The 460,189-nt window shown below is 42.5% G+C and carries 440 protein-coding genes, 11 tRNA genes, 1 other RNA gene, 9 pseudogenes and 1 other annotated feature (1 of these 462 cut by a window edge); of the genes and pseudogenes, 205 read left to right on the forward strand and 256 right to left on the reverse strand.

The window, feature by feature from the left end; genetic code table 11:
• On the forward strand, nucleotides 1–686 hold the 3' portion of the coding sequence (locus I6L24_RS12965; RefSeq protein ID WP_216986152.1) for a LysO family transporter. Its footprint begins 223 nt before the window's first position; 686 of the gene's 909 nt are visible here — the last part of the coding sequence; its start codon lies beyond the left edge, outside the window; it ends in the stop codon at nucleotides 684–686.
• 435 nt (nucleotides 687–1,121) lie between these two features.
• Here I6L24_RS12965 and pyrF read toward each other — a convergent pair whose 3' ends face one another.
• The 28 genes from pyrF to I6L24_RS13110 form a co-directional block, all read right to left on the reverse strand.
• A complete protein-coding gene (gene pyrF / locus I6L24_RS12975) occupies nucleotides 1,122–1,802 on the reverse strand; it encodes an orotidine-5'-phosphate decarboxylase (protein ID WP_216986153.1) in 681 nt (226 codons plus the stop codon).
• A gap of 36 nt (nucleotides 1,803–1,838) precedes the next feature.
• A complete protein-coding gene (locus tag I6L24_RS12980; protein WP_004278852.1) occupies nucleotides 1,839–2,198 on the reverse strand; it encodes a lipopolysaccharide assembly protein LapA domain-containing protein in 360 nt (119 codons plus the stop codon).
• A gap of 24 nt (nucleotides 2,199–2,222) precedes the next feature.
• Entirely contained in the window at nucleotides 2,223–2,528 is a 306-nt protein-coding gene (locus I6L24_RS12985; RefSeq protein ID WP_216986154.1) for an integration host factor subunit beta, read from the reverse strand.
• Nucleotides 2,529–2,691: 163 nt separating this feature from the next.
• Nucleotides 2,692–4,368, reverse strand: a complete 1,677-nt coding sequence (rpsA, locus tag I6L24_RS12990; RefSeq protein ID WP_004278854.1) for a 30S ribosomal protein S1 — start codon at nucleotides 4,366–4,368, stop codon at nucleotides 2,692–2,694.
• A 110-nt stretch (nucleotides 4,369–4,478) separates the two neighbouring features.
• Nucleotides 4,479–5,162: a (d)CMP kinase gene (gene cmk, locus I6L24_RS12995; RefSeq protein ID WP_216986155.1), complete on the reverse strand. Its 684-nt coding sequence runs from the start codon at nucleotides 5,160–5,162 to the stop codon at nucleotides 4,479–4,481.
• A 17-nt stretch (nucleotides 5,163–5,179) separates the two neighbouring features.
• Nucleotides 5,180–5,611, reverse strand: coding sequence for an SRPBCC family protein (locus tag I6L24_RS13000; protein WP_216986156.1), 432 nt, complete (start codon nucleotides 5,609–5,611; stop codon nucleotides 5,180–5,182).
• A gap of 60 nt (nucleotides 5,612–5,671) precedes the next feature.
• Nucleotides 5,672–6,187: a tRNA adenosine(34) deaminase TadA gene (tadA, locus tag I6L24_RS13005; RefSeq protein WP_114541085.1), complete on the reverse strand. Its 516-nt coding sequence runs from the start codon at nucleotides 6,185–6,187 to the stop codon at nucleotides 5,672–5,674.
• 7 nt (nucleotides 6,188–6,194) lie between these two features.
• Nucleotides 6,195–7,316 carry an enoyl-CoA hydratase/isomerase family protein gene (locus tag I6L24_RS13010; RefSeq protein WP_216986157.1) on the reverse strand — a complete coding sequence of 374 codons (1,122 nt, stop codon included), beginning with the start codon at nucleotides 7,314–7,316 and terminating at the stop codon, nucleotides 6,195–6,197.
• Nucleotides 7,313–8,026 (reverse strand): uracil-DNA glycosylase, encoded by a 714-nt coding sequence (ung, locus tag I6L24_RS13015; protein WP_004731474.1) that lies wholly within the window; start codon nucleotides 8,024–8,026, stop codon nucleotides 7,313–7,315. Before ung ends, I6L24_RS13010 begins: the two co-directional genes overlap by 4 nt.
• A gap of 46 nt (nucleotides 8,027–8,072) precedes the next feature.
• Entirely contained in the window at nucleotides 8,073–8,669 is a 597-nt protein-coding gene (locus tag I6L24_RS13020) for a 6-pyruvoyl trahydropterin synthase family protein (RefSeq protein WP_044109536.1), read from the reverse strand.
• 152 nt (nucleotides 8,670–8,821) lie between these two features.
• Nucleotides 8,822–9,793: a type II secretion system minor pseudopilin GspK gene (gspK, locus tag I6L24_RS13025; RefSeq protein ID WP_216986158.1), complete on the reverse strand. Its 972-nt coding sequence runs from the start codon at nucleotides 9,791–9,793 to the stop codon at nucleotides 8,822–8,824.
• Nucleotides 9,794–9,799: 6 nt separating this feature from the next.
• Nucleotides 9,800–10,441, reverse strand: coding sequence for a type II secretion system minor pseudopilin GspJ (gene gspJ / locus I6L24_RS13030; RefSeq protein WP_216986159.1), 642 nt, complete (start codon nucleotides 10,439–10,441; stop codon nucleotides 9,800–9,802).
• Nucleotides 10,438–10,989, reverse strand: a complete 552-nt coding sequence (gspI, locus tag I6L24_RS13035) for a type II secretion system minor pseudopilin GspI (RefSeq protein ID WP_373687389.1) — start codon at nucleotides 10,987–10,989, stop codon at nucleotides 10,438–10,440. Before gspI ends, gspJ begins: the two co-directional genes overlap by 4 nt.
• The gene (locus tag I6L24_RS13040; RefSeq protein ID WP_216986160.1) at nucleotides 10,979–11,530 is read right to left on the reverse strand and encodes a type II secretion system protein; all 552 of its coding nucleotides are present in this window, start codon (nucleotides 11,528–11,530) and stop codon (nucleotides 10,979–10,981) included. Before I6L24_RS13040 ends, gspI begins: the two co-directional genes overlap by 11 nt.
• Before the next feature lie 9 nt (nucleotides 11,531–11,539).
• A complete protein-coding gene (locus tag I6L24_RS13045) occupies nucleotides 11,540–12,154 on the reverse strand; it encodes a TetR/AcrR family transcriptional regulator (RefSeq protein WP_004278873.1) in 615 nt (204 codons plus the stop codon).
• A gap of 41 nt (nucleotides 12,155–12,195) precedes the next feature.
• Nucleotides 12,196–12,969, reverse strand: coding sequence for a TatD family hydrolase (locus tag I6L24_RS13050; RefSeq protein WP_005252239.1), 774 nt, complete (start codon nucleotides 12,967–12,969; stop codon nucleotides 12,196–12,198).
• Nucleotides 12,970–12,996: 27 nt separating this feature from the next.
• On the reverse strand, nucleotides 12,997–13,338 hold the full coding sequence (locus tag I6L24_RS13055; protein ID WP_004278877.1) for a PilZ domain-containing protein: 342 nt from the start codon (nucleotides 13,336–13,338) through the stop codon (nucleotides 12,997–12,999).
• Between the two features lie 15 nt (nucleotides 13,339–13,353).
• Nucleotides 13,354–14,334, reverse strand: coding sequence for a DNA polymerase III subunit delta' (locus I6L24_RS13060; protein ID WP_216986161.1), 981 nt, complete (start codon nucleotides 14,332–14,334; stop codon nucleotides 13,354–13,356).
• A 14-nt stretch (nucleotides 14,335–14,348) separates the two neighbouring features.
• Nucleotides 14,349–15,110, reverse strand: coding sequence for a 3-deoxy-manno-octulosonate cytidylyltransferase (gene kdsB / locus I6L24_RS13065; protein WP_216986162.1), 762 nt, complete (start codon nucleotides 15,108–15,110; stop codon nucleotides 14,349–14,351).
• Between the two features lie 12 nt (nucleotides 15,111–15,122).
• On the reverse strand, nucleotides 15,123–16,127 hold the full coding sequence (gene lpxK, locus I6L24_RS13070) for a tetraacyldisaccharide 4'-kinase (RefSeq protein ID WP_004645471.1): 1,005 nt from the start codon (nucleotides 16,125–16,127) through the stop codon (nucleotides 15,123–15,125).
• Nucleotides 16,128–16,130: 3 nt separating this feature from the next.
• On the reverse strand, nucleotides 16,131–17,858 hold the full coding sequence (gene msbA / locus I6L24_RS13075) for a lipid A export permease/ATP-binding protein MsbA (protein ID WP_216986163.1): 1,728 nt from the start codon (nucleotides 17,856–17,858) through the stop codon (nucleotides 16,131–16,133).
• Nucleotides 17,858–18,280: an ExbD/TolR family protein gene (locus tag I6L24_RS13080; protein WP_004278885.1), complete on the reverse strand. Its 423-nt coding sequence runs from the start codon at nucleotides 18,278–18,280 to the stop codon at nucleotides 17,858–17,860. Before I6L24_RS13080 ends, msbA begins: the two co-directional genes overlap by 1 nt.
• A 10-nt stretch (nucleotides 18,281–18,290) precedes the next feature.
• Nucleotides 18,291–18,929, reverse strand: a complete 639-nt coding sequence (locus I6L24_RS13085; protein ID WP_004645474.1) for a MotA/TolQ/ExbB proton channel family protein — start codon at nucleotides 18,927–18,929, stop codon at nucleotides 18,291–18,293.
• A 33-nt stretch (nucleotides 18,930–18,962) separates the two neighbouring features.
• A complete protein-coding gene (locus tag I6L24_RS13090) occupies nucleotides 18,963–19,850 on the reverse strand; it encodes a ParB/RepB/Spo0J family partition protein (protein ID WP_004731487.1) in 888 nt (295 codons plus the stop codon).
• Nucleotides 19,847–20,629, reverse strand: coding sequence for a ParA family protein (locus I6L24_RS13095; protein ID WP_004278889.1), 783 nt, complete (start codon nucleotides 20,627–20,629; stop codon nucleotides 19,847–19,849). The genes I6L24_RS13090 and I6L24_RS13095 overlap by 4 nt, the downstream gene beginning before the upstream one ends.
• A gap of 24 nt (nucleotides 20,630–20,653) precedes the next feature.
• Nucleotides 20,654–21,286: a 16S rRNA (guanine(527)-N(7))-methyltransferase RsmG gene (rsmG, locus tag I6L24_RS13100; protein WP_004645477.1), complete on the reverse strand. Its 633-nt coding sequence runs from the start codon at nucleotides 21,284–21,286 to the stop codon at nucleotides 20,654–20,656.
• A gap of 85 nt (nucleotides 21,287–21,371) precedes the next feature.
• On the reverse strand, nucleotides 21,372–22,061 hold the full coding sequence (gene murU, locus I6L24_RS13105) for an N-acetylmuramate alpha-1-phosphate uridylyltransferase MurU (protein ID WP_005247326.1): 690 nt from the start codon (nucleotides 22,059–22,061) through the stop codon (nucleotides 21,372–21,374).
• Complete coding sequence (locus I6L24_RS13110) at nucleotides 22,062–23,075, reverse strand: aminoglycoside phosphotransferase family protein (RefSeq protein ID WP_216986164.1); 1,014 nt, start codon at nucleotides 23,073–23,075, stop codon at nucleotides 22,062–22,064.
• A gap of 121 nt (nucleotides 23,076–23,196) precedes the next feature.
• Between I6L24_RS13110 and I6L24_RS13115 the strand changes: the two genes are divergently transcribed.
• Both I6L24_RS13115 and I6L24_RS13120 read left to right on the forward strand, forming a co-directional pair.
• Complete coding sequence (locus I6L24_RS13115; protein WP_004645480.1) at nucleotides 23,197–25,650, forward strand: LPS-assembly protein LptD; 2,454 nt, start codon at nucleotides 23,197–23,199, stop codon at nucleotides 25,648–25,650.
• Nucleotides 25,650–26,957, forward strand: coding sequence for a peptidylprolyl isomerase (locus tag I6L24_RS13120; RefSeq protein ID WP_216986165.1), 1,308 nt, complete (start codon nucleotides 25,650–25,652; stop codon nucleotides 26,955–26,957). The genes I6L24_RS13115 and I6L24_RS13120 overlap by 1 nt, the downstream gene beginning before the upstream one ends.
• Nucleotides 26,958–27,078: 121 nt before the next feature.
• Here I6L24_RS13120 and hfq read toward each other — a convergent pair whose 3' ends face one another.
• The 4 genes from hfq to tsaE all read right to left on the reverse strand — a co-directional run bounded on the left by hfq (nucleotide 27,079) and on the right by tsaE (nucleotide 31,088).
• The gene (gene hfq, locus I6L24_RS13125; RefSeq protein WP_216986166.1) at nucleotides 27,079–27,609 is read right to left on the reverse strand and encodes an RNA chaperone Hfq; all 531 of its coding nucleotides are present in this window, start codon (nucleotides 27,607–27,609) and stop codon (nucleotides 27,079–27,081) included.
• 91 nt (nucleotides 27,610–27,700) lie between these two features.
• Nucleotides 27,701–28,645 carry a tRNA (adenosine(37)-N6)-dimethylallyltransferase MiaA gene (gene miaA, locus I6L24_RS13130; protein WP_004645483.1) on the reverse strand — a complete coding sequence of 315 codons (945 nt, stop codon included), beginning with the start codon at nucleotides 28,643–28,645 and terminating at the stop codon, nucleotides 27,701–27,703.
• Between the two features lie 6 nt (nucleotides 28,646–28,651).
• Nucleotides 28,652–30,619, reverse strand: a complete 1,968-nt coding sequence (gene mutL, locus I6L24_RS13135; protein ID WP_216986167.1) for a DNA mismatch repair endonuclease MutL — start codon at nucleotides 30,617–30,619, stop codon at nucleotides 28,652–28,654.
• Nucleotides 30,609–31,088, reverse strand: a complete 480-nt coding sequence (tsaE, locus tag I6L24_RS13140) for a tRNA (adenosine(37)-N6)-threonylcarbamoyltransferase complex ATPase subunit type 1 TsaE (protein WP_216986633.1) — start codon at nucleotides 31,086–31,088, stop codon at nucleotides 30,609–30,611. The genes mutL and tsaE overlap by 11 nt, the downstream gene beginning before the upstream one ends.
• A gap of 126 nt (nucleotides 31,089–31,214) precedes the next feature.
• On the opposite strand from tsaE, the gene I6L24_RS13145 reads away from it, so the two are divergent.
• From I6L24_RS13145 to I6L24_RS13155, 3 genes are all read left to right on the forward strand, one after another.
• Nucleotides 31,215–32,123: a pseudouridine synthase gene (locus I6L24_RS13145; RefSeq protein ID WP_216986168.1), complete on the forward strand. Its 909-nt coding sequence runs from the start codon at nucleotides 31,215–31,217 to the stop codon at nucleotides 32,121–32,123.
• A gap of 114 nt (nucleotides 32,124–32,237) precedes the next feature.
• A complete protein-coding gene (locus I6L24_RS13150; RefSeq protein WP_005106547.1) occupies nucleotides 32,238–32,585 on the forward strand; it encodes a type II toxin-antitoxin system RelB/DinJ family antitoxin in 348 nt (115 codons plus the stop codon).
• 97 nt (nucleotides 32,586–32,682) lie between these two features.
• A complete protein-coding gene (locus tag I6L24_RS13155; protein ID WP_005106546.1) occupies nucleotides 32,683–33,126 on the forward strand; it encodes a GNAT family N-acetyltransferase in 444 nt (147 codons plus the stop codon).
• A gap of 42 nt (nucleotides 33,127–33,168) precedes the next feature.
• On the opposite strand, the gene I6L24_RS13160 is transcribed toward I6L24_RS13155, so the two are convergent.
• Nucleotides 33,169–33,876, reverse strand: a complete 708-nt coding sequence (locus tag I6L24_RS13160; protein ID WP_004645489.1) for a pseudouridine synthase — start codon at nucleotides 33,874–33,876, stop codon at nucleotides 33,169–33,171.
• 140 nt (nucleotides 33,877–34,016) lie between these two features.
• On the opposite strand from I6L24_RS13160, the gene I6L24_RS13165 reads away from it, so the two are divergent.
• Nucleotides 34,017–34,469 (forward strand): DUF441 domain-containing protein, encoded by a 453-nt coding sequence (locus I6L24_RS13165; RefSeq protein WP_004645490.1) that lies wholly within the window; start codon nucleotides 34,017–34,019, stop codon nucleotides 34,467–34,469.
• A gap of 260 nt (nucleotides 34,470–34,729) precedes the next feature.
• On the opposite strand, the gene I6L24_RS13170 is transcribed toward I6L24_RS13165, so the two are convergent.
• The 6 genes from I6L24_RS13170 to hrpA form a co-directional block, all read right to left on the reverse strand.
• The gene (locus I6L24_RS13170) at nucleotides 34,730–35,056 is read right to left on the reverse strand and encodes a gamma-glutamylcyclotransferase family protein (RefSeq protein WP_071851983.1); all 327 of its coding nucleotides are present in this window, start codon (nucleotides 35,054–35,056) and stop codon (nucleotides 34,730–34,732) included.
• 30 nt (nucleotides 35,057–35,086) lie between these two features.
• Complete coding sequence (locus I6L24_RS13175) at nucleotides 35,087–36,802, reverse strand: AAA family ATPase (RefSeq protein WP_216986169.1); 1,716 nt, start codon at nucleotides 36,800–36,802, stop codon at nucleotides 35,087–35,089.
• A 90-nt stretch (nucleotides 36,803–36,892) separates the two neighbouring features.
• On the reverse strand, nucleotides 36,893–38,899 hold the full coding sequence (locus I6L24_RS13180) for a hypothetical protein (RefSeq protein ID WP_216986170.1): 2,007 nt from the start codon (nucleotides 38,897–38,899) through the stop codon (nucleotides 36,893–36,895).
• A 196-nt stretch (nucleotides 38,900–39,095) separates the two neighbouring features.
• Entirely contained in the window at nucleotides 39,096–39,848 is a 753-nt protein-coding gene (locus tag I6L24_RS13185; protein ID WP_004278913.1) for a 1-acyl-sn-glycerol-3-phosphate acyltransferase, read from the reverse strand.
• Nucleotides 39,849–39,874: 26 nt separating this feature from the next.
• Nucleotides 39,875–40,984, reverse strand: a complete 1,110-nt coding sequence (locus I6L24_RS13190) for a beta-ketoacyl-ACP synthase III (protein ID WP_004278914.1) — start codon at nucleotides 40,982–40,984, stop codon at nucleotides 39,875–39,877.
• A 30-nt stretch (nucleotides 40,985–41,014) separates the two neighbouring features.
• Nucleotides 41,015–44,869 (reverse strand): ATP-dependent RNA helicase HrpA, encoded by a 3,855-nt coding sequence (gene hrpA, locus I6L24_RS13195; RefSeq protein WP_216986171.1) that lies wholly within the window; start codon nucleotides 44,867–44,869, stop codon nucleotides 41,015–41,017.
• Nucleotides 44,870–45,358: 489 nt separating this feature from the next.
• Between hrpA and ahpC the strand changes: the two genes are divergently transcribed.
• Nucleotides 45,359–45,922 (forward strand): alkyl hydroperoxide reductase subunit C, encoded by a 564-nt coding sequence (gene ahpC / locus I6L24_RS13200; RefSeq protein WP_004278916.1) that lies wholly within the window; start codon nucleotides 45,359–45,361, stop codon nucleotides 45,920–45,922.
• Nucleotides 45,923–46,214: 292 nt separating this feature from the next.
• Nucleotides 46,215–46,421 carry a KTSC domain-containing protein gene (locus I6L24_RS13205; protein ID WP_004645498.1) on the forward strand — a complete coding sequence of 69 codons (207 nt, stop codon included), beginning with the start codon at nucleotides 46,215–46,217 and terminating at the stop codon, nucleotides 46,419–46,421.
• A gap of 11 nt (nucleotides 46,422–46,432) precedes the next feature.
• On the opposite strand, the gene I6L24_RS13210 is transcribed toward I6L24_RS13205, so the two are convergent.
• Nucleotides 46,433–47,023, reverse strand: a complete 591-nt coding sequence (locus I6L24_RS13210) for an O-methyltransferase (protein WP_071851972.1) — start codon at nucleotides 47,021–47,023, stop codon at nucleotides 46,433–46,435.
• A gap of 24 nt (nucleotides 47,024–47,047) precedes the next feature.
• Nucleotides 47,048–47,266 carry a DUF1653 domain-containing protein gene (locus I6L24_RS13215; protein ID WP_034438283.1) on the reverse strand — a complete coding sequence of 73 codons (219 nt, stop codon included), beginning with the start codon at nucleotides 47,264–47,266 and terminating at the stop codon, nucleotides 47,048–47,050.
• Between the two features lie 233 nt (nucleotides 47,267–47,499).
• Here I6L24_RS13215 and ahpF (I6L24_RS13220) point away from each other — a divergent pair, with 233 nt between their 5' ends.
• The 3 genes from ahpF (I6L24_RS13220) to I6L24_RS13230 all read left to right on the forward strand — a co-directional run bounded on the left by ahpF (I6L24_RS13220) (nucleotide 47,500) and on the right by I6L24_RS13230 (nucleotide 49,948).
• Complete coding sequence (ahpF, locus tag I6L24_RS13220; RefSeq protein WP_216986172.1) at nucleotides 47,500–49,065, forward strand: alkyl hydroperoxide reductase subunit F; 1,566 nt, start codon at nucleotides 47,500–47,502, stop codon at nucleotides 49,063–49,065.
• Nucleotides 49,066–49,351: 286 nt separating this feature from the next.
• On the forward strand, nucleotides 49,352–49,597 hold the full coding sequence (locus I6L24_RS13225) for a hypothetical protein (protein ID WP_004278921.1): 246 nt from the start codon (nucleotides 49,352–49,354) through the stop codon (nucleotides 49,595–49,597).
• Nucleotides 49,598–49,741: 144 nt separating this feature from the next.
• The gene (locus tag I6L24_RS13230) at nucleotides 49,742–49,948 is read left to right on the forward strand and encodes a hypothetical protein (RefSeq protein WP_005106537.1); all 207 of its coding nucleotides are present in this window, start codon (nucleotides 49,742–49,744) and stop codon (nucleotides 49,946–49,948) included.
• Here the strand turns inward: I6L24_RS13230 and I6L24_RS13235 are convergent.
• Both I6L24_RS13235 and I6L24_RS13240 read right to left on the reverse strand, forming a co-directional pair.
• Nucleotides 49,932–50,570, reverse strand: coding sequence for a LysE family transporter (locus I6L24_RS13235; protein ID WP_216986173.1), 639 nt, complete (start codon nucleotides 50,568–50,570; stop codon nucleotides 49,932–49,934). The two genes, I6L24_RS13230 and I6L24_RS13235, sit on opposite strands and share 17 nt — an antisense overlap.
• A 117-nt stretch (nucleotides 50,571–50,687) precedes the next feature.
• The gene (locus tag I6L24_RS13240) at nucleotides 50,688–51,254 is read right to left on the reverse strand and encodes an FxsA family protein (protein ID WP_216986174.1); all 567 of its coding nucleotides are present in this window, start codon (nucleotides 51,252–51,254) and stop codon (nucleotides 50,688–50,690) included.
• Nucleotides 51,255–51,379: 125 nt separating this feature from the next.
• Between I6L24_RS13240 and ruvC the strand changes: the two genes are divergently transcribed.
• Nucleotides 51,380–51,925: a crossover junction endodeoxyribonuclease RuvC gene (ruvC, locus tag I6L24_RS13245; protein WP_004278925.1), complete on the forward strand. Its 546-nt coding sequence runs from the start codon at nucleotides 51,380–51,382 to the stop codon at nucleotides 51,923–51,925.
• 3 nt (nucleotides 51,926–51,928) lie between these two features.
• On the opposite strand, the gene I6L24_RS13250 is transcribed toward ruvC, so the two are convergent.
• Nucleotides 51,929–52,201 carry an acylphosphatase gene (locus I6L24_RS13250; RefSeq protein WP_180086933.1) on the reverse strand — a complete coding sequence of 91 codons (273 nt, stop codon included), beginning with the start codon at nucleotides 52,199–52,201 and terminating at the stop codon, nucleotides 51,929–51,931.
• A 10-nt stretch (nucleotides 52,202–52,211) separates the two neighbouring features.
• Nucleotides 52,212–53,669, reverse strand: coding sequence for an NAD(P)H-hydrate dehydratase (locus I6L24_RS13255; protein ID WP_216986175.1), 1,458 nt, complete (start codon nucleotides 53,667–53,669; stop codon nucleotides 52,212–52,214).
• Nucleotides 53,670–53,692: 23 nt separating this feature from the next.
• Between I6L24_RS13255 and queG the strand changes: the two genes are divergently transcribed.
• The 3 genes from queG to bioB all read left to right on the forward strand — a co-directional run bounded on the left by queG (nucleotide 53,693) and on the right by bioB (nucleotide 56,231).
• Nucleotides 53,693–54,787 (forward strand): tRNA epoxyqueuosine(34) reductase QueG, encoded by a 1,095-nt coding sequence (queG, locus tag I6L24_RS13260; protein WP_216986176.1) that lies wholly within the window; start codon nucleotides 53,693–53,695, stop codon nucleotides 54,785–54,787.
• A 104-nt stretch (nucleotides 54,788–54,891) separates the two neighbouring features.
• Nucleotides 54,892–55,095 carry a hypothetical protein gene (locus I6L24_RS13265; protein ID WP_004278929.1) on the forward strand — a complete coding sequence of 68 codons (204 nt, stop codon included), beginning with the start codon at nucleotides 54,892–54,894 and terminating at the stop codon, nucleotides 55,093–55,095.
• A gap of 134 nt (nucleotides 55,096–55,229) precedes the next feature.
• Complete coding sequence (gene bioB / locus I6L24_RS13270; protein WP_004278930.1) at nucleotides 55,230–56,231, forward strand: biotin synthase BioB; 1,002 nt, start codon at nucleotides 55,230–55,232, stop codon at nucleotides 56,229–56,231.
• Nucleotides 56,232–56,238: 7 nt separating this feature from the next.
• On the opposite strand, the gene I6L24_RS13275 is transcribed toward bioB, so the two are convergent.
• The 3 genes from I6L24_RS13275 to I6L24_RS13285 all read right to left on the reverse strand — a co-directional run bounded on the left by I6L24_RS13275 (nucleotide 56,239) and on the right by I6L24_RS13285 (nucleotide 59,016).
• Complete coding sequence (locus tag I6L24_RS13275; RefSeq protein WP_034438286.1) at nucleotides 56,239–56,475, reverse strand: hypothetical protein; 237 nt, start codon at nucleotides 56,473–56,475, stop codon at nucleotides 56,239–56,241.
• 837 nt (nucleotides 56,476–57,312) lie between these two features.
• Entirely contained in the window at nucleotides 57,313–57,999 is a 687-nt protein-coding gene (locus I6L24_RS13280; protein ID WP_129717431.1) for a metallophosphoesterase, read from the reverse strand.
• Nucleotides 58,000–58,032: 33 nt separating this feature from the next.
• Nucleotides 58,033–59,016 carry a hypothetical protein gene (locus tag I6L24_RS13285; RefSeq protein WP_216986177.1) on the reverse strand — a complete coding sequence of 328 codons (984 nt, stop codon included), beginning with the start codon at nucleotides 59,014–59,016 and terminating at the stop codon, nucleotides 58,033–58,035.
• 102 nt (nucleotides 59,017–59,118) lie between these two features.
• On the opposite strand from I6L24_RS13285, the gene I6L24_RS16610 reads away from it, so the two are divergent.
• Nucleotides 59,119–59,397: a competence protein CoiA family protein gene (locus I6L24_RS16610; protein WP_228733324.1), complete on the forward strand. Its 279-nt coding sequence runs from the start codon at nucleotides 59,119–59,121 to the stop codon at nucleotides 59,395–59,397.
• Between the two features lie 716 nt (nucleotides 59,398–60,113).
• Here the strand turns inward: I6L24_RS16610 and I6L24_RS13295 are convergent.
• From I6L24_RS13295 to I6L24_RS13335, 8 genes are all read right to left on the reverse strand, one after another.
• Nucleotides 60,114–61,391, reverse strand: coding sequence for an McrC family protein (locus I6L24_RS13295; protein ID WP_044109162.1), 1,278 nt, complete (start codon nucleotides 61,389–61,391; stop codon nucleotides 60,114–60,116).
• A gap of 12 nt (nucleotides 61,392–61,403) precedes the next feature.
• Entirely contained in the window at nucleotides 61,404–63,587 is a 2,184-nt protein-coding gene (locus I6L24_RS16615) for an McrB family protein (protein WP_228733325.1), read from the reverse strand.
• A 327-nt stretch (nucleotides 63,588–63,914) separates the two neighbouring features.
• Entirely contained in the window at nucleotides 63,915–67,181 is a 3,267-nt protein-coding gene (locus tag I6L24_RS13305) for a type I restriction endonuclease subunit R (protein WP_216986178.1), read from the reverse strand.
• A gap of 34 nt (nucleotides 67,182–67,215) precedes the next feature.
• Nucleotides 67,216–68,133 carry an Abi family protein gene (locus I6L24_RS13310; RefSeq protein ID WP_216986179.1) on the reverse strand — a complete coding sequence of 306 codons (918 nt, stop codon included), beginning with the start codon at nucleotides 68,131–68,133 and terminating at the stop codon, nucleotides 67,216–67,218.
• Nucleotides 68,134–68,320: 187 nt separating this feature from the next.
• Nucleotides 68,321–69,694, reverse strand: a complete 1,374-nt coding sequence (locus I6L24_RS13315) for a restriction endonuclease subunit S (protein ID WP_216986180.1) — start codon at nucleotides 69,692–69,694, stop codon at nucleotides 68,321–68,323.
• Nucleotides 69,694–72,021: a type I restriction-modification system subunit M gene (locus I6L24_RS13320; protein ID WP_216986181.1), complete on the reverse strand. Its 2,328-nt coding sequence runs from the start codon at nucleotides 72,019–72,021 to the stop codon at nucleotides 69,694–69,696. The genes I6L24_RS13315 and I6L24_RS13320 overlap by 1 nt, the downstream gene beginning before the upstream one ends.
• Nucleotides 72,022–72,298: 277 nt before the next feature.
• Nucleotides 72,299–73,327, reverse strand: coding sequence for an IS701 family transposase (locus I6L24_RS13330; protein WP_080632252.1), 1,029 nt, complete (start codon nucleotides 73,325–73,327; stop codon nucleotides 72,299–72,301).
• 233 nt (nucleotides 73,328–73,560) lie between these two features.
• Nucleotides 73,561–73,914: a helix-turn-helix domain-containing protein gene (locus tag I6L24_RS13335; RefSeq protein ID WP_005103547.1), complete on the reverse strand. Its 354-nt coding sequence runs from the start codon at nucleotides 73,912–73,914 to the stop codon at nucleotides 73,561–73,563.
• 660 nt (nucleotides 73,915–74,574) lie between these two features.
• Here I6L24_RS13335 and I6L24_RS13340 point away from each other — a divergent pair.
• Nucleotides 74,575–75,707, forward strand: a protein-coding gene (locus I6L24_RS13340; protein ID WP_227548722.1) for an IS3 family transposase whose coding sequence is annotated in 2 segments (ribosomal slippage) — nucleotides 74,575–74,827 and nucleotides 74,827–75,707 — 1,134 coding nt in all. Because the reading frame shifts where the segments join, the coding sequence is not laid out codon by codon here.
• Nucleotides 75,708–75,767: 60 nt separating this feature from the next.
• Nucleotides 75,768–76,915: pseudogene (locus I6L24_RS13345) on the forward strand (IS3 family transposase); the annotation flags it as partial.
• Nucleotides 75,971–76,087: a sequence feature (AL1L pseudoknot), on the forward strand. It overlaps the preceding pseudogene by 117 nt.
• Before the next feature lies 1 nt (nucleotide 76,916).
• Here I6L24_RS13345 and I6L24_RS13350 read toward each other — a convergent pair.
• Nucleotides 76,917–77,150, reverse strand: coding sequence for a hypothetical protein (locus I6L24_RS13350; RefSeq protein WP_005265709.1), 234 nt, complete (start codon nucleotides 77,148–77,150; stop codon nucleotides 76,917–76,919).
• A 197-nt stretch (nucleotides 77,151–77,347) separates the two neighbouring features.
• Entirely contained in the window at nucleotides 77,348–78,403 is a 1,056-nt protein-coding gene (locus I6L24_RS13355) for an aromatic ring-hydroxylating oxygenase subunit alpha (RefSeq protein WP_000991568.1), read from the reverse strand.
• Between the two features lie 344 nt (nucleotides 78,404–78,747).
• On the opposite strand from I6L24_RS13355, the gene I6L24_RS13360 reads away from it, so the two are divergent.
• From I6L24_RS13360 to I6L24_RS16830, 3 genes and pseudogenes are all read left to right on the forward strand, one after another.
• Nucleotides 78,748–79,737, forward strand: coding sequence for an isopenicillin N synthase family dioxygenase (locus tag I6L24_RS13360; RefSeq protein ID WP_005090782.1), 990 nt, complete (start codon nucleotides 78,748–78,750; stop codon nucleotides 79,735–79,737).
• Nucleotides 79,738–79,763: 26 nt separating this feature from the next.
• Nucleotides 79,764–80,840 (forward strand): apurinic/apyrimidinic endonuclease family protein, encoded by a 1,077-nt coding sequence (locus I6L24_RS13365; protein ID WP_000738084.1) that lies wholly within the window; start codon nucleotides 79,764–79,766, stop codon nucleotides 80,838–80,840.
• Nucleotides 80,837–81,924 (forward strand): annotated as a pseudogene (locus I6L24_RS16830) (BMP family ABC transporter substrate-binding protein). The gene I6L24_RS13365 and the pseudogene I6L24_RS16830 overlap by 4 nt, the downstream one beginning before the upstream one ends.
• A gap of 70 nt (nucleotides 81,925–81,994) precedes the next feature.
• Here the strand turns inward: I6L24_RS16830 and I6L24_RS13380 are convergent.
• Nucleotides 81,995–82,927 (reverse strand): LysR family transcriptional regulator, encoded by a 933-nt coding sequence (locus I6L24_RS13380; RefSeq protein WP_005265710.1) that lies wholly within the window; start codon nucleotides 82,925–82,927, stop codon nucleotides 81,995–81,997.
• Nucleotides 82,928–83,234: 307 nt separating this feature from the next.
• Between I6L24_RS13380 and I6L24_RS13385 the strand changes: the two genes are divergently transcribed.
• The 5 genes and pseudogenes from I6L24_RS13385 to I6L24_RS13405 all read left to right on the forward strand — a co-directional run.
• Entirely contained in the window at nucleotides 83,235–84,209 is a 975-nt protein-coding gene (locus I6L24_RS13385; protein ID WP_005265712.1) for an isopenicillin N synthase family dioxygenase, read from the forward strand.
• Between the two features lie 16 nt (nucleotides 84,210–84,225).
• Complete coding sequence (locus I6L24_RS13390; protein WP_005090792.1) at nucleotides 84,226–85,179, forward strand: isopenicillin N synthase family dioxygenase; 954 nt, start codon at nucleotides 84,226–84,228, stop codon at nucleotides 85,177–85,179.
• Between the two features lie 17 nt (nucleotides 85,180–85,196).
• Nucleotides 85,197–85,988: an outer membrane protein OmpK gene (locus I6L24_RS13395; RefSeq protein WP_005265715.1), complete on the forward strand. Its 792-nt coding sequence runs from the start codon at nucleotides 85,197–85,199 to the stop codon at nucleotides 85,986–85,988.
• Between the two features lie 20 nt (nucleotides 85,989–86,008).
• Nucleotides 86,009–87,313, forward strand: a complete 1,305-nt coding sequence (locus tag I6L24_RS13400) for a nucleobase:cation symporter-2 family protein (protein WP_000185581.1) — start codon at nucleotides 86,009–86,011, stop codon at nucleotides 87,311–87,313.
• A gap of 96 nt (nucleotides 87,314–87,409) precedes the next feature.
• Nucleotides 87,410–88,162: pseudogene (locus tag I6L24_RS13405) on the forward strand (IS5-like element ISAha2 family transposase); the annotation flags it as partial.
• Nucleotides 88,163–88,218: 56 nt separating this feature from the next.
• On the opposite strand, the gene I6L24_RS13410 reads toward I6L24_RS13405, so the two are convergent.
• Nucleotides 88,219–89,274 (reverse strand): aromatic ring-hydroxylating oxygenase subunit alpha, encoded by a 1,056-nt coding sequence (locus I6L24_RS13410; RefSeq protein WP_005090794.1) that lies wholly within the window; start codon nucleotides 89,272–89,274, stop codon nucleotides 88,219–88,221.
• A 245-nt stretch (nucleotides 89,275–89,519) separates the two neighbouring features.
• Between I6L24_RS13410 and I6L24_RS13415 the strand changes: the two genes are divergently transcribed.
• Entirely contained in the window at nucleotides 89,520–90,446 is a 927-nt protein-coding gene (locus tag I6L24_RS13415; RefSeq protein ID WP_005265716.1) for a LysR family transcriptional regulator, read from the forward strand.
• Between the two features lie 123 nt (nucleotides 90,447–90,569).
• On the opposite strand, the gene hpxO is transcribed toward I6L24_RS13415, so the two are convergent.
• Nucleotides 90,570–91,727: an FAD-dependent urate hydroxylase HpxO gene (gene hpxO, locus I6L24_RS13420; RefSeq protein ID WP_000406591.1), complete on the reverse strand. Its 1,158-nt coding sequence runs from the start codon at nucleotides 91,725–91,727 to the stop codon at nucleotides 90,570–90,572.
• A 210-nt stretch (nucleotides 91,728–91,937) separates the two neighbouring features.
• On the opposite strand from hpxO, the gene alc reads away from it, so the two are divergent.
• On the forward strand, nucleotides 91,938–92,945 hold the full coding sequence (gene alc, locus I6L24_RS13425) for an allantoicase (RefSeq protein ID WP_000212598.1): 1,008 nt from the start codon (nucleotides 91,938–91,940) through the stop codon (nucleotides 92,943–92,945).
• A gap of 96 nt (nucleotides 92,946–93,041) precedes the next feature.
• Complete coding sequence (locus I6L24_RS13430) at nucleotides 93,042–93,542, forward strand: ureidoglycolate lyase (protein ID WP_000250866.1); 501 nt, start codon at nucleotides 93,042–93,044, stop codon at nucleotides 93,540–93,542.
• A gap of 125 nt (nucleotides 93,543–93,667) precedes the next feature.
• On the opposite strand, the pseudogene I6L24_RS13435 reads toward I6L24_RS13430, so the two are convergent.
• The 6 genes and pseudogenes from I6L24_RS13435 to I6L24_RS13460 form a co-directional block, all read right to left on the reverse strand.
• A pseudogene (locus tag I6L24_RS13435) lies at nucleotides 93,668–94,386 on the reverse strand (outer membrane protein OmpK).
• Nucleotides 94,387–94,512: 126 nt separating this feature from the next.
• A complete protein-coding gene (locus I6L24_RS13440) occupies nucleotides 94,513–95,874 on the reverse strand; it encodes a nucleobase:cation symporter-2 family protein (protein WP_000139429.1) in 1,362 nt (453 codons plus the stop codon).
• A gap of 35 nt (nucleotides 95,875–95,909) precedes the next feature.
• On the reverse strand, nucleotides 95,910–96,230 hold the full coding sequence (uraH, locus tag I6L24_RS13445; RefSeq protein WP_000625767.1) for a hydroxyisourate hydrolase: 321 nt from the start codon (nucleotides 96,228–96,230) through the stop codon (nucleotides 95,910–95,912).
• On the reverse strand, nucleotides 96,227–96,730 hold the full coding sequence (uraD, locus tag I6L24_RS13450; RefSeq protein WP_001177702.1) for a 2-oxo-4-hydroxy-4-carboxy-5-ureidoimidazoline decarboxylase: 504 nt from the start codon (nucleotides 96,728–96,730) through the stop codon (nucleotides 96,227–96,229). Before uraD ends, uraH (I6L24_RS13445) begins: the two co-directional genes overlap by 4 nt.
• A 143-nt stretch (nucleotides 96,731–96,873) precedes the next feature.
• Nucleotides 96,874–97,836: an allantoinase PuuE gene (gene puuE / locus I6L24_RS13455; protein WP_000127611.1), complete on the reverse strand. Its 963-nt coding sequence runs from the start codon at nucleotides 97,834–97,836 to the stop codon at nucleotides 96,874–96,876.
• A gap of 515 nt (nucleotides 97,837–98,351) precedes the next feature.
• A complete protein-coding gene (locus tag I6L24_RS13460; protein WP_044112009.1) occupies nucleotides 98,352–99,284 on the reverse strand; it encodes an IS5-like element ISAha1 family transposase in 933 nt (310 codons plus the stop codon).
• A 91-nt stretch (nucleotides 99,285–99,375) separates the two neighbouring features.
• Between I6L24_RS13460 and I6L24_RS13465 the strand changes: the two genes are divergently transcribed.
• Nucleotides 99,376–100,065, forward strand: a complete 690-nt coding sequence (locus I6L24_RS13465) for an IS5 family transposase (RefSeq protein ID WP_216986182.1) — start codon at nucleotides 99,376–99,378, stop codon at nucleotides 100,063–100,065.
• Nucleotides 100,066–100,481: 416 nt separating this feature from the next.
• Here the strand turns inward: I6L24_RS13465 and ureC are convergent, their stop codons facing one another.
• The 9 genes from ureC to ureE all read right to left on the reverse strand — a co-directional run bounded on the left by ureC (nucleotide 100,482) and on the right by ureE (nucleotide 106,824).
• On the reverse strand, nucleotides 100,482–102,182 hold the full coding sequence (gene ureC, locus I6L24_RS13470) for an urease subunit alpha (protein ID WP_004778074.1): 1,701 nt from the start codon (nucleotides 102,180–102,182) through the stop codon (nucleotides 100,482–100,484).
• 11 nt (nucleotides 102,183–102,193) lie between these two features.
• Entirely contained in the window at nucleotides 102,194–102,655 is a 462-nt protein-coding gene (locus I6L24_RS13475; protein ID WP_108563965.1) for a GNAT family N-acetyltransferase, read from the reverse strand.
• An 89-nt stretch (nucleotides 102,656–102,744) separates the two neighbouring features.
• Nucleotides 102,745–103,053: an urease subunit beta gene (locus I6L24_RS13480; RefSeq protein ID WP_004778077.1), complete on the reverse strand. Its 309-nt coding sequence runs from the start codon at nucleotides 103,051–103,053 to the stop codon at nucleotides 102,745–102,747.
• Nucleotides 103,054–103,072: 19 nt separating this feature from the next.
• Nucleotides 103,073–103,375, reverse strand: coding sequence for an urease subunit gamma (gene ureA / locus I6L24_RS13485; RefSeq protein WP_004778079.1), 303 nt, complete (start codon nucleotides 103,373–103,375; stop codon nucleotides 103,073–103,075).
• A 159-nt stretch (nucleotides 103,376–103,534) separates the two neighbouring features.
• Complete coding sequence (locus I6L24_RS13490) at nucleotides 103,535–104,437, reverse strand: urease accessory protein UreD (RefSeq protein ID WP_004778080.1); 903 nt, start codon at nucleotides 104,435–104,437, stop codon at nucleotides 103,535–103,537.
• Between the two features lie 34 nt (nucleotides 104,438–104,471).
• Nucleotides 104,472–105,044, reverse strand: a complete 573-nt coding sequence (locus I6L24_RS13495) for a HupE/UreJ family protein (RefSeq protein WP_004778083.1) — start codon at nucleotides 105,042–105,044, stop codon at nucleotides 104,472–104,474.
• 12 nt (nucleotides 105,045–105,056) lie between these two features.
• Complete coding sequence (gene ureG, locus I6L24_RS13500) at nucleotides 105,057–105,671, reverse strand: urease accessory protein UreG (RefSeq protein ID WP_004778085.1); 615 nt, start codon at nucleotides 105,669–105,671, stop codon at nucleotides 105,057–105,059.
• An 18-nt stretch (nucleotides 105,672–105,689) separates the two neighbouring features.
• Nucleotides 105,690–106,355, reverse strand: a complete 666-nt coding sequence (locus I6L24_RS13505) for an urease accessory protein UreF (RefSeq protein WP_004778087.1) — start codon at nucleotides 106,353–106,355, stop codon at nucleotides 105,690–105,692.
• On the reverse strand, nucleotides 106,342–106,824 hold the full coding sequence (gene ureE, locus I6L24_RS13510; RefSeq protein WP_005090807.1) for an urease accessory protein UreE: 483 nt from the start codon (nucleotides 106,822–106,824) through the stop codon (nucleotides 106,342–106,344). The genes I6L24_RS13505 and ureE overlap by 14 nt, the downstream gene beginning before the upstream one ends.
• Before the next feature lie 623 nt (nucleotides 106,825–107,447).
• Between ureE and I6L24_RS13515 the strand changes: the two genes are divergently transcribed.
• From I6L24_RS13515 to I6L24_RS13535, 5 genes are all read left to right on the forward strand, one after another.
• A complete protein-coding gene (locus tag I6L24_RS13515; protein WP_005265722.1) occupies nucleotides 107,448–108,089 on the forward strand; it encodes a hypothetical protein in 642 nt (213 codons plus the stop codon).
• Nucleotides 108,079–108,690, forward strand: coding sequence for a hypothetical protein (locus I6L24_RS13520; RefSeq protein WP_228733326.1), 612 nt, complete (start codon nucleotides 108,079–108,081; stop codon nucleotides 108,688–108,690). The genes I6L24_RS13515 and I6L24_RS13520 overlap by 11 nt, the downstream gene beginning before the upstream one ends.
• A 66-nt stretch (nucleotides 108,691–108,756) precedes the next feature.
• Nucleotides 108,757–109,886 (forward strand): IS3-like element ISAcsp5 family transposase gene (locus tag I6L24_RS13525; RefSeq protein WP_155857500.1). Its coding sequence is split into 2 segments (ribosomal slippage): nucleotides 108,757–109,009 and nucleotides 109,009–109,886, totalling 1,131 coding nucleotides; the frame shifts between segments, so codons are not numbered across the junction.
• A gap of 123 nt (nucleotides 109,887–110,009) precedes the next feature.
• Nucleotides 110,010–111,554, forward strand: coding sequence for a hypothetical protein (locus tag I6L24_RS13530; RefSeq protein ID WP_228733327.1), 1,545 nt, complete (start codon nucleotides 110,010–110,012; stop codon nucleotides 111,552–111,554).
• Nucleotides 111,547–114,603 (forward strand): site-specific integrase, encoded by a 3,057-nt coding sequence (locus tag I6L24_RS13535; protein ID WP_216986183.1) that lies wholly within the window; start codon nucleotides 111,547–111,549, stop codon nucleotides 114,601–114,603. Before I6L24_RS13530 ends, I6L24_RS13535 begins: the two co-directional genes overlap by 8 nt.
• Here the strand turns inward: I6L24_RS13535 and I6L24_RS13540 are convergent.
• Nucleotides 114,598–114,921, reverse strand: a complete 324-nt coding sequence (locus I6L24_RS13540) for a hypothetical protein (RefSeq protein ID WP_114837261.1) — start codon at nucleotides 114,919–114,921, stop codon at nucleotides 114,598–114,600. The two genes, I6L24_RS13535 and I6L24_RS13540, sit on opposite strands and share 6 nt — an antisense overlap.
• A 147-nt stretch (nucleotides 114,922–115,068) precedes the next feature.
• On the opposite strand from I6L24_RS13540, the gene I6L24_RS13545 reads away from it, so the two are divergent.
• Nucleotides 115,069–115,395 carry a helix-turn-helix domain-containing protein gene (locus I6L24_RS13545; protein WP_216986184.1) on the forward strand — a complete coding sequence of 109 codons (327 nt, stop codon included), beginning with the start codon at nucleotides 115,069–115,071 and terminating at the stop codon, nucleotides 115,393–115,395.
• A 79-nt stretch (nucleotides 115,396–115,474) separates the two neighbouring features.
• A protein-coding gene (locus I6L24_RS13550; RefSeq protein WP_228733328.1) for an IS3 family transposase occupies nucleotides 115,475–116,598 on the forward strand; the annotation gives its coding sequence in 2 pieces (ribosomal slippage) (nucleotides 115,475–115,739 and nucleotides 115,739–116,598; 1,125 coding nt in all).
• Here the strand turns inward: I6L24_RS13550 and I6L24_RS13555 are convergent.
• The 4 genes from I6L24_RS13555 to I6L24_RS13570 all read right to left on the reverse strand — a co-directional run bounded on the left by I6L24_RS13555 (nucleotide 116,563) and on the right by I6L24_RS13570 (nucleotide 119,554).
• Complete coding sequence (locus tag I6L24_RS13555) at nucleotides 116,563–117,264, reverse strand: IS1 family transposase (RefSeq protein ID WP_155861707.1); 702 nt, start codon at nucleotides 117,262–117,264, stop codon at nucleotides 116,563–116,565. The genes I6L24_RS13550 and I6L24_RS13555 overlap by 36 nt on opposite strands.
• A gap of 368 nt (nucleotides 117,265–117,632) precedes the next feature.
• Nucleotides 117,633–117,998: a helix-turn-helix transcriptional regulator gene (locus I6L24_RS13560; protein WP_005265731.1), complete on the reverse strand. Its 366-nt coding sequence runs from the start codon at nucleotides 117,996–117,998 to the stop codon at nucleotides 117,633–117,635.
• Nucleotides 117,999–118,036: 38 nt separating this feature from the next.
• The gene (locus I6L24_RS13565) at nucleotides 118,037–119,284 is read right to left on the reverse strand and encodes a tyrosine-type recombinase/integrase (RefSeq protein ID WP_005265732.1); all 1,248 of its coding nucleotides are present in this window, start codon (nucleotides 119,282–119,284) and stop codon (nucleotides 118,037–118,039) included.
• A 193-nt stretch (nucleotides 119,285–119,477) separates the two neighbouring features.
• Nucleotides 119,478–119,554: transfer RNA gene (locus tag I6L24_RS13570), tRNA-Ile, on the reverse strand.
• A 798-nt stretch (nucleotides 119,555–120,352) separates the two neighbouring features.
• On the opposite strand from I6L24_RS13570, the gene I6L24_RS13575 reads away from it, so the two are divergent.
• Together I6L24_RS13575 and I6L24_RS13580 are read left to right on the forward strand one after the other, a co-directional pair.
• On the forward strand, nucleotides 120,353–120,907 hold the full coding sequence (locus I6L24_RS13575; RefSeq protein WP_004278932.1) for a 1-acyl-sn-glycerol-3-phosphate acyltransferase: 555 nt from the start codon (nucleotides 120,353–120,355) through the stop codon (nucleotides 120,905–120,907).
• Nucleotides 120,908–121,156: 249 nt separating this feature from the next.
• On the forward strand, nucleotides 121,157–121,906 hold the full coding sequence (locus I6L24_RS13580) for a YebC/PmpR family DNA-binding transcriptional regulator (protein WP_004278933.1): 750 nt from the start codon (nucleotides 121,157–121,159) through the stop codon (nucleotides 121,904–121,906).
• Between the two features lie 69 nt (nucleotides 121,907–121,975).
• Here I6L24_RS13580 and I6L24_RS13585 read toward each other — a convergent pair whose 3' ends face one another.
• The gene (locus I6L24_RS13585; protein WP_004645518.1) at nucleotides 121,976–122,446 is read right to left on the reverse strand and encodes an Lrp/AsnC family transcriptional regulator; all 471 of its coding nucleotides are present in this window, start codon (nucleotides 122,444–122,446) and stop codon (nucleotides 121,976–121,978) included.
• Nucleotides 122,447–122,826: 380 nt separating this feature from the next.
• On the opposite strand from I6L24_RS13585, the gene I6L24_RS13590 reads away from it, so the two are divergent.
• The gene (locus tag I6L24_RS13590) at nucleotides 122,827–123,978 is read left to right on the forward strand and encodes a hypothetical protein (protein WP_216986186.1); all 1,152 of its coding nucleotides are present in this window, start codon (nucleotides 122,827–122,829) and stop codon (nucleotides 123,976–123,978) included.
• 65 nt (nucleotides 123,979–124,043) lie between these two features.
• Here I6L24_RS13590 and I6L24_RS13595 read toward each other — a convergent pair whose 3' ends face one another.
• Entirely contained in the window at nucleotides 124,044–124,808 is a 765-nt protein-coding gene (locus I6L24_RS13595; protein WP_004645522.1) for a glutathione S-transferase family protein, read from the reverse strand.
• Nucleotides 124,809–125,102: 294 nt separating this feature from the next.
• On the opposite strand from I6L24_RS13595, the gene ychF reads away from it, so the two are divergent.
• Complete coding sequence (gene ychF / locus I6L24_RS13600; protein ID WP_004645523.1) at nucleotides 125,103–126,194, forward strand: redox-regulated ATPase YchF; 1,092 nt, start codon at nucleotides 125,103–125,105, stop codon at nucleotides 126,192–126,194.
• Nucleotides 126,195–126,240: 46 nt separating this feature from the next.
• On the opposite strand, the gene I6L24_RS13605 is transcribed toward ychF, so the two are convergent.
• Nucleotides 126,241–127,545 (reverse strand): IS4 family transposase, encoded by a 1,305-nt coding sequence (locus tag I6L24_RS13605; RefSeq protein ID WP_005252158.1) that lies wholly within the window; start codon nucleotides 127,543–127,545, stop codon nucleotides 126,241–126,243.
• 261 nt (nucleotides 127,546–127,806) lie between these two features.
• On the opposite strand from I6L24_RS13605, the gene I6L24_RS13610 reads away from it, so the two are divergent.
• On the forward strand, nucleotides 127,807–128,424 hold the full coding sequence (locus I6L24_RS13610; protein WP_216986187.1) for a superoxide dismutase: 618 nt from the start codon (nucleotides 127,807–127,809) through the stop codon (nucleotides 128,422–128,424).
• Between the two features lie 190 nt (nucleotides 128,425–128,614).
• On the opposite strand, the gene I6L24_RS13615 is transcribed toward I6L24_RS13610, so the two are convergent.
• Nucleotides 128,615–129,112 (reverse strand): hypothetical protein, encoded by a 498-nt coding sequence (locus I6L24_RS13615; RefSeq protein WP_005106524.1) that lies wholly within the window; start codon nucleotides 129,110–129,112, stop codon nucleotides 128,615–128,617.
• 103 nt (nucleotides 129,113–129,215) lie between these two features.
• On the opposite strand from I6L24_RS13615, the gene I6L24_RS13620 reads away from it, so the two are divergent.
• The 6 genes from I6L24_RS13620 (at nucleotide 129,216) to dapC (ending at nucleotide 136,266) form a co-directional block, all read left to right on the forward strand.
• On the forward strand, nucleotides 129,216–129,968 hold the full coding sequence (locus tag I6L24_RS13620; protein ID WP_004278940.1) for an AzlC family ABC transporter permease: 753 nt from the start codon (nucleotides 129,216–129,218) through the stop codon (nucleotides 129,966–129,968).
• Entirely contained in the window at nucleotides 129,965–130,312 is a 348-nt protein-coding gene (ygaH, locus tag I6L24_RS13625; RefSeq protein ID WP_004278941.1) for an L-valine transporter subunit YgaH, read from the forward strand. The genes I6L24_RS13620 and ygaH overlap by 4 nt, the downstream gene beginning before the upstream one ends.
• Nucleotides 130,313–130,405: 93 nt before the next feature.
• Nucleotides 130,406–131,005: a hypothetical protein gene (locus tag I6L24_RS13630; RefSeq protein ID WP_086044658.1), complete on the forward strand. Its 600-nt coding sequence runs from the start codon at nucleotides 130,406–130,408 to the stop codon at nucleotides 131,003–131,005.
• 160 nt (nucleotides 131,006–131,165) lie between these two features.
• Complete coding sequence (gene purT / locus I6L24_RS13635; RefSeq protein WP_171057027.1) at nucleotides 131,166–132,380, forward strand: formate-dependent phosphoribosylglycinamide formyltransferase; 1,215 nt, start codon at nucleotides 131,166–131,168, stop codon at nucleotides 132,378–132,380.
• Between the two features lie 26 nt (nucleotides 132,381–132,406).
• The gene (gene glnD / locus I6L24_RS13640) at nucleotides 132,407–135,079 is read left to right on the forward strand and encodes a [protein-PII] uridylyltransferase (protein WP_216986188.1); all 2,673 of its coding nucleotides are present in this window, start codon (nucleotides 132,407–132,409) and stop codon (nucleotides 135,077–135,079) included.
• 17 nt (nucleotides 135,080–135,096) lie between these two features.
• A complete protein-coding gene (gene dapC / locus I6L24_RS13645; RefSeq protein ID WP_216986189.1) occupies nucleotides 135,097–136,266 on the forward strand; it encodes a succinyldiaminopimelate transaminase in 1,170 nt (389 codons plus the stop codon).
• Between the two features lie 102 nt (nucleotides 136,267–136,368).
• Here the strand turns inward: dapC and I6L24_RS13650 are convergent, their stop codons facing one another.
• On the reverse strand, nucleotides 136,369–136,845 hold the full coding sequence (locus I6L24_RS13650) for a glutathione peroxidase (protein WP_004278946.1): 477 nt from the start codon (nucleotides 136,843–136,845) through the stop codon (nucleotides 136,369–136,371).
• On the reverse strand, nucleotides 136,842–137,261 hold the full coding sequence (msrB, locus tag I6L24_RS13655; protein WP_004645533.1) for a peptide-methionine (R)-S-oxide reductase MsrB: 420 nt from the start codon (nucleotides 137,259–137,261) through the stop codon (nucleotides 136,842–136,844). The genes I6L24_RS13650 and msrB overlap by 4 nt, the downstream gene beginning before the upstream one ends.
• 228 nt (nucleotides 137,262–137,489) lie before the next feature.
• On the opposite strand from msrB, the gene I6L24_RS13660 reads away from it, so the two are divergent.
• Together I6L24_RS13660 and I6L24_RS13665 are read left to right on the forward strand one after the other, a co-directional pair.
• A complete protein-coding gene (locus I6L24_RS13660) occupies nucleotides 137,490–138,920 on the forward strand; it encodes a pyridoxal phosphate-dependent aminotransferase (protein WP_044113023.1) in 1,431 nt (476 codons plus the stop codon).
• 213 nt (nucleotides 138,921–139,133) lie between these two features.
• Complete coding sequence (locus I6L24_RS13665; RefSeq protein ID WP_216986190.1) at nucleotides 139,134–140,345, forward strand: YbfB/YjiJ family MFS transporter; 1,212 nt, start codon at nucleotides 139,134–139,136, stop codon at nucleotides 140,343–140,345.
• Here the strand turns inward: I6L24_RS13665 and I6L24_RS13670 are convergent.
• The 3 genes from I6L24_RS13670 to icd form a co-directional block, all read right to left on the reverse strand.
• Nucleotides 140,324–140,881: a M23 family metallopeptidase gene (locus I6L24_RS13670; RefSeq protein ID WP_216986635.1), complete on the reverse strand. Its 558-nt coding sequence runs from the start codon at nucleotides 140,879–140,881 to the stop codon at nucleotides 140,324–140,326. The two genes, I6L24_RS13665 and I6L24_RS13670, sit on opposite strands and share 22 nt — an antisense overlap.
• A 143-nt stretch (nucleotides 140,882–141,024) precedes the next feature.
• Nucleotides 141,025–141,153: a hypothetical protein gene (locus I6L24_RS16775; RefSeq protein ID WP_267460046.1), complete on the reverse strand. Its 129-nt coding sequence runs from the start codon at nucleotides 141,151–141,153 to the stop codon at nucleotides 141,025–141,027.
• A gap of 299 nt (nucleotides 141,154–141,452) precedes the next feature.
• A complete protein-coding gene (icd, locus tag I6L24_RS13675) occupies nucleotides 141,453–142,709 on the reverse strand; it encodes an NADP-dependent isocitrate dehydrogenase (protein ID WP_216986191.1) in 1,257 nt (418 codons plus the stop codon).
• Nucleotides 142,710–142,903: 194 nt separating this feature from the next.
• On the opposite strand from icd, the gene I6L24_RS13680 reads away from it, so the two are divergent.
• Complete coding sequence (locus I6L24_RS13680) at nucleotides 142,904–143,692, forward strand: rRNA large subunit pseudouridine synthase E (RefSeq protein ID WP_004278952.1); 789 nt, start codon at nucleotides 142,904–142,906, stop codon at nucleotides 143,690–143,692.
• Between the two features lie 118 nt (nucleotides 143,693–143,810).
• Nucleotides 143,811–144,206 carry a hydroxyisourate hydrolase gene (gene uraH, locus I6L24_RS13685; protein ID WP_044113019.1) on the forward strand — a complete coding sequence of 132 codons (396 nt, stop codon included), beginning with the start codon at nucleotides 143,811–143,813 and terminating at the stop codon, nucleotides 144,204–144,206.
• 4 nt (nucleotides 144,207–144,210) lie between these two features.
• On the opposite strand, the gene I6L24_RS13690 is transcribed toward uraH (I6L24_RS13685), so the two are convergent.
• Entirely contained in the window at nucleotides 144,211–144,957 is a 747-nt protein-coding gene (locus tag I6L24_RS13690) for a hypothetical protein (RefSeq protein ID WP_216986192.1), read from the reverse strand.
• A gap of 174 nt (nucleotides 144,958–145,131) precedes the next feature.
• Here I6L24_RS13690 and paaI point away from each other — a divergent pair, with 174 nt between their 5' ends.
• Nucleotides 145,132–145,524: a hydroxyphenylacetyl-CoA thioesterase PaaI gene (gene paaI, locus I6L24_RS13695; RefSeq protein ID WP_216986193.1), complete on the forward strand. Its 393-nt coding sequence runs from the start codon at nucleotides 145,132–145,134 to the stop codon at nucleotides 145,522–145,524.
• A gap of 76 nt (nucleotides 145,525–145,600) precedes the next feature.
• On the opposite strand, the gene I6L24_RS13700 is transcribed toward paaI, so the two are convergent.
• On the reverse strand, nucleotides 145,601–147,304 hold the full coding sequence (locus I6L24_RS13700; protein ID WP_216986194.1) for a M61 family metallopeptidase: 1,704 nt from the start codon (nucleotides 147,302–147,304) through the stop codon (nucleotides 145,601–145,603).
• Nucleotides 147,305–147,479: 175 nt separating this feature from the next.
• Between I6L24_RS13700 and I6L24_RS13705 the strand changes: the two genes are divergently transcribed.
• From I6L24_RS13705 to slyD, 3 genes are all read left to right on the forward strand, one after another.
• Nucleotides 147,480–148,793, forward strand: coding sequence for a D-alanyl-D-alanine carboxypeptidase PBP6B (locus I6L24_RS13705; protein WP_216986195.1), 1,314 nt, complete (start codon nucleotides 147,480–147,482; stop codon nucleotides 148,791–148,793).
• Nucleotides 148,794–149,045: 252 nt separating this feature from the next.
• Nucleotides 149,046–150,332 (forward strand): NAD(P)/FAD-dependent oxidoreductase, encoded by a 1,287-nt coding sequence (locus I6L24_RS13710; RefSeq protein WP_216986196.1) that lies wholly within the window; start codon nucleotides 149,046–149,048, stop codon nucleotides 150,330–150,332.
• Between the two features lie 136 nt (nucleotides 150,333–150,468).
• A complete protein-coding gene (gene slyD, locus I6L24_RS13715; RefSeq protein WP_004278960.1) occupies nucleotides 150,469–150,951 on the forward strand; it encodes a peptidylprolyl isomerase in 483 nt (160 codons plus the stop codon).
• A 167-nt stretch (nucleotides 150,952–151,118) separates the two neighbouring features.
• Here the strand turns inward: slyD and I6L24_RS13720 are convergent, their stop codons facing one another.
• The 5 genes from I6L24_RS13720 to I6L24_RS13740 form a co-directional block, all read right to left on the reverse strand.
• The gene (locus tag I6L24_RS13720; protein ID WP_005263417.1) at nucleotides 151,119–151,892 is read right to left on the reverse strand and encodes a M48 family metallopeptidase; all 774 of its coding nucleotides are present in this window, start codon (nucleotides 151,890–151,892) and stop codon (nucleotides 151,119–151,121) included.
• A gap of 112 nt (nucleotides 151,893–152,004) precedes the next feature.
• Nucleotides 152,005–152,313, reverse strand: a complete 309-nt coding sequence (locus I6L24_RS13725) for a hypothetical protein (RefSeq protein WP_071851724.1) — start codon at nucleotides 152,311–152,313, stop codon at nucleotides 152,005–152,007.
• Nucleotides 152,314–152,473: 160 nt separating this feature from the next.
• Nucleotides 152,474–153,793, reverse strand: a complete 1,320-nt coding sequence (locus I6L24_RS13730; protein ID WP_004278963.1) for an adenylosuccinate synthase — start codon at nucleotides 153,791–153,793, stop codon at nucleotides 152,474–152,476.
• Nucleotides 153,794–153,863: 70 nt separating this feature from the next.
• Entirely contained in the window at nucleotides 153,864–155,030 is a 1,167-nt protein-coding gene (locus tag I6L24_RS13735) for an ATP phosphoribosyltransferase regulatory subunit (RefSeq protein ID WP_004278964.1), read from the reverse strand.
• 206 nt (nucleotides 155,031–155,236) lie between these two features.
• Nucleotides 155,237–155,692 (reverse strand): Lrp/AsnC family transcriptional regulator, encoded by a 456-nt coding sequence (locus I6L24_RS13740; protein ID WP_216986197.1) that lies wholly within the window; start codon nucleotides 155,690–155,692, stop codon nucleotides 155,237–155,239.
• 147 nt (nucleotides 155,693–155,839) lie between these two features.
• On the opposite strand from I6L24_RS13740, the gene I6L24_RS13745 reads away from it, so the two are divergent.
• Nucleotides 155,840–156,589, forward strand: coding sequence for an AzlC family ABC transporter permease (locus I6L24_RS13745; protein ID WP_216986198.1), 750 nt, complete (start codon nucleotides 155,840–155,842; stop codon nucleotides 156,587–156,589).
• Nucleotides 156,586–156,885, forward strand: coding sequence for an AzlD family protein (locus I6L24_RS13750; protein ID WP_005263421.1), 300 nt, complete (start codon nucleotides 156,586–156,588; stop codon nucleotides 156,883–156,885). The genes I6L24_RS13745 and I6L24_RS13750 overlap by 4 nt, the downstream gene beginning before the upstream one ends.
• 42 nt (nucleotides 156,886–156,927) lie before the next feature.
• On the opposite strand, the gene I6L24_RS13755 is transcribed toward I6L24_RS13750, so the two are convergent.
• Entirely contained in the window at nucleotides 156,928–157,224 is a 297-nt protein-coding gene (locus tag I6L24_RS13755; protein ID WP_004278968.1) for a hypothetical protein, read from the reverse strand.
• A 192-nt stretch (nucleotides 157,225–157,416) separates the two neighbouring features.
• Nucleotides 157,417–158,439 (reverse strand): type I glyceraldehyde-3-phosphate dehydrogenase, encoded by a 1,023-nt coding sequence (locus tag I6L24_RS13760; protein ID WP_216986199.1) that lies wholly within the window; start codon nucleotides 158,437–158,439, stop codon nucleotides 157,417–157,419.
• A gap of 388 nt (nucleotides 158,440–158,827) precedes the next feature.
• Between I6L24_RS13760 and alaS the strand changes: the two genes are divergently transcribed.
• The 3 genes from alaS (at nucleotide 158,828) to csrA (ending at nucleotide 163,371) form a co-directional block, all read left to right on the forward strand.
• The gene (gene alaS, locus I6L24_RS13765) at nucleotides 158,828–161,521 is read left to right on the forward strand and encodes an alanine--tRNA ligase (protein WP_216986200.1); all 2,694 of its coding nucleotides are present in this window, start codon (nucleotides 158,828–158,830) and stop codon (nucleotides 161,519–161,521) included.
• A gap of 64 nt (nucleotides 161,522–161,585) precedes the next feature.
• A complete protein-coding gene (locus I6L24_RS13770) occupies nucleotides 161,586–162,866 on the forward strand; it encodes an aspartate kinase (RefSeq protein ID WP_216986201.1) in 1,281 nt (426 codons plus the stop codon).
• 250 nt (nucleotides 162,867–163,116) lie between these two features.
• Nucleotides 163,117–163,371 carry a carbon storage regulator CsrA gene (gene csrA / locus I6L24_RS13775; RefSeq protein ID WP_004278972.1) on the forward strand — a complete coding sequence of 85 codons (255 nt, stop codon included), beginning with the start codon at nucleotides 163,117–163,119 and terminating at the stop codon, nucleotides 163,369–163,371.
• 95 nt (nucleotides 163,372–163,466) lie between these two features.
• On the opposite strand, the gene rnhB is transcribed toward csrA, so the two are convergent.
• The gene (rnhB, locus tag I6L24_RS13780; RefSeq protein ID WP_004278973.1) at nucleotides 163,467–164,054 is read right to left on the reverse strand and encodes a ribonuclease HII; all 588 of its coding nucleotides are present in this window, start codon (nucleotides 164,052–164,054) and stop codon (nucleotides 163,467–163,469) included.
• Between the two features lie 59 nt (nucleotides 164,055–164,113).
• Nucleotides 164,114–164,485 (reverse strand): hypothetical protein, encoded by a 372-nt coding sequence (locus I6L24_RS13785; protein WP_004278974.1) that lies wholly within the window; start codon nucleotides 164,483–164,485, stop codon nucleotides 164,114–164,116.
• A gap of 217 nt (nucleotides 164,486–164,702) precedes the next feature.
• Between I6L24_RS13785 and I6L24_RS13790 the strand changes: the two genes are divergently transcribed.
• Nucleotides 164,703–165,266 (forward strand): cytochrome b, encoded by a 564-nt coding sequence (locus I6L24_RS13790; RefSeq protein ID WP_026055720.1) that lies wholly within the window; start codon nucleotides 164,703–164,705, stop codon nucleotides 165,264–165,266.
• A gap of 43 nt (nucleotides 165,267–165,309) precedes the next feature.
• Here the strand turns inward: I6L24_RS13790 and I6L24_RS13795 are convergent, their stop codons facing one another.
• The 4 genes from I6L24_RS13795 to yaaA form a co-directional block, all read right to left on the reverse strand.
• The gene (locus I6L24_RS13795) at nucleotides 165,310–165,663 is read right to left on the reverse strand and encodes a hypothetical protein (RefSeq protein ID WP_004645560.1); all 354 of its coding nucleotides are present in this window, start codon (nucleotides 165,661–165,663) and stop codon (nucleotides 165,310–165,312) included.
• A gap of 45 nt (nucleotides 165,664–165,708) precedes the next feature.
• Nucleotides 165,709–166,710, reverse strand: coding sequence for an adenosine deaminase (locus tag I6L24_RS13800; protein WP_216986202.1), 1,002 nt, complete (start codon nucleotides 166,708–166,710; stop codon nucleotides 165,709–165,711).
• 76 nt (nucleotides 166,711–166,786) lie between these two features.
• On the reverse strand, nucleotides 166,787–168,109 hold the full coding sequence (locus I6L24_RS13805) for an NCS2 family permease (protein ID WP_004645563.1): 1,323 nt from the start codon (nucleotides 168,107–168,109) through the stop codon (nucleotides 166,787–166,789).
• 1,214 nt (nucleotides 168,110–169,323) lie between these two features.
• Nucleotides 169,324–170,106, reverse strand: coding sequence for a peroxide stress protein YaaA (gene yaaA / locus I6L24_RS13810; RefSeq protein ID WP_216986203.1), 783 nt, complete (start codon nucleotides 170,104–170,106; stop codon nucleotides 169,324–169,326).
• A gap of 123 nt (nucleotides 170,107–170,229) precedes the next feature.
• Between yaaA and I6L24_RS13815 the strand changes: the two genes are divergently transcribed.
• Complete coding sequence (locus I6L24_RS13815; RefSeq protein ID WP_180038745.1) at nucleotides 170,230–170,862, forward strand: alpha/beta hydrolase; 633 nt, start codon at nucleotides 170,230–170,232, stop codon at nucleotides 170,860–170,862.
• Between the two features lie 33 nt (nucleotides 170,863–170,895).
• Here I6L24_RS13815 and I6L24_RS13820 read toward each other — a convergent pair whose 3' ends face one another.
• The 5 genes from I6L24_RS13820 to pheA all read right to left on the reverse strand — a co-directional run bounded on the left by I6L24_RS13820 (nucleotide 170,896) and on the right by pheA (nucleotide 176,405).
• Nucleotides 170,896–171,438 carry a GNAT family N-acetyltransferase gene (locus tag I6L24_RS13820; RefSeq protein WP_216986204.1) on the reverse strand — a complete coding sequence of 181 codons (543 nt, stop codon included), beginning with the start codon at nucleotides 171,436–171,438 and terminating at the stop codon, nucleotides 170,896–170,898.
• A complete protein-coding gene (locus tag I6L24_RS13825; RefSeq protein ID WP_216986205.1) occupies nucleotides 171,426–171,788 on the reverse strand; it encodes a hypothetical protein in 363 nt (120 codons plus the stop codon). The genes I6L24_RS13820 and I6L24_RS13825 overlap by 13 nt, the downstream gene beginning before the upstream one ends.
• Nucleotides 171,789–171,887: 99 nt before the next feature.
• Nucleotides 171,888–174,134: a bifunctional prephenate dehydrogenase/3-phosphoshikimate 1-carboxyvinyltransferase gene (locus I6L24_RS13830; RefSeq protein ID WP_216986206.1), complete on the reverse strand. Its 2,247-nt coding sequence runs from the start codon at nucleotides 174,132–174,134 to the stop codon at nucleotides 171,888–171,890.
• Nucleotides 174,135–174,137: 3 nt separating this feature from the next.
• The gene (hisC, locus tag I6L24_RS13835; RefSeq protein ID WP_004645569.1) at nucleotides 174,138–175,229 is read right to left on the reverse strand and encodes a histidinol-phosphate transaminase; all 1,092 of its coding nucleotides are present in this window, start codon (nucleotides 175,227–175,229) and stop codon (nucleotides 174,138–174,140) included.
• A gap of 66 nt (nucleotides 175,230–175,295) precedes the next feature.
• Nucleotides 175,296–176,405, reverse strand: coding sequence for a prephenate dehydratase (gene pheA, locus I6L24_RS13840; protein ID WP_004278987.1), 1,110 nt, complete (start codon nucleotides 176,403–176,405; stop codon nucleotides 175,296–175,298).
• A gap of 488 nt (nucleotides 176,406–176,893) precedes the next feature.
• Between pheA and I6L24_RS13845 the strand changes: the two genes are divergently transcribed.
• A complete protein-coding gene (locus tag I6L24_RS13845; RefSeq protein ID WP_005247429.1) occupies nucleotides 176,894–177,412 on the forward strand; it encodes a DJ-1/PfpI family protein in 519 nt (172 codons plus the stop codon).
• A gap of 83 nt (nucleotides 177,413–177,495) precedes the next feature.
• Here I6L24_RS13845 and I6L24_RS13850 read toward each other — a convergent pair whose 3' ends face one another.
• Entirely contained in the window at nucleotides 177,496–178,638 is a 1,143-nt protein-coding gene (locus tag I6L24_RS13850; RefSeq protein WP_114541957.1) for an acyl-CoA dehydrogenase family protein, read from the reverse strand.
• 159 nt (nucleotides 178,639–178,797) lie between these two features.
• Complete coding sequence (locus I6L24_RS13855) at nucleotides 178,798–180,141, reverse strand: dicarboxylate/amino acid:cation symporter (protein WP_216986207.1); 1,344 nt, start codon at nucleotides 180,139–180,141, stop codon at nucleotides 178,798–178,800.
• A 407-nt stretch (nucleotides 180,142–180,548) separates the two neighbouring features.
• Between I6L24_RS13855 and I6L24_RS13860 the strand changes: the two genes are divergently transcribed.
• Nucleotides 180,549–181,550 (forward strand): glycosyl transferase family protein, encoded by a 1,002-nt coding sequence (locus I6L24_RS13860; RefSeq protein ID WP_216986208.1) that lies wholly within the window; start codon nucleotides 180,549–180,551, stop codon nucleotides 181,548–181,550.
• Between the two features lie 86 nt (nucleotides 181,551–181,636).
• Here I6L24_RS13860 and I6L24_RS13865 read toward each other — a convergent pair whose 3' ends face one another.
• Together I6L24_RS13865 and I6L24_RS13870 are read right to left on the reverse strand one after the other, a co-directional pair.
• The gene (locus I6L24_RS13865; RefSeq protein ID WP_004278992.1) at nucleotides 181,637–181,909 is read right to left on the reverse strand and encodes a YeaC family protein; all 273 of its coding nucleotides are present in this window, start codon (nucleotides 181,907–181,909) and stop codon (nucleotides 181,637–181,639) included.
• A gap of 3 nt (nucleotides 181,910–181,912) precedes the next feature.
• Nucleotides 181,913–182,851: an NAD(+) kinase gene (locus I6L24_RS13870; RefSeq protein WP_004645573.1), complete on the reverse strand. Its 939-nt coding sequence runs from the start codon at nucleotides 182,849–182,851 to the stop codon at nucleotides 181,913–181,915.
• Nucleotides 182,852–183,042: 191 nt separating this feature from the next.
• Between I6L24_RS13870 and mrcB the strand changes: the two genes are divergently transcribed.
• Nucleotides 183,043–185,433 carry a penicillin-binding protein 1B gene (gene mrcB / locus I6L24_RS13875; RefSeq protein ID WP_216986209.1) on the forward strand — a complete coding sequence of 797 codons (2,391 nt, stop codon included), beginning with the start codon at nucleotides 183,043–183,045 and terminating at the stop codon, nucleotides 185,431–185,433.
• Nucleotides 185,434–185,447: 14 nt separating this feature from the next.
• Nucleotides 185,448–185,993: a hypothetical protein gene (locus tag I6L24_RS13880; protein ID WP_005103606.1), complete on the forward strand. Its 546-nt coding sequence runs from the start codon at nucleotides 185,448–185,450 to the stop codon at nucleotides 185,991–185,993.
• Between the two features lie 58 nt (nucleotides 185,994–186,051).
• Here I6L24_RS13880 and I6L24_RS13885 read toward each other — a convergent pair whose 3' ends face one another.
• The gene (locus I6L24_RS13885; RefSeq protein WP_216986210.1) at nucleotides 186,052–186,951 is read right to left on the reverse strand and encodes an NUDIX domain-containing protein; all 900 of its coding nucleotides are present in this window, start codon (nucleotides 186,949–186,951) and stop codon (nucleotides 186,052–186,054) included.
• A gap of 138 nt (nucleotides 186,952–187,089) precedes the next feature.
• Between I6L24_RS13885 and hemP the strand changes: the two genes are divergently transcribed.
• Nucleotides 187,090–187,260, forward strand: coding sequence for a hemin uptake protein HemP (hemP, locus tag I6L24_RS13890; RefSeq protein WP_004645578.1), 171 nt, complete (start codon nucleotides 187,090–187,092; stop codon nucleotides 187,258–187,260).
• Between the two features lie 87 nt (nucleotides 187,261–187,347).
• Here the strand turns inward: hemP and I6L24_RS13895 are convergent, their stop codons facing one another.
• The 4 genes from I6L24_RS13895 to I6L24_RS13910 all read right to left on the reverse strand — a co-directional run bounded on the left by I6L24_RS13895 (nucleotide 187,348) and on the right by I6L24_RS13910 (nucleotide 191,692).
• Entirely contained in the window at nucleotides 187,348–188,670 is a 1,323-nt protein-coding gene (locus tag I6L24_RS13895) for a sensor histidine kinase (protein ID WP_216986211.1), read from the reverse strand.
• Nucleotides 188,671–188,674: 4 nt separating this feature from the next.
• Nucleotides 188,675–189,340 (reverse strand): response regulator transcription factor, encoded by a 666-nt coding sequence (locus I6L24_RS13900; RefSeq protein ID WP_114541951.1) that lies wholly within the window; start codon nucleotides 189,338–189,340, stop codon nucleotides 188,675–188,677.
• A 135-nt stretch (nucleotides 189,341–189,475) separates the two neighbouring features.
• Nucleotides 189,476–189,841, reverse strand: coding sequence for a NirD/YgiW/YdeI family stress tolerance protein (locus tag I6L24_RS13905; RefSeq protein ID WP_004645581.1), 366 nt, complete (start codon nucleotides 189,839–189,841; stop codon nucleotides 189,476–189,478).
• A gap of 93 nt (nucleotides 189,842–189,934) precedes the next feature.
• On the reverse strand, nucleotides 189,935–191,692 hold the full coding sequence (locus I6L24_RS13910) for a GspE/PulE family protein (RefSeq protein WP_216986212.1): 1,758 nt from the start codon (nucleotides 191,690–191,692) through the stop codon (nucleotides 189,935–189,937).
• Nucleotides 191,693–191,901: 209 nt separating this feature from the next.
• On the opposite strand from I6L24_RS13910, the gene I6L24_RS13915 reads away from it, so the two are divergent.
• Together I6L24_RS13915 and I6L24_RS13920 are read left to right on the forward strand one after the other, a co-directional pair.
• Nucleotides 191,902–193,155, forward strand: a complete 1,254-nt coding sequence (locus I6L24_RS13915; protein ID WP_216986213.1) for an MgtC/SapB family protein — start codon at nucleotides 191,902–191,904, stop codon at nucleotides 193,153–193,155.
• A gap of 129 nt (nucleotides 193,156–193,284) precedes the next feature.
• Complete coding sequence (locus I6L24_RS13920; protein ID WP_216986214.1) at nucleotides 193,285–194,325, forward strand: hypothetical protein; 1,041 nt, start codon at nucleotides 193,285–193,287, stop codon at nucleotides 194,323–194,325.
• A gap of 58 nt (nucleotides 194,326–194,383) precedes the next feature.
• Here I6L24_RS13920 and tsaA read toward each other — a convergent pair whose 3' ends face one another.
• Nucleotides 194,384–195,103 (reverse strand): tRNA (N6-threonylcarbamoyladenosine(37)-N6)-methyltransferase TrmO, encoded by a 720-nt coding sequence (gene tsaA / locus I6L24_RS13925; RefSeq protein WP_216986215.1) that lies wholly within the window; start codon nucleotides 195,101–195,103, stop codon nucleotides 194,384–194,386.
• A 105-nt stretch (nucleotides 195,104–195,208) separates the two neighbouring features.
• On the opposite strand from tsaA, the gene I6L24_RS13930 reads away from it, so the two are divergent.
• A complete protein-coding gene (locus I6L24_RS13930) occupies nucleotides 195,209–195,988 on the forward strand; it encodes a ferredoxin--NADP reductase (RefSeq protein ID WP_004279005.1) in 780 nt (259 codons plus the stop codon).
• Between the two features lie 64 nt (nucleotides 195,989–196,052).
• On the opposite strand, the gene I6L24_RS13935 is transcribed toward I6L24_RS13930, so the two are convergent.
• From I6L24_RS13935 to I6L24_RS13945, 3 genes are all read right to left on the reverse strand, one after another.
• The gene (locus I6L24_RS13935) at nucleotides 196,053–196,235 is read right to left on the reverse strand and encodes a YgdI/YgdR family lipoprotein (RefSeq protein ID WP_005106483.1); all 183 of its coding nucleotides are present in this window, start codon (nucleotides 196,233–196,235) and stop codon (nucleotides 196,053–196,055) included.
• Between the two features lie 18 nt (nucleotides 196,236–196,253).
• Nucleotides 196,254–196,505 (reverse strand): hypothetical protein, encoded by a 252-nt coding sequence (locus I6L24_RS13940; protein ID WP_129716483.1) that lies wholly within the window; start codon nucleotides 196,503–196,505, stop codon nucleotides 196,254–196,256.
• A 171-nt stretch (nucleotides 196,506–196,676) separates the two neighbouring features.
• Nucleotides 196,677–197,300, reverse strand: a complete 624-nt coding sequence (locus I6L24_RS13945) for a cation transporter (protein WP_216986216.1) — start codon at nucleotides 197,298–197,300, stop codon at nucleotides 196,677–196,679.
• A gap of 86 nt (nucleotides 197,301–197,386) precedes the next feature.
• On the opposite strand from I6L24_RS13945, the gene I6L24_RS13950 reads away from it, so the two are divergent.
• The 3 genes from I6L24_RS13950 to I6L24_RS13960 all read left to right on the forward strand — a co-directional run bounded on the left by I6L24_RS13950 (nucleotide 197,387) and on the right by I6L24_RS13960 (nucleotide 199,596).
• Complete coding sequence (locus I6L24_RS13950; RefSeq protein WP_216986217.1) at nucleotides 197,387–197,797, forward strand: Cd(II)/Pb(II)-responsive transcriptional regulator; 411 nt, start codon at nucleotides 197,387–197,389, stop codon at nucleotides 197,795–197,797.
• A gap of 132 nt (nucleotides 197,798–197,929) precedes the next feature.
• Nucleotides 197,930–199,339 carry a prephenate-dependent tRNA uridine(34) hydroxylase TrhP gene (gene trhP, locus I6L24_RS13955; protein ID WP_216986218.1) on the forward strand — a complete coding sequence of 470 codons (1,410 nt, stop codon included), beginning with the start codon at nucleotides 197,930–197,932 and terminating at the stop codon, nucleotides 199,337–199,339.
• 2 nt (nucleotides 199,340–199,341) lie between these two features.
• The gene (locus tag I6L24_RS13960; RefSeq protein ID WP_004645588.1) at nucleotides 199,342–199,596 is read left to right on the forward strand and encodes a YfhL family 4Fe-4S dicluster ferredoxin; all 255 of its coding nucleotides are present in this window, start codon (nucleotides 199,342–199,344) and stop codon (nucleotides 199,594–199,596) included.
• Between the two features lie 250 nt (nucleotides 199,597–199,846).
• Here the strand turns inward: I6L24_RS13960 and ahpF (I6L24_RS13965) are convergent, their stop codons facing one another.
• The 7 genes from ahpF (I6L24_RS13965) to I6L24_RS13995 all read right to left on the reverse strand — a co-directional run bounded on the left by ahpF (I6L24_RS13965) (nucleotide 199,847) and on the right by I6L24_RS13995 (nucleotide 208,452).
• Entirely contained in the window at nucleotides 199,847–201,412 is a 1,566-nt protein-coding gene (gene ahpF, locus I6L24_RS13965; protein ID WP_216986219.1) for an alkyl hydroperoxide reductase subunit F, read from the reverse strand.
• 245 nt (nucleotides 201,413–201,657) lie between these two features.
• The gene (locus I6L24_RS13970; protein WP_216986220.1) at nucleotides 201,658–202,575 is read right to left on the reverse strand and encodes a hypothetical protein; all 918 of its coding nucleotides are present in this window, start codon (nucleotides 202,573–202,575) and stop codon (nucleotides 201,658–201,660) included.
• A 37-nt stretch (nucleotides 202,576–202,612) separates the two neighbouring features.
• A complete protein-coding gene (locus I6L24_RS13975) occupies nucleotides 202,613–203,746 on the reverse strand; it encodes a toxic anion resistance protein (RefSeq protein ID WP_129716469.1) in 1,134 nt (377 codons plus the stop codon).
• A gap of 16 nt (nucleotides 203,747–203,762) precedes the next feature.
• The gene (locus I6L24_RS13980) at nucleotides 203,763–204,554 is read right to left on the reverse strand and encodes a hypothetical protein (RefSeq protein ID WP_004645592.1); all 792 of its coding nucleotides are present in this window, start codon (nucleotides 204,552–204,554) and stop codon (nucleotides 203,763–203,765) included.
• A 341-nt stretch (nucleotides 204,555–204,895) separates the two neighbouring features.
• The gene (gene rnk, locus I6L24_RS13985) at nucleotides 204,896–205,300 is read right to left on the reverse strand and encodes a nucleoside diphosphate kinase regulator (protein WP_216986221.1); all 405 of its coding nucleotides are present in this window, start codon (nucleotides 205,298–205,300) and stop codon (nucleotides 204,896–204,898) included.
• Between the two features lie 505 nt (nucleotides 205,301–205,805).
• Complete coding sequence (gene glyA, locus I6L24_RS13990; RefSeq protein ID WP_005103619.1) at nucleotides 205,806–207,056, reverse strand: serine hydroxymethyltransferase; 1,251 nt, start codon at nucleotides 207,054–207,056, stop codon at nucleotides 205,806–205,808.
• A gap of 154 nt (nucleotides 207,057–207,210) precedes the next feature.
• A complete protein-coding gene (locus I6L24_RS13995; RefSeq protein WP_216986222.1) occupies nucleotides 207,211–208,452 on the reverse strand; it encodes an alpha/beta hydrolase family protein in 1,242 nt (413 codons plus the stop codon).
• A 331-nt stretch (nucleotides 208,453–208,783) separates the two neighbouring features.
• On the opposite strand from I6L24_RS13995, the gene I6L24_RS14000 reads away from it, so the two are divergent.
• From I6L24_RS14000 to I6L24_RS14010, 3 genes are all read left to right on the forward strand, one after another.
• Entirely contained in the window at nucleotides 208,784–209,482 is a 699-nt protein-coding gene (locus I6L24_RS14000) for a DUF3820 family protein (RefSeq protein ID WP_004645595.1), read from the forward strand.
• 101 nt (nucleotides 209,483–209,583) lie between these two features.
• On the forward strand, nucleotides 209,584–210,249 hold the full coding sequence (locus tag I6L24_RS14005; protein ID WP_044112094.1) for a hypothetical protein: 666 nt from the start codon (nucleotides 209,584–209,586) through the stop codon (nucleotides 210,247–210,249).
• Between the two features lie 201 nt (nucleotides 210,250–210,450).
• Nucleotides 210,451–210,801 (forward strand): hypothetical protein, encoded by a 351-nt coding sequence (locus I6L24_RS14010; protein ID WP_148334540.1) that lies wholly within the window; start codon nucleotides 210,451–210,453, stop codon nucleotides 210,799–210,801.
• Between the two features lie 252 nt (nucleotides 210,802–211,053).
• Here the strand turns inward: I6L24_RS14010 and I6L24_RS14015 are convergent, their stop codons facing one another.
• Entirely contained in the window at nucleotides 211,054–211,272 is a 219-nt protein-coding gene (locus I6L24_RS14015) for a hypothetical protein (protein ID WP_148334542.1), read from the reverse strand.
• Between the two features lie 995 nt (nucleotides 211,273–212,267).
• Between I6L24_RS14015 and I6L24_RS14020 the strand changes: the two genes are divergently transcribed.
• Together I6L24_RS14020 and I6L24_RS16835 are read left to right on the forward strand one after the other, a co-directional pair.
• Nucleotides 212,268–213,839 carry a sensor domain-containing diguanylate cyclase gene (locus tag I6L24_RS14020; protein ID WP_148335312.1) on the forward strand — a complete coding sequence of 524 codons (1,572 nt, stop codon included), beginning with the start codon at nucleotides 212,268–212,270 and terminating at the stop codon, nucleotides 213,837–213,839.
• 137 nt (nucleotides 213,840–213,976) lie between these two features.
• A pseudogene (locus I6L24_RS16835) lies at nucleotides 213,977–214,243 on the forward strand (hypothetical protein).
• Here the strand turns inward: I6L24_RS16835 and I6L24_RS14025 are convergent.
• Nucleotides 214,240–215,157, reverse strand: coding sequence for a RipA family octameric membrane protein (locus tag I6L24_RS14025; protein ID WP_148335310.1), 918 nt, complete (start codon nucleotides 215,155–215,157; stop codon nucleotides 214,240–214,242). The pseudogene I6L24_RS16835 and the gene I6L24_RS14025 overlap by 4 nt on opposite strands.
• 65 nt (nucleotides 215,158–215,222) lie before the next feature.
• A tRNA-Arg gene (locus I6L24_RS14030) sits at nucleotides 215,223–215,298 on the reverse strand.
• Nucleotides 215,299–215,488: 190 nt separating this feature from the next.
• Here I6L24_RS14030 and I6L24_RS14035 point away from each other — a divergent pair.
• The 7 genes from I6L24_RS14035 (at nucleotide 215,489) to I6L24_RS14065 (ending at nucleotide 221,588) form a co-directional block, all read left to right on the forward strand.
• Entirely contained in the window at nucleotides 215,489–216,424 is a 936-nt protein-coding gene (locus tag I6L24_RS14035) for an ABC transporter ATP-binding protein (protein ID WP_004645601.1), read from the forward strand.
• Complete coding sequence (locus I6L24_RS14040; RefSeq protein WP_004279041.1) at nucleotides 216,421–217,194, forward strand: ABC transporter permease; 774 nt, start codon at nucleotides 216,421–216,423, stop codon at nucleotides 217,192–217,194. The genes I6L24_RS14035 and I6L24_RS14040 overlap by 4 nt, the downstream gene beginning before the upstream one ends.
• Complete coding sequence (gene queF / locus I6L24_RS14045) at nucleotides 217,194–218,009, forward strand: NADPH-dependent 7-cyano-7-deazaguanine reductase QueF (RefSeq protein WP_148334579.1); 816 nt, start codon at nucleotides 217,194–217,196, stop codon at nucleotides 218,007–218,009. Before I6L24_RS14040 ends, queF begins: the two co-directional genes overlap by 1 nt.
• A 19-nt stretch (nucleotides 218,010–218,028) precedes the next feature.
• Nucleotides 218,029–218,682: a hypothetical protein gene (locus tag I6L24_RS14050; protein ID WP_005247485.1), complete on the forward strand. Its 654-nt coding sequence runs from the start codon at nucleotides 218,029–218,031 to the stop codon at nucleotides 218,680–218,682.
• A 305-nt stretch (nucleotides 218,683–218,987) separates the two neighbouring features.
• Nucleotides 218,988–219,989: a lytic murein transglycosylase B gene (mltB, locus tag I6L24_RS14055; protein WP_044112160.1), complete on the forward strand. Its 1,002-nt coding sequence runs from the start codon at nucleotides 218,988–218,990 to the stop codon at nucleotides 219,987–219,989.
• Nucleotides 219,990–220,277: 288 nt separating this feature from the next.
• Nucleotides 220,278–220,892: a septal ring lytic transglycosylase RlpA family protein gene (locus I6L24_RS14060; protein WP_004279046.1), complete on the forward strand. Its 615-nt coding sequence runs from the start codon at nucleotides 220,278–220,280 to the stop codon at nucleotides 220,890–220,892.
• A 240-nt stretch (nucleotides 220,893–221,132) separates the two neighbouring features.
• Nucleotides 221,133–221,588: an Mpo1 family 2-hydroxy fatty acid dioxygenase gene (locus I6L24_RS14065; RefSeq protein WP_148334581.1), complete on the forward strand. Its 456-nt coding sequence runs from the start codon at nucleotides 221,133–221,135 to the stop codon at nucleotides 221,586–221,588.
• Nucleotides 221,589–221,621: 33 nt separating this feature from the next.
• On the opposite strand, the gene I6L24_RS14070 is transcribed toward I6L24_RS14065, so the two are convergent.
• The 3 genes from I6L24_RS14070 to rpsB form a co-directional block, all read right to left on the reverse strand.
• Nucleotides 221,622–222,122, reverse strand: coding sequence for a DUF3465 domain-containing protein (locus I6L24_RS14070; RefSeq protein ID WP_044112163.1), 501 nt, complete (start codon nucleotides 222,120–222,122; stop codon nucleotides 221,622–221,624).
• A 146-nt stretch (nucleotides 222,123–222,268) separates the two neighbouring features.
• Nucleotides 222,269–223,144, reverse strand: a complete 876-nt coding sequence (tsf, locus tag I6L24_RS14075) for a translation elongation factor Ts (protein WP_004645608.1) — start codon at nucleotides 223,142–223,144, stop codon at nucleotides 222,269–222,271.
• 142 nt (nucleotides 223,145–223,286) lie between these two features.
• Nucleotides 223,287–224,033: a 30S ribosomal protein S2 gene (gene rpsB, locus I6L24_RS14080; protein ID WP_004279050.1), complete on the reverse strand. Its 747-nt coding sequence runs from the start codon at nucleotides 224,031–224,033 to the stop codon at nucleotides 223,287–223,289.
• A 207-nt stretch (nucleotides 224,034–224,240) separates the two neighbouring features.
• Between rpsB and map the strand changes: the two genes are divergently transcribed.
• A complete protein-coding gene (gene map, locus I6L24_RS14085) occupies nucleotides 224,241–225,068 on the forward strand; it encodes a type I methionyl aminopeptidase (protein ID WP_148334583.1) in 828 nt (275 codons plus the stop codon).
• Nucleotides 225,069–225,321: 253 nt separating this feature from the next.
• Complete coding sequence (locus I6L24_RS14090; RefSeq protein WP_005103791.1) at nucleotides 225,322–226,557, forward strand: pyridoxal phosphate-dependent aminotransferase; 1,236 nt, start codon at nucleotides 225,322–225,324, stop codon at nucleotides 226,555–226,557.
• Nucleotides 226,558–226,619: 62 nt separating this feature from the next.
• Here the strand turns inward: I6L24_RS14090 and I6L24_RS16625 are convergent, their stop codons facing one another.
• On the reverse strand, nucleotides 226,620–226,838 hold the full coding sequence (locus I6L24_RS16625) for a hypothetical protein (protein WP_228733329.1): 219 nt from the start codon (nucleotides 226,836–226,838) through the stop codon (nucleotides 226,620–226,622).
• Nucleotides 226,799–227,971 carry an MATE family efflux transporter gene (locus I6L24_RS14095; protein WP_228733330.1) on the reverse strand — a complete coding sequence of 391 codons (1,173 nt, stop codon included), beginning with the start codon at nucleotides 227,969–227,971 and terminating at the stop codon, nucleotides 226,799–226,801. Before I6L24_RS14095 ends, I6L24_RS16625 begins: the two co-directional genes overlap by 40 nt.
• A gap of 265 nt (nucleotides 227,972–228,236) precedes the next feature.
• On the opposite strand from I6L24_RS14095, the gene I6L24_RS14100 reads away from it, so the two are divergent.
• A complete protein-coding gene (locus tag I6L24_RS14100; RefSeq protein ID WP_005247499.1) occupies nucleotides 228,237–228,674 on the forward strand; it encodes a PaaI family thioesterase in 438 nt (145 codons plus the stop codon).
• Between the two features lie 36 nt (nucleotides 228,675–228,710).
• On the opposite strand, the gene I6L24_RS14105 is transcribed toward I6L24_RS14100, so the two are convergent.
• On the reverse strand, nucleotides 228,711–229,166 hold the full coding sequence (locus tag I6L24_RS14105; RefSeq protein ID WP_005247501.1) for a hypothetical protein: 456 nt from the start codon (nucleotides 229,164–229,166) through the stop codon (nucleotides 228,711–228,713).
• Nucleotides 229,167–229,402: 236 nt separating this feature from the next.
• Between I6L24_RS14105 and I6L24_RS14110 the strand changes: the two genes are divergently transcribed.
• Nucleotides 229,403–229,478: transfer RNA gene (locus tag I6L24_RS14110), tRNA-Asn, on the forward strand.
• A gap of 197 nt (nucleotides 229,479–229,675) precedes the next feature.
• Here I6L24_RS14110 and miaE read toward each other — a convergent pair.
• The 11 genes from miaE to I6L24_RS14165 all read right to left on the reverse strand — a co-directional run bounded on the left by miaE (nucleotide 229,676) and on the right by I6L24_RS14165 (nucleotide 239,005).
• Nucleotides 229,676–230,329 carry a tRNA-(ms[2]io[6]A)-hydroxylase gene (gene miaE / locus I6L24_RS14115; protein WP_044112167.1) on the reverse strand — a complete coding sequence of 218 codons (654 nt, stop codon included), beginning with the start codon at nucleotides 230,327–230,329 and terminating at the stop codon, nucleotides 229,676–229,678.
• A gap of 13 nt (nucleotides 230,330–230,342) precedes the next feature.
• Nucleotides 230,343–231,068: a pyridoxine 5'-phosphate synthase gene (gene pdxJ / locus I6L24_RS14120; protein ID WP_004645617.1), complete on the reverse strand. Its 726-nt coding sequence runs from the start codon at nucleotides 231,066–231,068 to the stop codon at nucleotides 230,343–230,345.
• A gap of 13 nt (nucleotides 231,069–231,081) precedes the next feature.
• Entirely contained in the window at nucleotides 231,082–231,792 is a 711-nt protein-coding gene (recO, locus tag I6L24_RS14125) for a DNA repair protein RecO (protein WP_005247507.1), read from the reverse strand.
• An 11-nt stretch (nucleotides 231,793–231,803) separates the two neighbouring features.
• Nucleotides 231,804–232,001, reverse strand: coding sequence for an NF038104 family lipoprotein (locus I6L24_RS14130; protein ID WP_004645619.1), 198 nt, complete (start codon nucleotides 231,999–232,001; stop codon nucleotides 231,804–231,806).
• Nucleotides 232,002–232,037: 36 nt separating this feature from the next.
• Nucleotides 232,038–233,066: a GTPase Era gene (gene era, locus I6L24_RS14135; RefSeq protein WP_004279061.1), complete on the reverse strand. Its 1,029-nt coding sequence runs from the start codon at nucleotides 233,064–233,066 to the stop codon at nucleotides 232,038–232,040.
• Nucleotides 233,066–233,764: a ribonuclease III gene (gene rnc / locus I6L24_RS14140; protein ID WP_148334585.1), complete on the reverse strand. Its 699-nt coding sequence runs from the start codon at nucleotides 233,762–233,764 to the stop codon at nucleotides 233,066–233,068. Before rnc ends, era begins: the two co-directional genes overlap by 1 nt.
• A complete protein-coding gene (locus tag I6L24_RS14145; protein WP_004645621.1) occupies nucleotides 233,736–234,107 on the reverse strand; it encodes a DUF4845 domain-containing protein in 372 nt (123 codons plus the stop codon). Before I6L24_RS14145 ends, rnc begins: the two co-directional genes overlap by 29 nt.
• A 23-nt stretch (nucleotides 234,108–234,130) precedes the next feature.
• Nucleotides 234,131–234,958 (reverse strand): signal peptidase I, encoded by an 828-nt coding sequence (gene lepB, locus I6L24_RS14150; RefSeq protein WP_044112168.1) that lies wholly within the window; start codon nucleotides 234,956–234,958, stop codon nucleotides 234,131–234,133.
• 20 nt (nucleotides 234,959–234,978) lie between these two features.
• Nucleotides 234,979–236,796 carry a translation elongation factor 4 gene (gene lepA, locus I6L24_RS14155; protein ID WP_004731667.1) on the reverse strand — a complete coding sequence of 606 codons (1,818 nt, stop codon included), beginning with the start codon at nucleotides 236,794–236,796 and terminating at the stop codon, nucleotides 234,979–234,981.
• 250 nt (nucleotides 236,797–237,046) lie between these two features.
• A complete protein-coding gene (locus I6L24_RS14160) occupies nucleotides 237,047–237,499 on the reverse strand; it encodes an acyl-CoA thioesterase (protein ID WP_004645622.1) in 453 nt (150 codons plus the stop codon).
• A 120-nt stretch (nucleotides 237,500–237,619) separates the two neighbouring features.
• Nucleotides 237,620–239,005, reverse strand: a complete 1,386-nt coding sequence (locus I6L24_RS14165) for a Do family serine endopeptidase (protein WP_129717233.1) — start codon at nucleotides 239,003–239,005, stop codon at nucleotides 237,620–237,622.
• Between the two features lie 229 nt (nucleotides 239,006–239,234).
• Here I6L24_RS14165 and nadB point away from each other — a divergent pair, with 229 nt between their 5' ends.
• Entirely contained in the window at nucleotides 239,235–240,869 is a 1,635-nt protein-coding gene (nadB, locus tag I6L24_RS14170) for an L-aspartate oxidase (protein WP_171488344.1), read from the forward strand.
• A 109-nt stretch (nucleotides 240,870–240,978) separates the two neighbouring features.
• Here nadB and I6L24_RS14175 read toward each other — a convergent pair whose 3' ends face one another.
• The 4 genes from I6L24_RS14175 to pabC form a co-directional block, all read right to left on the reverse strand.
• Nucleotides 240,979–241,395: a PaaI family thioesterase gene (locus I6L24_RS14175; protein WP_148334591.1), complete on the reverse strand. Its 417-nt coding sequence runs from the start codon at nucleotides 241,393–241,395 to the stop codon at nucleotides 240,979–240,981.
• Nucleotides 241,396–241,491: 96 nt separating this feature from the next.
• Nucleotides 241,492–242,091, reverse strand: a complete 600-nt coding sequence (gene tmk, locus I6L24_RS14180) for a dTMP kinase (RefSeq protein WP_005265770.1) — start codon at nucleotides 242,089–242,091, stop codon at nucleotides 241,492–241,494.
• A gap of 2 nt (nucleotides 242,092–242,093) precedes the next feature.
• A complete protein-coding gene (gene mltG / locus I6L24_RS14185; protein ID WP_148334593.1) occupies nucleotides 242,094–243,152 on the reverse strand; it encodes an endolytic transglycosylase MltG in 1,059 nt (352 codons plus the stop codon).
• Between the two features lies 1 nt (nucleotide 243,153).
• Complete coding sequence (gene pabC, locus I6L24_RS14190; protein WP_005103808.1) at nucleotides 243,154–243,966, reverse strand: aminodeoxychorismate lyase; 813 nt, start codon at nucleotides 243,964–243,966, stop codon at nucleotides 243,154–243,156.
• A gap of 159 nt (nucleotides 243,967–244,125) precedes the next feature.
• Between pabC and I6L24_RS14195 the strand changes: the two genes are divergently transcribed.
• The 8 genes from I6L24_RS14195 (at nucleotide 244,126) to I6L24_RS14230 (ending at nucleotide 252,142) form a co-directional block, all read left to right on the forward strand.
• A complete protein-coding gene (locus tag I6L24_RS14195; protein WP_004645630.1) occupies nucleotides 244,126–245,133 on the forward strand; it encodes a sulfate ABC transporter substrate-binding protein in 1,008 nt (335 codons plus the stop codon).
• Nucleotides 245,134–245,308: 175 nt separating this feature from the next.
• On the forward strand, nucleotides 245,309–246,322 hold the full coding sequence (locus tag I6L24_RS14200; protein ID WP_148334595.1) for a sulfate ABC transporter substrate-binding protein: 1,014 nt from the start codon (nucleotides 245,309–245,311) through the stop codon (nucleotides 246,320–246,322).
• Between the two features lie 32 nt (nucleotides 246,323–246,354).
• The gene (locus I6L24_RS14205) at nucleotides 246,355–246,960 is read left to right on the forward strand and encodes an RBBP9/YdeN family alpha/beta hydrolase (protein ID WP_148334597.1); all 606 of its coding nucleotides are present in this window, start codon (nucleotides 246,355–246,357) and stop codon (nucleotides 246,958–246,960) included.
• An 85-nt stretch (nucleotides 246,961–247,045) separates the two neighbouring features.
• Complete coding sequence (gene cysT, locus I6L24_RS14210) at nucleotides 247,046–247,879, forward strand: sulfate ABC transporter permease subunit CysT (protein ID WP_004279076.1); 834 nt, start codon at nucleotides 247,046–247,048, stop codon at nucleotides 247,877–247,879.
• A complete protein-coding gene (gene cysW, locus I6L24_RS14215; protein ID WP_004279077.1) occupies nucleotides 247,876–248,769 on the forward strand; it encodes a sulfate ABC transporter permease subunit CysW in 894 nt (297 codons plus the stop codon). Before cysT ends, cysW begins: the two co-directional genes overlap by 4 nt.
• A gap of 11 nt (nucleotides 248,770–248,780) precedes the next feature.
• Nucleotides 248,781–249,842 carry a sulfate/molybdate ABC transporter ATP-binding protein gene (locus I6L24_RS14220; protein ID WP_085064085.1) on the forward strand — a complete coding sequence of 354 codons (1,062 nt, stop codon included), beginning with the start codon at nucleotides 248,781–248,783 and terminating at the stop codon, nucleotides 249,840–249,842.
• 53 nt (nucleotides 249,843–249,895) lie between these two features.
• Nucleotides 249,896–250,819 carry a CysB family HTH-type transcriptional regulator gene (locus tag I6L24_RS14225; RefSeq protein ID WP_148334599.1) on the forward strand — a complete coding sequence of 308 codons (924 nt, stop codon included), beginning with the start codon at nucleotides 249,896–249,898 and terminating at the stop codon, nucleotides 250,817–250,819.
• 120 nt (nucleotides 250,820–250,939) lie between these two features.
• A complete protein-coding gene (locus I6L24_RS14230) occupies nucleotides 250,940–252,142 on the forward strand; it encodes an OmpP1/FadL family transporter (RefSeq protein ID WP_148334627.1) in 1,203 nt (400 codons plus the stop codon).
• Between the two features lie 55 nt (nucleotides 252,143–252,197).
• Here the strand turns inward: I6L24_RS14230 and carO are convergent, their stop codons facing one another.
• On the reverse strand, nucleotides 252,198–252,926 hold the full coding sequence (carO, locus tag I6L24_RS14235) for an ornithine uptake porin CarO (RefSeq protein ID WP_148334601.1): 729 nt from the start codon (nucleotides 252,924–252,926) through the stop codon (nucleotides 252,198–252,200).
• A gap of 320 nt (nucleotides 252,927–253,246) precedes the next feature.
• Here carO and dapD point away from each other — a divergent pair, with 320 nt between their 5' ends.
• The 5 genes from dapD (at nucleotide 253,247) to I6L24_RS14260 (ending at nucleotide 256,584) form a co-directional block, all read left to right on the forward strand.
• On the forward strand, nucleotides 253,247–254,068 hold the full coding sequence (gene dapD / locus I6L24_RS14240; protein WP_004645637.1) for a 2,3,4,5-tetrahydropyridine-2,6-dicarboxylate N-succinyltransferase: 822 nt from the start codon (nucleotides 253,247–253,249) through the stop codon (nucleotides 254,066–254,068).
• A gap of 131 nt (nucleotides 254,069–254,199) precedes the next feature.
• Nucleotides 254,200–254,910 (forward strand): 7-carboxy-7-deazaguanine synthase QueE, encoded by a 711-nt coding sequence (queE, locus tag I6L24_RS14245; protein WP_148334603.1) that lies wholly within the window; start codon nucleotides 254,200–254,202, stop codon nucleotides 254,908–254,910.
• 34 nt (nucleotides 254,911–254,944) lie between these two features.
• A complete protein-coding gene (gene queC, locus I6L24_RS14250) occupies nucleotides 254,945–255,613 on the forward strand; it encodes a 7-cyano-7-deazaguanine synthase QueC (RefSeq protein ID WP_148334605.1) in 669 nt (222 codons plus the stop codon).
• 16 nt (nucleotides 255,614–255,629) lie between these two features.
• On the forward strand, nucleotides 255,630–256,043 hold the full coding sequence (locus tag I6L24_RS14255) for a hypothetical protein (protein WP_005097581.1): 414 nt from the start codon (nucleotides 255,630–255,632) through the stop codon (nucleotides 256,041–256,043).
• 82 nt (nucleotides 256,044–256,125) lie between these two features.
• Complete coding sequence (locus I6L24_RS14260) at nucleotides 256,126–256,584, forward strand: peroxiredoxin (protein ID WP_138742572.1); 459 nt, start codon at nucleotides 256,126–256,128, stop codon at nucleotides 256,582–256,584.
• A gap of 87 nt (nucleotides 256,585–256,671) precedes the next feature.
• Here I6L24_RS14260 and I6L24_RS14265 read toward each other — a convergent pair whose 3' ends face one another.
• A complete protein-coding gene (locus I6L24_RS14265; RefSeq protein ID WP_005106431.1) occupies nucleotides 256,672–257,235 on the reverse strand; it encodes a YceI family protein in 564 nt (187 codons plus the stop codon).
• Nucleotides 257,236–257,644: 409 nt separating this feature from the next.
• Entirely contained in the window at nucleotides 257,645–258,250 is a 606-nt protein-coding gene (locus I6L24_RS14270) for a LysE/ArgO family amino acid transporter (RefSeq protein WP_071850386.1), read from the reverse strand.
• Nucleotides 258,251–258,353: 103 nt separating this feature from the next.
• Here I6L24_RS14270 and I6L24_RS14275 point away from each other — a divergent pair, with 103 nt between their 5' ends.
• A complete protein-coding gene (locus tag I6L24_RS14275; protein WP_071850387.1) occupies nucleotides 258,354–259,259 on the forward strand; it encodes a LysR family transcriptional regulator ArgP in 906 nt (301 codons plus the stop codon).
• A gap of 5 nt (nucleotides 259,260–259,264) precedes the next feature.
• On the opposite strand, the gene I6L24_RS14280 is transcribed toward I6L24_RS14275, so the two are convergent.
• Nucleotides 259,265–259,834, reverse strand: coding sequence for a nicotinate-nicotinamide nucleotide adenylyltransferase (locus tag I6L24_RS14280; RefSeq protein WP_048882461.1), 570 nt, complete (start codon nucleotides 259,832–259,834; stop codon nucleotides 259,265–259,267).
• Nucleotides 259,835–259,937: 103 nt separating this feature from the next.
• Between I6L24_RS14280 and I6L24_RS14285 the strand changes: the two genes are divergently transcribed.
• Nucleotides 259,938–260,738, forward strand: coding sequence for an enoyl-CoA hydratase-related protein (locus I6L24_RS14285; protein ID WP_148334607.1), 801 nt, complete (start codon nucleotides 259,938–259,940; stop codon nucleotides 260,736–260,738).
• Nucleotides 260,739–260,811: 73 nt separating this feature from the next.
• Complete coding sequence (locus I6L24_RS14290; RefSeq protein WP_044112187.1) at nucleotides 260,812–261,606, forward strand: nitroreductase family protein; 795 nt, start codon at nucleotides 260,812–260,814, stop codon at nucleotides 261,604–261,606.
• 225 nt (nucleotides 261,607–261,831) lie between these two features.
• Here I6L24_RS14290 and I6L24_RS14295 read toward each other — a convergent pair whose 3' ends face one another.
• The 3 genes from I6L24_RS14295 to I6L24_RS14305 all read right to left on the reverse strand — a co-directional run bounded on the left by I6L24_RS14295 (nucleotide 261,832) and on the right by I6L24_RS14305 (nucleotide 264,658).
• The gene (locus I6L24_RS14295) at nucleotides 261,832–263,301 is read right to left on the reverse strand and encodes a carotenoid oxygenase family protein (protein WP_044112188.1); all 1,470 of its coding nucleotides are present in this window, start codon (nucleotides 263,299–263,301) and stop codon (nucleotides 261,832–261,834) included.
• Between the two features lie 140 nt (nucleotides 263,302–263,441).
• Nucleotides 263,442–263,759: a YqfO family protein gene (locus I6L24_RS14300; protein ID WP_004279094.1), complete on the reverse strand. Its 318-nt coding sequence runs from the start codon at nucleotides 263,757–263,759 to the stop codon at nucleotides 263,442–263,444.
• A 17-nt stretch (nucleotides 263,760–263,776) separates the two neighbouring features.
• Nucleotides 263,777–264,658, reverse strand: a complete 882-nt coding sequence (locus tag I6L24_RS14305; protein ID WP_148334609.1) for a LysR substrate-binding domain-containing protein — start codon at nucleotides 264,656–264,658, stop codon at nucleotides 263,777–263,779.
• A gap of 170 nt (nucleotides 264,659–264,828) precedes the next feature.
• Here I6L24_RS14305 and I6L24_RS14310 point away from each other — a divergent pair.
• Together I6L24_RS14310 and I6L24_RS14315 are read left to right on the forward strand one after the other, a co-directional pair.
• Nucleotides 264,829–266,571: pseudogene (locus I6L24_RS14310) on the forward strand (FAD-dependent monooxygenase).
• A gap of 649 nt (nucleotides 266,572–267,220) precedes the next feature.
• Nucleotides 267,221–267,694 (forward strand): hemerythrin domain-containing protein, encoded by a 474-nt coding sequence (locus tag I6L24_RS14315; RefSeq protein WP_148334611.1) that lies wholly within the window; start codon nucleotides 267,221–267,223, stop codon nucleotides 267,692–267,694.
• A gap of 35 nt (nucleotides 267,695–267,729) precedes the next feature.
• Here the strand turns inward: I6L24_RS14315 and I6L24_RS16630 are convergent, their stop codons facing one another.
• From I6L24_RS16630 to purL, 4 genes are all read right to left on the reverse strand, one after another.
• Nucleotides 267,730–268,176 carry an abortive infection family protein gene (locus I6L24_RS16630; RefSeq protein WP_004731718.1) on the reverse strand — a complete coding sequence of 149 codons (447 nt, stop codon included), beginning with the start codon at nucleotides 268,174–268,176 and terminating at the stop codon, nucleotides 267,730–267,732.
• A complete protein-coding gene (locus I6L24_RS16635; RefSeq protein ID WP_077067994.1) occupies nucleotides 268,173–268,469 on the reverse strand; it encodes a hypothetical protein in 297 nt (98 codons plus the stop codon). The genes I6L24_RS16630 and I6L24_RS16635 overlap by 4 nt, the downstream gene beginning before the upstream one ends.
• Nucleotides 268,470–268,547: 78 nt before the next feature.
• Nucleotides 268,548–268,673, reverse strand: coding sequence for a KGW motif small protein (locus I6L24_RS16780; RefSeq protein WP_005103832.1), 126 nt, complete (start codon nucleotides 268,671–268,673; stop codon nucleotides 268,548–268,550).
• 304 nt (nucleotides 268,674–268,977) lie between these two features.
• The gene (gene purL, locus I6L24_RS14325; protein ID WP_216986223.1) at nucleotides 268,978–272,811 is read right to left on the reverse strand and encodes a phosphoribosylformylglycinamidine synthase; all 3,834 of its coding nucleotides are present in this window, start codon (nucleotides 272,809–272,811) and stop codon (nucleotides 268,978–268,980) included.
• 1,305 nt (nucleotides 272,812–274,116) lie between these two features.
• Between purL and I6L24_RS14330 the strand changes: the two genes are divergently transcribed.
• The 5 genes from I6L24_RS14330 to ruvB all read left to right on the forward strand — a co-directional run bounded on the left by I6L24_RS14330 (nucleotide 274,117) and on the right by ruvB (nucleotide 279,378).
• On the forward strand, nucleotides 274,117–275,754 hold the full coding sequence (locus tag I6L24_RS14330) for a sodium:solute symporter family transporter (RefSeq protein WP_004279102.1): 1,638 nt from the start codon (nucleotides 274,117–274,119) through the stop codon (nucleotides 275,752–275,754).
• Between the two features lie 11 nt (nucleotides 275,755–275,765).
• A complete protein-coding gene (locus I6L24_RS14335; protein ID WP_004645659.1) occupies nucleotides 275,766–275,897 on the forward strand; it encodes a putative transporter small subunit in 132 nt (43 codons plus the stop codon).
• Between the two features lie 195 nt (nucleotides 275,898–276,092).
• Nucleotides 276,093–277,433, forward strand: a complete 1,341-nt coding sequence (locus I6L24_RS14340) for a deoxyguanosinetriphosphate triphosphohydrolase (RefSeq protein ID WP_005103835.1) — start codon at nucleotides 276,093–276,095, stop codon at nucleotides 277,431–277,433.
• A gap of 115 nt (nucleotides 277,434–277,548) precedes the next feature.
• Nucleotides 277,549–278,151, forward strand: a complete 603-nt coding sequence (ruvA, locus tag I6L24_RS14345; protein WP_005265806.1) for a Holliday junction branch migration protein RuvA — start codon at nucleotides 277,549–277,551, stop codon at nucleotides 278,149–278,151.
• A 225-nt stretch (nucleotides 278,152–278,376) separates the two neighbouring features.
• Nucleotides 278,377–279,378, forward strand: a complete 1,002-nt coding sequence (ruvB, locus tag I6L24_RS14350) for a Holliday junction branch migration DNA helicase RuvB (protein WP_148334615.1) — start codon at nucleotides 278,377–278,379, stop codon at nucleotides 279,376–279,378.
• A gap of 31 nt (nucleotides 279,379–279,409) precedes the next feature.
• Here ruvB and I6L24_RS14355 read toward each other — a convergent pair whose 3' ends face one another.
• Entirely contained in the window at nucleotides 279,410–280,198 is a 789-nt protein-coding gene (locus I6L24_RS14355) for a hypothetical protein (protein ID WP_148334617.1), read from the reverse strand.
• Between the two features lie 140 nt (nucleotides 280,199–280,338).
• Nucleotides 280,339–281,568, reverse strand: a complete 1,230-nt coding sequence (locus tag I6L24_RS14360; RefSeq protein WP_148334619.1) for an acetamidase/formamidase family protein — start codon at nucleotides 281,566–281,568, stop codon at nucleotides 280,339–280,341.
• A 370-nt stretch (nucleotides 281,569–281,938) separates the two neighbouring features.
• Here I6L24_RS14360 and I6L24_RS14365 point away from each other — a divergent pair, with 370 nt between their 5' ends.
• The 7 genes from I6L24_RS14365 to pal all read left to right on the forward strand — a co-directional run bounded on the left by I6L24_RS14365 (nucleotide 281,939) and on the right by pal (nucleotide 288,546).
• The gene (locus I6L24_RS14365; RefSeq protein ID WP_171488345.1) at nucleotides 281,939–283,282 is read left to right on the forward strand and encodes an amidohydrolase; all 1,344 of its coding nucleotides are present in this window, start codon (nucleotides 281,939–281,941) and stop codon (nucleotides 283,280–283,282) included.
• Between the two features lie 267 nt (nucleotides 283,283–283,549).
• On the forward strand, nucleotides 283,550–283,957 hold the full coding sequence (ybgC, locus tag I6L24_RS14370) for a tol-pal system-associated acyl-CoA thioesterase (protein WP_004645668.1): 408 nt from the start codon (nucleotides 283,550–283,552) through the stop codon (nucleotides 283,955–283,957).
• A gap of 27 nt (nucleotides 283,958–283,984) precedes the next feature.
• Entirely contained in the window at nucleotides 283,985–284,683 is a 699-nt protein-coding gene (gene tolQ / locus I6L24_RS14375) for a protein TolQ (RefSeq protein WP_129717062.1), read from the forward strand.
• Nucleotides 284,683–285,132 (forward strand): protein TolR, encoded by a 450-nt coding sequence (gene tolR / locus I6L24_RS14380; RefSeq protein ID WP_004731735.1) that lies wholly within the window; start codon nucleotides 284,683–284,685, stop codon nucleotides 285,130–285,132. The genes tolQ and tolR overlap by 1 nt, the downstream gene beginning before the upstream one ends.
• Nucleotides 285,133–285,135: 3 nt before the next feature.
• A complete protein-coding gene (gene tolA, locus I6L24_RS14385) occupies nucleotides 285,136–286,431 on the forward strand; it encodes a cell envelope integrity protein TolA (RefSeq protein WP_148334623.1) in 1,296 nt (431 codons plus the stop codon).
• 204 nt (nucleotides 286,432–286,635) lie between these two features.
• On the forward strand, nucleotides 286,636–287,919 hold the full coding sequence (gene tolB / locus I6L24_RS14390; protein WP_171488346.1) for a Tol-Pal system beta propeller repeat protein TolB: 1,284 nt from the start codon (nucleotides 286,636–286,638) through the stop codon (nucleotides 287,917–287,919).
• Between the two features lie 54 nt (nucleotides 287,920–287,973).
• Complete coding sequence (gene pal / locus I6L24_RS14395; protein WP_004279115.1) at nucleotides 287,974–288,546, forward strand: peptidoglycan-associated lipoprotein Pal; 573 nt, start codon at nucleotides 287,974–287,976, stop codon at nucleotides 288,544–288,546.
• Nucleotides 288,547–288,625: 79 nt separating this feature from the next.
• On the opposite strand, the gene I6L24_RS14400 is transcribed toward pal, so the two are convergent.
• Nucleotides 288,626–288,811 (reverse strand): NF038105 family protein, encoded by a 186-nt coding sequence (locus I6L24_RS14400; RefSeq protein WP_004645674.1) that lies wholly within the window; start codon nucleotides 288,809–288,811, stop codon nucleotides 288,626–288,628.
• Nucleotides 288,812–288,991: 180 nt separating this feature from the next.
• On the opposite strand from I6L24_RS14400, the gene I6L24_RS14405 reads away from it, so the two are divergent.
• The 5 genes from I6L24_RS14405 (at nucleotide 288,992) to I6L24_RS14425 (ending at nucleotide 292,290) form a co-directional block, all read left to right on the forward strand.
• Nucleotides 288,992–289,966, forward strand: a complete 975-nt coding sequence (locus I6L24_RS14405) for a class 1 fructose-bisphosphatase (protein ID WP_004731742.1) — start codon at nucleotides 288,992–288,994, stop codon at nucleotides 289,964–289,966.
• A gap of 51 nt (nucleotides 289,967–290,017) precedes the next feature.
• A complete protein-coding gene (locus I6L24_RS14410; RefSeq protein WP_148334625.1) occupies nucleotides 290,018–290,794 on the forward strand; it encodes a TrmH family RNA methyltransferase in 777 nt (258 codons plus the stop codon).
• Between the two features lie 167 nt (nucleotides 290,795–290,961).
• Nucleotides 290,962–291,576: an RNA polymerase sigma factor gene (locus tag I6L24_RS14415; protein WP_004645678.1), complete on the forward strand. Its 615-nt coding sequence runs from the start codon at nucleotides 290,962–290,964 to the stop codon at nucleotides 291,574–291,576.
• Nucleotides 291,573–291,890 (forward strand): hypothetical protein, encoded by a 318-nt coding sequence (locus tag I6L24_RS14420; protein ID WP_004645680.1) that lies wholly within the window; start codon nucleotides 291,573–291,575, stop codon nucleotides 291,888–291,890. The genes I6L24_RS14415 and I6L24_RS14420 overlap by 4 nt, the downstream gene beginning before the upstream one ends.
• Nucleotides 291,880–292,290, forward strand: a complete 411-nt coding sequence (locus I6L24_RS14425; RefSeq protein ID WP_004645681.1) for a DUF3106 domain-containing protein — start codon at nucleotides 291,880–291,882, stop codon at nucleotides 292,288–292,290. Before I6L24_RS14420 ends, I6L24_RS14425 begins: the two co-directional genes overlap by 11 nt.
• A 56-nt stretch (nucleotides 292,291–292,346) precedes the next feature.
• Here the strand turns inward: I6L24_RS14425 and I6L24_RS14430 are convergent, their stop codons facing one another.
• The 4 genes from I6L24_RS14430 to cxpE all read right to left on the reverse strand — a co-directional run bounded on the left by I6L24_RS14430 (nucleotide 292,347) and on the right by cxpE (nucleotide 298,627).
• Complete coding sequence (locus I6L24_RS14430; protein WP_005247617.1) at nucleotides 292,347–294,758, reverse strand: CSLREA domain-containing protein; 2,412 nt, start codon at nucleotides 294,756–294,758, stop codon at nucleotides 292,347–292,349.
• A gap of 9 nt (nucleotides 294,759–294,767) precedes the next feature.
• A complete protein-coding gene (rbtA, locus tag I6L24_RS14435; RefSeq protein WP_216986224.1) occupies nucleotides 294,768–296,567 on the reverse strand; it encodes a rhombotarget A in 1,800 nt (599 codons plus the stop codon).
• 120 nt (nucleotides 296,568–296,687) lie between these two features.
• Nucleotides 296,688–297,392 (reverse strand): DnaA regulatory inactivator Hda, encoded by a 705-nt coding sequence (gene hda, locus I6L24_RS14440; protein WP_216986225.1) that lies wholly within the window; start codon nucleotides 297,390–297,392, stop codon nucleotides 296,688–296,690.
• A gap of 14 nt (nucleotides 297,393–297,406) precedes the next feature.
• On the reverse strand, nucleotides 297,407–298,627 hold the full coding sequence (gene cxpE / locus I6L24_RS14445) for a chloramphenicol efflux transporter CxpE (RefSeq protein ID WP_005103863.1): 1,221 nt from the start codon (nucleotides 298,625–298,627) through the stop codon (nucleotides 297,407–297,409).
• Between the two features lie 135 nt (nucleotides 298,628–298,762).
• Here cxpE and purM point away from each other — a divergent pair, with 135 nt between their 5' ends.
• Together purM and purN are read left to right on the forward strand one after the other, a co-directional pair.
• Nucleotides 298,763–299,833, forward strand: a complete 1,071-nt coding sequence (gene purM, locus I6L24_RS14450; RefSeq protein WP_005103864.1) for a phosphoribosylformylglycinamidine cyclo-ligase — start codon at nucleotides 298,763–298,765, stop codon at nucleotides 299,831–299,833.
• Nucleotides 299,834–299,839: 6 nt separating this feature from the next.
• Nucleotides 299,840–300,469, forward strand: coding sequence for a phosphoribosylglycinamide formyltransferase (gene purN, locus I6L24_RS14455; RefSeq protein ID WP_005103865.1), 630 nt, complete (start codon nucleotides 299,840–299,842; stop codon nucleotides 300,467–300,469).
• A gap of 64 nt (nucleotides 300,470–300,533) precedes the next feature.
• On the opposite strand, the gene I6L24_RS14460 is transcribed toward purN, so the two are convergent.
• The gene (locus I6L24_RS14460; protein ID WP_148334296.1) at nucleotides 300,534–301,337 is read right to left on the reverse strand and encodes an alpha/beta fold hydrolase; all 804 of its coding nucleotides are present in this window, start codon (nucleotides 301,335–301,337) and stop codon (nucleotides 300,534–300,536) included.
• On the reverse strand, nucleotides 301,334–302,356 hold the full coding sequence (gene sppA / locus I6L24_RS14465; RefSeq protein WP_071850628.1) for a signal peptide peptidase SppA: 1,023 nt from the start codon (nucleotides 302,354–302,356) through the stop codon (nucleotides 301,334–301,336). Before sppA ends, I6L24_RS14460 begins: the two co-directional genes overlap by 4 nt.
• A gap of 125 nt (nucleotides 302,357–302,481) precedes the next feature.
• Here sppA and I6L24_RS14470 point away from each other — a divergent pair, with 125 nt between their 5' ends.
• A complete protein-coding gene (locus I6L24_RS14470) occupies nucleotides 302,482–303,456 on the forward strand; it encodes a lysophospholipid acyltransferase family protein (protein WP_148334295.1) in 975 nt (324 codons plus the stop codon).
• On the opposite strand, the gene I6L24_RS14475 is transcribed toward I6L24_RS14470, so the two are convergent.
• The 3 genes from I6L24_RS14475 to I6L24_RS14485 form a co-directional block, all read right to left on the reverse strand.
• The gene (locus I6L24_RS14475; protein WP_148334294.1) at nucleotides 303,445–305,907 is read right to left on the reverse strand and encodes a DNA internalization-related competence protein ComEC/Rec2; all 2,463 of its coding nucleotides are present in this window, start codon (nucleotides 305,905–305,907) and stop codon (nucleotides 303,445–303,447) included. The genes I6L24_RS14470 and I6L24_RS14475 overlap by 12 nt on opposite strands.
• Nucleotides 305,908–305,993: 86 nt before the next feature.
• Entirely contained in the window at nucleotides 305,994–306,677 is a 684-nt protein-coding gene (gene lolD, locus I6L24_RS14480; protein ID WP_004645694.1) for a lipoprotein-releasing ABC transporter ATP-binding protein LolD, read from the reverse strand.
• Nucleotides 306,670–307,905 (reverse strand): lipoprotein-releasing ABC transporter permease subunit, encoded by a 1,236-nt coding sequence (locus I6L24_RS14485; protein WP_004645695.1) that lies wholly within the window; start codon nucleotides 307,903–307,905, stop codon nucleotides 306,670–306,672. The genes lolD and I6L24_RS14485 overlap by 8 nt, the downstream gene beginning before the upstream one ends.
• A gap of 26 nt (nucleotides 307,906–307,931) precedes the next feature.
• Between I6L24_RS14485 and I6L24_RS14490 the strand changes: the two genes are divergently transcribed.
• Nucleotides 307,932–308,495 (forward strand): PilZ domain-containing protein, encoded by a 564-nt coding sequence (locus tag I6L24_RS14490; protein WP_004279140.1) that lies wholly within the window; start codon nucleotides 307,932–307,934, stop codon nucleotides 308,493–308,495.
• A gap of 9 nt (nucleotides 308,496–308,504) precedes the next feature.
• Here the strand turns inward: I6L24_RS14490 and I6L24_RS14495 are convergent, their stop codons facing one another.
• Together I6L24_RS14495 and I6L24_RS14500 are read right to left on the reverse strand one after the other, a co-directional pair.
• A complete protein-coding gene (locus tag I6L24_RS14495; protein ID WP_071850630.1) occupies nucleotides 308,505–309,419 on the reverse strand; it encodes a DMT family transporter in 915 nt (304 codons plus the stop codon).
• 21 nt (nucleotides 309,420–309,440) lie between these two features.
• Nucleotides 309,441–309,926 carry a YaiI/YqxD family protein gene (locus tag I6L24_RS14500; protein ID WP_171260766.1) on the reverse strand — a complete coding sequence of 162 codons (486 nt, stop codon included), beginning with the start codon at nucleotides 309,924–309,926 and terminating at the stop codon, nucleotides 309,441–309,443.
• Between the two features lie 250 nt (nucleotides 309,927–310,176).
• Between I6L24_RS14500 and I6L24_RS14505 the strand changes: the two genes are divergently transcribed.
• Entirely contained in the window at nucleotides 310,177–311,109 is a 933-nt protein-coding gene (locus tag I6L24_RS14505; RefSeq protein ID WP_148334292.1) for a hypothetical protein, read from the forward strand.
• Between the two features lie 410 nt (nucleotides 311,110–311,519).
• Here the strand turns inward: I6L24_RS14505 and I6L24_RS16785 are convergent, their stop codons facing one another.
• Both I6L24_RS16785 and serC read right to left on the reverse strand, forming a co-directional pair.
• The gene (locus I6L24_RS16785; RefSeq protein ID WP_005103875.1) at nucleotides 311,520–311,651 is read right to left on the reverse strand and encodes a hypothetical protein; all 132 of its coding nucleotides are present in this window, start codon (nucleotides 311,649–311,651) and stop codon (nucleotides 311,520–311,522) included.
• A gap of 39 nt (nucleotides 311,652–311,690) precedes the next feature.
• The gene (gene serC, locus I6L24_RS14510) at nucleotides 311,691–312,770 is read right to left on the reverse strand and encodes a 3-phosphoserine/phosphohydroxythreonine transaminase (RefSeq protein ID WP_216986226.1); all 1,080 of its coding nucleotides are present in this window, start codon (nucleotides 312,768–312,770) and stop codon (nucleotides 311,691–311,693) included.
• A gap of 360 nt (nucleotides 312,771–313,130) precedes the next feature.
• Between serC and I6L24_RS14515 the strand changes: the two genes are divergently transcribed.
• The 4 genes from I6L24_RS14515 to I6L24_RS14530 are packed head-to-tail and all read left to right on the forward strand — an operon-like array spanning nucleotide 313,131 to nucleotide 317,981.
• Entirely contained in the window at nucleotides 313,131–314,612 is a 1,482-nt protein-coding gene (locus I6L24_RS14515) for a TolC family protein (RefSeq protein ID WP_148334290.1), read from the forward strand.
• A gap of 11 nt (nucleotides 314,613–314,623) precedes the next feature.
• Complete coding sequence (locus tag I6L24_RS14520; protein ID WP_005252470.1) at nucleotides 314,624–315,754, forward strand: HlyD family secretion protein; 1,131 nt, start codon at nucleotides 314,624–314,626, stop codon at nucleotides 315,752–315,754.
• Nucleotides 315,754–316,884: an ABC transporter permease gene (locus tag I6L24_RS14525; protein ID WP_148334289.1), complete on the forward strand. Its 1,131-nt coding sequence runs from the start codon at nucleotides 315,754–315,756 to the stop codon at nucleotides 316,882–316,884. Before I6L24_RS14520 ends, I6L24_RS14525 begins: the two co-directional genes overlap by 1 nt.
• A complete protein-coding gene (locus I6L24_RS14530; RefSeq protein WP_114540841.1) occupies nucleotides 316,881–317,981 on the forward strand; it encodes an ABC transporter permease in 1,101 nt (366 codons plus the stop codon). Before I6L24_RS14525 ends, I6L24_RS14530 begins: the two co-directional genes overlap by 4 nt.
• A gap of 27 nt (nucleotides 317,982–318,008) precedes the next feature.
• Here the strand turns inward: I6L24_RS14530 and I6L24_RS14535 are convergent, their stop codons facing one another.
• From I6L24_RS14535 to I6L24_RS14560, 6 genes are all read right to left on the reverse strand, one after another.
• Nucleotides 318,009–318,434, reverse strand: coding sequence for a DUF3887 domain-containing protein (locus tag I6L24_RS14535; RefSeq protein WP_148334288.1), 426 nt, complete (start codon nucleotides 318,432–318,434; stop codon nucleotides 318,009–318,011).
• A gap of 68 nt (nucleotides 318,435–318,502) precedes the next feature.
• Nucleotides 318,503–321,484: a DNA gyrase subunit A gene (gene gyrA / locus I6L24_RS14540; protein ID WP_004645707.1), complete on the reverse strand. Its 2,982-nt coding sequence runs from the start codon at nucleotides 321,482–321,484 to the stop codon at nucleotides 318,503–318,505.
• 320 nt (nucleotides 321,485–321,804) lie between these two features.
• Nucleotides 321,805–322,464: a hypothetical protein gene (locus tag I6L24_RS14545; RefSeq protein ID WP_216986227.1), complete on the reverse strand. Its 660-nt coding sequence runs from the start codon at nucleotides 322,462–322,464 to the stop codon at nucleotides 321,805–321,807.
• A gap of 179 nt (nucleotides 322,465–322,643) precedes the next feature.
• Nucleotides 322,644–323,576, reverse strand: a complete 933-nt coding sequence (locus tag I6L24_RS14550; RefSeq protein WP_005252481.1) for an FAD-binding protein — start codon at nucleotides 323,574–323,576, stop codon at nucleotides 322,644–322,646.
• A gap of 18 nt (nucleotides 323,577–323,594) precedes the next feature.
• Entirely contained in the window at nucleotides 323,595–324,347 is a 753-nt protein-coding gene (locus tag I6L24_RS14555; protein ID WP_004731799.1) for an electron transfer flavoprotein subunit beta/FixA family protein, read from the reverse strand.
• 523 nt (nucleotides 324,348–324,870) lie between these two features.
• A complete protein-coding gene (locus I6L24_RS14560; RefSeq protein ID WP_216986228.1) occupies nucleotides 324,871–325,476 on the reverse strand; it encodes a LysE family translocator in 606 nt (201 codons plus the stop codon).
• Nucleotides 325,477–325,588: 112 nt separating this feature from the next.
• Here I6L24_RS14560 and I6L24_RS14565 point away from each other — a divergent pair, with 112 nt between their 5' ends.
• Complete coding sequence (locus tag I6L24_RS14565; protein WP_004645712.1) at nucleotides 325,589–326,083, forward strand: Lrp/AsnC family transcriptional regulator; 495 nt, start codon at nucleotides 325,589–325,591, stop codon at nucleotides 326,081–326,083.
• A 210-nt stretch (nucleotides 326,084–326,293) separates the two neighbouring features.
• Here the strand turns inward: I6L24_RS14565 and I6L24_RS14570 are convergent, their stop codons facing one another.
• The 7 genes from I6L24_RS14570 to I6L24_RS14600 all read right to left on the reverse strand — a co-directional run bounded on the left by I6L24_RS14570 (nucleotide 326,294) and on the right by I6L24_RS14600 (nucleotide 332,432).
• Nucleotides 326,294–326,677 (reverse strand): hypothetical protein, encoded by a 384-nt coding sequence (locus I6L24_RS14570; protein ID WP_004731804.1) that lies wholly within the window; start codon nucleotides 326,675–326,677, stop codon nucleotides 326,294–326,296.
• Nucleotides 326,678–326,908: 231 nt separating this feature from the next.
• Nucleotides 326,909–327,844, reverse strand: a complete 936-nt coding sequence (gene xerA / locus I6L24_RS14575; RefSeq protein ID WP_071850642.1) for a site-specific tyrosine recombinase/integron integrase — start codon at nucleotides 327,842–327,844, stop codon at nucleotides 326,909–326,911.
• Nucleotides 327,845–328,450, reverse strand: coding sequence for an alpha/beta fold hydrolase (locus I6L24_RS14580; protein WP_216986229.1), 606 nt, complete (start codon nucleotides 328,448–328,450; stop codon nucleotides 327,845–327,847). It lies immediately after the preceding gene.
• 85 nt (nucleotides 328,451–328,535) lie between these two features.
• On the reverse strand, nucleotides 328,536–329,381 hold the full coding sequence (gene dapF / locus I6L24_RS14585) for a diaminopimelate epimerase (protein WP_216986230.1): 846 nt from the start codon (nucleotides 329,379–329,381) through the stop codon (nucleotides 328,536–328,538).
• Nucleotides 329,382–329,393: 12 nt separating this feature from the next.
• Nucleotides 329,394–330,638, reverse strand: coding sequence for a diaminopimelate decarboxylase (gene lysA, locus I6L24_RS14590; protein ID WP_216986231.1), 1,245 nt, complete (start codon nucleotides 330,636–330,638; stop codon nucleotides 329,394–329,396).
• A 24-nt stretch (nucleotides 330,639–330,662) separates the two neighbouring features.
• Nucleotides 330,663–330,896, reverse strand: coding sequence for an LPS translocon maturation chaperone LptM (gene lptM / locus I6L24_RS14595; RefSeq protein ID WP_195726050.1), 234 nt, complete (start codon nucleotides 330,894–330,896; stop codon nucleotides 330,663–330,665).
• Between the two features lie 132 nt (nucleotides 330,897–331,028).
• Nucleotides 331,029–332,432 carry an amino acid permease gene (locus tag I6L24_RS14600; protein ID WP_213687528.1) on the reverse strand — a complete coding sequence of 468 codons (1,404 nt, stop codon included), beginning with the start codon at nucleotides 332,430–332,432 and terminating at the stop codon, nucleotides 331,029–331,031.
• Nucleotides 332,433–332,751: 319 nt separating this feature from the next.
• Here I6L24_RS14600 and I6L24_RS14605 point away from each other — a divergent pair, with 319 nt between their 5' ends.
• Nucleotides 332,752–334,098, forward strand: a complete 1,347-nt coding sequence (locus I6L24_RS14605; RefSeq protein WP_216986232.1) for an alanine/glycine:cation symporter family protein — start codon at nucleotides 332,752–332,754, stop codon at nucleotides 334,096–334,098.
• 98 nt (nucleotides 334,099–334,196) lie between these two features.
• On the opposite strand, the gene I6L24_RS14610 is transcribed toward I6L24_RS14605, so the two are convergent.
• Entirely contained in the window at nucleotides 334,197–334,601 is a 405-nt protein-coding gene (locus I6L24_RS14610) for a hypothetical protein (protein ID WP_004645721.1), read from the reverse strand.
• Between the two features lie 174 nt (nucleotides 334,602–334,775).
• On the opposite strand from I6L24_RS14610, the gene radA reads away from it, so the two are divergent.
• The 12 genes from radA (at nucleotide 334,776) to I6L24_RS14670 (ending at nucleotide 350,895) form a co-directional block, all read left to right on the forward strand.
• A complete protein-coding gene (gene radA / locus I6L24_RS14615) occupies nucleotides 334,776–336,167 on the forward strand; it encodes a DNA repair protein RadA (RefSeq protein WP_004731817.1) in 1,392 nt (463 codons plus the stop codon).
• Nucleotides 336,168–336,285: 118 nt separating this feature from the next.
• Nucleotides 336,286–337,290 (forward strand): Tim44 domain-containing protein, encoded by a 1,005-nt coding sequence (locus tag I6L24_RS14620; protein WP_148334281.1) that lies wholly within the window; start codon nucleotides 336,286–336,288, stop codon nucleotides 337,288–337,290.
• Nucleotides 337,291–337,513: 223 nt separating this feature from the next.
• Nucleotides 337,514–337,870: a hypothetical protein gene (locus I6L24_RS14625; RefSeq protein ID WP_148334280.1), complete on the forward strand. Its 357-nt coding sequence runs from the start codon at nucleotides 337,514–337,516 to the stop codon at nucleotides 337,868–337,870.
• Between the two features lies 1 nt (nucleotide 337,871).
• Complete coding sequence (locus tag I6L24_RS14630) at nucleotides 337,872–339,605, forward strand: PepSY-associated TM helix domain-containing protein (RefSeq protein WP_004731824.1); 1,734 nt, start codon at nucleotides 337,872–337,874, stop codon at nucleotides 339,603–339,605.
• Nucleotides 339,602–339,940, forward strand: a complete 339-nt coding sequence (locus I6L24_RS14635) for a DUF3325 domain-containing protein (RefSeq protein WP_216986233.1) — start codon at nucleotides 339,602–339,604, stop codon at nucleotides 339,938–339,940. The genes I6L24_RS14630 and I6L24_RS14635 overlap by 4 nt, the downstream gene beginning before the upstream one ends.
• A gap of 98 nt (nucleotides 339,941–340,038) precedes the next feature.
• Nucleotides 340,039–340,563 carry a tetratricopeptide repeat protein gene (locus I6L24_RS14640; protein WP_004731828.1) on the forward strand — a complete coding sequence of 175 codons (525 nt, stop codon included), beginning with the start codon at nucleotides 340,039–340,041 and terminating at the stop codon, nucleotides 340,561–340,563.
• Nucleotides 340,564–340,941: 378 nt separating this feature from the next.
• Complete coding sequence (ahcY, locus tag I6L24_RS14645) at nucleotides 340,942–342,324, forward strand: adenosylhomocysteinase (protein WP_216986234.1); 1,383 nt, start codon at nucleotides 340,942–340,944, stop codon at nucleotides 342,322–342,324.
• Nucleotides 342,325–342,506: 182 nt separating this feature from the next.
• Complete coding sequence (gene metF, locus I6L24_RS14650) at nucleotides 342,507–343,343, forward strand: methylenetetrahydrofolate reductase [NAD(P)H] (RefSeq protein WP_004731833.1); 837 nt, start codon at nucleotides 342,507–342,509, stop codon at nucleotides 343,341–343,343.
• Nucleotides 343,344–343,380: 37 nt separating this feature from the next.
• Entirely contained in the window at nucleotides 343,381–344,091 is a 711-nt protein-coding gene (locus tag I6L24_RS14655) for a 16S rRNA (uracil(1498)-N(3))-methyltransferase (protein ID WP_004731835.1), read from the forward strand.
• 177 nt (nucleotides 344,092–344,268) lie between these two features.
• Nucleotides 344,269–347,145, forward strand: coding sequence for a putative bifunctional diguanylate cyclase/phosphodiesterase (locus I6L24_RS14660; RefSeq protein ID WP_216986235.1), 2,877 nt, complete (start codon nucleotides 344,269–344,271; stop codon nucleotides 347,143–347,145).
• A gap of 140 nt (nucleotides 347,146–347,285) precedes the next feature.
• Nucleotides 347,286–349,565: an NADP-dependent malic enzyme gene (locus I6L24_RS14665; protein ID WP_004645736.1), complete on the forward strand. Its 2,280-nt coding sequence runs from the start codon at nucleotides 347,286–347,288 to the stop codon at nucleotides 349,563–349,565.
• 94 nt (nucleotides 349,566–349,659) lie between these two features.
• Nucleotides 349,660–350,895, forward strand: a complete 1,236-nt coding sequence (locus tag I6L24_RS14670) for a multifunctional CCA addition/repair protein (RefSeq protein ID WP_005265843.1) — start codon at nucleotides 349,660–349,662, stop codon at nucleotides 350,893–350,895.
• A gap of 83 nt (nucleotides 350,896–350,978) precedes the next feature.
• Here I6L24_RS14670 and epmA read toward each other — a convergent pair whose 3' ends face one another.
• From epmA to greB, 5 genes are all read right to left on the reverse strand, one after another.
• The gene (epmA, locus tag I6L24_RS14675) at nucleotides 350,979–351,953 is read right to left on the reverse strand and encodes an EF-P lysine aminoacylase EpmA (RefSeq protein ID WP_005265844.1); all 975 of its coding nucleotides are present in this window, start codon (nucleotides 351,951–351,953) and stop codon (nucleotides 350,979–350,981) included.
• Nucleotides 351,950–353,017 carry a 4-phosphoerythronate dehydrogenase gene (locus I6L24_RS14680; RefSeq protein ID WP_005265845.1) on the reverse strand — a complete coding sequence of 356 codons (1,068 nt, stop codon included), beginning with the start codon at nucleotides 353,015–353,017 and terminating at the stop codon, nucleotides 351,950–351,952. Before I6L24_RS14680 ends, epmA begins: the two co-directional genes overlap by 4 nt.
• Before the next feature lie 180 nt (nucleotides 353,018–353,197).
• Nucleotides 353,198–353,287, reverse strand: a tRNA-Ser gene (locus tag I6L24_RS14685).
• Between the two features lie 271 nt (nucleotides 353,288–353,558).
• A tRNA-Ser gene (locus I6L24_RS14690) sits at nucleotides 353,559–353,648 on the reverse strand.
• An 88-nt stretch (nucleotides 353,649–353,736) separates the two neighbouring features.
• Entirely contained in the window at nucleotides 353,737–354,231 is a 495-nt protein-coding gene (greB, locus tag I6L24_RS14695; RefSeq protein ID WP_005265847.1) for a transcription elongation factor GreB, read from the reverse strand.
• A gap of 362 nt (nucleotides 354,232–354,593) precedes the next feature.
• Here greB and I6L24_RS14700 point away from each other — a divergent pair, with 362 nt between their 5' ends.
• Nucleotides 354,594–355,709 carry an MltF family protein gene (locus tag I6L24_RS14700; protein WP_004280534.1) on the forward strand — a complete coding sequence of 372 codons (1,116 nt, stop codon included), beginning with the start codon at nucleotides 354,594–354,596 and terminating at the stop codon, nucleotides 355,707–355,709.
• A gap of 93 nt (nucleotides 355,710–355,802) precedes the next feature.
• Here the strand turns inward: I6L24_RS14700 and I6L24_RS14705 are convergent, their stop codons facing one another.
• Both I6L24_RS14705 and ttcA read right to left on the reverse strand, forming a co-directional pair.
• Nucleotides 355,803–356,189 (reverse strand): SCP2 sterol-binding domain-containing protein, encoded by a 387-nt coding sequence (locus tag I6L24_RS14705; RefSeq protein WP_005265849.1) that lies wholly within the window; start codon nucleotides 356,187–356,189, stop codon nucleotides 355,803–355,805.
• Between the two features lie 206 nt (nucleotides 356,190–356,395).
• Nucleotides 356,396–357,322, reverse strand: coding sequence for a tRNA 2-thiocytidine(32) synthetase TtcA (gene ttcA / locus I6L24_RS14710; protein ID WP_004280538.1), 927 nt, complete (start codon nucleotides 357,320–357,322; stop codon nucleotides 356,396–356,398).
• A 499-nt stretch (nucleotides 357,323–357,821) separates the two neighbouring features.
• On the opposite strand from ttcA, the gene I6L24_RS14715 reads away from it, so the two are divergent.
• Together I6L24_RS14715 and htpX are read left to right on the forward strand one after the other, a co-directional pair.
• Nucleotides 357,822–358,694, forward strand: coding sequence for a lytic transglycosylase domain-containing protein (locus I6L24_RS14715; RefSeq protein ID WP_004731848.1), 873 nt, complete (start codon nucleotides 357,822–357,824; stop codon nucleotides 358,692–358,694).
• Nucleotides 358,695–358,870: 176 nt separating this feature from the next.
• Nucleotides 358,871–359,776 carry a protease HtpX gene (gene htpX / locus I6L24_RS14720; RefSeq protein WP_004280540.1) on the forward strand — a complete coding sequence of 302 codons (906 nt, stop codon included), beginning with the start codon at nucleotides 358,871–358,873 and terminating at the stop codon, nucleotides 359,774–359,776.
• Between the two features lie 80 nt (nucleotides 359,777–359,856).
• Here htpX and I6L24_RS14725 read toward each other — a convergent pair whose 3' ends face one another.
• The 5 genes from I6L24_RS14725 to I6L24_RS14745 all read right to left on the reverse strand — a co-directional run bounded on the left by I6L24_RS14725 (nucleotide 359,857) and on the right by I6L24_RS14745 (nucleotide 370,269).
• Nucleotides 359,857–360,438, reverse strand: coding sequence for a DUF4112 domain-containing protein (locus I6L24_RS14725; RefSeq protein WP_005265851.1), 582 nt, complete (start codon nucleotides 360,436–360,438; stop codon nucleotides 359,857–359,859).
• Between the two features lie 74 nt (nucleotides 360,439–360,512).
• Nucleotides 360,513–361,853, reverse strand: coding sequence for a magnesium transporter (mgtE, locus tag I6L24_RS14730; protein WP_216986236.1), 1,341 nt, complete (start codon nucleotides 361,851–361,853; stop codon nucleotides 360,513–360,515).
• A 160-nt stretch (nucleotides 361,854–362,013) separates the two neighbouring features.
• Complete coding sequence (locus tag I6L24_RS14735; protein ID WP_216986237.1) at nucleotides 362,014–365,142, reverse strand: efflux RND transporter permease subunit; 3,129 nt, start codon at nucleotides 365,140–365,142, stop codon at nucleotides 362,014–362,016.
• Between the two features lie 172 nt (nucleotides 365,143–365,314).
• Nucleotides 365,315–368,410, reverse strand: coding sequence for a multidrug efflux RND transporter permease subunit (locus I6L24_RS14740; RefSeq protein WP_216986238.1), 3,096 nt, complete (start codon nucleotides 368,408–368,410; stop codon nucleotides 365,315–365,317).
• Between the two features lie 257 nt (nucleotides 368,411–368,667).
• On the reverse strand, nucleotides 368,668–370,269 hold the full coding sequence (locus I6L24_RS14745; RefSeq protein ID WP_004280550.1) for an isocitrate lyase: 1,602 nt from the start codon (nucleotides 370,267–370,269) through the stop codon (nucleotides 368,668–368,670).
• 661 nt (nucleotides 370,270–370,930) lie between these two features.
• Between I6L24_RS14745 and I6L24_RS14750 the strand changes: the two genes are divergently transcribed.
• From I6L24_RS14750 to I6L24_RS14765, 4 genes are all read left to right on the forward strand, one after another.
• Complete coding sequence (locus I6L24_RS14750; RefSeq protein ID WP_005103940.1) at nucleotides 370,931–371,920, forward strand: LysR family transcriptional regulator; 990 nt, start codon at nucleotides 370,931–370,933, stop codon at nucleotides 371,918–371,920.
• Nucleotides 371,921–372,047: 127 nt separating this feature from the next.
• Nucleotides 372,048–373,370, forward strand: a complete 1,323-nt coding sequence (gene paeA, locus I6L24_RS14755; protein ID WP_004280552.1) for a polyamine export protein PaeA — start codon at nucleotides 372,048–372,050, stop codon at nucleotides 373,368–373,370.
• A gap of 115 nt (nucleotides 373,371–373,485) precedes the next feature.
• Nucleotides 373,486–374,247 (forward strand): IS5-like element ISAba31 family transposase, encoded by a 762-nt coding sequence (locus I6L24_RS14760; RefSeq protein WP_216986239.1) that lies wholly within the window; start codon nucleotides 373,486–373,488, stop codon nucleotides 374,245–374,247.
• 44 nt (nucleotides 374,248–374,291) lie between these two features.
• Complete coding sequence (locus I6L24_RS14765; RefSeq protein ID WP_005265859.1) at nucleotides 374,292–374,570, forward strand: hypothetical protein; 279 nt, start codon at nucleotides 374,292–374,294, stop codon at nucleotides 374,568–374,570.
• Between the two features lie 39 nt (nucleotides 374,571–374,609).
• Here the strand turns inward: I6L24_RS14765 and I6L24_RS14770 are convergent, their stop codons facing one another.
• Entirely contained in the window at nucleotides 374,610–375,116 is a 507-nt protein-coding gene (locus I6L24_RS14770; RefSeq protein ID WP_005265860.1) for a hypothetical protein, read from the reverse strand.
• A gap of 174 nt (nucleotides 375,117–375,290) precedes the next feature.
• Between I6L24_RS14770 and I6L24_RS14775 the strand changes: the two genes are divergently transcribed.
• From I6L24_RS14775 to I6L24_RS14785, 3 genes are all read left to right on the forward strand, one after another.
• The gene (locus tag I6L24_RS14775; RefSeq protein ID WP_004645749.1) at nucleotides 375,291–376,019 is read left to right on the forward strand and encodes a hypothetical protein; all 729 of its coding nucleotides are present in this window, start codon (nucleotides 375,291–375,293) and stop codon (nucleotides 376,017–376,019) included.
• Between the two features lie 170 nt (nucleotides 376,020–376,189).
• A tRNA-Leu gene (locus I6L24_RS14780) sits at nucleotides 376,190–376,275 on the forward strand.
• A 91-nt stretch (nucleotides 376,276–376,366) separates the two neighbouring features.
• A complete protein-coding gene (locus I6L24_RS14785; protein WP_005265861.1) occupies nucleotides 376,367–377,053 on the forward strand; it encodes a hypothetical protein in 687 nt (228 codons plus the stop codon).
• A 30-nt stretch (nucleotides 377,054–377,083) separates the two neighbouring features.
• Here the strand turns inward: I6L24_RS14785 and I6L24_RS14790 are convergent, their stop codons facing one another.
• From I6L24_RS14790 to rlmE, 5 genes are all read right to left on the reverse strand, one after another.
• Nucleotides 377,084–377,398 carry a DUF5713 family protein gene (locus I6L24_RS14790; RefSeq protein ID WP_005265862.1) on the reverse strand — a complete coding sequence of 105 codons (315 nt, stop codon included), beginning with the start codon at nucleotides 377,396–377,398 and terminating at the stop codon, nucleotides 377,084–377,086.
• Between the two features lie 108 nt (nucleotides 377,399–377,506).
• A complete protein-coding gene (folP, locus tag I6L24_RS14795) occupies nucleotides 377,507–378,358 on the reverse strand; it encodes a dihydropteroate synthase (protein ID WP_216986240.1) in 852 nt (283 codons plus the stop codon).
• A gap of 78 nt (nucleotides 378,359–378,436) precedes the next feature.
• Nucleotides 378,437–379,051 carry a GNAT family N-acetyltransferase gene (locus I6L24_RS14800; RefSeq protein ID WP_216986241.1) on the reverse strand — a complete coding sequence of 205 codons (615 nt, stop codon included), beginning with the start codon at nucleotides 379,049–379,051 and terminating at the stop codon, nucleotides 378,437–378,439.
• A 105-nt stretch (nucleotides 379,052–379,156) separates the two neighbouring features.
• Nucleotides 379,157–381,046, reverse strand: a complete 1,890-nt coding sequence (gene ftsH / locus I6L24_RS14805; protein WP_004280565.1) for an ATP-dependent zinc metalloprotease FtsH — start codon at nucleotides 381,044–381,046, stop codon at nucleotides 379,157–379,159.
• A 132-nt stretch (nucleotides 381,047–381,178) separates the two neighbouring features.
• Nucleotides 381,179–381,829 carry a 23S rRNA (uridine(2552)-2'-O)-methyltransferase RlmE gene (rlmE, locus tag I6L24_RS14810; RefSeq protein ID WP_004645756.1) on the reverse strand — a complete coding sequence of 217 codons (651 nt, stop codon included), beginning with the start codon at nucleotides 381,827–381,829 and terminating at the stop codon, nucleotides 381,179–381,181.
• Nucleotides 381,830–382,024: 195 nt separating this feature from the next.
• On the opposite strand from rlmE, the gene yhbY reads away from it, so the two are divergent.
• Both yhbY and I6L24_RS14820 read left to right on the forward strand, forming a co-directional pair.
• Entirely contained in the window at nucleotides 382,025–382,348 is a 324-nt protein-coding gene (yhbY, locus tag I6L24_RS14815) for a ribosome assembly RNA-binding protein YhbY (RefSeq protein ID WP_004280569.1), read from the forward strand.
• A gap of 11 nt (nucleotides 382,349–382,359) precedes the next feature.
• Nucleotides 382,360–382,899: a DOMON-like domain-containing protein gene (locus tag I6L24_RS14820; protein ID WP_005265866.1), complete on the forward strand. Its 540-nt coding sequence runs from the start codon at nucleotides 382,360–382,362 to the stop codon at nucleotides 382,897–382,899.
• A 148-nt stretch (nucleotides 382,900–383,047) separates the two neighbouring features.
• Here I6L24_RS14820 and I6L24_RS14825 read toward each other — a convergent pair.
• Both I6L24_RS14825 and I6L24_RS14830 read right to left on the reverse strand, forming a co-directional pair.
• Nucleotides 383,048–383,268, reverse strand: a pseudogene (locus I6L24_RS14825) (hypothetical protein).
• Between the two features lie 102 nt (nucleotides 383,269–383,370).
• On the reverse strand, nucleotides 383,371–383,859 hold the full coding sequence (locus I6L24_RS14830) for a hypothetical protein (protein ID WP_005265871.1): 489 nt from the start codon (nucleotides 383,857–383,859) through the stop codon (nucleotides 383,371–383,373).
• A 308-nt stretch (nucleotides 383,860–384,167) separates the two neighbouring features.
• On the opposite strand from I6L24_RS14830, the gene carA reads away from it, so the two are divergent.
• From carA to I6L24_RS14850, 4 genes are all read left to right on the forward strand, one after another.
• Complete coding sequence (gene carA, locus I6L24_RS14835) at nucleotides 384,168–385,307, forward strand: glutamine-hydrolyzing carbamoyl-phosphate synthase small subunit (protein WP_004280574.1); 1,140 nt, start codon at nucleotides 384,168–384,170, stop codon at nucleotides 385,305–385,307.
• 13 nt (nucleotides 385,308–385,320) lie between these two features.
• Entirely contained in the window at nucleotides 385,321–388,551 is a 3,231-nt protein-coding gene (carB, locus tag I6L24_RS14840) for a carbamoyl-phosphate synthase large subunit (RefSeq protein ID WP_005265872.1), read from the forward strand.
• A 91-nt stretch (nucleotides 388,552–388,642) separates the two neighbouring features.
• Nucleotides 388,643–389,119 carry a transcription elongation factor GreA gene (gene greA, locus I6L24_RS14845; RefSeq protein ID WP_004645764.1) on the forward strand — a complete coding sequence of 159 codons (477 nt, stop codon included), beginning with the start codon at nucleotides 388,643–388,645 and terminating at the stop codon, nucleotides 389,117–389,119.
• Between the two features lie 111 nt (nucleotides 389,120–389,230).
• Nucleotides 389,231–390,535: an IS4 family transposase gene (locus tag I6L24_RS14850; protein ID WP_005104965.1), complete on the forward strand. Its 1,305-nt coding sequence runs from the start codon at nucleotides 389,231–389,233 to the stop codon at nucleotides 390,533–390,535.
• A 59-nt stretch (nucleotides 390,536–390,594) separates the two neighbouring features.
• Here the strand turns inward: I6L24_RS14850 and I6L24_RS14855 are convergent, their stop codons facing one another.
• Complete coding sequence (locus tag I6L24_RS14855; protein WP_005252554.1) at nucleotides 390,595–391,188, reverse strand: TetR/AcrR family transcriptional regulator; 594 nt, start codon at nucleotides 391,186–391,188, stop codon at nucleotides 390,595–390,597.
• A 136-nt stretch (nucleotides 391,189–391,324) separates the two neighbouring features.
• Between I6L24_RS14855 and I6L24_RS14860 the strand changes: the two genes are divergently transcribed.
• Both I6L24_RS14860 and I6L24_RS14865 read left to right on the forward strand, forming a co-directional pair.
• Nucleotides 391,325–391,720: a RidA family protein gene (locus I6L24_RS14860; protein WP_085064316.1), complete on the forward strand. Its 396-nt coding sequence runs from the start codon at nucleotides 391,325–391,327 to the stop codon at nucleotides 391,718–391,720.
• A 112-nt stretch (nucleotides 391,721–391,832) separates the two neighbouring features.
• The gene (locus tag I6L24_RS14865) at nucleotides 391,833–392,459 is read left to right on the forward strand and encodes a CatB-related O-acetyltransferase (RefSeq protein WP_005265875.1); all 627 of its coding nucleotides are present in this window, start codon (nucleotides 391,833–391,835) and stop codon (nucleotides 392,457–392,459) included.
• A gap of 14 nt (nucleotides 392,460–392,473) precedes the next feature.
• On the opposite strand, the gene I6L24_RS14870 is transcribed toward I6L24_RS14865, so the two are convergent.
• The 7 genes from I6L24_RS14870 to coaD all read right to left on the reverse strand — a co-directional run bounded on the left by I6L24_RS14870 (nucleotide 392,474) and on the right by coaD (nucleotide 395,817).
• Nucleotides 392,474–392,758, reverse strand: a complete 285-nt coding sequence (locus I6L24_RS14870; protein WP_228733332.1) for a hypothetical protein — start codon at nucleotides 392,756–392,758, stop codon at nucleotides 392,474–392,476.
• On the reverse strand, nucleotides 392,751–393,776 hold the full coding sequence (locus I6L24_RS14875; RefSeq protein ID WP_010326927.1) for an IS30-like element ISAba125 family transposase: 1,026 nt from the start codon (nucleotides 393,774–393,776) through the stop codon (nucleotides 392,751–392,753). The genes I6L24_RS14870 and I6L24_RS14875 overlap by 8 nt, the downstream gene beginning before the upstream one ends.
• A 205-nt stretch (nucleotides 393,777–393,981) precedes the next feature.
• Nucleotides 393,982–394,422 (reverse strand): hypothetical protein, encoded by a 441-nt coding sequence (locus tag I6L24_RS14880; protein ID WP_005265876.1) that lies wholly within the window; start codon nucleotides 394,420–394,422, stop codon nucleotides 393,982–393,984.
• A gap of 85 nt (nucleotides 394,423–394,507) precedes the next feature.
• Nucleotides 394,508–394,584: transfer RNA gene (locus tag I6L24_RS14885), tRNA-Met, on the reverse strand.
• Between the two features lie 72 nt (nucleotides 394,585–394,656).
• Nucleotides 394,657–395,034, reverse strand: an RNA gene (gene rnpB, locus I6L24_RS14890) — RNase P RNA component class A.
• Between the two features lie 26 nt (nucleotides 395,035–395,060).
• Complete coding sequence (locus I6L24_RS14895) at nucleotides 395,061–395,324, reverse strand: YfhL family 4Fe-4S dicluster ferredoxin (protein WP_005265877.1); 264 nt, start codon at nucleotides 395,322–395,324, stop codon at nucleotides 395,061–395,063.
• 1 nt (nucleotide 395,325) lies between these two features.
• Nucleotides 395,326–395,817 (reverse strand): pantetheine-phosphate adenylyltransferase, encoded by a 492-nt coding sequence (coaD, locus tag I6L24_RS14900; protein ID WP_004280585.1) that lies wholly within the window; start codon nucleotides 395,815–395,817, stop codon nucleotides 395,326–395,328.
• 139 nt (nucleotides 395,818–395,956) lie between these two features.
• Between coaD and smpB the strand changes: the two genes are divergently transcribed.
• Complete coding sequence (gene smpB, locus I6L24_RS14905; RefSeq protein ID WP_004280586.1) at nucleotides 395,957–396,436, forward strand: SsrA-binding protein SmpB; 480 nt, start codon at nucleotides 395,957–395,959, stop codon at nucleotides 396,434–396,436.
• A gap of 55 nt (nucleotides 396,437–396,491) precedes the next feature.
• Here smpB and I6L24_RS14910 read toward each other — a convergent pair whose 3' ends face one another.
• From I6L24_RS14910 to rluD, 3 genes are read right to left on the reverse strand one after another with little or no spacing between them, the layout of a single operon-like run.
• Entirely contained in the window at nucleotides 396,492–397,052 is a 561-nt protein-coding gene (locus tag I6L24_RS14910; protein ID WP_005265878.1) for a flavodoxin family protein, read from the reverse strand.
• Between the two features lie 40 nt (nucleotides 397,053–397,092).
• Nucleotides 397,093–397,833, reverse strand: coding sequence for a peptidoglycan editing factor PgeF (gene pgeF / locus I6L24_RS14915; RefSeq protein WP_005265879.1), 741 nt, complete (start codon nucleotides 397,831–397,833; stop codon nucleotides 397,093–397,095).
• Nucleotides 397,834–397,870: 37 nt separating this feature from the next.
• Nucleotides 397,871–398,923: a 23S rRNA pseudouridine(1911/1915/1917) synthase RluD gene (gene rluD, locus I6L24_RS14920; RefSeq protein ID WP_005265880.1), complete on the reverse strand. Its 1,053-nt coding sequence runs from the start codon at nucleotides 398,921–398,923 to the stop codon at nucleotides 397,871–397,873.
• Nucleotides 398,924–398,994: 71 nt separating this feature from the next.
• Here rluD and I6L24_RS14925 point away from each other — a divergent pair, with 71 nt between their 5' ends.
• On the forward strand, nucleotides 398,995–399,960 hold the full coding sequence (locus tag I6L24_RS14925; RefSeq protein WP_005265881.1) for an outer membrane protein assembly factor BamD: 966 nt from the start codon (nucleotides 398,995–398,997) through the stop codon (nucleotides 399,958–399,960).
• Between the two features lie 225 nt (nucleotides 399,961–400,185).
• Entirely contained in the window at nucleotides 400,186–402,108 is a 1,923-nt protein-coding gene (locus I6L24_RS14930) for a DNA primase (protein WP_004645776.1), read from the forward strand.
• Between the two features lie 139 nt (nucleotides 402,109–402,247).
• On the opposite strand, the gene hemA is transcribed toward I6L24_RS14930, so the two are convergent.
• Nucleotides 402,248–403,537 (reverse strand): glutamyl-tRNA reductase, encoded by a 1,290-nt coding sequence (hemA, locus tag I6L24_RS14935; protein ID WP_085064315.1) that lies wholly within the window; start codon nucleotides 403,535–403,537, stop codon nucleotides 402,248–402,250.
• Between the two features lie 79 nt (nucleotides 403,538–403,616).
• Between hemA and I6L24_RS14940 the strand changes: the two genes are divergently transcribed.
• The 11 genes from I6L24_RS14940 (at nucleotide 403,617) to panD (ending at nucleotide 409,712) form a co-directional block, all read left to right on the forward strand.
• The gene (locus tag I6L24_RS14940; protein ID WP_005265884.1) at nucleotides 403,617–405,329 is read left to right on the forward strand and encodes a tetratricopeptide repeat protein; all 1,713 of its coding nucleotides are present in this window, start codon (nucleotides 403,617–403,619) and stop codon (nucleotides 405,327–405,329) included.
• 7 nt (nucleotides 405,330–405,336) lie between these two features.
• Entirely contained in the window at nucleotides 405,337–405,915 is a 579-nt protein-coding gene (lolB, locus tag I6L24_RS14945) for a lipoprotein insertase outer membrane protein LolB (RefSeq protein ID WP_005265885.1), read from the forward strand.
• A 21-nt stretch (nucleotides 405,916–405,936) separates the two neighbouring features.
• Nucleotides 405,937–406,764, forward strand: coding sequence for a 4-(cytidine 5'-diphospho)-2-C-methyl-D-erythritol kinase (gene ispE / locus I6L24_RS14950; RefSeq protein WP_085064317.1), 828 nt, complete (start codon nucleotides 405,937–405,939; stop codon nucleotides 406,762–406,764).
• A gap of 2 nt (nucleotides 406,765–406,766) precedes the next feature.
• Nucleotides 406,767–406,841 (forward strand) — tRNA-Gln (locus I6L24_RS14955).
• A 26-nt stretch (nucleotides 406,842–406,867) separates the two neighbouring features.
• Nucleotides 406,868–406,942: transfer RNA gene (locus tag I6L24_RS14960), tRNA-Gln, on the forward strand.
• Between the two features lie 18 nt (nucleotides 406,943–406,960).
• Nucleotides 406,961–407,035: transfer RNA gene (locus I6L24_RS14965), tRNA-Gln, on the forward strand.
• Nucleotides 407,036–407,127: 92 nt separating this feature from the next.
• A tRNA-Gln gene (locus tag I6L24_RS14970) sits at nucleotides 407,128–407,202 on the forward strand.
• A gap of 36 nt (nucleotides 407,203–407,238) precedes the next feature.
• Complete coding sequence (locus I6L24_RS14975) at nucleotides 407,239–408,192, forward strand: ribose-phosphate pyrophosphokinase (RefSeq protein ID WP_004280601.1); 954 nt, start codon at nucleotides 407,239–407,241, stop codon at nucleotides 408,190–408,192.
• A gap of 98 nt (nucleotides 408,193–408,290) precedes the next feature.
• Entirely contained in the window at nucleotides 408,291–408,587 is a 297-nt protein-coding gene (rplY, locus tag I6L24_RS14980) for a 50S ribosomal protein L25 (RefSeq protein ID WP_004645781.1), read from the forward strand.
• An 18-nt stretch (nucleotides 408,588–408,605) separates the two neighbouring features.
• On the forward strand, nucleotides 408,606–409,187 hold the full coding sequence (pth, locus tag I6L24_RS14985; RefSeq protein WP_004280604.1) for an aminoacyl-tRNA hydrolase: 582 nt from the start codon (nucleotides 408,606–408,608) through the stop codon (nucleotides 409,185–409,187).
• A gap of 144 nt (nucleotides 409,188–409,331) precedes the next feature.
• Nucleotides 409,332–409,712 carry an aspartate 1-decarboxylase gene (gene panD / locus I6L24_RS14990; RefSeq protein ID WP_005265888.1) on the forward strand — a complete coding sequence of 127 codons (381 nt, stop codon included), beginning with the start codon at nucleotides 409,332–409,334 and terminating at the stop codon, nucleotides 409,710–409,712.
• Nucleotides 409,713–409,780: 68 nt separating this feature from the next.
• Here the strand turns inward: panD and I6L24_RS14995 are convergent, their stop codons facing one another.
• The 4 genes from I6L24_RS14995 to I6L24_RS15010 form a co-directional block, all read right to left on the reverse strand.
• A complete protein-coding gene (locus I6L24_RS14995; protein WP_004280609.1) occupies nucleotides 409,781–410,347 on the reverse strand; it encodes a GDYXXLXY domain-containing protein in 567 nt (188 codons plus the stop codon).
• Entirely contained in the window at nucleotides 410,347–412,152 is a 1,806-nt protein-coding gene (locus I6L24_RS15000; RefSeq protein ID WP_216986242.1) for a DUF2157 domain-containing protein, read from the reverse strand. The genes I6L24_RS14995 and I6L24_RS15000 overlap by 1 nt, the downstream gene beginning before the upstream one ends.
• Nucleotides 412,153–412,242: 90 nt before the next feature.
• The gene (locus I6L24_RS15005) at nucleotides 412,243–412,854 is read right to left on the reverse strand and encodes a LysE family translocator (protein WP_216986243.1); all 612 of its coding nucleotides are present in this window, start codon (nucleotides 412,852–412,854) and stop codon (nucleotides 412,243–412,245) included.
• 45 nt (nucleotides 412,855–412,899) lie between these two features.
• On the reverse strand, nucleotides 412,900–413,385 hold the full coding sequence (locus tag I6L24_RS15010) for a DUF1289 domain-containing protein (RefSeq protein ID WP_216986636.1): 486 nt from the start codon (nucleotides 413,383–413,385) through the stop codon (nucleotides 412,900–412,902).
• Nucleotides 413,386–413,574: 189 nt separating this feature from the next.
• Between I6L24_RS15010 and trhO the strand changes: the two genes are divergently transcribed.
• The gene (trhO, locus tag I6L24_RS15015; protein WP_005265894.1) at nucleotides 413,575–414,507 is read left to right on the forward strand and encodes an oxygen-dependent tRNA uridine(34) hydroxylase TrhO; all 933 of its coding nucleotides are present in this window, start codon (nucleotides 413,575–413,577) and stop codon (nucleotides 414,505–414,507) included.
• Between the two features lie 55 nt (nucleotides 414,508–414,562).
• Here trhO and I6L24_RS15020 read toward each other — a convergent pair whose 3' ends face one another.
• Nucleotides 414,563–415,867, reverse strand: coding sequence for an IS4 family transposase (locus I6L24_RS15020; protein ID WP_005104965.1), 1,305 nt, complete (start codon nucleotides 415,865–415,867; stop codon nucleotides 414,563–414,565).
• A 248-nt stretch (nucleotides 415,868–416,115) separates the two neighbouring features.
• Between I6L24_RS15020 and I6L24_RS15025 the strand changes: the two genes are divergently transcribed.
• The 3 genes from I6L24_RS15025 (at nucleotide 416,116) to I6L24_RS15035 (ending at nucleotide 417,552) form a co-directional block, all read left to right on the forward strand.
• Nucleotides 416,116–416,394: a hypothetical protein gene (locus tag I6L24_RS15025; RefSeq protein ID WP_004280617.1), complete on the forward strand. Its 279-nt coding sequence runs from the start codon at nucleotides 416,116–416,118 to the stop codon at nucleotides 416,392–416,394.
• An 87-nt stretch (nucleotides 416,395–416,481) separates the two neighbouring features.
• Complete coding sequence (locus I6L24_RS15030; protein WP_004280619.1) at nucleotides 416,482–417,099, forward strand: DedA family protein; 618 nt, start codon at nucleotides 416,482–416,484, stop codon at nucleotides 417,097–417,099.
• A gap of 27 nt (nucleotides 417,100–417,126) precedes the next feature.
• A complete protein-coding gene (locus I6L24_RS15035) occupies nucleotides 417,127–417,552 on the forward strand; it encodes an ABZJ_00895 family protein (RefSeq protein ID WP_004280620.1) in 426 nt (141 codons plus the stop codon).
• A 71-nt stretch (nucleotides 417,553–417,623) separates the two neighbouring features.
• Here the strand turns inward: I6L24_RS15035 and I6L24_RS15040 are convergent, their stop codons facing one another.
• Complete coding sequence (locus I6L24_RS15040; protein WP_004280621.1) at nucleotides 417,624–418,148, reverse strand: YecA/YgfB family protein; 525 nt, start codon at nucleotides 418,146–418,148, stop codon at nucleotides 417,624–417,626.
• Nucleotides 418,149–418,219: 71 nt separating this feature from the next.
• Nucleotides 418,220–418,426 carry a PA3496 family putative envelope integrity protein gene (locus I6L24_RS15045; RefSeq protein WP_004280622.1) on the reverse strand — a complete coding sequence of 69 codons (207 nt, stop codon included), beginning with the start codon at nucleotides 418,424–418,426 and terminating at the stop codon, nucleotides 418,220–418,222.
• A 351-nt stretch (nucleotides 418,427–418,777) separates the two neighbouring features.
• Between I6L24_RS15045 and rpoD the strand changes: the two genes are divergently transcribed.
• From rpoD to I6L24_RS15075, 6 genes are all read left to right on the forward strand, one after another.
• Entirely contained in the window at nucleotides 418,778–420,712 is a 1,935-nt protein-coding gene (rpoD, locus tag I6L24_RS15050; protein ID WP_224215688.1) for an RNA polymerase sigma factor RpoD, read from the forward strand.
• Between the two features lie 113 nt (nucleotides 420,713–420,825).
• Nucleotides 420,826–421,113, forward strand: a complete 288-nt coding sequence (locus tag I6L24_RS15055; protein WP_004280625.1) for a YbeD family protein — start codon at nucleotides 420,826–420,828, stop codon at nucleotides 421,111–421,113.
• A 152-nt stretch (nucleotides 421,114–421,265) separates the two neighbouring features.
• Nucleotides 421,266–421,925, forward strand: coding sequence for a lipoyl(octanoyl) transferase LipB (lipB, locus tag I6L24_RS15060; RefSeq protein WP_004731898.1), 660 nt, complete (start codon nucleotides 421,266–421,268; stop codon nucleotides 421,923–421,925).
• 74 nt (nucleotides 421,926–421,999) lie between these two features.
• The gene (locus I6L24_RS15065) at nucleotides 422,000–422,533 is read left to right on the forward strand and encodes a hypothetical protein (RefSeq protein ID WP_004280628.1); all 534 of its coding nucleotides are present in this window, start codon (nucleotides 422,000–422,002) and stop codon (nucleotides 422,531–422,533) included.
• 1 nt (nucleotide 422,534) lies between these two features.
• Nucleotides 422,535–423,719 carry an iron-containing alcohol dehydrogenase gene (locus I6L24_RS15070; protein ID WP_004280629.1) on the forward strand — a complete coding sequence of 395 codons (1,185 nt, stop codon included), beginning with the start codon at nucleotides 422,535–422,537 and terminating at the stop codon, nucleotides 423,717–423,719.
• A gap of 266 nt (nucleotides 423,720–423,985) precedes the next feature.
• A complete protein-coding gene (locus tag I6L24_RS15075; RefSeq protein ID WP_004731900.1) occupies nucleotides 423,986–425,377 on the forward strand; it encodes an APC family permease in 1,392 nt (463 codons plus the stop codon).
• Between the two features lie 68 nt (nucleotides 425,378–425,445).
• On the opposite strand, the gene I6L24_RS15080 is transcribed toward I6L24_RS15075, so the two are convergent.
• Nucleotides 425,446–425,928, reverse strand: a complete 483-nt coding sequence (locus I6L24_RS15080; protein WP_005265895.1) for a hypothetical protein — start codon at nucleotides 425,926–425,928, stop codon at nucleotides 425,446–425,448.
• Between the two features lie 124 nt (nucleotides 425,929–426,052).
• Between I6L24_RS15080 and I6L24_RS15085 the strand changes: the two genes are divergently transcribed.
• A protein-coding gene (locus I6L24_RS15085) for an IS3 family transposase (protein ID WP_148335412.1) occupies nucleotides 426,053–427,275 on the forward strand; the annotation gives its coding sequence in 2 pieces (ribosomal slippage) (nucleotides 426,053–426,389 and nucleotides 426,389–427,275; 1,224 coding nt in all).
• A gap of 56 nt (nucleotides 427,276–427,331) precedes the next feature.
• Here I6L24_RS15085 and I6L24_RS15090 read toward each other — a convergent pair.
• The 7 genes from I6L24_RS15090 to rplU form a co-directional block, all read right to left on the reverse strand.
• The gene (locus I6L24_RS15090; RefSeq protein WP_005106302.1) at nucleotides 427,332–427,808 is read right to left on the reverse strand and encodes a tRNA (cytidine(34)-2'-O)-methyltransferase; all 477 of its coding nucleotides are present in this window, start codon (nucleotides 427,806–427,808) and stop codon (nucleotides 427,332–427,334) included.
• Nucleotides 427,809–428,169: 361 nt separating this feature from the next.
• Nucleotides 428,170–429,552, reverse strand: a complete 1,383-nt coding sequence (gene cysG / locus I6L24_RS15095) for a siroheme synthase CysG (protein ID WP_005265897.1) — start codon at nucleotides 429,550–429,552, stop codon at nucleotides 428,170–428,172.
• Nucleotides 429,553–429,625: 73 nt separating this feature from the next.
• Nucleotides 429,626–430,897, reverse strand: a complete 1,272-nt coding sequence (serS, locus tag I6L24_RS15100) for a serine--tRNA ligase (protein ID WP_004731908.1) — start codon at nucleotides 430,895–430,897, stop codon at nucleotides 429,626–429,628.
• A 112-nt stretch (nucleotides 430,898–431,009) separates the two neighbouring features.
• Nucleotides 431,010–431,759: an RsiV family protein gene (locus I6L24_RS15105; RefSeq protein ID WP_005265898.1), complete on the reverse strand. Its 750-nt coding sequence runs from the start codon at nucleotides 431,757–431,759 to the stop codon at nucleotides 431,010–431,012.
• A 169-nt stretch (nucleotides 431,760–431,928) separates the two neighbouring features.
• Entirely contained in the window at nucleotides 431,929–432,624 is a 696-nt protein-coding gene (gene lolA / locus I6L24_RS15110) for an outer membrane lipoprotein chaperone LolA (RefSeq protein ID WP_004280638.1), read from the reverse strand.
• Between the two features lie 247 nt (nucleotides 432,625–432,871).
• Nucleotides 432,872–433,126, reverse strand: a complete 255-nt coding sequence (rpmA, locus tag I6L24_RS15115) for a 50S ribosomal protein L27 (RefSeq protein ID WP_004280639.1) — start codon at nucleotides 433,124–433,126, stop codon at nucleotides 432,872–432,874.
• A 19-nt stretch (nucleotides 433,127–433,145) separates the two neighbouring features.
• On the reverse strand, nucleotides 433,146–433,457 hold the full coding sequence (gene rplU / locus I6L24_RS15120; RefSeq protein ID WP_004280640.1) for a 50S ribosomal protein L21: 312 nt from the start codon (nucleotides 433,455–433,457) through the stop codon (nucleotides 433,146–433,148).
• Nucleotides 433,458–433,903: 446 nt separating this feature from the next.
• Here rplU and sdsA point away from each other — a divergent pair, with 446 nt between their 5' ends.
• The 9 genes from sdsA to I6L24_RS15165 all read left to right on the forward strand — a co-directional run bounded on the left by sdsA (nucleotide 433,904) and on the right by I6L24_RS15165 (nucleotide 445,464).
• Entirely contained in the window at nucleotides 433,904–434,881 is a 978-nt protein-coding gene (gene sdsA, locus I6L24_RS15125; RefSeq protein WP_005265900.1) for an All-trans-nonaprenyl-diphosphate synthase, read from the forward strand.
• Between the two features lie 15 nt (nucleotides 434,882–434,896).
• Nucleotides 434,897–436,945 (forward strand): site-specific recombinase, encoded by a 2,049-nt coding sequence (locus I6L24_RS15130; protein WP_216986244.1) that lies wholly within the window; start codon nucleotides 434,897–434,899, stop codon nucleotides 436,943–436,945.
• Nucleotides 436,946–437,097: 152 nt separating this feature from the next.
• A complete protein-coding gene (locus I6L24_RS15135) occupies nucleotides 437,098–437,700 on the forward strand; it encodes a phosphatase PAP2 family protein (RefSeq protein ID WP_191112420.1) in 603 nt (200 codons plus the stop codon).
• 36 nt (nucleotides 437,701–437,736) lie between these two features.
• Complete coding sequence (locus I6L24_RS15140; RefSeq protein WP_004814853.1) at nucleotides 437,737–439,005, forward strand: efflux RND transporter periplasmic adaptor subunit; 1,269 nt, start codon at nucleotides 437,737–437,739, stop codon at nucleotides 439,003–439,005.
• Nucleotides 439,006–439,017: 12 nt separating this feature from the next.
• Nucleotides 439,018–442,194: an efflux RND transporter permease subunit gene (locus tag I6L24_RS15145; protein ID WP_216986245.1), complete on the forward strand. Its 3,177-nt coding sequence runs from the start codon at nucleotides 439,018–439,020 to the stop codon at nucleotides 442,192–442,194.
• Entirely contained in the window at nucleotides 442,194–443,660 is a 1,467-nt protein-coding gene (gene adeK / locus I6L24_RS15150) for a multidrug efflux RND transporter AdeIJK outer membrane channel subunit AdeK (protein WP_004280647.1), read from the forward strand. Before I6L24_RS15145 ends, adeK begins: the two co-directional genes overlap by 1 nt.
• Nucleotides 443,661–443,768: 108 nt before the next feature.
• Nucleotides 443,769–444,125: a YbjQ family protein gene (locus I6L24_RS15155; protein WP_004280648.1), complete on the forward strand. Its 357-nt coding sequence runs from the start codon at nucleotides 443,769–443,771 to the stop codon at nucleotides 444,123–444,125.
• Nucleotides 444,126–444,128: 3 nt separating this feature from the next.
• On the forward strand, nucleotides 444,129–444,578 hold the full coding sequence (locus I6L24_RS15160; protein ID WP_085064701.1) for a YbjQ family protein: 450 nt from the start codon (nucleotides 444,129–444,131) through the stop codon (nucleotides 444,576–444,578).
• A gap of 211 nt (nucleotides 444,579–444,789) precedes the next feature.
• The gene (locus I6L24_RS15165; protein ID WP_085064702.1) at nucleotides 444,790–445,464 is read left to right on the forward strand and encodes a DUF1345 domain-containing protein; all 675 of its coding nucleotides are present in this window, start codon (nucleotides 444,790–444,792) and stop codon (nucleotides 445,462–445,464) included.
• Between the two features lie 121 nt (nucleotides 445,465–445,585).
• Here I6L24_RS15165 and I6L24_RS15170 read toward each other — a convergent pair whose 3' ends face one another.
• The 3 genes from I6L24_RS15170 to I6L24_RS15180 all read right to left on the reverse strand — a co-directional run bounded on the left by I6L24_RS15170 (nucleotide 445,586) and on the right by I6L24_RS15180 (nucleotide 447,253).
• A complete protein-coding gene (locus tag I6L24_RS15170) occupies nucleotides 445,586–446,083 on the reverse strand; it encodes a DUF2505 family protein (protein WP_004280652.1) in 498 nt (165 codons plus the stop codon).
• A 149-nt stretch (nucleotides 446,084–446,232) separates the two neighbouring features.
• Entirely contained in the window at nucleotides 446,233–446,508 is a 276-nt protein-coding gene (locus I6L24_RS15175) for a hypothetical protein (protein WP_005252614.1), read from the reverse strand.
• Nucleotides 446,509–446,767: 259 nt separating this feature from the next.
• Nucleotides 446,768–447,253: a hypothetical protein gene (locus I6L24_RS15180; RefSeq protein ID WP_004645804.1), complete on the reverse strand. Its 486-nt coding sequence runs from the start codon at nucleotides 447,251–447,253 to the stop codon at nucleotides 446,768–446,770.
• A 371-nt stretch (nucleotides 447,254–447,624) separates the two neighbouring features.
• On the opposite strand from I6L24_RS15180, the pseudogene I6L24_RS15185 reads away from it, so the two are divergent.
• Nucleotides 447,625–448,092: pseudogene (locus I6L24_RS15185) on the forward strand (GNAT family N-acetyltransferase).
• Here the strand turns inward: I6L24_RS15185 and I6L24_RS15190 are convergent.
• From I6L24_RS15190 to I6L24_RS15210, 5 genes are all read right to left on the reverse strand, one after another.
• Nucleotides 448,089–449,900, reverse strand: coding sequence for a sensor domain-containing diguanylate cyclase (locus I6L24_RS15190; RefSeq protein WP_216986246.1), 1,812 nt, complete (start codon nucleotides 449,898–449,900; stop codon nucleotides 448,089–448,091). The pseudogene I6L24_RS15185 and the gene I6L24_RS15190 sit on opposite strands and share 4 nt — an antisense overlap.
• Before the next feature lie 240 nt (nucleotides 449,901–450,140).
• On the reverse strand, nucleotides 450,141–450,479 hold the full coding sequence (locus I6L24_RS15195) for an FKBP-type peptidyl-prolyl cis-trans isomerase (protein WP_004280661.1): 339 nt from the start codon (nucleotides 450,477–450,479) through the stop codon (nucleotides 450,141–450,143).
• A gap of 86 nt (nucleotides 450,480–450,565) precedes the next feature.
• Nucleotides 450,566–451,189 carry an MgtC/SapB family protein gene (locus I6L24_RS15200; protein WP_005106283.1) on the reverse strand — a complete coding sequence of 208 codons (624 nt, stop codon included), beginning with the start codon at nucleotides 451,187–451,189 and terminating at the stop codon, nucleotides 450,566–450,568.
• 85 nt (nucleotides 451,190–451,274) lie between these two features.
• Nucleotides 451,275–451,805, reverse strand: coding sequence for a YaeQ family protein (locus I6L24_RS15205; protein ID WP_026055736.1), 531 nt, complete (start codon nucleotides 451,803–451,805; stop codon nucleotides 451,275–451,277).
• A 101-nt stretch (nucleotides 451,806–451,906) separates the two neighbouring features.
• Nucleotides 451,907–452,914: a CobW family GTP-binding protein gene (locus tag I6L24_RS15210; protein ID WP_005104027.1), complete on the reverse strand. Its 1,008-nt coding sequence runs from the start codon at nucleotides 452,912–452,914 to the stop codon at nucleotides 451,907–451,909.
• Nucleotides 452,915–453,305: 391 nt separating this feature from the next.
• Between I6L24_RS15210 and I6L24_RS15215 the strand changes: the two genes are divergently transcribed.
• Together I6L24_RS15215 and I6L24_RS15220 are read left to right on the forward strand one after the other, a co-directional pair.
• The gene (locus I6L24_RS15215; RefSeq protein WP_005104028.1) at nucleotides 453,306–453,539 is read left to right on the forward strand and encodes a hypothetical protein; all 234 of its coding nucleotides are present in this window, start codon (nucleotides 453,306–453,308) and stop codon (nucleotides 453,537–453,539) included.
• A gap of 352 nt (nucleotides 453,540–453,891) precedes the next feature.
• On the forward strand, nucleotides 453,892–455,496 hold the full coding sequence (locus I6L24_RS15220; RefSeq protein WP_216986247.1) for a bifunctional 3-(3-hydroxy-phenyl)propionate/3-hydroxycinnamic acid hydroxylase: 1,605 nt from the start codon (nucleotides 453,892–453,894) through the stop codon (nucleotides 455,494–455,496).
• Nucleotides 455,497–455,578: 82 nt separating this feature from the next.
• On the opposite strand, the gene I6L24_RS15225 is transcribed toward I6L24_RS15220, so the two are convergent.
• The 6 genes and pseudogenes from I6L24_RS15225 to I6L24_RS15250 form a co-directional block, all read right to left on the reverse strand.
• Nucleotides 455,579–456,193 carry a glutathione S-transferase family protein gene (locus tag I6L24_RS15225; protein WP_171476924.1) on the reverse strand — a complete coding sequence of 205 codons (615 nt, stop codon included), beginning with the start codon at nucleotides 456,191–456,193 and terminating at the stop codon, nucleotides 455,579–455,581.
• Between the two features lie 131 nt (nucleotides 456,194–456,324).
• A pseudogene (locus I6L24_RS15230) lies at nucleotides 456,325–457,217 on the reverse strand (LysR substrate-binding domain-containing protein).
• 1 nt (nucleotide 457,218) lies between these two features.
• On the reverse strand, nucleotides 457,219–458,418 hold the full coding sequence (locus tag I6L24_RS15235; RefSeq protein ID WP_216986248.1) for an MFS transporter: 1,200 nt from the start codon (nucleotides 458,416–458,418) through the stop codon (nucleotides 457,219–457,221).
• 40 nt (nucleotides 458,419–458,458) lie between these two features.
• Nucleotides 458,459–459,022, reverse strand: a complete 564-nt coding sequence (locus I6L24_RS15240; protein ID WP_005106275.1) for a TetR/AcrR family transcriptional regulator — start codon at nucleotides 459,020–459,022, stop codon at nucleotides 458,459–458,461.
• Between the two features lie 150 nt (nucleotides 459,023–459,172).
• Nucleotides 459,173–459,694, reverse strand: a complete 522-nt coding sequence (locus I6L24_RS15245) for an acyl-CoA thioesterase (protein ID WP_004280680.1) — start codon at nucleotides 459,692–459,694, stop codon at nucleotides 459,173–459,175.
• Nucleotides 459,695–459,981: 287 nt separating this feature from the next.
• Complete coding sequence (locus tag I6L24_RS15250) at nucleotides 459,982–460,158, reverse strand: hypothetical protein (protein ID WP_004731959.1); 177 nt, start codon at nucleotides 460,156–460,158, stop codon at nucleotides 459,982–459,984.
• Nucleotides 460,159–460,189 lie beyond the last annotated feature (31 nt).

The following is a 460,189-nucleotide window of genomic DNA, read 5'->3' on the forward strand; positions in this document are numbered from 1 at the left end:
CTTCGCTCGGTGCTTTTGCATTTTGTTATCTACTATTTAAATGGGCAGGTTATCTTCCGAGTTCAGGCCGAGTCTCCGTCGACCTGGTACTTAAATCCTTGCTGAATATGAGCTATGCCTTTTTGGCTCTCGCAGGTGGATATTGTTTACATGCGGGCTTGAATCTGTTTGATCTATCCTTGCAAATCAGCACCTGGCATTTGTTGCTGGTATTTATGTTCATGATTGGCCTGGATCTGGCTTATTCACCTTTAGATCGTTCCTGGTTAAATTTTAAAATTCTCTTAGTTCCGATTGGTTGTATTTTTGGTTCATTATTTGCAGTCATGCTTTATTCATTCTGGAATACAGACATCAGTCTAAAAGATTTGATCATGCTGTCACAAGGCTATGGATTTTACTCAATGTCAGGTGTTGTCGTAACAGAACTCAGAAATGCAGAACTCGGCAGTATCGCGCTAATGAATGACCTCTTTAGAGAAATTTTTGCCATCTTACTCATGTATTGTATGGGCTGGAGATACCCAAGATCCGCCATTTCCGCAGCGGGTGCAACTGCGATGGATGTGACTCTACCGATGGTTAAACAGGCCTGTGGGCATGATTTTATTCCACATGCCATGGTCAGTGGTTTTATTTTGTCACTGTTAGCACCAGTCATGGTGAGTGTACTGGCAGCGATTTAATTACTTTATCACTTTCTCAATCTCACTAAATTCCTCTTTTATAAAGAGGAACTCTCCTCCCTGATTCAGTTTAAAAGCAGAATTTTAAAACGAAGCACAAGCAAGTAGGCCGAGAGGGCTGACTAAAAACTTAAATCAATATCACTTAAGGCATCGCCTACTGTTTCAATAACATCCGAAGCAAGACTGATGGCATCAGATGCCAAACTGACCACATCGATCCCCGCTGTCCGATCTGCTGAGCTTGCCTGCTGTTGTTGCTATTCTTGTTGCTTAAGCTGTTCTGCCTGTTGAATATTTTGAATCACGTCATTCTGTACTTTTTCTAATTGTGGTTCAGATGAAGTCATCATTTTTCCTTTTTATTTTATAACCATTTTTTCAATATATAAAAAAAGCCTTTCGACTGAAAGGCTTTTTGTCATTCAAACCATATTAAAGCGTTGCCAGAATATCTTTTAAGGTTTGGCGCATATTTTTAGACTGGGTAATCGGGCGACCAATTACCAGATGTGTTGAGCCATCTAGCATTGCCTGTTTCGGTGTCACAATACGTTTCTGGTCATCTGCATTCGACCCTTCTGGACGAATGCCGGGTGTCACCAATGCAAAGTCTTTTCCAATCGTTTCACGTAACATTTTCGCTTCTTGAGCTGAGCACACCACACCATCGAGACCACTCTCTTTGGTCAGTTGTGCCAGACGTTTTACATGCTCATTTGGCTCAATATCCAGACCAATATCTTTTAAGTCTTCACGGCCCATTGAGGTAAGAACTGTGACGGCAATCAACTGAGTCTTATAATTACCTGCTTGCAAACGCTCTACACAGGTTTCCATCATCTTACGGCCACCTGAGGCATGTACATTCACCATCCATACACCCAAATCTGCTGCTGCGCATACAGCCTGTGCTGTTGTATTTGGAATATCATGAAATTTCAGATCCAGAAATACATCAAAGCCCTTATCTTGAAGCGCTTTGACAATGATTGGACCTTCATGGGTAAATAACTCTTTACCAACTTTTAGTCGACACAAGGCAGGATCTAGCTGTTCTGCAATGGCTAAGGCATCAAATTGGCTTTTGGCATCTAGTGCGACGATGATACTCAAGAGATTACCCCTTCATATAGGCAAAAAATAAGCCCATTATAATGGGCTTTGATTTTCATTGGTAATATCTAATACAGTTTTTTCATGCCGGGTATGGGCTGCTGCTTCAGCGGCCATTAACTTGGCTGTATTCAACTGTTCCTTACGTAGATGTTCAATGTCTTTACGCAGTCGTTTAATTTCCCAATTCGTCTGAAAAACCCGGAAGATCTGAACGCCCAATAAGAGGCCTAAAACGACACCTAAAGATAACGTGAGGAGAAGTAATAATCCCAGGCGCATTGCGGGAACTTGAGTAAATAACAAGTCCACTGACAATTCGGTACCGTTTTGCAGAACTAAAGCTAATGAATAACCAAACAGTACCAATAAAAGAATGACCAGAACGTAACGCATGAACACCCCGTAAAATATTTACAATTATTTTTGTGCAGACTCGTTCACAGCGTCACGAAGTGCCTTGCCTGGTTTAAAGTGTGGAACTGCTTTTGCAGCAACTTCTACAGATTTACCAGTTTTAGGGTTACGGCCTACGCGCGGTTCACGGTGATGCAATGCAAAACTACCAAATCCACGAATCTCGATACGATTGTCAGTTGATAAAGCTTCTATCATTTGATCGATCATAATTTTAACTGCTTCTTCCACTAAAGGCTTAGCCAAATGCGGATTTTTTAACGCAATACGCTCTATTAAGTCAGACTTATTAAGTGCTTCAGTAGTCATCTGCGACCTCTTTAATTATCAAGCTACTTGGGATCTATTTCCCGATAATAACCTGTTTAAATACAAAACGGTAGCGCAATAATTAAATACTACGCTACCGTTTACAGTATTTGTATAAAAAGTATTAGTTAACTTACATTAACAATACAATTCAAACGCTTACTTAGTTGCCCATTTGAGCTTTGATCAGGTCACCAATTGTCTTAGGACCATTGTCTTGACCAGCAGGAGCTGTTTTCAAGTTAGCAACTGCTTCTTTCTCTTCAGCTTCGTCTTTCGCTTTGATAGACAAGTTGATTGCGCGAGATTTACGATCTACGTTGATGATCTTCGCTTCAACCTCTTGACCAACTTCAAGGAACTTAGTTGCATCTTCAACGCGATCGCGGTTGATTTCAGATGCTTTCAAAGTCGCTTCAACTTCGTCAGCTAACTTAACAGTAGCGCCTTTAGCGTCAACTGCAGTTACAGTACCTTTAACCAACGCACCGCGTTCGTTAGCAGCAAGGAAGTCATTGAACGGATCGTTGTTCATTTGCTTGATGCCAAGGCTGATACGGTTGCCTTCAGCGTCTACAGAAAGGATAACCGCTTCAACAGTGTCGCCTTTCTTGTAACGACGAATCGCTTCTTCGCCTTGTTCGTTCCAAGAAATATCAGACAAATGAACTAGACCGTCGATACCGCCTGGTAAACCGATGAAGATACCGAAGTCAGTGATAGATTTGATCGTACCAGAAACTTTTTCGCCTTTGTCGTGATCTTTAGCAAACTCTTCCCATGGGTTAGCACGAGTTTGTTTGATACCCAAAGAAATACGACGACGTTCTTCATCAACTTCAAGAACCATAACATCAACTTCGTCACCAATCTGAACAACTTTAGATGGGTGGATGTTTTTGTTCGTGTGATCCATTTCTGAAACGTGTACTAAACCTTCAACGCCTTCAGCGATTTCAGCGAAACAACCATAGTCAGTCAGGTTAGTTACGCGCGCTTTAACGATTGAACCTTTAGGGTAACGGTTCATGATCGCTAACCATGGATCTTCGCCAAGTTGTTTAAGACCTAGAGAAACACGGTTACGTTCGCGGTCGAATTTAAGTACTTTAACAGTAACTTCTTGACCAACTTCAACAACTTCTGAAGGGTGCTTGATACGTTTCCAAGCCATGTCAGTGATGTGAAGAAGACCATCAATACCGCCAAGGTCAACGAATGCGCCGTAGTCAGTAAGATTTTTGATAGTACCAGTAACTGTTTGACCTTCTTCAAGCTGAGCAAGAAGAGCTTCACGGTCAGCTGAAGATTCAGCTTCCATAACAGCACGACGTGAAACAACAACGTTGTTACGTTTAGCGTCAAGTTTGATTACTTTGAATTCTAACTCTTTGCCTTCTAGGTGAGTAGTATCACGAATAGGACGAGTATCAACTAAAGAACCTGGAAGGAACGCACGTACTGGACCGATGTCAACAGTGAAACCACCTTTAACTTTACCAGAGATAACACCAGTAACGATTTCGCCGTCTTCAAAGATTTTTTCAAGTTTAGTCCAAGTTTCTGCGCGTTTAGCTTTTTCGCGAGAAAGAACTGTTTGACCCATACCGTTGTCAAGTGCTTCAACAACTACGTCTACAGTATCGCCAACTTGAACTTCAAGTTCGCGCTGTTCATTTAAGAATTCAGCACGGTCAACAACGCCTTCAGATTTAAGGCCAGTGTCAACAGTTACCCAATCAGAGTCAATGCTTACTACAACGCCCTGGATAACTGCACCCTTTTCAACGTTGAGGTTTAATTCGCTTGCTTCAAAGAGGGCTGCAAAAGATTCGGTCATGATATTTCCGATAAAGTCAGCGGTCTTGGATCAGACAAGGCCGGTTTAATTAAGCATCTACATAGTCCATATAAAACTGATCAAGCTATGCGTTTGCTGATAAAATTGGGTTAATTTGCTAACTGCTGATCCACATAAGTGGTCATCAGCTGGAATACTTCATCGATATTCAAATCTGAACTATCAATAATGTAAGCATCATCCGCAGGCTTGAGTGGAGCGACGGCGCGTTCCGTATCTCGTTTATCGCGAGCGATGATATTAGCTAAAATGTCGCTTATTTTAACATCCAGTCCCATGCCCTGCAACTGCTTTACACGTCTTTGCGCGCGTGATTCAGCCGAGGCCGTCAAATATATTTTTGCCTGGGCCTGCGGGAAGATACTTGTTGCCATATCACGTCCATCTGCCACCAGACCAGGCGCCTGTGCAAAGGCATGCTGACGTGAAACCATCGCTGTTCTAAGCTCAGGAATTGTTGCAACTTTTGAAGCAAACTCTCCTACTCGTTCAGTGCGAATGGTTTGGGACACGTCTTCACCATCCAGCCATACCTGCACCCCAGTGTCGGTACTGACAAACTGAATATCTAAATTTGTTGCGATTTGTACGCATTCTGGCAATTTCGTGTCTAGCGAATCCAGCAAATCATGGTGATGCAATGACAAACCCAAAAGGCGGTATAAAGCACCAGAATCCAATAAGTGAAACTGATAATGTGCAGCCAGTTTCGCTGCTAACGTGCCCTTGCCAGACCCACTTGGACCATCAATGGTAATAATTTGAACTGTCATTGCTTTCCCGTTGTTGTTTAAACAGATTTTGCGAGTTTTGTCAGGCCTAGTTTAATCGCTGCCTGTAACTGTGCAAGGATTAATTTACTCACAAAAGGCGCACGTGCCTGCAATTCAATCGTATAAGTTACTAACGTTTTGTTATCAGCCAGTGCTTCAAATTCAATAATGCCTAAATGATGCTTGATCAATGGATTTTTAACAATCTGATATTCGATGCGATTATTTGGCTCGAACAAGGTAATTTGTTCTTTCAGCGGCTTCACTGGCCCCATACCCATTGCACGTACTGAACCGAGTCCATCAGGATATTCAGCATCCGCAGAATCCTTGATTCGTTCGACCTGCATCGGTGCGAAGGCAATATTATAGGTGGCATGCTTGGACATCAAATTGAAGACATCATCAAGGGCTGCTGGGAATTCTTTTTTTACTTGGATGCTGTTCATTATTGTTCCTGAAGATTGCAGATATTTGAAAGTGGGAAAATTTTAGCGGATAAAGTAAATTTACTTCTGCGTATTTAATAACTTTTCTTGTAACTTGAATTGTCGTTTCTGCTCGCGACGCAACTTAAAAAATGCACTGAGCTGTTCAGAGCATTGCTGCTGCATGCAGCCTGCCTGGAAAGAAAATACGTGATTATAATAACCGGTTTCAAACAGTTGACGCGCACTCACCAGTGAACCTGCTTTCGCTTCAAATGCGCCAAATACTACCCGTGAAACCCGTGAATGCACCAGCGCACCAACACACATGGTGCACGGCTCTAAAGTCACATAAAGCACTGCATCATCAGGTAAACGATAATTCTGGATATTTTGACAGGCATCACGCAGCGCCACAATCTCGGCATGCGCGGTCGGATCATTTAAAGAAATCGGCGCATTAAAGCCCTGACCAATGATCTGATTCTGACTAACAATAATCGCACCCACCGGAATTTCGCCCTGTGCGGCAGCAAGTGCAGCCTGCGCATAGGCAAGCTGCATCCAGTATTCATCGCTCAATTGTGTTTCGGACATGTAAAACTTAAATCACACCATACTGTTTTAGCAAGGCATTCCAGCTTTCAATATTGGTCACCGGAGGGTTTGCAGACAAAATACCTTTTAAGCTCATATCTGCACCCTTTTTCCATGCAGGAGAAAGGTCTTTATCCACCAGACGTGCGCGCACACCTTCGACAAAGTCATGATGACGGATTTTCCAGTCTGAGATCTGAACTTCCAGTTCGAAAACTTCATTCCAGGAATGTATCTGCTTACCCCATTGCCACAATAGCCAGGTCAAGGCTGCAGTAGTTGGCGAACCTTTTTTCAGGTTTTCACTGGCCTGACGCAACCAGTCACTACGCGCATCACTCAGGCCAATAATCGACTCATAATCATGCTCAAAGTTGATACCACGGCAAACACTATGAATCACATCCAAGGAGTTTTGCAACGGTCCCGGGCCGACCGGACGGTGCATACTATTCAGGGTATCATCAATGGCACGAAAGTCACCTGCAGGATAATGCTCCCAGTCGATATTAATCACTTTATCCAAAACTGAATCACGCTGTGCATCACAAATATGCGTTGCCCAGCCAATCCCATAAGCGCCCGCAGCGGTCATGATCGAACCGGTCAAGCCAGTAAATAGACCAATCGCACCACGATCTGCTAAGAAGCGGGTTGCACCCACGTCTGGATACAAACCGATATTGATTTCAGGCATTGCCAAACGTGAATATGGCGTCACTAAACGGAAAGGCGCCGCCATAAACAAGCCCAAGCCACCACCCATCACATAACCTTCACCCCAGACTAAAACGGGTTTGGCATAATTATGCAGTAACAGATCGAGTGCATATTCTTGTTCAAAGAATTTATTGGCAGCCGCGACTTCATCATTAATCACTAACTGACGCAGCTTACGCACATCCCCACCCGCACAGAACGCTTTCGGTGTGGTTGAATCCAGCCAGATGGCTTTGACGCTATCATCATGATGAAAGTCCTGAAATACTTCCAGAAGTGCGGAAGCAATCGATTCATCGAGAGCATGCAAAGATTTCGGGCGATTTAAACGAACGATACGCCAACCATTGTGCGCTTCTTCAACAATCAAATCCGGATGATAATGTTTAGTAAGGGGAGAATATTTCATGCGTCCAGCTGCCAATCTATAGGCTCAATGCCATGTTGTTTGAGGTAGTTATTCGATTTTGAAAATACTTTACAACCAAAAAAACCACCACGGTTTGCTGCCAAAGGCGATGGATGTGCTGCCTTTAACACGAGATGCTTGTCTTGATTAATGCGCTGTCCTTTACGCTGTGCGTATGCGCCCCAAAGAATAAAGACAATATGTTCACGCTGTTCATTTAATACATCAATGACGTGATCGGTAAATTCTTCCCAACCGCGCTTTTGATGCGAAGTCGGCTGACCTGCTTCTACGGTCAGTACTGCATTTAACAGAAGCACACCCTGCTCTGCCCAATGTGTCAAGTCACCATGCTTCGGTCTTTCAACCCCGAGATCAGCATGTAACTCATGAAAAATATTACGCAAAGATGGTGGTAATGCAACCCCCTTTTGCACGGAAAAGCTTAATCCATGCGCCTGATTTGGGCCATGATAAGGATCTTGCCCTAAAATTACCACTTTTACCCGATCTAGCGGCGTGGTATTTAACGCATTAAAAATCAGATGATTGGGAGGATAAATGATTTTATCTGCTTTTTTTTCTTCAACGAGAAATGCTTTTAATTCATCCATTTTCGGACTGAGCAAAAATTCACTCAATCCATATTTCCAGCTTTCATCCAGCTGAACTTTATTCAGCTTGGCCAGTTGCTGTTCATTTAAAGACATTCTTCAATCCTAAATCTATGTCAATGGATTTAAAGTCACGCAGACTTTAAATCTGTACCTGTAAATCTACTGTAGGGTTATGAAATGGTGTGCCCTGTTTGAGCTTGGCAAACATGTCCGGATCTGTCCATTCAGCCTGCACTTGTTCAGAGAACTCAAGTTGCTCCAGACTAAGGATGCCCATTTGTTCATTTTGAATATCTTCTAAAAAGCTTTGTGCATAGCCGGTGTCGGTTTCATGCACAATCACAGAATAGACTTCGACATCGCCTTCACCATTTTGAGTCACGGTCGATGCCAGCACCTGCTGTGCCAGAAAGAAGAAAATACGTGAAAACTGTTCTGCTGATGGCGATACCGGCAAAGACACCCAGCGCGCACTGAAATTCTTGCAGGCCTGAATATATTCCGGATCGTCATTTTTCCAAAAGCAGATGGCATGATCGAAAGAATCAAAGAAATCCTTAATCACACCTTTAAGCAGACCAAAGTCATAGACCATTTGACCATGATCTAGCTTCGAGGCTTTTAGCAATAACTCGACTTTATAACTATGGCCATGGATCGAACGCTTACAGCGATCTGACGTGCAGTTACGCACAATATGAGCATTCTCAAACTTAAATAACTTACGAATTAACATATGCCGTAATGTCGTCAAAAAATAGGTGAATTAATTTTGATTATAAAGCAAAAGTAAAGCTTTGAGGATTAATTTTGCTGTTTAGCATGATAGGAAAAAGGCATCAGCCCGGCATTTGCGCTTATCCAGCCTGTACAACTCATGAGCTAAAATTAAAATGGCGCCATGCTACGGTAAGCGACATAAACCTGTTTGTCCTGACGAACCAGATCGCTGCTAAACTGGCGCTTACGCTCACTTAAAACCACTTCGATTCGGGCTTTAAAATAATTGGATTGCACCCCAAGCAGACTGTTAAACAAATTACGCCTGTCCGCATCGACCTGAGCGAAAGGCTCCAGTGACCACAGATCAGTCACATTGGAAAAGTGCTCCAAATTGGCCTGACGCTGATCCAGCAATTGCTGCACTGCATTCACATCCAGCTTTTCATCCATACTAGCCAAAAGAAAAGCTGAAGCGGTATTAATATTGACCAGGCTCTCCTGCACCGGTGCAGTACTCAGATAAGGTGCTATCAGCTTATATTTATTCTCTTCAAAACCGCGTACCAGCTTTAATTCTTCTACGCTGTGAAATTTTGCATTCGGTGGCAAAGCAGCATTGGGCAAGCTCTGATAATAGTTAGATTCGGCGCCCATGCCCCCACTGACCAGCTCGTCTGCATCCTGCCAGTCAATGACTGCTTCACTGAGCTGTTCCGGCAAACTGGCACGTTTTAGAATCAGCTCGAACCATGCTTTGGCATTTTCATTGACTGCGCCTTCGGCAGTAATCAGGCTATTTAAATTAAACTTGCCTGATTCATCCTGTATTATTCCGGAGACATAACCGTCATCTACCGGAAAAGCTGGCATGGGCTGCGCCCAGGTTTCCTGCAGATGGTCGACCTCTGCGGCATTTTCAGCATCATCGACCAGCAATTCAGAAAAAAAGGCCTCGGCACTTTTGGCATACATAAGGGACTGGTTTTGTCGCATCAAATAAGCAGTGCTTTCAGCAGTTGCAGCCTGACGTTGGGCAATCGTGGCAGCCAAAATAGTCGCTAGCGCTACCATCACCAGAATGGTAATCAGTGCAATGCCCTGCTGCTGCTTGATCATGATCGCTTTCTTCATTTTCATTTCTTATTATTCTGAGCTGGGTTGAACGGTGTTCTGAGTATCAAGCAAAAAGTCAGTATTTAATAAACTAAACATCCATTCATAACTGACGCCATTCACAGTTAAATTGATTTTAATCCCTTTAGGCAAACGCTGTTTATGCTCTAACTGATTCAGATCAGCAGAAGTATCCGGCCATTGCGTGAGTTCATTCGGATTAAGTACGACGATCTGGAATTGTTCGACTTCCGACAATAAAACACTGGATTCGGGCTGATCTTGACCGGTCTGATTCAGATTCCGGTATTTCAAGCGATAAAGTTTCTGCTCATCGGCTCGATACTGATATTCAATGCGTTCATCTGGGGAAATTCCTTCTTCCAAAGGGTCAGTTACCCCAGTTTTACTGAAATTAAAGCGTCCGTTCTGCAGCACCAGAGCCGGTTGAATATCCCCATTGATATTGGCCGTTAAGGGCACTGCCTGTACGGTATCTCGCAGAATCTGCTGATAGGTTTGCTGTAGCTGACCTAAACGCTGCTCATGAATCACATTCTGATCTTTGGTTTTGACAATATAATCAAAAACTTTCCAACCCAAAGCAGACAGCACCGCAAAGATCGCAATTGCGACCATTAATTCAACCAGGGTAAATCCTTTAGGCTTCATGGAGTATTGTTCATGCGATGATTAAAGAACATCAGGTTACTGATGCCAGACTCAACCTGACCACTGTCCTGATTAACCAGACTCACCTGCAATTCGATTCGCTGCACATTGGGACTGACCGTCGGTTCGCTGCGCTTGTCAATCTGCCAAGTTTCACCTTGCTGGGTCAGCTGTTTAGAAGCCGTACCCTCCATCCATTCCTGATTGATTTCCATTTGTGCCACTTCATTTAAAGCAACAAACTGTGCTTTGGTACGTAGAATAGCATTCGAGGTCGACTGGGTATATTGCATTGCGACTTTGGTCAGGGTCATGGCTGCGGTCGCAAAAATTGCCAAGGCCACCATAACTTCCAACAAAGTAAAACCTGAGGCACGATTAAGTCGAGTAACACTCGACCTGAGCGACATTGTCGCGCAAGAAAGTCCGATAGCAGCGCAAGACGAAGTCCTATGCTTGCAGCACACATGATCAAATCCATGAACACTCGCCTTAAACAACTTGATTACACCAGACCCAGCGCTCTGCTTGAAATATCTAGATTTCATTGATTTTACCCAAATGATCAATCTCAATCGCAGCACCCACTTCACGGTCTTCTAAAAAGAACTGAATCCGCACCGGTTTGACTTCACCATTGCCGAGCCAGATCAATTGAGGTGAATTTGCCTGAGTCAGATCACGGTTTTGTGCCTTGGCGTAACGCTGCTGTTCCAGTGCCTGAATCTGAAAGGAAACATGATCAGGCAAACTGCGCAATTTAAAATCTGCATAACTTTGCCATTTCTCATTTTGCAGGTTCTGTTCAGTCTGCGCTGCTGAACGATATTCTATAATTCCATAACGAAATGGCGTGACATCTGTTGCTGGCTGAACGTCAAGCGCGAGTATTCTAGACTGGTCATTGGCCTCGCGTAGCACCCGTTGCAAGTCTACTAATAAAATTTCCCGTGCCTGCATTGCTTTGCGCTGATCGACACCACTGGTATTGAGTAGCACTAGTGAAGCCATAATCCCCATAATCACAATCACCACCATCAATTCGATTAAGGTAAAGCCACGAACTGCACTGTGAGGTGATCTGATCATAGGACAACCTTAGACAAACTGGTCGGCAGAATGCACCTGCTTGGGCAAAGCCAGCGCCTGATCGATATAGGCCACACGCAAGGTATCGCGTGAACCCAAGTAACGCTGATAGAAACTGGAATTGAGAATTGCGGCTGCACCATGGGTCAGCGACCAGATCGACGCTAGATAATCGCGTACCGACATGCGGCTGTTGATCGATGCCAGATAAGTTTCTGTCATACGGATAATCAGGCGTAAACGCTGTTTACGCACCTGATAAAGTTCGCTAAACAGGTGCTGGATTCCAACCCCAGTCGTCGACAGGCGTTCTTCAATCTGATGAAACAGCACGGTTCGTTCCGGATGATGTAAATGATGCAGCATAAAGAAGGCCAGATGTTCAGGAAAGGCTTTATCGCTATCCTGAATCATTTCCAGCAACATGCGCTCATTACGGATAATCAGCAGCATGTACAGCTCATCTTTACTCTGAAAATGTTTATAAAGTGTCCCTTTGGCCAGATCAAGCTCGGCAGCCAGCGCATCTAGCGTCATTCCTGCTTCACCATTTTCCAACAGGAGCTGTTCTGCAACTTGAAAAATCAAGGTTTCTCTTGCTCGAAACTGAGCCTGACGATCCATCTTCACCCTATAAACTCTCTTTGTACTTTATATAACTTTATTTACTTTAAATTCAGAAGATTTTCAAAGTTCTGCTTTGTGATAAAAGCCATTTCTTCTAGCGACTTATCATATACATCGCAAAGCGCTTTGGCTACATAAGGAACGTATTTAGGCTCATTAGATTTGCCACGATACGGCATTGGCGCAAGATAAGGACTATCGGTTTCAATCAGCACACGATCCAGCGGAACCTGTTTGGCGACATCACGCAGATCCTGCGCATTTTTAAATGAAACAATTCCGGAAAATGAAACATAATAGCCGCAATCCAGTACTGCTTTAGCGGTTTCCCAGTCCTCGGTAAAACAGTGCAGGATGCCATGCGTAGATTTTTCCGCGCGAATAATATCGACGGTATCATGCTTGGCGGAACGGGTATGAACGACTACAGGTTTTTTGGTGATTTGTGACGCATGGATATGCCGGGCGAAACAGGCTTTTTGCTCTGCAATAAAATCGGTACTGTGATAATAGTCCAGACCTGTTTCACCGAGTGCCCAGACTTTCTCCGGTTGCGCCAGTTCGACCAGATATTCAGTCGTGGCACGCGCCATGGTTGCAGCATCTTCGCAAGGATGTACGCCAACGGTATATCCGACATCTGCATGACACGCGGCAATTTTGGCCAGCTCGATATGATCATCCAGATCGACCGAGATACTCATGAATTTGGAAACACCGGCTTCACGAGCCTGAGCCAATGCCTGATCCAGATCACCATGATATGGTGTCAAATCAAGCAGGGTTAAATGACAATGAGTATCTACAAACACGATGCGTTCCTACCAAGGGTAAATTAACTACATAGTGTAACTTTTACGTCCTTCAGATTTAAGACCTGCAACCAGACGATCTGCTTCATTTTTAAAATAAACGCCTTTTTCACCGCTTAACTGGATGCCAAAGCCTTGTGGCTTGATGCCATTCTGCTTTTGCGAGACCCAGATGACTTTACCGGTTAAAGGAATTTTCTGGGTCTGGTCAGGCAAAGTCGTCAATACAAAAACCTCTTCGCCCAGTTTGACCGGCTGCTTGGAAGGAATAAAAAGCCCACCACCCACAACATAAGGCATATAGCTGGCAAACAGTGTTTCAATGTCAGGAATATTGGCCTGAATAATACCGCCCATACGTGGTTGCATGTGATTTCCCCTTAATTAAAGATTCATCAGCTTGATAAACAATTCATCAATAACCAGATTGCTTTGGACATTCTGTTCAAGGAATTGTTTAGCGCGCTGAAAATCTTCATAAATTTTAAAAAGTGCTTCTAATGAATATTGTTCGGCAAGTACATTGAATTCAAGGTCAATGTTTTTCACCGTCTGATTTAGCTTGACACAAATTAAATCGGACAACAAGTATTCAAACATTTGAGCAAAGTCACCAAAATTCAGGTTTTTATTCCATTTGGTCGCAATTGCCATCGGCATATTTTTTTGCATGACCAGTTTTTGCCAGTCTTGCAGGAATTCCTGACGTAGTGGCAGCCAGGCACTTTGTGCAACCTCTAGTGCCTGTAACGGCATCTGATTGGACAGGTTCATCAATAACTGTTGTTGGCTAGCACCTGCATCTGGGAGCTGATTCTGGATATAATCGCTAAATTGTTCTGCGGAAATCCGGTCCAAAGCAAAATGCTGCAAACGACTGCGTATAGTCGCGGGCAATTTTAAATAATGATTCGCCAGTAAAATAATGACCGTATTATCACCGGGTTCTTCCAGTGTTTTGAGTAAGGCATTGGCAGAGGCAATATTCAAGGCTTCTGCCGGCTCAATCACAATCACGCGCCAGCCATCTACAGTCTGTTGCACAAAAGGCAGCAGATCGCGAATCTTCTCGATCTTGATTTTGGCATTCTGTTTTTTATTGTCGTCATCGGTACTGATATGCACATAGTTGGGATGGGTGTCTGCCTTTAACCATTGACAGCTACTGCATTCACCACATGGCCCGGCAGGCTGACGATTCAGGCATAACACCCAAGCCAGAAACTGTTGGGTAAACGCTTCTTTACCACAGCCTTTTTTTCCATAAAACAATAAACCATGTCCAAGCTTGGGAAAGCGCCCGGTCAGGGTTTCCCAAACCTGTTGCTGCCATGGATAGATATGTGCATTGACATCAAAAGGCATGTATTTGACTCTTCTTAGGCAAAATGGGAAAGATCCATCTGATTCAGGCGATCCAGATCTTCCTGAGTATCTACCCCTGGCGGCAAATTGGCTTCAGCCACCGCAATGGCAATACGGTGTCCATTTTCCAGTACCCGTAACTGTTCTAGAGATTCCAGTTTCTCCAGCACACCCATTTCCCAGGTCACATATTCTTGCAACAGTTTTACCCGATAGGCATATAGACCTAAATGACGATAGGCCTGATCATGCAGCTTCGGTTCAGCGAGTTTCGCGCCATCACGGTCATAAGGAATGGTAGCACGGCTAAAATACAGTGCCTGCTGCTGTTTTGACATTACGACTTTTACAATGCTGTCGCGTTTGAATTCATCCAGTTGATGGATCGGCTCACATAGCGTCGACATGGAAGATTCAGGCTGATCTTCCAAGAGTTGAGCAACCTGTTTTACCAGTTGCGCCGGCAGTAAAGGTTCATCCCCCTGTACATTGACAATGATGTCATCACTGGCCCAGCCTTTAGTTCGAGCCACTTCACTCAAGCGGTCTGTGCCTGAAGGATGATCCGCTGAGGTAATCACCACATCAATGCCTTCAGCACGGCAAACGGCTGCAATACGCTCATCATCAGTTGCCACACACAGATCGTCAAAACCTTGCACTTTTTTGGTTTGGTCCACTACCCGCAGAATCATGGGACGACCATGAATTTCCAGCAAAGGTTTACCCGGTAAACGTGAACTGGCGAAACGTGCAGGAATAACAATGTGTTTCATAATGAATGAGCCTTAAGAAATTTGAATACCGTATTGTTGTAACTGTTGCTGCAAGACTGTATAGCAGGCTGGCGATAGGACTGCATCGACTGGCACCACCCAGATATCCTGTTTAAAATCTGGATATTGTTTAAGTAGCGCCATAATTTTTATTGCGTCTTTTTCAGTGGTAATAATCGGATTGTTATCATCGAACTGTAAATCTTCAATGTCATAGTCATGATGGTCTGGAAACTCATGACACTGAAATTGTTCTATGCCTAAATTTTGCAAGGTCTGATAAAACCGCTGTGGAAAGCCAATGCCGACTACCGCATAAAAAGCCGCTTGAGGATCAAAGATTTTATTGTTGTCCTGATTAAGCAAATAAGGCTGTGATGCAGCCAGATGCATATGCAGTTCAGAGCTTGGGTTAGCCGAATGCTCAATTACGGTTCCCGTTTTCAAACGGGTCACTGGTTCACGTAGATAACCTTCTGGAAGCAGTTTCTGATTACCCAGACCGCGATTATTATCCAGCACAATCCACTCAATCTGGCGATTCAAGGCCCAATGCTGCAGGCCATCATCACAGATAATCAGATCCAGTTCATGTTTGTGCAGCAATAACTCGATACTTTTCTGCCGGTTGGGACCAACTGCCATCGGCACGCCTGTTGCCTGTACAATCAAGGCAGGCTCATCTCCGACAATCTCCGGCAAGGTATTAAAGTCGACATAGGCAGGAAATGGACCTTGGCCGCCATAGCCTCGACTGATCACGCCTACCCGAACATTTTTCTCGGTTAAATAATCCACCAGATGAATCAACAAAGGTGTTTTACCGCTACCACCGACTGTGATGTTACCAATTACCATAACGGGAATTGGTGCACTATAACTTTTTTTAATGCCTTTTTGATAAAGCCAGTGATTGCTGACAAAACCCAGGCGATACAACCATGACAAAGGACGCAGCACCACCAGCCACTTTGCCTGTGCATTCCAAGCATCCTGAATGATTTGTGCCAGTGCCATAAGTTACTGTTCCTCAAAGTTACGCTGATGCAACTGATAATAAGCACCATGTAGCGCAATCAGTTCGGCATGACTGCCCTGCTCAACAATACGGCCCTGATCCATAACCACAATACGATCCGCGTTTTCAATCGTCGATAGACGATGTGCAATTACGATGGTCGTACGGTCCTGCATGGCTTTATCAAAGGCACGCTGAATAAAGTATTCCGACTCGTTATCCAGCGCACTGGTCGCTTCATCCAGAATCAGGATAGAGGCATTTTTCAAAATTGCGCGTGCGATCGCGATGCGCTGACGCTGGCCACCAGACAGGTTTAAACCCTGGGCACCCAGCTGAGTATCATAACCTTGCGGCAATGCCATAATAAAATCATGCGCATAGGCTGCCTTTGCTGCCGCGATAATATCTTCATCGGAGGCACCTTCAAGCTGACCATAAGCAATATTTTCCCGCACAGTTCGGTTAAACAGTACTACTTGCTGGTTCACCATGGCAATTTGGGTTCGCAAGGCGGTAATTTCAAAATCTTCAATCGGTTTCTGATCCAGCAAGATCTGCCCAGAAGTTGCATCCTGATAACGCACCAGCAGATTCACCAGAGAACTTTTTCCTGCACCAGAACGTCCTACCAGCGCTACTGTTTCACCGGCCTTGACCTGCAAATTAAAGTCATGAATAGCATGATGGCCATCATCATAAATCAAGTTAACATCTTTAAACTCGATATCGCCTTTTAGGCTATCAGTCAACGTCCCGGTATTTTTTTCCTCAGGCATATCCAGCAATTCAAATACTGAATGTGCTGCGGCCATACCCCGTTGAATCTTTTCATTGATATCCGTCAAGGCTTTGATTGGTCTTGCCAGCATACCCGCCGCAGTAATATAAGCAACAAATTCACCGGCAGAGGTGTCACCCAAGATTTGTGGGCGCAAGGCAATAAACATCACGATACTCAGTGAAATGGACATGATCAACTGAACGACAGGACTATTCAACTGTTGCACAGCGACCATTTTCAAGCCACGACGCAAGTTTTCAAGCGAGTTCTGTTTAAAGCGTTCCTGCTCAGAACTTTGCCCGCCAAAACCCTTGACGATCAGGTTGGCATTCACCGTTTCCTGCACTACATGGTTCACATCACCCATGGTGTCTTGTACTTGTTGCGATAATTTACGCATCCGTCTTGCAGCTTTACTGATAATAAAACCTATGACGGGTGCAAAAATCAGGATACACATGGTCAGACGCCAGTTGGTATACAACAGGTAGCCTAATAATGCCAGGGTGATCAAACCTTGTTGCAACAAGGTTCTTAGGGCTTCAGTTGAAGCAGCGGTTAGCTGTTCAACGTTATACATGATTTTGGCAGTAATATGCCCGCTGGTATTGTCCAGATAATACTGGGAAGGTAAGCGCAGCAATTTTGCAAAAACTTCCTGACGGATATTGAATACCAGATTCCGGGAAATTACCGCAGTAAAATATCCACCCATGAACAAACCCAAGCCCCGGAAGAACATGAGTATGACCACTAAAAACGGGAAAAGTGATGTGAAACTCTGGTCTTTATTTTGAATCGCCTCAATAATATATTCCAGTAATTTAGCGACAGAAACTTCCGTAGCCGCATTAATAGAAAAACCCAACAGGACAAGCAATGCAATGCCCCAAAACGGTTTTAAATAACTTAAAAGGCGAAGATAGACCTTAAAATCGTGCTTCACTAATAACCTCGGGTGGGTACTTTGGTACTGATATTAATATTTACAAATCCGAGCTGACCGGCCACGTCCATGACACGAATCACGTCCTGATGGCTGGCTTTTGCGTCAGCTGCAATGACAAACATTAAATCACGGCGTTCATTAGAAATCTGTTTAATTGCAGTATTTAAATCCGCGACTTCCTTACTGGCCAAGGATTGACCATTGACTGCGTAATGACCATTGGCATCCACAATCACTTCAACTTTCTGATCATAGCTTTTAGGCGGTACACCTTGCGCATCCGGCAAGGTCAGATTCATTCGGCTCATTTGGCTAAATGTCGTCGACAAAAGTAAAAAGACCAGAATAAACAGCAGACAATCAATCATCGGTGTCAGATTAATATGTACATCTTCCACCTGGTTGCGTTTGAATTTCATCATCCGCCTCCTAGCTGGCTTTTTGCATGTCTTGATCTATGTCTGCATGATTACGATAAAAAAGATCCGCATGAAACAAAGTCGCTTGCTGCTCAAGTTCAGCCACATATTCCTGAACAAGACGCTGAAAATAACGGTGCGCAAACAGTGCAGGAATTGCAATCAACATACCGGCTGCCGTGGTAATTAAAGCCTTGGAAATACCCGGCATCATCAATACCGGATCACTCCCGGTACCTACATCGATCATCAGGAAAGATTCAATAATCCCAAGTACAGTTCCCAATAAACCGAGTAAAGGCGCAACTGCACTCAAAGTTCCCAGAAAATTAATGTTTTTTTCCAGATAACCAATTTCCTGTGATGCCACCACTTCCATCTGTGCGCGAGCATACTGCTCACCTTGCTGCTTGCTGGCATAGCCTGCAGTAAATACCCGACCCAAAGTGCTTTGCTTTAAGGCCGCACTTTGATTCATTTTTTGCATGACTTGTGCTGTATTTTGCGAAGGCCCCATCAACAGTGTCAACGGAAGTACTGCATTCTTTTTCAGGCGAATCAGACGCTCGATCGAAATCGCCAGCATAAAGATAGAACACAAGACCAGGGGCAGCATAAGCCAGCCACCTGCTTTAACCAATTCCCACATCTAATTTATTCCCCAATAAAAAAAATATATAAATTATTCATCTTCTAAAATAGAAAGAATGCCATCCAGCTCTTCTAAAGAGTGATAGCTAATAACCAGTTTCCCTTTACCTTGCTTGTTATAGTCAATTTTAACATCTGCACTGAAACGCTCTGAAAGGCGCTGAGTCAATTGCTGAATATCCGGTGCTACAGCTTCTTTTACTTTTTCTTGTTTAGGTGTATTGAAATCACGGACTAACTGCTCGGTTTGACGAACAGACAGACTTTTTTCAATTACGATATCTGCAACTTTGAGCTGATCTTTAGCTTTTAAGGTTAAGATCGCACGTGCATGCCCCATATCCAGCAAACCCTGCTGCATAAAGTCTTTCACTTCTTCTGCCAGGCTAAGCAGGCGAAGTAGGTTACTCACTGTCGTACGCGCTTTACCCACGGTATCTGCAATCTCCTGATGGCTTAAGCCAAATTCTTCATGGAAACGTTGCAGAGCCATCGCCTGATCAATCGGATTCAGATCCTGACGCTGGATGTTTTCAATCAAGGCCAGTGCAATCGCAACCTGATCATTCAGATCACGTACAATCGCAGGAACCTCGGTCAAACCCGCCAGCTGTGCAGCACGCCATCGACGTTCACCCGCAATAATCTCGTATGGATAGCGTTCATCGTCAACCGGACGGATCACGATGGGCTGCATGATGCCATGCTTTTCAATCGATGCTGCCAGTTCCTGCAAATCCTGCTCATTGATATAACGGCGCGGTTGATATTCACCACGCTTGAGCAAGTTCACATCAATCTGTTTTAGCTGACCATGGTCAAGACCTTGAGCTTCGAGTTGTAATTTTTCTTTTTGAATTGAGCCTAGCAAGGCATCCAAGCCACGACCTTTGGCGAGTCCACGTTTCTTGACGGTCATGCTTTACTTCCTTTTTTCACTTTGCTTTTCTTTAATACTTCAGCTGCCAGATTTAAGTAAGCAACCGCACCCTTTGAGCTTTTTTCAAAATAAATCACCGGCAAACCGTGTGCTGGCGCTTCAGCCAGACGAATATTTCGTGGAATTACGGTTTCATACAGTTTTTTACCGAAATATTGTTCTAATTCTTCAGAGACATCACGGGTTAAGGCATTACGTGCATCGTACATGGTGCGTAATACACCGACAATTTGCAGGTCCGGATTCAATGCTTGCTGAATCCGATCGATGGTTTGGGTTAAATCAGCCAGACCTTCCAGTGCATAGTATTCACACTGCATTGGAATCAGCACACCATCCACGGCTGCCAAAGCATTGACAGTAATCAGGCTAAGACTCGGTGCACAATCGACAATGATATAATCAAATGAAGATTCAATTTCTTGCAGGGCATCACGCAAAATGAACTCGCGCCCTTCCTGCTCTGCAATCGCCAACTCAACCCCGGCCAGATCGCGGTTTGCCCCAAGAACCTTGTAACCGACTTCCGCTTTAGAGATCGCCGTTTCAATCGGCACTTCACCCAGCAGTACATCCGTGACCGAATAAAGCAGGTCATTCTTCTGAATGCCAGACCCCATGGTCGCATTGCCTTGCGAATCCATATCGACCAGCAAAACACGTTTTTTTAACACAGCTAAAGATGCCGCCAAATTTACTGCGGTTGTGGTTTTACCTACACCACCTTTTTGGTTTGCAATCGCAATAATTTGTGCCATGTTGACCCCGATTTTCCAAAAATTTTAAATACGTTTTAATAGAAGTAAATGACGCTGTTCGTCTAAGCGCGGAACTTTAAGTTCAATAATCTCACAACTAAATTCATTTTTTAAAGTAGCAACTTCATCTTCAGGAATTAAGCCTTTCATTGAGGCAATAATTGTTTGCTCATGCATATATGGCTTAGAAGCATCAACAAAGTCTGTTAATGATGCAAAGGCACGACTGGTAATCACATCAAATTGACCCAGCTCATTGATGCTGTCTTCATTTTCAACACGCGTTTGCACGGCAATGACATTTTTGAGTTTTAAGTCAGCAATAAACTGCTTAAGGAAACGAATTTTTTTACCGTTAGAATCCAGTAATACACATTCACGCTCAGGCTGACATAAAGCAATGATCATGCCCGGCATACCACCACCTGTGCCGATATCCAGCAATCTGCCCGCTGGCAGATCTTTCAGAATGCTCAGACTGTCGAGCAGATGCTTGACCAGCATTTCCTTAGGATCACGGATTGCAGTCAGATTATATGCTTTGTTCCACAGCACCAAAGCATCCTGATACTTGAGTAATAAATTTAAAGCCTCATCAGATAGCTCTAAACCCAAAGCCTGGCTACCCTGCTTTAGTTCTTGAAAAAACATGTGCATAAACAATCTACGCTCGAAAAAGTTAGGTGGAAGTATACCGTTTTCTCTATATTGGCACAGTAGGCAGTGCTTAGCGAATATTCACTTAAGCAAACTTCCCTTCACGGATCGCCGTATCCAGTGCCGTTAAACGCTCTGGGGTTCCTACGTCAACCCAAATGCCTGCCAGTTTAGAAGCTGCAACCTGCTGATTCTGCATTGCTGCTTTTAGCAACGGAGCCAAAGGACGTTTGCCAGTCTCTAAGACTTGGAACATCTTCGGATCAAGTACGGATACACCACTAAAAGTCAGGTTCTCACCTCCGACTTGCTGATCAAAGGTATAAGCTTTACCTTCTGCAAGCGTGAAATCACCCTCTGGGTGTTGTTCAGGGTTCTGCACAAGTACGAGATGCGCCAAATTATCCTTTAGATCAATATCCAGTAAAGGTGCAAAATCCATCGTGGTCCAGACATCACCATTTAACAGAATAAAAGGTTCATCACCGAGTAGCGGCAAGGCATTAATGATTCCACCAGCGGTTTCCAGACCTTCACCCTCATGTGACCAAAGGATGTTAATGCCAAATCGTGAACCATCGCCCAAAGCTTCTGCGAGTTTTTCACCGAGCCAAGCCGTATTGATGACAATTTCAGTAACACCGATCGCAGCCAGTTTTTCAATATGCCAGACGATAAGCGGTTTGCCACCTACCTCAAGCAAAGGCTTGGGGGTATGCAAAGTTAATGGGCGCATACGATTGCCGAGTCCTGCGGCCAAAATCATCGCTTTCATTTAGGCCGCTACCTCGTATGAACCATATTTTGCTTCAAAGGCAGGCATCACTTTTTCATGAATGAACTGCATGAATGGCTCTAGTTCTATATAAGCCTTAGACTCTTCAAGCAGATACCACATCACACGTGGTAAATCTTTGAGATAACCCGACTTGCCATCACGTTCAAACAGACGCACAAAAATACCGAGGATCTTGATATGACGCTGAATTGCCATCATGTCGGCATCTTTTTTAAACTGTTCAAAGTCACGGTTTTCTTTAACAGATGCTGGCAATAACTCATAGAAATTTTTGAACCAGCGATACACACGGTCGGCATTCCACTGCACATAAGCATCACGGGTAATCGAAATCAGGTCATAGGTATCAGCACCAATGACTGCATCCTGAAAATCAATCACACCGAGTTCGGTTTCATTGTCGATTTTCATCAGGTTACGGCTATGAAAGTCCCGATGTACAATTACCTGAGGTTGTGCCAAAGCGGTATTGGCCAGAATCGCAAAAGTGCGTTTGATCAAGGCGCTTTCTGATTCAGTCAGTTGAACCTTTAACGCTGGTAACATCCAGTCAGTCAGCAATTCCATTTCCGAGATCAGTTTTTCATAAGAATATGCCGGGAAATGCCCTTCTCCAGCAATCGATTGTAGTTGAATGAGCTGCTTAAAGCTTTGCTCATAATAGGCATCTACAGTCTCGTCATTCAGGAGATTCGACAGCAGCACATCACCAAAGTCTTCGAGCAGTAAAAAGCCATTTTCCAGGTCTTTTGCCACGATATGCGGAACACGCACGCCATGTGCATCAAAAAACTCATCTATCGTCACAAAAGGCACACAATCTTCTTTTTCTGGTGGTGCATCCATCAGCATAAATGTTTTATTATTCAGTTTGATTCGTGCATAACGACGGAAGCTGGCATCACCTGCTAAAAAATGAGTTTCAAATTGATCTGAACCGAGTACAGAGGCAATCCAAGATTGTATCAATTGTTCGCGTTGTGTATTCATTTGCAATTAATTCTAATACAGGCTGAGTTTTTAAAGTGCTAAGTGTAGCTACTTATCAACTTTTTCTCTATGATGCGACAATAATTAATTGCGATAAAAGCATGATTGGTTAATGAGACAAATGAAGCATCACTTTAAAATAAATCCTCTAGCGACTGCGATCTTAACCCTTTTATGTGGCAGCTCAGCCTCCGGCTATGCTGCATCAAATGTCTCGTCCGATGTAAATGCAGAACAACTCAAACAGCGCATAAATGAGACCTATCCAGGTGAAGCATTCTTTTCGCAATACTATGTCGACAAATCCTCAGCTGAAGCACAGCAGCGGCAGGAAAAATACTTAAGTTCGGCTTATTGTGAAGGCACCTGGGTGACCCCGATTGCCCCAGATGCAGCAACCGTTGCGCCAGATCAGGCTACATCTACCATTACTGCAGATTATGGACACTACAATCCAGCAGGTGACTCTTATTTAGAAGGCAATGTCATCATTGACCAGCAAGGTCGCCAGATTCGTGCTGAACGCGTAACGATTGATCAAACCCAGACCTATGCCAAAGCAGAAGGTCGGGTACAACTTGCTCAGGGTGGCCTGCTCTCACAAAGTGATGATATTAATTATAATTTAAAGACCCAAGAAGGCGACCTAAATAACAGCTTCTATATTGCCGAGCAGCAACATGCGCATGGTCGGGCAGAAAAGATCGCCAGAACCTCGACCGAGACGGTAGAACTGGAAAATGCGACCTATACCACCTGTCCACCTGAGCAAAAACCAACCTGGAAAATCCAGGCAGAAAAGATCAAGCTGAACCAGGAAACTGGACGTGGTGAAACCCGCAATACCAAGCTATATGTTAAAGATGTTCCGGTCTTGGCAGTTCCCTATTTCAACTTCCCGATTGATGACCGCCGCACTACCGGTATTCTGACGCCGACATTTGGCTTTACCAATGATGGTGGTCTGGAACTGGGTGTTCCGGTTTACCTGAATTTAGCGCCGCAATATGATGCGACGATTACGCCGCGTTATATTGGCGATCGTGGTACGATGTTAGACGGTGAGTTTCGCTATCTGACTGAAAATTATGGTGAAGGCCGTATTTGGGGAGGTTATTTACCTTCCGATGAAAGCTATAGCGATGAAGACCGTAAAAGCCTGCATTTCTTACATAACTGGCAGATCAATAATCAACTATCAACCAACCTTGAATATAACTACGCTTCAGACAAAGATTACTTTGCCGATCTGGATAATAACCCGAACTCTAAAACTGACCTGAACTTACGCCGTGCCTGGGAAGTCAATTATAAAAATGGTATTCCTGGCTTAAAGGCACAATTCAAAGTCGAAGACTTCCAAACCCTAGATCCAACCGTACTGGATGAAGATCGTCCTTATGCACGTCTGCCGCAGCTTTTAGTCAATTACAAAACTGGCAATCCATTGGGATTACAGCTTGAGTTTAATAACGACACAGCATATTTCCAGAAGGATCTGAGAAATTTCGCTGATACTGATCCAACGGGTGAGAAGGTATATCAACCGAGTGGTACACGGATCTATAATGACTTTTCCGTGCGTTATAATCATTTTACCCCGTGGTCATTCTTCATTCCTCAGGCGACTGTACGCAACATCAATACTTTCTATGATGAAAAAACCCAAAGCCGTAGCGCGTCTAGTGAAAATAATTCAATTGTGGTGCCACAATTCACGCTGGACACCGGCTTAATTTTTGAAAAAGAAGGTACGTATTTACAGACCTTAACGCCTCGTCTGTTCTATGCGTATTCACCTTATGAGAACCAGCAGAATCAGCCAAACTTTGATTCAGTCGTCGCTTCGATTAATTATGATCAACTTTTCAGTGCGCGTCGCTTTTATGGTAATGACCGCCTGGAAGACAATAACTTTGCCTCCTTAGGTCTGAGCTATAGCCTATTTAATGAAGAAGGTCTGGAGCGCCTGCGTGCCAGCGTTGGACAGAGCTTTTTCTTTGAAGATCGCCGTGTAACGTTGGAAAATGATGCAGATGAATTCGACCGTGAAAGTCATACTGGCCCTGTAATTCAACTGACCAGCCAGCTGTCAAATAATGTTCACGTTAATCTGAACTCAAGCTGGATGTCGAATGGATCGAATGCCCAACGAGATTTGCAGGTTTATTATACCGGTGAGCAAGGCAATCTTTATAACCTAGGCTATTTCTATCGCAAAGATATTCCGAACCGTCAAAAGAGCTATGATCATGTGGTGGGTTCATTTATCCAGCCGATTGCCAACAACTGGCGTCTGGTTGGACATGCCCAGTTTGACCTCGACAATAGTGTCGCACGGGAATATTTACTTGGCGTGAACTATGAGTCATGCTGTTGGGGAGTTTCTGTTTACGGTCGCTCATATTACAATGACTTAGACGACGTTAATGATTCAAGCGTCAAAGCCAAACGCGCCATTATGGCCGAGGTCAGCCTGAAAGGCTTAGGTGGGTTAAGCAGCAAACTCACCTCATTACTAGAAAATCGTATTCTAGGTTTTAACAATATCAATCAAACTTGGACAGAACGTTAATGAAGACAAAACAGTTAAAACAAATTTTTAAAGCAACCGCACTTGCGCTATGCCTTTCTTCAGCGATGACGACTTTTGCTGTTGCCCAACCTAAAGATGAAGTTGTAGCTGTAGTCGACAATAGTATCATTCTACGTAGTGACCTGGCTCAAGGTGTAGCCGAAATCTCACATCAGCTGCAAAAACAGAAAAAGGCAGTTCCACCACAACAATATCTTGAGCAACAAGCTTTAGAGCAACTGATTATTCGTCAGGCACAGCTTGAACAAGTTAAACGTTATAATATTCGTCCAGATGAAAAAGCTTTAAATGAAGCCGTCCTGAAAGTTGCCCGTGATTCTGGTTCACCGAGTCTGGAAGCATTCCAGCAGAAACTGGATGCCATGGCGCCCAATACCTATGCTTCTTTACGTAACCGTATCGCTGAAGATTTAGCACTGAATCGTTTACGTCAACAAATCGTGACTTCACGTATTCAAATTACAGATCAAGATGTTAAAAACTTCCTAAATACCCCGCAAGGTCAAGCTTTGCTTGGCAGTCAGGTCCATGTACTGCATTTACGGGTAAGCGGTGAAAATGCTGAACAAATTGCAACAAAGGTAAAGCAAGAATTAAATAGCAGCAATGACATTCAGGCGATCAGCAAAAAGTACAGCACTGGCGGCGTTAAAGTCGAAGCTGCTGATATGGGTGTGAGAAACCTGTCAGAAATTCCAGCAGAACTGGCTGCACGCGTGACCACCCTGCAACCAGGTCAAACTTCTGAACTGATTCCTGTCGCTGATGGTGTACATGTTCTGAAGCTCTTGGAACGTAAAGGTGGGGAACAGAAAGCCCTTGTTCCTCAATATTTAACACGACACATTCTGATTCAACCGTCTGAAGTGGTCAGTCCTGAAAATGCCAAACAAATGATTGATAGTCTGTATAACCGCCTCAAACAAGGTGAAGATTTTACTGTTTTAGCTTCAACGTTCTCCAATGATACTGGCTCGGCTCGTGATGGCGGAAGTCTTGGCTGGGTTAGCCCAGGGGTAATGGTACCTGAATTTGAACAGCAGATGAAAAGCACCCCAGTAGGTCAGTTCAGTAAACCATTTCAATCCCAGTTTGGCTGGCATATTCTGCAAGTGAGTGAAACACGCCAACAAGATATGACACAGGAATATCAGGAACGTATGGCTCGCCAATTGCTTGGTGAACGTCAATTTGATGCCGAATTAGATAGCTGGTTACGTGAAACGCGCAATAATGCTTATGTAGAAATCAAAGATCCTCAACTGGATCCTAAACATAACCGTTAAGCCTTACCATAATCCTAAAAAGCCAACGACATCTCGTTGGCTTTTTATTTAAAAAACTTAAAACTTACAGATCTAAAAAAACCTCTCATATAGAGAGGTTTTTTTCAATTCTCAAACTCGATTAACGATTGTTTTCATCGTCTGAAGAGTCTTCAAATTTAGTGTCGTTGTCAAAGCCAGCGCCTTGACCGCCAAAGCCAGCACCTTGACCACCGAAGCCGCCTTGACCGCCGAAGCCAGCGCCTTGACCACCGAAGCCACCTTGACCACCGAAGCCAGCGCCTTGACCGCCGAAGCCACCTTGACCACCGAAGCCGCCGCCTTGACCACCGAAGCCGCCGCCTTGACCACCGAAGCCACCAGCACCTTGACCGCCACCAAAGCCACCTGCAGCACCTTGACCACCGAAGCCCGCACCTTGTGGACCAGCAGGCGCGCCAGCAGGACGTGGATTACGTGCAGGTACTACAGTTGAAATTGCATGCTTATACACCATTTGGCTTACTGTATTTTTTAATAAAACCACATATTGGTCAAAAGATTCGATATGACCTTGTAATTTAATACCGTTTACCAGGAAGATAGATACTGGGATACGTTCCTTACGGAGAGAATTCAAGAATGGATCTTGTAAAGTTTGACCTTTAGACATGTTATAACTCCAAAAAAATTAAAAATCAGCGCAAAAACTATCTCTATTTTTCAATTAAAAATTATAAAAAAGATAGTCCCTAAATTTTGCTTTATCCGTGACAGTTTCGCAAGTCTTCTTGAGCCTGCTGTAGCGTAAAATATGTTGTAAATTTATGCTTTTCTTGCAAAGACCTTAACCACGTATATTGACGTTTTGCAAGTTGTCGTGTCGCAAATAAAGCTTTATCCTCCATTTCCCGTTGCTTTTCCTTGGTTTTATCAGCATTTTTTAAGAATTCCATAGCCTGACGATAACCCACTGAACGCATGGAAGGTAAATTTTCATTAAAATCGTATTTTTCAATTAAATTCACAACTTCATTTAAAAAACCGCTTTTCCACATAATTTCCAGACGTTGTTCAATACGCCCATGTAATTCTAACCGATCTGGCATCAGTGCATAATTATGGAAACTGTAACGATATGGTAAGTTTTTAGGTTGTTCTGCCTGTAGTTTTGTAATCGGCTCACCAGTCAATTTAAAAACTTCCAAGGCTCGAATAATGCGCTGCTTGTCGCTAACCTTGAATTTTTCACCGGCAATCGGATCGACTGCACATAATTCTGCATAAACCGCTTCCCAGCCCTCCTGCTCACCCTTGGCTTCAATCTCTGCCCGGATAGCATAGTCTGCACTTGGTAGGTTATCTGACAAACCTTCAAGCAAGGCCTTAAAATACAGCATGGTTCCGCCAACCAGAATCGGGGTTTTACCACGCACATGAATATCATCAATCAGGCGGCAAGCATCTTCGACAAAGTTGGCTGCAGAATACACTTCAAGTGGACTAATAATATCAATCAGATGATGCGGATAGCGCGCCAGTTCCTCTTTAGAAGGTTTGGCTGTACCAATGTCCATTTCCCGATAAACCAGTGCAGAATCGACCGAAATCAGCTCAAATCCCCCTTGCTCATACAGTTCACATGCCAAAGCGGTTTTACCACTTGCAGTTGGCCCCATTAAATTGATGACCGGCAATTGATTGGACATGTAAAACTACTCTCCTCGAGCAAAAAGTTTATCTAGTTGAGCCAATGGAAAGGCGCGCCAAGTTGGGCGGCCATGATTACATTGACTGGCAAATTCGGTTTGTTCCATCTGACGCAATAAAGCATTCATTTCCGACAGACTCAGGATACGATGCGCTCGTACTGCACCATGACAGGCCATGCCTGCCAAAATCTGGTCACGCTTCTGCAATAGACTTTGTGCCTGATCACCCGGATCTAAATCATTCAATAATTCAGGAATCAGGGCATCAAAATCTGCCTTGTGTAGAATAGCCGGCACACCACGTACAATGACTTGCTCATCACCATACTGATCAATTTCCAGACCCAAACGTGCGAGTTGCTCTTTCAGCTCTTCGACACGCATGGCCTGCATCCGGCTAATGTTTACGACCTTTGGAATCAGCAGTTGCTGTGACGTCCAGAATTCAGGTTTATCCCAGGCCGATTTCATTTGCTGCAAAACGATACGTTCATGCGCCGCATGCATATCGACAATAATCAGACCTTCGGTATTTTGCGCCAGAATATAGATGCCATGTAACTGGGCAATTGCAATACCCAAGGGATGTTCATCCACTTTGGTGTTTACATGTGTCTGAAAAGACTGCTCAGGGCTGAATGCTTCGGTTTCCAAACTTTCTCTCAGTGGAGCCAGATAACTTTTCAGGGCATTATTTAGCTGCTGCGAACCTGCATAGGATGTACTGTAGTCTCGGGCATAATTCACAGCTTGTGGATGTGAAGATTCAAAATCGGTCAGTACATCCGAAGCTTCGTTTTCATCTGCAGTAGATGTCGTTCTAGCTACCTGTTGCTGCGAATGCGCAGCCTGATGCAGGCTAAACTGCTCCTGATAGCGTGGTTGTGGCGCCACAAAATTAGGCTGTTGATCCTGTTTCATCGCCTCGGCCAGATCCGCAGTCGCAGTCTGGAATTGTGCCAGCGTTTCCTTGGCATAATGCCGCACAAACTCATGTACTTCACGTTGATTCAGGAAGCGAATTTCATGCTTGGTCGGATGGACGTTTACATCCACATTTTCAGGATCAACTTCCAAAAACAGTAAATAGGCCGCATGCTGATGACCATGCAAAATACCGTCATAGGCCATACGCAACGCATGGGAAATAGTTTTGTCTTTGACAATCCGGCCATTCACATAGACATATTGTAAATCCGCCTGTGCACGTGCATCTGAAGGATGACCAAGCCAGCCAGACAAACGCATGTTGATACTGTCTGCATCCATCCAGTAGGCATTTTCAGTAAACTGGCGGCCAAGCAATTGCTGTACCCGCTGAAAGCGTAAAGCCCCGCTATCTGCCACAGGTAAATTCAGTTTGATGCTTTCATTATGTTCTAGCACAAAACGGATATCAAAATGCGTTAACGCCATACGGCGCACGATTTCTTCGATATGACCAAATTCAGTGCCCGGTTTTTTCAGGAATTTACGCCGCGCAGGCACATTAAAAAATAAATCCTGAACCCGGATATGCGTCCCTTTTGAAGCCGCGACCGCTTGAATTTCCTGATGATCAAAAGCCGTGCCATTGACTTCGACCTGATAACCGATGCCCTCGTCACTTTGACTGCTGATCATGGTCAGGCGTGAAACCGCTGCAATCGACGCCAGGGCTTCGCCACGAAAGCCCAGACTGCTAATCGCATACAGTTCATCAGCGCTCTGGATCTTGCTGGTGGCATGGCGCATCACGGCCAAAGCCAGATCTTCAGCATGAATTCCGCGTCCATTGTCGATGATTTCAATTAAAGTACTACCGCCCTGTTCGACCCGAATGATCAGTTCTGTAGCACCCGCATCAATCGAGTTTTCCAGTAATTCCTTGACCACAGAGGCCGGACGTTCAATCACCTCACCTGCGGCAATCTGGTTGGCAAGTGCAGGATCAAGGGCACGAATACGGCGCAGACTTAAATCATTCGACATGTGAGAATTGACGCTCCAGAGCCTCTCGTAAGGCAAGATTCGATGAAATCAGACTTGCAGTACGAGTAAGTTCATCTTCAGATTTTAAAATTTCAATAATCAGGTCAGCTTGCGGAATTTCATCGCCACCTTTGGATGGCCATTCAAATAAAAATAGCGCATTCGGTGTTTCCAGATAATCCCGGATTCCCATCAGTTCCAGTTCATACGGATCATTCAGACGATACAGGTCAAAATGAAAAATATCCTGACCATTAATTTGATAGGGTTCGACCAGTGTATAAGTTGGACTTTTCACTGAACCTTTATGACCCAGCTGTTGCAAATAATAACGCGTTAACGTCGTTTTTCCTGCCCCCAGGTCACCAATCAGATATACGACTCCCGCAGGGAAATTTTCCGCCAGAACCTTGGCCAGTTTTTGGGTATCGTCTTCATAATTTAAAGTGACATTAAATGAATAAGGCATATTACTCACGACATGATGCAAAAGAATAAATATGATAGCATCGCCACGCTTTAAAAGCCTATTCACCTGTGTGAGAAACTGTATTTTTTCACAGCATCTGTCCCTTAAGAGGTTAATCTGCCTGCCATGCAACCAACTGTTGATTTTAACCCGCCTATGCTGAATGGGGTCAGTGCCAGTAAAGTGTTTTTGCCAGCCAGTCCGGATATACCCCTGACAGTTCTTGCTTATTTATGCGCGCAATTTGCGCATATTACAGCAGATGAATGGCAGTCCCGTTTCAACGAGGGTCTGGTCTATGATGCTCAGGGCAATCAATTATCAACAGATAGCCCATTTCAGCCCAATAGCCACTGTTTTTATTACCGCTTTTTGGCACATGAAGTGCATGTTCCTTTTCAACATCAGATTTTATTTGAAAATGAGCATTTCATGGTGGTCGATAAACCGCATTTTTTGACCATGAGCCCGACCGGACAATATGTGCAGGAAACTCTATTGGTTCGTCTTAAAAAGCAAACCGGTAATGAACATTTAACGCCTATTCACCGGTTGGATCGTGAAACGGCAGGTGTGGTCCTAATTTCCAAATGCGTGGAATCGCGTGGCCTATATCAGCAGATGTTTGCTACACGTCAAGTGCAGAAGACTTATCATGCGATTGCAGCTTATCAACCTGATTTAAAATTTCCATTGATCACGCGATTAAGAATGGAAAAGGGACAGCCTTTTTATACCATGCACGTGCTAGACGGAACGCCAAATAGCGAGACAGCGATTGACCTGCTGGAACACAACACAGAATGGGCTAAATACGAGTTGAAACCGCATACTGGCAAGCAGCATCAATTACGGGTGCACTTGAATCATCTGGGTATTCCGATTCAGCACGATCCCTTTTATCCACAGGTAGCACACAAGGCGGAAGATGATTTTTCTGCCCCTTTAAGTTTATTGGCCAAACATATTCAATTCATCGATCCGATCACGCAGAAAAGCATGAATTTCAGCTCGCAACTTGAATTGACACTGTAAATCGCTTGTCATTACAGATTATTTTCTAAAATCGGTCGCTTTAAGATTGAATTTCAAACGTAATTGATTAGAATAAAGGCGAAAAGTTAAGTAATTTAAAGCTTTAAAAATATTATGAGAAAAACTGAAGTTTATCAAATTCGCTTGGACTCGCAAGAGAAGAAACAAGCCTTTGCGGTATTTAAGCAATTGGGGATTACGCCAGCTCAGGCCGTGCGTCTTTTTTTCAAGCAGGTGGTGATTACCAAATCGATCCCCTTCTCGATTGAAAACCAGAATATCAATCTGGAACAGCTGATCCGACTGCGCAAGCTGAAACAAAATGAAGCTAAAACCGAGCAAAATGCGCTTTCCAGTTCTGCCCTGAATCTATTGGATGAGCAGGAAATTGCATTGGATGATGATCATCTTGATTTATTTGAAGAACTGAATGCCATTTTGGGTGAAAGCGACAAAATTTAACATTGTTGCATTTCCGAACAATTTCTAAAGCCTGCCACTCATAAACTTCGCTATGCTTGATGCTGATAATCAATAAAAAATTAGCATGGAGTATGCAATGCTCGTACGACGCGCCCAGTCAGCAGACCTGAATCAGCTGGCGATATTATTTGATGAATATCGACAGTTTTATGGTACGTCTTCCAATCCTGAACTCTCTTATCAATTTTTAAAACAGCGTTTTGAAGATGGGCAGACTGTTATTTTTATTAATACCAAAGATGATACTTTTACCGGCTTTATTATCCTGTATCTGGGTTTTTCTTCAGTGGCCTGCTCGACCTATTATATTCTGGATGATGTCTATATCACCCCGGTTTTTCGGCGTCAGGGCGCAGCCAAACAACTGATTGATACCGCGATTTTATTTGCCAAACATGAACAGGCCTTAAGAATCACCCTGGAAACCCAAAAAAATAATTATCAATCGCATAAATTGTATGAATCTATGGGATTTATCAAGGATGATGAATTTCAGACTTATCACTGTTTCCTGAAGTAAGTCCTAATCTTTTCATCACATTTCAAGCGAATAAAAAATTTATTATTCTGAGCGGAATTTGGCCTGCGCCACCTGTTCTGCATTTAAATACAACCATTCTCCTTCAGCCAGTTCAGGCAAGGCCAAAGCACCAATCTGTGCACGATGTAGCTGTTCAACTTTATTACCTACTGCAGCCAGCATACGCTTCACCTGATGATAGACGCCTTGATGAATGGTCATTTGCAGACGATTTTCAGCCAATCGTGTCACTTCGGTAGCTGAAAAAATGCCTTTTTCATTTCTTAATTCAACACCTTGTTCTAGTTGCTGAATCTGTTCATCCGTGACGGCATCCGCAGTTTGCATCTGATAAACTTTGGCGACATGCTTTTTCGGATGGGTGAGCGCTTGCAGAAACTGTCCATCATCGGTCAGCAATAATAGTCCGGTGGTATCCTGATCCAGACGGCCTACACACTGAATCCCCCGATTCAGCAAAATGTCATCAAACAGGTCAAACACACTAAAATGATGCGTCGCCTGATGCGAACACTCGTAGCCTTGTGGTTTGTTTAAGGCGATATAAACTTTTTCCCGATAGGTATGACTTTTACCATAAACCTCGAAATTTAAATGATTTAAATCCAGGTTATATTTAGGATTGTCAACCACTTCATCTTGAATTGAAACAGCACCATTTTTAATCAGTTGCTGACAATGCTTGCGGGAGCCGAAACCTTGTGACTGCAACATTTTTTCCAATAGCATCTGTTTATACCTGTATCGAGTGAAGACCTGTGCATTCTATCCTGAAACAGTCATGAATTTGGTCTCTTCCGCTGTTTTCTAGGTATCATGCGTTGAAAAGCTCTACAATAGCTTTATTTTTCATTCTTTCTCTCCCGCTTATGTCGCAACTTGATCTGAATCTGATTGTTCTTTTGGTTTTACTGGCTTGCGGTATTTTCAGTCACAATAGCGCCGTCACCATTGCTGCAGCGGTGTTAATCGTTTTGAAAATCACGCCTCTCAGCAGTTTATTGCCTTATGTACAGGCGCATGGTTTAAATATCGGCATTATTATTCTGACCATTGGTGTTCTGACACCGATTGCCAGTGGCAAAATTTCAGGAGAAAGTATTCTCAAATCTTTCCTGAGCTGGAAGTCTTTGCTGGCAATCGCGATTGGGGTTTTTGTTGCTTGGCTGGGCGGACGTGGAGTGAAGCTGATGTCAAATCAGCCAGATGTGGTGGCCGGACTGTTATTAGGCACAGTGGCTGGTGTAGCAGTATTACGCGGTGTTCCAGTCGGTCCTTTAATTGCGGCTGGGATTTTATCGTTATTGATTAGTACACAATAAATGTACAAATCATCAGCACGCATCACCAGTACGCAAAAATTTCTCAAAAATACATCACATGACCGGAAATATGCAGATCACCCATTGATTATCTTGCGCTAAGCTTTAAAGCAGTGCTTCAGGCTTGCTCAGAAGATACTATCAAATCAACGGAATATTTATTAATTCGATCTTTCAAAATTCAAGCAAAGGAAAGTGAATGATTTTTAAAAGCGGTGACCTGATAAAAATCAGAAATTCAATAAATGACACCTACCAGTCTAATCTTTCAAAGCATAGACCAAACTTTCTACCATCTGACCATTTTCCAAATATACTTTAACCGGAATACGTTGATATTCATCGCCTTCAAATACATCCAGCTCATTCCAATATTTAGGGAGATTCTCGGATATGAATACATAACCGGTAACAGTCTCTCCCGAATCACTGAGCTGAATACCCGGGCTACCCAGCTCAGCACCCCAACCGCGCTGCTGCAAATGCCCACGAATATAACCGGCTTTCCAGCTTCCCCCAATCCGTTCCATCACATGGGCATTGGGTTGCTGCGGACGAAGCGTGCCGTATACGAATAAACTGTGCATCTTAAGAACTCTTAAACATCATTTTGATGATTACTCTACAAATAGTAGTGCTAGACGCACCTGGTCATAAGCCATTTTAGGCGTAGTCAATTCCACAATCGGACGCAGCTTAATAGAACCGTCATCATTAAAATGTTCCGAATTTTGACGCTTGGTCAAGCGTTTATAAATCTTGCGCACCTGCTCCACGACCTCTTCACCCGGATGTGCCAGCGAGATATCCAGCCCCTGCTCTTTATGCAAACGCCCCAAATGATTGATGATGGTTGCCGGGGTCAAACCACGTTCAGTCGCGATATCGGCAATTTCATAACCTTCTTCAAACAGTTCACGCGTTTCGTCTAGCGTTGCAGCGGCATAGCTTTGCTTACCCCCATTCTTGGAAATTTTCTTCTCATTGCGCTGGATTTCAACTTCATTCAAAGTCCCGCCACAATGTCGGATAAAGGCCTTATGCTGTGCCGTCAAATCGACATTTTCAAAATTCGCTTCGGCTTCATCAGAAAGTTCCTGAAAACGGCGATCGGCTTTAATCGCCAGACTATCGAGCTCCAAAGCCTGTTCATTAAAGCCTTTTAAACGTAAGCCATTTAAGCTTTTTAAACGGGACAAGGCGACATAGCCCTGGCCTTTTTCAAAGGTATGACTCAGATCAATCTCAGCAGCTTCCAGGGTCATGCCTTGTGATTTATGAATGGTAATTGCCCAAGCCAGACGCAATGGAATCTGCTGGAAACTGGCAATGGTTTTACCGGCCTCATTGTCTACCGACCAGGTTTCAGGCTCAACCACCAGTGTAGTACCATCGGTCAATTTGACTTTAGGCAGCACACCATATTCATCATCCTCTTCAAAACTGATGACTTCGCCCAGACTGCCATTGATATAACCCATATCAAAGTTGTTTTTTACAAACATGACTTTGGCATGTTTTTTCAGGGTTAAAGCTTCAGGCGCTCGCACTGACGATTTTAAGGTTTCGATCAGCTTTTCATTGCCATCGCACTGCGCATCAAACTGACGCGGATCATTGTCAATTTCATTTAGATGCTTAAAGTTAATAATGTCTACATCCATATTATGCGTATACAGGCGCGTATAGGTATCGCCGATTTCTTGATGTCGGGTTGCCTGTAAAGCCGTACGATGTTCATGGCTAATCGCCTGTGCACGAATCGCGTTCAGGATGTCATTCAGATAATCATTGCCCTGACGATGCTGCTCGGTCAGGTAACAGACGCGAAACTTGGCTTCAACCCACGCATCTGACATAAAGCAGAATTTGTCGCGGTTGCGCTCATCATTTTTACCAACTGGTGGCAACTGGAAAAAGTCACCCGCCACAATCACCTGAATACCGCCAAAGGCTTCATCGCTGTCTTTGAAATATTTCAGCACCTGATTCACCAGATTCAGCTGCTTGGCATGCAACATGGAAATTTCATCAATAATCAGGACTTGGGCATTTTCCAGATGTTCTTTTAAGTATTTGCGCTCTTTCATCCGCTTTAAGTCTTCTTCAGACAAAAAGTCTTTAATACCAATGCCTGCCCAGGTATGAATGGTCATACCGTTCATATGTGTGGCTGCAATACCAGTAGATGCAGTAATGGCAACGGCGACCTTACGTGCCTTTAAATAATTAATATATTGATTCAGCGTATAGGTTTTTCCTGCACCGGCAGAACCGGTTAAAAAGACATTTTCTCCTGCTTTGAGTAACTTAAGGGCAGTTTCCTGTTTCATAAGAGCAATACCGTAAAAGAACGGCTATAGCCTAACGATTTTTAGCGGAAAAGTTAAGCGTCATGGAGGAAAACAAGCTGTATTGAACTGTCAGGCCTGCAAGTTGAGCCAGTTAATAAAATGCATGGCGATATTGCTGTATTCAGCTTCTGCTTTCTGGTTGTTCGGATATTCCAGCTGATCAAAAATCACCTGCCCATTCACCAATTGACACCCCAAGATCAAGGGTAGGCGCACAGCCGGATGAGACATGCGAAAGGCCACATACTGCCCTTCCACAATTTGCTGGGCATAGCTTGCCGCCAGACAGTTCCTGAAAATTTTAGATTCCTCTAAAATCCGCTCCAAAGTTTTAAGCTCTTCAAAACGCCAGTTGAAATACAGTAAAAATGAAACCTGAGTGATTGGTGTCCAGTTCACCAGTGCAAACTGTTTTTTCAGCTTGGCGATCATTTCCTGCTTTTGAATCTGATCATGCCAGACGACCGCCTGATTAAACAAACTGGTCCAGCTCAGGTTTTTCGGTATTTCTGTATGACTGGAAAAATACTCTACTAGATAGTCACGCACATAACTGTCAAAAAGCGACTCACGTACATGCCCGCTTTGCAAATAAAACAGCTGCCTGAACTCAGTAAAAGGAATGCGATAACGGTGCAGAACATTATAAAAATCACGGTTCTGCTGACTTTGAGGCTGAATATACACCAGAACCTCATCGGGTAAATGCGCCGTAATTTTATATAAATGCTGCATATAAGCTTGCATCATCCGGCTCAAGTTCAGGTAAACCTTTTTGGTCAGCTGATCATCCATTTTGACTACATTGCGCAGCAGCTCCATCCATTCGTCCAGATACAGAATTGACGGACTAATCGCAATCCGCTGATCCTCGATCGATTGGCGTGTGCCTTTTAATACCACCGCCTGATTATGCTGGTGCTGAAACCAGTCATGCTGCATCGCATATTCATGCATGCTATGAATAAACAGTCGCGCCGAGACATATTGAAAATATTGTAAGGTCGCCAGAATAATCTGCGGATGAATATGATGGCTGTCTACAAAACTTAGGGCCGTTACTGCGACCCGCACACTGCTATGCTGGATATTATTACTGATCCAGTCCAGTACCTCGGCCGATTGCTTAAAGATCCAGTTCACGGCACGATGACAGTCAAAAAGTGGCAATCGGGCTACTTTTTTCTGCCATAAATACGGATGATTTTCCAGGAAATTCCGTTTGGATAATAAATCATCCCGATGCCACACGTCCCGGTTCATCAGACGGACAAAACCGAGCAGGTTACTCTGCTCCTCAGCATGCCGATACAGCAAGCGGATATCATCGGTGTGATCATTCAGTTCATGCAAATTAAAGCGCTCTTCAAAAGACAGCAACATAATCCGGAACATCGCCGGAGGCAAAAACTGTGCGGCGCTAAAACAGAACTCATCCAGACTGTCCATCAATGACTGGATCGACAGGAATTCATCCTGCTGTAGACACTCCAAAGAAAAAGCCTGTTGCAAGCTTTCAAGAATCTGCTGTGGAATCTCTTGTTCATCCTGAATAAAGTTTTGCATGACGGGTGTTGTATACAACCCGGCCTTGATCAACTGCTGGTCGACAATTTCAGCCTGAACAATCGACATTTGCTGCAGAAATTCGAACACCCGTTCCGGGCCATTGACCCACGCATAAACCTGAGTCAGGATAAGTTGGCGTAACTGTTTGGCTTTGTCGCGTAAATACAGCGAATGCTGTGGTTTTAAATCGCCGGTCAGGAAATAGATATCCTGTAAAAAGAATTCCTCTAGTGCTTCTGCCTTACATTGCTGGAAATAAAAATGACTGTCTAGCAAAGCAGGTGCAGTTCCAGAGTCTAGTGCACGTGGAGCATGAAACTGGATATGAAACAGGCCATCCACCAATTCAATCCGGTGTTGATCCTGCTGAATTTTTATTAAATTTTGTGCATTCAGATGACCAATCATCGCCATCTGATCAAGATAAAGCTGGTTCAGCTCCGGAGAAATCCGTAAACATTGTTGTGCCAACAACCTTAAAGGTGCTACCAAGCTATCCTGTTCCATACGCACACCTCGGTCATCTTAGAATCATCTTATTTTTATATTGGATCATGCTGAGTCCTTGATCGCCAATCAGTGAACACTTAAAAATACATTATGGCATCACTTGCACTATAAAAAAGTCCATGCATCCTTTTTCCTAAAAATAGAACATCTCAATAGATCATAGCCTAGATTTTACAGGAAGAATTTTTCTTTTTTAGTCTTGCTGACGTAGCGCCTTAAGCTCGGCCAAGCCGGTATAAATATGTTGCTGCAAGCTGTGTCGAAATGCAATCAGCTCTTCCTGAGTCTGAACCTGAGCAATCGATTGTCGCGGCATAAACTGAAAATAAAATGGCAGGCGTTTTGGGAATAATCGTTTAGGCAAAGATGGAATCACATCGCCCTGACGTAATAATTTATTGAGTTGTGGTACTTTGAGGAGTTTTTGAAAATATTTATGCTGGATGATCTTATTGGCATCAAAGCCAATCTCATAGACTTCATCCCCACCAAGCGCAGCAAAAGGGACAATATCATAGTTGAATTCCTGAGCCAGCTTTAAAAATCCGTAGCGTTGCTTCCAGATCAGTTGATACTGTTCACCCTGACGTTTGAGTACTTCGCGTCCACCTCCCGGAAAGACCAGAATAGAATAACCCTGCTGCATCACAGCACGTACATAATGCTGGATGCCATCGACTGCCCCAAACTTTTTCACGGCTTCACGCCATAGCGGTACATAAAAATGGCTATGATCCGCAATACTGACCACAGCCACCTTATGTTCGTTATAGAGATAATCAATCAGCATCGGCGAATCAAAGATGCCGTACATGGAATGATTACCGACATACATTGCAGGCCGACTGGCATCAATATATTCTGCCCCTAAAAAGGTAGGGGTAAAATATAATTTAGATAAGGCACTTAAGCGTCTAATCCATTGCCCATCATGTTTGACCTGCAAGCTGTCTGCTCCTTATCTACCCCGAATTATGCCACGCGCTTTTGGACCAGAATCGAACCTACCGAATAACCGGCACCAAATGAGCACAACACGCCATATTCACCATCTTCAACTTCATGTGCAGTACGGTGCAAGGCAATGATCACCCCAGCAGAAGACGTGTTGGCAAACTCGTTCAGAATGATCGGTACCAGACCAGGTTTGGCATTTTCTTTACCAACCACCAGTTTCAGGATCAGTTCATTCATGCTGGCATTGGCCTGGTGTAACCAGAAGCGTTTAACACCTGTCGGCTCAATCTGATTCTTTTCCAGTTGCGCAGTAATCATTTTCGCAACCAATGGACAGACTTCTTTAAATACCTTACGACCATCCTGACGGAAACGTTTGTCGTCAATGTCAGCATTTTCAGAAGTATTCAAGAAACCAAAGTTATTGCGGATGTTATTTGAGAACTGGGTAAACAACTCAGAATCTAGAATTTCAAAACCGGTTTTGCTGTCAGTATTTTCAATAATTGAAGCGGTTGCCACATCACCAAAAATAAAGTGACAGTCACGTGAACGGAAATCGGTATGTGCAGAGGTAATTTCTACATTCACCAATAACACACGGCGCGCGCCTGCTTTGATCGCATCATAAGCCTGTTTCAGACCAAATGTTGCTGCAGAACACGCCACGTTCATGTCATAGGCATAGCCTTTGATACCTAGAGCGGTTTGAATCTCGATCGCTACGGCAGGATAAGCACGTTGCAAATTCGAGCATGACAAGATCACGATATCAATGTCTTCGGCAGTCACACCGGCATTTTCCATCGCCTGTTTGGCTGCGATTACGCCCCATTCTGCTTGCAGTGAAATTTCATCATCTGCACGTTCACGTAAATTAGGACGTAAGCGTTTTGGATCAAGAATGCCTGATTTTTCTACGACATAACGGCGTTGTACGCCAGATGCTTTTTCAATAAAGTCTGCACTAGAACCACGACGTGCTTCAACTTCGCCTGCAGCGATTTTGTCAGCATTTTCGTGATTAAACAGTTCCACATAAGCATTTAAACTTTCAACTAATTCTTCATTGGTGATGACATGTTCCGGATGGAATAAGCCCGTACCCGTAATGCGGATGCCCATGTAAAATTCCTTATCTGAATTACCTATATCTTAACTGATTCCAAGACGATCCCATACTTTTTGCAAGCGAGTTGGAGACACGGGTGCTTTTGTTTTCATCGGTTGTGAAAACAATGAGATTCTTAACTCCTCGACCATGAAATACAATTCTTTCAGGCGAGGGTCATCTTTAAACTGAAATAATTTTTCCATCCATTGATCAATTTGGTCAATGGCGGAATTGTCCCTTTGTAGATTATTGGGCAAGCGCTCTAAACGCAAGATCAAGGCTTTCAAATAACGTGGAAATTCAACCCAGACATCGGAAGGTTTACGATACACAAAGTCAGAAAGGCTCATTAAATCAAGTTGATCTTCAATATCATTGATATTTTTTTCAAACACAGAATGATCTAAAACCAATAATTTCCGGCGGATTTCCTGCCACTGGATATAAATATCCGTGATCTCTTTCAGGGCAACTTGGCCATAAGTCAAGAAAGATTTTTTTACATCCTCAACCAGTTTTTGGAACTCTTGCGCATTGACAGGAAGCTCATTAATGGACATGTGTATTGTGGCATAAACTAACATTTGTTCCAGTTGTGCCTTATCACCGAGTGGTGAATAAGCCAGCGCCAAAGGTTTCGATATCTGTTTTTTCAACTGACGGGTCAAGTCTCCGAGTTGCATATGCACCAGTCGGATCACCCCTTCACGATGTTTTTTGACCGCTTCAGCCTGATCATTAAAGGTCTGAATCACCACACCCGATTCATCTTTCTGCTCCAGCGCAGCGAAGGCTTTGGTCGGAACCAGCGCCTGATACTGCTTGACCACGACACCGGTGACTTTTTGCGAAGCTTCAAAGACAAAACTTTCCGGGAAGGTTTTAAATTCGCCTTTGAGCTGTTTGACCGGACTATGCGTTTCAGTCCGGCAGCGTGCTTTCAGCTCTGCCAGATCACGCCCCTGCTCAATAACACGGCCTTTTTCATCAGTAACTTTGATAAATGGCAACAGATATTGATCTACCCGGTCAAAACTGAAATCTTTCTCAGTGATTTGGTCACCACGCAACTGGAATGCCAAGAAACTAAAAATATGTTTCTGTAAATCCTGCGCATCCACTTTTGCCATGAGCTTTTGTGCAGTATCCGGAATCGGCACCAGATTACGGCGCTTATCCTTCGGCAAAGCTTTTAGCAATGCTTCAATTAGCTCCAGACGCCAGCCGGGAATTCCCCATGACCAGATACCTTCATCGACCTGTGCCAAGGCTTGCAGTGGAATTTTAACTGTCGCGCCATCCTCATCATGACTCGGGTCAAAGCGATAAGTCGCCCCCAGACGCAGGCTACCATTCTGCAAATAGTCCGGAAATTGTTGTGTGGTTGGACGATCATTTAGCCACAGCGCATCGTCATCAACAAATAAATAGCGTGGCTGTTGAGGCTCAACCGTGGCACGCCAGTCTTCAAAAGTACGACGGCTGGCTACTTCAGACGGCACTTTGGAAGCATAGAACTGGTAAATGGTTTCTTCATCAACAACCAGATCACGACGGCGCAGCTTGTCTTCTACCCGCTCGACTTCTTCCAGTTTAAGCAAGTTATGCTTTAAAAATGGTGGAGTAATCCCTAGATGACCGGTAGTTAAAGCATCCCGCAAGAAGATTTCATGTGCAGCTGCCTGATCAACTTTTTCATAATTGATTGGGCGTTTCGGCTCAATGATCAGACCAAATAATGAAATCTGATCATAGGCATTCACTACACCAGCTTTTTTCGACCAGTGCGGTTCAAAATAATGATGCTTGAGCAGGTCACGTGCGGCTAGCAGAATCCATTCCGGTTCAATCTTGGCCAGGGTACGTAAATACACCTGGGAGGTTTCGACCATTTCAAAGGCCATCACCCACGGCGTATTGGTCTTGTGCAAGGTAGAAGCCGGGAAAATCCGCGCTTTTTGCTGACGTACTGCCATAAAGACATTACGCTCATCGGTCTTGTTGGCGATAAACGATAACAGACCGGTCAACAAGGCACGATGCAAATTCTCATAACTGGCTTTCTTTTCATTAAATGACAGTTTTAAGCCCTTAGCCAAATCCACCAGCTGCTCATGAGTTTTCTTCCATTCACGCAGACGCAGCCAGCTCAGGAAATGATTTCGTGCAAATGTACGGCGCTTACTCTCGCTCATGCTATCGCGGTTATTGTGTAGCGTTTCCCAAAGCTTGATATAGAACAGGAAATCAGAATCGGCTTCACGGAATAATGCATGCTTCTGATCCGCCTGCATCTGTTTATCCGCAGGACGTTCACGTGGGTCCTGAACTGCAAGTGCTGCCACAATCACCAGCACTTCATTCAGCACGCCAAAATGTGCACCACCAAGAATCATGCGGGCCAGACGTGGATCGATCGGCATTTTCGCCATTTGATAACCGATTTTGGTAAGCTCAAGTTTTTTCTCGGATAAAGCCCCCAGCTCAATCAATAACTTACGCCCATCATTCACCAGACGGTGATCTGGCGGTTCAATAAAGTCGAAGTCTTCCAGTGAACCCAGCCCCAAACTTTGCATCTGTAAAATCACCGATGCTAGGTTGGTTCGCTTGATCTCCGGTTCGGTAAACTCAGGACGGCTGAGGAAGTCATCTTCAGAATACAGGCGTATACAGACACCCGGCGCAATACGGCCACAACGGCCTTTACGCTGGTTCGCGGCTGCCTGAGAAACAGCTTCAATCGGTAAACGCTGCACCCGTGAACGATAGTTATAACGTGAAATACGCGCAAAACCGCTGTCAATTACATAACGGATATTCGGAACGGTTAAAGCCGTTTCTGCTACGTTGGTGGCAATAATAATGCGTCGCCCACCACCAGAAGGATTAAAGATTTTTTGCTGTTCAGCCAGCGCTAGACGCGCATATAAAGTTAATACTTCCGTATGGCGTGGCCCATGTTTGATCAGGGTTTCCTGTAGCTCGCGAATTTCCTGTTCAGTACTGGCAAAAATAAGGATGTCGGCATGTTCAGGATGGCCTTTTTCCTGTGCATCCTGAAAGCATTCTTCAACTGCTTTGACTACGGCACGGGGCAGGTTTTCTTCAAAATCATCAAACTCATCATCATCACTACCGCCAATGCTCATTTCCGAGATCGGGCGATAACGCAGCTCAACTGGGAAGCTGCGGCCTTCCACTTCAAAAATTGGCGCACCATTGAAATAACTGCTAAAACGGTTTACATCCAGGGTTGCTGAAGTAATGATGACTTTCAGATCGGGACGACGCGGCAACAGCTGCTTCAGATAGCCCATAATGAAGTCGATATTCAGCGAACGTTCATGCGCTTCATCAATAATAATCGTGTCATATTTGGTCAGGTAACGGTCATGCGTCAGTTCGGCCAGTAAAATACCGTCAGTCATCAAACGCACAATTGAGTCTTGTGAACCCTGTTCCGTAAAACGTACTTTAAAGGAAATTGATTCACCGAGTTTTTCGCCAACTTCTTCGGCAATACGCTGTGATACGCTGCGGGCTGCCAGTCGACGCGGCTGGGTATGTCCGATCATTCCGGTCAGGCCACGTCCAGCCAGCATAGCAATTTGCGGTAACTGGGTGGTTTTACCAGAACCGGTTTCACCAGCTACAATAATAACCTGATGCTTTTGAATCGCGGTAATCAGCTTGTCAGCATACTGGGTTACCGGCAGATCCTGATTTAGCTTGATGTTCGGAAGACGCTCAAGCCGTTGCCGTACTTTCAGATTGGATTTTTCAAATAATTCCTGATACTGCTTAGCATCTGCATCTTTCCCTTTTTTCAGTCGATTTAAACGGTGACGGTCACGCGCCATTATCCATTGATCTACATTTAAATGACTCTGCACAGAGAAAACACCCACATCAAAAAACCGGAAAGGTTTATTTTACTTGGTTCATTAGATTTCAGATAGTCGTAGTTCTGTTAAGTGCCGGACAAATTGGCTTTGGCTGCCTGATTTCTCTCAATTCCGCACTATAAACCTGTCAAAATATCTAAATGACACGCATGAGTTTCCCTGATTAGATTTAATCATAAGTCCAAGTTTGGAATTGATATTTAAATTATTTTGTGGAAATTATGCTTTTTTCCGAATTGACCCTTGAATTTTTTGGTTTCAACATCATGTTTGCTAGCACGAGGAAAAAGAGATAATTTTGTCATCAGGCCATCATCTTGATGCTGCTCAATGAACAAAGCGATTTTGCCAAAGTGGCGCGTTTTTACTTAATTCGGTTTTTCCGATGTTTGTAATGTAAAAATACCATTTTAGCATCAACCAAAATTTCGATACTCTTATTCAAAATCAAAGACTACCTCAATCATGGAGACAATGATGAGCTTAATTAATACTGAAGTTAAACCATTTAAAGCAACTGCATTCCAAAACGGCAAATTCATTGAAGTTACTGAAGCTGACCTGAAAGGCAAATGGTCTGTTGTATTCTTCTACCCAGCTGACTTCACTTTCGTTTGCCCGACTGAACTTGGTGACCTTGCTGACAACTACGCTGAATTCCAAAAACTAGGCGTTGAAATCTACTCAGTTTCTACTGACACGCATTTCACTCACAAAGCTTGGCACGATTCTTCAGAAGAAATCAAAAAAATCCAGTATGTAATGGTTGGTGATGCAAACTGGACTCTTGCTAAAAACTTTGACGTATTAATCGAAGCTGACGGCCTTGCTGATCGTGGTACTTTCGTGATCGATCCAGAAGGTAAAATCCAAATCGTTGAAATCAACGCTGGTGGTATCGGCCGTGACGCTCAAGAACTTCTTCGTAAAGTTAAAGCAGCTCAGTATGTACACGCTCACCCAGGCGAAGTTTGCCCAGCTAAATGGAAAGAAGGCGATGCAACTCTTGCTCCTTCAATCGACCTAGTGGGTAAAATCTAATTTTAATTAGATTGAACTGATTCAAAAAAACCACGCTTTTTAGCGTGGTTTTTTATGGTTTGAACTTTTATGTCAGTGCAATACGGGAGTTTATTTTTTTAAATTATTTTATTAGGACTTTAAATATTGCAGTCCTATTTCTTTCTTGATCCATCATATAAAAATTCAGGCATATCTTTTGCTTCGCTTTCTCATAATCCTTACCGATTCTTACAATTGAGCTATACATCTGCAGAGCCATATGGCATAAGTTCAAATGATAAGATAAGAAATATTCAGTGGAGGAACGCATATGCAAAAACTGCTTACCGTGATTTCTTGGAAATACAATCCCTCAAGCCGCCACCTGAAAATTGTATACAGTAATGGTCATGCCGAGCTGTATCATCCCGTACCTGAATTTATTTATGACAACCTGTTAAGACGCCAAGACAAAGCCGCATTCGTAGAAAAGTATCTCGAATATAATTTACATTTTAATAAAATTTGCATGGATTGAAGTGAATCCATTTAACGAAATCCCACCATCAGCAAACCTGCGCCTATGGGTACACTACTCATGATAAAACGTGGGTCTTGCTGAATTAAGGCAATAAACTCTTCGACTTCTGCTGCATGTGAAATGACATTATCAACTACCAGTAACCCGCCCTTTGCTTTAAGTAATCGACTCAAATGTGGCCAGTAACTGACATAATCATCGCGTTCAGCATCTAACAGGATAAAATCAAATATTTCCTGTTCTGCCTCCAGATAAACTTGAGCATCAATCACTTTAAAATTGATTAAGTCTGCAAGATCTATTTCTGTCGCATATTGCTTTGCCTGAGTAACCCGTTCTGCATCAACTTCAAGTGTTGTAATCATGGCTTGAGTCTGCCGAGCCGCTTCTGCCAGCCATAAGGTGGAATAACCAGTAGAGGTGCCAATTTCCAGAATATTTTTGGATTGTTGTGCACGAATCAGCATAGACAAAAATTGACCGGATTCTGGCTCTATATTCCGGTATCGGTGCAGGCGATCTGCCTGCTTAAGATCATGCCTATGAAATTTTTCATATAATTCTTGCATGAATATTTCAAATTCATCTGAGTTTTGCATCACTCTTCCCTGAGTCTGTTGGGCTTAAAGTGCCTGAATCAATTTAAAACGCTCCACTTCACGATCATCGTTGGTGGTAATGGTTTCAGTGAACATCGTTAAAGGACGTACCCAAATTGAATAATCCCCATAAAGACATTGATAAACTACCAGCTTTTCTTCAGTTTCACTGTGCGTGGCGACATGGAACACCTGATAAAGCTGTCCCTTATAATGTTGATAAATACCGCGTCGTAATTCCATCATTCAAGTCTCAAATATCTTGTTTTAATCTTAGCTGAAAATCCTTATTCTTGCTCTAAACTACTTGAAAATTAATCTTTCACCGCCATATAGAATTTTGAAATTAATGATGAATTTTTCAATAAATCTGTAAATCCGATCAATAAAATAAAAACAAACTGTTTTACCTATTTATGCAATTCATTTAATATCCTGTTATCAAATAAACATTTACTCCTTTGGAGACGTTAGCAATGTTAGACCAAAATACTTCAGCTCAACTTAAAACCCTATTAGAACGCCTGGAAGGCCCAATTGAACTGGTCGCCACTCTGGATAGTTCTGACAAATCAGCCAAAATCCAGGAACTGGTGTCCGAGGTTGCTACACTGTCTGATCTGGTGACTGCACGCTTTGACGGGACCAATGCACGTGCGCCAAGCTTTGGTATTGCTAAAGCTGGTGAAGAACCACGTGTATTCTTTGCAGGCTTGCCAATGGGCCATGAGTTTACCTCGCTGATTCTGGCCTTGCTGCAAACCTCAGGTTATGCACCGAAAGTCTCAGATGAAGTTCTGGCGAATATTAAGAGCCTGGGTGTTCAATCTAATTTCGATGTATTTGTGTCTTTAAGCTGTCATAACTGTCCGGATGTGGTTCAGGCACTCAACCTGATTGCCATCTATAACCCGGGTACTACTGCCACCATGATTGATGGGGCTTTCTTCCAGGACGAAGTAGAAGAACGCAAAATCATGGCGGTTCCGATGGTGTTCCAGGATAACCAGCATATCGGTCAGGGTCGTATGACACTGGAAGAAATCATTGCCAAGCTGGATAGCAATGCCGCTGCCAAAGATGCTGAAAAGCTGAATGCCAAAGACGCCTTTGATGTCCTGGTGATCGGTGGTGGACCTGCAGGCAATACTTCTGCCATCTATGCAGCACGTAAAGGCATTAAAACCGGGATCGTGGCTGAACGCATGGGCGGTCAGGTCATGGATACCATGGACATTGAAAACTTTACGTCTGTACAGAAGACCCAAGGTCCTAAATTTGCAGCCGAGATGGAAGCCCACGTGCGTGAATATGGTGTCGACATCATGAATCTGCAACGTGTCTCTAACATCAAAGGTGCAGATGAAACGGCCAATGGTTTAGTTGAAGTGACCTTGGAAAACGGTGCCAAACTGGAATCTAAAACCGTGATTCTGTCGACCGGCGCACGCTGGAGAGAGATGAACGTTCCAGGTGAGCAGGAATACAAAACTCGTGGTGTGGCCTACTGTCCGCACTGTGATGGCCCACTGTTTAAGGGTAAACATGTCGCCGTGATTGGCGGTGGTAACTCGGGGGTGGAAGCTGCGATCGACCTGGCAGGGATTGTAGAGCATGTAACTTTGGTGGAATTTGATACCAAATTGCGTGCGGATCAGGTGCTGCAAGACAAACTGAACAGCTTGCCGAACACCACCGTGATCAAGAATGCCTTGTCGACTGAAGTGCTGGGTGACGGTTCACAGGTGACGGGTCTGAAATACAAAGACCGTGCTACGGATGAAGAGCATACAGTTGAACTTGCAGGGATCTTCGTGCAGATCGGTTTGTTGCCAAATACGGACTTCCTGAAAGAAACCCCAGTTGAGCTGACCAACCGTGGTGAGATCGTGATTAACGATCGCAACGAAACCAATGTCAAAGGTGTGTTTGCGGCAGGTGACTGTACCACCGTGCCGTACAAGCAGATCATCATTGCCACCGGTGAAGGTGCCAAGGCATCACTGTCTGCTTTTGATTACATCATCCGTTCTGGGCAGTAAGTTTTAGACTAGCTCAAATAAAGCCCGCTTGATGCGGGCTTTATTATGTATATTTTCAAGAGAATTAACTCTTAATTCATTGATTATTATTTGATTAATGAAAATATTTCTTACATTTTAAGAAAATCCTACTGCTTGTGTAATGAATTTTTATACTCTATTGTCTCTATGTAATTATCAGCAATTGCTTATTGCAAGCTGATGCTGCTCTACCTATGATAAAAAACCAATTGAATCATCTTTCATGATCGAAGAATAAAAAGGATAACATCCTGGGAGAAGAACAATGCAGTATCAATATCATTGTGCTTGCTGCGAAAAAGTAGTCGACTCTACAGAAAAATCATGCTCAAACTGTGGCTCACATCATATTCGCAGCCCTTTTGGTTTCTGGATTTTTTGTCTTGTGGCCTGCCTCGTTACAGCAATCGTATTTAAAGTCGTGCATTTGTATGTGCAATCACAACAAGAAGTTCCTATACAACACTCTATACTGGATGTTTTAAAAGAAGAAGATAAAAGACTTCGCTAATTTCATGCATCTCACAGCAAAGACCTGTTAGTTCAAACAAGTCTTTTTATTACTCTTAAATAATTCAAATAGAGATGCGGAAAATAACCTCATCAAATCCAGCTTTGATTTACAATAGCTGTGGATTTGAATGAGAGATGTGCCATGGTTCAGTTAATTAAAAAAGGTGGATTGCGTGAGCGCGCTAACCGTAGTCGCAGTTATCAAGGCTCTGAAAATACTGAAACCACCTTAAAGCCTAATCGTTATCAAACGGCGGTTAAAACACCAGACAATTTAGCCTCTCCTTCCCCGACCTCACCAATATCTCCAGCATTAAATGAAGATACCCTCCTTAATTCATCAGAATAAGTGCTTCATACCATAACCACAATGCAAATAGCAGAAATAGTCCGCCTGACATCATATCAATATAACTCCCCGAACGCTGGTACAAGATTTTAATTTTTGGTTGGGAAATCAACAGCATCAATAAAGTGAAGGTGATAAAAGTCTGCAAGGGAATAATTACCGCTAACTGTGCTTTCAAATAATCGGAAGCAGACGAACTTAAGGCCAGTGAAAATACGCTACTAAAATAGATCAGTGTTTTGGGATTAGAAAGATTGGTCCATAAGCCCAACATAAAATAGTTTTTAGCTTGCACCTGTCCATTTGTATCGTCGTCGGTCTGATGTCCATTTTTAAAGCTATGCACACCACCCTTTAACATGGCCCATCCCATTTTAGCCAAGAATATGCCACCCAAAAGCATTAAGGCGTGCTGGATCCATCGAAACTGGTCAATTAACACAGTAAAACCCGCAAGTGTCAGTACTACCCAAACCACAATACCGGCAGAGATCCCTGCAATAATTTTCAAGGCATTCTGGCGTGTTGTAGATGCGGCACTTTTGGCAATGAGCAAAATATCGGGACCGGGACTGAGTTGAGCAACAAAATGCAGGAGACAGATCGTAAAAAGCAGAGACATTAAAATAAGGTAAATTTATAAAAATATATTATAACGTTTGTTCAAAGAGATTAGAAAGCTCCAATAAAAAACCGAATCATCAGATTCGGCTTAAATAGAATTTTTTAAATAAAACATTTATTTTGGATTGATATCTTTCATTTCAATTTTTTTCGCCTCAGGTCTCACTTCACGTGCTTCACCATCAATAATGTTGGAATCACCGCGACCTGATTGCTGATTTTGCATATCCTGCATTTGACGCATCATCTCGGCAAATGGGTTCTGGCCTTGTGCACCACCCATATCGCCCATCATGCCACCCATCATTTTTTCCATCATGAGTTGCTGACGCTTCATCATGGCTTTCATCATGGCAGCTTTAAAGACCTGCTGAACCGCTGGAATGAGCATCAATACTGCCAATACGTCGGTGATCAATCCAGGAATAAGCAAAAAGAAACCTGCCAGAATTTTAGGTAAATTTCCTGTTAATGCAGGATCTGCACTCATTTGTCCCATTTGCATTTGCTGCATCTGTGGCATGACACCGGCCGAGTATTTACGAATCAGGTTCATACCAATAAAAAATGCGGCTACAAACCAGAAAAATACGTACCACATGCTCCCGACGAGGTCACCCACGCCAATCCAGACAAATACTTCTAGGATTAAGCCTGCAAGGATAATAAGAAATAATTTCATGAAAATTAATCTAATCTCAGTAAAATAAATAATAGGATGCTGGAATCAACTGCTTCATCAGGATCAAGCTTTTTTGATACGCTTATGTAACAATATGGGCATTATTCTATTTTTAAAGTGCGGGCATGTCATTAATTATTGGGATTGACCCCGGTTCTCGTTTAACCGGTTACGGAATTATCGAAAAAGACGGCTCCAAACTGACTTTTGTTGATGCCGGCACCATCAGAACAGAAACGACAGAAATGCCTGAACGTTTAAAACGCATCTTTGCCGGCGTGGAACGCATTGTAAAATTTTACGGCCCCACTGAAGCTGCAGTCGAACAGGTCTTTATGGCACAAAATCCGGATTCTGCCTTAAAACTCGGTCAGGCCCGTGGTGCTGCTGTTGCTGCACTGGTCAATCTGGATTTGAAAGTCGCTGAATATACCGCGCGCCAGATCAAGCAGTCGGTAGTGGGTTATGGCGCTGCCGACAAAGAACAGGTACAGATGATGGTGATGAATATTCTAAAACTCAGCATTAAACCGCAACAGGATGCTGCCGACGCCCTAGCTGCTGCCATTTGTCATGCCCATGCCTCGGGCAGTATGAGTAAAATGGCGGTATTGAATGCGCTGGGCGGTATGGCACGTGGCCGTAGTCGTGTCAGCAGCCGTCGTCGCTAAGGTTTAACGCAATATTTTAAAGTCTTGAACATTTAGATCGTATTTCAGATATTCCTGAATAATCGCTTGTACAGTTGCACGAGCAGGCCCTTGCCAACTTCGTGCAATCATTTCCTGAAGCTGAGAATCTGTTCCAACCATCACAGCCTCCACTTCACCCGTACTTAAGTTCTGCACATGTCCCTTCAGTCCAAGTCCTTGAGCCTGCTCGGCAAACCAGTAGCGGTATCCGACTCCTTGTACTTGGCCTGAAATATTCAGTTTGATGACTGGCACACTATTCTCCTTAGCGATTCACCACCTGATAAATCGCATGTTTCATATCCTGAGCCTGCAAACCACGTTGGCCATTTTTGGCCAGTTCATCACCTGCAAGAGCATGTAGCGTCACAATTTCATGCAAATGGATGGTTTGTGCAAATTGTGCCTTTAAACTGGCAATCATTCCGGCCAGCACATCCCCCATTCCGCCAGTTCCCATACCGGCATTCCCGGCATTGCAGATGTAAAGCCTTTCTTCCAGAATCAGGCATCCTGAACCTTTTAGCACCCACTGTCCCTGATATTTTTGTTGCAGGGCATGAATAGCTGCAATCCTATCCATTTCGACTTCCACAGTGCTACATGCCAGTAACGTGGCTGCTTCCCCAGGATGCGGAGTCGCATAGGTCTTGGAATTCAAAACTTGCGGCTGTTGGGCTAAAAACCACAGCGCATCTGCATCCAAAATAACCTCTAGATCAGATTGCTGAATCAGCTCAAACCAGATTTCGTATTGCGCTTTTGCCCCACGATCACGACCTAATCCCATACCAAAACACACTGCATCGACCTGCTGAATCAGTGCTTGGCGTTGTTCCTGAGTTAAAAGATTGATATCACGCAGCATGATATTCGGTGCACGTGACAAAATCGCGGTGTGGTGTTTTGCATCACAAACGATGGTGACTTTACCTGCTCCGGCAGCAAATGCTGCTTCTGCTGCCATAATCACAGCACCGCCCATATCGGCATGTCCACCAATCACCAAGACATGACCATAACTACCTTTATGACCAAAGGCTTGGCGTTTGGGTAATTGGATCTGATGTGATGCAAGCTGGGCAATCGGTTGAATTTCTGCGTCTGTTGGAATAGCAGAGATTAGTTCGATCTTGCCCGCATATTCTTTGCCTTGTCCGGTAAACAATCCTGCCTTGAGCCCTAAACCTGTGAAAGCATAGTCAGCTTTGATCGCAACAGGCAAAGGCTGGCCGGTATTGGCATCCAGTCCACTCGGAATATCGATTGATATTTTTAGTCCAGTTTTCTGATTGATCATTTGAATAATATTTTGCCAGTCAGAATCCAGCTGACGGTTCAGACCAATTCCGAATAAGGCATCGATATAGACCTCATATTCGGATTGGAAATCAAAATGCGAATAAGGCTGCAAACCAGCCTGCTGGGCTTCCTGCACAGCCGATGCCAAATCTTTGGAATTACCTAACTCAGCCGCATAAATATCAACATTGAATCCCGCCTGTTTGAGATATTTGGCCACCAGGTAACCATCGCCGGCATTATTGCCCTGACCACAGCAGACCACTATTTTTTTTATTTTTTGCTGGGAAAATAAAGTGATCAGTCGCTGACTAATCCCCCAGGCGACTTGTTGCATTAAACCGTAGGAACTATTTTGCTGTTGAAACCAGCGCTGCTCCCATGCTTGTAGATCGTGGCTATGGTAAACTTGTTGCTGCATTTCTTATTCCCTGTCTTTGGTTTATGACAACTCCCAATTCTCACGCGCAAATTCAAGTTTATCAACAAGATACAGCCGAGATAAAAGCCTGGATTAAAGCGCAGGCTTTAGAATTGGGTTTTTCTGATTGTGTCATTGCCAAACCAGATGCTCAAGCAGAATTAGCACGCTTACAGGAATATCTGGATCGTGGTTATCATGGTGACATGAAGTTTCTGGAAGAAAATCTGGAAAAACGTGCCAATCCTGCTTTACTGGTTCCCGGCACACGCAGCATTATCTGTGTGCGTATGGATTATCTGGTCGAGGCACCACAACCACGTTATATCCCTTATGCACCCAACTCTGCCATTATCGCGCGTTATGCCCGTGGCCGGGATTATCATAAGACTATGCGTGGTCGTCTGAAAACCCTGGCGACAAAAATCCGGGGAAAAATCGGAGATTTTGAATCACGTCCTTTTGCGGATTCTGCACCCATTTTTGAAAAATCGCTGGCTGAAAGTGCCGGCATGGGCTGGACAGGTAAACACACCCTGCTGATTCATAAAACATCAGGCTCATTCTTTGTACTGGGTGAACTGTTTACTTCACTGGAACTGCCCTTTGATGAACCCGCGACCAAACATTGTGGCTCCTGTACTGCCTGTATCGACATCTGTCCGACTCAAGCCATTGTCGAGCCTTATATGTTAGATGCTCGCCGCTGTATCGCCTATCTGACCATCGAATATAAAGGCATTATTCCAGAAGATTTGCGACGCGGAATTGGTAACCGGGTTTTTGGTTGTGACGATTGCCAGCTGATATGTCCATGGAACAGTTTCGCCCAAGTGACCTCGATAGAGGATTTTCATCCGCGGCATGGACTGGATCAAGTGAGTTTACTGGATTTATGGCAATGGGATGAAGCCACCTTTTTAAGTGCGACTGAAGGCAGTCCGATGCGTCGTACGGGTTATCAAAGCTTTATGCGCAATATCGCCATTGGTTTGGGCAATGCACCCTTTGATGGGCAGATTATTCCGGCCCTTCAGCAGCAGCGTAATCAACATGATGAAATTGTGCAGGTACATATCGATTGGGCTATTCAAGAACAACTGGCAAAATCCAGTTGATTTTCCATCTTTACCTAGCGTCACAGTTTCACTTAAAAGCCTTACACACCCATGTTTCAGACTATGGCATAAATAAAAATAGTCAGAAATGAAGTGGAGGAAAGATGATGTCATCAAAAAATCCAAATCAAGAACTGCTGGAGCAGCTTCAGCATGACCAGCAGAAGCAACAACAGCAGCAGCCGCAACATGGCCCGATTAATTCCCCAAAAAACAATCAGCATGAACAGGATCAGCGCGTGTTTAACAAGCAGCACCGTAGTGATCTGCATGGCCAGGATATTCATGGAAATCACAGTAATAAATAATCTGGCAACTGAAAAACAAAGCTCACCCCGTGTGGGCTTTGTTATTTAATATAAGGTCATATTTTGCTAGTGAAGCAAAAGCTTATTTTTATTAAGATGAACTGAATGATAAATAAGCATAGACAGGGAAAGAGATGAACAGTAGTGATGCGGTACGTAATGATTGGTCACGTGAAGAAATACAAGCTCTATATCAACAGCCTTTAATGGATTTAGTGTTCCAAGCGCAACAGGTTCATCGTGAACATTTCACTGCGAATACCGTTCAGGTCAGTACCCTGCTCTCGATTAAAACAGGTAAATGCCCTGAAGACTGTAAATACTGTTCACAATCAGCGCATTATGATTCCAAACTGGAAGCTGAAAAACGCATTGCGGTCGATAAAGTGATTCAGGAAGCCAAACAGGCGCTAGCATCAGGAAGTTCACGTTTCTGTATGGGGGCTGCATGGCGCAACCCACATGAACGCGATATGCCTTATGTGCTGGAAATGGTGCGTGAAGTCAAAGCACTAGGTCTGGAAACCTGCATGACACTGGGGATGCTAAATGGATCGCAAGCTGAACGCTTGAAAGATGCGGGACTGGATTATTACAACCATAATCTGGATACTTCTCGTGAATACTATTCACATATCATCAGCACGCGTAGCTTTGATGATCGTCTGGATACTCTGGATCATGTACGTCAGGCTGGCATGAAAGTCTGTAGTGGCGGTATTGTGGGTCTGGGCGAAAGCCGTGATGACCGGATTGGTTTGTTATATGAACTTGCAACTCTGGCAATTCATCCTGAATCCGTGCCGATTAATATGTTGGTACCGATTGAAGGTACACCGATGGCAGATGTAGAAAAACTGGATGTGATTGAGTGGATTCGTACCATTGCAGTAGCACGGTTGCTGATGCCAAAAAGTTATATTCGCCTTTCTGCCGGCCGTGAATCCTTAAGCGATTCGGATCAAGCGCTAGCATTTATGGCCGGTGCCAATTCTATTTTCTCTGGTGAAAAACTGCTGACGACCCCTAATACATCCCAAGGCCGGGATCAGCAACTTTTTGCAAAATTAGGTTTAGTTGCAGAACAGCCAAAACCGAGTGTTCGCAGTCTGGCTACAGATGCAATGGCAAGTTAATCACTGTTTAAGTTGATGAACTCGCAGAAAAGTTATGTGCAGTAATTAAAATGCCATAACGGGCATTCAGATAATCTCCGACTCGGATTTGATCTACTCCATTGGCATGATGCACCATCAGCGCTTGCGTGACTGCATCATAGCTAAAGGAGTCATAACTATCTTGATGCAGGCTGAGCCAGTGCAGCGTATCTGCCAGGTTGCTGTCGACGATATAGGTATCTGCATGAAAATCTTTGCTCATATTCCTGTTTATCGTGTTGAAATTTCCCTTTAATTTTAACGGAAATTAGCCCATGACAAGCATAAAAAAAGTGAGCCATTGCTCACTTTTCTTGTAAAAACTTTAGTCCTTATTCGTACCGCACTTACGACACTCCCTGTGTTCCCCGATTTCTTGCATTTGCTCATATTCATAAATATGCAAACAAAACAATTTTTTTAAAAGCTGAAGCATCATTGAAACTCCTGTTTAATCATTTTTTTAATACGCTTCTTAAGATATTCCGTCCTGAAACATCATGATTTTTGACTAAAAAATCATCTCATATTAATTAGCATAATTTTTTCAGTTGTAAAATGCATTTCATCTACTTTTCACTTTTTTTGCAGATATTCTTTGAACTACATCACAATTATTTCATAAATATGAACTTTTTTTTTGATTAAAGAGGATGTTTATGGAATTTAGATAACAAAAGTAATATCTGAGGGAGATGCTTTTTTATTAAGCTGGTAACGAAGAATCTTTATTGAAAGGCAAACTAGAAAAGTTCATTATCAGTGGAGGCAACCCATTTTAAGTCCTTCGAGATAAGAACGACGATCAATTAAGTGAATTGCTTACTTCAGATTTCATAATATCCAAAAACAAAAAAACCACTTACGATTAGTACACGTAAGTGGTTGTTTTATATGGTGGGCCCAGACGGACAACAACCCTCTCCTACCCTATTGTTTTTATTACACTAATTAATATTAAAAAATTACGGGATACAAGCTAGGATACATGATTCAAGTGTTGCTTTTTTGACCTGTTGAACTTTTTTCACCACCGAACTCCCCTACCACATCACCGTGTTTACTGGATTTTTACAATACAAAGCTTCTTGGTGAAAGAAGAGCCGACATCAATATAATGGCAATTATCAATTTTAGTATGTTCTTTTACAATTGTGTGGCCTAGATAAATTTCATCAATATTTTCCACAGTATCATAATGTTCTGAATGATTACGGATACGTCCTCTCCCCCAAAGTGCATTGCTATAAGCAGAAGTTACACCAGAGATCTTATAGTCGCCTTGACTAATATCTTGCTTAAAGGCATTCCAATTATGTATGTCAATGTCTGCGTGCACCACACCAATCTTTTTATGTTCCAATTGAACTTCTATGACTAAAGGCAACTGCTTAAAAAGCTCAATAATTTCTAGCCGCTGTGTTTGAGATAACTGATAAAACCATTCACCTCCATTACGTGCATGAATATCTTTTATTTTAGGATCATGAGGTGACTTGATACACATTTCTTCATGATTACCACGCACCGTATAGAACCAAGGTTGGTCTAGTAATGAAATACACGCTAAGTTTTCTTCACCTCGATCTACAAGATCACCCGTACAAATGAGCACATCATTCTGAAAATCAAAATGATTTTTTTGGAGTTCTTGCATCAAAAGGCTATAACAGCCATGCAAATCACCAACCACATATATATGATCCGTTTGATTTGTATTGATTGTCAAAATAGGAGAATAATTCATTGACTTAAATGATCACCCTTAATTTCAATATGATTACCGACTTAACAGCTTCCCAATCATTAGTACTCGATCAAAGCTATACACATGCGCAAAAGGACTTTCTACACAACGTCCAACTAACGGCAAATTATGATCAGGCTGACCAGTTCTAAGTATAACTTCTGCTGAACAAATCGGACATATCCCTCTAAACCGAGTTACACGTGTTAATTTATTACGCTCTCTATCACGATACATCTCAATATCAGCATGATCTTCATTAAGTGAAATAAAAGTCATAGGTGCCTTAATGACACGATGCTCTGGTAAATTCCATAACGGAATGTACCAATATTTGAATGATAGGTAAGAAAATCCAATTAGACAGACTATAAGCAACAAATCAAGAGTCGTGAAATTTTGTCCTTCACGTACTAAAACTAATGAAAATGCACAAACATATATAGCCCATGAAATAAAACCGCCAAAAAGAACGATTAACATAAACAGTCCTCTTATACTTTTATTTTTCATTTCACCATTTTTAAAAATAAATCGGTAAAACCAGGACAATTTAATTTCTGAAGGATCTACCCGTTCATAAGAAATTTCATCTTCATCAAGCTTTTGATCCTCTTCATTTTGGATCTGAGCATATTCTGTAATATCTAACCAATAACGGCGCTCATTCCCTTTTCCTCCAATTGTATCGTTGGTTTTTACAACTGGAATATAACCAATCTCTTCAAATTTTTTAGTATGTTTTGTGATGACACGATCAATGTATGCACTTAATTTTTTGTCACTCATCCACTTCCCTAGATCTTTAGAATCCATCGATACAACAGATTGCTGACCATCAAGAATAAGTTTTAGTTGATACCTGGTATACGTTATTGGTTCTTCATTTTGAGCATTTAAAGCATCAATCGATGCTCTACAGATTACTTTTAAGCAATCGTATGCCCTGTTATCTGCTAAGTCCTTCTTTAAAATCTCATCTAACACAATAAAAACTTTTAATTTTAATTCAGACACTTAAACCCCCATTCTACCCGTATTTCCCCTTTATACGGTGTTTGGACAATTAGATCACAAGCATAGTGAATGAGTAAATCAACTTCCTAAAGGATTTTAATCATGACGATGTATATTGCATTAAACGAAAATAATAAATTGGTTAATATTAAGCAGGTTGAACGTGGGCTCGCATGCCAATGCACTTGCTTTGAATGTGGTGAAGCTGTTATCGCTCGTAAAGGTGAGATTAAGGAACATCATTTTGCTCATGCAAGTAATAAAGTAAGCTGTACGATTAACCCTGAATCCGTACTACATAAATATGCCAAAGAGGTTATTGTTGAATCTATGGGACTTATGCTTCCTGCTCTACCTGACTCAGATAGTGAAGCTGCATAGTGGACCTTCGAAAAATTATTACCTGAATTTTCTCTCGGTTTAATTCGCCCTGACCTTATTGGTTATTTTGATGGCGAACCTATTTTAATTGAGATCGCAGTCACTCATTTTATTGATGCTGAAAAACTAAAACGCATTGAGGTTTTTAAATCAAAATGTATTGAAGTCGATTTATCATCACTTCTTAGAAATGATATTGCAATTCCAAGTACAGAAGCCAAACAGCAAATCCTCGAGAATCTAGACAATAGAAAATGGATTTACCCACTTCCGCAAGAACAATCCACTCAGCAACAAATAGCTTCTACTTCCTTCAAAGTAACCACCACACTACCAGTAACGCCTGAACTACAGAACATCAGTCCGAATTGGCAGGACTATAAATTTAAAGTTAAAGGCATGCACCTTAATGTTCGCCATTTTGCGAGTGGTATGATTTCAGTAAATAGTGCATACAACCCTGCAATCACTGCGATGCTAAAAGAATGGAAACGTGAAGGACGCGGTTCATACAATCCTACATATAAATCTTGGAACTACTGGCTCCCATTCTCGGAACAGGTTTTACAAAGACTCAAAGAACTCAATGAATAAAGGCATATTACCCATAAATACTTGCCTAATCACGACAAATGATAAGTACTTAAATTGGGACCTATCTAGCTAAAAAGTAGCTTTAAGTCCCAAATATGGTACTAACCTCACAAGATAAAAGACTAAATAATTTTGAAGTTTTTTGGATCATCTACATTGAAAGGTACTACACGTAGTTTTGCACTAGAGGGAAGCCTAAACTTAAAGTCATCCAATGGCTGCGTGAACTTGTCCTTCCGATATGGATAGACAAGTACAACATCACTGTCATGCTTGAGGTAATAGTGGCTATAAGCAAACATTTGCTGAATATCACTGTCTTTCAAACCATAACGCCCAGCTCGATCACTTTGATCAATCAACTTCCACTTGGTATCCATCACAATCGGTTTTGCATTCAGACATTCAATGAAAATATCAGGCTTAAGCTTAAAAATACGACGTTCTTGATGCTGACAAATATGCTCCGTCGCATACTGTGTCTTCACAGTATATTCGGGTAAGTTACGGCGTAGATGATAAGCAACATAGTGCTCAAATAGCTTCTCCATTGGGAAGAGTAAACTCATGCCACGCCACTCCCCCTGAGTAGATACAGGCATATATTCACCTAAGATTAACTCCGTCCAAGGTTTAATCTCAGCATACAAAGCGAGTAAACGTCCTGACTGCCATTGTCTAAAATCCTGCTTAATCTTTTGGCTTCGAGGGATCTCATTGGTCATGAGTCTCAGCTCTTGCGCCAATTTCCAATTACTTGCGTCTTTGCTCTTTTTACACACCACTTCTAAGGCTGTACGTATCAATCTATTTTCAGGTCGATTCACCTCATAAACATCATGCTCAATCGGAAAGATATGTTTCTTTGTAAGTGGCTGACGCATATATTTCACATGCTGTAATTGTCCACGTAAAAACTTTTGTTCCTCTTGCACACGGTTATAATCAAAACGTAAACCACGTTGTACCAAACGCTCAAACGACGCAAGGAACTGCGTCATAATCCATTCATGCAAAGATTGTTTAAAGCGGTTTAAATTGGCACTTCCTGCTTCTCTATATGGTAAATGTAGTGAAACACTCAGCATTTTCTGAAGCAGTTTACGTTCTTGCTGAATAATATCTTGATCATCACTGCCATTAAGCTCCACATGTTTAGGGAGGATTTCAATCCGTGTACCACATGGGGTTTCTATCACTCCCACATATTGATCAAGCTTAAGCTTTCTTCGCCCTGCCAACTCAAATACTTTCGCACCGTGCTTTGAAAATGATGCTGAGAGCTCACATAGATGCTCAAATGCTTTCCCAGATATATAAGCATGGTCTAAAGTTGGATCAGGACAGCCTTCATAAGCAACGCTAATGAAGGCATATTCTCGGACGGTAAAATCAGGCATCACGATCCCCAATTAGTGCTTAATAATCTTAGTAAAGCTCTCTATTGAATTAAATACATCATCGACGACTTCCCATGTTTTCTGCTCCTCAAAATAGCTCTCCGATTCATGTGCTACATTTGGGAATAATACTGATTTATCTATACCATTAGATCGCAGCATGCCATTTGCATTGAGCACCATATTGATCTTAGACCAATCATCAAAGAAATACTCTTGAAGCTGAGGAATGATTTTTTGCTTAAATATTTGCGCTAAGTTAGTAAGAGATGGATCTTTCTGCAAAGTCATAAAGTTGGCATGCCCAATACAGTGATCTCGGTCTAATAACACCTCAATACGCTGATTGATGACTTCTAATAACTTTCTAATATCCAAACCCTTAACCTCAACGCCAGTTAGAAGCTCAGGCTTTGGTGGCATTTCGATAAAAGTAAAGCGACGGCGCAAGGCAATATCTAAACCTGTTAAAGATCGGTCAGACGAATTCATGGTACCAATAATGTAAACATTATCAGGTACAGAGAAGTCATCTTTAGAATATGGAAGTGTCACCGACAATGCTTCGTCTGCGCCTTGGCGTTTTGAATCTTCAATTAGCGTAATCAATTCACCAAAGATACGGGAAATGTTACCTCGGTTGATTTCATCAATGATGAGTACATAAGGTTTTACTTTTTCAATAGAATTTACATATTCAACTTCTGAACGTAATGAATTAGCGATAGCCCATTCATAACTTTTTTGATCCACAATAATGTCACTTTGTGTCTTCAAATAGTTACGAATATGCCTAATAGATAAAGTGATATTACTTCCTGTAGATGTAAAAGCAAATAACGTACCTGCTGAATTACTTGATACTTTAATTTCCGCACCACGTTTAGTATGAAAAATCATTTCCTCTGTTTTAGCCTGAGTAATGAGTTTATCAATCGCACTATTGATACTGGCTTCAATCGGTGCTGATACATTATTTTGCTTAGCATCAGTTTCTATTTGGGCATCTTCACAAATCTCTTTAAATACGCCTGCTTTTACATCATAGCTTAACTGCTCATTATCATCCGTTTCAGCACGAATCCCTTCCACAAAATCTTCATAACTAAAACTTTGATGGAAAGTGACAAACTTAATTTGACCTTGTTCTTTGTACTGATCAAAACGTAATTTTAGCGCCGTGCGATCTTCTTGTTCTAAAACTTCGAGAGGTTTGTTTTCAATAATGGATAAGGCATGGTTAATCGTATGGTAAGTTTTACCTGTACCCGCTGCACCAAATAAAATACGGTTTAGGGGCTGTTTTATCTGTTCTGATGGATTCATATCGGTCTCTATCATCTCGATATTGTTATAGTTTTCCGGCCAATAACCCACAAAAGGATCTCGATCAGTTTCCATTTTGTTCAAGGACATGCTTTTGAGTTCTTCTAATTTGGAGGCCGTTAATCGAATTGTTCCTAACTCATCTATTGAAAACTCTGATTCATTTTCATTTGGAATATAGAATGTGCCATTTTGATCGAAACCAACAGCAGCCACATAGCTCACTGTACTATTTCGCCCATTGAATTTATTGTTTGTGCCGAATCTAACCGGAGGCCGCTCTGAAGGTGCAACCCACCAATCCATAGGTGTTTCATGGATATATCTTGCCAACTCGAGAAAAAGCTTTCGATGCTCAGTATTTTGTTCAATGTGATTAAAATTCGGAACATTTTTAAACTGCTTCAGAATAAATTCATCCGTTAGCTTTTCTTTTCTACTCTCTGATCGTTTTTTATAGAGGTTTTCAAGTTCAGTTAAATCCTGAGTATGGCCTAAAAAGATACAGTCTTGGACATCTTTTCTTTTTATACGGGTGATTGTTTGGCGATAAGTATAAAAGTAAATTATTTTTTCAGGTTCAAATTGTTGCTCCCATTCGACTTCTAAGGTACGTCCATCATTTAAGTTTTTCTTTACGGTACCAATGGCTTTGACTTTCATGCAGCTTACAAGACAACCGTAATTATTAAATGGCATATTATATTTTTGGCCATAAATTGCTTTTATTGCAATTCGATCCCCTGCTTGAATAGCATTTACGCGATCCAGATATTTATCTGTATAGCCATTCTGCCAAATGCCTTTTTCAATAAATTCCGCCGTCTGATCTTCGCCATCCCAATCTGCTCCTGCAACCCAAAAATCCATCATTTTCCCCAAACTAAAAATCTATTTCTTTACGCTTTAATAAATGATTTCACTCGGTTTTAACTTCCTCCAAGCCTTAGCAAGGCTATACGGACAATCTGTAAAAACTTTAAAGTTCTCTTAGAACAGCAACCCATCATTGGTATTTTTAATCGTAAACTGTTCAATCAACGTGACAAATTCTTCTTCAGGTGAAATCACTTCTTACATCCTTCATAATGGTGAATCATATAAAGCAATCGCCCTAAAAGTTACTGGATGGGTATACATTCAGTGAAGTTATTGCTGATTTTAACTGTTGCATGCGTTACCCGAACCTGTGTTCCTTTAACTTCTTAAATCCTTTTCCTTACTCACCAACACATCATAAATAATATGCGCAAACTGCCTCATCTTTGCAGGATCGCTCATGAGCTGTGTCATTTGCTCCGCATGAGCTTCATTACTATCCAATACGGCGTCATCCAATGCTGTATCAAACTCACCGAGCATCGCTTGTTCACGGGTATTGTTTTGGATCTGCTTCATCATCCGTACGTTCTCAGACATCTTATCTGCCACGGTATGCACATAATTAATCATGTCTTTATCGGTCAGCTTATCCGTGATAAAGATCTCATTCACACGGCTTAAAATCACTGACAGGAAGTCTTCTTTCTTGTCTTTCGCCTTGGCTGTACCCAAATCATTCCCAGGTTCAAGTTTATGCTCAGTACTGTCTGCTTTAAGCTGAATATCCTGCTGACGAAGCTTAGACAAGCGGTAATGGCTCATCGCCACATTGCTCAGATCAATCTCATCTTCATCTGCTGCTTGTTCACGCAGCATTGGGCGTAGGTTACGCGCAAAAAGACTGAGCTTCTCAAGTTCTTGATCGTCATACTCCACGATCTGAGACATAAACTCATAGAAACGGGTAAAGCTACCTAAGTCCTTTTTGAAGATTTCCAGAGCATCACGGGCTTTCTTCGCTTCTGCAAACTCATTTTCAGCATTGGCTATCAGTACGGCGTCACCTGTCTGTTTACAGCGTTCTAAACGGTTCTTGGTGACATCATAGTCATAAATAGCTTGCTTATAACGCATCTGCCAACGCTGTAGAGCTGGCTTACAGATGTTCGCGAGGGCTGCACTGGATTTATTTTTGCTGTAGAAGGCCTCAACGAACTGTTCTACCTCAGTCCAGAGGAAAATACCTGCGGCTTTCAGCTTTTCAAACAGATCATAAACCTGATCGGGATTGGATACATCCGCCAGTTCTGCCGTTTGATAATACGGTTGGAAAGCATCGAGAATGTCTTGTGGATCGTTAAAGAAGTCGAGCACAAAGGTGCCTGACTCCGCTTTACCCGGATAGGTACGGTTTAAGCGCGATAAGGTCTGTACGCATTCCACGCCACCCAATTTCTTATCGACATACATGGCACACAGTTTCGGCTGGTCAAAGCCGGTCTGGAATTTATTCGCTACAATCATCACCTGAAAGTCATCGCTATCGAATGCCTTACGCATCTCACGACCTTTCAGATTCGGATTCATATTGCTTTCAGTAAATTTCTGACCTAACAGATGACTACTGTCTGCATCATTGGCATTAAATTCTACATCGCCTGAGAATGCCACCATGGCTTGAATGTTGGCATAGTTCTGTTCAGCAATGTATTTATCAAAGGCTTGTTTATAGCGTACCGCTTCTTTACGAGAACTGGTCACCACCATGGCTTTGGCTTGCCCACCGAGTAAACCCATAATATTTTTCTTAAAATGCTCAATGATGATATGCACTTTTTGCGAGATATTATGATCGTGTAAGCGTACCCACTGATTCAGCTTGGTCTTGGCTTTCTTGGCATCGACCTGAGCATCTTTTTCTTCGATCTTCTGCTTGAGCTTGTAGATGACTTTATAGTTGGTGTAATTCTTGAGTACATCCAGAATAAAGCCTTCTTCAATCGCTTGGCGCATGGAATAGACATGGTATGCCACAGGAATATTGGTTTTAGACGGCGGCATACTTGGATCGGGCAAGCGCCCAAACAGTTGTAAGGTTTTATCCTTTGGTGTTGCAGTAAAGGCATAGAAGCTTAAGTTTGCACTGCCCTTACGTGATGCCATCACTGCATCGAGTACATCTTCAGAAGAAAGCTGTTCATCTTCTTCACGCTCTTCAATCATCAGGGTTTCTTTGAGCTGACGCGCCGTGGAACCGCTTTGCGATGAATGGGCTTCATCGGCAATGACGGCGTATTTACGTTCTTTTAAGCTGGTACTGTTTTCAATAGCACGCAGTACAAACGGGAAGGTCTGAATGGTGACAATAATGATCGGCTGCGCCATTTCCAAGGCTTTGGCTAGTTTCTCGGATTTAGAGCCATCACCTTCTTTATTGTTAATCCGCCCCACGACGCCATCGGCATGTTCAAACTGGTAGATCGTATCCTGAAGCTGTGCATCCAGAATGGTTCGGTCTGTCACCACAATCACCGAATCAAACATCTTTTTATTGTTGGCATCATACAGACTGGATAGTTGATGCGCCGTCCATGCAATCGAGTTGGATTTCCCTGAACCGGCACTGTGCTGAATCAGGTATTTTTGCCCTGTGCCTTCTGCCAATGAATCTTGAACTAAGTTATTCACCACTTTCCATTGGTGATAACGGGGGAAAATCAGGCTTTCTTTTTTATATTTGCGCCCTTCCCAGTCTTCCTTTTCTTCAATCTGTAAATGAATGAAGTTACCCAAAATATTCAGCAAGCTATCCGGGGTTAAGACTTCATTCCATAAATAGCCTGTGGCGTATTCATTGACATCTTCAGGCACATCATTACCTGCACCTTGATCTTTAGTGCCTTTGTTAAATGGCAGGAAGTAGGTGCTGTCACCATTCAAATGCGTCGCCATGTAGACTTCATACTGGCTTACCGCAAAATGCACCAATGCACCGCGTTTAAACATCAGCAACGGTTCAGGCTTATTGGTTTCAGGGTCTTTGGGCAGTCGGTTTTTTCGGTACTGTGTCGTGGCATTTTGCACAGCCTGTTTGAACTCGGACTTGAGCTCCAGAGTTGCCACAGGGAAGCCATTGATAAACAGCACCAGGTCAATCCGCCATTTTTTGGCTTGCTTGCCTGTTGCCTCTAATTCGGCTTTGGATGTATATGGGCTATACACCAGTTCAGGCACGACACGGCAGATGTTTTGCTGATAGCGTTGATTCAGTTCAGGGTTTAAGCCATGCTCAGGTTTAAACTGGCAAAATGAGAAACGTACCCCACGGGTACGGATACCATGCCGTAATACGCCCAATGTGCCATAACTGCGAGATTCGACATCGGTGGCATTGATGTCAGCTTTTTTAAGCTGAGCCACCACGGTATCTAAAAAATGGCGTTCGGTATCATTCGGGAAGATGTTTTTAAACTTCTGCCACTCTTTGTCTTGGGTCTTTTGCACAAAGTCTAAAACATCCTGTTCATACAAAGCTTTTTCACGGTTATAGCCTATACCTGAACCAACAAGCCAACCATGGCTTTGCATTTGCGCAATAATATCTTTCTGGAAGATAGTTTCTAAAGTTGCATCCGATCTCATGTTTCCCCTACCCCTAAATACCCAAATTTCTTTATTACGGTTCTATTTGCCAAACTGGATAGCTTTGCCAATCTTCAGGGAAGCCCATCGCTGTTTTTGATATGTTGTGATGTGTCAAAAGTAGATCAATCAGACGTTTACGCCATGTATGCTGCGGGGCGATTTTGTCCATGAAATAAAGCAGAAATACCAGACTGTTATAAATCTTTCGCTCTGCCGAGTTGCTATGTTCAAAATTGCATTGCACCCGAAGCCCTATCGGTTTACTGCGTGGCTTGGCGATGGTTTTGGTGAATTTGCGGTTCCATAGTCTTGAATGATGAGCACAGGTATTTCTTAAGTAGACAAAATGCTGTAATAAGCCTTCAAACTGTGTTTCATCGCAATCAAAATGACTGGAAATGGCTTTACGTGTCTGAATCGGTGCCAAGAGCTGATACCATTTGGACAGTTGACCAAAACTCATGACTTCGCAGGTGGCCCAGATTGGTGGTAATTCAGGCTCATCATAGGTGTGTTTATAGTGTTCTATAAAGACTTCATCTGCGCGGGACACTTCAGTTTTCAGTGATTCGAGTAAGCTTTGCCATCTAAAGGTGGGTTTAAAGTACTGACCTTGCAGATAGGCGTGACAACCATGCCGATGTGCCAATTCATAGGCAAAACGGGTCCGAACGGCAACTTCCAGGCGTTCTATGGCATCCAGGATGAGTAACCTTAATTCACGATCAAAAACATATAACTCTAAAACCTGTTCAAAACTGGTCTCTGGTTTAAAGCAATGTGGTGAGTGGGTATCTTCAAATGGAAGCCAATAGGCACCTAAGCGATAATAATTGATTTGCTCTAGGTAAAATTGTGCCTGTTGTTCATTGGCAAATTGCATGCCACGCGCTTTTAATAATTCGATTTGTTCAGCAAAAGTTTTGGCAGGCTTGTTAAAAGATTTCATAGATGGCTTGCCCCTATTTTTATATTTTTTAGGGCGCTAGAAACAAGTAACCCGACAGTTTGAGGATGCAATTGCTTGCCTAGCCTTGTCGGGTGTTGTTGAGCATATAGTGAATCATTGCAATTATTTATGCAATGATTTTTTGTATCTGCTGGAGTACGCATTGGTTTGAGGCAGCTCAGCATACTCACGAGCTTATCCCCGTTTTGGCTTCATTGGGGTGTTGCCAGTTACGAACATCAATCTTGCCTGTCACCGCAGATGAAATAAGAGCTATACGGCGTTCCCTTAATGTACCCACAAACTTATATGCTTGATTTATGAGATGCTCAAATTGATTTAATTTGTCATCAATATAGTTAGCAATTTCTCTTTGCTCTTCTTGAGAAGGAACTACAACAACGAGTTCTTTAATATCTTCTAGGCTCAATTGAATTTTAGTACCGCCATATCCTGAGCCTAAAAGTTGCTCTTTAGCAGTGTCAGATAATATGTAATATGCCAACCATCTAGAATCATATAATTTTTGTGGTCTGCATAATGCAATATGCTGACTAACATAACCATTTCCAATAGATGTATCTGCTACGCAAACAGAACCTAAATCTGCCGTAATAGAAATAAGTAAATCACCGACTTTAATCTTTGATCGTTCACCTTCACTGCCTTGTGGTGGTTCAACAAACTGTAAAGATTCTAATTTAGGCTCGATAGTATCTCGTGTTAAGTTAGCTATACGAAAAAATAATGATCCTGTATCAGCATAATATTGTGCCCATCCACGAGAACCACTTGTAACAAAATCCAAAAGGTATTTATTGGGTTTGACTGTCCAATGCTCAGGCACTTCCCCTAACCATTCCACACCTGAATCTTTCATGCTGACATCAGGATTTAAACCTTTGGTCACTGCATGACTAATCACTGCTTGACGCTTTTCTTTAAGCAGTTCAATCAGCTTTTCTTGTTTAGCAATTAAAGTTTCAATTTTTGCGGTTTCATGGTCGAGGAAATTAACTATGCTTTGTTGCTCAGACAATTGAGGTATCGGCAATAAATACTCTCTCAAATCATTAACATTTAGGTTTCCAACTCCTCCACCTACTAAGGTAACTGCTCCATGCAAGGCTTTGACATAACTTGATTCAGTTAAATAAATAAAAAACTCGTTTACACAAACCAGTTGGATTAGTCGTAGGTGAGTCAAACTTACAAAGATAGAAAATTCAAAATCAACATCAATAATACAGCCTTCACCAATAGTACCCACTCGGCTTAAGAGAATGTCACCTTTTTGTGGTTTTCTATTACGTGTAAGTTCATTGTGTTTTTCTTGGGATATAAATTTATAGCCTTTAGTCAAATCAACTTTTTTCTTTTTGACATTTTGCGCTGATAAAAACGGAATACCCTCATTTTTATATTCAGGAGTAGCAGCAACACCACATGTAATAATTGGTGCAAAATGATTTAATTTCCATACTTCCCAATGGCTAGGAATACTACCTAGCCATTCTAAGCCTGAATCTTGATACTCAGCATATTTCTCATATTTAGCCATTAAGAATGCACCTCTTGCAGAAGAGCCATAATTTCACGGCTGACTGCATCCAAATCTGCATCAATCTCACTTAAATCACGTGGCGGTTCATAGACATAAAAGTGACGGTTAAACGGAATTTCATAACCCACAATGCCTATTTCGCTATCTTGTGCATCACGCTTATCGGCATTAATCCATGCATCAGGTACATGCGGTTGCACCTCACGCTTAAAGTAAGACTCGATTAAATCGGTGGTGCTTTGGCTTGGGTCAAGGGCAATGTTCTCCGCATCACGCAAATCACCATCCTGTACAAACTCAACCACTTTGCCTTTATAGCTAAACTGACCATATAGCGGATTTTCTGCGCCTTTCACCACTTTGTTCACAACTGGCTCAGCATCAGCATTCTTCCAGGTAATGGCATCAATAAATTGCTTCTTCTCTTTAGTCTCAAGCTTCACATTGGCATCTTTTAACGCTTGCTTTAGTACATCATCAAAGGCATTAAAGTCATCACATTGCGCTGTACCAATCTTGGTTTGCAGGCTTTCAGCTTTACGCATCAATAAACGCTGTTCTAACCACAGTTTTGGCTCAAGCACGGTCTTGATATCTTTTTCTTTCAGCTCGCTAAATTCAGCTTTAATCAGCGCACGGATTTCCACCTCAAACTCGTCAAGCTGACCATAGCTGTCTTCTGTCCACGTTGTAGCGTATTGCGCATACACTTTTTGCATCACTGCATTAAAAGGCTTCGGTGCAAAACGTAACGATGCGACGGCGTCGTCACTCACCTGAGCAGATAAACGCAATGGACGCTCAATGGTCACACGGCGGTAGCCAAACTCGTAGCTATTAAAGATTTTGCTAGAAAAGGTTTTAGCAGCTTCATTTTTAGGATTAGCCGATTGACGACCACGATTAGATTTAACCTCTGTAGGTTTATCCAGTTCACGTGCATCCGTCACTTCAAAGTCACCATAACTGCGGGTAATCATCGCGATATCATCTTCGCTCATTTCATTACGCTTAGAGCCAAGCGACTTACGCATTTTGCTGTACAGGTTACTCCCATCAATCAGCTGTACTTTGCCCTTACGTTGAGTCTCTTTTTTGGTGCTGAGTACCCAAACATAGGTCGCAATACCGGTGTTATAGAACATATCGGTGGGTAGCGCGATAATCGCTTCCAACAAATCTGCTTCTAAAATATAACGGCGGATTTCACTTTCACCACTGCCCGCACTGCCTGTAAACAACGGCGAACCATTCAAGATAATACCAATACGACTGCCTTGCGCCGTGCTGTCGTCTTTATTGCGCATCTTGCTGATCAGATGCATCAGGAACAGCAAAGAACCATCCGATACACGTGGCAAGCCTGCACCAAAACGACCTTCAAAACCTTTTTGCTCATGCTCGTCTTTGATGTCTGATTCGATCTTTTTCCAGTCCACCCCAAATGGCGGATTCGATAGCATGTAGTCAAACTTCTCATAGGCCAACTGGTCATTGGATAGCGTATTACCCAATTTGATATTACGCACGTCCTGACCTTTAATCAGCATATCCGCTTTACAGATCGCATAAGACTCTGGGTTTAACTCCTGCCCAAAAACGCGCATTACCGCATCAGGGTTATGCTCATAGACATATTCCGAACCTGAGGATAAAAACCCACCCGTACCCGCCGTAGGATCGTAAATGGTCCGAATAATACCGTCACCACTCAGCACATCATCATCCTTACTGAATACCAGACCTGTGGTTAAACGAACGATGTCACGTGGGGTAAAGTGTTCCCCTGCAGTTTCATTTGAACCTTCAGCAAAACGGCGGATCAGCTCTTCAAACACCAAGCCCATTTCATGGTTAGATATATTTTTTGGACTGAGATCAATTTTAGGATCTGAAAAATATTGAACGACTTTGTAAAGCAAATTGGCATCATCCAGGAGACCAATAAATTCATCGAACTTGAAGTGTTCAAAGATTTCACGTGCATCTTTGGAGAAGTTTTGAATATAAGTATTGAGGTTTGAACGAATGTCTTTTTGACCCAGGCTGCCTAAATCCAGCTCGGAGGTATTAAAAAATGACAGGCCATTGGTTGCCTTTAGCAGCATTTTTTCTTTGGCTTCTTCTGGCAGCGGCATGAGTTTCACTTTTTCATTGGCTGCCAATACATCTGCCTTACTGTCTTCAAGTACACACTCTAAACGGCGCAACAGCGTAAATGGGAGAATGACACGACCGTATTGCGATTGTTTGAAGTCACCACGCAGCAAATCTGCCACCGACCAGATAAAAGCTGCTACTTGTGAAAAATTATTATTTGTCATTAAAAAATACCGCTAGCACTCAGGCTATAAAAACTTGAAATTTATAGTTTCATTGTGCCTGATTTACAACATGTTTTGCTAGAGATAGACTGTACAAAAGAATATTAATTAGTATGCCTATGAGTTTTTTAAGTATTATAGGACTTACGCACTATTATTTATAGATTCTCTGTGGTAGCAGATGATTTTTATCGAGAATAAAGTCATCAATGAAGTTTTTGATAACTGGTCTAAATAATTTCTTCTGCCAACGATATACATTAGGACTTACGCACTATTATTTATAGATTCTCTGTGGTAGCAGATGATTTTTATCGAGAATAAAGTCATCAATGAAGTTTTTGATCATTGGTCTAAATAATTTCTTCTGCCAACGATATATATTTTCAAAGATCCGCTCAAACTGGTTCTTTTGTATCTCAACGTAGGCCATCAAGGCTGAAAAAATATGATTCAAAATCAGTTTAGATCGTCTTACTTGAAACTTTTCAATATGACAAACTTGTTTAATCACCCGGTGATATTGCTCTATTTTCCAATGACTTGAATGTAATTCATGAAAACCTTCAAAGGACAATAAATCATCTTCATCTTGATGCACAATATAAAACCTCTGCTGTTCTTTTAACTGAGTCTTAAATAATTGTACAAAGCCAAAATCTTTGAGCCAGACCACTTGACCCTGATGGAAATCTGGCAATAAACGCAGTTGAAACCATTGTCCTTTTTCTGGGGAAACCTTACGGTTACAGTCGATACCAAACATAAATCGAATACCATATTTTCTTATGGTTTTTAGATTTCCAGTCGATGAATACCAACTATCACCTGTAATAAATTGAATCTTTGCACCCCAACTGAGTACTTCACTTAACATATCCATAAAGTAATCATTCTTGGTTTTACTTTCAGATTTGTCATAAATTCGGAAATTAATTGGAATATTTTGACCATTTTGATCTGTCGCATACAAGGTAATGAGATTAATACCCTTGACGGATCGGTGGTGTTTGCCTGACCAAAAATAGCTAACCAAGTCCATATGTTGACTATATGGTTTATCTAAAACAGTATCATCAATACTGACTATAAGTTTATTATTATCAATATGTTGAATTGATTCTTGATATAGGTCGTGAGGTGTGTAGTCTTCACGCTCTAGAAAGCGATTTACACTATCATGCGAGATATTATAAGTCTCGGCAAGTTGTGTGCAGCTAATAGAGTTCGGTTCTGTCATGAGAAAGCCCATATAAATGGGTAATGTACAAGTTGCTGTAGAAGCATGTTTAATTCGTCTGATCACAGATACTTTATAAAGTATTTTAATACTTTTTTGAATCCGTCAATGCGTAAGTCCTATATTATTGAAAATAAAGAAATTTTTAGATTTATGCTCAACGATGAGCAGTGGGACAGATTGAAGGTTGATATAAAATACACCGATCATTAAAAGTTTGTTCTAGTAAGCCCTTCACGTCTGTCCATACCATTTTGGTACTCCCTCAAACCTATCAAGCTCTTTATCGTGAAGGTATATCACCAATCTAATTCTGGCTTTGCGGTCTTTATAACCAGTTTTTGAGTTCGTTTATTATTACCTGAGGCTTTTTTGCGAACTTTACCTTTGAGCTTAAGCAACTGTATCGGTGAAAATGATACTTCAGGTATCAATTGATCTAGATTACCCAACATATTGAGCGCACCTAAAATAGCGATCAGCTCTACTAGTCGAACGTCGCCTTTCTCCGCATTAAGGACAGCTCTCCGACTAATCCAAGCTTTATTAGCAATCTCCGCTTGTGTCATATCTTGATTCAATCGGATGCGTTTTAGGCGCTCACCTATTACTGACGCAATATATATCGGACTATCATTTTCGGAATAATTCATTATTTATTATCCTCATCTAGCTATGTGTTGTGCCGCCGTCATATAAAAATCTAGTCAAAATACCAAAATCTTTAGATCCAAATATGGCACAGCTCTCATGTTAGTTGCCAGTTCTTTGTTAATATCTATGCCTAACTAAATGCGCATTTACCCTAGCTAAAACTGAACATAATGAACGTCCCATCATCAGTTTCCGATGGACTCAATCTTGGCCGCTCTTCCGTATAAATAAAATAAGAAAAATACAAAACACAGTTAAACCAGTCACATTCAAAAACAAAGAATCAATAACTTAAATAAAAAAATCTATCTAAGCAAACCCTTAGCCTAGTTTAAAAAGAATTCAAATTCATCAAAAACCACTCACATTTATAACCATTTTCTTGATCTTTTTTTTGAAATTAACTTTTTAAGCATGTCTCTATATACATTAAAAAAATAAGGAGTGAACCGTACCAGGTTTGTCGGAGAGTCAATATTCTGAGAGACTATCCCGATGACAAAACCAAACTATACCCCCGAAATTAGAGAAAGAGCGGTTCAATTATTGATTGAATCTGAAAAAGATTATCAGAGGTGGATCAGGAAATTTGAACAACACCTATAAGTGATATTTTGCTCCCCAAATGATGTTATAAACATCAATATATGGAGTATTTTATGACACGTAGACCAAGAAGAAATCATTCAAATGATTTTAAAGCTAAGGTAGCACTTGCTGCGATTAAAGCAGAAAAAACACTTGCTGAATTGAGTGCTGAATTTGATGTTCATCAAAACCAAATTATTGACTGGAAAAATCAATTGATTTCGGCTTCCTCGCAAGCCTTCGATCAATCAAAAGCTCCAGCAGAACCACCCATTGATCTAAAAAAACTACATGCAAAAATCGGTGAGCAGGCATTAGAAATTGATTTTTTAGAAGGTGTGTTGAAGAAACTGGGCCGCTTCAACCACAAAAGTTAATCGACGACTCACTTCAGATTTCAGTATCTAAGCAAGCTAAGCTACTGAAAGTCTCCCGTGGTTGTTATTACTATCGCCCAAAACCTGTGAGTGCATCAGATCTGAAGCTGATGCGCTGTATTGATGAATTACATATGCAATACCCTTTTGCAGGTAGCCGTATGATGCGTGATTTATTGAACCGTCAAGGACATCATATAGGACGACGTCATACACGTACTTTAATGAAAAAAATGGGCATTAATGCGTTATATCGTAAACCAAATCTAAGTCAGGCCAATCAAGCTCACCGTAAATATCCATATCTGCTCAAAGGATTGAATATTCAACGGAGTAATCAAGTGTGGGCAACGGATATAACGTATATCCCTATGGCAAAAGGCTTTGTCTACTTATGTGCTGTGATTGATTGGTACAGCCGTAAGGTGCTTGCCCATAGCGTATCGATTAGTATGGAGGTTGCATTTTGTATAGAAACATTAAATGAAGCTATTGAAAAATATGGTCGACCTGAAATCTTTAATACAGACCAAGGCAGTCAATTTACCAGTGATGCGTTTATTGAAGTGTTAAAATCAAATGACATCCAAATCAGCATGGACGGTAAAGGTCGTTGGGTCGATAATGTGATGATTGAACGATTATGGCGGAGCGTTAAATATGAGGAGGTTTATCTCAAAGCCTACAGCAATGTTTTGGATGCGAAGAAGCAATTAAACGCATATTTTGAATTTTATAATTTGAAACGACCTCATTCGAGTCTGGACAAAATGACTCCAGATGAGTTTTACTATGACCAGCTACCACAACAAAATAAGGTAGCTTAACTAGAGCAGAATATCACTTATAAATAAGCTTTTAGTTGTTCAAACAAGTGGGACCACCTCTATCCTTCTACTTGGGCTGCAATCACAGCAATTGCGCCTAAGATTGGTTGTACTCCTGAAACACTTCGTGCCTGGCATCAAAAATACTTAGATCAACAAAATCCCGCCAAAGTACAACAGGTATCTGACCAAGAAAAAATGAAGCAAATGGAACGTGAAATTAAAGAATTAAAACGTGCCAATGAAATTCTACGTAAAGCAGCCGCTTTTTTCGCCCAGGCGGAGCTCGACCGCCCACACAAATAATGGTGGATTTTATCCTTAACAATAAAGATCGATATGGTGTTGAGGCGATTTGTAGGATTTTACCGATCGCTGCTTCAACCTATTACCGGACTTTAGATCTCACAGTAAATCCAGAACATCGAGCGAAACGAGATTTACATGACTTGCAGCATGCTGAGGAGATTAAGCGAATTTGGAAAGAAAGTTCAGGTCGGTATGGTGTGCGTAAGGTCTGGCAACAACTGAAACGTGAAGGCTATGTGATTGCACGTTGTACAGTTGCTCGATTGATGCAAAAGCTAGGTATACAAGGTGTTTGGCGTGGTAAGAATAAACAAACCACCCGTAACCGAGATGACCAAAAACGGGCAGATGATTTAGTGAAACGTAATTTTAATGCTGATCATCCAAACCAACTATGGGTGGGTGACTTTACGTATATTCAAACTCATTCAGGCTGGGTATATACCGCATTTGTTAATGACGTGTTCTCACGAGCAATTGTTGGATGGAAAGTATCTACACGGATGAATACAGATATGGTACTCGATGCATTGGAGCAAGCATTGCACGATCGAGGCATGCCAAAGAATGTGATTCATCATTCCGATAGAGGTGTTCAATATCTTTCTATTCGCTATACCAATCGTTTAGAAGCTGCAAATTTACGAGCATCAGTCGGTACAACTGGTGATTCATACGATAATGCTCTGGCTGAAACGGTGAATGGCTTATACAAAACAGAGGTGATTGAATATTTAAAAGCAGATTGGCAAGGTTTAGCAGATGTACAACTTGCGACACTAAACTGGGTAGATTGGTTCAATAAAAAGCGTGTACACAGTGCACTGGGTTATGTATCGCCTTTTGAGTTTGAAGCAATGTACTATGATAAGATTAACCCGTTAGGTCAGGTGGCCTAACTTAAATAAAAAAGTCTCCGACAAACCCGGTACGGTTCAAGGGGATATGCATAACGGTACTTGGATTGACCAAGGTAATAGAAGCTACATCGTCGAACTTGGCTTTCTTTGAGTTTGCGAGATAGTTCTTGATTTCAACTACACGAGATTCTGGAACACGCAAAACTTTTGTAGGTTCATCATAAAGAGCTTTACGTCCTGCCCCTTCTCTACTTCCACCATACTGGTTTACCATCTATGTCTCTCCCTGTATAAACTTGATATTGTAACAAAATCAAGTTTATTAATTAGAAGAAGCTAAGACAATGAAATTACGATAAATGGTTAGTCACTTTTATATTAGTATTTCTGCGAAATCAATCTCTAAAAATATAAGGGAAACTATTTCCCTTATATTTCAACCAATCGTGAGAATCAGGTTATCTTATATCCCTAGACCACATATCTTTTACTTAATCCCCATTCTGCCAATATCCGTCTATATGTCGTTGAAGATTTGTCTGCTGCAAAGTGCGCCTCCATTGAAACATCTAATGGAAGTTCTTCCGGTTTTTGACTCTCAACAATATCCTGATCCTCTGCAAAAATTTGTGCATTGAAGTCATATACAGCCTGTAGGTCACCCGTCGTATCAAAATTACGTGTCAACGGAACAAATAGCCTGGTTTGATTATGCGAAACAGGACAACAAGCATTCAAAATTTTTAAAATCCCATTGTTAGGAAAATAGACAGTAAGTGTTGCCGAGAATGGAGGATATACATCAAATTCTCGTTTCCATAAGAAATTCTCTGGCTCTAAATGTCTCAAACTATGAGGAAAGTTACTTACTGTAGAGATATAAATCGTTTTAAGTCCATAATCTGTTCTTTCAGTTTCATATTTTGGCACTACTGGATTATCACGATCAGCGAATGCCTTGTTATGCACCCAGGCAAAATGTGCCACATCGATAAAACCTTCAAGCTGACGACCACTAGAACCTGCTATATCAACAAATGGTGGGAGTATTGATTGATGTTCATCTGAATCCCAAGTTTCAAGAACTGGAAAATTAGCTTCACTTTCATCACGGCTAAATAAGCTGGTCCAAACTAGTCCATATTTCTCAACTACAGGGAATTTAGTTAAGGTGAACCGATCTGAAATTTGGGTAAGTTCTGGTTGAGCAGGGATTTTTACGCACTTACCTTGTGCGTTATAGTTGAGCCCATGATAGGGACAAACAATATTTTCACCTTCTACCCATCCTTTACTTAATGGCACTCCTCGATGTGGACAGATATCTCTTACCAGATGAATTTCTCCACTTTCAGTTTTATAAATAGCCATTTTGACATCAAGAAGCTGAACTTGCTGCGGTTGAGTCGTTACATCCTGGATTTGAACTACCGGATACCAATGCTGCGCTAGAATATTCCAGTCATTTGGGTCAAATTGACTACATTGTGGCTGAGTGAATAAATTGAGAACTGGTATTGCATTCATTTTAGCGCTGCCCCTCTTATAAGTTATTGATTAATTCAAACTTCTTAGCATTGCTGCATCATGACTTTTTCTTTTCTATCTGTCTATTAAAGACTTTAGGAATGGTATTTCTAATTTTTAGAACACTTTTCTTATTATTGTTCTTCTTATCTAAACTTAACGAATAACTAGCATTTTATAACTCATCACAATTCTTAATTGATGCTGAATTACTTGGACTCCTATTACTACTCTGACTTTATTTAGTGTTGCCTTTTTGGCAACGAGTTGAGCGAGATTCTCTGCTATGCACGGAATTAAATTGTCATTAAGTTGATAACAACAAAGTTCAAAGAGCCACAAAAATGTTGACATACACACCACCTTCTACGGCTAAAAGTATTCCAGTAATCGACTTAAGCGACAGTTTTTCCGATAACCTGGAAAACCGGAAATCTGTTGCGTGGGAAATCCATAAAGCATGCAGAACAACAGGTTTCTTCTATATTAAAAATCATGGTATCGCTTCTGAAGTTCTCCAAAAACAATTAGACATTGCAAAACAGTTTTTTGACCTTCCGATTGAAAAGAAACTAGAAGTTGATTTCAAAAACTCCAAATGCCTTCGTGGTTATGAACCAATGGCAGCTCAAACACTTGATGAAGGCTCTCCTCCTGACTTAAAAGAAGGGTTCATGTCAGGGAAAAATCTAGATTCAAGTCACCCATATGTCCAAAAAAGCTATCCACAACATGGGCAGAATCAGTGGCCTGAAGATCTTCCTGAAATGAAGACCCAGACCGAAACCTATATTCAACAGACTTTAAAACTGGGTAAGCATCTAGCTGGCCTATTGGCACTTTCTCTTGGGCTTGAAGAAAACTACTTCGAGGCAGGCTATGATGAAACTGTCATTATTACCCGTATGCTTCACTATCCTCCTCAATCTGAAAAAATTGTAAACAATCAGCTAGGGTGCGGTGCGCACACTGATTGGGGGTTACTGACGCTCTTATTGCAAGATGAAGTAGGTGGACTAGAAGTACGCAATAGTGAGGGTGAATGGATACGTGCACCTCACATACCAGATACTTTTATCGTAAACCTCGGTGATTTAGTCCAATTCATGACTAATGGACTCTACCTCTCAAATATGCACCGTGTTTTCAATAGTAAAGCAGGTGTCTCACGTTATTCGGTTCCAACCTTCTTTGACTTGGATTACGAATACAAAATCAAAACGCTGCAAAATTTAGGTGATCAATTTAAGGCTGAACCTAAAGAAATGACTGTAGGTGAGTACCTAGCCTATATGTATCAAAAAACTTACGCATCGAAAAAAGAAGCCGTTTAATTTATTCAACAGTTGGTATCAAAATTATGAAAAAAATGTTTCCTCTAGGTTGTGCTGGTTTAGGCATTCAAAACTCATCAAAAGAACGACCAGTAAGCCTGAATGAGCCTACTATTCTCGAACAGTTCGAAATGCTAAAAGCTGCGGAGGTCTTTGATTTTCTGGATCGTATCCCTCTTGAAGATAGTCAAATAGATGCTTACATCAAGGCAAGTCAGAAAACAAATATCCCTATTTATTCTGGTTGTGGCTTATATGTCATTGGCAAGGATGAGGAAGCATTCAAACAGGATATTAATCGTAGTGCCGCTGTAGGGGCCAAATTCCACAACATGATGATTTGGGCAAAACATGCAGATGGTCATTATGTAACGAACGAAGAAGTTGCTAAAACTTATATCGATTTCTACACCTACGCTCAAAGTAAAGGAATAACGGTTACCTTAGAGTGCCACGTTGATAACTGGTCTGAAGATTATCGTCGAGTAATTCCGGTGGCAGATCTTATAGAAAAAGAAGGTGTGCCGTTTGAGTTTGCAATGGATTACAGCCATTGTATTTTTAAAATTGAAAATGAAATTGAGCTTGCTGTATCACAAATGCGTGATGATCCTGAAGCTATCAGAAAGTTAGATCCTTTTAATAATGATAGTTTTGCAGATGATTGGCTGAATCGAAATTTAGTTACATGGGGGCAGATCCGTCCTGCAGTCCCGAATAATCCAGTTAACTGGTTAGCATTTGAAACAGGACCATATAATGGCTTAGGAACAAATCGTCCTGGCCGAGGAATTCAGTATCCATTTAATCAACCTACGGAAGGTGAATGGCATACAGACTTCTGGCATGCATATAAGCTTGCACCAACCAAAGAAGTCATTCGTAAAATCATTGATAGCTACTTGAACAATCCAAATTCTAAAGTTCAACTTATGACTGTTGATAATATCAATTTAGAGTCGTATGGTTTAAATTGGAAATACAACATGTTTGCCGACAGTTGCAGTGTTGCCCATTATATTCGTGAGATTTATGAGGAGCGACTGGCAATATTTATGGCAAAACAAAATTCAACTGATACTCTTCAAAGAGAATCAGCATGAATAACCTACTTAATTTAAAAAATATTTTCGTAAATGCCAGTCTTTTAGGACTTTTACTCATCAGTGGGGCCAATCCAGCATTGGCCGCTGATCAAGCGGCTTTTGTCTATGTCGCTCATAAAAACGATTATGGTTGGTCTTATTCACACGATATAGGTCGTCTGAAAGCAGAAAAGTCCTTACAGGGTAAATTTAAGACCTCTTATATCGAGAATATTCTAGATAATGCCGACTCTGAACGTACATTTCGGAGACTCGCACAACAAGGAAATAAGGTTATATTTGCTACTACCTTCGGGTATATGAATGCCATTGAAAAGGTAGCTAAACAGTTCCCGAACACCATTTTTATGCATGCGAACGGATATAAAACTGCAAAAAATGTGGGAGTCTATGATATCCGAACCTATGAAGGCTCTTACTTGCAAGGGGTATTGGCAGGCTATAAGACTAAAAGTAATGTTTGGGTGTTGTAGCACCATTCCCAATTCCTGAAGTCATTAGAGACATCAATGCCTATACACTTGGGGCTCAATCTGTAAATCCAAAAATTAAGACCAAGATAGTCTGGATTAACACTTGGTTTGATTCAGGAAAAGAGCATGAGGCTGCACTTGCATTAATATCGCAAAATGCTGATATATTATCACAAGTCACCTACTCACCCGCTGTAGTTAAAGCTGCTCAGGAAAAAGGGAAATTTGGCTTTGGCTGGAACTCAGATATGAGTAAGTTTGCTCCTAAAGGTCACCTAGCTGCATCAGTGTTATATTGGGAAAAAATCTATACTCCTGTTTTGCAGCAAGTGCATAACAAAATATGGAAGTCGGGATCGACATGGTATGGTGTCAAGGAAGGTGCCATCGATATAGCAGGTTTTGGTCCAATGGTCTCTAACAATGAAAAAATGAAGGTTTTGGCAGTCCGAGATAAAATTCGTAACGGTCAATATATTGTGTTTAGTGGACCACTTTACAAACAAGATGGAACATTACTTTTGGGAAAAGGTAAACATCTCTCAAATACGCAATTGATGAGTATGAATTATTTCGTTAAAGGCGTGGATGCTGCTTATCCAAAATAAACAAAGCTAAGCCTTTATTGAGGGATTTCGATAAGGGCTTAGCTTTTTAGTTGTACTTTTCAGGTTATGTTTATTGTCCAGCTTCGCCTCTTTGTAGGATTTCATCTGTAATAAGCCTGGAGAGAGCGTCTGTTGCTGTAGAAAGATAATGACCTTTACGTGAATACAGACCTAAATCACAGTAGATACCATTGTTATCATTAAGCGGAATATAGCGAAGGCGATTATTAATTATTTCATTTTCCAACCCAAAGAATGTCTGAAAACCAATTCCCTTATTCCTGAGTATTAACTGTTTCATTAATTCCAAAGAACTCGTTTGCATTTTAAAATTTGGAATAGCATGTTGTGCACCCGCAAATAATGGCGCCAACTGTTGATAAATAGACAAATTAGGTTTTGGCATAATCACATCATAGTCGAGGCACTGATGGAATGACACCGTCTTTTGAGAAGCCAGCGGATGGTCAGTCGATACAATTGCACCTAATTTAAAATGGGATATTGCTATTTGGTGCAAATCATTATGCTTTGGCAAGGCAAAAGCCAAGCCTAGATCCACCCGATTTTCAATGATTTCATTAGGGATATCTTTTGAGCCTAAAATTGTAACCCCTACAGTTATATTAGGATATTTGACCTGGAATTTTTCAATAATCTCTGGCAGGAAATTAATCGCTAGTGTTTCAACACTCGCAATTTCAACATGACCTTTATAAAGCCCTTTCAGTGCATCCAATTCATTCTGCAATCGCTTAGTATCTCTCAGTACTAAACTGATATGTCTTGAAAACAACTCACCTGCATGAGTAAGCACCATACCCGAAGGCACCCGATTGAATAATGGTGCTCCAATTTCATCTTCGAGTTTTAAAATTTGCCTGTTTACAGCAGAAGATACGACATTTAATTGTCTGGCTGCTTCCCTGATTGAACCGCACCGGCGTACAGCATCAAAATAATGAATTGCTGCTGAGTGAAAGCGAAGACCACGTGTACTCATTTTAACATCACATCCTATTCCAATTTTAAAGCCCCAATCCATTTATAAATTTGAATGAGCTATTGAAATAGAAGCAAAAAACTTGCCATTAAGTAGCAGCCATTTTTTGGACCTAAAGCATTATTTTCAGTGCATCCCGTTGCTTTTTCAGCATCATCACTCATTTAAAAAAGTTTAAGCAATTGTTTTTATTTAATTAATTAAGAATAGCTCTCTTTTTGGCATCAGCTTGATCGATATTCATTGCTATGCGGTCTCATGATTATTTTATAAAAAAAAGAAAACATTATTTTTGAGAGATTGCTACATGACTGCGCTGGAAAACAATCAAAACATTACCTCTATACCCATCATCGATATTTCTGGACTTTTGGATAATGACATACAAACGCACCAAAACATTGCTTCAAATATTCGGAAAGCATGCTTAGATAAAGGTTTTTTTTACATTACGGGACATGGAGTTTCTAAAGCATTACAAGATAAGGTTTTTGAATATTCCAAATTATTTTTCAGTCTTCCCCTAGAACAGAAAATGCAATGGACCATCGAGCTTTCTGAAGCAAACCGAGGTTATGAACAATTAAGAGCACAAACCCTTGAACCTGATTCTCCACCTGATATCAAGGAAGGCTTTTATATCGGGAAGGAACGCTCAGCTTCAGATCCTGTTGTCATCCATAAAGCTTTTAACCAAGGCCCAAACCAATGGCCAGATATTGATGGATTCAAAGAGGTTATGGAGGAATACCAACTAGAAATGATCAAAGTCTCAGAAAGGCTCATGCATGCTATCGGTTCGTCACTAGGTCTGGAAGAAGATTATTTCTCAGAGTTCTGCAAGGATGCAGATTTAGTCACCTTGCGTTTATTGCACTATCCTCCACAACCCTCTAATGCTCAACCAAATGAAAAAGGATGCGGGGCACATACTGATTTTGGAGGGTTAACCCTATTACTTCAGGATCATAACCGCGGTTTACAAGTGTGGGATCAAACTCAAAACCAATGGATTTGGGCAGAGCCAATTGAAGATAGTTATGTCGTTAACCTAGGTGACCTAATCTCTATGTGGACGAACAATACATATAGATCCACCCTCCATCGCGTCATCAACATCTCAGGTGGGGAACGATATTCTGTTCCATTCTTCTACAGCGGTAATCACCAGTATCAGATTGAATGCATTCGAGAGTGTTTGGAGGAAAACTCAGAACCGCTATATCCACCAATCAGTGTTGAACAGCATTATCGTGACATGTTCAAAAAAACATATATCTAATAATAAGGAGTTTCCCATGAAAAAATTACCAGTTATCGACATTGCACCTCTTTATGACGTTAACCATCCTGATTATGCAGATATATGCAACCAAATTGACCAAGCATGTCGTGAATGGGGGTTCTTCTATATCAGTGGTTATAAACCGAATCACCTTGCAGAAGTTCAAAGTTTAGCTAAAGAGTTTTTTAGTAAACCACTGCTTGAAAAACTAGAAATAGACATCCAAAAACACAAAGCCTCTCACAGAGGATATGGTGCATTGGGTGTTGAACAACTTAATCCTGACCTGCCCAATGACTTTAAAGAAGTATATGACATGGGTGTTCACCTAGAAGCAGATCATCCTGATGTAATCAATAAAGAACCATTACGTGGTCCTAATGTATATCCGAATATCGAGGACTGGAAAACTGTAATGGATGGCTACTTTGAAGAGATGTTGGACTTAGGAAAAGTTCTTCTAAATGCCATGTCTCATGCCATTGGTCTTCCACAAAATTATTTTGATTACTGCCTACAAGAAAGTCTGTGTGCACTCCGCCTCATTCATTACCCACCTGCATTAGACAATACGCAATCAGAGAGTTTCAATGCTGGAGCACACACTGATTATGGCTGCGTGACTATTCTTGCTCAAGACGATGTAGGGGGATTGCAGGTTCAGGATGTGAATGGGAATTGGATCGATGCTCCGCCTATTCCTGATACTTATGTTATCAATATCGGCGACATGATGGCCCGTTGGTCCAATGACATCTACAAATCTACACCACATCGTGTTTCAAGTCCTAAAGGCAAACAACGTTTTTCTTTCCCATTCTTCATCCAGCCGAGCCCAAAAACTGTAATCCGTTGCCTGCCTAACTGTTACAGCGAATCCAATCCACCTAAATATTCACCAATTACTAGCATGGAATATCTACAGTCACGCTTTGATGCTACTTACAAACATCGTGCTGACGTTTAAATATCGGGGACATTCAAATGAAAAAAATTATCACTTCATTACTATTAAGTACCTGTGCAGTCAGCACTTACTCTTTTGCAGAAAAACCTTGGTTATATTGGCAATCCAATAGTATTTCTGCACTTTATGGTAAAGGTTTCGAAGTAGAGCCGGATACACATGAAACGATTACTTTTGAACATGCGAGCAGTTGGAGATGGGGAGATCTCTTTCTATTCGTCGACACTTATTGGTTTGACGGTGAAAAGACTGCTTCCCAAGGACATAATGCTGTCTATACAGAAATAGCCCCACGCTTTTCAATAGGAAAACTAACCAATACGAATTTGAGCTTTGGGCCAGTGAAAGATGTCCTAATAGCTACGAGTTTTGACTTAAGTATTCAAGATCAGCCTGGCTATGACGATATGTGGACTTATTTAGTTGGTCCAGGTTTTGACCTAGATATCAAAGGCTTTGATTATTTCACCCTTAATTTTTACTATCGCATTCCAGACGATGGAAACACCCCAAGTGGACAATGGCAAATCACTCCTTCCTGGTCATATACCGTCCCATTTCTTAAATCATCAATCATTTTTGATGGATACATTGATTGGGTAGTCAATTCCAAAGGTAATAACTCTTCCGACTTTCACTTTAACCCACAAATCAAATATGACCTTAGCCCTCATCTAGGCTTAAGCCCAAAAAAATTAGCAGCAGGTATTGAATACGACTATTGGAAAAACAAATTCTTAATCGAAGACACTCCATATTTTAAAACTAATCAAAATGCTACTAGTTTCATCGTCAAATATACCTTTTAGGCTGAAGGAGAAAAACATATATGACTAACACAATCACAGCCAATAACTTAAAACCAAGCTCCATGATTTTTCTCAGTATCCAGCACGTCTTGGTAATGTATGCAGGTGCTGTTTCAATTCCCCTAATTGTTGGAGGAGCTTTAGGGTTAAGCACTGCAGAAATTGCTTTCTTAATTACTGCAGATCTATTTGTTTGTGGCATTGCCACCCTCATTCAAACTATTGGTTTTAAAAATGTAGGTATTCGCTTTCCCATTATGATGGGAGTTACCTTTACTGCAGTAGGCCCAATGATTGCAATTGGGACTAATCCAGATATGGGACTACTAAGTGTATTTGGGGCAATCATTATCGCAGGGATCTTTGGCTTCCTGATTTCACCATTTATTGGAAAGTTAATACGATTCTTCCCTCCTGTGGTGACAGGAACTCAAATTCTTGTGATTGGTCTATCTCTCATTGGTATTGCAGGCACATGGTCCGCTGGCGGATATGGGGTAAAAGACTTTGGAAATCCATTGTACTTATCTATCGCTGCCTGTGTTCTATTAAGCATTATTATCATCAGCCGTTATGTTAAAGGCTTTTTGGGCAACATTTCAGTTCTAATCGGGATGGGAATTGGTTATATCATCGCTGCATTTTCTGGCCTCATCTCTTTAGACAAGATAGATGAAAGCCCATGGTTAGGTTGGGTGATGCCATTTCACTTCGGTATTCCAGAGTTTAACTTTTGGGCTGTCTTGACTATGTGCGTAGTCATGCTGGTTATTTTCATTGAAACAGCTGGGATGTTCATGGCTGTAGGTGAAATTGTTGAAGAAGAGGTGGATCAGGAAAAATTGACTCGCGGTTTTAGAGCTGACAGCCTTGGCACAATGATTGGTGGGATTTTTAATATCTTCCCGTATACATCCTATGCTCAGAACATCGGTTTGCTAGCGATCACAGGTGTTAAGAATCGCAGTGTATGTGCTTTAGCTGGTGTGTTTTTAATCCTTTTAGGTCTATTTCCTAAAATAGCTTACTTTGTTGCGTCTATACCCTCATGTGTTCTAGGTGGAGCCGCATTGTTTATGTTTGGGATGGTGACATCTAATGGTATCAAAGTACTGCAGCGTGTCGACTTTCAAAATGTGAATAATCTCTACATCATTGCAGTCAGTGCCGGCATAGGTATGTTGCCTGTATTCTCACCTACTATTTTCTCACAACTACCATCTTATCTTTCACCTCTGTTAAACAGCCCAATTTTGCTAACGGCTTTTTGTGCTGTGATTTTGAATGCTGTTCTCAATCGAAAACAGCGGATATTGGATGAATAGTATCTTCAGAAATTGAAAGATGCATAAATATCAGATACACAGGGCTTTGTTGCACAAACCTAGCCTATAAGGTTTATTCAGTCCTATAATTTCAAAATGATCAAATCTTTATTTAGACTCTCTTTACGCATGGTCACAGGTTTTGTTCAAAGTCTGATTAAACTTTGTGGATTAAATTGGACCGCACCAGATTACAGTACGCTTTGTCGAAGACAAAAACATATTGATATTGCGATTAGCTATCAAAAAAGTAGTGATGGGCTACATCTACTCGTCGACTCAACTGGCTTAAAGTTTCTAGGTGAAGGTGAGTGGAAACGTAAGAAACATGGACCTGAATATCGTCGCCAATGGCGTAAGCTTCATATTGGCATCGATGCTGAAACCTTGCAAATACGTGCAGTACAGCTTACTACAAATAATGTGAGCGATTCGCAAGTACTCGGTGATTTACTTGCTCAAATTCCCTTAGATGAACGAATTGATTCGGTCTATACCGATGGTGCTTATGACACGAAGCACTGCAGACAAGTCATTCTAGATCGAGATGCACATGCGCTCATTCCGCCAAGAAAAAATGCAAAACCATGGAAAGATCAGAAATTGAGATCTTTAGAGCGGAATGAGTTACTGAAAACAGTTAAACGTTTAGGAAGAACGCTTTGGAAAAAATGGTCTGGTTATCATCGTCGAAGTTTAGTTGAAACCAAGATGCATTGCATCAAACTATTAGGTGATAAATTAACAGCAAGGAGTTTTTCTAGTCAGGTGAATGAGATTCATGCACGCATAGCCGTATTGAACAAATTTACAGAATTAGGTCGTCCTCATACCCAAGTTGTCACTTGAATTCTGTTCAAATGAGCAGAGTGTTATCTTTTAAATCTTTGTGCAACAAAGCCATTTTAAACTGTATAGCGTTTGCTCAATCCCCACTCTGCCAAAATTCGGCGGTAAGTGGTTGATGAACGATCTGCCTCAAAATGTGCCTCCATTGAAATATCTAAAGGAAGTTCTTCTGGTTTTTGGCTTTCCACCATGTCCTGATCTTCAGCGAAGATTTGTGCATTGAAATCATAAACTGCCTGTAAGTCTCCTGTAGTATCAAAGTTACGAGTTAAGGGAACGAATAATCGCGTTTTATTGTGCGAAACTGGACAGCACGCATTTAAAATTTTAAGTAAGCCATTTTCAGGAAAGTCGATAGTCAAAATAGCTGAAAATGGTGGATAGACATCGAAAGTACGTTTCCATAAAAAATCATCTGGTGCTAAATGTTGTAAGCCATGCGGATAGTTACTGACATCACTCACATACTCTGTATGTAAGCCATAATCCGTTCGAACGGTCGAATATTTTTGTACTTTAGGATTTTCACGATCAGCAAAACTTTGGTTATGTACCCATGCAAAGTGCGCAACATCAATAAAGCCTTCAAGCTGACGGCCACTTGATCCAGCAATATCGACAAATGGAGGGAGAATTGACTGATGTTCTTCACTGTCCCACGTGTCTAAATCTGGAAAATTGGCTTTCGATACATCGCGGTTAAATAAACTGGTCCAAATAAGTCCATATTTTTCTACAACTGGAAATTTGGTCAGTGAAAAACGATCTGAAATTTGTGTAAGTTCCGGCTGTGCAGGAATTTTTACACACTTTCCTTCACCGTTATAATGTAGGCCGTGGTATGGGCAAATAATTTCTTCGCCTTTCACCCAGCCTTTGGTTAATGGCACACCACGATGCGGGCAAATATCACGCACGAGATGAATTTTTCCACTTTCAGTTTTATACAATGCCATTTTCACATCAAGTAATTGTACTTGTTGCGGTTGTTCTGAAACGTCCTGTGTACGTGCAACTGGGTACCAATGCTGCGCTAAAATATTCCAATCGTTTGCATCAAATGAACTGCATTGTGGTTGGGTAAATAAATTCAGTACAGGAATCGCATTCATTTTTAAATCTCTACATTCGCATTATTTGCAGAACTTTTATGCCATGTAACTAGGGCTAATTCGTTCTTTTCTAAGTCAAAAATACGTTTGGATAGCATTTCTTTCTATTAGAATGATTTGCATACAATGTTCTGCTTTTTAGAACACAAAAGCAGAATGAATTGAAAAAATCAAAAGTTATGGCATGAAAATCGCTTAAGCATGGATAAGTACTTTGTAAACTGCCCGTGAGATTGAATAGCTGTATGTCGATTACCTTTTCCCGATTTTCTGAATATTTTATGGCTGTTGCCCGTACTGGCAGTTTACGTAAAGCCGCAGAACAGCTTTTTATTTCAGTCTCTGCAGTGCATCGGCAAATTGTTCTTGCTGAAGAAGAGTTAGGCGTTGCTTTATTTGAGCGTTTACCGCAGGGGCTGAAGCTAACGTTAGCAGGTGAATTACTTTATGCTGATTTGCTTAAATGGCAAAAAGAATATCAGCTGACTCGAATTCGATTTGATGAAATTCAAGGATTAAGTCGCGGCAATATTGAAATGGGTTTTATTTCTGCCCTAAATGATGGTTTTGTCGTGGATTGTATTCAACGCATGGCTGAAAGCTATCCATGGATTAATCTCAATATCAGTATGAATAGCAGTGAAGAAATATCGAGAAAAATCATTGATGCAGAATTAGATTTTGGCATTATCTTAAATCCTAAAAGTCACAATCAATTAGAAATCTTATCCTTTATTGAAATTCCTTTAGGCTATGTTTTATCACCACATCACACCTTAGCCGGCATGGATAAAATCTATTTATCTGACACTTTAAATGAGCGTCATATCATGCCAAGTGAGCCCTTAGTCATCAGTGATTATGTACATACACTCTATAAACATCACAAATTTAATCCTATACAAAAGATAGAATGTAATGACATTAGAATGATAACATCATTAATTCAACAACAATTAGGCATTGGCTTAATGTCATATATGGATGCATTACCACTTTTAAACTCAAAAAAGATCGTATTTAAGCCCATTCGTGAAAAAGGTATGCATCGTTTAACCATTGCACTGTGCGTCGCTTCAAAACGTCAAACATCTCGTCTTTCACAAATAATGGTAAATTTATTGGTCGAAAAAATGGAAGAAATCAAATTGCAATTAAAGCAACTTCCTTAAACATTTAATCCTTTGCTCTTCAATCTAATGTTTCTAAATAGCTAAAAAAAGCCAGTGTGAATATTCACACTGGCTGCTGAAAGCTAACCTTTTAGTTTTACATTTCTTTTTGTGTCTTACAGCTTAGTCGAGTGGATTACCGACAATGTTACTAATAATTCCCTTCATAATATGATTGCCTTGTTCTTTACGTAACTCTTCATACCACTCTCGGGTCACCGCTTCATCTTTCATATGTGTCACATCACAGCGCTTACGGGCACGAAGTACCAACTCATTGGCACGTTCATTACGCTTGTTCTGATAGCGACGTAAAGAATCTTGTAAACCTAAGGTATTAATTTGCAATGAACGTGCCAAATAGATAGCATCTTCCATCGCTTGGCAGCCGCCTTGACCAATATCAGGTGTTGTACTGTGCGCTGCATCACCTACAATCACCACTCGACCTTTGTAAAAATTGGCAAATGGTTCGATATCGTGAATTTCTACACGATTGGTCTTTTGCACATCGACTGCATCAATTAACTTTTGGACAGGCTCACACCATCCTTTAAAGTATTGTTTGAATAAAGCTTTGTATTGGCTACGATCATTTTCAAGACCAACAGCTAACGGCACATCAAAAAAGAAATAGAAACGATTATTCGCCACTGGCATCAGTGAAACACGTTTGCCTTCACCTACAAACGTTGTCCATTGATCTGCTGCGGCATAATCGTCTGAGACATCAACGAGACCATTCCAATTGACATAGCCTGCATAGCGTCGCTCAACTTGCTCACCTAAAACATAGGCACGAGTAATTGAGTGTGTACCGTCTGCACCCACCAATAGATCAGATTCTATTTCGCTACCATCTGCAAATTGAATTTTTACACGCTCTCCTTCTTCAACAAAAGAAATCATTTTCTTAGCTAGATGAATATCTTCACGACCAAATTCATCCATTAACATATTCTGAAGTTCCGCACGTGATACCGGATATGGTCGTTGCCCGACTTCTTCAATCAATGGATAAAGGCTAAACTGGGTCATCACATCGCCCGTCAGACCATCAATATAAGCAAGGTTATCCATTTTGCCGCCAAGCTTTTCAACTTGCTCTGTCAAACCCAAATAATTTAGACATTTCACACCGTTAGACCATAACGAAATAGCAGCACCCACCGGTAAAATTTGTTCTGCCTGTTCATAGATGGTTACTTGGTGTCCGAATTTTTTTAGTGCGATGCCTGTAGTTAGACCCGCCATACCTGCACCAATAATTGTAATTTCCATCTATAATTCCCCTGTGTTTTATAAGTTTCTAAGTCATAAAATGCTAAAAGCGTGCCATTTTTTATAAAGCGCCCTGAAAAAAATCCAAAGTTGGCACACGCTGTGCATCTAAACGCGTGTAAATGCTTGTTTTTATCGTTTGTTAAATTTTTTGTAGCACGATAGCGCAAAGCATGAATTTTGAAAGAAAATAGCGAATGGATTTAATATATGGCGACTTTATTAGCACCCGATTTTGATATTCCTGCACAATTACAGACACTTACCAATTTGGCAGATGACCGTATTGGTGCAAAAATTATTGAATGTTCAGATGAATTTTTCGCAGAAGCAAAACGTATGCTTCAATTTGACGCGCCAATTTTTGTTGAAGATAAATTCGATGACCATGGTAAATGGATGGATGGTTGGGAAACGCGCCGTAAACGTCACACAGGTTATGACTGGGCAATTATTCAATTGGGCGTAGCTGGGCATATTAAGGCTTTAGATATTGACACTACCTTCTTCACTGGGAATTACCCTGCTTCAGCTTCAGTTGAAGCCTGCTACGCCCCTGATGGCGATCTTGCTCAAGCTGAATGGTTGAACATATTAGAGAACAACGTACTTGGCCCAAGTCAGCATCATGTTTTGCCGATTACAGCTGACCAAGTTTTTACTCATGTGCGTTTAAATATTTTTCCTGATGGTGGTGTTGCTCGTTTTAAAGTGTATGGTGAAGTGAGCGTTCAACAACAAGATCACACTGCAACAATTGATTTAGTTGCTTTAGAAAATGGTGGACGTGTAATTGCTTATAGCGATGCACATTTTGGTCATCCACGTAATCTGATTAACCCAGGTCGCGGAATTAATATGGGTGATGGTTGGGAAACCAAACGTCGTCGTGCACCGGGCTTTGATTGGTGTATTTTGGCTTTGGGTCAAACTGGTGCAATTGAAAAAATTGATATCGATACGGCACACTTTAAAGGCAACTTTCCAGCCCAAGTCTCTATTCAAGCCGTATATGTTAAAGATGCAACTGATCCACAATTAATTCCACAAAGTATGTTCTGGCCATTTTTGCTTGAAGCACAAGACATGCAAATGGATCATATTCATAGCTTTGTAAACGAAATTTTGCAACATGAAAAGATCTCGCATATTCGCATTAATATGATTCCAGATGGTGGTATCAGCCGTATTCGTTTGTGGGGTAAAACCAAAAGCTAAATTGAAAGCTTGAATACTTTCTACATCGAGAAGGATAAGTACTGTGGTTTTATCCTTCTTCTCCTACACTTGATATAGACAATAAAAGAATTACACATGGTTCAAACAATTCAGCTACAGCCCCTGAGCATTGAAAACTTTGCCCCTTTTGGTGAGGTGATTTGCTGCGGAGGACAGGATTTTTTTCATATCAATGATGCACATACCGAGCGTTATCATGCCCTTGTAACCACTGAAATCTTCGGTGAAGCACATGCAGGTATTAGTATTTTTCGTAATATTAAACAGACAGAAATTCCTTTTTCGGTTTCGATGCTTGAGCGACATCCGAATGGCTCACAAGCTTTTATCCCGATGCAAGGTCAGGCTTTTTTAATTGTGGTGGCACCTGCATTGGATGATCAAACGCCTGATATTTCAAAACTCTGTGCTTTTATTTCAGATGGTACACAAGGTGTTAACTACCATGCAGGTACATGGCATCACCCTCTATTAACTTTAGAGGCGCCAAGTAACTTTGCCGTGGTTGATCGTATTGGTATTGGACATAATTGTGATGTTTATCAGTTTAATGAAGTACTCAATATCGTGGCATAAATTTAAACTATCATTGAAATTGAAACCTCAATTTAAAATTGTCTCAGAAATTAAAAGCCCCATCCGTGGGGCTTTTAAGTCTTGTGCAGTATGTTGTGTAACGATGTACGGTTTTAACGAATCAATTAGAAGTGATATTTCACTAGCGCACTGACGTTATTTTCATCTTTACCTTTAATATTATATTTATTATTCCAAACTGAATGCTCAACGCCTACATACAGGCGTGTATCTGGGGAAATATGTTGCCCCACATTCCATTTATATTGACTGGTCCAGTTCATCTCACTGGCTGAGCCTTTTTCCGCAGTTGACCAATCCAGAAAAGCATCTGCTAAGAAAGATTCTGAGCCAATTTTAAAAGGTATGGCATAGGTAAGCGTCATTTGATAGTCATCAGCTTTAGTATCATTATTCACTTTATATAAATTTAATTTTGCATATTGAAAATATGGCACATCAAAGTCTAAGCCAATACCATAGAGAAAATTATCCAGTTGCTACCCGCTTCCCAAGTGGTTGCAAGCAATACATCTTTTACAGGGCCAAATTTAAGTTCTTTACCCGTTACATCGCCTAAACTCAATCGTGGTGATGCTTCAAAATAGGTTTGATCGCCCCTGACGTCATTATGTGTACGGTCGGCAAAAATGAAGAAATCACCATATTTAAGCTTTGACGCGTATTCAAATGTCACAGTGGTTTGTTTGTCTTCTTTTGCAATGAGCTGATAGTCGGTGCCATATAGACCGGTAATGCTGAAGTCTTGCCAGATTGGGGCTGCAAAGATAGAGTTGGCTGAAATAGTGCATAGAATTGCAGCTGAAAGAGGCATAAATTTCATTAAATTGTTTTTCCTAGCGATAAATACGTTTTGAGTAATTTATTTAGCAAAAACAAAGCCAATATTAGATTTTTTAATAAAAAAAGCCCACATTAATGTGAGCTTTTTTTATTTATTTTGAATAGCTTAGTGATGACTATCTATAACAATATTGCTGGTTTTATTCACTTCTTTACTTTTAAAAAAGTTTAGATGGTTAAACACAATATTTAATACGATGGCCATGAGGCACGTTGAACTAATACCTGAATGGAACAGGGTTTGTACCCATTTTGGGAAGTTCGCATAGAATGAGTGATCAATAATTGGAATCATACCTGCGGCAATTGCTGTAGCAACAATGATTAGGTTCTTTTGCTCACTATAATCAATTTTAGCTAAAGTACGAATACCACTTGCAGCCACTGTACCAAACAATACCAAACCTGCGCCACCCAATACCGGTACAGGAATTGCAGCAATCAAACGGCCCATAATTGGTAAAATACCCAATACAACTAAAATTAAGCCACCCGCTGCAACAACAAAACGGCTTTTTACACCAGTAATCGCGACCAAGCCTACATTTTGTGCAAAGGCACTTTGCATGAATGAGCCAAATATTGGTGCTGCCGCACTTGAAAGCATATCGGCACGTAGCCCATTGGTAATACGTTCAGCGTCGACTTTGGTACCGACAATTTCACCAACAGCGATAATATCAGCTGTAGTTTCAGTCATAATCACCAATGTCACAATTAGCATGGCAATAATGGCACTCAGTTCAAATGTTGGCATACCAAAGGCAAAGAAACTTGGGAATTGAATCCAATTGCCATTTGCGACTTTTGAGAAATCGCCAAAGCCCATCGCATATGCCAGCACTGTACCTAGCACAATTGCTAATAAGATGGATAAACGACGAATTGTAGCGTTTCGAGTAATATTCAGCACAATGACAATGGCTAAAGTTAGAAAAGCCAAACTAATATTTTCAGCACTGCCCCAATCAGGCGCTTTGCTATTTCCACCCATCATCCAACGTACTGCGACAGGTAGCAATGACAAACCAATCACGGTAATCACGCAGCCGGTCACGATTGGCGGGAAAAAACGAATAATTTTTGAAAAATATGGTGCTAAAAAGAAACCGATTAATGAAGCAACAATAACCGCACCATATACTGCCGAAAGCCCACCACCTGCAGTGACTATGGCAATCATCGTTGCCACACCAGCAAAGGATACGCCTTGAACTAGGGGTAATTTTGCACCGATGTATTTCACACCGACCGTTTGTAAAATCGTGGCTAAACCACCGACAAATAATGCTGCTGCAATTAATAAACCAATTTGTGCAGGTTCAAGTCCTGCGGCTGTACCAATAATCAGTGGCGGCGCAATAATACCGCCATACATCGTCAATACATGTTGTAAGCCATAAGCTAGGCTTTTCCCTGCACCTAAATATTCATGTTCTGGTGAAACTGTTTGATTTTGTTCTGTCATTTTTATATCCCCCGATCCGTTTTATGATGCTATTTTTAGCTACCGCGATATGTTGAATAGGCAAAAGGGCTAATCAACAAAGGAATATGAAAATGCTGTGAGGCATCTTTTACTAAGAAATGAATTACTGCTTTTGGGAAAAAAGTTTCGGTATTAAGACTTTCAAAATAGTCCGCTGTGGCAAACTCTAAGCTATAGCTACCCGTAGAAAATTCGCTTAAACCAAAGTCGGTCACACGGCCATCTGCATTGGTTTGCCCTTCACCAAGTAACATACCGTCTGCATTGAATAATTTAATCAAGACATTGGCAGCAGGTTTCCCAAGATTTGTATCTAAAATATGTGAGCTGATCATGCACTTAGCTCCTGTTTTAATCTTAATAAGGCAATTTCAGCCAATTGATGATGGACAATACGCTTTTCAGTTTCTGGATTATTCAGCAGACGGTACTGCAATGCTTGTAATACATTTTCACTGCTTAAGCCTGAAGCTTTAATTAAGAAGATATAGCCGTACTTTTTTTCATAAGCGATGTTGCCTTTGAGCAATGCCATTTGTGTTTCTTCATCGGCTGAAATAGCGGATTGTTCACGGTTGGAAAAATTCTTTTCTAATTCAGAAAGTTCAGCTTGGGCTTTTTTTTCACCAATACGCGGGTGATTATCTAAAGCAGATTTAATTTCTTCCCACGACCATGTACGAGCAGCTTGAGCCGCGTATTCCAAAATACTGTCTAATGATGCATACGGACGCTGACTGAGCAGCTCATTCGCCCAGCTTTCAATTTGCACACAGTGCTTTAAAAATGTTTTTACATCGGCTTCGGATGCTTGATTAAATTCAACAAGTTGCACTATTAAATCGCCTAAAAATATTTAATGTTCGTTCAAAACATGTTTTGCAATATCAATGCCAATCCCTTATTTCTTAGACAAATTGCTTTTTATAGGCACAAAAAAAGAGGCGCTAAGCCTCTCTTTCTTCTTTATTTTTTTTATTACGGTGCATGGTGTTTTATCCAATGTTCTGCAATATCGGCACGACGACAAACCCATACTTTTTCATGCGATTGCACATAATCTAAGAATCTTTGTAGTGCTTTAAAGCGTCCTGGTCGCCCTAAAATACGACAGTGCATACCAATAGATAGCATTTTTGGCGCAGTTTCACCTTCGGCATATAACACATCAAAGGCATCTTTAAGGTATTGATAAAATTGCTCACCACTATTAAAACCACCCGGCGAGCAAAACTTCATATCATTACTTTCAAGTGTATATGGAATGATTAAATGCGGACGTGTTGCACCATCTACATTCGTCACTGTGCTCCAAAATGGTAAGTCATCGCCATAATAGTCACAGTCATATTGAATCTGAGGAAATTCAGCAAGTAATTTTCGAGTATTCGGGCTATCACGTCCGGTATACCAACCGATTGGTGTTTTACCAAATAGCGTTTCAAGCACGCTAATAGCTTGATCCATATGTTGGCGTTCTTGTTCGATTGGCATATCTTGATAATGCAACCAACGTTGACCATGCGATACGACATCATAATTGGCTGCTTTAATCGCTTCCACAATGTAAGGATTGCGTGCCAAAGCCATACCCACACCGAAAATGGTCATGGGGAGTTGGCGTTTTTTAAACTCTTGGTGAATGCGCCAAAAGCCCGCTCGTGAGCCATATTCGTACATGGAATCCATCGACATGTGTTTGTCTGGAAAACTGGCCGCGCCAATAATATCTGACAAAAACTGTTCTGAACCTGCATCACCATGTTCTACATGGTTTTCACCGCCTTCTTCATAGTTCAATACAAACTGAACCGCGACACGAGCACCATTTGGCCATTCCACTTTGGGTGGTTCTCCATGATAGCCAATCAGATCTCTGGAATAGTCTTGTTGTTGAATCTGGTCTATCAGATCTTGCCCACGTAAATATGTTGCTGTCACATCCACTTCCTAATTTGTTATATCAAACAGTCAAAAAATAGAATGAATTAAGCAATTAGTGCGCCAAAACTTAGTATACAAGTTTTATTTCCTTTCTAAAGGAACGACAACTGATGACGCGTGCATATTGAGCATCTAACTTTATAAATTTAATATCTAAAAAATATTTTTTCTTTGGACTGTCTAATGAATACAAAACATAAAAAAATTATTAATATTTTTACTTTAGAATTTTTTCTTTCATTTTTTAGTACATTAGACTTCCGTCATAAATCAAAAAACGTACAATTTATTTGATCTTAAATTAATCAGCAAAATTATTTAATTCAAGAGATAATCCTTGGATGAAATTCAAAGATATTCAAAAATTATCAAACGTTAAGTTTCGTAGGCTTACCGGTGTTAGTTGGGCTACATTTAACCTCATGTTGGCCGAGCTAAATAAGCATTTACCTCGTCATATGGCTTTGTTGCACAAACATTCAAAAGCTAAACTTCTTCCAAGTTATCTAAATTTAAGTGGCAACTTGGGTGTGAGGTCGGCCTAAATCTGTAAATTTATTTAATACGGCCACACGTGCATGAATCTCATTGACTTGGCTTTGAAAGTTTCTCGCACGGAGTTTATCGCCTAATAATTTGATGCAATGCATCTTGGTTTCTATCAGACTTCTGCGATGATAGCCTGACCAATTTTTCCATATTGTTCTTCCTAAACGTTTAACTGTTCGAAGTAATTCATTTCGCTCTAGCGAGCTGGTCTTTGTATCTTTCCAAGGTTTCGCATTTTTTCTTGGCGGAATCACCGCATGTGCTTGTCGGTCTGCAATTACTTGACGGCATTGCTTGGTGTCATAAGCCCCATCAGTATAGACAGAGTCAATCTGCTCATCTTGTGGAATCTGATCGAGTAAATCACCAAGCACTTGTGAATCACTCACATTATTTGTAGTGAGTTGAATAGCGCGTATTTGAAGGGTTTCAGCATCTATACCAATATGAAGTTTACGCCATTGGCGACGATATTCAGGTTGGTGTTTCTTACGCTTCCATTCACCTTCGCCTAGAAACTTTAAGCCAGTAGAATCGACGAGTAGCTGGAGACCATTACTGCTTTTTTGATAATTAATTGCAATATCAATATGCTTTTGTCTTCTGCAGATGGTGGAATAGTCTGGTGCTGTCCAATCTAATCTACAAAGATGAATGAGACTTTGCACAAAGCCAGTGACCATGCGTAAAGAAAGACGAAATAAGGATTTGATCATTAAACAGCATTGGATGGCTGTATCTGAATAAGTTTGATTTCGACCATGTTTACCTTTGGGTTGAGCGTACCATTGAGTCTTGGGATCAAACCAAATTGAGAGATTTCCTCGATTTATTAATGCACTGTTATAAGAAGACCAATTGGTTGTACGATAGATTTTATGTGTGGGCTTATTCATTTGAGAATTATATTGTGGAATAAGCCTTTAGAGATAGGTTTGTGCAACAAAGCCTCGTCATATTGGTAAAGGACGACCGCATAAATTACCGTTGGAAGATCGTTTGCTCTTATGTATAGAATATTGGAGAGAATATCGAACATTTTTCCATCTTGGTATGAGTTACGGTGTATCTGAAACGAGTGCAATTCGTATCACACGTGTTATTGAAGATACCTTAATCTGTTCTGGAAAATTTAACTTGCCAAAACAACTTCCTAATCGAGATGAAGTGGATTGGGAAGTTGTTGTGATTGATGCAACTGAAATATTAGTTCAACGTCCAAAAAAAAACAGAAGAAATGGTATAGCGGTAAAAAAAAAGCGACATACCTTTAAATTTCAGCTATCTATGCACTATACAACAGGTGAAATACTGAGTGTATGTGGAAGTCATGGAAGCATGCATGATTTTAAAATATTTAAAAAAAGTATGAGGAAATTAAAATTTAAGCCCTTTTTTATCGTTGATAAGGGTTATTTAGGGATAAAGAAATTGGGTTTTGGATGCCTCATGCCATCTAAAGCAAAGAAAACTGAAAAACTAGATTCTGAATTAAAAAAGTTAAATAGAGAGATTGGTCGTAGACGAATTCAAGTAGAGCATATATTTGGAAGGATGAAATGTTTTAAGATTTTATCTTGTGTATATAGAAATCGTCGTAAAAGATTAAACCTGCGGTTTAATTTACTTGCTGGCATATACAATTTAGATTGGGTGAAAGATAAACAATTAAATTGATTGAAAAATGATTTATGAAGGAAGTCTAATGGTTACGGTGATCAATTTAAAACACCAAATATTTTAAACTTAATTATTCTTTTTATCATAGGATTAATTTCTTGGTTTTTCTTTTATTTCTTTAATTTAAAACATAAAATTTTATTAAAAAAACTTTCCCTTGGCTTATTTGATATCTGCATTAATCTTTTAAGACTTGCCTGTGGAATCATGATTTCATTTGTTTTTTTACACTTATTGGTAGATGGGTATAATCATAAATTATTAAATTTTACATTTTTTGGATTGTTAGCCCTTATAGAGGTAGTCGTATTTTCATATTTTAAAGATTATTTACTTTTCAAAAATACTAAAATTTAAAAAAGAGAAGCCTTTCATATTCAGAAAGGCTTTGTGAAATAGTGTTTTGGAAATGATTAAAATAAGAAGTAACGCTGCGCCATTGGTAACACTTCCGCAGGCTCACAAGTCAAATGCACACCATCTGCACGTACTTCATAAATCTCAGGGTCAACCTCCATTACAGGACAATAAGTATTTAACTTCATATCTGCTTTCGAGATATTACGCGTGGCTTTACAAGGACTAATCAACTTCTTTAAAGCCAATTGTTCATGTACGCCTTGCTCTATTGCCACTTGCGATAAAAAGGTAATGCAGGTGTTATGTACGCCACGAGGGTAAGCGCCAAACATCGGACGATAATGCACAGGCTGTGGCGTTGGAATTGAAGCATTAATATCACCCATCGGCGCAGCTGCAATCATTCCGCCTTTAATAATCATCGAGGGCTTAACACCAAAAAATGCAGGCTTCCATAAAACAATATCGGCTAATTTACCCACTTCAATCGAACCAACTTCATGGCTTAATCCATGGGTAATGGCAGGATTAATCGTATATTTAGCAATATAGCGCTTCACACGATTGTTATCGTGATTTTGATTATCACCTTCGAGTGGGCCGCGTTGCACTTTCATTTTATGTGCTGTCTGCCAAGTACGTAATATTACTTCACCCACACGCCCCATCGCTTGCGAGTCGGAAGACATCATGGCAATTGCGCCCATATCCTGCAAGATATCTTCTGCAGCAATAGTTTCACGGCGAATCCGACTTTCAGCAAAAGCAACATCTTCAGAAATTGCAGGGTCTAAATGGTGGCAAACCATCAACATATCTAAATGTTCATCAATGGTATTGACGGTATATGGACGTGTGGGATTGGTTGAAGATGGTAAAACATTGGGTTGACCAATTGCTTTTAAAATATCTGGTGCGTGACCACCGCCCGCACCCTCAGTATGGTAAGTGTGGATGGTCCGGTTATTAAATGCTGCTAAGGTTTCTTCTAGAAAGCCACTTTCATTTAGTGTGTCTGTGTGAATGGCAACTTGTACATCGTATTGATCCGCCACACTTAGACAGTTATCAATCGCGGCTGGCGTCGATCCCCAGTCTTCATGTAATTTTAAACCCACCACACCGGCTTTGATTTGTTCAGCGATTGGTTCTGGCTGACTCAAGTTGCCTTTACCTAACAGACCAATATTCATAGGTAAATCATCAATAGCTTGTAGCATGGTCGCAATATGCCATGGGCCTGGAGTTACTGTGGTTGCAGATGTTCCTGCGGCGGGGCCTGTACCACCACCAATCATTGTAGTTGTGCCTGACATTAGTGCTGTTTCAACTTGTTGTGGGCAAATCCAATGAATGTGAGTATCTATCCCTCCCGCCGTTAAGATTTGTCCTTCACCTGCGATGACTTCAGTTGCTGCACCTAAAGGAATTGTAATGTCAGGTTGAATATCAGGGTTACCTGCTTTACCTATTTTCCAGATACGACCATTTTTAAGTCCAACATCGGCTTTGACAATACCCCACCAATCGACAATTAAAGCATTGGTAATGACGGTATCAGCGACCTCATCAGACAATAATTGTGACTGTCCCATACCATCGCGAATGACCTTGCCACCGCCAAATTTAACTTCTTCACCATAAGTCGTGAGGTCTTGTTCAACTTGAATAAACAATTCTGTATCAGCTAAGCGAACTCTATCACCTACTGTAGGGCCAAACATTTCCGCATAAGCACGGCGAGACATTTTCATTAATATATTTCCTATTCTAGATTTTTTGGCTTTAGCAGCTTTTGCATCGGAATAAATTGAATACCCCATTTCTCCGTTAGCGCACCGACCACTTCAAATCCATATTTTTTATAAATATCGAGTGCATAATGACTTGAATTTATTGTGATTATATCGGGATCATTTTTAAGTATTTCTTGCTCTAAAAAGTCCCACATTTGTCGACCATAACCTTGACCGTGATATTCAGCTTTTAAGAAATAATGCATGACATGAGATGGAGCGATATACGCCAAATTCCCAACGATTTCTTCATTAATTTCTGCCACAAAATAATGAATAAGTGGTTGTTGGAAGATGTTTTTCAACATATCAGGTTTAAAGCGTTCACGTCCTTCTTCAGTCATGACAACATAATCGACAAAAGGTTCAATAACAGCAGCGATGGCTTCAACATCATCAACAGTTGCTGGGCGTATTTTCATTATTAACATTTAATTCTCTTATGCTTTTTCATGTACTTATTGAACTTATTACTAACAATAATTTAATTGTTCAACAAGACACTTGAGCATAAAAATAGTTAATCCAATTTACCCATAACACGCCCTGCAAACCCATACACCTCACGTTTACCTGCAAGTGCAACCAATTCGATATCTCGACTTTGGCCCGGTTCAAAACGAACTGCTGTTCCAGCAGCGATGTTGAGTCGATAGCCTCTAGCTTGCTCTCGATTAAATTGCAAAGCATCATTGGCTTCAGCAAAGTGAAAATGAGAACCGACTTGAATTGGTCGATCGCCTGCATTAGCAACACGCATTTTCAGTGTTTCTCGTCCGACATTCATTTCAATGTCTGAATCAGGCGTAATAATTTCACCAGGAATCATGGCTTACTCCTTATTTTTATTAGACAATGGGTTGATGAACTGTGACTAACTTTGAACCATCTGGAAAAGTAGCTTCGACCTGCACTTCTGCAATCATTTCCGCGACACCATCCATGACATCTTCACGACTTAACAAGGTTGTGCCGTAATGCATTAACTCGCTCACGGACATGCCATCGCGTGCGCCCTCAAGCAGTGCTGCTGAAATAAATGCAATTGATTCTGGATAATTCAATTTTAATCCACGCGCTTTACGACGCTCAGCAACAAGGCCTGCGGTAAAAATTAATAATTTATCTTTTTCAGTTGGATTAAGTTCCATAACAATTTCCTAATCTTCTAAAATGTAGAATGCAAAATGCGTGCAAATTCTTCTTTCGCTCTCGCACGTTTTGATTTTTAGTGTCCTAACCCAAAGGTAAAATGAACACTTAATCTATTAATCTTGCTAGACCTATCTACTTTCCAATGATGGCAAAACTTAAGTGCGCCAAATCCGTGGGAATTCTTCTGCTAGGTCATACCAATAGCGTCTTAAACGGGCACGGACTGCTGCAAAAGCATCATGGCATTCACGTACATCATCGCCTAAATAACGTGCACAAATCACATCATCTAACAGGGTTAAAGTCACCGCTAGATTCATCCGCATAATCAATTCACGGATTAATTCGATATGTTCAGCCAGTAATGTTGTTTGCCTTAAACGCGATGGTGCTACTGCCCAGAAACTTCCCATCACAGCATGTCCATTCATACCTAAACAGGATGTAAGCCACCGATCCTGCCCCTTAAAATTTAAACTATCTGCAACCAATAATTTGTCTGCACGATACAGCCTAAATTTGCTTTGGTATTGCCCTTGCTGAAAAATTTCACCACGTGCTTGTCGACCGATGACCAACATATCCCACCCAATAAAACTGGCCATTTCATCTAGATGAATATGTGTTTCAGAGTCTGCATTGGCACCATCAAAAAGCATGGTTTCTTGCGGTAACCATTCAAATGTCGCCTGTGCTGCGACATGTATATGAATATGCTGATAGGCTTGCTTGCCATTGGTTTTGTACCATTTTCCTGCACCGGGCGTGGTAACTAACGCATGCGCATTCGCCTCAACTTTCATATCAAAAGTCAGATGGTCTCCGCCAGCAATTCCTGCTGGTGGATGCACAATAATTGCATGGCAAATACCAGTTTTTTCAGGCCACAACATCTTCTGAACGCGTACAGGCCCATGATGCTTGCGATGCTGTAATACGGTTCGATTTGACTGTACTTGATAGGCAAAACCAAGTTCCAAACAGGCATACCACAGTTGGCTGTTATGCTGCTGTTGTGTCGATATAAATTTTGTTTCGCTTAATACCAGATCATTCATTTGCATCTCCCTATTATTTGAGATGAATGAGGCATCAAGCTAAACCAATTACAGCAACAATAGCTGTCAAAGCACCAATCATTTGCTTACCATAAGGCACATATTTTTGAATAAATGCGCCGACGAGCAAACCGAATACGTATATAGATGCCATCGCTGTAACCATACCAACGACCAGTAAAACTGCCTGACCGCTTTGGCCAAGTTCCGTACCATGTGCGATGCCATGAAAACCGGCCAAAAGTGCAGCAATAAAAGGAACGGCTTTATTGGTTTTGGTCCAAAGAGCAACAGCCAATACAATTAACGACGCAATAATGCCGTTTTCAGCAATTGCTGTTGCTAAGTTGAATTGTGCACCGATCATAAAACCGACAATCATTGCGGCAGATAAACCGAATAATCCGGCCCATTTCCAGCGCTGGTGTGCAGTCCAAATCAATACGCCAAATGCTAACGCCATCATTAGATGATCAAGCCCTGTAAATGGATGCACAAAACCGCTGATAAAACTATTATGGCTATGCTCATGGCCTGGATGCGCCATTGCTACCAAGGGAAAGAATGCCAACGATGTGAAGGTAATTCTTTGCAATAATAACTTCATAGTGGATGCCCCTTATGCTTTAAACAAACCTTGTTTCTCAATAAAGCTGATGATGTCATTTAAGCCATCTTTAGTTTTCATATTGGAAAATAGAAAAGGTTTTTCACCGCGCATACGTTTCGCGTCTTGATCCATCACATCTAAATTTGCTCCAACCATTGGTGCAAGGTCGGTTTTGTTTATGATTAACAAATCAGATTTGGTAATACCGGGGCCACCTTTACGCGGAATTTTCTCCCCACCCGCCACATCAATTACATACAGGGTTAAATCTGAAAGTTCCGGGCTAAATGTTGCTGCCAAATTATCACCGCCACTTTCAATAATGATCAGTTCAAGGCCATCAAATTTTTCGCACAGGTCATCAATAGCCGCTAGGTTAATGGAGGCGTCCTCACGAATTGCGGTATGCGGGCAACCACCTGTTTCTACACCAACAATACGCTCAGGTGACATAGCTTCATGGCGTGTTAAAAAGTTGGAATCTTCTTTGGTATAAATATCATTGGTCACCACCGCCATATTGTATTTTTCACGCAGTGCCTGACATAAATTTAAAGTAAGCGCTGTTTTACCTGAACCAACTGGACCGCCAATACCTACGCGTAATGGGCTACGTTCTGTCATGTGAAATGTCCTTTATTTTTAAGATCTAAATAATCGTGAATATTGTGTTTCGTGTGCCATACTGAGCATGGCGTAATTAGGTAAGGCGCTACTGAGTTCAGCATCTTGCAGTGCTAAAGCACGTTCAATTGCCTCTGGAATCAGCCCATGAACATGCCATAAAATCCGTTGTCCACTCATCTGTCCAAGTGGTACAGTTTTCACGGCAGCCAACACCTGATTTTCAAGTACGGTAAAGGTATAAGCAGTCAAAACCTCTGCAACATCAAGTTCGAGTTGCCCACAAAGATGCGCATAGATGGGTACGAAACCGATCTGCTTTTTTAATTTCACAGGCTTTTTCAGCACATCACGAATCCACGCATTTAATGAAAATGCCAATTGCTGTGATTCAGCCAATAACTCTTTGCTTTCTCGACTTGCTCTATATAACTGCGCCCAGTATTCAAACTGCTCAGGCTGATCAAAAGATATTATTAGGCGTTTCAAAACGGGCAGCTCAAACCGTACCAAAAGCATTTCAAGCACTTCTTCAAAATAAGTAATGCTCGAGGTTTCATCAAAAATTAAGCTCTGATCAATCGCACTTTCTACCCCTTGAGAATAACAGTACGCCCCAATTGGTAGTGCCGTTGAGGACAAAGTCAACAGACTTAAAAGCTGTGAAGCATTAGGTGTGAACATGATGCAAAGCCTTAATTGGGCTTAATCTGTGATCATGCTGATGCTGTGCATAAGCACCGCTTTCAGGCTCAAATGGATGCATGGTTTCATATACCGTTAAACCAAGTCCAATTATCATTTCAGCCAATACATGATCTGGCTCAAAATACAGCGCCGTTGGTGTGAGCATTAAAGGGACGTGACGATTACCTAAGTGATACGCTGCTTTTAATAAATCAAAGCTGCTTGGTGCTTCTACTTTCATGAGTTTTTCTGCTTTGGCATCGACACGCAGTACATCACCCTCTTGAGTTGCGATATATGAACCGTGCCTTAAAATGCCGGTACGGGGTAAATCTGCACCAATATCGTGCCCGTTAGCTAAAGTTGCACGAAAACGGCTCTTTTGTCGTGTATCAAATGTCAGTTCAACTATCTCAACATTTTCTTGTACGACATTACCCTCAAGTCTTTCCGTATAGATTTTCATAAATACCCAATCTCAATTTCTTTTATCGTGATTCGTGAACTAAATTGATGCTAAATTCAGCATTAAATGAATGATTTGCATTAAAATAATGCACTATTCATGCCAATCTTATTTTGCCAAGCGTTTTATTTTTGCCGTGTCTATCTAATTATTTTGAAATTTGCTTCGTGCAAGACATCTTAATTATTAAAAAATATGTGATTGCCGATAATTATTCAGATGGCCATAAAAAAATCCCCCCATCGATGGAGGATTGTAGAAATAGAATTTATGCCAATCTAGCTAAGCATTAATACACATCTCGTCGGTAGTGACCGGCCTTACGTAAGGCATTAATTTGTTTAGCACCTAAAATTTCTACTAAAGCATCATCAATACCTTGGGCCATATTTAAACTACCACAGAGATAATACAAAACACGAAGAAACCAGCCACATTCACATCAAATAAAATCAATAACTTAAAATAAAAATTCCAAATACACCCTATTTCCCACCCGCTTTGAGCCTCTCAAATTCATCAAAAACCGCCCACATTTATAACCACTTTCTTGATCTTTTTATAAAAATTAAAAGTTTTTTGTACTTCTTGATCTAAGTTAAAAAAATCAGGAGGGCGAATAAATGAAGCCTACAAAAGCAAATTCTCAGCTAGCCAATAAAAGACCGTTTTATACAAAGGAGGTCATGATCCGTCCTTACCCGCCTCTGTTCAAAATTTACCAAAGCTACGCTCAGATTTTAAATGCCTCGCAACTGCCAACACACTTTCAACATGACGTGAGCCTAATATCTGCTACTGCACCTGCTCCAGCTGAGTTATTCGCAACAGATAACTTTCTTCTTGTTTATATAGCACAACAACAAAATATTCGAATCAAAGCTCGAAGCATTGTAGAAGCTGATGTAGACCTCATTCAGGTTCAATATCAACTCAGCAACACACTCTTTAAGTTGATGACTGAGCTCAAGATCAATCCACAGGCTCTTAATCCCGATAAGCTACTTCATAACTTAAATCAGTCTCTATCGAAACAAGCAATTTACGATGTGAATCAAAAGCTTTATGACAAACCCAGATGCAGTCTTTCTCGAGACCTACTCGCTAAGTTAATCGATTGCAGTCGTAATCAGCTACTTTATCGCCAGAAGCAAATCAACGGCACTCACGACCTACGAATTCAAGCACTCAAAAATAAATGTAAAGCACTCACGAGCGTACAACCATGCGCATCACAATTTTGGAGTTTAGACCATGAAAATTGAAAACATCATTGAGCGAATGCTAGATCATGAATTTTTTGATCAGGACTATCAAAATGCTATCGCACAGCACTTAAAACCTACAGTCTTAATCCCTGAATTAAAACCCTTATTGAAAACAACAGTCAGCTTCGATGCAGACTCTAAGTTTGAACTCCCAACAAAACTACCTCTCCCCCCAAGTGTGTCTAAACATCCGATCTGTGCCTATCTCTATTCAGTAGATCAGCATGAATATCCTGTTATACAACGATGGGCTGTGCATAATTTACATGCAGCATGTATTCTTAAAGCAATTCCGAATCCGACTGAAAAGGATCACCAAACCACCATTATTAGAGTGTTTAATCGATTTAGATTAGCAAACGAAGCTTATGCCGCATCGCAACAAGGCAAACAATTGAATCGGTATCAGCAGGAATATTTGTGGTTATGGGAGCAATTGCCTAGCCATGAGATTACCTTGGCTGACTTCGTGAAGAGTTTACGGGAATTAGAAAACGACTCTAAACTCAATCGTTTTCAGTATCTATTACTGCTTGATATACGGCGATTCTATGATTATGTCTTAGCACTTAAACCTGATGTGGTTCTAGGATTTTAGACCACGCCTATAAGTGATAATCTACTCCCCAATAAGCATGGGAAATGCTTGTTTTTGGAGTCAACCATGACACGAAGAAAACGTCGTAATCATTCAGCAGAGTTTAAAGTTAAAGTTGCTCTCGCAGCAATTAAAGGCGACCACACACTCGCTGAACTTTCTACTCAATTCGATTTACATCAAAACCAAATCATCGATTGGAAAAATCAACTGCTTGAGCAATCAGTCAATATTTTTTCACGACCAACAGCACAACAAGAACCAGAGATTGACCTCAAAGCTCTACATGCCAAGATAGGACATCAGGCATTGCAAATTGATTTTTTAGAAGGTGCGCTCAGAAAAATAGGGCAGCTGAGCGGCAAAAAATGATCGATAAGACCCATCAACTTTCGGTACGACAACAATCGCAATTGATTCAAATCAATCGCAGTACGTTGTATTACAAGCCCAAAGAGATTTCATCAACTGATTTGAGTTTGATGCGTCTAATCGATGAAATTCATCTCGACTACCCATTTATGGGCAGTCGAATGATACGAGATATGCTACAGCGTCAAGGACATCAAATAGGTCGGCGTAAAGTCCGACGTTTAATGCGCTTGATGGGAATACATGCCTTGTATCCAAAACCCAATACCAGTAAGCCTAATCTTGCACACCGTATTTTCCCATATCTGTTGAAAAACATGGTCATCGATCACTCTAATCAAGTCTGGTGTACAGATATCACGTACATTCCTATGGCTAAAGGCTTTGTCTATCTGTGTGCAATTATAGATTGGCATAGTCGTAAAGTACTGGCTCATCGAGTATCGATCAGTATGGAAACAGACTTTTGCATAGATGCGTTGCAAGAAGCAATTGTGAAATATGGTTGTCCAGAGGTGTTTAATACAGACCAAGGCAGTCAATTCACAAGCGAGGCATTTTTGAATGAGTTAAAATTGCGAAATATCCGTATCAGTATGGATGGGAAAGGACGATGGATGGATAATGTGATGATTGAGCGTTTATGGCGCAGCGTGAAGCATGAGGAAGTCTATTTGAAGGCTTACGATACGGTTAAACAAGCGAAACAATCAATTGCTGAATATTTGGATTTTTATAACATGATACGTCCTCATTCAAGTTTGAATAAGGCAACACCGGATGAATTTTATGATCAACATTTACTAAAAGTAATGGCAGCATAATTTAAATATTTAGAGCGGATTTATCACTTATAAAACTGAATTGAGTGGTCTAATTAACGGAACCACATTAAACCCAAGAAACATTACTCAGCACCACCCAAGCACATCGATGAGCCAATTTATTTGGATGAACACAACGCCATTTTACACTGTCCATATGACATGCCTCAGAAACAGCATCCTGCTCTCTTTTATGAGGAATTACAGGATGAACAGCCAAATCAGCAATACTCACTCAATACAGCGCAGGTATCGCCTTTAGCAAGCCAATCGAGTTATTTGCAACATCAAGTGAGTAAACTGACACAACAGCATATCATTAGACAACAACATAATTTTAGCTGTAGCAAGCATTATCCAGATTTCAACAGCCTGAGCTTACTTGTAAAACATTGCCATCAAGTCTATTTGAATCATCCAGAAAAAAATAAAGCGTATCTTTTTATTCTACTCAGTTTCTTAAGCGGTGTTCCGATTGAGCAATGGCTGGAGTTACAGACAAATCAGCGCCGTGTCCTAAATAATCGACAGAAGCTCATTTTAGAAAACGACCAATATTTTTTACGTTCAAAATTCACGCTATTTGAGAACACTGACTTTAAATTTAAAGAACAGTTACTCAATCAAGTGACCTACTTCGACTTACCACTAATTAAAGAATTAGTAGATGGTCTAAAAAAATCTCCTGTTGTGAGCCAGGAGCAAGTCAATCAAGCATTAAAAAAATGCCGTCACGAACTGTTTATTCCGTCTTTATCAACTAAAAAAATAAGTGTTTTACTACATCATTGTATTTATAGACATACCAAGAACGAGCAACTCGCGGACATACTTACGGGTATTGATGCCAATCGATCGGTTTCTATTTCATATTGCTCATATCCAATCTACCGCTTACAGCAAAGTTATCAATCAACAATACAACAACTCTCAAATGCGTTAGCAAAAGAAATTCATGTCGTTGATGATGAACAATTAAGATTTGGTAGCGGCAAAGCTCCCAAAGCCCCGACAGTGACTGCTATATTTGCCTACTTACAACATCAGATCATTCAAGCCCGACACAGAAACCAAATGCTTGAGATGTTCAATCACTACAATATTTGGCTTTGGCACATTTTATTGCTATTCACTGCTGCTCGACCTGTAATTGGATTCCCAGGGTTCTTACGAAACTTTGATTTAAAACAAAAATGGCTTTGGGTTTCGGACAAAGAAATTCACACAAGAAATGAAGATGGACGCTTAATCCCATTATGTGATTTTGCAGTTCAAGAAGTCCGTCAATTTATTGGCTATTTAGGTGAATTCCAACAACTTCATCCAGAGCATCAATCACACATTCAAGAAATTTTAAGTAGTAAAAAGCCTCTGCTGAGTGTTTATCAACATGGAGAATGGCAAGCGCTTAGCCCTCATCTTATAAGCTCATTTACTCGTGTTATGGAGATCAACCACGCAAATTGGCTTAGGCATACAGCTCGTGCATATCTCACCGAAAAAGCAGATGAAAATTTAATTTTAGCCACGTTTGGGCATGAGCAAAACCAACAAGAAATCGGCCAAAAATTCTCAAGTCTGTCTCTTCAACAATATAGAGCCCTCGCTGATTACCTTAACGAGATGCAAAATTTTTACAGTATCGATGGAATGTATGAACATGCCTAAACAAACAAAGTATGCCCATGAACGCCGTGCGAACAACAGAGACAAAAAGCGAATTAAAGAGCGTATACAAATTCAAGCGATCATAGATGAGTTTCTGTCGTTCGAGCAATTACATCAAGCACAGCAGTCAGAAAGCATAACTACTGTCTATGACCAAGTTAACCAACACTTAGACCAACTAAAATGTAGTTTTTCTCTAAAAAAGGCATTTTATCAGCAGTTCCGTAAACGTATTATTCAATCTAATCGTGCCTATCATACTGATTTACCTTTACCCACCAAGCATCTCGTTTCTATTCAACGTACGCCGTTACTATTCAATGAGACTTGGCTAGAACAAACTAAATACATCTCACAGATCAAAGAAAAACTTTTAAGATATTGGTATACGGCGGATGACTTTACCATAGATGAAAGCATTGGAAATATACTGATCTGCGCAATTCTCTATGGTGGGATCTCTAATCTTTCGAGCCTAACAGCTTTGCTAGAACATTTAAAACAACAAGGTTCGATTGATCAGATCTCAAGAATACAAATCCCTCTGATCTTTCTAGAACCACAATCACCACATTATGGTGATTTATATGACCCTAAACGTCCCTTAAAAAAATCTAGAAATTTTGTACCCGATCGGCTAACACTGCTATGGATTACTAGGTTTAAAACACAAGCAATAGATATCCAACACGATTGTTACACTTATATCAATTGTATTTTTAATGCATTAGCACTTCCGTTTAATCCAAAACAATTCAAACAATTCTTACAGATGGCTAGTCATTCATGGATGCAACTAGATAGGGTTGATTTAAGCCCAGCACTAAGTCTTTGCTTATCAGAAGAGATTGAGACCTGCGGTTTAAGTCCAAGTGTTTTTAAACGCTATCTCACACCTCAGTTATCCAATTTCGATTTACAACAAACTGAAGAACCTCTACCTAAAACGCTAAATCCCGCAGAAAAAGAAGAAAAATCCTGCACAGATCACTCTCTAGATTCATCGATTGCATTGCATAAACAAATTTTAAAATTTTTTAGAAATAGTGATCAGACCGTAACAGATCTAAAAAATTGCTTACTCAACCAACATGCTCATCTTCCAGAAAATGCGAAGAGGCTCGGGCTGTGGTTATACAGCTTGTTTCATCCTACACGAGAAGATATTGAATATATTGCCGAGCTTTATCAGCTCGATCAAAGTAAGTACTCGCGTCATATAGCTCAACAGCAAAAAATTCGTCATAGCTCAATATATAGCTACTACACAAAACTCGCAGAGACTTGGTTATTGCACAGTACAGATTATCTAGAAGAGCTCAATCTCAACGATCATTTAGAAACGATTTATAGCCGTATGTTAAATGGCGTAGGTAAATCTAGATCACAAAAATTCGATCTTTTAAAACGATTCCATCAATTTCAACAGATGCTCTTTAACGCTGAATCGTTCCCTCTCAGCACTGAAGGACTACGTATTCACTCACCCAAAGCTGAGATTATTTCAGGAAAAACTTTTCAACATCTACTCAGTCAGCTTAGTCAATATAAAAACTCAAGCTATACCCCACATGATTTAGAAATGCTGAGTATCGTATATACGATAGCTTTTCGTACTGGCATGCGCATCAATGAAATACTCGGCATGCGAATCAAGGACGTGGAAGGTGTCAAAGCAAGTTCCATTTGGATACGTACATATCGTGCAAAGCATCAACAGCATTTTCTTAAAACGGATAGTGCTGAGCGCAATCTCAACGTTCAAATTTTACTTAGCGAAGAAGAGCATCTCCAATTTCAGAAATACTGCAAGGCACGCCGTATAGCCTATAACCCCAATCAATACCTATTCACGATGTGGAATAGTGCAGAACGTATTAGACCCTACATGGTCACCACACCTTTTCAAAAGACACTTGATTCAATTTTGCCAAATCATTGCTATACCTTCCATTCACTGCGACATAGTGCGACGAACAATCTAGCTATAATTTTGACTATGGACTACGAGTTTGTAAACGTCTTCACTGACTATTCACCTAGGCATTACAACTTGATTCGTTGTCAACTCTTATCGTCTCAAACACCTCAAAATTGTTGGTATCTACTTGCCCACTTATTGGGCCATATTGATCCTACTGAAACCTTTAGGAGCTATTTGCATCTAGCTTATATAATGGCAGGTTATCAATTAAGAAAATTTGACCCATGTTTGGATCGAACCGTTATTCGAAAAATCTGTCCAAGCTTAAAATCATCTAAACACCAGCAAATAGCACTTAGCTATTACGATGAACAAATAGTACAAACAATAAAAATAAAACCTATAACAATGCCTGATGAATACATCAACACATCTAAGATTAAAGGTGATTTAGTTCAAGCAGAAGATAGCAATTTTTTCTATGGAACCAGTAAATCTAGTTATCCATTTTCTCTAGTCATAAAAATACTCAAGGCATTAGATCAATCTTATACACCTGAGCTTCTTGCTCAAAAGTATGACTTTTCAATTGAGACCCTCATACTGTGGCAACAAAATATACTTAGACTCAAACAACTCAAAAATCGCAAGAACCGGCCTCGCTTCATTATTGATGCTGATAAATCACAACGCATACTTCCGCATATTGAAACAACGGAAGAAAAAATAGTCTTAGAATATTTTTTTAAACAGCTCAACCAGCATAGTTATAATGATATCCATATATTAAATGCACTAGCTATTTTTGAAATGAAGGCTAACATTTCACACGCGGGATTAATCTTTAACAGTGCTGAAGTAAGACTAGCAAATCGATTTTTGACAGGTATTTATTCTTTATTTCCAGCAAAATATTGGCAGACCGCTCTACCTCCTAAAATCTCACAAGATAAGCTTATTGAAAAAATGCATATTAAATCAATACCTTACCGAATGAACAGCAGTTTAAGTAATGCTTTTAAGCTTGAACTAGTATCACAAAACAATGGAAAGGCACTAACCGTCTTACGCTATTGCATGTTGGTTTTACTGATCCTATGTACGCCGTCGCAACCTAGATCATAGCTGATCTGGCTGATAACCTGAAAACTCATAAAAGTCATGCAACAATTGAGCATAGACATCTGAAAAATTTATTAAGTTTTCCGGTTGTAAACCATAATGGTCAAAATAGCGATCATCAATGAAATAAGCTAATCCTATGTGCGTGTTGAGATAAGTTGATACGCCCAGTTGCCTACAAAAGTCAGGATTATATTGCAACTGTAATTGCGTATTACAAATAATTTTTGAGGCTACAATTTTAGCTACATTGCGAATATTGAGATGGCGAATACTAGGATGCATCGATGTCAAAATTCGACTCGAAGAATAATTCATCATGAGCGTTTGGCCTTCAATTGATTTAGATTTTTATCAAGTAATGATTTAGTTGCTTCTCGTTTTACAAGTAAGCATCTAAACTATGTCTATATTTATATAAAAACATGACTAAAACGTCAAGTTTTTATTGTCTATTTGGCGGTAATAATGAAACTTGAATTAGACTCGAATGAATTTAAGATTCGATTGAAAGAAGTTAGAAAGATACGAAAGCTGACACAGCAAGAACTTGCTGAAAAAACGGGAATACCAGTAACCTCTATTGCGCATTTTGAGTCGGGCTCACGTAAACCTTCTTTAGAAAATTTTTATAAGCTCATTGTCGTACTTAATATATCAGCAGACTACATCCTAGGACGAAGTAAAGATATGAGTGCATTAGGTGTTGATCCCCTTGTGAGCACCCTGCAAAAATTACCTGAGGTTGAGCGAAGAATAATTGAGAAATTTATTGTTTCTTTAGATCATAACTAGAGTAGAGATGGATCCGTAAATTTGAACAACTCCTATAAGTGATATTCTGCTCCTCAAATGATGTTATAAACATCAATATATGGAGTATTTTATGGCACGTAGACCAAGAAGAAATCATTCAAATGATTTTAAAGCTAAGGTAGCACTTGCTGCGATTAAAGCAGAAAAAACACTTGCTGAATTGAGTGCTGAATTTGATGTTCATCAAAACCAAATTATTGACTGGAAAAATCAATTGATCTCAGCTTCCTCGCAAGCTTTCGATCAATCAAAAGCTCCATCAGAACCCCCCATTGATCTTAAAAAGTTACATGCAAAAATCGGTGAGCAGGCATTAGAAATTGATTTTTTAGAAGGTGTGTTGAAGAAACTGGGCCGCTTCAACCACAAAAGTTAATCGACGACTCACTTCAGATTTCAGTATCTAAGCAAGCTAAGCTGCTGAAAGTCTCCCGTGGTTGTTATTATTATCGCCCAAAACCTGTTAGCTCATCAGATCTGAAGCTGATGCGATGTATTGATGAATTACATATGCAATATCCTTTTGCAGGCAGTCGTATGATGCGTGATTTGTTGAATCGTCAAGGGCATCATATAGGACGACGTCATACACGTACTTTAATGAAGAAAATGGGTATTCAGGCGTTATATTGCAAACCAAATTTAAGCCAGGCTAATCAAGCTCACCGTAAATATCCATATCTGCTCAAAGGGTTGGCTATTCTGCGCAGTAATCAAGTGTGGTCTACGGATATAACGTATATTCCTATGGCAAAAGGCTTTGTTTATTTATGTGCTGTGATTGATTGGCATAGCCGCAAGGTACTTGCGCATAGGGTATCGATTAGTATGGATGTGGATTTTTGTATTTCGGTTTTAAATGAAGCGATTGAAAAATATGGATCACCTGAAATATTGAATACAGACCAAGGCAGTCAGTTCACCAGTGATGCATTTATTGATGTATTGAAATCAAATGGCATTCAAATCAGTATGGATGGTAAAGGTCGATGGGTAGATAATGTGATGGTTGAACGATTATGGCGGAGCGTTAAATATGAAGAGGTGTATCTCAAAGCTTATAGCAGTGTCACAGATGCGAAAAAGCAATTAAGTGCATATTTTGAGTTTTATAATTTGGGTGGTGTTTTAAAAAGTATGCTGACATTAAATGAAGCCATTATTGATGTAAAAGAAGGTTAAGTCGAAGGCTTTAAAATGGTTTTCAAGCTTTTTGGAGAAATTACAACTTCTTCTAAAACCACGCCTTATTCGATGCCTTATTTTGCAATTATTACCTTCAATTCCTACAGTAAAAAACTTACCAATACTTTGCTTGCAGTTTTTAAAAGCAGTGATGAAACTGTCCCAATGATCACTTGCAATTCGGGTGTAGTGAATACCTAATTGTTTAAGCTTTGTCTTCAACCTTTGGACTGTAGCTGAATCTCTCTTACCCCAAACATAAGCAACAATCTCACCTGTTTCTCGATGGTAGGCGTAAATAAGCCATTGTTTATTATTTTTATTTCCAACAAAAGTCCAGAATTCATCTACTTCGAGAGATTCATAATGACTTTGTTTAGGCTGAATTTGATAGGCCGATTCAGTTAAAGTCCGTAAGACTTTACCGATACTAATGCGCTCAACTTCAGCGATATCTCGTATACCGCTGCCTCTGACCATTAACTGTAATATTTTACGAGTAATGCCAGAATTACATCCTAGATAGCTCAGAGCATGGTCACCAATAAACTGACGTTTGCAGTCTTTGCATTGGTAGTTTTGTTTCCCATCTACTTTGATGCCATTTTTCTTTATACTGTCACTGAGGCAGGTTGGACATTTGATTTCTAGAGTTATTTGCATTTCTCTATTTTATCAAAATTCAACCTGCTTTTTTTTAGCATACTTTTTGATACACCACCATAATTTGAAACGACCTCATTCGAGTCTAGACAAAATGACACCAAATGAGTTTTACTATGATCAGCTACCCCAACAAAACAAGGTGGCTTAACTAGAGCGGAATATCACTTATAAATACGCTTTTAGTTGTTCAAACAAGTGGGACCACCTCTGAGTCGACCCTGCATATAGAATCTGAAGACTAGAAAATTAAAAAACCACTTAAAGTGGTTTTTTTTGCATAGCCCCGAAATGGATATAAACACATTGTGTGTTTGCTATGTGGAATTGATCATCTAGTATTGCCTAGATGGTTGTTTAAATAGTGATTATTCACTCCTACATTTAGCTTTGTAAGTTTTATACCACTCTTCAATTTCAGCTGTATCAAAATATACTGCTGCTTGACGAGTACTACATTCTTTCAATGGTCTTGGAAATGAAAGATCATTTTCGATGATTTTACGTAAGCAATCTCGTGTTACATTAAGCAACTCACAAACTTGGTTGTATTTTAAGCGAAATGGCTTCATATTGTGACAAACCACTGGTATATCTAAATCATCAAAATTTTTAACAGTACGTACAATACTACGACGAGTATGTGATGTATGTGCTCTAAAATGATCCAATTGAGGATCCTCGTTTAATAATAGAGAAACCATGCTATCAAAAAAAAATAATTCAAATCCCATCCGTCCTAAAACACAAAAAAAGTGATCACGTTTTTGTGTTAATGCTTAAGTAAAGACTCGATATAATTACTCCACCACTCCATTATTTCGTAGCGTTCTTCTAGATGTGCTTCTTTATCATATGCCCCTTTAACGCCACCTTTTAAGTGAGACAGCGCAGACTCGATCACCTGAGATTTAGAACTAAAATTTTTATTCAAATTTGTTGATGCAATATGCCTAAATCCATGGGGATTTTGCTTACCTCGATACCCCAGCCTGTTTAATGCCGCATTAAATGTCAGATTAGAAATCGGTTTATTAATATTGTCACGGCTTGGAAATAAGTATTCACTTTCTGGAGAAATCTCTTTTAACTCTATTAGAAGGTTCATAACATGTTGAGATAGCGGTATACCATGCTCAATGCCTCTTTTCATCATACTCGGCGGTCGGATCCATACAGCTTCAGCAAAATCAAATTGTTCCCATCGTGCCTGTCTCAGCTCCCCTGGTCGAGGGAACATGTGAATTAAAAGCTCTAAGCCGATCGCCACGGGTCGAGAAGAGGAATTTCTGATTAAAGAAATCATTTCAGGTAACTCATGAATTTTTACATGCTTCATGCTCTCTGTTTCCCCTTTAGCTAAATGATCTCTTATACCTTCTAAAGGGTTATATAAGAGATCTTTCTTAAATTTAGCTAAACTATAGGCTCCATAGCAGTATGAGATCAATTTTTCAATACGGTTAAAAATACCTTCGTTAATTTGTTTTTCTGTATAATGATTTAACCACTCTCTAGAAGTAATTGTAGCGTACTCCCGATCCCCAAAAACTGATAAAAGATGTTTCTCAATGGACTGTTTTTCTTTTCGATAGGTTTCAGCTTTCCACGTTAATTTCTTACGTTCTAACCACTCATTCATTAAAGTAGAAAATAAGGCATCTTTATCTTGTAACTTTATTTTTTTAATCTCAGCCTGTGTTTTTATTTCAAGCGTGCCATTTAACATACCTTCTGCTTTTTCTCGTGCCTGTACATAATTTACTGTTGGATAAGCACCCAAACCAATCCATGCCCATTTACCTTGATCATTCTTATAGCGATACTGCCAAGACTTTTTACCGTTTGGCTGAACTCGACAATACAATCCAGCAATGTCTGTGGGTTGACGATATTCTTTAGCTTTCGGCTTGAGTGCTTTGTAAATATCTTCAACGCTTTTTTTACGCCTTATATTTACATTCTGAGGTGTATTTTTTGAATGAGCGTTTACATCACTTTTTACATCATTTGTTTTCATAACTTATGGAATCTCCAGAGATTTTTTCCTTGGTGTATCCCTGAGTTATATTTTATTTAAAGGATACAAACAAGGATACACAGGACGTGTTCCCATATGAAGTTATATACATTTAAGTAAAGCATTAAAAAACCCTTAACTCTATTAGAATTAAGGGTTTAGATCTTATATAAAGCTATATAAGTATAAAATTTGGTGGGCCCAGACAGACTTGAACTGTCGACCAACGGATTATGAGTCCGCTGCTCTAACCAACTGAGCTATAGGCCCTATATGCTGAAAACTTTATTTATCAATAAGTTCAGGCGTCATGAATACTAGCTAAGATTTTTTGGAAAGACAAGTGCTTTTATAACTGCTTGAACATTTAGGCAGCAATCATGGGCGACTTGTCTTAGTCAAAATTCAGTTACTTAAGACTTCAGTATAGGAGGCATATAGAAAAATGAGATACATGCTGCATCATTTAAGATAAATGAGCCTTTATCTTGAATTTAATCCGGTCTACTAAGCGTAAAACTGATAGATTTAAGGTCTTAGTATATCTATAAGGTATCAAAATTCTTTATTGCTCAGGCAGCAATGTTAAAGGAATAGCCTAGAACTAAAGAAGATAGAATGACTAGAATTCAGACTTCATTTCTTCGTCTTTATGTAAATCCTGCTTAATTTCGATCAAAGACCATACAATTATAAGCGCAAAAATCAATAGGGAGACTACGAAGGCTGTCATGTACGTCATACTTTTCAATCTCAGAGTAGAAAGAATAAGAAAATAGAAAAGACCTGTATCAGTCTTCTTCTTCGACAAAAGTCTAATAACTAAAGTGTGCTCTGGATAGTCATTTTTTCATCATTTTAAGACTTTTTTTGTATCTACTGATATTTTTAAGATATTAATATTATTTTATTTATATATATTAACTCTTAATTTTGCAGCTTAAAAAGATGAATAAATCATAGATTTTTACATTATTCGCTGATTTTATTGGAAAGCCTATTGACTGTATGGGCGAACAAGATGAAATTATGCAGTTCTCTACATACAGCTTTTACTTCTCCGTACTTATGCTAAACAAATTCCTTGGCGAATCTGCATTTAAACTTGCAGGTTGGCAATATCATGTCGAACCAGATGTGCTTGAAGACAAACAGGTCATTATTGGATTCGAACATACCTCAATGATGGATGCGGTACTGTCAATTGCCCTGTTCCAGATCTATGATCTCAAGGTACATACCTTAATCAAAAAAGAATTATTTAAAGGACCTTTCAAACCGCTATTAAACGCTGTGGGTGGTATTCCGGTTGACCGCAAGGCCAGTAAAGATATCGTGACCCAGATGGTGGAACATTTTCAGAACAATGAAAAGTTCAATCTGGTCATTGCTCCCGAAGCGACACGAGCCAAACAGGGTGAAGCACGCAAACCGATCCGTACCGGTTTCTGGCATATTGCCAAGGCTGCCAATGTACCGATCGTGTTGTTATATGCCAATTCCAAAACCAAGCAAGGTGGCATTCTGGGCAAGATTTATCCGACAGATCTTGCACATGACCTGGCTTTGATCAAGCAACTGTATAAAGACAAGGTTGGTCTGGATATCGTTATTCCAGAATAAGCTTTTTAAAAAGAAAAGCACGGACATGAACAGCAATCCTGCTGTTCATGTCCTGTTCATTCGTCTCTATAAATGTATAAAAATAAAATTAGAAACGCTCCATCCTATTTCTACTCTTTCTTAATTTAGCGCTTTTTTTGCTTTTATCCTGAAATCTCAAATCCAGGCACTTTTTTTTAAAAAAACGCTTATGGTAGAATTTCGGCATTCTGATAGGCATACAGCCAATCTACAAGGAGCATAGTTCGCATGGCGGGTCATTCCAAGTGGGCCAATATTAAGCATCGCAAAGCAAAACAAGATGCGAGTCGTGGTAAAGTTTTTACCAAATACATTCGTGAATTAACCACTGCTGCAAAGCTTGGTGGTCCAGATACTGCAAGCAACCCTCGTCTACGTGCTGTGGTTGAAAAAGCACTATCAGTGAATATGACACGTGATGTGATCAACCGTGCCATTCAACGTGGTGCTGGTGGCGAAGATAACGACGACCTGAAAGAAGTGACCTACGAAGGTTATGGTGTAGGTGGTGTTGCAGTTATTGTTGAAACCATGACTGATAACTTGAACCGTACTGTGCCTGACGTACGTCATTGCTTCTCTAAAACTGATGGTAACTTAGGCACCAACGGTTCGGTAGCATTCTTGTTCACGAAACGTGGTGAGATTACTTTTGAAGATGTGTCTTTAGAAGATCAAATCATGGAAGTGGCATTAGAAGCAGGTGCTGAAGACATCGAAGTCACTGAAGATGATATCCTGGTCATTACCACACCTGAAGCTTTCGGTGATGTTCAAGATGCTTTAACTGCTGCAGGTTTAAAATCTGACAATGCTGAAGTGGTGATGAGCCCTTCAACCAAAGCAGAAATCACAGACATCGATCAAGCAAAAAAAATCATGAAAATGATTGATATGCTTGAAGATCTGGATGATGTACAAAACGTATATACCAACGTTGAATTCTCAGATGCTGTTTTAGCAGAACTTGATGCTTAAATATGACTGATTCAAAAAACGCACCTTAGGGTGCGTTTTTTTATGGCTGTCGACCACCCTCGCCTTTGCTTAAACTTTATTGAGTAATCCGCTACAGTTAAAGACATTATATTCTTTAATGACAAAGCTGGAATGCAGTGCCACCACATGCTCAATTTTTCCAATCCGCTTAAGCAGGATTTCACTATAATTTTCCATATCCCGTGCCACCACTTCGACAATAAAGTCCGCAGACTGACCGGTGACCAAAAAGGCATTAATCACTTCGGGAATACTTTCCAGTTCTTCCAGGAATTTAGCAAAAGTATCGCTATCATGTTTGCTTAAGGATACCTGTAACAGCACATGCAGGCTGAAACCTAATTTCTGGTAATTGATTTCACGTTTTAAGCCACTGATAATATTATGATCGATTAAGTGTTTGATCCTGCGATGCACCGAACTGACAGATAAATTCACCCGCTCGGACAGTTCATTCAGATTGACATCTTCATGGGTCAATATTTCTAGAATATGTTTATCGAAACGATCCAGTTCCATTTTTATACTCTTATATCAATAATCAATAGATGCAGAAAATTTTGCGCCATCTCTGTTATACAATATTTATTTATTTTTCACAAAATTTTCATATTCTGAAATTTTTTTCCAAATGGGATTTCATTTTATAAATACGGTTTTCAGGAGGGTTTAAATGACCGTTAATCGCATTAATTAAAAATATGACCAATGGTATTTTTAATTAAATCTTTATTTTTAAATTATTTAAATTGGGTAAACACGACAACAGATAGGCTATTCCTCTCAGCCCCTACACGACTTAACCGCCCATCTTTTACAAGTGTATAGAAATAGATTAAAACAAAGGCGCTTTAAAAACAAAAATAGCGCATTTCAAAAATATTACTCAAGGAACGGTCATGGCTTCTAAACTTTTAAGCTTGATAAAAACAAAAGTGAGTCCTGTTTTAACCGTCGAAACCCAAACGAAGAGCTTATTGGGCGGCTTATTCGGTGGAACGACATCAGGCACCCTCACCAATCTTATTGGCAATCTCACCGGATCCAATACTCAACCTTCTGTCAGCTCATTATTAAATAATCTCCTTTCTGGAAGCAGCCTGAGTACGACAAATCTCAGCAATTTATTAACTCAGTTTTCTGGTTCGAATGCCTCAAGTTTAAATATTCAAAGCCTGATCAGTAGCTTAACCCAATCCAATGGCGGTAGCTTTAATATTACCCAGATCACCAACTTATTAAAGAGCTTAATGGGGAGCAATAGCAGCAGCCTGGATCTTGAGGCTATTTCTCAACTGGTAGGCGGCTTATTGGGCGGCAGTACGGGCAATATTGATATTGGTAAAATTTCTCAACTGGTCGGTGGCCTGATCGGCGGTTCAAGCAATATTGATATCGGTGCGATCTCAGGTCTGGTCGGCAACCTGATTGGCGGTAATGGTGAAATTGATATCGCACAAATTGCTGAATTGGTCGGTAGTCTGATCGGTGGTTCTGACGGTTTAGGTGATATAGATATTGGAGCAATTGCAGGTCTGGTGGGTGGCTTAATCGGTGGCAATGCAGGCGGTGATTTTGATCTTGGTGCTATTACCGATTTAATTAGCGGCTTTGTAGGCGGAAATGCAACAGGTGGTTTTGATGTCGGTGGCTTCACTGACTTACTGAGCGGTCTGATTGCGAATGGTTCAAATGGCATAGATTTAGGTGGATTATTAGGCAATCTCAATCTCGGTAGCGATCTGGATCTGGGTGGTATGATCGAAGGTATTTCCTCTGCTTCAAACGGCTTTGACTTAGGCAGTATTGCCGAAGGTGTTGGTCAGTTGGTTGGTAGTGGCTCTTCGATTGAATTGCCTGACCTCGGTGATCTTGTCCAAGGTGTGGGTACGACTGATTCCAATATTGATCTGTCTGCTATCCTGCCGGGCATTAAAGATACAATTCAGAATATCGGCAGTGGCGGTTCTTCATCCGGATTTGATTTTGGTTCACTCCTCAATAATTTTACTAAAAATATTGATATCGATCAGACTAATCCTTGGGGTTAATCATAATCTCATCAAAAAAACGCGCTTCATGCGCGTTTTTTTAATTCTTGGATTGGCATTTAAACTTATACACCACGCCAGTCTACCCGGGCATTACGTTCGGTTCGGTAAATACGGCAAATATATTCACCCAGTGGAAGCTCATTCAAATACTGCTGATAGTCGCGATATTCTTCGGACAAGGTTTCGAAATTTTCTTTTTCCCATGGCGTACCTGGAATCGCCAGAAGCGGTGCCAACATGGAACAGACTGCAATATCCGCCAGACCTAAACGATTTCCGACAAAATAATGCCCACCTTGGCTGACCAGCATCTGATTGAGCTGCTGTACCGCAACATCGATGTGTTGTTTAGATTCCGCCACGGTTTCCTCATTCAATGCATAACCCTTGGCCACCATCGCTTTCAATAAAGGTTTAGAAAATTTTTCAAACTGGCGCAGATAGCCCTGCTCACCAATTAAAATATCCAGAGATTCATGATCAGAAGTCAGTGCTTGAGAGAGCATCCAGCGACGAACATGACGACCCAATTCCAAAGTAATTTCATTAATTTCTAAAGCTTTATTTCGAAAATACCCTTCTGCGTGCAGTAAACGATGTTCTGGATAAGTATCATCCAAATACAGAGCAATCTGGGTGGAATCTGCGATCCATCGATCCTGATCACGCAAAATAGGCAGACGATTCTGTCCTGTTTTCAGGCGGGCAAAAGCGCGGTGTACCCCGGGTATCAGATTGTGAGCAACATAATACAGCTCTTTATGGTCCAGCATCCAACGTGCTTTTTCGCAAAAGTGAGATAAAGGAAACTGGTATAAAGTTCGCATGTATGCTCCATGTTTATCGTTATTGGATCAGGGCGTGTAGGCCGCTGTTTTATTCAGATACTTTAGTCACTCACTTTTAGAAAAACAATGTGATTTTTATTCAAAAGTAAAATACTGGCTGATTATTCCTCTATGGTTGGTGGACTCACTACACATCCCGGAAAGCTCAGCGAGTCATTTTAGGTCGCCAGAAGCATTTGATTGCAATAAACCACAAGCACATGACCTGACTTTAGTCATGCTTTCATGTAAAATCGGGGGCAATTTTTATATAACGCTTTTGTGAGTTATTTCATGGGTTTTAATTGCGGTATTGTCGGCTTGCCGAACGTTGGTAAATCTACACTTTTCAATGCCTTAACCAAAGCTGCTATTGCTGCAGAAAACTTCCCTTTCTGTACGATCGAACCAAACACCGGGATTGTACCTGTTCCTGATCCACGTTTAGACAAATTGACTGCAATTGTTAAACCGCAACGTGTTATTCCGACTTCTATGGAATTTGTAGACATCGCAGGTCTGGTAGCGGGTGCTTCTAAGGGCGAAGGCTTGGGTAACCAGTTCCTGGCCAACATTCGTGAAACTGATGCAATTGCTCACGTTGTGCGTTGTTTTGAAGATGAAAACGTCATTCATGTGAATGGTCGTATTGATCCACTGGATGACATCGCTACGATTAATACCGAACTTGCGCTCGCAGACTTAGATGCTGTAGCCAAAGCAATTACGCGTTTGACTAAATCTGCTAAAGGTGGTGACAAAGAAGCGCTAGCCACTAAAGCTGTTCTGGAAAAAATCCAACCTTTACTGGATGAAGGCAAACCAGCTCGCGCAGCGGACCTAGATGATGACGAACGCAAGCTGGTACGTGGCTTTGGTTTAATGACCCTTAAACCAACCATGTATATTGCCAACGTTGCTGAAGACGGTTTTGAAAATAACCCCCATTTAGATGCAGTGAGAAAATTGGCCGCTGAAGAAAATGCGATTGTGGTTCCACTTTGCAACCAGATTGAAGCTGAAATTTCATTGCTTGAAGATGAAGACCGTGCTGAATTCCTTGAAGCAATGGGCATGGAAGAGCCGGGTTTAAATGTGGTCATTCGTGCAGGTTATTCATTACTTGGCCTACAAACTTATTTCACTGCGGGCGTGCAAGAAGTTCGTGCCTGGACCGTGAAAGTTGGCGCAACTGCACCACAGGCGGCAGGCGTGATTCATACCGACTTTGAAAAAGGCTTTATCCGTGCAGAATGTATCGCTTATGATGATTTTGTGCAGTACAACGGCGAAGCCGGTGCGAAAGAAGCAGGTAAATGGCGTCTAGAAGGTAAAACTTATATCGTTCAGGATGGCGATGTTTTACACTTCCGTTTTAACGTTTAAGTCGTTGCTGTTTGAAAAAGCCCCCTTCTTGGGTAATGCCAGTCAGTTAAGAAATTGACTGGCATTTTCTTGGATATTTTTGTGCTTTAATTTTCACTACTCGCGGACATTGCCTTTGCCTTTTTTCAGGTAATACAAATATTTTAGATTGTTCAAATAATTGCGCTAAATGTTTGGGTAGGTTTCCTGCTGATTCTAAAGGTGTGTGCCTTAAGATATTGATAATACTCATAGATGCAATATGGAAACTGATCCTTAAAGGACTCACCTTTGCATGTTCAGCGATAAACCTCATCTGTCTTCTTAAGATATTATATGCAATAAATACCCCCCACAATTCTTGATAGACCAAATCAGGTTGTTTGCTTCTTAAAATCCTTGCATCCTGTAAATCACTTTTAATTTCCCGATAACACATTTCTATTTCCCAACGCTGGATATAAAGCATTGCAAGGTCTTTGAATGGATAAACTTTAGAATTTGTTAATGATGTAATGTAACGTCTTATTTTTCCTGCATATTCAACTTCAATTAAACGTGCTTCCCAATAGTCACCCAATGACGGATTTATCTTTTTTGCTCTTGCTGAAACAAGCATTTTGATCTGAAAGTCATGGGCCGCATTATGATGAATCACTTCATAACGCAGGTTGTCCTTTGCTCGCATCAACCAATGACTCTCTTCTGCCTGAGATTGCCAGCTCACTAAAAAATCAGCAGAGAAGTAAGCACGATCAAATAGGGTAATACTGCGAACTGGTGCTTTTAATTGACTGGCTAAGGTTAATTCACCTTGATCCATACTGCCCATTTGGGCATCAATCATTTCATGGGTATTGGTATTCACCAGGCAAGTCACTCTAACTTGTGGGTAAGGTGCAGCTGCTGTTTTGCCTTTGGATGAACCAAAGTGCTTAAAGTTTTCTTCTGTATGAGGCATAGACCAAACCACACCATCTACAGCACAAACGCATAGACCGTGAAAGTTGCTATATTGTTGTTGTGAGTCTTTAAACCATGCCTGACTTAATGTCGAAAATAAAGCACTCATGGGTTCTAAGCCTAAGCGTTGTCTTGCTTGTACGGATGCACTCGGTACACAGTATTCTGCCGTACCGAAAACAAGTTGCAATTGTTGAACCACATACCAAATCGGTTGATTTCGAAATAGAGCAAGTCCGATTACCAGCCAAACAACATGTTCAGCAGGCAGTTTTCTTTTTCGAATTGATGCTTTACCTGTTTGGTCTAAGCAATCTTCAATCCAGTTTAAATCAATCAATTCACTGAATTGTGAAAGTGAAGGTAGGGTTTGTTTTAATGTTAAATCTAGATTCTGAGATAAATTCATAAAAAAAGAGCGTATTTACATACGCTCTTTTTACAGCATTTTAACTTTTTTTGCTTAACTGACTGGCATTACCTATATCAGGGGCTTTTTTTATTACTTTTAAAAAGAGGATTCATACATATAACAACCTTTCTGAAAGCGCATAAGATCAACACATATTAACAATAATGATAACTATTCTCATATATAAATATTAAATTAGGGCGTATCTTAAATCTAATAAAAAATAACCTAACTCCATTCTCTCAAGGAATCCTGCCAATGAGCTACACCTTGCCTGTACTACCTTATGCTTATGATGCGCTAGAGCCTCATATCGATGGCAAGACTATGGAAATTCATCATAGCAAGCATCATCAAACCTATATCAATAATATCAATGCAGGAATAGCGGGCACAGAATGGGAAGATTTATCGGTCGAAGCCTTAATTAGCAAATTCAATGAAGTGCCCGAGCAACTCAGACAGAACGTGATCAACAATGCTGGTGGACATGCCAATCATTCCCTGTTCTGGACAGTGATGATTCCAGACTGCGGTGGTCATCCCGAAGCTGAAATTGCCAAGGCAATCGAACATGAATTAGGAGGATTCGAGGCATTTAAAGAAGCGTTTACCCAAGCAGCGCTTAGCCGTTTTGGTAGTGGGTGGGCCTGGTTAAGTATGGCGCCAGATCAAACGCTTATTGTGGAAAGCAGTGCCAATCAGGATTCTCCGCTGATGCATGGCAATATTCCCCTTTTAGGTCTGGATGTCTGGGAACATGCTTATTATTTACAATATCAAAACCGTCGTCCGGAATACATCTCGGCTTTTTTCAATGTTGTGAACTGGAAAGAAGTAAATCGTCGTTATTTGGAAGCATTAAACACGCTTTAAATCTTTGAGGAGATCGACCATGTCTACACGTACAATGATTCAACGCATGATTGGCAGCACACTCCTGATCTGCGGTGTAATGGTACTTTTATTAGAACATATGTGGATGCCCTATTTTTAAAGCTTATTTTGCTAAAAAAGCCAGTCATTCAGACTGGCTTTTTATAAGTACATTTAAATGGGCAAAGGTTTATTGCATATTGGCAATTGCAGTACCTTTTTGCTTAGGATCGGTATTTCCGAGTGCAGGATGGGCAATGGCATTCTGACATTGCAGTTTATCCCGCTCATAATCCGCCTGTTTTTGTTGCAGGCTGTTGCCATTTTCCATGGTCGTCCGCGCCCAGATTTCCAGACTGGTCAAAGCTTTACGACACAGAGCATATTTGCCTTCGGTCACCGAATCGGTCATTTTGACATTAATACGCCAGTCTGTACTCAATTTACGTGCTGGTTGACGTACCTGTGTTTCCAGCTGATCCACTTCTTTATTATAGACCAGTGGATCCACTTCATTGATCAGTTGCCATGCGGCATTGGCATAAGTCGTCGCATCATTAGTCAATTTAGGTGCCGGTTTAATTTCTGGCTTATCAGTCGATTGACTGTCATTCCCACACGCTTGTAACAATATTGCCGTGCTTATTAAAGCAGCAGTCAGCATCGCACGTGTCTTGAACATCCACATATCAGGCTCGCCAATTTAAACATTTCGGCACTATGCTATTAAATTCACGTAGAATACACAATCTTCATTTGACCCATCGTTCAACTCTCCTTCAAGGTGTGTCGTGTCTGAACCGAATCAACTCGCTACGCAACCTGCTGGCTTCTGGCAAGGTGCAAAAGATAGCCAAGCGATTATCTTCACTTATTTACCAGTGTCGTTTGCTTTTGGTGTTTCAGCCACTCAGTTTGGCTTTACCGCCTGGGAAGCACTGTTCCTGTCCTGCTCGATGTATGCAGGTGCCAGCCAGTTCCTGGTGGTCGCTCTCTTAGGTAGTGGAACATCTATCTGGATGACGGCATTAACCGTGATTGCCTTAGACATTCGTCATCTGCTTTATGGCCCTGCGTTACAAAATCTGATTCAAGACCGGCTGAATTTAAAGAAAACGGCAATCTGGTCTTGGGGTTTGACCGATGAAGTTTTTGCCTCCGGCATGATCAAGCTCTCGCAACGGCGACAGGAATGGTCAGAATCCTGGATGCTCGGTTTAAGCCTGTTTAGCTGGATGTCCTGGGCACTCGGATCTTTCCTCGGTGGATTGTTTGCCGATCAGGTCAGTAACCTGCCGCAATTCTTACAGGCTGCGCTGGATTTCTTGTTACCTGCGCTGTTCCTGAGCTTCTTGTTAGCCGCTTTTGAGAAAAAACATACTTTTGTTGTAGCTGTCACAATTCTGGTGTCTGCGATTGCCTGTTATTTTATCGACCTGTCTGCCGCGATCTTTATCGGTATAAGTTCTGGTATTTTCGCAGGCCTGTTCAAGCACTATATTCTGAAACAGCCAGATCCTGAACACGCAGGAGATCAAGCATGAATCTAGAGATTATTCTGGTCGGGATTTTAGTCGGGATTGCCAATTTTGCCTCGCGCTTTGGTCCTTTTTTTGTCATTCAAAAATTTCAGCAAGGTTCGCAAAAACGCGGAGCGTTGTGGCTAAAAATTGCCTTGGGTTCAATTGGCATCGCTGCGATCAGCTCCATGTTGGTAGTTGCTACCCTGCCACCTTTATTAGAAACGCCGAATAAAAGTTTTGCGATGCTGGTTGGCTTTATTGTGCTCACGGTTTTGTACTTTAAGTTTAAACGTATTGTGATGGCGACACTGACCGCAGCGCTCACCTATGGCCTGGTTTACACCTATGTTCCAGTACCCTTTTAAGCTTTAACTCGTTGATCAATCGAAACAAAGACTTATGCTAAACTCATAGTATAGGTCTTTTTTATATAACAATAAAAACAAGGAAGGATGCGCATGTTTGAGGTCAAACAGGTGATTGAAGGCAAAATCTTTATTCATCATCGGCGCGATGAAATGTTAACCGTATTCCATCGACATGAAGTGCCGGCACAATATTTTGAATGTTTTATCAATGCTCAAAATTTTACCGGACATTTTGTCGAAATACATGCTCAACCAGCAGATCAAGTTCGGGTGGTTTATATTAAAAAGAATAGCACCCATCAAATTATTGCTATGCTTAATCAGAGCCAACACGTGCTGCATCTTCATCCCTTGACATTGGTCTTAGGTAAGTGGAGCTTCATACATCGTGTCCTGCCGAATACTCTAAAAATTTTTGCTAGTTTATTTGCGCTCCTTATTATTCTTTTTTCAGCTACCGCCTTTTCAGCAGATCAGTTCCAGCTCGTCGCCGTCTTGCGAGACAGCATTCAATTCACAATTTTTGGACTACTGTTATTTTTGCTGTGCTTGGTACTGCCTTTTGTATTGCCCTATGCCTATTTCCTGCATGTTCGTACATTACGTCTGTTAAAGATGTTGAATATCAATGCTGAACACGTTGCACAAATAGAAAAGCTCAAGTCTCAAAGCGGGATTTATCTTCTGTAAACGCAGTCTGACAGCGATGTGAAAATGACAGCGCCTCCTTATTCAAATCCAGAAAAACTTTATAAATAAAACTGTTGGTCAATATCACAATTTTGTATGAATCTTGGCTTAACTGTCGGCTCAGTTCTGCTATGCTAAAAGTCCATAAAATCAAGCATGGATGATCCACATGAGCGTGACTATTGGTACTCCCCTTCAATCTTCTGCCTATAAAGTTCTATTATTGGGTTCTGGTGAACTGGGCAAGGAAGTGGTGATTTCACTACAACGCCTTGGAGTCGAAGTTCATGCTGCTGACCGTTATGATCATGCCCCTGCCATGCAGGTTGCGCATTATTCCTATACCTTGAATATGGCAGATGCTGTAGAACTCAAACAACTCATCAATCAAATCCAACCACATTTAATTGTTCCTGAAATTGAAGCGATTGCGACCGAAGTTCTGCTTGAAATAGAAGCCCAGAACATTGCTACAGTCATTCCTTCTGCTAAAGCCGTCAATCTGACCATGAACCGTGAAGGTATTCGTCGTCTGGCTGCGGAAGAACTCGGTCTGCCAACTTCAGCTTACCGTTTTGCCGACAGTTTAGAATCCTTCCGCGCGGCCTGTGACGATGTCGGCTATCCAAACTTTGTGAAACCGGTGATGTCATCTTCAGGCAAAGGTCAGTCTCGTGTTACCCGTTTTGATGAAGTCGATGCTGCCTGGGAATATGCGCAAACCGGTGGCCGGGTCAATCAGGGTACTGTGATTGTAGAATCACAAATTGACTTTGATTTTGAAATTACCTTATTGACTGTTCGTGCAAAAAATCCAGAAACCGGCGAAATCGAAACGTCTTATTGCGACCCGATCGGACATCGTCAGGACTCAGGTGATTATGTGGAAAGCTGGCAGCCTCAACCGATGACTCCAGCCGCGCTGGAAGAATCCAAGCGCATTGCCAACAAGGTCACTACAGCACTTGGTGGCTGCGGAATCTTTGGAGTGGAACTCTTTGTAAAAGGCGACAAAGTATGGTTTAGTGAGGTTTCCCCACGTCCACACGATACTGGACTGGTGACTTTAGCCTCCCAATTTCAAAGTGAATTTGAGCTGCATGCACGTGCTATTTTAGGCTTGCCGGTGAATACTGCACGACATAGTGTGGCTGCCAGTGCGGTAATTTATGCTGGAGTAGATGGCCGTAATCTTTCATTTTCTGGCCTGAATCTTGCTTTAGCAGACGGCAATACCGATTTGCGCCTGTTTGGCAAACCAGAAGGTTTTAAACGTCGTCGTATGGGCGTTGCCACGGCACGTGCAGAAACTATTGAACAGGCACGTGAACTGGCCCTCCAGGTCGCCAACCAAGTTAGCGTCAACCAAAACTAAGCTGAAATACCAACGGACGACTGTACATGATCAACACCCATCCACTGCTGAATTACGCTAAAAGCAACCATGACATTAAAGCCATCAATCAATGGCGCAGTGATGTCGAAAATCAGCTTCAGGAAAGTTTTGAAAATGGCCAGTCGATTCGGGATATTATTCTGGCGCGTTCCAACCTGATTGATGAAGCATTGCAGTTTCTCTGGCAGCATGCCGAACTGGATCAAACTGATTTGGCCCTGTTTGCAGTCGGAGGCTATGGCCGTCGTGAAATGCTGCCTTATTCTGATGTCGACATCATGATCTTGTCAGAAGACGAGATTAACCCGGAACAGGAACAACTGATTTCTACATTCATTTCATCGCTTTGGGACGTGGGGAATTTCAAACCCGGTATCAGTGTCCGCACCATCAATGAATGTGTCAATCAGGCCAGCAGTGATCTGACCGTCGCCACCACCCTGATCGAAGCCCGCCTGATTATTGGCAATGAAAACCTGTGCAAATGGCCACGTCGTATCGTGTCACGTACCTGGACTGACAAAACTTTTTTTGATGCCAAGATGGATGAGCAGCATAAACGCTATGCTCAGCACAACAATACCGAAAGCAATCTGGAACCGGATATTAAAAATGCGCCGGGTGGCATCCGTGATATCAACCAGATTGGCTGGATTGCCAAACGGCATTTCCGCGTCAATCGCATTTATGATCTGGTACATCTCGGTTTTATTTCAGAATTTGAACTCGGTGTGCTTGAGGAAGCCGAAAGTTTCCTCTGGGAAATCCGTCATCACCTGCACCGCCTGACCAAGCGCGATGAAAACCGCTTATTGTTCGATTATCAGCGTGATATTGCTGCCAAATTTGGCTATGTACGTGAAGAGGCGCATCATCCGAACTATCCAATTGAACAGTTCATGAAGCGCTATTATCGCAGTGCACAGCAAGTGTCTACGCTGAACGAAATGCTGCTGGCCTATTTTAATGAATCGGTCATTACGCCACGTTTACCGCAATATGAACGCCAGATCGAAGAAATCAACCAGAACTTTAAACTGGTCGATGGCAAACTGGCTGTGCAGCATCACAAGATTTTCTCGGAAAATCCAAACGCAATTCTGGAAATTTTCTATTTACTAGCCAATCGTCCTGAGATCGAAGGTATTCGTGCGCGTACTTTACGCCTGCTGACCTTGGCTGGAAAACGCATTGATCAGGATTTTCGTGATAATCCGGTGCATCAGGCGCTATTTATGGCGATTATCCGTTCACCGCATCGACTCTACGATACTATGGTCGCGATGAAGCGTTATGGTGTGCTTGGAAATTACATCCCGGCCTTTGGACAGATTCTGGGACTGATGCAATATGACCTGTTCCATATCTATACGGTCGATGCACATACCTTATTGCTGCTGCGTAATTTAAACCGCTTTAAAGAACCTGAATTTGCCAAGGAATTTCCGGTGGTCAGTTCAGTGTTTCAGCGTCTGACCCGTCGTGACATAGTCTATCTGGCAGCAATTTTCCATGATATTGCTAAAGGTCGTGGCGGTGACCACAGTGAACTCGGTGCCAGCGACGCGATTAAATTCTGCCGTAGCCATGGCTTTACTGAACGCGAAAGTAATCTGGTGGCCTGGCTGATCCAAAATCATCTGATGATGTCGGTGACTGCCCAGAAAAAAGATATTTCCGATCCGGATGTGGTCAAAGAATTCGCCGAAAAAATGGGTGACATGGAACATCTGGACTATCTGTACACCCTGACAGTCGCCGATATTAACGCCACCAATCCGAAGCTGTGGAATACCTGGCGCGCTTCGCTGATGCGTCAACTATATACTCAGGCACGTGACGTAATCCGTTCTGGTCTGGGCCGTCCGGTTGATTATCAAATGCTGATTGAAGATACTAAATTTGCAGCCAGTGAACTTCTGGTTCAGGACTTCTCACTGGATGAGGTAGAAAAAGTCTGGCAGGAACTTGGTGATGACTATTTCCTCAAAGAAACAGCAGATGAAATTGCCTGGCATACCCGTGCCATTTTACAACACGGCGATAATCCTGCCCCACTGGTGCTGATGCGGGCGCACCGTAAATATGCGCAGGATGCGGTACAGATCTTTATTTATACGCAGGATCAACCCAACCTGTTTGCCACCACCGTGGCTATTCTGGATCGTATGAATCTGGATGTACAAGACGCACGGATTATTACAGCGACTAAAGCCTTCAGTCTGGATACCTATGTAGTACTGGACCGTTTTGGTACCTTATTGACCGATCCGGAACGCGAAGCCACAGTGATTGAAGCTCTGAAAGATGCCTTGAGTCATTCTGATGAATATCCGGGCCTGATGCAGCGCCGGATTCCGCGTCAATTACGTCATTTCGATATTGAAAATACAGTCGATATTAGTATCAATCCTGCCTTGAATCAAAATATGGTCGAAATCGCTACTCTCGATCATCCTGGTTTACTTGCCAAAATCGGTGGTTTATTTATGATGCAAGGCCTGGATATCCACTCTGCCAAAATTGCCACACTTGGCGAACGTGCCGAAGATATATTCTTTGTTACCAAAAAAGATGGCAACCCTATGACACCTGAAGAATCCGCCGAATTTGCAGCTGCACTTAAAACCGCGCTGGATGAAGCCTCTCATCAGGTTTGTAGTCAACACTCACATTAAAACGCGGTTACTTATTCATGAACTCTAGCTTGTCTCTACTGCATCCTTATCCGTTTGAAAAGTTAAATCAGCTTTTTGCGGATATCCAGCCTGCAAATATGCCTTTAATTCCCCTGTCGATTGGCGAACCAAAGCATCCTGCACCGGAGTTTGTGAAACAAGCGATTATCGATAACTTTAAACATTTATCGACGTATCCCAACAGTAAAGGCCTGCCTGAGCTACGTGAAAGTATTGCCCAATGGCTGACACGCCGTTTTAAGCTCAATAGCATTAGTACAGACAGCAATATCCTGCCTGTTTCCGGTACGCGTGAAGCGATTTTCTCGTTTGTACAGGCTTTGGTGAATCGGGAAGAGGCACCTTATGTAGTCATGCCGAATCCGTTTTACCAGATTTATGAAGGTGCAACACTGCTCGCAGGTGCCAAACCTTATTTCATCAACTGTACTGAGGAGAACAATTACCTTGGTGATTTTGATGCTGTGCCGGCAGAAGTCTGGGAAAAGACCACGCTATTATTTGTCTGTACCCCAGGCAATCCAACCGGTGCAGTGCTGTCCAAAGAACAGTTTAAAAAACTGATTGCCCTGTCGGATCAATACAACTTTGTGATTGCTTCAGACGAATGCTATTCGGAACTGTGGTTTGATCAGGCACCTGTAGGTTTACTGGAAGTTTGTGCTGAAATTGGCCGGGATGACTATAAAAACTGTGTGGTGTTCCATTCACTGTCTAAACGTTCTAACCTCCCGGGCATGCGTTCAGGTTTTGTTGCTGGTGATGCCAGCCTGTTAAAACCTTATTTGCAATATCGTACTTACCACGGTGCGGCGATGCCGGTTCAGCACCAGTTAGCTTCAATTGCTGCCTGGGATGATGAAGCACATGTGGAAGAAAACCGGGTGCAATACCGTGCCAAGTTTGATTTATTCCAGCAAGAACTCGGTCATCTGCTGCCACTCAAAAAACCGGATGCAGGTTTCTATTACTGGTTAAAAGTCGACAATGATGAAGCCTTTGCCAAACATTTGATGGAAGAAGCACATATTAAAGTTCTTCCGGGTCGTTATTTATCCCGCGATACTGAACAGGGTAATCCGGGTGAAAATCATGTACGTCTAGCACTTGTGGCCGATCTGGCGCAATGTGAAGAAGTCATTCAACGCCTGAAAGCCATTCTCTAAGTTTTAATCATGATTAAAAAACCCACTGAATTGAAGTGGGTTTTTTAATTGAAATCAGATGAGTTCTATTTTTATCTCATACTGATAAAATAACACAGAGTATTACAACACTTTTGCAATTTCATCCTCAAGATCTTCAGGCTTGGTGGTCGGAGCAAAACGGTTCAATACCTTGCCATCACGTCCGATTAGGAACTTGGTAAAATTCCATTTAATTCCATTGCCTAAAATACCTTTGGAATTATTGGTTAAATAGCGAAAAATGGCGTGCGCTTCAGGGCCTTTGACATCTACCTTGGAAAACATCGGGAAAGATACCCCGTAATTCTTCTGGCAAAATTCACCAATCTGTTCATTGGAACCCGGATCTTGGCCGCCAAACTGGTTACATGGAAATCCCAAAATTTCCAGACCTTGATCTTTATATTTTTCGTAAAGTTTTTCTAATCCTGAAAACTGTGGGGTAAAACCACACTTACTCGCTGTATTGACGATCAAAAGTACCTTGCCTTCATAATCTGCAAGTGGCTTGCTTTTGCCATCTAACAATTCAGCTTCGAACTGATAAATGTTAGTCATGGATAGGTTTCCTCATCATTTTTTTCTTGTGTTTCTAAGTCTAGAGAAGCCGAGTTGACACAATAACGTAAGCCCGTCGGTTCTGGACCATCCGGGAAAACATGCCCTAAATGTGCGTCACAATGATGACAAACTATCTCAGTTCTGACCATTCCGTGTGAAGTATCAGGTAATTCTTCTACTACTGAACTGCTGACGGGACGGTAGAAACTTGGCCAGCCACAGCCGCTGTCATACTTGGTCTCAGAAGAGAACAGTGGCGTGCCGCAGCAACGACATACATAAGTGCCATCTTGCTTGGTATTCCAGTATTTTCCAGTAAATGCCGGCTCGGTTCCCTTCTCGCGCGTAATGCGAAACTCCTCAGGTGATAACTCTCTTTGCCATTCCCGGTCTGATTTATTGAGTTTTCCCATGATCACATACCTTTTTATCTTGCTATTTAAAATAGGATAATCCTATATTTACGTGATTCATTTTAAAAATTCTAGTCTTTATTCAACATTTTACAAAAGACATATAATGCCCAAAAAAGCAAAAAGAAAGCAAATATAAAAATAAAAGTAAGCAATTTTTACATTAAATGTTTTTTAGTGAGCAAATTTAATGGTATTCTTAGCTCTAAATTTGCTCAGGATTAAAAAATGTCGCAAAAAAAGAGCGTAATTTTTAAAAATCTGCTGCCTGTGATCAAACAATATCAGCAGCTTGGATTTACGCATGAAAAAATTGTTGCACTACTTCGAGATGAACATGATCTCGATCTAGTCACAACTGAGACATTTAAAAGTTATTTATATCGTTATGCAAAAGTGACCTCCACTCCTTCCGAGAACATCAAAATGCCGAACACTTTCCAAACCCCTCGCGAGATCAAGAAATCATCTAAGCTCGAGCATGTATGCTACGACATTCGCGGACCTGTGTTACGAGCGGCCATCGAGATGGAAGAAGCCGGTCACAAAATTATCAAATTAAATATTGGTAACCCTGCCCCATTCGGTTTTGAAGCCCCACAAGAAATTATCAACGATGTGGCTTTAAACCTGTCGAATGCGATTGGCTATACCGATTCCAAAGGGATTTTCCCGGCGCGTAAGGCGATCTGTCAGTATTATCAGCAAAAAGGCATTCTAGATATGCACGTCAATGACGTCTATATCGGTAATGGTGTGTCTGAACTGATCGTGATGGCCATGCAGGGTCTGCTGGATGATGGCGATGAAATGCTGATTCCAATGCCGGATTATCCACTCTGGACGGCAGCAGTGAATCTGTCTGGCGGTACTGCGATTCATTATAAATGTGATGAAGAAAATCACTGGTATCCAGATATTGCTGATATGGAAAGCAAAATCACGCCGAATACGCGTGGTATTGTGATTATCAACCCGAATAACCCGACCGGTTCGGTTTACCCACGTCATGTGTTGCAACAAATCGTCGACTTGGCCAAGAAATATGACCTGATTTTATTTGCTGACGAAATCTACGACAAAATTATTTACGATGGGATTGAGCATGTTGCTGTAGCAGCTCTGGCTGGCGATCAGCTCTGTGTTTCGTTTAACGGTTTATCTAAAGCCTATCGTATTGCTGGTTTCCGTTCCGGCTGGATGGCCATTACCGGCAATAAAGCACGTGCAGCAGACTATATCGAAGGTCTGGATATGCTTGCATCGATGCGTCTGTGTGCCAACCATCAGGCACAATATGCAATTCAGACTGCACTGGGCGGTTATCAGTCAATTAACGACCTGATTCGTCCGGGTGGGCGTTTATATGAACAGCGCAATATTGCCTGGGAAATGCTGAACGAGATTCCAGGTGTGTCTTGTGTCAAACCTGAAGGCGCAATGTATTGCTTCCCGAAACTGGATCCGAATGTGTATCCAATTCAGGATGATGAAAAACTGATGCTGGATTTGTTACGTGCAGAGAAAGTACTTCTGGTTCAAGGGACAGGCTTTAACTGGCCAACACCGGATCATTTCCGTGTAGTGTTCCTGCCGGCTGAAAATGAACTGCGTGAAGCCATTACCCGTGTTGGCCGTTTCTTGGCCAAGATACGTTAATTCTTGAAATAGACAATATAAAAAACCGCGTTGAGACGCGGTTTTTTATTTCTATGAAAAAATTCAGGCTTTTGACTGATGAAATCTTAAAAATCTTACCGGTTTCTTTGAGCAAATTTCTGCACTCAATGGTTTCTTTTCAGGCAATTTTTCCCTTTATTATGAAGATTCATGTTATTTTTTGACCAAACATAAAATTCCATGAGTACACGGATGTCCTCAAACACAATCAAGCTCAGCCTGTTTCTTTGTCTTAGTATGTGCTTGGGCATTGGCATTCTTCGCTTTTCTTATACCGCACTGTTACCTGGCACACGCGAAGCCTTTGGCTGGAGTACAGATTTTGCCAGCCTTTTGGGCAGTGCCAATTTGCTGGGTTATTTAATCGGTGCATTTACGGCCATGCGCCTGCCTCAAGACCGCAGCATGAGTACCTATATTCAAATTTCAGCCTTTGCCGGCATGTTCAGCCTGATGTGCTGTGCATTTTCTGGTTTTTCTGAAGTATGGTATATCGCTTGGCGGATTATTTCCGGGATCAGCGGTGGACTGATGATGATCTTATCGCCGAGTGTGGTTGCACAGTGCTGTGAACTTCAAGACCGTCTTAAAATCAACTTTATTGGTTTTAGCGGAATTGGACTAGGCGTTTTAATTGCGACCCTGTTTCTGCCTTATCTGGATCAAATTTCCATACAGACGGCCTGGCTAATCTTATGTGGTTTTGCTTTGCTTATCTGTATCGTTTTAAGTTTACTGATTCAGAAATTTAAGCCGTATTTGTCCGCACAAGCCCCTTCGGTTATCTCTACTCTATCTTTGAATAGCGTCTTTTATAGTTTATTGACGGTTTACGCCTGTAGTGCTTTCGCCTATATACCACATTCACTCTTCTGGATTGATTATTTAAGCCAGCAGTTGGGATTGAGCTTGTTCTGGATTAATTTCAACTGGATTCTGTATGGACTAGGTAGTGCTTTAGGCGCCTTGAGTGCTTATGCACTGGCCAGAAAATGGGGTAATTTTGCTGCCCTGAAAATTCTTTATAGTCTTTATATTATGGCTATTTTTATTGCGACTCTAGATGCCAGTCCATTGCTCACTTTTAACTCTTCCTTTTTCACTGGGATGCTAAATCCGGCTGTGGTCTTCCTGACCTCCTATACCATTTTGCAACTGTATGGACTGGCTTATAAAAAGCTCTGGAGTATTGCTACCTTGTGTTTTGCCTCGATTCAGCTGATCGGTGGACTCAGCTTTAGTGCGCTGCAATATTTTGGATTGAGCTATCATCAACAGTTCATACTGGCCACATTGGTTCTTTTATTAGGAACATTGCAATTGTTCTGGTGTACACGTCCTGCCAGACTCAAGCCTGAACAACAAACTCAGCCAGTGTCTGCTCATGGAGAAGGAACTAAATAAGGATAAGGATTGGTTGCTCCTTGCCCACCCAGATAAATCCCATAATGTAAATGCGGTGGGGTATTTTTAGCATTGCCCGTATTACCCACATAAGCGATGACTTCACCTGCTTCGACCCAGTCGCCTTCCTGAATATCCGCTGCATAATCATCCAGATGTGCATAATAATGCTGACTCATATTGGGGCCAGTCACCCAGATAATTTTTCCACCCAGATTATTGGTGCCAATCCTACGCACAATCCCTTGGGTCGCGCTAAATACTGGCGTACCACGTTTGGCAAAAATATCCGTCCCTTCGTGTTTACGACCTGCACTACGCGCTGCTCCCCAAGTATCATTAATTTGGCCAACTCTGACGCCTTCAACCGGAATCTGTAGCGGAGCTTCTAACTTGGTTCTCTGTAATTGCCAATATAGATAAGGGCTTTTCCAACCGGCTGCTTCACCTGAAGGCGGTGGCTGACAGGCAGTTAGTAAAAAACCTATAGATAACAGTAAGTTTATAATCCGAAGAAATTTCACCAATATTCGCATCAAATTAAATAGATGACTTTTATCTTAATCATCACGGCCTAATTTAAAGTCACAATCCTGTTATTTTTAGTGATGATTTTATATTAGCCTCCAAATAACAAAACCCTCAAATGAGGGTTTTGTTATTTCAGGTGGATAGGAGATTATCTACGTTTTTTAGCACGAGATGGTTTCGATGGTTGTTGTTGTTGCTGTTGCTGCTCTTCATTCTGAGCATTGTCCTGCTTATCTTTTTGTTGGACCTGCTTATGTCTCGCTTTAGCTTTAGCCATGATTTACTCCTTTGGAGAAACGTCTCTATATCACTGGAAGTTCCATTCATCACTGTAACGTTTATACAAAATAAGCCAATCGCTGAGCTGTATCCAAATACGTCAATGTAATACAAGCTTTAGTAAGTCGTTCAGCTTAGAACGAATCATTTCTAGGCTCATTACACTTCTTACATGATCTTGCAGCCTGATACTTATTTTAACGTTTAGCTCTTATCTGTTCAGACTTTGCCTGGAAATAAAACTATAAAAAAACCCGCAATTACTACGGGCTTTAACTCATAAATTGCTTCGCAATTTCAGGTATCCATATTAGCAATAATCGCCTCACCAAACTCGGAACAACGAAGTAAGGTCGCCCCTGGCATCAGACGCTCGAAATCATAGGTCACCGTTTTTGCCGCAATCGCACCCGAAATCCCCTTGATGATCAGGTCGGCAGCTTCTGTCCAGCCCATATCACGCAACATCATTTCAGCAGACAAAATAATCGAACCCGGATTTACTTTATCTTGTCCGGCATATTTAGGCGCTGTGCCGTGGGTTGCCTCATAGACTGCAATCGAACCGCCAATATTGGCACCTGGTGCAATTCCGATTCCACCGACTTCCGCGGCCAGCGCATCAGAAATATAGTCACCATTTAAGTTGAGTGTCGCAATCACAGAATATTCTGCTGGACGCATCAGGATTTGCTGCAAGAAGGCATCTGCAATGACATCTTTAATAATAATGTCTTTACCCGTTCTTGGATTTTTGATTTTAACCCACGGACCACCATCTAAAAGCTCACCGCCAAAACGTTCCAGCGCAACTTCATAACCCCACTCTTTAAACGCCCCTTCGGTATATTTCATGATATTGCCTTTGTGCACTAACGTCACACTAGGCTTGTCATTTTCAATGGCGAACTGGATGGCTTTACGCACCAGACGCTGGCTACCTTCTTTGGAAACAGGCTTGATCCCGATCCCACAATTGTCTTCAAAGCGGATGTTGGTTACACCCATTTCTTCTTTCAGAAACTTGATAACCTTTTTCGCTTCCGGAGAATCTGCTTTCCATTCAATACCGGCATAAATATCTTCTGAATTCTCACGGAAAATCACCATATCGGTCAGTTCAGGATTATGTACCGGCGAAGGCACGCCCTCGAACCAGCGCACCGGACGTACACAAACATATAAATCCAGTTCCTGGCGTAGGGCCACATTCAAGGAACGAATACCACCACCGACTGGCGTGGTCAGTGGGCCTTTGATCGATATTACATAATCGCGCAGCGCTTCGAGAGTTTCTTCAGGCATATAGGTGCCGTAAATTTTGTCAGCTTTTTCACCGCAGTAGACTTCCATCCATTCGATGGAACGCTTCCCGGCGTATGCTTTTTGCACAGCAGCATCTACCACAGTTCGCATTGTTGGTGTAATATCTGCACCAATTCCATCCCCTTCGATAAATGGGATAATTGGATTATTTGGTACGTTGAGTGACAGGTCTGCATTAACGGTAATTTTGGTACCATCCACAGGTACTACGATTTTTTGATATCCCATTATTAGTATTCTCCCGGATGCCGCTGACAAATCTAAAATAATTGCCGATTAGGCAATACTTTCAACTGTTCTTAACGCATAATATTCTAATCCAGATTTGTTGTTTTTGAGATTTATACGGGAAATAACTAAATTTCCCTTTTAAATAAACCTCTACATTTTTTAAATTAATGTAATTATAGAAGTTATTTCCTATGAAAATCGTCATTCTAAACAAACCTTATGACGTCCTCTCCCAATTCCGTGCGGATGAAAAGCACCCAACCATGGCTGATTTTGTCAACGACAAAGATTTACGTCTTGCGGGTCGTTTGGACATGGACTCAGAAGGTCTGGTTTTCCTCACCGATCACGGTGGTCTCAACCAATATATCACCAATCCTGCCAATAAAAAGTTTAAAACTTATATGGTGCAAGTGGAAGGTGATGTGACCGAAGAAGCACTTGAACAGCTTCGTAAAGGCGTTGAACTGAAAGATGGCATAACGCTTCCTGCACGTGCTGAAAAAGTGTCTGAACCGGAATGGCTGTGGGAGCGTAATCCTCCTGTACGTTTCCGTGCCTCTGTTCCAACGTCTTGGGTTGAGATTTCGATCTGTGAAGGTCGTAACCGTCAGGTTCGTCGTATGACATCTGCTGTCGGCTTCCCTACATTGCGTTTGATCCGTACCAAAATTGGTGAGATTGATTTGGTTCGTATGGGATTGCAACCGGGCGAAACCAGAGAAATTGAACCATTATTATATCCGGACTTCCAGAATGTTCCTGCGGAAGAACCATACCGTTCACGTTCTTATGTGAAAAAGCCGGGTGGTACGGGTGGTAAGCCAATGGTTCGCAAGAACAAAGATGGTTCTGTGAAAAAGTCTGGCACCAAACGTATCTGGCAAATGGATGAAAGTGAAAAGCCGCGTCGTAAGACCAATGGCACAACTCGTCCAAATACCAAAGCACCACGTGGTCGCGGCCGCGGTCGTGGCTAAGTTTGAATAGATTCAATCAAGCTCACTTCGGTGGGCTTTTTTTATTACATAACTTAAATATTTTTTTATTTTTCAATCTATTAGAATTAATTAAAGTATTCATTTTAATGTGAGTCTCATGAAAAAAATAATTTTCGCTTTAGCTGCGACTTCCCTTTCAACTTTTGGCTTTGCCAATCCGCTGAGTGTGCATGTACTTAATCAGGAAACCGGCCTACCCTCTGCTAATGTCACGGTCACCCTAGAAGCTCAACAAGGTGAGAAATGGGTCAAGCTCAATGAAGCCAAGACAGACAGTAATGGTCGTATTAAAGAATTTTATCCTAAAGACACCGCGTTACAAAAAGGCGTTTATAAAGTAACGTTTAAAACGAGTGATTGGTTTAAGGCCAATAATCAACGGACGTTCTTCCCTGAAGTGCCGGTAGTTTTTGTGATTGATGGCACGTTGGAGCATTACCATATTCCACTGTTATTAAGTTCTTATGGCTATTCAACGTATCGGGGGAATTAAACTTCTATATCGACTCTTGAGATATTTGAAATCCTACACGAGGATTTTTTCTAGGTGTAGTGATGGTGAATTTGACTTTAAAATCATATAAATTCCCATATTTATCTTCGTAGCCTATTTTACCCCTTATCATTAACTCCTTGTCTGCAAATAACTTTGTATATTGTTCTTTGAGCAAATTAATTTGAACTCTCTGTTCTTCATTTTTACTAAGACTTATTAAAAGTGATTCATATCTTTTAAAATCCTCATCAAAAAAATATATATTTTTAGCTTCTTCACCATAATTTTTTAAATTTAAATAAATACAAACAATATAAATATCAAAAACATCAATAATATTTCCATCATTATCACGATCTTCGTACCTATCTTCGTGTTCAAAAAAAGTAGTTCTACTTAAATTTAACTGAGGTCGCAATGCTTTTCTTGCTGATTTTAGCTGTTGTTCTTGTAAAGAAACTAAATTCGTCTGTTGTTTAACACTTTCCCGCATCTCATCAATCTGAAGTTGTAATGCTTTTTCCTGTTGCTCTAATGCTTTTGTATTTTGCTCTAACTGTTTACCTTGCTGAACATAACCTAAAATCAGCCAGAGAAAAGCAATTGGCGCAAATATTCCCGCTAGAAAATCTCCAAGTTCATTTAATGAAGTAGGCGAACTCAATCCACCAAACATCCAAAAAGAAGTAATTACAGCAAGCCAAATTACTGTAATTCCAATGCCACAATTTAAACTTTTCTGATTCATGTTCTTCTAATAAATACTGATATCTAAGCACTTTTTACATAACTTGTCTTATGTATGCAAATTAAGCTTTGAGCTTCTTTTTAGTTTTTCCTTGTTATTCTCCTGCTGGAATGTTATTTAGGATTCACATATTTAATAATTTAAAATAAAACGTATCTTAAAAGGAGTTTTACAATGGATCAGCAAGTCAACCAGATGTTTAATCAGGACCGGTTAATTCAGCATCTTGGTGCTCATCTGGTTTCTTATAACCACAATTATGCAAAGATCGAATTAAAGGTAACTGAACAGCATTTACAGGGTCATCAGACCTGTAACGGTGCCGTGATTTTCGCACTGGCAGATGCAGCTTTTGCAATTACCTGCAATACCGGTGAACATCCGGCAGTTGGTCAACATTGCGGTATTCATTATTTAAAACCGGGCTTGCTTGGCGACACACTGACTGCTGTAGCTGAACACAAAGCCAGCAGTGGCCGTAGTGGTATTTATGATATTCAGGTGATGAATCAACATAATCAAATTGTGGCAGAATTCCGTGGCACATCACGACTGATCATTAAATAATTTTTTCTCAAAATTTAATGCAATAAAAAACCGGTGACTATGCACCGGTTTTTTTAAATGACGAACAAGTGAAGCTTTAAGCTTTAAGCCATTTCTCGACTTTAGCCGGATCTTCCACTTTCAGTTCAACTTCGGTCAGTTCAGAACCCGCAGCTTGAACCTCGAAGGTCATCAGCTCATCACGACGGAATGCATACACTGTAAAAGTACCTTGCTGTTTTGCATAGCTTTCAACAAGTTTGGTCGTTGCTTTTAAGCCATCAATTGCAATAATGACATCATTGGCAGAAAGGCCAGCGAGTACAGCAACCCCATCACGACGCGCAGATTGAACTAGAACACCTTCCGGCTTATCTACCAGTTTTAAACCGAATGGCAAAGACTTGTCATTTTTCAGGCTATAAGCCATACCAAACTCAGGGAATAGCTGATCGAGCGGCAATTCATCTGTGGTATTGATCAAGTGATTAATCTGTTCTGACCAATCATCTCCTGTCAATTCTTTACACAATTCAAAGATCGTCCGTTCATGCACCTGAACGCCTTTCTGGGCATTTTCATACAAACGGCGCATCAAAGCATCCAGACTTGAACCACGTAAACGCAGACCCAAATCCAGGCACAGTGCAACTAAACAACCTTTGTTGTAATAGCTGGTACCCGCATTATTCGAGTTTTCATCCTGACGATAGAATTTCACCCAGGCATCAAAACTGGATTCAGACACTGACTGAATCACACGTCCCGGATTTTGCAAATAACGGTCAATCTGTGCTTTTAACAAAGCAATATACGATTCCTGATTAATCACGCCGCTACGCAGCAAAATCAAATCATCGTAATAAGAGGTGAAACCTTCAAAGATCCATAACAGAGAGGTATAACCTTCTCTGTTTAAATCATGGTTAACGAAGTTTTCAGGGCGAATAAACTTCACCAACCATGAATGGAAATATTCGTGGCTACATAAGCCGAGGAAACGCTGATAATCTTTTGAAGGTTCTTCAGGTTCATTGGCCTTAGGCAAGTCATCACGTGGTGAAATCAGGCTAGTCGAGTTCGGATGCTCCAGACCACCATAGCTATTACCGGTTGCCATGGTCATAAAGGTATAGTCTGTAAACGGCGCCGAACCAAACATTGAAATTTCTGTGGCACAAATTTTTTCAATGTCCTGCTGCATACGCGCCGCATTCATGGCATGTTTGCCTGACACCACAAATTCATGCGGAATACCATTTGCTTCAAAACGGAAACGGGTTTGCTCTGCCAGCTCAAATGGTGCATCAATCAATTCGGCATAGTTTTTGGCTTTGAGCGTGAAACGGCCTTTGACCAGACTTTTGGCTTGCATGCCGGTTGCCAGCTGAAAATGCTTTAATTCATCTGGCAGGAAAATTTCCAGTTCAATTTCTTTATTTTCCTGACCTTCTAGCCCTAAACATGCACAAGCCGGGTTCACGTAGAGACGATTTTGATCCACATATGCACCACGAACAGACAGGTCATAGGCATAGACATCATATTCCACTGTAATCAGCTCATGATCAGTATTGAATAAACGCCATTTGTTCTTTTCAAATTTCTGGATCTGTAACTGGCGCCCATCTTCATCATAGGCTTTAACTGCTTCAATGTGCTTGGAAAATTCCCGGATCAGATAACTTCCCGGAATCCAGGTCGGCAATGACAAGACTTGGGTCGGATCAGCAAGAAAGCGAACAGTCACGTGAATAAGATGCTGACGATAATCGTCAAATTCAATTTGATAATGCAACATAATGAACGATATAAAATTAAAATAAATGAGATATAGCTTAGCTTAGCATTTTTTAAGCCAGTATGGTTTAGCTGTCTTATTTGTCTACATTTACGACTAGCTATCTGTATAAAAAAGGCATAGCATGCGTGAAAATTAAATCGTTCAACACCCAGCGGGTTATCAAGGAACACCATTGAAATACATCATCTCACTGATTGCGGTTTTCAGTTTATTTATTTCTGCATTTTCACATGCTGCCCTACTCAATATTGTGCCTGAAAGCGTTGAAGCTGAAGCCTGGACCATTCTGGATTCACAGTCTGGTCAAGTCATTGCAGAGCACAATGCCGACGTTCAGCGTGCTCCGGCTTCGCTGACCAAAATGATGGTGGCTTATATTGCCTTAAAGGAAATTGAGGCCGGAAAATTAAATAAAAATGAAGTTTTAACCGCGACCTCTGTGGTTAAAACCGTGATGTGGGATGAGTCACAGATGTACCTGAAAGAAGGTGATCTGATTTCAGTCGATCAGCTTCTGGCGGGCTTAATTATCATGTCTGCCAATGATGCCGCGGTGACGCTGGCTGAGAAAATTTCGGGTGGTATTCCGCAGTTTGTTGAACGTATGAATCAGGAAGCCAAAGCGCTGGGCATGCAGCATACCAATTTCCAGAATCCGGCCGGCATTACCATGCCTGAGCATTATTCGACTGCCGCCGATTTGGCCAGACTGTCTATGGCGGTGGTGAATGAAACTCCGGATTATCTGTATTATTCCAAGCAGCCAAGCTTTACCTACAATCAGCATTTTCATCGTGCGACCAACCGTGTGCTTCAGGTCGATCCAACCGTAGATGGTTTAAAAACCGGTTTTACCCGTGCGGCAGGCTACAATCTGGCGCTGACAGCCAATCGCGTCACAACAGATTTTGAAATGCCAAATCGTCGTCTGATTGTAGTGGTACTGGGTACTAAAAGTGCCGCAAAACGCGCTGAAGTATCACATAAGCTGATGAATCTGGCTTATACCTATACCCGCAATGAAGTAGCGATCAAAGATCAACAGCTACTGGCTGAGTTGCCTGTAATTAAATCCACCTTAAAAATGTTTAAGGTGCAAACCAAGCAACCGCAGATTATTACCACTTCTTTATATGATCAGGGCTACAGTATTGACCTGAATCAGTTTGACCAGACAAATCAGCGTGTCATGCTGAATACTGGTGATGGCGTTTTAAAAAGTATCGAGCCATTACAGGAAACTCAGACTCATATCAATGTTGAAGTGAAAGCGTCTGAACTCATTGCACCTTTGGCGACCATGATGCCTTTGGCGACCATTCAGGTTTATCAGAATAATCAGTTGATTCGTACCATTCAAATTGAAGATCATGTCGAAATTGAAGAAGCCAATCTGTTTCAGAAATTCTTTAGCTGGCTACAAAGCTTATTCGGTTTATTTTCAGACAATACGCCAAGCGTAAAGCTTTATCCTTTAGATAGATAATAGCGCTACATCTCAAGTCACTTTTCTTTAAGCTAGAAGATCTTTGCGCTGATCTTCTAGCAGATTTCCCTCCTATTAATCTCGCTCTCCCATTGCTTGCTTAAAGCAGCAACACTTACCTGCTCTCACAGAATTGCTACGTTTTGTAATTTGTATAACAATTTTAATCAAGACGCGTTTTAGCGCATGCCATAGTATATTTTCTCTCTATTTCTCTTATTTTTATTAAAAAAATAAATAGGTTAATCATATATGACAGCACATAAAATCGTGATTGTGGGTGGTGGTGCCGGTGGTCTGGAGCTGGCGACTCAGCTGGGTGAGAGCTTGGGTAAAAGCGGTAAAGCCCAGATTATTTTGGTCGATCAAAAACTGACGCACATCTGGAAACCGCTGCTGCATGAAGTTGCCGCAGGCACCTTAAATCCACATGAAGAAGAAACTAATTATTTTGCCCATTCAGCCGCACATCATTATGAATTTGTCTTGGGGACATTTACCGGTCTGGATCGTGAAGCGAAACAGATTGTGGTAGAAACAGAATATTTCTCCAAAAAAGCCCAAGCCAAGAAGAACCAGCGCATCGACTATGACACCCTGGTACTGGCCTTGGGTTCTACCTCGAATGACTTTAATACCGAAGGCGTCAAACAGTTCTGTCATTTTCTCGACAGCCGTCCACAAGCTGATATCTTTCAGCAGGATCTGTTGCATCTCTACTTGAATGCTCAACATGAAGCTTCGAGCCGTGAACTGAATATCGCGATTATTGGCGCCGGTGCGACTGGAGTAGAATTGGCTGCCGAGTTGGTGGAGGCCAAACACAATTTCTTTAAATATGGCTTAAACAAGGTCGATCCAAATAAAGTCAAAATTACCTTAATTGAAGCGGCGGATCGTATTTTGACTGCGCTCTCGCCGAAAGTTGCTGAACATACCATGCAACAGCTGGAAAAATTCGGTATTGAAGTCCTTACCAGTCATCGTGTGGCCAAGGTAGATGAAGACAAAATTTATTTTGCAGATGGCTCAAGTCTGGATGCCGAGATTAAAGTCTGGGCCGCAGGTATCAAAGCACCTGAAGTCTTGGCACAACTGCAAGATATGGAAAAGGACAATATTCACCGCTTGAAAGTCTTCTCCACCCTGCAAACCAAATCTGATCCAGACATTTTTGCTTTTGGTGATTGTGCTCACTGCCAGCCTGCTGCAGATGAACCGGTCTTGGGTCCACGCGCACAAGTGGCTAGCCAACAGGCCAATTTCCTGGCCAATGCCTTAAAAGCACGGATCAATGAGGAAAACTATTTACCGATGTTTAAATTTTCCGACAAAGGCTCACTGATTTCCTTAAGCCAGAATAAAGCTGTCGGTGAATTACTCGGTCAGGTCAATGTGCAAGGCTTTGTTGCCAAATCGATGTATGTTTCTTTATATCGAATTCATCAGGCGACCATTCATGGTTATGCGCATGCTGGCATTCTCACCGCAAAAGATTTTGTTACACGAAAAATTTCTCCAAAGCTGAAATTGCATTGAAATTCCAGAATTTGGCCCAATCAATGAAAAAATCGTCAACAAAATTGTCAAATTGCGTTTTTTTGCTAATTTTAGTCTACAAAAATGCAATTTCACTTTATGATGTACCCTTAAAAAATTGAATGGATCAATTAACATGACTGCTATTGCAAATAACCTCGTGGTTTCTTTCCACTACACATTGACTAACGCAGAGGGTGAAACTCTCGACCAATCTCAAGGTGAACCACTTGCCTATTTGCACGGTGCAGGTAACATCATCCCAGGTTTAGAAAATGCGTTAGAAGGCAAAACTGTAGGTGAAAAATTCACTGTAAACGTTCCTGCTGCTGAAGGTTATGGCGAATACAACCCTGACCTAGTTCAAGAAGTTCCTGCGCAAATGTTCCAAGGCGTAGACAACATTCAGGCAGGCATGCAGTTCCAAGCTCAAACTGATGACGGCGTGCAAATCGTAACTGTTAAAGCAGTTGAAGGCGACAATGTTGTTGTTGATGCTAACTTCCCACTTGCTGGTCAAGACCTGACTTTCGAAGTTGAAATCGTATCTGTTCGTGAAGCTTCTCAAGAAGAATTAGATCACGGTCACGTACACGGTGTAGGCGGTCACCAACACTAAGATCTTCTGATCTTGAGTGAAAAAAGGCAAAGTCTGACTTTGCCTTTTTTATTGCCTGAAAATAGCCCGTAGAATATTAATCACCCAATTAGCTATAAAAAAAAGCAGAGCCATTGCCCTGCCTTTCCAATCCGATCAAGATCTCCTTTTACAGGATGATTAGTGGATTATTTGTTTTGGTTATAAATCTGCATGGCTGCTGGCAACTGTTGACGCATTTGTCCAATACGCTGGCTATTCGATGGATGCGTAGACAGGAAGGTTGCACCACTGCTGCCACCGAGTTTGTTCATTTTTTCCCACAGGGTAATGGCTGCATTCGGGTTATAACCTGCGCGCGCCATCAGCATTAAACCACCTTGGTCAGCACGGCTTTCCAGATTACGCGAGTATGGCAAGCCAATTCCGATCTGACTACCCAATTGTGCGGCTGCAGCACCACCTTGACCCACACCTGCTGCATTCAAGCCGATACCCAAGGCCAGATCAGTCAGGGCCTGAGCACCGATTTTCTGCTTAGAATGCTCTTCTAAAGCATGCACCATTTCATGACCCATAATCGCTGCAATTTCAGCATCGGTCAGATTCAGTTTATTCACGATACCCGTATAGAATACAACCTTACCACCTGGCGCAACAAAGGCGTTAACCTGGTCAGATTTGAGCACAGCCAATTGCCACTGGAATGCCGTACCGGTTTGATTCATCTGGTTAGCAACCGGTTTCAAACGGTTAAATACATTATTAATCCGTTTATAGGTCGCTGAACTGGTATCCAGTTGACCTTTGTTCTTCGCATCATTGACCATGGCATTATAGCTTTGGCTCGCAGATGCATTTAAGGTCGCAGTATCTGCCCCTGCCATATCGGCAATGGTGGTACAACCTGATAATGTGACGACTGTAGCAGCAGCCATACTCAATAAAAGTTTATTCTTCATTATAATTTACTCCACCTTGGCTCAAGGGCAATTTACATTGTAAAAATTATAAGTGAAAGCGCGTAGCAGCTAAACGCTTAATTCATTCATCTTCTTATAAATTATGTAATTTTTAAGCCAAATACTGTATCGCCAACCAATAAATCAGACAAATAATATTGAGGCCCAAGTAAACCTGACTGAGTGGTTTGATTTTCTGTTCAAGCATTTCGTCTTTACGTTTGAAATATAAAAAAGCATTTTGCAATAAAATAATAGGCACTAATATACATGCAATAATGACACTCAGACCAATCAGCACCGCATAAATCACTTCGGGGTTTTGGGTTTGCGCACGAATAATCATCATGGCCATTGTTGGCGCCCCGCCCATCGCGAATAACAATGAATAAAACATGGTCGCCGATATATTTTTTTGCATCCTGCTGCTCATTTTTCTTTCTTTATATACCACTATGTTAAAGCACATCACGTGGTATTACCGATGCAACTTTAGTCTTGAAATACCTGCATAAATTTAACATATAAAAAAACCCATCCGGAGATGGGTTTTTATCATTCAAGCTTTAGTCAAATGAAGATTAAGCATCAAACGGGTGGCGAAGAACAATGGTTTCTTCACGGTCTGGACCTGTTGAAATGATGTCGATTGGACATTCAATCAATTGCTCAAGACGTTTTACATAGTTCAATGCAGCTTCTGGCAACTGATCTAGTGATTTCGCACCGAAAGTTGACTCAGACCAGCCTGGCATAGTTTCATAAATCGGTTTTAAAGTTTCGAATGCAAGCGCATCAGAAGAACCGACACAACCAGAATCTGCAGCTTCATAACCCACACAGATTTTCACTTCTTCTAAACCGTCAAGAACGTCAAGTTTAGTCAGGCAAATACCAGAAAGTGAGTTTACATCAACTGAACGGCGTAGAATTTCAGCATCGAACCAGCCACAACGACGTTGACGGCCAGTAGAGGCACCAAATTCATTACCAATCGTACCGAGGTGTTTACCAATCGCATCACCTGTGTCATTTGCAGCGTCATACACCAACTCAGTTGGGAATGGACCTGCACCTACACGCGTTGTGTACGCTTTAGTAATACCCAGTACATAGTCAAGGTGCAAAGGACCCAGACCTGAACCAGAGCTTACGCCACCAGCAGTTGTATTCGAAGACGTTACATACGGATATGTACCGTGGTCAACGTCAAGAAGTGAACCTTGCGCGCCTTCGAACATGATATTGTCACCGTTTTTACGGTAGTTATGCAATTCCGTGGTCACATCCACAACCAGTGGCGCAACAACCTTACGCCATTCGTCGCAAAGTGCCAGCACGTCTTCCAGTTTAACCGCTTCAACACCGTAGTATTCAGTCAGCTGGAAGTTATGGTAGTCCAGAAGTTCAGTTAACTGAGCAGTCAGATGTTCACCACCACGCACCAGGTCAGCAACACGTACTGCGCGACGCGCTACTTTGTCTTCGTATGCAGGACCGATACCACGACCTGTCGTACCAATCTTCGCATTACCACGTTTTTTCTCACGCGCCTGATCAAGTGCGATGTGGTTCGGAAGGATCAATGGACAGTTTGGAGAAATGCGTAAACGTTCTTTAACAGGAACGCCTTCTTTTTCAAGAATGTCCATCTCTTTGATGAGCGCTTCAGGAGAAAGAACAACACCGTTACCAATTAAGCACAATACGTTTTCACGTAAAATACCTGATGGAATGAGGTGTAAGACAGTTTTCTTACCACCAACCACAAGAGTGTGACCTGCGTTATGTCCGCCTTGATAACGAACTACCGCTGCCGCTTGATCTGTGAGCAGGTCGACGATTTTACCTTTACCTTCGTCGCCCCATTGGGTACCAAGTACCACAACATTCTTGCCCATAATAGCCTCATTACATCATGCTGTTAAAGTTGAAAGCCCCGCTCAGCGACATGAACACTGAGCCAAGCAGTTAAATCGTTTTGACTGTCCACTCACCATTCGCATTCACCAGCTGGTGCGTCGCATATGGAATCGAGTTTAAATCATCATTACCCAGTAACTGAATTACACTTAAGCCTTGTGCACGAATATTCTGAATTGCATTCAGAAGTTCTGCATCAGTGCCTTTAGGTGCAACCACGACCTGTACCGCATCAAACTGGCCTGCGCTTAAAGCATATAAGTCACAAGAGAAACCGGTTGCCGGACGCGCACGGCCAAAATGTTCACCAATGCCATCATAACGGCCACCTTGTGCCAGTGCAGCTGCACGGTTCGGTGCATAGACTGCATACATCAAGCCAGTATGATAATGGTATGAACGTAATTCAACCACATCAATACCAATACTCAAGTTTGGCCAACGGGTTTGAACTTCGTCTTTGGTGGTTTGCAAGACATTAAAAGCCTGCGTAAATGCTGGATTTGCCAACACTTCAGCACTTAAATGCGCTTGTAATGCATCCAGGTCGCTGGCATAGCGTCCAAGTGCATAGAAATCCTGACCAAATTTCAGGTCTGCCGTGAATTCTTCTAATTCTGGCAAAGCCTTACGCTGGTATAAATCAGATAATTGCTGTTCAGCGACTTTGTTTAAGCCGGCTTGAGCCACCAGACTGCGGAATAAACCCACATGACCTAAGTCCAGATGAATACCATCTGCCAGACCTGTTTCCTGAATCAGACTGATCATCAAGTCGACCATTTCTACATCGGCATCGATGCTGTCTGAACCAAATAGCTCCGCACCTAACTGTAGTGGCGCACGCGAAGTGTTAAAACCGCGAGGCTTAGTATGCAGAACGGTTCCTGCATAACAGTAACGTGCAACACCTTCCACTGGATGTACATGCGCATCAATACGAGCCACTTGTGGTGTCATATCGGCACGCACACCAAGCAAACGACCAGAAAGCTGATCGATTACTTTAAAAGTGGCTAAGTCTAAATCTTGATTCGATTCTGAGAGAGAAGATAGAGATTCGATGTATTCAATGAATGGCGTGTACACCAGCTGATAACCTCGAGATGCAAGGAAATCCAGTGATTTACGGCGCAGACTTTCAATAACTTGCGCTTGTTCTGGTAATACATCAGCTACACCATCAGGTAATAACCATGTCTCTGAAATGGGCATGTTGTAAACCTAAATTCTTGTCAGCGCGGAACGAATCCGCATAAAAAAATCGGGAGCACACCCGATTTCTCCTAGTCTAGCACGATAGTTTTGGCTGTGCATCGCAAATTTTATAATTTTCGCTACCTGATGAAATCAACAACAATTGTGTCAACTATCAGCGTTTTAATGCACATTTAAAACAAATAGCATGACAAAATCCGGCATTAAACCAAAGGCAATGCAATCGTGCTTTTAACCGTTTGCAATGGAATTTCAGTTTTTACACTTTGAATGCAGGGAATTTGGGTTAAATGATGAATCTGAAATTTACGATAGGCATCCAGATCAGCCACCACAATTCTTAAAAAGAAATCACAATCGCCTGCCATTAACTGGCACTCGACGACTTCTGGCATTTCCTTGATCGCTTCGACAAATTGATCGACCACAGCAGCTTCTTGAGACTTGAGCCAGACGCGTGCAAACACGCTCATCGCCAAATTGACCTTTTGTGGATTCAGCAGTGCGACATATTGCTCAATCACGCCATCATCTTCCAGCTGTTTTACCCGTCTTAAACAGGGTGACGGTGACAAGCCAATTAATTGAGCCAGTTCATTATTTTGCAGTTTTCCATTCTTTTGCAGCTCATGCAAAATGCGTTTATCTATTTGATCCATGTCTATGCCTTGGCATTTAAAACCCCTTAAATTTAATTTAGCGCAATTTAATTTCAAATAAAACTCAAATCTCTTTCACTACAACAGCAAATAGCCTGAATATCGCCATAAAATATGGTCTAGTTTTGCAGTACCCAGGTCATTTCCATGCTTTTGTTCAGACAAAGCACCGCAGCAATAGTTGCCCCTACCGATTTCAGTGAATTTCAACGTGGCATGAAAGATTCTATTCCCATGCTTTTAGGGATTATCCCCTTTGCGCTGGTGTTGGGTGCGACGGCGGTACAGAAGAATTTCAGCTTGCTCGAAGTGCCATTACTGACCGGTTTGAACTTTGCCGGCGGTTCTGAATTTGCCATTCTGGAAGTCTGGAGCAGTCCACCAAATTTACTCATGCTGATGTTCATTACCTTTCTGGTGAATAGCCGGCATCTGTTGATGGGCGCCAGTTTGGTGCCGTATTTAAAGCATCTCCCGAATCGTAAAGTTTTTCCGGCGCTGTTTTTTATGGTCGATGAGAGCTGGGCGCTCGGTCTGGCTGATGCACAAAGGAAACAAGCGCACTTGGGTTATCGTGCTGCGTTTAGCATGCCTTATTATGCCGGCCTGTGTTTTTGCCTGTACTTGATGTGGGTCGGATTTACCACACTCGGCGCCATACTTGGACCTGTATTAGGCGACATTAACCGTTTTGGTTTCGATATGGCCTTTCCTGCTGTATTTCTGGTGTTACTGAGAAGTATGTGGAAAGGTTTTGAGGCTGCCCGGCCATGGCTGGTCAGTTTAGTCTGTGCGGCTTTGGCTTATTTATATTTACCTGCGGGCTGGTATGTGCCAATTGGTGCATTGTCTGGAATCGCTTCGGCATTTTTCCTGATTCAAGAGGATCAAACATGATCCAGATGAGTACCTTGGTGGCCATTATCCTGATTGCTGCGACCACTTATTTAACCCGAATCTTGGGCTATGTCTTATTAAAAAACAAAACGCTGACACAGCGCCAGCGAAAAATCCTGGAAGTAGTGCCCGGCTGCGTGCTGATTTCAGTGATTGCGCCTTATTTTGTACGCGACCATCCGGCAGACCTGATTGCCTTGGCTTTAACGCTATTTGCCGCTACACGTTTTGGATTATTACCGACCGTCGCCATCAGTATGGTTTCTGCTGCAATTTTAAGAATTTTAATAATCTAACGCTAGAAAAACCCCTTTAAATGATCTCTAAAGGGGTTTTGTTTATTTCTGTGGATCAACCACTTTGGTCAGCAAACTGACCAGTTCGGCATTTTGCAATTCAACCTGCTGAAGTTTGGCTGTGGTCTGATCCAGCACTTCCTGCTGCACATGCATTTTTTTGGCTAGATCCTGCATGATTTCCAGGGTCTTTTTTAAATTTTCTTCCAGATGCACGATTTTTTCTTCGACTGGCACGCCTTCCACGCTACGTGGCTCATCACTCTGATTAAACTGCAGCCAGATCAGAAAAATTACCGCCAAAGTCAGCAGTATAATAAATCCCCAAACCACCATCATGTGCTTGCTCTTATTTCATTTTATTGTCTTTATCTTAACGAAAAATGCTGCAGATAACGTAAATAATTCAGCCTCAATTCCTGATTTTCGATCAATTACCGGCAAATTCTCTTAAAACATGGCTTGCAGAATATTTACAGGCAAGAAAAAAGCACCGTATCTCGGTGCTTTTGAGGTTTAGATAACCCGAACTTAATGAAATGATTCACATAAATCCAGCAGACGGTTGGCATAGCCCCACTCGTTATCGTACCAGGCAAAGACTTTGGCTTGATGCCCAACGACTAGAGTCTGGGTCAAATCCACAATCAATGAATATGGGGAATGATTAAAATCACTCGATACCAATGGCTCATCTGTCACAGCCATAATTTCCGCAAAATCCTGCTGGGCAGCCTTGATCAGCACTTCATTCAGCTTGTGATCGGTAATCGGCGACTGGGAGACAAACGTTAAATCAATCGCGGCCACATTAATGGTCGGCACCCGAATTGAATAACCATCAATACGATCTTCCATTTTTGGCATGACACGCTTTAAGGCACCGAGTGCGCTCGAAGTCGTAGGAATGATGTTATGGCCTGAAGCACGTGCACGACGCAAATCACGATGCGCATGATCCAGTACCGACTGATCCGCCGTGACAGCATGTATTTCGGTCATCAAGGCACTACTGATTCCAAAAGCATCATCGACAATTTTGACCAGTGGCACCAAAGCCTGAGTGGTACAAGAGACGCTGGAAATGATCTGGTCCGATGCTTTAACTTCATGATGATTGACACCATAGACAATCGCTGCATCAACCGTATCAAAAGGCGCGGCACCAATAATCACACGTTTCGCCCCTGCCCCAATATGCTGGGTCGCAGCTTCACGGGAACGGAACAGCCCGGTACATTCAAGCACTACATCTACCGCCAGGTTTTGCCAAGGCAACTTAGCCGGATGCGACTCACACAAAACCTGTACTTTTAATGTAGTATCTTGATAGCTGATATGCATATAGATATGTTCAGCATCATAGCTGAGATCCACCTGCCCCGGAAAACGGCCATGGGTCGAGTCATATTTAAATAGATGGATCAGGGTTTCAACATCGGCAATATCATTAATGGCAACGATTTCAAAATTAAAATCTTTCGGATTTTCAAACCATGCGCGCAGTACATTCCGTCCAATACGCCCAAATCCATTGATTGCCACTCGTTGCATGACTCGACCTTTTATATGCCTATTTTAAAACTCTTCTATGTTAAAGGATTTCTGGCGCCGTACATTAAAAAACTTCAGAGAAAATACTGATTTTCGATTATTTTATTTCTGATCCATCCGTCTGTATCTGGGTCATTTAAAATTCCAGTTATTTTTAATGTGATGGATATCCACGAATTCTACTGTGGGAAAATTCAATTTAATTATTCAGCGAAAAACCTGAGTAAATAAATCCTTCGCAATTGGTTTTAAAATGATTGGTGCCTACTGCTTTTTCCGTTATAATTTGGCGTTTTAAATTTTTAAGCCCCGCATTGCAGCAGAGCTCTTGTATGCTTTTCAGACTGTGGTGTTTTAGCCAAATCGGAAATTATGGAGTGACTTGGTTGTGAGTACTCGTTTTATGACATCAGCTGAAATTCGTGAAGCATTTTTGCGTTACTTTGAATCGCAAGGGCATACACGTGTCGCGTCGAGTTCTCTAGTACCTGCCAATGACCCAACTTTGCTGTTCACCAATGCTGGTATGAACCAGTTTAAAGATTGCTTCTTAGGTCTAGAAAAACGCGATTATGTACGTGCAGTGTCATCACAAAAATGCGTGCGCGCAGGTGGTAAGCACAACGACTTGGACAATGTGGGTTATACAGCACGTCACCACACTTTCTTTGAAATGTTAGGTAACTTTTCATTTGGTGATTACTTCAAACGTGATGCGATCAAATTTGCCTGGGACTTTTTGACTAACGAAGAATGGCTTGGTCTTCCTAAAGATAAACTCTATGCAACCGTTTACCACACCGATGATGAAGCCTTTGACATCTGGAACAAAGAAATCGGTCTAGACGCTTCACGCATTATTCGTATTGGTGACAACAAAGGCGGTCAATACGCATCAGATAACTTCTGGGCAATGGGTGACACCGGTCCTTGTGGTCCATGTTCTGAAATCTTCTTTGACCATGGCGATCATATCTGGGGTGGCTTACCGGGTTCTCCTGAAGAAGATGGCGACCGTTTCATTGAAATCTGGAACAACGTTTTCATGCAGTTCAACCGTACTGCGGATGGCGTATTACACCCTCTTCCAGCGCCTTCTGTGGATACAGGTATGGGCTTGGAGCGTATTTCAGCTGTTCTTCAGCACGTTAACTCAAACTACGAAATCGACCTGTTCCAGCACTTGCTAAAAGCTGCTGCTGAAATTATTGGTCTGGATACTACAGCGCTTGAAGCTGAAGCTGCTGAGAAAGGCACACCAGTTCAGTATCCTGCTTCATTGAAAGTCGTTGCTGACCATGCACGTTCATGTTCATTCCTGATTGCTGATGGCGTAAACCCATCGAATGAAGGTCGTGGTTATGTACTGCGTCGTATTATCCGTCGTGCAGTACGTCATGGTAACAAATTAGGCGCAACAGGTTCGTTCTTCCACAAAATGTTGAAGCCACTGATCGAAGTGATGGGCGATGCATACCCTGAACTTGCTGCTCAACAAGCACGTATCGAAGCACAACTTCTTAAAGAAGAAGAACAATTTGCCAAAACACTTGAGCAAGGTTTGAAATTGCTTGAAGGCGAATTGGCACAGTTAAAAGGTTCTGTGATTCCGGGCGAAGTGGTATTTAAACTTTACGACACTTATGGTTTCCCGACTGACTTGACTGCTGACATCGCACGTGAACGTGACTTAACCATTGATGAAGCTGGTTTCGAAACTGAAATGGCTGCACAGCGTCAACGCGCACGTGATGCAGGTAAATTCGCGATCGACTATAATTCTGTTGTGAAAGTCGAAGGTGAAACTCAGTTTGATGGTTATGACGCAACTGCAGGTGAAGGTCAAATCATCGCAATCTACAAAGATGGCGAGCAAGTTGATGAAGTGTTTGAAGGTGATGAAGCACTGATCGTACTCAACCAAACACCTTTCTACGCAGAAAGCGGCGGTCAAATCGGTGATACAGGTATCTTTAAAAACGATACTGGTATTTTCGAAGTTCAAGATACCAAAAAATCTGGTGGCGCATTTGTACACCAAGGTATCGTGACGATGGGTAACTTGAAAGTTACTCAAAATGTAGAAGCAACAGTAAAAGCAGATATTCGTGCAGCAACTGCGCGCAACCACTCTGCGACTCACCTGCTACATGCTGCGTTACGTCAAATTTTAGGTTCACATGTACAGCAAAAAGGTTCATTGGTTGCATCTGATGTGTTACGTTTTGACTTTGCCAATGACCAACCTGTAAGCTTTGAACAGCTGCAAGAAATTGAACGTTTGGTCAATGCTGAAGTGATTGCCAATACTGCGGTGTCTACTGAACTTCTGGATATCGAGTCTGCGAAAGCTAAAGGCGCGATGATGCTGTTTGGCGAGAAATACGGTGACGAAGTACGTGTACTGTCTATGGGTTCAGTGATTGAAGAGAAAAACTTCTCAATCGAACTTTGCGGTGGTATTCACGTAAAACGTACCGGTGATATCGGTCTGTTCAAAATCACCTCTGAAGGTGGTGTGGCAGCCGGTGTACGTCGTATTGAAGCAGTAACAGGCACTAAAGCAGTTGAAGTTGCGCAAAAAGCCGATCGCGATATCAATACGATTAACGGTTTGCTCAAAGCACAAAAAGACCAGACTTTAGAAAAAGTTGAAGCACTGGTTGATACTGCATCGAGCTTGCAGAAACAGATCGAACAACTCAATCAAAAACTTGCTAGCCTGCAAGCTGGTGAACTTCTAAGCCAAGTTCAAAGCATTGCAGGTCGTGCAACCTTGATTACAACTGTTGAAAACATGGATGCAAAAGCACTACGCAACCTGCACGACGGTGTGAAATCAAAATTAAAAAATGCAGTGATTGTTCTGGCAGGTGTAGAGGGTGACAAGGTGAGCTTGATCGCATCTGTAGCAAAAGACTTTACTGCTTCTATTAAAGCAGGTGACATCATCAAACATTTGGCAACTGAGCTAGGTGGTAAAGGTGGTGGTAAACCTGACTTGGCACAAGGTGGCGCGCCACTTAACGAGAAGTTTGCTCCAGTGATGGCAGATTTAACTGCCTGGCTTGCAGCAAAATAAAACTTCAATTTTGTGTAACTGACCCTGATAGGTACATCAGGGTCATGGCTTATATGGAACAACTATGGCATTAATCGTTCAAAAATATGGCGGTACCTCTATGGGTACTCCCGAGCGCATTTTAAATGTTGCTCGTCGTGTAAAGCGCTGGCATGACCACGGCCACAAGGTAGTGGTAGTGGTATCAGCAATGAGTGGCGAAACCAATCGTCTACTTGCTTTAGCGAAGGCCATTACCGAAACCCCTGACCCACGTGAACTAGACCAAATGGTATCTACGGGTGAACAGGTTACGATTTCTATGTTAGCAATGGCGCTGAACTCAATTGGAGTTGAAGCAAAATCACTAACAGGTCGCCAGGTTGGCATGAAAACCGACAGCTCATTCAATAAGGCACGTATCGAATCCATTGATACTGAAGTCCTGAACTCAAATCTGGATGCAGGCCGCGTACTTGTCGTTGCCGGTTTCCAGGGTTTTGATGAACATGGCAATACCACTACTTTAGGGCGTGGCGGTTCTGATACTTCAGGTGTTGCAATTGCTGCCGCACTCAAAGCAGATGAATGCCAAATTTATACCGACGTTGACGGTGTATATACCACCGATCCACGTGTTGCACCAAAAGCAAAAAAAGTTGATCGTATTTCATTTGAAGAAATGCTTGAGATGGCGTCACTCGGTTCTAAAGTCCTGCAAATTCGTTCAGTTGAATTTGCTGGTAAATACCAGGTGCCTTTACGCGTATTATCAAGTTTCGACAATGACAACGATGGCGCATTCGACAAAGAGTTTAAGCAAAACGTTGGTACACTTATTACGACTGAATTGGAAGACAATATGGAACAGCCAATTATCTCCGGTATCGCATTTAACCGTGACGAAGCAAAATTAACTATTTTAGGCGTGCCTGACGAACCGGGTATTGCTTCTAAAATTTTGTGCCCGATTGGTGATGCCAATGTTGAAGTGGATATGATTATCCAGAACGTTGAAGAAGATGGTACAACTGATTTCACTTTTACTGTGAACCGTGGCGAATTAAATAAAGCCAAAGCTATTCTTGAAGCAACTGCTCAAGAAATTGGTGCACGTGAAGTTGCGACCCGTTCAGATATCGTAAAAGTATCGATCGTAGGTGTCGGTATGCGTTCACATGCCGGTGTAGCGAGCAAAATGTTTACAGCATTGGCAGATGAAGGTATTAACATCCTGATGATCTCGACGTCTGAAATCAAGATTTCTGTGATCATTGAAGAAAATTATCTTGAACTCGCGGTTCGTTCATTGCATACCGCATTCGGTTTAGACCGTGAACAAGGCGAATCTAGCGCACGTGCTTAAGCGTTAAGATAGAATATTGTCATTGTTTGACAGTATTTTATAAAAGTCTACAAAAATGCAGAGCCACTATAGTTTTTTTTATAGTGGCTCTGTTATATTAAGCCTGAGGATTTTTAACCAGCTGAGATAGATTAAAATCTTTCACCCAGATGACAGAATTTCTATCCAGATCTTATTTTGTAATTTTTGGTTGTGCTTTTTGTTTTACATTCAATAGATTGCAGGTTTTGCATTTTGCAAGGAGAAAAACATGCTGATTCTGACTCGACGCGTCGGGGAAACTTTAATGATTGGTGATCAAGTCAGTGTGACTGTGCTTGGTGTAAAAGGTAACCAGGTTCGTATCGGGGTAAATGCTCCGAAAGAAGTCTCTGTGCACCGTGAAGAGATTTACCAGCGTATCCAGCATGAACGTGCAATGCATGAACATCTTCAACATATCGATCAAGATTACCAACCTTCTTATGAAGACGATAGCCAGACACAAAATAACTTTAACCGTTAATGTTTGTGCGAAGAATAAAGCGGCTTTTGAGCCGCTTTAAATTTGTCTAAATTTTATACAAAAATATTAAATACTTAGATAATTTAAAATAAAACTTAAAGTTCTGCACCCTGCTGTAATGCTGCAATCACCTTTTTTACCGGCCCAAAACTGCGACGATGCTCATCAATCACGCCATGTAAGGCAATCGCTTCAAAATGTGCCTTGGTCGGATAACCCTTGTGCTTGGCAAAGCCAAATTGCGGATGCTTCTGGTCCATCTCGATCATCTGATGATCACGGGTTACTTTCGCCAGAATACTGGCTGCTGAAATTTCAGCATGCAGTGCATCACCACCCACCACGGCATCACAGCTCATAGCAAGGCCCTGTGGAATCTTGTTGCCATCGACCAATACATGCTCAGGCTGAACTGGCAAAGCTTCTACAGCACGGCGCATGGCCAGCAAAGAAGCTTGCAAAATATTATGTTCATCAATCTCTGCCGCAGAAGCCTCAGCAATGGCCCATGCCAGCGCTTTTTCCTGAATCTCGATAAAAAGTTTTTCACGCTTCTTTTCAGTGAGTTTTTTAGAATCATTTAAACCCTCAATCGGGTTGTTCGGATCCAAAATAACTGCCGCAGCGACGACTGAACCGACTAATGGCCCACGCCCTGCTTCATCTACACCAGCAATCTTCATGTCTATTTTTCCATAAAAAATAGGCTGAACCAGTCAGCCTATTTCAATTTAATCTTGGCTTAGTTTACAGCTTCAGCTACACAAGCGTTAATGGTTTTTGCAACCACATTGCCGACAATCGTCGCACGTGCTGCCGGGTCAATCGCTGCAGTCGCCAAATCTACCGCTGTTACGCTTTGGGGTGCTTTTTCGCTGACACAGCCACAAATTTCAGTCTGGATATTCTGCTTTTGGGTCGTAGTCATTAGACGTGTAGCTGTTTGCCATGCTGGAATATTATTCAGCTCAGTCGTACATTTTGCATTGATCGCGATTTTAAGCGCAGCCCCACCCAGCTGTTGAGTCGTGGTTTGCGTTTCAGGGCTGCCTGTTGTTGCACAAGCAGATAAAACCAAAGTAAGCGGAGCAAGTGCAGCCAATAATTTTTTCACAGATCTGTTCCTTGTTTATTCATATATGAAGCGTGACGCTATTGTGCCGAAATTCACCTGAATAAGAAATCTATAAATCATCCTGAATGTTTAATCTGCACCCAGCCATTTCAATGGATGTTGCATGAAAGCCACCATAGCGTTGCAGATTTGGAATTGCTGGGCTGATTCGCCCTTTGCTAAGGTGCATCCATCTTTGAGGGCAATCGAAAATCACATGGAAAAAGTACAATATTACACGCGCACGGCACAATGGTTGCACTGGATCATGGCAGTTATCTTTATTGCGGCCTGGCTGATTGGTTTTTATAGTGGGAATTTTTTAAGTTATGAGGTCGATGGCAGCTTTAAAGGCGATGTCATCACCCTGCATAAAAATATCGCCACCACCATTATTTTCCTACTGGTTGTGCGAATTTTCTGGCGTTATACCCATCCTGCCCCTGAACTACCGGACACTATGTCACCCCGGATGAAAACTTTGGCACATGCAGGTCATCTGGCTTTGTATTTTATGCTGATTGCTCTACCTGTCACCGGCTGTTTATATAGCTGGAGTCTGGGCTATCCAGCACCAGTGCTATATTTATTTAACCTGCCGGCACTGATTGCAGAAAATCCGGCTGTAACCGCGATCGTAAAACCCCTGCATATCTGGCTTTCCTGGGCAGTTGGCTTACTTTTAGTTGGACATATTTTCGCAGCACTGAAACATCATTTTATCGATAAAGATCATGTACTCAACAGCATGACCCGACAATCCAAATCTTCTAAAAAATAATCTGCAAAACCACACTCAATCAGCTTTCATTGCAAAGCTGATTTTATTTTAAGAACTCGGTCATGCAGCCTTTCAGACTGTTTGCAATAGCCTGTTGCGTGAGTTTTGACTTTACTTCTTCATCCAGAGTCGCTTTCAGTAAAGTGCTTGCCGGAATATCCTTGAGTGCATGCTCACCTACACATGAACAGACATTCTGTTCAAGTTCAGCTTTATTTTTGTCCTGCATAAAATAGGTCGAGGCAGTCCAGAATTTAGATGCTTTCAATTCTTTTGCACATTGGTATTCAATCACGGGTTTTAAAGTACGCTGTGTCAAAGTCATATCCGCATTTGAGCAAGCAGATATCAACACGCTACTGATGAGCAGAATTATATTTTTCAATTTCATATCCATCTATAAAAACAAAGGCAGAGCGAACCCTGCCTTTTATTTAAAAACTTAAACCAGGGCACGGATCTGGTTGATCCATTGCTCTTTTTCAGTATCGGTAATAAAAGAGGCTTCAAATGAGTTAATGGCCAACTGCTTGAGTTCCTCATTGCTTAAATCCAGTGCTTCAGCAATGGCAATAAAATTGTCATTCATATAACCACCAAAATAAGATGGATCATCTGAATTGACTGTAACGTGCACGCCTTGTTGCAAGAGGCGACGGATATTATGCTGCTGCATATCATCCACGACGCAGAGTTTCAGGTTTGACAATGGACAAACCGTCAGTGGCATCTTCTCTGCAATCAGGCGCTGCATTAACGCCGGATCTTCTTCAGAGCGTACACCATGATCGATACGATTCACTTTCAGCAAATCTAAAGCTTCCCAGACATAAGCTGCCGGGCCTTCCTCACCTGCATGTGCTACAACCAAGAAACCTGCTTCACGTGCTTTAGCAAAGATACGTTCAAACTTTGAAGGTGGATGCCCGACTTCACTTGAATCCAGACCGACCGCAATAATCTGGTCTTTATAAGGCAAAGCCTGTTCCAGTGTTGCAAAAGCAGCATCTTCACTTAAATGACGCAAGAAACACATAATCAGATGTGAACTGATACCCAGTTTAGCTTTGGCATCATCACAGGCTTTTTGCAAGCCGTTAATCACCGTTGCAAAAGCAACGCCACGATCTGTATGCGTTTGTGGATCAAAGAACATTTCAGTATGCACGACCTGGTCTTCAGCACATTTTTCAAAATACGCCCAAGCCAGATCATAAAAATCCTGTTCATGAATTAATACAGCAGCGCCGGCATAATAAATATCTAGGAAGGACTGAAGATTATGAAAGTTATACGCTTGTTTAACTTCTTCAACAGATTTATACGGGATGGCAATTTTATTACGCTGAGCGATCGCAAACATTAGCTCAGGCTCAAAAGTGCCCTCAATATGAACATGAAGCTCGGCTTTTGGTAAAGCTCGAATCAACTCAAGACGGTTCATCGCTTCTCCTCATGAAACCTAAAATAATAAAAAAAGGGTGCAAACTGAGTTTACACCCTTTCCAAATCTAGAAAAATTAGCCGCCAAATAGTGCGAATTTAAGCGTCCATAGTACTGCAATAATCCAGACCATATACGGTACTGTTGATGCCTTACCGGTTAACAATTTGATCAGTGCATAGCTGATGAAGCCCATCGCAATACCATCCGCAATTGAATAGGTAAATGGCATAAATACAATGGTTAAAAATGCAGGAACTGCTTCTGTAATATCTTCCCAGTCAATATGCACGATACCTTGAATCATTAAGACACCGACAAATAACAGCGCTGGCGCTGTTGCAAAGCTTGGTACAGACTGTGCCAATGGTGCAAGGAACAAACAGGCAACAAACAGGATACCGACTACAACAGCAGTTAGTCCTGTACGGCCACCGGCTGCTACGCCCGCAGAAGATTCAATGTATGGCGTAGTCGAAGATGTACCCAGCGCTGCACCTGCAACAATTGCAGAAGAGTCCGCAAAAAGTGCTTTTTTCAAACGCGGCAGTTTGCCATCTTTCAACAGGCCTGCACGGTGCGAAACACCAACCAGCGTACCGGTTGAATCGAATAAATCGACCAAGAAGAAGACAAAAATCACCCCGATTAAGCTGGCAGTGAATAGACCTTCAAAGCTCATTTGCATAAATGTTGGTGCAATCGATGGTACTGCGCCCACCACACCTTTAAATTCACTCAGACCCAATGCTGCTGAAATACCGGTTAACACCAAAATACTGATGATGATCGCACCACGCACTTTAAAGTGATGCATCACAACAACCAGAAGGAAACCAAATAATGCAAGCAAAACCGATGGTTGTTTTAAATCACCCAAACCTACCAACGTAGCGGGATTATCCACAATCAGGCCGGCATTTTTCAAAGCAATCAGCGCAAGAAATAAGCCAATACCACCACCGATGGCCAGTTTCAGCGACATTGGAATCGCATTGACAATGGCTTCACGGATTTTGAACATGCTGATCGCAATAAACACAAGACCGGAGATAAACACAGCCCCGAGTGCTGTTTGCCAAGGCACACCCATTCCCAAACATACAGAATAGGTAAAGAAGGCATTCAAGCCCATGCCTGGTGCAAGTGCAATTGGATAATTTGCAATCAAGCCCATGACTAAACAGCCAATCGCGGCTGCAAGACAGGTTGCTACAAAGACAGCCCCATGATCCATCCCCGTTTCGGACAAAATCATCGGATTGACAATAATGATGTAACACATCGTTAAGAATGTAGTTACACCGGCAAGAACTTCTGTACGGAAACTGGTTTTGTTTTCACTCAGTTTAAACAGACGTTCAAGCATACTTTCTGAAGATGGATTAGGAGTCGTCATGACCTAGCCCCTATTGAGTAAACTTAATGCTTTAAGCAAGCCGTCAAATAAATGAAACTTTATAAAAAAATTCATCAATTTTAAGGATGTGTTAGCAACGAATATGCCAGCATAGCCATTTGACGGGTTAAAATGTTGGAACAGCTTACAGCCCCAGGGCTATGCTATAAAAACCCAAAAAAAATCTAAACAAAAAAGCTGCATAACCTTTATGCAGCTTTATTTTCTTGATTTAAATCAAATGCTTAACAAGATGAATTTTGCTTCATCCTGATCGTTTGCAAATTATAACACATTGATTTCTTATTGCTTATTTGATTTTACACTTTATTAGAAATTAATATATCTTAAATGAATACTTTAAATTTTTATTATATTTATTATTGATTTAATTTTATCATTTTAGCCTAATCAACAAAAGAAGATTGTCTAGCCTGCTTAATGTCGATGCCGATTGGATTCCAGCAATTTGCCTGAATCACGACCATCGTTCAAAACATGACGGATCTTTTCATATTTTCTGATTTCTGACTATTTATGGACACAAAATCCTAATAAACTGATCATTAAGGCAAAAACAGGGATAGCATATATTTTCATTTTTATTATGCTACTTTGTAACACTATGCAATTATGCTAACAAAAAACCTAACAAACTTGTGACATAGTTTACATTTAACCCGATAGAAGGCATTTATTCATCCTCTACATATTACTTTTATGTCGTTTTATTTATTAGTACTTAATTAATTTATAATTCTTTCTTCAAAAAATCGATACTCTTAAAAATTCTTTTAAATAAACAGTAAACAATTGAATTTAATATATTTTTTAAAACATCTACAAGAATTTTATTCAAACTTAAAATATGTAGATAAATGAAATCTAACCTATTTAATAGAATTTATTTCGGTTTATTTTATTGGCCTTTTCCCAGAATGCTCAACTTTAATTTTTAGAATAAAATGATCTAAATAAAGGAGATTTTGCGAGGAATTTCAAAGTGTTTGGCGATATTTTTTATTTTTAATTATCTTGAAGCTCTGCCTGATATTCAAAAATTATAAATTTTGAAGTTTTCATTATGCAGTTCATCCACACTTCACTTATCACAGAGTCAAATCGTTGAACACTAGTTAAGAACCTAACCATAATAACGACATCCCAATATCCGGCATACATATCCTCATGCTGGATACAGGGAATCATCTCATTTATGCACTCAGTTGTTCATCACGCTTGAACACCAGTTCTCCCTTGAGTGAACTGTCTGCATCGAAATAATAGCCATCGCGATTAAAAGCTTTCAGCTCTTCGACACGATCAATTTTATTTTCAATCATAAAACGCGCTATGAGACCGCGTGCTTTTTTGGCATAGAAACTAATCACTTTATATTTGCCATTTTTCTGATCCAGAAATACCGGCTTGATAATGTCCGCCTGAATTTTGCGCTCGTGGACTGATTTATAATATTCATCAGAGGCAATATTCACCAGAATTTCAGAATTTGCTGCTGCTAAATCCTGATTAATCAGATCAGTAATGTGATGCGCCCAGAAGTCATATAGATTATGCCCGCGGGAATTGGCTAATTTGGTTCCCATTTCCAGGCGGTACGGCATCATCAAATCCAAGGGTCGTAAGAGCCCATATAATCCAGACAACATACGTAAACGGTCTTGTGCATAGTGCAGATCTTCATGTTTCAAAGTATAGGCATCCAGTCCAGTATAGACATCACCTTTAAATGCAAAAATCGCCTGACGGGCATTGGCTAAATTAAAATCCGGCTGCCAGTCATTAAAACGTGCGGTATTTAAACTGGCAATTTTTTCACTGACACTCATTAATCTGGAAATTTCTGTTGCAGAAAGTGTGCGACAAACTTTAATTAAGTCCTGTGAATGTTCTAATAATCTCGCTTGAGTAAATTGGTCAGTCGGTAATGGGGTATCGTAATCGAGAGTTTTGGCTGGAGAAATTAAAGCGAGCATGGCAACCTGGTCAAAAAATGATTAATTAAACTATATCAGTCTGCTTATTTTAATTCCAATTCATGTTTTTATTCACCATAATCGTTAAAATGCACGATTCTCCTGTTAATCATCGGTTTTTATATGCCCGAGCAAATTTTTCTTCAAGGGCCTGCGGGTCAGATTGAAGTTTTTGTGGATTATCCTCAGGGTGAAGTGAAAGGATTCGCGGTAGTTTGTCACCCCCATCCATTGCAAGGCGGTACACCACAACATAAGGTCCCGGTTTTACTGGCACAAATGTATTTGGAGCGTGGCTGTATTGTGTATCGTCCAAGTTTCCGTGGTTCTGGTCAAAGTGAAGGTATACACGACGAGGGCTTCGGTGAAACGGATGATGTATTAGAACTCATTCGGTTCGCTCGCAACCAGCATATTGCCCTGCCTTTTTATGCAGGCGGTTTTAGTTTTGGTGCGCATGTCATGGCAAAAAGTTATGCAGCCTTACCGGTAGAATTGCAACCAAAGCAAACCATTTTATGTGGTCTGCCGACTGCAACAGTGGCTGGTATTCGCCATTATGTGACGCCCGCCATTAAAGGCGACATTCTGTTCATTCATGGCGAAGCCGATGAAGTAACTTTGCTCTCAGATATTATTGAATGGGCAAAGCCACAACGCCATTTAGTGACTATATTGCCTGGTGCCAACCATTTCTTTACCGGCTATTTAAAGCAATTGCGGATCGCAATGACCCGGTACTTAGCGCTTGGCTAAATAAAAAAACCCATCAGATGATGGGTTTTTTTATTAAAAGACAAAACCGTCTGCAAAAATTTCATACATCACAGCCCGATATTTAGGCTTATCGATGTAACGGATAATTTTTCCGCCCAAGCGGTCTGCAATTTTACGGCTAGCCCAGTTCTCTTCTGCTACCGGATAGCTTAAGACTTGAAGCCCTAATGTATTGAAAGCATAGGCCACAACACAATGCACTACTTCATGTCCATAATGATGACCATGCGCAGTTTCACGGATCCAAATACCGACTTCAGGTATTTCATCATCAAGTCGATGCAAACCACATAGTCCAATAAATTCTTGTGTTTCAATATGACGGATCACAAATACATATTCTTTATGATCGGTCATATTTTCCAGCCAATTTTTCCAGACTGTTGCAAATTCCTGTTCAGATTCTGGTGCATCCCACGCCATAAAACGTGTCAAACTCGGCGTAATTGAAGCATAAGCTTCTTCGGCATCGGCTGATTTAAAACAATTCAGGATCAAGCGTTTAGTTTGCAGTGTGGGCAAAGCTGATTGAGTCTGTTGAATTAGTTCTTCCATTCAAACTCGCTAAAGCTTTCCTGCTCTTTTAGAGAGGTTTCCACTGCCTGTGCAAGCTGATTAAGCAAACTTCTTTCGGTGATACGATCCAGCCAGTCCTGTTCTTCTTCAGGATATGAGGCAATTTCACAGATCAGATGCCCTTGTTCATCTCTGGTTTCGCAACTTACCGATAAAGGCAGCGCATGTTCTTCCACACTAACAGCAACCTGAGCTCCACTTTGGCTTAAAGTCTGAAAACCATATTTGCCTAATTTTTCGGCAAGCAAGTGTGCTACATATTCCTGGGTTTCCTGACTATCCCGTGGTGTTTGGTTCTGGGTATTGGCCATGAATTTTAATTTTCGCATCGCTACTTCCAAATGGCTTTTTTCTTATATGGGTTTAGCATAAGCAATATAAACAAAACAGCCAAGCAAAAGCTTGGCTGTTTCACATAATTTTAAAAATTATTCTGACACTTGAATTGGCAGTCCTGCAATTGAGGTCAATTCTGTAAACGTCGGGAAACTGGTTGCGACCGTTTCGGTTCCGACAATCTTGATCTGCTCAGAATTACGCAAACCGGCAATCGAAAAACTCATCGCGATACGGTGATCATGATGTGATTCAATTTCACCACCGCTAAAGATTGGCGACCAGTCACCAGACTTGCCTTTACCTTCAATAATAATGCCATCTTCAGTTGGGGTACAGTCAATACCCATGGTTTGAAGACCATCCACCATGACCTGAATACGGTCCGATTCTTTGACACGCAGTTCAGCCGCACCCGTCAGGATCGTTTGACCTTCCGCACATGCCGCTGCAATGAATAATGCAGGGAATTCATCAATGGCCAATGGCACCTGATCTTCCGGCATATGAATGCCTTTTAATGTACGTGTACCACGAATACGAATATCGGCAATCGGTTCACCGCCCGCAATACGCTCGTTTTCAACCGTAATGTCAGCACCCATTTGCTTGAGGATTTCAATCACACCAGTACGGGTCGGGTTAATACCGACTGCTTCAAGGGTGACGTCCGAATTTTCAGTAATGGCTGCACCCACCATAAAGAAGGCTGCTGAAGAAATATCAGAAGGCACCTGAATATTGGTTCCAACCAGCTTACCACCACCTTGCAGTGAAATTCGGTTGCCTTCGGTTTTCACTTCATAACCAAATGCACGCAGCATACGCTCAGTATGGTCACGAGTTGGTTCAGGCTCAGTTACCGAAGTTTCACCTTCCGCCCACAGGCCTGCAAGTAAAATTCCCGATTTCACCTGAGCAGAGGCCATTGGCAAATCGTACTGAATCCCTTTCAGGTTTTGATTGCCAGTTATGGATACAGGTGGCGTGCCGCGCTCACCCGTAGTCTGGATCTGCGCGCCCATTTCACGTAAAGGCTTGGCAATACGTTCCATTGGACGTTTAGACAGTGAAGCATCCCCCGTCATCACAGAATCAAATTTCTGCGCTGCTAGCATACCGGACAGTAAACGCATTGAAGTGCCCGAGTTGCCCATATAAATGGCAGACTGTGGCGCTTTAAGGCCATGCATGCCAACACCATGAATGGTCACTTCACCATTTTTAGGGCCTTCAATGCTCACACCCATATCACGGAAAGCTTGCAGTGTCGCTAGAGCATCCTCACCTTCCAAAAAGCCGGTCACATGTGTGGTACCTTCTGCAATCGCACCAAACATGATCGAGCGATGTGACACAGATTTGTCACCTGGCACGGTAAATTTACCCTGAAATTTCTTGGCACCCGGCTGAATGGTAAATTGTTGTGTCACTTTATTTTTCTCCATGAAAGGTTTCTTGGCGAGCATATGGTTGAAATGCTGGCGAGCTGCCTGCGCATGACCCAATAAGCCCATCAATGCGTGGGAATCTTCATCTTCAATCAATTTGCGGATAATCGCGAGCTGCTGTTCAAAGCCATCAACAGCATTCAGAACTGCTTTTTTATTAGCAAAAAAGATGTCATGCCACATTTGTGGATCGCTGGCGGCAATTCGCGAGAAATCCCGAAAACCACCCGCAGCATAACGAAATATATCTAAATTGTCTTCACGCTTGGCCAATTGTTCAACCAAGTTGAATGCCATAAGATGCGGAAGATGACTGGTATGCGCCAGCACTTCATCGTGCTTGTCGACATTCATGCAAATCACTTCGGCTTTCGCCGCTTGCCACAGCTGAATCAGTTTATCGACGGCCCAGTTTGCACTGCTTGGCAGTGGCGTCAAAATCACTTTGTGATTGGCAAATAAATCAACTTTACCTGCATGTACCCCAGTATGCTCGGCACCTGCAATCGGATGGCCCGGTACAAAACCTTCAGGCAGTTCATCGCCAAAAACCGCTTTCGCTGCATCGACCACATTACCTTTGGTACTACCCACATCAGTAATAATGGTATTGGCAGATAAATAAGGCTTGATAGCTTCCAGCACCTTTTGCGTGGCACGTACCGGCAATGCCAGTACCACCAGATCAGCGCCTTTGACCGCCTCTACAGGATCGGCATAGCCTTCGGAAATCAGGCCAAGAGATTTAGCATCTTCCAAAGTCTTTTGTGAACGTGTCGATGCAACAATGTCATTGGCCAAATGCTCGGCTCGAATGACACGCGCCAGACTTGAACCAATCAGTCCAAGCCCGATAAATGCAACTTTTTCAAACAGTGGCTGCGACATGGTTTAAGCTTTTGCCTCTAAACCGAGTACTTTAGCCAATGCGCTCAAGAATTTCGCATTTTCTGCTTCAGTACCAATCGATACCCGAATGTGATTAGAAATACCGACCGGACGCACAATCACCCCTTGCTTGAGCAGACCATTGAAGGTTGCTGATGGGTCTGCCTGTACATCTACCAAGATAAAGTTGGCACGTGAAGGCACATAGTTAAGACCCAAAGCCTTAAAACCAGCTTCAAGTTGCGCCATACCGGCTTTATTCACTTCACGAGAACGCGCGATAAAATCTTCATCTTTCAGTGCAGCCACCGCAGCCACCATCGCAAGATGGTTGACATTAAATGGCTGACGAATACGATTGAGATAATCCGTCACTTCTACTGAAGCCAGAGCAAAACCAACACGTAGTGCAGCCAAACCATAGCACTTCGACAAAGTACGGCTAACGATCAGGTTTGGATATTGCGCGAGGAATTTCAAGCTGTTGAAGTTTTCCGGGAAATATTCCACATAGGCTTCATCCAGAACCACGATGACATTAGCAGGAACTTTTTGCATGAAAGCTTCAAATTCAGCTTCTTCGAACCAAGTTCCAGTTGGATTGTTCGGGTTTGCAATGAAGACGAGTTTGGTATTGTCCTGAATGGCAGCCGCCATTGCTTCCAAGTCATGCGAAAAGCCTTTAGCTGGTACTTCAATCGCTTGCGCATTAATGGCTTGAGTTACCAATGCATAAACCGCAAAAGCATGCTGGCTATACACCACCGAATCATTTTCTGAAACGAATGCACGGGCAAACATTTCCAGTAAGTCGTTTGAACCATTCCCCAAGGTAATCTGATCATGATTAAAACCAAACTGGGTTTTGATCTGATCTTTCAGGATAAAACCACCACCATCTGGATAACGGCCAATTTCAGCAATTTCCGCAGCGACCGCTTCTTTGACTTTATCTGAACAACCCAGCGGATTTTCATTTGAAGCCAGTTTGACGATATCGGTAAGACCCAACTCGCGCTCAAGTTCACTGATCGGTTTACCCGGTTGATATGGCTTTAATTTTGAGATGCCTGAATTGGCTGGAACAAACGACATTTTAGACTTCCAATTTTAGGTATAAAACAGTGGTCAGCACCCTCGCCCTGACCACGTATAGCTGACTTAAAGTACAGCTGCAGGATATGAACCGAGCACGCGAACTTCTTTAACCAAAGGACGAATTTCTTCAATGGCTGCTTTCACGTGTTCCTGCTCAATATGGCCTTCAAGATCAATGAAGAACACATAAGCCCATTTTTCAGGAAGTGCAGGACGGGTTTCAATGCTGGTCAGACTGATATTATGCTTGGCAAATGGCGCCAGAATTTCCAGCAAAGCCCCGGCACGATCATGTGCTGAAATCAGTAATGAAGTCTTGTCATTACCGCTTTGTGGCACTTTTTCACGGCCAATCACCAGGAAGCGTGTGGTATTTTCCGGATTATCCTCGATATTGCTATGCATGATTTCGAGATCATAAATGCTCGCAGCAATTTCAGAGGCAATCGCGGCAGAATGCCATTCATTACGAATACGGCGCGCTGCTTCTGCGTTGGAGCTTAAAGCGACACGTTCCACGCCTGGATAATGCGCATCCAGCCACTTACGGCACTGTGCCAAAGTCTGCTGATGCGCATAAATCTGTTTGATGCTGTCTTTACGGGTATTTTCAGAAATCAGGAACTGATGGTGAATCGGTAATTCAACTTCGCCAATCACATTCAGGTTCGATGTTTTAAAACAGTCCAAAGTATGGTTGACCACGCCTTCAGAGGAATTTTCTACCGGCACCAGACCATAATGGGCACTGCCTGCTTCCACGTCACGGAAAACTTCATCAATGGTCGGTAAAGGACGAACCACAGCATCATGACCAAAGTGCTTGAGTACCGCAGAATGGGTATAAGTCCCGACTGGTCCAAGGAAAGCAATGCTTTGCGGAGCTTCGAGTGCCAGACAGGCCGACATGATTTCACGGAACAGACGTGCCATGGTGGTATCAGACAATGGCCCTTCATTACGTTCCATGACATTACGCAAAACCTGAGCTTCACGTTCTGGACGGTAAAACAGCGGATTCTCTTCTGAGGCAAACTTTGCTTTTGCCACAGCTTCAGCCAAACGTGCCCGACGGTTAATCAATTGCTGAATTTGCTGATCAACAGAATCGATATCTTCACGAATTTTTACCAAATCAAGAGAAGTCGTGGTGTTTTGATCGTCGTTGATCATTGTTCTGTCGCCCTTCATAAACCTTATCTGTTCAGTATAACAATAGTGAGCTTTCAAAGGTTACGCAATATGACATTGGTAGATTAAGTCTTAAAAACATACAGTTGATTTTAACCGTTTATCGCTTTTAGTCATATCTGGTAACATTTACTTCAGCTTTTCTGCTTGATTTACATTATTAAATTGTAAACTTTGCCTGTCCATATTAACTGATTTTAAGGAAGATGAAATATCACTATTTCTTAATCTATATAGCGGTTTTAAACATAAGAAAATTAAAATAATTGCTTTTCACACGTCATTTTTGAACCATTCATATCTAAGATAGATTTCACAATAAAATGCACACTCTGCAACCCCATTTTTATCGACTTCTCTTTGATTTCACTTATTTTTTTACATTAAATCACTACTCAATTACAAAGCAGAGACGATTTTTTAACCAATCATAGATAGTCTAACTTAAAACAAGCGTTTGGGTGTCAGTCATGCCAAAAAGAATAGCTGTACTTTTGACGAATAATTTTGAAGATCAGGAATATCTTGAACCCGTTGCGGCCTTGCTGGAAGCAAAGCATAGCATCTGTAATATTGAGTTTAATGTAGGAAAAGTGGTCTATGGTCTGCATGGCTGTTCTGCAGTGACGATTGACCGGGGCATCGAACAAATCAGTATTGATGATTTTGATGCCTTGCTGATCCCTGGCGGTGAATCTGCAGTTTCTTTATCTACCGATCTCCGGGTGCTTCAATTTATCCAAGCTTTTAACCAGGCCAAGAAAACCATCTTTAGTTTATGTGATGCATCATTATTACTGTGCGAAGCAGATGTACTAAAAAATCGAATTATTACCAGTATTCGCGCGCATGCCAGTCGCGTACAACGTGCCGGTGGAACGTATTATGATGCGGAACTGGTGAATGACAATAATCAGTTGATTTCATCGCGCCTACCCAATGATTTACCCATTTTTATTCATGAATGTTTGGATGTTTTAAAATCATAAAGTCTTAAAAAATATTTCCCATCTTGGCCATGTTCTCCCCTATAAAAAAGAGTCCTTCGGGACTCTTTTTTATAGTTGAGCTATTAACGCCCTAACAGACCGCGGGCCACAATCTCCTTCATGATTTCATTGGTACCCCCATAAATCCGCTGGATCCGCGCATCAACGAAGAAACGTGAAATTGGATATTCAGTCATATAGCCATAACCCCCAAATAATTGCAGGAGATTGTCCGCGATTTTCATCTGCATATCGGTAGAAAAACTTTTCAATGCCGCTGCAGTTTCTACATCCAGCTTCCCTTGCATATAAAGCTCAAGATTCTGGTTATAAAATGCTGCAGTTGCCAATTCATCAATTTTCGCTTGCGCCAACACAAAACGAGTATTCTGGAATTGACCGATCGCCTGACCAAAAGCCTGACGCTCTTTCACATATTGTGTGGTCACATCGATCGAGCCACGAATGGCGCCTAGAGCGGTGGCAGCGATGGCGGTACGCTCACGTGGCAATTCCTGCATCAGGTAAGCAAATCCCTGTCCCGGCTGACCCAGTAATTGGTCCTTTGGCACTTTAACATTGTCGAAGAACAGTTCAGACGTATCCTGAGCATGCAGACCAATCTTGTCCAGATTAGTGCCTTTTTTAAAGCCTTCCAGATGGGTATCGACCAGCAGCAATGAAACGCCTTTAGCTCGGGCTTGAGGATCGGTTTTGACCGCAAGCACTACCAAGTCAGCATGCTGACCATTGGAAATGAAGGTTTTTGAGCCATTTAACAGATAATATTCATCCTGCAAGATGGCACTAGTACGCATGGCTTGCAAATCTGAACCTGCACCTGGCTCGGTCATGCCAATCGCACCGACCACTTCACCGGTGACCATTTTTGGTAACCAGTATTTTTTCTGTTCTTCAGTACCAATATGCAGGATATACGGTGCTGCAATATCGGAATGACAAGACAGACCTGTGGCAATGGCACTGTATCCGGCACGTGCAGATTCTTCGATCAGCATCAAGGAATAATCGGTCGGCACCCCATAGCCACCATATTCTTCTGGAACATCGACACACAAGAAGCCATTTTCACCGAGTGCATTCCAGACTGAACGCGGCATCAGACCTTCACGTTCCCACTGGTCGTAGTACGGTGCGACATGTTCGTTCATAAAGCGTTTAAAATTATCGCGGAATAATTCTAGATCGGCATCGTAGGCAAGCATTCTATTGTCCTTGTTGTTTATCATTTTAGTTTCCTTTTCACAGACTATCGACTTTCCTGCTCCCTGTCATGTGCCGGCATTCATCTTTTTACTAACTTCACAGTCAATAAAAAAGGGAAGCCGAAGCTTCCCTTTTAGACATGAAAGACAGACTCAAAATTAGTGAGCGTTATTGCCTTCTTGTGCCATTTTTTCGTCAATTTCTGCAGGATTTGCTAAAGCATAGTTCAGCTTGTCCATATCTAACTGGCCCACCCATTTCGCAACCACTAAAGTCGCCAAAGAGTTACCGACCAGATTGGTCAAGGCACGAGCTTCAGACATGAAACGATCGATACCGAGAATCAATGCCAGACCTGCAACAGGAATATTCCCTACAGCAGCCAAAGTTGCCGCCATCACAATAAAGCCTGAACCAGTCACGCCTGCCGCACCCTTAGATGAAATCAGAAGTACCAGAAGCAGGGTAATTTGATGAGACAAGTCAAGTTGCGTATTGGTTGCTTGCGCAATAAAGATTGCAGCCATCGTCAAGTAAATCGACGTACCATCCAGGTTAAATGAATAACCAGTTGGAATCACCAGAACTACCACCGACTTCTCTGCACCGGCAAGTTCCAGTTTCTTCAACATACGTGGTAGTACTGATTCTGAAGATGACGTCCCCAGTACAATCAGAAGTTCTTCGCGAATCAGGCGGATCATCTTCATGATGCTGAACCCTGCGAAACGCGCAATTGAGCCCAATACGATGAAAATAAACAGTACGCAGGTAACATAGAAACAAATGATCAACTGTGCCAGCTGAGCAAGAGAACCAATACCATATTTACCAATTGTAAACGCCATTGCACCAAATGCACCAATTGGAGCAAGTTTCATCACCATGTTCACGATGTTGAAAAACACATGTGAAATCTGGTCGATGAGTTTCAGGACTGGCTTGCCTTGATCACCTAGCTTATGCAGTGCAAAACCAAAGATGATCGCGAACAATAGAACTTGCAGGATTTCGCCTTCTGCAAATGCGCCCACAACCGTATTTGGAATGATGTTCATCAGGAAGTCGATAGTCGATTGTGACTCACCTGAAGCGACATATTTACTGATGCCAGTGGTATCCAGTGAAGCAGGATCAACGTTCATGCCCACACCAGGCTTGACGATGTTAATCACGACCAGCCCGATGACCAAAGCAATCGTAGATACGATCTCGAAGTAAAGTAAAGCCACACCACCAGTCTTACCGACTGATTTCATGCTTTCCATACCCGCAATACCGCTCACCACGGTACAGAAAATCACAGGCGCGATGATCATTTTAATCAGACGGATAAATGCATCACCAAGCGGTTTGAGCTGTTCGCCCAAGCCAGGGACATGTTGTTCTACGCCATTGATAATTTGCGTACCACTAGGCGAAAAATGCCCGACCAGAATACCTGCAATAATGGCCACAATCACTTGAAAATACAGTGACTTATAGATTGGTTGTTTCGCCATAATAAATCTACTTGAACGATATCAAAAATAAGAAAGACCATTTTGAGGAATACACTGACCTATTCATCCCTTCTCGAATGAACTTGATCAAGTCTCAATAGGCTCAAGAGAATGTTCAAAATGATAATCAGCCATGCATTGAATCTGACACTCAAGTATCAGACCAAAGTATTAAATGGGAGAAAGAGATTAAGAAAAATTAAACAGACTCTAAAAATTGCCTAAATTTTACCGAATATTCAGACTAAATGCGCATAACTTATTAGGCGGTTGCTTATGTTTTAATCAGAATAGATTAGACATTAGTCGATAATCAGATTTAACTGATTGTTTTACGTATACTGAAAGGTTTATGGATTTCCATCATCTCCCTTGACATTAATATTTTCTGCAAGCTGTAAAAAGTTATGAATACCAAAAGAAATATTTATAAAGATTTCGAACATCCCTTTGCCCAATATGTACGCATTGTGGGTAAAGGGAAAAATGGCGCCCGCTCCCTCAGCTATGATGAAGCCTATCAAGCCTTCAGTATGATTTTGAAAAATGAAGTGCTGGATGTGCAGTTAGGTGCATTCTTGATGTTATTGCGGGTCAAGGAAGAATCTGTAGATGAGTTGGCCGGTTTTGTACAGGCGACACGTGACCAGCTGAGTTTCAAAAAACTGGATGTCGATCTGGACTGGTCTTCATATGCGGGCAAGCGCAAGCATTATCCATGGTTTATTCTGGCAGCCCTGACACTGGCCAAGCATGGTTATAATATTGTGATGCATGGTGCCTCGGGCCATACCATGAACCGCGTTTACACCGAACAGGTGCTGACTTACTTAGGCTATCCAATCTGTCAAAATGATGCCGAGGTTGAACAGCAACTTCTACAACAGCATTTTGCTTACATACCGTTAGAAGTAATTTCTCCGATTCTTGCAGACTTGATTGCGCTGCGTAATGTCATGGGCTTACGCTCCCCAATTCATACCCTGGCGCGTCTGATCAATCCCTTTAATGCCAAAGCGACCCTGCAAGCGATTTTTCATCCGGCTTATCGTGGTTCGCACCAGCAAGCGGCTTTCCGCTTAGGCTATAAAAATAGTGCGGTGATTAAAGGTGAAGGCGGCGAATTCGAGCGTAATCCGGATGCCAAAACGCTCATTTGTGGGATTAAAGATGGCGAGCTGTATGAGCATGAACTGCCGAAACTGACTGACAACCGCAGTCCGATTGAAGAAGAACTGGATCTGGCGCTATTTAAGGCTGTCTGGGATGGTCAGCAAAGCCATGATTATGGCGAGATTGCAGTGATAGAAACCATGGGCATTGCGCTATATACCATGGGCGTGTGTGACAGCTTTGAAGCTGCGATGCAAAAAGCCAAAACCTTATGGGCGAATCGCCACACGGTTTAATCTTGTGCAAAAGAAAAAAGCATTGTTCAGTGAATGAACAATGCTTTTTTTTAATTGTATTATTGCTATTGGCTGGGAATTAAGCCTTAAACAAAACGAATCGGCTTGAATTCTGGTTCATTCTTGTGATGATCATCATCACACTCCTCACCCTCTTCTTTAGTACCACGGTCGATATAACCGCTGCGCTCATTTTCAGGCAGGTTTTTCATTTCCCAGGCATACACTGCCTGCATACAGGTCTGACGCTGTTCCGGTGTCAAGGCTACACCGTTTGGCCACTTTCCAATTTCGACTGCTGTTCTTAGGCGTTCAACAATCTCAGGATTGAGTACGGCAAGCATTTGTTCAATATTCATGATTTAATCCTGCTTAAAATAATCAAAGTCCTGATTCCACCCCAGTTTGGTTCGACAGGCATTATAAAAGTCATAGCCGGGTGGATGCAGAAGATTCAGTTTAAAGGGATGCTTGCGAATATGGACGCTATCGCCCACATTCAAAGACACACTGTGTTGTCCATCCGCACTAACCATCGGCAGTACGCGATTTTCACGAATCAATAATTTAATTTCACTATGTCCACCGACCACAATCGGGCGTGAAGACAAGGTATGCGGATGCATCGGTACCAAGGCAATCGCATCCATACTTGGATGTACGATCGGGCCACCACCAGAAAGCGCATAAGCTGTAGAACCAGTCGGCGTAGAGACAATCAGGCCATCACTGTGCTGACGATAGACATATTGCCCATCAATATTCAGCTCAAAATCGATCATATGCACCGATTTCCCTGAATGTAGCACCACATCATTTAGGGCAATGGCATCGTAAATCACTTCACCTTTGGAGCGAATTTCAACTTCGAGTAAAAAACGTCGCTCAGTCTGAAAGTCACCTTTTAATACCTGATCCAGCTTGAAGATCACTTCGGTCGGCTTGATATCCGTTAAAAACCCCAGACGACCACGGTTAACCCCGATTACCGGGGTATTGTACTTGACCAAGGCGCGTGCTGCATGTAATAGCGAGCCGTCACCGCCCACGACAATCACCAGATCCACCACCTCACCCAATAAGGCACGACTGACGGTTTGGGTATTTTGATAGGGAACAAGTTCAGCTGTCGCTGCATCAAAAACTGGATGTAGGCCTAGATTGAGAAGATGATCGTGAATAAGGCATAAGGTTTCAACCACCGACGATTTATCAGGACGTCCTATTAACCCGATATTTCGAAAGGTCTTATGGGAAATTTGCACCAGTGTCGTCGCTCCGCTACGAATCCTGCTTATCATAACATTAAGCTATACCTGGATGACAATTTATAACAGTGCTTCATAGGTAGGAAATTATTTGAAATATATTCGAATTAAGGAGAAATTGTGGGGTTTCATTTTAATTTTAAGCGCATTTCTTGATTAAATATTGCAAAATAATGAAAAGCTTCGCATGATTAGCACAATTTCACAGGATCTTATAAGTATTTATGAAATCTGAACGTGGCATGGGGTTTCTTGCCTTAATTTTTTCTATTATTGTCATTTCTATCTTTGTAGCATTTAGTATCTATTTGATTAGATTAGACAATATTGTACGCGACAAGTTTGAAGGTCAGCGCTGGGATATTCCGGCCAAGGTCTTCGCACGTCCGATGGAAGTGTACGTGAATGCCCCAGTCAGTCTGCAGGATTTCCAACAAGAATTAAAATTACTCGGTTATAAAAATTCGGATAGTTATACCAAATCAGGCAGCTTTGTCACCACGGGTAATACCCTATATGTGCATACACGCGGCTTTGATTTTGGTGACCGGGTTGAACCGGAGCAAATATTAAAAGTCAGTTTCAGCGGTGAACAGATTGCAGAAGTCAGCGCGACCAAACCATCTTCAAGCGGGATTGCACGTCTAGAACCTTTATTAATAGGCGGGATTTATCCGCAGCATAACGAAGACCGTGTGCTGATCAAGCTAAATAAAGTGCCTAAGCCCTTGATCGAAGCGCTGATCGCGACTGAAGACCGTAAGTTCTATGAGCATCATGGGGTTTCACCGCGTGGTATTGCACGTGCCGTGGTCAGTAATATTACCGGTGGTAAACGTCAGGGCGGCTCAACCTTGACCCAGCAATTGGTTAAAAATTTCTATTTGACTCCTGAGCGTACCTTAAAACGTAAAGTGAATGAAGCCTTTATGGCGATGCTGATTGAATTGCATTATGACAAGAATGAAATTCTGGAAGCTTATCTGAATGAGGTAAATCTGGGTCAGAATGGTAACTACTCCATTAATGGTTATGGTCTGGCATCGCAGTTTTATTTTGGCCTGCCACTGCGTGAACTGAATATTTCACAGCAAGCATTTCTGGTGGGTTTAGTCCAAGGTCCAAGCCTATATAATCCATGGCGCAATCCTGAAAGTGCGAAAAAACGTCGTGATATCGTCCTGAATAATATGCTGGTGATGGGCTATCTGACTCAGGAACAATATGAAAAAGAAACCGCACGTCCGTTAAATGTCATTTCAAAACCGACTTTAGGCCCTGCCCGCTTCCCGGATTTTCTGGATATCGTACGTCGTCAATTGCGTACAGATTATCAGGAAACCGATCTGACCAATCAGGGTCTGCGAATTTTCACCACTTTAGATCCTTTAGCCCAAACCAGAATTCAGGACAGCTTTAAAGAGACGGTGGCGCGTTTAAGCAAATCCAATCCGGGTCGCCTGAAAGATTTACAGGGTGCGGTATTGGTATCGCATCCGGAAAATGGTGAGCTGGTGGCCGCGGTGGGTTCGACTCAAGATTTTACCGGCTTTAACCGCGCAGTCGATGCTAAGCGGCAAGTCGGTTCCCTGTTAAAGCCTGTGATCTACCTGAGTGCACTGGAATCGAACCGTTATCACTGGGCGAGCCCAATTGAAGACAGTGAAATCAGCATCAAGAGTGACGGCAAAACCTGGACACCGAAAAACTATAGTGGTCGCGGACATGGTGTCATTCCAATGTCACAAGCCTTATCGCAATCTTATAACCTGTCCACTGTGCGTTTAGCACAAGAATTTGGTCTGTCCACCTTTATTAATCATCTGAAAAAATTTGGTGTGACCTCAGATATTCCATCTTATCCATCGATTTACTTGGGTGCGGTAGATATGTCCCCGATGGAAGTGATGAATATTTACGGCAACTTTGCTACAGGCGGCTTTAAATACCCAACCAAAGCCATCCGCTCTGTGGTGGATGCCAACGGCCGCTCTCTGGATCGTTATAGCCTGAGTGTACAACCGACCATTGATCCAGCTTCTGCTTATGCCCTGAATTATGGCTTACAACAGGTCATGTCGAATGGTACAGGTCGTGCAGCCTATAACAGCTTACCACGCAGTCTGAATCTTGCTGGTAAGTCCGGTACTACGAATGACAGCCGTGACTCATGGTTTGCCGGATACTCAGGTAATTATATGACCGTGGTTTGGCTCGGTCTGGATGACAACAAAGTCACTGGCTTAACCGGTTCTTCAGGTGCCCTGCCCGTTTGGACCAATGTCATGAAACAGTTGCGCCAGAAACCGGTGAATCTGCCACAGCCGAATGAAATCGAATGGCATTGGCTGGATCGTTATACTGGTTTATTGTCTGCACAAGGCTGTGAAGGCGCCATGTATATCCCGATTTCGCGTCATGCCCTGCCAAATCAGGCGACTGCCTGCGGCATCTCGCATTATGCGACGGAACCTTATGATATTGATTCAGAACCTGCGCCATCTGATGCTGAACAGGATGATATGAGTCGCTACATACAAGAAAGTGAAACAGAAATAGAACGCGATCTTGAGAGCGAAACCCGTATTATCGCCAGTGGAAGTTATAGCCATTAATTGAGTCTATGTTTATGTTAAGAAAAATCCTCCCTGGTTTGCTCATCCTCAGTCTGGTGGGCTGCCAAAGTATCTCTGAGCCAGAAAAGCCAGTTACCCCAGTCAAGCCTGCGACGGAAAAACCTAAGGCAAAAACGCCAGACAGCGTAGTGATTACGCCTTATGACCGTCCTGACATCAAACGTCAGAAAATTGTCATTCCTGAACAGAAGCCGAAAAGCCAAAAGTTTGATGATGGCCGTAATCTGCCGGCTTTCAAGAGTCTGATGCAGCAAACCCAGCAGGCCTATACCAAGCAGCAGTTCGCTCAAGCTGAAGCGTCTGCAACTCAGGCACAGCGACTGGCCCCTCAGGCACCGGAAACCTATTTATACTTGGGTATGATTGCTAACCGTAAAAATCAGCCAGCAAGCGCCGATGCTTTTGCCTTACGTGGCCTGAGTTATGCACAATCTAGTGCCATGAAAAAGCAGCTTTGGCAAGTGCGCCTTAAATCTGCTCAGTTGCGGAAAAATGCCAAAGCGATTCAGCAAGCCCAACAGGCACTCAAAAAGCTTTAAGATAATTTTCCATAGAAACTGACTTACTAATAGAAAGTTTATTTTATAAATAAAGTGTTTAAATATAGCGAATGCCGGCAATGCCATAAGCGTGCTGGCTTTTTGCATACTCAAGCTCATCAGCCTTCATTCCACCCAAAGCAAAAACCGGAATCTGTACCTGCTCTGCCATTTGCTTGAATTGCTCCCAGCCTAGCGCAGGCGTGTCCGGATGCGTTGCGGTCGCCAGTACCGGACTCAGCAAGGCTGCTTCACAACCGATCTGTTCTGCATGCATTAAAGCACTCAGGTCATGACAGGCTGCCAGATAACGATAACCAGATTTCAATTCACCTTGTTTCAAGTCCATCAATTGAATCTGTTTTAGATGAATCGTACGAATCGTCTGCTGCTGCAATTCATTCAGTTGTGACCAAAGCTGCTGATTAATGATTAACTTGGAGAGTTGATCTACCGGATATTGGTGTAATTGCATGATCCGTTCAGGCGTTGCTTCCACGCGCCAATACAACATTTGATCTGTATCTAGACTTGATAAGATATCCAGATCTTCAGCAATCTTGATGCGCTGCGGCCATTGCAGCTTTTGAATCATGGACTGATTGGCTTTCGGGAAATTCAGCTGACCAAGTTCTTCCCGGCTATACCAACGCCAAGGCTGTTTGATTTCAGCCAGTTGAGTAGGCTGTACTGAAGCATGAAAAATATGCAAATTGACGATGAGATCTTCATATTCATGAGAAATAAAATCAGAAGCATGCCAGCGTTCGATATCAACCCCGACCTCTTCAATCACTTCGCGGCGGCAGGCTTCGACTGGTAATTCGCCCTGTTCAACTTTTCCGCCTGGAAATTCATATTTATTGCCCTGATGCTGCTTGGCCTCACGCCAGCCGACTAGAACCTGATTTTGATAAAATAAAAGCGCAATTGCGACATGAATTGTAGCTTTAGTCATGATGTACAGAACCGGTAAAGTTTTACAGATTGTAAGCAAATTAGAGTTTTTTATAAATTGCTCAATATTTCGTTGACAGATCTATTCGATAATGATTATCATTTAAATCAATCCAAAACACACCACGGAGTCGACGGAATGAACGCCCCATTTAGCCTATTCACCCGTAACAATGATACTCACCATGCCTTGCCAATGCTGCACTCCAACAATCTGTTTGCACTGGGTCGTGAAATCCGGATCATGCATGCCGGCGAAGAATACCGCTTGCGCCTGACCCGCAATAACCGTCTTATTCTGACCAAATAATTAAATCAGTTCTAATAATAACAAACGTGGGAAGCAGCAGTATGAATCAGCGCATACTGCTTTTTAATCTTCTGATCATGAGATTTGCTATTCAAGCTTAAAACTCAATAACACTTTAAGTCCGCCCAGATCCGACGGCGCATAGTCAATTTTAGCCGCATGCAATGCCATAATTTTCTGGCAAATGGACAAGCCTAAACCTGAACCTTGGGTTCGCGTACCCAAAGCCCGATAAAAACGTTCACCTAAACGTTCCAGTACATCATTAGCAATCCCCTCTCCTGAGTTTTCAATCAACAGCTGTATCTGATGCGGCTCAATAACCGTTCGGATCTCGACCTGTCCCTGCGGCGGCGTATAACGGATGGCATTGTCGACCAGATTGCGGATACAGCTAAAAATCAGCTCTGGATTCGCTTCAATCACAGCATCTTCAAGGTTTAGATTCCAGTGAATATCTTTTTCCTGTGCAAAAGGCTGCAATGCCTGCAAAGCCTCCTGAACCAGATTTTTGAGATTAACCGTTTGCGCTGGTAATTGCTCTGTCCGTTCCGGATCGAGTCGTGCCAGTAAAAGTAAATTTTCCAGTACCTGCGTACCGCGGTTGACATCATTTTGAATCAGCTGCAATGCTTGAGGGAGTTGTGCATCATCTTGATATTTGCGTTTTAAAACCTGTAGACGCATTTGAATCGCAGACAATGGCGAACGCAGCTCATGCGAGGCATCTGCAGTAAAACGCTGTTCAGCAGCCAGTGATTTCTCCAGCCGGCCGAGCATGGCATTCAGCTGACGAATAATCGGTTGCAGTTCAGTGATTTCAGGATCAGGCGTTTTGATCGGGCTTAGATCCTGAGCAGTTTTGGAACCAATCGCCCGGGAAATCTTGTTTAATGGCCGTAACTGGCGTCTGATCGCAACACGCAAAATCAGCCATTGCACTAGCCATAAAATGAATAAGATACCGGCAAAGCCCAAGGTGGTTTGCCAGAGTTCATCGAAACGTACTGAAAGTGGCTGTACGATTTTGACCAGAAGGTCGTCATCTTCCGCAGTCAGGATGCGGATAAAATGACCATTTTCATAAGCAAACTGAAAGCCGTTGTTCTGTGCTTTTGGAATGGTATTAATTAATTCATCATCAATCGAAGTAGTCAGTACCTGCTGACCCAGCAACAAGGCATACTGGATATCAAACTGTTCACTGAGTTCATCCACCTGGGCGTCTTTGGCTTGGGTGACATCGCCAAGCAGTAACTCAGAAATTTGCTCCATTAATTCATCATGCAACTGAATGGCCTGATAACTGGAAATTCCCAATAACAGCAGCCAGGCCAATACTCCAGCCAATATCGAACTGAACAGCGCATGTTTGATCAGTTTAGTTTGCAAGGAAATAGCAGCTGACATAGGTTTATACCTCAGCCTTATGCATGCGATAGCCCAGACCGCGAATAGTCTTGATCATCTGGCTGCCGATTTTTTTACGCAGCTGATAGATAAATACTTCAATGGCATTACTTTCAATTTCATCACCCCAAGCGTACAGCGATTCTTCCAGCTGTTCACGGGTGACAATATGTTCAGGCTGCTGCATCAGCTTGTATAGAATTTGAAATTCCTTCGCAGTCAGATTCACAGCTTGACCTTCTTTAGTTAGGGTCTTGGCTTGAGTGTCCAGACTGAGATCCTGCCATTGCAGGATATGATTCGGTGTTTGCTGTTTCTGTCTGAGTTGGGCACGAACTCGGGCCGAAAGTTCTTCCAGACTAAAAGGTTTGACCAGATAATCATTCGCGCCTAAATCCAGACCTTCAACCCGGTCATCAATACTGTCTTTGGCCGTAATAAAAATCACCGGCGTATCTTGATGTTGGCTGCGCAAAATTTTCAGAATGTCATCTCCAGTGGCATTCGGCAGGCCACGATCCAGCAGAATACAGTCATATTTATGCTGCTCAATCGCTAGGATCGCATGATCACCACGCTCTACCCGATCAATCACATAACCGTCCATTTCCAGCCAAGTCTGGATACTGTCTGCCTGAGACTGATCATCTTCCGCCAAAAGAATACGCATATTCTGCTCCGTTTGCTTCCTTGTTCTATCTTGCCTTGAAAAAGTTCCAGACTCAAAAAAACCACATGCTTTTTGGTAACTTGCATGTGGTTTTTTGTCGCTGTGTTCAAATTGATTTCAGCAAATCAGGCGATATTAGAAACGAACCTGATCAACCTCAATTTCAACACGTTTTGCCGGTTTATAATCAATGTCGATTTCACCTGTGATGATTACCGGTGTTTTGGCTGAAATCGGTTTGCCTTGCCAAAGTTCGTCATCAATCTCAACCGTAATGGTGCCTGTACTGTCGCGGAACTGGTATTTTTCATCACCGACTGCTTTCACGACATAACCTTTGAGCTGAACTTTGCTGTCATCTTTCATGGCCAGTGCCTGTTTGACTGTAGTCGATTTAGCAAAAGCGGCCTGATTCACAGCCGTGTCACTACTTGCTATCGTAGCTGTCGCGATAGAACCCATCAATGCAGCTGCCAAAACCGTATTTATCATCATTTTCATCGCAGTTACCTCTTTAAAGTCTTGCCTTGTTTCGATGATGCTATTAAAACAGCCGAAGATGAATTGAATCTTAAGATTGCTTCATTTTCAAAATTAATTTAAGGGCACAACTCTCAGGACTTCTTCAAGCGTGGTCACACCTTCCAGAATCTTGCGTGCCCCGGAAATTCTGAGCGGCTCTACGCCTTCTTTTTTAGCCTGCTGACGCAGCTGGTTCAGGTTGGCATCGGCACCAATCAGCTGTTTGGTGGTCAGACTCAATGGCATAAACTCATAAATCCCGATACGGCCTTTATAGCCGGTATGCCGGCATTCTTCGCAGCCCACCGCCTTAAAGACAAATTCCGGTCGCGGCAAAGGATAATCGGCTGCCAGATGCTGCCATTCCTGTTCATTCAGGAAGCTTTCCTGCTTGCAATGCGGGCAGAGTTTACGCACCAGACGTTGAGCCAGAACACCCAAGATGGTTGCTGCTGTCAAAAATGGCTGTACGCCCAGATCATGCAGACGGGTCAGACTCGACGGCGCATCATTGGTATGTAAAGTTGAGAGAACCAGATGACCAGTCAATGCGGCCTGAATCGCCATATTGGCAGTATCCTGATCACGAATTTCCCCGACCATGATAATGTCCGGGTCCTGACGCATCAATGCACGCACGCCGTCAGCAAAACCAAGATCGATACCATTATTGACCTGCATCTGGTTAAAGCTGGGTTCCAGCATCTCGATCGGGTCTTCAATGGTACAGACGTTGACCTGTTCAGTCGCCAGCTGTTTCAAGGTTGAATAAAGCGTAGTAGTTTTACCGGAACCAGTTGGCCCTGTGACTAGAATAATGCCATGACTATGACTGGTCAGATTGTTCCAGTCATTGAGTAAATGACCTTCAAACCCGAGTTGCTGAAAACTTCTCACCAGCACTTCCGGATCGAAAATACGCATTACCAGTTTTTCACCAAATGCCGTCGGCAAGGTCGATAAACGGAGTTCAGTTTCCTGTCCTTTCGGCGTCCGGGTTTTCAGGCGGCCATCCTGTGGCTTACGTTTTTCCGCCACGTTCATTCGGCCCAGAATCTTGATTCGGGAAATGACGGCGGTCAATGTATTGGCCGGCATATTGTAAATCGTATGCAGCACCCCATCAATCCGGAAACGGATCTTGCCGGTGTCTTTACGTGGTTCCATGTGAATATCACTGGCACCTTGTTCAAAGGCAAATTGCAGCACCCAGTCCACCAGTTTGACAATATGCTGATCATTGGCATCCGGATTCTGTGAATCACCCAATTGCAGCAAGGCTTCGACGCCCTTATTTTCCCGGTCATAGGCAGAGGATTTTTGTGAACCACTGACTGCACGACTGACCTGATAATATTCAGTAATATAACGTTGTAATTGTTCTGGATTCAGTAATACCCGTTGTATTTTTTTCGGGGAAATATTTTGCTCGAGATTCGACACCCATTCGGTTTTATAAGGCTGATCCGTGGCGATCAGAACTTTGTCTGCCTGAATTTCTACTGCCAAAATATGGTTGCGCAGTGCATATTCCTGCGACATGACATGGGTCAATGCCTGTACATCAGCTTTGAGCGGATCAATGATATAGAACATCAATCCGGTTTTTTCTGCCAGCCACTGACATAAACGGTTCAGAGTCAGTGTTGTTTGAGGATGGGACTGATCGACCAGATTAAAATTAGCAATCCACTGTAAAGGGTGCCATTTTAGGTGTTCACGTTGCCGATGAGTGGTTTGTACCAGCATCCGGTCGCGTTCACTGATTTTACCGTCTTTAAAGAGTTGGTCTAGACACCATGCCGTATCAATTTCAAAGTCAAATTTCATTATTATCAGTCCCCAAACTTGCCTCCACTATAACAAGTTTTTACAGTTTTTCGCATGCTCCCCACCTGTTGAATGTACGTTTCTATTTCAATCTCAAAAAGAAAGTAAATAATGGATTTGATCGTTACTGCAACATTTTTAATCTATGCAAACTCTATCTCGTCGCATATATTTTTAAATAATCAACTCTTAGCTTGCTGAGGTCACAGATGGATTTGACTGCGGTTCCCCTGCATGCGCATTCTTTTCATGAACTGCTCACGATACTCACCTCGGCATTGGGCTGCGGCCTATTGATTGGGCTGGAGCGGGAACGGCATAAGCAACGTGAGCAGCAACCGAGTTTTGCCGGCTTACGTTCCTTTGCGATCTGTGCTTTATTGGGCGCACTGTGTTTCCTGTTTGGAATCGTGATTGCTGTAATAGGTGCTTTGATCGTGGGTGGCATGGTCATTTTATCCATAAAAAATCAGCCTGATGACCCAGGCATTACCACAGAGCTTGCATTTGTGATGACCTATTTTATTGGCGCCATGTGTTTATGGAATATTCCACTGGCAGCCGGTCTTTCTGTGCTCTTAACCGGTATTTTGATGGCCAAACATACCATGCACAATATTGCCGGAAAATGGATCAAAGAAGCCGAGTTCAGGGATGGACTGTTATTACTGGCCTTGATTTTGATTGGTTTACCGCTGACCCCTGACCGGCCTTTTTGGGGCGAAGTGCTTAACCCTTATCTTATTTTAAAATTACTGACCTTAATTTTAGTGGTACAAGCTCTGGCGCATATTGCAAAACGCTTTTTTTCGACTAAAAATGCCCTGATGCTGTCCTCCATCGCTTCCGGTTTTGTTTCCAGTACAGCCACCATCGCTCAGTTAGGTTTACAGGTCCGTAAAGGTGAAATGGATGCACGATCGAATGCCGGCGCTGCACTGATGTCCTGTATCTCGACCATTGTTTTATTATTGATAGTGGTTGGAGGTGTATCGTGGAGCTGGTTGAAACTCCTGCTCTTGCCATCTTTAGTTGCCGTAATCCTTCTGGCAGCATGTGCGTTTTTATTATTGCGCAAGGCAAAACCTGCTCCGAGCATGGAATCATCAGACAGCCAGATGTTCAGCTTAAAAGAAGCCGTGATTATTGCAGTGACTTTAACACTCATTCAGGCTGGAGTTTACGGACTGGAGGTCTGGCTCGGGGATGCCGGCTTACTGGCCGGGACCTTGCTTGCCTCTCTGTTCGAAATTCATGCCGCGATGGCCAGTGTCGTCGTTCAAGGCGATCCCTCCAATCTCCGTTTGATTTACGCCCTGCTTTTAGGTCTAGGTGCTCATGCCCTGGCCAAGTCAGCCAATGCCGCTTTGACCGGTGGCTGGAAGTTTGTCCTTTATTTTGCGCCTGTACAGATTTTGCATATGGCTGTTTTGATCGGGCTGTTGTGGTGGATGATTTTTTGATTATTAAGTATATTTAAATATTTAATTTTTATATATTTTGCAATTTAATTTTGACATTTATTCGCTATAATTTACCGGCTTTAATTTTAAGAAATACTTTCATTAATATAATTTTTTATAGGGGTTTTTATGAAACTTAAGAATTTATCACTCGCAATTTTTAGTGCATTCATGTTAAGTGCGTGTGGTGGGAGTTCATCTTCTGATTCAAATAGCAATAACTCTGGAACAGGAACAGGAACAGGAACAGGAACAGGAAATACGACAACAAATGATTCTGAATGGTCTGCCTATTCTCCCTCATATTTTGTTGACTCTGATTATTTATTCGACAAACTCACATTTACGAGCAAAGGGGATACACAATATGTCCGTGTAGACTATTTAAGCAGCCTAAAAGATATGGAAAATCTTGATATAAATGAACTGTATATTTTTGGCGATTACTTAACTAATGAAGGTCTCTACGAATTAGAGTTAAATAAAGATCCTAAATTAGGCTATAAAATTGGATCACTTCTAAAAAATTCGGTGAGTGAGAAAACTTATATTCCATCCTCTAAAATTGGACATACAGGCCTTCAATTAACTGAAAAATATGAGTTAGTCGACCTATCTGGAAAACCATTGGCTGAATACATAGATACTCATCTGTATCTAGTCTCGTCTGAACCTAAGCTGAATAATTATGGTGATTTCGGACCACTCTATCTTTCAAAACTTAAAGGCAAAACATTTCCAAATGGCTCAAAATGCTTAAGAGGATTAAGTTTATCTTCGAGCAAAGACTTCATTATTATGTATCAAAATCCATACGATACTTATGATAGTTTCCAGGACATATTCTCTGAGGGTTATAAAACTATAAACTTAGGTGGATATAACACTTTCATTTCAAATTCAATTTATCCAAATGAATATATCAGTGCCCTTGTGCAAGTCGATAATAAATATCGCTATGGCGAGTATAATAAATCAGGTACCTATTATTCTTTAAGCAAAGAAATTGAAATTGAAACACAAATTTTAAAAGAACTTAAGTCTGATAAATTCACAGATGCAGAGGAAATTTTAGAACAAGAGTTATATATTCAATCTTTACAAAAAGAATGTACTGTTTTTAACTCTACTGCTAGTCAAGAAATTGATAAATATCGTAAATTTAAGTAAATGTATGGCTAGAGATAAGCGTATAAAAGATACGCTTATCTTATCTTGGTTTTTTCAATCACAATTCAATATATTCTATTTCTAATATATAAACAGATAACTCTCTTACCAAAAACCTCACCTCCATGCCCGCAAACTTCATCCCATATACCCGTTCTTCATCTTCCTGATACGCTGGCCTTGGATCTAGAGATAAGACAGCTTCCAGTTCCTGAATAGTCTGCACAGAAATTTTTCCATTTCCTAGTAATTGTTGCTTTTGCTGCTCCGCTTCATCGCTCCAGATGACGGTTTTACGTGGTGGTTCATCCTGTGCATAACCGCTTTGTGCTTCAATGATGGCATCCGAATATTGAATATAAGGTTTGATATCCATAATTGGCGTGCCATCGAGCAAGTCACTCCCTGTCACATACACTCGAACATGTTTGCCCACTTTTCTCACTTCTTTGAGTTTGACCACAGATAAACCAATCGGTGATGGACGATACATGCTGCGCGTAGCAAACACGCCTATTTTCTTGTTACCACCCAAACGCGGCGGACGCACTTGTGGACGAAACTGGCTGTTGTGCTGGTTTTTATTGTCATGAAATTGCCAGACCAGCCACAAATGACTGAATTCTTCAATTCCCTCAAAGGCGAGCAGGTCATTATAGGGCCCGACCATTTCAATATAGCTTTCGACCTGAACCAGATTCGGCTGACGAGGAATACCAAATTTTTCTTTATAGGGAGAACGCATATAACCAATAATCGGCAGCGTCAGTTCAGTCATCATCACTTTTTTTGATAAGCTCAATTAAATATATTCAGTTTATCGAGAATGAATTTAGATTAGAATAGCAAGCTGTTCTAATTTGATAATTTATTGAGACCTTTAATGGCTGCTTTTAACGTCGAAAAGATTACTCACGTCCACCACTGGAATGATACTTTATTCTCTTTTAAAACGACTCGTGACACTGCTTTGCGTTTTAAAAACGGTCAGTTTGTAATGATCGGCCTTGAAGTCAATGGCAAGCCGTTAATGCGCGCATATTCAATTGCAAGCGCCAACTACGAAGAAGAGTTAGAATTTTTCTCAATTAAAGTGCCTGATGGTCCACTGACTTCGATTTTACAGAAAGTAAAAGTCGGCGATGACATTTTGGTTTCTAAAAAGCCAACAGGTACATTGGTACTGGATGACTTGAACCCAGGTAAGAATTTGTACCTTCTTTCTTCTGGTACTGGTCTTGCACCGTTCCTGTCGACTATTCGCGATCCTGAAACTTACGAGCGTTTTGAAAAGATTATCGTAGTTCACGGTACCCGTTTCATTTCAGAACTGGCTTATCAAGATTTGATCCTGAATGAAGTGCCAAATCATGAATTCTTCTCTGAACTCGGCGCGAAAGAAAAATTGGTATATTACCCAACCGTAACCCGTGAAGAATATCCAAATCAAGGTCGTGTAACCACCGCCATTGAAACTGGTGAACTGTTCGAAAAAATCGGTCTGCCACGTTTCAACCCGGAAACTGACCGTGCCATGCTATGTGGTAGCCCTGCATTCCTAGATGATGTTGCTGCGCTTCTTGACCAACACGGTCTGAAAGAATCTCCAAAAATGGGCGTTCTGGGTGACTACGTGATTGAACGTGCATTCGTAGAAAAATAAGATTTTCTAAAATAAAAAACCGGACTTAAAAGTCCGGTTTTTTATTGGAACAATCACTAAAAAATTAACGATCGCGACCTTCTTGGTTTGCAGAGCCTGAACAGCCTGCGCCACCTGCAATGATGAAACCCGTTTGCGCTTTACATGAACCAATCATACGGCCATGAGAGTCAAATGTAGTCACGGACGATGCGCAGCCCGTCAATATAATAGTCGCTACGAGTGCAATAAGTGCTGATAATTTCATGATATTCCCCTTTATTATTTACGGTTTTAAATTAATCTGATTTTGGCTTGGTGGCGTTGGTAATAGGCCTGTAGCAGCATTTGGCGTATTGTAATTCACACCCAAGGCATCGCCTGAACCACTACAATGTGCGCTCGCGATTGAAAGTAGGCCACGCGTCGCCATACATGAACCGATGATTTTTCCTGTTGCATCATAAGTCACGACTTTGGAACTACAAGCGGCTAAACCAGATATTGCCAATATTGAAAAAATTTTAATTAAATTCACATTAACCCTCGCACGATGCAAAAAACTAAATTATTAAAATTTATGTATATTTTCTGAATTTCGCCAGAGATTCTAATTTAATTTGTTTATTTGTAAAGCTTTATTTTTCAAATATTATAAAAATGGAAATAAATAAAAAGCTGCCCTGCAGGACAGCTTTAAATATAAAAATTAGCTGGATTTATGTTTAAGTGATCTTTCTTCCAGAGACTGCTTAATCACTTGATAACCTGATGTGATGCCGAGTGTAGCGATAATTACAGCCACAATAATATCCGGCCAAAGACTGCCTGTACCAAATACGCCTACGGCTGCCAAAATGACCGCAAAGTTGCCAATTGCATCATTGCGACTACAGAGCCAGACCGACCGCATATTGGAGTCACCCTCACGAAAAGCATAAAGAATGGCGGCTGTAAATACATTCGCGACTAAGGCCAGAACACCAATCAGACCCATAGTTAGCGCTTCAGGCGGTATACCTTGTATAAAAGCGTAGATGACTTTTCCAATCACCACCAAGCCAAATACAGCCATGGTCAAGCCTTTAATCAGGGCAACTGTTGCGCGCCAATACAGGCTTGCCCCTAATACAGCCAGTGAAATCCCATAATTTACTGCATCTCCAAAGAAATCTAGCGCGTCTGCCCACAAGGCCGATGAATGTGCATATGCACCACCGATCAGCTCCACTACAAATAAAGTGAAGTTCACCAGCAAGGCAATCCATAGCGCTGTTCTAAATTTGCTGTTGGGCTTGATGGGTGCCGGTTCAGGACTACAACTACAGGCCATATCATTCCCCCGATGATTTTTTATCTAAAATACGATAAATTGATTAGAAACTATGGACTAACTCCAAGGTCAAGCAGGAGGGCGATATGTCAGTTTATTTGATTTCAGAAATGGCTAAAAAAACTGGTCTAAGCACTGATACCCTACGTTTTTATGAGAAAAAAGGCTTTATTCAGCCGAATTTTCGAGCAAGTAATCAGTATCGTTATTATGGTGAAGACGCATTAAAAAGACTGCTTTTTATTAAGCGTTGTCGTGCCTTGGACATGTCGTTAAAAGAGATTGAAACCCTGATTCAACTTGAACAAAATCCGGAGCAAGACTGCTGTGCCGTCAACCAATTGATTGATCAGCATCTTTCGGATATTTCAAATAAAATTAAAGAATTACAAATATTTGAACAGCAACTGATTACACTGAGAGAAAGTTGCAATACCCCGACCACGATTGATCATTGCCAGATTTTAAAAACGCTTGAAAACCCTGAAAATGACTGAATATTGAAGAAATTTTATGGACGCTTCCTACTTAAAATAAAACTTTGTTTTACCTCAAAATGGCGTATTTCCGAGTGATTTACTAGGTTGAATCCAAATTCCAGATGATTAGAATAAAACCGTACTTTTTATATGTCTTTCGATTTGATCATGAGCATTACCACTGTTACCGAACTTCTCTCACCTGCTGGCTCACTGAAAAATATGCGCTATGCCTTTGCTTATGGTGCAGATGCAGTCTATGCCGGTCAGCCGCGTTATAGCTTGCGGGTTCGGAATAATGAATTTGACCATGACAATCTCGCCATTGGCATTAAAGAAGCACATGAACTCGGCAAAAAGTTCTATGTGGTGGTCAATATCCAGCCGCATAACTCCAAGCTGAAAAATTTTATTCGTGATTTAGCGCCTGTAGTGGCGATGCAGCCGGATGCGCTGATCATGTCCGATCCAGGTCTGATCATGCTGGTGCGTGAACATTTTCCAAAGATGGATATTCACCTGTCGGTTCAGGCCAATGCCGTGAACTGGGCAACCGTGAAATTCTGGAAAAACATGGGGCTGACCCGTGTCATTCTGTCACGTGAACTGTCGATTGAAGAAATTGCAGAAATCAAACAGCAAGTGCCCGATATGGAGATTGAGGTCTTTGTTCATGGCGCATTATGTATGGCCTACTCTGGCCGCTGCATGTTGTCCGGTTATATGAATAAACGTGATGCCAATCAGGGTGCCTGCACCAATGCCTGCCGCTGGGAATATAAAGTTCTGGATGCCAAGGAAGATGAAACCGGTGATGTCATTCCAGTAAAAAATCTGGATTCAGGCTGCTGCTCTAAAGATGCTGATGAACAGCACATGCAAGAACAACATCAGTTTGATGAGCCTGTGCTATTGCAGCGGAATGATGAAGATATGTTTGCCGCAGAAGAAGATGAACACGGCACTTATTTCATGAATTCTAAAGATCTACGTGCAGTCCAGCATATAGAGCGCTTAACTAAAGTGGGTGTGCATTCACTGAAAATCGAAGGCCGTACCAAGTCTTATTTCTATTGCGCCCGTACTGCTCAAATTTACCGTAAAGCGATTGATGATGCGCTTGCGGGTAAACCTTTTGATCCGTCACTGATGACACAATTGGAAGGCTTAGCGAATCGTGGTTATACCGAAGGTTTTCTACGCCGCCATGTGCATAGTGAATATCAGAATTATGAACATGGTTCTTCCAGTTTTGATCATCAAATTTTCTGCGGTGAAGTACTGGAGCGCAATGGAGATTACATCAAGATCGATGTGAAAAACCGTTTTATCGTCGGTGACTCACTCGAACTGATGACGACTAAAGGCAATATCACTTTCAATTTAACCGAAATGAAAGACAAAAAAGGTAATCTGATCGAAGACGCCAAAGGTTCAGGTCATATCGTTGAGATTCCAGTTCCGGCAGATGTTGATATGCAATATGCCCTGCTGATTCGTAATCTGCCAAGCTCGACTATGGATATTTCGGCATCTTCACTGGCTTATCAAGCGAGTTAAATATGGCACTACTAATTACCGACAAATGCATCAATTGCGATATGTGTTTACCGGAATGCCCAAATGACGCGATTTATGAGGGTGCGAAAGTTTATGAAATTGATGTGAACCGTTGTACAGAATGCGTCGGTTTTTATGAGCATCAGACCTGTGTAGATGTCTGTCCGATTGAATGCATTGTTCCACATCCGGAGTATCGGGAAACACAAGAACAATTACTGGAAAAATTTAAGGGTTTGAACTTATTTAAATCTTAAAAATGAAGCGATGGAATAAACATTGCTTTATATAAAAACAACCTTGGGGAAAGTATAAAAATAAGGGTTGAAAACAAAAACTGTGCAGAGGAAAGGAACAGCTGAAAGTGCGTGGGGACACTTTTGGCTGTTCCAATAATAAATATAAAAAAAGGAACTCGGGTGTTAGCGTCCTGAGTTCCTATAAAGCGATAATAATGTATTTATAAGATATAGCACCTCGGTTTTGGGGAACCCAGGTGCTATTTTTTTATTGTCCTGAACGGATGATGTAATCAAAAGCAGACAGTGACGCCTTGGCACCTTCACCGGTCGCAATGATGATCTGCTTGTAAGGCACTGTGGTACAGTCACCTGCTGCAAATACACCTTTCACATTGGTTTCGTTGCGGTCGTTAATCACAATCTCGCCACGGTTGGTCAGCTCAACTTGGGTTTCTTTCAGGAAGTCCGTATTTGGCAACAAACCGATTTGCACGAAGATCCCCGCCAGCTCAACCACATGCTCTTCATCCGTAGCACGGTCTTTATACTTCAGACCAGTCACCTGTGCACCGTCACCCAGCACTTCAGTCGACAAGGCATTCTTGATCACGGTAGTGTTTGGCAAGCTGTTGAGTTTGTCTTGCAACACCTGATCCGCACGCAATTTGGTATCAAATTCGACCAGCGTGACATGCTCAACAATCCCTGCAAGGTCAATCGCTGCTTCTACACCCGAGTTACCACCACCAATCACGGCTACACGCTTGCCTTTGAATAGTGGACCATCACAGTGCGGGCAGTAGGCTACCCCACGGGTTTTGTATTCCTGCTCACCTGGAACGTTCATCTCTCTCCAGCGTGCACCTGTAGATAGGATCACAGTTTTAGATTCCAGTTTGGCACCATTCTCTAAAGTCACTTCTACCAGACCATTGGCCGTTTCATCAGCACCTTTGATGTCAGATACACGTTGCAGGTTCATGATGTCGACACCATATTCACGCACATGGGCTTCCATCTCGGCTGCAAACTTCGGACCTTGGGTCTTCTGGATAGAGGTGTAGTTTTCAATATCCATGGTGTCCATGACCTGACCACCCATACGTTCAGCCACGATCCCGGTTTTGATGCCTTTACGTGCCGCATAGATGGCTGAAGTATTGCCTGCAGGTCCACCACCAATCACCAGGACATCAAAGGCGTCTTTGGCATTCAGCTTTTCAGCATCTTTGGCAGCGGCATTGCTATCCAGCTTGGCAATGATTTCTTCCAGCGTCATACGACCCTGACCGATGTGCTGGTTGTCCTGGAATACCATCGGAACCGCCATGATCTTGCGTTCTTCGACTTCATCCTGGAAGAAGGCACCATCAATCATGGTGGCTGTAGTACCCGGATTGTAGATCGCAATCAGGTTCAGTGCCTGAACCACATCCGGACAGTTATGGCAGCTTAACGATACGAACACGTCAAAGTTAGATTGAACCCCCAGACTCTTGATATTCGCCAGTACTTCATCTGAAACTTTCGGTGCATAACCGGAAGTTTGCAGCAATGCCAGGATCAGCGAAGTGAACTCATGGCCCATTGGCAAGCCTGCAAAGAACACGCGTGGCTGTTCACCGGCCTTGGCAATACCAAAACTTGGCGCACGTGCATTAGTGCCATCAAAACGGGCAGTGACCAGGTCAGACAGTGCAGCCACTTCGGAAACCAGTTCCTGAATTTTGGCTGATTTATCAGAATCATCTAAAGTCGCGACCAGTTCAATCGGGCCTTCCAAACGTTCTAATAGGGTTTTAAGTTGAGCTGAAGTATTTTGGTCTAACATTGCTAACGTCTCCAAAGGAGTAAATGTTTATTTGATAACAGGATATTAAATGAATTGAATAAATAGGTAAAACAGTTTGTTTTTATTCTATTGATCGATATTTTAGATTATAAATCGAATCATAGATTTTATGCTGCCTTGTTTTTATTTTTGGGCTGTGTTGAGCAAGTTGAATAGTTTGACTTAAAAATAGCACTGAAATTCCATTAAAAAAAATGCTCCCTATTCAGGAGCATTTTGGGAAATTAATGAATCCGCTGTTCAATACGCAGGGAACGACCCTTGATTGAGTTGGCCAAGAAAAATAAGATTAGGCTAAATAGTGCCGATAAAATAGCAACACCAATAATGACCAGATTCGTGATCTGACTTAACTGATCCGCCTGTTGCACCTGTGTATTTACACTCTTGGCGACTGGTGTCATGGCTTGACCATAGACCTGTTGCTGCATGGTCCAGATTTGTTCAGGCTTGAAACCATATTGTTCAAATTTAGGATCCTGTTTTTCTGCTTCAACCAAGTTTAAAACATAAGGTTTTGCGGCAGATAAATCCTGCGGCTTATGCAGCAATGCCGTTTGCGCCAATAAATAAGATTTCACCGGTGCTGCAATCTCTGAATCGGCCAGATAACGGGCAATTTCACTGTCATTGATATTGCTGTCGTAATACACCACTTGCTGATAAGCATCATCACGATCATTACGTAGATCATGCTGCCAGTAAGTCAATCCTGACCAGATCACGATAAAAGCAATCAGCCAGCCAACAAATTTCAGCACAAAAGACTGAAAGCGCACATAAAAGAAACGCAACTTTTTCAGTAAGCCAATCACAAAAAATGCGCCGATAAAAGAGGCGAAAATTTTAATAATCAGCCAGCCAAACCAGCTCAGCAAACTAAAAAAATAATCTGGACTATCACCAATGCTGGCCAGTGTGGCATCTACACTGACCGGTAAATGCAACTGCTGTACTTGAGTACTCAGGCCAAAAAAACCATAGACCAGTTCCTGCTGGAAAAACAGGCTCATCATTGAGGCTATAAATACGGTGGAGGTGGTCAAACCCAATAGCATCAAATTGCGTTGACGTTTCTTGAGTGCAACTACCCCCTGCTTGATGTCCTGAGGCTTAACGGCGTATTCATCTAAGGGCGGCAATCTCTACTCCTTCTTATAGATTTTAGCCCTACCTGATTTAGTTGGGCTTGGATCCACTGGTACTTGATTCAATTACCAAATGATTCAGATTATCCTGTAAAGCTTTTAAACGCACGGTCGCTTCTGTACGTTTTTGTACACCTTCTTTCTGGATCTGAATCACATCATTTACAGTTTTAATGAGGGTATTTTGCACATGTTCAAGCGTTTCGATGTCAATCACCGAGCGCTGGTTGGCTTTAGCCGTATCGACCGAGTTCTGATGTAACAGGTCTGCATTACGGCGCAGCAGCTCATTAGTGGCATCATCAATGGTATTGGCCAGCTGTACACTGTTCTTCTGTTCGCTTAACGAAATCGCCAGACTGATCTGGTTTTTCCACGCCGGTAAAGTAATGTTTTTGATCGCATAGAACTTGTCGACTAGCATCAGGTTATTCGATTGGATAATCCGGATCATTGGCAAGGTCTGCATCGCAGATTGCTGCAGGACCTGTAAATCACTGACCCGTTTTTCCAGATTATTGGCCAGATGGTTCAGGTCATAAATTTTCTGGGTGGTGCTCTGATCTTGCGGCAAGGCAGTTAAAGCGGAAATTTCCTGCTGCAGCTCCTGTTCGCGTAAACGGCCTGCAGCGATATGCACCCCGAGCTGTTTATATTCATCCTGTACCCCGTCAAACATTTTATCCAGGGTATCAACACGTGCTTTCAAACCGGATTGCGAGGTTTCAATCTCTTTCACCAGCACATCTAGCTGCTCTTTAGTGGTATTGAAATGTGCATCAAAGTTATCTTTCGCACCTTTGAATTTGCTGATGATATTGCCAAAAAAACCCGAGCTTTTCTTTTTATTGAGAATACTGCTGGTATTCAGCTGCTGAGCCACCTGTACCACCTGATTCAGCTTTTGTCCTGTCGCATCCAGATCTCTATTTTGCACCAGATTCAGTAATTCATCGGTATAGGTCGAAGTTTTGGTCGCAATATTTTTACCATATTCAGCCACGCTGTTATGACTCATGTTCTGCAACTCTTTACGTGCAGCCAGCACCTCCTGAAAGTCAGCAGGCTGCAAGCCCAGTTCTTTCAGGTCCATTTGCTGGAATTTTTGTTCGACCAGTTCATTCGAGCTTTCAACAGGTAAATTTACTAAATCAGACTTGGTCATAGTTCACCTTATATTGTTATGTTTTCGAGGGTTTCTCGAGGGATTTTTTTAACGTTTTAATCAGACTCTCACGGCTATTATCAAGTTTTTCCAGATCACTTGTCGAGTGTTTCGTCTGGCTTTGTTTGACATGATATTGCCAAGCCGGAATCAAGACCTGCTGTGCTTCCTTAAAGCGATCCAGCAAACTAAAGGAAAGCTGCTGCGAAAGCTGCATCTGGGTAATGGCAATGTCATTACTGCTTTGCAAAGTACGTAGGGTATTGATTTTTTTAGAGAGGCGTTCTGAAAAATTATCCAGTGGATGCTGGTTTTTGACGAATAGCGGATATTCCGACAGAAACTCATCTGCTGCGACAATGTGCTTAGCCATCTGTTCGCGCAAACCCAAAAGCTGCTGAAAACGCGACTGCGATTTCTGAATTTCAATCTGTAATTTACGGCTTAGGTGGTCGGCCTGATCCAGCAAACGGTCCAGTCGTTGATAATATTCCACCTGACTTGAGCCATAATCCAGATCGATGCCCAGCCATTTCTGTAGAGCATTAAATTTACGTTTTTTCAGATATTTTTTAGATTCTGCCAAGGCATGAATCAATTGCTCAATGGTCTGGCTTAACTGTTGGGTCAAGTGCGGATCTACACCATTCAGTAGAACGGACTGTGCCTGAATCAGAGCATCTGCATAATGATTCAGCCCATATTGATTATCCAGTACAGGCACAAGCTCATTACGCTTAATCGCCAGAATTTCCTCACGATCAAGCATCATGTCAGTCAAGGCAGGTAGAGCTTCAAAGCGCGACATGGTTGAGGCGATATCCTTTAAAAAAGTGAAACAAAGAAATTTTGAACATCTTCGAATGTAGCAAAAAAACAGACCGCGTTGTGTATATTTATCCAGAAATTCGTTACATCACTTTAACTAAATCCATGTTTTAACTTTATTTTAATTATGATTTTGGCAATACGATTCAATTGCAGAGATAAATGACTACGTAGCATTTTGAGAATTATTTAACTTTAAGCATTTAGAACTTTAAAATTTATTTAATCTGATCTAAACGCTTACAACATCAGGTTTTACTTAAAATCCATATACAAAAAAAGCCATATTGCTATGGCTTTCAAGGATGATCCAACGCTGGCTTAGAGATAATCCCCTTCGCTCTCCGGCTGAAACAGCACTTTTTCGATGGTCACTTTCATGGTATTACCATCTGGTTGTGGCCATTCAATGGTTTGACCTTCCGCTAAGCCCAAAATGGCGGCGCCTATCGGTGCGATCACATTGACCTGCCCCTTTTCACCCTTAAACTCATGCGGGTAAACCAGTGTCACCTCAACCGGCTCTGGTGAAGGTGCAATCGTCAACAGTACACGGGAATGCATGGTCACGATATTGCTTGCGATTTCTTTTGGCTCAACTACTTCGGCACGTGCCAGTTCATCCTCTAAGCGAATCATGGTTTCACTCAGCTTGCTCTGGTTCTCCAGCATCGTTTCCAGACGCTGTAAATCCTGCTCAGATAAAATAATGTTGGGTTTAGTCATCCTTATTACCTTGTTTAATGCATAAATGAAAAATTAATCAATCAACCGCCAGCAGCATTTTTAAATACAGGATTTACCCATCTTCAAATGATACCGATCCATATAACGTCTAAATAAAAAGAATGATGTCATTCACAGCGCTTATATCAGCACCACCTTACAGTAACATGGGATTCACTCAAGCGCTTCATCTACCATGATCTTCAGCTCAATAACCTATTATTTTTAAAGTGTCAGGTTCTGAAAATAATTCCTGTAAATAATTTCAAGCAAAGCATGCAACGAATGCATTCATTCTTTTAAAGCATTTAAAAATACAAATAGTTGATAAAAGACTTTAAGCCAGATTGAGAAAAACTCAATATGATTTTATTGATGACTCAATCTCTTACGGCATGGAAATTGATCTATATAAGCCCGATCAAGTCTAAACATCTTTTACATCGTTATTTTTACAGCTATAAAAAAAGCTCCCGGTTGGGAGCTCCTTTCCGTTTATAAGCGATTATGCATAAACTGGGAATTTAGCACATACCGCTGCAACTTTCTCTTTCACCGCGTTGATAACAGCTTCATCGCCTTTAGCATCTAGGATGTCAGCGATCCAGCCTGCAAGTTCACGCACTTCAGCTTCGCCAAAACCGCGAGTTGTTACTGCAGGTGTACCGATACGGATACCTGAAGTGACGAACGGAGAGCGTGGATCGTTTGGTACAGAGTTTTTGTTCACAGTAATGTGAGCAGCACCTAACCAAGCGTCAGCTTCTTTACCTGTGATGTCTTGTTTGATTAAAGACAACAAGAACAAGTGGTTTTCAGTACCACCAGAAACTACGTCATAACCACGAGCGATTAATACTTCAGCCATTGCTTTCGCATTCACAACTACTTGTTGCTGATAAGCTTTGTATTCAGGTGCCATTGCTTCTTTGAAGCAGATTGCTTTCGCAGCAATCGCGTGAACCAAAGGACCACCCTGGTTGCCTGGGAATACAGCCGATTGAAGTTTCTTCTCGATTTCTTCGTTTGCTTTCGCAAGGATCAGACCTGAACGTGGACCACGAAGTGTTTTGTGAGTCGTAGTCGTAGTAACGTCAGCGATTTGCACCGGGCTTGGGTAAACGCCAGCGGCAACCAGACCTGCAACGTGAGCCATATCAACAAATAGGTAAGCGCCAACTTTGTCCGCGATGTCACGGAAACGCTGCCAGTCAACGATTTGGCTGTATGCAGAGAAACCAGCAACGATCATGCGTGGCTTGTGCTCAAGCGCCAAACGCTCAACTTCTTCGTAATCGATCTCGCCAGTTTCAGGGTTTAAACCGTACTGAATCGCGTTATATGTTTTACCAGAGAAGCTTACTTTTGCACCGTGAGTCAAGTGACCACCGTGAGCAAGGCTCATACCCAGAACTGTATCGCCCGGGTTAAGAAGCGCTAAGTAAACTGCTGAGTTTGCTTGTGAACCAGCATGTGGCTGAACGTTAGCATAATCAGCACCAAAGAGTTCTTTAGCACGGTCAATCGCCAATTGTTCGATAACGTCTACATACTCGCAACCGCCATAGTAGCGTTTACCTGGGTAGCCTTCCGCATATTTGTTAGTAAGTTTTGAACCTTGAGCTTCCATAACTGCTGGTGAGCAGTAGTTTTCAGAAGCGATTAGCTCAATATGAGCTTCTTGGCGAGCATCTTCATTCGAGATTGCTTGAGCTAATTCTGGATCAAATTCAGCGATAGAGATATTGGCAAACATTAGCGAGGTCCTATTGATTTAGGGCTTTTAAGCCGTGCTAAGATTGGCGCGTATTGTAGCATGAAGTTTTAAATTTTCGATCATGAACTTTATTCAGTTTGCAATAAAAATGGCTCATGTCTAAAAAAACATGAGCCATTCAGATAAAAATAAGTTATTGAATTGGCATTAGAGATTTTACATCTGAAATAATATTAGGAATATTCAGTGCATAGACGCTACCATGATCCCATTTAGTCGCATTTGACTCATCCGTAATATAATGTACTGAAGTTTGTTTCTGATTGGCGAGTGCAACTAAAACATCTGTTGCTGCTTTGGGAACGGTACTATCTGCTGAACCCTGATAAATAATCACTGGCGTAGAAACTTTAACAAGTAAAGGCTGAGAATCTTTTTCCAAGAAGCTCTTTACGACTGGAATATTCATAAAGTTAGTTTGAGTACGCGGATATCCTTCTAAAGTTCCTTTATTTTGAGCATACTGTCCCATTGCAGCACCAAATTTATTACCCAGTACATCATAGCAATCAGTTTCCGCATTCTTGGCGATCTGGTCAGTCGGTGTTTTAAAAATCTGGCTATATTGCAGATTTGGGTTTGGATTACGTAAACCGGCAGTAATCAATGCCGTGAACGTATCTAAAGACGCCAAAGTTTCAATCTTTTTACCCAGATCGGTTTCTTGTCCAGCTTGCGCCTCACCACCTGACAAAATCAGGCTAAAATTAGAAGCAGGTGCTAGAGCCACTGTCCCCTTATAAGTCATTTGAGCAGCTCGTGCTGCATATTGTGCAGCACCTAAAGCTGCCTGTCCCCCTTGAGAATGCCCAACAGCCATCCATTGACTAGATGCATCTGTCCCTAAATAATCTTTTGCAGCGACAACGGCATCGGTAATCGAATAGGCTTCACTCTTGAGATTCAGGAAAGGATGGAGCTCTTTTCCACCAGGCTCACCTAAACCTTCATAATCGGGTGCAACGACCACATATCCCGCTTGAAGAAATCCAGCAATCATATTCCTGATAAAAGGATTCAGTGCATTTCGACTTGGTGCACATTGGTCAGCAACGCCAGTCGTGCCATGAGCCCATGCGACGATCGGCCATCCCTTTGCTGGTGGTGTTCCCTCAGGGGTGAACACCAATGCAGTCGCTTGTGTTTCTTTACCATTAATCCCTAACATCTTATAAGTCATGATCACACTTTCGTCAGCGATCCCGGCGAAATCCGTTTCAGTATAGGCCATCGGGGTTGCCACCACCGGATTGTCTATATCATTTACAGGAAGAGCGGGTTTGGACTCATAAAAACGATCATTATCGCTATCATTACAAGCAGTTAAAGCCACGCTTAAAGCGAGCAGCGTACCAGTCAATACTTGACGTTTCATCGATCTTATCCTTATCTTATTTATTATCATCTCTAATGAGTTTTTCTGGTTTTATCTTTAACAAACGATAAAACCACATGTAATTTCCCAATTTATCTAAACAATATCAAGAAAAGAATGCGTTATTTTTTCTATTAAATTCGCGTCAGTTTATATTTATTATGAAATCATCAAACTTAAAACTAGAAAATTTCCCCTTTTCAGAACTATACAAATAGTCGTCATACGTTAAAAAGCCTGCAATTAATACAGAAATAAAGCAATTCAATTGTCAGTTGCAAAATAATAATGTTAGATTTTACTCTCCTCTCTTTTCAGGCACATTTCCGACATGCAGGCCATTATTCTTGATACCGAAACGCATACTTTAAATGGTCAACCCATCGAAATTGCTTATGCGCCTGTAGAAATTGTAGAGCATAAAATCAGTCTGGATAAAAGCCGCCTGTTTGATCAGCTTTATTCATGTGACGAAGCCATTTCTTTTGCTGCCATGGCCGTGCATCATATTCTGGAATCGGATCTGGAAGGTCAGCCGCATTACAGTACCTTTCGCCTGCCTGATGAAACCGTCTACATGATCGGCCATAATATTGATTATGACGTCCGTGCCATCGAAAAATGTGGTGTAGATACTTCAAAAATCAAGGCGATTTGTACACTGGCTTTAGCACGTCGGGTCTGGCCAGATGCAGAAGCACACAATATTTCTGCACTGATTTATATGATCACCAAAGGCAGCGAAAGAGCGCGTGAAATGATTCGTAAAGCGCATCGTGCCGATATGGATATTATTTTAACTGCCAATATTTTGATGCATATTGTGCATCATTTAAAAATCAACAGTATGCAGGAATTATTCGATGCTTCTGAAGATGCGCGAATTCCACGTACGATTAATTTTGGTAAACATCGCGGCACCGCTATTGCAGAACTACCTGCTGACTATGTGCAATGGTTACTGCGTCAGGATGAACTCGATCCTTATTTACGCAAGGCACTTGAAAATACGGCGATCACGACATTATAGGTTTTATTAAAATAAACCTCTGTATTTTAATAAATACTTCATATTAATGTAATTTTCACAGATTATGCTCTAGCTGAATTTAAGCAACCATCTATTCAGCTATGATGCATTTTTATAAAACTCAACGTGGGATCGAGGTGCTACAGGATCGCTCCATCCCACTGACCGCACGCCAACGCCGCTTATTGGTTCTGATCGGCAGCCAGGATTTCAACTTATTAAATGATGGCTTAAAACAACAGCTTGCTCCTGCCGAACTCTTAGATCAGCTTTATGCCATGGATTTAATTATTCCAGCTGAAACGGGCGAGGTAGCCATCAGTCAAAAGCAGGCTGATGCAAGAACAGATACAAAAGTTGACCTGGCACACTCCGAGATTCACCGATCGTTGGACTCATCGATAGCAGCAGCTTCTGCGACAAAAGAACTCCATCCTGAGATGGAATCCATTAAAGTAGCGCAGGACATTCCATCTGCTGAAACGGATTCAAGCCATGCAAAAAAGCTGCCTGAACTGCAACCTATGTCTTTTGAAGACCTTAAATATATGATGATGGAAAGCTTACAAAAATATTGTGGCTTGATGGCCAAGCAGCAAATTCATCAGATTTTACAGGCGCCGGATACGCGCAGTTTAAAACTGTGCCAAATGCAATGGATTACGTCCCTTCAGGAAAGCCGTATTGCTCCCCAAGAATTGAATCACATTCTGAAGCAGATCAATTTTGCTTTAGATCAATTACAGCAAAATAAAGCTGAAGACTAATAAGATCTTAGTCTTTAAAACTCTTAAATGAGCAAGTTTAACAATAAGCTAGCTTTGATTGTTTAAGATAACCGATTGATTATTTGAAATATTTATATTCAAGCGAAATTTAAAGCTCGGAATATCCGACTTAAGCGTGATAGAAAAAATAATTACAATCCCGCCATATAGTGAGCATAGACATCCGGTAGGATCATGTATATGTCACATTATTTAGAATTCGATGCGTTCGATAATCCCATGCAACTGAGTAAAGTTGGCAACTGGGTGATCACCTTTTTAAGTCCGGTTGAAGAACTGCAATTTGTACAACTGGCGATTACCTATGTGCTTCCCCGCCAGATCAGTGACAGCTTGCAACCGCGCCGTATATTGATTCAAAAAAGTCCCATTGAGCATCATTGGCTGATTCAGGCCATTGAATGTTTTGATAGCACGACTCGTCAGGAAATTTCTTTAAGCCCTGAGCATACAACCGCACAGCAAACTTTAGCGCAGATTCTAAAAGATTTTGAAAAATATGATGTGAATGTGCAGCTTAAACAGATTTAAATATTTGCTCACTCCAGCGAGCTTTTTTATTGTTATGGGATATTTCTTCGGCCAATTAAAGCCCATTATCACGTTGTCTTCTCTTAGAGATTGAATCAGCTTCTGATTATAGCTGCATACATTAGTATCCAAGCTGGCAAATACCAGAGTATAAAAAACTCACCTAAATGGTGAGTTTTTTAACTGCTGAATCGGTGATTTCGGATAAATAAGTTCAATTTTTTTCTACCTATCTGAAGTTCACTGATTAAATTATTCGACAACGCGATAAATATTTGAAGATTTTTGGCTTTCAAATAATAGCTCAATACTCGGCAGAATCGTTTCACCATCCACCACAATATGTTCAATTTTTTTGACCAACTCAGCTGCATGATGAGTGCTGTGCTCTGCAAAGGAACGCAGCATCGCTTTCGCTTCAGTCACTTGGCTAAATTGATCTTTCACCTTGATATCAATCATCTTTGACATTTTTCCTTCCTCTCTCATCATCCAATTTGCAGTTTTTTATACCATAATTAGCCAAGCGATTAATCTTCAAGATGTTAGCGAATTTGGCAATGTAAACTTTTTTATCTGGATGGATTATAAGAAAAAGAATATTAAACTGAATGAATTGCGCAGACATTAAAAAAGCTCGCATTTCTGCGAGCTCTGTGTTGGATGGCTAGTGCTAGATTTATTGTCTGGTGATAAACATCAAACTCAACTAACTGTCATTGATCCGTCCAACTTATCGGTAGCGTCTTATTGGTTTTACGACCTACCATGAGTTCAATATAGCAGTATTTTTTTAACCGACAATACTCTTTTACACTTCTAAAAGAAGACTTATACAAGATTTCAATTGTCATTTTTTTAAAGCAGATTAAAATATTTCTGGCTTGTATTACGAAGAATTCTACATTCATATCATCTTTATTTAATTCATTGATTTCTAGAAAAATATCTTATTAAACTTACGATTTCCGATTGAATAGCCCGCTCAATACTTTCTTTCCTAACCTCTAATAAGCGCTTCAAAATTTAAACTCGAATATGATTTTTTATGAAAAAATACTTCCGGAAAAGGACGCAATATTCAAAGAAACTGCTGTCATAGAATCTATATGACTAATTTTAAAATGATTATTTTTCAAAAAATGGCGAAAATTCAATCTCCCCATTAAGGTCAATTAACCGTATTTTTGTCTGAGTACTTCATCATTTACATGGGAAAATCAAAATTATTCATTTGATTTTCTGGACGTTAAATACCCTATTTTTATTTGCAGCATAGTTAAATATTCAGAACCTTACTCAGCTTTTCAAATCCACCCTATTTACAGCCAAGCAATCTATAAATTCTAAATTTGATCGAAATAAAAACTCCCATTTAATGGAAATTTAATTTTATATCAACCTTAAACATTGAATATAAATGCAATACAATGCTCATAAATACATCGAGATATATCTAATTTTTTATGTCAGCTAATAATTTTAGGAAACACCTTGATCTCAATTTAAGGCAGTTAATACTTTTATTGGCTATTTTTAGTGTGTCTAGCCTTTTTATTATTTCTCTCATTATTAGCTATCAGATCGTAAAAAATCAGTTAATCGACAATTCCCTTGCCTTAAACGCTGACCATGCCCATAAAATTGCATTAAGCACAGACAACCATTTTAGAAATATGCTTCTTGAACTGGACTATAGCGCCAAGATATTAGGTCAAGACTTTAATAACAATGAGCTGAGAGAAGCCGAGGTCAATAAATTAAAATATCAGTCTGAACACTATAACAGTGTCGTGATCAGTGATACTCAAGGCAGACTAATCAATTTTTCACCGAATATTCTGAATATTGATAGAAGTAAAATACAACATACTCAAGGGATTATTGACTCTCTCCATAAAAAATCGACTTATATATCTTCACCCTATTTTTCTGTGCAAAAAAACATGATCGTGTTTATATCTCAACCTATTTTTGACAAGTCAAATCACTATCAGGGCTTCATCGGTTCAGCGATTTATTTAAAAGAAAAAAATGTAATTAATCAGCTTCTAACCACTTATAAAAATTATAAGAATAGTTATATGTATGTGATTAACAATGAAAATAAAATTATTTTCCATCCGGATCGTGAACGAATTGGTCAATGGGCCAGCAATAATACTGGTCTGGAATATATGCATGCGCATAAAAATGGTCAAATTCGTTTAATCAATAGCCAGGGCACTGATAATCTGGCGGGTTTTTCTCATATTCCGACTTCAAACTGGATCGTGGTTTCCCAACAACCCACCCATGACTTACTTAAACAGGCAAATTCTATCCTTTATAAATTAGCCGCAGGATTCTTTTTATTTTATCTGCTTGTTTTTTATATTGTATGGCGGCTGTCTGATTCTATCTCGGCCCCGTTGAATCAACTGGCAGATATGGCGAGTTTGCTAAATCAGGCAGAAATCGGTTCAAAAATTAAGGATATCCAGCCCTGGTACTATGAGGTCACAAAATTCAAGTTAGCTCTACTGCTCAGTGTTCGAAAGTTTTCACAACAAATGAGCAAAATGGATCATCATATTAATACAGATCCTTTAACCGGCTTGATGAATCGTCGTGGGTTGAATTATGTCATGACTCATAACATGAAAATGAACATCCCTTTTTCAGTGCTTCTGATGGATGTGGATCATTTTAAAAACATTAATGACAATTATGGTCATGATCAAGGTGATGTTGTCTTAAAGCATATTGCCAAGACGATGCAGCAAAAATTTCGTAAAGATGATATTTGCTGCCGCTACGGTGGTGAAGAATTTATCATTATTATACCGAACAGCAATCTCACTGAAGTGTATGAAAGTGCGGAAAGGTTCAGAAAAGAGATTGCAGGTAAAGAGATTCAGAATATAGGTCACATTAGCATTTCGATTGGGATTGCTTCTTGGCCAGACAGTTCTAAAAATATTCTAGACGTTTTGAAAATTGCCGATAACAATCTTTATCGGGCGAAAGATGATGGCCGCAACTGTGTGCGTTACTAATTTGATTTATTTTTCAGTTTTATAGCTTAAATAAATGGTGCGCTCAGCAGGCACTTTCGTTAATTTTGGGTTTTCTCGTCTTTTTTCATTTTATCTAATTTTCTCTTTATTACAGGTAAAAGATTGGAGGTGAATTCATGACGGCAATGGTGAATATTGGTAACTTTATTGTTGCCCTGCCACCTTCAGACATTTAGTCGACATATGATCAGGCGGCAGAATTTTTAAGTTATGAAAAAGAATACTTCAAAGCGTCTATCATTTGCTTAAATGGATTCCCAAAACCAAAGTACATTACCGAGACTGCAAAAGGTCGAAGATGGAACTTGATAAAACTATCTAACTGGCTAGAAGGTAGGCCGGAAGATTTAAAAAAAGCAGTAGGTAGACCCCGTAAAATTTAGCGGGGTTTTTCTTGATTATATTGATTAAATATTAGTTGAGTTGGTGGATCTTCATTGTCTGCAAAGAAGTGACCATTTATTAACTTTAAGTCATTCCAACCATCTTTAAGCATTGCAGGTATATCGCTCTTACCATCACATTCACGAATGCATAACTCATATTTTGAACTAGTATTTATTACAGACTTTGCAAGCCCCAGCGTTCCAAGGAATAAGACTAACCATGTAATTAGTAGAATTATTCCTGAAGATATTGGCACACGACTAACAGAATACCTCCCACTAATAAGAGTTTTAGAAATGCTTTCAAATAACTCAGGGGCTTTACTAGTATAAAGAGGCTTTTTATAAGTTTTAGTAATCACTTTTTTTTCGGTGTCAGACTTTGATTTTGTTTCACTGAAATCAAATAAGCTAATAAAAGATTCATTAGATCCTGTGAGTTTTTCCATTTTTCTTTTTAAAGTAAGTTCAATGTCACTCGTTCTTACTTCCCACCATTCTTGCCAATATTTTGCGCCGGCTGCAACTTTTATTTGATGCCATGAAATAAAGATCCCCATAAAACAAATGGTTGATTCTACAAATGGCTTACTTGCTTGATTGCTAAAAACAGCTGCCAGTAGGACACCCTGAAATAACATAAAGAAGTTATTGCGGTGAATTAAATTTGAGATTTCGAAATTTCTTGTTTCTATGCTTAACTTATAAACTGACTTTAGCTCATCAATTTCATTTTTTAATTTTTTATCATCAAAATAATTTTTTAGAGGGTTTCTAGGCCTCTTAATTTCTTCACTACCATCTTTCTGATCAATTGGATCTGAAGAGCTGTAATTTTTAACCGCCTTATATCTTTTATTAAATGATTGGAATTTTAGATAGGGATATTTTAACAAGCTACGCAGTCCCACAAATACCCCTAAAAAATATAAATTACGCCAAAGGCATTATAAATTATTGATTTTATAATCAGTAGTGGTGCGCTCAGCGGGACTCGAACCCACGCCACAGGCTTCGGAGACCTGTACTCTATCCAGTTGAGCTATGAGCGCATCTTTTTTGGATCGCGCACATCATAACAAAAAAAAGCATAAGGTAAAGCAACTATCTCTAACTTCATCATTTTTATGCTTAAGCTTTATACAATGTTCCAAAACAGCAACACAGAATTGCATGTGAATCACTTGGCTTATTTTGCGAGATCACTCACAATATCTCAACTTTTCACCATTTGAGATATTCATGACTGATGCACTGATCTTAAGGGATGTGTCGAAGACCTATCGCAATGGCTTTCAGGCATTGAAAGGAATTAACTTAAATGTACCAGAAGGTGAGTTCTATGCGCTACTAGGTCCTAATGGCGCAGGAAAATCTACCACCATCGGTATTATCAGTTCATTAACAAAAAAAACCTCCGGTACAGTCGAAATTTTTGGTCATAATCTGGATACCCACCCTTCTCAGGCCAAACAGTGCCTAGGTGTAGTACCTCAGGAATTCAACTTTGCCCAGTTTGAAAAAACCTTTGATATTTTGGTGACTCAGGCAGGCTATTACGGCATTCCTAAAAAAATTGCACAGGAACGGGCGGAGCTTTATCTGACCAAACTGGGTTTATGGGAAAAGCGTGCCACTCAGGCCCGCATGTTATCGGGCGGGATGAAACGTCGCCTGATGATCGCGCGTGCCATGATGCACGAACCGAAACTGCTGATTCTGGATGAACCGACGGCTGGTGTTGATATCGAGTTGCGTCGTTCGATGTGGGAATTTTTGAACGAGATGAATGAAAAAGGCACTTCCATCATTCTGACCACACATTATCTAGAAGAAGCAGAAATGCTGTGTCGCCGTATTGCGATTATTGATCGCGGTGTGATTAAAGAAGACACCACCATGAAAAGCTTCCTGAGTCAGCTCAATGAAGAATCGTTTATTTTTGATCTGGCCGAACCGATTGAACCTTTGCATCTGGATATCATCGGCGTGCGTTTTAACCTGATCGATCCGATGACTTTAGAAATCACCATGGACAAGGCACATACCATGAATGATCTGTTCCAATTGCTGGAATCACAAAATATTCAGGTACGCAGTATGCGCAATAAATCCAACCGTCTGGAAGAACTTTTTGTGAAAATGGTCGAGAAAAATCTGGATGGAGCTGCGCAATGAACATTAATCAACTCAGCGTAGCTTTATATACCATTATCTATAAAGAAGTGCGTCGCTTTATGCGCATCTGGCCACAGACCCTGTTGCCACCTGCAATCACCATGAGCCTGTACTTCGTGATCTTTGGTAATCTGGTCGGCTCACGCATTGGAGAAATGGGCGGCTATAGTTATATGGAGTTCATTGTGCCCGGTCTGATTATGATGGCCGTGATCACCAACAGCTATGCCAACGTCTCATCTAGTTTCTTCAGCTCAAAATTCCAGAAAAGCATTGAAGAACTGATCATGAGTCCGGTACCGATGCATGCCATTTTATGGGGTCATGTATTGGGCGGTGTGATTCGTGGCATATTAGTTGCGATCATTGTCAGTGCCGTGAGCTTATTTTTTGCCGATTTATACATCACTAACTGGTTTGTGACTATATATACAGTCTTGATTACTTCCCTGCTGTTTTCCTTGGGTGGTTTTATCAATGCCGTCTATGCCAAATCTTTCGATGATATCTCGATCATCCCGACTTTTGTTTTAACACCACTGACCTATTTAGGTGGTGTGTTTTATGCTATTTCGAGCTTAAGCCCATTCTGGCAAAATTTATCTTTAATTAATCCTGTCGTGTATATGGTCAATGCGTTCCGCTATGGCATTTTAGGACATAGCGATGTCAATGTTGCCATTTCACTGACAGTGATTACCTTATGTTGCGCCGTGCTGTATGCAGTGGCCTATCATTTACTCTCCCGTGGTTCAGGAATGCGTGAATAATGAGTGTAGAACAATCTCTCCTTGGTAAAGACACCAATTACCCGACAGATTATCAGCCTGATGTTCTGTTTCCGATTTCGCGCGCGCCTGCCCGTGAACAATACGCACATGTCGAAGCGATTCAGCAAGGTGCAGACTGGTGGCATGTATTTGAAATTTCCTGGTTAAATTCAACCGGTGTGCCGCAAGTGGCTATTGGCCGCATTAGCTTGCCAGCGTCTTCGCCGAATCTGATTGAATCCAAATCCTTAAAACTGTATTTCAATAGCCTGAATTTTGCCAAGTTTGAATCTCAAGATGCCTTTATCACGACGGTCGAAAAAGATTTATCTGCTGCGGCTGAAGCTGAAGTTAAACTGCAATTGTTTCAGGTCGATGAATTAGAGATCAGCAAGCCGGAAGGCATCTGCATTGACGAGCTGACACCTGAGCGCCTAGAAAATCATCCAGATGCCAGTTTATTGGCTTTGGATTCGGATGATGCAGCAGAAGGTGAAATCCAGCTGTATTCACATTTACTCAGAAGTAACTGCCCAGTCACTGGCCAGCCGGACTGGGGAACAGTTTTTATACGTTATCAAGGTAAAAAACCTTGTTATAAGAGTATTTTAGCTTATATTGTTTCCTACCGTCAGCATAATGGGTTCCACGAACAATGTGTGGAGCAGATGTTTGCCGATATCTGGCAGCAACTGAAACCGGAAAAGCTGATGGTCTACGCAACCTATACACGCCGTGGTGGATTGGATATCAACCCTTGCCGTGTATCGGATTTAACATGGATGCCTCGCCCTATTCGTTTAGCGCGACAATAAAAAACATTGAGGTTGAACAATGCCATTTTTTGGGTTTATTCCTTCTGCAGAGCTTTTAAATACAATTCAGACTGCACAAAAAAACAAAAATTCAAGTGAGCCGCTTTACCCATTGCGTGATAAAACCGCATTAATGATTAATGATGAAATTATTGATGCGATTCTTACCGAGCTGGTGCGTCGCTTTCCTGCCAGCGATAAACGTGATACTGCGGAAAAACTGGCTGGCTATATCAAGTCGACTGTTGCAGTTTTGCTGAAACAGTTATTGAGTAAAGCACCAAATGACGTAGTCAGAGAGTCGATTGCATTCTCTGAGCGCAGTCTGTTTAAAGATCCTGAAGGACATTTCCGCATTGGTGAATCACTGGATGCCAGTCTGGTGACGAATTTAAAACATCATTACGCAGAACTTAAAGCCGGTCAGAGTATCGATAAACAAGCGTTCAGTAACTTGTACAAGCAATTTGGTGAAGCGACAGTACGACATTTTATGGTCGACTTTAATAAAACCCTGGATCTTGGCATGATCAAACGTAAGGCAGCAGATATTGGCGCATCTGCAGTGATCAAGGCTATCAATATGGCAGCAGATAAAATTATTCTGAATTTGAATAAAGATGAGCTGCGCGCCATGGCCGAATATCACGACACTTTGTTCTATACAGAATAGTTTTAGATAGCATGATTTCAAGATTCTCTGTAAATCTTGAGGAATTAGCCTGACTTCAGTCAGGCTTTTTTATGATCAGTGAAATAGCTTGTTACAGATAAGCGGCTCTATAAGACAGACTGCCGTAAAAATAGCCAATCCATCGCTATTTTTGTATAAGCGGCTAGGTCTCTTATTCATCCGAATGTTATCTTTAATCTGGCACTTTAAGTCTCACGATTGAAAAAATTTTATCAATCTTTTTCATGGCATGATTCAAATGACATCGCCAGCAACTCATCAAAAAAACTGGAAATCGTAGCAAGATGTTGAAATCGGATTTTTATAAAAAGTTTAAGCAGCTTTCAATCGCACTTACCGCATTCGGTCTCAGCAGTTTGAGTCTGGCCAACGATTTCCAATATCACCCCTCTTATGCCGCTTTTAAGCAAAACGCCATGCAGCGCTATGGGCTGAGCGCCCAACAAGTAGATTCCGCCATGAACGGTACGCGTAATTTGCCTAATATCATCAATATCATGAATCGCCCAGGTGAAAGTAAGCCTTGGTATTCGTATAAGACTAACTTCCTGGCTGAATCTACCATTCAGCGCGGCGTACGCTTTAAACAGCAATATGCAGAAACGCTTAACCGTGCTGAACAGCAGTTTGGTGTGCCGCAATCGATCATTCTGGGCATTTTAGGTGTAGAAACCGGTTTTGGCAGCAACAAGGGTTCTTTTGTCACTCGTGATGCCCTAGCAACCTTAGGGTTTGGCTATGAACGTCGTGCCCAGTATTTTCAGGATGAACTGGCTGCTTTAATTGCCTGGTCATATAGAGATGGTGTTGCCACCTCTTCTGTGGTGGGTTCTTATGCTGGCGCTGTTGGCTATCCGCAGTTTATGCCGAGCAACATTCCCAAATTCGGCGTGGACTACGATGGCAATGGTCATATTGACCTGCGTAACTCAGCGGTAGATGCGATTGGCTCGATTGCCAACTATCTGGCACAGCATGGCTGGCAGCGTAATCAGCCGATTGCCTTTCCGGCACGTTATACCGGTTCAAATCCCGATGCTGTGATTGCCAAGGATCTGACTCAACCTATGCCTTATGGTGTGTTAAAAACGCAAGGCATTAGCCCAATGAATCCAATCGTAAAAATTGACGATCTGGATCTGGTCAATGTAATTCAATTACAAGAAAATTATGGCTCGATTTACTACATCACTTATCCAAATTTTCAAGTGATTACCACCTATAATCGCAGCCGTATGTATGCCACTGCTTTGTGGTTATTAGGTACCGAAATTACCAGCCGTTAACACTAAAAATTAATACAAATTATGAAAGTCAACATTTTTATGGGTTAATTTGTGCGTATTTTAAGCATTTTTAATATTATGTTACAATATTGATTATTTTTTGATCAATCATTGTTTATTTTGCGTTCTTTTTTTAACTATTTTAATTAAACACTAGACAGGGTATTGCCGGCATGAATATTATCCATTTCGTTAAATGTAGTTGCATAAGTTAAATATCAGGCATGTTTACATGGTTTTTCAGCCATTTATGAATAACCAATAGATATGCTGTTAGGAGTTGATTCGATGCATTCTTCAATTTTGAAGTCTTTTATGGCCATTGCCACGATCGTCACGCTGACGCAATCGCAGGCAGATATGGTTCCGTCATCTTCATTCACCAATGAAAATGATAATTCGCGTCTTGCAACGCGAGTACTCAATAAAGAAGCTCAAAGCTTCAATTCAAATTTCACAAATTTGAACAGCCTTTCAATCACTGAGCGTTCTGGCGATAAAGTTCGCCGTGAAACCATTGCAGCGAAAATTGAACTTCCTGCAGAAGAGCCTTCAGTGATTGAAAAACTGAATACAGTGGCTTCTAATACTGTACGTAAATTCAGTCAGACAGGTACAGCGTCTTGGTATGGTCGTCAATTCCACGGCCGTAAAACTGCAAGCGGTGAGACCTTTGACATGAACGCAATGACAGCTGCTCATCGTAGCCTGCCATTGAACTGCTATATTCGCGTAACTAACCGCAATAATGGCAAGAGCGTCGTGGTTAAAGTAAATGACCGCGGTCCTTTCCATGGTAACCGTGTTGTTGATTTATCTTACGGTGCTGCGAAACAGTTAGGTATTACCAGTGCCGGTACTGCAAAAGTCAGTATTGAACGTGTCGCTGGTCCAAATTCTTAAGATTTGACCTGCAACGCATTTAACAAAGGCCACAGTAATGTGGCTTTTTTATTGTGCTCATTTTCTAGAAGAATATAAACGTCCCTGCTCAGCCCTATCTCAAAGTTCTTTCAAGAAAATTTTGGCATGCTCATCCTGCCTAATAAAATCCCTTCGCCTGCATGATTAACTTTTGACCATATCCGGATTCTGCTTTATATTTCCAGATAAGCAAAACATGTTCATGGAATGGAGCGAAGAATGAAAACAATATCTGAATGGTTTGATGAATATAGTGACAGCCATCAAAATAAAACCAACAAGCTGATTCACTGGGTCTGCGTACCGACCATCTATTTTTCGATTATTGGCATTCTGGCGCATTTCAGCGCTTTGCTGACGACCCTGCTACTGGTTTTGGCTTTTATCTTCTATGCACGCCTAGATCTTGTTTTGGCAGTAGCGATGGCTACGTTGACTTTGGTCATGGCCTGGCTCATCTGGATTCTGCCAGTCGGTACCGGTTTCTTTATTGCCCTGTTTGTCTTGGCCTGGATTGGCCAATTTTATGGGCACAAAGTGGAAGGTAAAAAGCCTTCATTCTTCAAAGACCTCCAATTCCTCCTCATTGGCCCAATTTGGTGCATGGATGCATATTTAGGTAAAATCCTACCGAACTGGAAATCACGCCATAGCAGCGCAATTATGAGCGTTTAAACGCTATATTCGATTTATCGAATTGGAAGAACTTTATTGATAGGTTCTTCCTTGATGTTTTAACCAGCCATCGACATGTTTTCGCGCAGGGTCATGATGCGTCCAGTGAATCACCCCGCCCTTGTCACTGTATTCATATTCTCCATAAAACTCGACCTGATCCTGTTTTTGAATACTCTGAATACGCGATGCCAGATCGATATTATGTGCAACCAGTACAGTTTGGCCATTTGGTAATTCGAGGATAAACTTTTGATGGCGCGATCCTTCATGATCATCTGGCAAAACGGCAATCACCCGCCCGCTTGAACGCACTTGTAGATCACTCTGGCGCTGTTGAAACGCCCGTGCAATTCGGTCCAGATCATCAGTGGCTTGAGAAGGTTCTAAGTTAGGCTCTGAATGAAGCGTTTCAGTTGTAGTATCAGATGCGGATGGAATAAGTGGTTGGGATTGCTGTTGATCCAGGCCCAGATAAGCAGCAATCAACAATGCAATGACTGCACCGATGCCCAGATTGGTTTTATTTGGCATTTTTTATAACTTTTTTATTAAATGATGAATACATGATCTAAGCTCTATCACTAGACCCAAATCCTGCTCTTGAATTGCTGATGAAGAATAGACCAGCATAAAAAAGCCCCATCAATCAGATAGGGCTTTTTCTAATTCCTAAGGAATTATTTTGCAGCAGCTTGAGCAGCAGCAACTTCTTCAGCGAAGCTCATTTCTGCTTTTTTCTCAATGCCTTCACCAACTTCGAAACGAACGAAGTTTGCAACTGTAGTACCAGTTGCTTTAAGAACGTCTGCAACTTTCTTGTCGTTGTCGATTACGTACATTTGACGCTCAAGTACAACTTCATTCAAGTATTTCTCAACAGAACCTACAACCATCTTCTCAACGATGTTTGCTGGCTTGCCTGATTCAAGTGCTTTCGCTTCAGCAATTTCTTTCTCTTTCGCGATAAGCTCAGCAGAAACGCCTTCAGCATTTACAGCAACTGGATTGAACGCAGCAACGTGCATTGCCAAGCCTTTACCTGTAGCTTCATCACCAGTGTAAGAAACAACAACACCGATTTTAAGACCGTGTTTGTAAACTGCAAGGTTTTCGCCTTCAACAATTTTCGCACGACGTACTTGGATGTTTTCACCGATTTTTTGAACAAGAGCGATACGCGCTTCTTCAACAGTCGTACCATCTTCTAGTTTCAATTCAGCGATTTGAGCAGGATCAGTTACGTTTGCAGCAAGTGCAGCAGCAGCAACTTTCGCAGAGAAACCAGCAAAGTTTTCGTCTTTTGCAACGAAGTCAGTTTGACAGTTAACTTCTAAAAGAAGTGCTTTGTTGCCGTCTTGAGCAATCGTGATTGCGCCGTCAGCAGCAATGTTACCTGCTTTTTTAGCAGCTTTAGCTTGACCAGATTTACGTAGGTTGTCGATCGCCAGTTCAACGTCGCCGCCCGCTTCTGTCAAAGCTTTTTTACATTCCATCATTGCAAGACCAGTACGATCGCGCAATTCTTTAACCATGCTTGCTGTAACTGCAGTCATGTTTATCTCCTAAATTCGGTAGAAAATGAATTCTTTTTAGAACAGAAACGGCCCAGAGGAGTTCTCATGGGCCGCCTGCATACATAACGCTTACTTTGCCACCATCACATGTCGCAAAAATGACAAGCTAGCGTCAAACGCATTAAGCCTCAGAAGCTGGAGCTTCTTCTGCTTTAGCTTGTGCATTTGCTTGTGATTGAGCATATTCTTTACCAGCAAGAATCGCATCAGCCATAGCAGAAGCATAAAGTGTTACTGCACGGATCGCATCATCGTTACCCGGGATAACGTAGTCTACGTTGTCTGGGTTAGAGTTTGTATCAACGATACCGATTACAGGAATACCAAGGTTCTTAGCTTCTTTGATTGCAATCGCTTCGTGATCAACATCGATTACGAATAATGCGTCAGGTAAACCACCCATGTTTTTAACGCCGCCTAAGCCACGCTCAAGTTTTTCCATCTCACGAGTACGCTCTAGAGCTTCACGTTTAGTCAGCTTAGCGAAAGTACCGTCTTGAGATTGAGTTTGAAGGTCTTTTAAACGGTTGATAGATTGGCGAAGTGTTTTCCAGTTCGTCAACATACCACCTAACCAGCGGTGATCTACATATGGTTGACCAGCGCGTTGAGCTTGTTCACGGATGATCGCAGAAGCTGCACGTTTAGTACCAACGAACAAAACTTTGTTCTTTTTGCTAGCCAAGTTGTTAGCAAAGTTCAAAGCATCATTTAACGCAGGAACAGTGTGCTCAAGGTTGATGATGTGAATTTTGTTACGCGCACCAAAGATGTAATCACGCATCTTTGGATTCCAGAAACGAGTTTGGTGACCAAAGTGCGCGCCAGCTTGAAGAAGGTCGCGCATGCTTACGTTGTAATCTGCCATTTTCTTTACCTTAAAGTTTGGGTTAGGCCTCCATATACCCGCATTCTCCACCCTAAAGGGCACCCAGAGTAATGTGTCGATATATGTGCGGATTTTTTTGCCTCATCGCACAAAGCCCGTGAAATTTATTCACGAAAAAGCATTTGATAAAATGGGCGGCTATTTATACCATAGTCACACACAAATTTCCAAAAGTTTTTAGAGATCATGAACAACACTTACCAAGCTCCACGTCGACTCATCAAAACCCCTGACGAAATTGAAAAAATGCGTGTGGCAGGGCGACTGGCGGCAGAAGTTTTGGATATGATCAAACCGCATATTGTTCCGGGTGTCACCACTCTGGAACTTGATACGATTTGTCATGACTATATTGTCAATCAACAACAGGCGATTCCAGCATGCTTAGGCTATGGCGCTGCACCGGGTCGACCTGCCTTCCAACATACTATTTGTACTTCTGTGAACCATGTGGTGTGTCACGGCATTCCATCAGACAGTAAAAAATTGAAAAAAGGCGACATCCTGAACATTGATGTGACCGTGATTAAAGATGGCTATCATGGTGACACCAACATGATGTACATCGTGGGTGGTGAAACCACTATTCTTGCCAACCGTCTATGTAAGGTAGCGCAAGAAGCCATGTACCGGGGTATTGAAACTGTAAAACCGGGTTCAACCATTGGCGATATTGGTCATGCCATTCAGCAGTATGTTGAATCCGAGCGTTTTGGCGTGGTACGTGAATATTGTGGTCACGGTATTGGTACAACTTTCCATGACGAACCGCAAGTACTGCATTATGGTCAGCCAGATACCGGCATGGTACTTGAAGAAGGCATGACCTTTACCATTGAGCCAATGGTCAATGGTGGTGACTGGAAAACCAAATTACTCGGTGATAAATGGACAGTGGTCACCAAAGACCATTCATTGTCAGCACAATATGAACATACGATTCTGGTGACCAAAACCGGCGCGGAAATTTTAACCGCACGCCCGGACGAAGATTTGTCACGCTTTAGTGTGTAACCACAACATCAACAACACAAAATGGTCACTTTAAAGTGGCCATTTTTATTTTATATTTCATGCATTCGTATGCATGACCGAGATGTAAAAAGTCTCCCCTTGCCTGCTTCCAGCGCATCGAAATTCAAGATAAAGTTCGGCCAATACACCATTTTTCCTTAAAGTTTTCCAAATTCTTTTGCCCTATCTGCACCATTTTAGGCTAAGATAATGTGCTTTTTATTTTTTAATCCCTATAAGAAGGAATACTGCCGTGGACGTACGTCTCTCTGATCGTGTGAATGCCATCAAACCGTCCCCTACGCTTGCTGTGACCAACAAAGCTGCTGAATTAAAAGCTGCAGGTCACAACGTGATTGGTTTGGGCGCAGGTGAACCAGATTTTGATACCCCTCAACACATCAAAGATGCAGCAATTGCAGCGATTAACAACGGTTTCACCAAATACACCGCTGTTGACGGTACGCCAGGTCTTAAAAAAGCCATTATTGCTAAATTCAAACGCGACAATAACCTAGACTATGCAGCAAACCAGATTCTGGTTTCTTGTGGTGGTAAGCAATCATTCTTTAACTTGGCCCTTGCTTTGTTAAACAAAGGTGATGAAGTCATCATCCCTGCACCATTCTGGGTAAGCTACCCGGATATGGTGATCATCGCTGAAGGTGTTCCTGTTATTGTGAAATGTGGTGAAGAACAACGTTTCAAAATCACCCCTGAACAATTAGAAGCTGCAATCACTGACAAAACACGTCTAGTAGTATTGAACAGCCCGTCTAACCCTACAGGTATGATCTACACTAAAGCTGAGCTTGAAGCGCTGGCTGACGTACTGCGTAAATACCCAGAAGTATTTATCGCATCTGATGACATGTACGAACCAATCCGTTGGGATGACGAGTTCTACAACATCGCAACAGTTGCACCAGACCTTTATGACCGTACGATTGTGTTAAACGGTGTGTCTAAAGCTTATGCAATGACTGGCTGGCGTATCGGCTACGCAGCGGGCCCTGCTAAACTGATTGGTGCAATGAAGAAGATCCAGTCTCAATCGACTTCAAACCCAACTTCTATTTCGCAAGTTGCTGCTGAAGCTGCATTGAATGGTCCTCAAGACGTTCTTGAGCCAATGATTGAAGCATTCAAACGTCGCCATGACTTGGTTGTGAAAGGCTTGAATGATATTCACGGTATTTCTTGCCTGCCTGCTGATGGTGCATTCTATGCATATGCCAACATCAAACCGTTGATTCGTGCCAAAGGTCTTAAGTCTTGCACAGAATTCTCTGCATGGTTACTGGAAGAAACTGGTGTTGCAGTGGTTCCTGGTGATGCATTCGGTCTTGGCGGTTTCATGCGCATCTCTTACGCTACTGCTGACGAAGTACTGGTGGATGCACTTGCACGCATCAAGAAAGCGGCTGATTCAATCGAAGGCGTTGACGCTGCGATTGCTTCAATCGAAGCTGAAAAAGCTGCAAAATAATCTAGCTTGCTAGATAAAAAACCCGCGAGTTTCGCGGGTTTTTTTATGTTCTTCAACATGTATTAAACAGTGAGTCGTATTCGCTTATAGCTCAAGTATTTCATGAGTAAACAAACAAAACATAGACTTGCTGCAATCGTGTACGCAATACTCAACATCCACCAAAACCCATGAATCCCCAATGCATTGCTTTGCCAATTAAACAGTGTCATTGGATGATACCCCACATACCAACCACCACCTAAGCCCACGACCAGCACCGTACTGATAAAAATAAACATCGGTCTGACAATTCTCGCCAGCAACGTAGCATTGCCAAACTAATCACCAGTAGCGCATCAAAGATATGCATCCAACACATTAACAGGATCAATGCCAAGGCTAATGCAATCACCTGCGCATCATTGCTAAATAACCCTACAATCCAACTATCTAAGCCCCAAATAGTCAACACGACAACGATAGCTATTAGCATCACAGCCATCAATGCCCGCTTACTGAGTTGCCATGCAGCATCAATCTGCTCCGCACCGATTTTAGTCGACACCAAAATACCGAAGGCGGATGCCATCGACATCGGCAACATAAACATCAAGCCCAATAAACCAAGCATCACCTGATATGCATTCACTACAATGTCACCCAAAGGCAAGATCAGCAAAGCAATCGCGCTGATGGCAAATACATCCACAAAAGTCACCACCGCATTGGGCAATCCAATTTTTAAAATTTTCAACAAAGTCTGCCAGTGAAAGAAAACACCAGACCACTGGATCTTTAACTTCCGCTCAAGGAAGAAAAAATAGTAAACAAACAACAGTACCCACTGCACAATCAAATGTGCCATGAATGCACCTTCAACCCCATAGCTTGTAACATAACCTTCAATGCCATAAATCAAGACATAAGCCAAAGCCAAAGCCACTTTGAGCAGTAAATAGATCATATTGGCGTAGAACACGCGCTTAGCCTGCCCACAGGCTTGGGTTAAAATATATAAAATGCGCAACAATAAATGCGCTGGAATCGTCCAAGCTAACAGCCACAGACATGACACAATCAATGCCTGTAATGCCGCATCTGCCTTTAAAAAATGAAGTACAGGAGTCGCATAATTAAACAAGTACATCGCAACAGCAGAAATCACCAGTACAATCAAAATACTTTGCTTCACGATACGTTGGATGTCCGCATAATCCTGACGTCCATTGGCTTCTGCCAGCTCTTGCATCATGCCCTGTAACACCCCAATACCCGTTACAAAGCACAAAGAATAAACAGACAAACAGACTGCCAATGCAGCCACATGCTGAGGTGAAAAATGTGATAGAAAAATCACGTCGAACAAACTACTGAGCATAATAATGGCATTACTGAGAAAAATAGGCACCCAAAGATGCAGAAACTGTTTCATTACCCTATCACTCGATTTTTTAATTCTTTTATAAGACTCGTTTTTTGACAGATTATTTAAATCTGAGATATTTCATTAAAAATGTATACCAGTATCGTGCCATAAATCATTCTATTTCTTATTTTTTATAAAGATGACTTCACTCAGGTGCAAGCACTGTACTTCTTACAAAATAATCCGCCATTTCTATACCAGATTGCTATTATCGATGTCACAATTTTGAATTAAATCTCAACAACTCAAGAATAATGACAGGAGAATTACAATGAACCCAAAAGAAATGAGCGGTTTAGCATTACTGGAAGCGATGCGTGATGAAAAAATCCCGGCCCCAAGTATTAGCGAAACCATGTCGATGCAACCAGCAGTGATTAAAAGCGGACATGTAGAATTTAAGGTAAAAGCTGATCATCGACATTTAAATCCGCTTGGCGGCGTCCATGGTGGTTTTGCTGCAACCGTTTTGGATACCGTGACAGGCTGCGCGATTCATACTTTACTTGAAGCAGGTGTCGGTTATGGCACCATTGATCTGAATGTAAAGATGTGCCGCCCCATACCTCAGAATCAGCCACTGAAAGCCGTAGGAAAATCAATTAATCTCAGTAGAAATTTAGGTATTTCTGAAGGTCAGATTCTGGATGAAGAAGGTCGCCTGTATGCTCATGCCACTGCGACCTGTATGATTATTCGGACTGAATGAATATTGGTAGCCTGTACAATTCATCAGACACTTCATTTAAATAATATTACTTTTCGCCTGCCCTGCTTTAACAAATGACAAGCGTGGTCGAGTTAAGCCTTGAAACTCAAAATAATGCTTGGAAACATTGGCTAATTCCACATCTTGTGTTTGTGTTGTTGAGGCTTGCCACGCTTTAGACTGATTAGTACCTGTCAAAAGATTGCCAGAAATGGCATAGATATAAAGGTCTTTGCCTTGCTCTTTCAGATAGTCTGCATTCAGGAAAACTTCAAAGTTAAATTGACTTTCAGTTTCTACCAACCATTTTTCTGCAAACCATAATTGCAGCAAATCACCTAAATAAAGTGATTTTTGCGCCAAAGGCCATAGCGTGATATGAGCGTCTTTAACCGGGATATAATACTGTGCAGGATCGGCAATAATCTGAAGATAGTTTTCTTGATAATAAGCCAGTTGAGAGAAAATTTGAGGGATGCTGAGCGTATTCATTCGCTGTCTCCGATTTAGCCATTTTTGTGCTGGCAAGTAGGTTTAAATCCACACTGTTTGACCATTTGGTCAAACGACTTTATGGTTTTAATCTAGCAAGTGAAATTTATTCTGACAAGTATTTTTCGTAAAATTTATGCAATTGCCCAAATTAAAAACAGACAGGCTGTATTTATAATAAATATGATAATTTTTGCTTGACCCCCGTCAAAATCTCTCTATAATCGCTTTCAGATTCTCCAATAGCTCAGTCGGTAGAGCGACGGACTGTTAATCCGCAGGTCCCTGGTTCGAGCCCAGGTTGGAGAGCCAAATTCAAGAAAGCCCACTCATCATGAAGTGGGCTTTTTTATTATCTTAAAATTTGACGGCTTGTTATTTTCAACTATTTAAAATGAATAATTATTTTCAATCCCTCATAAAATTCGATATATAAATACCCCTCTTTTCAAAATTTTGAGATATAAAAAATCCCCCATGCATGGAGGATTTTTAAACTGTCACCGAGATTAAGCCGCTTGAGCCGGAACACCGCTATGAAAACGGAAAGTTTCATCAGGCGCGAGAATCAGCTGTTTTTCAACTTCACGAATATGCTGGATTCGCTCCTGAATATCCTCTTTCGGATTTTTCAGTTTCGCTGTGGTAGCAACATCCATCGCCAAAGCCAAATAGTCTTCAAAATGGCGAGATTCGGACTTGAGCAGGTAGCGGTAGTAACGTGCCAATTCATCATCAACACGCGAAGCAAGCGCGTAAAAACGCTCACAGGAACGCGCTTCCACAAAGGCACCAATCACCAAGACATCAATCAAGGCTTCAGGTTCAAAAGTCCGGATTTCCTTACGCAAACCACCGGCATAACGCCCTGCACTCAAGTTTTGCCAAGCCTGACCGCGCTTGTTCATCAATTCAAGCACTTGCTCATAATGCAGCATTTCTTCACGCACCAGCTGTGCAAGCTTCACCTGTAGATCAACAAAATAGCTATAGCGAAACATAAGGTTCATGGCCGTGCTGGCTGCTTTTTTTTCACAGTTGGCATGATCTTGCATCAAGATTTCAAGATTTTCGACCGCCATATCCAGCCATGCTTGCGGTGTTTCACAACCGAGGAAAGCAATCACCGGCTGCATCAGTTCATCATAATTAATATTCGACATAACCACTCTAATCTTAACGCGCTGACTTAATCACGGCTTTCATTTGCTGAACCGCTTGTGCCAGACCAACAAATACCGCATCCGCAATTAAAGAATGACCGATATTGAGCTCATGAATCTGTGGAATCGCAGCAATCGGCGTCACGTTATCCAGATTTAAACCATGACCTGCATTCACTACCAAACCTTTAGATGCAGCATATTCAGCACCTTTCACAATGCGTTCCAGTTCCGCTTGTTGCGCTTCTGGAGTTTCTGCATCGGCATAGGCGCCTGTGTGAATCTCAATCGTCGGTGCACCACAAGCAACTGCTGCATCAATTTGTGCAAAATCGGCATCAATAAATAAAGATACATCACAACCAATGGCTTCCAGCTCTTGAGTCGCGGCTTTTACAGCATCAAAATTACCCACGACATCCAGACCACCTTCAGTGGTCACTTCCTGACGTTTTTCAGGAACAAAACAAACATGCTGTGGCTTGATTTCCTTGGCAAAGGCGATCATTTCATCTGTTACCGCCAACTCAAGGTTCATACGGGTTTTTAACGCAGGACGCATACGACGCACATCGTCATCCTGAATGTGACGACGGTCTTCACGCAAGTGCAAGGTAATGCCTTCTGCCCCTGCCTGTTCGCAGATCAATGCAGCATTGACTGGGTCTGGGTACGTCGTACCACGTGCTTGTCTTAAAGTTGCGACATGGTCAATATTGACACCAAGTAATGCAGCCATAATCTTTTCCTAACTACGATTGAGATTGAGAGTTTTGAATCCAGAGTTGTCGACTCTTTAATGGTCGATCACCGAGCAAAGCCGTGATCACCTGTCGATACAGTTTCGTCAGTAATTGTAACTGTTCCGGATTAAAATCCCCACCATTTTCATACATCAACATGCTTAAAATCTGTTGACCGGAGATAGTGGAGCGCAAGGCCTTAGCCGATGGCATAAAGCCGGCATTGAGCTGAAAATAATAGTGCTGTAGTGGATCAATCTGCGCCTGATTGGCATCTACCGAAAAATCCAGACCATAACCGAGCTCTTCCAGCAAAACATGCTCAAACTGGCGCAAGATCTGTTTTAAATATAAATTCGGGTTGGATTGTGCGGATAATTGCTGCAATGCGGTTAAGGTCTCTGCATATTTAGCAAAGGTTTGCGGCATTTCCACTTCAAGTGGGCATAAGCGCAGCAAAATTTCATTCAGATAAAAACCTGAAAAAAAGGCATCGCCAAAAAAGAAAATCGGCTGATTAACAATTTCCAGTTTAGTAAAATTTTTGAGTTCGGATTTACCTGAAGCTTGCAAGCGAATGGGCTGGTATTGCGGTGGTGGCATTTGCCTGAGAATACCATCTACCCTGCCATATTCTTGGGTAAATAAATGCACAATATGACTGCGTTCACGGTACTTACGATGATGAATCAGATAACCATGCAGTACTTCGTTACGCATAAGCGGGCACTTTAATCCTTATCTTTTTTTGATTTTTTATCATCTTCTTCGTCATCCCCATCCGGGATCACTGCACCCACAACAGCCGCAGTGCCTTTGACTGCGACTTTTGTGGTTTTATAAGCCACTTTAACAGGAACCGTGACCACTTTATGAATACAGCCTTGCAGAAATAAAACACATGCAACCACTGCCAACACTTTCATCATCACAGATTCCTCGAAGGGTCTTATCAAGCTTATCGCTTAGATATCACTATAACCTAAGCTTTTTAATGCACGTTCATCATCAGACCAGCCACCTTTGACTTTCACCCAAAGGGTTAACATGATTTTCTGTTCGAACATTTTTTCCATGTCGAGACGCGCATCCATACCGATTTTCTTCAGTTTGACACCTTTCTCGCCAATCACAATGGCTTTTTGGCTCGGACGATCGACAAAAATCGTGGCATCAATATAGGTACAGGCAGCTTTCATACGACCCGTTTTTTCATTCAAGACCGGCTCTTCAGTTTTGAATGATTCGATCTGAACGGTCAAATCGTATGGAAGCTCTTCACCCAGCTGACGCATGATCTTTTCACGGATAATTTCAGACGCCAGGAAACGCTCTGAACGATCGGTCAGTTGATCCAGTGAGTATAGTGGTGGCTGGAACGGAAGATACTTGGCAATCGTGTCACGTAAATGTTCAAGATTGGCACCACGAAGCGCAGATACCGGTACGATTTCCGCAAAGTTCATCAGCTTTTCGCGTTCACGAATCAGCGGCAAAGCTTCGTTCTTGTTTTCAAAAGTATCGAGCTTGTTGATCACCAGAATCACTGGCATTTCAGCATTTTTCAGCTTTTCCAGAACCAGGTCATCGTTTGGCGTCCACTTTTGTGCATCCACTACGAATAAAACCAGGTTTACATCACGCAAAGCCGAATGTGCCGCACGGTTCATCATTTTATTGATGGCACGGACTTCTTTTTTATGCATCCCCGGTGTATCAACAAATACCGCCTGAGATTTTTCACGTGAATCAATCCCCACGATTTTATGACGTGTGGTTTGCGGTTTACGTGAGGTAATTGAAAGCTTCTGACCCAGAATATGGTTCATTAAGGTAGATTTACCCACATTCGGGCGACCTACAATGGCAACAAAACCACTGCGATAATCCGATGGGATTTCGGTGCCTTGTGCACTAAAAAATTGACTAATAAGGTCGTGACTGTCGCTTTGCGACTCGTGATCAGCATCAATGTGATCGGAATGAGTAGTCATTAAGACTTATGCTCCAAAAGTTTCAAAATATCCGCCGCAACGGCTTGTTCAGCAAAACGCCGGCTCACGCCTTCGCCTTGCATGGTCGGCAATCCCGCAATCTGGCATTCCACTTTAAAATGCTGATTGGGTGCATCACCTTGAATATCTACAACCTCGTAAACTGGGAGAGGTTTCTTACGTGCTTGTAAATACTCTTGTAAGCGAGATTTAGGATCTTTAAGCTGATCTGTCGGCTCAATATGATCTAAATATGGCTCGTACCATTTTAACACAATCGGTTCTAGCACGGTGAGATCACCGCAGTCGACATAGATTGCGCCAATAATCGCTTCTACCGTATCTGCCAGTATAGACTCACGATGATGACCGCCAGATTTCAATTCACCGGTACTGAGAATTAAATTCTGACTCAGTTTTAAATCATTGGCGATTTTTCCTAATGCTTCCTGACGAACCAGGGTCGCACGCATACGCGTTAACCGGCCTTCATTTTCGCTTGGATAGGCATTAAAAAGATAATTCGCAATGATCATCCCTAAAAGAGAATCGCCCAGAAATTCCAGGCGCTCGTAGTTGTGTTTATGACTGACTGAACGATGAGTCAATGCCAGTTTCAGCAAATCAGCCTGTTTAAACTGATAGCCGATCCGTTTGGCAAGACGTTCATCATTTAGCTTTGACTGTGCTTTGATCAAACTCTTTCTCAAACTTCATCACTAAATCGATATTCATTATGAAATTTTTACGAATTTCATAATTCTTGTGCACCTGTAAACCATCGGTATTGGTGACTTTGGCAATTTCGTCAAACTTCAGATCACGAATATTATTCATTTCTAAACGCTGACTCATCTGTTGACGGAATGTTTCTGGCGTTATATTGGCTGGAGCACTTTTTAACAGCGCCTCAATCTCACCATCGACCATACGATCATCGAAGTATGGTCCCCACACCGCAATCGCCACTTTTGCAAGAAATGCAAAGCCCACGATTGCAATTAAAACCCCAATATAAGAAGCACCTTGTTGATGTCTCATTTTTATTTTCCTGATTGAAACAATTAATCGATTGTTCCGTTTCGACCAAACGATGGCAATTTAAAGCCAGGTTCTTTATGCATCCAGATATAGAAGGCACGACCTGTTAAGTTTTCTTCCGGAACAAGCCCCCAGAAACGACTGTCAGCACTCTGATCGCGATTATCCCCCATCGCAAAGTAATGACCTTCTGGTACTTTCACTTCCCAATATAAACCATTTTCACCTGAATATTTACCATTTTCCAAATAGTTAATAAAAGGTGCCTGACGAGCGACATTTACGCCTTCCAGCTCACGCATGGTAAAGGTATGCTCACCCAGGGTTTCTTTATGATAAATGGCATTTGGAGTATCTAAACGGTCTTTTTCGCGGCTAAATTCTACTGGAACTTTCGCTACTTTTTCACCATTAATGCTCAACTGGCCATGATCATAAACAATATGATCGCCTGGCAAGCCGACAATACGCTTGATATAACTGATGGTCGGTTGCGGTGGATAACGGAATACCGCCACATCGCCACGTTCCGGACTGCCAGTATCAATAATTTTGGTATTGACCATAGGCAGTTTGATGCCATAGTCAAATTTATTCACCAGAATAAAATCACCGGTTTCCAGCGTCGGCACCATCGAATCGGATGGAATATTAAAAGGTTCATATAAAAACGAACGCAGTACCAGCACAATGGTCAGTACCGGCCAAAAGTCATAAGCCCAAGTGATAATGAAATTCTCATGGCCTTTGCCTCGGGTTTGTCTTTGCTTCAAAACAAACTTGTCTAGCAACCACACTGTGACAAAAAACAGGGTCGCAGGCACAAGAATCAAATTAAAATCAAAATCCATGGGCTTATATCCTTATTATTTTAGCGTTCGACTTTTAATACGGCTAAGAACGCTTCTTGCGGGATTTCTACGCTACCCACCTGTTTCATGCGTTTCTTACCTTCTTTCTGTTTAGACAGAAGTTTTTTCTTACGTGAAACGTCACCACCATAACACTTCGCCAATACGTTTTTACGCATCGCTTTTACAGTCGAACGGGCAATGATTTGTGCACCAATCGCTGCCTGAATCGCGACATCAAACATTTGACGCGGAATCAGGTCTTTCATTTTTTCAACCAGTGCAATACCACGATGACGTGCATCATTACGGTGACAAATCATCGCCAAGGCATCGACTTTTTCCCCATTGATCAAGACATCAACTTTTACCAAAGATGAGCTTTCAAAACGGACAAAGTTATAGTCGAGTGATGCAAAACCACGTGAACAAGACTTCAATTTATCAAAGAAGTCCATGACCACTTCGGCCATTGGAATTTCGAAAGTAATGGAAACCTGATTCGCCATAAACTTCATGTCTTTTTGTACACCACGGCGCTCAACACACAATGTCATGACATTACCTAGGTATTCTTGCGGCACAAGGATATGACATTCAGCAATCGGTTCACGTAAATCTTCAACCGTTGAACCATCAGGCATTTTGGATGGACTGTCGATATAAATGGTCTGGCCATTCTTCATCACCGCTTCATAAATTACGGTTGGTGCAGAAGAAATCAGGTCAAGATCGTACTCGCGTTCCAGACGTTCCTGTACGATTTCCATGTGCAGCATACCCAGGAAGCCACAACGGAAACCAAAACCGAGCGCATCTGAACTTTCAGGTTCAAAGAACAAGGCCGAGTCATTGATTTGTAGCTTATGCAAAGCTTCACGGAAAGGTTCAAAATCGCTGGCATCAATCGGGAATAGACCGGCATAAACCTGCGGTTTCACCTTTTTAAAGCCCGGTAATGTTGCAACTTCAGGCGTCGCTGCCAAGGTAATCGTATCACCGACCGGTGCGCCGAAAATATCTTTAATACCAGCAATCACAAAGCCAACTTCACCCGCTTCCAGCATACCGGTTTCAGTATGTTTCGGGTTAAAGATACCTACAGAGGTAATAATATGCGTTTGACCCGTTGATTTAATCAACATCTTGTCACCTTTACGCACACGACCTTGCTTGACACGTACCAGAGAAACGACACCCAGGTAATTATCAAACCATGAATCTACAATCAGGGCTTGTAACGGCGCTTCGCGATCACCCTCAGGTGCAGGAATTACATTGACCAGTGTTTCAAGCACACCCTCAATACCCAAACCTGTTTTTGCAGAACAGGTCGGCGCTTCTGTGGCTTCAATCCCGATGATGTCTTCAATTTCCTGAATCACACGTTCAGGTTCAGCTTGCGGCAAGTCGATCTTGTTCAGTACCGGAAGTACTTCCAGACCTTGTTCAATTGCGGTATAGCAGTTGGCAACAGACTGTGCTTCTACACCCTGTGCTGCATCTACAACCAGCAAAGCACCTTCACAGGCAGCGAGCGAGCGTGATACTTCATACGAGAAGTCGACGTGTCCCGGTGTATCAATAAAGTTCAACTGATACTCTTGACCGTTGGGATGAGTATAGTACAAGGTTACCGAAGTGGCTTTAATGGTAATCCCACGTTCGCGCTCAAGCTCCATTGAGTCAAGGACTTGAGCCTGCATTTCACGATCTTGCAAACCGCCACAAGTTTGAATAAAGCGATCCGCTAGGGTCGATTTACCGTGGTCAATGTGCGCAATAATCGAGAAGTTACGAATGTTTTTAATATCAACAGATTTTTTAGCTTGCGCCATGGGTTACCTTGAGAAAAAACACGCTATGTAATTTAAAAATATTACATAACAAAAGCCGAATAGAAATTGCGAAGGATTATAGCAGAATGGTGATCTAGAAAAAGAATTATATTTTTTCCTTTATTCCCTAGGTCGCGTACACCTCAGTCAGATGAAATCTGGATCACCATGATTAGAAAATAGCTCCCCAGCTCCACTTCTTCCTCAATATTATCAAAGTGTACTGATCAAACTGGAAAATGTTGCCTCATTAATCCAGATGTAAAGTTGAAAAGTCAAAAGGATTTACATGCTCTGAAAGTGGCTGATAAGCCTGAGTAAAAGTTGGTGACATACGTTTTGGACGCCCCGTGGCCATTTCGATACAAGCCCATTGCGTACTGCCGTTAAACAACAGGGTCTGATCCTGTGGTCGATAAAATGCGTATTGTCTAAAGGAATACAGGGCATTGATATCATTCAGCCAAGTGCGCAGAATAATCTCGTCTCCTTCAAAAGCTGCCTTGCGATATTGCACCTGATGTTCAACTGCGACCATGGCATGTTTCAGCTCTACATATTGCTTGAGTCCCAAGCCCAGTTTTTCAATATGAGCTGATGCGACATCCTGCATCCATTGCACATAGACCACATTGTTCACATGACCCAAACCATCAATATGTTTGGCTTGTACCTTTAAAGAAAGATCAAAAATACCACTCACTTTGCTGTTATCCTTTCCATGATTTTAAGGCTATAGAGTCTACCGAATTTATCGCTGGGGTAAATTGCAAAAAATAAAAAACCGCTTATACAAGCGGTCTTTCACAAAAATCTAGCAATTTTATGAGATACGCATCCCGACCACCGCAAGCTGCCCCTGACGAATCAAGGTCACGCGCGCGATGCTACCCTTTTTCAGTTCAGACACCTCTTGCACAAACTGATTTGAATTCAGTACTGTCTGGTTATTAATTTGGGTGATCACGTCATTCGGCATGATTCGTGCCTGTGCAGCAATACCACCTGGACGTACATCCTGAATCACCACACCGCCTTTAATTTCTAACCGCGCCAGCTCTGCCGGACTAAGATCACGAATTGAAACCCCGATTACCGGCCCTTTGTTCGGCTGTGCCTGTGTGCCTGCTTTTGCTGGCGTATCATCTGGTGCCGCACTTAAAGTCGCTGCAATACTACGACGTTTATCATCACGCAAGATTTCAAGCTGTACCTGCTGCTGGGGTGCAGTACGGTTCAGATAGTTCAACAACTCGCTGGTACGTGAAATTGGGGTACCGTTGTATTTTAAGATGACGTCACTGGCACGCAGACCTGCACGTGCAGCCGGTGAGTTTGGTGCAACTTGAGTTACCAGGGAACCTTCAGGTTTAGGCAGATTATAAGACTCTGCCAGATTACGGTCGATATCTTGCAAACTTACGCCCAGATAAGAGCGAGTCACTTTACCATTTTTCTTCAGCTGATCAGCAACTTCCATCGCGACATCAATCGGAATCGAGAAGGACAAACCCATATACCCACCGGTTCCACTAAAGATCCGTGAATTGACACCGACTACTTCACCACGCTGGTTAAACAGAGGACCACCGGAATTACCTGGGTTTAGAGCCACATCGGTCTGGATGAAAGGTACTGCAGTTTCACCCATCATATTCCGCATTTTGGCACTGACGATTCCGGCAGAAGCGGAATAATCAAAACCAAATGGCGAACCAATGGCGAGTACAGGCTCACCAACACGTAAGCGCCCCACATCACCCGTCCGTAATTCTGGGAAATTTGAACCATTTACCTTCAGCAAAGCTACGTCGGTACGTGCATCACTACCAACGACAGTGGCATCAATTTCACGGCGGTCATTCAAGGTAATTGTAACTTTGGAAGCATCCTCAACCACATGATGATTGGTCAGCAGATAACCATCTTTGCTGATAAAGAATGCACTGCCATAACCCGTCTTTTCCTGTGGCATACGCTGCTGCGGAATAATCACCTGATTGCCGAAAAAGCGACGAAGAATTTCCGGTACTTGTTGTTGTAAGAGCTCTTCTTCGCTCATTTTTTTAACGACATTGACACTGACCACCGCAGGACTGACCTGCTCGACCAGATTTGAAAAATCAACCGGCGTGACCGCCTGCAACTGTGCAGCACTCATGGTGAGGGTCGCTGCAAATAATCCTTTTTTTAAGTCTAGAATTTTCATATAAATTATTCACTCAAATTGTTGATAAATTTATGTAAATAGGTTTTATCACAAACACTTTAAAGTTTAAGTAATAATATGTTTCAAAACGTCGCTCTGGACAATATCTCATTATCAAAACCCTAAGTTAAGGCTTTGATTAATTTTTTTCATCAATAAATGAGCACTTCAACGCTTGCCTTTTGTACAAAAAAGCGCTGTTATTACCAAACTTTTTTAAAATTAGCTGATGGACATGTCTAATTTATCCCTTACCCATCAATTTGACGTCATTATTGTGGGCAGTGGCGGTGCTGGTTTGAGTTTAGCCTTATCGCTCCCAGATCATTTTAATATTGCAGTCTTGGCGAAATCCACCCTGACAGATGCCAGTACTTTTTATGCTCAAGGCGGCGTGGCCGCAGTCCTGGATGAAATGGATTCGATTGAACAGCATATTGATGACACCATGATTGCAGGCGCACAACTGTGTGAAATGGGTGCGGTTAAACAAACGGTAGAAGGTGGCAAACCCTCGGTTGATTTCCTGCTGAAACACGGTGTGCAATTTACCCTGGATGAACAGGAACAGTTACATCTCACCCGTGAAGGTGGTCATTCACAGCGCCGAATTATTCATGCGGCCGATGCCACGGGTCGTGCCATTTCCACTACTCTGGTACAACGCGCTCAAGAAAAACAGAATATTAAAATTTTTGAAAATTATATTGCGATTGACCTGATTTGTTCACAAAAGCTCGGTTTAGACGGTAATAATCGTGCTCTGGGTTTATATGCCCTGGATGAACAAACTGAAAAAGTGCATACCTTCTTGGCCCCATTTACCGCCCTAGCCTGTGGCGGTGCCATGAAAGCTTATTTATATACTTCAAATCCGGATATTGCCACGGGTGATGGTATTGCTATGGCCTATCGTGCCGGCTGCCGGGTGGCCAATATGGAATTTAACCAGTTTCACCCGACCTGCCTTTATCATCCACAAGCACGTTCTTTCCTGATCACTGAAGCAATGCGTGGCGAAGGCGCTTATCTGCGCCTGCCTGATGGTGAACGCTTTATGCTGCGTTTTGATGAACGCGCTGAACTTGCACCGCGTGATATCGTGGCACGTGCTATCGACTATGAAATCAAGCGTCTCGGTATTCGTCATGTCTGGCTGGACATTACCCATAAAGATGAAAGCTTTGTCAAAGAGCATTTCCCTACCCTGTATGCCCGTCTGCTTGAACTGGGTATTGATATTACCAAGGACATGATTCCAGTGGTTCCGGCAGCCCATTACACCTGCGGTGGCGTCGTGGTCGATGAACATAGCCAGACCGATATTGCCGGACTCTATGCAATTGGGGAAACTTCTTATACTGGCCTACATGGTGCTAACCGAATGGCAAGTAACTCACTTTTAGAATGTTTTGTCTATGGGATGAGTGCAGCCAAGCACATTCAGGAAAATTTTAAGGCCGATCAGCCAGCTCCTGCAGTCCCAACTTGGGATGATTCTCAGGTAACCAACCCCGATGAGGATGTGGTGATTCTGCAAAACTGGGATGAGTTACGTCAGACCATGTGGAACTATGTTGGCATTGTTCGCACCACCAAACGTCTGGAACGTGCGCTACATCGTATTGAAATGCTGAAAAAAGAAATTACCGAGTATTATCAGGATTACCAGGTCAGCAAAAACCTGATCGAGCTACGTAATCTGGTGCTAGTCTCCGAGATGATCGTGCGCTGTGCCATGCACCGCAAAGAATCTCGCGGTCTGCATTTCACCTTGGATTATCCCGAGCTGCTACCAGAACTACGCAAAACGGTCCTCGTCCCACCAAATTTTAAAGTGGAAACACCTTTGGTGAATTGTTAAAAGTGGATGGAGATAACATTCTTGGGTGATATCTCCTTTTCTTTTTAAATTTTTATCTGCTCAAATTTAGCTTAGGCTATTTACAATCAGTCTTCTATTTTTCAGCTAATTAACGTCGTGGTGGAATTGAATATGTTCCAGTCACATGCGCCACAGGTTCTTCATTATCTATCGAATAAATCCAGACTTCTCCCACGATCAGTGCCTTGCCGACCTTGATCAGCTTACACTCTCCCCGTATATCTGTTCCACCTGAAGGTTTACGTAAGAAGTTGATATTCAGATTGGTCGTGACAGCCAAACCGACCAATCCAATTTCACCCAGAATAGCGACATAAAGAGCAAAATCCGCCAAGGTCATCATGGTTGGGCCAGAAACTGTGCCGCCTGGACGCAATTCTTCTGATCTCACCTGATAAAGCAGAGTCGCTCCACACGGAGAAACGTCTTCAATCCGGCACTTCTGCAGACTTTGCGGAAATTCTTGTTTTAAAAATTGTTCTATTTCAGTTTTGGTCGTTTTCATATGATTAAAAAAATCTTCTATATCAGCCTTAATATAGAAGATTCTTCACAAATAAACCTAGAGAAAAATTAAATAAAAAGTATTTTAATTCCAAGCTTATTTTAAATAACTTAAGGCTTGTTCAAATACCTGCTCAGGGGTTTGAGTTGCATCCAGACGTTTAATCCGTTCAGGATGACGTTGCCACAAGCTTTCATAGCCTGCTCTCACTTTCTCAAAGAAAGTCACTTTCTCCTGCTCAAAGCGATCTAGCGCACCGCGTTCACGTGCTCGGTTCATCCCCAGTTCAATCGGTGCTTCTAACCAGAACGTGATGTCCGGCATACGTGCCACAAAATGCTCATTGAGTAACTGCAACTTGGTTTCGCTCAAACCCCGACCTGCACATTGATAGGCAAAGCTGGCATCGCTAAAACGGTCACACAGGACAATTTTCCCCGCTTCTAATGCAGGCAGAATCACTTGTGCCAGATGCTGGGCACGCGCTGCATACATCAATAACAGCTCGGTATCATGTGCCATGGTTTCTTCATGGTTCACAGCTAGCAACAGCGAGCGAATCTGCTCGGCCATTGGTGTTCCCCCCGGTTCTCGGGTGAGAATAACGTCCTTACCCTGTGCGATAAAACCTTCATAGATCGAACGAATGAGCGTGGTTTTACCTACACCTTCTGTGCCTTCAAAGCTAATAAACATACTCATTCCTTATTTTTCGAGCGTAAAATCGTCAGATATTCCTGTACGGCTTTATTGTGGTCATTCAGATTGCTCGTGAATTTGTGTCCACCATTACCGGTAGCAACAAAATACAGATTGTCAGAATTATCTGGGTGCATGGCTGCTTCAATGGCTTTCTTGCTTGGCAAGGCAATTGGCGTTGGTGGCAAACCTGAAATGGTATAGGTGTTATACGGTGTCGGTGTGCGTAAATCCTTGCGGGTAATATTGCCGTTATAGCTGTCACCCATTCCATAAATCACTGTTGGATCGGTCTGTAAACGCATGCCAATTTTTAAACGGCGTACAAATACCCCAGAAACCTGTTTTAATTCACGATCCACGCTGGTCTCTTTTTCAACAATCGATGCCATGATCAGCGCGTCATATTTATTCTGATATGGCAGATCAGCTGCACGTTTCGCCCACGCCTCATCCAGTGCTTTCATCTGGCGTTGATACAAATTGGTCAGAATTTTACGGTCAGTTTCACCTTTGGCAAAGAAATAAGTATCCGGTGCAAACAGCCCTTCAGGATGTGAAAACGGAATATTCAATTCTTTGAGTAATTGCGCGGTAGGCAGATGCAGCACTTCTTTAGTAACTAGATCATTTTTCTTCAGAGCACCAATCAGTTGCTTAAAGGTCGTGCCTTCAATTACCAGAATCCGGCTCATCTGTGCATTGTCTGCATCGGAAATCATCTCCAAAACCTGACGGATGCTCATGCCCTGACGCACTTCATACACGCCCGCTTTCATGGTGTCATGAATCATGATGCGCTGATACAGCTTGAGAATAATCGGGAAACTCACCTGATCTTCTGTGGCCAGACGATCAATAAAACCGGAATAGGTTTGACCAGATTCGATCGCGAGCAGCTGTTTTTTTCCTTCTACAGGATAATCCTTCCACAAACTGCTTTTCAGGATTAACGCCAAGATCAAAGCAATACCAATCAGGACTAAGGCAATTCCTTTGAAAGATGAGGAGAATCTCGCTTTATTTTTCTTTTTGGCTTTAGGTTTGGAAGCTGACATATTAAGACATCTGGTTTAATCGAAGACGGTTAAAAAGTTCAATACAAGCATTGCCATCCAAGGCGCGCTGCTCAAATTGTGTGACAATTTTCATCGGGCTGAGTGCATTGCAGAAAAACAGACTCCGAATATGGGAAATTTCATCCATACCGATATATCGTTGCTCATAGACAATACCCTGATCTTGCATACGTTGTAGAATTTCTGCACGCATGACACCGAAGACGCCATTATAACGGAGTTCTGGCGTAATCCATGTATTCTTTATAAGAATGAAACAATTACTGCTCACCCCTTCGACAATGCCACCTTGTACATCTGTCACTATTGCCTCAGGCCAGCCGCGTTGATCTGCTTCCTGTTTCAGTAAAACCTGCTCCAGGCGGTTCAGGGTTTTCAGTCCAACCAGACTGGGCATAGTCAATCCCACTGCCTGCTGCAATACGCCACTTTGAATCTGTTCAAACTTAAAATCCTGTATGTCTTGAGGATAATAAAACAGCCAGAGATCTGCGGGATGATCCGGCAAACTATAACCGCGCTGACCCACTCCACGACTGAGCACAATCTTTAATGTCCCGTTCAGCTTACCCTCTGATTCCCCGAGAAGCTGTAAACTTTCCGTGATCAGATCGAGATTGGCATTCAGGCTTAAGCTCTGATTGCTGTTTTGCAAACGTGTCAAATGACGATCATACAATTCAATCCGGTTATGTCGAATCCGGGCCGTAGTAAAACAGCCATCACCATAATGAAAGCCACGATCCAGCACCTCTATATGACTGACACGTTGGGCATTTTTTAAATACAGCATATTTTTACGGTCTCTAAAATATAAATTGAACAGTAATATCCAGGCTTCACCTATATATCTCTTTTACTCACATCCAATTCTTTTTTAATTATTTTTTATGCAAAAAAACTCAAGCTATTCTTGCCTCATCTAACAAAAGCTAAAAAACTTGAGGAAAAAATGAGCATTCGTAAATTAAAAATTGGGGTATTGGCAGCACTGGTATCAGCAAGCGCTTTTAGTGTCTCTGCAAAAGATTTCCTAAACGTTTCATATGACCCGACTCGTGAATTATATGACAATTTCAATAAGGAATTCAGCGCATACTGGAAAAAAACCACCGGTCAGGATATTAACTATAAACAGTCACATGGCGGTTCAGGCAAACAGGCACGTGCCGTGATTGACGGACTGGATGCCGATGTTGTAACACTGGCACTGGCAGCAGATATTGATGAAATTGCAGAACGTGGTTTGCTGCCTAAAGACTGGCAAAAGAAATTCCCGCAGAATTCGACACCCTATACTTCAACCATCGTTTTTCTTGTACGTAAAGGCAATCCAAAAGGAATCAAAGACTGGGGAGATCTGGTTAAACCAGGCGTAGACATTATTACCCCGAACCCAAAAACTTCAGGTGGTGCACGCTGGAATTATCTGGCTGCCTGGGCGTGGGCCAAACACCAGAAAGGTGGCAATGATGCCAAAGCACAAGACTTTGTCCGTCAAATCTACAAACAAACCAAAGTACTGGATTCGGGTGCACGTGGTGCTACCACGACTTTCGCTGAACGCGGGATTGGGGATGTATTACTGGCTTGGGAAAATGAAGCACATTTGGCCGTCCGCGAACAGCCGGGAAAATTTGAAATCATTACTCCTTCTCTGTCTATTCTGGCTGAACCACCCGTGGCAATCGTAGAAAAAAATGCCAAGAAAGATGGTAATGAACATCTGGCCAAAGCCTATTTAAATTACCTCTATTCACCTGCTGGACAGACTGTGGCGGCGAAAAACTTTTACCGTCCACGTAATGCGAATGTATTAAAGCAATACAGTACCGTATTCAAGTCCTTAAAACTGGTCACCATTGATAAAGAATTTGGTGGCTGGACCAAGGTTCAGAAACAGCATTTTGACAATGGCGGTGTGTTTGATCAGATTGTCAAAGCCAATCACGCAAAATAATACTTTAAATGCAGTTCATTATGGCCTTTATTCATAAGGCCATTCTTATTTCAAACACTTAAGAGCTTATTTATCTCTTTTTTTCATATAAAATTCATTTTTAATTATTTTTTATGCATAAAGAATAAGTTTATTCTGCGCTTATGTTACAGAACATATCAGAGATTCAGTCCAGATGAGCATTTCAAACACATTAAAACTTGGGGTTTTAGCAGCTGTTATCTCGGCAACCTCATTTGGTGCAGCAGCACGTGATTTTCTCAATGTATCCTATGATCCGACCCGTGAACTGTATGAAGATGTAAATAAGAATTTTGGCAAATATTGGGAAAGCCGTACCGGTCAAAAAATCAATTTCAAGCAATCGCATGGCGGTTCAGGCAAACAGGCACGTGCCGTGATTGATGGTCTGGATGCAGATATCGTAACGTTAGCATTGGCTGCCGATATTGATGTGCTGGCAGAAAAAGCTAAACTGTTACCTGCGGACTGGCAGAAGAAATTGCCGCAAAACTCGACGCCTTATACTTCAACCATCGTGTTCCTGGTGCGTAAAGGCAATCCGAAAGAGATTAAGGACTGGGGTGATCTGGTCAAACCGGGCGTAGCAATCATTACCCCAAACCCGAAAACTTCAGGCGGTGCACGCTGGAATTATCTGGCGGCTTGGGCTTGGGCCAAACATCAGGCGGGCGGCAACGATAAGACTGCGCAAGAATTTGTTCGTAAAATTTATAAAAATACCAAAGTTCTGGATTCCGGGGCACGTGGTTCAACCACGACCTTTGCTGAACGTGGCATTGGGGATGTTTTACTCGCATGGGAAAACGAAGCGCATTTAGCCCTTCGCGAACAGCCGGGCAAGTTTGAAATTATTACCCCTTCTCTGTCGATTCTGGCTGAGCCACCGGTGGCGATTGTAGAAAAAAATGCCAAGAAAAAAGGCAACCAGCACTTAGCTCAAGGTTATTTGAACTTCCTGTATTCGCCATTGGGTCAAGACCTGGCAGGTAAACATTATTATCGTCCACGTAATGCCAAAGTACTGGCCAAATACAGCCAAGTATTTAAGCCATTAAAACTGGTGACGGTTGATCAGGAATTTGGCGGCTGGAACAAAGTACAAAAGGTTCACTTTGAAAATGGTGGTGTATTTGACCAGATCGTTAAAGCCAACAGCGCGAAATAATCCTCCAGGCTGATTGATACAGGAGCATCGACATGATTCATACGCTTATCGTTCCCGGTGTAGGTGGCAGTGAATATAACCACTGGCAAACCTGCTTACAGCACCGGCTGATGCGATGCTCCCGTGTGCAGCAAAAGGACTGGAATCATCCGGTACTGGATGTCTGGGTGGCAGAATTTGTCAAAACTCTGCAAGCCATTCCAGCAGAGGTTCAGATTGTCGCGCACAGCTTTGGCTGTCTGACCAGTATTGCGGCCCTTGCCCGACATCCGGAACTCAATGCAAAAGTAAAAAATCTGCTATTGGTGGCACCGGCTAATCCGGCACGGTTTGGGGAAAATGGTTTTGCGCGCGACAGTCAGACTGACTACAGCACCTATTTTCAACAGCTCAAGCTTCAGGTGTCCACCACGTTATTGATCAGTGAAAATGATCCCTGGTTAAGTTTTGAAGATGCGCACATACTGGCCCAAGCTTGGAAAATCAAACCGATCAATCTGGGCGCAGTCGGTCATGTCAATGTCGCTTCTGGTTTTGGCCCTTTTCCTGAAATTGAACAATATCTGATTTCAGAAAACCCTATGCGCCATATCAGCAAAGTTGATGAGAGCAAGTATTATTTTAAATTTGCATTTTAGTCGCTGCAAACTATGCTTGTGCCAAATTTATTTTCTAATTTCGCTGGTTATTTTTAATCAGCATTCTCTCTTTTGAGGAGTAATCATGTCGCAGCGATCCCGAGTGCTGCCAGGATTTGGTCTTTCTCTAGGCTTTACCCTAGCGTATTTGTCATTAATCGTTTTGATCCCGCTGTCAGCTGTTTTTATTAAATCACTGGGCATTGGTTGGGATGGCTTATGGGAAATCCTGAGCTCTGAACGTATCTTGAAATCATTGCAGTTAAGCTTCACCGCAGCCATTGTCGCTGCACTGGTCAATGTAGTATTTGGCCTGTTACTGGCGTGGTGTCTGGTACGTTACAGCTTTCCGGGCAAACGTATTGTCGATGCTCTGGTAGATTTGCCTTTTGCCTTACCCACTGCGGTTGCGGGTATTGCCCTGACCTCTTTATATGCACCGACCGGCTGGATTGGTCAATATTTAGAACCAATTGGCATTCAAGTCGCTTATACCCCGATTGGTATTACACTGGCATTGATCTTTATTGGTCTGCCTTTTGTAGTGCGTACGGTTCAGCCAGTCCTTAGCGATCTGGAAACCGAACTGGAAGAAGCTGCATCTGCATTGGGTGCCAACCGTTTTCAGATTGTGACCAAAGTGATTTTCCCAATTCTGCTGCCTGCGCTGATCACTGGCTTCGCTTTAGCCTTTGCCCGTGGTGTCGGTGAATATGGTTCGGTCATCTTTATTGCCGGTAACCAGCCTTTTGAAACGGAAATTGCACCCTTAATGATTATTTCTCGTTTAGAAGAATATGACTATGCTGGTGCAACCACGATTGCTGTCGTCATGCTACTGATTTCCTTCGTGATGCTATTCCTGATTAACTTATTACAGGCATGGGCCAGCCGTCGTACTGGGAGAACTGCGCGATGAGTTTAAATACCAACAGCAATGCGCTGGCTGAAAAGTTGCAATCCCGTGATGCAACCCGTGAGCCAACTTGGGTACGTTATACGCTGCTCACTATTGCCTTAATCTTCTTTTTAAGCTGCCTGATTCTGCCCTTGATTCTGGTTTTTGTTGAAGCCTTTAAACAAGGGGTTGGCGTTTATACCCAAGCGCTGGTGCATCCGGATACTCTGTCGGCAGTAAAACTTACCTTGCTGACGGCTGCAATCGCAGTACCGCTCAACGTCGTATTTGGTGTTGCGGCAGCCTGGTCTGTAGCGAAGTTCAACTTTCCGGGGAAATCATTCCTGACCACCATTATTGATCTCCCTTTCTCGGTTTCACCTGTGATCGCGGGTATGATGCTGGTGCTGATTTTTGGTACCCAAGGCTGGATGGGCTCCTGGCTGATGGATCATGATATCAAGATCCTTTATGCGGTGCCTGCGATTGTCCTGGCGACTATCTTCATTACGGTACCTTTTGTTGCACGTGAGCTGATTCCGTTAATGGAAGCACAAGGGACCGAAGAAGAAGAAGCTGCGATTGTACTCGGTGCATCTGGCTGGCAGACTTTCTGGAAAGTGACCCTGCCCAATATCAAATGGGGTCTGATCTACGGCGTGATTCTGTGTAATGCGCGGGCTATGGGTGAATTTGGTGCGGTGTCGGTGGTTTCCGGCCATATCCGTGGTGAAACCAACACCTTACCGCTACACGTCGAAATTCTTTATAACGAATATACCTTTAGTGCTGCGTTTGCCGTGTCTTCGCTTCTGGCTCTCCTCGCAATTGTAACCCTGATTTTAAAAACATGGGTGGAACTGCGCCAGGAAAAACAAGACAAACGTAATGAAGATTCAACAGTTTCTTAAGGAATGCCCACATGAGTATTCAAGTACAAAATATTGAAAAACACTTTGGTGCATTCCATGCACTGAAAAATATCTCGCTGGATTTTCCAGATGGTCAACTGGTCGCACTTCTTGGCCCATCCGGCTGTGGCAAAACCACTTTGCTACGGATTATTGCCGGTCTGGAATCTGCGGATGGCGGCCAAGTGATTTTAGAAGGTCAGGATGCCACCAATGTGCATGTGCGTGAGCGTGAAGTTGGCTTTGTATTCCAGCACTATGCCCTGTTCCGTCATATGACAGTATTTGACAATATCGCCTTTGGTCTGCGTGTTCGTCCGCGCAAAACTCGTCCATCGGAAGCGGAAATTAAAAAACGTGTGACACGTTTACTCGACTTGGTTCAGCTCGGTTTCCTGGCTGACCGATATCCAGCTCAACTTTCTGGTGGTCAGCGTCAACGTATTGCACTGGCACGTGCTTTGGCAGTTGAACCGCGTGTATTATTACTGGATGAACCTTTCGGCGCACTGGATGCCAAAGTCCGTAAGGAACTGCGTCGTTGGTTACGTACCCTGCATGACGAACTGCATATCACTTCGATCTTCGTGACTCATGATCAGGAAGAAGCGCTTGAAGTTGCGGATCAGATCGTAGTAATGAACAAAGGTAATGTAGAGCAGATCGGATCTCCACGTGAAGTCTATGAAACCCCGAAAACTCCATTTGTATTCGACTTTTTGGGTCAGGCGAACCGTTTTGAAGGTCAGAACCATGCAGGCATCATCCAGCTCGGCGAAGACCGCATTCAATTTGAGGGTGCAAAAAATGCCGCTCAAGGTGAAGTGATTTTATTCGCACGTCCAGATGAACTACGCATCCATGCACAGCCACACGACAATGCCATTCAGGCGACCTTCATTCGTGAATTATGGATCGCGGGTAAAGTAGTTGCTGAGCTAAATGACCGTCAAGGCAATCTGATTGAAATTTTACTGACGCCTGATGAAGCGAGAGCGCATCAATTCCGCCCAAATCAAACTGTTTGGTTAAGTGCGGTGAATTTGCATTTATTTGAAAACCAGGTCGCTTAAGATCAAAAGATGGGGCTTTAAAATGCCCCATCCTCTTCTAGGGTAAGAGAATTATGAATTTCCAACAATTAAGAATTATACGAGAAACGGTTAGACAAAACTTTAATTTAACTGAAGCTTCTGCTGCGCTTTATACTTCACAGTCCGGGGTAAGTAAGCATATTAAAGATCTGGAAGATGAACTGGGGGTGCAGTTATTTATCCGTAAAGGTAAACGTCTACTGGGCTTAACCGAACCAGGTCAGGCACTTTTAGGCATTGTGGAACGCATGCTGGTCGATGCCGACAATATCAAACGTCTGGCCGATGATTTCAATAAAGTCGATGAAGGCACATTGACGATTGCCACGACGCATACCCAGGCGCGTTATGTGTTGCCACCAATTGTCAGCCAATTCAAAAAAGAATTCCCTAAAGTACATTTGATTTTGCAACAGGCCAGCCCGGTTGAAATCACGGAAATGCTACTGCAAGGTCAAGCGGATATCGGTATTGCGACCGAAGCACTCACCACTGAAGATAATCTGGCCAGCGTGCCTTACTATAACTGGCAACACAGTATTATTACCCCGCAGAATCATCCACTGGCAAGCAAAGAACACGTGCTCATCGAAGATCTGGCGCACTACCCGATTATTACTTATCATGGTGGTTTTACCGGTCGCTCCAAGATTGATACCGCCTTTGAAGAAGCCGGTTTTGATGTAGATATTGTGATGTCCGCGCTTGATGCCGATGTCATCAAGACCTATGTAGAAATGAATATGGGCATCGGCATTGTCAACGATGTGGCCTATGACCCGGAGCGTGATTACCGTTTAAAGCAGATTGAAACCGATATTTTCGGCGTAAATACCACCTGGATTGCAGTGCGTAAAGGTCATTTATTACGCGGTTATGGCTACGAGTTTATTTCCCTCTGCTCACCAGACGCAGATATTAAGGCATTGAAAAAAGTCGCCTATCCAGACGAATAAAGTGCACTATTTTAAGTTTTTAATCAAAGAGGCTACATGGCCTCTTTTTTATTTTTTGAGTAGATAAAGAATATAAATATCAAGCATAATCACGTACATAATAAGTTGAATTATACCATGATGATCAATCATAAATTTGCTCTTTTCTCCATGGGCTTGTTTTTCTCCGGGTCAGGTTATGCAGCAGCGTTTGAACAATCTAACCAAAGCATTCAATCGTTTTTTGAAAAAAATCATTATGCTGAAGTTTCATTGGCCTGGGTTCGCCCTGATATCAGCGGTCAGGTACAACATACCGAAGAGCTGCAACAATTAGGCATCACCGATTTTTCTACAGGAAATCTTACCCATAACCAATGGGTTTCCAATGCCGCATTAAAATTCCAGTTGAATCCTCAAGTGTCGTGGGGACTGATTTACGATCAGCCTTATTCTATAGATATCGCTTATCATTATGATCCTGTTTTTGCAGGTGCAGCGCTTCCAATTGAGGCTGCTACTATTCAGTTTGAGAGCCATAATTTGACCTCATTAATTGGCTTTCAACCAAACGATAACTGGAATTTTTATACAGGGCTAAGTTATCAAAGCTTAGAGGGAAATTTATATTTATCCGGGCAGACATTTTATATATTCAATGGTTATCGAGCCACATTTGAACGAGATCCCGCTTGGGGCTGGCTTGCAGGAATCAGTTATCAGATTCCTGAATATTTTTTTAGAACCGCACTGACCTATCGTTCTGCAATTACTCATCACAATAAAACCACTGAATCCATTATTGTAGGTACAAATCCAGCACCTTATACAGAAATTCAAACTCCACAGTCTGTGAACTTGGATTTTCAGACAGCTTTAACTGATCAAAATGCGCTCTATGGCACGCTGCGTTGGTCAAACTGGCAAAATTTCGTGATCCAGCCGCCTAAATTTGGCGCTGTAATTGACTATGCGGCCTTACAGTTCCCTGAAGTAAAATCTTTTAGAATGATTGATTATCGTAAGGATCAATGGTCTGGAAAAATCGGACTTGCCCATCAATGGCCATCTTTTGGCATAAATTCTATCGAGCTTATATGGGATTCTGGTACAGGAAATCCGGCTTCAACCTTGAATCCGAGTGATGGCTATTGGGGTATCGGACTAGGTCATCTTTATAAGATTCAAGAAACCTGGGATATTGCTACTGGACTATATTATTTAAAGTTTCAAAAACCTGAAATTTCCTCATCCGAACCTATTACGCCACAGATTGCAGGTTTATCCGCAGTTTCCGATAACAGTGCCTGGATCCTAGGTTTGAAAATGGGTTATCACTTTTAAAATTATTCTAAAAAACAAAAAACGAGCCGAAGCCCGTTTTTTATAAGACTGAAACTTAGAAGCGGAAACTTACACCAAGTTTAGCCACTGGTAGCCATTCGTACTCATTGTCGTTACGAATTTCGCGTTCCTCACGTTCAACTTCTGAAAGAAAATCCTTACCAGGTTCAGTAGTTACAGCAGTTCCAGAAGCGGTTAAATTAACGGTTGGATTACCATTATAGTAGGCACCAATTTCACCAAACACACCCCAGCGATTAGTAATTGCTGGAGAGAAACCGATTCCTACATAAGGAGCAATATTATTTTTATACGATAATTGTCCATTAATACGTGCACCACCAGTACCTGCAACGAAATCGGTACCATTCACAGTAAATCCTTCGCTACCACCGATACGACGGTCGATATCATAATCATTATCTACATAAGCTACACCTGCAGCCATATAGAACCAGTTCGCCCAAGGACGGATTTCAGCATTTAGATAAGTTAGGTTGTTGTCCATATCCAGGTCATATTCAGAACCATTGATTGATAAATCATCCGACCAGGAAATATCACCGCCGTTATAACCTAAAGTGACACCTACATATGGGTTAGCACTCCAGGAAATTGCCCCACCATAACCGGTAGTACCGACTTCAGCACGAACAGCTGCGGGTTTAAAGAAAGAAAAAGATGCCACACCTTCATCTGTTACGATTGTTTCATCAGCAGCCATGACAGATCCAGCTGTGGCAGCTAGAACGGATACTGCTAAAAGTTGATATAAAGCTTTCATTATTTCTCTCCTCAAAAGAACTTTTTTTTCATCATTAGTTATTCGTGATGAGCTCAATATAAAGGACTTAAAAAATATTTTTTATTCACATTTTGCTCATCTTTTGTTATTTTTTGATACAAATTAATTTTTCTTGTTGAGAACCAAGCCTTTTCTAACACTTTTCCTACATTTCAACATAATGAAAAAGTACACTTATTACTTTAATAATTTCACGCTTTCTACACTTCTGGCTATTTTTCATCTATTTTTAGTGCTTTCAACTATTTTTCCTGCAATATAGTGTAAAATCTAGAAAATTTTTTTCTGGAAGGAAGATCATGTCGCAGCTTTCAACAATCATTGAACAAGCGTTTGAAGACCGTGCGAATTTTACAGCTGCAGATTGCTCTGCTGAAATTCGTCAAGCAGTAGAGGAAGTAATTGCTGGTCTAGACAATGGTACTTTACGTGTTGCTGAAAAAATCGATGGTGAATGGGTTGTTCATCAATGGATTAAAAAAGCGGTATTGTTATCATTTAAATTAAACGACAACAAACCAATGGAAGCTTGTGATCTTCGTTTCTATGACAAAGTAGAGACTAAATTCTCAGGTTGGACTGAAGAACAATTCAAGGCTGCTGGCGTACGTGTTGTACCGCCTGCTGTTGCACGTAAAGGTTCTTTCCAGGCTAAAGGCGTGATCTTGATGCCTTCTTATGTCAACATTGGTGCTTATGTAGATGAAGGCACGATGGTTGATACCTGGGCAACTGTAGGTTCATGTGCACAAATCGGTAAAAATGTTCACTTGTCAGGTGGTGTAGGTATTGGTGGTGTGCTTGAACCGCTTCAAGCGAATCCAACCATTATTGAAGATAACTGCTTTATCGGTGCACGTTCTGAAATTGTGGAAGGCGTAATCGTTGAAGAAGGTTCTGTGATTTCAATGGGCGTATTCATTGGTCAATCGACCAAGATTTATGACCGTGCCACTGGCGAAATTCATTATGGTCGCGTACCAGCAGGTTCTGTCGTTGTTGCAGGTAGCCTTCCATCTAAATGCGGTACTTATAGCTTGTATGCTGCCATTATCGTGAAAAAAGTTGATGCACAAACTCGTTCTAAAACAAGCCTGAACGATCTATTACGCGAAGACTAAGATGTCTTAACTTAGAGGACACATTCGTGTTCCTTGGAGCTTCAATCGCTCCTCGTCTCTACGATTAGTAATAATCGTAGGGATTTTTATTTTTATACCCGGTTATTTATTTTTCATTGGTTAGTTTTGTTATGAATACGCTTCGATCTTCCGCAATTCCTGTCTCTGATCCGTCTGCGGGTTTACGCATTACGGAGATTTTCTATTCATTGCAAGGTGAAGCCAATGCTGCAGGACTGCCAACAGTATTTATCCGTTTAACCGGTTGCCCATTGCGTTGTAGCTATTGTGATACCACCTATTCCTTTGAAGGCGGTGAGCGTCAGTCTCTGGACGATATTATCCAGACCACGCTTGATTTTAAAACCCCTTATGTCTGTGTGACCGGCGGTGAACCACTGGCGCAGCCCAATGCCCTGCCCCTGATGCAGCGACTCGCGGATTTAGGATGTGAAGTTTCACTTGAAACCAGTGGCGCTTTAGATGTGTCCAAAGTGGATCCGCGTATTTCCAAAGTTTTAGATTTAAAAACACCAACTTCAGGTGAAGTTGCACGGAATTTGCTTTCTAATCTCGATCATTTAACTGCACATGATCAAATCAAGTTTGTGATATGCAATCGTGAAGATTATGAATGGTCAAAACAGCAGCTTGAACAGTACCAACTTCAAGACAAAGTGAGTACAGTTTGGTTTTCGCCTGCATTTGCGGTCGAAAAAGGTGCGGTTTGTTTACCTCCACTGGCACGTGATTTGGCTCAGTGGATTTTAGAAGACCATCTCCCTGTTCGTTTCCAGTTACAACTGCACAAGTTGTTATGGAATGATGAAACTGGTCGTTAATTTTTTGTAAAGTATTTTTTTGGAGAATCAGCTTATGCGCCCTCGTGCCATTGTACTGTTATCTGGCGGATTAGACTCAACAACATGTCTGGCTTGGGCGCAGGCACGCTATGAATGTATCGCACTCAGTTTTCGATATGGTCAGCGTTCAACCACCGAGCTGGATGCAGCAAAGGCTTTAACGCAACGTGCGGGTGTGGAACATCGAGTGATCAATATTGATCTGGGTAATCTGGGTGGCTCAGCCCTTACCGATCATAGCATTGACGTGCCGGATCATGAACAGTCAGGTATCCCGATTACCTATGTTCCGGCACGTAATACAATCTTCTTGTCTTACGCTCTGGCCGCGGCAGAAGTATTCGAAGCTGAAGCGATTGTGATCGGAATTAATGCGGTTGATTACTCCGGTTATCCGGATTGCCGTCCGGAATTTATTGACGCATTTGCCAACATGGCACGCCTTGCGACCAAGGTTGGCGTAGAGGGTCAGGCGCTCAAATTTGAAACACCTTTGTTACATTTATCCAAAGCAAATATCATTCGCTTAGGTATTGAACATGGCGTAGACTACAGTCAAACGGTGTCATGCTATCAAGCAGATGACCAAGGACGTGCCTGTGGCAAATGCGACAGTTGTCGTTTACGTAAACAGGGTTTTGCGGACGCAGGTGTTGAAGACCCGACACGTTATATACCGTAATAACAAGGTAGAGTTTATGAAGAATTTAAAATCAAGCATCGTGCTTTCAGCAATTGTTTCAGCTGCTGCTATGTTCGCAACTACGGCTCAAGCGGCTGATGACAAATTACAACAAGCTTATAAAAGCACCAATGTAAAATCTGCATTGATCAATGTTTGTAAAAATGAAACTGGCAAAAGTAAAAAATTGACGGCTGCTGAAGTCAGCAAATATTGTGGTTGTGCTATTGAAGCAGATGGAAAATTAACCAATGCACAAAAATGGGAAATTCAAAGCACCATTAACCAGAAGAAAAGCCCAGGCACTTTAGCTTTTGTACAGAAGCAGAATAAAGATCTTCAAGCATGCTTTGGTCCACAGTTAACAGGCAAACTGAAAACTTTGACTGAAGAAGCAATGAAATCAGCCCAAGCGGCACCAAAGAAATAAGATCTGATTATTCTTTGATAAAATAAGCCACTATAATGTGGCTTATTTTTTTTGAAAAAATTTAGAGAAAACAGGAGTTTTTATGTCTGAAATGAGTTTGCTTGACCAGAATTTTCCTGCGACGACAGGCGAAATCAATTTAACCCAGTTGAATACAGAATGGCTGGTGATTTATTTTTATCCTAAAGATTCTACGCCAGGCTGCACAACTCAGGCAGTAGGATTTTCCTGTTTAAAAGATCAGTTCGATGCTTTAAATACCACAATTCTTGGCGTATCCCGTGATTCGGTAAAAGCTCATCAGAACTTTACTGAAAAGCAGAACCTGAGTATTAACCTGATCAGCGATAAAGAAGAAGTGTTGTGCAATCACTTTGATGTGATTAAAGAAAAGAACATGTATGGCAAACAAGTAATGGGCATTGAGCGTTCAACTTTTATTTTCCATAATAGCCAACTGGTCAAAGAATACCGTAAGGTCAAAGCAGCAGGTCATGCAGAACAAGTTCTGGAAGATTTAAAAGCTTTGCAAGCTGCTTAATTGCATGCTTATCGTATAGACAAAAGCTCGAAATATTCGAGCTTTTTTTACAATAACGTTCATATCATCAAGTATTTTATATCTACCCTAGTTCATTTCACACTGGCCTGATAGATGAAGATTAACTTTATCCCCTACCCCGGCAATTCCTTTTTTCATACCAAAATCCCTACGGTTAATCACGGCAGATGCCTGAACATCAAGCAGGTTGGCATTTGACATACTGGGTTTAAACGTGGTTTCAAAAATCACAGGTTTGGTCACACCACGCAGGGTTAAATGACCTAAAACATTGTATTTACCATTACCCAAGTCTTTAAACTGGATACTTTTAAAAATTACAGTCTTATATTTTTCTACATAAAACAGGTCTTCGCCCAAAATCATATGTTTAAATAGCGGCTTACTAAAGCTTAAACTTTCTACATCCATGACCAGATGGGTTGAGGCATTTTGCGGTGCTTTAGCATCAAACTGCATCGTGGATTGAACCTGATTGAACTTGGCTTTAACCACAGTAAGACCCATCGACTTAATCTCAAAACCGACATCACTTTTGGGAGTTAAGGTCCATGATCTTGCAAAAGACTGACTGGTCAAAGCTAAACAGATCGCCAAGCTAAGGAGCCCAGTTTTTATTGTTGTTTTCAATTTTAAATCCACCTTGTTTAATTTCTTATTGATCGGATTTAAGTACACGGCTTAATCTGAAACTAAATTTTCTTGTTTTTTGAGCGAACAGGTTTTCGTTATTTTTATACCAGTTTATTGAAGTTTTTGTAAAATCATTCATGACTAACGGACAAAATACTTGAGCTGATTTTTTTCTGATAAGTGGCCCTGCTAGGCGAGCAGGAAACTGGTTTCATCTTATAAAATTCTGATTTTATAAATTTTTTATATAAGACAGATCGTTTATTTTAAGTTCAATTTATATTGAAATATCTATGTGCTTGCAGTACTGAAAAGAGTTGTTTTCTGCGCTGCCTATTCTCCATCACTATCTAAAATGACACGCTTAGATAACTCTTAACCGATCTATCGGCTTTCGTAGCCTGAATCAAATACTGAGAATTAATGACACTGCGACGCCCCACATGGTACAGGCAATGATGGCATCCAGTATTTTCCATGCTTTTGGATGTTGAAACCAAGGCGTCAGTATCTTTGCACCATATCCCAAACTAAAGAAGAAAAACCAGGAAGCACAGACAGCACCTAAAGCAAACCACCATTTTCCTAAGGCGTATTGGGTTGAAATTGATCCAATCAATATGACTGTGTCTAAGTAAACATGCGGATTTAGCCAGGTAAAAGCCAGGCAGATCATCAGTACTTGTAGAAAATGCTCTGTTAGCTGATCACTTGGTGCTAAAACCTCTGTTGATTTAAATGCGCTGATCGCATGGTGCAAACCATAATAAAATAGGAATCCTGCGCCAATATATTTAGAAAATATAACAATATCCGGATAATGTTCAATGACGCGCGCAAAGCCCAGTACGCCAAGCAGAATTAAAATGGAATCAGACAAGGCACAAATCACACAGACCCAGAACACATGCTGTTGTTTTAAACCTTGTTTTAATACAAAAGCATTCTGTGCACCGATACTGATAATCAGGCTCATTCCCACAGCAAAACCACTCACCATATAACTGAACATCACATTCCCCTTTTTTGAATAAATGAATTATTCAACAAAATGGATGCGATTAATTAAAACTAAGTTAATATCAATTTAACTAAATTATTTTTAGATAACAGATATGCTGAATGCGAAACAATGTGATGCTTTTTACGCAGTTGCAAAAACGGGAAGTTTCGATCTGGCTGCCGAGCAGCTAAATATTACTGCCTCGGCAGTGACCCTTCGTGTTCAAAGTCTGGAAAAAAAATTGGGACAATTGCTTCTGGTGAGAGATCGGCCTTGCCGCGTGACCCAATCAGGACAAACTTTATTGCATTATTTACAGCATCAACGTTTGCTAGAACAGAATCTGATGCAGGATCTGGGTGGACAGCTGCAACATGAAGGTTTCTACTGCCTGAATATTGCCACCAATGCTGATTCACTCGCGACCTGGCTATTACCAACCTTACAAACCCAGCTGATCCAGCATAAAATTGTGCTGCATTTTCAGGTAGATGATCAATCACAGACTCATCATCTGTTAGAAGCAGGTCTCGTCAATGCCTGTTTGAGTACTGAAGCCAAGGCAATGAAAGGTTGCCGGGCTGAGTTGATCGGACAGATGCAGTATCGTCTGGTCGCCACCCCTGACTTTTCCCGAAACTGGTTTCATCAAGGGGTACATCGGGATGCGCTACGCCTTGCCCCTGCCATTATTTTTAATGAAAAAGACCAACTCCATACCCAATTTATTCAGCACGAATTTGGCCTGAACCTTGCTCAATATCCTCATTTCTTTATTCCATCGACCCATGCGTTTTTTGATGCGATTGTCATGGGTCTAGGATATGGCTGGCTGCCGGACTATCAAACCAGGGATTTGCTGGAGTCAGGTGAACTGCTTGAACTTTCGAGTGAGATGCGAATTGAAGTACCCTTGTATTGGCATCACTGGAAAGAACAGTCGTCTGCCCTGGAAATTTTAGGCGAATGTTTGAAACAGCATGCTCAAACTACCATGAATCAACCCATAACAACCTGATACTTTTAAACTAGATTGGTTTTATCATTCTGGGCAAATTTTTCACTGAGTTGCTGATAGGTCGTGGTTTTTTGGAAATTCTCTAGAAAATCAATTGTGCCTTGTGGAAATTTATCCCGTTGAATTTCGCCACGATAATAAGCTTCACGCATCGGCGTGGCGGATAAGGCATCTTCAAGACTGTCAAGTTCGACCATTTCCCATTCTGGGAAAAACTTTAAATAATAAGAAGAATCATCTTTAAAGTGCCCAATCAGCCCGACTTTGGCATCCGGTTCAATAACCTGGTTCACCAGCGATTTCACCAGTTTTTGCCATTTTTCATCATTATAAACATCTATGACTTCTACAAATTTGATCCGAGCCCGATCTTCTGGACTAAAATTTGACAGGATCATGGCTTCACGCTCCGAAGCCAAAAATGGATTCTTGATATTACGTTCATTTTGTGCAGAACCAAGAGCCAAAATCACATTCTGACTGTGCTGCAGGGCAATGTTAATCGTTTGCATGTGTGCCAGATGAAAAGGCTGAAAGCGGCCAATGAAAACCAGATAATCAAATGTATAGTTCATAAGGGATCAGTTTTTTATGACTCATGAGTTGTGCTGTCCCAATAAATATGCGACATAATCATTCCCATAAAATCAAATTAAGTTTTAAAGCAAGGATAGTACGATGACACTGAGCTGTATTCAACAACCTCATGAGCATTTGAATGCGAATTTAGAACATGGTGTACTTACTTTGGCCATCAATCGCCCGGAGGCGAAAAATGCGTTATATAGCGAACTGTATCTCTGGATTGCGAAAGCTTTAGATGAAGCTGATCAGGCACCTGAAGTTCGTGTAGTTGTATTGCGTGGTCAGGACACAGACTTTAGTGCGGGCAATGATATGCAGGATTTTATGAAATCTGCTGCGAAGAAAGGTCAGGCACCCGCTGCTGAAGGCCCGCCGTTTGTTTTACTCAAATCTGCTGCAAAATTTTCCAAGCCTTTGATTGCTGCGGTGCGTGGTGTTGCGATCGGCATTGGCGTGACGATCTTATTGCATTGTGATCTGGTCTATAGTGACAATACTGCCTTGTTCCAGATTCCATTTGTCAGTCTGGGTCTATCGCCTGAAGGCGCTTCAAGCAAGCTGTTGATTCAGCAAGCGGGTTATCATAAAGCGGCCGAATTATTGCTGACTGCGCAAAAATTCAATAGCGAAAAAGCACTCGACGCAGGTCTGGTAAATAGCATTGAAGAAGATGTTTACACCAAAGCAGCAGCACAAGCTACCCAACTCTCTGCCCTGCCATTGGCATCACTGGTGCAATCCAAAGCCTTGATGAAACACAATGTGAATGAAATTGTGGAATGGATTGACCATGAAGCAGAGATTTTCATGCAGCGTGTCGGCTCACCAGAAATGCTGGAAGCGGTTCAAGCCTTTATGCAAAAACGGAAATCTGATTTCACACAATTCAACTAATTCTGAAACTTATCTTTTAATTGAGGCAGTTTAGACTGCCTCAATCTTTTATATTTTTGAAAGAACCCAGCTTATGACAAATGAAAACTCCCAAACGACTTCTCAAACAACTGATAGTTCAAATCCTGACAAGAAGCGTTATTACGAGCCGGCACCACAGGATATTGATGTAGAGAATTTCCGTAAGGTCATTGAAAGCCGCCGTTCAGTGCGTAAATTTACCAAAAAACCAATCCCTGCTGAGGTACTGGATGCCTGTCTGGATCTGGCACTACTGGCACCAAATTCATCAAATCTGCAGCCATGGACATTTTATGTGGTGCAGAACCCATCCAAGAAAAAGCATCTGGTGAAAGCCTGCATGAGCCAACTGGCCGCTAAAACGGCTTCTGAACTGATTGTTTGTATTGCACGTACTGACCGCATTGATGAAATGGCGAAACTGAATATTAGTGAGTTTCCATTTCCTGAGGCGCCTCCAGCAATCAAAAAGTACTATAAGTACATTCCCTATAACTACAAGACAGGTTATCTGAATGCCTTTGGTAACTTTAAGAAAGTCGCTTTCAAAGTAGCCCGTACTCTGGATAAGCAGATGCCGGTTTCTGCTTTCAGCCCCGCTGATGCAAAACTATGGGCGACTAAAACCACGGCGCTGGCTTGTGAAAATCTGGTTTTAGCTTTACGCGCTTATGGTTTTGATAGCTGTATGATGGAAGGCTTCGATGAGCCCATGGTTCGTGAAATTCTGGAATTAAATGACAAGCAGTATCCGGTCATGGTGATTGGTGCAGGTGAACGTGCTAAAGATGGGGTATTCTTCCCCCAGTACCGTTTTGACCGTGAGTTATTCATTCAAAAGGTTTAAATAGCATTTAAAATTTAAATCTTTTATCTGCTAGATGATTGGCGACATGGATGTCGCCGTTAGGCAGAGATTCAGGGATGAATCTTCTGCCTAACAAAAGATTTTGGTTACTTTGATCTCTCAAAGTAACATCAGCCTATGAACGAATATTACAACTTCTCACACTTTATGAGGGTGTGCCATCTTAATAACTACGAGAATTTTTGAAATTCCTACCTTATTAATTTAAGAATAGTTTGCTCTTAATTTCCGATAATCAATCCAGTTACAATGAAATCCGACCGGCACCTGAACTGGTAAATGAATCGTTGCAATGGGTCCTTCTGTAATATGCTGGGCATCTAGAATGACAACTTTCGAGGGGCTACAATCTAAAGCATGGATATAAGACATTAGCCAGCCATCATTTTCAGCCTGAGCATCTTCCCATGCGACAAAGACTGCCTCACCAGTGACCCAGTTTTCTCCAAAGGAATAGCTTTCTGTGGTTCTGGTTCTTAAATTAAAACACATCACTGTATTGCTGCTGACATGGGAAGGATCATCAAATTCACCAAAAGAAATACTATAGATATAACGATACTGTCGTCCAATAAATGCTTCATTAATCCGTGGAAATTCCTGCTTGATATTTGATAATACAGTACGTGTCACTTTTCCCGTTCCTTGTTCAAAAATAAAGCGCTCTAGTCGTATATCCTGATCTTCGATCGGTCCCTGAATTGAACGGATCAATGCTTTGGAGTGCACTACCGCATCCATCACTATATCGCCAGTATTCAGATCATAGGCATTCACGGTATAAAAAATAAAACAGGCATCAATCTCATACCAGCGCATGTCAGTGACTTTGCCACCAAAAGGTAATACACCTATACGTGCCTGCCGTTTTGGATTCCATTGATAAGGCAGCATTGAACCTTTTAAAGCACTGCGAACCGAGAAATTCACATTCAGATCCATAATCAGCACCTGAGATTTGGTAATGGCACAATCATGAATCATCGGTCCATGTTTCACTGGAATCTCGACCTGGTGTTTCAATTTACCGTGCGAATCTATATGCAGATAAAAAACTTTATTTTGGCTCAAGGCATCATAGCAAACTGCATGAATATCCCCTGTTTCGGGATCAACATGCGGATGAGCTGTGAATGGCAAATCCTCTTCATTTTCAAAAAGATGATGTCGTTCGGATTCCAGCTTACTATTGACTTCAACTGGATAAGCACCCGCTTCAACTAAAGCCCAGATTTTTCCGGCAAAGTTAATAATATTGGTATTCACGGCATCAGCAACACCTCGTGTTTTGCCTGGAATCAGTGGTCGGTGAAGTTTCTTCTGCACGCTGGCAGCTCCGACGTAGCTGCTCTTATACCAATGTGCCTTACCGCCTTTCAGTTTCAAGGCATGAATCATGCCATCGCCAGTGAACCAATGATAATTTCTGGGATTTTTGACCAGAATTGGATTTGGGCCAATCCGCATTAGTGCACCATCCAGTTCTGCAGGAATCTGCCCTTCAACCTTTAAATTTGTGGAAAAGTGTTCCTGCCGCTCTGGTGCAAATATACCTTCCAGATAGGGATTGTCCGGTGAATATGGAATGTGCTGATGCAGGATTTCTGTACCGTACTGGATAGATTTGCTGAGGGTATTCTTAAGCACGCTGCTCAGCGGTTTTGGCCACGGCATTGTTATTTTCCTTATTGTATTTTTTCTTTGGATTATTCTGGCAGAAATGATAATAACAAAAGCAGATCGGCTGGTTTCTTAATCTAGATTAACGGCGCGCTAAATCAAACGCGCCGCAGCAGAGCATCAATTATATAATTTTAGACTTTGATATCCAGAAGCTGAATAAACTCAAAAGCTGGCTCTTCATAAGGATGACTTTCTTTCAGAGCCTTGGCCACATCGACTGCCTTTTCATCAGGCACCAGAATTTCTACCCGCCATTCTTCCACCTGTTCCAATTTTCCCACTTCACCAATATGAGGATCTGCACCTTCCTGCGGTTTAAACTGTCCGGTTCCTAAAACCTGCCAGGCACAATTCGTATACTCACCAATACCGCCCGCTCCTGCTGCAAATATCGCATTCTTGGTGTCTTCCAGGTTTTCATCGGGCACGTAATAAATCAGCTTTAACATATATTCCTTCCTGAAATTCAGCTACTTGCCGTATTATTAAGGGCTTGGACAATCATCTTCAATGCAGGATTTTGGGAATTCTTGTTAAATGTTGCATACAAGCCCAGTTTTGGCAGTGCCTGATCAGTCTGGATAATTTTCACATGCTCATTCAAAAAACGCAGTAAATATTCGGGCGCAAAACTAAAGCCCATGCCCATATTGGTCAGATTAATGTGTTGCAAGACATTGGTCACCCACAACAGCTGTTCATGTTCGAACTGATCAATACAAAGCAGTTTATCCAGCTTTTCATAAAATACGGGCGAAGCATTCTGCTCGCACATAATCATATTGTGATTTTTCAGTTCCTGTAATTTCAGGATTCGATCTGTAGGATGTAAATGCTGAGCAGCAACCAGATAAGTTTGCTCGGTTAATAAATGAATATTGTCAAAATCGGGATGATCCAGATGAAAACGGGTAATACATAAATCCAGTTCAGCATTTTTTAGCCGCTGAATCTGTTCCATACAGGTCAAGCTATGCAGATGGATTTTCAAGTCCGGCATGGTTTTTTTAAGCTGTGCCAGAATCTGCGGCATCACTTTGATTTCTGCAACATTCAGAAAGCCAATATGAATCTGGTTATTTTTCTGCTGTGCGACCTGGCGTGCTGCTGCCACTGCCAACTTGGCATTTTCCAGTGCTTTTTCGGCATAGATCTGAAAAGCCCGCCCTTCATCGGTGAGTTTGACTTTTCTCGATGAACGATCAAACAGGACAACGCCTACTTCCTGTTCCAGATCCTTAATTTGCTGGCTTAATGACGGCTGCGCAGTAAACAGCTTTTCGGCGGCCTTGGTAAAACTTTGTTGCTGCGCCACGGTGATAAAATAGCGTAAATGTCGAAGTTCCATAGCCTGCCCGGTTTCTGATCAGGTCAGCATCTTAAAATTATGACCCACGTATTGCAAATAAGAATAGGTCGATAGTTTATATGAATATCGCTATATCAACAGATTCTGTTTTACTAGACTGCCTGACCATATAGATAGCTTGTTCTTCACCTATACACATGGAGTCTTGTATGACACAACACTATGACACTGATGTTCTGATCATTGGTACCGGTCCTGCAGGTTCAACATTAGGTCTGGCCTTGGCCAATTATGGTATCAAGGTACAACTGTTTACCCAGTTTAGCTGGCTGGCCAATAGTCCACGTGCGCATATTACCAATCAGCGTGCCATGGAAGTCTTACGTGATTTAGGTATTGAAGAACAGGTTAAAGAGATCGCTACACCTTGGGAGCAGATGGGTGAAAGCCTGATTACCACCAGTCTGGTCGGCGAAGAAATCGCCCGCATGAGTGCCTAGGGTACCGGTGATGAACGTCATGGGGATTACATTAAAGGCAGTCCCTGTCCATTTGTCGATCTGATTCAGCCCAAAATGGAAGCCCTGCTGGTCAAAAATGCTGGTGAACGTGGTGCGATTTATAACTTTAATACCGAATATTTATCGCATGCGCAGGACGAAGATGGCGTGACAGCCACTTTCCTCAACCGGATTACCAATACTGAATTTAGTTTAAGAGCTAAATATCTGGTGGGAATGGATGGGGCAAAATCTCGTGTGCTAGAACAGCTTGATTTACCTCTTGAAGGTGTGATGGCACGTGCCGGTACAGTCTATGTGACCTTTAAAGCTGATCTTTCTCAATACGTGCAGCACCGCCCTGCGATTCTGCAATGGATCGTCAATCCCGCAGCCAGCTTTGGCGACCTTGGTATGGGTCTGTTACGTGCCATTACGCCATGGCATGAATGGATTATGGGTTGGGGCTTTGACATTTCCAAAGGCGAACCACAAGTGACTGAAGAACAGGTACGTGCCCGCCTGAATGCCTTTGTCGGTGCGAAAGTTGAAGAAGTCGAAATCCAGAAATTGTCGTACTGGTATGTGAACCAGACCTGGGCAACTGAATATTCTAAAGGTCGCGTATTCTGCGGTGGTGATGCAGTACACCGTCATCCACCATCGAGTGGCCTAGGTTCAAATACCTGCATGCAGGATGCCTTTAACCTAGGATGGAAACTAGCATACGCGGTAAAAGGCTGGGCTGCACCTTCCCTGCTGGATTCCTATACGACTGAGCGTGCACCGGTCGGCAAGCAAATTGTGGCGCGAGCGAATCAATCACGTTTTGATTATAAATACCTGAAAGAAGTCTTTGGTTTTGACAATGGTGTGACTACACAAAAACAAATGCTGGAACGTATTTTTTCGGAAGATGAGCAAGGTGCTGAAATCCGCAAAAAGCTGTTTGAAGCTTTGGAAATTAAAAACTTCGAATTTAATGCACAAGGTGTAGAGCTGAACCAGCGATATAGCTCCAATGCAGTGATTAGCGAATCTGAGCCTGAAAGATTTGAGCGAGATCAACAGCTTTATTTACAGGCAACGACTCGCCCGGGTGCTAAAGTTCCGCATACCTGGCTGATCAATACCAAAGGTCAAAAGCAGTCAACTTTAGATATTACCGGTAAAGGTCGTTTTACCCTGCTCACAGGTTTATCTGGCAAAGGCTGGAAACAGGCTGTTGAAGTACTGAACTTACCTTATCTAGATGTGATTCAGATCGGTTCTCGTGACTACCGTGATGTGTATGGCACTTGGAACAGCAAATCTGAAATCCATGAATCTGGCGCAGTGCTGGTTCGTCCGGATGGTTATGTGGCTTGGCGTTATCAGGACAGTACCAATAATGCTTTTGATTATGAAAATACGCTGAAAGCAGTACTCAAACAGGTTCAGCTTGTTATTTAATGAATAAGTTTTAAAAAGACCACCTTCGGGTGGTTTTTTATACTTTTAACATAATAACCTATACTGACTCTCAGCTTTTCTTGAAGCCACTTTGTTCTAAAATTTCTTTCCTAAACGCCCTGATTGATTAAAACTTATTTAATCGCAACGATTCCTTCCAACACCAATGCACATATACAATTGATTTTGTGATAAATTTCACACTAATACTGTGTAATTCACCTCATTCAGGTTTAAGCATACTGTTCTGCCTTGCATAGCTAATACATATTCATTTTGCTGATCTGTGGTTCAAATTCTCCCGCACTCAGCCAGCAAGATAATGTTCGTTGTGAAGTAAGCACATGTCATGGCAAATCTCTCCCAGTTATTCGACGGCTTTAGGAATGGTCGAAAACTTAACTTCAACTTTTGATCCTCTCATTGATACCGCGAATGCAATGCCAATGACATTCCGGCCTGAAACACTTAAACGCAAAAATTTTATGTTTTCAAATCAAAAGAATGGATGATCTTGATTTGAAAATAAAATCTAAATTCAGGATTTCCCCCAATATTATTTAATTGGTTAAAACAGTTATTTTCATCACTTTTCAATGGATTCAACCCATCCAAAGCGGACAATCCACAAAATGAAACGGCGCTAGTTTTGGGTAATCGTCACTCGATTGATACCACCTCTAAACATAATGTAGTAGGTATTCCTTTTTATCCGAATCTGATTAAACATTTGGAACTAGATCACCAACAACTTCTGAGTCTGTACGGCAACATTGGCAATTCTTTATATCTACAGGAATATAATTTACTGTCTGATCAATTAGCTCAATTTAAACAAGATTTTAAAGCGCATTTAGATGCTGAAAATATCAAGTTTTATGGTTACTTGGAACAAGGCTTAAAAGAACAAAGCCAGGCATTTTTATCTCTACGTCAGTTTAGAAAGGAAATGCGTGTCATTGAGCGGACTGTGATTAAGTTTATAGATCACTGGATGGATTTTGGGGTAAACCGTGCATCTGCTGCTGAATTTAAAGAAGAATATGAAGCGATTGGTTCTGCATTGGTGCAACGTATTGAGCGTGAAGAAAAAGAGCTCTGTACCATGTATAGCCGTGTTTAAGTAAATATAAAAAAGGCTATCCTAGGGTAGTCTTTTTATATCTTTTCTTTTTTTATTTCCCAAGTAGAAAATAAAAATCCTGCCATGGTTCCTGCTAAATTCACAGCCAATTCAGCATGTCTTGAAGCAGGTTTAAAATTAACCTTACCTTGTCCATGAGCATCACCGACTTTATTTCTCAATGCGCCGATACCTTCAACAATCGCACTACAACCACCTAGAATTTGTTTGAAAACTTGTTCTGTATGCTGTGATTGTGACAAACTTAATTCTTTACTAACTACCCTATATAATTGATTAATGTCTAGATTATTTCCATAATCAATTTCTAACTCATCAAGAATATGTTTACACGTTGACTCTAAAAGAGTTCGAGCAAGTGTGATTGCACCTTGTGGATCATCTATTCTACGTTCAAGTGCTTTATCCCACGTTGTCTGAATATAATTAGAGTCTAATTTTAGAATAGTATCCTTAATCACCTTATCCAAAGGTGCAATATTTGATTTTTCAAAAAACTCAAATGAGGCTGAAACTCCGTATATATAAAAGTTCTTCTATCACTGTAATTATCAGATTTCAACTTTATAAATTGCCAAAATTGATCAAGATTTCTAGAGGTTTTTACCATAGAAGGTAAATAGTTTTGGCTTGTTGAATTAAGCATCTCATTTCTTAATTGCTGATATTGTTTATCATCACTTTCTTGATACTTATGTGTTGCTCTTGCAAGCAAAATATTTTGGATTAATTCTAATTTTTCGACTTGATCCATAGTTTTTATAAAGTTGTCATCATTCTTTTTATTGTATAGATAAAAACCACCTTTCGGTGGCTTTTTAAAATCTGATGATCAAGAACCCTGTAGCAAATAACTACCTACCAAAAACAGCATCTGTAAACCAACAACAAAACCAAATAACCACCAACCTTTCTGACGCATTGCTGCCTTATCCATTATTCTGAGTGTCTTAGCCATGTCATCACCTCATCTTTGAGAATTGATACTGAACCGATCTATTACATCTTTCTTTTATAGTGCAATAAAGTTGTGCATAAAACATACCATAGCACTTTATATACAATATGAAAGCAAAATCTAAACCAAGTCCGTAGGGAGAAAGAAAATTAAAAAAATTAAAAAACAAAAAGCCACCTAAAGGTGGCAATTGATGAAGCTAGTTTAAACAAAAGCTGAAAGATTTTCCAGTTTTGCCGCTATTCCGGTAATTTTTGCAATAAAAAAGGGCTGCTTACGCAACCCTTTTTCAAGCTAAAGTGAATTAACCAATAAATTTACGTGCATTACGGAACATACGTAACCAAGCACCATCCTGATCCCAGTCTTCTGGTTTCCATGAATGCTGGATCGCGCGGAAGTTACGTTCAGGGTGCGGCATCATAATCGTTGCACGGCCATCCTGAGACGTTACACCGGTAATACCTTCTGGTGAACCGTTCGGGTTCAATGGATATTGTTCAGTTGCATTGCCATGGCTATCTACATAACGTAGAACCACCTGATTCGATGCATTCAATGCAGCAAAGTTTTCCGCCGTTGCAACGGCACGACCTTCACCATGCGCCACAGCGATCGGCAGAATCGAACCTTGCATGTCTTGCAACAAGACTGAATTCGATTTTTCCACACGAACGTTCACTGCACGCGCTTCAAATACTTCAGACGTATTGCGATGGAAACGTGGCCAAGCATCCGCACCCGGAATTAATGGAGCCAATTGCGACAACATTTGACAACCATTACAGATACCGAGCGAGAAGGTTTCTTGACGGTTAAAGAATTTCTCAAACTGGTCACGCAATTTAGCATTGAACAATACTGATTTCGCCCAGCCGCCACCAGCACCCATCACGTCACCATACGAGAAGCCACCACAAGTTACCAAGCCTTCAAAATCATCCAGGCTGATACGACCTGCCAGCAAGTCACTCATATGTACGTCAACGGTATTGAAGCCCACTTTGTCGAAAGCTGCCGCCATTTCAATATGACCATTGACACCCTGCTCACGCAGAATTGCCATATTTGGACGACGCAAGTTAATGAACGGTGCTTCAATCGCTTCATTCAAGTCGAATGTTGGTTGGGCAATAATACCTTTGTGTGCTTTATCGGTAATTAAGGCAAATTCTTGATCCGCAGTTTGTACGTTGTCACGCAGGCGCTGGATTTGATGAGAAACTTCAGTCCATGCCACTTGCAGATCAGCACGTTCAAGTACCAGACCATTTACAGACAATTGGTCAGAATTATTTACAGTACCCACCACTGCAATTGCATCTTTAAGCGTAGATGCTGCAACTTCAGCTTGTAGATCTTCCCAGTCTGCTTTGGCAATTTGCAGAACTGCACCGATTTCTTCAGCAAATAAACTTGCAGTTGATTGATCTTCTAATGCCACACCTAAACGTGAAGCGAACATCATTTCTGCAACAGTCGCCAATAAACCACCGTCACCGATGTCGTGATACGCCTTGATCAAACCGCGGTTGTTCCAGTCTTGAACCAATGCAAAGAATGCTTTAAAGTCATCAAAGCTATCAATATCCGGCGTCACAGAACCGATTGCTTTATACACCTGCGCCAGGATCGAACCACCTAGACGGAACTGACCTTTAGACAGATCAATACGAACCAATATAGATTCAATATCTTTCAGTTCAGGAGTCAATGTTTGACGCACATCAGTCACTGGCGCAAATGCAGTGATCACGCCCGACATTGGAGAAGTCACAGACTTGTCTTCACCTTCATCATTCCAGGTGGTACGCATAGACAATGAGTCTTTACCGACTGGAATCGCGATACCCAGTGCAGGACACATTTCCATACCGATGGCTTTCACGCCTTCGAACAATGCCTGATCTTCGCCCGGTTGACCCGCAGCAGCCATCCAGTTTGCAGACAATTTGATGTCGCTGATTTTTTCAATCTTCGCAGACATGATGTTCGAGATCGATTCAGCCACCGATAAACGTGCAGAAGCAGCAGGATTCAACAAGGCTACTGGAGGACGTTCACCCATTGCCATCGCTTCACCGGTGTAACCGACAAGGCTTGTTGTAGTCACAGCAGCATCCGCGACAGGAACCTGCCAGCGACCTACCATCTGATCACGCGCGACCATACCGGTAATCGAACGGTCACCAATACTGATCAGGAACGATTTAGAAGCAACAGTCGGGTTTTTAAGAACGCGATAAATCGCATCTTTTAAATCGGTGACTTTAGCCGCATCAAAGTCATCGCCTTTGCGTTCAATCGTTTCATAGGTACGGCTCATACGTGGCGTACCACCAAGCATCACCTGCATTGGCATATCCACCGGTTTGTTGCCGAACAATGGATCTTCAACGGTTAAGTGACGTGCTTCAGTCGCCTCACCCAGTACTGCAAACGGACAACGTTCACGCGCACAAATTGACTCAAATAATTCTAAAGAAGATGGGCGAATCGCCAATACATAACGTTCTTGCGCTTCGTTTGACCAGATCTCCATTGGCGACATGCCAGGTTCTAAAGATGGAATCTTACGAAGATCCAGCACTGCACCTAACTCATGATCATTCACCAGTTCAGGCATGGCATTTGATACACCACCCGCGCCTACATCATGCACCGACACAATTGGGTTATGGTCTTCCATGCGCCAGCAAGTATCGATCACTTCTTGACAACGGCGTTCCATTTCCGGGTTTTCACGTTGTACCGAAGCAAAATCTAGGTTTTCGCCCAATTTACCGCTATCTACAGAAGATGCAGCACCACCGCCAAGACCGATCAGCATGGCTGGACCACCGAGTACGATCAACAAGTCGCCCGGTAAGATCGGATCTTTTTCAACGTGATCTGGACGGATATTTCCGTAACCACCCGCGATCATGATTGGCTTATGGAAACCTTTAACATCGCCATTGACGTTTTGTTCAAAAGTACGGAAGTAACCGTTTAAAGCTGGACGACCAAATTCGTTATTGAATGCAGCGCCACCCAATGGGCCTTCAATCATGATTTGTAACGGTGATGCCATACGCGATGGCTTGCCGTAGTTTTCTTCCCAAGGCTGTTCAAAGCCCGGAATATTCAGGTTAGATACGGTAAAGCCGGTTAAACCTGCTTTAGGCTTACCACCACGACCGGTCGCACCTTCATCACGGATTTCACCGCCTGAACCTGTCGCTGCACCGGCAAATGGCGCAATCGCAGTTGGGTGGTTATGAGTTTCCACTTTCATCAGGATGTGAGCAGCTTGACTCTTGTATTTATAAACCTGATGGCCGTTGTCTTCTTGCGTTGGATAAAAACGCTGGGTATCCGAACCAACAATCACCGAAGCGTTGTCTTTATAAGCTGACAATACATCTGTTGGTGATTCTTTATAGGTGTTCTTGATCATCTGGAACAATGATAATGGCTGAACTTCACCATCAATCGTCCATTCTGAACCGAAGATTTTATGACGGCAATGCTCAGAGTTAGCTTGCGCAAACATCATCAGTTCGATGTCATTCGGATTACGACCCAGCTTGATGAAAGCCTCAGTCAGGTAGTCAATTTCGTCCATTGATAATGCAAAACCAAATTCATTATTGGCTTTTACCAGTGCTTCTTTACCTTTACCCAGAATATCAATCGAGTTCAGTGGTTTTGGCGCAGTTTCCACAAATAATACCGCAGCATCTTCAATCGCATTGAATACGCTTTCGGTCATACGGTCGTGAAGTACTTGCAATGCTTCTTTAGAAAGCTCTTTTACGCCCTTCAAAGTAAATAAAACGCCGCGTTCAAGTCGATGAACCGGCGTATTACAGTTTTTGAAAATGTCCGTCGCTTTAGAGGACCAAGGAGAGATGGTTCCGACGCGCGGTGTGACTAAAATCTGGATTTCATCACTTGCAGCCTGGTGCAATTCAAAAGATTGACCATCGTTGAGAAGCTGTAAAGCTGATTGCTGTTGTTGCTCGCTGAGCGCTTGGTCAAAGAGGTAGACCCATTGACTTTCAATTGATTGAACAGAACTAATTGACGTCAAACGCGATAATAGTTGAGTTTTCTTAAAAGAAGAATGTGCGGGTGCACCGGCAACGATAAACATGCTGATTTTGGCTCCACGGGATGGTCTGAACAACCATGCCACAATGTGACTTGAGAGAGCGCATATTCTACTGTGAAATAAGGAAATCGGCTAGATGCCAAATCAGAAAACTACGTCTGAAATATCCTGGACTTTTAAAATATTTCGTTTATTTTCAGTCAGGAAAATTGAATGTAGTCGCACAGGTTAACACATTTTTTTCAAGAAAAATCAAAACCGCTTCAGAATAATTTTCTGCATAAAAATTGTATTATTTTTCAACAACAATCGGGACAAAATCAAATTCAGGTTTTATTGTCATGACCTGCCAAAACTCCGATTTAGGCCAAAATGAAATACTTGATTACAAGATTTAATGAAGTCGTATTTTTTGCAGACTGTTTTTGATTCTTTTGATTGACTCTTAACTTTGACTTCTAAGATTAGAAAACTGGTTAAAGGTCTTCTGCCGTTTTCTGTACTACAAGGAACAGTTCTCCGCTGATCTCCGCCATTACAGTAACAGAGGCAAATTACTCCCCTCTATGAAAGAATAATTAATACTGAGTGGTATTTTAATCTGACATCATCTGCGGGGGAAAAACCGGACATCCATTCTCAACTTCTAAAAGAATAAAAATAAAGTTTCTTATTTGGGCCTTTTATTTTTTTATATTTGATTTTTATCTTCTCAGATCATAATTAAGCGAAATTTACTCATCTAAAAGACCAAAAAATATATCGACAAAATCCCCCACCATATCCAATATTTTGAAATTTCATCATTTATTCATGAGCTCTATTATGCGTAAAAAACACAATATAAATAGCAAAATACCACTTATATTTATGAGGAAATTTACCAGGAATTATGAGGCTTATATAAAAAAATAATGAAGAAATGATTAATAATAAAATTTTGTTACCTTTTTTATTTAATCCGTATTCTCAGGTTTTATTTAACTCGAAAAGTTTAAAATAAATATTTGTAATTGCTGAAAAAATATAGAAAATTTTCTTTTTTATTCAACTAACAGAATAACAGGCCCACACGTCTATATCAGCTAAGAATCTTACCAAATAGACACTTCATCAGTAAATTTGATGATTTTATGTTAAGCTCTAGCCGAATTGCTGAGGAATTGTCCAAATTCTGAGCCTGGCAATGGTTTTTCCTTTCTGCTGTAGAGATGAATATAAATTCTATATTCGGACACTAATTTTTTGATGTTCTATAGCTTCACTGCTCTGTCTATTTTAGAGCCTTAATCTGTCACCAATGATTTAATTTTCAAAAACAAAAGGTGACCCGCTTAAGGAGTATGTATGTTTCAATTCACTAGTACAGCAACTGTACTATTGATGGTGCTTTTCTATGGCATCACTTTTTTACTATCGTTACGTATTAAACAGAAAAATGAAAATGTTGATGGCTACATGGTCTCGAATGGCTCCATCGGATTTGGAATGTCTGCGGCCAGTATGACCGCCACCTGGATCTGGGCCGCCTCGTTTTATGCAGCAGCTTCATCCGGATATACATACGGCGTTTCCGGTGCCCTACACTATGGTTTGTGGGGTGCGCTGATGATTTTATTTATCTATCCCTTTGGCAAGCGCTTTCGTGAACTGGCGCCTAATGCACATACTCTGGCAGAAATCATGCATGCCCGGCATGGTAACCAAAGCCAGATGATTCTGGCAGGTTCCAATATTGTGGGCAGCGTGATCAGCCTGATGGTGAACTTTACCGCCGCTGGGGCACTGGTTGAGATTTTATCTCCTTTAAGCTTTATCCATGGCGTGCTGATTACCGGTATCGGTGTGCTGTCCTATACCCTCTGGTCTGGCTTCCGTTCTTCGGTGTTTACCGATTTTGGTCAACTGGTGGCGATGATTGTCGCGGCTGTGATTATTATTCCAACCTTATTCTTTACCCTAGGTGGGCCATCCCTGTTTCAAAGCGGGATTCATCATCTGCAGCCGGAACAGCTGGATTTTTTCTCTAAAACAGCCTTTCTGGAACAAGGTGCACCATTTTTTGTTGCCGTATTGGCCTACGCGATTGGTAATCAGACCATTGCCCAGCGCCTGTTTGCAGTCCGTGAAGACCTGATCAAACCGAGTTTTATCACTGCAACCATTGGTTATGCTGCAATTGTTATTGGTCTAGGCATGCTGGGGTTATTGGCACTATTTGCAGGTATTCAGCCCATTGATGGCAACCTGAATAACCTGATTCCGCAAATGGCAGCGACTTATCTTTCTCCATTTATGGTCGCGCTGTTATTCATCATGGTGATTGGAGCCCTGTCTTCTACCGCTGACTCGGATCTGTCTGCCCTGTCTGCGATTGTCATGACGGACATTTATGGCAAACAGATTGCGAAAAACAGCCCTGATCCAAAGAAAATGCTATTCATTGGCCGTATGACCATGATCGTTGCCACCATGCTTGGAATTGTGATTGCCACCTTAAAGTTTGACATTTTGTCGATGCTGATTTTTGTGGGTGCGCTTTGGGGCTCTATTGTATTCCCTGTAATTGTTAGTCTGTATTGGGACAAGGTGAATGCCCGGGCCTTTAACTGGTCAGTGGGCCTCGCATTTTTCAGCTTTCTGATAGTACGTTTTGAATGGCTTCCGATTCAGGGATTGATCGCACTTGGCTTTGAACTCGTTGCGACCCTGGGGATTGGTGTGGTGCTGGGACTGATGACCTTTGGTTTCTTCGGCAAGAAAGTGGGTTTGGTCGTTGGCATATTGGCCAGTATAGGCTTCATGCCATGGACCATCGGTTTCCTGCGTGAATACGGCACCTTGTTAAGCTCACTAACAGCGTATGGCAGTAGTGCGCTGGTATGTACTGTGTTGACGCTGGTCTACAGTAAAGAACGATTTGATTTTAAACAAATCAATAAGATGGTGATTGAATTTCACCAGCTATCTGAGAAAAGTAAATAAGGAGATTTCAGATGACAAGTCAATTATTGACTCTATATGTACTTTTTTGGCCTTTGGTGGCAAGCCTAGTCTTGTTCACGATTTGTCTGAATGTCTATAAAGATACACAACAGGCTAAAAAAAATGGCGAAGAGCTAATTTGATTCTTCATCCTAAACAAAAAGCAGACCATTGAGTCTGCTTTTTTATTGTTCATTTGATGATTTCGATTTTTAATCTCAGTCTTTTCCAGCTGACTGAAATAACCATATGCAGCATGACAATTCATGTCGCACTGCCCTAGTGCAGGAGCTAGTTTTTTGGCATGATGCAAATAGTGGATCACTGAATAATGATAAATGACTCAAATGCGTTGGTTAGAACTGCTTTCGACAGTTCGGATTGGTAGTAAAAAGCAGAGCACTGAACTGGCACGAAGCCCGTTTCATAAAGATTATGATCGTATTATTTTTTCGCAAAGCTTCCGGCAGTTAAACCGCAAAACCCAGGTCCATCCACTCACCCAGCACGATGGCATTCATACCCGTTTAACCCACTCACTGGAAGTCTCCTGTATTGGCCGTTCACTCGGTATGTTGGCTGCAGAGAAAATTAAAGATAATTTACCTGCCTGGATTTCTCCGGCTGATGTCGGTGCCATCATTCAGGCCGCCTGTCTGGCACATGATATTGGTAACCCGCCTTTTGGTCATGCCGGTGAATACGCCATTCGGGAATGGTTTGACGATGCTTCTCATACCGACTTTTTAAAAGATTTGAGTCCTGAACAGGAAGCCGATGTACGCCAGTTTGAAGGCAATGCCCAAGGCCTGCGCCTGCTGACCAAGATTGATTACCATCCTTATGATGGCGGTATGCGCCTGACCTATGCCACTCTGGGTGCTTATCTTAAATACCCGTGGCTCTCTGAGGCCATTGACCCGACTGGTAACACCCCGGCCAGTCGACGTCCAAAATTTGGTTGTTACCAGTCTGAAAAAGAGATTTTGCAGGAAATTGCTGAACAGCTAGGTCTAATCCAGCTTGGTGAATATCATTATTGTCGTCATCCGCTGACCTATCTTTTAGAAGCTGCGGATGATATCTGCTATGCCCTGATTGATCTGGAAGATGGCATTAGCCTGAATATGCTCAGCTATGCCGAAGTCGAGCCAGTTTTCCTGAACTTGCTGGGAGAATATGGCACGCCTGAAGAAATCAATCTGCCTAATACCACCTGGCAACAAAAAATTGCCGCCTTACGTGGCCGGGTCATGAAACGTCTGGTAGATGAAGTCACCACGGCCTTTGCCCGACATCAGCAGGAAATTCTGATGGGCCAATTGCAAGGCTCATTGCTGGGTTATTGTAGTGCCGACATTGAGATTGGCATTAACCGGGCCAAAGAACTGGCAAGAGACAAAATCTTCGAACATCCGCAAAAAGCCGGTCTGGAAATTATCGCGCATCAAAGTTTACAAACGATTCTGGATGCCTTTATTCCACTGACCACGCCGCACAAAACTTTAAGCTTTAAAGAGCAGCGTTTAATGGCTATTTTAAAACGCTCGGGTGCGCAGTTTAGTGCTGATCATTATGACAACATTATGCAGGTGCTAGATATTGTCTCCAAGTTCTCCGATCATCAGGCTTATAATCTGGCGCAGGAACTGCATGGCAATAAAGCCGGGTTACTCTAATGTGAACGAGCGCCTGATGATAATCTCAGCAAAATCACTGCTTTTGAATGATAGAGTTTTGCCTTTATCGAAAATGCTGACTACTATGCCTGTATTAAATTTGAGTATATAAAAAATGATTGGATGCCTGATTGGGGAAGTGCTGGCACTTGAAGCACCTACTGTTTTATTAAATGTAAACGGCGTAGGTTATGAGATTGACACTCCTTTAACCACTTTCTGTCAGTTGCAAAAAGGCCAGAAAATTACCCTGTGGACCCATCTGGCTGTTCGTGAAGATGCCCAGTTACTTTATGGCTTTATCAATGCGCAGGAAAAAACCATTTTCCGTACCTTATTAAAGGTGAACGGCGTAGGTCCGAAAATGGCGCTTGGTATTCTTTCAACTTTAAGTGTGGAAATGCTGATCCATACCGTTGAACATGAAGATATCAACACTCTGGTTAAAGTTCCGGGAGTGGGTAAAAAGACTGCAGAACGCCTGATGATTGAATTGCGTGACCGCTTTAAAGCCATGGCTTCAGGTGCTGCCCCAAGTAATTCAACTGCACCACAAATTCAGTTTATGGGCAATTCAGCCGTGGCTGAAGCGGAAGCTGCATTACAGTCCTTGGGTTATAAACCTGCTGAGGCACAAAAACTGGTGAATGCTGCCAAAGGTGAATTTACCGAAGCCAGTGATATCATCCGCGCTGCATTAAAGTCGATGAATAGATAAATCGTAGTCCACCATCAACCCAAATTTGATAAATGTATGGCGACAAGGATGTCGCCCGTTGAACTGGGGTGTAGGACACACCCTCAGTTCAACAAAAGATTTTTGTTACTTTTGATCTTTCAAAAGTAAAACAACGCCTACACAATGGCAACTAAACACAAATCATTATTTGAGGCTGTTTCCGCAGCATCAAACAGCTTCAATAAAGAGATTAAGTTAATAGATATGCAAGACCGTCTCATCAGTGGTTCTGAAAAACCCGAAGATCATTTTGATCGTGCCATCCGCCCGACTTCCCTCGATGACTACATCGGTCAGCCGGTGGTTCGTGAGCAGATGGAAATTTTCATTGGCGCAGCCCGTGGCCGTGAAGAAGCCCTTGATCACACCCTGATTTTTGGCCCGCCAGGTCTGGGTAAAACAACGTTGGCCAATATTATTGCCCGAGAAATGGGTGGCAATCTTAAGTCAACTTCTGGTCCGGTTCTGGAACGTGCCGGCGACTTAGCCGCGATGCTAACCAATCTGGAAGAAGGCGATGTCCTGTTTATTGACGAGATTCACCGTCTTTCACCCGTGATTGAAGAAATCCTGTATCCGGCGATGGAAGATTATCAACTCGATATCATGATTGGTGAAGGCCCTGCAGCCCGTTCGATTAAACTGGATTTACCGCCATTTACCTTGGTAGCTGCAACTACACGAGCTGGTCTACTCACCTCTCCGCTGCGTGACCGTTTCGGAATCGTGCAACGTTTAGAGTTTTATTCGGTTGAAGATTTAACCCACATTGTCAAACGTTCAGCCAATTTGATGGATGTACCTATGACTGGAGATGGCGCAAAAGAAATTGCCCGTCGCTCACGAGGTACACCGCGTATTGCTAACCGTTTATTGCGTCGAGTTCGTGATTACGCTCAGGTCAAAGGTACCGGTGAGATCAATCAGGATATGGCCCAACGTGCTTTGGACATGCTCAAAGTCGATAAAGATGGTTTAGATACACTCGACCGCCGTTATTTATCAATGTTGCTTGAGCGTTTTGATGGTGGTCCTGCTGGCGTAGAAGCCTTGGCAGCAGCCATGGCAGAAGATTCTGGTACGTTGGAGGATGTCATTGAGCCTTACCTGATTCAGCAAGGTTATGTAATGCGAACTGCACGTGGTCGTATTGCCACCAATATGGCGTATTTGCAGTTTGGGATGGCACCGCCTGAGCCAAAGTGATAAATAAGATAAAAGAGCTTCGGCTCTTTTATCATTGAAAAATAAATTTTATTTCTTTTCTAGAAATTTGAGATAAGGCATATATCACATCTAAGGTTTGAAACTCGGAAATTTCTTTCAATTCACTTTGAGATAAAATCTCTGCAGCTTGATTAAAATATTTCGTTAAATATTCTGCCTTTTTAAATTCTGGTAATAGTTTCCAATCCATGGATAATAAAATTTCCTCCATGAACTCATAAGCTAACTCAGTTAGTAAATTAGTAATTTGAAAAAAACGTTTAATTCCATAATTATTACTAAGTGATAGCTCTAATAACGTTAAATTCTGAACAGCTAATTTATAATGTTCTTCTAGTCGAGTATAAAGTTTTTCCGCCTCAATACTCGATTCAACTTCATCCATAAAATTAGTTTGAAAATTCCTACCATCTAAAATAAAAATCGTAATTTGGCTAAAATATTCTGCTATAAGAATTTTATTTCTTTTCTCTGTTTCAAAATCCCTTCGATATATTAACTCTTGTTTTTGTAATTCTTTTTGTTGCTCAAACAATTTTTTATTTATATCTAATGCTGATTTTTCAGAACCTTTTATTTGAGCAATAACTGCATCAAATGATTGTTTGGTTAAATCAAAACTTTTACGCCCATACCAAATCGCAATAACTGTGGCTGAAATTCCTAGTATAAAAGCAACTACCATTGCTATAATAAAAGACCAAATCGCTGTGGTATCTGTCGAATGTTGCACATCTAAATACACTTTTTGATCTTTAGGCTGCTGTAAAACCATAGTTTGAGTTTGTTGTTCTTGCACGTTTCCCCACATATTTTAATTTGATTATTTATTTCTTACATTCTAAACAGTTTCAGCTGCTTACAAAAGAAAAAGCCAACTAACCATGTCTGAATCAGTTGGCAAAAGCACAATCCTACTTTTTCTAAGTTTTATTCAAATTATTTTTCTTCTTTCTTAAACTCCTTAAAATCCGCTTTACGAATCATGGCATGAATACCTTTGGTTCGATCGACCACTTGTGACACTTCAAAGTCAGTCGCAGCACTTAAGTAGGCATAGGCAATTTCTTCAGAAATGCCATATTCATTGACCAGAAAACGGATCGCTTCACGGGTGGATTTACGCATGGCTTCATCTAAGTCTTCATCCAGACCCGGCGTAATCCAGAATTCAGCATTTTCAGCCAGCGGCTGTTTAATCTCTGCACCTGGAATTTTATCCTTGCCAGATTTAAGTAAAGTGAATTTTAAAGTCGCACGTGCCGAACCTTCCAAGGCAGTTAAAGCCACCTCACCATCACCTTGTACAAAGTGACTATCGCCTGTATAGAATAAAGCACCTGGCACCTGTACCGGATAATAGGCCGTAGCCCCTGCTCCTAATTCATTGATGTCGATATTCCCGCCATAAAATGATGGTGGCACAGAGTGCACAGGCTCACTGGTATTTGGTGCAACGCCCATCGTGCCCATAAACGGATTCAGCGGGAAACGAATCGCTTTACCAGATTCAGTTTTTAAAACGCCTTCCCATACACCATACGCATTTTTCTCAATTGGGGTAAAAATGGACACGTTGCCATAAGCCTCAGGATTGGCTGGAGATGCATGCTCATGTTTCTGACGTTTCGGGAATTCGGGTAAGGTCCCTTTGCCATGACGGTTTGAAATCACACCATAAGGCACACGCGGTTCAACTTTTAGAATCTCCACCTTTAGAATATCGCCCGGCATTGCCCCTTCTACATAGACAGGCCCAGTAATAATGTGTGGTCCATCTTTATGGAAATCATGTTTCAATTTGGAATTCGTGATCAGCTTGGCTTCATCCAATACATGCTCAGGTTTGACGCCTTTTGATGTGAAATATTTCTCTGCATTGCGGCCTTGATCTTCCAGCAGCCCTTCATGCGAAACTGTATCGAAAGTAACTGTGCTACCTGAAGGGACAGTCAAGACAGGTTTTGCATCTTTATTTGGCAGATAACCCCAAGTAATCGTATTTAAGGTACTCGGCACATAATAATGACCTTTATATTCACCACTTTTGAGTAATGTCGGTTTATTTTCCAGCTGTTTCAGTATCTTAAAGTCTTCAGCCCATAGGCTTGTCGAAATAAAACTTAAGCTTGAAGCCACTGCCAGAGATAAAGCCAAAGGTTTTAACATGTGTTCAATTTCCGTCATAAAAAATATTACGAAAGAGTGAATGCAATCTAAGTGCCAAAATAAGTTTAAGAGGTTTAAAAAAATCTTCACTTCATTCAGATTATTGATATAGAGGTAATCGTTTTTATCCCTTTTTAGCCTGAAATTTTTATAATTTTCATACCTTATAAATATAAAAAACCAATTTAGATACATATTTTTACAATGTGAAAGAACAAATAAAGCTCTTTGAGAACAGATATTAACACCAACAATACCTTTAAAGTATTAAAAAATACTTAGAGAGTTTTGGTTGAATTTAGATCAGTATGCCATCCTAAAGAATCACTTTAACCATTTCAAATTCTTAAGGTTCTCCCGAAGTATGAATATGTATAAGCAGATATCCCTTTGTCTCCCTCTTCTTTTCTGCAGCCAATTCAGCCTGGCTGACTGGATTGATGATTCTGTACAAGCTGCTGAAGCACACACCATCAAATTACGCCAGCATATCCACCAGCATCCTGAACTGGGCAACATGGAATTCAAAACCTCGGAGCTGGTCCAGAAAGAATTAAAATCCTACGGCATTGAAGTACGTAAAGGCTATGCCAAAACCGGTGTAATCGGTGTATTGAAAGGTGCAAAACCCGGCCCTGTGATGGCCTTACGTGCAGATATGGATGCCTTGCCAATTAAGGAAACTGCACCGGTGCCTTTCGCCAGCAAGCAAAAAGCCATTTATCAAGGCAAAGAATCTTATGTGATGCATGCCTGTGGTCATGACGCGCATACCGCCATGTTATTGGGTGCAGCCAAAGTTCTGGCCGCCAATAAAGATAAAATTGCGGGGACAGTGGTGTTTGTATTCCAGCCGGCTGAAGAAGGCGGTGCAGATATTGATAACTTCACTCATGGCGATCAGATTGGCTCACGTAAAATGATTGCCGACGGTGCCTTAAAAAATCCAAAACCTGAAGTCATTTTCGGGATGCATGTAATGGCAGGTATGCCAAGTGGCAATATCTTCTACAAAGATGGTGCGATTTTGAATAGTGCCGATCATTTACGTATTCAGATCAATGGCAGTCAGGTGCACGGTTCTATGCCTTGGGCAGGTAAAGACCCGATCTATGCTTCTGCCCAGATGGTGACCAATTTACAAAGTCTGATCAGCCGTAAAGCTGACCTGACTAAAGGAATGGGTGTAGTGAGTATTGGTAGCATTCAGGGCGGCACCACCGGTAACGTCATTCCAGATCAGGTTAATATGGTCGGCACCATCCGTTCCAATAATGAAGATGTACGTCAGGGCATTTTAAAAGACTTGCCAAAAATGCTGGAACACAATGCCGCAGCCAATGATGTCAAGGTGAAAGTCGAAATTGCACCTTACGCCCCGGTGACTACCAATGATAAAACCTTGACTGAATTGATGCGTCCAACCTTGGCGAGCGTGCATGGTGAAGATAAATTGCATGTGTTAGACAACAACGCCAGCGCCAGTGAAGATTTTGCTTATTATGGTCAGCTCATGCCATCGCTCTTCGTGTTTGTCGGTGCTACACCGGCAGATCAGGACCCGACAAAAGCCGCACCGAATCACAACCCGAATTTCATTGTCGATGATGCGACCCTGAAAACTGGTGTCGAAAGCCATGTCCGTTTTATTCTCGACTATCCAAAAGTGGCCGAGCAGGTTCAGGCCAACTGGAAACAGAAAAATAAAGGCTAATCTTCTATTACTAAAAATGCGCGGCTCTAAGGACTCGCGCATTTTAATATCTGCTGCTGTTTTATAAATGAGCTGTTAAGCGCTCAGCACTTCATCTTGGCGACTTCTCTCCAGATTTGACACCTTGTGCCATTGGTCTCAAAACTCACAATGCTAAACTTTGAACCGCTAAATTGCTTGACTTTTGGCAGGAATCCGGCAAATTCTAATCCCTCTCCTGCATCTAAAAACAAGCAAAAATTTCGAAAATCTGCATGGAACAAAACTATGGCGAATCACTTTGAATTCAATATCCGCGTTTATATTGAAGATACTGATGCGGGTGGCATTGTCTATCACGCCAATCATATTCGCTATATGGAACGTACCCGTACCGAATGGTTACGTGCCGCTGGAGTGAGCCATTACTGGCATCAGACAGACTACAATTTTGTGGTGCATAAAATTAATGTCAAATATATGCGCCCGATCCTGATGGATGATTTAATTACTGTTACGGCACGTGTCATTTCATGTAAAGCTTCATCATTTGTATTGCAACAAAATATTTATCGTGGTGAAATCATGCTTGCATCAGGTGAGGTTGAGTTGGCATGTATCAGTGCAGAGATGCGACCACGTCGACTCCCGGATGAAATCCGCGAACTAATTCAAAAAGAATTGGAACAAGACTAAAAAAATTTATTGGCACACGTAACAACTATGGCGACTCAGTTAGAATCATCTCTTCAAGTTTCAGATCTTATTTTACAAGCAAGCCCTGTCGTACAACTGGTGATGCTTTCTCTCCTGTTAGCCTCAATATATAGCTGGTATCTGATTGCCAAGCTCTATATGAGTTATAAAAAAGCCCAGGCCGATGATGAACATTTCCAGAAAATCTTCTGGTCTGGCGCTGAGCTGAATACTCTGTATAACAATGCACAACTCAATTCTAAACGTACCGGCCTTGAAGATATTTTCTATCAGGGTCTGGGCGAGTTCCTGAAATTAAAAAAACGCCATGCGCCAACTGCCCAGTCGATTGAAGGAACTGAGCGTATTCTGCGTGTCGGTTTAAGCCGTGATCAAGGTCATCTGGAACAAGGTCTGGGTGCATTAGCAAGTATTGGCTCGGTTGCGCCTTATGTCGGTCTGTTTGGTACGGTCTGGGGCATTATGAATGCCTTTATTGGTCTGGCAGATGTTGATCAGGTGACACTGGCGACGGTCGCACCCGGTATTGCAGAAGCACTAATTGCAACGGCGATTGGTCTGTTCGCAGCCATTCCAGCAGTATTGGCTTTCAACCATTTTACGGCCAAAGGTGAAACAGTCTATTCTGACCGTGCGCTGTTTGCCGAAGAAATGGTGGCGCTATTGCAACGTCAGTCTGTGGGCGTAACTCAGGACAAAGACTAATGGCGATTCAAGGTTCAGGACGCTTTCAGCGTATTAAAAAGCCACTGAAAAGTGACATGAATGTGGTGCCGTATATCGATGTGATGCTGGTACTGCTGGTGATCTTTATGGTCACTGCCCCGATGATTACCAGCGGCATTAAGGTTGACTTGCCTCAGGCCAATGGTTTGCCAATCGAATCCAAGGATGCCCCGACCATTGTCACACTCAAAGAAGATGGTTCATATTATCTAGAATATAAAAATCAGGCGACTGGCCCGGTCACACTGGAAGAATTAACCCGTACTCTGGTTGATGCCCAAACCCAGGCGCAAAATGAAAACAAGGTGCTGAATGTCGTAATCAATGGCCACAATACTCGTCCTTATGGCGATGTCATGGCCTTGATGTCCAGCCTGCAGGATGCTGGCCTTTCTCAAGTCGGTTTACTGACCAAGCCATTAGAATAAAGTATGAAAGACTATAAAAAGCCACCATTTCAGAAAAAAGCCATCGCACTTGGATTCACCTTAGGCATCCATGCAGTGGCTTTGGTGGGCTTACTTTATCTGGGCATGAGTAACCCCCCTGAACCGCCAAAACAGATCAAAACCGTTCTGATCAAGCCAGAAGACCTTAAACCGGTGACTCGCGAAGAAACCGAATTTGAGGAAACTGCACATGAAAATGTCGCAGAAGAAATCACTCAAACGGCAGAACCCAGTATAGAACCTGCTCCTGTCATTCCGACAGCAGCCCCTGCTGTACCTGTGACTCCACCTGCACCAAAAGCCGATACACAAAAAGTCCAGCAGGAACTAAAAGCGGCAGAGGCAGCACAAGCCCAGGCTGCGCAGCAAGCAGCTGAAGCAGCAAAACGTGCCGAAGCCGCTGAACAGGCGAAACAGGCTGCGGCCAAAGCCAAAGCGGATGCAGCGCAAAAATCAAAGGCGGAAGCCGAAGCTGCACGTCAAGCTGAACTGAATGCACAGCGCAAAGCCGATGCTGCACAAAAAGCCAAACTGGAAGCACAGAAAAAAGCTGACTTAGCTGCCAAGCAAAAAGCGGATGCTGCAACAAAAGCCAAAGCAGAGGCTGATGCCAAACGTAAGGCTGAAGCTGCTGCTAAAGCAAAGGCAGATGCGGCGGCAAAAGCCAATAATGATGCAGCGGCGAAACGTAAAGCAGATGCTGATGCGAAAGCTAAAGCGGATGCAGCAGCAAAAGCCAAAGCAGACGCGGCAGCCAAGGCTAAAAATGATGCAGCGGCGAAACGCAAAGCGGATGCTGATGCAAAAGCCAAAGCCGATGCGGCTGCTAAAGCTAAAGCCGACGCTGATGCCAAACGCAAGGCAGATGCAGACGCTAAGGCCAAAGCAGATGCCGACGCTAAAGCCAAAGCGAATGCCGAAGCAAAAGCCAGAGCTGATGCAGAGGCCAAAGCTTCAGCCGCTAAACAGGCTGCTGAAGAAGCTGCACAGAAAAAAGCGGAATCAAAACGGATTGCATCCACTGCGAAGCGCGATTTTGAAAACAAAATCAAACGCGCCTGGGATACACCGGTCGGATCATCAGGCCAGCGTGCCACTGCACGTGTAACCCTGAATGATAATGGCGGTGTGGTCTCGGTCATTGTGAATTCAAGTGATTCAGACATGAAAGCCAGTGTAGAAGCTGCAGTCCGTGCTGCTGCACCTTATCCAATGCCTTCCGATCCAGATGCACGCCATGAAGCACGAAGCTTTACCTCAACCTTTACTGCACAATAAAAACGGAGCCATCACATAAATAATGTTGTGATGGCTTTTATTTTTTAAGCTAAACTTCACTTCAAATTGATTGAATAATATTCACTTTTCACAGTGTCATAACAGTTTGGTCATAAATTCATGGTTTTATTCTATTAAATCCATGCGATGATGTAGCCCAAGCACCTATACAATAAATCCGTTGATTTGAGTAAATAACGAATGATGGAAAAGACTCGCAAACATCTACTCTGCCTCGCAATCATTAGCACTTTAAGCCCTGTATTGGCAACCCAGTCCTATGCCCAATTGCATCTGGAAATTACCAAGGCACCTGAGGCAGCACCTAAAATTGCCGTTGTACCTTTCAGCCAGGATCAGAGCATTTATCCTATTGTGGAAAATGACCTGAATCGTTCTGGCCGCTTTACCAGTGCTTCAAAAAACCTGCCTGCAACAGCGACATTGAATAATCCGAATGCAGAAGCTTGGGCATCGGCTGGTGTTCCCTATGTGGTCACCGGTTCATCCAAGGCCACAGCCGATGGTTCTTTTGAAATCCAGTATCAGCTCTATGATGTCGAAAAAAAACAATATCTATTAAATGAATTGCTGACTGTTCCAGCCTCACGCACCCGTCAGGCAGCGCATATGATCAGTGATGCCATCTATCAGGCATTGACCGGCATTCCAGGTGACTTTAGCGGACGTATTGCCTATGTGCTGCGTAATCCTGCTACGCCGGAACAGCGCTATACCTTGCAGATTGCCGATACCGATGGTGAACAGCCAAAGACCATTTTGACCTCACGTGATCCAATCCTTTCTCCAGCATGGACACCAGATGCCAAAAAAATCGCTTATGTGTCCTTTGAAACCAAACGCCCGGCGATTTATGTACAGGATCTGGCGACCGGACAACGTGAAAAACTGGCCAGCTTCCGCGGCTTGAATGGTGCGCCGAGCTTCTCTCCAGATGGCAAGAGCATGCTGTTTACTGCTTCTATGCACGGCAATCCGGAAATCTACCAGATGAATCTGGAAACGCGTCAGCTACAACGTATGACCAATGACAGTGCCATTGATACTGAAGCACGTTATTCACCAGATGGAAAATCTTTTATTTTCACTTCTGACCGTGGCGGTTCTCCACAAATTTACCGCCATGATCTTGAATCAAGTAGCAATAAACGCCTGACCTTCCGTGGTGCATTCAACGCGCGCGGCACGCTGAGCGCAGATGGTAAAAAACTTGCATTAGTTCATCGTCCAAGCGGCAGTAACTATCGAGTTGCGGTTCAGGACATGACCTCCGGTGTGAACAATATTCTGACGCCAACGACGCTGGACGAATCGCCGAGCTTCTCACCAAATGGCCAGATGGTGGTCTATGCCACCCGTGAAGGTGCACGCGGACTCTTGTCGATCATGTCGCTGGATGGCCGCTTCCGTATGAATTTACCAAGTGAAACGGGTGAAGTCCGTGAACCGGCTTGGGCGCCAAAATAAGATTTTTATATTGATAAACCCTTTACCCCATAATCAAACTTCATGGAGATGAAGATGAACAAAGTAAAATTATTTGCCTTGCCACTTTTAGCAGCAGCTGTTGTCATGACAGGTTGTGCGAGCCGTAAGCCTGCCGCTGAAGTTCAAACGGGCGGTTTAGATACGACCGGTACAACAACTGTGAATACTCAAGGTCTGAGTGAAGATGCAGCACTGAATGCACAAAACATGGCAGGTGCTTCTGCAAAAGGTGTTACTGCAGAAAATAAAGCATTCTTGGCAAAACGCGTGGTGCATTTTGACTATGACAGTACTGAACTCAGCAATGAAGATCTAAATACGCTGCAAGCCCATGCGCAATTCCTAATGGCCAATGCCAATTCACGTGTAGCACTCACCGGCCATACCGATGAACGCGGTACCCGTGAATACAACATGGCACTTGGCGAGCGTCGTGCCAAAGCAGTAGAAAGCTTCTTGGTGACGACTGGTGTTAATCCTGGTCAACTAGAAGCAGTTAGCTATGGCAAGGAAATGCCAATCAATGCGGGCCATGACGAAAATGCCTGGAAAGAAAACCGCCGTGTAGAAATTAATTATGAAGCGGTACCACCATTGTTGAAATAATTTTCATTCATGATGGTTTCATCAAATAAAAAGCACTCAATCATGAGTGCTTTTTATTTGCTTCAATGAAAGAATCGGTCTACTTGGGAAGCTGATCTTGTTCAGCCGGATGCATCGATTCGATCAGGTCATGTTTATTGAATTGTTTGTACTCTGGTTTTGCTTCATAATCCCGCCAGGCTTCTTTCATCTTGTCTTCAGAGATATCATCTAAAGTAATGCCTTCGCTTGGCGTTGGAGTCGCATCAAACTTCAATGTTGTCATATCTGTGCTCCTATTCTCAATTTTCCTTTGTCTTCAACATAGCACTTTCCGCAGGAGTTGCAAGGGCAAAATCGATACAAATAATCCAGTTTAATTTTTCTTTTAGTACGTTCTCATCTAAAATATAGCCGCATATCGTTTTGATCATTTTTTCCCGATTTAAGTTTTGGAGTTTCCCCTATGTCATACCGCACTTTATCCCAGTTTTTACAACAACAAAGCGGGAATCTCACACCTGAACTTGCACAAGTTATTGAAACGATTGCAAACACTTGCAAAGACATTGATCAATTACTGCAAAAAGGTGCTTTAGCGGGTGTATTGGGAAGTGCACAGCATGAAAACGTTCAAGGCGAAGAGCAAAAGAAGCTGGATGTCATTTCTAATGACTATTTGATTGATGCCTTGCAGCAACATCCAAATGTGGGTGGTTTGGCCTCAGAAGAACTGGATGAATTCACCCCTGCACAAGAAAATGGTCAATTTCTGGTATTGTTCGATCCATTAGACGGTTCAAGCAATATCGACATCAATATGTGTGTTGGTACCATTTTTTCGATTCTTCCTGCAAAAAATGCCGTGACTCAGGCAGAAGACTTTATGCAAGCCGGTGTTCATCAGGTAGCTGCAGGTTATGTGCTTTATGGTCCATCGACCATGTTGGCATTGACCGTCGGCGCAGGCGTAGTGTTCTTTACCTATGACCCTGAGACTCAAGAATTCCTACTGACTTCTGAAGCAATTCAGGTAGCTGCAGATACTAAAGAATATGCGATCAATGCGTCGAATCAACGTCATTGGGAAGCACCAGTACAGCGTTATATCGATGAATTGTTAGCAGGCAAAACCGGTCCTCGTGAAAAAGACTTCAATATGCGTTGGGTTGCTTGTATGGTGGGCGACATTCACCGTATTCTTTGCCGTAGCGGTATCTTCATGTATCCATATGACCTTAAAGATCCGGCTAAAGCTGGCCGTCTGCGTTTAATGTATGAAGCTAACCCAATGAGCATGCTCATGGAACAGGCTGACGGTGCATCAACTACAGGTCGTGTGCGTATTCTTGAGATCGAACCGACAGATCTACATCAACGTGTGCCAGTGATCATTGGTTCTAAAAACGAAGTTGATCTTGTGACCAGCTACCACAACTAATTTTTATAGCGGTAGTCGATATTGAATCGGCTGCCGTGGATTATATCTCCCATGCCAACTTTTTTTCTTGATTCAAAAGACAATCCAAAGATTAAACACTTACGTGGTTTAATCGAACAAAATACTTATCGTAAAAAACAAGGTCAAACGGTTTTAGAAGGCACGCATCTGTCTCTTGCCTGGCTACATGAAAACCGTAAAATTGATTCGATTTTCACCACTGAACATGCACTTTCACATCCTGATTTCGAGAAAATTCTTGCAAAATACACAGGTATGGTCTTTGTTCTGAGCGAGTCTTTATACAAAGATTTAAGCACCTTAGGAACATCTTTAGCCTGTTTAACTGTGGTCACTCTACCGACAGCAAATTATGCATTGGATTTTAAAGCAGACACTTTGATTTTGGAAAATGTACAGGATCCGGGTAATGTAGGCACCCTGCTTCGCTCTGCTGCTGCTGCCGGTATTGAACAGATTGTATGTACCAAAGGGTCTGCATCGCTCTGGTCTCCACGCGTATTACGTGCCGGTATGGGTGCACATTTCACGCTGCAAACCTTTGAAAATATTGCGCTTGAACAAATTCTTGAGCAATTTCAAATCCCTGTCTATGTAACCAGCTCACACCGTGCTGAAAGCCTGTATTCAAAAGACTTACGTAAACCTTGCGTGTGGATTCTGGGTAATGAAGGCCAAGGCGTGTCTGATTATGCGATGCAACATGCTGAAGCCGTTAGCATTCCGCAACCTGGAGGTCAGGAATCACTGAATGTCGCAATTGCCGGTTCGATCTGTTTCTTTGAAATGGTACGTCAACGTATCTAATTAGGGATTTAGGTTACAGTGTTTTAATACGGCCCTGCCCGTGTATAAAATAGATTAAACTACAAAAATAATAAACTTAATTGTCAACCAAACCAGGATTCCCAACGTTATATGATTATGAACTTGGGAATAATGGTGGGTGTCCAATGACAGGATTTTCCATCTCTATGGATTTAGCACCAAAACAGTTGCAAACACACGATGTAAGTATTCTGAAGAGTACGGCTGAAGCACGTCTGAAGAATTTTATGCAGGATGTGACTGGGCGTGCCTTGGTGATGATGGAAAGTGCGACTCAAGGTCATCATGGTATTGCTATGGATCTGGTTCAGGAAGCTTTCATTTCCTTACACAAATCCTATGCAGAAAAAAGCACTGAAGAATGGTATCCCCTGTTTTATACCATTCTCAACAACAAGTTACAGGACTGGCGTCGTAAAGAGTCACGGCGTGGTCAAATGTTTTCATTTTTCAAAAAAGTCAGTCTCGATGATGACGAAATTGAATTTGATGATGTCGTCGATGAATCAACACCAACGCCGCTGGACTTTCTCGATCAGGCAGTCACTGCTGAAGAAATCCAGGAAGCGATTGCAAAATTGCCTGTGCGTCAGCAGCAGGCATTTATGCTCAGAGCCTGGGAAGGATTTGATACGCATACCACCGCACAAATTATGAACTGCACAGAAGGCAGTGTAAAAACCCATTATCACCGTGCTATCCAAGGCTTACGTGCCTCTTTAGCACATTTAAATCCATATCTGGGAGGGTCATCCGAATGAATCAAGATGATTTCTTAAAACAAGTAACTTCCAAACTTGATGGACTGGCACAACAACATAAAGACAAACCTGTTGTCATGCACCATGTTCTTGAAGAAATTCAGGATTCAAAACACTCACGCTTTGCATTTCTAAAAATGTCAGGTTTTGCTTTGGCAGCTGCGATTGCAGGCGTTGTGGTATTACCGAATCTTTCGGACCATAACGAACCGCAAACTCAAATGGTGTCAGTCCCAAAACTGTCTCCGCAAATGCTTGAAGATTTAGAAATGTTAATGGTTTTAGGTGAGGACAAAGTTCCACATGGCAGCTAAAAAATTGGTGATTGCTTTTTGTGCATTCAGTTTTCTGCAAACCAGCTTTGCAGGATTTGAACGTTTTTGGCTATTTTCCAAAGATGCGAATACCCAAGTAACTGATACTTGGGATAGTCTTTCTGATTCTGAACAATTGGCACTGATTAAACGTTACCAATCTCTAAAAGAAATCCCCGAACAACAACGTGTTAGCTTACAGCAGCGTATGGACTGGTTTACTCAACTCCCTAATGCGGAAAAACAAAGAATGCGTGAGACTTGGCAAATGATGAGCAGTCAGGAACGCAAAGAACTGGGCGCACGTATGCAAAAAGCGTCTCCTGAGCAACGCCTTGCCATTCGCGAAGAATACATTCTCAAATATCAGCAAGTGACTCAGCAGCCTAACTCGCATTAAAAATTTAATATAAAAAAGCCTCCATATGGAGGCTTTTTTGATGTTTCAATCATATTTTATTTTCTTAAGCGTCGATAACCTGCAAGCCCTAATAATCCTAGTAGCCCCCACATTCCAATTGCCCCACCACCACTTGAGGACGTATTCGTATTTTTAACTGTATTACGTAACAAGATTGTCGCTTTTTCTGACATTTTTTCATCAGCATCAAAAATCGCATAATCCATGCTGTAATTTGCCTGGCTTAAATTATTTTTTACACTAAATGTCAGCTGTCCACCATAACAGGTCTGATTTTGGTAGGTATCAGGACAGGCTCCTTGTCGCTCTGCCTTCAGTGAAACTCCCGCAGGCAGCTTAACAATATGAATCGGGATCTCTTTTCCATCTTTATCTTGATAAAAAGCCGACTTTCCTGATGGTAGAGGCCCATCCCCATCATCACTATCATTTTCAAGCGGATTTACCATCACTGTAAGATTATTCTCTGGACTAAGCCGATATTCATCATCTTTTGCAATTGGTGCAATGTTGTTAAAAGCTGCTCTTAAGAGGCCAGCACTGCTTACACCTGTAGCCTGGTCTTTAAGTGTATAACTACAGAACTCCATATCAACCGAACTGGTCTGCTTACCATCAGTGCGATACATCATGATCCGGTTTAAATCAGGTTTCCACTCACATTTAAGATTTGGATCATTGGGATTTCCTTCCACAGTGGTCGAATTACCAGTACCAATTAACTTACCAACACCTAAAGTTTTTACACTGACCTCATAATTTTCTGAATTTAAGGCTTTAATTTGAATCTTATCATTGGTTAGAGTTTCTTGAGGCATAGCCAAGATAAAAGGATTAATATAGATTGCACGATATTTCTGATATTGCTTGGTATATTTAAGCAAATCCTGATAACTTTTCAATTCTTCCTTTAAACCAGGAAGCTCATTTTCTGGAGTATTTTTATCAGCAATGATTTCTTCGAGATCATCTATATTCTCCTGATAAAAGTCATTGAGTTCTACCAAACTCTTATTTTGCAAGTCCGTAATATCGGCTGCAGTCAAACGTCGGATTTCAACTGAGCCGATCTCGCAAGTATTTTTTGCACTTGGATCAAATGTTAATGTGGATCCAATCACACGATCAATACCACGCTGGTCTTGTTCAATACAGCCACTCACTCCGATATCTACCAAATCCGTTGCGGTCTGATTATCACGCGGGTAATATAGCCCTAAATAGCGATTATCAATAGCAGGCTCAATATAATTTGTTAATAAACTGCTGATTATATTGTTAGAGACATCAAGATTATTTGAAGTAGTATCTTCGTCTAATTCTGGCAATACGCAACGTGATGGCCCAGTCGTTTGAATTGCATTTCGAATTGTAGAAAATTCAACACGTTGTGCCTTGGTCGGATTCCCCTGATTTAAGGCATATTCACAAGACAGGCCTTGGTTAAAGGCTAAAACATTGAAATTAAAATATCTAAAACCGGTATTGTCATAAAATAAAGTAGATTGGGCTGTATTTTCAACAATAGTATTACTTAATGCAGTTAAACTGGAGAATTTACTGAGGGGACGATTAACTTCATTCGTCATACGCACAATATGTCCTGTGGTACTTGCAGTATTCTTCGCAATAGTAGAGTTAACAATTTCTACTGTGGCATAGCCACAAAAATCAATAATACTGTTAGTAGTGTCTGAACCGTTTTTAACAATACTACTGGAATTAATTTTCACATTGGTTTGAGTTGTCCCTAAATTTCCCTGACAGTCCATCGCCAAAACACTACCATATGAACTCGCCTGATTTTTTTGAATCAAAGAATCCTGAATGACAATATTCCTTTCCGTATTCATTGCTACACTATAAATCGCCCCACCTTCTGCAGCTGCTCGGGAATTTACTATTTCACTGGTATTAATACTTAAAGGCCCAGCTACATAAAAAGTACCGCCATTACCTTTATCCAAGGTATTTATTGCTGCATAACCATCCTTTAAGATCAGATGATGAATTTCCAGACTGGATTGGCTGGCCATACTATTAAATAATCTGGTTTTCCCCTGGCCTGAAATAGTACTTTTTAAAGCCTCCCGGGTTGGATATAACAGCGTAATCGGACTACGACTAGCATAGTTAAGCGGAGTTTTCCCATAAATTTTGAGCGCTGACTCTACGATCAGCTCTTTATCTAATTTGTACTCGCCTGCTTCAAGCTGAATCACATCTGCAGCTGAACCATCCAATCGAAGCGTACGTCCTACATTACATCCGCCATAAGATTTATCCAGTTTTGCAGTTTTAATGGCTTCTCGCAAAGAACAGGCATTATTATTCTCGCCATCTTCATCAGCAAAAGTAGTTACATATATCGTTTTATCTTCGGCTGCCATCAAACTCATGGCAGATAAAATCATGGCCGCAAGCAGTCCTTTTTTATAATTTTTCATGATTTTTCCTTAATCTTTTAATCCACGGCGTAAACCTATTAATCCGAGTAAAATCAGTAGCCCACCACCACCCCATGAGCCGCCTGAAGTTTTGACTGCTTTGTCTTCCATTTCATTTTTTGGCTCCTGAACAATTTGAGTAGTAATAGTCAAATAAGGTTTACTTTTATTAAACCGTGTCGATGAGGTCACCACTTGTAGTTCGAAAATATCTGCTCCATGCCAGGTAGAATCCGGGGTATAAACGACATTGCCATGAATATCGATGATTGTTTTACCCTTGGAAGCTGTTTTGGTTTGTACCACTTTCAAACAGCCATCTTGCCAAGGCTCCCCCGTCGGATTCTGACCAACAATGGCATTACACTGTTCTTTTGGAATTAAATCACTATCTCCCAGATAAGATTCAATTGAAAACTTGGCAATTTCACCCTTTAACAGATCTTGTCCCACCAGACTGCCTGAGATTGGTATCGTGATTTCAACAGCACCACGATCACAAAACAGATTATCCATCAAACGGTTGATCCCGCGCTGATCTGCCGCTTCACATGCTACCGTTGGATTTGCTAAACTCAATCCTGTGCCTCTATTCACAATCGGTGATTCACTCACAAGGATATAGTTCAACAAAATTCGTGGGCGCATATAACCGAGAAATTGTCCTTTAGGAACGCTATATGGACAAAGTATGGCATTATTATTTTCTTGTAGGGTCTGACAAATACCTTCACTTTTATCTGAGGATTCAGCAAAAAGTCGTGTACCATTCCAGAACTGGTTCGGCGCGACGGCATCCCCTACACCACACGAGGCTGTCAGCAGATTATTTTGCGACACAGACTTATCACCAGTGATAATTTGGCAATCCTGTGTACCATTTCTTAAAATAATACTATTCGCTACATAAGCTCTTCCATACGGTGCATGGATATTTAAAGCAGTATTTTCATTGTCAACTATGGTGAGATTATTCAATCCCATCCCGTCCAGGACATTAATAAATACACCCTTATTTTTTAGTATCGTACTACTTAATACCTCCCCACTAATACCTTGATCTTTACTGGAGTCAGCAAACTGTCCCGCGCTATAAATATTGGTCGCGGAATTATCCAGTGTCTGATTATTTTTAAGTACACTTTGATAAATGAGGAAAGCAGGTAGCTCGCTATACAGGATCCCGCCTCGTTGGGCTTTATTATTTTCGATCAGACTATTTTTAATTTGTGCACGGCTTGTTAAGTTCTGACCAAACTTGCCAGCATTATAAATTGCCCCACCCAAGTTGGCAGCAGCATTAAATAGACGGTTATATTCTAGAATTAGCTGACCTTTATTATAAATTAGGCCACCTTGTTCAGCACAACTGGTTTTACCACAGCCTTCAAGATCCAGTTCTTTCAAATTTAACTGAACCAATGTATCTGTACTGTTGATCCGGAAAAGGTTATCAGTACCTTTCATTTGAATATGAGCATTATGCAAGCCTAATGCTTTTTCATCCGTACTGAATTCGCCATCACTTTCTGCGACCGCACGGATGGTAAGAGATTTTTTAATCGCGATATGCTGGTTCAACACATAGGTATTTTTTTCTTTTAAAATAATGGTACTGGATGAGTTCTCCCCACCACACCCCATAAAACCTGATTTAGCTAAGCCACGGTTAACATACTCAACAGCTTCTCGAAGTGAACAGTCCTTGTCATCTTTTTCAATATCTTCTGTAGTGGTTACAATAATATCTGCACTATACGACTGCCCCGCTATACATAGCAAAGCTATGCCTATGCTCTTCTTGAGCATAACCTTCTCCTTAATTTTTATTTCTTTCTTTTTCTTCTAAAGTTGCAGAATCCTTGCAACAGCGAATTATTTTGCCTTACTGTGTCATAGACTGAGTAATTACTCAAGAATTTTTATGATTTACCGATATTCGTCAATCAAGGCATATATCTGCCGCAAATTAGCATTGCTAACTTTTAACTTTTCCCCTTTAAGTAGTTGAATAATCTGCTCTAATCTTTGAAGCAGCACTGAAGTTTGATGTGGCCCATGGCTGAGTAAATAGTCAAAGATTTGAGGGTCTAAATGGATCCCACGACGAGCGAGTACCGAGGAAACCAGCGCATAGCGATCAGCATACAAACTGCCACTCGGAACACGGGTACTGACCGCCTGCGTGAGACGGGATTGTAAATCTGGCAATTCGAGTTTGAGTTCGATAGGTGCAAAACGTGACGAAAACACCAACTGCCCACCACCTTCATTATTATAATTAATCAAGTGAAATACTGCGCGTTGCCAATGGGGTACGCCACTAATCGCTTCGATATCATCAAGTGCTACCAGATCAAAACGATCTAGAGAAGTAATCGCCTCAGTCGGTGCATCTAAAAGCTCAAGCAAAGATACCTGAATTGCAGATTTACCTACTTCCAGATAAGAGTCACAGATGGCAGACAACAAATGACTTTTACCTGTACCGGCTCCCCCATAGACATAAAATTGGTTGATCAGGCCTGCATGTAATTGACGGACAGCATCAATGACATGCCCCCAACCCGGCCCTGAAAAATCACTGATTCGGGCATCGAGCTGAGGTTCTATATCTAACTGCAATTGACGCATATGATTTTGTGGCCTTATGAGTCTTTACGATGTGGATCGTGAATTTTACTTGAGTTCTCCTCTGCTTGCAGCGGTTTTTTCTGTGGCTTTTTCATTTCAATATCAACATCTAAGTCTGCTGTTTCAATATTGATTGAACCGGTAGAGGCATCTTGTATGATAACAGCCCGATCACCATAAAATGGCGTATGTTCATAATACTCACGGATATGCCGCAGCAGTACCACAATCACGGCTGCCACCGGTAAGGCAATCAGCATGCCCAAGAAACCGGCCAGTTGTGCACCTGCCAGAACTGCAAACACTACAGCTACAGGAGAAAGACCGATTTTATCACCTAGCAAGAACGGTTGCAGAATATAGCCTTCGACGGCCTGACCCACCATGAATACAATCCCCACCAGTACCAGCTGCCACCAGTCGATTCCAAATTGGAAAAAGGTTGCAATGACTGCGGCAATAATTCCAACCGCAAAACCAAGATACGGAATGATACTGCACAATCCGGCAATCATCCCGATGATCAAGCCAATCTCCAGGCCAATCAGTTGCAGTCCCACTGCATAAACCACGCCCAACAGAACCATGACCAGGAACTGACCTTTGACAAAGGCACCTAAGACACTATGACATTCACTCACAATATTTAAGGTTGTTTTTTCATAAGGACGGGGAATCAGGCGGCGTAAGCTGTCCAGCATACGATCCCAATCCAGCAAGAAATAAAAGGCAATAATCGGAATCAGGACAATCGTGCCACCAATCTGGATAAAGTTCAGACCAGATTGTGCCAGTTTCAGCAGCATTGCCTGAATACTGTCAGCACTATAATTGGTCTGGACATAGTCCATTACTACTGAGGAAATCTGGTCAGTATCGATCTCCATCGGAACCAGATTAAAGCTATCAGAAAGCCAAGGTAGGAACGTGTAATTGATCCAGTGAATCCCGGCCGGAATGCTATCACGCGCATACATCAGCTGCTGCCAGACTAGTGGCACCAGATACCACATCACCAATGTAACCACGATCCCAATCCCGATAAATACGATACTGATCGAGAGCCATCGAGCCAGCCCAATGCGGTGCAAAACATTAACCAAGGGGCTAAATAAATAAGCAATTAGAAAAGCTGCAACAAAAGGAACTACAACTGGTTTAAGCAGATATAAAACCCAAAGTATCAATGCTATACCAGCAAGTATAAGAATGCGCCGTAAAGTACGATCGACCATAGAATCTTGCCTTTTCTCTATTAATCATTCTAAAAATTAAAATATTTTAATAAAGATAGCATTTTAGGCCACAAATACCATAAGAGTTTTACATATTCAGGTTATAATCGCACCCGCGAATGCGGAGACTTCATTATGAGCAACTCAACTTCTACCCCAAACACTGGTTTAAGCTACAAAGATGCAGGTGTCGACATTGAGGCGGGCGACGCGTTAGTCGATCGTATCAAATCTGTCGCTAAGCGTACCTCACGTCCCGAAGTTATGGGCGGTCTAGGTGGCTTTGGTGCACTTTGTAAAATTCCTAAAGGTTATGAAGAACCTGTTCTCGTATCTGGCACAGATGGTGTTGGTACAAAATTACGTCTGGCACTGAATTTGAACCGTCATGACACAATTGGTCAAGACCTGGTTGCAATGTGCGTGAATGACCTTCTTGTCTGTGGTGCTGAGCCACTGTTCTTCCTTGATTATTATGCAACTGGTCACTTAAATGTTGATGTTGCTGCAAATGTAGTCACTGGTATTGGCGCTGGTTGTGAACTTGCTGGCTGTGCATTAGTTGGCGGTGAAACTGCTGAAATGCCAGGCATGTATGAAGGCGAAGATTACGATCTTGCAGGTTTCTGTGTCGGTGTTGTTGAGCAAAGCAAAATTATTGATGGCTCTAAAGTCAAAGCGGGTGACGTTTTAATTGGTGTAGCTTCTTCAGGTGCGCACTCAAACGGCTACTCACTGCTTCGTAAAATTTTAGACGTGAAAAACGTTGATCTAAATCAAATCGTGGATGGTCGCCCACTTGCAGATGCTGCAATGGAACCAACACGCATTTATGTGAAACCAATTCTTGAACTGTTAAAACACGTTGATGTGCATGCGATGGCACACATCACTGGTGGTGGTTTACCAGGCAACTTACCTCGCGTACTTCCAAACGGTGCTCAAGCGTTGGTAAATGAATCTTCTTGGGAATGGCCTGAGCTATTCAAGCTTCTACAACGTGAAGGCGGCGTAGAACAGTTTGAAATGTACCGTACTTTCAACTGTGGCGTCGGCATGGTGCTGGTTGTTGATGCAGCTGATGCAGACAAAACTGTTGAACTACTTAACCAGCTTGGCGAAAATGCATGGGCGATGGGTCAGATTCAAGACAATGCTGAATCAGTTGCAGGTGCAGACGAAAAAATTCGTGTGATCTTTGCGTAATTTCGCATGATTAAAATTGCTGTACTTGTTTCAGGTAGTGGATCAAATCTGCAAGCCTTGATTGATGCCAATCTTTCAGGGCAAATTGTGGGCGTAATTTCCAATAAACCTGAAGCCTTTGCTTTAACGCGTGCACAACAGGCAGACATTCAGACTGCAGTTATTGAACACAAGCAATATCCGAATCGTGAAGCTTTTGATGATGTCATGCATCAACAGCTTTCGGACTGGGATGTAGATCTGGTGGTACTTGCCGGCTTTATGCGAATTTTAAGTGAAAAGTTTGTGAAAGCCTGGGAAGGGAAAATGTTGAACATTCATCCTTCCCTATTGCCTCATTATAAAGGCATGCATACGCATCAACGTGTACTCAATACCGGTGATGTTCTGCATGGCTGTACAGTGCATTATGTTACGGCTGAGCTGGATGCAGGGCAAGCGCTTGCTCAAGGTGTTCTCAAGGTTTCTCACCACGATACGGTAGAAAGCTTGGCAACACGTGTGCATACCCTCGAACATGTGATCTATCCACAAGTTGTAGAATGGATTTGTAGCGGAACGATTCAACATACTGAAGATGGTGTGCTGTATCGAAATGAGAAAATGCAAGCGCCTGTTCAATTCTGCAAGTTTTAAAAAAGTTTAGAAATAAAAAACGCATCCTCGGATGCGTTTTTTTATTTCCAATACATTCGATGACTCAGGCAGACTGTTGCTGAATCAATTGCTTTACCAAGCTCGCGACTTGATCAGGTTGTTCCAATGGGAACATATGCCCGCCATCGACTACGGTAAAAGGAATACCAAACTTCTTTTGCACTTGCTGCGGGAACTTGCGGGCCAGAAATGGACCTTTCTCGGCAACGACCAGATGCACAGGAATTTTTGGTTTTACCTGAAGCAACCACCATAGCGACGGATTGGTTCTAAAGACTGCGACCTCATCCCTTTTAGGGATAGTGAGTTCTACTCCACCCCGGATAGGATCCTCCTGCAAGGCATGGTCAATATAAGCCTGGAAACAATCTGCATCAAAATCCTGATAAAAACCTTTAGGGCGCAACAATTCCGCTGCCTGTTCACGTGAATCCCAATAGTCACGACGGCGTTTGGACAGACCGGCCGGAGACATTTTATCCAAAGCTTTTAAGCGCAAAGTCTTGGCAATATGCAAGGCAAAGGCTTCTTTGCCCATAATCATCGGCGGGTCCAGCATGATCATTTGTGAAAATAGTTCCGGACGCTGCAAAGCCGCTTGCAGAGTTAACACGGACCCCAAAGAATGCCCCAGACCAATGACAGGTCGCCCATGTGACTGGCGCACAATACTGTCAATCACTTGCTGGGTCAGGCTTTTCCAGTGGTTATCAACCGGATAACGTTTATCCGGCCCCAAAAGCGGCACATAGATAATATCGTAATGATCTTGCAATCCATCAAACAGCTTTTGATAGACTTTGGATGGCACGCCATTGGCGTGCGCGAAATGAATCAATGGTTTCATTGCAGTGTCGTGCTATTTTCTGACTGAAGCTTCTGTGCAACCGAAGAAGCAATTCCATCCCCAATCGATGAACCCATACGACCCAAGACTGATTCAAATGGACTATATTCAATGGTGTAATTCAACGCTTTTTCAGTTTTCAGTTCACGTTTCAAAGTATTTAAGCTACCGATACGATCCGCAATTCCTAATTTCACCGCCTGATCACCGGTCCAGAACAAACCAGAGAAAATGGCAGGATCATTAGATTTCAATTTATTACCACGCCCCTGTTTCACTGCATTAATAAAGTGACCATGCACATTATCTAGCACACCCTGTACATGGGCTTTTTGTGCAGGATCAACAGGCTGAGTCATAGACAACAGAGCTTTATTTTCACCTGAAGTCATGGTGCGATCTTCAACGCCTAACTTTTGCAATAGATTAGTCACACCATAATTCGGCATGATTACCCCAATTGAACCAACCAGACTCGATGGATTGACAATAATTTCATCCGCGGCTGAAGCAATATAATAAGCACCTGAAGCCCCCGTATCGCCAATCACGGCATACAGTTTTTTCCCAGGATGCTGTTTTTTCAGATACTGAATTTCCTGCCAGATCTCATCCGACTGTACCGGTGAACCGCCAGGTGAGTTGATATTTAGTACCACTGCTTTGCTTTGTTTATTTTCAAAGGCTTTTTTCAATGATTTGATGGTATTGCTACTGTTGACACTCTGCTTGTCGGCTGCAATCGTACCCACAATATCCACGACTGCAATATGAGAACCCGCACCAGCACTAGCATCCGAAGAAACTGAACTACAGCTTTTGCCTAACGCCAGAATCACCACAAGCAGATAAGCAAAAGTCAGAAATTTAAAGAAAATCCCCCAACGGCGCGCACGGCGCTGTTCTTCAACAGAAGCTAAAACTGCTTTTTCCAGCAGTTTCCATTCCGGACCAGTCGGTTGAACTGGCTGTTGCGTATTTTGTATTTGATTTTCAGGTTTTGGTGGCCAATCGGACATAAATAATCCAATAAATTGATTTATATTGAATCCATTATATACACTGAATCGGGTAATTCTGTCTAAACAAAACGTTTTCGCCTATAATAAATTTTGTTCTCTTTTTTTGTACTTAGACGAAATCAATGACGAAACAGGGCTCACGGAATTCAGCTTACGGATTACTCAAATACATTAGCCGCCAACCGCTTCCGGTTTCTCGCTGGATGGCCCGTATTCTGGCCTTTATTGTGAACAGTTTTAAAGTCACTAAAACTTCGGAAGTCATTCGTCTCAACCTTGAAATCAGTCTTTCAGAACTGTCTAATCAGGAACGTGAACAGATTAACCGTGCTGCGGTTCGCAATGAATTAATGTCATATTTCGAGTTCTTTACTATTTGGGGCTCAAGCAATCAGAAAAATCTTAAACGCGTTCATCGCGTTATTGGCGAAGATCTACTTCATGATGCCATTGCACAAAATAAAGGCCTCGTGTTAATCGTGCCGCATTTTGGTACCTGGGAAATTATGAATGCCTATATTGCCCAGTTCACCTCAATGACCATTATGTACAAACCTGTGAAAAATCAGGCTGCAGATCAATTTGTACGGGCCGCCCGTAGTCGTGAACAGGCGCATCTGGTGCCGACCGATGAATCTGGCGTCCGTCAGATTTTTAAAGCCTTAAAACAAGGTGGCACTACGGTCATCCTGCCGGATCATACCCCGAATATCGGTGGTGAATATATTCCATATTTCGGTGTGCCTTTGGCCACGAGTAATTTGAGTGCCAAACTGATTCAAAAGACCAAAGCGCGTGCCCTGTTTTTATATGCCTTGCGTAATACTGATGATGGATTTGATATCTTTATCGAAGCAGTTGATGAAAAAATTTATAATGGCAATGCTAATCAAGGCACGCAAGTCATTATCAATAGTATTGAAAATTTAATTCGTCGTCATCCGGAACATTATCACTGGAGTTATAAACGCTTTAATGCGCATCAAGACTTAGGAAATCTCTATAAACTTGAGCATGAACAAGCCCTGGACAAAGTAAATGCGTTGAAAACACAAGAACTACATGAAGTTTCGTCCATACTGGAATCAGTCACTTAAAGGCTGACGATACAACCACTGCCATTCATGTCGTTCGGCAGAAAGTACCAGTTTTAAGCCTTGTTGCTGAAAGTGCACACTCCCCTGTTCTGCCGTGGTCAATAATGGAATATTAAGAGCTTTTAACCGTTGCTGAGTCAATTGGCTTGGATGGCCATAGCGGTTAAATTTTCCAGCCGAGGCAATCGTCAATTTAGGCCGCAAAACTTCTAAAAATTGATAAGCTGAACTGTGCTGACTGCCATGATGGCCGAGTACCAGCACATCGACTTTAAGTTCCGGATAATCTTGAAGCAGCTGATATTCAGTTTCCCAACCCGCATCCCCCATCAGTAAAAAGTTTTGATACGGTCCGGCATTTTTAACTTGCAGATATATCACACAAGAGCGGTCGTTTTTATTGAAGTTTGGCGTATTTAACTGCTGCTGCCGAGGTGCCAGAATTTTAAAGTTAATCGTCTCAGACCATTGCCATTGCTGTCCTGCATAACAAAACTGAAAACTTGAAGAAGCAGCTGTTTCAGGCATCTGATTGGATGACACTTGTCGGATGTTTAGTTGATCTTTAATGCTGTGATATGCACCGCTATGGTCCTGATCCAGATGGGTCAAAATCAGTTGATCCAGTTCTCCAACACCTTGCACAGACAAAAATGGCATAATCACTTGCCGACCAATACTGAATTTTTCTTCATTATAATAACCGCCCATATCGATCATCATGCTCTTTTGCCCTTCCCGAATGAAGATGGCCTGTCCCTGCCCGACATCCAGAACAGACAGCTGAAATGCATGCTGATTAAGTTGAGGAATGTACAGTGGTAAACAGGCAAGTGCTGTCCAGCTTTTGGGCACTAAGCCACGCGGCAAAAAGACAATTAATAAGCCCAAAATACATAGAGCAATCATCCAGACATTCATGGCCACAGGAATCAGTTGCGGTGCAAACAGCCGATCAAGCAGATTCAAAAATGCCAGCAGTATATGAATAAAAATATCATTGAGCTGAAACAACAGACTCGAAAGTGGTTCAGAAATGAAAAATAATAAAGCCGCCAGAATATCTACGGGAACTATCAGCAGGCCAATCCACGGGATAGCCACCAGGTTGCTTAGCGGGGTAATCCAAGCCACCTGCTTAAAAAACAACATCATTAAGGGAAACAGGGCCAGAAAAATTTTCCACTGCGACTCCACTAAAACTTTCATTGCAAAATACAGCCGTTGTAATGCTGTTTGTATTGTTTGATGCGGTTGCTGCTGAATGGTTTGATAGATTCGCAGCAACACAAAACAGGCTCCATAAGACAGCCAGAATGCGGCCGACAAAATGCTAAAAGGATCAAAGAGCAACAATAAGGCAGCACTTAAAATCAGCAGTTTTAATGGCTGCACACTTTGCCTGAGCAGTAAGGTTAAAGTTACAATCACACAAATCAGTAAAGTGCGTAGCGCCGGAATCTCAAAACCGACGAAGGCACAATACAACAGTACACATAATAAAAAAGGCAGGCTCAAAAAATACTGCCTTGGCCATTTCAGATAAATCTGCGGTGCGTACCTTGAAATCAGATATTGCAACGCTCCACAAATAATAAAGGCAAAGATCAGCACATGCGGTCCGGAAATCGCCAGTAAATGGCTCATGCCAAAACGTTGGAATTGCTGCTCCGTCGCTTGATCCAATAGACTTTCATCACCGCTTAATAGAGCCAGTAACAAGCCTTTCTGCTGTACCGGCTGTCTGGCCACAAACTCTCTTAAGGCCAGTCGCTGTTGTTCTACCCAAAGCAAAAATCTCTGATTCAAATTTTGCTGCTGACGTAGATATTTAGCATGACCTAGTGCATAGAGTTGTTGCGGTTGCAATTCTTGGATATGTTTAATCCTAAACCCGGCCATGACATTTTGCTGCAATGCCCACTTTTCTGCATCAAAAGCACCCGGTGTCGCATAACTATGGTTAGGTCGAATCTGGCCTTGCAATAAATAATAATGTCCTAGTTTAAGAGTCTGCTGTTTAGTTTTATCATTTACCAAACTAGAGGTGACAGGATCTGAAACTGGCAGAAAACCCATCCATTTGACTGTAGTGCCATCAGGGTTAAGCACATGCAGGGCTTGCTGGATATTCTGATCGCCCAGTTTATTCAGCTCTTTGATATACACCACGATTTCTTTTTCAGAGACCTCGTGCTCTCGCTTGGATAAACGTTCAGTCAATTGCAGATTGGCATAAGCGTGGCCTAAAAACAGCCCTAAAAGTAGGCCGGACCCAGTGATCAACAAGCTTCGCAGCGGTGTATTCAAGATGAACTTTAATTTATGGCCACACAGATACCACAACAGCGCAACGATCAAAACTGCCGTCCCGCTCAGTTGAACAGACAGGAAATTTTTCCCCATACAGGCAAGGCCTAAAATCCAGCCAATACATAGCCACTGCAACATTGAATCTTATTCTATCTTGTTATTATTTTGCCCAATAATAAAGCCCACCGGAGTGAGCTTCAATCAAATGCGAATATTCTCGTTATTTATGGTTCAATCCAGAGACCATCCTGCATATGTAAAATCCGATCTGCTGCATGGGCTAGCTGTTCATCATGCGTCACAATCAGCATCGCCATATTGAACTCACGTTGCAATTCGGTCAGCAGTTCAAAAATCTTTGCTGCAGTCTTGCGGTCTAGATTTCCGGTCGGTTCATCGGCCATCATCAGTTTAGGTTTACCGACCACTGCACGCGCCAAAGCTACACGCTGACGCTCACCTCCGGATAATTCACCCGGCTTGTGAGTCAGACGATGCGAAAGACCAACACGTTCCAGCAAATATTCGGCCTGCTGTTTGGCTTCCTTAAACTTCATGTTGTCGCGTAACATCAGCGGCATGGCCACATTTTCCAGTGCCGTAAATTCTGGCAACAGGTGATGAAACTGATAAACAAAGCCCAAATGCTCATTCCGCACATAACCGCGTTCTGCTTCAGACAAGGTATCAAAACGGCGGCCATTCACCATGACCTGACCTGACGTCGGGCGATCCAATCCACCCAAAACATGTAATAAGGTACTTTTGCCTGAACCACTTGAACCTACAATCGAAACAAACTCACCTGCTTTTACCTGTAGCGACAAGCCGCGAATCACATCGACAGTGGCCTTGCCATCGGTAAAGGATTTGTGAATATTCTGGGCATCTAAAATCAGATTACTCATAACGCAAAGCCTCTGCCGGTTGAATTTTTGCTGCACGTAAAGCCGGATAAATTGTCGCGACAAAACTGAGTGCCAGTGACAAGCCTACAATCACCAAGACATCCTGCCAGCGCAGATACGAAGGTAAGTAGTTAATAAAATAGGCATCAAACATATTCAGGCCTAAAGTATTGTTGAGCCAGCCAATAAAGCTACTGATACTGGTTGCCGCAATAATCCCGAGGATGGCCCCTGCACAAGTTCCAATCACCCCAATCACGGTACCTTGCACCATAAAGATTTTGGTAATGGTGGCAGGTGAAGCCCCCAAAGTCCTTAAAATGGCAATGTCCGATTTTTTATCCGTCACCACCATCACCAGTGAAGACACAATATTAAATGCCGCGACTAGAACGATCAGGAATAAAAGCAGGCTGACCATGGCTTTTTCCATCTGAATCGCGCTGAACAGATTACCATGGGTATAAGTCCAGTCCGAAGCATAGAAATTCCCCGGCAAATCACGCACAATTTCCTGAGACACTTGTGGTGCCAGGAAAATATCATCCAGCTTCATACGCACACCCTGCGCACCATCCGGTAGACGCAGCAAGGTCGAGGCATCATTTAAAGCGATATAACCCATCATCGAGTCAACTTCAGCACCAATACTGAAGATTCCCACCACTTTAAAACGCTTGAAACGCGGGACGACACCAGCTGGTGATGGGGTGGCTTCTGGCAAAACCAGAGTAATATTGTCATTTAAACCCACACCCATGGCATCGGTCATTTGCTTGCCCAAAACAATACCAAATTCACCTTTTTTCAGGCTGTCGATACTGCCCTCAACCATATGGTTTTGTATAATTGAAACTTTTTTCTCATACTCGGGTTCAATCCCGCTGACCATAATGCCGGCGACCTGACCCTGTGCGGTCAGCATGCCTTGTAATTGAGTAAAAGGTGCGACTCCCTGAACATGCTCATGCCCTTCAATTTGCTTTGCAAGTTCTGGCCAATTTGTTAAAATTTGTGTTGAGGAAACAGTCGCTTGAGGTATCATTCCTAAGACACGATTCTTTAACTCTCGGTCAAAACCATTCATCACAGACAACACTGTAATGAGGACTGCCACACCGAGTGTGAGGCCGATCATTGAGACCAACGCGATAAAAGAAATGAAGTGGTTACTACGCCGTGCGCGAGTATATTTCAACCCTATATACAGCGAGATTGGTTTGAACATAACCATCTAGTCCGAGGTAATAAATTATGGAAAATGTACAGCATCCAAACGGATTTACGGAAAGACGCGTCATGTCTCGAATCGATGCTGCCTTACGAATTAATTATCAGATTATTTCCGATGATGTTGCCTTGAATGATCCTTACGATCCTAACTTCGTCTTGCCCCGCTATTTTCTACTACTTGCAGAACTAGATCAATTTGATCATGCGGTTAACTACGAATTAGAACAATTATCTGAAAAAGATCAACAAATTGCTCGAATCTTATCCTTATTTAATCAAAAGTTAAACCTTATTACCGGTTCTTTGTATGACGCAATTGTACAAAGCATGTTACCTGTACCAGAGCAAGTGAACTTTTCAGAAACCGGTTTTAGTTTCTTTAATGAGCGCCCTATCGCTGAAGGCACCTATCTGCACGTGACTTTGAGTCATCCGGAAAATTTCTTCCATATTGCAGCAACCGCTCAGGTGGCCTACAGTCGCGAAGAAGAAAATGGCAAATATCGGACTGGTGCATATTTTATTACCATGCATCCCCAAGACCGGGTCAAACTGGGTGAATGCGTCAAGGCTCACTTTGTTTAAATTACTGCTTTAGTCAGTGCTGCTGGGTGATGAAAGGCGAGCGTTATAGCTCGCTTTAATTTCTCTGGAAAAATATAACAACAAACCAGCCAGTAAGATAACGACGCCAAAGACTGCTCCACCCGATAATTTTTCATCATTCAGAATCACCCCGACAAATAAGGCCAGCATCGGCGTCAATACGGTGGTCAATGACAAAGTGGTCGCCTTGATTTTCTGCACCAGTTTAAAATAACAGAACATCGCAATCAGGGAAGCCATGATTACAGCATAACTGAGTCCAATCAGCGATTTAGCCTGCGGAATCTGGGTCGGTGCAAATTGCCAGATAAATAGCAACATGGTACAGGCCATGACCGCTGAAACAGCAATAGAACCGGCCGCTTGTGCCATAGGTTCGAGAGGTGCATTAACTTTTTTCACCCAGAACATCGAAACACAGTAAATAAAAACACTGAGCAACATCAGGCCTATGCCAATCGGCTGAATATGCTGATCTTTGCCACCGACACAGATAATGCCCAGACCCAGCAAGGCAATCGCCATACCACCCCACTGCGAAGGATAGAGCTTAAGCTGAAATACAAAACGGCCAATTAAACCGGTAATAATCGGCGCCAGTCCGAACATCAGGGCAATAACGCCTGAACTCAGATAATCCGTGGCCAGATAAGTGAAAATCTGTGAGCCGATAAAACTGCATGCGCCAGCCAGGTAACTGTGCATGGATAATTTATCTAAGGGAAAACGGGTTTTAAATAGCCACAACAAGGCAAATGCAAAAGGCAAAGCCAAAAAGAAACGCAATGCCAAAGCCCAGAGCGGATGCAAATCCGTCACACTCCAGACAATAGCTAGCGGTGTCGTCGCCCAGATAAAAACCAATAAAAGATAGGTGGCAATCATATTGGTTTGTGTGGGCATGCGAGTCACTCTGAATAAGGCTTAAAGCGCGGAAGTTTTACGTTTTTGTTTTTGGATGGTCTGATCGAGTGCGCTGGAAAATTCGCGTTTATCCCGTTCTGAAATCGGTGGCGGACCGCCCGTTTGCACGCCCGCTCCGCGTAAGCTGTCCATAAAATCGCGCAGATGTAAGCGCGCTTTGACATTGGCCGTAGTATAAATTTCACCACGGGGATGAATCGCAATTCCGCCTTTTTCAATCACTTCTGCCGCCAGGGGAATATCTTGGGTCATGACAATATCATGCTCTTTCATGCGCAGAATAATCTCTTTATCTGCAGCATCCGCCCCACTCATCACCTGAATTGAATTAATTCTGATCGAAGGAGTTATTCCGACTGGTTGGTTGGCAACAAAAGTGACTTCTAGCTGATAGCGATCCGAAGCACGAATAATCACATCTCGCAGAATACGGGGCAATGCATCGGCATCGACCCAAAGTTTGAATGGCAACACAGGGCTTCCCATTAAGGTATAAATCATGGTTATTCTAGCAAATTGCAGTGATCAGGTTGATGATTAAATCGCTCCATTTTCATTGCATCTGTCATCTGTATCTTAAAAAGTATGTGCCCGGTAAAACTGGCATGATTCACGCGAGAAAAAAAATTGACTTCATTTGACTGGCATTTTAATTTTAAAATTCATTCGATTGACTTGAAAAATCGCAATGACCCTCGATTAACTATAAATACATCATCCAAGATCAATTGTGCATATGAAAAATCAGAATAGCCCAGAGATCATCACCATTGATGATCAAAATTTCGGTAGTCATGTCGAACATTGGACCTTGCTCACCGACAACCCTGGCACAGATGTTCCACAGTGGTTAGGCAAAGCTCTTGATGAACCAATCATGCCGATGGGCCTTTGTACACAAGAATGTGATATGGATGCAGAGACTTGGCTGATTCAGGGACCGAGCAAAGCTGCGGTACAGTTGAGTCAAGTGATTGCCGTTGAAAACAACAAACCTCAAGCGGTAAAAACTGCATTTCCGTGCTTTGACAGTCCTTATCAGGTGAAAGCCACGATTGACCGGATTATTAGCTGTAAATCCAATACTCAGGCTGTATTGCGCTTGAATCTGGGTGCTAACAATATTATTTACGCTTTCGATAGCCTGTATAGCGTCAATCACCCGCATTATGAAAAAGACCAGTCCTATGTGGTGAATCTGAATGGCTGGGCCTATGAACTTGAAGCGGTCGCAGATCATGAGCATCTGGTGGTTGATGATCCGGCTTCGATCAAGCACCACCGTGCCTTGAATGATATTCTGGCTGCCAATAATGGTGTAGCGCCGGATAATTTGCAGGAACAGATTGATGCCTGGCAGCCGCAGTGCGAAGAAGATAAAGAACCTGTCACCGTAGATTTTTCTAAAATGGTGGCTTATCTATACGGCGAAACCATGGGTCAGGAAGATGAAGCCTGGTTCCAGGGCAATATTGTCGGTAAAACCACCATGCAATTTATGGGTCAGGACTATACCCTGTATGATGTCACCCTGATTCATGATGAAGACCAGCCTGCGACCTTGATCCGGATTGCAACGCGGAATGACCAGTACAAAAACTTCCAGATTGGTCAGTATATTCGTGGCAACTTGTGGATTCAGGCCAATATTTATAGAAAAGTGGCCTAAGTTCAAACATATACAGAAGATATTCATTTTGATGGGTATCTTCTTTTAATCCATCTATATCCTTATTTGTCATTTTAATTTTTGATTATTTTTTATACATATTTTCTGGCTTAATAATCTATTTAAAGTCATTAAAAACCAAGTTATCCACATTTTTAAATTCAAATGAATTCATTTTAAATATTTAAAATAACCTTAAAAACCTTGTAAAAATAAGCATTTGATTTCTCATATAAATAATCTGATGTCGTGCAAATCTGATATTTAAATAAAATGAAAATTTATGCTCTTTAATTAAAAATGTACTTTATTTAATCAATTTTTTATGATAAAAATACTCACAACAAATTAGTATTAACGATAAATAGATCGGACAATAAATATCTATGAAAATCGTGCAAGAAGAAACATTACAACAGGTCGAGCATCATCTTAGCTCCCGCTATAATATTGATATGATGTCCTGCCTTTTTTTCATGTTGGGGATGCTGATCTGCGGATTCATCCTGCATACTTTTATTTTCTAAAATTATTGTATTCATAAAAAACCCAGCCTGTGCTGGGTTTTTTCGTTTCAGGAATTAACCATTGCGTTTGGCAAAGTCATCCATAAAGTTCACCAATGCCTGCACGCCCTCTAAAGGCACGGCATTATAAATACTTGCGCGCATACCGCCCACTGAACGGTGACCGGCAAGATTCAATAAATGTTGTGTTTCGGCTTCTTTCAGGAACTGTTTCTCAAGATCAGCATTGGCCAAGGTAAATGGTACGTTCATGATCGAACGATTTGCTTTTGCAATCGGATTCGCATAGAAATCGCTTTGATCGATATAACCATAAAGCAGGTTAGCTTTTTCAAGGTTCACCTTGTGCATGGCATCTACACCGCCATTTTCCAGCAACCATTCAAACACCAGACCAGACAAGTACCATGCATAAGTTGATGGTGTGTTGACCATTGAACCGTTTTTCGCTTGATCTGAATATTTCAAGATGCTTGGAATTTCAGGCTTGGCTTGATCGAGTAAATCTTCGCGAATGATCACCAGCGTTAAGCCAGCAGGCCCGATATTCTTTTGCGCGCCCGCATAGATCAAACCAAATTTAGAGACGTCTAAGGGTGCAGATAAAATGCTAGATGAATAATCGCACATTAATGGCTTATCTGTTTCAGGAATTGAAGCAAATTGCAGACCGCCAATGGTTTCATTATCGGCATAATGCACATAAGCTGCATCAGCAGACAGGTTCCATTCGCTTTGTGCACTGATCGCATATTTACCATCAATTTGGATACCCGCTTTTACAACATTGATATCGCCATAACGTTGCGCTTCTTTCAAAGCTTTTTCAGACCAGATGCCGGTATCGATATAGTCTGCTTTGTTGTTTTTGCCAAGCAAGTTCAATGGAATTGCCGAGAACTGTAGTGATGCCCCACCCTGCAAGAACAATACTTTGTAGTTCTCAGGAATATTCATGAGTTTGCGCAGGTCTGCTTCCGCTTTTTCAGCCATGGCAACATAGTCGGAACTACGGTGGCTCATTTCCATGATCGAAAGACCTTTGCCATGCCAGTCAAGCATTTCAGCTTGAGCTTTTTCAAGTACGGCAGTCGGTAATGCAGCAGGACCAGCACAGAAGTTGTACGCGCGCATGATTTTTCCTTTCAGAGTGAAACACAATAAAATGATGGCATTTAACCATATCTGGCAGGGTCTTGCACAAAATTATTTCAATCTATGAGTCAAGATAGAGTCAAAAAATCAATGTAGATTCACAAGATAAATTGACCAGTATTTTAGCCTGCTGTTTTTATCATCTTTGCACTCACAATTGAAAATATTCAAGATTAAGCCACTTTTTAATTCTGGATACTCTCTCAAAAACAGCCGATAAGTATTTGAAATACAGATGTAAAAGAAACAATACTATAACTTTATAGTAGCTCTATTGGCATACCTTTGATTTATACTAGCCGGATAACATCACCGGCTTTAAATCAGTTTAGCGACTTTATGAACTTAAAGAAAAATAAAAGACAGCTTGTCTGGGGTTTAAATCTGCTTGCATCGATGATGTATGGCAGCTTTGCTCATGCGCAGAGCATCAGCTTTCAGGATGCTGCACGTCAGTTGTTGCAAAATTCTTATAGCAGCCAAGCCTATCAAAGTCTGGAACAGGCTTCAAAACTTGAAGCTGAAGCAGTAAAAGGCGTAGGTCTGCCACGTGTCGACCTGAATGTTCGTGCCTATGCCTTTCACAGTGAAGTCGATATTCCATTAAAGCAATTTAAAAATAATCTGGAGAATTCACTCTCTCAAGGCGTGAATGGCCGGCTTAATGAGTGGGAGGCCAGTAATGGCGTGGATCTACCTGCAGGTATTACCGATCCACTGCGTGATGGACTTAACAATACTATTCATAGCGGAGTTGGTCTGATTCCGGATACGTCTAATGTCATCCTTGAAGATCAGGTGATTCGCCCCACTGTTTCCGTGATTATGCCAATATATACTGGAGGCCTCACCCGTAGTGCCAAAGAAATTGCCAATATTCAGGTCGGTCGTAGTCAGCTCAGCAACAAACAGCAGCAAGATACGCAGCGTTTTGAACTGATTCAAAGTTATTTTAATGTGCAGCTCCAAAAACAATTGCATGCAGCTGCGCTGTTTAATCTGAATGCCATGCAGCAGCATTATCGCAATGCCTTAAAAATGGAACAGCAAGGTTTTATCAGTAAAGGCCAGCGTATGCAATTTGAAGTGGCACGTAATAATGCCGAGCGCAGCCAGCAAAATACGCAGGCCAATTTGAATGCTGCGCTGTTCCAGCTGAATAATCTGCTTCAGGAAAGTAGCATCACTGAGCTTTCGACGCCTTTATTTGTCAATAAAACCGAGCCACAGGCCTTAAATCATCTGCTAAAAACTTTTAGTCAGAACTCTGCGCTGATTCAAAAAATGCAGCTGGATACCCAATTGGCCCAAGCCAATGTGAAAGCCCAGCAAGCAGCGAAAAAACCAAATGTATTTGCTTTTGGCGAATATAGTCTGGATCAAAATGAAAACTGGATTGTCGGGGTTGCCGCACGCTATAACCTGTTTTCCGGGATCGATAAAAACAAGAATATTCAGGCTGCCGAACTCAAACGCTCTGCAACAGAACTGCTTACTGCACGCACCCAGCAGGAAATTGAAAATCTGATTTATAAATCTTATAGCGAAGCACTTAGTGCACAGCAAAGTGATGTACTTCTGGCACAAAACTTGAAAGCCGCACAGGAAAATTTACGCATCCAAGAATTGTCTTTTAAAGAAGATACGGGCACCGCCACACAGGTCATCGATGCACAAAATATGCTGAGCGGACTACGAGCTGAAACTGCCTTGAATGCTTACAAATATGTGATGTCACTGGCCACACTATTACAAAGCCATGGCTCGATTGCAGAATTTCCAACCTACATTCAACATGCCAACACCCACTATATTCGCTAATGGAGCCGAACATGAACGAAGATCAAAAACCCAATGATCCTGTGAATGAAGTGGCTTCATCCAGCGATACAGAAAAATCGCCTGCGCAACAGGTAGAAACAAAAACTGAAATAGAAAACAACGCGACGACTTCGACCGAGCAACAACAAGCTCCTGAAATCGCTAAAAAGAAAAAATATTTATTGCTCGCCCTGATTCCAGTTCTGCTGGCAGTCATCGCTTTTGGATTGTGGAAAAGCTACCAACCGGCTCCGCTTGAATTGCAGGGTCGTGTAGAAGCTGAAACAGTTCAGGTGGCGACCAAAGTGCCAAGCCGTATTGAAGAAATCTATGTAGAAGAAGGTCAGCGGGTCAAAAAAGGCGATGTACTGGTGCGCTTAAACAGCCCGGAAATTCAGGCCAAAAAACAGCAAGCCGCAGCGGCTTTACAATCTGCGCTGGCCTTACAATCGACTGCTGAACGTGGCTCGCAGGAAGAAAATATCGCCAGTCTGTATGCCAACTGGCAATCGCTGAAAGCACAGCAAAATTTAGCCAAAGTTTCTTATGAGCGTGGTGCAAATTTATTGAAGGAAGGTGTGATTTCACGCCAGCGCCGTGATGAATTGTATGCAGCCAGTCAATCAGCGGCGCAAATGACAGAAGCAGCGTATCAGCAATACGCACGTGCCAAACGTGGCAGCACCTCGCAGCAAAAGAGTTCTGCCGATGCACAAGTAGATATTGCCCAGGCTGCGCTGGATGAAGCCAATGCTTTAGAAGCAGAAACCCAATTAGTAGCACCTGTAAACGGAACGGTGTCTAAAACCTATGGCAAAGTCTCGGAGCTGGTAGCCACCGCAGTCCCTGTGGTTAGCCTGATTGAAGATCAAATGTGGGTGAGCCTGAATATTCGTGAAGACCAATATGCCCCATTTCAGAAAATGAGCAGTATTGAAGGTTATATTCCCGCCCTAGATAAAACCGCCACTTTTCAAATTAGACAGATCAGTGCTGAAGGTGAATTTGCCACCATTAAGACCACACGTCAAACCGGCGGTTATGATGTGCGCAGTTTTAAGCTGCATCTTGTACCCACACCAGCGATTTCTGAACTGAAAGTCGGGATGAGCGTGTTATTTAAACTGAAAGAGACCCGATAATGTGGACGGGTATATGGCGCGAACTGCGCTATCTGCTCAGCGAAAAATGGGATCTGTGTCTGGTCACGCTGGCACCTGCACTGGTGATTATTTTATTCAGCAGCATGTTTGCTCAAGGGAAATCGGATCATTTACCGATTGCGATTATTGATCAAGACCAGAGTGCGCTGAGTCAAAGCATTTATCAACATGTGGCGCTGAATCATACTCTTAAAATTGCTACGGTGTCGGAACAAACAGCTGAAATTGAGCGCCTGTTAAATCAAAATAAAATTTGGGGTTATATCCATATTCCAAGCGGTGCCGAGCAACGTCTGGTTCGTGCCCAGGATGCTGACATCAGTATTGCTTTTAACCAGAGTTATTTCAGTATTGGAAATACCATTTCGTCTGCCATGCTGGTTAGTACCCTGCAAGCACTCGCTGAATTTAGCGGACAGCAATATCTGGGCAACCGGCTGCCTTCTCTCGAAGCACCGTCGCCGCATATCAAAATATCGCCGCTGTATAATCCACAACTGAATTATGAATTCTATCTGGAACCCTATGTCATTCCGGCAATTCTGCATTTACTGCTGTGTTGTTGTGTGGCATTTTCCGTCGGTCAGGAACTGAAGCGACAGACCTTAATAAGCTGGATTAGCAACTCATCCATCTGGATGGCATTACTGTCTAAGAACCTGGTCTATGTGGCTATTTTTAGTGTGTGGACTTGGGCCTGGATGTTCTGGCTGATTGAAATTCGCGGCTGGTTTGTTGCCGGCTCGCTCGCTCTGATTCTATCGGCACAATTTCTGCTATATAGCGCCTATGCATTTTTAAGCAGTGCAGTGGTTCTGGCGACCAAAGATTTAAGTAAATCTTTTGGCATCATTGCGGTCTATGGCGGTTCATCTTTAAGTTTTGCCGGTGTGACTTTACCTTTAAATAATGCGCCCCTATTCACCCAGTTTTGGTCCAATATTATTCCGTTTACGCCCTATGCCAAATTACAAACTGAACAATGGGTGATTGGTAGTCCATTGCATATTTCACTGCAAGCTGGATTAATGCTGCTGATCTATGCCCTAGTCTACGCTCTGCTGGCTTATCTGTTTCTTAAAAAAATAGCTAAAGGAGCAGTCCAATGAAATCCCTCTGGTTTTACTATCTGCAAAGCTTCAAGGATATTGTCAGTCACGGCACGATCTTTACCACGCTTATTCTATCCGTCTTATTTTACAGCTTTTTTTATCCAACCGCTTATCAGGCACAGCAGGCTGAAGCCTTACCGATTATTATTGTCGATGAAGAACAAAGTAGCTTAAGTACCCGCATTATTGGTCAGGTGGCACAAAGCCCCAATGTGGAAATTGAGGCAATTACCGGCAATTTCGCCGAAGCCAAACAATGGGTGGAGTCACAAAAAGCCGATGGCATTTTACTGCTGCCGGACAATTTATCGCAAAGCTTAAGGCATGGTGAAACAGGTGGCATTGGACTGTATTTAAGTACAGCCAACTTTTTAGTGACCAAACAAATTGGTCTGGGCTTAGCCACATCAGTTGAGCAAACTTTGGCAGATTATGCTGAACGCTTTGGCGAGGTCTCGGATTTTTCACCGGCCCTTTCTGTACATCAAATTCCTTTATTTAATCCACTGTCCGGCTATGGCAGCTATGTCTTTCCTGCGGTTGCACCTTTAATTATCCACCAAACCATTCTTTTGGGTTTGAGTATGCTGATTTTAGTACATCAGGAAAGAAAAATAGAATTAAACACAAATGCATTGATTGGGATGTGTTTAGCGGTCTTCACCATTGGTTGTCTGGGATGTTTCTATTTATTCGGCTTTAGCTTCTGGTTATTTGATTATCCGCGCGGTGGCAACCTGCTCGGGATGCTACTGGCTGTTCCGGTTTTTATCTACACGATAATTGGCATGACCTGCCTATTTGCCAGTTTTCTGGATCTGCCAGAACGTGCGGGTCATGTGATTGTATTCACTTCCATTCCACTGTTCTTTTTATCTGGTGCGGCCTGGCCACATGCTGCCATGCCCATCTGGATGCAAGTCATTGGTGAAATCCTGCCTTCCACCCAAATTGTGCAGATGTTTATTCAACTCAATCAGATGGGTGTACCTACCGCACTGGTCTTGCCTAAATTGCTTTATCTTGGAATGATCGGCAGCTTGTGCTTTTTCCTGGCTTATCGACGTTTAATTTCTAGTCATCAAAGCAGATAGAGCATTATAGTAATGCTCCTATTCCACTTATTTATTTGACTCGCCAAAGACCTGAATATTGAAATTACGAATCTTGTTGCTACCATTCGGCTTATCAAAACTCACATCATACTGAACCAGATTCTCCGGATAGGCAATTTCATAACTGACCTTATATTGTCCAGGCTGATTGATTGCTTCTTCAATCTCTTTGGTCATTAAAGTCTTAGACTTGTATTCACCTTGAGGAATTGAACGTGAAAAGCGTTTCATCAGCTTTTCATTATCCTTAAACTGGGTTTGCAACTGCGGTTCTAACTGATCCAGAAATTCCTCATATTTCCCGTCACGCAAATCCTCATAAGCCAGCTGTGCCGCCTTTTCCTGTTCAGGACTCGGATTCGGAATATTGTCCATTGAATTACAGCCAGTCAATGCAACCGCTGCTGCCAACAACATTAATTTGGTTTTCATCGCTTACCCTTATGCAGTCAAGGTTTATAAAAAAGGACGCCGAAGCGCCCTTTTTATCAGTAAAAAACTTATTCTTCTACTGAATTTTCACCATCTTTTGCAACTTGCTCAGTTTCAGCTGCTACATCTGTTTCTGCTACTAAAGATTCTGCACCTTCAATCGCTTCAACAAACTCATCTTCTTCAACCGCTTCGATTGAAACGACACCAACCAGCAATTCCTCATTACCTAGGCGGATCAGACGAACACCCTGTGCGTTACGACCGGTTTGCGCTACTTCAGATGCACGGGTACGAACCAGCGTACCGCCATCAGAGATTAGCATCAGTTCTTTAGAAGCATCGATGGCAACAGCGCCCACCAATTGACCGTTACGTTCAGAGGTCTTGATCGCAATCACGCCCTTACCGCCACGTTTCTTGGTCGGGAAATCATCTACTGGAGTACGTTTACCATAACCATTTTCAGATGCACACAGTACTTCGCCAGTTTCAGGTACAACAACCAGTGATACGATTCGGCTAATCAATGCTGAATCTGAACCATCTTCGTCATCAGACTCGATCTCAGTTTCATCATTTTCTTCTAGCTGTGCAGCTGCACCAATAGTCACGCGCATACCACGTACACCTTTGGCAGAACGGCCCATTGAACGTACATCAGTCTCTGCGAAGCGAATGGCTTTACCTTCGTTCGAGAACAACATGATTTGCTGTTCGCCATCAGTAATCGCTACACCAATCAAGGTATCATCGCCATTCAGCTCAATCGCACGTAAACCGTTTGAACGAACATTTGAGAACTGTTCAAGCTCTACACGTTTAATCGTACCGTATTCAGTCGCCATAAACACATAGAAGTTTTTACGTACCGCTTCAGCCTGCTGAGCAAAGTCATTGATAATGTCATCATCAAGGTCTGTTGCAGAAAGCTCCAAGCCCAACTGTTTCAATTGAATACGCAATGCATCAGAAATATCATCCGCACCATCTTCAGATTCAGTCAGGGCAGCTTCAAGCTCGGCAAAATGAGCATTGATCACTTCATTGGCTTGCAACTGCGCTGCATTGGCTTTTACAAATGCCTTGAAGTCAGCCAGACGTTCTTTAAATTTCTTCGGCGCGTCAATGACAGGCAAGATCGCAGTAATGGTCTCGTTTTCATCCAGTGGCAGCAAGTTCACCATTGGGCGGCCTTTGGCACCACGTGATGCTTGCGGCACTTCATACACTTTCAGACGATAGACCTTACCAACGTTGGTAAAACAAAGTACTGTCGCATGACTTGAAGTCACAATCAGATGTTGAATGTAATCATCTTCTTTCATGCTAGTCGCAGACTTACCACGACCACCACGACGCTGTGCAGCGTAGTCAGACAATGGTTGAGTTTTTGCATAACCTGATTTCGATACCGTCAGAACCATTTGCTCTTCAGGAATCAGATCTTCACGAGAGAAATCGATACGTGACTCGACAATCGACGTTTTACGTGCATCGCCATATTGCTGAAGGATCAGTGCAAGCTCTTCACGAATCACGTTCATCAACAGATTAAAGTCATTTAAAATGGCAGTCAATTCAGCAATTTGTGACAGAATTTCACTATATTCCGCATGTAACTTGTCTTGTTCCAGACCAGTTAAACGGTGTAAGCGAAGTTCCATAATCGCATTCACTTGGGTTGGTGACAGACGATAAATCTCGCCATCCAAACCAAACGGGCGACTTGGGTCTTCACCTTCAATCTCATCTGGGCGTACAGAAACTGAACCGGCTTTTTCCAGCAAGGCCAAAACACCGCCACCAGCCCACTCACCTGCCTGCAAACGCTCACGCGCTTCAGCCGGATTCGCAGAACTCTTGATGGTTTCGATGATGGCATCAATATTCGCCAGGGCAACGGTTAAACCTTCCAAGATATGACCACGTTCACGCGCTTTGCGTAATTCGAACATAGTACGACGCGTGACCACTTCCTGACGGTGACGGATAAACGCGGCAATGATGTCTTTCAGGTTCATCAATTTTGGTTGGCCATTGTCCAGACAAACCATGTTGATGCTGAAAGAGTTTTCAAGTTGCGTGTTCTGGAACAGGTTGTTCACGATCACTTCAGCGTTTTCACCGCGCTTCAGGTCAATCGCGATACGCATACCGTCTTTGTCAGACTCGTCACGAAGCTCTGAAATACCTTCCAGTTTTTTCTCTTTAACCAGTTCAGCAATACGCTCAATGGTTTTTGCTTTATTAACCTGATATGGAATTTCAGTGAAGACAATCGTGGTGCGGCCATTCTTCGGATCTTCTTCGAAATGGTATTTACCACGGATATGCAAGCGGCCCTTACCGGTACGGTATGCATCGACGATACCTGATTTACCGTAAATGATGCCGCCTGTCGGGAAATCCGGACCAGAAATATGTTCCATCAATCCTTCAATGCTGATTTGAGGATCATTGGCATAGGCCAGACACGCATTCACAACTTCAGTCATGTTATGCGGCGCCATATTGGTCGCCATACCAACTGCAATACCAGTGACACCATTAATCAATAAGTTCGGAACACGGGTTGGCATGACTTGAGGAATACGCTCAGAGCCATCATAGTTGTCTTCCCACTCGACGGTATCTTTTTCAAGATCCGCTAACAGTTCGTGGGTCAGTTTACGCATACGCACTTCGGTATAACGCATGGCTGCTGCGCTATCGCCATCGACCGAACCGAAGTTACCTTGACCATCAACCAATTGGTAACGCAAGCTGAAATCTTGCGCCATACGTACAATGGTTTCGTATACGGCAGAATCACCATGCGGGTGATATTTACCGATGACGTCACCGACTACACGTGCAGACTTTTTATAAGCTTTGTTATAGTCATTGCCTAATTCGTGCATTGCGAAAAGCACACGACGATGAACAGGTTTTAAACCATCTCGTACATCGGGCAATGCACGTGACACAATCACGCTCATCGCATAATCGAGATATGAGCTTTTAAGTTCATCCTCAATGGCAATCGGTCTAATTTCCGATACGCTCATGCATACTCCTTATTCTACAAGCCAATTTTGGCTTGTATTTATATGTCGTAAAACTAGCAAAATCATTAACTCAAACGACTGAGTTAAAAACTAAAATACAGCCCTAAATTATAGCATAAACACTTGTATTTTTGTGTCGAAATATTCAGCTTAACCTTGTTAATTATCTTCATTTTAGTGATCATTTTCTTGTTATTTCAAAACCGAAAATCAGCGCATCCAGACAGGATTTTTCAATACCCAAAATTTTGAGAAATACAGTACTATAAAAACAAAATGCGCCAATCAACTGGCGCATCTTCATCGTTTTTTCTATATTTTTATTGTGTCTGGTTCAGTACTTTACGATAGCTCAGCACAGCCACAATCAATAAAACTGGCAATAACATCTCCACCCCTTCCTCAATGGTCATAATCATGATTTGTGTATGCGGCACCAACTGGATGCCGAATTCATCTTTCAGGGTTGAAGTCGTGCGATCGAGCACCTTGCTCAGTCCGCCACAGGCAATGGTAAGGAAGATAAAAAAATGTGCAATATTCAAAGAATCTTTCATGCTTCGTATGGTTTGAACCAATTTTTTCGCCAATATCAGAAAGACAAAAATAATCCCGAGCAATAAAATAAATCCGAGCAGCTTATCCATGAGCGGAATTTCAGCACTACGATAGAAATTCGTTTGGATAAAACTCATTTCAAACACCTGCTTATGAAAATCCATTTCCCGTAATCCCAATAATGTCGCTGCTATAGCCGTAAACACTCGGGTATTGGGCTTGATTTCAACATTAAGTAAACACAGCACTGCCAGCAAGTACCATAACCATGGACTCATGACTTCAAAAGCGCCTGATTCACTAAATAAATACTGAGTCACCGCAGGCGGTGCATTCAGGGCAGTATGAATACAAATACCCAGATAAAGCGCAATCAGCAGAAAACTAATGAACAGGATATGGGCGGCTTTGGAAAAGGACATGATTAAAAACAGGAGAAAAAGCAAACCGGGATTTTATCACTTTTCATGCAAATGAAATACTCTAGTTTCGACTGCCGAGTATTTTTAAAATTTTTGCATAAGAAAACGCCCTTGCACAAAACAGTAAAGCATTGCTTTTACTGCCTGCGCAAGAGCGTCTTTTGAACCCGATTCAGGAATTAGATTTTAGAAACCAATTCAGGAATAACAGTATTCAGGTCACCGACTAACCAGTAGTCAGCAACTGCATTAATTGGCGCTTCTTCGTCTTTGTTGATCGCAACGATCACTTTAGACTCTTTCATACCCGCCAAATGCTGAATCGCACCAGAGATACCGACTGCGATGTACAGATCAGGCGCAACGATTTTACCAGTTTGACCCACTTGCATATCGTTTGGTACGAAGCCAGCATCTACCGCAGCACGTGATGCACCTTGAGCAGCACCAAGCTTGTCAGCCAATGGATCAAGGATCTTGTGATAGTTCTCACCAGAACCAACACCACGACCACCAGAAACTACAATACGCGCAGCTGTCAGTTCAGGTCGTTCAGATTTTACGATTTCTTCGTTGATAAACTTAGAAATACCGGCATCACCAGTAGACGCAGCAGCTTCAACAGCAGCAGAACCACCCTCAGCAGCTACAGCATCAAATGCTGTACCACGAACAGTCGCCAATACGATGCTTTCGCCTGATTCTACAGTCGCAATTGCGTTACCTGCATAGATCGGACGTTTGAAAGTCTTAGGACCATCTACCGCAATGATGTCAGTAATCATGCTTACGTCAAGAAGCGCAGCTGCACGTGGCAAAATGTTTTTACCAGTTGTTGTAGAAGCAGCAAGGATATGTGTATAGCCTTTACCTAATTCAGCAACAAGTTTAGCCACATTTTCAGCCAATTGGTTTGCATAAGCAGCGTCATCAGCAAGTAATACTTTGCTTACACCCGCAACTTTAGCCGCTTGGTCAGCAACTGCCTGAGCGCCAGAACCAGCAACCAATACAGTGATATCACCACCGATTTTTTGCGCTGCAGCAACAACGTTTAAAGTAGCAGCGTTTAATGCTTTGTTGTCGTGCTCAGCGATAACTAAAATACTCATGATTTTTATCCTTCTGTATTAGATCACTTTCGCTTCGTTTTTCAATTTTTCTACAAGCTCGTCTACAGACTTCACTTGTACGCCAGCTTTACGCTCTGCAGGTGATTCAACTTTCACTGTTTTCAGTTTAGTTGCAGGGTTTACACCGAAATCTGCAGGTGACTTGGTATCCAGCGGTTTTTTACGCGCTTTCATGATGTTTGGAAGTGCCGCATAACGTGGCTCGTTCAAACGCAAGTCAGTGGTAATGATTGCTGGAAGTGTCAGCTCAACAGTTTGTAAACCACCGTCTACTTCACGTGTTACTTGTACTTTATCGCCATCTACTTTCACCTCAGAAGCGAAGGTACCTTGGCCTGCACCCATTAAAGCGCCCAGCATCTGACCAACCTGATTCGAATCATCATCAATGGCTTGCTTGCCTAGAAGAATCAATTGTGGTTGTTCAGCGTCAACAACGCCTTTCAGGATTTTAGCGATTTCCAGCGCACCCAGTTGGCTGTCATCAGCTTCAACCAGAATACCGCGGTCAGCACCAAGCGCCATTGCAGAACGGATTTGTTCTTGCGCTTCTTTAGGACCAATAGAAACAACAATGATTTCTGAAACAGTTCCTTTTTCTTTTAAACGAACCGCTTCTTCCACTGCGATTTCACAGAATGGATTAATTGACATTTTAACGTTAGTTAAGTCAACACCACTGTTGTCCGGTTTAACACGAACTTTAACGTTGGCATCAACCACACGTTTTACAGCAACAAGAGCCTTCATGTAATCCTCGGCTGTTTTAGCAAATGTAAATGTTGAGAAAAGTTAGTGTAACTCTTCACTTAAATTTTTTTAGGTGCCCTATCTTGCAATGTGTACGGCATTTCGGTCAAGTCACAATTCAACAAAGAGGTGTAAAAATGCGTAATTTTCCCTGAACGATGCGTTCACAATTAATTGTTATCGTTTTATTACAATGAAATGTATCAATATTTACTTAAAATTTAACCATTGATTTATATTATTTTTTTATCTGATTAATCACATCAGAAGTTTTGATTGATCACATTTAATTTAAATTGATTTAAAGCAGCTTGAAGCAAAACAGCCGGAATATACGTATGTCAGCTTTTGTCATTTTGGACAGAACTATTTTTGAGAGCGAATTAAACCCCATATAAAGACAAATTGACCAAATAATAAACCAGCGCATTGAATTCTACGCCGACACAGTGAATGTTTAATTTCAAATCTTCGCAATTATAAAAAAAGCATACTGCGAAGAGTATGCTTCTTTACAGCCAGATTAATTAATGATTAACCAGCTTGCGGCAAGTGCCAGTAAACCACCAGAAGTGCCATCCACCCATTTTTGTTTACGTTCATCCATTTGATTTTTCTGGCTGATTTTGCTGAATAAAATACTTAAACCACAATACACCACAAAAATCAGACTGATAAAAATAAAGGACAGAATCAAACCTTGGCTGACAGTATTGGCTGATTTATCAATAAACTGTGGCAAAATCGCAAAATAGATCAACATGCCTTTCGGATTTAACAGCGCAGTAAAAAAACCTTTTTTTATCGGATTGGCTGACGTCTTTTTCTCAATGTTCAGCGCATTTTTATTAAATACCGATTTGAGCAAACCAAAGGCTAAATACAGCAAATAAGCAATCCCGAGCCAGCGAATCGTTTCAAACAGCACCGGAAAAGAGACAATAATAGCCGCAATTCCGAGTGCTACCAGGATCGAATGCACCAGGTAACCGCAACACACCCCTAAGGTTGCCATCATGCCTGCTTTTGCATCTTTACCCATCACTTGAGACAGGATAAATAACATATCGGGTCCAGGCGTAAAAATCAGGGGAAGCACGGTCAGTGCAAAGAGTACAAATACAGACATTTCCTTTTCCTTTCAAACTCCAGAAAGTGAAATAAGTATCTGCGATTTTTTACAAAATTGGCTTTCAATTTATTTTATAATACGTATTATTTTTCGAATACTATTCTAATTTATGAAAATATCCACCAAGTCTGTGCGGGTAAAGCTTGATCGAATTGATAAAAATATCATTCGACATTTACAGGCCAATGGCCGTATTCAGAATAATGATCTGGCACGTGAAATCGGACTTTCACCTTCATCCTGTTTACGCCGGGTGAAATTGCTGGAAGATGCAGGCGTGATTCAGAATTACACGACTATTGTCGATCAACAAAAAATTGGTTTTCAGCTGATTTTATTTTCGCGCATCTGGCTGGTCGGTCAGGATGCCGAAACCATTGATACCTTTATTGAGGCGATGAAAGAATTGCCGCAAGTGATGGAGTGCTACATCATTTTGGGAGAGAGCGATGCCATGTTGAAAGTCGTGGTGCCTGATCTGGAAAGTTACCGGAAATTCCAGTCGACCCATCTGACCAAAAAAAATGGTATTACCAGTGTAAAAACAGATTTACCGAGTCAGATTATTAAACAGAGTTTCCAGCTACCTTTAGAAGATTTATAGGCAAACTGATTTTAGATAACGAAGCTATGTTCTTAATTTAAGATTTGAATGATCGTAGCTTGCTGAAACCATAACCTGTGCTGCAAGCGCATAGATTGCAAGTTCTCGTATAAAAAAGGTTGCCTATAATAGAAGACAACCTTTTCCTCTTGAGCAAAGCCAAACCACAGGACTGAGTCTTATTTTTATGCTGTGTGGATGCTTCAGAATTTACTCAGTTTCTTGTGCTAAAAAATCACGATGTACATGGCTTAAATCTACCAGCTCATAGTCTGCCAATTCAAAAATTTGCCAAATCGCAATCGCATCTTCTTTTAAATCGACTGCTTGGGTCGCACGATTCGACAATTGCCATTGCAAGTCAGAAATCCATAAATAGTATTGTCCAGTCGCCGCATTAAAGGCCTGAACTTTCCCATCGGCATTAATGCCTTGAATGATGGCGCCTTCAGGTAAAGTCGCTTCAAGATTGGGTAAGCTAATGTCCACAAAATGTTTGATTTGTCGCAGACCATAACCTGCAAACATTTCTTTTTGAGCTTCACTTAACTGTGCATATTTTTGCTCTATATCTGCAATTACCAGTGTGTCCATGTAACCTCCCATCGGTCAAATGCTGAGACGCTGCTCAGCAATATTTCATTTTAAATATTAAATAGTATTTATTGTTATACCTGAAATGGCGCATTTAACGAATAAGACAATAGTGAAATGCGTACCCAAACGCCAATGTTCAGTTCAATTCCATTTTAAGGTTTATATATGAAAGTTTTGTGCCAAAAATACAATTTTCATGATTTTTATTCTTTACAACTTGGCACATGATCAATCTTCTTTATGCTGCGCACGTGGATGAGCCTGATCATAAATTTGGGCCAGATGATCAAAATCGACATGAGTATAAATTTGCGTGGTGGTTAAATTACTGTGTCCCAGCATTTCCTGCACCGCGCGTAAGTCCCGGCTATTCGACAACATATGACTGGCAAAGCAATGTCTTAATAAATGTGGATGCAGATCGACATTGACGCCTGCGCGCTGCGCCTGAAACTTGACCCGATTTTCAATTTGCCGTGCACCAAGCGGATTGCCTTTCTGGGTAATAAATACATTCGCCTCCGGCACAAAATCACCATTCCATAAAGGATAGATTTGCAACCAGGCCATCACGCTGTCTTTGGCCTTGGAACCGAAAGGCACTATCCGGGTTTTATTGCCTTTACCAGTAATGCGTAATAACTGCCGGTTGAAATCAATATCTTTAATTCTCAGGCTTTGCAGTTCTGCCAGACGCAGCCCACTCGAATAAAGCAATTCCAAAATCGCTTTGTCCCGGAGCCACATTTGCTGCTGTATTTCATTTTCAGGCGCAGGCTGATCTATAATCTGGTTGACGGTTTCAATATCCACCATGCCCGGCAAAGGACGCGATTGACGTTTTAACTGAAAATCATCCGCCGGATTAAAAGCCATATGCTGAGCCTGCTCGGCCCATTTCATAAACTGGCGAATAGCCGAAAGCATACGTTGCAGGCTGCTAGGACTGAGCTGATGCTGTTCCACTTTTTCAGCCAGAAACTGGCGTAAATCGGTGGCTTCTACATCGTTTAAATTGAGCTGTTCACGCTGGCAAAACTCTAAAAAATCCGAGACATCACGCTCATAGGCTTGTAAGGTATGTTTGGACTGGTTTTGAATTTCACGCTCTTTCAGCCACATATTGAGCAAGAGTTGAGGTGGCACAATCACTGCTTGCTCCATTTAGAATTGCTCCAGATAACCTTGAATCAGCATTGCAACCTGACCTGCATGAGTATTGACAAAGAAATGATCTCCACCTTGGATAATATGCAGTTTTGCATTTTTAAAAATTCCTGCCAAGTATTGTCCAAGCTGAACAGTACTTAAAGGATCATGATCTCCCCAGATCAGCAAGATCGGAACGTCCAGACTTGCGAGCTGAACGCAGCTAAATTCAGTTTGGTCTTGTACAAACCAGTCCGGTGCTGTTTTAAATTGTTCACGATAATCTGTACGCCAGTCTGCACAATGAAATGATTTTAAATTCAGACCACCAGATGTCGCCAACAATACCAGTCCTTTGACTTTCTGTGGATGCTTAAGTGCCAATCCAATGGCCAATACACCACCCATAGACTGGGCAATCAGAATGGAATCATTCTCAATTTTTTCTTTCACGAATTCATGCAGCTCATACAGGTTTTGAATGGCTAAATTTGGCGCTACACCATCAAAACCCGGATAGGCAATGGCTTGCTGATGTGTATGTTCGGTTAATGCTGCCTTTAATGGCTGCCAAAAGTGCTGGCTTCCTGAAGCACCCGGCAGGAACACAAGCTTATTCATCTCGGTCAAATTCTACGGTTTTCCCCATCCTAGCATAAAAAAAGCACCATCGAAGACAGTGCTTTTTTCTCAAACGGAACCAAGCTTAACCCTGGAAATAACGTAAATCCAGACGTCCTTCATATACGGTCGCCGTTGGTCCGGTCATCCAGACCACATCACCTGCTTTCCATTCAATTTGCAGCTTGCCGCCTGCCAGTTCAACTTCGACTTTACTCGACAGCAGACCACGACGCATACCTGAAATTGCGGCAGCACAGGCACCTGTACCACAAGCTAAGGTCTCGCCTACACCACGCTCGTACACACGTAAACGTGCATGTTTTTCATCAATAATCTGCATAAAGCCAGCATTGACTCGTGCCGGGAAGCGCGCATGTGATTCAACTTGTGGACCAATACGTGCGACATCGGCAGCAATCACATCCGGTACGATTGTCACCGCATGTGGATTCCCCATATTGACCACATCAATGGTCAGCTTTTCACCGCCAGCAAGATCGATGTCATACAGGCTCTCCGGCGCATCAGCTACAAATGGAATTTCCTGAGGCAAAAATTTTGGATAACCCATATTGACCCGTACCCAACCATTCGCACCCAATTCCGGCTCTACAATACCAGATTTGGTTTGTACCTTGATTTTGGTTTTGGTCGTGAGCTGACGATCATGTACAAATTTGGCAAAACAGCGCACGCCATTGCCACATTGTTCCACTTCTGAACCATCGGCATTAAAAATCCGATATTTAAAGTCTGCACTTGGCACATCGGGTGGCTCAACCACCAAGAGTTGATCAAAACCAATGCCAAAGTTACGATTGGCCAAACGCTGAATGGTCAAAGTGTCTAAATAAGCACGCTGGCTGATCAGATCAACCACCATAAAGTCATTGCCCAGACCATGCATCTTGGTAAATTCTAATAACATCCTGATTTATCCTTAAGGCAATAAACGCTCACGTTCCCAAAGTGATTCAATCGTCTCACGTTCACGAATCAAATGTGCCTGATCAGCATCGACCATTACCTCAGCAGCACGTCCACGGCTGTTGTAATTTGAACTCATCACAAAACCATACGCACCTGCACCGAGTACTGCCAGCACATCATTTTCCTTGATCGCAAGCTCACGCTCTTTACCCAGGAAATCACCAGTTTCACAAATTGCGCCCACGACATCCCATTCTTTCGTTTCGACATCGGTACGAGGTGTAACAGATTGAATGTCCATCCATGCTTCATATAAAGCAGGACGAATCAGGTCATTCATCGCAGCATCAATAATCGCGAAATTACGGTGATTCGTTGGTTTTAATAGATCCACTTTAGTCAGCAGCACACCTGCATTGGCAGAGATACTACGTCCCGGTTCCATATACACTTTCAAGCCCAATTTTTCTAAAGCTGGACGTAGCGCATTGGCATATTCTTCAACCGACGGCGGGGTTTCATCTTTATACGTCACACCCAGACCACCGCCGATATCGATGTGTTTGAGGTGAATGCCCAGCTCTTTTAACTGGTCGATCATCACAATGACACGATCCAGTGCATCGACAAATGGCTGGGTTTCAGTCAGCTGTGAACCGATATGGCAGTCAATCCCAACCACATCCAGATTTGGCAATGACGCTGCATATTGATAAGTTTCAAACACGCTATCAGACGGAATACCGAATTTATTTTCTTTTAAGCCGGTTGAAATATAAGGATGGGTTTTGGCATCGACATCAGGATTCACACGTAATGAAATCGGCGCTTTGATATTTAATTCAGCCGCAACCTTCTGGATACGATCCAGCTCGGCATAAGATTCCACGTTGAAACAGGCAATGCCGACTTCCAACGCTTTTTTGATATCCGCTTCAGATTTACCCAAGCCCGAAAATACGATTTTCGAAGGCTCACCACCGGCTTTCAGCACACGCGCCAATTCACCACCGGTCACAATATCAAAACCGGCACCCTGTTTGGCCAATACATTCAATACCGCAAGATTAGAGTTGGACTTTACCGCAAAACAGATTTGATGGTCGATAAAATCAAAAGCACGGTCCATATCTAAAAAATGCTTTTCCAAAGTGGCTTTAGAATAAACATAGAGTGGTGTGCCGAATTGCTCCGCGAGCTGTTGTAATGAACATTGCTCAGCGTGCAATACCCCATTAATGCGGGTGAAACTCATGAAGGTATCCTTTCTGTGAAAGCGTTATGGAGTGGTTTTAACGTCTGAATCGGTAGGTGCAGCAAACTGTTGTTGCACAGGTGCCTCGCGTTCTTCATCGGACGCTTTAGGCTCAGTTTCAGTATTTTTGTATAACAGATACTTGGCACGCTTGTCGTAATTCGGATCATTTGGCAAGTGCAAAGCACCTGACTGTCCACAACCTGCAAGAACAAGACCTGTCGCTAAGATACTGATGTAGCAAATGACTTGGCGCATCTGACCACCTAATGTAATAGTTTCGATGAAGTATAACGCGATCATTCGGCATGACCCAAGCGTTAAACGCTAGAGAGTATCTTTAGACAAAAAAAAACGCCAGCAGATCGCTGACGTTTTTATTGATAAGGTTTATTTATGTTTCTGTTTATAGAAACCAAAATAGCCAATGATTAGCAGGATAAACCAGATCGGACTGATCATCAGTGCCTGGCGAGTATCCTCTTCCAGTGCTAAGACCACGATCATGCTCAGGAAGAAGATAATCACGATCCAACAGGTCACTAAACCACCTGGTAATTTAAAGGTCGATTTGGCATGCAGCTCTGGTCGTGTTTTGTAATACACGATATAGCTCCAGATAATGATGATCCAGACACAGATAAACAGAATCGTAGATAAAGTCGTTGCCAAGGTAAAGGCCCGAACTGTATCCGGAACAAAATACTGGAGTGCTGCTCCCAGCAACAAACATACCGCCGAGAAATACAAGGCATTGGCAGGCACTGCGCGACGGTTCAGACGACCAAAAGCCATCGGTGCCTGCTCTTCACGCGACAGGCCAAACAGCATACGGCTGGTCGAGAATACGCCACTGTTCATCGATGACATCACCGAGGACAATACCACCAGGTTCATGATAATCGCAGCCGCTGCAATGCCAGCCTGACTGAACAGGTTTACAAAGGGCGAAACATTCGGGTCAATCTGGTTCCATGGAGTTACTGACATCACAATGAGCAGTGCCAATACATAGAAAATAATGATACGGATCGGAATAGAGTTCACCGCTTTTGGCAGGTTCTTTTCCGGATCTTTGGTTTCAGCCGCGGTAGTCCCCACCAGTTCCACCCCCACAAAGGCAAAGATGGCAATCTGGAAACCGGCCAGGAAGCCCATGGCACCCGTTGGGAACAAACCGCCATGCTCCCAGATATGACTAAAGGATGCGACCGTACCAACATCATTGGTAAAGCCGGTAAATACCATCCACAGACCAACGGCAATCAGCACCACAATGGCGATAATTTTGACCAGGGCAAACCAGAATTCCATTTCACCAAACAGTTTTACCGTGACCAGATTCAGCCCCATGATAAACACAATCGCGGCAACACTGATCATGACGCCTTCTTCAGGGCTAAAGGGCAAACCATTATTGAAGAATTGCAGATAATAAATAATGGCTGACAGATCTGCAATCCCGATGGTGATCCAGCACAGCCAGTAGGTCCAGCCAACAAAGTATCCGGCCCAAGGCCCGATCAGATCCGTGGCAAAATCAATAAAAGATTTATATTGCAAATTGGAGAGTAACAGTTCACCCAATGCACGCATCACCAGAAAGACCATAAAACCGATGATCATATAAATCACCAGAATCGAAGGACCTGCAAGACTGATGGTTTTACCCGAACCCATAAACAGGCCGGTTCCGATGGCGCCCCCAATGGCAATTAACTGTAGGTGCCGATTGGACAAACTCCGCTTTAATTCACCGTGCTCTGCCGATGAATTGTTATATTTTTCTGACATTATTAATTACAACTTTGAGTTTTACTCGCGACAAATTAACGTAAAAAATGCTGAATACAAAAATAAAATTTGCATCATTTGTATTTCCTGATTAATTGAAGAAGTTAATTTATTTTTCTTATATCGCTCTCCAGTTACATTTTTGCTTTATTTTTGACCTGAAAGATTCCAGTAATTTCTTGTCAAATTTTTAAAACTGTGTAAAAAATAAAACACTATTCAGCCAATTTATGCATTCAGGATGAATGCATCTGGCATAGCAATTGCTTTTTAATCAATACCTCGAACTACACAGACATGGATCAATAAGAAGAATTTTATGCAAAATTTACAAAGTTTAATGGAAACTTTAAGCGGCTGGGTCTGGGGCCCTTATATGCTGGTACTAATTGTTGGTACCGGGATTTTCCTTACCTTCCGTTTATTGTTCTGGCAGTTCCGCATGTTGCCCCTAGCCTTCAAACAGGTCTTTGGCAAGCACCCTGACCATTCAGGGGACATTTCCCAATTTGCTTCATTGATGACCGCACTCTCTGCCACGATTGGTACCGGTAACATTGCCGGCGTAGCCACTGCCTGTGTCCTCGGGGGTCCGGGCGCCGTGTTCTGGATGTGGATGACCGCCCTGTTTGGTATGGCCACCAAATATGGCGAAGGTGTTCTGGCAGTCAAATACCGAGTGAAAAATGAGAAGGGTGAAATGTCTGGTGGTCCGATGTACTACATCGAACGTGGTCTGAAATGGAAATGGCTGGCGCTGATTTTTGCCTTGTTCGGGACACTGGCTTCTTTTGGGATTGGCAGTTCAGTACAGTCGAATACCGTAGCACTTGCGGTTGAAAACAGCTTGGGCATCGAAACCTGGATAACGGGTATTATTATTACTGCCTTTTCAGCACTGGTGATTTTGGGCGGGATCAAATCAATTTCCAAAGCTTCTTCTGTGATCGTGCCGATTATGGCAGTGGGTTATGTTGCTGGCGGTCTGATTATTATTTTAAATAATCTGGAACTGGTCATGCCGGCACTAAAAATGATCTTCAGCTATGCCTTTACCGGTGAAGCCGCAGTGGGCGGTGCGATTGGTGCAGCGATTCGTTATGGTGTAGCACGTGGTGTATTCTCCAACGAAGCTGGCATGGGTTCTGCGCCGATTGCTGCCGCAGCGGCAAAAACCGATCATCCAGCCCGTCAGGGTCTGGTGTCTATGACCGGTACCTTTATTGATACGATTATTGTCTGTTCAATTACCGGTATTGTCCTGGTGATGGGTTATATCATGGCCGGTAATTCATTCGGAGATCAAACCGGTGCGGTACTGACTATCGGCGTGTTCGACAAACTGCTGCCGGGTGTCGGTGGTTGGGTGGTCACTTTCGGTATTATTTTCTTCGCCTATTCCACCATTTTAGGCTGGAGCTACTACGGAGAAAAATGTGCCACCTATTTACTCGGTGAAAAATTCGTACTGCCTTACCGTATCATTTACATTGCTACAGTTTTCATTGGCTGTGTGGCCACACTGGATCTGGTCTGGCTATTTGCCGACACCTTCAACGGCCTGATGGCGGTTCCAAACCTGATTGGTTTATTACTTCTGTCTGGTGTTATTGCCAAAGAGTCGAAAGACTTCATTGCAAGACGTAAATCTGGTGAACTTTATTAATTGATAAGTTATTATTTAACTACTCAATTCAAATAGTAAAAAGCCACGTTAATCGTGGCTTTTTATGCTTCATCTTTTCCATTCTTCATCATGAAAATTTAGCAACGTAAACCACTACAAGCCAGCTTGTCCCACTCAGATTCAAGCTCCAACGCTAGTCCTAAAGATAAAACAAAAAACTGAATGCCTTTAATTTTCATATTGCCCTGTTCATCTTCCAGATATCCACTCAATTTTTGATAGGTTTTATGATGCAGATCAAAAGGTACATCCAGATAAAGACCACCCAGGTAGATTTCACTATGGACGGTTTGATCCACACCTAAACACGGCATATAGACAATGCCCTGTTGCTCTAGCCAGCCGATCAACATTTGGCGAACCGAGTTTGCGTCCCGATCTGGATGGACATAATGATCAAAATGCACAAACAGCACATCACGGTTTTTTTCGCGTGCGATCGCATCAATATGTTTCAACAATTGTGACAAGATCTGTTCCATTCCAGCATAACAAGATGGGCATTATAGACGGCGTTGACGCATAGCATTCAAATCAGCATAAATAAAAACGACAAGACTTGTCGTAAAAACCATGATTTTTCAGGTGAAAGACTTGGTTTTCGATGGCATTCACCGCTATGCTGTCACTCAATTTCAATCGCTTCATCTTCAAATATGGCTAAAGCAAAAAGTGTGTATCGTTGTGAACAATGTGGTGCCGATCATCCAAAATGGTCGGGGCAGTGTTCTGAATGCGGGGAATGGAACAGCCTGGTTGAGGTAACCATTGCACCGGCAGTGACGCATCGTGCTCAGCCAAAAATTGGTGGTGGATATGCGGGCCAGGCGTCCAGCATCACGACTTTAAATCAGGTTTCAGTCTCTCATGAAACCCGTCTGCCGACGGGTATCAGCGAATTTGACCGGGTCTTGGGTGGCGGACTTGTCACTGGTTCGGTGGTCCTAATCGGCGGTGATCCCGGGATTGGTAAATCCACCATTTTGCTACAAACAGCCACGCACATGGCATCTGCCAAAAATCCGGCCCTGTATGTGACCGGTGAGGAATCTTTGTCTCAGGTGGCTTTACGTGCCCAGCGTCTGGATCTGCCGACCGACCAGCTCAAAGTCATGGCAGAAACCTGCGTCGAACGTATTTGTGAAGTACTGGCCCAGCAACGTCCTGCGGTGGCAATCCTGGACTCGATCCAAACCCTGTACACCGAAACCCTGCAATCTGCACCAGGTGGTGTCTCACAAATTCGTGAATCAGCGGCCTTGTTGACCCGTTTTGCCAAAAATAGTGGCACGTCTTTGTTTCTGGTCGGTCATGTAACCAAAGAAGGCGCACTGGCTGGCCCACGTGTACTGGAACATATGGTGGACTGTGTGCTGTATTTTGAAGGCCAGTCGGATTCACGTTACCGGATGATCCGAGCGGTCAAAAACCGTTTTGGTGCGGTCAATGAGCTCGGTGTGTTCGGCATGACCGATAAAGGTCTGCGCGAAGTTTCCAATCCTTCAGCCATCTTTTTAAGCCGTTATGATGAAGCGATTCCCGGTTCGATTGTAATGATCAGCCGCGAAGGTACGCGCCCGCTACTGGTTGAGGTTCAGGCACTGGTCGATGATGCACATGGCCAACCAAGACGCGTAGCGCTTGGTTTGGATCAGAACCGTCTAAATATGCTCCTTGCAGTCATGCATCGGCATGGTGGTGTGCAAACCTCCGGCCAGGATGTTTATGTCAATATTGTCGGTGGATTGAAAATTACCGAAACAGGTTCGGATCTGGCGGTACTTCTCGCCTGCGCTTCCAGCATTCGTGGCAAAGCCTTACCGCAACAGCTGGCGGTTTTTGGGGAAGTCGGACTGTCTGGAGAGATTCGCCCTGTGCCGAACGGTCAGGAACGGCTGAAAGAAGCGATTAAACATGGTTTTAAATACATTATTGTCCCTCGCGGCAATGCACCGCAAAAATCCATCGAGGGCGTGCAAATTATTGCAGTTGCGCGTTTACATGAAGCCTTGAGCGAGGCAATGGCGCTGAGTGATGAACTCAATTAACTGTAAACCGGCTCATTTCGTACAAAGAGCAAAAAAATACAGATTTTTGATTGAAATTCCACACAAAGCCTATATAAATAGACTGTACAAACAGGTTTTATTCTCATAGGAAAAATGAATGGAAGTTCGACAGCGCGGTTTGATCACAGGTATCTTGACAGCAGTTTTATTGGTTGCGCCTTTTGCAGCTGAAGCAAAACGTGCCGGTGGCGGTAAAAGTCACGGCATGCAACGTTCTGCACAACCTACTCAATCTTATCAACAACCTCGTCAAGCTGCGCCTGCTCAACAAGCGCCAGTTGCCGGTGCTGCAACCCAGCAAAAATCCGGTCCGGGTGTCGGCGGCATGGTTGCCGCGGGTGTAGCCGGTGCTGCGATTGGTGCAGTTGCTGCCAATGCCTTGGCGGATGATCAAAGTGTAGCAGCATCTGAAGCTCAGGCTGCTCAAGCCGAAGAGGAAAAAGGTGGTATTCCAGGCTGGATCTGGATCCTTCTTGCTGCTGCTGTTGCCTTCTTCATTTTCCGTAAGATGGGCGCAAAAAAAAAAGTAGCTTCTAACCCATACGCACCAAATAGCGGTGCTGGTAATACAGCACCTTTTGGTCAGGCACCGACTGCACCTCGCGGTGGTGACAGTACCAATATTTTTGGTCAGAATGTGGGTGGTCAAACGTCAAGCAACAATGCTCCGTTCGGTTCTGCTCCGGCAAATAACGCGCCTTTTGGTGCAGCTTATACCCAAAGTGGCAGCCAGTTACCGGATGGTACTGAACCTGCAGCATTCTTGCGTGTAGCGCGTCAGCGTTTTAACCATATTCAGTCCATGAATACAGCAAGCAACATTTCTGAAATTCAGCGTTATCTGACTCCTGAACTTTATCAGTCAATGTATAACGACATCATGAGCAATCAGGATCAGGATGTTGCCGAGTTTTCAAATCTGAATGCGATGGTCGTCGACTCATCGACTGACAATGGCCAGTATATTGTCAGCGTACGCTTTACAGGTACGGTAAGCGAAGACTTAAACAGCTTGCCGCAACCGTTCGCAGAAATCTGGCATTTCACCAAACCAGCAGGTTCAAATCAGGACTGGGTGGTTGCAGGTATTCAGCAAGACTAATCGTGAATAAATGAAGTTTAGACAGCGGCCTTCGAGCCGCTGTTTTTATTTGTAAGCCTTACATTTTGATCTTTTTTAATTCCCTTCCCCCTCTCTTTTTTAACTTAACTTCCAGTTTTACTTATTTTTCATATAAATAGTTCAACAACCCATATTTAAAATCCAAACAATAATTGTTATCATTATCATTAATTACTTCATAAGTTTGTAAATAGAATTTTCGATGATGAATAGTCCGAATATGCAAGCTATAGCGACTGAAACAGTCACTGCACCGAAACCATCAAGCAAAAATAAAGTCAAAGCAAGTATGCTGGCTTATCGTGGGATGATTTTATATCGCTTTATTCTGGCGGGTGCTGGCGGTTATCTACTGGCTACACTGGCAACGATCGGGATTGCCCAGCTTTTTATCGACAGTGGAAGCAGTGCAGCCATGTCCGCCACCCTGATTGGCTTTAGCTTGAATGCTGCTGCATTTATCTGGGTATTTATGGTGAATAAGACGCTCAAAGCTACGCTCGGGATCGCGATTCCCGGTGTTTTACTCTATATCGCCTATAAGCTTTTAGGAAATTGAGATGAGAGTAGATGCAAAACCCGAAGGTCCACGCCAGTCGATGTCGTGGTTGCATACCTGGGCCAGTCTGATTTTAGGCTGGCTTTTATATGCGATTTTCTTGACCGGAACCTTAAGCTTTTTCCAGAACGAAATTACCGTCTGGATGAAACCGGAATTTCATCAATCAGTTCCACCAAAGACTCAAATCGAACAAACCCGTGTGGCACTGGCTTATCTGCAACAGCACCATCCGGATGCTGGCAGCTGGGCAATCCAGCTTCCTAACTCACGCCAAAATACTACCACCCTGACTATTCGTAGTGCCGGCGAAGATCCGCGTGCCCGTCGTGGCGGTACTCGCGTGACGATTGACAGCGCCACCGGCGAAGTTTTGCAAGCGCGTGAAACACGCGGTGGTTCATTCTTATACCGTTTCCACTTTGAATTGTATGGTTTGCCAAGAATCTGGGCGCGCTGGATGGTCGGCGTTGCGACCCTGCTCATGCTGGTGGCAATCATCAGCGGTGTCATTACCCATAAGAAAATTTTCAAGGATTTTTTTACTTTCCGTCCCGGCAAAGGTCAGCGTTCATGGTTGGATGCACACAATGCTACTGCGGTATTTGCCCTGCCCTTTCACATCATGATTACCTTCAGTGGCTTATTATTATTGCTTTTTACCCTCATGCCCTGGGGCGTAAACCAGATTTATGAAAATCGTGGTGCTTTCCTTCAGGATCAACGTAAGAGTTTGGTTCAAGACAACAGTATTCAGGCTGAATCCCGTGAAAGCCATAGTGAGAGCAAAGAACGTCGACCGCAAGCTGAGAGAGAAAATCGTGGCGAGCGCGGTGAAATGTCTGCACGCAGTGAAGGTCGCCGCTCTCGTGATGAAATGCAAGCTGCACCTCCTGCACCGTTAACCGATCTAGCTCCGATCTTGGCAACAGCCGAAAAAGAATGGAAAAATAATCCGGTGGGTATGATAACTATTATCCAGCCAAATACCGTAAAAGCAGAAATTGAGCTTCGTGCCTTAAACGGAGTCAGCGTAGCTTATCGCAATGTTTATCCGAGCCTTGCTTTTAATGGCGTAACAGGTGAATTAAAGCCAGATCAAACCACACTGAAAATGCCTTCAATCGCAAATGGTATTTATAATGTATTCACCACATTGCATGAAGCACGTGGCGTGAATCTGGCTTTACGCTGGTTATTGTTCATGTCGGGCGTGGTCGGCACCTTGATGATTGCCACCGGCTTGATTCTGTGGTGTGTCAAACGTGCACCACAGCAACAGAAACAAGGCTATAAATCGTTTGGTTATCGTCTTGTGGAAGTCACCAATATCGCTGCCATTATTGGTTTACCTGTTGCCTGTGCTGCCTATTTCTATGCCAACCGTTTTATTCCGGCAGACATGGACATGCGTCTGAACTGGGAAATACGTAGCTTCTTTATTGTATGGTTGCTGACATTGCTGTATGCCATGATTCGCAGTCATCGTCAGGCCTGGCTGGAACTATTACTGCTTGCCACTGCTGCATTCGCATTGTTGCCAATCGTGAATTTCATGACCGGTGGTCAAGCGATCTGGAATAGCATCATGCATGGTCAATGGGTCATTGCTTCTTTTGATTTGGCGATGTGGGTGCTTGCGATCTTGTTCTGGTTTTCATTTAAAAAAGTGAAAAACCATCAAGGCTTGCCCTCTAAAAAAGCCAAGGCTGCTCTCAAGGAGAATCAGGCATGATGTTCTTCTTATTGATTTGGGCTTTAACTTCACTGGGTTTGTTTGCACTTGCAATGTCGATGTCCAAACATCAAAAACAGATTTTTGACACAGAACTCAACCCTAAAAAAACACAACTTGCGACTATTCTGGGTTGGGTATTGCTCATAATTGCCCTGATTCTGTGTCTGTTAACAGGATTTGCCAGCAACATGATCAGTTATTGGCTCGGCAGTTTGACTTTTGCGGCCCTGGTCGTAGCTTTAAGCCTGAGTTATCTGGAAAGTAAAATTAAACTGATTACCTCAATCTGTGCGGTGATTGCCGTCATTTCAGGCATCATTTGTTTAATCTAAAGTTCTAATTTACCCATCCTCATTTGAAAAGCTGATCTTCGGATTGGCTTTTTTAGTTTAAAGCATTAGTCTACGCATAATATTTTTGAGATGTTGATATGACCCAGCGTGTTTCTCCCTCTGCTGCCCTGACCAATCTTGCCTTAGCTGGCAATGCTAAAGCGCAATTTGAATTGGCTGAACTGTATATGCAAAGCGAGCATGATGATGACATCATTCTGGCTGAAGAATGGGCATTAAAAGCAGCCAACGGCGGGTTGGTTGATGCGATGTACTGGTTAGGTGAAGGTTATACCGTTTACGCTAAAGAATTAGCGGAAGAAGATCCGGAAGAATCTAAAGCTCACTTTGAGTTAGCCTATTACTGGTTAAGCAAGGCCAATATCGAGAAGCACCCTGCTGCGACTTTAGAGCTGGCTGGTTTTTACCGTCGTGGTGACGTAATTGAAAAAGATGTAGAGAAATCGATTTCTTTAGTCAAACAGGCTGCGGAATGGGGTGAAGTTCAGGCCATGCGCGATCTTGCTTTTATTTATGGGAACGGTTTAGGTGTTGTCGCTGATGACATACAGGCAGATTACTGGACACAAAAAGCAGATAAGATTGAACAGGAAATAGAATAAATAAAAAGCCCGTCAGATGATGGGCTTTTTTAAACGCATAATCATGACGATAAAATTAAATATCGTGCTTATTCCCCTGTGAGGCGGGAGAATCAAAAAAAGAATAAATAGAAAATATTCGATTTTAATGCCTACAGGCTGACAGGCTTTTGATCAACTAAAAACTCAAAACTTAGAAAACAATTAATATTATCTTTTTTCAACTTGGCTCATTCATAGAATCCAAGTACAATACTGCGCTAGTCGAGGGATGCTGCGACGTTTTACAGGCACTAAATGTAAAATCGCTAGGCTCGACCATCGGTCAGACATTCGTTCTGATCAACAACGGCATCCGCGAACAGAACGATCCAATCTATTTTTTCCTAGGAGATCCTGATGAACGCGGTTACTGCTTCATTTACAGATTATAAAGTTGCTGATATTTCACTTGCTGATTACGGCCGTAAAGAAATCAAACTTGCTGAAGCTGAAATGCCAGCCCTAATGGGTCTGCGTAAACGCTACTCAGCAGCAAAACCGCTTGCAGGCGCGAAAATTCTCGGCTGTATCCACATGACCATTCAAACTGCCGTTTTAATTGAAACGCTGGTTGAATTGGGTGCAGAAGTTCGCTGGACTTCATGTAACATCTTCTCAACTCAAGACCATGCTGCTGCTGCAATCGCTGCTGCGGGCATTCCTGTATTTGCTTGGAAAGGCGAAACTGAAGAAGAATACATGTGGTGTCTTGAACAACAAATCAATGTAAATGGCACGCCTTGGGATGCCAACATGATTCTTGACGATGGCGGTGACTTAACGCTACTTGTTCATGAAAAATATCCAGAAGTGATTGCAAAAATTCACGGTGTAACTGAAGAAACAACGACAGGTGTTCAACGTCTGTACGAAATGCTTCGTGATGGCACTTTAAAAGTTCCTGCAATCAACGTAAACGATTCAGTAACCAAGTCTAAAAACGACAACAAATACGGTTGCCGTCACTCACTGAACGATGCAATCAAACGTGGTACAGATATGCTTTTATCTGGCCGTCGTGCGCTTGTAATCGGTTACGGTGACGTAGGTAAAGGTTCTGCACAATCACTTCGTCAAGAAGGCATGATTGTACGCGTAACTGAAGTTGACCCAATCTGTGCAATGCAAGCATGCATGGACGGTTATGAAGTTGCATCTCCATACAAAAATGGCGTGCAAACTGGCAAGAAAGAAGACATCAATGTTGACCTTCTTCAAAACACTGACCTTATCGTAACTACAACAGGTAACTACCACGTATGTGACGCTGCAATGCTTGATTCATTAAAAGCTGGCGCAGTTGTTTGTAACATCGGTCACTTTGATACTGAAATTGATACAGCTTACCTACGTGGCTACAAGTGGGTTGAAGTTAAACCTCAAGTACACCAGGTGTATCGTTCAGAAAATGAAAATGATTACCTGATCCTTCTTTCTGAAGGCCGTTTGGTGAACCTTGGTAATGCGACTGGTCACCCATCACGTATTATGGATGGTTCATTTGCCAACCAGGTATTGGGTCAAATGCATTTATTCGCTGAGAAATTTGCTGATCTTCCAGAATCTGAAAAAGCTGCACAAATTCGTGTAGAACTTCTTCCTAAGAAATTAGATGAAGAAGTTGCTGCTGCGATGGTTGCTGGTTTCGGTGGTGTCTTGACTCAATTGACTCAAGAACAAGCGGATTACTTAGGCATTCAAGTTGAAGGTCCATTCAAGTCTGATGCTTATAAATACTAATTAAACTCCACCCTCTCCCTAACCCTCTCCCATAGGGAGAGGGAACATTCATTACCAAATGTATGTCATCGAGGGTAAATCCTCTCCTGAGCGTGCTTAAAGCACTGCTTTGAAGCTCAGCGCAAGAGAGGATTTAGGAGAGGTAAAACTAATTAAAAAGTATTTATAAAAAGGATTTGAACATGTCTAAACAGATTCCAATTTCATTTGAATTCTTCCCGACCAAAACTGATTTAGGTGCGGAAAAACTCAAAGTTGTGCATCAAGAGCTACAACTCTTAAATCCAGAGTTCTTCTCTGTGACCTATGGTGCTGGTGGTTCCACTCGTGAACGCACCCTGTCTACTATCAATGACTTTAATGGCAAAGGCGCACCTGTTGCCCCTCACTTGTCTTGTATTGGCGATGACAAAGCACGTATTGCTGAACTTCTAGACCTGTACAAATCTCAAGGCATTAACCGTATTGTTGCCCTGCGTGGTGACTTGCCTTCAGGCCAAGTAGGTTTGGGCGAATTACCTTATGCAGCTGATCTGGTTCGCTTTATCCGCGAACATTCAGGCGATCATTTTAAGATTGAAGTCGCAGCTTATCCGGAAATGCATCCTCAGGCTGAAAGCTTTGACAAAGACATTCAGCACTTTGTTGATAAAGTCAATACAGGTGCCAATGCTGCTTTAACTCAGTTCTTCTTCAATCCAGATGCTTATTTCTATTTTGTAGATCGTATCCAGAAAGCAGGAATCGATATTCCAGTTGCGCCAGGCATCATGCCAATTACCAATGCCAGCAACCTGATTCGCTTTGCTGATGGTACCGGCGCTGAGATTCCACGCTGGATTCGCAAGCAACTGGCAACCTATGGTGACGATACTGCTAGCATTAAAGCCTTTGGCCATGAAGTTGTGGTTAAATTCTGTGAGCGTCTGCTTGCAGGTGGTGCACCAAGTTTGCATTTTTACACCATGAATACTACTGACCCGACCCGTCAGCTGGTCACCGATCTTGGTTTAGCTTAAGCCCTTTATTTCACCGATTTTTTGAGTAGAACGATCAATGCCACGTTTTTATATAGATGCTGATTTAACTGTTGATGTCAGCCTTGAGCTTACGGAAACTGTATTTCATCATTGGGTAAAGGTTTTACGCGCGCAAGTCGGTGAAAGCGCGACCCTGTTCAATGGACAGGGTGGCGAATATGACGTGACTTTAACCGAGGTTGCTAAAAAATCAGCCACCGTCTCGGTCAATGCATTTAATCCTGCCAATCGCACACCAAAGTTCCAGGCTTTGCTCGGTCAGGTGATGAGTAAAGGCGACCGTATGGATTATGCGATTCAGAAAGCAGTCGAACTGGGCGTTTCCGAAATTCAGCTGCTGACTTCGGATCGTTGTGAAATGCGTTTAAAGTATGATCGCGACCAGAAAAAGCTGGATCACTGGCAAAGCATTGCTATTGCGGCTTGTGAACAATGTGGTCTAAACATTGTGCCTGAAATTTTAGCGCCCATGTCACTTGAAAAATGGCTGGATACTGAACTTCCGAACACCAAACTGGTTTTAGCACCCAATAAAGATGAAACAGATGTACTGGCAGATGCGACTTTAGATCTTGCCCTGCTGATTGGCCCCGAAGGTGGCTTGAGTGAGGCAGAAATTAGTGCCGCAAACCAGAAAGGTTTTCTCAACTGGTGTATCGGCGAGCGTGTCCTGCGTACCGAAACTGCTCCTGTTGTTGCCCTGTCAATTTTGAATTATGTGCTTTAGTTCATCGGATGGGTAAAAATTTGTCTTTAATTTTGTTGATTTTTACTTTTAAGACATCTAATCTCGACTAAAGAATAATAAATACTTATTAATTGATTTCACACATTTCCTGGGGTTTTTATAACAACAATGCACAAGGACGAAAACCGTTTAGGATGAATACAGGCATTGAATCACATGGTTGATAATCAGGACGACTATATTCAGCAGCATTTGCATGATGCTCAAATTGCGAATACGCTTCGCCATAGTCGCTATTTTTTGCTCAGTATCATGTTGATTTGCCTCTATATTTTTTGTATTTATCACATTCAATATAGTCCTTCTAATACGTATTTTAATACCTGGTTTATTCTGACAGAACTTCTGGTCAGCATGTGCTGGCTGGTGAATACGCTGTATTTCAAACCCGAACAATATAATCAGAAAAGCGCGCACCGCTGGTTACAGATGCAGAGCCTTGCAGTCGGAAGCTGTATCGCGGCCGGTATTTATACAATTTATTACTATTTGCCGCAGGCCAATCCTGTATTTGAAGATATTGAAGCACTGACCTTGTCTGCCTTGTTGCTGATTGTAAGCCAAGCATTTGGCCTGACCTACCTGACCCAGAAACTGAGCTATTTTTGTCTGGTCTTTTTGCCGTCCTTATTCCCTTTTTTACTGTCGCAGCTTGACCATGTCGGTCATTCCAATCCCTTTTTTGGTCTGGCCTTAAACTTTGCGCTCATAGTGATTCTGCTGTGCGCGACAAGTAGTTATCGAATTCACAGCCGCACCTCACGTCTGTATGCGGAAAATGATATTTTGGTGAAAAATGCAGAACAGCAAGTGCATTGGACTGATGAACTGTGCCAGCAACTCAAAACTGAAGTCAATAAATCCAAAGATATTGAACAGCAATTACAGCTCAGTAACCAATTGCTGGAGCAAAAAGTACGGGAACGTACCTATGATATTGAACAGATCAATCATGACCTGAAGAATCAGCAGCAGAATCTAAAACTTGCACATGAAATTGCCGGTATTCGGCCATGGGACTGGAATATTCAAGAGCGCAGCATCACCTTAACCAATCATAAAGACGAAAAGATTCTGCGCGATTCCAAAGATCATCATCTGCAATTACAGTATCTGATTCACCCTGAAGATCTGGCCTATTTTAAGCGCAATATGAAGCAGCATCTGCGTGGCCAGATTGAACGCTATGATGCCACTTACCGGATCAAGCTCAGTGAAGGTGGCTGGAGTTGGGTACATGATATTGGCCGGGTGATCAGTCGTGATCCTAAAAATAAAAAACCCTTGCGTATGGTGGGCATCCGTCGTGATATCCAGCAGGAACGTCTGTCTCAAGAACGTTTAAAGCTGGTGGCCAGTGTACTGGAACAGGCTGCGGAAGGGATTTTCATTCTGAATCCTGAATTAGATTATATCGATGTCAATCCTCACTACGAATACTTGAGCGGTTTTGAGCGTGACGAGATTATCGGTAAATCCTTATTTGATATTGCAGTGCAAAATAAATCCCAGCAACGTACTTTTCAGGCCAATATTGTCAAACAGATTCAAAAGATTGGCTCTTATGATGGAGAGGTTTATGCAAAATTTCTGTCTGGTAAAGAGTCGACCTTATGGCTGCATATTAATGCCGTGACTGATGATGAAGGCAGGATTACTCATTATATTGGTATCGTATCAGATCTGACTGAACGTAAATTACAGGAACAGCGCCTGTCCTATCTGGAAAATTATGACACGCTGACTGACTTACCGAACCGCTTTTATTATAATTATCAGCTGCATCAATATCTAGTTTCGCAAAAAGACTCGATTAAAGAGATGGCTGTGATTCGGCTTAACATCGACCGTTTCCGGCCATTAAATGAATACCTGTCCAATAACGGCGGTGATGAACTTTTACGCCAGGTGGCGCAGCGGCTGCGGATGACCAATGCAGAAGCGCTATTTGTGGCACATCTAAATGGTGATGATTTTGCGATTCTCTATGAAATCTCACATATTCGCCCTTCAGTTCAACACCATTGTGAACGCATCGCTCAGGCCTTTAGCAGACCATTCAATATTTACGGTCAGGATCATGTGATTACCCTGTCCATGGGCGTGGCATTCTATCCTGATCATGGCCGTCAGCTGGATTATTTAAATAATTGCGCCGAACAGGCATTGAACGAAGCCAAAAATCTTGGCGGCAATACTATTTACTTTTATTCCAGTGAAAATCATTCATTACAGAACAAAGGGGTTTTTCTGGAACGGGATCTGCGTAAAGCGATCCAGAATAATGAACTGGTGGTGTATTATCAGCCAAAAATCAATTTCAGCGATCAAAGCATTTATGGCTTTGAAGCGCTGATTCGCTGGAACCATCCAGAAAAAGGTATTATTGCACCAGGGCTGTTTATCCCCTTAGCGGAACAGACCAGCCTGATTTCAGACATTGGCCGCCTAGTGATCCAGCAGGCCGCTAAACAGATTCGCCAATGGAATGATCTGGGCTTTAATCATATTTGTGTATCAGTCAATATCGTGGCGCAGCAATTGCGTCGTGGTCAATTACTTGATGATCTGGACCAAGCCATTGCAGACAACCAGATTTCTGGCGCCAGCCTGGAGCTGGAAATTACCGAATCTTCTTTAATTGAAAATTCGGAAGCGGTCAAAAACCTGCTGAATGAAATTAAACAGCGACATATTCATATTGCCCTAGATGATTTCGGTACAGGTTATTCTTCTCTCTCCTATCTTGCTGATTTTCCGATTGATACCTTAAAAATTGATCGCAGTTTTGTTTGCAAGATTGGGGAAAATAAGCAGGCAGCCATTGTCAGTGCCATGGTGGCCATGGGTAAAGCCATGGGCATGACCGTGGTCGCGGAAGGCATCGAGACTGAAGAGCAGCTAGAATATCTACGTGATTTAGACTGTGATATTGCCCAAGGCTACTTATTTTCCAAACCGCTTCCTGAGCAGGATGCAACCGCTTATTTAGTGCGAGACAAGACGCATCAGACTTATATACCCCAAGTCTAAGTCCATACCCCACCACAATAAGTTTGTTGGAAAAACGGCCGTCTTTGTCTGTCCGAACTGGCTAACAAATGGTATATTCAGGAACATAAATAAATTCTTTGCCCGCTGACCGGGTAATCTTTACAACGATCGAGAGACTGATGGACGAACAATCTTTAAAGCAACAGGCCCTTTACTATCACGAGTTTCCTACCCCGGGGAAAATCAGCGTTACACCAAGCAAACAATTGGTCAACCAACGTGACTTGGCCCTTGCTTACTCGCCTGGCGTAGCTGCACCATGTCTTGAGATTGAACGCGATCCTTCAACTGCTGCATTGTATACGGCTCGTGGCAACCTGGTTGCTGTAGTGACCAACGGTACTGCCGTGCTTGGCTTGGGTAATATTGGTCCTTTGGCTTCTAAACCAGTGATGGAAGGTAAAGGCGTATTATTCAAAAAATTCGCTGGCGTTGATGTATTCGATATCGAAATTGCTGAAAATGATCCAGACAAAATTGTGGATATTGTAGCTGCATTAGAACCGACTTTTGGCGGGATTAACCTTGAAGATATCAAGGCGCCAGAGTGTTTCTATATCGAGCAAAAATTGCGTGAACGCATGAATATTCCAGTATTCCATGATGATCAGCACGGTACTTCGATTATTGTCGGTTCTGCGCTCCTCAACGCGTTACAAATCAACGGTAAAAAAATTGAAGACATCAAGATCGTGGCTTCAGGCGCGGGTGCTGCTGCACTGTCTTGTTTAAATCTGCTTTGCGCTCTGGGTGCTAAAAAAGAGAACATCATCGTTGCCGATTCACGCGGTCTGCTGACTACACATCGCGAAGGCCTGGATGAATCTAAGAAAGCCTATGTACAAGACATTGAAGCTACTCAGCTTGGTGACGTGATTTCAGGTGCAGACATGTTCCTTGGTCTTTCTGCTGCGGGCATTTTGACCAAAGAAATGGTCAAGGTCATGGCTGAAGATCCGATCATCTTTGCCTTGGCGAACCCGGATCCAGAAATTCTGCCTGAACATGCGCATGAAGTTCGTGATGACGTGATCATGGCGACTGGTCGTTCTGACTATCCGAACCAGGTGAATAACGCACTGTGCTTCCCGTACATCTTCCGTGGTGCGCTGGACGTTGGCGCAACCACCATTAACGAAGAAATGAAAATTGCCTGTGTCCACGCGATTGCACGTATGGCACACGTTGAGGCTGATGCGGCGACTTATGGTGAAAAATCAGCATCATTTGGCCGTGAATACCTGATTCCGGGTCCACTGGATCAACGCTTGATCCTAGAGATTGCCCCTGCTGTTGCACAAGCAGCCATGGATTCGGGCGTGGCAACACGTCCAATCACAGATTTCTCGCATTATCGTCAACGTTTGTCTGAGTTTGTCTACAACTCTGCATTCATGATGAAACCAATTTTTGAACAGGCTAAATCTGATCCTAAACGTATTGCCTATGCGGAAGGTGAAGACCTGCGTGTACTTCGCGCAGTTCAAATCGCGGTAGATGATGGTTTGGCAATTCCAATTTTAGTGGGTCGTCCAGCTGTAATTGAAGCCAACATCAAAAAGTTGGGCCTACGTCTTGAAGATGGCGTGAATATCACGATTGTTGATCAGGAAAAGAACCCGAACTATGAAATGTTTGCAGATGATTACTACAACATCATGCAGCGCAAGGGTGTAACGCCTGAATACGCACAGCGTGAAGCACGTCGCCGCTCTACCCTGATCGCAGCGATGCTTGTGAAACATGGCATGGCAGATGGTATGCTGTGTGGTACGTATTCAAGCTATGACATTCACCTGGACTTCGTCAGCAACATCATTGGCAAGAAAGATGGTCATAATACCTTCTTTACCCTAAATGCCTTGATGCTTGAAGACCGTAACTTGTTCATTGCCGATACCTATGTCAACACCAATCCAACAGCTGAACAGCTGGCTGAAATGACCATTCTGGCCGCTGAAGAAGTTCGCCGTTTTGGTATGACACCACGTATTGCCCTGCTGTCTCACTCAAGTTTCGGTTCAGACCAGCATGATGCCAGCGCGCAAAAAATGCGTAAGGTATATGACATCCTGTCTGAAATTGCGCCTGAGCTGGAAGTTGAAGGTGAAATGCACGGTGATGCTGCTCTGGATGAGAACATTCGTCAGTTTGCATTCCCGAATTCACGTTTCAAAGGCTCTGCAAACTTGCTGATCATGCCAAATCTGGATGCTGCCAATATCTCGTTTAACCTGTTAAAGGCAACTTCAGGCAACAACGTAACGATTGGTCCAATTCTGTTGGGTGCTGCGAAACCTGTCCACATTTTGACGCCGACTGCGACCACGCGCCGTGTGATCAACATGACTGCACTGACTGTTGCTGAAATCCAGCAAGCAGAACAAGATGCACTTTAAGCCAATGACAAGATAACGACGCATCAGCCTCGTTTCTTAACTTGAGAAAACCTCTATTCTGTAGCATGATGCTTGTAAGAATAGAGGTTTTTTCATGCAAGTTTATTTAGTAGGCGGCGCAGTTCGAGATCATTTGCTCGGACACCCCTATCACGAAAAAGATTATGTAGTCGTTGGTGCAACCCCCGCGCAAATGCTTGACTTAGGCTATCAGCCCGTAGGCAAAGATTTCCCTGTTTTTCTACATCCCCAAACAAAAGAAGAATATGCACTGGCGCGTACCGAACGTAAATCTAGCGCCGGTTATCATGGTTTTGAGTTTTATACCGATGTCAGCGTTACGCTAGAGCAGGATCTGATTCGTCGCGATCTGACCATTAATGCCATGGCCATGGATGATGCCGGCCAGGTTTATGACCCTTATGGCGGTCAACAGGATCTGGAAAACCGGATTCTACGTCATGTTTCCGATGCCTTTATCGAAGATCCATTGCGCGTACTGCGAATAGCCCGTTTTGCTGCCCGTTATACGAGTGCAGGTTTTGTGATTGCCGATGAAACTTTGGCGTTAATGCAACGCTTGACTGAAACCGGTGAATTAAATGCATTGACACCGGAACGCGTCTGGAAAGAAACTTCCCGTGCATTATCGGAACGTCATGCTGATGTGTATTTTGAAGTATTACGTCAATGTGGTGCTTTAAAGGTACTCTTCCCTGAGATTGATGCCTTATATGGCATTCCACAGCGCCCTGAATATCATCCGGAAATTGACTGTGGCATTCACACCATGATGTCCTTGCAGCAGGCGTGTCGTCAAAATTATAGTCTGGATGTACGTTTTGCCGTTTTAGTGCATGACTTAGGAAAAGCTTTGACGCCGCTTGAAGAATTACCGCGACATATCATGCATGAAGAGCGAGGCATCAAGCCAGTGAATGACCTGTGTGACCGTTTAAAAGTGCCGACGTATACCAAGCAGCTGGCTTTGGCTGTGTGCAAAGAGCATCTGAAATGCCATCAGGCCTTCAATCTTAAGCCGGGAACCTTATGGCGATTATTGCAACGTCTGGATGTGTTACGTCGCCCTGAACGTGTCGAAGCTTTTGTTCAGGCGTGTGAATGTGATTCACGTGGCCGTCTAGGTCTGGAAGATCGTGCTTATCCACAAGCCCAATACGTCCTTGATGCAATGCAGACCGTACGTGCCATCAAGGCACAAGACCTGCCTGCCGATATTCAGGGACCGGATATTGGCGAAATGCTGATTGAACGACGGATTCAGGCACTTGGTGAGCTTAAAGCACAACAAACCGCAACAATTGAATAATAAAAAAAGCACCTTCGGGTGCTTTTTTTATAGCTTAATTTCTCTTTATCAAAAAAGGAATTAAAACTATCTAATTCGCTGGATCAGGAAATATCTGCCGGAAAAGTAATCACCTTTTCCAGTTTCATTTGATTAGTTGCAATCATCAATAAACGGTCAATTCCCAAGGCAATCCCTGAACATTCCGGCATCTTCGGTAAAGCCGCCAGTAAATATTCATCGATGGGCATGACATGCAAGCTAAGTTTGGCTCGTTCAGCATTATCTGCCTCAAAGCGCGAACGTAATACGTCAGCATCAATCAGTTCATCATAAGCATTGGCCAATTCTAAACCTTCGATATACAGCTCAAAACGTGCGGCGACCAGTTCACCCTCTTCATCGATTCGGGTTTTGGCCAAAGAAGCCATTTCAGGGGGGAAATCGGTCAGGAATACTGCGGTATCAAACCCCAGACTCGGTTCAACCATATGTGAAAATAACAAGTCGATATAGCCAAGACGGTCATTTCCCAGATCCAGATTAAGACCAACGCGGCGGCAGCAATCTTTCAATTCCTGTAAAGTTGCCTGAAGCGGATTGAGATCCAGACGATCCATGAACGCGTGCTTATAACTCAAAATGGTCGGACGTATTTCGCCAAAACGTGCTTTCAAGGTCACATTCAACAGATCAGATACTTCAAACATCAAATCTTTTAAACTAAATCCCGGACGATACCATTCCAGCATGGTGAATTCGCTATTGTGCTTACGCCCATGTTCATCATCACGGAAGACTTTACAGATTTGATAAATGGGTCCAGAGCCACTGGCCAATAAGCGCTTCATGGCAAATTCAGGTGAGGTGTGCAAATAATGTGTATGCACTTTACCCAGCACATAGCGCTGTGCCTGTACCGAAGCTAAATGCACATCGGTCACACCGGCTTGAGACAAAATCGGTGTTTCCACCTCTAAGACATCGCGCTCAGCGAAAAACTGACGGATTTGACGATATAAATTCGCACGCGCATGCATGGCTTGAAGGTCACAAGTGGGTTGATACGTCATTGTCATGCCTTCGGCCCACCGTGTGCTGCCCACTCACGACGTAGTGGGTAGGTTTTACGTAAATGATCAAATGCCTGCTGATCCACCACCCTTTCTTTGAGACAGGCACGTAGATTGGCATCATCACGAGCAATATCATAAATTTGCGTCAAATGCCCTTGCAATGCCATTTTCAAATCCTGTCCCTGAAAAAACTGCTCACAGACAGGCAGCTGGGTTTCAAACTGTTTATTAGCTGCAAAACCGAAAGTTTGACAAAAAGCCTCATAGATCATCTGGGTACCACGTGCCTTGCCTTCTAGGCTATAGCCGGCAATATGCGGAGTCACCAAGGTGACCAGATCCAGAAGTTCTGCTGAAATCACCGGCTCATGCTCAAAAACATCCAAAATCGCGGTGCGATGTGTCGCCTGTATATCCTGGATCAGCGCGGCCTCTTCAATAACAGGCCCACGTGCTGAATTAATCAGGATTGCGTCAGGCTGCATTTGTGCCAATGCAGCAGCATTGAATAAATGATAAGTCGGATATGCGCCTGTTGTAGTTAAAGGGACATGAATCGAAATTGCATCCGCCTGCTGTAATAATTCATGAAATTCAACTTGATCAACCTGCTCTCTTTTCACCAAAGGATCATAGCCAATCACGCGCCAGCCCAAGAGCTTCGCCATGTAGACCAGTCGGGTTCCAACATTACCCAAACCGACAATACCCAAGGTAAATGTCGCATTGGCATCGAGTAATTCAGGACGCACCTGCAATAACGCGGTAATCACATATTCAGCCACTGCTTGCGCATTACAGCCGGCTGCATTACTCCATTGAATCCCATGCTGTTCTAATGCAGCAATATCCAAATGATCTGTGCCAATGGTGGCACTACCCACAAATTTAATCGAACTATTCTGTAGCAGTACTTCATTGACCTGAGTCACTGAACGTACCAACAGGCTATCGGCATCTTTGACATCATCTGCGCTTAAGGTTCGCCCTGCACAATGTTGAATGTCACCAAATTCGGAAAAGAAATAATCGGTAAATGCCAGATTTTCATCTGCGACAATTTTCATAATGAGATCCATATGATGCTTGGGCGTATGATAGCGCGTTGACGCCTCTGACTCTATATTTGGCCGATACGTCCATTTTTCAAGATTTTATGAATTAAGTTCAGGACTGAAGAATTTAATATTCAAGATCTGCAGCCTAAAAAGAAAAACCCCAATCTTTCGACTGGGGTTTTTAAAATTTGGCGGAAGCGGTGAGATTCGAACTCACGGAGGACTCACACCCTCGTCGGTTTTCAAGACCGGTGCATTAAACCGCTCTGCCACGCTTCCTTGGCCGCCATCATATAAATAAATTAGATTTTTGGCAATAAAATTTAGCGAAACTTCTATAAAAAGTGGTTTATTCAGCTAAAAATCATCCGGAATCAAAGCCAACCTGAGTATTTTCATTCAAAGATTTGAATCTTGAAATGATCTTGAGTTGTATTTAACTCAGTAGAAAATGATGAGAGAAATAACCGCATTCAGCATCAAGTGGATCAACAATCAAAAAAATTGAGACATAAAAAAACCCAATCAAATTGACTGGGTTTTTAAAATTTGGCGGAAGCGGTGAGATTCGAACTCACGGAGGACTCACACCCTCGTCGGTTTTCAAGACCGGTGCATTAAACCGCTCTGCCACGCTTCCATGGCCGACATGATATAAACAAAAATCACGCTTGGCAAATATTTTTATGCTTTCGCTGCATCAACTGCACAAAATAAAATCAATTATATTAATCTGCTGAATTTTCTGGCTTTTCATAACGAATTGAATTGATGAACCAGAGTTTCTTGCCGGAGGGAGTCACTACTTCGGCTTCATCATCGACCTGCTTGCCCAATAACGCGCGTGCCATCGGCGAACTGATCGAAATATGCTGCGGATGATGATCATAAATTTCATCTACACCGACAATGCGTAAAGTTTTTTGTTCACCTTCTTCATTTTCAATGTCCACCCAGGCACCAAAATAAACTTTTCCTTCCTGCTCCGGGGAAAAATCGATGATTTTCAGTTCTTCGAGGCGCTTGCCGAGATACCTGACCCGTCGATCAATTTTACGCAAAATTTGCTTGTTATATTGGTAGTCTGCGTTTTCAGAACGGTCGCCAAGACTGGCTGCCCAGTTCACTTTTTTGGTAATTTCAGGACGTTCTTCATGCCAGAGATTCTTAAGTTCTGCCACCAATTTATCGTGTCCAGCACGGGTGATTAAGTTGGATTTCATACGTCTTGCTGATCAAATTTTCAGTGTTTTAACTTACAAACAGCTTATTTTATTTACCACTTTAACACAATGGTAAAATTCCAAAAAAATTAACTTTATATTTCAATATCTTAAAATTATTTTTAAAAATAATTTGTGTACAAAATTTGACAATCGTTTTTCAGATCATTAATATGCCACCAACTTCCGGAAATGCTTAATTTTTAATCTATGTAGTTTTTCTACATAATTATCTTTAAATCTCTTGTCATTTTGAATGACGTCATGACTGCCCAACCCTTATTGAATTTATCAAACTGTTAAAATTTCTGGCTTTGTTGGCTGTGATTTTTAGGGCATAAATTACTTGTAGCGGAGACAACATGCACAGTAGTTCATCCACTGGGTCGAGGCTTTGCCTAAGATCTGTAATTTCTTCTCTCCCTTTGAAAGCACTTGTACTGAGCACTGCATTTATTCCCCTACACAGTATCAATGCAAGTAAGACCACACTTCAGTTTGATCATGTGGTCAATAGCAATAAGTTGACCGTGGTTGCGGTTGAAAATCCGACTACTGTATTCCAGGATGGACAACATCTGCATGGCTTCGGTTATGATCTGGTTCGTAACTATGCTAACAATCTGAATGTAAAACTCGATTTTAAAATCGTTCCTGATAATCAGACTGCCCTACAGTGGGTTGCTCAGGGTAAAGCCAATCTGGCTATGACGACTACTGATATACGCACCATTGAAAACAAGCGTTTGACGTCGTTCTCGGCCACTTGTGGCGATGAATCAATTCTGTCGAGTAATGGCTTGAATACCAATTTAAATCTGGTGTTTAAATCTGCTACAGATCCTTTGAGCCAGACGGCCAGTGCTTTTGTCTGCAAAGGCAAACAAAGTGGTGCCATTAAGCAGCTTGCTTCATTTTATAATCAGAATGTCGTGAAAGAGGAATCTTGGACCACCATTCAACGTGATTTGAACAACCGTCTGCCGATCTATGAAGCGAGTTTTAAACAGACAGCGCAGCAGTATGACCTGGATTGGCATTTACTGGCGGCCATTGGTTATCAGGAATCTTATCTGAAACCGAATTCAGTTTCTCCGACGGGTGTGCGTGGTTTGATGATGCTGACCAACAGTACAGCAAAAGCCATGGGCGTGAGTAACCGTACCGATCCGGCTCAAAGTATTCAGGGTGGCGCCAAGTATTATGATCAAATGCTTAGTCGCTATGATCATATTCCTTTTCCAGATCGGAACTGGTTTGCACTGGTGGCTTATAATATGGGTCCAGGTGCAGTGAATCAGTTGCAAAAGCGCATTCAGTCGCAAGGCAAGAACCCGAATAACTGGGTGAACTTATATGCCTATCTGGATCAGAATAAAGCCAATAATGGTCGTTACCGTCAAGCGGTGCAATATGTGACCCGTATTCGTGCTTATCTGGAGCATATCAAGACCACACCACAATTGGTGAATATCTAAGCTAAAACCTTAGCATTAATCAAAATGCCATAAAAAAAGCTTACCTCAGGGTAAGCTTTTTTCGTCTTCATTCAGGCTAATGTTTTAGCAGAATTAAGCCGTGGTATTTTCAAGTACTTTCTTGAACAAATCTTTTTGTTCCTGACTTGGTTTTGCAGTCTGAAGTGCCATCAATTGTGACATATCACCCTGTACTTTGATTTTACCTGTCATGAAGGCCTGCATCGCAGCCGCCATATCAAACTCCAGGAAAACTTTACGTAGAGTTTCGCCATCCATATTCAGCGTGGTTTTGGCATTTGAAGACAAACCTTTTTTGATTGCCCCACTATCTAAAGATAGTTCAGTATTACCTGTAGTGTCCGCTACAACCAAATTAATCGCAAGGTTCGCCAAAGCTGGTGGCAAATTCAAATCGCCAGCTTGCGCAGTTAGAGTTTCTACAGTTGAAAACCAATCATCAGTTAAAAAAGCAGGCATGATCTTTCCTCAAATTATTTGTTCATTTGTGTCGACTATCCAGACGACATCATGTTGAAGCTATTATGCTTGTGCTTTGTTATATCATGATCATTAGCGCAAAGGCTAACGAATTTTGTACGCGCCGTTCAATTTTTGTAGTTCTATTTTTATTTATGTTTATAAGCAGACATCAACCCGCAGGCTGATGTCTACACGTTCTAAAATTAGTCTGCAGCAAAGCCCAGATTGACCATATTGATCCGACGGTTCTCGCCTTCCACAGCTTCTTCAGTTGAATCACCGCCTTTGAAGTCGAATTCACGCTGGCTGTCCAGCACTTCAAAATCAAATAATTCACGATCGACCAGCTGCGATGGCGAAACATTTTGCAATGCGCCAAAAATGCTGTGCAGACGTTTTGGATGTGCTTTATCCCAATCACGTAACATGTCATTGATAATTGCGCGCTGCAGGTTGTCCTGAGAGCCACATAAATTACATGGAATAATTGGAAATTGACGCATTTCTGCATATTTGATGATGTCTTTTTCTTCCACATAGGCCAGTGGGCGAATCAGAATGTTCTTTTTGTCTGAAGACAACAGTTTTGGTGGCATAGCTTTCAAGCTGCCGCCATGGAACAGGTTCAGGAAGAAAGTCGCCAAGATATCATCACGATGATGGCCTAAAGCAACTTTGGTCGCGCCAATTTCCTGCGCAAAACCGTATAAAGAACCACGACGCAAACGCGAACAGACTGCACAATAGGTTTTGCCTTCTGGCGTCAGTTTTTTGGTAATGCTGTAGGTGTCTTTTTCCAGAATGTAATACGGAATGTTATTTTCTTCTAAATAACGCGGCAGAACATCTTCAGGGAAGCCTGGCTGTTTCTGATCCAGATTCACAGCCACTACATCGAAATTGATCGGTGCGATGCGCTTGAACTGTAGCAGGATATCCAACAGGGTATAACTGTCTTTACCACCAGAAATACACACCATGACCTTATCGCCTTCTTCAATCATCTTGAAGTCACGAATGGCATGTCCGACCTGGCGGCGAAGCTTCTTCAACAAACGGTAGTAGGCTGAGCTTGTTGGCAGTTCAGGTTTGAAATTAAATCCTTGTTCGGACTCAACTGGCGAGTACATAGACGAGATTAACCCATAAAAAAAATACCGCGCAATTTTAGCCGATTCAGACCGCTATCGCATCAAAAGAATTTATTTTCATGAAAATGTCTTATTAGTTTCATTTTCATGTTTTATTTAGATTGATATATTGAACGATTGCGTTCATTTTTTAGTCAAGATGCTTATCTTTTGGACTTTTCCACAGTTGTCCACAAAAGCTGTGGATAACTTTGTGGATTGAAACAGACTTGACAACTTGTCCGGCTCAAAAGATAAGGCTTTTCTTTGAATTGATCATTTTTTGATCAATTTAATTATTAATAAAAATCAAATAGTTAACCCTGTCAAGCCTAAGGTTTTAAATTAAATCATATTTTTTTTTCTATCGCTAAAATGTAAAAAATGACTTGCATTTACAAACTCGTTTATAAATGCAGCGCACAAGTCTTTTCATTCCGTAATTTTTTGTTAAACTCTTTATTAAATTTTTCTCGCTTGTGTTTACTTAATATAAACAATGAAAATAAATGTGCATGTTTTGGGGCGTTATGGGATCAGTGGTTTGCTATTGGCAAGCTGTTGTCATTTTGCTTATGCTGGTCAAACGATCTATCAATTACGCGACAGTAATGGCAGTACTTTATTGACTAATAAGAAAAGTCGCTATAATCATCTACAGGTAGAAAAGAAAACCTATTATCCAGACAGCAATATTCACAGTTATAGCAACTGGGGCTCGAGTGAAGCCTCGGTATTGCCTAGCTATAGTAGAAATAAAAATGCCTATGACTCGATCATCCGTCAGGCAGCACAAACCTATGGTGTATCTGAAGGCTTGATTAAAGCTGTGATGCATACCGAATCCGGTTTTAATGTACAGGCACGCTCTCCAGTCGGTGCACAGGGCTTAATGCAACTCATGCCGGCGACTGCCCGTCGTTTTAATGTCAGCAATGCTTATGACCCGCAGCAGAATATTATGGCAGGTGCCAAATATCTGGCCTGGTTATTAAAACGCTTTAATGGCAATACCACCTTGGCACTGGCAGGCTATAATGCTGGTGAAGGTAATGTCGCTAAATATAAGGGCGTACCACCGTTTCGTGAAACTCAGGACTATGTCCGTCGTGTCAGCAGCCGTTATCAGAACCTATATGCTCAAGGTCTAGGTAATCATAGTGCTGCCTATACAGCATCTTCTGATACTGGCCGTGTGATTGCCAGTTCTGACAATTATTCGACTGGAACCACCACAGCTTCCAATATTCAGGCTGCCAAGTATCAGCGTCAGATCATTGCTCAAGCGGATGGCAGTTTCACCGATGCACCGGCAGGCTCTTATGCCACCGCCAATGCGTCAGCATCTGCAAAAATATATTTAAGTGAATAATTCCTAAACAGCTTTGTTTTTAAAGACCTATGTTTTTATTTGTACAAAGAATATCCTGTGTTTTTTGTAGCCAAATGCTATTTTTTCCTTGAATTCTTCTCGATTTCACCGCATATTGATTTCAATGATTTACATTTAATAATCAGATTATTTTTCTGTAATAAGAGGATTTCTCAATGATGCGGATTGGTTTGTTCTTGCTAACCAACCTCGCGGTACTGGTTGTAGCTGGCATTATCTTGTCACTCTTCGGTGTCGGTAGTTACCATGGCGCAGGTGGCTTGAATCTAGGCAACCTGTTGGTCATCTGTTTTGTGTTCGGTATGGTCGGCTCAATGATTTCCCTGTTCATGTCTAAATGGATGGCGAAAAAGACCACGGGTACTGAACTGATTGACCCGAATGCACCTCGTAACCAAGCTGAAGCCTGGTTGCTCCAAGAAGTTGCACAACTTTCTCAGCGTGCAGGCATTAAAATGCCGGAAGTGGGTATTTTCCCCTCTTACCAGTCGAATGCCTTTGCCACCGGCTGGAACAAAAATGATGCTCTCGTTGCGGTATCAACTGGCTTGCTTGAGCGTATGAACAAAGACGAACTTCGTGCTGTATTGGCGCATGAAATCGGTCACGTTGCCAATGGCGATATGGTGACTCTTGCCCTGATCCAGGGTGTGGTGAACGCCTTTGTAATGTTCTTCGCACGTGTCGCAGGTGATTTTATTGATCGCAATGTCTTTGGTCGTGAAGAAGGTGAAGCTCCGGGTATTGCCTATTTCGTAATTACCATTGTGCTGGATATCGTGTTCGGTATCTTGGCGTCGTCGATTGTGATGTGGTTCTCTCGTCACCGTGAATACCGTGCTGATGAAGCAGGCGCACGTCTGGCAGGTAAACAAGCTATGATTTCAGCATTACTGCGCTTACAGGCAGAATCTGAAATGCCAGATGCCATGCCGAAAGAAATGAAAGCATTTGCGATTTCTGCGGGTAAAGAAGAAGGCTTTAGCCTTGCTGCATTGTTCCAGACACATCCAAGCATCGAACAGCGTGTCGCTGCATTGCAACAACTTGATTGTGCTTAAGTAAAACTTTAGTTTTGATTCAAAAAAAGCCTGCTATTGCAGGCTTTTTTATTGGATTTAATTATTCTTTAGCTGACCTATCATTGGCTGAACCATTGATACAGCGCCACAGCACCCCACCCGATCGCGATAACAAATAAAATCAGGAATAAAGTGCCTAAAATATCGGGGATGTGAATCCAGATCCAGGCCACCACGGGATTGCGCCAGAATGCAGATTGCTGTTGTTTGCGCTCCAGACTTTCATGCAAAAATGGATGCACCACATGCCGGTCACTGCTAATCTGATATTCCTCACGAATATGCAAGTGTACGACATCGAGTGCCTTGCGACTGGGCCGGATAAAAATATCAAAGACCGTGCCCGCCACCGGAATAAATCCTACTACCGCATCGATCGCCGCCATCTTCATCACTGGATTGAGTTTGGCACTCGGCACCCCGATCTGTTTGGCCTTATGAATGGCATAACAGGTCAATACAAAACCGGCAATATCTCCCGCAACCGGAATCGTACTTAAAGCCGCGTCTGCCCCTACTCCTTGCTTGGTAAACGGAATACGCACCACGGAGTCCATCATATTGGCAAACTTGGCCAGATCACGTTCCAGACGTATCACCTCTTGTTGGCTTAGTTTTGGTTTTTGTCCAGGCTCAGGCATAGGTTATTCCAGAAATGATGCTGATTTTCTTGAGCATAAAGTATTTTTTCTACGCTGATGTATCAATCTGTGAATTAAAACAATAATTTGGAAGCAACGAATAAATACAGAATCACACCGGTAGCATCGCAGATAGAAGTCACTAACGGCGCCGAAGCACTGGCAGGATCAAGTTTGAGTTTATTTAAAATAAAAGGCAGACTCATGCCGATCAGGCAGCCCATCAATACAATCCCGAGCATACTGATGGCCAGCACCACAGCTACCATGATATCTCCCCGAATATAACCCAGAATGGATACCGCAATCGCCATAGTGCCGCCTAAGCACAGCGCCACCAGAGATTCGCGACTGAGCAAATTAAACCAATCCTTAAATTCGACATCGCCTGTGGCCAAGGCACGCACCATCAAGGTGGCTGATTGCGAACCGGCATTCCCGCCACTGCCTACCAAAAGTGGCAAGAAAAATACCAACACGATATGTGCGGCAATGATCTCTTCAAAGTGTGCAATGCCGATTCCCGAGAGCAGACTGCCAAAAACCAGAATGACCAGCCAAAAGACCCGCTTCTGATACAGGGTCAAAATCGGGGCAGTTTTAAGGCTCAATTCAGTCAACGGTGTCACTGCACCCGACTTTAAAATATCTTCAGTGGTTTCGGCTTCGACAATGTCCATAGCATCGTCATAAGTAACAATTCCTAAGAGTTTTTGCTGTGCATCAACTACAGGCAGAGCAATAAAATCATAATAGGCCAAGGCTCGAGCTACAATTTCCTGATCATCTGTTACCTGAGCAGAAATGACGTCACGTTGCATCACCTCGGCAATGCTCAGCTCAGGTAAGGCCTGTATGATCTGCCTTAAGGAAATCACACCGATCAGCCGTTCTTCTGCATCGACAATATAAATCAAATACAGGGTTTCCTGCCCGGCGGCCACCACACGTAAAGCCTGTATCGCTTCATCCATGGTTAAATCGGGTGAGAGCGTCACAAAACTTGAGCTCATCATGGCACCCGCTGTACCTTCCGGATAGATGGCCAGATCTTTGAGTGTCTGCTGGGATTCTTCAGATAATGCGCTCATCAATTGCAGCTGTAGCGGCGGCGAAAACTGCTTATAAATATCGACAAAATCATCAGAGGGCATTGCGTCCAGAATGGGAACAAGTTCTGAAATGGATAAGTACTTTGTCACGTTTAACTGCTGCCCTAGGGGCATAAAGGCATAGACCAAGCTTGATTCATTCAGTTGCCTTAAAATTTGGGCCTGTTGCCGAGCATCTAAACGACTTAAAATGCGCGCCTGATCGGCGACATTCAGCTGACTGAGTAAGCCTACAGCGATGTCGTGATTTTCAGAATGTAATTGTTGTTGGATATGCTGGATTTTCTCTGAAATTGTCGGCATAAGCAGCTCATTATAAAAGTCTGGCATTCAAGAGATGTTTGTCCTGATCCCTGTATCCTAATTTTTCATGTGAATAATTTTAATGATCATGCTGCAATATGACGATATTTTTTGTATAAATCAATTCCTCGATATTTAGCCAGAAAAAAGCCTGACTGAGTCAGGCTTGTTCACTTTCTAAAGATGGATGCTCTATCACCACTGATTGAGAAACCGTTTTTTTAATCATGAGACTACGGATCAATACATACATAAAGGGAATAAACAGCAGTACCAGGACAGTAGCAAATAGCACCCCACCAAAAACACTACTGCCAATCTCCTGCCGGCTGATTGCACTGACGCCCGTGGCAAACATCAAAGGCAATACACCCGCTGCAAATGCAATGGAAGTCATGACAATAGGACGCAAGCGTAAGCCCGCAGCCATTATCGCGGCCTGAACCGGAGTATGACCTGCCCGCTCTGCTTGTGCAGCAAACTCTACAATCAAAATTGCATTTTTACAGGACAGACCGATAGTCGTCAGCAAGGCGATATGAAAGTAAATATCGTTCGCAAAACCAAACCAGACACAGAACAGAATACTTCCTCCCACGCCCAGAGGAATCGCGGTCAACACCACAGCAGGAATCGTCCAGCTTTCATAGAGTGCCGTTAAACATAAGAAAATAAAGGCAATCGAAATTAGATACAAGAAAATAGCTTGCCCACTGCTACGTTTTTCTTCTAAGGCGGCTCCACTCCAGGCCAAATTTACTCCGTCTTGTTCATCGACTAAAGCTTCGACATCTTGCATGGTTTGACTCGAAAATTGATCTTTGGGAATACCTGCATACACAGGCACGGCGTTATAGCCCATATAACGGTTTATACTATTCGGTCCACCTTGCCAATTCAGCGTAGTGAATTGATTAAACGATAACATTTCGCCTTTGCTATTACGGACATGCCAATGTGCCAAATCTTCAGGTTTAGAACGGAACTCCGCTTCGCCTTGCATGATGACCCGTTTGATTTGCCCACGATCAATAAAGTCGTTGATATAAGTACCACTCCAAGCCGCAGCCAACGTACTGTTAAAACTTTGCTGAGGTACGGCATATTTGAGTAAACGTTCTACATCCAGTTTAATATTCAGCTCGGCACTTTCTTTGGGTACATCAAGTTGTAAATATTCAATCGATGATTTTGCTTTGGCACGAGTTTCAATCTCAGAGAAGGATTGCTGTAAAAACTCGCTACCCCGTGAATCTAGATCTTGTAACCAGAAGTCGACCACACGTCCATTACTTGACATAGAAGGTGCCATAAAGAAAATCTGGGCATTGGTATGATTGGCAAAGTGCTTTTGTGCACGATCTACAATAGCAAAGACGGTATCTTCAGGATTTTTACGCGCTGCCCAGTCCTTTAATACGACAAAGAGCTGACCACGATAAGGCCCAACCCCAACATTGTTTCCGCTATACCAAATCCCAATGCTTTGAATGCGCTCAGATTCATGTTGCATTAAATAGTCCTGGACTTCACGCCCTACTTTTTCTATCTCAGAACGTGGTGCATTACCCGGCATCACAATTTGACCCATGACAAAGCCCATATCTTCCGTTGGCATTAGCCCTTCGGGCAAGGTTTTATAAAGCCAGCCAAAGCCTAAAACACATATACTAAATACAGCCAACATCGTCATTTTAAACTGCATGCTACGTGCAGAAAGCTTTTGGTAACGTATGGTGAGCTTATCCATGCCACGATTAAAACGCTGTGCCCATTTTGGTTGATGTGGTTGACGTTTTAGCAGTTGCGCTGCAAATGTAGGGGTGATGATAAGTGCCACCAATAAAGAAAGTAGCATTGCCACGACCAACGTGATGGAAAACTGACGATAGATGACCCCTGTCATACTGCCAAAAAATGCCATGGGAATAAATACAGCAGTTAAGACCAGAGTAATCCCGATCAATGCACCGCTAATTTCCTTCATTGACTTTAAAGCTGCAGCCTGAGCATCCAAATGTTCTTCATGCATCAAACGTTCAATGTTTTCCACGACCACAATGGCATCATCGACCAGCAGGCCAATCGCCAAAATCAGGGCAAACAAGGTAAAACTGTTTAAGCTCATTCCTAATACATACAGCACCGCAAATGTGGCTAAAACTACAATCGGAATCGTGACTGCAGGAATAATAGTGGCGCGCCAGTTTTGCAGGAAGATAAACATCACCAAGACTACCAGTACCATCGCTTCAACCAGAGTTTTCGCGACTTGTTCAATTGAACTGGTAATAAATGGGGTTTTGTCCATGGTCATACGTAATTGATAATGTGCAGGCAAATTGGCTTGGGCATTTTTCAATACCGTTTGCATCTGCTCTGAAACCGCAATCGCATTACTCCGTGGCGCCAATTGAATCGATAATGCAGCGGATAAATGACCGTTGGTATAATTTAAATGGTTATAACTTTCTGCCCCTAACTCAACACGTGCGACATCTTTCAAGTATAGCACTGAACCTGAATCTGTTGTTTTCACAATAATTTTTTCAAATTCATCAATGCTACTTAAACGTGATCCCGCACTGACCTTAGCATTCATGTATTGATCTTGTGCTGTCGGTAATCCACCAATAGAACCAGACACAAGTGGTGCATTTTGTACCTCGACTGCATTGCGAATATCACTCGGCATCAGATTAAATTGGCGCAGTTTATGTGGAGTGAGCCAAATGCGCATCGCATAGCCTGCGCCATAAAGCTCCACCTCACCCATCCCGTCAATACGGGAAAAACGCGGTTCAACATGCACCATTAAATAGTCAGCAAGCTCTGTCGGTGTCGCCTTCCCTGATTCATCATATAAACTCAGTAATGCAAATTGATCATAACCTTGTTTATAAACAGCCACTCCATTTTGCTGGGTTTCTTCAGGCAATCGACTTAGCACACCATTGACCGCATTTTGCACTTGCAACAGTGCCTGATCGAGATCCACGCCTTGCTCAAACGACAGGGCCAGATTTGCACGCCCCACGCTACTGTTGGACTGAAAGCTTTCCAAACCTTCAATGCCTTTTATCGCTTGTTCTAAAATTTGCGTGACCGATTGCTCAACGGTTTCCGCAGATGCACCACGATACCCCGCAGAAACACCTAACGCAGGTGCATCCATATTCGGCATATGCTCAATCGGAATTTTTTGCAGTGCAAAAATTCCTAATACCATCATGATAATGGCAATCACGGTTGCAAATTTAGGTCGATAAATAAAAAAGCGTGACAACATGAATAAAAATCCCCATCAGATGCATTCTCACGACGCATTCTTGTATGAATAGATGATTTCTATAGCAATTTTCACACCATGCTGAAAACGCAACCAGCTATCGGATAAATTTTAACGATAAAAAAATCCCCGTATAAACGGGGATTTTTAAGCTCTAGAGTTTTCCTTTGTTTTAAGCACGCGATTTTTTGATGATGAGTTGGCGAATCAAAACATACATAAATGGAATAAAAATCAGCACCAGCAATGTTCCAAAAATGACACCACCAAATACACTCACACCAATTTCCTGACGACTCACCGCACCAGCGCCTGTAGCAAAGACCAGCGGTAAAATCCCTGCGCCAAAGGCCAAAGAAGTCATCAAAATTGGACGTAGACGTAAAGACGCACCTTCTAGTGCGGCTTCTACTACCGATTTACCTTGTTGCTGCGCTAATGAAGCAAATTCCACAATCAGAATGGCATTCTTACAGGACAGACCAATGGTAGTCAGCAAGGCAATCTGGAAATAGATATCATTCGGGAAACCAGCCAGATAACTGAAAATAATATTGCCGCCAATCCCGAGTGGAATAGCTGACATCACGGCGGTTGGAATGCTCCAGCTTTCATATAAAGCCGCCAGACAAAGAAAAATAAAACCAATTGAAATCAGATACAGCCAGATCGCCTGATTATTGGACTGTTTTTCCTCGAAAGAAAGACCGCTCCAGACCACATCCACCCCTTCCTGCTCGGCAACCAAAGCTTCCACATCCTGCATGGCCTGACCGGAACTGCTATCTTTAGCCCGATCCGCTTCCATTTGCAATGCGGTATAACCCATAAAGCGGTTGACCACTTCAGGGCCACCACTCCAGCCTACTTGCGAGAAGTTGCTGAAAGGCACCATCTGATTCTGGTCATTGCGCACATGCCACTGTGCCAGATCTTCCGGCTTAGAACGGAATTCAGCATCACCCTGCATAATCACCCGTTTAATCCGGCCGCGATCAATAAAGTCATTGATATAACTGCCTCCCCAAGCACTGGATAAAGTACTGTTGATTGCCGATTGAGTCAGGCCGTTGGCCATGGCCTGTTTCTGATCAATATTGACACGTAGTTCTGCTTTGTCAGGATTAGAACGCTTGCCCAGATTTTCAAAGCTTGTATAGTTGCCCGCCCGAGCTTCCAGCGCTTTAAATTGCTGTTCCAGATATTGCCGGCCATTGCCATTGATATCTCGAATCCAGAAATCCAGACCATCGGTTTGTCCCAGACCATTGACTGAAGCTGGCATGGACACATTAATTTGTGCATTGCGATTACTTTGAAAATGCTTCAAGGCCCGTTCACGAATCGCTTGTGCAGTATTGTCCTGACCGGAACGCTCATCCCAATGTTTCAACGCTACAAAACCGGTCGCGAGGTTCTGACCAGTTCCAGAGAAATTTCGCCCATAACGGATCATCACCAGATTGACATTAGCTTGTTCCTGATCCAGAAAATACTTACGGACTTCTTCACCGATCTGAATGGTATTTTTCATCGGAGCGCCTTCCTGCAATTTGATTTGCAAGCTTAAGATCCCCTGATCCTCACTCGGCAAGAAACTGGTCGGCAAAGCACGATAGAACAGCGCAAACACACCGATCAATCCAGCAAACAATAGTAGACAAATCGCCTGACGCTGAATCGTGAGTTTAGACAAATTCAGATAACGATGTTTTAAATGATCCAGTTTCTGGTTAAACCAGGATGCCCATTTTGCCGGTTTAGGATTCGGTTTTAGAATAAGCGCGCACAATGCTGGGGTTAGAATCAATGCCACCATTAAGGACAGCGACATGGCCGCAACCAAAGTGATAGAAAATTGGCGATAGATCACGCCAGTCGAACCACCAAAGAAAGCCATCGGAATAAAGACTGCGGTCAAAACCAAAGTAATCCCGATCAGTGCTCCACTAATTTCCTGCATGGATTCCAGGGCCGCGTCCTTGGCAGACAGTTGCTTTTCATGCATCAACCGTTCGACGTTTTCCACCACAACAATCGCATCATCCACCAACAGGCCGATCGCCAGAACCAGCGCAAATAAGGTTAAGGTGTTGATACTCATACCCAGTGCATACAGCACCGCCATCGTACCCAAAATCACCACTGGAACAGTCACGGTAGGAATCAAAGTGGCACGCCAGTTCTGCAAGAAAATGAACATCACAATGATGACCAAGATCACGGCTTCGATCAGGGTTTTGATCACTTCTTTAATTGATTCTTGTACAAAAGGCGTATTGTCACGTGGGTAAGCAATTTTATAGCCTTCAGGCAATTGCTGGGAAATACGGGCAATTTCAGCCTTAATCAGATTAGAGGTGGCAATGGCATTGGCCCCTGAGGCCAGTGAAATACCCAGACCTGCTGATGGATAACCATTATTGGTACTATAAGACTGATAATTTTCAGCACCCAGTTCTACCCGCGCAATATCTTTCAAATAAATAAAGCTGCCGGCACGATCCGATTTGACAATAATATTCTGGAATTCTTCTACAGTTTTTAGCCGTGAACCCGAAGTAACTTTGGCATTCAGGTATTGCTCGTCTATGGCTGGAAGATCACCAATCGCACCAGCAGCGACCTGAGTATTCTGGGCTTCAATCGCAGCACGCACATCGCTTGGCATCAGGTTATATTGTTTTAATTTTGCCGGACTCAGCCAGATCCGCATCGCATATTGTGAACCAAAAACATCAACCTCACCAATGCCTTCAATCCGGGAAATGTCCTGTTCCAGATGGGTCATCAGATAGTCGGAAAGTTCAATATTGTTGCTGCGCCCCGACTCATCATACAGGCTAATCACCATATGAGTATCGCCAAGCGATTTAAAGACATTAACACCTTGGCGTTGCACATCTTCCGGTAATCGGTTGAGCACGCCATTAATCGCATTTTGTACCTGCACCTGTGCGGTATCTGGGTCGGTGCCATTTTCAAAACTAATGCTGACCCGGCTGCGTCCTGAAGAATCACTACTCGAACTGAAATACAGCAGATGATCAATGCCTTTGATTTGCTGTTCCAGCACTTGAGTCACGCTTTCTTCCACAGTTTCCGCAGAAGCGCCGCTATAAGTTGCTGCCACCGTTATCCTTGGCGGGGCAATGTCCGGATAACGTTCCACTGGCAGGTTCATTACTGCGAACAGGCCGATTGCCATGACAACAATCGCCAGTACCCCAGCAAAGATCGGGCGGTGGATAAAAAATTTAGACAGCATAAGTCCGGGTCACTTTTAATTAAATAAGGGTAAATTGATGCAGAACATAAGCATGCTATATCCAAATATTCAGTGACATAGCACTAGAATGCAAGAATTAAACACATAAAAGCTGCGATAAAAACCAATCATGGAGAAATTATGGATAATCCCTCTTGAGCACGTTCTTGAGATTGCTCTTCCCTATTTATTAATAGCATTTTTCCAAACAAAAAACCCTGCAGATGCAGGGTTTTTTGGTGAATCAATTAAGCGGATTAAGCGCTGAACTGGTTCATTGTGTTTTTAGAATCATCACCAGCTTTCAATGCATTGTCACCAGCGAAGATTTCTTTGTGGTCATCACCGATGTCAGAACCAGCCATTGCTTGGTGTTTAACACATGCGATACCGCCGCGGATTTCTTTACGTTGTACGCCAGCAACATAAGCCAACATACCTTCAGTACCGAAGTAACCTTGAGCAAGCTCATGCGTAGAAAGTGCAGCTGTGTGGTAAGTCGGAAGTGTGATCAAGTGATGGAACACACCCGCTTCACGAGCAGCATCAGCTTGGAATGTACGAACTTTTTCGTCAGCTTCAGCAGCCAGTTCAGTTGCATCGTACTCAGCGCTCATTAACTTAGCACGGTCGTAAGCAGAAACGTCTTTACCTTCAGCAACCCAACGGTCATATGCTTGTTGACGGAAGTTTAAAGTCCAGTTGAACGAAGGCGAGTTGTTATAAACAAGTTTCGCATTTGGAACTGTTTCACGTACACGGTTAACCATGTGAGCAATTTCAGCAACGTTAGGCGTTGCAGTTTCGATCCAAAGAAGATCAGCACCGTTTTGTAGGCTAGTTACACAGTCAAGTACAACGCGGTCGATTTGCGTGCCTTCACGGAACTGGTATAGACCAGAAGCAAGACGTTTAGGACGGTGAAGTTTACCATCACGCTTGATCAGGATTTCGTCTTCTTGCGCTTCTGAAATGTCGATTTCAGTTGTATCTAAGTAGCTGATGTATTGAGAAGCGATGTCGCCTGGCTCTTTAACCACTGGGATTTTTTGAGTCAAGTCAGCGCCTTCAGAGTCAGTACGTGCAACGATGATACCGTCGTCAAGACCCATTTCCAGGAATGCATAGCGAAGAGCGTGGATTTTCGCGATGAAGTCTTCGTGTGGAACTGTTACTTTACCAGCTTGGTGACCACATTGTTTCGCATCAGAAACCTGGTTTTCGATTTGTAGTGCACAAGCACCCGCTTCGATCATTTTCTTAGCAAGTAAGTAAGTCGCTTCTTCGTTACCGAAACCAGCGTCGATGTCCGCAATAATTGGCACAACGTGAGTTTGGAAGTTGTCGATTTGTGAAGTGATTTCAGCTGCTTTAGCAGTGTCGCCCGCTTCTTGTGCTTTTTTAAGTGCACGGAACAAGTCGTTTAATTCTTTCGCGTCAGCTTGACGTAAGAAAGTGTAGATTTCTTCGATCAATGCAGGAACAGACGTTTTTTCGTGCATAGATTGGTCAGGAAGTGGACCAAATTCTGAACGAAGCGCTGCAACCATCCAACCAGAAAGGTAGATGTAGCGACGTTCAGTTGTACCGAAGTATTTTTTGTTCGCAATCATTTTTTGTTGCGCGATGAAACCGTGCCAGCAACCTAGTGATTGAGTGTATTTGCTAGAGTCTGCATCATAAGCAGCCATATCACGACGCATAATTGCCGCTGTATATTTCGCAATGTCTAAACCAGTTTTGAAACGGTTTTGAAGTTGCATACGCGCAGCATCTTCAGGACTGATGTCTGCCCAAGTGTTACCGAATTTCGCTTTTAATTCGCGAATTGCATCAATCGCTGTTTGGTATGTAGTCATGATATATTCCTGTAATAATATTAGGATTTTTCTGCAACGAACCGCTCAAATCACACCCTCAATGACTTGTTCAGATTTTCGACGATCCGTTGGGATAGCTAAAGATTAGTGGGCTTATGAAAATTAATCCAATAGTCTGCAAGAATCTTCAGTATTTATTTAAAAAATGAGTAGATCAAAGTCTTAGTACAATCTTGATAAATTATATTAAATTAGTGTTTTATATAAATTTATTTAAAAATAAAAATGGATAAAATTTCTGCATGTTGCTTAAAAATAATTCATTAGACTTAAGTCTGGATATGGGTTTTATGCCCTTTTATTTTTAAAAAATGCTGATCTTCGATGATTTATTCAACTTAAGGAATTTTTGATTTAGTTTACTTTTCACTCAAATCTTGAACGTAAAAACGGCCTTTATGATTTTCTTTTAAAGCGAAAAGAGGGCTTTCATTCCAATTTATAAAAAGGCTAAATGATGGTCCATTTAACGTGCATCTTTTCTCTTATGTACACTTTGAATAATGGAGCTTAAGCCTGTGTTAATTCTGTAAACTTTATCAGTGAGCACATGGCTTTTTTTCATCGGCGCTTTACACAAGGCCCGGCAATTATGGCATAATCATCATAATTTCTTGTATTTATTCTCGGTATTTCTTTTATGAATCTGGAGCGGGTCGATCTCAATCTATTAATTTATCTTGATGTACTTCTTCGCGAAAAAAATGTCACACGTGCAGCAGAACAATTGGGTGTTACCCAGCCTGCCATGAGTAATATTTTACGCCGATTACGCAATTTATTTAATGATCCTCTCCTGATCCGTTCTTCTGAAGGCATGACTCCGACCGAACGTGCTTTAGAATTACAGCCCCGCATTCGGGATGCCCTGGCTGACTTGTCCATGATTCTGGAACCACGTACCGAGTTCCGCCCTTATACCTCAAATCGTGTCTTCCGGATCATGACTTCGGATTATGCAGAAGCCACGCTGGTTCCGCGTCTGGTTAAAGCTCTACGTTCAGAAGCGCCGAATGTGGTATTAGATTTTCTGACGCCAAGTGACGTGTCGTATCGTGACATGGAACAAGGCAAGGTCGATCTGGCAATTAACCGCTTTAATGAGATTCCGCAAAGTTTTCATCAGGTTCTGGTCTGGCGTGACAGCTTTTCTTGTCTTTTAAATAACAAGCATCCTGCCGCAAGCAACTTAAACCTTAAAAGTTACCTGGATGCACAGCATATCTGGGTGTCTAAAACCGGTATGGGGGTTGGTTTCGGGGTAAATCCTGAAAAACAAGCCGGTTTAGGCTGGATTGATCAGGCTTTGGAACGTATTGGCCAGAAACGTAAAATTTCGGTATTTACCCGTCATTACCAAATGCCGGGATTATTGGCTTCCAATGTTGATCTAGTAGCAACACTGCCTTCACGTATTGCACGTCTGCAAGCCAAGAATCACAATTTAATTCTAAAAGATCCGCCGTTTTATATCCCAGAATTTGAATTAAAAATGGCATGGTGCCCTTTATTGCATCATCATCCGGCACATCGCTGGTTACGTCAGCTGATTTTATATGTTGCACGCCAGATGATTGAAGAAGAAAACCGTGAATTCCTGAGCAATAATTCTCAATTTTCACATTATTAAACTCAAAATCTTCTAAATTCTTATTTTTTAAGATTATACTTTGAAGACTTGAGATGTCGTTGTTACACCTCAAGTCTTTTTTTGTGTTAAAAATATCCCAAGATACTATTCATCCACAGGTGGATTTGTGAGCCTCTTACAAAATATCGTGATTATCTTAATACTCATCACGGGGGCCGGTTTTTTATCTTTAACTGAAATCGCCCTCGCTGGTGCCCGTAAAGTCAAACTCAAAATTCTGGCTGAGTCGGGTGATCATCGCGCTCAAAAAGTTTTAGATCTACAAGAAAATTCTGCGGACTTCTTTGCAGCCTCTCAAATTGGTTTAAATGCAGTTGCCATTCTCGGCGGTATTTTAGGTGAAGGTGCCTTCCGCCCTTATATTTATAATTTTGTTTCCCGCTTTTACCAAGGACCTTGGGCTGACAATATTAGCTTTGCGCTCTCCTTTACTGTCGTCACTTCATTATTTATTTTATTTGCGGACCTGATGCCGAAACGTCTGGCCATGATTGCGCCAGAAAAGATCGCAGTCTCAGTCATCGAGCCAATTCAGATTTTCATTAAAGTCTGTAAACCTTTGGCATGGTTCATTAACGCGATTGCCAATATGCTGTTCCGTCTGTTTAAAGTGAATACCATCCGGGATGACAATATTACTTTTGATGATATTTCCGCAGTGATGGATGCAGGTGCACAGGCCGGTGTACTACAAAAACAGGAACATCATTTCATTGAAAATGTATTCGAGCTTGAAGAGCGTAACGTGCCTTCGAGTATGACCACACGTGAAAATGTGGTGTTTTTCACCTTGAATGAACCGGAAGAAAGTATTCGGCAAAAGCTGGCGGAATATCCCTATTCCAAGTTTCTGGTGTGTAGTAATGACATCGACAGTGTGATTGGCTATGTCGATGCCAAAGATATTCTGGTGCGTATTTTGAATAACCAGTCGCTGCTGCAGCTCAATGAAAATACCATCCGTAATGTGTTGACCATTCCGGATACTTTGACCTTATCGGAAGTTCTGGATCGTTTCCGCTCTACCAAGGAAAAGTTTGCCGTTGTCATTAATGAATATGCGCTGGTCGTTGGGGTGATTACCCTTTCCGATATTATGATTACCGTGATGGGTGACTGGGTGACGCCTATTGAAGCCGATCAGCAAATTATTAAACGAGATAATAATTCCTGGTTGATTGAAGGCAGTACACCGATTGAAGACATCAAGCATGCGCTTGAAATTGATGAGATGCCTGATGATGAAAACTATGAAACCATCGCTGGCTTCATGATGTATAAATTACGCAAGATTCCACGTCCTGCAGATGCAGTGATATTTGGTGCTTATAAGTTTGAAGTGGTGGACGTCGATCACTTTAAAATTGACCAGTTACTGGTGACCCGCCTAATCGAAACCAATTCAGTTATTCAAGAAGAATCAGATTAATCTGGTTCTTCTTTTTAGCCCTCTATTCAAAAAATTAGGGTGTGTTGACACTTTTAGCTTAAAAAAATAGCGAAGTAGTAAAATCAAATCGCCAAACCCAATTTTACTATTCGCTATGCCTCGTACCATGCTGACAGATCAACACTGGCAAAAGTTGAAAGTTATTCTGCGTAATTTATCCATTCACCACAACTCAAATTTACGCAATTTTATTGAAGCTATTCTCTATAGAATTAGAACAGGCTGTCCGTGGCGAGATATTCCTTCTTGTTTTGGTCATTCCAACTCTATTTTCAAACGTTTTAATCGTTGGTCAAGCAGCGGTAAGTTACTTAGATTATTCAAATTACTAGCCTCATGCCCCGATATGGAGTGGATTTTTATTGATGGCTCTCATGTACGTGCTCATCAACATTCTGCCGGTATAGCGAATCAATCTATTTCTAAAAGTGTAGGAGGAAACTCCTCAAAAATACATTTGATTATTGATGCACATGGCAATCCTATTGATTTCATGATTACCGATGGAACCACACATGATGTTAAAGTTGCACCTGATTTAATATCAACATTAGATTTAAAAGAGACAAAAGTGGTATGTGCAGATAAAGGCTATGATTCAGAACCACTGCGTGAACAGATCAGGAAAACAGGGACTAAAGCGAATATACCAAAGAAAACAAATAGCCAATCGAACAATGATCATATGGACTGGTATTTATATAAAATCAGGAATTTAGTTGAAAATATGTTTTGTAGATTAAAGCAATTTAGAGGAATAGCTACTCGATATGACAAGCTCAAAAGAAATTATCAAAGTTCTGTTGCTTTAGCCTGTATATTTTTATGGCTACCTAGGGTTAATTATGAACAGTAAATGTCAACAGACCCTATTCTAATAAAAAAATCATAAGGTGAGTGATGAATATTTCTGCATTATTGGCATGTCTGTTTTTTTATTCAGCCCTGTATTTATTTTACTTCTTTTTTGCCAAACAGCAGAATCTCCTGCTTTTACTGGCAGCCATCATTCTGATGGTTTTAACGGTTTTCATTATTCCCTCCTCGCATGAACGTCGTCGTCAAGGTTTCGACTCGACCTTGAGGTTTGGAGAGTATTTTTATTGGCCCTTGATCATCTGGTGGCGTTTATTTATTTTGCCCATCAGCTGGCTGATTGCACTGATGTATCGCGATTAAAAAAAGCACCCCAAGGTGCTTTTTAAAACTATTTATAATTTAGACTTTCGCTAATAAAGCCTCAAGAACGGCTTGATAGTGAATCTGGATATCATCTTCTAAAATTTTATAAGCATTATCGAATTGCACCATTGGCCAGCCCTCTTTCCAGAACGGAAAAATATTGTGCAGGTCATGGGTGACAATGGCATCTTCACGCACAATTGCTTGGGCAATTTGTGACAGTACCTGTGCAGTTTCAGCACCATCAATCGCCATATAATCGATACCGCGCGCTTTTAAAATACGGATTCGGTCTTTTTTATAACGGATTTTTTTGATTTGTGCTGCATTCAGCCCCAAAGCCAAAGATACCGCTTCGACAAACTTGTCTTCAAATGACTGATTCAATGCTACTAAGGCTGCTTTATGCGCTTCCTGACGACCAGCTTTACCACCCTGACGAATTGCTGCTTGCGCCTCAGTATTTAGCTCATCCTTTTTCATACTTTGCAGGATGTCTAAAATTTCGATGTCGCTTAACGCCTGAGGAGATTGATCAGTCATAAACTGTCCTTAAAAAAATAAATCTTGAATCGGCTATTTTCGCATAATTCGTCGCTAAAAAACTAAAATCTTCATGATTAAAACAGTGCTACGTTCTGAAACTGCATTTCTTCTGCGATTTTGCGCAAAATCGACTATAGTGCTTCATCTATATATTAAATTAATCTCTGGATGATGCCCACTACGCAAGTGACTTTGTTGCTACAGCAACTTAAGCGCCAATATCCGACTGCATTTAAAGGAAATTACCTGTTTTACAGTCAGATTAAAATCCGTGGAATCTGGGGTAAAGCCAAGCTTTTAATTCCTTGGGCCTTGGCCGCCATGATTTTTGTTCCCATCAGTTTGATGTTAGGAGATTTCGTACAGCAATCTTTTGTGCAAATCAGCGAATTTCAGGCGCAGAGTTATGCCATGTTGGCCATTCTACTGTTCCTGATGTTGAGTCTCACCTTGATTCTGTACCAGATTCAGCATTCTTCTTATTCGCTGTATCAATTATTACGGCATACCCCGATCAAGATGGCTATTGTGATTCTGATGCAAGCCTTAAATCTGGTCTTTATACAAAGCAGTTTGCTGATGTGGAGCTTATTCTTCTTTGGCGTGAGCTTTGGTTTTGTGCGCTTTTATCGAGAAAATTTATTCAAGGAAAATAGTAAAAATACTGAGCACTATCAGCTACAACAATTACGTAAAATCTGTTTTTGGGCTTATAAACAAACCTGCCTGATCCGACTAAAATTACGTTTTTATTCAAGCCATGATCCTCGGTATGCCGAACTAAAACAGCAATTAAATCACTATGCCGGGTTATATACGCGGCTGCTGAAATATGAGCATCAATATTGTAAAACGATCAAGCATCTAGATGTCGACAGCTATCTGGATGAAAATTCATAGTTCTCTCTATCCTTTTTCATTGGCCATCTTAAAGATCTGCAAATATTGAATTTTAAAAAACGTTGATTTGCTGATTTTTAGAATAGAAGCCACGGAATTGCTTGAAAAGAAAGCAATCATTTCGGAATTTGCTTGCCAAGCTTTATTTCGTCCTCTATTATTGCGCACATGCCCGAGTGGTGAAATCGGTAGACACAGGGGATTTAAAATCCCCCGCCCACAAAGCGTGCCAGTTCGAGTCTGGCCTCGGGCACCATTTTAATCTTTATTAAAATGGTGCAATAAAAAATCCAGCATTAGGCTGGTTTTTTTGTGCCTGCATTTTATTCTTTTAACGCGAAATCCCCATGTCAGAATTAAAACACTTCGATCTCGCTACATTACAATTACGTCATCCAGACGCTTTTTTCCTGAAGCTGCGTTATAGCCGCTTTAAATTTAATGCCCTGCAAAATATCCAGTTTGTTATCGCGATTAATTTACTGTCCCTTCTGGTCTGTGTAGCCTGTAGTATCAGCTCCGTATTTCTGGAATATTATTTTTTTAAAAACGCCACGATCGCCTTTAATGTCACCTTAATTGTGTTGATGGCACTACTGTATCCCTATATCTGGTATGCGCAATATCAGGCACAATTTAGTTCCAAAGCCTATAGTCAGCGTTTGCAAAACTGTCTCTATCTGCAAATTCCAATTTTTCTATGTTTGCTGCTTAACCTTTATCTGATTCATTCGGATGTGCTGATCATTATCAGCATGATCTTTTTAGCGATTTCCTCCTTTGGGGTGGTCATCCTGGAACCTTTATTTAAAAGTTCCTGTAGCGCAATTGATCAGATCAGGTTGCAGAAACTCCGGCAACTGGCTTTTTGGGCTTATCAACAATCCAGATCAAAAACACCGCAACAGATTCAAGGTCAGTCAGATCTGCAGGCTTATTACCAGAATCTGTATCAGCAATGCATGAATGAAGAGCAACAATTACTAGGCTCGATTCGCTTTAATAACTTTAAAGATTATTTCAATAGACAATAAAAAACCCTGCATCTGCAGGGTTTTCTTAAATCACCATTCACGATTGGTAATTAGCTCTTCCATTTCAATATCGAACAGACCTTGTTCTTGCACCACCATCATCATGGCTTCGGCAATATAATCTGCAGCACTATCATCCAGAGATGAATCCAGATCTTCAAACTGAGGTTTCATGACATTAATATCAGCCACAGTCAGATTGGCAAGCTGATAAATTTCTTGATCTGACAAACCTGATTTAGCAACTTTTTGGGCAAAACGTTCGATGTGCTGCTTGATTTCAGCAACCAGAATATCGGGATAATATTCATCATCGAACATGGGGAGAAGTAAATCTGCAAACATTACAGGCACTCTAAAGGATGACTATCTAATCTAAGCGTGCCTATATAGCATATTGTTGCTCAAAAGCCAAACAACATTGCCAATGTAGGGATTTCCCAGCCTCGCTTTCTAAGCCATTTGCATAGCCTGCCAGATTTTAATCGCATCGGCTGTAGCCTTAACATCATGTGCCCGTACCATACATGCACCCTGCTGAATGCTCAGTAAATGCGCTGTTGCCGAACCCACTGCACGCTCTTGCGGCTCTGCACCATCTAGAACTGTCCCGATAAAGCGTTTACGAGATAAAGCAGACAGAATCGGATAGCCCATTTCGGTCAGTTTATAAAATTCGTTCAATAGCTTTAAATTTTGCTGGGCATTTTTGGCGAAACCAAAACCCGGATCAATCATGATATTTTTTGCTTTTACTCCAACATCCAAGGCATCCTGAACACGTTGGGATAACTCGCGAATCACATCAGCAGTGACGTCCTCATATTGATCCAGATTGTTCATGGTGATTGGTTCACCGCGCATATGCATGATGATGACCGGAATATTCAGCTCTGCTGCAGTCTGCAATGCATTTGGTCGAGTCAAAGCACGGACATCATTCCAGATATGCGCTCCCGCCTCTACCGCTGCGCGTATGACTTCAGGTTGCGACGTATCAATCGAGAGAATGACCTTATGTTTAGCCAGTTCTTCCACCACAGGCACTACGCGGCGAATTTCTTCTTCCACTTCTACCACTGCGGCACCTGGACGGGTCGATTCACCGCCAATATCTATTACGGTTGCTCCTTCGGCCATCATTTCCAGTGCGCGGGCGACTGCATCTTCTTTTTGATTATGCCGACCACCATCACTAAAAGAGTCTGGGGTGACATTAAGAATCCCCATCACATGCGGCTGGGATAAGTCCAATTTTAAATCACCAAATGTCCATACATGTGGTAACAAAGGCATCAGCTGCATGATTCAATACTCACTCAAAATAACCCCGATATTGTCTTATGGATCGCCGAATAAAGCAAAACTGAATAAGACTAGGACCTAGATTTCGAAGTAATTGTTTCGGGAATATTTCATCAGTTTAGATTGTAATAATACTTTCGTATATGCCCATTCACTTTCTAAAATACTATAGATATAGCTATCTCGAATAGTCTGTCCATCTTTACGTAGCATATGACACCTGATAATGTCATCTCGTTTGGCACCAAATGCCTCAATCGCTTTTTGGCTGGGAAGATTCAAATGATCAGTTCGAAAGCCGACCACCTGAGCATTTAAATTTTCAAAAGCATGTCTTAACAAAAGATATTTACAAACGCGATTTACATAAGCTCTGTGATAGCGCTTGGCATACCAGGTATAACCAATTTCAAAACGTGGAATTTCCGCTTTAATATCATGATAACTGGTGGTTCCAATTGCTTGGCCGGAGTTTAAATCAATTACGGCAAAAACCATTCTTTCACCTTGAGCCTGTTGTTCGAAAGCTTGAGAAAAATATTTTTTTAAGTTATGCAGATAAGGCACCGAATTATATAAAATCTTACATAAATTTTCTTCAGCGCATGCAACCACTAAATCAGAAAAATGTTCCCAGCTCAACGGTTCAAGACGAAGCTGGTAAACACTGGATTCCAGAACAGGCATATTCATTTTTGTTTTTCTTATTCATTTTTAATCGCTCAATATAACACTCAAAAAGATATGACAAAAATGACAAGCATAAAAAACCACCCGAAGGTGGTTTTTTTATTGAGCTTAGTTCGCTGGCAATGGCGGAGGAGTCAACGGACCATCATCTGGCGTTACATCAATCACAGGATTATCTGCAACATAGACTTTTGGTGGCTGAGGCTCACGACCTTCCATGATGTCACGGATTTGATCACGATCAATGGTTTCCCATTCCATCAAGGCTTTCACCATCGCATGGGCAATATCTTTTTTGCTTTCCAAGATATCGCGTGCGATTTTATATTGCTCATCTAGAATTCGACGAATTTCACGATCGACTTCTAGTTGTGTGGTTTCCGAAATACTGCGGCTACCAATACTGCCCATGAAAGATTGCTGTGCATCTTCTTCATAGACCATGACACCGAGTTTGTCCGACATACCATATTTGGTCACCATCGCACGTGCCATTTTGGTTGCACGTTCGAAGTCATTTGAAGCGCCGGTCGACATCTGGTTAATGAAGACTTCTTCAGCAATACGGCCACCAAACAAAATCGAAAGTTCATTCAACATTTTGTCTTTGTAATGGCTGGTCTGGTCAAATTCAGGCAGCTGCCAGGTAACACCTAAAGCCCAGCCACGTGGCATGATTGTCACCTTATGCACAGGATCTGTACCTGGCAAGCTTTCAGCAACAATCGCATGCCCTGCTTCATGATAAGCCGTCGCACGACGCTCTTCATCACGAAGTACCATCGATTTACGCTCAGGACCCATATACAGCTTGTCTTTTGCATCTTCAAAGTCATGCATATCGACGGTGTTTTTGTTACGGCGTGCAGCAAATAAAGCAGCTTCATTCACCAGGTTTGCTAATTGCGCACCCGAGAAGCCCGGTGTACCACGTGCAAGAACTTTAACATCCACACCTGTCACTGAAGGCAATTTTTTCAAATGTACATTCAGGATTTGTTCACGACCTTTAATGTCTGGCAAACCAACCACAACTTGACGGTCAAAACGGCCTGGACGAAGAAGTGCTTTATCCAGTACATCTGCACGGTTGGTTGCAGCAATCACGATAATGCCTTCATTGCCCTCAAAGCCGTCCATTTCAACCAGCATCTGGTTCAGTGTCTGTTCACGTTCATCGTGACCACCACCAGTACCTGAACCACGATGACGACCGACTGCATCAATCTCATCAATAAAGATGATACATGGCGCATGACGTTTCGCCTGTTCGAACATGTCACGAACACGGGATGCACCGACACCGACAAACATCTCAACGAAGTCAGAACCTGAAATACTAAAGAATGGAACTTTCGCTTCACCGGCAATGGCTTTGGCAAGTAGGGTTTTACCCGTACCTGGAGGACCGACCATTAACACACCGCGTGGAATACTCGCACCCAGACGTTTAAATTTGGTTGGATCTTTCAGGAAATCTACGATTTCAACGACTTCTTGCTTGGCTTCGTCACAACCAGCAACATCAGTGAAAGTGACTTTAATCTGATCTTCAGACAGCATTTTGGCTTTAGATTTACCAAAACTCATTGGGCCGTTTTTACCACCTGCACCGCCACCCATGTTGCGCATAAAGAACATGAATAACAAAATGATTAAAAGTACAGGGAAACTTGCAATAAGCAACTGCATGAGCAAGCCTTGACGTTGTGGTGCTTCACCTTCAACCACAACATTATTTTTAATCAGGCTTGGCATCAGTTCAGGATCCTGAACTGCCGGACGGATACTTTCAAACTCTGAACCGTTCGATTTTTCGCCACGGATTCTTTCGCCGTCAATCACAACTTGTTTAATTTGGCCAGCATTGACCGCGGCAACAAACTCTGAGTAGTTCATTGTAGTCGGTTGATTGCGGTCACTGACGTTGCTGAAGATTAACACCAGCACACCCAGTATCACGAGCCACAATACGGCATTCTTAAAAAGATCGCTCAAAGCTTTATTCCCATTCCAATCTAATTTGATCATGCCCTGTTCAGGGTGACCTTAATACTTAAGCTGTAAATCAACTTACAATTATCTGAAAACGTACAAAATGCACAATTTTTAACGACTTGGCAAGTAGACTTATTTTAAAGCCTTCTTACGTCCCTGCCCGATCAGGAAAACTTCCTTGGAGCGAGCACGTGATGCCAAAGGTTTAGATGTTTTCAGAACATCAAAACTATCAACCACTTGCTTACGGAATTCGTCAAAACCTGAACCTTGGAAAACTTTTACCACAAATTGACCTTTAGGGCCTAGCACCTTGTTGGCAAAATCCAGTGCAAGTTCACACAAGTAAATCTGACGCGGTTGATCTACAGCCTTATTACCTGATGTATTGGGGGCCATATCTGAAATTACAACGTCTACAGTACGACCATCTAAAATTTCTAACAATTGCTGGAAGACTTCTTCTTCGCGAAAGTCACCTTGCAAGAAAGTCACATCAGGTAATGCATCCATTGGTAAAATGTCAGATGCAATTAATAAACCTTTGTCGCCGACCAACTTACCGGCGATTTGTGACCAACTCCCGGGAGCTGCACCTAAGTCGACCACGGTCATGCCGGGTTTGATGATCTTGTACTTTTCTTGCATTTCTAAGAGCTTATATGCTGCACGCGCACGATAGCCGTCCTTTTGTGCCTTTTTCACATAAGGATCGTCTAAATGCTCTCTCATCCAATCACGACTACTTTTAGATAACTTTTGGTTGGTAATGCGTGTAGCCATAACTCTCTAAATAAAAAAACGTCTAATTATTAATTGTACGTGAAAAAGACATATTTTGCAGTATACATGTGTATCTAAATCTAGGAGTTTTGCTCGTTATGAAGAGATATTGGAAATGATTATTTCCTGATAATTTAAAGCGTTTGTTTTTTGCTTTTGCTATACTAAGCCGTTTTAAAATTCAGGTTATCTCTCATGGCGTCTTTATCTATTCAGGAACGTAAGCGTTTACGTCAAATCGGACATGCTTTAAACCCGGTCGTTATGCTGGGTGACAAAGGCCTGACTGAAAATGTCATCGAAGAATTAGCGCGTGCTTTAAACGATCACGAACTGATTAAAGTAAAAATCGTAGCTGAAGATCGTGAAGCGCGTGCAGCATTGATTGCTGAAATTTCAGAAGCGACTGGTGCCGAAGTAGTTCAAACTATTGGTAAAATTGCGCTGCTTTACAAGAAAGCTGCGAAACAAAACCAAAAATTGTCCAACCTTGTCCGTTTCGCTCATCTGTCTAACTAAGTACAGGACTTATGGCAAGTTACGAACTTAGCGCATTTGATCGCCGTTTTCAGGCCATCTCTCTGGTTGCCGCCATTGAACAGCAAAGCCCATGCAATTTAAATGTGGGCTTCTGGATCCGTGATCCCAATCAGTACATCTTGTGGCCCGACATGGTGACGGCACATCCCCGTCAGGATTTCCTGTGGGAACAGACCTGCTTTGAAATTTTTATTGGGGTTCAGGGCGAAGATTTTTATCGTGAGATTAATCTTTCCCCTTCTCAGGCCTGGCAGGCTTATCAATTTGAAGAATACCGTTATCCTGAAGATATGCCACCGCAAGCTGCGGATGATATTGAGCTGAATCAGCTCAAACGTACGCATTATGGTCTTAATGTCAGTGTAGATCTGACTGATTTTATGGCAACACATAAACTGAAATGGGAAAACTTGTTCCTGGGTTTATCTGCTGTTTTAAAAACCTCACAAGGTGATCAATACTATGCCATGCAGCATAGTAGTCCTCAGGCAGATTTTCATAATAAACGTGACTGGTTGCATGTATTTTAAATAGATTGACGCTGTGCATCAGCTATTTAAAGTGTAACAGGCGAATAAAACGTGAGACTTAAAGTCTCACGTTTTTGTTTATTGCTCAACAATGATTGATCCTCTGTATAATTATTTTAGATTTTTTATTGTTTTCAACGTTCATATTTTAATGATGTAGATGATGCTGCTCCTGAATAGATTTCACAGCAGCATAAAGAATAAAAGCAAAAGTAATGATCATCAGAAGAATGGTCCCAAACACCAGTCCCAGCACTCCCAAACATAATACGATTACACCTAGATAAAGTATGCGCCCAATCCGCTTTCCAGATTCAGTAGCATGATCAATATCAGTAAAATAAGTACACCTACAAAATGCTGTTGCATCGTGACCCCCTTTAATTGTTATTGTGAGTCCGTTTTGCTGCATAAAGACAAAGGAGAACATTTGATTGTTCTCCTTTTTAAATAGCGGCCTTTCAGCGCAGCCTAACTTTTCAGCTCAGGACTTTTGTCCGAGCTCTCTGTTTTCACCACGGGTTTGACTTTTTTCAGTACTTCAATGGTACTGTCCTTAGAACGTTTAAAAGTATCGGTCAGATGTTCCTTATGCTTGGTCGAAATCTGACTGACATCCTCTTTCAACTCTTTACCCAGATTAGATAAGTCTTCGAAGACAGCGTTGAATTCTGTCTTGATAAAGCTTTTCAGTTCAGTTAATTCTTTCTGCGAATCGAAAATCTGCTCCTTCAAAGTATCAATACGCTGTAACACCTCCTGCTTAAATTGACGCAATTGTTCCTGCACAGTGTCGCTTAACTGCTTGGCTTCAACTTCAAGCTTTTCCTTACTTTCCTCGATGGTTCCAATTGCCTGATCTTTAGCCTCGACTGCTACTTTTTCAAGCTTCTCGGCAGTTTCAGTGACCACGCTCGGAGTGATTTTTTTAGATGTAGTAGATTTAGGTGCTGTAGCCATTTGTCTTGTTCCTATTGTTATATCGACTAAGCTATATTAGTAGATTTGATAAAAATTAAGATTTGATTTGTCTGACAATTATTAATTGCTTACATTTTTTCACATTGCTTACAAAACAGACTTCCATGCAAAAAGCAAGCCATTTATCTCATACTTTCGCTGCAAAGCCGTTGGACTTTAGGGGTCATTCTGCGTATAATGCCGTGTTAAGTTCAAGCGAGCAGACATAGGAGGGTAGGTTTAAAAAATAGCCTTCCTTTTTTTTCGTCTTCTCGCTTTTTTACAGCCTAAATTTCAGGAGCTTTGGTTTGAGCACCCCAGCAATTTTAGCCCTTGCCGACGGAACTATCTTTAAAGGTACTTCGATTGGCGCATCGGGTAGTACGACTGGTGAAGTCGTTTTCAACACTGCCATGACTGGCTATCAAGAAATTTTGACTGACCCGAGTTATGCACAGCAACTTGTGACACTGACTTACCCACATATCGGTAACACAGGCTGCAATGAAGAAGACGCTGAATCAGGTCGTATTCATAAGGTTTGGGCTAACGGATTGATCATTCGTGACCTGCCTTTACTGCACAGTAACTTCCGTTCAACCCAATCATTAGCTGAATATTTGGTACAACACAATGTTGTGGCAATTGCGGATATCGACACGCGTAAATTGACACGTATCTTACGTGACAAAGGTGCGCAAAATGGCTGTATCCTTGCTGGCGAAAATATCACTGAAGCTGAAGCGCTTGAAAAAGCACGTGCATTTGGTGGTTTAAACGGTTTAGACCTGGCAAAAGAATGTTGCGACCCTGAAGGTTTTGAATGGACTGAAGGCTCTTGGACATTAGGCAAAGGTTTCTCTCAACCAGAAGCTAAATTCCATGTTGTTGCATACGATTACGGTGTCAAAACCAACATCTTACGTATGCTCGCAGACCGCGGTTGTAAACTGACTGTTGTGCCGGCGCAAACTCCTGCTGCTGATGTACTTGCACTGAATCCGGATGGCGTGTTCCTTTCGAACGGTCCTGGTGATCCGGCTGCATGTGACTACGCAATTGAAGCTGTAAAAACAATTGTAGAAACCACTGAAATTCCAGTATTTGGTATCTGCCTGGGTCACCAGATTCTTGCGCTTGCAAGTGGTGCTAAAACCTTAAAAATGCCTCACGGCCACCACGGTGCGAACCATCCTGTACAAAATCTTGATAACGGTACAGTGATGATTACTTCTCAAAACCATGGCTTCGCAGTCGATGAAAGCAATCTGCCTGATGTGTTGCGTGTAACGCATCGCTCACTGTTTGATGGCACCAACCAAGGTATCCATCGTACAGACAAACCTGCGTTCAGCTTCCAGGGTCACCCTGAAGCAAGCCCGGGTCCACATGACTGCGCACCATTGTTCGATCATTTCATCGAACTTATCGAAGCATCTAAGAAGTAATTAAGGAAGCATCATGGCTAAACGTACTGACATTAAAAGCATCTTGATTATTGGTGCTGGTCCGATTGTCATCGGTCAAGCATGTGAGTTTGACTACTCAGGTGCTCAAGCATGTAAAGCCCTTCGTGAAGAAGGCTATCGCGTTATTTTGGTCAACTCAAACCCAGCGACCATCATGACCGACCCAACCATGGCGGATGCAACGTATATTGAGCCAATTACTTGGCAAACTGTTGCAGCGATCATTGAGAAAGAGCGCCCAGATGCTGTTCTTCCAACCATGGGTGGTCAAACTGCATTGAACTGTGCCCTTGCCCTTGATGAGCACGGCATTTTAGAAAAATTCAATGTTGAATTGATCGGTGCGACCAAAGAAGCGATTGAAAAAGCTGAAGACCGCAAACTGTTCGACCAGGCAATGCGTAAAATTGGTCTTGAATGTCCAAAAGCTGACGTTGCTGAGTCAATGGAACATGCTTTAGAAATTCAAGCACGTTTCGGCTTCCCAGTGATTATCCGTCCATCATTCACGATGGGTGGTTCAGGTGGCGGTATCGCGTACAACAAAGAAGAATTCATCGAAATTTGTGAACGCGGTTTCGATCTTTCTCCGACTAAACAATTATTGATCGATGAATCTTTAATTGGTTGGAAAGAGTACGAGATGGAAGTTGTTCGTGACAAAAACGACAACTGTATCATCGTATGTACCATTGAAAACTTTGACCCAATGGGCGTGCATACAGGTGACTCAATCACTGTTGCCCCTGCGCAAACATTGACAGACAAAGAATTCCAGCTTTTACGTAATGCATCTTTAGCGGTTCTCCGTGAAATTGGCGTAGAAACAGGTGGTTCTAACGTACAGTTCGGTATTTGCCCAAATACTGGCCGTATGGTGGTGATCGAGATGAACCCACGTGTATCACGTTCATCTGCCCTTGCCTCTAAAGCAACTGGTTTCCCAATTGCAAAAATCGCAGCGAAATTGGCTGTGGGTTATACGCTTGATGAGTTGAAAAACGACATCACTGGCGGTACAACGCCTGCATCGTTCGAACCTGCAATCGACTACGTTGTTACTAAGATTCCTCGTTTCAACTTCGAGAAATTCCCACAAGCTGACGCAACGCTTACAACTCAGATGAAATCTGTCGGTGAAGTGATGGCGATTGGTCGTAACTTCCAGGAATCTGTACAAAAAGCCCTTCGTGGTCTTGAAGTTGGCGCTTCTGGTTTTGACGAAAAAATTGAAGTGGGTGCTGAAGGCGCGCGCGACAAAATCTTGCAAGAGCTTAAAGTTCCAGGTCCTGAGCGTATTTGGTACGTGGGCGACGCATTCCGTCACGGCTTTACTTTAGACGAAGTATTCGCTGCAACGAACATTGACCGCTGGTTCTTGATTCAAATCGAAGACATCATCAAAACTGAAAACCAAATCAAAACTTTAGGTTTTGGCGACTTGAACGCAGACAACATCCGTGCATTCAAACGTAAAGGTTTATCAGATCTTCGCATTGCGGACTTGATGGGCATTTCACAAAAACAATTCCGTAAACACCGTTGGAACCTGGGCGTAACTCCAGTTTACAAACGTGTCGATACATGTGCTGCAGAATTCGAATCTGATACAGCCTACATGTACTCAACTTACGATGAAGAGTGTGAAGCCAATCCGTCTGCAAAAGACAAGATCATGGTGATCGGCGGTGGCCCTAACCGTATTGGCCAAGGGATCGAGTTCGATTACTGCTGTGTACACGCAGCGCTTGCTATGCGTGAAGATGGTTACGAAACCATCATGGTGAACTGTAACCCTGAAACTGTTTCTACGGATTACGATACTTCAGATCGTTTGTACTTTGAACCGATCACACTTGAAGACGTGCTTGAAATCGTACGTATCGAGAAGCCGAAAGGCATTATCGTTCAGTACGGTGGTCAAACACCTTTGAAATTGGCTCGTGCTCTAGAAGAAGCCGGTGCGCCAATTATCGGTACATCACCTGATGCGATTGACCGTGCAGAAGACCGTGAACGTTTCCAGCAAATGATTCAACGTCTGCAACTTCGTCAACCGAACAACAGCATTGTAAAATCTGCTGAAGAAGGTATGGCTGAAGCATCTAAAGTCGGCTACCCGCTTGTAGTACGTCCTTCTTACGTCCTTGGTGGTCGTGCGATGGAAATCGTGTACAACGACGAAGAACTCAAACGCTACTTACGTGATGCGGTTCAAGCATCTAACGAAGCGCCTGTTCTTCTTGACCGTTTCTTAGATGATGCGATCGAAGTTGACGTGGACTGCGTATCTGACGGTAAAGACGTTGTGATTGGCGGCATCATGCAGCACATTGAACAAGCGGGTATTCACTCAGGTGACTCGGCATGTTCGATTCCTCCTTACTCTCTATCTAAAGAGATTCAGGACGAAATGCGTCGTCAAACCGTGGCTATGGCAAAAGAGCTTGGCGTGATCGGTTTGATGAACGTTCAGTTTGCGGTTAAAGGTGAAGACGTTTACATTCTGGAAGTGAACCCACGTGCGTCTCGTACTGTGCCATTCGTTTCTAAGTGTATCGGTGAATCTTTAGCGAAAGTTGCTGCACGTTGTATGGCGGGTCAATCTCTTGAGTCTCAAGGCTTTACATCAGAGATTATTCCTGAGCACTTCTCTGTCAAAGAAGCCGTGTTCCCGTTCAACAAATTCCCTGGTGTTGACCCAATCCTTGGCCCTGAGATGAAATCGACTGGCGAAGTGATGGGCGTTGGTAAAACATTTGGTGAAGCGTTCTATAAAGCTGTTTTAGGTGCAAACGAGCGTTTACCAGGTCTTCCAACTGAAGGCGAAGTAAAACACGCATTTATCTCTGTACGTGACTCAGATAAACCACGTGCGGCGGGTATCGCAAAACAATTGATTGACCTAGGCTTCAAGATTCTTGCAACTGATGGTACATTTAAAGTGATTAGCGATGCTGGTCTTGAATGTGAACGTGTCAATAAAGTAACTGAAGGTCGTCCTAACATTGTGGACCGTATTAAAAACGGCGAAATCCACCTTGTGATTAACACGACTGAAGGCAAAAAGGCACAAGAAGACTCATTCTCGATCCGTCGTTCAGCACTTCAAGGTAAAGTGTATAACACAACTACATTGAATGGTGCGGATGCAGTATGCCAAGCTTTAGCAATTAAATTGCCAATGGATGTATATCGTTTGCAAGACCTAACTAAAGGTTAATTCGCTTCCAAGAAGTCCCGCTACCTTCTTGGTGGCGGGCTTTTTTTTATTTATAGATTTTATATCTTTCAACTGACTTTTGAGGGACAACATGCAACGTTATCCTATGACACCTGAAGGCAAAATTGCCTTAGAGAAAGAATTACACCAACTGAAAACAGTGGATCGCCCACGTATTACAGCTTCAATTGCAGAAGCGCGTGAACACGGCGACTTAAAAGAAAATGCAGAATACCATGCAGCACGTGAACAGCAAGGCTTCTGTGAAGGTCGTATTCAGGACATCGAAGGCAAACTGGGTGCAGCTCAGGTGATCGACGTAAAAGAACTTGAACAGAATGGTCGTGTGGTTTTTGGTGTAACGGTCACGATTGAAAATCTGGATACTGAAGAACAGAAAACCTATAAAATTGTAGGTGATGACGAAGCAGACTTTAAGATTAACAAGATCTCTGTGAACTCGCCAATTGCACGTGGTCTTTTAGGTAAAAACGAAGGCGACGATGTGAAAATCAATACACCAAACGGTGAAGTTGAATACGAAATTGTGAAAGTTGAATATCTTTAAAATTTAAAGCTGTTTAATTTAAAGCCCCTCGATTGAGTAATGCCAGTCAGTTAAGCAGACATTAGAAAAATGTAGTAAAAATGAGTGTATGCCAATACGCTCATTTTTTTTATGACTTTATCTGAAAATTTAGATTGCACCCTTCAACATTCTTTGCCTTCACTCAGCCATTTCAGTGAACTCATTGATTTAAACTGGATTAAAGAAAGCCTACATCAAACAGGTAAGGCTTCTATCAGGAGAAGAAAATTACCTGCCGAACATGTGGTATGGCTGGTAATTGGGCTTGCCCTATTTCGAGATCAACCGATCGGGTATGTCGTAGAGCAACTAAAACTTGTGTTTGGTACAACAGAATATTGTGTCCCCAGTGCAGCAGTGCAAGCACGACAACGTTTAGGACGAGAGCCCTTGAATACCTTGTTTTCTCTACTCAGCCAAGCCTGGTTTGAAGAATCCCAACAGCAATACTCAAACTTTCATGGCCTTAGTGTATGTGCTGTTGACGGGGTGGTTTGGTCTATGCCTTATACAGACGAGAATTTTGAACACTTTGGCTCATCTAAGGGTAAAACCGCTGCAGCCCCTTATCCACAAGTGAGAGCAACCTGCCTGGTAAATACCAGCACCCATGAAATCATTGATGCCCAAATAGGTAGCATGGATCAGGGTGAACTTACACTGGCAAATCGATTATGTCCTCCATCGCATAGTATTACCTTGTTTGATCGAGCCTATTTCTCTGCTGATTTCTTGATTGACTGGCAAACACGAGTAGAAGCCAGTCATTGGTTAATGAGAGCAAAAGATAATTTACGCTATGAGATCATTAAACGTAATTCCCCGCATGACTTTCAAATCAAAATGCCTCTTTCAGCTAGAGCCAGGAAGCTAAATCCATCATTAGGAGAATATTGGGAAGCGCGTTTGATTGAAGTTGAGCAGGCAGGGAAAATTAGACGTTATATCACTTCATTAATGGATTCAAAGGCATATCCACTGATAGGCTTGGCGAAGCTTTATGCCCAGCGCTGGGAAATAGAAATGTGTTACCGAGAAATCAAAAGTGATTTACAGGAAGGTAAGCATTTGAGGAGCAAGCAACCTGATTTAATTTATCAAGAATTATGGGGGGTCTTCATTGCCTATAATATTCTAAGAAGACAAATGAAACATATGGCTCAACGTGCAAAAGTCAGTCCTTTGAGAATCAGCTTTCATATTGCCTCTATCAGCATCCTGAATATATTAAGATTTGATTCTTTAGACTCCGCAGGGAATTTACCTAAACATCTAGAAAGTTTACTGGAGAAATCGAGGAGGTATGTTTTGCCTGAGAGAAGGGTTAGAAGTTGCCCACGAGTTGTGAAAGGAAAACCGCAGAAATACCCAAGAAAATGCCAGTCAATTTCTTAACTGACTGGCATTACCTCGATTGAGGGGTTTTTTACCTTTATCTGCTTCCTACAAACGAATTAGCTCTGGGCTTCTTTTAAAAACCCCGATGCAAATAAATTAAATGCATGTAAAGCCTCAGGGAGTACCTGCTCAGGATGTTCGCTAGAAGCCACCCAGAGGGCTGCATTCATTGCAGCACCATTTAAAAATACCGCAGCAGCTTCCGGATCAACTGTTTTAATTCGATCTGCTACCAATAATTGCTCAACACATTCACGCGTGGACTGCAAACATCTGTTTTGACTTGGCCAGTGTGCAGGATCACCCAATACCGCAGGCCCATCGCGCAATACAATGCGCTGGAATTCAGAGTTTAAGGCATTTTGAATATAGGTCCGCCCTTCCAGCATCAATCCTTCCCACAGATCATCAGGCTGCTCCAGATGTTGCTGCGCAGATGAAGCCATTTCCGAATCGATCTGGTCGACCACTGCAGCAAATAAGCCTTTTTTATCACCAAAATGATGATACAGCGCACCACGAGTCAGCCCTGCTTCTGCCGTGAGCTTATCCATTGAAGTGCCAGCATAACCATATTCCGCAAACGCACGGCGTGCCACTTCTATCAGTTTCTTGCGGGTTTCCGCCATCTTTTGTTCACGAACAGACATGAATTACTTTACCTCATCATCATAAAAATTTTAATTGACATACGGACCGTATGTCAATTATGTTTACATACGAAGCGTATGTGAAAGTCAAGTTGCTTTCACTCACTGATAAATTAGATATTGAATGAGAATAGACATGACTAGAACTGCGATATTTCCCCAAGACCGCCATGCCCTGTATGAACAGCATGGTTATTCTGCTGCGATCAAATCGGAAGACTTACTTTTTGTTTCTGGTCAGGTCGGTAGCCGTGAAGATGGCTCGCCTGAACCAGATTTTGAGAAGCAGGTAGAACGGGCTTTTGAAAACTTAGCTGCAACATTGGCAGCGGCTGGTTGTAGCTTCGACAATATTGTCGATGTCACTACTTTTCACACTGACCCCGAACGGCAGTTTGAAAGTATTATGAAAGTTAAACAACAAGTGTTTAATCAAAAGCCTTACCCAAACTGGACTGCGGTGGGCGTGACTTGGCTGGCAGGTTTTGATTTTGAAATTAAAGTGATTGCCTGTATTCCTCTCAGCGCTTAGGTCATATCAGCACGTGCTTTAGGATTTGCTTCACAAGCTGAATTGCGATTGTTGATTCAGCTTAAAGTGCAATTCGGTATAATGGCGCATTCCTTGTAGTTATAGCCTCCTCATGTCTGAAAAGTTAATTAATTCTCCTGTGAAGCATTGGTGTGAATTCGAGTTCATCTCAAAAACGGTGAAGAATCCCAACATTCATATCAAAGGGAATTATTCGTATTATTCGGCCTATTGGGATCAGGGGTTTGAGCGTTGTGTAGTGCGCTATCTGCATGATAAGCCTGCCACGCCTGAGAAGCCCATAGACCAGCTCTATATCGGTAATTTTGTCTGTTTTGGTGCTGAGTGCGTGATTATGATGGGTGGCAATCAACTCCACCGTACCGACTGGATTTCAGCGTTTCCATTCGATACACGCAGTTTTGTACCTGCTGGCGATACTATTATTGGCGATGGCTGTTGGATTGGCTCACGCGCTTTGATTATGCAGGGTGTGAACCTTGGTGAAGGCGCGGTAGTGGCGACAGGCGCAGTCGTGACCAAAGATGTGCCACCTTATGCAGTTGTGGGCGGCGTACCTGCGAAAATTATTAAATACCGCTTCCCACAAGAAGATATCGAAAAACTGCTTTCCCTTAAAATTTATGATATCGATGAAAAGCAGTTTTTAAAGATGCGTGAGCAGTTGCAGACGGCTGAAATTAAGGAGTTATCCGATTTTTTAACTTTAGATTATTAGCTATTCATTCTTTTTTAAACTGTATGGTTTAAAGCTTGGCTTTGACTAAGTATTTTTAGGTTTGGTTGTAAATAAACCTGGCCTGTTTCGTCATCAATATAGGTAATTACATCACAAGCAATATAATTCTCGTATTGCTTGCCATATATATCTTGATATCTAATTCTAAATGTTCTTGTTAAATCCTCTATTCCATCATTTAGTTCCTGGGCCATTTGACCGTCAACATCAAATAATATAGTCATGATTTCTGCGTGTTCCAATTTATATTGTGTTTGTTGAAGGGCGAATTCAAACATGAGGTGCGACAGTTTGAAAAGTCTTATGATAATCAACAAGCTGAGCAAATTTCTCTAATGGTGTAAGCCAATCTAACGCTTTTCTAGGACGAGTATTCAGTGACATGGCAACTTGATTTAAATAATGCTGATCTGCCTGATTTAAATCAATCCCTTTAGGTAAATATTGCCTAATTAAACCATTCATATTTTCGCATGTGCCTTTTTGCCAGGGTGAATGTGGGTCACAGAAATATACATCTATGCCTAAATCTTCTTCAAGTATTTTATGTTCTGCCATCTCGCGTCCACGGTCATAGGTCAACGTTTTACGCAGTTCTGCAGGTAAATATTTCAGAGCTTCAGTTAAAGCCTTGCGCACTGATTCTGCCTTTGCATCAGGTAATGTTGCCAAGATACAGAGCCGTGTATTTCGTTCAATAAGTGTTGCTATCGAACTTTTATTGTCTTTACCTTTAATTAAATCAGCTTCCCAATGACCCGGTATTTTTCTTTCTTGAACTTCGGCTGGGCGCTCATGAATAGTTTTAATATCCTGTAATATAGAATCTTTTTTAGGTTCACCGTTAGCTTTTCGCTTTTTATTTTCATGACGTAGACAGGATAATAAGTCTTTTTTCAACTCACCCTTGGGTAATGCTCGTATCGTTGAATAAATCGTTGTATGGCTTACATTCATTGTTTGATCCAAATCAGGAAATGTCTTTAAACGCTTTGCTATTTGCTGAGGAGACCATAAACAACGGATCGCTTCAACAATAAATTTCCAGAGGATTGAATCGATTTTGAGTTTTCTGTGACCACGTCTACGTCTAGCAAAAGTGTTATCAGAAGCATATCGAGCTTGATAAACGTCATTGATGCTATTTCTTTTAAGCTCACGATAGATCGTACTAGGATGTCTTTTAATAAGTTCAGCAAATTTTCTGGCTGAAAAGCCTTCTTTTCTTGACTCAAGCATTAATGCAGTACGATCTTCAAAGTTAAGATGATGGTATGACAATTTTATATACTCCATAAACCCTTTAAATTAATTAGGTGGTTTATGTCGCACTTCAAGTTTTACTCTGCCAAGATATGGTTGGTCCTTACGATGTTTTATAAATAAATTTCTAGAAGTTCCACCTATATTTTTAATATTCAAAGTAAACTTGATAACTCTATCTTTATAATGATCGATTACATTTCCATCGTCATCACAAATAGGTTCATCATGAAGAAAGTTATCTGTTAACTGAAAACTGAAAACTGTATTCAAAGTATGGTTGAACCTGAAAATGCTTCTGCTGAAGCTCCTCTTCATACACCCTAGCTAATCTTGACTGTTGCTCAACTGAAGCTTTCATTTCTTGCACCTGCAATTCCAAAGCTTCAGTTGTTTTCTTTAGCTCTATTGCTTGCATATTTAGAGCCTCAGAATTTTGCTCAAGTCCTTTACCCTGTTGATAAAATCCTCTTACCAACCAAAAAAATGCCAAAGGTGCAAAAGCTCCCGCAATAAAATCACCGAATTCATTTAAGTTTGTAGGCAATATCCCATTATGAATTTTAAAATAAATAAAAATAAGCCATGCAAAAGTTATTGCCCACGAAAGACAACTCCCTATATTCTTTTTAAACCATTTACCAATTTCATCATGTTTAGGCATTTTTTTAGAATTCATTCTCTTACATTTCAATTATTATAATCACACTCATTATTTTAAACATAAAAAAACCCACTCAATCGGAGCGGGTTTTTTCAGAATATGGTGGCTATGACGAGACTTGAACTTGTGACCCCCGCATTATGAGTGCGGTGCTCTAACCAACTGAGCTACATAGCCTTAAACTGTGCGCGCATTATGGGATTTTCTGTAAATCACGTCAACCCCATATTGTGCTGTTTGATCAAAATTTGTTGAAGTGAGCCGATAAGCCGGGTTCTGTCGTGAACGATCATTCCTCTAGGCGCACAATCACTCATGCGCTCAAGCGACCTACCCGAATCCAGCATGGGCCATGCCTAATGGATTCCTATTTGGTCTTGCTTCCGGTGGGGTTTACCTCGCCATGAACTGTTACCAGCCATGCGGTGCGCTCTTACCGCACCCTTTCACCCTTACCTCCGATTCCGATTGCTCGAAAACATAATGAAGGCGGTCTTCTCTCTGCTGCACTTGCCGTCGGTTTGCACCGCCCAGGCGTTACCTGGCACCTTGCCCTATGAAGCCCGGACTTTCCTCCCCTGCTTCAATCACGGAGATCTCCACAGCAGCGATCGTCTGGCTCACTTCGAGCGGCATAGTATCAAATATCGAGACTAATTGCTTGATGTTTTTTGAGCAGTCAGTTTTTCATACTTGGCTTGCAGCTGTTCCTGCGTTTCGACATGATTCGGATCCAGTGGAATACAATCCACCGGACAGAACAACTGGCACTGCGGTTGATCATGATGTCCGACGCACTCTGTACATAGGTCTGGATGAATCTCATAAATGAGTTCACCCATATAGATGGCCTCATTCGGGCATACAGGTTCACAGACATCACAGTTAATACATTCATCGCTGATATATAAAGACACGCTACCAACCTTGTTGAAGTTTACGCTCGAAGGCAGCAACCACGTTTGGTGGTACAAACTTGGTTACATCACCTCTTAGTCGAGCAATTTCACGCACCAAAGTGGATGAAATAAAAGAATATTGCTCTGAAGGGGTTAAAAACACCGCTTCAAAATGGGAGTCCAGCTGACGGTTCATATTGGCCAACTGAAATTCGTACTCAAAATCAGACACTGCACGCAAACCACGCAATACAGCAGTCGCCTTTTGCTCACGGAAAAAATTGACGAGCAAACCGTCAAAACCTACAAATTCAACATTGTCCAAATGACTCAATGACTCTTTCGCCAATGCGACACGCTCTTCCAGACTAAATACCGGATTTTTATGATGACCGATAGCAATGGCTACCACGACTTCATCAAACATTCGCGCTGCGCGGGTTACCAAATCAATATGTCCATTGGTAATTGGATCAAAAGTCCCCGGATAAATCACACGAGTTTTAGACATCCATTTGTACTCTGTTTGTTATGTAGAATCTTATTTTAGCAAAAACTTGTTTTTTTGGTGAATAATCCTCATTAATTTAAAAAACTTCACCTTATTTCTAGTTGCGGTACAATAGCAGCACGTTTGGAAGTATCAGATTATGGCGAAAGCATCTATTGTAGTAAAAAAAAATAATGGCGGTACCATTGCACTGAATAAACGTGCCCGCCACGATTATTTTATTGAAGAGAAATTTGAAGCGGGGCTTTCATTAAAAGGCTGGGAAGTCAAATCAATGCGCGCTGGTCGCATGACCATTGTAGAAAGTTATATTACCTTTAAAAATGGTGAAGCGTTCTTGTTTGGTGCACAGGTTCAGCCCTTGTTAAGTGCTTCGACCCATGTGGTGCCTGAAGCAACCCGTACCCGCAAACTGTTGCTGAATCGCCGTGAAATTGAAAAGTTGATGGGTGCGATTAACCAGAAAGGTTATTCCTGCGTTCCACTGGCCTGCTACTGGAAAGGTCCACATGCCAAGCTGGAAATTGCTCTGGTCAAAGGTAAGCAGCTCCATGACAAACGTGCCACCGAAAAAGACCGTGACTGGCAACGTGATAAAGCACGAATTTTCCATAAATAATGGATTAAAAATTGAATATAAAAAAACCTCCGCATTTGGAGGTTTTTTTATAACTTTAAGCTTTGCCGCCCAGTCTTGCCAGAGTCAGGGCAATATATTCCCCAAACCAGAGCCCGGTTTTTAAATCGCCCTCAGGTGGAGTGACTTCTACCGGCGCATTATCTGACTGGGTCATAAGCCCCAAGAAGCTCGACATCCGATTCAGATCCGTCACTGCACGACCTGTCGGCATCAATGGCAATCCACTCCATAGCATACCGTGCTGCATGGCAAACAGATTGATTTGCTGCAAGACCGCCAGCTTGTCGCCACTGAGTCCACCACCATTGGTAAAGGCTGCTGCCAGCTTACCCTGCCAGCTACGTGCCAGCCAGCGCTTGGAAGACTGTTCCATAAACAGCTTCATGGCAGAGGTCAGGCTACCCATATAGGTCGGACAACCAAAGATAATTGCATCGGCGGCGTCTAGTACATCCCAGTCTATATGTTCGACATTCATCATATGCACCTGAACACCAGTTTCTCGCGCACCATCGGCAATAAAATTTGCCACTTTAGCCGTGTGTCCATAAGGACTGTGATAAACAATCGCAACAGATTTGGAAGATAGGGACATAACGCTCAAAAGCCAAAAAATTCAGTTAAGTTTAACATTTTCATGCCATAAACACGAATGTCGCCATACGCCCTGTTTTAGCTTCGCGGCGATAAGAGAAATATTCCTCTGCTTGACGATAAGAACACTGATCCCCACCCAATACGGTATTTATGCCGTGTTGCTGCAAGATATAACGTGCAATTGCATACAGGTCGGCATAATATTTAGCTGCCTGTTCACCGACCTGAAATGCACTGTCCAGTTCAGGATATTTACCGCAAAAAGCTGCTTTTACTTCAGCACCAATTTCAAAACACGGCTGGCTAATTGCTGCCCCGAGCCAGGCCCAGGTCGGCGGAGTCTGCATAGCGGCAATGGTGTTTTCGACAATCCCACCCGCCAGACCACGCCAACCAGCATGCAAATTGGCAACTTCCGTACCTTTCGCATTCCCCATTACTACAGGTAAACAGTCTGCAGTCATCATCATCAAGGCATGCACCTTGCGCTGCGTCACCAGACCATCTCCGACCAGTGCGGTAAATGGCATCTGCTCATTAATGCTATGACAAATGGTGCTATGCGTCTGGGTCATCCAGGTAATCTTATCTACGCCAAAGGCAGCGAAATCCTGCAATAAAGCCATACGATGCTGTTGTACCCGTAGCGCATTATCCTGCACATGCAAGGCCAAGTTAAAACCTGCAAGCTCAGGCTGTGCGGATGGCTGTACTTTCGCATGGTGAACGCGAGTCTGGCCGACATACACACCTTGTGGAAGTCCTGGTACAAATTGCATCTCGATTCCTTGCTTTGACGCGAGCTAAATAAAAAGATTAATAGGCTTTGTTTTCGGTACGCAGCACTTCAACCAGATTGGCAAAGTCTTCCGGCCACGGTGCTTCAAAGGTCATTTCTTCTTTGGTACGCGGATGGGTCAGACCGAGTTGTACAGCATGCAAAGCCTGACGCTTGAAGCCACGCAAAGTATCATCTAATAATTGCGATGCACCTGCAGGCATACGGACACGTGGCATATACACCTGATCGCCCACCAAGCCAAAGCCGATATAGCTAAAATGCACACGGATCTGATGGGTACGTCCAGTTTCCAGACGGGCTTGAACACGGGTAAAATGCTGGAAACGCTCTTTGACATTGTAATGCGTCACCGCGTCTTTACCACCTGGAAGTACGGTCATTTTCACACGATCCACCGGATGGCGTTTGATTGGTTCATCAATGGTACCGCCAGCAATAATATTGCCGTAAACCACCAGGTCATACAGGCGATATACTGATTTTTTCTCAAGCTGTTTGCTTAAGGCAAACTGTGCTTCCAGATTTTTGGCAACCACCAACAGACCACTGGTGTCTTTATCGATACGATGTACCAGACCTGCACGCGCCAGTTCAGCTGATTTCGGATAGTGATGCAATAAAGCATTCACCAAGGTGCCAGAACTATTGCCAGCGCCCGGATGCACTACCATGCCTACAGGTTTATTGATGACAATAATGTCATCATCTTCATAGATGATATCCAGTGGAATATCTTCCGGCAGACTGCGCGTTTGCGCTTCAAGCTCAACATTTAAAGTCAGGGTTTCAAAACCATCACTTTTAAATTTCGGCTTAACCGGTTGACCATTCACCAATAAATTGCCATCTTTAATCCATTGCTTTAATTTTTCTCGAGAAAAATCGCTCCAGACCATTGCGGCAATCTGGTCGATCCGTTGCCCGATATAAGTTTCATCCAGTTGAAATTGCAACGATAAACGTGTTGCAGTTGCTTCTGAAGTATGGTTATCTGCATCCTCAGAATCTTCAAGTAAATTGAAATCAGTATCAGGGATATTAGAATTGGAAGATTGTGCTTGACTCATTTGCTCATTCAGACAAAAGTGGTTTAATAGTGCAATTGTAGCTCATTGCCCGTATTAACAGAGGAATTTTTATGTCGCTACCACATTATAAAATGACAATGCTTGCTGTGACATTAGGCATTGCATCGGCAATGGTAGGCTGTAGCAGTAATCCAAAAAAAGAAGTCGTGGATAAAGGTCCGGAATCTAGCGAACAGGTTTATATTCAAAAAGCACAGAAAGCGCTAGATCGTAATCAATATACCGATGCAGCAAAACAGTTGGAAGCGCTGGAAACTTATTTCCCGACCAGTCAGTATGCCCCGCAAGCGCAACTGGAACTGTTGTATGTGAAATTCCAGCAAAAAGATTATGAAGGTGCGGTCGCACTGGCAGAGCGTTTTATCCGTCTGAACCCGCAACATCCAAATGTCGACTATGCCTACTATGTACGCGGTGTCTCAAATATGGAACAGAACTATAACGGCCTGCTGCGTTATACCTCGCTGAAACAGTCGCATCGTGATGTCAGCTACCTGAAAGTGGCTTACCAGAATTTTGTTGATTTCATTCGCCGCTATCCATCTAGCACTTATGCAGTGGATGCAGCACAGCGTATGCAGTTTATCGGTCAGGAACTGGCTGAGCATGAAATGAACGCAGCACGTTTCAACATCAAGCGTAAGGCTTATCTGGCAGCAGTTGAACGTGGCTTGTGGGTGATTGAACATTATCCTCAAACTCCGCAGATTCCAGAAGCACTGGCAACGGTTGCTTATGGCTATGCTCAGCTAGGTGATAAAGCGACTTCTCAGCAATATGTGGATGTATTAAAGCTGAATTATCCGAATCTGGTGAAATCAGATGGGACGGTGAATCTGCGTGCAGCGCGTAGTGAAGGCAGCTTCTTTAACCGCGCGACACTGGGTATTTTTGGTAAAGAAGCCAAGACTGTAACCGACATCGATGCACAGTCTGATGCGCCAGAAAATGAAAAGCGCAGCATCACCAATCGCATTTCATTTGGTTTGCTGGATCGTCCTAAAACGGCTGAATAAAGCTAAAGAAGGCCGGCAGCATCAGCAAATAAGACAGCGCTTTACAGGTGCATTTTCCTCAAGGGCAAGGTATCATACTTGCCCTTTTGCGTTGTCTTGCCCAGGCTTGAACAAAACGTGCAAAAGGTATACAAAGGAACTTGAAATATTCAATGTCCAACTAGACTATTTTCATTTTTTCAGTGATTTAGACCTTAGATTCCAGCACGAGAAGCTCAGCAGACCATGGCCATTCCTCAACATACGATTGATCAGATTCTCGATCGCACCGATATTGTCGATGTGATTGGTCAATTCGTAAAACTGAAAAAAACAGGCCGTACCTATTCAGGCTGCTGCCCTTTTCATCAGGAAAAATCACCGTCTTTCCACGTCTATCGTGACAAACAGTATTTTCACTGTTTTGGCTGTCAGGCCAACGGTAATGCCATCCGTTTTTTAATGGACATTGGCAGCCGTAATTTTGTCGAAGTGATGAAAGACCTGTCCAGCCAGACGGGCATCGAACTGCCTAAAGACAATACTGATTCCAATAAATTAAAATATAAACGTGAAGCAGCCAAACCCAAAATCGTGCCTGCTCAAACTGCACCACAAACTCAGCCGCAACAGAATAACGCTCCAACAGAAAATAATAATGCTGCATCTACGGCGAGTTTCGATCCATTTGCAGAGTTTCAGACAGTCGAACAGGATTTTTATGGTGACCCTTTTGCTTCTTTTGAACACCTACCGATGGCGGAAGTTCAGCAAGACGGTAACCTCTACGACCTGCTAGAAAATATCGCGCAGTTCTATGAGCGCCAACTCCCAAATAGCCCGAGTGCCCAGCAATACTTCAAGCAGCGTGGTCTGACTGCAGAGACCATTGCCTATTGGCGCTTAGGCTATGCGCCTGAAGACTGGCAACATCTGGAAAAAGCCTTTCCTCAGGATATTGAGGGCTTAAAACTTTTAGGTCTGATTCGCACCAGCGACAGTGGCCGTGATTTTGACCTGCTGCGTGAACGAGTCATTTTCCCGATCCGTGATACCAAGGGCCGTGTGGTCGGCTTTGGCGGCCGTGCCCTGAATGACGAGATCAAGCCGAAATACATCAACTCGCCAGATTCTGAAGTCTTCCATAAAAACCAGTTGCTGTACGGCCTCTATGAGGGCCGCAAACAGAAAGCCCAAGAATGGCTGATGGTCGAAGGCTATATGGATGTGATTGCGCTTCAGCAATATGGCATTCATGGCGCAGTGGCGACTTTAGGCACAGCGAGTAATACCGACCACCTGAATATTCTGTTCAAGCAGAGCAACCGGCTGACCATTGCCTTTGATGGGGATGCTGCCGGTCAAAAAGCAGCGCGCCGTACCTTGGACATTGCCCTGCCCCTGCTGAATGATGGCCGAGAGCTGAAGTTCTTTGTTTTGCCCGCTGACCATGACCCAGATTCATTGATCCGCCGTGAAGGGATAGAAAACTTCAGACGCTTGCTGGATCAGGCACCGTTGATGTCGGACTTCGTGTTTGCCCATCTGACCCAAAATCAGGATATCACCACCCCAGAAGGCAAGAGTCAGGTTATGGGTGAACTAAAAAATCTGACCGAATTACTGCCCAAACACGGCTCCTTCCGTTATCTGCTGCAGCAATTTTTCCGCGAAAAACTGGGCTTTAATCGTAAATGGCAACCTAAGGTCAATACAGATGCATCTTTAAGCTTTAGTACCAAAATTGATGCTGAAGAATATGTGATTGCGATCTTGATGAATCATCCTTATCTGTATATTCATTTTGAACCACTGCGCGCGCTAGTAGCGGAAGATCAGTTGCTGTTTAAGATTTTGAATATTCTGAATGTGATTTTTGATGACTTACCGGATGATCCTGAACTGTCGATCTATTATGTGCTCGGTGCCTGCGCAGCCCATCATCATGAACTGCAGCATATTCTGCAGCATGCCAATGTCAGCGATTACACCTCATCGCCGGAACAGGCCGATAAGCTCGCGGCTGATTTTTCAACCAAGCTGCAATATCAGTGTTTAAAAAACAAGATTAAATCCAAGAAATTTAACAGTATTGCAGAAATGAAAAACCTGAAAATGCAGATTTATGAGATTGACCGCAAACGCTCAATGACCCTGTTAGAAGATTAATTTTTCAAATTATTGATTCTTTTGAATCCAATGAAGTCACTGCTAGCTCACATTATTATTTATAATTTTCTCAAATAATCAGGCTGGGTTTTATGTTGAAGTACAAATCAGCAAAGAACCAAGCTTCTCATCATGCTGATTAAAACGAATGCCTGGATTTACGACGCTTCGCGACTACATTGCCCAGTTCTTCCTGTAACAGCTCAAAATAGGTAGGATCTTCCGCTTTGGCCGCCTCACGCAGCACAATAGAAGTTGGATGCAACAGTTTTTGGGTTAAACGATGTGAAAACTCGGCCAGTACCGTTTCCGCCTTTTCGCCCTTGGCAATACGCTGCATTGCCAGTGACAATTCTTCCTGACGTAATGTTTCCCCGTGGTCACGATAGGCATGAATGGTCGCCCCGGCCTGTTTGACCTTTTGCTGGGTCATCAGTTCTGTAGCCAGCTGATTGACCATGATCTCAGCCTCAACAGCCGCTTGACGGCGCTGTGCCAGATTTTCCTCAATCACGCTTTGCAGGTCATCGACCCCATACAGATAAACCCCGTCCAGGCTTTCTACTTTGGCATCAATATCGCGTGGCACTGCCAGATCGACCAGCAGCATCTGCTGGTAACGGCGTTTCTTTAATGCTGCCTTGATATCAGGATAGTGAATCACCTGATGCAAACTGCCGGTACAACTGGAAATGACATCGGCACGATGCAGATTTTCTGCAAGCTGATCAAAATCTATAATTTCGACTTCAACTCGATGTGCAATTTCCTGTGCCAGAATATCCGCACGCTCGCGGGTACGGTTACAGATGATGATCTTGCCCACACCCATTTCTGCAAGATGCTTAGCCACCAGACTGTTCATCTCTCCAGCTGCCACCACCATAATGGTCAGCTTGTCCGGGTGACTAAACACTTGCAAGGCCAGTTGTGCTACCGCATAGCCCATCGAGACCGCATGACTACCGACAGCCGTTTCCGAACGCACACGTTTAGCGGCATAAAAAGCATATTCAAAAATGCGGTTCAGGTTTTGCGAAACGGTATGAGAGTCTTTGGCCAGAGAAAGTGCGGTTTTGACCTGCCCCAGAATTTGTGGTTCACCTAGCATCAGTGAATCCAGACCACTGGCAACACGCATCAGATGCGTCACCGCTTGAGCATTTTCATAACGATAGACATGATGTTGCAGTTGTTTGACATCCACCCCATTTTTCTGGGCGAGCCAGTTCAGCACCATGTCAGCATTGTCAGACATGGCGTAAACTTCGGTCCGGTTACATGTAGACACCACCACCATGTCGTTCAGTTGAGGGTGTTGGCTTTGCTCGGCAAGAATGGCACTTAACTTTTCAGGGTTAAACGCCACTTGTTCGCGCAGTTCTACAGAGGCAGTTTGATGGTTGACACCCAATGCAAAGAAAGACATATCAGGTCATCATTTCACTAAATTTATGCTATTGTGCAACATCGGTGTCATAAAAAGCATTACTTGGATCAATAAAAAATTGCGTCAAACAATTAGCCGTATCAACGGCCCTACAATTAAGCAATATTCTACCACATTCCTACTGGTGGGTAGCATGGCTTCGACTGCGCATCTTTATGCAGCGGAAGCAGTTTACCATGCAAATCAAAATTATGATGCGATAAAACAAAGTATGATGGCTGAGTTTGCCATCGCTGCACATGACATTCCGACTGCTTTGCACAACTATACGGTGCTGGCGATCAAGAGCAATTCCACTTCAGTCAAGCAGCGTGCACTGAATGTCGCGCTGGAACATGATGACCTACAGGCAGCACTAGATATCTCCACGCACTGGGTGGTACAAGAGCCACAAGACGTCCCTGCTTTATTTTATTTATCACATATTGCCCTTAAAGCGCATGAATATGAGCTGGCTGCTGAGACCTTAGAAAAAATCCTGCAAATTGATGACAGTGCCGATCTGGAAGAAATTCTCGCCGGAATTTCACCGGAAGGCACAGAGGATCGTACTTATCTGATTCAGGCCTTAAGCACCACTAAAGCCAAGGACAATCCATCTATTCTGGTGCTGGTAGCCGGTCTGGAAGCACAAAATGGTCAGCTCGAACAGGCTCTAAATACAGTTAACCGCGCCTTAAAAAAACGTCCGAATGCGACCGGCTATATTTTGATGAAAGCCAATCTGCTCAATGCACTCGGCGATACTCAGGCGACACTGCAATGGTATGAAAAATCCAGCCGTAAACACCGCAATAATCTGGATGTACGTCTGGCGGAAGTCAAATATCTGGTCAAGCTGAACGAAGCGACTTTGGCGCTGAAAAAACTGCAAGACATTCTAAAAAAATGGCCGACTGCCGAAGAAGCCCTGTTTATTGCCGGACTGACCAGTATTGACTTAGAAGAATACGAGAAGGCCGAAAAATATCTGGTTGAACTGCGTTATTCTGCACAATATCAGAACGAAGCCTATTATTATCTGGCGGTCAATGCAGAACGCAAACAGCACTATGAAACAGCCAAAGCCTATTATCGTCTGGTCGATGGCAGTCTGTACACGGTCTCGCGCCGTAACATGATTTCGATTTTTGCCCAGCAGGATAAACTGCATGATGCACTGCGTTTCCTGACTCAGGAACGGGTCAATTATCCACAACATGCCAGCTTCCTCTATCTAGCCCAAGCGGATATTTTGACGCGCATGCAGAATAAAAAAGCTGCGATTCGCCTGTTGGAAGAAGCCAGCAAAAACCTGCCGGATGACCCTGAACTGGTCTATTCGCAAGTTCTGTTGCTGGATCCCCATCAGGATCGCGTCAAGCTGGATGAACTACTCAGCACTTTACTTAAAATTGAACCGAACAGTCCGACCTATCTGAATGCCTATGCCTATACCCTGGCGATGCAAAACCGTCGCCTCGAAGAAGCACGCCGCTATGTCGAACAGGCACTAGAATATGCACCAGAACAGGCGTCCATTCTGGATACCTATGGTTATATCTGTTATTTACAGAATGACTTCGCCACAGCTGCGGACGTATTATACAAAGCCTATCAATTGAATCCGAATGTGAAGATTGGGGTGCGTTATGCCCGGTCGTTGTACATGAAAGGTGATCTACAACACTTCCACCAAGTGTTACAACAATTACAACAAAACCATCCAAATGCCCCAGAATTGAAACAACTTAATTCGCTATTGTTAGCACCACAAACCAAAACGAGTTAATTAATTTATGCGCAATTTGAGCCAATTGGGCTGCTGTGCCTTTGCAGCCACTGCTTTATTTTTAACTGGCTGTCAGCAGATGATCAAGCCACAAGCGCCTGCCACCCCGTCTGTACAGGCAGACAATCAATTTCAGCTGCAAGGTAAAATTGGCGTTCGCACCCCTCAACAGACTGGCAGCGCATTCTTTACCTGGGTACAACAGCAGGAAGAATTCGATATTGAACTCAGCGGTATCTTAGGCGTCGGTAAAACCCAGATTTCTGGCACGCCGGGACAAGTGACCTTAAACAGCGCAAAAACAGGTGTGATTCAGGCAGCCAGTGCCGAAGAATTATTGCAACGCGCAACCGGCTGGCAAGCACCGATCAGTTATTTAGTGGACTGGGTACAAGCCCGCCCTGCGACCAACTCTGCCAAATTACAAAAAGACGATACGCAGCGGATTAACCAGATTATTGAACAGGGCTGGACAGTCGATCTCAATTATAATGCGCAGGCCAAAATGCCAAACCGCTTGATTTTAAAACAGTCACTTGGAAATGGTGCAGAAAACCGTATTACAATGATCATTGAAAACCGTTAATTGACCTGATTCCAGCCCATGATGATTCGTGTTCCCTCGCCTGCTAAACTGAATTTGTTTTTACATATCACCGGTCGCCGTGAAAATGGCTATCATGAGCTGCAAAGTATTTTTCAGCTGATTGACCTATATGACTGGCTGGAGTTTGAACAAAGCGCTGATGATGCGATTCAGATAGAAGGTCTGGCCTCAGTGGATCTGCAACAGAATTTAATCTATCGGGCGATACAGTTGTTGAAGCCCTATGCTAAGACGCTCTCTGGACTAAAAATTCGTCTGGAAAAAAATATCCCGATGGGTGCAGGTCTCGGTGGCGGCTCTTCCAATGCAGCGACGACCCTGATTGTGCTAAACCAGCTCTGGCAGTGCGGTTTAAATGTTGAACAACTGGCAGAGCTTGGGGTCAAGCTAGGCGCAGATGTGCCAATATTTGTGCATGGCAAAAATGCCTGGGCGGAAGGTATTGGCGAACACTTAACATTCATAGACTTAGATCAAAAAAAATTCATTGTGTTAAAACCTGATTGTTTTATCAGCACTCAACTGCTTTTTTCGCAAAAAGCATTGACAAGAGACACGAAGAGCTCTAAATTTTGCGCCTATCAGGAAACGCCATCTGATTTTGGAAATAACTTTGAGCCACTGGCAAGAAGCTTATATCTCGAAGTCGATGAAGCAATGCAATATCTCGACCAGTTCGGAAAAGCAAAGCTTACAGGTACAGGTGCTTGTGTGTTTATTGAAGTCACTGACAATCTGAATATCGAAGATATTCTTGCAAATGCACCATGTAAAGCTTACCTGGTCAACAGTTTACAAGAATCACCTTTAGTTCGGTTTAAAGTGTAGATAGGGGTATCGCCAAGTGGTAAGGCACCGGGTTTTGATCTCGGCATCCGTTGGTTCGAATCCAGCTACCCCTGCCATTTTTCACCTGTAGATGTACTGTATTAGGGGTATCGCCAAGTGGTAAGGCACCGGGTTTTGATCTCGGCATCCGTTGGTTCGAATCCAGCTACCCCTGCCATCTTACAGTCATCAAATTAGGGGCGTCGCCAAGTGGTAAGGCACCGGGTTTTGATCTCGGCATCCGTTGGTTCGAATCCAGCCGCCCCTGCCATTTTCTCGAAAAAAGACAGAACACTCATTTGCTGTAAGACTGTTAATTTACCTTGACACTTTACCGCAAAAATATTAAAGTTCTGCCGCATTAGGGGTATCGCCAAGTGGTAAGGCACCGGGTTTTGATCTCGGCATCCGTTGGTTCGAATCCAGCTACCCCTGCCATCTATTCCCATATATCCCAACCGCCAAGGGTGCTTCATGCCCAATCTTGTCGTTTTTAGTGGATCTGCGCATCCACAATTCGCTCAAAAAGTCGTAAGTCACTTACACATTCCTCTAGGCGCTGCCTCTGTAGGTCAGTTCTCTGACGGTGAAATTGCTGTCGAGATTACTGAGAACGTTCGTGGTAAAGACGTATTTATCGTACAACCTACTTGTGCCCCAACTAATGATAACCTGATGGAAATCTTGGTGATGGCTGATGCTTTGCGTCGTGCAAGTGCGGGTCGTATTACTGCCGTGATTCCTTATTTTGGTTATGCTCGTCAAGACCGTCGTCCACGTTCAGCACGTGTTCCAATCACTGCAAAAGTTGTAGCAGACATGCTCACTACTGTAGGCGTTGACCGTGTGGTGATGATCGACTTGCATGCTGACCAGATCCAAGGCTTCTTCGATATCCCTGTAGACAACATCTACGGTACACCAGCGCTACTTGCTGACTTGCGTCAACAATCGCATCACAATCTGATGGTGGTTTCACCTGACGTAGGTGGTGTAGTGCGTGCACGTGCTGTTGCGAAACAAATGGGCGATATCGATCTTGCAATCATCGATAAGCGTCGTCAAAAAGCGAATGAATCACAAGTGATGCATTTGATTGGCGATGTAAAAGATCGTGATTGTGTCATTGTTGATGACATGGTAGATACTGCTGGTACGCTATGCAAAGCTGCTGATGCATTGAAAACTTTCGGTGCTCGCAAGGTTGTTGCGTATGCAACGCATCCAGTACTTTCTGGTAAAGCGATTGAAAACTTAAAGAATTCTGTGATTGATGAACTGGTTGTGACTGATACCATTCCTCTTTCTGATGAAGCTTTAGCACTGGGCAAGATTCGCCAGGTTTCAGTAGCCAGTATGGTTGCCGAAACGATTCGTCGTATTAACAACGAAGAATCTATTAGCGCAATGTTCGATTCTTATCTATAATAGAGCGCTGAATTTTCAAAGCCCTGCCATTTGGTAGGGCTTTTACTCACCAGACTGGTCGCAAGTCTGGTTCATTTAACTTAAATAGGATGTCTATCATGGCAAACTTCGTATTAAACGCAGCAGCACGTGAAGAAGCAGTTCAAGGGAAAGGTGCGAGCCGCCGCCTTCGTCTTCAAGCTAAAGTTCCTGCAATCATCTACGGTGGTGAAGCTGCTCCTGTAGCAATTACTGTTGAGCTTCGTCAGCTTGTTAAATTCTTAGAAAACAATTCATTCTTTGAAGAAGTTATCGAAATTGATGTAGACGGTAAAGTTGAAAGCGTTAAAATCCAAGCGTTACAACGTCACCCAGCTAAAAACACACCTATGCACGCTGACTTCAAACGCGCATAAGTGTTAATGGTGTAATTAGTGTCAAATATTTCACTGATTGTTGGTTTGGGTAACCCAGGTTCTGAGTATGCCCAAACCCGCCATAATGCAGGCTTCTGGTTCGTAGAACGCCTTGCAGAGCAATATGGCATTACCCTCAAAAAAGACCCAAAATTCAACGGATTTAGCGGTCGTGGCAATATCGAAGGTCAAGACGTCCGTCTTCTTCTACCGACAACCTTTATGAACCTTTCCGGTAAAAGTGTTGTTCCTTTCGCCAAATTTTACAATATCGCACCTGAATCGATCCTGATTGCCCATGATGAACTGGACATGAATCCTGGTGTCATTCGCCTGAAAACTGGCGGTGGTCACGGTGGTCATAATGGTCTACGCGATATCGTTCCGCATATTGGTTCAAACTTCCATCGCCTGCGTATTGGAATTGGTCATCCTGGTGCCAAAGACCGTGTTTCCGGTCATGTACTCAGTAAAGCACCAAGCAGCGAACAGAATTTAATGGATGATGCAATTTCTCATGCCCTCGCCCGCACAAAAATGCTGGTGAATGGTGAAGTACAGCAAGCCATGAATCAAATCAACGCATATAAGCCGAACTAAACATTCAAAAATTGCTGGACAATTCCGCTTGCCAGAAAGTTTATTTAAGCGCAAAATGCGTTTGCTCGATTGTTCACCATACAGCAAGCAAGATTGATTTAACCAAATGATCAAACTCTTAGGTCAACTCAGGGGACGCTAGCCATGCTATCTCGTTTATTAAAATGCAAAATTCACCGCGCTCACGTTACACATGCAGAACTACACTATGAAGGTTCATGTGCAATTGATGGCGTTTTGATGGATTTGGCTGGCATTCGTGAATACGAAGAAATTCATGTGTGGAACGTGACCAATGGTAAACGTTTTGCAACTTATGCAATTCGTGGCGAAGACAATTCAGGTATCATCTCAGTCAATGGTGGCGCTGCGCATCAGGCCGATGTAGGCGATATCGTGATTATTGCAACCTTTGGCGATTTCACTGAAGCTGAAGCGAATGCCCATCAGCCTCGCTTGGTTTATGCTACCCCAAACAATACAGTCAGCCACACTGCCAACTGTATTCCGGTACAAGTCGCATAAGCTGATCAGACCAGATACCCAAAAGCTCGCACATTGCGGGCTTTTTTAATACCCGAATATTGACCTATTTAACTGCCCTCTCGCCAGCTTTTAGAGCTTTCACAGTTTAAGGGTTTTAATTGTTGATCCAGCAAATCAAATAACAAGGCCTTGCCATTTTCCTTCACTTTCAGCTCTGCAAATTTGGCGTTACGATAACAAGGCTCCAGACCCTCGGGGAACATGAAACTGTTAGCAGCAGGATACAAAGCCTCAAAAGTATTGCGTGGGTTTTTCAGCATTAATCGGGCTACACGTTCCGATTGATTGAGTGCACTTCGATCAAAACTGGTTTTAATAACTCTGCGCTGCTGATCCAGCTGCACATAACTCATTACATGTGATTGATTTTTAAAATCTTCAATCTTTATGTCAGAAACAGGCTGTTCGGAACCATTCCCCGCTGCCACTGCGCTAAAATGCAGATCATAGTTCAGTACCATATAATCCCCTTGCAGGATCGAACGCGGATCGACTGGTGCCAACTCGACAAAGATACTGTCGCTTTTGGCCAGATGCCATTCATGCTGGACAATTAAACCTACGAATAAAGCAATACTAAAAATACTAAGATGCAGTGCCATAAACTTTTTCATCATGAGACCACTCCTGCTTTCAGCTGGAACTTCGGTGAACTCAACACATAAGCCAAAAGCAACACCAGCACACCTGAGGCAAAAATACTGACACTTTTAAATAAAAAACTTAGTCCCAGATTGTAATACAGCAGCCATAACCAGAAGATCAGTAGCAAAATGGTCAAGGCTTGCATCAATCGTTGTTGATTCACCATGGCCCAAGCCATAAACACTAAAATGATAAAAATTTCAAAGTAACCCAATGCAATCAGCAGAATTCCCGCAGCAGGAATGAGCCAGAGTTGAATTCGTGAAAATTGCTTGAGATGAATCCCGACAAAACTCAATAGCCAGAAAGCTGGCAAAATATAGAAAATAATGGCTTCATCTATACCGCGTGGCTGCAATTGCTGAGCCACACCAAATTGCAGTAAACATTGAAAAATAGCCGTCACCACCAAAATACTAATCATCCATAAATTCATGCTTTTGGCATAAGCTGAAGCGAGCCAGTATCTCGCAGTAAGCAAAGCTCCTGTCAGAATGCTGTAATTCAGCAGCATGATCCACGTCAGCAGGCGCTGATCCTGAAAAAATGCATGTTGGTCGACCAGAACTGCAATTCCCAGTATATGTGCAAGTAACAACTGCAACAGCACCACCAGCCAATGCATACGACTCATGATAGTCAGCAGCGTAATGCCGACTTGTATCAGCCAGATTAGCAATAGACTCTCTGTGAGTAATTGAGTATGAATCAATACCGCGGCCTGACCGCAAACCCATAAACAATAAGCCAATTGCCGCAGAAAAACTGAGGGCTTGCTACGAATCAACCACCAGGCGACTGCGATAAAAATGATTCCCATCAGAATCGAAAAACTTTTCCAATAGGTCAGCAACAGCATGGCCAAGATCACACCAGCAATCCACGCGCCCAGAGCCAATGGAATGACCGAAAACCGGCTCTTGGGCAACAGCTTGATCAGCAGACCTGTAATAGCTGCGAACCAGCTGAATATCAGCAAAGCTAGTATCAATAAGCCAGCGGCAGAATCATGTAAATATTGCTGAGTGAGATCAAAAATGAGAACACTAAAACTCAGGGCCAGTCCTGCAACAAGCAAACTGGTTTCAAGCTGTTGCTTTCGGGTATAGAAATAAACACTGAATAAAATAGGCAGAACCAGCAACGAAGCCAAATACCAGATCGAATCCGAGTCGATAAACCGGAACATACTTACTACTGAAATAAGCACCACGACAGCGATAAACAGATAGCGCAAAACCGGATAATAACGTAAGGCATAGATCATACTTAGCCCGGTCAACAGATTCAGACCGAGCAGATAAAGAGTTTCAGCACGCACCAGCCAAAAGCTTTGTTTAAAATAAAAATAGAGTGCTAACTGGCTGACCACACAAAATAATGCAAAGATCCCAATATTCGGCCGATACAGCCAAGGCAGCAACAGCAAAGCCCAAAGCAGAAATAACTGATAACTGTCAGCACCAGTCTGATAAATCTGTCCAATCACGGCCAGACTTAAGCCCAGCATTAGACCCGATACAGTATCCAGACTTTGTCTTAACTTTTCCCGCGCAGTGAAACGCACACTCAGCAATGCTGAACCCAGCAATAAAATTTGAGGAATAAACAGCTGGACAAATTTGGGCAACATCCACCAGTTTGCTGCCAGCAGATACACGATACTGACAGCGATCAGCGCCAGCCCAATGATTTGAAGAATTTGAATCACAGCAGGTTGAATAAATAACAGCGGGGAAAATGGACGATCTGGCGATGGTACTGTTCTGGACATACTGATCTGTTCAATTTTTATTTGATTTCACCTTAGCATGATTTTTGCAGGATATGCCAGGCAGGAACAGTTCAAGTATGCTGTACATTTTTAAATCAGGATTTGATAAATTCCGTACCCTGCAATCATGAGCAGAATCATGCCGCACAATGCCAGCAAATGTGGATAGAGTCGAGAATGGGATAAGTGGTTGAAACCCAAATACACCACAGACAAAGTCAGAAAATCCAGGAGAATCCAGCTCAAAGTCAAAATAATTAAACTTAAATCAAGATCAGGAGTAATCCCGATAAACTGCGGGAAAAAAGCCGCAAAGAAAATAATGTCCTTCGGATTAGAAATACCAACCAAAAAACCTTGTCGAAAACCACCATGCACAGGAACTAGATTCTCCTGAGCTTTCTCCTGCTGCTTAAAAATAACTTCACGGAAAATCTGCCAGCCCAGATAGCCAATATATAAACAGCCCAGCAGCTTGATCGCATCCAGCCATTGCGCATTAATGACCAACAAACCTTTTAGACTCAATACCGATAAGGCAATTAACACCAGAGAGGCGAAATTGGTACCAAAAATGGTTCTTAAAGCCGCCGCATAACCACCTTTTAAACCGGCACTGGCCACCAGCAACATCACTGGGCCAGGTGTAGCGATCATCACCACAACAGCCAGACAATATAAAAAATATTCACTAATATTCATGCCACCCCTCAGCTATTGTTATTTTTATGCATAAAAAAAGAGGACTTAGTCCTCCTCTTGTATATGAATCAGATGCTGACTGATACCGTCTGCCCGCAGAAAAGCCAGATCATAACTGGCAGTAGCCAAGGCCAAGATCCGGCGCTCAAACTCATCCCACAACGGACGCACCTGCTTATAATGGATGGCCAAACCACTATCGTCGGTAAAATGCCGATTTTTTTCACACAGCTTTAAAGCATGATACAGCTTGCGCCCTTTGGAAGCATCATCACGCAAGCGCACCCGTTTCGACAGCACAAAGGCCTGCACTTTGACAAGATCGGCATGCGGTAACAATGGCACCAGAATCTGATCCAGCTGTGCATCCAGTCGCTGCCACACAGCTCCATGCTGCTCAGCACTATACGTATTCCAGTGAATCACTTCATGATTAAAACGGCGACAACCACGACATACCGCATCACCAAATACGGTCGAGCAACGCCCTGCACATGGGGTTAAAGACGCAATACGACGATCTGAACTCAAAACACACTCCAAAGATACTGCAACTTTCAGTATCTGCATCACTGCACAAAATCCTGGGCCGGGCATGACTATACACGCTCTCTCCCATGAATTGAAGCCTGTTAAAAGACTTGCGTTTTACTCGCTTATTCACTCGAATCAAGCTAAAATATGCGCCTTTCAAATTATCATGCTACGTTGGAGTATTCCATGAACGCTACTGTAGAACAGCTTGCACCTGTAGAACAGCAAGCGACGACTGGTTGGGTTGTTGCCGCACTTTATCAATTCAAAGAAGTTCAAGATCCTGCCGATCTTCAGCAACGTCTTCTGGACCTGGTAAAATCCATCAACCTTTGCGGTACTCTAATTGTGGCAGGTGAAGGCATTAACGGTACGGTTGCAGGCGACCGTGCATCGATTGATCAAATTCACCAGTTCCTTCTGAATGAAGGTTTTAACGAAATGGAATACAAAGAATCTGACAGTTCTGAAAAACCATTCCGTAAAATGAAAATTAAATTAAAAAAAGAAATCGTGACTTTAGGCGTGGAAGTGAAACCGCGTGATTTAGTCGGTCACTATCTTGATCCAAAAGAATGGAACGAACTGATTGCACGTGATGACGTGATTCTGGTTGATACCCGTAACGATTACGAATACAAAGCAGGTACGTTCAAAGGCGCGATTGATCCGAAAACTGAAAGCTTCCGCGAATTCCCTGAATACGTGAAAAATAATCTGGAACAGCACAAAGACAAGAAAATTGCCATGTTCTGTACTGGCGGTATTCGTTGTGAAAAATCCACTTCACTTCTTCTACAAGAAGGTTTTACCGAAGTGTATCACCTGAAAGGCGGCATTCTAAAATACCTGGAAGAAACCCCGGCTGAAGAAAGCATGTGGGAAGGTGAATGCTTCGTGTTTGATGGTCGTACTGCCGTAACGCACGGTGTTGAAGAAGGCCAAAATACCAAGTGTCATGCGTGTGGCTGGCCTTTACTTCCAGAAGAAGTTGCCCTCCCAAGTTATGAACATGGTGTCTCTTGTGTGTACTGTATTGACAAAACCACCGAGAAACAAAAAGAAGGTTTCCGTATGCGTCAATCACAAATTTTAGCAGCAAAACGCAAACGCCTCTAATTTGGCCTTTTGTAATGAAATATATAAAAACCCTCCTCGGAGTAATGCCAGTCAGTTAAGAAATTGACTGGCATTTTCTTGGGTATTTCTGCGGTTTTCCTTTCACAACTCGTGGGCAACTTCTAACCCTTCTCTCAGGCAAAACATACCTCCTCGATTTCTCCAGTAAACTTTCTAGATGTTTAGGTAAATTCCCTGCGGAGTCTAAAGAATCAAATCTTAATATATTCAGGATGCTGATAGAGGCAATATGAAAGCTGATTCTCAAAGGACTGACTTTTGCACGTTGAGCCATATGTTTCATTTGTCTTCTTAGAATATTATAGGCAATGAAGACCCCCCATAATTCTTGATAAATTAAATCAGGTTGCTTGCTCCTCAAATGCTTACCTTCCTGTAAATCACTTTTGATTTCTCGGTAACACATTTCTATTTCCCAGCGCTGGGCATAAAGCTTCGCCAAGCCTATCAGTGGATATGCCTTTGAATCCATTAATGAAGTGATATAACGTCTAATTTTCCCTGCCTGCTCAACTTCAATCAAACGCGCTTCCCAATATTCTCCTAATGATGGATTTAGCTTCCTGGCTCTAGCTGAAAGAGGCATTTTGATTTGAAAGTCATGCGGGGAATTACGTTTAATGATCTCATAGCGTAAATTATCTTTTGCTCTCATTAACCAATGACTGGCTTCTACTCGTGTTTGCCAGTCAATCAAGAAATCAGCAGAGAAATAGGCTCGATCAAACAAGGTAATACTATGCGATGGAGGACATAATCGATTTGCCAGTGTAAGTTCACCCTGATCCATGCTACCTATTTGGGCATCAATGATTTCATGGGTGCTGGTATTTACCAGGCAGGTTGCTCTCACTTGTGGATAAGGGGCTGCAGCGGTTTTACCCTTAGATGAGCCAAAGTGTTCAAAATTCTCGTCTGTATAAGGCATAGACCAAACCACCCCGTCAACAGCACATACACTAAGGCCATGAAAGTTTGAGTATTGCTGTTGGGATTCTTCAAACCAGGCTTGGCTGAGTAGAGAAAACAAGGTATTCAAGGGCTCTCGTCCTAAACGTTGTCGTGCTTGCACTGCTGCACTGGGGACACAATATTCTGTTGTACCAAACACAAGTTTTAGTTGCTCTACGACATACCCGATCGGTTGATCTCGAAATAGGGCAAGCCCAATTACCAGCCATACCACATGTTCGGCAGGTAATTTTCTTCTCCTGATAGAAGCCTTACCTGTTTGATGTAGGCTTTCTTTAATCCAGTTTAAATCAATGAGTTCACTGAAATGGCTGAGTGAAGGCAAAGAATGTTGAAGGGTGCAATCTAAATTTTCAGATAAAGTCATAAAAAAAATGAGCGTATTGGCATACACTCATTTTTACTACATTTTTCTAATGTCTGCTTAACTGACTGGCATTACTCCTCGGAGGGTTTTTTGTTTACATAAAAATCACAACAGCAATAAAACTCTTACCAATTACTTACCAAGAACCTCATTTTTTTTCAAACAAGATTGTTAGTCTAATGATACGGTGATTTATAAGCTAAGTCTTTCATTATTAACTGAAATTTTTAAGTGAAAAGGAATATAAAATGGCAGGCTCACTTGCTCGAGATTCAGACAACCTGGTTCAATTTCAACCTAAAGAAAATATAAAATTGCAACGGCTTCATCAAATTTCTGAAGAGCTTGAACAGCAGTCACATCTGTTCGTCGTTATCTTGGGAACCGTCATTGGGGCCATTTTGGCACTGTTCATTGGTTACCATATCAATACCAGCATCATGCATTTTATCCTGCTGAGTATTTTGCCGATCTGCTTGGCCTATTTCTTACGTAAAGTTTATATTTATACCCTGACGCATAGCTGATTCTGCCTGATCATTTATATTCCAAGACTTTACCGCACAAAAAATACTGCTTAGGATACAGGCAGTATTTTTTATTTTGCCAATCATATGAATCTGACCGAATGGATTATTTCCGTCATGGAGCAACTGGGCTACTGGGGCATTGCCCTGCTCATGTTCCTGGATAATGTCTTCCCGCCAATCCCTTCCGAAATTATTATGCCTTCCGCGGGCTATTCAGCCTCTCAGGGCGAGTTAATACTCGTCGGGGTGATCATGTCCGGTTGTATCGGCTCCCTGCTGGCAGCCGCCTTACTGTACTGGATTGGCTATAAATTTAACCATGATTCTATTTTTAAATTTGTCGATCGTTATGGTAAATATTTATTTATTAAATCAGAGGATGTGAAAAAATCACTGAGCTGGTTTGAGCATTATGGTCACCGCATTGTGTTCTTTGGTCGCATGATTCCTGCGGTTCGCTCGCTGATCAGCATTCCTGCCGGCATGAGTCATATGCCCTTCTGGAAATTTATGTTCTATAGCACACTTGGAACCATCATCTGGACTACGTTTCTGGCTTGTGTCGGATTTTATTTTGGCGAAAACCAGCAGTTGATGCAGCAAATTTTTAGTAAAGTCAGTTATGTGATTATTGCCATTGTTGCGGTAATTATTATCTGGATTTTCTACCGTAGACAGCAGCGTAAAAATCGTCCATCCTGAGGAAGATCCCTTAAGGAGATTAAAACGATGTCGCATTATCTTAAATATTTTGCCACCGTTTATCTGACCTTGGTTCTATTGGTAGGCATACTCATCTATGTATTCAATCTGGGTGCCATTCTGCTGATTCCTGCCCTGATTGCTTCCGCCTTTCTCAGTGCCCGATACTTTGTTAAGAAAGAACTTCGTTTGCCGACTCAGGAAGAGAAAAGCAAACTGGTCTGGGGCTCCACCATCATTGCCATGACATTCGGGTTTATCTTTTTAGTTGTGGTCATCTGGATGAACCCGCAGACAGATGAAATTTATAGAACCATCACCTATACAGGAAGAGGAACAAATTCATTTCTGGTGGCTGCCAGCATTGCCTTACATGCTTTGCTGTTCCATATCGCCTACAATGCTTATGCGCGCTACAGTCTGGCGAAGCGTACAGGCATGGAAAGAAAATAGGATCGAGTAAATCTCAAAGATGCAAAAAGGCCAAAGCTAAAAAAAGCACCCTGCGGTGCTTTTTTTATGAATTATTCTGGAGTGTGATACATCAGATACAATTCATTTAAGTTTTCTGGAATTTCTTCTGCAAGCTCGTCCATTAACTGACCATTGCGACGGAAAGTTTCCATTTGTGGATCTTCATCATCGATGCCACTGAAGACCATGATTGGCAGGGTTAAATCCACCAGTTGTTCTTCAAATTCTTCAGTAAACCAAGCGTCTTCGTTCAGGAACATGGCATCTACAAAGCCCACACTCCAGTCACCCAGGCTTGATTCAGTATCTGCTTCTTCAATTTCAAACGGGAACGTAATCCCTTCTTCATTGGCTAAGCTTTGACGAATAGACTCTAACCATGCTTGCACCTGAGTGATGATTTCTGCAGGCACTTTCTTTTGATTACTATCAAAAAGTTCGTCTAACCATTTGTCGAATTTTGGGCCTACTGCAATAGCACATAAGAAACCATGGGTTGCCGCGAAATCTAGACCATGTTCATTTTGGTCACCATCTAGATATTCACTCAACAGGTCTAAATCTAAAGCACTCATCTAACATCCAAACTTAGAAAACCGAAAGGTTTAGCATAGCATTTATTCAGACTATGCTAAATCCGAATTCGTTAATCTTCGTCATCAAAATCGTCGTCATCGTCGAAGTCATAGTCAAAATCTTTGAGTTCGCGCTCTAAACGACGTTGGGTCAGTAGATCATCGATCAGACGACGTTTTTCCAACGACTCTTTAGCACTGAGCTTGCTAGAAGCCTCATCGAAATTAACATCATCTTCACCGAAGTTATCATCTAGTTCAAAATCTGTAGAAGACACTAAAACTTCCTCATGAGTGAAAAATGTAAAAGGATTTAAGCGCTATTTATCGTGCCTAAAATAACAAGTCAAGTTTTATTTGGATTTTCGTATTTTTAATTTGTAATTAGGGGTTTTTTCTGTCTCAATTGTGTGCCATGATATAATCCACCCTGCGTCCTTATGTTTTTTGATTCTCCTTTTTTGAGTCATAAACAGACACGCATGGGATGAACTTGAAAACAACAAATTCACCCCCATCTTAAATTACTGAATTTCATTTTAAATATTTTATCAGACAGCTTTCATGCTGAATTCTCTGATGAAATATGTAGGCTATTCACTAAATTTAACGAGCTTAAATCGTGCAGCATTGTACGGTTTTTTACTGCCACAGATTCAACGAAGAGTAAGCAAAAGATGAGCGATATGACTTCCCCTACTTCTCAAGTAGCGGCTCTGATTAGCCGAGGCAAAGAACAAGGTTATTTAACCTTCGCTGAGGTTAACGATCATCTGCCGGACTCCATCACAGAAAGCGAGCAGATTGAAGACATCATTCAGATGCTGAATGACGTTGGTATTCCGGTACATGATCGCGCGCCTGAATCTGATGATACGATGTTCGAAGATACTGCAGAAGCGGCGGATGAAGTTGCAGAAGAAGAAGCTGCAGCCGTACTTGCCTCGGTAGAAAACGAGCCAGGTCGTACCACTGACCCTGTACGTATGTATATGCGTGAGATGGGTACAGTAGAACTTCTGACTCGTGAAGGCGAAATCAGCATCGCAAAACGCATCGAAGAAGGTATTCGTGATGTTTTGCACTCGATTGCTTACTGGCCGAATGCGGTAGAAGTGGTACTGCAAGAATACAAAGATTATGAAGCGGGTGAACGCCGTCTTGCTGACCTTTTATCAGGTTATTTAGATCCTGAATCAGATGAAGAAATTCCTGAAGTTCTAGAAGAAGAAGCGGTTCTTGCTGAAGATGAGACTGACTCGAAAAAATCGACCAAAGATGTAAAACTGGACGATGATGAAGAGGAAGAAGAAGCAGATTCTGATGATGAATCAGAAGCAGATTCTGGTCCAGATCCTGAAATTGCTAAAGCGCGTTTTACTGAACTGGAAAATGCGTGGCTGAATACCAAAGCAACTATTGAAAAACATGGTCGTGACAGCAAACAGGCTGAAGAAGCTTTGCAGGCACTTGCAACTGTATTCATGATGTTCAAATTTACCCCGCGTCTATTTGATATCATTTCTGAAATGATTCGTGGTACCCATGATCAAATTCGTGGTGCAGAACGTGAAGTGATGCGTTATGCAGTACGTCGTGGCCGTATGGATCGCACCCAGTTCCGTACCAGCTTCCCGGGCCAGGAATCGAATCCAGCCTGGTTAGACGAGCAGATTGCGAAAACACCTGCAGACCAGAAAGCTTATCTGGAAAAAGTACGTCCAGACGTATTGGCCTTCCAGCAAAAAATTGCCGATATCGAGAAAGAGCTTGGCCTTGATGTAAAAGGCATTAAAGACATTGCCAAACGTATGGCCGTCGGTGAAGCCAAAGCACGTCGTGCCAAGAAAGAAATGGTTGAAGCGAACTTGCGTCTGGTAATTTCGATTGCGAAGAAATATACCAACCGTGGCTTGCAATTCCTGGATCTGATTCAGGAAGGTAACATCGGTCTGATGAAAGCCGTAGACAAGTTTGAATACCGTCGTGGTTATAAATTCTCGACTTATGCGACTTGGTGGATTCGTCAGGCAATCACACGTTCGATTGCGGATCAGGCACGTACCATTCGTATTCCGGTACACATGATTGAAACGATCAACAAGATAAACCGTGTATCTCGTCAGCTTCTACAGGAAATGGGGCGTGAACCGACGCCTGAAGAACTGGGCGAACGTCTGGAAATGGACGAAGTTAAAGTACGTAAAGTACTGAAAATCGCCAAAGAACCAATTTCGATGGAAACACCGATCGGTGATGATGAAGATTCACATCTGGGTGACTTCATTGAAGACAGCAACATCACTTCACCAATTGATGCGGCAACGTCTGAAGGCCTGAAAGAAGCGACACGTGAAGTTCTGGAAAACCTGACTGAACGTGAAGCCAAAGTCCTAAAAATGCGTTTTGGTATCGATATGCCGACCGACCATACTTTGGAAGAGGTGGGCAAACAGTTTGACGTAACACGTGAACGTATTCGTCAGATTGAAGCGAAAGCGCTGCGTAAACTTCGCCATCCATCGCGTTCAGAACACTTACGTTCATTCCTTGAGAATGATTAAGATTTGATGCTTATTCTGGAGACTTGAAATTTGATCATCAGTCTCCATTTAAGTAGCCAAGACAAACCCAAACGCCTGCATGATTGCAGGCGTTTCAAATCAGGGGGACTACCATGTTAGACCGTACACCATCTCGTGAACTTCAAGAACATCTTTGGGTTTTCCCTATGGATTATCCGATTAAACTGATTGGCCTTGCGGGCGATGAATTGCGTCATGCTGTCATCGACATTTTTCTGAAACATTTTCCAGATTTTGAAGGTGATAGCGTCAGTATTACGCCATCACGTACTGGAAAATACCATTCCATTACCGCACAACTGCGCTTTTTGGAACTGGAACAGGTTCATGCAGTATATGCAGATTTGGCCGCTTGCCCGCTAATTAAAACAGCACTCTAATCGAAAATACAAAAGACACGCTTCCGGGCGTGTTTTTTTTATGCCTGTACAATGACTGAGCTAGCGCTTAAATATTGCAGATCTCGCCCCTATTTCATGCCGAAGCCATTATAATTATGATCAGTTTTTTATAATTACTAAGGACACTCCCTGTGACTGATGTGCTGCAAAAGCCCGAGCTGATCATTCGTCAATATCACGACCTCACACCTTATGAAGATCGTTTTCTGGAAATGAAAACATTTACGGAAACCCGTGATGAACATAGCCCGGATCAATTGTGGATTTTGCAACATCAGGATGTACTCACTCAAGGTCAGGCAGGAAAACCGGAACATATTCTAATACCGAGCAATATCCCGGTGATTCAGACCGATCGTGGTGGTCAGGTGACCTGGCATGGTCCCGGTCAATTGGTGGCTTACTTCATGTTTGACCTGAATCGTCTGGGCTGGAATGTGCGCACGCTGGTGTCTTATGCTGAAAACCTGATGATTGACTTGCTGAAAAAATATGGCATTGATGCCTATGCCAAACCGGATGCACCCGGGGTATATGTGTCTGAGCGAAAAATTGGCTCACTCGGTTTTAAAATTCGTAAAGGCCGTAGCTACCATGGTCTGTCCTTAAACCTGGATTGTGACCTGAGCGGATTCAACACCATCAATCCTTGTGGCTATGCAGGACTGGAAATGGTACGCATGAGTGACCTGCTCGAACAACCACCCCAGTTTAGCCAGTTGTGCACTGAAATTATTGAAACTTTGCGCCACAGCGGGTACTTTAAGCAAATAACTGTCGAGCAAAGATAAAGCCTTTGCATTTCAACCCCAAATAAATTAGAGTATTTACTCTAAACTAATAATATTGAGATAGGGATCATCACGTGATTGCGACTAAATCCGTAAAACCCGCTTTGCAGCTTGCCTATGTCAAACTCATGATGGATGTGATTGGCCGAGGTCTGGTCATGGCAAGTCAGGTGGATAAAGAAATCAAACAGGAAGTGGCCCATTTTCCAGAAAATTTTACTCTTTCCATGAAAGTCTTTCCGCATGGCCCGGCCTTTGTAGCGCGGGTCACTGAGGACAAACAACTGGAACTGGTTAAAAATCTGGAAAAAGCACCTGATTTGATCATTACCTTTAAACATCTGCACCATGCCTTTTTGGTGTTTTCTTTTCAGGAAAGTACCTCACAGGCTTTTGCCCATGACCGTATGATTGCTGATGGCGATATTTCCAATGCCATTCGCCTCGTTCGCTGCCTGAATAAAATGGAAGCACTGATTTTGCCGAAAATGGTGGCACAACTGGCAGTGAAAGAATATCCAAGCAATCTAAGCCTAAAAGAAAAACTAAGCGAAGCGAGCAGTATTTATCTGAAAATCGCTCAATCCTATTTGAAACGGAGTGTATAACATGGCTAAACCTTATTATGAATTTTTCTGTCCGGTCAAAGTGATTGCCGGTCATGCCGCGTTAGAACATATTCCGTTTGAACTTGCGACTTTAGGGGCCAAACGTCCGCTGATCATTACCGACAAAGGCGTCCGTGCCAACAATTTGTTGGCACCAATTGAAGCTGCATTTGAAATGGCAGATGCTGCAATTGTAGCGATTTTTGATGATGTACCACCCGACTCTAGCTTGGGTACAGTGCGCAGTGCGGCAAAGCTGTATCGCGAAAATCATTGCGACGCGATCATTGCTGTGGGCGGAGGTTCAGTCATTGATACCTCTAAGGCAACCAATATTCTGGTATCGGAAGGCGGTGATGACCTGCTGAAATATTCGGGTGCACATAACTTGCCTAAACCGCTGAAACCGTTCTTTGTGATTCCAACCACATCTGGTACAGGTTCAGAAGTGACCATGGTCGCTGTCGTGTCGGACACTGAAAAGAACGTCAAAATGCCGTTCGCCTCTTATTATCTGATGCCGCATGCTGCGATTCTGGATCCCCGCATGACCCAGACCTTGCCGCCACATTTAACCGCCATGACCGCAATGGATGCTATGACCCATGCGGTCGAAGCTTATACCTGCATGGCAGCCAATCCGATTTCGGATGCTTATGCCACCGCCGCAGTCAAAAAGATCAGTACCCACCTATTTAATGTGCTGGATAACCCTTCCGATGCACAAGGCCGTCTGGAGCTGGCACAGGCATCGACCATGGCGGGAATTGCATTTTCCAACTCGATGGTTGGCATTGTGCATTCACTGGGGCACTCATTGGGTGCAGTGGTACACCTGCCGCATGGTTTATGCATGAACTTATTCCTGCCTTATGTGCTGGAATACAACAAAGAGGTCAATGGCGATAAAATCGCAGATCTGCTCCTGCCTTTGGCGGGTGCCGATATTTATGCACAAACGCCGGCGCATCTACGTGCTGACAAAACTATTGCAACGATTCTAACCATGCGTGACCGGATTTACAGTCTCACCAAATTACCGCGCACATTACGTGAAACCGGTAAGATTTCTGAAGCCCAGCTCGATGAAGTGGCAGAGAAAGCCCTGAATGATGGTTCCATCATTTATAACCCGAAAGAAGCTACCCTGGAAGATTTAAAATCTATCTTAAAAAAGGCTTGGTAATTACTGAAAAATAAGCCAATATAGCCGAAATTCTAGCCTGATGTTTTTTTAAACATCAGGCTTTTATCTTGCATAAGAAAAAATTCGATTTCTATTTTTGAATGGCACATTTTATGCAGGACAAAAGTCAAAAAATAGCTAGCAAAAGCCGTTCTTTTCAAGTAGATTGGCGGACTTTTATAGAAAACTGTAGGGGGGATCGTTCGTCTCAAACGATCCTTATAAATATGACTGATCCTTGATCAACGATTAAGAGGATAACGCCGTTGACTAATATCTCTGGGACTCAATCGGCAGCTAAACTGCAAAAAACGCTGGGACTCTGGCACATCATTATTATTGGTTTAGCTTATATTCAACCCATGACCTTGTTTGATACATTTGGTCTGGTATCTGAAGAAAGTAACTTCCACGTTCCCACCTCTTACATTTTTGCACTGATTGCAATTTTGTTAACCTCCTTGAGCTATGGTCATATGATTCGTCGCTACCCTTCTTCGGGTTCGGCCTATACCTATGCGCAAAAATCCATCCACCCGAACGTAGGTTTCATGGTGGGTTGGTCATCCTTGCTGGATTACCTGTTATCGCCAATGGTCAATATCATTCTGGCGGTGATTTATCTGGAAGCACTTTTCCCAGACATGAACCATTGGGTTTGGGTCATTGGTTTAACCGCCTTTATGACCGCGATTAACCTTCGTGGTGCGAGATTTGTTGCCAACTTCAACAGTATGATTGTATTCGTACAATTGGGCGTCATTGCATACTTCACCTGGATGGTTTACCAACTTCTGGAAGGTGGTGTAAATGCAGACGGCACACTGGTCAATGCAAAGTATCAATTGTGGAGTTTAGAGCCATTCTGGAATGAGTTTACGTCTGTTGCTGCCCTGATTACCGGTGCAACCTTACTGTGTTTCTCATTCACAGGTTTTGACTCCTTAAGTTCTCTTGCTGAAGAAACCAAAGATACTGAGAAAACCTTACCTAAAGCGATTTTCTTGACTGCATTATTGGCAGGTATCATCTTCATCATCAGTACTTACTTTATGCAGATCTTCTTCCCGAATGATCCAAAAACTTACTTTGAAGATATCGCTGCAACACAGCCGGATATTTTACAAGCTGTAGGTGGCGTGGCGTTTAAGACAGTCGTACTTTACTTCGCAATTGTGACAGTCATGGCTTCTGGTATTTCAGCACATGCGGGTGTATCACGTCTGATGTATGTAATGGGTCGTGATGGCGTAATCAACAAGAAGATCTTCGGTCATATTAGCCCGAAAAACTATACACCTTCATACAACATCTTAATCGCTGGTGCAGTGGCTTTAACTGCTGGCTTTATGGATCTTGATTTTGTGGTGTCGTTGATCAGCTTTGGTGCCTTAACTGCATTCAGTTTCGTCAACTTGTCGGTGATTTCACGTTATGCATTACGTGACGGTCGTACCAAGAGTGCTAAAGAGATCATGAACTTTGTCGTGGTTCCTTTACTTGGCTTCATTTCAGTCTTTGCTCTGTGGCTAGAAGTCGATGAAGCTTCGCTTAAATATGGTCTGATCTGGGCATTTGGCGGTATCTTGTACTTAGGTTATAAAACCAAAGGCTTCAAGCACCCTGCTCCTCAGCACAATGAATTTGACGATAAATAATATCGTTTTGCTTCAAATAAAAAAGGCGCTTCATGCGCCTTTTTTATGTCTGTCATGTTTTGATTTTACTAATGCAGATAGCAATCAAAACCCATCTGGGTATTGACCCGATTATTTTCATAACCCAGTTTCTCAATAAACAGACTGCGATTAGACAATAACTTTTGCTCTTCCGGACCTAAACGGGCTTTATTCTTGACGGCCAGTTGATACATTTCATCCACGACATCCTGAAAAATATCACAGACTTCCTCACGCTTGGCGGGCTTTAATTTACGCCCTCGCCAGGTCCATTGAAAATCATCTGCATCCAAGCTCTTCCCCCATTTTTCAATACGCGTATCTAAGCGTTTCTGCATGTTGAGCAAACCCTGCTGTATTTCTGCCTGAGTAATGGACTGAACTTCCTTTGTTGCCGATGTGGCGGCACTGCCCTCTTCCGCACTCACGGAAGCCGCAATAGATCCAAGGCAACATGCGATGATAAGTTTTAATAGAGGCTTCAAGGCTGCACCTTTTGTTATATTTGATAAAGTTATAAATTCAAGCATACAACGAAGTGAAAAGCAGTTTATCTATTCGTTACACAAAATAAAAAAGCCACCCAAAGGCAGCTTTTAGAATCATCACAATGTCCCGTCCTGAAATAAGTTTACACCTTAAGAGACTTATTTTATGGAACATAAACGAGAACAACGAGTTAAACGTACACAACGTGACTATAGCTTTGCCTTTAAAATGATGGTGGTACATGAAGTAGAAAAAGGGCAAATTACTTATAAGCAAGCTCAGGCAAAATATGGTATTCAAGGAAGATCAACTGTGCTGGTATGGTTACGCAAGCACGGACAACAGGACTGGACTTCGAATATGCCGACTTCTTCTAAACGCCAATTGACACCCCAACAACGAATCCGCCAATTAGAAAAGCAGTTAGCCGCAGAAAAGCTTAAAACTGAATTTATTCAGGATGTGATTTATCACATTGATAAAGAATGTGGGACTGATCTTGGAAAAAAGTATACCGAGCACGTTTCAAAGATTGGCAAAGCCAAAGAAGACTAAGCGTTTCACGTTATTGTCAGTGGTTGGGAATCACCCGACAAGCTTATTATCAAGCAGAAAAACGTGCTCAAATGACTGCACAAGCAACTGAACAAATACTTGAGTTGGTTATGGAATATCGCTGTCTCATGCCAAGTATCGGAACACGTAAGCTGTATTGGCTTATTAAAGGCAAATTGTTGCAACGTGGTTTAAAGTGTGGACGGGATCAGTTATTTAAAATATTGAAAGAAAATAACTTATTGATTCGCCCTAAGCGTCGCTATACAAAAACTACGGATAGCAAGCATTGGATGAAGAAGCATCCAAATTTATTAAAGGATTATTCAGCGGTGCAAGCCAATGAAGTCTTTGTTAGTGATATTACCTATGTTGAGAGTGCTGAAGGTGTGCATTATTTATCCTTGGTGACAGATGCTTATACCCGACAGATTAAAGGTTATAAGTTATCGAATGATATGCGTGCAGAGAATGTTGTGCAGGCACTACATATGGCGATGCAGCATGTGACAGATCGGGCAGCCAGGATGATTCACCATTCAGACAGAGGCTCTCAGTATTGCTCTGAGCTATATCAATCGGCATTGCGCCATTATGGGATATGTCCTTCCATGACAGATGGCAAGGACTGTTATCAGAATGCATTAGCAGAGCGAATTAATGGAATATTAAAGCAGGAGTTTTTAACCACGCGATGTCAAACCATGAAGGAGTTAGATCACTTAATTGCGGAATCTATCATGATTTACAATTGTTATAGACCGCATTTAAGTTTAAATATGAACACCCCGAATCAGATGTATGAGCAAACAAAAACCGAGCTAATTGCTTAACTCGGTTTGAAGTGGAATACTGTCAATCTATTTCAGGACAAGACACAAATTTCAGCTTAAAGCGTTTTAAAACCTTGCTGACGCCAAGCTTCGTAGACAATTACTGCAGTGGCATTCGACAAGTTCAAACTTCGGGAGTTTTCTGCCATCGGTAAACGAATCCAGTGCTTTTGCGGAAACATCATACGAACATGTTCAGGCAGACCACGAGTTTCCGGACCCATTAACAAGGCCACAGGACGGTTTAAATCCGAAGTATGCGGTGTTTCAGAACCTTTGGTGGTCAATGGATAGATTGCATCCAGCCCAATGCCTTTGCTTGCCAAATCGGCCAGACAGTCTTCGATGTTTTCCCAAATCTGCATATTGGCATATTCGTGATAATCCAGACCGGCACGTTTCAGCTTTTTGTCATCCAACTCAAAACCCAGCGGCTTGACCAGATGTAACTGTGCTCCTGTATTGGCACACAGACGAATAATATTGCCTGTATTTGCAGGAATTTCAGGCTCATATAAAACAACGTGGATCACAGCTTACTCACTCAATATATTTAATTCAGACACAACATTCGCCTTGCGCTCGGGCAAAGCAGTGCTTTGCTTATCCTCTTACTTCAGGCCTAGCCTTCGCCTTGCGCTCGGGCAAAGCAGTGCTTTGCTTATCCTCTTACTTCAGGCCTAGCCTTCGTCTTGCGCTCGGGGCAAAGCAGTGCTTTGCTTATCCTCTTACTTCAGGCACAGCCTTCGTCTTGCGCTCGGACAAAGCAGTGCTTTGCTTATCCTCTTACTTCAGGCACAGCCTTCGTCTTGCGCTCGGACAAAGCAGTGCTTTGCTTATCCTCTTACTTCAGGCACAGCCTTCGTCTTGCGCTCGGACAAAGCAGTGCTTTGCTTATCCTCGCTCATGCCATTGCAATTGTTCACGTAAGCGTACAACTTCACCAATAATGGTCAAAGTCGGGGCTTGAATCTGATGTTCGGACACTTTGGATGCAATATCAGCAAGCGTTCCTACTACAACTTTCTGTTCAGGCGTCGTACCTTTAGAAACCAAGGCCACTGGCATGTCGGCTCGCTGACCATGAGCGATTAATTCTGCACAGATTTTCTCCAGTCCCACCAACCCCATATAAAGCACTAAGGTCTGGTTTTCATAGACCAACTCACTCCAAGGCAATTCTGGCGAACCTTCTTTTAAGTGACCGGTCAGGAAACGCACACTTTGCGCATAATCACGATGGGTTAATGGAATACCGGCATAGGCTGAACATCCTGAAGCTGCGGTAATCCCTGGAACCACCTGGAAAGTAATCCCAGCAGCGAATAGCTCTTCAATCTCTTCGCCGCCACGCCCGAATATAAATGGATCACCACCTTTCAGACGGCAAACCCGCTTTCCTTCACTGGCATATTTGACCAATAAAGCATTAATCCCATCTTGCGGAACCGCATGATTGGAACGCGCCTTACCCACATAGATCTTTTCCGCATCGCGGCGGCACAGCTCCATAATTGGCGCTGAGACCAGTCGGTCGTAAATCACCACATCGGCTTGCTGCATCAAACGTAAGGCTTTTAAGGTCAACAATTCTGGATCACCCGGACCCGCACCGACCAAGTAGACTTCACCTTTTGGCTTTTGCCACTCTTGTAATGCTTGCTCGATCAGGCGATCTGCTTCCGCGATATTGTCGTTGAACACCTGTTCTTTTAGCGGACCGGCATATAAATCTTCCCAGAAAATACGGCGTTCATCCGGATTGACAATTTTAGCCTTAACCGTACTGCGCCATTTTCCTGAAAATTCAGCCAGCTTGCCCATACCATGCGGAATAGCGGCTTCTAACTGAGTACGGATCTGCCGTGATAACACGGGCGACGTACCATTCGATGCGACCGAAATGACCAATGGCGAACGGTCAATAATCGCAGGCACCATAAATCGGCAATGCGGCGGATCATCAACGCTATTGACCAGGACATTTTCCGCTTCACACAGTTCAAAGACCTGACGATTGGTCTCTGCATCGTCAGTTGCCGCAATTACCAGTCGATATGGACGTAATGCAACTTCAGGATGAAAAGCTGCCTGCACATAGTGTCCTTGGCTATTTTGCACAATTCGCAGCAGACTCTCTTCAATTTCAGGCGCAATCACATGAATGATCGCACCTGCTTTTTGTAGGAGAAGTGCTTTACGGTATGCAATATGTCCACCACCGACAATCAGACAAGTTTGCTGTTGCAACTTTAACGAGATTGGAAAAATATCCACGAACTACCTCAAAATTTTAAATCTGACTGTCTATGCAATTTTCATGCACATTTAGGGATGCTGAGATCGACAATTAGTCGATATAAGTCGCACCACACATATATGGACGTAATACTTCAGGAATCTCAATGGAGCCATCGGCACGTTGATAGTTTTCCATTACTGCAAGTAAAGTACGACCCACGGCCAGACCTGAACCATTCAAGGTATGCACAAATTCAGTTTTCTTCTGATCAGCACGGTAACGCGCTTTCATACGACGCGCCTGGAAATCCCCCATGTTTGAGCATGAAGAAATTTCACGGTAGGTATTTTGGCTTGGTACCCAGACTTCCAAGTCATAAGTCTTGGTCGCACCAAAGCCCATGTCACCACCACAAAGTAAAATTTTACGATATGGAAGTCCGAGTGCTTGCAAAATGCCTTCAGCATGGCCAGTCAATTCTTCAAGCACTTGCATCGAAGTTTCAGGTTTTACAATCTGAACCATTTCGACTTTGTCGAATTGGTGCTGACGGATCAAACCGCGGGTATCACGACCATAAGAACCTGCTTCGCTACGGAAACATGGCGTGTGCGCTGCATATTTCAGTGGCAGACGGTCTGCATCAATAATTTCATCACGTACGAAATTCGTCACTGGCACTTCAGCAGTTGGAATCAGATAAAACTCTTTTTCGCCCTGCAGCTTAAACAGATCTTCTTCAAATTTAGGCAGCTGACCAGTCCCACGCAATGAATCTGCATTGACCAGATAAGGCACATAGGCTTCGGTATAACCATTTTGATCAGTATGCGTATTTAGCATGAACTGGGTAATGGCACGTTGTAAACGCGCCAATGGACCTTTCAATACACTGAAGCGTGAACCAGTTAATTTGGTCGCGGTTTCAAATTCAAGACCGCCCATCATTTCGCCCAGATCCGTATGGTCTTTGATTTCGAAATCAAATTCACGCGGTGTACCCCATTTCAGGATTTCCACATTATCGCTTTCGTCTTTACCTTCAGGCACAGCTTCATCTGGCAAGTTTGGAATAGATAATAATTTTTCTTCAAGCTCAGCTTGCAGTTCAGCCAGTGCTGCTTCAGCTGCTTTGATTTCATCACCAATCGCAGACATGCGTGTCATGATTTCAGATGCGTCGCCACCTGCTTTTTTAATTTGACCGACTTGTTTGGCACCGGCATTACGTTCAGCTTGCAGTGTTTCTGTCTTGGACTGAATCTCTTTACGGCGTGCTTCTAGGGATGCCCACTCTTCAACATTGAGTTGAACACCACGTTTTGCCAAGGCTACATTTACAGCCTCAATATTATTTCTGAGTAATTTCGGGTCGATCATAATCAATCTTTGCAGAAGAAAAAAACTGGCTATAGTGTAAGCTCTTAACGTCAAAAAATACAGTGACCATGACCCTGGCTGCGTCCTATTAGCACAATATTTAGGAAGCTTCTTACTGCAAAATGGCTAAATATTCAGGCTGAATCACTTCCTTTAAATCCACATAGGACACTTTTAATTCAGGCATTCCTGTTGCTGCGGGAGCTAATTCGCCTGCTGGATACACCATCACCAGACCTGTTGTATCAAAATAATAGTTATCACTCAATTTTAACTGCTGTGGTTGAATGCCCTGCGTATTCAGCCATTGAGTATTGGCCTGATACATTGCATTCAGCAGTTTCTGCTCACCGCCATTTAATAATAGTTGGGAGAGGGCCAAACGTTTTCTCTGCTTTAGATCAAAATTGATATATTCCACATGTTTCAGAGAAGCATTTTTGCTCCTCGCCAGATTGGAACTTTTTAAGGCAAAAGTCGCCAGATAAGCGTGCTGACCAATAAATTCTACCTTGATAAAGCGCTGATCCAGATAATGCGGCTCATCAGCTTTTTTAGGATTTTTCTGGGTGATTTTGGTGAATGCAACAGGTTCGGTATGCTGTATCCGCTCAATAAAATATTGATTAATCCAGTCAATATTGCTGTCCACCGTTTGTAGATCGAAGCGCACACAACCTTCTATTTCACATACCACTTTGGCTGCCCCTTTAATTGGAACGGTTTTGGCTTCAATTTGCACAACCCGATCTGTTTGCGCGAGCGTTGCCACTGAGCTGGATTGAGGCTGACAACCCAACACACCCACAGTGAGTAATAAAACAGCGTAAATTTCAGCAATTTTAAATAGATTAATCTTCATTTTGAGCTCCCAAAATTTTGCAATTTCATTGACTCGACTTTTATTTATTCTAAGATGCTCTCGTGTTTAGATATAGCTGAACCTTGTAGCCTGTCCAAAACAATCCTGATGATCGGCAATAAAAAAGCAACCTCGAAAAGTTGCTTTTTTAGTTGGTTCATATTGATGCTTATTGATCAATGATGTCCGTACCTTTTGGTGGAGTAAAGTTAAAGGTAGAGGCTGGAATACTGCTATTTACTTTTACATTGCTAAATTTGATATTGGTGGTTTGTCCCAATGAATCCTGCAAGATCATCAAGCTTGGTGCTTTGTTCGCGCCAAAGCTAATGGTCAGGCTTTCAAACACACCATCGGTATTTTTAGGATACAGCGTGTAATAGGTTTTGCCTTTATTTGGCTGAGTCACCCGGTAAGACTGCATAATCTGGCTGGTGTTTCCTGACAGCAATAACGCCGGCGTATTGGCAACCTGTTCATCTAAGCTTTGACGAACGGCTTGCTGCAAGTCCGGATCATAAATCCATACGGTTTTACCCGTGGTTGCAATGACTTGCTTCGACGGTGCGGTCGTTTCCCAATAGAATTTACCCGGACGCGCGACTTTCATCACCCCTTTAAAGGTTTGATTCATATGTTGTGCGGTCAAACCTTTTTTCTGGGTCGCTCTTGGATTGGTTACCTTGGTACTTTGTTCGAAATTTGCTGTCATGCTACGCACATGATTGAGCTGTTTGACCAGACTGGCTGTTGCCTGTTGCTCCGAAGCTGCCACAGGTGCAGCAAACACGGTTGTACTCATCACCGGTGCTAAAGTCACTGCACCCAGAGCCATAGCACAGACGGTTTTACGAAGCATATTCATAATTTCACCCTTATATTTTGCTTGATCGCAATTTATTTGATAGCTCATCTTAAACGAAAATTAAAAGCTAAAATGATAGAAAATAAGAACTTTTGTATTGTTATTAATTCGAAACTGGTTTTTTTGTTCATCATCATGAAGATTTCAGGACAATTTTTACATTATGGAATGTCGCTTAATCTGAACATTAATTTTCAGGCATAAAAAAACCCACAATAACTGTGGGCTTTTTTTCTATCTCAGCGGATTACGCGTCAACAGATACGTAGCGACGGCCAAATTGACCTTTCACTTCGAATTTTACTACGCCATCAGCAGTAGCAAATAATGTATGGTCACGACCCATACCAACGTTTTGACCAGCGTGGAATTCAGTACCACGTTGACGAACGATGATGTTACCTGCAGTTACAGTTTGACCACCGTAAACTTTAACACCTAACATCTTAGGATTCGAATCACGACCGTTCTTAGTCGAACCACCGGCTTTTTTAGTTGCCATGTCTATTTACTCCTCGTAATTAGCCTGAAATAGCTGTAATTTTCAACTCAGTGAACCATTGACGGTGACCTTGTTGTTTACGGTAGTGTTTACGACGACGCATTTTGATGATGCGGATTTTGTCGTGACGACCATGGCTAACTACTTCAGCAGTTACAGTAGCACCAGCAACAACTGGAGCACCGATTTGAATGCTTTCACCGTTAACAAGCATCAATACGTCATCAAACGTAATAGTCGCGCCAGTTTCAGCTTTCAATAATTCTACTTTAAGGGTTTCACCCTCAACTACACGGTGCTGTTTACCACCGCTTTGGATTACTGCGTACATAATGTACTCCAAACAAGCCCGTGTCGTCGTGCCGATAAAGGAATATATCGAACTTAAGACGTACGCCACTGGGGGGATATCTAAGGGCGAGGATTTTAAGGGATATTCAAAAAAACAACAAGCCATTTTACTGAAATAATAATGAGCAGGATGCGCTAATTATTTAACTATTAAATAATTTCTATCAAATCAAATACTCAAGATATATTCAGCAACAAAATAATACAGCAGAAATCCGGCCAGTTTGATTAATATACTCAGCCTGACGAATAGGGCCACGCCCCCTGACCTTTCCTGATTTTTATGGCTCGAAATATGGATCGAATCTACATAAGATCTATAAAAAGCTGATTTTTAGTGGAGTTTATGCATTTCTTAGGTTTCACTCATGTTATAAATTGTTAAACTACGCCCAGCGATTTACCAGACTAGAGGTTTTCTTTCACATGACCATCGACTTTAAGCAAGATATTCTCGCTCCTGTTGCTAACGACTTTGCTGCGATGGACACATTCATTAATGAAGGAATTACCTCAAAAGTTGCATTAGTGATGGCCGTCAGCAAACATGTGGTAGAAGCGGGTGGCAAACGTATGCGCCCGATTATGTGCCTTTTGGCCGCCAAGGCGTGTGGTGCTGAAAATTTAGAACCGCACCGTAAACTGGCTGCAATTATTGAAATGCTGCATACCGCAACACTGGTGCATGATGATGTGGTAGATGAATCCGGTCTGCGTCGCGGCCGCCCGACGGCCAATGCTACCTGGAATAACCAGACTGCGGTTTTGGTGGGTGACTTTCTGATTTCACGTGCTTTTGATTTGCTGGTCGATCTGAACAACATGGTGTTGCTCAAAGATTTTTCGACCGGTACCTGTGAAATTGCTGAAGGTGAAGTGCTGCAACTACAATCCCAGCATCAGCCGGAAACCACTGAAGCGACTTATTTGAATATTATTCATGGCAAGACCTCGCGCCTGTTTGAACTGGCAACAGAAGGTGCTGCCATTTTGTCGGACAAAAACGAATTCCGTCAGCCTTTAAAAACCTTTGCCGGACATTTCGGCAATGCTTTCCAGATTATTGATGACATTTTAGATTACACTTCCGATGCGGACACGCTCGGCAAAAATATTGGTGATGATCTCATGGAAGGTAAACCGACCCTGCCATTGATTGCGGCACTGAAAAACACCACCGGTGAGCAACATGAAATCATCCGTCGCAGTATTGCGACTGGCGGTACGGAACATCTGGAACAGGTCATTCAAATTGTCAATGAATCTGGTGCGCTGGATTATTGCCGTCAACGTGCTACAGAAGAAACTGAAATTGCAATTGATGCCTTACAGGCATTACCTGACTCCGAATATCGTCAGGCCCTGATTAATCTGGCCAAACTGGCCCTACACCGAATTCAGTAACTTTTAAACTCGCCTATGCATATCAATTTTCTAGATCTTTTTCAAAACATGCAACACCAGCTTGAACAACCTCGGGCGGTGCTGGATGAAAATCTTCTGATTGAACTGGTTGAAAGAATCAGACCAGAAGACAGCAGAAATACCGAAGAGATCGAAGCGAAATTCAATGCATTTATCCGGGCTTTATTACTCACCCCGAATGCGGTTGCCACGCTTCAAACCTTTACCCTGCGGATCATTAACCGCTATAAACAAACCGGTCTGTTTTCCGATACCGGTATTTTGTCTCTGGATGGGTTCTGGAACCAGCTGAATCAGCGCCTTGGCGCGCATGTCTTACCGCTGATTCCCGACCATCAGCAACTCCAGGAATTATTCCGCAAGGTTTTTTATCAGCGTACCGATAAATACTGGCTGGATTATTTTGATGAAGATGACTGGCAACGTTTATTTTCAGTCCTGAATCAGGGACATTCCAATCAGCCTGAAAAAACCCGAATTAAAGACCAACTGATCAAGGCATTGACCATTTTGTCTTACCGGATCAGTGGTATTGGTCTGCACCCTGAATTTATTAATGCCCAGCCTGAACTGATGGAATATGAATCTCCTTTTCTGGTACAGAATCGTGAGATTAACGAGTTTATTCAGGAATATAAAAAACGTTACAACACAGTCACCCTAGTCGATTCGATTACCCCACCGGATGCCTCACAAGCACTGGTGATGCTGGAACAATGTCATGATGTCGTGGCCAAGATTCGCCGTTCTACCAAGCGGACTGGCGTCAGTGTCAGTCTGACCTATATGCTGGCACTGCTAGAACAGTGTCTGGAACGCGTTGAAATCCTGCTCAATATGGTCATGGATGACGATGATCTGCGTTATCAATCCATTGGCCTGTTTATGGCGGACATTACTGAAGCAATTTATAGCGAACGCAGTGTGCGGGCTCTGCTGGCCACCAATAGCGAACTTTTGGCTTTACAGGTAACTGAAAATGCCAGCAAGACCGGTGAACATTATGTGAGTACCGACAAGAAAGGCTTTCTGGCCATGTACAAATCGGCTGCAGGTGCTGGTGCCATCATCGCGACGATGGCCACCTTAAAAATTCTGATGACACGCCTCACCATGGCCCCTTTGATGCAGGCCTTTAGCTATAGCATGAACTATTCGCTGGGCTTTATGCTGATTCATGTCCTGCATTTTACCGTAGCGACCAAACAACCGGCGATGACTGCCGCTGCACTAGCGGCTACCGTACAGCAGCGTAAAGGCTCGAAAATGGCTCAGATTGCCGAGCTGGCCGCGCTGATTGTAAATATCATCCGTACCCAGTTTGTCGCCATTCTGGGGAATATTTCGATTGCAATTCCAGTAGCAGCATTAATTACCCTGTTGTGGGATTTCGCGCTGCATGAACCTTTAATGAATCATGCCAAGGCTGCAAAAACCTTGCATGACCTGAATCCGTTTACTTCGTTGGCAATTCCGCATGCAGCGATTGCCGGGGTATGTCTGTTCCTGTCCGGATTATTGGCCGGTTATTTTGACAATATGGCCGTTTATCGCAAAGTCGGCCCGCGACTGAAAGCCCATGTGCGTTTATCGCAGCTGATGGGACAAGAACGTCTTTACCGTTTTGCTGACTATATTGAACGTAATCTGGGTGCACTGGCGGGTAATTTTATTTTCGGGATCATGCTTGGCAGTATGGGCACCATTGGTTTTATTCTCGGTCTGCCGCTGGATATTCGCCATATCGCCTTTGCCTCTGCCAACTTTATTCAGGGCCTGATTACCATCAATGGTCCCGATATCGGCTTGATCGTGGTGTCTTTTCTGGGTGTGTTACTGATTGGCCTGACCAACTTGTTTGTCAGTTTCACTTTGACGATTATTGTAGCCTTACGCGCGCGCCGGGTGCGTTTTGAACAGTGGAAACCTTTGGCAAAACTGGTCATGACGCACTTCCTGACCCGACCTAGTGATTTCTTCTGGCCACCCAAGCAAAGCATTGAAATTGACGAAAATCATACATCGACAAAAACTCAAAACTGAGATAATTACACTATATTTAGCAACAAATTCCTTACGAAAAAAATGGAATTCGCATAAAATACGCACACTTGAAAAAAAGTGTACTGACAAGTACACTTTGCTTCAGACAATTGGCCGATCTGCGAACGGTTAAAAGAACAAGGATTTTTGGCATGCATTACTTGTTACTTTTTGTCGGTATTTTATTTTTAATTTTCAGTGTGTTCATCCTGAATATTCCCGCTTTAAGCAAGCTCGACTTGCAGGCTGTGGAATGGATGAGTCTGTATCGCACCGAGTTTTGGAATCAAATTACTCAGTCCTTATCCCTAATAGGTGGCATGCCATTTGTATTATTTTTATCCACACTATGGTGTATTGCATTGCTGTGGTATAAAAAGTATACAAACGCAATTTTTATATGTATCGGAATTATCGGAGGAATTCTCCTAGCTTGGCTGTTGAAATTTACGATTGCCCGACCCCGACCACCAGAATCCTTGCATCTGGTTGAAAGCTTTGGAAGTTCCTTTCCAAGTGCCCATAGTCTCTATGCGGCCTGTCTGGCGTGTCTGGCAATTTACATCCATCGGCAACATTCCCGTTATACCCTCACTGTGATTGGTGCAGTGGTATGGATGTTGATGATGGGGATCTCAAGAGTTTATCTGGGTGTACATTTTCCTTCAGATGTCATATCCGGCTGGAGTATCAGTTTTATTTGGATTTCGTTGTGGTATATGGTCTGGATCAGATATTGCGCGGCTCACAAATAAGAAAATTTAGATATAAATCTAATTAGAGGTGGAATAATGATGTCTGCAAAGCTTTGGGCACCTGCCCTGACTGCTTGCGCAATGGCAACAAGTCTTGCACTTGTTGGTTGTAGCAAAGATCCTAAAGAGGGCCAGCAAGCTGGTGCTCAACAACAAATGCCACCGACTGAAGTCGGTGTTCTTGTTGCACAACCGCAAAGTGTAGAGCAGTCTGTAGAGCTCTCAGGTCGTACAACAGCATTTGAAATTTCAGACGTACGTCCACAAGCCAGTGGCGTGGTGCTTAAACGCTTGTTCACGGAAGGCAGCTATGTGCGTGAAGGTCAGGCCTTGTATGAAATCGATTCAAGCACCAACCGCACTACAGTGGACAATGCTCGTGCAGCGATTGCCCGTGCTGAAGCCAATCTGGGCGTATTGCGTGTGAAGGAAGGCCGTTACCGTCAACTGGTCGGTACCAATGCCATTTCCAAACAGGAATATGATGACATCGCGGCACAGGTCAAACTGGCTGAAGCTGATTTGAATGCCAATCGCGCAACTTTGCGTAATGCAGAAATCAACTTGGGCTATTCGACTGTACGCGCGCCGATTTCAGGCCAGACCAACCGTTCGTCTGTGACGGCGGGTGCTTTGGTAACAGCGAATCAGCCAGAGCCATTGGTAACGATTCAGCGTCTAGATCCCATCTATGTAGATATCAACCAGTCAAGTGCCGAGCTTTTACGTTTACGTCAACAGCTTAATCAAGGCAGCTTGAACAGCTCTAACAATACCAAAGTCAAGTTAAAGCTTGAAGATGGCAGTATCTACCCGGTTGAAGGCCGTCTTGCATTCTCTGATGCTAGCGTGAACCCGGAAACAGGTACCGTGACTTTACGTGCGGTATTCCCGAACAAAAATCATCTGCTTCTTCCAGGTATGTTTGCCACTGCGCAAATCGTACAGGGTGAAGTACCGAATGCTTTCCTGATTCCGCAAGCAGCTTTGACTCGTACCCCAACAGGTCAGGCAATGGCGATGCTGGTCGGTGCTGACAATAAAGTGACGCCACGTCCAGTGACTACCGTTGGTTCTCAAGGCAGCAACTGGATTGTGACTGAAGGTCTGAATCCAGGCGATAAAGTGATTGTAGATGGTATTGCGAAAGTAAAACCGGAACAACAGGTCGTGGCTAAACCTTACCAGCCTCAAGCTGCTGCACCACAGGGTGCTGCACAACCTGCTGCCCAACAACCAGGTGCAGCGCAAAAAGCGGATGATGCAAAAGAACAATCTGAACAAAAACCTGCTGCTAAAGCATAAGGAGTAAGGTTTATGGCTCAATTCTTTATTCATCGTCCTATCTTTGCCTGGGTGATTGCACTGGTCATCATGCTGGCAGGTATTTTGACCCTGACCAAAATGCCGATTGCCCAGTATCCAACCATTGCACCGCCTACAGTCACGATTTCTGCGACTTATCCAGGTGCATCTGCTGAAACGGTCGAAAATACTGTAACCCAGATCATCGAGCAGCAAATGAATGGTCTGGATGGACTGCGTTATATCTCATCTAACAGTGCGGGTAACGGTTCTTCGTCTATTTCCTTGAACTTTGAACAAGGTGTCGATCCTGATATCGCACAGGTTCAGGTCCAGAACAAATTACAGTCTGCGACTGCACTTCTTCCTGAAGATGTACAGCGTCAGGGTGTGCGTGTTACCAAATCAGGCGCCAGCTTCCTGCAGGTATTGGCTTTCTATTCACCTGATGGCAGCATGACCGCCGATGATATCAAAGACTATGTAAATTCGAACATTTCTGAACCTTTAAGCCGTGTGGCTGGGGTGGGTGAAGTTCAGGTCTTTGGTGGTTCTTATGCTATGCGAATCTGGCTTGATCCAGCCAAAATGGCGAGCCTGCAAGTCACGCCAAGTGATATTGCGACTGCCATCCGTACCCAGAATGCTCAGGTCGCTGTGGGTCAACTCGGTGGTGCACCCGCTGTTGAAGGACAAGTCCTGAATGCGACTGTCACTGCACAAAGCCTGCTGCAAACTCCAGAACAGTTCAGCAATATCTTCCTGAAAAACACCACTTCGGGCGCGCAAGTCCGTCTGGGTGATGTTGCACGGGTTGAACTTGGTGCAGATAATTATCAGTTTGATTCGAAGTTTAACGGTAAACCAGCTGGTGGTGTGGCAATTAAACTTGCCACTGGTGCTAATGCGCTTGATACAGCCCAAGCAGTAGAAGAACGCTTAGAGCAGTTACGTCCGAACTATCCGCAAGGCATGGTCGACCAACTGGCTTTTGACACCACGCCATTTATTGAACTGTCAATCAAGAGTGTAGTTAAAACGCTAATCGAAGCAATTATTCTAGTGTTCCTGGTCATGTTCCTGTTCCTGCAGAACTGGCGTGCTACCATTATTCCAACCATGGCAGTTCCAGTCGTGGTATTGGGTACCTTTGCCGTGATTAATGTCTTCGGCTTCTCGATTAATACCCTAACCATGTTTGCCATGGTACTGGCGATTGGTCTTCTGGTCGATGACGCGATTGTTGTGGTCGAGAACGTCGAACGGGTCATGGTGGAAGAGCATCTGGATCCGGTTTCTGCAACTGAAAAGTCGATGAAACAGATTTCTGGTGCACTGATTGGTATTACCTCGGTGCTATCGGCAGTATTCGTTCCAATGGCTTTCTTCGGTGGAACCACCGGGGTTATTTATCGTCAGTTCTCGATTACGCTGGTCACAGCAATGGTCTTGTCGCTGATAGTGGCATTAACCTTTACCCCTGCCCTATGTGCGACCCTGCTGAAACAGCATGATCCGAACAAGCCGCAAAGTAATGGTATATTTGCGCGTTTCTTCCGCTGGTTTAATAGCAGTTTTGACAAGGTTTCTGTGAAATATCAGGGCGGCGTCAACCGTATGACTCATAGCAAGATTTTCTCAGGCGTGGTGTATGCCGTGGTACTGGGTATTATTGTGCTGTTATTCCAGAAACTGCCTTCTTCGTTCTTACCGGATGAAGACCAGGGCGTGGTCATGACGCTGGTTCAGTTACCGCCAAATGCAACCTTGGAACGTACCGACAAAGTGGTCAGCACCATGACCAACTATTTCTTGGAAAACGAGAAAGAGCATGTCGAGTCCGTGTTTAGTGTGGCAGGTTTCTCCTTCACGGGTGTGGGACAAAACGCAGGTCTGGCTTTCATTAAGTTGAAAGACTGGTCAGAGCGTCACAGTCCGGAATCTCAAGTCGGTGCCATTATTCAACGTGGTATGGCGCTGAACATGATTGTTAAAGATGCGTCTTACATCATGCCGCTACAATTACCTGCAATGCCTGAACTGGGTGTGTCGGCTGGCTTTAACTTACAGCTCAAAGCTGCAAGTGGTCAAAGTCATGACCAGCTCCTGGCAGCACGTAATACGATCCTCGGTCTAGCAGCACAAGACTCGCGTCTGGCTGGTGTGCGTCCGAATGGTCAGGAAGATACTCCACAGTACCGTGTCATTGTCGATCATGCACAAGCCGGTGCATTGGGCGTGAGTGTTGCTGAAATTAACAGTACCATGGGTATAGCTTGGGGCGGTTCGTATATCAATGACTTCATTGATCGCGGTCGTGTCAAGAAAGTCTATGTTCAGGGTGAAGCTGGCTCGCGGATGATGCCGGAAGATCTGGACCAATGGTATGTACGTAATAACCGCGGTGAAATGGTGCCATTCTCGGCGTTTGCTACAGGCGAATGGACCTACGGTTCACCACGTCTTGAGCGTTATAACGGCGTATCGTCCATGAACATTCAGGGTACACCTGCTCCGGGTATCAGCTCAGGTGATGCGATGGTGGCCATGGAAGAAATCGTGGCGAAGTTACCAGAAATGGGCTTGCAAGGTTTCGACTTCGAATGGACAGGTCTGTCTTTGGAAGAGCGTGAATCTGGTGCACAGGCGCCGTTCCTGTATGCCTTGTCACTACTGATCGTCTTCCTGTGTCTGGCAGCCCTGTATGAAAGCTGGTCGATTCCGTTCTCGGTTCTAATGGTGGTGCCATTGGGTATTGTTGGTGCATTATTACTTACCTTTGGTGGAATGGTATTGCTGCAAAACCCGAACCTGTCGAATAACATTTACTTCCAGGTGGCGATTATTGCCGTGATTGGTCTTTCTGCGAAAAACGCGATCTTGATTGTCGAGTTTGCGAAAGAATTGCAGGAACAAGGTGAAGAATTATTTGAAGCGACCTTGCATGCGGCAAAAATGCGTTTACGTCCAATTATCATGACCACATTGGCCTTTGGTTTTGGTGTATTACCGCTTGCTCTGGCTTCAGGTGCGGGTGCAGGTAGCCAGCACTCAGTCGGTTATGGCGTACTCGGCGGCGTGATCAGCTCGACCTTGTTAGGTATCTTCTTTATCCCGGTATTCTACGTGTGGATTCGAAGTGTCTTTAAATACAAACCAAAACAACAAAATCAGGAGTATAAGTCGTAATGCAAAATGTATGGTCTATTACAGGTCGTAGCATTGCGGTATCTGCCCTTGCGCTTGCTTTGACGGCTTGTCAAAGCATGCGCAGTCCAGAGCCGGTTGCGCAGGCAGATATCCCGAGCAGCTATACCAATGCGTCTGGTACTTCTGTAGCAGAACAAGGTTATAAAAACTTTTTTGCCGATCAGCGCCTGTTACAGGTGCTGGACCTGGCATTAAACAATAACCGTGATTTGCGTATTGCTGCCCTCAATATTCAACGAGCTCAGCAACAATATCAGATTACTGAAAACAACCAGTTACCCACGATTGGTGCCAGTGGTAGCGTATTGCGCCAGGACACCATGAATTCCCAGAATCGTGGTGCAGTGACGACTTATAATGTCGGACTGGGTGTAACTGCGTATGAACTGGATTTCTGGGGGCGTGTCCGCAGCTTGCGTGACAATGCGCTGGATAGTTTCCTGGCGACCCAAAGTGCGCGAGATGCGACGCAAATTGCCTTGATTGGTCAGGTGTCTCAGGCTTGGCTCAGCTACTCGTTTGCCAATGCCAATCTGGCTTTGGCTGAACAAACGCTGAAAGCCCAGCTTGAATCTTTCAATCTGAACAAGAAACGTTTTGATGTCGGGATCGACAGCGAGCTTCCAGTACGTCAGGCACAGATCTCGGTTGAAACTGCACGTAATGATGTTGCGAATTACCGCACTCAGGTAGCACAGGCACAAAACCTGTTAAACCTGCTGGTCGGTCAGCAAGTGCCTGCGAATTTATTACCAGCACAACGCGTAACCCGCATCACCTCAAATACTGCATTGGGTTCAGGCTTGCCAAGTGATCTACTGATTAATCGTCCAGATGTTCGTGCAGCAGAATACCGCCTGTCTGCGGCAGGTGCCAATATTGCGGCAGCACGTGCACGTCTGTTCCCGACAATTAGTTTGACCGGTTCAGCAGGTTATGCCTCTACTGATTTAGGCGACCTGTTTAAATCAGGTAGTTTTGCCTGGTCATTTGGTCCGAGTCTGGATATTCCAATTTTTGATTGGGGTACCCGTCAGGCCAATATCCGTATTTCTGAAACCGATCAGCAAATTGCCTTGTCAGATTACGAAAAGTCGATTCAGACTGCTTTCCGTGAAGTAAATGATGCCTTGGCAGTACGTCAGAATATTGGTGATCGTCTGGCAGCTCAGCGCCGTCTGGTCGAAGCAACCAACACCACCTATCGCTTGTCTCAGGCACGTTTCCGCGCCGGAATTGACAGCTATCTGACGGTACTGGATGCACAGCGTGCGTCTTATGCAGCAGAACAAGGTTTGTTATTGCTTGAACAGGCCAATCTGAACAATCAGGTTGAAGTCTACAAAACCCTGGGGGGCGGCTTGAAAGTCAACACGACGGATACCTTGCCGAATACCCCGTCTGTGTCTGAACAGCGCCGTGCGGCAGAACAGCCAGCGCAATAAATTCTAGACAGATCAAGAAAAGCTCACTTCGGTGGGCTTTTTTTTATTGCATTTTCAAGGCAGTTTTCCTATTGTCATAGACCAGCAATTTATTTAGAAAACATGCACATGTTACTTAGCAATCTGGAATCTGTACCGGGTCATACCATTCGCCAGCAAATTGATGTGGTGTATGGCAGTACCGTACGCAGCAAACATGTCGGACGTGACTTACTGGCCGGCCTGAAAAATATTGTCGGTGGTGAGCTTACCGCCTATACCGAACTGCTGGAAGAATCCCGTCAGGAAGCCATGAACCGCATGATTGAAAAAGCCCGTAGTAGGGGTGCCAATGCGATTGTCGGCATTCGTTTCTCGACCTCTAATATCGCCCAAGGTGCTTCTGAACTCTTTGTTTATGGGACAGCCGTAGTCGTTGATCCGATCATGCCGAAATTGCCCGACCCTTTTCCGCAGGCAGATTAAAGCATGGATGGTTTAATTCTCCAGATCATCATTTTTGCCATTCTGTTTAGTGTTGGTTTCGGTTTTGGACGTTATAACGAAGGTAAACATTTTCGTTATCTGGATGAACAGGAACAACGTCTGGCCTATATCCGGGTGAACAATAGCCGCTTCGTTGTGTCTGAATATTCCGGACATATGATCAGTAGCAATGTGGTCATTTCGCATGATTATTTTAAATATGCGATTGCCAATGTACAGAATATGCTGGGTGGCCGTCTGACCAGCTATGAAAGTGTAGTAGAACGCGCACGACGTGAAGCAATTGTACGTTTAAAATTGGAAGCCGAAAAAATCGGAGCGACTCAGATTATGGGCATTCGGCTCAGCACGACTGAACTCGGTATGCAAGGTGGCATGGTGGAAGTCTTTGCTTATGGCACTGCAATCCAACAACCGGCTCAATCCGTCTAAAAGCCAGTCCAGAAAAAAATTTATTGAGATGATCACGCCTGCTGCGCGATCCGCGCAGTCAAATGACTCAATTCGAATCAGTTCGACACCTTTAGGATGAAATGTCGTAGAGGAAATGACTGAGGCTGATACTCAGGCCGTTGCAATCTGCTTTATTGCAAACGGTTCTGTGCTAGGATCTTGAGAAGTCAGTAAAACAAATATAAATGGCATGATGCAGTTTCTTCAGTCTATAAAAACGGCGCTTCAATCCCGTCTGTATTTCTTTATTATTTTCCCAGCCATCATTGGATTTTATCTGGTTTTACAAACAGTCACCCCTTTGAGCTGGTCAAGCTGCCTGTTGATCAGCTGGAATATCGCGATTTATGCTTATTTATTATTGACCATAAAAAAACTCTGGCGCATTGATCATGCACATATTCTGCAACGCGCCATGCAACAGGATGCCAGCAAATGGATTATTCTGTTTCTGGTGATCATCACCCTGATCATGTGTTTTATTGCGATTATTATTGAAATTAATCATTTACCCCAAGATACCACCATCCGAACCGGTCATTTAATCTTGTCAGTTCTGACCATTATTTCAGCTTGGTTCTTGATGCATACGATTTTTGCAATTCATTATGCGCATGACTTTTATTTGGCGCTCGACAAACAGCAACAAGGTGGACTGGATTTTCCCAATACCACTAGACCGACTTACCCGGACTTTCTATATTTCAGTTATGTCATCGGGACTTCTGCGCAAACTGCAGATGTATCCATTACTTGCCAATCCATGCGGGTTCTCAATACCCTACATTTGCTTTTGGCCTACGGATTCAATACCACCATTCTGGCCATCAGCATTAACGTGACGGCAAACTTTATCAGTACTTAAAAAAGTTTTTTGGATAGTGGCAGTACCTTGAAAATAGCGATCTACTGCCCAATCAGCTACCACTATCCTGCGTCTAACCTGAGCAGTTTTTAAATTAAGTCAATCACACTTTTTGATTGCTTCAAGCGGTGAGACCTTTACGCAATTCATCTTCGACGATGCTGAGTTCAATTTCACTAAATTTACGAATCTCACCTTCAGCATGCTTTTCTAGCATGCCACCCAGCAAAGGCACTTTGACTTTGACTGTCCAGTTTAACTGGAACTGGATCTGGTCTTCATCTCCAGTGACTGCACGCTGACAGATGGCCTCGATCGGCAAGTTCGCACCGAGTTGTACCGTCGAAGTCATTTCATTCAGATCACTGACATCGGTACGCTGCAAACGGAATGCATCTTTGAGTAATTTTTTTGCGATATCAGGAATATTAACATCCAGATTATAAGCGCGTTTCAGGGTATACATATGCCCCTGCTTTTCCGAAACCAGGATTTCCAAGTTTTGCGCAGGAATTCGATGGCAAACTGCCTCATGCAAACGAATATCATTGGCCAAACGCTTAAATTCATCAATAGACACGCCATTGATAATTGCTTTCACGGTGAACTGATGTGCCATGCTATTTTTTCCTTATTTTTATTACGATATTCGCCTATGCCACTCTCGGCTGATGCGAATAAAAATCAGATACAGAGATGACTCTGCAATTTATATCAACTTTATAGCGGATGTCATTATTCTTTTATCGGGAAATACCGGCAATCCGGTCAATGTTTGCAACATAGTTTTACTGAAAGCTGTGCTTGTCCACAGCTGATCTGTAGCTGTGCTTCACCATAATAAATCACGGCATGAAACTCATCGGCACCATCGTCCAGACCGGAAATATAGTATTCTGTACCAACCGGAAAATCCTGCAACCAGTCAGTCTTATAAAAATCCGAGACCGAATCAAACTGCAAATACAGTTCAGGCTCAGCTTCGATCTTCATCGCGAGTGCAATAAACTTCTGTAATTGTGCTTGATGAAAACCAATGATCATAGCGCTCCTGCCTTTTTAGTCCGGATCATTGTTCGCCAGACTTCGTACATTTTAAATGACTATTTCAAGAATAGGATTCACGAGTCTTGAGGTTTTTCTAGCGCAAGATTATGGCTTGAAGGAGATAAATTATATGGGCTATTTCCGCCAAGCGGCAGAAAAAATCTGAGCTAAGGCATGAGATACCTTTTCTGAATTGCAATGGCTTAAGTACGTAGTCTGAGATCTTCAATCGTAGAAAATGACTGAAAGTGGTGTTCTAAGCACAGTCAGAATGCAAAAGTTCCCTACGAATTTCATGCCGGTGCTCTTCTCCAAAACGGTCGACATGTGCATAGAATACGCCATAGCGACCGACATAATATTCCAGTGACTGATCATAAAAATTCCAGAAAATAGACCATTCGCCTAAATCCATCTGACGAATCTGGGTACCACTGTGCATCGGCATTTTTTGTAATAGTTCTTGCTGTAACTGTTCGGCCTGTGCCCGATTCTCAATATGCACCTGCCGTTGAAAGAATAGCTGTGCCACATCGTCAAACAGTTCCAGTTCATAAGCATCCACCAGATGTACTTGCTGCTCTTGCTCGATGACCTCTTGCTCTGTCATGCTAGAAATCTGTGCCGGTTTTTCTGGACGCTGACACACCAGATGGCGCTGAGCTTTATAGATCTTTCTGCCGACGATCCAGGCAGCATTCAACATGAATAAAACACATAACAACAGCAGTAATTTCAGCATGGTGGATGATCTCATGTGACTAATTTTATTTTTATGGTTATAGGATCAAGATTCATTTGAATAGTCCCTTTTGACTCAGCATACGTCTATTTTTTATACAGTGCAAACTTGAGGCTTATTTTTACTATTTATCTTCTCTGCTTGCTCATTTGTGCCCAGATTCGAACTTCGATTTATTTAAAAATGGATTTACTTTGATTTTTTATTTTTAACGCTGTAATGAGATTTAAGAACTTAAGATAAACAAACAGGACAAATCAGCAACAGAACCAATCTTCACATTGATAAATCACAGCAAAGATGCTCAAAAAACTACAATATTGTTCTGTTTTTTACCCTCTTCTTTTTTATCAAATAAACCTTCCCTATAAATGTTCGAGAAAATGAATAATATTATGATTCGTGAAGGGAGGGTCGAAGATATACCTCAAATTATTCAGGTCATTCATGACAGCATTCAGTCCTGTGTACTGGATCATCAGCGTGAAGAAAGCAAAATTCAAACCTGGCTAGAAAAGTTTGATCATGCCAGCCTGATTGTCGATATGCTGTATAACGATTGCTGGGTTTATCTCATCTATGACAAGGTCGTCGGGTTCTTATTGGTCAGTGATGCTGGAGAAATCCGGATGCATTATGTGGCCCAACACTGCCAAAGGCTGGGGTTTGGCACCGAGTTATTTCATCAAATGCATCACGCTTTATTAAAGAAAAAAATTCATCAGATTGAAATATAGTCTACTCAAACTGCCTTAAGTTATTATCAACACTGCGGCTTTCATCCACATTCTGCCGAGTCAGAAGATGAATCGCGTTATCTGTATAAATATGTTTTTTAATCGGCCTCTTTTTCAATTTTCAACTGATCACGTCCTGCCTGTTTGGCGGCGTAGAGCTGCACATCTGCCGCTTTCATCAATTCATGAATATCTGCATAGCCATGTTTTTGTTCAACCCAGGCCGCGCCCATACTAACCGTAACATAATCTTTTGCATCTGGCCGATTCAGATGTTGCATACGCTGTTCCCGAATCTGGTTTAACACATTTTCCAGATTTTTAAGGGCAGTTTGAACCGGCATTCCAGTGAGCAGAATCGCAAACTCTTCACCACCATAACGTGCCAGATAGCCAGACGGTGGCAAAGTGCCTTGAATAATCCTGACCAGATTTTTCAGGATTTCATCGCCTTTTAAGTGGCCATAGTAGTCATTATAATTTTTAAAAAAATCGACATCGAGCATGGCAAAAATTAAGGTATGTTGCGGCTGTTGTTGGGTCTGTATAAACTGCTGCTGGATTTCATGATTTAAGGCACGCCGGTTAAAAGCTCCGGTCAGTGCATCAATATTCATCTGCTGTTCCAGTTTGGCATTCACTTCACGCAGCTGCTGGGTACGCTCTTTGACTTTTTGATCGAGCGAATTATTGAGTGCGATCAGGTTCAGGTTTAGCTGTTCAGTCTCATAAGTTTGATGTGCATAATGTCTGGACTGCTGAAACATGATTAATAAGGCATAGATACTGGTTGAGATAAAGAACAGATGCGTGGTTTTAATTACATTGATCAGCAACAGATAATCATTCAAAAAAGTGACACAGAGGAAAATAATCGCAATCAGATTTAGACGTGAATAATGCTCTTTATAACGTAAGGTCTGATAAAAGCCGTAAATAAAATTACCGATGATGACCAGGGCGAAAATCGCACTAAATAGGGCCAGTCGTTCAAATATCTCAGGAGGTGAAAATAGGGTAAAAATAATGTTAAAGACCAGTAAGGCCACCGCGATATAATAAATCACCGGATTTAAATAGCGCCGATTAAACAGATGCATATAACTGAGAAAAAAGAAGGCAGCAACAAAAGTAAACAGATACTCTAAGCGGGTTGCCCACAGCCAGTTAATATTGGTAAATACCGAATAGGCATAGGGTGCAGAAAACAGGTTATGCAGGGCCAAAAAGACAATAAACCAGCCAAAAACAAAGATACTTTTACTGTTACGTTCTCGTGATCCTCTGAAGACCGAAAACAGAATAGTAAACATCCCCACCCCAAGTACCGCGCCGCACACCATGGCAATACTCATCATGAGCTGCTGGAATTGGCGATTGATGGTACCTGCAACGCCGATCTGCATCGGTCGTTCGAGACCACCATGCAAGTGGGTATAATTGGAAGCCTGAATGCTTAAAGTAATATATTCAGTTTCTGGAACAAAATAGCCAATACGCGGTGCTTTTTCAGTCACCTGCTTTTCAGGTGTAGTACTGATTTCCCCGAGCCGAACAATAAACTGTCCATTGACATATACCCGATAGGCACCGTATTGGGTCGGAATCCGAATCGCGATGCGTCGCCCGATAAATTCTTTCGGAATTTTAAAATAGCCAATAAAGGTGCCGTAGCCAGAATTTGAACCCGCCAGAGTTTTAAAAGAGGCTGGTAATTTAACTGTTTTTGACTGCAGTACAGGACTGGGCTGAATAATAAACTGGCTCGGATAAAACAGCCATTTTCCCTGCAAAGGACTCGTACTATGTTCGGTAAAATGGACTTCAGCAATATGGTCGTGAGATTGCTGCTGAAATGACGGCGACGGGAGTTCATCCTGAGCGATTGCTGAACTTGTGATGCAAGTCATCCAGCTAAAGGCACAGACAAATACGAAAAAACAGACATTCCTTATCAAGTTATGCAAATACGTTCTATCTCAAGATAATTCTTTATTATTCTTATAATTTACAAGGAATATTTTTGATTTCAAATCTTTTTAGATGTTTTTGTAGCTTCTCCGGCACAGCCTATTTTGAAGCGACTGCACCGGAATCACCGTACATATTTTAATAAAAAATATAACTTATATTCAGAAAGTTAAATCATTTTAATCACGTGTTTTTACATCAAACAGTTCAATTTCAAAAATCAGGTTAGAATTGGCTGGAATGACTTTACCCATTTTACGTTCGCCATAGGCCAAATGTGCAGGCACCATCAGTTTACGCTTACCGCCAACTTTCATTCCCAGAATCCCCTGATCCCAGCCTTTGATTACACGACCTGTGCCAATGACGGTTTCAAAATAATTACCACGGTCAATAGAAGAATCAAACTTGGTTCCATCTTCCAGCCAGCCAGTATAGTGCGTGGTAATTAAGGCACCTTTCACCGCTTCTTTACCTTCACCTACTTTTAAATCAATAATTTCAAGTTCGTTGATCATGGTTATTTACCTGAGAGGAGCATAAAATTTCAAAGCTCAGTATAAACCGGATTGCTCTGTTTTTTTAAGTCTGGGTCATTGATGGGTTAAAAGCTGAGTTCCTGAATATTCTTATCATTGAGTAAATACTGGGTTAATTCTTGATGATTCTTGGCCGATCCCATCAGGATCCAGCGTCCGACAATCTGTTGATCGACTTTTTTTTGTGAGGAATGCACCACTTTTAGCTTGTAACGCTTAAATAGCATTTCGTAGTGATTGGAATCATTTTCATCAAATGGACAGACAATTTCATAATTGCGTTCCTGATTCAGAGATTCGATGCCGCGCTGTACATACATCAATAGAACCAGCACCACCATGACAATAAAAGTAGCCCAAATACTTAAGAGTTCATAGCCTGCACCGACCGCCATGCCGAGTGCGGCTGTCATCCAGATGGTGGTCGCGGTGGTAATTCCAGAAATACGGTTATCATCTTTCAGGATAACACCAGCACCTAGAAAACCTAGTCCAGTCAAGACATTGGCGGCCAGCCGGTCAGGATTGGCCACGCCTATTTTCAGGGAAATAATGGTAAATAAACAGGAACTCAGACTGACCATAATCATGGTACGCAGTCCGGCAGATTTACTGTGATACTCACGCTCTGCACCAATAATTGCGCCGATCGCGACAGCTAGCAGTAAATCATAAAGTTCATGGTACATGGTGCAACCCTGCGTATTCTTATTCCTCAGATATACGCAATTTGAGCTACAGGATACAAGTCCAGACTTGCATCCTTATTTGGCCTTATTGTAACTGTTCCCACTCCACCAGCACCTGGCCCTGATCGCCAATCAAGGTCCATTCACCATCCATCACATTGAGCTGTAACTGCATGGTGCGTTCGCATAACTGTGGCAATGCGTCGGTGGTTGCGGTAGATAACTTCCACACTTCCACATTTTTTAAGATTTTTAATTTGCTGCTGCGCTTATACCATTCATCCACCGCAGAACCATAGGTGACGACTGCGACCTGCTTGCAACGCGCACTGGCCTTTTTGACTTTATCTTCGTCCGGGCTACCGACTTCAATCCATTTGACCAGTTGCCCGGTCAGATCCTTTTCCCAGAGTGCCGGTTCATCGGTTTCAAACAGATCCTTGGTAAATTCCAGTGCTTCATCGGCATAGCGTGCATAGGCCAGAATACGCACCATCAAGCGTTCAATGGTTTCTGAAGGATGCAGCGCCATCGTCAGCTGATAATCCTCATAACGATGCGTATCCATATCCGCAATATTCAAATCAACCTTATAAATCGTCGCTTTTAACGCCATCACATAATCCTCAAATTTGGCGCCTAGCATATAAGATTTAGCGCTATTTTGCTGAACAGATTTAGGCCAATAATTCATTCAGCGCACTAGAAACAGTACCATTATTTCTCTGGATCCATACGACATTGCATCAGGGCAGTTTCAAAGGCCAGCCAATCCCGTGACTGTTGATAAATCACTTCTACCCGGTTATCAATGCCTTCATCTGCCGACTGATAATTAAACTGCTCAGGATTAAAATTAAAGCTTTTCCAGCCTTGATCCGTATTAAAAATTCCCTTGATTCTGAGCCAGTCTTTTTGTTCACAGAGCAGATCCAGCAGATCATAAAAATTGAATTGCCAGCGTTTTGGCAATTTCCAGCCCGCAACCTGATAACCCTGCGCGCTTTCTACATAATGATAAGGCATTTGCTGAATCACTAAGGGCGTATCTGCTGAACGGGTGGTCTGTTGCTGTTTTAACAAAGGCTGAATCTGACGGGCGGAACCCCGATAGTCCTGCTTGATCAGTTCGATATCGAGTTGTCCATGCTCGGTGAACAACCACTGTTGGGCATAAGGTTGATATTCTGTCTGAAGTTGCGTGAGTGCTGCGTGGTCTGCGGTTGTCATCAAGTCAGTATGTGAAATCACCACAATATGCGCTGCCTTGAGTTGGTCTGCGTACAGGTTTTGCTGAGTCCAGTCTCGATCATGCAAACGTGAACCATCTACCACTGTGACCAATGCCTGCATGTTTAAATGACTCTGCCAGTGCGGTTCGGTCAGCTGTTCCAGTAATTGGCCAGGATGCCCCAGTCCGGTAGGTTCGATAAACAGACGATCCGGTTTCACTTCTGACAGCAGGCGTGACAAGGCAATCTGCATCGGTAACTGGCTACTGCAACATAGACAACCACCCAACAGCTCTTTGACCGCATAACCCTGATCTTGCGGCAATAACTGCTGGTCTACCCCAATCTGGCCGAATTCATTCATTAGCACAGCCCAGATTTCCTGTTCCGGTTTTTGCTGTAATAAATGTTTGAGTAGTGTGGTTTTACCTGCACCCAAAAATCCGGAAATGATATGGACAGGAATAGCCTGCGACGCTGACAGAATTTTCAAAATCGACTCTCAAGAGATTGAATAGAAATAGCAATACTCTGCATTATAAAGCACAGTGTGACTTTAAAATGCGTGTTCTTCGCAAACACGATGTGAAAATCACAGAGATAAAAATTAATGGAATGATCCAAAATTATCAATTTTCTATGTTAACTTTTATTTCAAATTTGATTTTTGAAATATTCATACACACTTTCATTAAATAAAACTCTGCATAATTAACAGAAATAAAACAACTTTCTCAGTTTTGTATCTGCTCAGTTATTCCCTGCGTGTCGCTTTTGTTAATTGATTTGCTCAGTAAAATTCCTGTGCTTAGGATGGGCATCTGTCGAATTGATGTGATGGTCAGTTCAGCAGATTACATGACATGAATAAAAGGATGCCAAAAATGAAATATGCACAAATCTTACTTGCCACTACGCTTACTGCTGCTGCAGCCACCAGTTTTGCTGACAGCAAAACCACAGATGCGAAAACCACCACTGCAGAAGAAAAAGTGATTGTGACTACTCAGGAATTACCTGAATCAAATGCTCCAGTTGCAGGCGCATCTGCAGAGCAGCCTGCTGCCTCTGAAGCTGCTGCGGAAAGCACGCCCCCTGCAAAACCTGCTGTACGTTAAGTGATTGAACGACTCGTTTAATCCTTCAATGAAGATATCAGGGACAGTAATTCTCCAGTAGGCTTTGTCCTATACTGCCCCGATCTTATTCGATGCTGAATCATGCTTGATGCTGGTTCAGCATTTTTATTGCGCAAAATCCATTTATCACCATAGTCAAAACTGATCATAGAATTAATACTGGCTATTAAGCTTTTATTATTTTTATATTTAAAATCAATTTCTTATTTAAAAAACACCCATTTCAATCCAATATTATCCATATACTTCAGCTACTATCGCCTAACTTGTTTCTGGCTTCTCACTGTCCCTTAATAGCATCAAATGCAAGTCGATTGAATGGACATTCGCTATGAGCAATACTAATTACACTACTGAAGTGGCAATTCTCGGCGCCGGCCCTGTCGGCTTAACCATTGCCAACTATCTGAGCAAGCAAGGCGTAGCTGTCACGATTGTCGAGCAACTGGATAGTTTGATTGATTATCCACGTGCGATTGGAATCGATGATGAATCCTTGCGTACCATTCAATCTTTGGGTTTAGTCGATCAAGTCTTACCGCATACCACCCCGAATCATGCGATGCGCTTCTTAACGCCTAAAGGTCGCTGTTTTGCTGATATTCAACCTTTAACACGTGAGTTTGGTTTCTCGCGCCGTAATGCCTTTATTCAGCCACAAGTCGATAACGTTCTGCTGCAAGGCTTAAAGCAATATAAAAACACCCAAGTGCTGTTTTCTCGTCAATTGACCCAGTTTAGTCAAGATGCTGACGGCGTAACACTTAACCTGCAAAATAAAGAGGGCGATGCAGAAACCATCCGCGCTCAATACCTGATTGCTTGTGATGGCGGTAATTCTTATGTGCGCCGCAACCTGGGCATTGCCTTTGAAGGTGAAACCGCACCGAATCAATGGATCGTGATCGACCTTGAGAATGACCCGCTGGCTACACCGCATATTTACTTATGTTGTGATCCTGTACGTCCTTATGTATCAGCCGCATTGCCACATGGTATTCGCCGGTTTGAATTTATGGTTATGCCGGGTGAAACGCAGGAAGAACTGAGCAAACCGGAAAATATTGCCAAACTTCTGTCCAAGGTGTTACCAAGCACGGATGGTATTGAAGTGATCCGTCAGCGTGTCTATACTCATAATGCCCGTATTGCGGACAAGTTCCGTGTCGACCGTATTTTGCTTGCCGGTGATGCTGCGCACATTATGCCGGTATGGCAAGGTCAGGGCTATAACAGCGGTATGCGTGATGCCTTTAACTTGGCCTGGAAAATGGCGCTGGTTGTTCAAGGCAAAGCTGGCCCAGCACTTTTAGATTCGTATCAGATCGAACGTAAAGACCATGCCAAGGCGATGATTGACCTGTCGGTGATGGCAGGTCACGTACTGGCACCACCGAAAAAATGGCAAGGATTTGTTCGTGACAGCAATGCCTATGCCCTGAACTATATCAAGCCGATCAAACAATATCTGCTGGAAATGCGCTTTAAACCGATGCCGAAATATCATGACGGCGCACTTTTGAGTAACGGAGCCAAGAACTCTCCGGTCGGTAAGATGTTTATCCAGCCTCAGGTTCAGCTGGCTTCGGGTGAAACCGTATTACTGGATGAAGTGATCGGCAATGATTTTGTGATTATTGCTTGGGGTGTCGATCCGAAATGGGGTCTGAGCCCAGATACGTTGCAACAGTGGAAAATGCTCGGCGTGAAATTTATTCAGGTAATTCCGGCGGTGCAATTGCAAAATAGCCAACGCAAAGAGTATCAGGATGTCATCACCATTGGTGATATCGGCACAGATATCCGCTCCTGGTTTGGTAACACGTCTGAATCCGTCGTGATCTTACGTCCTGACCGTTTCGTGGCTGCGCTGGCCATTCCTCAATCGATGGAAAGCACCAGCCAGCAACTGTTTAAAAAGCTTTATCTGAAATAATATTAGAGTCACTTTTCACCACGCTTCGGCGTGGTTTTTTTTATTATTTTTATATATTCCGGACAATATATAGACTGGGGAATTAGACTCGGTATTCCTGAAACCAGGGAATATCTTTCAGGGAATCACGACGAGCCATCTGCTGCAAAAAAGGTTTGAACTCGTCAAATGGCGGTAAAATTTTCGCAGAGATTGCAAAGATCAAACAGTAAGCCACATAGAGATCCGCCGCCGAGACTTTTTCACCCAACAGATAAGGATTGGCCTGCCCGATGCCCTGTTTCAGAAAATCAAATACGGCTACTTCATTCCCAAAACTTAAACTTCTCCGGTTCTTTTCAATATTTTCTGGCGACACCTGTAAATTTTTTATATCGATATATTCGGTAAAGGGTCCATGACAGAAAAACATCCATTTCAAATACGCCCCACGCTTCGGATCATCCAAAGCAGGCGCTAAGCCTTTGTCACGATATTTATCTGCCAGATAGATAAAAATGGCGGCCATTTCTGAAATAATGACGCCTTGATCCACCAGACAGGGAACTTTTCCCATCGGATTGATCCGTGTATACGCCTGCTGATGCATATGCTCATAGGCAACTTCCACCTGCTCAATCTGATCTTCAATCTGCAATTCTTTCAGCAAAGGCAACAAGGTCAAGCCACGTGATTGTGGGTTGTTATAGAGCTTCATCATCCTGCTTCAACCGGTTTTTATTGTTAGAGGTTCAGTATAAAGTGATTTGCAGTCCCGATTTAAAAGAATGTGCTACAGATCATTTCTGTCGCACGGCTTTTTAGATGGGCAGATTGAAGGTTTAAATATTAAAAAAGATCCACACAAAACTTTTCTTTTAATACTTTCAAAATCAGATCAATCACCACATGTTTTTGATCCTTGCGATAATTGGCATAGAGCCCAATCATCGGCAACGGTTCCAGCGTCTTTTTCACCACAATATTATCGCCGAGCAATGGAATCACATAGGCCGGCACCAGACTCCAGCCCACCCCATCCCTACCAAATTGACATTGAGCAGGATATTGGTGGAATACTGCACCACATTCACTTTTAATTTAGACTGTTTAAAAAAATCCCGAATCAGCTTATGCAGTTGCGGTGAGGACTGCTCATCACTAATTACAAAGTCCTGATTTTCAAAACTCTTGATACTGACATAGGGCAAGGCCGCAGCCGGGGAATCTTTGGGCACAATCAAGGTTAAAGGCTCATCAAAAATGCGGATCGAATCAAACTCACTTAACTGCCCCGGATAACGGGTAAAGGCAATGTCGATCTGTCCATTTCTTAAGGCACTAAACTGCTCTGCATCGGTCAGACTATGAAACTGTGCTTTCAGTTCAGGAAAATGCGCGCGGATATTCGGCATGATATAAGGAAAGACTTTCATTTCCGCGACCGGCACGAATCCGATATTCAGCTGATCCTGCTGTGCATTCGCAATCTGTCTGGCAGACTGAATGGCGCGCTCTGCATGCTCAAGACTCAGCAAAGCTTCTTTTAAAAACGCCTGTCCAGCTTCAGTGAGCCCGACCTTACGGTTATTCCGCTCCAGCAACTGTACGCCAACCTCACGTTCCAAATCCTTGATTTGTTGGCTCAGTGATGGCTGTACTGTATTTAATTTTTCCGCGGCACGGGTAAAGTTCAGTTCCTGCGCCACTGTAACGAAATAACGTAAATGTCTTAATTCCATTTTATAACTCCAAACTTGCCGGGCGCTTATTTTGCTTTTTGGCAACATACTGACGATAAACCAATATCGTCACAATAACGAGTACAGCACTCAAAACATAGGTAGTTTCAAAGCCCCAATAGGCAATCAATACTCCCATGGCCACGGAACCGATGGCTAAACCCAGATCAAACAGGGTAAAGAAGGTTGAAATCGCATGTCCCATACGCTGCTTGTCGACCGACTGAATGGCCAAGGTCTGCAAACATGGGAATAGTGAACCATAACCGATGCCAATAAACACTGCCGACAACCATAATATCCATTGATTGGAAATCAGACTGACAATCACCAGACCAATGGCAAAGAAAATAAATGAAGGATAAATCACCGCACTTGGCCCCTTGCGGTCATAAATCTTTCCGACCCAAGGTCTGACCAGCAACATGGACGCTGCAAATACAATAAAGAATACGCTGGTATAGCCCAAAAGCTGCTTGGTTTCACTAAATGCGGTAATAAAACTCATGATGCCCGAGTAGGCAAAAGCGGTTAGCAACGCCACGAAACTTACCGCCAGAACTTTGACTTCCAGAATATCCTGCAAGCTCAAACTGGTTTTCTCTGTGCTTATGGCTTCAGGTTTTGGTAACTCTGTGATTTTGAGCATCCAGCAGAAGATTAATCCCAAAGAAATAATAACGGCAAGAATTCCAAATAAGACATTAAAACTGGTGAACTGAATCACGGTCAATGCCAGCAAGGGCCCAAACACCACACCCAGATTGGTCGACATGACAAAATAACCCATGCCCTCACCTTTGCGCTGTTCAGGAATAAATTCATTGGCGACGGGTACTGCCACCGTGGTCAGAATACTGAACCAGATGCCATGTAAAAAACGCACCAGCAACAGCGACCCCATGCTATCCACCAGCAAATAACTAAAGGCAAATAAGGCAAAAATCACGCCGGCACCGCGCATCGAGATTTTCTTGCCGAGCTTTTCGATGATCATGCCGGAAAATGGCCGGATCGCAATCGAAGAGGCCAAAAATAGCGTCAGCACCAGACCCGCTTCTTTTACCGAACCGCCCAGATCTTTCATGATATAAATCGGCAAGATGGTCAATAAAGCAAAATAATAAACAAACAGGAAAAAATTATTGAATAAGCACAAGATAAATGAGCGATTCCATAACCGCTCAGCGCTAACTGACATAATCACCAACTCTTAAAATTTGTAGGGAAATAGCACAAACTCAGGCTTGAACAGTGACCGGATGCAAGGCCAACTCGACCAGATTCTGGATATAGTGTTCATCTGGAATCCGGTTGAAAAAAATGATCTGGTAATGAATCGGGCCGTATAAGGTATCCAGCATCAAATCAAAAGGATAATCAGCGCGGATTTCTCCCCGTTCAATCGCTTGCTGAATCAGTTGATGGGTCTGTTGCCGACGTGGCAAGAGATATTGCTGAAAGAACTCACCTGCCAGTTCGCGGTGATTGGCAATCACTACCAGCAAAGCCCGACCGACCGGATGATTCAGCGCTTGAGATAAAGAACCGAGTTGTTGAATGAGATTGCTTTTCAGGCTTTTAGAGGTATCCAGCTCAAATACCGAAGCTGTATGCTGTTTGAAAGTGTCCAGCACCAGTTCCGATTTATGTTTCCACCATCGATAAATCGTGGACTTGCCAACACCGGCACGTGCCGCTACATCTTCAATCGTCAGCTGATGATATTCACATTCTGCCAGCGCATCTGCGACCGCCTGTAAAATGCACTGCTGTCGTCGGGAACTTTTTTCGTCACTGCTCATATTTTTCTACTTAACTTTTAAGATCTAAAAATCGAAACGATACGTATCGTTTTATATTAAGGTAAAAAATAACAAAGCTCCAGTGAAAAACTGAAATTGATGCAAAAAAAAGACCTTCATATGAAGGTCTTTTCTCAATCACGATTTAACTTAACTCTGTGCAGTCTTTTTATAAATGCTGCATGAAGGATGATGATTTTCTTGCAAACGCGCGACTTTACGCTGTTCCGCTGCTTCAAAACGGCAACGTTTCCAGTCATTGTCCAGATTCAAAGCTGGAATCTGTTTTGGTTTACCATTTTCATCCACCGCGACCATGGTGAAATAACAGCTATTGGTATGACGTACCGTTCTCTTTTGAATATTCTGAGCTTCTACACGAATCCCGATTTCCATCGAGGTACGGCCAACATGATTCACACTGGCCAGAAATGTAACCAATTCACCGACGTGAATTGGCTCTTTAAAATTCACCTTGTCTACAGATAAGGTCACGACATAACTACCCGAATAGCGACTTGCACATGCATACGCCACCTGATCCAATAATTTCAGAATGGTTCCACCATGAACATTTCCTGAAAAATTTGCCATATCTGGCGTCATGAGAACTGACATCGTTAACTCTGACTGGTCATCCGACACTGCTGCAATTTGATCTAAAGGGGCCATCGTTTTCTTTGAACTCTTTGAATGACAAGGTTATCGTTTATTATTATAGCGTTTTTAGCATGAATAAAATGTTCAATTCGGCAAATGAAGCATCACAATTATTGATATAGAAAATGTATTCATACAGAAAAAAATATATTTAATTGCTTAAAATCTCAGTTAGAAAGTTAAGTGCCAATAAATCAACACTTATTTATCTGGGGCTAATCACACAGCAACTGAGAATTTTTCACTGTTTTAAGCTTTGAACAAAAATAATTCAGGAAAATAGAAAGACTCTGCGTGATTTAAAGCATCACTGGCCTGAGCATTTCCTGTGCCACGTTCTGATAACTTAAAATTTGTTGACCATCCAAGGTCGTTTCAACGGTAAAAGAACCATCCTGATGGGTCGCGGTCACTGTAAAAATATAGTGTTCGAATTGTGCCAGTTTGACCTGCTGTCCAATTTTAATATGCATCATGATGTCTACATCTGTGTAGTGATCTTTTCAA

Source organism: Acinetobacter lwoffii, assembly GCF_019048525.1.
Taxonomy (GTDB): domain Bacteria; phylum Pseudomonadota; class Gammaproteobacteria; order Pseudomonadales; family Moraxellaceae; genus Acinetobacter; species Acinetobacter lwoffii_K.

Bases quoted from the DNA above. Each gene is read 5' to 3' on its own strand.
- I6L24_RS13400 (WP_000185581.1), top strand. From the start codon at position 86,009: ATGACTAACACAATCACAGCCAATAACTTAAAACCAAGCTCCATGATT.
- greA (WP_004645764.1), top strand. From the start codon at position 388,643: ATGCAACGTTATCCTATGACACCTGAAGGCAAAATTGCCTTAGAGAAA.
- I6L24_RS14535 (WP_148334288.1), bottom strand. From the start codon at position 318,434: ATGAAAACCAAATTAATGTTGTTGGCAGCAGCGGTTGCATTGACTGGC.
- I6L24_RS13770 (WP_216986201.1), top strand. From the start codon at position 161,586: ATGGCATTAATCGTTCAAAAATATGGCGGTACCTCTATGGGTACTCCC.
- I6L24_RS13380 (WP_005265710.1), bottom strand. From the start codon at position 82,927: ATGAGTACACGTGGTCTTCGCTTTCACTCAGCAGCAATTCATTATTTT.
- I6L24_RS13880 (WP_005103606.1), top strand. From the start codon at position 185,448: ATGTTAAGAAAAATCCTCCCTGGTTTGCTCATCCTCAGTCTGGTGGGC.
- I6L24_RS13630 (WP_086044658.1), top strand. From the start codon at position 130,406: ATGTTTGAGGTCAAACAGGTGATTGAAGGCAAAATCTTTATTCATCAT.
- I6L24_RS14095 (WP_228733330.1), bottom strand. From the start codon at position 227,971: ATGAAACAGTTTCTGCATCTTTGGGTGCCTATTTTTCTCAGTAATGCC.
- trhO (WP_005265894.1), top strand. From the start codon at position 413,575: ATGAACGCTACTGTAGAACAGCTTGCACCTGTAGAACAGCAAGCGACG.
- I6L24_RS14640 (WP_004731828.1), top strand. From the start codon at position 340,039: ATGACCCAGCGTGTTTCTCCCTCTGCTGCCCTGACCAATCTTGCCTTA.
- I6L24_RS14735 (WP_216986237.1), bottom strand. From the start codon at position 365,142: ATGTTGTCACGCTTTTTTATTTATCGACCTAAATTTGCAACCGTGATT.
- I6L24_RS13865 (WP_004278992.1), bottom strand. From the start codon at position 181,909: ATGAATATTGAACAAATGCTTGCCGTACTCAATCCTGAGATTGTTGAA.
- msrB (WP_004645533.1), bottom strand. From the start codon at position 137,261: ATGGGAAAACTCAATAAATCAGACCGGGAATGGCAAAGAGAGTTATCA.
- I6L24_RS13665 (WP_216986190.1), top strand. From the start codon at position 139,134: ATGTCCTCAAACACAATCAAGCTCAGCCTGTTTCTTTGTCTTAGTATG.
- I6L24_RS13790 (WP_026055720.1), top strand. From the start codon at position 164,703: ATGGAAAAAGTACAATATTACACGCGCACGGCACAATGGTTGCACTGG.
- carO (WP_148334601.1), bottom strand. From the start codon at position 252,926: ATGAAAGCTTTATATCAACTTTTAGCAGTATCCGTTCTAGCTGCCACA.
- I6L24_RS14605 (WP_216986232.1), top strand. From the start codon at position 332,752: ATGCAAAATTTACAAAGTTTAATGGAAACTTTAAGCGGCTGGGTCTGG.
- I6L24_RS14305 (WP_148334609.1), bottom strand. From the start codon at position 264,658: ATGGAACTTCGACATTTACGCTATTTTATCACCGTGGCGCAGCAACAA.
- I6L24_RS13575 (WP_004278932.1), top strand. From the start codon at position 120,353: ATGCTAAACAAATTCCTTGGCGAATCTGCATTTAAACTTGCAGGTTGG.
- I6L24_RS15220 (WP_216986247.1), top strand. From the start codon at position 453,892: ATGAGCAATACTAATTACACTACTGAAGTGGCAATTCTCGGCGCCGGC.
- I6L24_RS13090 (WP_004731487.1), bottom strand. From the start codon at position 19,850: ATGACCGTCAAGAAACGTGGACTCGCCAAAGGTCGTGGCTTGGATGCC.
- I6L24_RS15225 (WP_171476924.1), bottom strand. From the start codon at position 456,193: ATGAAGCTCTATAACAACCCACAATCACGTGGCTTGACCTTGTTGCCT.
- uraH (WP_000625767.1), bottom strand. From the start codon at position 96,230: ATGATCAGCTCACATATTTTAGATACAAATCTTGGGAAACCTGCTGCC.
- I6L24_RS14225 (WP_148334599.1), top strand. From the start codon at position 249,896: ATGAATTTCCAACAATTAAGAATTATACGAGAAACGGTTAGACAAAAC.
- I6L24_RS13150 (WP_005106547.1), top strand. From the start codon at position 32,238: ATGAGAAAAACTGAAGTTTATCAAATTCGCTTGGACTCGCAAGAGAAG.
- I6L24_RS15000 (WP_216986242.1), bottom strand. From the start codon at position 412,152: ATGTCCAGAACAGTACCATCGCCAGATCGTCCATTTTCCCCGCTGTTA.
- I6L24_RS13190 (WP_004278914.1), bottom strand. From the start codon at position 40,984: ATGGGCATCCGCATTACGGGTACGGGCTTATTCCATCCGGAACATGTC.
- purN (WP_005103865.1), top strand. From the start codon at position 299,840: ATGATTAAAATTGCTGTACTTGTTTCAGGTAGTGGATCAAATCTGCAA.
- tadA (WP_114541085.1), bottom strand. From the start codon at position 6,187: ATGTCCGAAACACAATTGAGCGATGAATACTGGATGCAGCTTGCCTAT.
- yaaA (WP_216986203.1), bottom strand. From the start codon at position 170,106: ATGCTCGCTTTAATTTCTCCAGCCAAAACTCTCGATTACGATACCCCA.
- I6L24_RS13825 (WP_216986205.1), bottom strand. From the start codon at position 171,788: ATGCGAAAATTAAAATTCATGGCCAATACCCAGAACCAAACACCACGG.
- I6L24_RS15105 (WP_005265898.1), bottom strand. From the start codon at position 431,759: ATGAAGATTAATCTATTTAAAATTGCTGAAATTTACGCTGTTTTATTA.
- I6L24_RS15250 (WP_004731959.1), bottom strand. From the start codon at position 460,158: ATGATGCATATTAAAATTGGACAGCAGGTCAAACTGGCACAATTCGAA.
- lptM (WP_195726050.1), bottom strand. From the start codon at position 330,896: ATGCGCCAAGTCATTTGCTACATCAGTATCTTAGCGACAGGTCTTGTT.
- I6L24_RS15070 (WP_004280629.1), top strand. From the start codon at position 422,535: ATGGCTAAACCTTATTATGAATTTTTCTGTCCGGTCAAAGTGATTGCC.
- I6L24_RS13805 (WP_004645563.1), bottom strand. From the start codon at position 168,109: ATGACGACTCCTAATCCATCTTCAGAAAGTATGCTTGAACGTCTGTTT.
- I6L24_RS15245 (WP_004280680.1), bottom strand. From the start codon at position 459,694: ATGGCCCCTTTAGATCAAATTGCAGCAGTGTCGGATGACCAGTCAGAG.
- ahpC (WP_004278916.1), top strand. From the start codon at position 45,359: ATGAGCTTAATTAATACTGAAGTTAAACCATTTAAAGCAACTGCATTC.
- I6L24_RS13165 (WP_004645490.1), top strand. From the start codon at position 34,017: ATGTCGCAACTTGATCTGAATCTGATTGTTCTTTTGGTTTTACTGGCT.
- lysA (WP_216986231.1), bottom strand. From the start codon at position 330,638: ATGAGTTTCACCCGCATTAATGGGGTATTGCACGCTGAGCAATGTTCA.
- I6L24_RS14460 (WP_148334296.1), bottom strand. From the start codon at position 301,337: ATGAAACCATTGATTCATTTCGCGCACGCCAATGGCGTGCCATCCAAA.
- I6L24_RS14655 (WP_004731835.1), top strand. From the start codon at position 343,381: ATGCCACGTTTTTATATAGATGCTGATTTAACTGTTGATGTCAGCCTT.
- I6L24_RS15190 (WP_216986246.1), bottom strand. From the start codon at position 449,900: ATGACTTGCATCACAAGTTCAGCAATCGCTCAGGATGAACTCCCGTCG.
- I6L24_RS13080 (WP_004278885.1), bottom strand. From the start codon at position 18,280: ATGAAATTCAAACGCAACCAGGTGGAAGATGTACATATTAATCTGACA.
- I6L24_RS14220 (WP_085064085.1), top strand. From the start codon at position 248,781: ATGAGTATTCAAGTACAAAATATTGAAAAACACTTTGGTGCATTCCAT.
- I6L24_RS14070 (WP_044112163.1), bottom strand. From the start codon at position 222,122: ATGCCAAATAAAACCAATCTGGGCATCGGTGCAGTCATTGCATTGTTG.
- I6L24_RS13385 (WP_005265712.1), top strand. From the start codon at position 83,235: ATGACTGCGCTGGAAAACAATCAAAACATTACCTCTATACCCATCATC.
- I6L24_RS13585 (WP_004645518.1), bottom strand. From the start codon at position 122,446: ATGGAACTGGATCGTTTCGATAAACATATTCTAGAAATATTGACCCAT.
- I6L24_RS13045 (WP_004278873.1), bottom strand. From the start codon at position 12,154: ATGGATCGTCAGGCTCAGTTTCGAGCAAGAGAAACCTTGATTTTTCAA.
- pdxJ (WP_004645617.1), bottom strand. From the start codon at position 231,068: ATGGCTGCATTACTTGGTGTCAATATTGACCATGTCGCAACTTTAAGA.
- sdsA (WP_005265900.1), top strand. From the start codon at position 433,904: ATGACCATCGACTTTAAGCAAGATATTCTCGCTCCTGTTGCTAACGAC.
- I6L24_RS14625 (WP_148334280.1), top strand. From the start codon at position 337,514: ATGATGAATAGTCCGAATATGCAAGCTATAGCGACTGAAACAGTCACT.
- I6L24_RS13335 (WP_005103547.1), bottom strand. From the start codon at position 73,914: ATGAATTATTCCGAAAATGATAGTCCGATATATATTGCGTCAGTAATA.
- I6L24_RS13520 (WP_228733326.1), top strand. From the start codon at position 108,079: ATGAAAATTGAAAACATCATTGAGCGAATGCTAGATCATGAATTTTTT.
- I6L24_RS14015 (WP_148334542.1), bottom strand. From the start codon at position 211,272: ATGTCAAAGATGATTGATATCAAGGTGAAAGATCAATTTAGCCAAGTG.
- miaE (WP_044112167.1), bottom strand. From the start codon at position 230,329: ATGTCGAATATTAATTATGATGAACTGATGCAGCCGGTGATTGCTTTC.
- I6L24_RS13960 (WP_004645588.1), top strand. From the start codon at position 199,342: ATGGCACTACTAATTACCGACAAATGCATCAATTGCGATATGTGTTTA.
- ureG (WP_004778085.1), bottom strand. From the start codon at position 105,671: ATGACAGAACGTAGCCCATTACGCGTAGGTATTGGCGGTCCAGTTGGT.
- I6L24_RS14750 (WP_005103940.1), top strand. From the start codon at position 370,931: ATGAATCTGGAGCGGGTCGATCTCAATCTATTAATTTATCTTGATGTA.
- I6L24_RS13980 (WP_004645592.1), bottom strand. From the start codon at position 204,554: ATGTCGCGCTTTGAAGCTCTACCTGCCTTGACTGACATGATGCTTGAT.
- tolB (WP_171488346.1), top strand. From the start codon at position 286,636: ATGGAAAAGACTCGCAAACATCTACTCTGCCTCGCAATCATTAGCACT.
- I6L24_RS15035 (WP_004280620.1), top strand. From the start codon at position 417,127: ATGTCGCATTATCTTAAATATTTTGCCACCGTTTATCTGACCTTGGTT.
- ruvB (WP_148334615.1), top strand. From the start codon at position 278,377: ATGCAAGACCGTCTCATCAGTGGTTCTGAAAAACCCGAAGATCATTTT.
- I6L24_RS15005 (WP_216986243.1), bottom strand. From the start codon at position 412,854: ATGAATATTAGTGAATATTTTTTATATTGTCTGGCTGTTGTGGTGATG.
- I6L24_RS13845 (WP_005247429.1), top strand. From the start codon at position 176,894: ATGCCAAAAAGAATAGCTGTACTTTTGACGAATAATTTTGAAGATCAG.
- I6L24_RS14995 (WP_004280609.1), bottom strand. From the start codon at position 410,347: ATGAAAAAGTTTATGGCACTGCATCTTAGTATTTTTAGTATTGCTTTA.
- I6L24_RS14670 (WP_005265843.1), top strand. From the start codon at position 349,660: ATGCAAGTTTATTTAGTAGGCGGCGCAGTTCGAGATCATTTGCTCGGA.
- I6L24_RS14060 (WP_004279046.1), top strand. From the start codon at position 220,278: ATGCATTCTTCAATTTTGAAGTCTTTTATGGCCATTGCCACGATCGTC.
- trhP (WP_216986218.1), top strand. From the start codon at position 197,930: ATGTCTTTCGATTTGATCATGAGCATTACCACTGTTACCGAACTTCTC.
- I6L24_RS14880 (WP_005265876.1), bottom strand. From the start codon at position 394,422: ATGAATTCTAAAAAAATGCCTAAACATGATGAAATTGGTAAATGGTTT.
- I6L24_RS14035 (WP_004645601.1), top strand. From the start codon at position 215,489: ATGACTGATGCACTGATCTTAAGGGATGTGTCGAAGACCTATCGCAAT.
- radA (WP_004731817.1), top strand. From the start codon at position 334,776: ATGGCTAAAGCAAAAAGTGTGTATCGTTGTGAACAATGTGGTGCCGAT.
- I6L24_RS16635 (WP_077067994.1), bottom strand. From the start codon at position 268,469: ATGGATCAAGTCGAAAAATTAGAATTAATCCAAAATATTTTGCTTGCA.
- gspK (WP_216986158.1), bottom strand. From the start codon at position 9,793: ATGAAAATGAAGAAAGCGATCATGATCAAGCAGCAGCAGGGCATTGCA.
- lepB (WP_044112168.1), bottom strand. From the start codon at position 234,958: ATGGATTTTGATTTTAATTTGATTCTTGTGCCTGCGACCCTGTTTTTT.
- ahpF (WP_216986172.1), top strand. From the start codon at position 47,500: ATGTTAGACCAAAATACTTCAGCTCAACTTAAAACCCTATTAGAACGC.
- I6L24_RS16775 (WP_267460046.1), bottom strand. From the start codon at position 141,153: ATGGCTAAAGCTAAAGCGAGACATAAGCAGGTCCAACAAAAAGATAAG.
- I6L24_RS13610 (WP_216986187.1), top strand. From the start codon at position 127,807: ATGAGCTACACCTTGCCTGTACTACCTTATGCTTATGATGCGCTAGAG.
- I6L24_RS14275 (WP_071850387.1), top strand. From the start codon at position 258,354: ATGCTGAATGCGAAACAATGTGATGCTTTTTACGCAGTTGCAAAAACG.
- I6L24_RS15215 (WP_005104028.1), top strand. From the start codon at position 453,306: ATGAAATATGCACAAATCTTACTTGCCACTACGCTTACTGCTGCTGCA.
- I6L24_RS13830 (WP_216986206.1), bottom strand. From the start codon at position 174,134: ATGTCGCAGCCACTGTTTGAAAAAGTTGCATTTATCGGGCTTGGACTG.
- I6L24_RS13365 (WP_000738084.1), top strand. From the start codon at position 79,764: ATGAAAAAAATGTTTCCTCTAGGTTGTGCTGGTTTAGGCATTCAAAAC.
- purM (WP_005103864.1), top strand. From the start codon at position 298,763: ATGAGCAACTCAACTTCTACCCCAAACACTGGTTTAAGCTACAAAGAT.
- I6L24_RS13975 (WP_129716469.1), bottom strand. From the start codon at position 203,746: ATGACCAAGTCTGATTTAGTAAATTTACCTGTTGAAAGCTCGAATGAA.
- I6L24_RS14255 (WP_005097581.1), top strand. From the start codon at position 255,630: ATGAAGAATTTAAAATCAAGCATCGTGCTTTCAGCAATTGTTTCAGCT.
- I6L24_RS13210 (WP_071851972.1), bottom strand. From the start codon at position 47,023: ATGCAAAACTCAGATGAATTTGAAATATTCATGCAAGAATTATATGAA.
- I6L24_RS13355 (WP_000991568.1), bottom strand. From the start codon at position 78,403: ATGAATGCAATACCAGTTCTCAATTTATTCACTCAGCCACAATGTAGT.
- I6L24_RS14925 (WP_005265881.1), top strand. From the start codon at position 398,995: ATGTCGCTACCACATTATAAAATGACAATGCTTGCTGTGACATTAGGC.
- hpxO (WP_000406591.1), bottom strand. From the start codon at position 91,727: ATGGAAATTACAATTATTGGTGCAGGTATGGCGGGTCTAACTACAGGC.
- I6L24_RS13230 (WP_005106537.1), top strand. From the start codon at position 49,742: ATGGTTCAGTTAATTAAAAAAGGTGGATTGCGTGAGCGCGCTAACCGT.
- serC (WP_216986226.1), bottom strand. From the start codon at position 312,770: ATGCGCGCGTACAACTTCTGTGCTGGTCCTGCTGCATTACCGACTGCC.
- I6L24_RS13085 (WP_004645474.1), bottom strand. From the start codon at position 18,929: ATGTGGGAATTGGTTAAAGCAGGTGGCTGGCTTATGCTGCCCCTGGTC.
- I6L24_RS13950 (WP_216986217.1), top strand. From the start codon at position 197,387: ATGTCAGTTTATTTGATTTCAGAAATGGCTAAAAAAACTGGTCTAAGC.
- I6L24_RS14800 (WP_216986241.1), bottom strand. From the start codon at position 379,051: ATGAATATGCCTGTTCTGGAATCCAGTGTTTACCAGCTTCGTCTTGAA.
- I6L24_RS13390 (WP_005090792.1), top strand. From the start codon at position 84,226: ATGAAAAAATTACCAGTTATCGACATTGCACCTCTTTATGACGTTAAC.
- I6L24_RS14660 (WP_216986235.1), top strand. From the start codon at position 344,269: ATGGTTGATAATCAGGACGACTATATTCAGCAGCATTTGCATGATGCT.
- I6L24_RS15165 (WP_085064702.1), top strand. From the start codon at position 444,790: ATGATGCAGTTTCTTCAGTCTATAAAAACGGCGCTTCAATCCCGTCTG.
- mgtE (WP_216986236.1), bottom strand. From the start codon at position 361,853: ATGCCGACAATTTCAGAGAAAATCCAGCATATCCAACAACAATTACAT.
- I6L24_RS13690 (WP_216986192.1), bottom strand. From the start codon at position 144,957: ATGAATCAGAAAAGTTTAAATTGTGGCATTGGAATTACAGTAATTTGG.
- I6L24_RS14930 (WP_004645776.1), top strand. From the start codon at position 400,186: ATGGCCATTCCTCAACATACGATTGATCAGATTCTCGATCGCACCGAT.
- I6L24_RS13755 (WP_004278968.1), bottom strand. From the start codon at position 157,224: ATGATGGTGGTTTGGGGATTTATTATACTGCTGACTTTGGCGGTAATT.
- I6L24_RS13170 (WP_071851983.1), bottom strand. From the start codon at position 35,056: ATGCACAGTTTATTCGTATACGGCACGCTTCGTCCGCAGCAACCCAAT.
- sppA (WP_071850628.1), bottom strand. From the start codon at position 302,356: ATGTCCGATTGGCCACCAAAACCTGAAAATCAAATACAAAATACGCAA.
- cysT (WP_004279076.1), top strand. From the start codon at position 247,046: ATGTCGCAGCGATCCCGAGTGCTGCCAGGATTTGGTCTTTCTCTAGGC.
- I6L24_RS16610 (WP_228733324.1), top strand. From the start codon at position 59,119: ATGACGATGTATATTGCATTAAACGAAAATAATAAATTGGTTAATATT.
- pal (WP_004279115.1), top strand. From the start codon at position 287,974: ATGAACAAAGTAAAATTATTTGCCTTGCCACTTTTAGCAGCAGCTGTT.
- rpsB (WP_004279050.1), bottom strand. From the start codon at position 224,033: ATGGCAGATTACAACGTAAGCATGCGCGACCTTCTTCAAGCTGGCGCG.
- I6L24_RS13495 (WP_004778083.1), bottom strand. From the start codon at position 105,044: ATGAAGTTATTATTGCAAAGAATTACCTTCACATCGTTGGCATTCTTT.
- I6L24_RS15030 (WP_004280619.1), top strand. From the start codon at position 416,482: ATGAATCTGACCGAATGGATTATTTCCGTCATGGAGCAACTGGGCTAC.
- I6L24_RS15195 (WP_004280661.1), bottom strand. From the start codon at position 450,479: ATGATCAACGAACTTGAAATTATTGATTTAAAAGTAGGTGAAGGTAAA.
- I6L24_RS14760 (WP_216986239.1), top strand. From the start codon at position 373,486: ATGCCTCGTACCATGCTGACAGATCAACACTGGCAAAAGTTGAAAGTT.
- I6L24_RS13120 (WP_216986165.1), top strand. From the start codon at position 25,650: ATGAAGACAAAACAGTTAAAACAAATTTTTAAAGCAACCGCACTTGCG.
- bioB (WP_004278930.1), top strand. From the start codon at position 55,230: ATGAACAGTAGTGATGCGGTACGTAATGATTGGTCACGTGAAGAAATA.
- serS (WP_004731908.1), bottom strand. From the start codon at position 430,897: ATGATCGACCCGAAATTACTCAGAAATAATATTGAGGCTGTAAATGTA.
- coaD (WP_004280585.1), bottom strand. From the start codon at position 395,817: ATGTCTAAAACTCGTGTGATTTATCCGGGGACTTTTGATCCAATTACC.
- tsf (WP_004645608.1), bottom strand. From the start codon at position 223,144: ATGACTGCAGTTACAGCAAGCATGGTTAAAGAATTGCGCGATCGTACT.
- uraH (WP_044113019.1), top strand. From the start codon at position 143,811: ATGAAAAAAATAATTTTCGCTTTAGCTGCGACTTCCCTTTCAACTTTT.
- I6L24_RS14865 (WP_005265875.1), top strand. From the start codon at position 391,833: ATGTCTGAAAAGTTAATTAATTCTCCTGTGAAGCATTGGTGTGAATTC.
- yhbY (WP_004280569.1), top strand. From the start codon at position 382,025: ATGGCGTCTTTATCTATTCAGGAACGTAAGCGTTTACGTCAAATCGGA.
- I6L24_RS14335 (WP_004645659.1), top strand. From the start codon at position 275,766: ATGACAAGTCAATTATTGACTCTATATGTACTTTTTTGGCCTTTGGTG.
- I6L24_RS14490 (WP_004279140.1), top strand. From the start codon at position 307,932: ATGGAAAATGTACAGCATCCAAACGGATTTACGGAAAGACGCGTCATG.
- I6L24_RS13145 (WP_216986168.1), top strand. From the start codon at position 31,215: ATGCAACCAACTGTTGATTTTAACCCGCCTATGCTGAATGGGGTCAGT.
- I6L24_RS14100 (WP_005247499.1), top strand. From the start codon at position 228,237: ATGAACCCAAAAGAAATGAGCGGTTTAGCATTACTGGAAGCGATGCGT.
- I6L24_RS13930 (WP_004279005.1), top strand. From the start codon at position 195,209: ATGGCTGCTTTTAACGTCGAAAAGATTACTCACGTCCACCACTGGAAT.
- mutL (WP_216986167.1), bottom strand. From the start codon at position 30,619: ATGTCGAATGATTTAAGTCTGCGCCGTATTCGTGCCCTTGATCCTGCA.
- metF (WP_004731833.1), top strand. From the start codon at position 342,507: ATGTCTAAACAGATTCCAATTTCATTTGAATTCTTCCCGACCAAAACT.
- I6L24_RS15140 (WP_004814853.1), top strand. From the start codon at position 437,737: ATGATGTCTGCAAAGCTTTGGGCACCTGCCCTGACTGCTTGCGCAATG.
- rluD (WP_005265880.1), bottom strand. From the start codon at position 398,923: ATGAGTCAAGCACAATCTTCCAATTCTAATATCCCTGATACTGATTTC.
- I6L24_RS13360 (WP_005090782.1), top strand. From the start codon at position 78,748: ATGTTGACATACACACCACCTTCTACGGCTAAAAGTATTCCAGTAATC.
- ruvA (WP_005265806.1), top strand. From the start codon at position 277,549: ATGATTGGATGCCTGATTGGGGAAGTGCTGGCACTTGAAGCACCTACT.
- hda (WP_216986225.1), bottom strand. From the start codon at position 297,392: ATGCGTCAATTGCAGTTAGATATAGAACCTCAGCTCGATGCCCGAATC.
- panD (WP_005265888.1), top strand. From the start codon at position 409,332: ATGCTATCTCGTTTATTAAAATGCAAAATTCACCGCGCTCACGTTACA.
- I6L24_RS13000 (WP_216986156.1), bottom strand. From the start codon at position 5,611: ATGAACAGCATCCAAGTAAAAAAAGAATTCCCAGCAGCCCTTGATGAT.
- epmA (WP_005265844.1), bottom strand. From the start codon at position 351,953: ATGACAATGACGTATCAACCCACTTGTGACCTTCAAGCCATGCATGCG.
- I6L24_RS13740 (WP_216986197.1), bottom strand. From the start codon at position 155,692: ATGGATCAAATAGATAAACGCATTTTGCATGAGCTGCAAAAGAATGGA.
- I6L24_RS13410 (WP_005090794.1), bottom strand. From the start codon at position 89,274: ATGAATGCGATTCCTGTACTGAATTTATTTACCCAACCACAATGCAGT.
- I6L24_RS14405 (WP_004731742.1), top strand. From the start codon at position 288,992: ATGTCATACCGCACTTTATCCCAGTTTTTACAACAACAAAGCGGGAAT.
- mltB (WP_044112160.1), top strand. From the start codon at position 218,988: ATGTTGAAATCGGATTTTTATAAAAAGTTTAAGCAGCTTTCAATCGCA.
- queG (WP_216986176.1), top strand. From the start codon at position 53,693: ATGACAACTCCCAATTCTCACGCGCAAATTCAAGTTTATCAACAAGAT.
- I6L24_RS16780 (WP_005103832.1), bottom strand. From the start codon at position 268,673: ATGGCTAAGACACTCAGAATAATGGATAAGGCAGCAATGCGTCAGAAA.
- I6L24_RS14200 (WP_148334595.1), top strand. From the start codon at position 245,309: ATGAGCATTTCAAACACATTAAAACTTGGGGTTTTAGCAGCTGTTATC.
- I6L24_RS14105 (WP_005247501.1), bottom strand. From the start codon at position 229,166: ATGAATACGCTCAGCATCCCTCAAATTTTCTCTCAACTGGCTTATTAT.
- ispE (WP_085064317.1), top strand. From the start codon at position 405,937: ATGATTCGTGTTCCCTCGCCTGCTAAACTGAATTTGTTTTTACATATC.
- pabC (WP_005103808.1), bottom strand. From the start codon at position 243,966: ATGCTGTATTTAAAAAATGCCCAACGTGTCAGTCATATAGAGGTGCTG.
- I6L24_RS13900 (WP_114541951.1), bottom strand. From the start codon at position 189,340: ATGCGTATTCTTTTGGCGGAAGATGATCAGTCTCAGGCAGACAGTATC.
- I6L24_RS15200 (WP_005106283.1), bottom strand. From the start codon at position 451,189: ATGTACCATGAACTTTATGATTTACTGCTAGCTGTCGCGATCGGCGCA.
- I6L24_RS13730 (WP_004278963.1), bottom strand. From the start codon at position 153,793: ATGGGCAAGAATGTTGTGGTACTTGGTACCCAATGGGGCGACGAAGGT.
- I6L24_RS14175 (WP_148334591.1), bottom strand. From the start codon at position 241,395: ATGAAAACGACCAAAACTGAAATAGAACAATTTTTAAAACAAGAATTT.
- I6L24_RS13660 (WP_044113023.1), top strand. From the start codon at position 137,490: ATGTCGCAAAAAAAGAGCGTAATTTTTAAAAATCTGCTGCCTGTGATC.
- I6L24_RS14515 (WP_148334290.1), top strand. From the start codon at position 313,131: ATGAACTTAAAGAAAAATAAAAGACAGCTTGTCTGGGGTTTAAATCTG.
- I6L24_RS14500 (WP_171260766.1), bottom strand. From the start codon at position 309,926: ATGGGAAGCCCTGTGTTGCCATTCAAACTTTGGGTCGATGCCGATGCA.
- I6L24_RS13115 (WP_004645480.1), top strand. From the start codon at position 23,197: ATGAAGCATCACTTTAAAATAAATCCTCTAGCGACTGCGATCTTAACC.
- I6L24_RS14875 (WP_010326927.1), bottom strand. From the start codon at position 393,776: ATGGAGTATATAAAATTGTCATACCATCATCTTAACTTTGAAGATCGT.
- I6L24_RS14745 (WP_004280550.1), bottom strand. From the start codon at position 370,269: ATGACTACATACCAAACAGCGATTGATGCAATTCGCGAATTAAAAGCG.
- I6L24_RS13235 (WP_216986173.1), bottom strand. From the start codon at position 50,570: ATGTCTCTGCTTTTTACGATCTGTCTCCTGCATTTTGTTGCTCAACTC.
- dapD (WP_004645637.1), top strand. From the start codon at position 253,247: ATGTCGCAGCTTTCAACAATCATTGAACAAGCGTTTGAAGACCGTGCG.
- I6L24_RS13460 (WP_044112009.1), bottom strand. From the start codon at position 99,284: ATGAATAAGCCCACACATAAAATCTATCGTACAACCAATTGGTCTTCT.
- I6L24_RS13275 (WP_034438286.1), bottom strand. From the start codon at position 56,475: ATGAGCAAAGATTTTCATGCAGATACCTATATCGTCGACAGCAACCTG.
- I6L24_RS14360 (WP_148334619.1), bottom strand. From the start codon at position 281,568: ATGTTAAAACCTTTGGCTTTATCTCTGGCAGTGGCTTCAAGCTTAAGT.
- rlmE (WP_004645756.1), bottom strand. From the start codon at position 381,829: ATGGCTACACGCATTACCAACCAAAAGTTATCTAAAAGTAGTCGTGAT.
- I6L24_RS14145 (WP_004645621.1), bottom strand. From the start codon at position 234,107: ATGAGACATCAACAAGGTGCTTCTTATATTGGGGTTTTAATTGCAATC.
- I6L24_RS13055 (WP_004278877.1), bottom strand. From the start codon at position 13,338: ATGCAACCACGTATGGGCGGTATTATTCAGGCCAATATTCCTGACATT.
- I6L24_RS13750 (WP_005263421.1), top strand. From the start codon at position 156,586: ATGATCCAGATGAGTACCTTGGTGGCCATTATCCTGATTGCTGCGACC.
- I6L24_RS15205 (WP_026055736.1), bottom strand. From the start codon at position 451,805: ATGGCGTTAAAAGCGACGATTTATAAGGTTGATTTGAATATTGCGGAT.
- I6L24_RS14910 (WP_005265878.1), bottom strand. From the start codon at position 397,052: ATGTCCCTATCTTCCAAATCTGTTGCGATTGTTTATCACAGTCCTTAT.
- tsaA (WP_216986215.1), bottom strand. From the start codon at position 195,103: ATGACTGAACTGACGCTGCCGATTATTGGTTATATGCGTTCTCCCTAT.
- I6L24_RS13590 (WP_216986186.1), top strand. From the start codon at position 122,827: ATGGCTTCTAAACTTTTAAGCTTGATAAAAACAAAAGTGAGTCCTGTT.
- I6L24_RS13255 (WP_216986175.1), bottom strand. From the start codon at position 53,669: ATGCAGCAACAAGTTTACCATAGCCACGATCTACAAGCATGGGAGCAG.
- htpX (WP_004280540.1), top strand. From the start codon at position 358,871: ATGATGCGGATTGGTTTGTTCTTGCTAACCAACCTCGCGGTACTGGTT.
- I6L24_RS13310 (WP_216986179.1), bottom strand. From the start codon at position 68,133: ATGAAATCTTTTAACAAGCCTGCCAAAACTTTTGCTGAACAAATCGAA.
- I6L24_RS15180 (WP_004645804.1), bottom strand. From the start codon at position 447,253: ATGCTGAAATTACTGCTGTTGTTATGTGTTTTATTCATGTTGAATGCT.
- gyrA (WP_004645707.1), bottom strand. From the start codon at position 321,484: ATGAGCGTATCGGAAATTAGACCGATTGCCATTGAGGATGAACTTAAA.
- gspI (WP_373687389.1), bottom strand. From the start codon at position 10,989: ATGAAATCTAGATATTTCAAGCAGAGCGCTGGGTCTGGTGTAATCAAG.
- I6L24_RS14820 (WP_005265866.1), top strand. From the start codon at position 382,360: ATGGCAAGTTACGAACTTAGCGCATTTGATCGCCGTTTTCAGGCCATC.
- pgeF (WP_005265879.1), bottom strand. From the start codon at position 397,833: ATGCAATTTGTACCAGGACTTCCACAAGGTGTGTATGTCGGCCAGACT.
- mltG (WP_148334593.1), bottom strand. From the start codon at position 243,152: ATGTCAGCTTCCAAACCTAAAGCCAAAAAGAAAAATAAAGCGAGATTC.
- rpsA (WP_004278854.1), bottom strand. From the start codon at position 4,368: ATGACCGAATCTTTTGCAGCCCTCTTTGAAGCAAGCGAATTAAACCTC.
- I6L24_RS13505 (WP_004778087.1), bottom strand. From the start codon at position 106,355: ATGTTCACACCTAATGCTTCACAGCTTTTAAGTCTGTTGACTTTGTCC.
- glyA (WP_005103619.1), bottom strand. From the start codon at position 207,056: ATGTTTGCCAATATCTCTATCGCTGAATTTGATCCAGAATTAGCTCAA.
- I6L24_RS14600 (WP_213687528.1), bottom strand. From the start codon at position 332,432: ATGTCAGAAAAATATAACAATTCATCGGCAGAGCACGGTGAATTAAAG.
- I6L24_RS13670 (WP_216986635.1), bottom strand. From the start codon at position 140,881: ATGCGAATATTGGTGAAATTTCTTCGGATTATAAACTTACTGTTATCT.
- ureC (WP_004778074.1), bottom strand. From the start codon at position 102,182: ATGAAAATGTCTCGCCGTGCTTATGCGGAAATGTTTGGCCCTACAGTA.
- I6L24_RS14330 (WP_004279102.1), top strand. From the start codon at position 274,117: ATGTTTCAATTCACTAGTACAGCAACTGTACTATTGATGGTGCTTTTC.
- I6L24_RS14410 (WP_148334625.1), top strand. From the start codon at position 290,018: ATGCCAACTTTTTTTCTTGATTCAAAAGACAATCCAAAGATTAAACAC.
- I6L24_RS14270 (WP_071850386.1), bottom strand. From the start codon at position 258,250: ATGTTCAGTTATATGGTGAGTGGTTTTGCTGTGGGAATGAGCCTGATT.
- I6L24_RS13265 (WP_004278929.1), top strand. From the start codon at position 54,892: ATGATGTCATCAAAAAATCCAAATCAAGAACTGCTGGAGCAGCTTCAG.
- I6L24_RS14495 (WP_071850630.1), bottom strand. From the start codon at position 309,419: ATGCCCACACAAACCAATATGATTGCCACCTATCTTTTATTGGTTTTT.
- I6L24_RS15080 (WP_005265895.1), bottom strand. From the start codon at position 425,928: ATGCTTGAATTTATAACTTTATCAAATATAACAAAAGGTGCAGCCTTG.
- rplU (WP_004280640.1), bottom strand. From the start codon at position 433,457: ATGTACGCAGTAATCCAAAGCGGTGGTAAACAGCACCGTGTAGTTGAG.
- I6L24_RS15235 (WP_216986248.1), bottom strand. From the start codon at position 458,418: ATGTCAGTTAGCGCTGAGCGGTTATGGAATCGCTCATTTATCTTGTGC.
- I6L24_RS13735 (WP_004278964.1), bottom strand. From the start codon at position 155,030: ATGCCCATTTCAGAGACATGGTTATTACCTGATGGTGTAGCTGATGTA.
- I6L24_RS15055 (WP_004280625.1), top strand. From the start codon at position 420,826: ATGTTAGACCGTACACCATCTCGTGAACTTCAAGAACATCTTTGGGTT.
- I6L24_RS13415 (WP_005265716.1), top strand. From the start codon at position 89,520: ATGTCGATTACCTTTTCCCGATTTTCTGAATATTTTATGGCTGTTGCC.
- I6L24_RS14770 (WP_005265860.1), bottom strand. From the start codon at position 375,116: ATGACTGATCAATCTCCTCAGGCGTTAAGCGACATCGAAATTTTAGAC.
- I6L24_RS13860 (WP_216986208.1), top strand. From the start codon at position 180,549: ATGAATACCAAAAGAAATATTTATAAAGATTTCGAACATCCCTTTGCC.
- I6L24_RS14665 (WP_004645736.1), top strand. From the start codon at position 347,286: ATGGACGAACAATCTTTAAAGCAACAGGCCCTTTACTATCACGAGTTT.
- I6L24_RS13010 (WP_216986157.1), bottom strand. From the start codon at position 7,316: ATGAAATATTCTCCCCTTACTAAACATTATCATCCGGATTTGATTGTT.
- adeK (WP_004280647.1), top strand. From the start codon at position 442,194: ATGCAAAATGTATGGTCTATTACAGGTCGTAGCATTGCGGTATCTGCC.
- alc (WP_000212598.1), top strand. From the start codon at position 91,938: ATGGCGACTTTATTAGCACCCGATTTTGATATTCCTGCACAATTACAG.
- I6L24_RS14610 (WP_004645721.1), bottom strand. From the start codon at position 334,601: ATGGAACAGATCTTGTCACAATTGTTGAAACATATTGATGCGATCGCA.
- folP (WP_216986240.1), bottom strand. From the start codon at position 378,358: ATGCAGCTGATGCCTTTGTTACCACATGTATGGACATTTGGTGATTTA.
- I6L24_RS14425 (WP_004645681.1), top strand. From the start codon at position 291,880: ATGGCAGCTAAAAAATTGGTGATTGCTTTTTGTGCATTCAGTTTTCTG.
- ureA (WP_004778079.1), bottom strand. From the start codon at position 103,375: ATGGAACTTAATCCAACTGAAAAAGATAAATTATTAATTTTTACCGCA.
- icd (WP_216986191.1), bottom strand. From the start codon at position 142,709: ATGGGATATCAAAAAATCGTAGTACCTGTGGATGGTACCAAAATTACC.
- I6L24_RS14295 (WP_044112188.1), bottom strand. From the start codon at position 263,301: ATGCCGTGGCCAAAACCGCTGAGCAGCGTGCTTAAGAATACCCTCAGC.
- queE (WP_148334603.1), top strand. From the start codon at position 254,200: ATGAATACGCTTCGATCTTCCGCAATTCCTGTCTCTGATCCGTCTGCG.
- smpB (WP_004280586.1), top strand. From the start codon at position 395,957: ATGGCGAAAGCATCTATTGTAGTAAAAAAAAATAATGGCGGTACCATT.
- I6L24_RS14700 (WP_004280534.1), top strand. From the start codon at position 354,594: ATGCACAGTAGTTCATCCACTGGGTCGAGGCTTTGCCTAAGATCTGTA.
- mrcB (WP_216986209.1), top strand. From the start codon at position 183,043: ATGAAATCTGAACGTGGCATGGGGTTTCTTGCCTTAATTTTTTCTATT.
- I6L24_RS13175 (WP_216986169.1), bottom strand. From the start codon at position 36,802: ATGAAACAGGAAACTGCCCTTAAGTTACTCAAAGCAGGAGAAAATGTC.
- I6L24_RS14260 (WP_138742572.1), top strand. From the start codon at position 256,126: ATGTCTGAAATGAGTTTGCTTGACCAGAATTTTCCTGCGACGACAGGC.
- greB (WP_005265847.1), bottom strand. From the start codon at position 354,231: ATGAAATCCAACTTAATCACCCGTGCTGGACACGATAAATTGGTGGCA.
- lolA (WP_004280638.1), bottom strand. From the start codon at position 432,624: ATGAATATGCTTCGTAAAACCGTCTGTGCTATGGCTCTGGGTGCAGTG.
- I6L24_RS14790 (WP_005265862.1), bottom strand. From the start codon at position 377,398: ATGTTTGCAGATTTACTTCTCCCCATGTTCGATGATGAATATTATCCC.
- I6L24_RS13180 (WP_216986170.1), bottom strand. From the start codon at position 38,899: ATGGAACAGGATAGCTTGGTAGCACCTTTAAGGTTGTTGGCACAACAA.
- era (WP_004279061.1), bottom strand. From the start codon at position 233,066: ATGACTACTCATTCCGATCACATTGATGCTGATCACGAGTCGCAAAGC.
- murU (WP_005247326.1), bottom strand. From the start codon at position 22,061: ATGAAAGCGATGATTTTGGCCGCAGGACTCGGCAATCGTATGCGCCCA.
- I6L24_RS13490 (WP_004778080.1), bottom strand. From the start codon at position 104,437: ATGAATGATCTGGTATTAAGCGAAACAAAATTTATATCGACACAACAG.
- I6L24_RS13680 (WP_004278952.1), top strand. From the start codon at position 142,904: ATGAAAATCGTCATTCTAAACAAACCTTATGACGTCCTCTCCCAATTC.
- I6L24_RS13095 (WP_004278889.1), bottom strand. From the start codon at position 20,629: ATGGCACAAATTATTGCGATTGCAAACCAAAAAGGTGGTGTAGGTAAA.
- I6L24_RS14775 (WP_004645749.1), top strand. From the start codon at position 375,291: ATGCCCACTACGCAAGTGACTTTGTTGCTACAGCAACTTAAGCGCCAA.
- I6L24_RS14740 (WP_216986238.1), bottom strand. From the start codon at position 368,410: ATGCTGTCTAAATTTTTTATCCACCGCCCGATCTTTGCTGGGGTACTG.
- I6L24_RS12985 (WP_216986154.1), bottom strand. From the start codon at position 2,528: ATGACTACTGAAGCACTTAATAAGTCTGACTTAATAGAGCGTATTGCG.
- I6L24_RS14165 (WP_129717233.1), bottom strand. From the start codon at position 239,005: ATGAAAATTCTAGACTTAAAAAAAGGATTATTTGCAGCGACCCTCACC.
- I6L24_RS14475 (WP_148334294.1), bottom strand. From the start codon at position 305,907: ATGTTGCAGTGGCTATGTATTGGCTGGATTTTAGGCCTTGCCTGTATG.
- I6L24_RS14130 (WP_004645619.1), bottom strand. From the start codon at position 232,001: ATGATGAAAGTGTTGGCAGTGGTTGCATGTGTTTTATTTCTGCAAGGC.
- rnhB (WP_004278973.1), bottom strand. From the start codon at position 164,054: ATGAAGATTGCTGGTGTAGATGAAGCAGGGCGTGGGCCATTAGTCGGT.
- I6L24_RS14365 (WP_171488345.1), top strand. From the start codon at position 281,939: ATGTATAAGCAGATATCCCTTTGTCTCCCTCTTCTTTTCTGCAGCCAA.
- I6L24_RS16625 (WP_228733329.1), bottom strand. From the start codon at position 226,838: ATGTTTATTTTTATCAGTACGGTGCTGGTCGTGGGCTTAGGTGGTGGT.
- I6L24_RS14680 (WP_005265845.1), bottom strand. From the start codon at position 353,017: ATGAAAATTGTCGCAGATGAAAATCTGGCATTTACCGATTATTTCTTT.
- I6L24_RS14300 (WP_004279094.1), bottom strand. From the start codon at position 263,759: ATGTTAAAGCTGATTTATTACGTGCCCGATGAAAACCTGGAAGACACC.
- I6L24_RS13850 (WP_114541957.1), bottom strand. From the start codon at position 178,638: ATGCTTGCCTACGATGCCGATCTAGAATTATTCCGCGATAATTTTAAA.
- I6L24_RS12980 (WP_004278852.1), bottom strand. From the start codon at position 2,198: ATGCGTTACGTTCTGGTCATTCTTTTATTGGTACTGTTTGGTTATTCA.
- I6L24_RS13225 (WP_004278921.1), top strand. From the start codon at position 49,352: ATGCAGTATCAATATCATTGTGCTTGCTGCGAAAAAGTAGTCGACTCT.
- I6L24_RS14415 (WP_004645678.1), top strand. From the start codon at position 290,962: ATGGATTTAGCACCAAAACAGTTGCAAACACACGATGTAAGTATTCTG.
- I6L24_RS15130 (WP_216986244.1), top strand. From the start codon at position 434,897: ATGCATATCAATTTTCTAGATCTTTTTCAAAACATGCAACACCAGCTT.
- I6L24_RS14620 (WP_148334281.1), top strand. From the start codon at position 336,286: ATGGAAGTTCGACAGCGCGGTTTGATCACAGGTATCTTGACAGCAGTT.
- I6L24_RS14635 (WP_216986233.1), top strand. From the start codon at position 339,602: ATGATGTTCTTCTTATTGATTTGGGCTTTAACTTCACTGGGTTTGTTT.
- ureE (WP_005090807.1), bottom strand. From the start codon at position 106,824: ATGAAAATCTATACGGAAAGACTTGAGGGTAATGTCGTACAAGAAAAT.
- queF (WP_148334579.1), top strand. From the start codon at position 217,194: ATGAGTGTAGAACAATCTCTCCTTGGTAAAGACACCAATTACCCGACA.
- I6L24_RS13910 (WP_216986212.1), bottom strand. From the start codon at position 191,692: ATGAAATTTGACTTTGAAATTGATACGGCATGGTGTCTAGACCAACTC.
- I6L24_RS13240 (WP_216986174.1), bottom strand. From the start codon at position 51,254: ATGAAATTATTTCTTATTATCCTTGCAGGCTTAATCCTAGAAGTATTT.
- dapF (WP_216986230.1), bottom strand. From the start codon at position 329,381: ATGTTATTAGAATTTACCAAGATGCATGGTCTGGGCAATGACTTTATG.
- I6L24_RS14560 (WP_216986228.1), bottom strand. From the start codon at position 325,476: ATGTCTGTATTTGTACTCTTTGCACTGACCGTGCTTCCCCTGATTTTT.
- I6L24_RS13395 (WP_005265715.1), top strand. From the start codon at position 85,197: ATGAAAAAAATTATCACTTCATTACTATTAAGTACCTGTGCAGTCAGC.
- cmk (WP_216986155.1), bottom strand. From the start codon at position 5,162: ATGACAGTTCAAATTATTACCATTGATGGTCCAAGTGGGTCTGGCAAG.
- I6L24_RS13920 (WP_216986214.1), top strand. From the start codon at position 193,285: ATGAAACTTAAGAATTTATCACTCGCAATTTTTAGTGCATTCATGTTA.
- I6L24_RS14050 (WP_005247485.1), top strand. From the start codon at position 218,029: ATGCCATTTTTTGGGTTTATTCCTTCTGCAGAGCTTTTAAATACAATT.
- tolQ (WP_129717062.1), top strand. From the start codon at position 283,985: ATGGCGACTCAGTTAGAATCATCTCTTCAAGTTTCAGATCTTATTTTA.
- I6L24_RS14280 (WP_048882461.1), bottom strand. From the start codon at position 259,834: ATGAACTATACATTTGATTATCTGGTTTTCATTGGCCGCTTTCAGCCT.
- I6L24_RS13475 (WP_108563965.1), bottom strand. From the start codon at position 102,655: ATGTTAATAATGAAAATACGCCCAGCAACTGTTGATGATGTTGAAGCC.
- I6L24_RS14430 (WP_005247617.1), bottom strand. From the start codon at position 294,758: ATGAAAAATTATAAAAAAGGACTGCTTGCGGCCATGATTTTATCTGCC.
- lolB (WP_005265885.1), top strand. From the start codon at position 405,337: ATGCGCAATTTGAGCCAATTGGGCTGCTGTGCCTTTGCAGCCACTGCT.
- gspJ (WP_216986159.1), bottom strand. From the start codon at position 10,441: ATGAAGCCTAAAGGATTTACCCTGGTTGAATTAATGGTCGCAATTGCG.
- I6L24_RS13820 (WP_216986204.1), bottom strand. From the start codon at position 171,438: ATGGAAGAACTAATTCAACAGACTCAATCAGCTTTGCCCACACTGCAA.
- cxpE (WP_005103863.1), bottom strand. From the start codon at position 298,627: ATGGTCGATCGTACTTTACGGCGCATTCTTATACTTGCTGGTATAGCA.
- purT (WP_171057027.1), top strand. From the start codon at position 131,166: ATGATCCACATGAGCGTGACTATTGGTACTCCCCTTCAATCTTCTGCC.
- nadB (WP_171488344.1), top strand. From the start codon at position 239,235: ATGGACATGTCTAATTTATCCCTTACCCATCAATTTGACGTCATTATT.
- I6L24_RS14485 (WP_004645695.1), bottom strand. From the start codon at position 307,905: ATGTTCAAACCAATCTCGCTGTATATAGGGTTGAAATATACTCGCGCA.
- I6L24_RS15175 (WP_005252614.1), bottom strand. From the start codon at position 446,508: ATGATCATTGGTTTTCATCAAGCACAATTACAGAAGTTTATTGCACTC.
- I6L24_RS13305 (WP_216986178.1), bottom strand. From the start codon at position 67,181: ATGAGATCGGATGCAACTTTAGAAACTATCTTCCAGAAAGATATTATT.
- purL (WP_216986223.1), bottom strand. From the start codon at position 272,811: ATGTTTATCGTTGCCGGTGCACCCGCACATTCTTCTTTTAAGAAAACT.
- I6L24_RS14785 (WP_005265861.1), top strand. From the start codon at position 376,367: ATGTCAGAATTAAAACACTTCGATCTCGCTACATTACAATTACGTCAT.
- I6L24_RS13905 (WP_004645581.1), bottom strand. From the start codon at position 189,841: ATGAAAATGATGATAAATACGGTTTTGGCAGCTGCATTGATGGGTTCT.
- I6L24_RS14010 (WP_148334540.1), top strand. From the start codon at position 210,451: ATGTCACATTATTTAGAATTCGATGCGTTCGATAATCCCATGCAACTG.
- ahcY (WP_216986234.1), top strand. From the start codon at position 340,942: ATGAACGCGGTTACTGCTTCATTTACAGATTATAAAGTTGCTGATATT.
- I6L24_RS14715 (WP_004731848.1), top strand. From the start codon at position 357,822: ATGAAAATAAATGTGCATGTTTTGGGGCGTTATGGGATCAGTGGTTTG.
- I6L24_RS13205 (WP_004645498.1), top strand. From the start codon at position 46,215: ATGCAAAAACTGCTTACCGTGATTTCTTGGAAATACAATCCCTCAAGC.
- I6L24_RS14230 (WP_148334627.1), top strand. From the start codon at position 250,940: ATGATCAATCATAAATTTGCTCTTTTCTCCATGGGCTTGTTTTTCTCC.
- I6L24_RS14565 (WP_004645712.1), top strand. From the start codon at position 325,589: ATGAAAATATCCACCAAGTCTGTGCGGGTAAAGCTTGATCGAATTGAT.
- I6L24_RS15160 (WP_085064701.1), top strand. From the start codon at position 444,129: ATGGATGGTTTAATTCTCCAGATCATCATTTTTGCCATTCTGTTTAGT.
- hisC (WP_004645569.1), bottom strand. From the start codon at position 175,229: ATGTCGTTTGTTCCAGCCAATTCAGGCATCTCAAAATTAAAGCCATAT.
- I6L24_RS16615 (WP_228733325.1), bottom strand. From the start codon at position 63,587: ATGGATTTTTGGGTTGCAGGAGCAGATTGGGATGGCGAAGATCAGACG.
- I6L24_RS14470 (WP_148334295.1), top strand. From the start codon at position 302,482: ATGACGAAACAGGGCTCACGGAATTCAGCTTACGGATTACTCAAATAC.
- lolD (WP_004645694.1), bottom strand. From the start codon at position 306,677: ATGAGTAATCTGATTTTAGATGCCCAGAATATTCACAAATCCTTTACC.
- tolA (WP_148334623.1), top strand. From the start codon at position 285,136: ATGAAAGACTATAAAAAGCCACCATTTCAGAAAAAAGCCATCGCACTT.
- I6L24_RS13040 (WP_216986160.1), bottom strand. From the start codon at position 11,530: ATGATCAGATCACCTCACAGTGCAGTTCGTGGCTTTACCTTAATCGAA.
- I6L24_RS14765 (WP_005265859.1), top strand. From the start codon at position 374,292: ATGAATATTTCTGCATTATTGGCATGTCTGTTTTTTTATTCAGCCCTG.
- I6L24_RS15170 (WP_004280652.1), bottom strand. From the start codon at position 446,083: ATGGCACATCAGTTCACCGTGAAAGCAATTATCAATGGCGTGTCTATT.
- I6L24_RS14580 (WP_216986229.1), bottom strand. From the start codon at position 328,450: ATGAATAAGCTTGTGTTCCTGCCGGGTGCTTCAGGAAGCCAGCACTTT.
- I6L24_RS14530 (WP_114540841.1), top strand. From the start codon at position 316,881: ATGAAATCCCTCTGGTTTTACTATCTGCAAAGCTTCAAGGATATTGTC.
- I6L24_RS14570 (WP_004731804.1), bottom strand. From the start codon at position 326,677: ATGGACACACTGGTAATTGCAGATATAGAGCAAAAATATGCACAGTTA.
- I6L24_RS14975 (WP_004280601.1), top strand. From the start codon at position 407,239: ATGCCCAATCTTGTCGTTTTTAGTGGATCTGCGCATCCACAATTCGCT.
- I6L24_RS13315 (WP_216986180.1), bottom strand. From the start codon at position 69,694: ATGGCTAAATATGAGAAATATGCTGAGTATCAAGATTCAGGCTTAGAA.
- rbtA (WP_216986224.1), bottom strand. From the start codon at position 296,567: ATGCTCAAGAAGAGCATAGGCATAGCTTTGCTATGTATAGCGGGGCAG.
- I6L24_RS14520 (WP_005252470.1), top strand. From the start codon at position 314,624: ATGAACGAAGATCAAAAACCCAATGATCCTGTGAATGAAGTGGCTTCA.
- I6L24_RS13700 (WP_216986194.1), bottom strand. From the start codon at position 147,304: ATGTTGCATTATCAAATTGAATTTGACGATTATCGTCAGCATCTTATT.
- I6L24_RS14850 (WP_005104965.1), top strand. From the start codon at position 389,231: ATGACTTTATCTGAAAATTTAGATTGCACCCTTCAACATTCTTTGCCT.
- I6L24_RS13855 (WP_216986207.1), bottom strand. From the start codon at position 180,141: ATGGCGAAACAACCAATCTATAAGTCACTGTATTTTCAAGTGATTGTG.
- I6L24_RS14830 (WP_005265871.1), bottom strand. From the start codon at position 383,859: ATGGCTACAGCACCTAAATCTACTACATCTAAAAAAATCACTCCGAGC.
- I6L24_RS13295 (WP_044109162.1), bottom strand. From the start codon at position 61,391: ATGCCTGATTTTACCGTCCGAGAATATGCCTTCATTAGCGTTGCTTAT.
- I6L24_RS14870 (WP_228733332.1), bottom strand. From the start codon at position 392,758: ATGTTTGAATTCGCCCTTCAACAAACACAATATAAATTGGAACACGCA.
- ruvC (WP_004278925.1), top strand. From the start codon at position 51,380: ATGTCATTAATTATTGGGATTGACCCCGGTTCTCGTTTAACCGGTTAC.
- I6L24_RS13545 (WP_216986184.1), top strand. From the start codon at position 115,069: ATGAAACTTGAATTAGACTCGAATGAATTTAAGATTCGATTGAAAGAA.
- miaA (WP_004645483.1), bottom strand. From the start codon at position 28,645: ATGTCCAATCAATTGCCGGTCATCAATTTAATGGGGCCAACTGCAAGT.
- ahpF (WP_216986219.1), bottom strand. From the start codon at position 201,412: ATGTTAGACCAAAATACTTCAGCTCAACTTAAAACCCTATTAGAACGT.
- I6L24_RS14290 (WP_044112187.1), top strand. From the start codon at position 260,812: ATGACAAATGAAAACTCCCAAACGACTTCTCAAACAACTGATAGTTCA.
- I6L24_RS13605 (WP_005252158.1), bottom strand. From the start codon at position 127,545: ATGAATTTATCTCAGAATCTAGATTTAACATTAAAACAAACCCTACCT.
- I6L24_RS14725 (WP_005265851.1), bottom strand. From the start codon at position 360,438: ATGCCTGAGCCTGGACAAAAACCAAAACTAAGCCAACAAGAGGTGATA.
- I6L24_RS14525 (WP_148334289.1), top strand. From the start codon at position 315,754: ATGTGGACGGGTATATGGCGCGAACTGCGCTATCTGCTCAGCGAAAAA.
- rnk (WP_216986221.1), bottom strand. From the start codon at position 205,300: ATGACTAAACCCAACATTATTTTATCTGAGCAGGATTTACAGCGTCTG.
- I6L24_RS13720 (WP_005263417.1), bottom strand. From the start codon at position 151,892: ATGAAGAATAAACTTTTATTGAGTATGGCTGCTGCTACAGTCGTCACA.
- I6L24_RS13320 (WP_216986181.1), bottom strand. From the start codon at position 72,021: ATGACAAATAATAATTTTTCACAAGTAGCAGCTTTTATCTGGTCGGTG.
- I6L24_RS14630 (WP_004731824.1), top strand. From the start codon at position 337,872: ATGAGAGTAGATGCAAAACCCGAAGGTCCACGCCAGTCGATGTCGTGG.
- I6L24_RS13535 (WP_216986183.1), top strand. From the start codon at position 111,547: ATGCCTAAACAAACAAAGTATGCCCATGAACGCCGTGCGAACAACAGA.
- recO (WP_005247507.1), bottom strand. From the start codon at position 231,792: ATGCGTAACGAAGTACTGCATGGTTATCTGATTCATCATCGTAAGTAC.
- rpmA (WP_004280639.1), bottom strand. From the start codon at position 433,126: ATGGCAACTAAAAAAGCCGGTGGTTCGACTAAGAACGGTCGTGATTCG.
- paaI (WP_216986193.1), top strand. From the start codon at position 145,132: ATGGATCAGCAAGTCAACCAGATGTTTAATCAGGACCGGTTAATTCAG.
- I6L24_RS13110 (WP_216986164.1), bottom strand. From the start codon at position 23,075: ATGAATACACAACGCGAACAATTGATACAATCTTGGATTGCCTCTGTA.
- I6L24_RS14285 (WP_148334607.1), top strand. From the start codon at position 259,938: ATGACACTGAGCTGTATTCAACAACCTCATGAGCATTTGAATGCGAAT.
- tmk (WP_005265770.1), bottom strand. From the start codon at position 242,091: ATGTTTATTAGCTTTGAAGGCACAGAAGGTGTAGGTAAAACCACGCTC.
- I6L24_RS13280 (WP_129717431.1), bottom strand. From the start codon at position 57,999: ATGAATTATTCTCCTATTTTGACAATCAATACAAATCAAACGGATCAT.
- I6L24_RS14505 (WP_148334292.1), top strand. From the start codon at position 310,177: ATGAAAAATCAGAATAGCCCAGAGATCATCACCATTGATGATCAAAAT.
- hemA (WP_085064315.1), bottom strand. From the start codon at position 403,537: ATGTCTTTCTTTGCATTGGGTGTCAACCATCAAACTGCCTCTGTAGAA.
- I6L24_RS13885 (WP_216986210.1), bottom strand. From the start codon at position 186,951: ATGACTAAAGCTACAATTCATGTCGCAATTGCGCTTTTATTTTATCAA.
- carB (WP_005265872.1), top strand. From the start codon at position 385,321: ATGGCTAAACGTACTGACATTAAAAGCATCTTGATTATTGGTGCTGGT.
- I6L24_RS14000 (WP_004645595.1), top strand. From the start codon at position 208,784: ATGCAGGCCATTATTCTTGATACCGAAACGCATACTTTAAATGGTCAA.
- I6L24_RS14040 (WP_004279041.1), top strand. From the start codon at position 216,421: ATGAACATTAATCAACTCAGCGTAGCTTTATATACCATTATCTATAAA.
- I6L24_RS14705 (WP_005265849.1), bottom strand. From the start codon at position 356,189: ATGCCTGCTTTTTTAACTGATGATTGGTTTTCAACTGTAGAAACTCTA.
- I6L24_RS14860 (WP_085064316.1), top strand. From the start codon at position 391,325: ATGACTAGAACTGCGATATTTCCCCAAGACCGCCATGCCCTGTATGAA.
- I6L24_RS14020 (WP_148335312.1), top strand. From the start codon at position 212,268: ATGTCAGCTAATAATTTTAGGAAACACCTTGATCTCAATTTAAGGCAG.
- I6L24_RS13745 (WP_216986198.1), top strand. From the start codon at position 155,840: ATGCTTTTGTTCAGACAAAGCACCGCAGCAATAGTTGCCCCTACCGAT.
- ychF (WP_004645523.1), top strand. From the start codon at position 125,103: ATGGGTTTTAATTGCGGTATTGTCGGCTTGCCGAACGTTGGTAAATCT.
- ung (WP_004731474.1), bottom strand. From the start codon at position 8,026: ATGTCTTTAAATGAACAGCAACTGGCCAAGCTGAATAAAGTTCAGCTG.
- I6L24_RS13915 (WP_216986213.1), top strand. From the start codon at position 191,902: ATGGATTTGACTGCGGTTCCCCTGCATGCGCATTCTTTTCATGAACTG.
- I6L24_RS15240 (WP_005106275.1), bottom strand. From the start codon at position 459,022: ATGAGCAGTGACGAAAAAAGTTCCCGACGACAGCAGTGCATTTTACAG.
- I6L24_RS15040 (WP_004280621.1), bottom strand. From the start codon at position 418,148: ATGAGTGCTTTAGATTTAGACCTGTTGAGTGAATATCTAGATGGTGAC.
- map (WP_148334583.1), top strand. From the start codon at position 224,241: ATGAACAACACTTACCAAGCTCCACGTCGACTCATCAAAACCCCTGAC.
- I6L24_RS13615 (WP_005106524.1), bottom strand. From the start codon at position 129,112: ATGTGGATGTTCAAGACACGTGCGATGCTGACTGCTGCTTTAATAAGC.
- queC (WP_148334605.1), top strand. From the start codon at position 254,945: ATGCGCCCTCGTGCCATTGTACTGTTATCTGGCGGATTAGACTCAACA.
- pheA (WP_004278987.1), bottom strand. From the start codon at position 176,405: ATGATCAACGACGATCAAAACACCACGACTTCTCTTGATTTGGTAAAA.
- I6L24_RS13800 (WP_216986202.1), bottom strand. From the start codon at position 166,710: ATGAACCGTCTTGAGTTGATTCGAGCTTTACCAAAAGCCGAGCTTCAT.
- I6L24_RS13650 (WP_004278946.1), bottom strand. From the start codon at position 136,845: ATGACTAACATTTATCAGTTCGAAGCTGAATTGTTAGATGGCAAAAGC.
- I6L24_RS15025 (WP_004280617.1), top strand. From the start codon at position 416,116: ATGGCAGGCTCACTTGCTCGAGATTCAGACAACCTGGTTCAATTTCAA.
- I6L24_RS13935 (WP_005106483.1), bottom strand. From the start codon at position 196,235: ATGAAATTATCAGCACTTATTGCACTCGTAGCGACTATTATATTGACG.
- I6L24_RS13870 (WP_004645573.1), bottom strand. From the start codon at position 182,851: ATGATAAGCAGGATTCGTAGCGGAGCGACGACACTGGTGCAAATTTCC.
- cysW (WP_004279077.1), top strand. From the start codon at position 247,876: ATGAGTTTAAATACCAACAGCAATGCGCTGGCTGAAAAGTTGCAATCC.
- I6L24_RS15155 (WP_004280648.1), top strand. From the start codon at position 443,769: ATGTTACTTAGCAATCTGGAATCTGTACCGGGTCATACCATTCGCCAG.
- I6L24_RS13725 (WP_071851724.1), bottom strand. From the start codon at position 152,313: ATGCAAAAAAATATATCGGCGACCATGTTTTATTCATTGTTATTCGCG.
- hfq (WP_216986166.1), bottom strand. From the start codon at position 27,609: ATGTCTAAAGGTCAAACTTTACAAGATCCATTCTTGAATTCTCTCCGT.
- I6L24_RS14195 (WP_004645630.1), top strand. From the start codon at position 244,126: ATGAGCATTCGTAAATTAAAAATTGGGGTATTGGCAGCACTGGTATCA.
- I6L24_RS14005 (WP_044112094.1), top strand. From the start codon at position 209,584: ATGATGCATTTTTATAAAACTCAACGTGGGATCGAGGTGCTACAGGAT.
- I6L24_RS14550 (WP_005252481.1), bottom strand. From the start codon at position 323,576: ATGAGTATTTTAGTTATCGCTGAGCACGACAACAAAGCATTAAACGCT.
- I6L24_RS13430 (WP_000250866.1), top strand. From the start codon at position 93,042: ATGGTTCAAACAATTCAGCTACAGCCCCTGAGCATTGAAAACTTTGCC.
- I6L24_RS13895 (WP_216986211.1), bottom strand. From the start codon at position 188,670: ATGTCAGCTGCTATTTCCTTGCAAACTAAACTGATCAAACATGCGCTG.
- I6L24_RS14555 (WP_004731799.1), bottom strand. From the start codon at position 324,347: ATGAAGGCTCTTGTTGCTGTAAAACGTGTGGTTGATGCCAACGTTAAA.
- I6L24_RS13565 (WP_005265732.1), bottom strand. From the start codon at position 119,284: ATGAAAACAAATGATGTAAAAAGTGATGTAAACGCTCATTCAAAAAAT.
- I6L24_RS13710 (WP_216986196.1), top strand. From the start codon at position 149,046: ATGACAGCACATAAAATCGTGATTGTGGGTGGTGGTGCCGGTGGTCTG.
- I6L24_RS14340 (WP_005103835.1), top strand. From the start codon at position 276,093: ATGACTCAAATGCGTTGGTTAGAACTGCTTTCGACAGTTCGGATTGGT.
- hemP (WP_004645578.1), top strand. From the start codon at position 187,090: ATGAACGCCCCATTTAGCCTATTCACCCGTAACAATGATACTCACCAT.
- dapC (WP_216986189.1), top strand. From the start codon at position 135,097: ATGAACTCTAGCTTGTCTCTACTGCATCCTTATCCGTTTGAAAAGTTA.
- lepA (WP_004731667.1), bottom strand. From the start codon at position 236,796: ATGGCGCAAGCTAAAAAATCTGTTGATATTAAAAACATTCGTAACTTC.
- tsaE (WP_216986633.1), bottom strand. From the start codon at position 31,088: ATGCCTTATTCATTTAATGTCACTTTAAATTATGAAGACGATACCCAA.
- I6L24_RS13595 (WP_004645522.1), bottom strand. From the start codon at position 124,808: ATGCGAACTTTATACCAGTTTCCTTTATCTCACTTTTGCGAAAAAGCA.
- I6L24_RS14545 (WP_216986227.1), bottom strand. From the start codon at position 322,464: ATGTCCTTTTCCAAAGCCGCCCATATCCTGTTCATTAGTTTTCTGCTG.
- rplY (WP_004645781.1), top strand. From the start codon at position 408,291: ATGGCAAACTTCGTATTAAACGCAGCAGCACGTGAAGAAGCAGTTCAA.
- rsmG (WP_004645477.1), bottom strand. From the start codon at position 21,286: ATGCACATGTTTTTTCAAGAACTAAAGCAGGGTAGCCAGGCTTTGGGT.
- I6L24_RS13815 (WP_180038745.1), top strand. From the start codon at position 170,230: ATGCCCGAGCAAATTTTTCTTCAAGGGCCTGCGGGTCAGATTGAAGTT.
- I6L24_RS13560 (WP_005265731.1), bottom strand. From the start codon at position 117,998: ATGGGATTTGAATTATTTTTTTTTGATAGCATGGTTTCTCTATTATTA.
- I6L24_RS14420 (WP_004645680.1), top strand. From the start codon at position 291,573: ATGAATCAAGATGATTTCTTAAAACAAGTAACTTCCAAACTTGATGGA.
- I6L24_RS13215 (WP_034438283.1), bottom strand. From the start codon at position 47,266: ATGGAATTACGACGCGGTATTTATCAACATTATAAGGGACAGCTTTAT.
- ybgC (WP_004645668.1), top strand. From the start codon at position 283,550: ATGGCGAATCACTTTGAATTCAATATCCGCGTTTATATTGAAGATACT.
- I6L24_RS14400 (WP_004645674.1), bottom strand. From the start codon at position 288,811: ATGACAACATTGAAGTTTGATGCGACTCCAACGCCAAGCGAAGGCATT.
- I6L24_RS13480 (WP_004778077.1), bottom strand. From the start codon at position 103,053: ATGATTCCTGGTGAAATTATTACGCCTGATTCAGACATTGAAATGAAT.
- I6L24_RS14065 (WP_148334581.1), top strand. From the start codon at position 221,133: ATGAAAACAATATCTGAATGGTTTGATGAATATAGTGACAGCCATCAA.
- I6L24_RS14855 (WP_005252554.1), bottom strand. From the start codon at position 391,188: ATGTCTGTTCGTGAACAAAAGATGGCGGAAACCCGCAAGAAACTGATA.
- I6L24_RS13555 (WP_155861707.1), bottom strand. From the start codon at position 117,264: ATGCAAATAACTCTAGAAATCAAATGTCCAACCTGCCTCAGTGACAGT.
- I6L24_RS13540 (WP_114837261.1), bottom strand. From the start codon at position 114,921: ATGATGAATTATTCTTCGAGTCGAATTTTGACATCGATGCATCCTAGT.
- I6L24_RS13580 (WP_004278933.1), top strand. From the start codon at position 121,157: ATGGCGGGTCATTCCAAGTGGGCCAATATTAAGCATCGCAAAGCAAAA.
- I6L24_RS13945 (WP_216986216.1), bottom strand. From the start codon at position 197,300: ATGGCCTGTAGTTGTAGTCCTGAACCGGCACCCATCAAGCCCAACAGC.
- glnD (WP_216986188.1), top strand. From the start codon at position 132,407: ATGATCAACACCCATCCACTGCTGAATTACGCTAAAAGCAACCATGAC.
- I6L24_RS13995 (WP_216986222.1), bottom strand. From the start codon at position 208,452: ATGAAACGTCAAGTATTGACTGGTACGCTGCTCGCTTTAAGCGTGGCT.
- I6L24_RS13795 (WP_004645560.1), bottom strand. From the start codon at position 165,663: ATGGATATGAAATTGAAAAATATAATTCTGCTCATCAGTAGCGTGTTG.
- I6L24_RS13060 (WP_216986161.1), bottom strand. From the start codon at position 14,334: ATGCCTTTTGATGTCAATGCACATATCTATCCATGGCAGCAACAGGTT.
- I6L24_RS13440 (WP_000139429.1), bottom strand. From the start codon at position 95,874: ATGACAGAACAAAATCAAACAGTTTCACCAGAACATGAATATTTAGGT.
- I6L24_RS16785 (WP_005103875.1), bottom strand. From the start codon at position 311,651: ATGAATACAATAATTTTAGAAAATAAAAGTATGCAGGATGAATCCGCA.
- xerA (WP_071850642.1), bottom strand. From the start codon at position 327,844: ATGGAGCAAGCAGTGATTGTGCCACCTCAACTCTTGCTCAATATGTGG.
- lpxK (WP_004645471.1), bottom strand. From the start codon at position 16,127: ATGGCACTGGCACAAATCATTCAGGATGCTTGGAATGCACAGGCAAAG.
- slyD (WP_004278960.1), top strand. From the start codon at position 150,469: ATGACTGCTATTGCAAATAACCTCGTGGTTTCTTTCCACTACACATTG.
- I6L24_RS13160 (WP_004645489.1), bottom strand. From the start codon at position 33,876: ATGCTATTGGAAAAAATGTTGCAGTCACAAGGTTTCGGCTCCCGCAAG.
- I6L24_RS13515 (WP_005265722.1), top strand. From the start codon at position 107,448: ATGAAGCCTACAAAAGCAAATTCTCAGCTAGCCAATAAAAGACCGTTT.
- ygaH (WP_004278941.1), top strand. From the start codon at position 129,965: ATGAATCTAGAGATTATTCTGGTCGGGATTTTAGTCGGGATTGCCAAT.
- I6L24_RS15020 (WP_005104965.1), bottom strand. From the start codon at position 415,867: ATGACTTTATCTGAAAATTTAGATTGCACCCTTCAACATTCTTTGCCT.
- I6L24_RS13020 (WP_044109536.1), bottom strand. From the start codon at position 8,669: ATGTTAATTCGTAAGTTATTTAAGTTTGAGAATGCTCATATTGTGCGT.
- I6L24_RS13760 (WP_216986199.1), bottom strand. From the start codon at position 158,439: ATGCAACGAGTGGCAATCAATGGATTTGGGCGTATTGGACGGAATGTA.
- csrA (WP_004278972.1), top strand. From the start codon at position 163,117: ATGCTGATTCTGACTCGACGCGTCGGGGAAACTTTAATGATTGGTGAT.
- I6L24_RS13155 (WP_005106546.1), top strand. From the start codon at position 32,683: ATGCTCGTACGACGCGCCCAGTCAGCAGACCTGAATCAGCTGGCGATA.
- kdsB (WP_216986162.1), bottom strand. From the start codon at position 15,110: ATGAAACACATTGTTATTCCTGCACGTTTCGCCAGTTCACGTTTACCG.
- tolR (WP_004731735.1), top strand. From the start codon at position 284,683: ATGGCGATTCAAGGTTCAGGACGCTTTCAGCGTATTAAAAAGCCACTG.
- I6L24_RS14205 (WP_148334597.1), top strand. From the start codon at position 246,355: ATGATTCATACGCTTATCGTTCCCGGTGTAGGTGGCAGTGAATATAAC.
- I6L24_RS15135 (WP_191112420.1), top strand. From the start codon at position 437,098: ATGCATTACTTGTTACTTTTTGTCGGTATTTTATTTTTAATTTTCAGT.
- I6L24_RS15145 (WP_216986245.1), top strand. From the start codon at position 439,018: ATGGCTCAATTCTTTATTCATCGTCCTATCTTTGCCTGGGTGATTGCA.
- ttcA (WP_004280538.1), bottom strand. From the start codon at position 357,322: ATGTACTCGCCAGTTGAGTCCGAACAAGGATTTAATTTCAAACCTGAA.
- I6L24_RS13350 (WP_005265709.1), bottom strand. From the start codon at position 77,150: ATGGTAAACCAGTATGGTGGAAGTAGAGAAGGGGCAGGACGTAAAGCT.